Origin of the sequence: Prevotella sp. Rep29 (assembly GCF_019551475.1) — a bacterium.
Taxonomy (GTDB): Bacteria; Bacteroidota; Bacteroidia; order Bacteroidales; family Bacteroidaceae; genus Prevotella.
The window spans coordinates 173,015-634,387 of record NZ_CP047159.1 but is presented as its reverse complement, the minus strand read 5'-3'; the positions used below and the strand labels follow the sequence as shown (position 1 = coordinate 634,387).

Here is a 461,373-nt window from a genome sequence, read left to right as displayed (position 1 = left end):
CGTATGTTGACACCGACAAATCAAACGCTCGCGTTTCCATTCCCATAACTGCTTATCGTTCGCTGAAGTTTTCCCTTCGCCTTTATTGTTTATATTATTCGCGACAAAGGTATAAAAATATCATGAAAAACGAGACGTTATTCCGAATAAATTCGTATCTTTACAGCCGAAAGAATGACAAAAAGATGAGAAACGTGCAACGAATCTGAAAAAATAAGATTACATAAATGCTATCTGGCGACACCATTATAGATGTATGCACATCATTGGCTATACTTAATGAGAACATGAACAAATGAAAGAGGAACTGAAAAAACAATTTCTTGATACCCTCAAAGAATATTATTCACTGGGTATTGCAGACCAGATAGATTACGAGAAGTTCTATCTATATTCCATCATTACCCATTCAACAGCCATAGAAGGTTCTACCGTTACTGAGATAGAAAATCAATTACTCTTCGATGAGGGAATTACAGCCAAAGGGCGAAGCCTGCAGGAACAGATGATGAATCTCGACCTGAAAGCAGCATACGAACGCTCTATGCAATTGGCAAGTCAGCATACAGACTTCTCAATGGATATTCTCAAAGAAATGTCTGCCATTGTAATGAAGAATACCGGTGCATCATACAACACAGCACAAGGAACGTTCGACGCTTCAAAAGGTGAGCTACGGCTTGTAGGAGTAACCGCCGGCATTGGTGGACGCTCCTATATGAACTACCAGAAAGTTCCCACCAAACTTTCCGAACTATGCCAACAGCTAAACCAGCGGAGAAGCGAACTCAGAGCAAAGTCAGCTTCGACCAGGACAAGTGTCGGAGAACATCAAGCGAACGATAACAAATATCGGCAAACATCGTTCCAAGACACCGACATCATCGAGCAATACCTGTTGAGCTTTGATGCGCATTATCAGCTTGTAACCATCCATCCATGGGTTGATGGAAATGGTCGCATGGCTCGCCTTGTGATGAACCACTTGCAGTACGAATTCGGACTGGTGCCCGTAAAAATCATCAAGGAGGACAAGGCAGAATATATCCAGGCACTGATTGACGCCCGCGAACAGGAATCGCTTGAACCCTTTCGTGAATTCATGATGGAAGAACATATCCGAAACATCACCAAAGAAATAGAAACGTTTAAGAAATCCCTATCCAATGACCCGATAAATCTCACTCCTGACCCGATAAACACTTTTGATGACCCGATAAAACAACAACTATATCAGGCAGTCGTAGCCGACGGCACTCTCAACTATGCAGCCTATGCCGCCCAGTTAGGAGTATCAGAAGCGACTGTCAAACGCCGCCTTGGAGAGTTAAAGACTGATGGCATAATCATTCGAGTCGGTAGCAATAAGACCGGTCATTGGGAGGTCGCAAAACAAAAATAATCATTTTCGGAGTGTCCCCGTCCGTCTCGATTTGCAAATCCGACAGAACGGTATAAAAATATCATAAAAAACGGACAATATTCCGAATAAATTCGTATCTTTACAGCCGAAAACAAATTATTTATCACTAATCGACCGTCTGCCTATGTAACAAAACAAATAGAAGACACGAAGATAAAAGCGTTAGCTTTGTATTCTTGTATTTCGATAATTGGGGAATTTGAGAAATGCCACGAGAGTAACAAGCCAATGCTCACGCCGATGGCGTGGGCTTTTACTCGAATATGTGGCAATGGTTATCCCCAATACCTCGAAATACGTAGACGAAGTAATGAGTCCACGTTTTTTATTTGTCTCTACCGAAAGCCCTTTTGGACACCTTTAATAAAAAACAACCATCAATCAAACATTAAATCTATGAAAAAGAAATTCTACACCCTACTCTTTGCCCTGCTCGCCATCGTGATGCAGGTACAAGCGCAAGTGGTTCTCAACGCCGAGAACTTCCCCGATGCCAACTTCCGCGCAGCACTTGCCGGTATTCTCGGCATCAACGAAGGCGATGAGATTTCACAGGAAAAGATTAACGCTACCAAAAGCCTGGATGTGACAAACAAGTCCATCAGCGACCTAAAAGGCATTGAGAATTTCACTGCACTGACAAGCTTGTACTGCTTCATCAATCAATTAACTGCGCTTGACGTAAGCAAGAATACAGCACTGATAGAATTGCTCTGCAGCGACAACCAACTGACCACACTCGATGTTAGCAAGAATACGGCACTAACAAATTTGAGCTGCTATGGAAACAAGCTGACCACACTTGATGTGAGCAAGAACACAGCATTGACAGGCTTGTATTGCGGTTACAACCAACTGACCACACTTGATATAAGCAAGAATACAGCATTGACAATATTGAACTGCGATTACAACCAACTGACTACACTTGATGTAAGCAAGAATACAGCACTGACAACATTGTACTGCTACTATAACCAACTGACAGCACTTGACGTGAGCAAGAACACAGCACTGACAAGTTTGACTTGTTATAACAACCAAATAAAAGGCGCACAGATGGATGCATTGGTCAATAGTTTGCCCACTATCAGTAGTGGTGAGTTCTATGTTTTCAATTCAAGTGACAACTCTGAAGGAAACGTATGCACAAAAGCACAGGTAGCCATAGCAAAGAGCAAAGGCTGGAATGTATATCAGTTCAACGGAACGGCATGGCCGAAATACGAAGGTAGCGGTGAAGGGGTTCTCCTCAACGCCGAAAACTTCCCCGATGCCAACTTCCGTGCAGCACTTGCCGATATTCTCGGCATCAACGAAGGCGATGAGATTTCACAGGAAAAAATTAATGCCACGACATGGCTGGATGTCATAAGTAAAAACATCAGCGACCTTAAAGGCATTGAGCATTTCACGGCATTGGATTTTTTGTTCTGCTCCAACAACCAACTGACTGCACTCGATGTGAGCAAGAACACCGCACTGACACTATTGGACTGCTCCAACAACCAACTGACTACCCTCGACGTGAGCAAGAATACAGCACTGACATCACTGGAGTGCGGCTATAACCAACTGACCACACTCGACGTGAGCAAGAATACAGCACTGACAACATTGTACTGCTACTATAACCAACTGACAGCACTTGACGTGAGCAAGAACACAGCACTAACAATATTGAACTGCGATTACAACCAACTGACAGCACTCGACGTGAGCAAGAATACAGCATTGACAATATTGAACTGCGATTACAACCAACTGACAGCACTCGACGTAAGCAAGAATACAGCATTGACAACATTGTACTGCTACTATAACCAACTGACAGCACTCGACGTAAGCAAGAATACGGCACTGACAACATTGGACTGCTACTATAACCAACTGACAGCACTCGACGTAAGCAAGAATACGGCACTGACAACATTGGACTGCTACTATAACCAACTGACAGCACTCGACGTAAGCAAGAATACGGCACTGACAACATTGGACTGCTACTATAACCAACTGACAGCACTTGACGTGAGCAAGAACACAGCACTGACATATTTGAACTGCTATTACAACCAACTGACTGCACTTGACGTGAGCAAGAACACAGCACTGACATATTTGGACTGCTCCAACAACCAACTGACCACACTCGACGTAGGCAAGAACACAGCACTGACAACATTGTACTGCAATTATAACAAACTGACCACACTTGATGTGAGCAAGAACACAGCACTGACAACATTGTACTGCAGTTATAACCAACTGACAGCACTTGACGTGAGCAAGAACACAGCACTGACAACATTATCCTGCGCTGACAACCAACTGACCACACTCGACGTGAGCAAGAATACGGCACTGATAAAATTGTACTGCAGTCATAACCAACTGACTGCGCTCGACCTAAGCAAAAATACTGCACTGACAATGTTGTTCTGCAACAACAACCAAATCAAAGGCGAGGCGATGGATGCATTAATTGCCAGCCTTACTACTGCCAATAATGGATACTTCGTTGTTATCAACACCAAGGATACTAATGAAGGTAATGTTTGCACGAAAACACAGGTAGCCATCGCAAAGAGCAAAGGATGGAATGTGTACATTTATGATTTACGATATTTGATTGAATACGAAGGTAGCGACGAGTTGATATTGAATGAAGACAACTTCACGGACAGCAATTTCCGCGCAACGCTGTCGCAGATTCTCGGCATCAGCGAGGACGATGAGATTACACCCGAAATGATTGACGAAATCACGACACTCAACGTCAGCAACAAGACTATCAGTAACCTGAAAGGTATCGAGCACTTCAAGGAACTGATGGTGCTCTACTGCCAACTCAACCAAATCAAGGGTGCTGACATGGACAACCTTATTGCCAGTCTGCCCACAATCGACACGTCAAGCGCAACACCTGCACTAAACGCTCCGCGCAAAACGAGCGGAACATGGGGCTCGCTCTACGCCTATGACAACACGGCAGGCAACGAGGGTAACGTCATCACCACCGAGCAGGTGGCTGACGCCAACGCCAAAGGCTGGAAGGTATATCAGTTCAACGGCACGGCATGGGAGGAATATGCGGGCAGCACCACCGGCATCACGATTGTCGAAAACAACGACGACGCTATCGCCAACTGGTACACCCTCGACGGCAAACCTCTCAGCAGCAAGCCCGAAAAGGCGGGAATGTATATCGTGGAAATGAGCAACGGATTAAAGAAAAAAGTGATGGTGAAATAGAATTAGCAATCAGATGAAATAAAAAAGGGGTATGCTTTACATCAGCATACCCCTTTTTTATGATTAGGAATTCGCCTTGGCAAAGAGAATGTGTGATTATGGATACTCTGTCAGAATATAGCAGCACATGCTTTCTTGATATCGCCCAAACGGGATAACAGCGGCTTCTTCTGCATAGCAACCGACATGTTGTAACGCACCTGCATGTTAATAAGCAACTCCGGATTGACCCCCAAAGCTGCCTCCATCATCAAAGCAAAATCGGTTGTTACCGGACGCTTACCATTTAATATCTCATTTAACTGAGTGTATGGCAGATGCAACACCTCCGAAAATTTCTTTTGGGAGATGCCTCTTACCTCCAGTTCTTCTTTCAGGACAGAGCCTGGATGTGTTGTTATACGAGTCATCATATCTAAATATTATTGATAATGATTTTAAGTAACCCCCAAAAGTTTTTGTCTAACTTCTGGGGGTTACTATGTATAGACATCACAACAGAGATACTATCCGCAGTGGAAGTAGGTTTCTACTTGCTTCTGGATTTCTTTCGGTTTCTTTTCGATATCCTTGCGGAGTGTCTTGTCTTTGTATGCCTTGAGCTGGGCGATGATGCCGTCGATCATGGCTGGTGAGAACACGCCGTATTCCTCGAACACCTTGCGCTGCTTCTTCAGGCAGTCGGCAGATGCCTCGCAGCTGTCGGGCAGCTGTGCGAGCTGTGCGAGTTTCTTCGCGTTTGCCTTGTCGTGGATGTTGACGTTGACGTAGGTCTTCTCTGCCACCTTCAATGCGTCTTTCATCTCGAAGCCATGGCGGCAAGCCACGCACAGTCCGGCGAGCAACTGATAGAGGTCGGCTGAGCCGTCCGGCGAGCGCATCTCAACGGTCTGCTTGATGCTGGTGTCGTAGTCGGTCTTCGGTTCGTTGGGGTTGGCAGCCTTGCACATATCCACGTCGGCAGCCCATCCGAGCGGCACGCGTACGAGCACTGAGCGGTTGCGGTCGCCCCAGCATACGTTCGTGGGTGCTTCCTGATGGGGCACGAGGCGGAAGTATGACATCGGATTCTTGTTTCCGAATGCGGTGATTGACGGTGCGAGTTCCATCATTCCGGCAATCATCTTGCGTGCCTTCTCGCTCAGGACGCCCTTGCTGAGCATCTGGTTCTTACCGTCTTTCACGATACGCATGTGGATATGGAGTCCTGAACCTGCCTTACCGGTTGTGATTTTCGGTGCGAAGGTCACGTCGTAGCCGTATTCGTAAGCCAGATTGCGGATGACCCACTTAGCCACCATCAGCTGGTCGGCAGCGTCTTCCACGCGTACGGGGAGGAACTCGATTTCGTTCTGCTCGTACACCAGTCCGTCCTGCTTGAAGTTGCCCACTTCCGAGTGTCCGTATTTGATTTGTCCGCCAGTCTTTGCGATATACTTCATGCACATCTGGCGGAAGCTGTTGGTCTTAGCATAAGGTGCTGACTCGTGATATCCGCGCTGGTCGATAGCCGGGAACACTTCTTCGTCTTCAGAAATCACGTAGTATTCCAACTCACCCATTGCCTGGAACTCCATGCCCGTCACCTTCGTGAACGCCTCAGATGCCTTGCGCAGGGTGTGCTCGGGAGAGCTCTCCAGCGGATTGCCGTCCTTGTCGAAGTATGAGCAGAGGAGGCAGAGTGTAGGAATCTCTGCAAACGGATCTACGAAAGCCGTTGAGAAACGTGGCAGCACATAGAGGTCGCTGCTACCAGCCTGGATGAACGAGAAGAGGCTTGAGCCGTCCACACGCTCACCGCAAGTGAGGATGGTGTCGAGATAAGCGAGGTCGGTAATGACAAAGTTCAGGGTCTTGAGCTTGCCGTCACCGCCGGGATACATCAGATTGACCATCTCGATGTCGTTCTCACGGATGAAATACATGATGTCCGCCTTCGTAAATTCTTTCGGCGATTTCTGCAAAAATGCCACCACTTCGTTGGCATTCATAATCAATTGTTCGTTGTTCATAATGAAATTAAGGTTTGATAAATGTTTTTGATTTGCCGACAAAGTTACGATTAAGCGAGCGAAAAACCAAATATTATTTGAGTTTTTTCGAGCGTTAGAAGTTTCCTTGAGCTATGCGAAAAACTTATTCAAAGTTACGAAAAAGCATTACCGAAAGCCTCCATCAGCAAAGCCAAAGTTTGATCGTTGATTACCAAATTCAGTGAAATTGATCACCAAATTCAGTGAAATTGATCACCAAATTCAGTGAAATTGATCACCAAATTCAGTGAAATTGGTCACCAAATTCAGTGAAATTGGTGAACGAAACCTTTGAGACGGGAAGCAAGAAATGGGCGAAAGGCATGGAGGAAGTTCGCTTTTGTGCATGTCATTGTGTCTGCCAGACCTGCCATCTTGTCATAATAAACAACAAAGGCACAGACTTTGATGCGATAGGAGTAGAAACATCAACATCAGAATAAAAACAAGAAAGGAGACAAGAATATGAATTTAGAACAATTTACCATCAAGGCGCAGGAAACCATTCAAGAGGCGGTGAACATCGCTCAACAGCACGGTCAGCAGTCGATTGAGCCGATTCACCTGCTGAAAGGTGTACTGCAAAAGGGGAAGGATGTGACGAACTATCTTTTCCAGAAACTCGGTGCCAACCCCGCACAGATTGAAATGCTCGTCGAACAGGACATCACTCATCTGCCGCGCGTGCAGGGCGGTCAGCCGTATCTTTCGAACGATGCCAACCTCGTCATGCAGCAAGCCGTGGAACAGTCGAAGAAGATGGGCGATGAGTTCGTCAGCATCGAACCGATTCTGCTCGCCCTGCTTACGGTCAACAGCACTGCCAGCCGGATTCTGAAAGATGCCGGCATCACGGAGAAAGAGCTCCGGGCTGCCATCGCTGAGCTCAGGCAGGGACAACGCGTACAGTCGCAGTCGGCAGACGACAACTATCAGTCGCTCGCCAAATACGCGAAAAACCTCGTGGAGGAGGCGCGACAAGGGAAACTCGACCCTGTCATCGGGCGTGATGATGAAATCAGGCGCGTGCTTCAGATTCTGTCGCGACGCACGAAAAACAACCCAATTCTCATCGGTGAGCCGGGAACGGGTAAGACGGCTATCGTGGAAGGACTTGCCGCACGTATCGTCAGGGGCGACGTGCCGGAGAACCTGAAGGACAAGCAGGTCTATTCGCTCGACATGGGACAGCTCATTGCCGGCGCGAAATACAAAGGAGAGTTCGAGGAACGGCTGAAGAGCGTGGTGAACGAGGTGACCAAGAGCGACGGGCGCATCATCCTCTTCATCGACGAGATACACACGCTCGTCGGTGCGGGTGCCGGCGAAGGTGCAATGGATGCTGCCAACATCCTGAAGCCTGCCCTCTCCCGCGGCGAACTGCGTGCCATCGGTGCGACGACGCTGAACGAATACCAGAAGTATTTCGAGAAAGACAAGGCGCTGGAACGCCGCTTCCAGACGGTCATGGTCGATGAGCCAGACGAACTGTCTGCCATCTCTATCCTGCGAGGATTGAAGGAGCGCTATGAGAACCACCACCGCGTGCGGATTCAGGACGATGCCTGCATCGCTGCCGTGCAACTCTCCGAGCGGTATATATCGGACCGTTTCCTGCCCGACAAAGCCATCGACCTGATGGACGAAGCGGCAGCAAAACTGCGCATGGAACGCGACTCGGTGCCCGAAGAACTCGACGAAATCAGCCGGCGACTGAAACAACTGGAGATTGAACGCGAAGCCATCAAGCGCGAAGACGACCAGGTAAAGATTACGCAAATCGACAAGGATATTGCCGAACTGAAAGAGCAGGAAGCACAATTCCGTGCCAAATGGGAAGGCGAGAAAGAGCTCGTCAACCGCATCCAACAGGACAAGGAGCAGATGGAGAACCTGAAATATGAGGCTGAACGCGCCGAGCGGGAAGGCAACTACGAACGGGTGGCTGAAATCCGCTACGGCAAACTGAAAGCCCTCGCCGACGATATCGAGGCTATCCAGTCGCAACTGAAAAACGCGCAGGGGACCTCAGCGCTGGTGCGCGAGGAGGTGACTGCCGACGATATTGCCGAAGTGGTGAGCCGCTGGACGGGCATTCCCGTGACACGTATGCTGCAAAGCGAGCGCGAAAAGCTGTTGCACCTGGAGGAGGAACTCCACAAACGGGTGGTAGGACAGGATGAAGCCATCAGTGCCGTCAGCGATGCCGTGCGCCGAAGCCGTGCCGGGCTCCAAGACCCGAAACGCCCCATCGCCTCGTTTATCTTCCTCGGTTCGACGGGTGTCGGCAAGACGGAGCTGGCAAAGGCGCTGGCAGAATATCTCTTCAACGACGAGACGATGATGACGCGCATCGACATGAGCGAATATCAGGAGAAACATACCGTATCACGACTCATCGGTGCTCCTCCGGGATATATCGGCTACGAAGAGGGCGGACAGCTGACGGAAGCTGTGCGGAGAAAGCCTTACAGCGTGGTGCTGTTCGATGAAATAGAGAAAGCGCATCCCGATGTGTTCAACATCCTGCTGCAAGTGCTCGACGACGGACGCCTGACCGACAACAAGGGACGGACGGTGAACTTCAAGAACACCATCATCATCATGACGTCGAACCTCGGCAGCCACCTCATACGGGAGCAGATAGAACAAAACGGGGCATCGCTCAGCGAAGAGCAGACCGCCCGTCTGCGCACCGAACTGATGGGGATGCTGAAACAGACGATACGCCCGGAATTCCTCAACCGAATCGATGAGACTATCATGTTCACACCGCTGACGGAGAAGGAGATAGCCGAAGTGGTGCGCCTGCAACTGAACGGCGTAAAGAAGATGCTCGAACCGCAAGGATTCACGCTCGACGTGACGCCGCAGGCGATTGCTCACCTTGCAGAGGCTGGCTTCGACCCCGAGTTTGGTGCACGCCCCGTGAAGCGCGCCATACAGCATGAAGTGCTCAATACGCTGTCGAAGAAACTGCTTGCAGAGGAAGTGGACCGCGACAAACCTATCATCATCGACTCGTTCGGAGACGGACTGGTGTTTAGGAATTAAGCAGCGAACGGAAGACGTTCATACAGAAAAAGGGGGATAGCCGCTAATGGTTATCCCCCTTTTCTTTTTATATTTATCTATTCGTCGCGCAACTTTTTCATGTGGCACATGAGCAGGTTGCCGTCGCCGTCGCGCAGATGCATGCCGTTGCCACGGCAATAGCGGAACACCTTGCAGTCGGCGCATTCGCCCTTTCGTGCCCATTCCTTGTTGCGGAACACCTGGAAACGATTCTCCCACACCTCCATGAAATCGTCTTTGTAGATATTGCCCTGATGATAGTCGCTGCGGATGCTGGAACAAGCCGAGATGGAACCGTCGGAAAGGACGGAGCCCACGGTGACACCAGCCTTGCAGAAGAACGAATCGTCGCGCACATCGAACTCATAGTTTCCCAAAAAGCCTTCACAGCCGAAGTCGGCGCGAATCCGCCCCTCGCGCTTGGTCTGCCTGATAAAGTCCATCAATTCGCGGAAATGCCGGTTGGAGAGTTGCAATTCAGGGTCGTCTGCCGCCCGCCCCACCGGAAACACCGTAAGCAGTCGCCACCGCTTCACTCCCTTTCCGATAAGGAAATCGCGAATGGCTGGCAGCTCGTCGAAATTGTGTTCTGTCACACAAGTCACGACATCGAAGATGATGGATTGCTCGGCTGCCATCAGGTCGATGGCTTTGGAAACGGTTTCAAAGCTACGCTCGTCACCGCGCATCCAGTTATGGTTTTCTTGCAGTCCGTCGAGGCTGATGGCTACGGAATGGAGACCGGCAGCAAGCAGCGAGCGGAAACGCTCGGCAGTGAGTAAGCGTCCGTTGGTAACCAGTCCCCAGGGGAATCCTTTGTCGTAGATGGCTCTCCCCCACTTCTCAAGGTCACTCCGCATGAGCGGTTCGCCTCCTGTGATAATGACAAAGACTTCGTGTGGATTCTGTTTCGTCCGCACGCTGTCCAGCACTCGCAGGAAATCCTCGCCGGGCATGTCTTTCAAACGGGTATCGGTCTTGCAATCGCTGCCGCAGTGCCGACAATGAAGGTTGCAGCGCAGCGTGCATTCCCAGAACAATTGATAGAGAGGATGAGTCTCTATCAAATCGTTTTGGAACTTCCTTTGTATTTCCAGCCCAATGCGTTTTCGGAGCGATATGCCGGTAGAACTCATGGATATTGTCTCAGCTGTGGGTTGAGCGTTTATTCTTTCTTTTTAAGTTGCTTGTTGGCAACGAACTCATAGACGCCGTCGTACCAGTCGTTCATTCCTTCCTCGAGTTTGCGCCTCTCCATCTCGTCAAACATGACGGAGTCTTTTTCAAACTCGCCGTTGGCAGCTCCGTCAACATCTTCGAAGACGACGCGCATACTACTGGTTGGAAATCCTTCCGTGAAATCCTTCGACCCATATTTCCCTTCCGCATCTGTGTAGCGTGAGAAGGTTTCCGGTGTCACGTCTTCTCCATGCTCCTTGAGTGTCGCCTTGATGCCTTGAATGGGATTTCCATCCTCATCAACCACGGTTCCGAGGACACGGTAATTCATGGTCGGAGAGCCGTAGAGTTCGGGACCGTCGGTCTCGCACGCAGTAAGTCCGAGAAGCCCCATGGCTGCTGTGAGTATTTTCCCCATGCGAGAGAGATTCTTACCTTTCTTCATATCGTTCCAAATTATTTGTTTTGTGGGGTTTCTCCCTCTTTCGCCTCTTGTTCTGCCGATGATTCCGGCACAACGAGTTTCTCTACGTATTTCGTCGGCGGTCCGCCATAGAGCACGACGATTCTCCCGATTTCCTCCTGAGGAGTTACCTCCTTGACTTTGGGGTCGGGATTATCGACAGGTGCCTTTTTCGAGGCGCATGCTCCCAGTCCGAGCAGTGCAAGGATGCCTGAGAGGGCTTTCGTCAGCCACATTGATTTTTTCTTCATACCAGATATTATTTGATGATCTTCTTTGATTTCATCGAAGTCGTTCACGTTCAGCAAAGCTGAAAATAGCTTTTCGCTCTGCGCTCACTTAATCACTTTCTTTCCGTCAACAATATAGATGCCTTTCTTCAGCACGGAGAAGTCTGTGCCTACAAAGCGTCCGTCGATGGTATAGATGCGCCCGTTCGCAACTGTCGGGTTGACCGTCGGCAGTTCTTTGATGGCAGTTGCTGTCGGGTCGTCAGCCATCACTTCGTCGAGGAACAGGCGTTTCGCCGGCGTGAAGGTCACTTTCACGTTACCTGTACCGGTGAGCGTCGCCGTGAAATCTGTCCACTGGTTGTGCTTCATTGTGAAGGTTGTCGGCGAGATGGTCACGTCCGGATTGTTGGTTGAGAGTGTCAGCGTGGTGCCGTCGGTGCCGTCGGTGCCGAAAGGTGCAGCCCTGAAGGTGAACGTAGCTGTGCCACTGACGGTGAATTCGGGTGTCGTGGCTGTGCCTTTTACCGAGCCCGTACCGAACTTGGCGCACTGGTCTCCGCCATAATTCTTATTTTGGAGTGCTGTCCATCCCTCATTATCAGGTCTGAAATTAGTTTGGCTTGAGGCTACGTTTCCAGCCCAGGCATTATCGTTTCCGCCCGTTCCGTTACAATCGTCGAACGATTCATAGAAGAGGTGGTTGCTGGGCTGCGGAACAATCTTTCCGAAGTTGAACGACATGGTGCCGTCGCTGTTCTTTGTGATGTCCGTGATGCGGACGTTCATGAGCTTCTTGCCGTCCGTATTTTTGTTATACAGCGTTGCTGCCGGCTGCGACCTGTTTGTCAGGCTGTCGGTTCCTGCATAGGGATACAGGTCTCCCGCCTCATAACTGTCGTTATCGTCCGCATGGAATATCGTACATCTTTCATGGTCATTCTTATAATGGTCATAGTATTGGGCATATTCCGGATAAATGGTTGAATAATGAGTATTGTCACAATTGGAGTTCACGATATTGAAGAACCATGCCCATTCGTCGTAATCGACGTGTGTAATCATGAGTCCGCTGCCCGGGAGTGCTTCGTCGAATCCTGTTTTCTGTCTGTTTTCTATCAGGTAATACTCATCGGGATAAGCCTTATTATATATAATAAATGTCTCTCCTTGTTTGTTGACTGCCTCCATTGAGGTGATGACCGTGTCGTTGACGAGTTCTGTCGGGATGGTCCATCCTGCAATCATACGTTCGTATGCGGTGTATTCTGCGGGTTGGAAACTATCGCCGTTATAGCTTCCGCTACTCATAAGGTCGAAATGTCCCATCCCAAAATTTCCGCTATATTGAGTGTCGTACATATCTGGGAAGCCCAGGCAGTGTGAGAATTCGTGGCAGAACGTACCGATGCCGCCCAACCCCCCATCGCCACTGAGCTCCGAGCCACAGGCGTAAGTGTCAATCGTGATGCCGTTGTGCGTATATGCATCTCCATAGTCGTTGCCTGAGAGTGACCATTCGTGCGGCCAGATGGTATCGTCATCACCGCCATCAGCCTCTCCCTTTCCTGAATAAAGCACATAGACCTGCTCCACTTCGCCGTCGCCATCCCAGTCATAATCGGCGAAATTGACTTGATTTTTTACCGAGTCGAGTGCCTCCACGACCATTGCACCCGGGCGCAGGTCGTCGCCTCTGCTGTCGTTTTGTCCGTAATAGCTGTAGTTCTGGGACAGTTTGACTGGTCCGACAACATCGAAATCGAGGACAAACGTTCCGTTGCTCTGTGCCTTGAAGTAGTCTCTCACGCTGCCTTTATATCCGTTCTCCGAATAGTTTTCGGCATTGGCAACATTGTTGAAAAGGGCTTGATCGTGTCCTGCTTCAAAACTTTGATCGGCGTATTCCACGAGTATGATGAGACATTTCTGATTGCCCGTGAAAGTTCCTGCTTTTTTCGCACGGCTGCGCAGTTTGTTCTTTCTGGCTGTTGCCCGCTTGGCTCTTTTCATTTGCGCCTTTTTCTGCAGCTGCTCTTTGGCGGCTTCCTCATAGTAGTCCGTTTGAGCTACTTTCACATAGCACTTCCCGTCGGCTGCCTGCCACCAGTGTCCATGCTCATCGCCTTTGAACTCTGCTTTGATTTCCGTTCCGTTTGCCAGACGTATCGTTTTCCACTGCCCTGGTTTCACGGGTATTGCATGTAGCGCGACGGCTACAAAAAGACATAAGATGATTGTTGTAAACTTTTTCATTTGCTTGTTGTTTTTATTTTATGTTTTTCCTTATTGAGACGGCAAAGATAGTCATTTTTTTGATTCTACGCGTTATGATTCTTCTTTTTTTGTTTCGAGGATGTGCGTGGCGAGTGCGTCGGCTGCCTGTATGATGGCTGCGAGCGGACATCCGTCGTAGGCTACGGAGATGTTTTGCTTGTCTTCATAGCTTTGCATGGGCAGGTTCCACGCTCCCATGTGCCAGCGTATGGCGATGATTTCGTCGTTGGTCAGTTGCAGTCCCAGCCGCAGGAGCATGATGACCGACTTCTCGCCGTGCCCGACGGGGAAGCGGCTGTAGTCCGTGTCATAGGCATCGTATGACTCCCAACGGTTGTTCTCGTCCTTGCGCCACTTCTGCACCGTCTTGTAGATGTTGGCTTTGCAGACGTCGTGCAGGAGTGCTGCGATGGTGACGCTGTCTTCGGGCAGTTGTTTTTCGAGTTCGGGGCGCATGCCGATGGTCTGCATGCGCAACATCTGCGCCATTTTCCACACGTTGAGTGAGTGTTCCAGCAATCCGCCCTCGTGGCTCAGATGCCGGCTGACGGATGCCGGTGCGAGGAAGAATCCGGCTTGTTCGAGATAGCTCACGACGCTTTCAATCCCCGTTCGCTTGGTTGCTTGCAGCAGTTTGATGAATTGTTCTTTCATGATATTATTTGTCTTTTTGTTTTTCGTCAGTTGGCTTCGATGACTTTCCCTTCGCCCGAATAGAGTTTGATGGGTCCGTCCAGTTCGAGGGCGATGACCGTGATGTCCGGGTCGAGCACGCTGTCGGGCACGGTGATGTAGAAGTTGCCGGGAATGTTGCTCCACGACGGCTGGTTCCACATCTTATAGTCAAGCGCCGCCCCACTGCCTACGACGCGCGCCCGCTTCACCTTGCTCACGAGTCCCTTGATTTCCACCATCCCGTGCGGGCGGTATGGCAGGTAGAGATAGAGCACGTCGCCCCGTTGGTTGAGCGTCGTATATCCTTGGAAATAGTTGGTCGGGATGCCTGCCCGGGTGTCGTAGATGGCTTCGGCGTGCTTCTTCGTCCATCTGCTGAACGCTTTGAGTATGGCAATCTGTTCCTCGGGAATGGTGCCGTCCTCGCGCGGTCCGATGTCGAGCAGCAGGTTTCCGCCCATCGACAGGCAATCGACAAACAGGCGCAGCAGCTGGTAAGACGACTTGTAATTGGTGTCCGTCGGGTAATATCCCCACGAGTCGTTCATCGTCTGGCAGAGTTCCCAGTAGGGTATGTGCGGCCGCTCGGTGGGGATGCCCCGTTCTGGCGTCAGGTAGTCGCCATAGCCTTGAATGCGCGAGTTGACGATGCAGTTGGCGTTGTATTGACGCAACAGCGCAATAATCTCGGGTGCGTGCCACGCTTCTGCCGTCTGTTCCCAATCGCCGTCGAACCACCACAGGTCGGGGTTGAACTGGCGCGACAGCTCTGCCAACTGCGCGAAGTTGAAATTCACGAACTTTTCCCACCGCTTGGGCTGCTCGTCAATCTTATATCTGACAGTGTTTTTCGTCCAGTTGGGATAGTCCGCATGCGACCAGTCGAGCAGCGAGAAGTACAGTCCCAGCCGCAGTCCCTGTCTGCGCACCTCCTCCGCAAACGGCGTGAGCAGGTCGCGACGCGCAGGCGTATTCTTCCTGGTGCTCAGTTTTCCCGCCTTGGTGTCCCACAGCGCCACGCCGTCGTGGTGCTTGGACGTAATGACGGTGTATTGCGCACCGCTCTCCTTAATCAGGCGCACCCACTCCTGCGGGTCCCATTTCGATGCCGTGAACCCTTTCTGTTGTGCCATATACTCGTCGTATGGCAGCCGCTCGTTGTAGAACGACCAACTCTCCGAGACCCCTCTGACGGCATAGATTCCCCAATGGATGAAGATGCCGAGCTTGGCTTTCCCGAACCATTCCATCCGCTGCCGGTAGTTCACGCTGTCGCGCATGGCAATCTCCTGCGCATGCGTCGTTACAGAAAGGAGCAACAGTATAAAAAGAAGTGCTTTTCTCATGTCATTTCCTGATTTGATGTTTGCTTGCAAAGATACGACTTAGCGCGCAAAAAAACAAATTTTATTTGAGTTTTTACTGGGAGGGCTGGGAAAGCTGGGAAGACTGGGAGCCCTAAGAACTCTGGGAGGACTACGACTTCAAGCAAAATTCCCAAGCTTCCCAGCTCTCCCAGAATTCCCAGAACTCCCAGTCTTCCCAAAACTCCCAGCCACCAATTGTTAAAATGTAAAGATTTCACCCGAAAAATACTTACACGGGAGGCGGAAGTTTTTGCATAAACATACGGGAGTTTCCGAATAATTATGCAAAACATGCACGATTTCTCTCGAAAAAACACGAAAATTGCTCCGAAATGGGCAACTTTTGGAGTCCGAAAGGACAACTTTCAGCAGCCAAAAGTTCAACTTTCGGAAGGTGAAAGTTCAACTTTCGCAACGCCACGCCGCATACATTCCGCATAAAACCCAGATTTTCGCTTTCTAACTCGCTGATTTTCAGAAAACTTTTCGCAGGAGCGCGTAAAACGCCTCCACCCTTCTGACAGTCCACCGACAGAAATATACAGCCTTGTAGCGCGTTAATTTTTGTAAAGAAATCTAAAACACCACTCGAAAAATGTCAAGAAAAAGTCAAGACGGGAGCGATAGAAACCTGGCGGGGAGCCCTTAAAGGCTTTTAGGGAGCTTAGGGGCTTTAAAGACCTTAGAGACCTTAAAGACCTTAAGCTCCTTAGAGCCTAAAAAAGACCAGGATTCTTTTGGTTTTTCGCTCGCTTATTTGTAACTTTGCAACGATGAAAGTGTTCGGAGCTGCTCAAAACTGTTTGCTGCTGTTCCCCGAACCGCTGATTCACGGGTCCATGAGGGCTCGGAGGATGAGTAAGACAAAAGTCATCTGATAGGTATCACAAAAAGCTGATAGGTATCACAAAAACTATTGCAACGCTAATTTGGTAACATTTATATAAAAAGATATGTATTTACTCGGTTACGACATCGGAAGTTCTTCGATAAAATGCAGTCTGGTCGATGCACAGTCGGGATTGTGCGCGGCACAGGCATCCTATCCTGCCCACGAGGCACCCATCAGTGCACCGCAGCAGGGATGGGCTGAACAAGACCCTGAAAACTGGTGGCAATACGTGCGCATCGTCACGCAACAGGTGCTGCAAAAGACGAAAGCGACGGGAAGCGACATCGCCGCCATAGGTATCTCCTATCAGATGCACGGCTTGGTGTGTGTCGATGAGCAGCAGCGCGCCCTGCGACCTGCCATCATCTGGTGCGACTCGCGCGCTGTGACCTACGGCAACGAGGCTTTCCGGACGCTGGGTGAAGACTACTGCCTGAACCACCTGCTCAACTCTCCCGGCAACTTCACCGCTGCCAAACTGGCGTGGCTCAAAGACAACGAGCCCGACACCTTCAACCGCATCCATAAGGTGATGCTTCCCGGCGACTACATCGCCATGCGGCTGAGTGGCACCATCGCCACCACCGTCTCGGGCTTGTCGGAAGGCATCTTCTGGGACTTCCTCCGCAACGACGTGTCGCAGGAACTACTGGACCACTTCGGTTTCTCGCGCGAACTGCTCGCCGACGTGAAGCCCACCTTCGGCATCCAGGGCGAGGTGAGCGCGCAAGCCGCTGCCGAACTGGGACTGGCAGAGGGCACACCCATCACCTACAGGGCGGGCGACCAGCCCAACAATGCCCTGTCGCTGAACGTGCTGCAACCCGGCGAGATAGCCTCAACGGCAGGCACGTCGGGCGTCGTGTATGGCGTATTGGGAAAGGTGAACCACGACCCGCTGTCGCGCGTCAACCCCTTCGCCCACGTCAACCACACGCCGCAGGAGCCCCGCCTGGGAGTGCTGCTGTGCATCAACGGCACGGGCATCCTCAACTCGTGGATAAGGCGCAACGTGGCAGACCCGGGCATGACCTACTCAGAGATAAACGATTTGGCATCCCAGGCACCTGTGGGGTCCGGAAAACTGAGTATTATCCCCTTCGGCAACGGTGCCGAGCGCATATTGGAGAACCGCGAGACGGGCTGCAGCATCATGGGGCTGGACTTCAACCACCACGGCAAGGCACATCTGATGCGCGCCGCACAGGAAGGCATCGTCTTTTCCTTCAAATACGGCATGGAAATCATGGAACAGATGGGCATGCGCGTGAACCGCATCCGCGCCGGACACACCAACATGTTTCTCAGTCCGCTGTTCTGCACCACACTCGCAAGCATCGCCCAAGCACCCATCGACCTCTATGACACCGACGGCTCAATGGGGGCTGCGCGCGGAGCAGGCATCGGAGCAGGCATCTACCGCGATGCTTCCGAGGCATTTGCGTCGCTCAAGAAGATTGCCGAGACCGAGCCCGACGAGAAGCGCCTGCAGCAATACCAAGAGGCTTACCTGCTGTGGAAAGAGCGCCTGGAGACCATCCTTTCACATGAATAACAATTTAAACATCAACAAATATGGAAACAAAAAAAGAATTTTTCCCCGAGATTGGTAAAATCAAGTTTGAAGGCAAAAACAGCCGTAACCCCTTGGCATATCGCTACTACGACGCAGAGAAAGTGGTGATGGGCAAGAAGATGAAAGACTGGTTCAAGTTTGCCATGGCATGGTGGCACACACTCTGCGCACAAGGCACCGACCAGTTTGGCGGCGAAACCAAGCAATTCCCCTGGAACACCGCTACCGACCCCATGCAGGCAGCCCGCGACAAAGTGGATGCCGGCTTTGAGTTTATGACGAAGATGGGCATCGAATACTTCTGCTTCCACGACGTGGACCTGATAGCCGAAGCACCCACCGTGGAAGAGTATGAAGCCAACCTGAAGGCTATCGTCGCCTATATCAAGGAGAAACAAGCCGAGACAGGCATCAAGAACCTGTGGGGAACAGCCAACGTATTCGGACACAAGCGCTACATGAACGGTGCTGCCACCAACCCCGACTTCGACGTTGTGGCACGCGCCATCGTACAAATCAAGAACGCCATCGACGCCACCATCGAACTCGGCGGCACCAGCTACGTATTCTGGGGCGGACGCGAGGGCTACATGAGTCTGCTCAACACCGACCAGAAACGCGAGAAAGACCACTTGGCACAGATGCTCACGATGGCTCGCGACTATGCCCGTGCCCGCGGCTTCAAAGGCACTTTCCTCATCGAACCAAAACCGATGGAGCCCACCAAGCACCAGTATGACGTGGACACGGAGACGGTCATCGGATTCCTCAAGGCACACAACCTGGACAAAGACTTCAAAGTCAACATCGAAGTGAACCACGCCACGCTGGCAGGACACACCTTCGAGCACGAACTGGCTGTGGCTGTCGATAACGGGATGCTCGGTTCCATCGACGCCAACCGCGGCGACTATCAGAACGGTTGGGACACCGACCAGTTCCCCATCGACAACTTCGAACTGACCCAAGCCATGCTGCAAATCATCCGCAACGGCGGATTCACCGACGGCGGCACCAATTTCGATGCCAAGACCCGCCGCAACTCCACCGACCTGGAAGACATCTTCATCGCCCACATCGCTGCCATGGACGCCATGGCACGCGCACTGGAGAGCGCTGCCGCCATCATCGAGCAGTCGCCCTATTGCCAGATGTTCAAAGAGCGCTACGCTTCGTTCGACAGCGGCATGGGAAAAGAGTTCGAGCAGGGCAAGCTCTCGCTGGAACAGGTCTATGAATATGGCAAGACGGTTGGCGAACCTGAGCTGCGCAGCGGCAAGCAGGAACTGTATGAAGCCATCGTGAATATGTACTGCTAAGACGCTACACACATGACCGACACAACATCATCACAAGGCAGCAGACTCTATCTGTTCAGCATCGTGCTCGTAGCGGTGCTGGGCGGTTTGCTGTTCGGATATGACACGGCAGTGATTTCCGGTGCGGAGAAAGGACTCCAGGCGTTTTTCCTGGGTGCCAGCGACTACACGCACACTGATTTCCTGCATGGCATCACCTCGTCGAGCGCACTGATAGGCTGCATCATCGGCAGCGCGCTGTCGGGCATCTTTGCCTCATGGTTGGGACGTAAGCGTTCGCTCGTCATGGCAGGCGTATTCTTCTTCCTGTCGGCACTGGGCTCTTATGCACCCGAATTTCTCTTCTTCGAGCAAGGCAAGCCCTCCTTCGGGCTGTTCATCGCTTTCAACATGTACCGCATCCTGGGCGGCATCGGCGTGGGCTTGGCTTCCGCCATCTGCCCCATGTATATCGCCGAGGTGTCGCCCAGTCATCTGCGTGGCACGCTCGTGTCGTGGAACCAGTTTGCCATCATCTTCGGACAGCTGGTGGTATATTTCGTCAATTTCATGATTCTGGGCGAGCATACCAACCCCGTCATTGAGCGCATCGCCAGCGGGCTCTACAGCGTAGGAGCAGAGAGCGACCCGTGGACCATCGCCACCGGCTGGCGCTACATGTTTGTGAGCGAGGCTGTTCCGGCAGGACTCTTCACGATACTGGTGTGCTTCGTGCCCGAGACACCGCGCTACCTGGTGCTCACCGGCAACCACGACAAGGCACTGCACGTGCTCACACGAATCAACGGCACGGAAAAAGCCAAAGCCATCCTGAAGGAAATCAAGGAGACCGCCACCCAGAAGACCGAACGGCTGTTCACCTATGGCGTGCTGGTCATCTTCATCGGCATCATGCTGAGCGTGTTCCAGCAGATAGTCGGCATCAATGCCGTGCTCTATTTCGCTCCGCGCATCTTCGAGTCCATCGGCATGGGCGACCCCATGGCGCAGACGGTGCTCATGGGCGTGGTCAATATCCTGTTCACCCTGCTGGCGGTATTCACCGTAGAGCGTGTCGGTCGCAAGCCGCTGCTCATCATCGGTTCGCTGGGCATGGCGCTGGGAGCCTTCGGTGTGACATTCTTCAACATGATTGACGGGCTGCCGGCAGTGGTCGCAGTGGTGAGCATTATGATTTACAGCGCCTCGTTCATGTTCTCGTGGGGACCCATCTGCTGGGTACTGATATCCGAGATTTTCCCCAACACCATCCGCGGTGCAGCCGTTGCCATTGCCGTCGCGTTCCAGTGGATTTTCAACTTCATCGTCTCTTCCACCTTCCTGCCGATGTACAACATGAGCGTGGGTGACATGGGCGAGAAGTTCGGTCACATGTTCGCCTACGGACTATATGGCATCATGTGCATCATTGCCGCCATCTTTGTATGGCGCCTGGTGCCCGAGACCAAGGGCAAGACGCTGGAAGACATGAGCCGCCTGTGGCGCAAATAGCCTGACACTCAGCGAAAAAAGCATGGCGAAAACCTATCGCCATCGCTCAATAAAGAGAGTGTGGCAAAATGGAGGAAGTGCGCTTTGCGCAGAAATCTCACAAATCTATCCAAAATCTTTCATTCTGTGTATCAACACTTTGACTTGTTAGATTTGTACAGATTTGTTGGATTTGCCTTTCCCCATAGGCGGCGATTTGCAATTCTCATCCGTAGGATGACTGAATTTCTATTTTGACACACCCTCTTTTTTGCCCTATCCCCACTCCATTTTCATGCTCCCATTTTCACTTTGTGCGGACAGACACCTGAAAACTTTCCCACCTGCTTTTTTGTTTTTTGCAAATAAATTCGTATATTTGCGGACAGAACGGGAGAGTCATCCCGAATTATTTGATGCATTGGCTATTGTTTCGCACTTAACCGAAGAGACCTGAGAAATCATTTTGGAATAGTTCGATTTAATAGCGAGAGGAATGCCTGGAAAAGGATTCCTACCAACGCAATACAGTATGCTCACGATTGGCGTAGTGTATTCTTATTAAGTTGGTAGAGGTTCCATTTTCTCAGGTCCACCTCTCAGGTTAAGTGCATAAGAATGGCTGCGCCATTTTTTGTGTCCTTATCCGTTTGTGCATAATGGTGGAATCTAACTATTCTTTTTTATTAATTAAAAAAATATGTATCATGGAAAGAAAGGTAATTATTTGCTTGTGTGCTCCTGAAAGTAAAGGGAAAACGTCCTCTATCAGGAAAGTTTATGAACAGTTTCCCGAAAATAAGAAAATGCTCGGGGAAGAAGATGGTGACTTCTATGCAATAATTAAGCAAGAAGAGTGTACTATTGGCTTTTCAAGTTTGGGAGATCCTAAATCTAAACAGAAAGAATGGCTTGAAAAACTGTTGGAGCAAGAATGTGAAATCATCGTTACGGCATCTCGGATGGAACAGTTTGAAATAGTTGAAAGTTTATCAGAAAAATACGAATATACCATTAAGCGGATTTCTCCTGTGTATGATTATGAAAATAACGATAATCGATATTTAGAAATATTCCACCAAGGCAATGCTGACGTGATTAAAAGTTTGATTGATAAAATAAAGAAAGGAGAATTATAAAAAATGTTGCTAAAATAAATGTGTTACAATAATAAAAAACAAAAGTTATGATACCAAAACATCTTTCCCACAAGCCCATCGTAGGCGTTGATAATTATGAACGTATTGACGGGCACACTGCCAATAATACGGATGCCCGTGCACTTTCTGTCGGATTTGCTCAATATGATAACAAAGAAATATCTGCAAAGGTTTTTCGAAAAGCACCCACACAATGGAGTCCCCAAAGTGAGGAATTGCCATTGCACCGGTGTATTGATTTGTGTACTTTGATTGTAAAATCGCTTTTGCTTGTAGATCAAAAAGGAGTTTCAACTTCGGGTAATATAAATCCTATAGTCTATGACAAAGAGGGATTAAAGAAAATCAGTGAGTTCTACAAGTTACACAAGGATTCAGTTTTGATGCCGAAATTACGCGAATTACAAGATGCATTAAATACATTTATGCCTTAATTTTAATCTCTGTAAATATGAAAACAATTAGATTTAGTCCTACTCATATCTTGCGCGTTTTCCTTTTAGCTTTTGCATTGATGTGTGGTATGAGCGTTTCTGCCCAAACTTCGTTTACTATCGGTTCACTGAAATATACTACGACGAGTGACACGACGGTAAGCGTAGCTAAAAATGATCCCCCAACAGGAGATTTGGTTATTCCTGAAAGTGTGGAACATAACGGAACGCTATATTCCGTGACGAGCATTGGATACAGGGCGTTCGAAGCTTGCACAGGTCTGACCTCCGTCACCATCCCCAACTCCGTGACAAGCATTGGAAGTGAAGCGTTCAATAGTTGCAGCGGTCTGACCTCTGTCACCATCCCCAACTCCGTGACGAGCATTGGAAGGTCTGCGTTCTCTAGTTGCAGCGGTCTGACCTCTATTGATATTCCCAACTCCGTGACGGGCATTGGTCAATCAATGTTCGAAAACTGCAGCGGTCTGACCTCCATTGATATCCCCAACTCTGTGACGGTCATTGGATATTATGCGTTCTCTGGCTGTACAGGTTTGAATTTTATCACTATTCCAAACTCCGTGACATTCATTGGAGGGAGTGCATTTCGTGGCTGTACAAGTCTGATATCAATTGATATTCCCGACTCCGTGACGAGCATTGGAAGTCGAATGTTTCAAGGTTGCGAAAGCCTGACCTCCATCACCATCCCCAACTCCGTGACGAGCATTGGAGATTATGCGTTCGATGGTTGCAGCGGTCTGACCTCCGTGACCATCCCCAACTCCGTGACGAGCATTGGAAGTTATGCGTTCCAAAACTGCACAGGTCTGACCTCCGTCACCATCCCCAACTCCGTGACGAGCATTGGAAGGTCTGCGTTCTATGGTTGTAGCGGTCTGACCTCCATCACCATCCCCAACTCCGTGACGAGCATTGGAGAGGCTGCGTTCTATGGTTGTAGCGGTCTGACCTCCGTCACCATTCCCAACTCAGTCACGAGCATTGGATATGTAGCGTTCCATCTTTGCAGTGGTTTGACTTCCGTCACCATCCCCAACTCCGTGACAAGCATAGGAAGTGGTGCGTTCGGGGGTTGCAGCGGTCTGACTTCCATCACCATCCCCAACTCCGTGACGAGCATAGGAAGTGGTGCGTTCGCTTATTGCAGCGGTCTGACCTCCATCACCATCCCCAACTCCGTGACGAGCATTGGAGAGAGGGCGTTCTCTCGTTGCACTGGTCTGATCTCCGTCACCATCGGCAACTCCGTGACGAGCATTGGACAGTCTGCGTTCGAGGATTGCAGCGGTTTGACAAAAGTGATTGTCAATAATATTGCAGCATGGTGTAATATCTCATTTTATTATAATAGTAATCCTTTAGGCAATGCAGGGCATCTTTATAGTGACGAGAATACAGAAATTACGAATTTGGTAATACCTGACGAGGTAACGAGTATAAAACGCTATACGTTCTATGGTTGCAGCGGTCTGACCTCCGTCACCATCCCCAACTCAGTGACGAGCATTGGAGATTATGCGTTCAGGTATTGCAGTGGTCTGACCTCCGTCACCATCGGCAACTCCGTGACGAGCATTGGAGAGAGGGCGTTCTCGGATTGCACTGGTCTGACCTCCGTAACCATCCCCAACTCCGTGACGAGCATTGGAGATTATGCGTTCAGGTATTGCAGTGGTCTGACCTCCGTCACCATCGGCAACTCCGTGACGAGCATTGGATGGGGTGCGTTCTATGGTTGCAGCGGTCTGACCTCCGTCACCATTCCCAACTCCGTGACAAGCATTGGAAGCTGGGCGTTCCATCTTTGCAGTGGTTTGACTTCCGTCACCATCCCCAACTCCGTGACAAGCATAGGAAGCTGGGCGTTCTCGGATTGCAGTGGTCTGACTTCCATCGCTATCCCCAACTCCGTGACGAGCATTGGAAGCTGGGCGTTCCGAGAATGCAGAAGATTAACCTCCGTCACCATCCCCAACTCCGTGACGAGCATTGGAGAGAGTGCGTTCTATAATTGCTACGGTCTGACGGATATTTATTGCCATATAGAAGAACCATTGACGATAGCGTCTGATGTATTTAATAATGTCCATACAAACACCTGCACGCTTCATGTGCCTATCGGAAGCAAGGTGAAATACCAAGCAGCGGATGTTTGGAAGGAATTCCTGAATATCGTTGAAGACTTGCCGACGGGCATCGTTTCAATTGATAATTCACAATTGACAATAGAGAATGACGTTTGGTTTACGCTCAACGGCGTGCGGCTCAACGGCAAACCGACAATCCCGGGCATCTATATCGTTAACGGAAAACGAGTCGTGATTAAGTGATGATAAAATAATTTCTTCCGACTCATCACCCGTTTCCCCACGCATCGGTTTTTTACAAAAAGTCATCTGCATCATTCTGATTTCGGAACGGTGCAGATGCTTTTTTGCACTCCACTCCCATTGTCTTTTTAATCGTAAAAACATAAAAACTTCAACCAACGGACTCAAGTTTCGGATATTTTACCTAAATTTGCAAACATGATTATCATTCGGAACAGTCTGTTGCCGTTTGGCAAGTTCACGGCGATGAACATCTTCGGCATCATGCTGTGCCGCAAGAATGCGGTCATCACCCGGGAGACCATCAACCATGAGCGCATCCACACGGCGCAGCTCATCGAGACGGGCTTCATCGGGTTCTACGTCTGGTACGTCATCGAATGGCTCGTCAAACTGCCTTTCAGGGGTAACGCCTATCGGAAGATATCGTTTGAGCGTGAGGCATACGACCACATGGACGACCTGGACTACCTCAGCCACAGGAAACACTATGCGTGGTGTAAACTATTGAGAATCAAATCATAATTATCAAAAAACATAAAACTATGGAAGAGAATCTGAAAGAAATGGGGCAGTTGCCCGAAAACGCTTTTCGTGAGTTGAAAGAGGGCGAAGAATACCAGCCCGTGATGTCGCCCGAGCATTCCTATCCTGAAGTCAACGGATGGTCGGTGACGTGGGGTGTGCTCATGGCGGTGCTGTTTTCTGCCGCTGCCGCTTATTTGGGACTGAAAGTGGGTCAGGTGTTCGAGGCAGCCATCCCGATTGCCATCATCGCCGTGGGCGTATCGACAGCCACCAAGCGCCGCAACGCGCTGGGCGAGAACGTCATCATCCAGAGTATCGGAGCCTGCTCGGGTGCAGTGGTTGCCGGTGCGATATTCACGCTGCCTGCCATCTACATCCTGCAGAACAAGTATCCTGAGATGACGGCATCGTTCCTCAACGTGTTCCTGTCGTCGCTGCTGGGCGGTATCATCGGCATCCTGTTCCTGATACCTTTCCGCAAATATTTCGTGAAGGACATGCACGGCAAGTATCCCTTCCCCGAAGCCACGGCAACGACACAGGTGCTCATGAGCGGAGCAAAGGGCGGCAGCCAGGCTAAGCCGCTGCTGCTGGCAGGTCTTGTCGGCGGTCTGTACGACTTCATCGTCGCCACGTTCGGCTGGTGGAACGAACTGTTCACCTCGCGCGTTGTAGGCTTTGGCGAAACGCTCGCCGACAAGGCGAAGCTCGTCTTCAAGCTGAACACGGGTTCGGCAGTGCTGGGTCTCGGCTTCATCATCGGTCTGAAATACACCTTTATTATATGTCTCGGTTCGCTGTTCATCTGGTGGATTGTCGTTCCGGGCATGGCAGTGCTTTTCTCCGGACAAGTTCTTGACCAATGGGACCCGAGCATTGAGACAGCCGTCAATGAGATGTTGCCCGAACAAATCTTCACGGCTTACGGCAAGAGCATCGGCATCGGCGGTATTGCCATGGCTGGTATCATCGGCATCATCAAGTCGTGGGGCATCATCAAGGGTGCCGTTTCGCTTGCAGCGAAGGAGATGAAAGGCAAAGGTGCCGGCATGGAAGAGGTGAAACGCACGCAGCGCGACATCTCATTCAAGATTATCGCCATCGGCTCTATCGTCACGATACTCATTACCTTCCTGTTCTTCTGGCTGGGCGTGATGCAAGGCAACATTCTCTTTGCGGTTGTCGGCATCCTGCTCGTTGCGGTGATTGCCTTCCTGTTCACGACCGTTGCAGCAAACGCGATTGCCATTGTCGGCTCTAATCCTGTTTCGGGCATGACGCTCATGACGCTGATTCTGGCATCGGTGGTGATGGTGGCAGTAGGACTGAAAGGCACGGGCGGTATGGTGGCAGCGCTCATCATGGGCGGCGTGGTCTGCACGGCGCTGTCGATGGCAGGTGCATTCATCACCGACCTGAAAATCGGTTACTGGCTGGGAACGACCCCGAAGAAGCAAGAAGTGTGGAAATTCCTCGGAACGCTGGTTTCTGCAGCGACCGTCGGCGGTGTCATCATGCTGCTGAACAAGACCTACGGCTTTACGACCGGTCAGCTGGCTGCGCCACAGGCAAATGCGATGGCTGCGGTCATCGACCCGCTGATGAACGGTGTCGGTGCTCCGTGGTTGCTGTATGCCATCGGTGCGACGATTGCCATCGTGCTGACCCTCTGCAAAGTGCCAGCCCTTCCGTTCGCACTCGGTATGTTCATCCCCATTCAGCTCAACCTGCCACTTCTGGTCGGCGGACTGGTCAACTGGTTTGTTACCACACGCAGTAAAGACGAGAAGGTGAACAGCGAGCGTGGCGAGAAGGGAACGCTGATTGCCAGCGGATTCATTGCCGGAGGAGCGCTGATGGGTGTTGTCAGTGCGCTGCTACGCTTTGGCGGTGTGCATCTGACCAATGAGGAATGGCTCAACACAGCCATGTCTGAAGTATGCTCGCTCGGTGCTTATATCTGTCTGATTGTTTACTTCATCCTTGCAACCCGCGTAAAGAAAAACTAACAAATCAGCACCATAAGACCATATGCGATACACGCTCAAGGCTCCGGAACAGTTGAAGGCAGACATTGCGCTGCCTCCCTCAAAAAGCATCAGCAACCGGGCACTGATTATCAGTGCGCTCACAGAAAACGCGAAGGAGACAGAAAACCTTTCCGCCTGTGACGACACGCTGGTGATGGTGCGGGCATTGAGAGAAATGCCTCCTGTGATTGACGTGGAAGGTTCGGGAACTGCGATGCGTTTCCTCACCGCCTACCTGTCGATACAGGAGGGAACGCATGTGATTACCGGCTCGGAGCGCATGAAGCAACGCCCAATAAGGATACTCGTGGAGGCGCTCCGAAGGATGGGAGCCCAGATTGAATACTTAGAGGAAGAGGGGTTCCCGCCCCTGAGGATTATCGGTGGGAAGATAGACGGCGGCAAGACAGAGATGCAAGCGGATGTCAGTTCACAATACGTCTCTGCCCTGCTGCTGATTGGTCCCACGCTGCCGAAAGGACTGGAAATCAGACTGATTGGCAGTATCACATCACGCCCCTATATCGACCTGACGCTTTGTGTCATGCGCGATTTCGGGGCAAAAGCGGACTGGACGAGTGCTGACACCATCAAGGTGGAACCAGGTGGCTATCAGCCTGTCCGCTTCGCCATAGAGAGTGACTGGACTGCAGCCTCGTATTGGTATGAACTGGTTGCGCTGAGCCGACATAGCGACCCGCAGGTCTCCCTGCAAGGACTTATTGATGGTTCCAGACAAGGAGATGCCACGGTCCGCTACCTGTTCAGCATGATGGGCGTAAAGACCAAATTCGCCACGGAGGGACAGGGTATTCCCACCGAAGTGACCCTCAAGAAGCATGACCACCGACTGCCACACATGGATTATGATTTCATCAATCAACCCGACCTTGCACAGACACTCATCGTCAGTTGCTGCCTGAAGGAAATCCCTTTCCGTTTCAAGGGACTCAGCACGCTGCGCATCAAGGAGTCAGACCGCATAGAAGCGCTTCGAAACGAGTTGCGGAAGTTGGGGTACATTGTAGAAGTGGAGGGTGAGGACGAACTGGTCTGGGACGGGCAGCGGATGCAGGCTGAAGCACATCCCGTCATTGAGACGTATGACGACCACCGCATGGCACTTGCTTTTGCTCCCGCCTGTATGGTGTTTCCGTCCATTACAATCAACCACCCTGAAGTTGTTTACAAATCATATCCCGATTTCTGGAAACATCTGCGACAGGCAGGGATAGAAATCACTGAAGAACCTTAATCAAGATGATATGCTCTACCTTCTTCTCTCCCTCATCCTCATAGGACTTCTCACGGCAATCATGAGCAAGTTCTCACAGCATAAGAACGAGGAGGTTGTCATGCCTCAAAATGGTTCAGAATGTGCCACTTGCAGCGGTGAGAATGCGAAGTGCGCGCAAGACTGCATGATGGAGGCTGCCATAAGAGACATCGAGTATTATGATGATGAGGAGCTGGACCGTTTTTGCGGCAGAGCGTCCGATCAATATAACGATGAGGAGGTTGAGGAGTTTGCCGAAGTGCTTCACACGATGCGCCAAGAAGAGGTTGCCGGCTGGTGCCGAAGTCTGACGCTGCGCGGCATCCATCTCCCCGACCAGCTGAAAGATGAAACGGTGATGCTGATAGATGACATGAAAAGACAATAAAAACTGCTTTTTTAGAGTTTATAAAACGTGACACCACATCAATTACGACACTTACGATTCCTGTTGGTGATGATAGCGGCTATCATCATGACAGGTTGTTCTACGCAGAAGAATACTGCGGGGAGCCGGTGGTGGCACTCGTTCAATGCGAGGTATAACACGTATTATAATGGTGCAGTGGCGTATATCGACGGTTCGTTGGAAAAGGAGAACGGTAATCGTGACAATTTCACGGAGTTGCTTCCGCTCTATACTGTCGGCAACAAGGGCAGCAGGGAGATAGGAAAGGCTCATTTCGACCGTGCCATCGAGAAATCGAAGAAGGCAATCAAGCAACACAGCATAAAGAAGCGTCCGGAATGGTCGTCGAACAAGCGAAAGACTGCCAAGGACGTTGAGTGGCTCAATCGCCGTGAATACAATCCTTTTCTATGGAAAGCATGGATTCTCATGGGGCGGGCTCAATTCCACCAAGGAGCATTTGAGGATGCCGCTTCGACATTTGCCTATATGGCACGACTGTACCATACACAACCTGCGATTCTCGGTAAGGCGCGTGCGTGGCTTGCAAAGTGTTATATTGAAAACGGTTGGATGTATGATGCGGAGGACGTGATTCGGAACATGCAACGTGACTCTATGGACTGGCGTGCCGTGAAGGAGTGGGACTACACTTTTGCTGATTACTATATACACACGAAGGAATATGACAAGGCTATTCCTTATCTCAGGAAGGTAATCAAGCACGAGATGAGGCGTAAGCAGCGTGCACGGGAATGGTTTTTGATGGGGCAGTTGCAGAGGCTTGTCGGCAACAAGGAAGAGGCTTATAAGGCATACCAACGCGTGTTGCGACAGCATCCGCCTTATGAAATGGAGTTCAATGCCCGCATTGCAATGACGGAGGTGATGTCGGAAAAGAATGCGAAGCAAACCATCAACCGCCTCAAGCGAATGGCTGCTTCAGACAACAACAAGGACTATCTTGACCAGGTGTATTATGCCATAGGCAATATCTATCTGACACAAAGGGATACAGCCAATGCGATCGCTGCCTACGAGAAAGGCAACGAGAAAGGGACGAGAAACGGTATTGAAAAGGGTGTCCTGCTGCTCAAACTGGGTGATTTGTATTGGCTGCAGGAAAAATTCAGCGATGCCAAGCGCTGTTATGGAGCAGCAATCGGTATGTTGGACAAGGACCGTGCAGACTATGAGCAGCTGTCTGAACGGTCGGTGATGCTCGACGAACTGGTTCCTTACACGGAGGCTGTGCATCTGCAGGATTCTCTGCAACGACTTGCACAGATGTCGGAAAAGGACAGGAATGATGCCATTGACCGGGTTATTGAGGCCTTGAAAAAGAAGGAGAAGGAAGAGAGGCGCAATCAGGCAGAGGCAGAGGCTCAGCAGCGAAGGCAGCAAGGCGAATGGAACGAGGCAGACAGCCAATCTCCGCAGCCTACGACAACGCCAGGCAGATCGACGACCTGGTATTTCTATAACCCGCTTGCCATCAGTCAAGGAAAAACACAATTCCAACGGTTATGGGGAAAGCGCGAGAATGTTGACAACTGGCAGCGCAGCAACAAGACTGTGGTAGGCAGCTTCGATGATGTTGGCGAGATGACCGACGAACAGCGCGACTCTATCATGCGAGCCGAAGCAATAGAAGACTCGTTGAAGAATGTGAGCGACAGTGCACAAAACGACCCTCACAGACGGGAATATTATCTCGCACAGATTCCTTTTACGGAAGAACAGGTTCGTGAAAGTAACCTCATCATCATGGATGGTCTGCACCATGCAGGGGTAATATTCAAAGACAAGCTGAACAACCTGAATCTCAGCGAAAAGCATCTGCGTCGCGTGACCGACCAATATCCGGAGTACGAGCACATGGACGATGTATATTATCATCTGTTCTTGCTTTATTCACGATTGGGAGAACATCACACTGCCGAAAACTATATAGCAAGACTGAAAGCGCAATTTCCAGAGAGTCAATGGACGGCTTTACTGACCGACCCCTACTTCAAGGAAAACGCCGTATTTGGAACGCACATGGAAGACTCGCTGTATGCTGCTACATACGAAGCATTCAAAGCCAATCGTCTCAGCGAAGTGGCTGCCAACAGGCGGCTGTCGGACACCCGATTCCCGTTGGGAGCCAACCGTGACAAGTTTATTTTCATTGGAGGACTCAGCAAACTCAACGACGGAGATGCCAACGGATGTATCGAAGATATGAAGACGATTGTGAAGGACTTCCCCAACAGCCGTATCAGCGAGATGGCAGGAATGATTGTCAACGGCGTAAATGCCGGAAAACGACTGCGAGGCGGGAGGTTTGACCTGACGGATGTTTGGGACAGGCGCTCACTGGTTCTCAACGACATCAGTGATTCAACGGAAGCTAAGACTTTCGTTCCTGACAGGGACATCAATTTTGCTTTTTTACTGGTTTATCATCCTGACTCTGTCAATGAGAACCAAATGCTCTACGAACTGGCAAGATTCAACTTTACCAACTATCTTGTCAGAAACTTCGACATCGCCATTGAAGACATTGACGGTATCAGCAGGATGTCGGTAACAGGATTCCGCAGTTTCGACGAAGCACACCTATATGCCCAGCAACTGTATGCGAACCCGAATATCACGAGACTAACTGCCAAAACGCGCGGTGTGATTATCAGCGAGAAAAACCTTCCATTGCTGGGGACTAATTTCAGTTATAAAGAATACGAAGACTTCTACAACAAGAATTTTGCACCTCTCAAAGTCACCGAACTGTATCTGCTGACTGAGCCGTCGGATATTGGCACCGATTCTGATCCTGAACTGAACGACTTAAGAACGGAAGAGCCTGACGAGAAGAAGTTGCAGGGCAATGAAAATGAGAATATCAACAACGAGTTCATTATACCGGAAGAACCCGTGAAGACTGTTGAGCCTGAGAATAACGGTACGATTATAGTGCCGACAGAACCTGTGAAGACTGCGGAACCGGAGAATAACAGCACGATTATAGTGCCGACAGAACCTGTGAAGACTGCGGAACCGGAGAATAACAGCACGATTATAGTGCCGACAGAACCTGTGAAGACTGCGGAACCGGAGAATAACAGCACGATTATAGTGCCGACAGAACCTGTGAAGACTGCGGAACCGGAGAAACCCAAGTCAACTATTACGCCACCTACTGAAAAAAATAACATTATCGTCATACCTGAAGATGACCGCCAACCATTGAGCGATGACATCTTTATTATAGAAGAGCCAACGGGAGCGCAAAAGACGGGTACTCCGAAGAAGAACACCAATACACAGACACCACGTCAACAGCAGAACAACAATGAGCCCGAGATATTCTTCGAGGAAGACTTGCCACCCGTAAAACCAAGTGCCAAGACACAAAATAAGAAGGAAAAGGATAAAGAGAACAAAGATAAAGAGAACAAAGAAAAAGAGAAGCAAACGAAGAAGCCTGCCAACGAATTGGATAAAGAGAACAAAGAAAAAAAGAAGCAAACGAAGAAGCCTGCCAACGAATTGGAGGACGAATATTACGAATTAGAAGGATTTTGATTATGAGCAACGGATTATTACTTTGGGCTGACGACGAGATGGAACTTCTCAAAGCCCACATTCTTTTCTTACAGAAAAAAGGCTATGATGTTGTGACCGTCACCAACGGGACGGACGCCATTGAATTGTGCAAGCAAAAAAGTTTCGACCTCATACTCCTCGACGAGATGATGCCTGGACTCACGGGACTTGAAACATTGCAACAGATCAAGGAAATATCGCCGGCAACTCCTGTCGTCATGGTGACCAAAAGCGAAGAAGAGAACATCATGAACCAAGCTATCGGTGCCAAAATAGCAGACTATCTCATCAAACCCGTCAATCCCAATCAAATACTTCTTACACTCAAGAAGAACATCCATAGTAAGGAAATTGTCACAGAAACGACGCAGAGTAACTATCAACAGGAATTTCAGAACATTGCCATGCAGATTGCCGATTGCAAGAATCACCAAGACTGGATGGATGTGTACCGGAAACTGGTGCGTTGGGAACTGGAGCTGAGCAGTACCGACTCGTCGATGACTGAGATGCTTCAAATGCAGAAGGAAGAAGCCAATATCGGATTTGCGAAATATATAAAAAACAACTACATCCAGTGGATACAGGCGCGTACAGAGATGAAAGCACCTGCGGAAGGTGACGACCGTCCACTCATGAGTCCCGACGTTTTCAAGAACAAAATATTCCCGTTGCTCGATCAGGGAGAGAAAGTCTTTCTGATTGTGATAGACAATTTTCGATACGACCACTGGCGCGTACTCTCACAAGAGATTGGCGACATCTTCGATATCAATGAAGAACTCTACATGAGTATTCTTCCCACTGCCACACAATACGCAAGAAACGCCATATTCAGCGGACTTATGCCGACCCAAATCGCACAAATGTTTCCTGAACTATGGGTGGATGAAGACGATGAAGAGGGAAAGAATCTCAACGAGGAACCACTCATCCGCACACAGATAGAACGTTTTCGGAGACACGACACGTTCTCTTATCACAAGATTAACGACTCCGCCGGAGCCGAAGCGTTCATGCAACAATTTAAGAACCTTGAGCGAAATGACCTCAACGTCGTAGTGTTCAACTTCATCGACATGCTCTCACATGCCCGCACGGAGTCGAAGATGGTGCGCGAACTCGCCAATGACGAGAAAGCCTATCGTGCACTCACACTCAACTGGTTCCGCCATTCGGTGATGGCTGAACTCTTCAGAATGATTGCACAGGCAGGATACAAGACGGTCATCACTACCGACCACGGCAGCATACGGGCAAACAGACCCGTGAAAATCATCGGAGACAGAAACACCAATACCAATCTCAGGTATAAACTGGGGAAAAACCTCAGCTACAACCAGAAAGACCTGTTCACCATCAAGGACCCCAGGCAAGCACAACTGCCTGCCCCCAACATCAGTACGACATACGTATTTGCGACAGGCACAGACTTCTTTGCCTATCCGAACAACTACAACTACTATGTCTCCTACTACAAAAACACGTTCCAACATGGAGGAATATCCATGGAAGAGATGATTATCCCCATTGTCACACTCACTCCAAGGAGAAGATAACAAATGCGAAAAAACATGGAAATCCACATCAGCGACATCGGACAAATCCGCAATGCGGCACACCAATTTATTGAATATTTAGGCGACAAACGAATATTCGCATTCCACGGCGGCATGGGAGCCGGGAAAACCACTTTCATCAAAGCCGTCTGCGAAGAACTTGGCGTAGAAGACGTGATAACCTCCCCCACCTTCGCCATCGTCAACGAGTATGCCATCACCAACCCTCCTTCAACCTGCACACACATCCCTTCAACCATCTACCATTTCGACTTCTATCGCATCCACAAACTCGAAGAGGTCTATGATATGGGATTTGAGGACTACCTCAGCGGTGATGCATTCTGCTTCATTGAATGGCCCGAACTCGTTGAAGACATGCTGCCAACCGATGCTGTCAATATCAGTATTGATGAAAATGCAGACGGAAGCAGGACCATTATTATAGAATAGACAGACAGTTCCCTGAGCTTCTGACTCAAAAAAAGCAGCCCAAGCGGAATTTCCGTTTGGGCTGCTCCATTTGAATCTGCCTGCCACTCTTACAACAGGGCATTGAATTTCTCTTCGAGAGTTGCCTTGTTGGTAGCACCCACGAATTTGTCAACAAGCTGTCCGTTCTTAAAGAATAGAATGGTCGGGATGTTGCGCACGCCAAACTCCATAGCGATATCGTCATTCTCCTCTACATCGCACTTGCCGACGACGATGCGTCCTGCATATTGCTCAGCCAGTTCAGAGATGATGGGCGCCAGCATTCGGCACGGTCCGCACCATGTTGCCCACAAATCTACTACCAATGGCAATTCGCCAGTCTTGTAACTTTCAAAATTTTCACTTGTGATCTGTACTTCCATAGTTTTTCTTTTTTTATGTTTAACAATAAATACATTTTCAATTAATCTTATAATCCGCTCCTTCATTCTCAGCAATGAGTGAGAGGAGTTCATTGGACACGAGAATGTAGCTGTTCTGGCTACGCACCGTTATCTCCTGATTCTTCGCACGGTCGAACAGTCTGAGAAACACTTCTGTCTTCCCCGGATGTTCGGAAAAGTTCTTTGCCAACTCTTCCACCGTATCTTCGCCGACAGATGTGGCATCCATCGTAATGGTGATTTTCTGTATTTGTTTTTCTTTGACCGTCTGCAGGGAATTGATTGAAGTGACGACAATTCCATATTTCTTGCTGCCTTTGTAGCGCTCAAAACATGCTGCCTTCACAAATATATTGCTGTCGGGGATGATACTGCCGCGCCATTTCATCCAGTCATCTCCAAAGATTCCCAACTCACCGGATCCGTTAAAATCCTCAATCGTCACAATGCCATACGGGTCATTTTTCTTACTCATTCCTTCCCGGATTCCGGTAACTGTTCCCCCGAATCGGAGTTCAGGCATTTTGCTTATTTTCTCCCAATCCATCTCCCGTTTAAGTTCATCGCATCCCACGTTACACATCTTTTCCAGAATGAACCGATATTCATCCAACGGATGGGCTGAGAGATAAATTCCTACGAGCTCGCGTTCTTTATTCAGTCGGTCAATCGTGCTCCACTGCTCTACTTCCGGGATTTTCGGTCGTGCAATTTCCACCTCATCATCCCCGAAGAGTGAGTTCTTGGCTTGTCTTTGTTCCATCTGATAGCGCTGTCCGTAGCGCACAAGCAGGTCAAGGAACAGCTCTCCCTTCTGATTCAATCCGTAGAAGCTCTCACGACTGATGCCGAAGCTGTCGAAGGAGCCGCTCAATATCAGATTTTCCAGACATTTCCGATTCACGTTGCTCAAATTGATGCGCTGCACGAAATCATAGATATCCTTGAACGCGCCATTTTCTTCTCTCTCCGCAATGATGGATTGTGCCGCAGCCTCTCCCACTCCTTTGATAGCTGCAAGTCCGAAACGTATCTCTCCTTTTTTGTTGACACCGAACTGCATGTAACTTTCGTTCACATCAGGACCATACGTGTGTATATTCATCGCCTTGCACTCATCCATGAGCTTGGTCACTTCAGAGATGTCGTTCTTACGCCTACTCATGATTGCTGCCATGAATTCTGCAGGATAGTTCGCTTTCAGGTATGCCGTCTGGAATGCCACCCACGAATAACACGTCGCATGACTTTTATTGAAAGCATAGGAGGCAAATTTCTTCCAGTCTTCCCAAATCTTTTCCAGTTTCGCCTTGTCGTGTCCGTTTTTCTCTCCGCCCTCATAGAAGAGTTTTTCCAGTTTCTGCATCTCGTCAATCTTCTTCTTTCCCATCGCTTTGCGAAGGCTGTCGCTTTGACCGCGTGTGAAGTTTGCCAATTGACGTGAGAGCAGCATGACTTGCTCTTGATAGACCGTGATGCCGTAGGTCTCTTTCAGGTATTTCTCCATGCATGGGATGTCATAGGTCACGAGCGATGGATTGTTTTTTCTCTTGATGAAGTCCGGGATATAATCCATTGGTCCCGGTCGGTAGAGGGCATTCATCGCTATCAGGTCCTCGAAGACCGTCGGATGGAGCTCACGCAGATATTTCTGCATTCCGGCAGACTCAAACTGGAACGTGCCCACCGTGCGCCCTTCTTGATAGAGTTGATAAGTGGCGGGGTCATCAATCGGAATTTTCTCCAGATCGATGTCAATGCCTCGCGTGAGTTTGATGTTTTGGACAGCATCTTTCAACTCCGACAGCGTCTTCAGTCCCAAGAAGTCCATCTTGATGAGTCCGGTATTTTCTATCACATGCCCGTCATACTGCGTACAAAGCACTTTCTCGCCCTTATTGTCCGGATCTTCTGCCGTTGAGACCGGAACCCAGTCGCTGATGTCGTCACGACAGATAATCGTTCCGCAAGCATGAATGCCCGTACCACGCACCGTGCCTTCAAGCATCTTTGCATATTTGATGGTATTGCTCAACTTTGAATCTGTTGAGAGTTCGGCATCGCGAAACTCACGAATACACTTGATGACATTCGGCAGGTTGATTTTGAGTTCTTTCTTGGTTTCTGGGTCTTCGCCGAGACGTTTGGGAATCAACTTGCACAAGCGGTCCGACTCGCTCAAAGGCAGTTTTTCCACCCGTGCAACGTCCTTGATGGAGTTTTTGGTTGCCATGGTTGAGTAGGTGATGATGTGTGCCACTCTTTCGTGGCCATATTTCTCCTCCACCCATTTCAGCACCCTGCCGCGCCCGTCATCGTCGAAGTCGGTATCAATATCGGGCAGCGAAATGCGGTCGGGATTCAGGAAACGCTCAAACAGCAGGTCATATTTCAACGGGTCTATCTGAGTGATGCCCAGGCAGTAGGCTACCACCGAACCGGCTGCGGAGCCGCGACCGGGTCCTACCAACACGTCCAACTCATTGCGCGCCGTATTGATAAAGTCCTGAACGATGAGGAAGTAGCCTGGGAATCCCATGGTCTTCATCACGTGCAATTCAAAGTTGATGCGCTCTTTCACCTCGTCGCTCAACGGCTCTCCATAGAGCTTCTTGGCCCCGTCGTAAGCCAATTTCCCCAGATATTCCGCTTCGAACTTGATGCGGTAGATGCGGTCATAGCCTCCGAGGTGTGCGATACGTTTTTCACCCTCTTCCGGCGACAATTGATTCTTTCCGTTTTCGTCGCTTGTAAACTCATTATAGAGTTGTTTTTCGGTATATCGCCTGCGGACATCCTCTTCCGTTCCGAACTCCTCCGGTATCGGGAAGAAAGGCATGATGGGGTCATGGTTCAGGCTATAGACTTCCACCTTGTCAAGAATCTCCATCGTGTTTGCCAAAGCTTCCGGAATATCCGAGAAAATCTGACTCATTTCCTCCCGTGTCTTCAGCCACTCTTGCTTACTGTACAGCATTCGGGATGGGTCGTCCAAGTCTTTTGCCGTCGCCAAGCAGAGCAGATGGTCGTGGGCTTCGGCGTTTTCCCTGTCCACGAAATGGGCATCGTTCGTACAAATCAGTTTGATGCCATACTCTTTTGCCAATTCTATCAGCACTTTATTAGCCTTTTGCTGCAAGGGGAAGGTCTCCCGGTTGGCACGGATATTGGGATCGGTCACTTCATGCCGCTGGAGTTCCAGATAATAGTCTTCGCCAAAGACACGGCGATACCATTCGATGGCCTCACGAGCTCCCGCAATATCATCCTCCAGAATCTTATGGGGCACCTCGCCGGCAATACATGCCGAGCAGACAATCAGTCCTTCATGATAGCGCTCCAAGTCCTTCCGGTCGGTCCTGGGACGCATGTAGAAGCCATCCACCCATGCCCGGCTGACCAGCTTAACCAGATTTTTATATCCCGTCAAGTTCTTTGCCAAGACAATCAGGTGGTAACCGCCGATGTCGCTTTTCGTGTGTTTCTCTTCCTTATCGCCATTTCGCGCCACGTACATTTCACAGCCGATGATAGGCTTGAAGGGCTCCTTCCCTTCTTTTACCAACTTCTTATTGACCTTCTCACAATAGTCTGAAAAGTCTTTAATACCAAACATGTTGCCATGGTCAGTAATCGCCATTCCGCGCTGACCGTCGGCAATTGCTTTATCTACTAATTTTTCTATACTCGACATGCCGTCAAGTATAGAATAATATGTATGTACGTGAAGATGAATGAAATCCTGCATATATGACTTAATTTGGACTTCAAAGTTACGATTAAGCGAGCAAAAAACCAAATTTTATTTGAGTTTTTTCGAGCGTGAGTAACTTGGACGCAAGTCGAACCGTAAAGAACAAAGATAAAAATTTGCGGAATACGTAAAAAAAACGTACCTTTGCAAACGATTCGCAGAAGTGAAGTCATTATGGGAGAAAAGATAAAAAAGATAAAAAAAATCAGAATACACAGCGAAGGAACTGACACATTGCTTTACGGCTTGTTTATCCTCGTCGCTGTGGCTGTGATTCTTTGGCGGTCTTTCGACACCAAAATTCCTTTCTGGAGTTTTGTAGCTATCTTCGGAACTTTATATGCCATTGTCGCCAACTTCTTCCGTTGTCCGATACGACATTTCCCGGAAGAGAACACGGAGAAAATCGTAGTGGCACCAGCCGACGGAAAGGTGGTGGTGGTGGAAGAAGTGGAAGAGAACGAATACTTCCACGACCGGCGGTTGCTCATCAGCATCTTTATGAGCCTTTTCAACGTACATGCCAACTGGTTCCCGGTTGACGGACAAGTCAAAAGCGTGCGCCATCAAGACGGAAACTTCCACAAGGCATGGCTCCCGAAAGCCAGCGAGGAAAATGAACATGCCGACATCATGATTGAAACGCCGGAAGGTGTCAACATCCTCTGCCGACAAATCGCCGGCGCAGTGGCACGCCGCATCGTCACCTACGCCAAGGAAGGCGAGGAGTGTCTCATTGACGAGCACCTCGGATTTATCAAATTCGGTTCGCGAGTCGATGTGTATCTCCCTCTCGGAACAGAGGTTTGCGTAAAAATGGGGCAATCGACCACCGGCGACCAGACGATTATCGCGCGGCTCAAATAGACCGCAACACCTGAACGGAAGCGACGAAATGAGATGATTCCATTCAAAAAACATATCCCGAACACCATCACCTGCTGCAACCTGATTGCAGGCTGCATCGCCATCGTATATGCCTTTTACGGAAAGCAAGATACCGCCCTGCTCTTCATACTCATAGGAGCAGGATTCGACTTCTTCGACGGGATGGTTGCCAGATTGCTGCACGTATCCTCGCCCATCGGAAAAGAACTGGACTCACTTGCCGATGACATCACCTTCGGAGCAGCACCGGCAATGATGATTTTCACACTAATGAGCCAAATGGAATACCCCACGGCAATAGAACCGATTGCCAAATACCTGCCATTCACGGCATTCATCATCGCAGCCTTCTCGGCACTCAGACTGGCAAAGTTCAATCTCGACGAACGGCAGACGACCTCTTTCATCGGGTTGCCGACACCTGCCAACGCACTCTTCTGGGGCTCACTCATCGTCGGAGCGGGAGAACGGATTGCCACCATCCCGCACGCATACATTTTTATCCTCATCCTCATAGCCGTCACCTGCTGGCTGCTCGTTGCAGAAATCCCCATGTTTGCACTGAAATTCAAGCAATGGGGGTGGAAAGGAAACGAAGTGAGATACCTGTTCGTCCTCTCATGCATCCCGATACTCCTGATTTTCGGCATCTCCGGCTTCGCACTCATCATCGCATGGTACGTCATGCTCTCCGCATTCACCCAAAAGAGCTAACAAAGCCATGCTGAAACTCCTCTTCCTCTTCATCGTCACACTTTTCATCATGGGCGCAGTCTCGCTCCTCATGTTCATACGCTCATTCCTCAAAATAAAAAAGCAGTTCGACCACTTAGGCTCAAAAGACAAGCCCTACGAGGAGATACGCACCACCAACCGAACAAAAAACAAGCAAATCTTCGCCGACGACGAAGGGGAATACATCGACTTCGAAGAAGAGAAAGCTGAGTAAAAAAACACCACAGACTCACCCTGCATAAACATACAGAATAGGACGTATAAATATGCAGTTGAACTTTCGCTTTCCAAAAGTGGCACTTTTAGGCTCCAAAAGTTCCCCTTTCAGCGTCCAAAAGTTGCCCTTTTGCAAGCTAAAAGTACCACTTTTGGAAAGCCATTCCTAACGTTTTGATATTCAAGTGGTTACAAAACACACCCATAACCGTCTTCCTTTGCATAAATATACAATTTCGGGACCGCAGGAAAGAGATGGGAATCGGTATTTTGAAATCGCCAAAGCTTGCAATAACGGCACAAAAAAAACGGGCAGCTCTCCACACGAAGCGCTGCCCGTTTTCAATCTCTTATCCTTATCACCGTCTCACACGGCAAGATATTATCTGCCTTTATTGACAAACTGTTTCAGCTTAAACGAATTTTCAATGCTCTCTATCTCCGAGCGGAAAGCGGCATCTATCTTCATCCGCTCCTCCACTTGCGTACAGCTGTGGATGACGGTCGAGTGGTCACGGTCGCCGACCAGTTTTCCGATTCTTGAAGCCGGCATCTTCGTGTATTTCTGTGCCAGATACATAGACACCTGTCGCGGGATGACCAGATCGCGCTTCCGGCTCCTGCTGTTCACCGCCTCTGTCGTCACTTGATAGTGCACGCAAACCTTATCGAGGATATCGTCGATGGTCAGCGGGCGGTTATCTACTTTCACCGAACGGGATACGATCCGCTCTGCCAGCTTCAGATCGACCTTGCTGTCATACACCACGGAATATGCCAACAGCGAATTGATGACTCCCTGCAAATCCCGCACGCTGCCGTTCGCCGTCTGTGCTATATACTGAATCACCTCCTGAGGAATCGTCAGCCCGTCGCGACGAACCATGCTGTTCAGAATGTCCATGCACAACTGCACGTTCGGACGCTCCAACTCGGTAATCAGACCACAGCGGAAACGGGTAATCAGCCGTTCATCCATCCCCTTCAAATCGACTGGCGGGCGGTCGCTTGCCAAAATGATGCGCTTTCCGTTACGGAAGAGGTGGTTGAAGATATGGAAAAACGTGTTCTGCGTACCAGACTTTGTCACCCACTCCTGAATGTCATCAACAATCAGCAAATCGACCGTCTGATAGAATTTAATGAAATCATTGACCGTATTCTTCAGGCTTGCGTCCACGTATTGAACCTGGAACAGGCGCGCACTGACATACAGCACCCGCATCTTGGGATACAACTGCTTTGCACGGATTCCGATGGCGTTAATCAAATGCGTCTTTCCACAACCGGACGGACCAAAGACAAACAGCGGATTAAACTGGCTGGTGCTTGGATGTTCCGCGATGGACAAGCCGATAGAACGCGGCAGCTTGTTACTCGTGCCCTCAATGAAATTCTCAAATGTCTGCTTGGGATTCAACTGGGAATCAAACGGCAGGGAATCTTCCGTGCTGTCTGCAGAGCCTGAAAGCGTATTCTTATCGCTTCCTGACTGACCGACAACCGAATCATCCGGTGTAGCAACAACCCCAACATTGTTGGTCTTATCCACGACAATACCATAAGCCAGCCTTACACCCTCACCAAATACTCTCGTAAGCACCTTGCGCAGCAAGTCCACATACTTCTCCTCCAGGTACTCATACACAAACATGCTGGGTACCCGCACCGTAATCTTCCGGTCTTTCTCATCATAAGATTCCAGAACGATTGGCTTGAACCATGTGTTAAACTGCTGCTCGGAAACATTCTCCTTTATAAGCCGAAGACTCTGTTCCCAAAGAGCATTTGGGTTAGATTTCATGTGCTATATACATTAATATATTATAGGGTGTCAATAACAAACTTTGTTGACCATCCCGTTGCGTATGCAAATTTCGTAATTTTTCCACACATGAGCAAACGCCATTTTTCTATATTTCCCTATTCATCATCCCTAATTCACTATATTTAGGCACTTTATGAAATCGGATGCAATTCAGTTATCGCACAAGCATTTTGTGAAATTCAAGTCTCTGGCAACCAACGGTTTATATTTTTACACACACACATCTCATGTGCAATAAGATGATACAAAGACCCACGTAAAATCTCATCAATAAAGAAGTTCCGAAATAACGCCCCAATTTTGTGGTCTAAAAGTATTTATTTAGACGCAATTTAAATTGAAAGCTTTTCCAGCCTTTTTCCAACGCTTCCGAACGACTATCGGAATGTTGATTCGCTACTTGTCCTTTTTACCGAAAACCGAGAAGTGGACATAGCGTTTCGGATGCTCCCGAAGGTTGATGAGCAGCGAGTCCGCATGAGCTATGGTTGAATTGAGATTCTGGTAAAGTTTCTTGTCATTCAGCAGAAGTCCCAACGAACCATCGTTTGCATTCAGTTTATCTGTGAACCGGCGCAAGTTTTCAAGCGTTTCGCTGACTTTCGTCATGGTCTCCTCTACGTTGACCGCAGAGAGATTGGATGCTAACTGTCCCGACTGGTCGAGCACGTTATTTGCCCGTGTAATCATGCCTGGCACTTCTTTGTTAAGGGAAGCCATCAGGGTGTTCAACTGGGTTGTGGTCGTTGTCAGATCGTTTGTAATATGCTCCACGTTATGCAACGACTTGGCGATTGCAGGGTCGGCTGTCAACGTGTTCAGATTGGCAAGGATAGAATCAAGTTTAGGCAGTATTTTCTCTATCTGCGGAATCATCTCGGCAGCCTTTCCAAGTGCTCCTGCATAGATGCTGCCGGAAATTTTCCCTCCTACCGGAATCATTCCTGCGGACGGGTCGCCCAGCAACAGGTTCAGCTTCACGTTGCCCAGCAAATCGCTTTCAATTTCCGCCCGACTCCCGTTCGGGACCTGCAGTTTCTTATCCAGTCCGACTGTCGCGACAATCGCTCCCGGCTTTGAATAATCGTACTCAATCGACTTCACCGTCCCCACCTTGAAACCGTTGGCATAGATGGGACTTGAGGCAGCCAAGCCGCTAATATCCGAAAATGTGACATAGTACACATGGTCGTTAGAAAAGAGCTGAACTCCTTTCAGAAACTTCATCCCAAAGAAAAGTACCAAGATACCTACAATGGCAACGAGTGCTATTTTGATTTCTTTTGCCATACTGTTCATCATCTATTTATTTCCTATTCGTTTTGAATTCCCTGATAGCCTGATTGACATCCATTTTCCGTCCGTTTTTGAATGCGATGATAAATGCTTGCGGGAATTTCTCAAGCAATGATTTTCTGAGACGATATATCTCGTTGTAATCGTTTGAAGAGCCAATCGTATATTTCACCATTCCGTCTTCCACATACGAATCGACATCTTCCTCACCTTTCAGTTGCGGACTGTTTTTGGGCAAAGTCTTACTGCTGGCAACTATCTGAACTTTAAACACAGGTTCATTGCTTTTCTCCTTAGCCTTTACCGGTTCCTCATCCGCTTCCCGTTTTTTTGTCTTAAGAGTTTCTGCCGTTGTCTGCCTGCTCTCCACTGGCGCCACCTGCCTTTCCGTCTTCTGCGGCTGCGAAGGTGGTTCTGCGACTGCTACTGGTTCCTTCTTGGGTGCTTCCACTGTAAACAACTGCGTACTGCCCCCATAATACTTATTCTTATATTGCACGAAAGCATTGAACAAACCCTTCGCATATCGCTCCGTTGCCTCTTCGGAGTTCATAAAGCGCTCCTCGTCTGGCGTTGAGATAAATCCCAGTTCAACAAGGCAGCCCGGCATTGACGTAAGCCTCAGCACAGCCAGATTGTCCTGATGAGCTCCCATATCCTGTCGCCCTGTCGCTGCACAGACATTCCGCTGCATCATCTTCGCCAGATCGACACTGCGCTCCATGTTCTGGTCCTGCATAAACTCAAACATGATATTACTCTCTGCGGAATTGTCAAACCCCTGATAAGTCTGCTTATAGTCCTTCTCCAGCAGGATTACCGAATTTTCCCGCTTCGCCACGTCAAGGTTCTTGATAATTCCGACACCACTTCTCCCCTGCCCTAACGTATAGGTCTGGAATCCCCGTGCTATACGTCCTCCTGCAAGGGCATTGATATGGACAGAGATGAAAAGGTCAGCCTTGTTCTTATTCGCAATCTCCGCCCGCTGCCACAATTCAAGGAACCGGTCGGTTGTGCGTGTGTAGATGACTTTCACGTCGGGACAATGGCGTTCCACCATCTTTCCGAATGCCAGCGCAAAGCGCAGGGTGAGATTCTTCTCTTTAGAGATAGCGCCAGGAGCACCGTGATCGTGTCCTCCGTGCCCAGCATCGATTACAAGAACAAAATTCCTGTCCGCACTCAGACTAACTGTTGCGAACGCAAATACTGCTATCATAATAAATGCTATTCTCTTCATATCAATCATTTTGGTTGCAAAGGTAGCAATTTCATGTAAAGATAGAGTAAGCGGCTATCCGTTTTATTTTTTATTAATAATTTTCATTTCCACGCCAGCACCGTCACAGTCGGCACCCATCGGTGGATTCTTCTTGGTTATTTTCAATTCCACGGATTCTATCTCAGGATATGCCTCCGTCATTTTCTTGCATATTCTGTACGCGACATTCTCAAGCAGTTTTGACGGCACGGTGATTTCTTTTTTCACCATCTCATAGAGGGCTGCGTAGTTGAGTGTGTCCGACACATCATCGGAGCGCATGGCTTTTTCTATTGGGAAACCGACACGGAGGCTAACCAGAAAGTCGCCTCCCGTCTTACGCTCCTGTTCCAACACGCCGTGGTAGGCGTGGAACCGGACATTATCTAAATAAATATAGCTGGACTCTAATTTCATCTCACAAATATTTTATCCGCACCTTGAGGCGCCACAACTCTTACAAATGAGGCAACCTTCCTGATAGACCAGCGTCTCATGACCACAGGACGGGCACTTCTGTCCCTTTGCCTCCGTTCCGTCAACGATATATTTCTTCAATGCCCGCTCCACACCGTTTTTCCAGGTATTGATGCTTTCGCTCTTCAGTTGCAATGAACCGACGAGCTTTATCACGTGGTCTATCGGCATGCGGTAGCGCAACACGCCGGAAATCAGCTTGGCATAGTTCCAATATTCCGGATTGAATTTCTCACTCAGACCTTCTACCGTTGTCTTATAGCCACGCTTGTTTTCAAACTGGAAGTCATAACGGCTGCGACCTTCTTCGCTGGTGTTTTTAATAATCTTTCCCTTCACAACGGTCTTGGGGAGCACGATTCCTTCTTCATCATCCTGAAGACCGGTAAATATCTCATACGGGTAACCATTCAGAAGTCCCACGAATGCCACCCATTTCTCCTTGTTGTTCTGGAAACGGACAACGTCGCACTCCAACACTTGCGGGCGAACTTCCGTCACTTCCGGTGGCAGACATGGCTGCAGGTCGCCCGCTGCTTCTTTCTTCTTTTTCTTATCCATAGAAATCATCACGCCTGAACGACTTCCGTCACGATAGATGGTGCATCCCTTGCATCCCGTCTTCCATGCTTCTACGTACAGTCGGTTGACCAGTTCCTCATCCACGTCGTTTGGCAGGTTGACCGTCACGCTGATGCTGTGATCCACCCACTTCTGGACAGCGCCCTGCATACGCACCTTCATCAACCAGTCCACGTCATTTGCCGTCGCCTTGTTATAGGGTGATTTGGCTACGATTTCGTCTATCTCTTCTTGCGTATAGCGCTTTTCCGTATCCAGTCCGTTGACCTTCATCCACTCCAAGAACTTCGGGTGATACACGATATATTCCTCGAAAGAATCGCCCACTTCATCCACGAAGTCCACATGCACGTTGGTGTCGTTCGGATTCACTTTCCTTCTGCGCTTATACACGGGCAGGAATACCGGTTCGATGCCGCTCGTCGTCTGTGTCATGAGCGAAGTGGTTCCCGTCGGCGCGATTGTAAGACAGGCAATATTACGGCGACCATACTTCACCATATCATCGTACAACTGCGGGTCTTCCTTCTTCAGTCGCAGGATGAAAGGATTCTTCATCTCGCGCTTGGCATCGAATATTTCAAAAGCGCCGCGCTCTTTCGCCATCTGCACCGACGAGCCGTATGCCGCCAGCGCCAGCGTCTTATGCACGTTGACCGAGAAATCGGTTGCCTCCTGCGTACCATAGCAAAGTCCCATTGCGGCAATCATGTCGCCCTCTGCCGTGATGCCGACGCCCGTGCGGCGACCCTTTCCGCTCTTCGCATAGATTTTCTCCCAAAGATGATATTCCGCACCTTTCACCTCTTGACTTTGCGGATCAGCCTTTATCTTCTCCATAATCCGCTCTATTTTCTCCAACTCCAGGTCCACGATGTCGTCCATCAAGCGCTGTGCCAAAGCCACGTGCTTGCGGAATTTGTCGTAGTCGAAATAAGCATCTTTCGTAAACGGATTCACCACGTAAGAATAGAGATTGATGGAAAGCAAACGGCAAGAATCGTATGGACAAAGCGGGATTTCGCCGCAAGGATTCGTGGATATCGTGCGGAAGCCCAGGTCGGCATAACAGTCGGGAATGCTCTCACGGATAATCGTATCCCAGAACAGGACGCCCGGCTCGGCACTTTTCCATGCGTTATGCACAATCTTTTCCCATAATTCCTTGGCACGAATCGTTTTCTCAAAGGCAGGTTTCTTGCTGTCTATCGGGAATTGCTGCACATACTCCTTGTCGGCTATCGCACACTCCATGAACTCATCATCTATGCGGACCGACACATTCGCACCCGTCACCTTGCCTTCAGTCATTTTCGCATCGATAAAGGCCTCACTGTCAGGATGCTTGATGCTTACAGAGAGCATCAGGGCACCGCGACGACCATCCTGCGCCACCTCGCGGGTAGAATTGCTGAAACGCTCCATAAAAGGAACCAGACCCGTAGAGGTCAGCGCCGAATTGTTGACCGGAGAGCCCTTCGGACGGATATGAGAGAGGTCATGTCCCACTCCGCCGCGACGCTTCATCAGCTGCACCTGCTCTTCATCTATTCGCATGATGGCACCATACGAGTCGGCATCGCCGTCGAGACCTACCACGAAACAATTCGAGAGCGAAGCCACCTGAAACTCGTTGCCGATTCCCGTCATCGGACTTCCCGCAGGGACGATGTAACGGAAATGGTCCAGCAACTCAAAAACCTCTTGCGCCGAAACGGGGTTATTATATTTTTTCTCTATCCTGGCTATTTCGTTGGCTATACGCCGGTGCATATCTTCGGGAGATTTCTCATAGATATTCCCAAAACTGTCCTTCATGGCATATTTGTTCACCCACACGCGTGCCGCCAATTCGTCACCGCCGAAATAGTCCAAAGAAGCATTGAACGCTTCATCATAAGAGTATGTTACTTTTTTCATATCAATTAGTTATATTTTGTTTTCAGTCTCATTTAGGATATCGAACGTTTGCAAAGATACAATTTTTATGGCAGAATAAAAAACTTTTTGGAAAACTTTTCCGCCCTATTTTCAGAAAAAGTTTCCTTTTTTGGAAAACTCCCAACAATTTTCCGTTCCGAAAATCCTCAAAAAAAACAGATTCATATGAGTTCGGCGACATTTCTCATTCCGTCCGTTGAGCCGATTCCCGCTTTTGTATATTTATACAGATACAGAAGCTTTGTAACGTGTTTTATAAATTATTGATTTTCAAACTGTTAAGAAGTGCTTTCCAAAAGTTGAACTTTTGGCTTGTAAAAGTTGAAGTTTTAGGCGATGAAAGTTGAACTTTTAGCGTGCAAAAGTTGAACTTTTGGAAAGCGAAAGTTCAACTGCATATTTATACGTCCTTTTCGGTATGTTTATACAGGTGTGTCATGGCGGTTACTTTCGTCGGATTCACGTTCCAAGAAACACAGGCAAACCCCGCCTTCACATTGCCGTCATTAAGCACTTGCCAGCAGCATACAAACACATCAAGGCAAACCGTTCACCATCTTGGCTGCGAAACTACTCTGCAAATTGATATTTATGGAATATCCTCCCTGGCAGTTGTCTGCCATTTGCTTTTAATGATGTGGCAGCGCCGGCACAATGCCGACGACTGCCCATCGAAACGAGAGAGATTTATAGTCGGTTCATTTCTGCTTCCGAGGCTGCTTTGCCTTTATATTTGCTCTTTTGGGGCTGGAACTGATACTGAACACTTAGGGTTATTCCCCGTCTGTCATAGCTTTGGCATTTGTTCATCAGAATCCCGTATGTATTCATGCTCCAGTCGTTGTTGCGGGTATTGAATATATCGGTAGCCGTCAGTTTTACGGCAAGGGCTTTATCTAGGAAAGTCTTTCGTATGCTCATATCCATCACAAACCACGATGCAGCGAAGCGGTTGGTGTGCATATCACCGCAACTTTGTCCTCTCATGTTTGCCGAGAGATAAAAATCTTTGGGCAAGGAAATGGAGTTCTGGCAACTATATGAGAATATGGGTTTGTTATAACTTGTATCGTCAAGCTTCATCCAAGGCTTCGACAATCCGAGAGTAACTTCGGGCCTCCAATGCCGTATAGACCGCCCCCAGATAAGATATGTGCTTAATTCTGACACATTGACATTGACGGGGTGTAGTAACATTTGGAATGTTGAAGCAGGGTAAATCTGCTTTACGAAGGCATAGGTGTCCAGACTTCTGATATAGTCCACTTGCAACATAAAGTCATTCCATTGTCCGAAGAACTGGAGATTGTGCATCTTTTCGTCTCGCAGCATAGGGTTGCCTCCCTCTATTTCGTGCTCTCCTGCATAGGTCAGACCGCCTGTCAGATGCGAATACGGTGGTTTGATGGTAGCCATTCTATAGCTTAGGCTTACCATTGAGGTTTCGTTGAAATAGTAGCCCAGTGATATGTCCGGGGTCAGGAAATTGTCGATACGGCTTACATCAGTATCTTTCTTTCCATCTACGGTGAACAGATAATCATCATACTCGTATCTTACTCCGGCGGACAAACTAAACTTTCCAAACTGCCTTGTCCATGAGGCAAAAGCCGCTAAAGAAGTCTGCTTTGCATCTGTGAGTGAAGACGGGATATAAGTCTCTACTGCCTGATTAAGCATCCGATAATCCAGCGTTGTGTGGGTATAGGAAGCTTGTGTACCCACAGAGAACTCTCCTTTGGCAAGCGGAAAGTCAAGATATACTTTACCAGCCCAAAGGTTGCTGTTCTGATTCTGGGTAGAGTTTATGCCCTGCTGCTGGGCGTTATCATAAGTAGTGGCGTTGGCCTTGTCATTGTTGGCACCCTTATAGTTCCCGTCAAAATGAAGATGATACTTGTCGGCAAATGTATTGTCATAGTAGAGGGACACAAGATTGTTTCTCATATTGCCTTCACCTGAAATCCTGCGGGAAAGTGGAGTCTCTGACTCCATCCATTCAGTCCCCGTGTTTAATGGGTCAGTGTGAGAATGCGTAAAGCGGTAGTATGCACCGAGAGACTGATTGCCTTCCGCGAAATTGAATCCGATTTTCCCCATTGCGCTATTCTCTGGGTAAGAGCTGTGGAATGTCGTTCCCGTTTCAATCGGCTTACCTTCATAAACGAGACGATTGAGTGTCGAACCCTTTATCAGGCTGTTGTCATGGTCATAGTAACCAGTGCCGAACAGTTCCCATTTCTTGGAATGATAACTGAAATCGAGCATGTCGTTCACAGACCATTTGCGGCGTACACGCGTCTCGGCTTCATTACTGACGCTAAGACCTTGTACAAAATTCCTTCGGGTCGTGATTTTAAGAACGGCATTAGTGGTGCTCTCATATTGGGCGCCAGGAGCTAATACGAGTTCTATTCTCCGAATGTTGGCAGATTGTAACTGCCGCAATTCTGTATTGTCGCGCATAGGTCTACCGTCTATATAGATTGCAGGTGTACCCTTTCCTGTTACGGAGACCATGTTGTCCTCGACGGAAAGCATTGGTAGTTGCTGAAGCACGTCAAGGGCGTTTCCTGCATTTTGCAAGTTTGACCCTGCAATGGTTGAAACGAGGGTACTGCCTACCAGTTTCGTCGCAGGCTGTTTTGACTTGACTACGATTTCCTGTAATTCATAGACTAATGAATCCATCGGCACCGTCTCTTGTGCATGGAGAGGAGTGCATACCGACAGAATCAGAACGACAAGCGATAATGACTTAGATTTCATAATTGCTAATTTTCGTTTTACTTGTTTTGTTTTTAGAGGTTCCGTTATAGGCATACACCTGAAAACGGAAATCGTTCACGTTTTAACATTATTTGCGGCTGCAAAATTACAGCGATTTGACCGTAAACGACGAATTTTCTTCCTGACATTTGTCTGACATTTGTCTGACATTTGGTTTCCTGTCCTCCACTACAAACGATTCTTTTCATCATTACCAGCACCAGTTCCTTTGTACTTGCTTCGCGTGGCATTGAAATTATAAGAGAGCGACACCCCTATGTATTGGGTATAGACGTAGGCATCCTTCGACATGGTTGTCACGGGATAGTAACCCGTCCAGCGTTCACGGAGATTGCGGAAGATGTCGTTAGCAAAGAGGGCAGCGGTCAGGTTGCCGTCAAAGAATGTCTTCTGCACACGGGCATTGATGTTGAACTCATGGGCATAGTGATTGAAGCCGTAATCGTAGCTGGTGGAATAATGCAGATAGAGCATTGCCTTCGTGGTCTTATCGATAGTAAACCAGTTGCGGAAGTTTATCTGCCATTCGGGTTTATTGCGTTTTGTGGCGAGGCCGTATGACTGGGTATCGAAGTTTTGCTGCCAGTAACTGAGTGTCAGCGTGGGACTGTAGAAACCGAACTTGGGTGAAGCCGTCAACGAGGCGTTGTAGGACTCAAATTTGTCGAAGTTACGGTTGGTCCAGATGGTAATCTCCGTTCCCTCCTGATACAGGCTGCCGAAACTTAGCCTCATATCTTTGCTGTGACTATAGCCTGCTGTGAAGTTCAGCCACGAGTAGGTAACGTTGAGGTCGAGGTTCTGCTTGATGGTAGGGCGCAACAAAGGGTTTCCACCCTCGTACTCATAGCGGTTATCGTATTGCACATTAGAATTTAGCGATTTATAGTTTGGGCGGCTGATACGTTTGTCGTAACTCAGTTGGATGCCCCATTTGTTCTTTTGCCAACCAAGGGAAAGATTGGGAAAGAGGTCGCGGTATTTGCGGCTCGGCTCGGTCTGATATTCACCGAAGGAATAATAGTCGGAATTGACCGTCTCGTAGCGCAGCCCGCCGCCGATGCTCCACTCGCCCAATTTTAATTGATATTCGGCAAAAGCGGCAATATTGCTCTCGCGGATTTCGTCATCGGAGGGTGACACAACTCGCTCAACATTCTCATATATACCGTGGCTGTTGGAGCGGGTGGCCTCACAGCCGAAACTCAGTTCACCCTTCCATATCGGATAGGTCAGTACAAGTTTTCCTGCCAACATATTGTTGCGATTCTCGTTGTGAGTGGTCACAGTGCGGTCTACTAGTTGCAGGCTATGCTCTAATGAGGTCTGGTCGACCACGCTTTTCTTCCAAATCCACGAGCCGTTGAAGTCGATGCCGAGTTTTCCTGCCTTACCCACATAGTAGATGTTGGCCTCGTGCTGAGGACGGTCGCTTACATTAAATTCAATAAATTGGTCAACCATTCCTTCGAGGGCGTTGTTTCGCGTGATGGTTTGCTGTGACTGAACCGTTCCTCCTTCATAGAGCGACCCACTAAGGTTATAAGAGAAACCGACAGAATTATCCTCATTGAATTCGTAACTGGCTCCCAACTGCCCGCCCAGCATCGTGTACCAGAAATTATTGGGTGCATATTGACGGATGCTGACATGATTGCCGTTGGCATACGTGTCGGTTGTAACGGTATTGTCCTCGGAGTGGTTGCCGTTATTGACCATCATGCTACCGAATATCTCCAGTCCACCCGTGCGATATTTCACCGTTGCATCGTCGTAGGTTGTCCACTTCTCGTTATACTTCACTTGACTGTATGCCTCCACACTTACGCCCTCGCCCTGTGGACGGATGGTTTTGATGCGGATGACGGCACCGACCTCGGCATTGTACTTGGCACCGGGCGACGTGATGATGTCCACGCTCTTGATGTCGGTCGATTTCAGTTGCTTCAATTCCCGTGCGTTCTGCACCTTCTTATTGTTGATATAGATTTCGGGCGTTCCCTTGGCGAAAACGGTATAGTTGCCGTCCTCACCCTGAACGTTGGGAAGCATAGAGAGTAAATCATCTGCTGTTCCTACATCTTTGAGTATGGAGTTCTGTACTTCAACAGTTACGCCACCTGTAGTCATCTTGTATTGTGGAACATGTCCTTTCACTGTTACGCCTTTAAATGTGTAGTTGTCCACTTGCATCCGTATGACTCCCACTTCAGGCTGGCTGCAAATCTTATAGATGGTCTTGTAACCGACGTAGGAGATGCGGGCAAGGACTTTGTCTTGTTCGTATGGAATGGCGAAGTAACCGCTTTCATTACTAACACCGCCACTAAGCAGCGTGGAGTCGGCAGGATTGAGAATTGCAATGTTTGCATATGCCAACGGCTGACCCTGTTCGTCAACGATGGTGCCCGTCAGGTGGCGGTCGGTCTTGTGGATACACTCCACATAGATTTCTCGGTCGTCGGGCTTCACGGTCATGCGGACGGGATAGAAGCCTATCATCTGCTGGATGGCATCGGGCAGTTTCTTATTCTTGATGGTGGTAGTGATGCGGAAGTCCTCCAGTTCGTTGTAGAGGAAGTTGATGACGTATTCCTTCTGCTCGTTATTCAACTGGAGCAGGGCATCGCTGAGCGACACATTATTATATATATGGCTAATGCGCTGGGCATAGGTGCCAAGTGGCATGCAAAGGATGCAAGCCATTAAGGCTAAGGTATATAGTGTGCGTCTCATCTTACAACCAGTTTTTTGTCCTCCATGCCGATGTTCACGGCTTCGAAGGTGTTCAACTTCTCCACGACGCTGGCGAGGCTGTCTTCACGCTTCCAGACGAAATGGAAACGGAGCTGGCGTGCCGCATCATTCTCAAACTCCACGCCGACGCCGTGGGCAACGGCAATAGTCGTGAGGATGGAGTCGAGCGCCACATTGTTGAAGACGTAGGAAACCTCTCCCCCTGCCCCTCTCCCAGTGGAGAGGGGAGTAGTTACACTTTTTACAGTGTCTGAAACTTGAGTGTATTCACTCCCCTCGCCTTTTGGAGAGGGGCTGGGGGTGAGGCTCCAGATAGCGGCAAAGGCAATACCCGATACCAGGAGCACGCCGATGAAGGATGCCGCTATCTTGTGGGGTGCGAGGAAAGCAAGAAAACGGGACTTACGTTCTCCTCCGTCAAGGGCATCCAGTTTTTCCGCATGGGCAGCGGCAAACTGCTCCCATTCGCTATCCACGTCAGGGGTGTCGTTCTTCACATCCTGATGCTTGAAGGCACGCTTTGCAAAGCCAAGTTGCTGCACAAGCTGGCGCATCTCGTCGTCAGCGAGTATCTGCTGCAACTGTTCGTCGGTCAGTCGCTCGGGGTGTTGGCTTCGCCTTCTTCCTCCTCGCTCGGCAGAGTTGATGCAAGCATCACTCTGCTCTCGCTCGTTCGTCAGTTCCTGCAATTCCAGAAGCCACTCTATACGTTGTTCTTCGTTCATCATATCGCTTTTAAGTTTGAATTATAATACGCTTTGATTTTCTCCATAGTCTGCTTCAGGTGGGTGTGGACGGTCTGGCGGCTGACGTTCAGCGCCTCGCCCACTTCCTGGCAGGTCATCTCTTGCAGATAGTGCAGACGGAAAATCTCCACACTTAGTGGCGGCAGGTTGTCCTGCAAGTAGCGCACCAGTTCTTCCATCTCCATCTGCTCGTCCACTGTATCATTGCTGACGAGCGTGTTGTTGTCCACCGTGAGCAAGCGTGCGAATCGTTCTTGCACCTGCTTGTGCTGCAACACATTCAGGCAGCGGTGGCGCACACTCGCCAACAGGAATGCCCGTGCATCGTCTGTTCGCACGACGGTGCTGCCACTGAGCAGACGGGCGAACACCTCGCTCACCACATCTTTGCTCTCCGCTTCGTCGAAGAGCAACGTGAGTGCCAGATGATACATCTCGGTGTAGTGTGTCTTGAACAGACTTTCAACATCTTTTCGTGTCATACACTTATAATACAGTTCAGACGAAGAAAATGTAAAGCGGAAATGCGATTTTTTTCATTCAAACTCTGTTTTTTCCTGACTTCGTCAATGCGCCACCCAAATTAAGATTTGTTGCCAGATATGTCGAAAAGTGGTTTCACTGCGAGGTGCTTCTCCGTCAAGAAGAGTGTCTTAGTGAAGTAAGTCCCGTTTTTAGGCATCCTTACCCTGATTGTCGTGATAGTTTTGGCTGCCTCAAGCACCTTATCGACACTCATCCCAATCTTGTTAATGGCAATGAGTCGCTCCAGTTCCTTATATACCTTATAGGCGATGAAGCAAATGCAGACATGTGCCTCTATCCTACGTTCTGTAAAATGAAACATCGGACGCATTTCCAGAGTTCCTTTTGAAATACGGAATGCACGTTCCACCACCCAGAGTCCATGATACTCGGCAATGACACGCTCGGCGTCAAGGTCTGTATTGGTGATGTAGCCCTTGAGTCCGTCCCACTGGCAGTCCTCTGCAATCTTCTCTTCGCTGATGACGACTTCTATGTCCTTGCTGATTTCAAGAAACTTGTTGTAGCCACGCTTGTTCACCTGACTCTTCGTGATGCGTCCGGTCTTATAGGCTTTTCTCAATCGGACAATTCCGCGGTCACGGTTGTAGGCATCCTTCTTTGCACGCTTGTCGGAATAACTGACGATAAGTCTTTCCCCATTCTCACGTTTGTAGTCGTAACAGGCTTTATCAACCTTCTCTAAAGAGAGAATCCATTGCTTCACGCTTGCGCTCTCGCTCTTGATGCGGGCTCCAAGTATGTAGTTGTAGCCAGCCTCCTGCAGCAAAGTGACATTGTTCTTGTTCATCAAGCCTGAGTCTGCCACCACAACAAAATCTTTCCCCAGATTGAAACGCTGCTTGAAGTCATCTATCATTGGTATCATGGTGAAGCCCTCATACTGGCTGCCGTTGAACAGAGAGTATGAAAGCGGGTAGCCTCCTTCTGATACAAGCAGACCGAGTATAACCTGTGACTCTGCCGTCTTTCCATCCTTTGAAAACCCCGGTTCACGCAATACGTCCGTCTGTGCTGTCTCAAAGTAGAGCGTCGTCACGTCGTAGAACATCAATCCAATCTTGCCTCCGAACAGTTTCCGGGTGTGCTCTACGCTAATCTGCTGCGCAAGCTCCATCTGGGTATTGTAGAGCTTGTCCATGTAGCGATAGATGTGGTTGAGGTCAACATCTTCATCATAATATGACTTCAGGTAATCTACTGTGGCAAGTTTGCTTCTGGGCTGCGACACCCTTGCGATTACCAAATGACGCAGAATCTCATCGGGAATCCGGTTGAAGCCGATGCTGTCATAGACTTGATCAAGCAGAAGCCGAGTACCGTTTATCAACACGTTGTCAATATTGCTAAGGAAACGCTCTGTCTCCTCGACTTCCTTTCCCTTGCGGTCATCAAAGTCAAGTTCTTGCTGACCGCCAAATGAACGTATCCATGCAGCAGCCTTATCGCATAATGAATGTATTTCCTCTTCGGATGTAGAGGAGCCAAACGATTTTATTTCTTTATACTTTCCACTCGCTTTACTGACCACTACCACACTTGTAGAGCCGGAACGATTGTGTTTCTTGCGTACATACATGGTGCAAAGGTACACGTTTTTCGCTTGCGCCACCCAAACCACCCAATAATTTTACGTAACTCGCTGATTATCATTGTGCGCTATATGATGGCGCAAAAAAGTGATGAAGTCAGGATGCGATTTTTTTCATTCAAACTCTGTTTTTTATTTCATGGTAGTCCTCTCGGGAGCATCCTGCACAATCAAAATCGGGCGAGGATACGCCGTCATAAACAAAATGACCCGCCGATTTAAGCATTGCGAAGAGGCTTGGCGGGTTATTGTGGTACAAAAGTACTGTTTTTAATTTGGAACAGCCCATTTTTTTGAAGAAAAGGTATAAAAGCAGCCAAAGAAATGTCGTTTTCTTCTTAGAATGCCACTTTCGCTACTTTTTCAATCAACTCACACCATAGGTAACTTGTCGGACGACATCATTGATATGATTGAACGCCCAATTATTTATTTGCAAACTGTTTGAATTTGAATGTATAGAAAATGTCACCTGCCGTGACAGTCAATTGAAGCGGACGTTCTTCTTCTGTATCATTTTCCTTGAAAACGACCTTTAGTATGTTTCCGTTTATTTCTGCATTGAACCAATCTGTCGTTATCGTATGATAGTCATTCGCTTCGTAGGGAGGAAAATAACGTTCTCCATTCGACTCGGCAGATGCCAGCCACGGAGATAAATAGTTCTGGCAAGAAAAGATGAACTCGCTGCCAGTTTTAGAAACATTATAAACACCATCGGTCATCTGTACCGGCACTTCTGCTTTCCATATCATCGGGTCCCAATCTCCATCAGCATCGCTACAAGAGGCGAGGGAGAAAGCAGCAAGCATCACAAAGGCGATTGCATAAAATACAGTCGCATTCCATACCTTTAATTCTTTACCCATGGTCTTTCCGCCATTTGCAAACGAGTTTGCATGATTCTCGCTTAATTGCGATTTTCTTAGAATCTTCATTGTTTTCATTTTCGTTATAATTTTGATGTTAAAATTTCACTTAACCGAAAGTCAGGACTCACCCTCTTTAGCCCTCAACATGTATGTTAGGCTGATGTTATCATCTTCATTCTGCTTAATGACTGTTATTTGAGTGTTCTGTACTTTTATTTTACTATATTATTTGACGTGTCAGAAACTTTGCATACAAAGTTATATAATTTCCGCCAATTACGGACAACTTGCCATGTGAAATAAAGCAAAGAAGCCGTTTTTACCTCATTCCTGTTCCAAAGAACCTTTAATAACCTGACAACTTTCACTCATTATCGTCTGGATATTGTCCGCTCCCTTCCCGACGGGGTAGATGGGCTGATGGATGGTCAACCGCAACGGATGCCAATGAACGAACCGTCCGTCTCGCTGCCGCGGCAACACGTTGAAAGAACCGTTAATCGTCAGTGGCACAACGGGCAACTGCAACTCGTCGGCAAGCATGAAGGCACCACGCCGGAATGGTCCCATTTTTCCGGTATGCGTACGCGCTCCTTCGGGAAAGACCACGAGCGACATGCCGTCTTTCAGTTCTTCACGCGCCTTTTCATAGCTCTCTTTGATTTTGCTCGGACCGCTCTTATCGACGAAAATGTGGTGGGCTGCCTCACATGCTTTCCCCACCAATGGGATTTTCCGGAGGCTCTGCTTCATCATCCACTTGAAGTTGCGCCCAAGAAAACCGTAAATCAGGAATATATCAAATGCCCCTTGATGATTGGCAACAAAAACGTAAGACTGTCCTTTCTCCACGTATTTGCGTCCCTCTACCTTCACCGGAAGCAGCAGAATGCGGATAGTGAATTGCGACCATAGCTTACCGGGATAATAACCCCAGAAATGTCCGTCACCCAGCGTGCAGCCTATTGTGGTCACAAGCGCTGTGAGTATCGTGCTGCAGAGAAATAACGGCAGGACGACAACCAACTGATATAAATAATATAAGTATTTCATCTTTCCCCTTTTTATTGTTTATGTAAAGTGATTACTACTATCTCGCCCGGGCAGCCGAAACGGAACGGAATCAATCCGCCAAGTCCTTTCGACACATAGATGGAACGGGCATATCCCTCATCTTCATATTCGCCTTCAAACTCGCTGTACGCCAGACTTACGGGAGAGAATCCGAACAGGCTGACCTGTCCGCCATGCGTATGACCGCTGAGGGTTAATTGCGCCCTTGACTTAGGGAGAATCTTCCTTCGCCACTCCGCCGGGTCATGGGCAAGCATGACGACAAACGCGCTGTCATTCACACCCTTAAGCGTTTTCTCGAGACTGCTCCTTTTTCCGTCCAGGTTTCTGCCGTCGTTTTCAATGCCGGCAAAGACGATTGAATCGCCACCCCGATGCACCGCACAGTGCTCATTGAGCAACAGATTCCACCCAAATTGCCGCTGCAGTCTCATGGTTTCCTGCACATTTGCCACTTCTTCGGCTGGCTCCACCTTTATATAATCAGCATAATCGTGGTTGCCCATCACTGAGAACACCCCGTCTTTGGCACGCAGGGAACTGAGCAACTGCCGATGCTCATAAATCTCCTGAGGAGCAACATTCTGAAGGTCACCGGCAAAACATATCGCATCGGCATGCTGCGCGTTGATGCTGTCAATCGCTCGGGCGAGTATCTTCTGGTTGCCACCGTTGTAACTGCCAACATGCACGTCAGAGAACAAGACGATTCTGTAGCCGTCAAAACTGTCGGGAAGTTCTTCCGAATAGAAATCAACACGCTTCACTTCAAACTGCCGGAAACCGATTGTGGAACCATAAATCACCACATAAATCACGAAAAGAGCGAACAAGAAACCTATCAGGCTCCCCCAGTTGCGCCGCTTATGTCGCCATCGGCACCACAACAGTCCGATGCCCGAACAAAGGGTGAAGACTGCTTTTGAGACGACCAATACGCCAAACAGGAACAGAAACAGATAAAGAAAAGATGCGTCGGAGGGAGTGAAGTTCTTGTCGTCGTACAAACTGATGATATAGCCAAGGAAAAACAGGCAAGGAATCCACCACAGCACACGCTTCCACCATGCCACTTTCCGGCGTTTGAAATAGTGCCAGTAGATGTATAAATCCGGCAATACCACCAGCAATACGAACATCAAAATATTTCTTGCTATCATCTCGCTACGTCTTTTACATTCTGAACTTTACTGCTTCTCCCCTGCTCTTGTCATCAAATTGCCCGTTGTCGTACAGGTGGTTGCCATTGCAAAACGTGTGCACCACTTTCCAATGGTATTCGCGTCCTGTCATCGGACTCCAGCCACACTTGCTCTGAATACATTTTTCCGTGACGGTCCACGCCTCCGGACGCACCACCACGAGGTCTGCCTTATATCCTTTACGGATAAATCCCCGCTCACTGACATCGAACAGTCGCGCCGGCTGATGACACATCAGTTGCACGAGACGCTCCATCGTCAGCACGCCCTCATCGACCAACGACAGCATCGTGACCAACGAAAACTGTATCATCGGCATGCCCGATGCAGCGCGGGCACATCCCCCTTGTTTCTCACTCAGCAGGTGCGGAGCATGGTCTGTCCCCACCGTCGCGATACGCCCGTCGCAAAGGGCGGCACGCAAAGCCGTGCGGTCGCTCCTCGACTTAATGGCGGGGTTGCACTTGATAAGACTTCCCTTGTCCGCATAGTCTTCATCGCAAAAGCACAAATGGGCTATGACGGCTTCTGCCGTGATGTTCGGATGATGCCCGAACAGCGCCAGTTCCCTTTCGGTCGTCAGGTGTGCCACGTGCAACCGCGTCCCATAACGCTGCGCCAAGGCAACCGCCTTGCTGGTGGAGTCATAACAGGCATCTGCCGAACGAATATGCTCGTGCCAACGAATGTCCGGGTCTTCGCCATGTTGCTCCTTCGCCTGCGCCATATTCCGATTGATGATATCGGTGTCTTCACAATGCGCTACAAGGGGCAACGGGGCTGACTGGAAGATTTTCTCCAACTGCTCGCGACGGTCCACAAGCATATTTCCCGTGGATGAGCCCATAAACAGCTTGATGCCTGGCACACGATGCACGTCCAACTCCGCAAAGAGAGGTGCATTGTCATTGGTCGCTCCGAAGAAGAAGGAATAGTTCACATGACTGCTTCCGGCTGCCTTGTCGAACTTGTCATTCAGCGCTTCTATCGTCGTGGTCTGCGGAACCGTATTCGGCATATCGAAGAAAGTGGTCACACCGCCGTAGGCAGCGGCACGGCTCTCACTGGAGATGTCGGCTTTCGCCGTCAGTCCGGGTTCGCGAAAATGGACATGGGTGTCAATAATGCCTGGAAGAACGAAACAACCCGCAGCATCTACAATCTCATCGTAGTTGCCACGGGGCTCACTGTTTCCTTCATATATTTCAGCAATTCTGTCGTTTTCTACGGCGACTGCTCCCCTGAAGCGCCGGTCTTCGTTGATTATTGTTGCATCAGACAATAATATTCTCATGCGCAGTCTTTACAGATTTGGCTGTTACTGATTTTTTTGTTTCCCGGTCGGGTGTGCCAACTGGTTGGGTGTCGGAGGTGCCGGTGCATTGGTCATGTGCGTGCCCTGCGATGGAGGCAGTGTCTCCATGCCGTTTTGTATGTTCTGCACACGCTCCGCCGTCTCCATATACCACTTTACGTAAGAATCGTTCTTGAACGTCGGTGTCGCCTTGCTCATCACGTCGTCAATCCATGGCGAGAACATCGGATAGGGATAATTGTTGGTCACCATCATGAACACGCCCGGTCCGAGCACGTTGTCGAAGTTTTCCACGATGAACGAGGTAATCAATTTGTCGAGTTTTTCGTTTATCTGTATATACTCTTCGTTCAGTTGCCGGCTCACCTGCTCCATGTCGCTGCCATCCATGATGGCACGGTCATGCTTGTGAACCAGTTCCATCTGCTGGTTCTGCAACTGGTCATAGCTTCTGATGAAGGTAAACAGCTTGTCGTTCAACGGCGTACCGCTCACCACTTGCTGCGTCTGGGTAATCTGGATGGTAATATCCCCGTTTTCAAGCACCAAAGGCAGCACACTCTCATCGTTGATATAGATACTTGCCATTTTCACCGAATCGACGGTGCCTGTGAACGTGAACCGCCCGTGAATGATGTCACACGAGTCAACGTTCGACAAATCCTGATTCTGCAAGACCTTCAGATACAGCATCTGACCATCAAGGTTCGACACATTTGAAGTCCCCTGAATGTTGTAGGAACCGGCACAAGATGCCAGAACCGACAGAGTGAAAAATGCATATATAACTCTATTCATAATGATGATTAGCCTTTTCGCACCGACAAAAATAATATCATTTCTCGAAGTAAAAAAATATTTTTATGCTATTTAATGATATTCTACGAACTTTTAGCGTTTTTTGTCTTTATTAAAGTTCTCTTTACTCAGTTCGCTCGATATCCGGTGAACGGTATAGATTTCCAAGATAGCTGCGACGAGAAGGGCGATAATCCACTTATTATATATATATTGTATATAGGTCGTGAGGTCGGGGAACAGCGGACGGAGATAGCCATACTGCGTCTCGACCATCAGCAAGCCTGCCACGACAAAAAGCACGTCTGCCAGGAGCATCATCCGCCGCAGACGGCGAATCACGAAACTGTCGCCATCGTAGCGCTGCTGAATCTGCATCAATGCAAACAAAAGCGCGCCGCCAAGACAGACCCAGCACACCACCTTCATCTGAAACTGGAACACATAGCACCCCACGCCTGCCACCATCAGCAAGCCGCCTAAGAGAAAAAGAAAACTCTGAAATCGATTTAATGGGTTCATCAGTTGTCGTCGGTTGTCGGTTGTTCGTCAGTACTCAAGACGTAAATATCCTCATCATCGGCTTTCATGAAATAGCGCTCACGGGCAATCTTCGAGATAGCTTTCGGACTGCTCTGCAACTCTGCCACACGAAGAGAATCCCGCTTGTAGATTTCATCATACTTGCTGATTTCCGCCTTCAAGACCTTAATCTGATAATCATACTCTATCCGCTTCACAAAACTGTTCTCATCAATGAAACCCACCAGCGCAACGCCAAGCACAATCACGATGATGTACTTGAAGCGTCCGAGGAAGTTCCATACAGAATTGAAACGGTTCGTTTTCATTATTCGCAGATGTTTAGGTGTACTTATCAGAGCGCCCGCCGGCAGTTAACCGAAACTGACCGGAAACGCTTAGCCTTTGCAAAGATAATACTTTTTTCCATTTCCACACCACAAAATCTTTTTTATTTTTTCAGACTGCACCCCGAAAAGATTGAAAAAAGTGGATGAAAAGACCAATTTTATCGATGAAATCGGCATTTTTTGCACATCAGAGCCTCAACCATCACTTGCAAAAATCACCTATATCTCCACTCAAAGACACGACTTCCTTTCATCAAATCAAGTTGATTTACTTTGTGAAAGTTCGACTATGAAAAAACAAATTCAGTGAATTTACTCATCAAATTCAGTGAATTTGGTCACCAATTTCAGTGAATTTGCTTGAAAAGAGTTTCACTTTTAGAATCTGTTCCCTCATTTTCTGACACCCTCACAGGGCACTCACAGATTCCTCTGACACACATCCAGCATCCTTTTCACACACATCCAATGCCTTCTCTCCTGCCCTGCCCTGCTGCCACCGGCGTGTTTTTTACGAATAAATTACTCGTCGAAAAATTGGGAAAACAAATTCTTTTTTCGTATATTTGCAAGCAACAAGTTTATATAAAAATGATTTAACCCGTTAAAACATATCTGACGATGAAACAAAGACAAAGATTCGAACCGTGGCACCAACTCCTTTTCTCCGCCCTTCTGCTCCTTGCGATGAGCATGACGCTGACGGCGTGCAGCAATGATGAGGATGAACAAGAAGTTTCTTTCTGGGATGAAAGTTATCCTGAGCTGATTATAGAGGAGCTTGTGGATATACCTGCGTATGTAGATACGATAGAAACAAGAACAAATGGGGCATATACGAAAATTTTATTTAGTCGGTACCATCCTTACGATGCAGATTCTTTAGATGTTGCCATTAGTTCAAATTTTAATCCTTTTCTTACAAGAATAGTTTTAGTTGAAACAGCGAAATTGGAAAAGTATAACATTCCTTTACATAGCAAAGTTTATATCACGGCATCTGTCACAAATCGACACTGGAATATAGTTGATCCAGGATTTTCAATAGATCTCCCTTTTAAGGCATATCTACACAAGATTAGGATAAGAAAATGAAATGAAATTAAATTTTATTGTTATGAAAACATTTCGGGTATGAAGTCGGGGCTCTATATCGTCCGCGCCGTGAAGGACGGCAAGACGCGACAACGGAAACTGATCAAAAAATAAAAAAGCAGATACTTGGATTCGTATATAATTCAACTTTCGCAAGTGCTAAATATCTGAAAATGAGTATCACTTCGTGATAGAAATCTCACAAATCTTTTCAAATCTTTCAAAATAGATTTGTTTGATTTGTACAGATTTGAAAGATTTCTCGCCGTAGGCGACTGAAAAACATCTGAAAATGAGTATCACTTCGTGATAGAAATCTCACAAATCTTTTCAAATCTTTCAAAATAGATTTGTTTGATTTGTACAGATTTGAAAGATTTCTCGCCACAGGCGACTGAAAAACATCTGAAAATGAGTATCACTTCGTGATAGAAATCTCACAAATCTTTTCAAATCTTTCAAAATAGATTTGTTTGATTTGTACAGATTTGAAAGATTTCTCGCCACAGGCGACTGAAAAACATCTGAAAATGAGTGTCACTCCGTGACAGAAATCACACAAATCCTTTCAAATCTTTCAAAATAGATTTGTTTGATTTGTACAGATTTGAAAGATTTCTCGCCACAGGCGACTGAGTATTAGTTATTTCGGCACTTCCGAAACTTCAATATATAATACTTTTTTTGCACCTTTGCAGACGTAGTTGCATTTTGAAGTTGAATCTACGAAGAAGAATTTAGGACGAAATCGCACACGATTCTCAATTGTTTTTCGTAATTTTGCACAAACATTCAATCATTCAATACGCATGGAATATATCGTATCAGCACGCAAATATCGCCCCATGACGTTTGACAGCGTCGTGGGACAAGAGGCTCTGACAACAACGCTGAAGAATGCCGTGAAGAGCGGAAAGCTGGCGCACGCCTACCTTTTCTGCGGACCGCGCGGCGTGGGAAAGACCACCTGCGCGCGCATCTTCGCCAAAGCTATCAACTGCAGCAATCCCACTGCAGACGGAGAGGCATGCGGAGAGTGCGAGAGCTGTCAGGCATTCAACAACGGCCGCTCGTATAACATCTTCGAACTGGATGCCGCATCAAACAACGGTGTGGACCAAATGAAGACACTGATGGAACAGACGCGCATACCTCCGCAGATAGGAAAATACAAGGTATTTATCATCGACGAGGTGCACATGCTGTCGGCTGCCGCTTTCAACTCGTTTCTCAAAACGCTGGAAGAACCGCCGTCGTACGTCATCTTCATTCTTGCCACGACCGAAAAGCACAAGATTCTACCGACGATCATCTCACGATGCCAGATATTTGACTTCGACAGAATGACCGTTCCCAATATCATCGCCCACCTCAAACAAGTGGCGGAAAAAGAAGGAATCACTTACGAAGAAGAAGCACTGGGCATCATTGCCGAGAAAGCGGACGGCGGCATGCGCGACGCTCTCTCCATCTTCGACCAAGTCGCCTCCTACAGTCAAGGCAACATCACACTCGAAAAGGTCATCGAAGACCTCAACGTACTCGAATCGGACAACCATTTCCGAATCATCGACCTGGCGTTGGAAAACAAAGTGAGCGACATCATGCTCCTGCTGAACGACATTATCAACAAAGGATTTGACCCCGGACACCTCATCAACGGACTGGCTGCACACGTGAGAAACGTCATGATGGCTAAGGATGCCGCGACACTCCCACTGCTGGAAGTTAGTCAGCAGCAGAAAGAGAAGTTCCAGCAACAGGCACAGAAATGCCCGACCAAATTCCTTTACGCTGCACTGCGGCTGCTCAACAACTGCGAAATCAACTACCGGCAAAGTTCCTCAAAACGACTACTGACAGAACTTACGCTCATCGAGGTGGCACAACTCACGCAAGAGGATGAAGACGTTCCCGGCTCGGGGCGCCGCCCTGCGAGAAGATTAAAAACCCTGTTCAAAAAACTGGCAGCAGCCGTTTCGCCAAAATCAGTCTCACAGGTGACTGAGGCGAAAAAACCTGAAACAAACGACAAACAGGCAACAACCGGACAGCTGCCCCCACAGAATGTACCTACACCGAAAAAGAAAATCAATCTCAAAGAGTCGCTCATCTCCCTGAAAAACCTGAACAAGAAAGAGGAAACAAAGGAAGAAGAGAAACTACTCATCAATCAGGACGAACAGAACAAGTTCACACAAGATGACTTAGAAAAAGCATGGTACGCCATGTGTAGCCGCATGCCGAGACAAATGACTGCCACGGCAATGCGACTGAAAAACATCGTACCGAAAATTGCCGACTACCCCAACATCGAACTCGTCATCGACAACCAGCTGCTTATCGACGAAATCACACCCATCAAAGGACGAATACAGGCAACCATGGCAAAAGACCTGCACAATGGGAGCATCAATTTCACCCTACGACTGGCAGAAATCGGCGAAACAAAAATAGCACTCACGAAGAAAGAGCAACTCGAAGATATGAAAAAAAGCTATTCGCCCATCAAGAAACTCAGCGACGCCCTGCAACTTGAAATCATCTAAACGAACCCTAAAGTTCTGAACGTAAAAACATCTCACACAAAAAATTTGCCCAATTCGATAATTTTCCTTACTTTTGCAACCCGTAACGGTCCCGTAGCTTAGCTGAATAGAGCGTCAGATTCCGGTTCTGAAGGTCTTGGGTTTGAATCCCAACGGGATCACGAAAAATTAAAAGGAGTAATGGGAATGAAAGCTCGCTTTCAGATTCTCAGAACTCCTTTTAAGATTTTGTAGGATGGCTGGCGCCAGCCTACGGGGATATGCAATCCCAACGGGATCACGAAAGGAAATGAGTTTTAGAAGATGGAAAGTTCACTTTCAAATCTTTTAAGGCTCATTTGCTTTTGTAGGATGGCTGGCGCCAGCCTACAGGGATATATAATCCCAACAGAATTCAATAAAAAATAGAAGGAGAAACATCGCAGGATTCTCGTCACCCTTATATCGGACTCACGTTAATATGAGTTCAATGAATTGCTCAAAACATAAAAGAAGTAAGGAAAAAAACTTGTTTACAATTTTATTTTGTAACTTTGGAAGAAATCGCAAACCTTTTGTAAATAAAGGCAGTTCCGAGGATTGAGAAAAATCGGGGTTACGAACTGGCAACGGTTCTCATTTCCTCATTCTGCCGTGATTTGCTTGTCAATGAACTCCCGACGCAGAGTCACCAGCCTGTTTTAATGGCTCATTGTCGTAGACAAAGGTACACAAAATATCCGAATTGTGCAAATTTTAGAGTGTTTTTTGAGGAATTACATTAGTAATTGAGAAAAAAGAATTAATTTTGCAGCAAAAATAGAAATAAGCATGTCACAAAGATTAGAAATAACGAACTTTGGTCCTGTTAGAAGAGCTTCTATCGAAATTCGCCCTGCTCTTATACTAATAGGTCAGCAAGCAAGCGGCAAAAGTACGGTTGCTAAATTAATATACTTCTTTAAATCTTTATCTGCCGAATTCTTTTCTCGCTATTATCAGTCAAGCGGGGAAGGGGTTGAAATGGCGCAAGACTTGATTATTCCCATTCGTGAAAAATTCTATGATTTCTTTGGCTCCACATACCATTTGCCTGATTTTGAAATTGTATATCATTATGATGATAATCGTTATTTGACTTTGTCTCTTACTGCAAAGAAGAAAATAAATGCGCATTTTTCTGATACTTTTTTCACAAAGAAGGATTTTCAAGAGTTGCGAGGCTATAAAAAAATGCTACTTCAACTCAAGACTGATTTAGCGAATATGGATAATGTCGCTAAGAAAGTAGCTTTGGACGAGCGCCACTTAAATTACCTCCATCAATTAGCGGATAAGATAAATGCGCTTTTTTGCAATGAACATAATGATTCTTTGTTCATTCTTGCTGGTCGTAATGCAACCATAGGCTATAGCGAGACTTTTGAGAACATGCTCCAGCAAAGCATACAGAAGAGCATTGAGGAACAAGGGCATCGAGCCTTTGAGACAAAGGAACAGACTATTGACGAGACATTGATGCTTAGTTTTATGCAGCGCGTTGTAAAAATGCGTCAGGCTTTTATCAATCTTGGTAATTTTGAAGGAATGATAACCCATGCAAATGGACGATTGAAACCTCGATTGAAATTGGCATACAAACTTATCCGCGAGGTTCTCCGTGGCCAATATTCTAATTCTGAGTTTGGAGAACGTATCGTTCATCCCGGACAAGGCTACGTGTATTTGAAAAATGCATCATCAGGACAACAGGAATCGATACGTATTCTGCAAGACGCTTTCTTGTCAATTTACCAAGGAAACAAGTTACTTCGTATCGTTGAGGAGCCTGAAGCACACCTGTTCCCCGAAGCCCAGATGTCCACGATTCAGTTACTTGTACTAATGCTTAACTGTGCTCCTTCTGGTCATCTAATATTGACAACTCACAGTCCCTATACATTAACTATCGTAAATAATCTGATTTACGCAGCCAAAGTCGGTGCACAGCATCCCGAACAAGCCAGTTCAGTCATTCAAAAAGAACTATGGCTCCCATTGGAGAAAGTATCTGCATATATACTGCAAGACGGTGAAGCCTCTGACATTATAGATGCGGATTTGGGAGAAATCAAAGCGGAACTTATTGATAGCATTTCCAATGTGATAAATCAACAGTACGACCAACTTTTGCAACTTGACGACAGCGATGGCACAGAAGATTAAAGAACAGAAGGAATGGCCGTTCTTTCAGGCATACCATGATAACGGTTACATCCTACGTCAGGATTGTAGTAAGGAGGTTTCATTGCGTGAACCAGGCGAGAACCAAACATATAAACTGCACAACAAATCTGGGAAAGAGCTTGTCGTTTATAGAATAGATGGTGGTCTTATCAACGACGAAAATGTGTTGAAATGCGACAATGGCATTTACACTGAAAATGATTGGTTGTTCCTTATTGAACTAAAAGGCGCGGACTTGAATCATGCATTAGACCAAATCAATAGCACAATAGACATTCTCCTGAAGCGGCCGAACAAGAAGGTTAAGAAGTTGAATGCGCGTATCGTCTTATCAAAAGTCAGCATCCCAAGAATATCAGCATCAAAAGAAAACAAATTGAAGCAACTCCTCCATAAATCCTACGGCGGTGGAAATTACAAGAAGCAAAGCCGTTTGCTTGAGGATACAATTTAAGATACAATTTAACTATGTGGAGGCTGACGCTGGCTATTCAGCGTCAACCTCCGGAAGTTCAATTTGGACTGGTAGTTGGAATCGAACCGCCTCCCATACAACGAATAGGTATTCCTCAATTACCAGCACCGTTTTTTAGGAGTTCAATTTTTCGGATCTAATATAGAGGTCTTTCTATTTCCTCACTTTCTCCGATGCTCCCAACTGCTTAAATTCATATTTGAGTTCGTTGCTAAGCGATGGTTGCTACAAATAGTCGTGATAGGCAGACTATAGATTTACGCAACTTAAAACGAAGGATAGCGGAAGAATCATCTTCCTTAGATTGGAGCTATCCTTCTACATATAATCTAAGCACGACTCTTTGTTAGTGCACCAATTCAAATTCTAATTAATCTTGGCTCATTCTGTATAGGATTATCCGTTACGTCTCCCAAACATCCTAACTAAAGGCCCATTATTAACAAGCATTCTTATCATCCCATTCAAATCATCTGTCGACATTTGAGGATTCAGTTTGTCATTAAAAGCCAAGACCATTGTACGCGCAGCTATTTTGACTTTTTCGCTGTTATCGCCGAATTGATTTCGGATTTGGTCTAATAATGGAACTGCAGTTTCAAGGAAATCTTGCCCGTTTAGACGCTGTTTAACTAACATCACTGGAGTATAAGCCAGCTCAAATGCTGTTTCAATTTCTTTTTCGAAATCAGATTTAATCATAGAAAATCTCTTTTATAGTTATTAAATGGTAGAGGGATTGGGTTATTCTCTCTTAGGTGCTTCACCTCTTTCCCTTCAAATAATCTTAGTGTCATAAGCTCTGGGGCTCTGTCATCAATATGATAGTTAAAGGCCTTTGTACGCTCTAAGTTCGTAAAACGTAGAAACAAATCACTAATTGACAAATCTTTTTCAGGATCAAGTATATCATCTAAATCCCACTCAAACTCGAAAAACTTTTTATACCAATTGCTTTTGTTTATGTTTTGACAATAATCATCAAATAGCGTTAATGTTACTACACCTGTAAGATTGTCTTCATAGGTGAAATTCAATTTTTCAACAAGTAGGCAATACACGAAAATTGCTTCTTCCCACGTATAATTTCCAAATGCAACATCATCCTTACATTTTATATACTCATACATGAATTCCTCATATCTTTTAGGAATATCATAGTATATAAACGACGGGATGTCGACAAGTTTCTTTTCTTGGGCATAATAATCTTTACAAACACACAATTGCGTAATCTTGTTTAAATTAAAAAAGTCGCACTGCTTGTCAAATTCATATACGGGGAATAACGTCCCATATAAGGGAAGATGATACCCTGTTAAAAAAGAACACCCTCCACAATATACTTTCTCATACATCATAAAACCGGCAAGAAAACTATTCTTCAGTTCAGCCGACCTATTATTATTGATTGCATGCAAAAAACACTCAATGAATGTCGCTCTGTCAAAAGTATTGCTTAAATCTAGGGTTAAGTTCTCATCGTTCTTTATTGCACCAACTGGAGTGAATCGTCTATATACATCTTCTTTAGTCACGACCAGTGGTTTAAGTTTTACATTCTGGAAGAACAAATCAATAGCAACATCGTCAAGATATTCGTAAACTCTGTGTAATTGGTCTTTTGTGACTAATTCGGACTGGTTACGAATATAATGACAATCGTTGAGGGCTTCTACAAGACGATATATTGTCGATGTATTGCGGTACATTGTTTAATAGTTATCGTAAACTCTCTTTGCAAGTTTATACAAACCATCACCTATTAGATATTCTATCCCCCATTCATATTCTTTAATTATCGTTGCAACAGCAATTGATACACAATATAAATTCTCTGTGCTGGGATTAGCAGAAAACTTTCGATAGCCAAGATGAATAAGCATTCTAACCACATCCTCATTTTTTCGAGAATATTTAACATCCATCATTTGGTCTGTTGTCAGCAAGGGAATAATCTCTCTTTGGATACTACTTTTGTACGATATTGCTGTCTGCAACAGAGGGGAAACTGGAGTAATAGACCGACTTACAGTAGTAAATTCTTCTTTTGTAGGGAATGTCATATCATTAAAAAAGTGTCCCTCAATGCCATTGGACTTTTGGTTGTTATGAAGCGTGGCACTGATATACCACTTCTTAAATCGGAGGTCGTGAGAATTACCTTTGTCAGCAGAGGTTGTAACCAGTCCACGCTATATGCGCGAACCGCCACACTCTCTTGCTGACTTTGGAAGTTTCTCACATTTCCGATTACAAGAATAGCATAACGCTTCGTTGTTTCAATATGTCTTGTACTCCAAAGAATATGGTTGCAAAAATACAAATTTTCTGTGAAAATAAAGTCTGATTTACGAAAAAATGCATATAAGATACGACATTTTTGCAGTATTGAATAAAAAGGGATAGGCTTATCGCCTAATTCCCTTCTTCTGTGTTTCACTTTGTCCCAATCCGAACTGTTCCTTAAACCATAGGGCAACGGGGGTGTTGTTTATGTGCAGAAAGAGGAAACGTCTATCATCCCTTATCACTTGTGCCGTGACATTATCGGCAAGGACATTGCGCCTGTACTCATTTGAGTGAAGGCACCCGCTATAATTGATACGCTGTCCGTGCAGCAGTTTGTCGGTCTGTTCCATGTTGAAGCCATACTCCAGACATTCACGCTCCATATTGAGGAATCGTTTGAAACTTGGGAACCATCTATAAGTCTTGTCTAAGAGACGCTTCAAGTTGCTCATCGCTTGCTGGTGCTGTTCATTGGTACGGTTGAGTTCCCTTGCGTGGCTGTCCTTCATCTTTTGCATATCGGTGCGCAGTCTTTCAATCTGGCCATTCAAATCTTCAACTTCTTTATGCAGTTGGGGGTTCTCTTTCTCCAGTCTGCTCACCTTGTTGCTGCCAAGAAGAGAATTTACTCCGTTGAGTACACTGGTGGCCGTCTTCGTGGCGGAGATCTTCAGTTCTTCCGTCATAGCCTCTGTCTTGATTCGGGCAAACTGCGTTAATCATTCAAAAATGCTTTTCTATTTCAGCATTATTTCGTATATTTGCAAAAGAAAACAAAGCTATCAATAATATGGAACTTACTGAAAGATTTTTAAACTACACCAAGTTTGACACACAGTCGAGTGAAGACTCGCAGAGTGTGCCGAGTACATCCAAACAGCTTATCTTCGCCGAATATCTGAAGAAAGAATTGGAAAACGAAGGGCTTTCCGATGTGGAGATGGACGAGAAAGGTTATATCTATGCCACGCTGAAAGCCAACACGAAGAAAGAAATTCCGACCATCGGGTTCATTTCTCATTATGACACGAGCCCCGACTGCAGCGGTGCAAATATCAATGCGCGCATCGTGAAAGGCTATGACGGCGGAGATATTGAGCTGTCACCGGGCATCGTCTCTTCGCCGGAGAAGTTTCCCGAGTTGTTGCAGCACGTGGGCGAAGACCTGATTGTCACCGACGGTACGACGCTGTTGGGTGCCGACGACAAGGCGGGCATTGCCGAGATTATGCAGGCGATGTGCTGGCTACGCGACCACGACGAGATCAAACACGGCGACATCCGCATCGGCTTCAACCCCGACGAGGAAATCGGTATGGGTGCCCACCACTTCGATGTGGAGAAGTTCGGTTGCGAATGGGCTTACACTATCGACGGTGGTGACTTGGGAGAACTGGAATTTGAGAACTTCAATGCCGCCGGCGCAAAGGTTCACATCAAAGGTGTGAGCGTGCATCCGGGCTATGCCAAGGGAAAAATGGTGAATGCCGGACGGCTGGCAGCTGAGTTTATCGGTCTGCTTCCTGCCGACGAGACACCCGAGGCGACCGAAGGCTATCAGGGATTCTATCACCTGACGGGTATCAAGGCTGCGACCGAGAGTGCCACATTATCTTATATTATACGCGACCATGACCGCGAAAAGTTTGAAGATCGCAAGGCATTCATGAAGCAGTGTGTGGAGAAGATGAACGAGAAGTATGGGGAGGGAACATTCGCTGCCGACATCAACGACCAGTACTACAACATGAAGGAGAAGATCGACCCGAACATGCACGTTATCGACCTGGTGCTGAAAGCGATGCAGGAATGCGGTGTTCCACCGAAAGTCCGTCCTATCCGCGGCGGAACCGATGGGGCGCAGTTGTCGTTCAAGGGTCTTCCCTGTCCGAACATCTTTGCCGGTGGTGTGAACTTCCACGGACCGTACGAGTTTGTTTCGGTGCAAGTGATGGAGAAAGTGATGCAGGTGATTGTGAAAATCTGCGAACTGACAGCAGGCTATAACGACTAATCGATGTCAGAGATTCCCCCGTTGATTCTTGACCTTGCGCTCATCCTTGTCGTGGCAGGCATTGTCACGCTGGTGTTCAAGCGACTGAAACAGCCGTTGGTGCTGGGCTATATCGTGGCAGGATTTCTTGTCTCGCCACACATGCCTTACACCATGTCGGTGGTTGATCACTCGAGCATCCACACATGGGCGGAGATAGGAGTCATCTTTTTGCTCTTTTCATTGGGACTGGACTTTTCGTTCAAGAAGATTCTCAAGATGGGAGCATCGCCGATTATTGCCACCTGTACGATTATCTTCAGCATGATGATGCTGGGAATCATCGTGGGAAAGGCTTTCGGCTGGGGGAAGATGGACTGCATCTTCTTGGGCGGGATGCTCGCCATGTCTTCCACAACCATTATCTATAAGGCGTTCGACGACATGGGACTGCGCCAGCAACAGTTTGCGGGGCTGGTGATGAGTGTGCTCATTCTTGAAGATATTCTTGCCATTGTCATGATGGTGATGCTGGCTGCCATTGCCAGCGGAACGGGTGCTGATGGCGGTCAGATGCTCCAGAGCATTGTTAAGATAGGCTTTTTCCTCGTGCTATGGTTCGTCGTTGGAATCTTCGCCATTCCGTGGTTTCTCCGTTCGGTGCGCAAGCTGGTCAACAATGAAGTGTTGCTGGTCGTGTCGCTCGGACTTTGCTGTGCGATGGCGGTACTGTCCACACAAGTTGGCTTCAGCAGTGCCTTCGGTGCATTCATCATGGGGTCCATCCTTGCTGAAACCATTGAGGCTGAAAAGATTATCCGTCTGGTGGAGCCGGTGAAGAATCTTTTCGGCGCCATCTTCTTCGTTTCGGTAGGTATGCTGGTCGATCCGAACATCTTGGTTGAATACGCCCTCCCGATTATTGCTATCGTACTGACCATTCTTTTAGGACAAAGCATCTTCGGAACAATAGGCTTCATGCTCAGCGGTCAGACGCTCAAGTCTGCCATGCGCTGTGGATTCTCGATGGCACAGATTGGTGAGTTCTCATTCATCATCGCGTCGCTCGGTCTCTCGCTGGGTGTCATCAGCAAATTCCTCTATCCGGTGGTGGTTGCCGTTTCGGTCATCACGACCTTCCTCACCCCCTATATGATACGCCTGTCGAAACCTTGTTACACGACATTGGAACAACGGTTGCCTATCAACTGGATCAAACGTCTGAACCGCATTTCTGTCAATCAGTCAACGACAGCCACCGATCAGAACCTTTGGAAGCGACTACTGATGCAGATGCTGCGCAACACGATTATCTACAGCATCCTTTCCGCTGCCATCACAGCCATCATGCTCACATTCTTCGTTCCATTCATGGATAAGCTCCTGGGGAATCAGCTTCATTTCTGGACTGACATTATCTGTGGCTTGCTCACGATACTGCTCATTTCTCCTTTCCTGCGCGCCATTGTGATGAAGAAAAACCACAGTGAAGAGTTCAAGGCATTGTGGACAGACAATCGCCTGAACCGCCTGCCGCTTATCTTCACCATCCTCGTGCGACTTCTGATAGCATTGAGTTTCATCTTCTATATCTGCAACCGGCTGACGCAATTCTCCAACGCACTTATCATTTGTATCGGCATCGCACTGCTTGTGCTCATGATTTTGTCACGCTCGCTCAAACAGCGCAGCATCAGACTCGAAAGGATGTTCATTCAGAACTTGCGCTCACGGGATATCGAAGCACAAGTGCTCGGCAAGAAAAAGCCGCTTTATGAAGGACACCTGCTCGACCGCGACGTGCACATTGCGGAAATTGATGTGCCCGATGACTCCACATGGGTTGGGAAGACACTGGGCGAATTGCAGGTGGGACGACGTTTCGGCGTTCATGTGAGCAGCATCTTGCGTGGCAGAAGGCGCATCAATATTCCCGGCGGCGACACGGTACTCTTCCCCAACGACCGCATACAAGTCATCGGAAGCGATGATCAGCTGGCTAATTTCAACACCATCATCAACAAAGAACTGCACCAAGACGACCCGGATATCGAAAAGCGTGAAATGAAACTGCGCCAGATTATTGTCAACAGCAGTAGCCCTTTCATCGGAAAAACTTTGCAGGAGAGTGGCATCCGCGATATCTATAACTGCATGGTCGTGGGCTTAGAAGAGGGCGAGGAGAACCTGACGGCAATGAGCCCTGCACGCCGTTTCGAAAAAGGAGACATTATTTGGATTGTAGGTGAGGAAGACGACCTCAGACGGATTTCCGGATAACTTCACATCTCCATTCACCCCATATCGTTTTATTAGACTTTGTGTTCATCAATACCACTGCACGGCATTGGTAGCACCACTGCGCTTGTCATATTTCAGCGCATCGGTCAGCGTCGAAGCGTTGCAGCGGAACGTGAAGTTATAGCTCGTGTAAGGTGCAAGCACGACTGAGCATGACATATTGAAACAATGCAGGTCGCGTGAGAGCGATGCCGTTGTCATGGAGATTTTGTGGGTATCGAAGTCGTAGCCGCTGGCGAAACTGATGTTCCATCCGTCAGAAATGCGCACATTACCGCTCACGTTGAGCGTCTGAGTGAATTTATAGGGATAGCGCATCCGTTTGTAATTGAATTTGTTGATATCCATATTCTCGCGCATGGTGATACCATATCCGAAGGTGAGCGACCAAGGGATGTTGAAAATCATATATCCATCGTCGTCGGTCTCGGCTTTTCCGCCACTCTTTTTCTTAGCTCCATGCTTTCCGCGCTCCATATCCTCGTCGATATTCGATTCGATATCGGTATTAATTCCCTCGTCATTGTTTTCGTTTCTCCTATAGTCTTCCTCAGTGCTTTCTCCTCCTCCGAACCACTTGCGCAGTTTCTCCGGCGTCAATGTGAAGGAGATGTTTTGCGACATGCCTTGGAAACGTCCGAACCGTCCACGTCCCCATTCTGTGTGCGTGCCGATATAAGGTCTTCCGTTTTCATCCAAGTCGTAGGCATAGGTGGCGAAGACAGCGTTCATATTGAACGTATAGTTCTTCCACCACTTCAAGCGGAGATCCACGGAAAGGTTGCTCCACGGGCGCTCTTTGTCTGCCATGTTGTAGGACATGCGCAAGCCCAAGTTGTCGATGATGCTGATTTTCTTATATCCGGTGGAATCTTTGTCCGAGCGCACCTTCATCTCAATATTGTTTTCAAGCCCGAAAGAGATGTTTCCTGTCCTGCCGCGCCCCGGCACTCCATACAATGAACCCTCGAACGGCGAATATCTCACCAGATCGACGCTACCGTCTTCGTTCGTCCGCTGGTAGGTATCGTAATATCCGTAGCGGTCGGTACCGAAGTCGGGAGCGAAGCTGAACCCGATGGTGGGTGTAATCACGTGGCGCACTTTCTGGATTCTGTCACCGAAGATTTTGCGGCTCGGTGCATAGAAACCATACAGCTTGGTGGAAGCGGAGAAGTTGAGCGACCAGTTATACACGTTGTAGAAGCCATGGGTGGTGTCAGCTACTTCCGTCCGATTGGCATCGTCCCATGAGCGCATGACTTTGCTTGTGTACATGCGGTCGGTGAAGTCGAACGACGTATTGATGTTGATGAAGTTTGCCAGCGTGAAGTTCGCACTGATGGGAATATGGTGTCTGAAGCCGTTGCGCCAGTCTTTGATGAGATTGGCTTTCAGCAGTTTGTCTTCCTTCGTGGTGATGGAGTTGCTGAACTGTCCGTCGTAGCTGACGGCTATCCGCTCATACCACCGCTCTTTTCCCACCATCTTCTTCCGTTTGAAGGGATTGAACCGGCTGATGGAGATATTCAGGTCGGGCAGCGTCATTGATATCGTGGAGTCACGCATGTTCTGTGCAAGGTTGGCTGTGGCGCTGAGCGACAAGCCAATGCTCGAAAAGGTGGTGCTCCAACTGACGGACGATGTTCTCGTACTTTGCGTCATCGCCTGCGGATTGTACATGCTGTTCAGGTTGTTTCGCTCATAACTTGTCGTGGCGAAATTGACACTTGCCGACAGCGTGCTGAAAGGGTTAGCTTTCGGATCTTGCCTGTGACTCCACTGTATCTTGAAACTTTCCTGCCGCGCATAGTCGGGCATGCCCTTGTCTCCTGTCTTTGTGTCCTGATAGCTGGCAAAAATACTGCCGCTATATTTGTAGCGCTTGCGGTAGTTGCTGGCTACTGACACGCCCCAGGAACCCTTCGTATAGATTTCTCCAAGCAGTTTCAAGTCCCACTTGTCATTGATGGCAAAGTAGTATCCGCCGTCGCGGAGATAGAATCCCATATCACGCTCGTCGCCGTATGAGGGCATGATGAATCCGCTGCTGTACTTCTTCGAGAAGGGGAAGAAACCATAGGGAATGGCGAGTGGCAGCGGCACATCGGCTACAACCAGGTATGCCGGTCCGAAGACGACATCCTTGCCGGGACGCACCTTTGCCCGTGAGAGAGCAATATAGAAGTCGGGGTGCTCCTCGTCGCAGGTCGTATAGCGTCCGTGCTCAATGTAGAAATTGCCCTCAGCATCGCGTTTCGAGCGTTCGCTGAACAGGAATCCGTCTTCCTGCGCTGTATAGACGTTGTTGATAAAACCCTTTTTTGTCTTGAAGTTGAAGGCAATGGTGTCGCTTTCGTACTGATCCTGACCCATTTTGAAGTTCGGACGACCCTTTACTCCCTTGTCAGCCAGCGAGTCGGGCGTTCCGACAGCATGTACCAGATTGCTGTCCAGACGAATATAAATGCGGTCGGAATTGAGCGTCATATTCTCATAATCCACCTGCGATGAGCCGTACAGATAGGCTGTCCTACTCATTGCATCATACACTAGTGAATCGTTTGCTGTATATTGCACGGGCGCATCAATGCCACTCGACTTCGCACGGTTGAGCGAGTCGAGATGAATGGAGTCGTCCACAGCCTTGTTATGGCGATAGATTGCCAGTTCGAGCGAATCCATCTTCGTCGTATCCACCACATTCTTGTTCAGCGAATCGGTCTCGGGGATGGTGTCGCGCTGCGGCATACCCATCGCTGCAGCCATTCTGCGCGGGGGCGTAGCCGTGCCTGCCATCACGAAAATGATGGCTGCCAGCAGGAAGAATATGACGAGTTTCGTTCGCATATAGAGGTGCAAAGTTACGGAATAATCATCGAATAACGTTGTTATTATACTTATTTTAACATGTTATCCATCAATCTGACGTATCAATCTGACGCGGCTATGAAAACGGAAATCCCCCACGACACTCAAAAAGGGAGTGCGTGGGGGAAGCTCGAATGATATGTTTTATTTGGTCCTTTAGTCCTATGCCACGACGTGCAGAAAATGTTTTGATTGTTTGTTCACCACCCTACTGCCTGGATGCCAGTTCTTCAAGGATTTTCCAAACGTTGAGGAGACCGCGGGGAACATGGAAACAGCCTTTCCACTTGCCACCCTTCAGTGGGAGAAGCACTTCGCCTTGGCGATTGAGGTAACCATACCACTCGGGGTATTCGGAATCGCGGAAGTGAGACCATGTGTAGTCGTGAACACGCTGGAACCACTCAAGACAACGCTCGTCACCGGTCAGCTGATAGCCCTTGATGAGAGAGATGAGGGTTTCGAGATGCACCCACCAGAGTTTCTGATCCCATTCGAGCTCGTGACGAGGATAGCCGAGACGGTCCATAAAGTAGAATATACCACCATACTGCTTGTCCCATCCATACTCAACTTCTTGCAGACAGATGTCCACCGCCTTCCGGATGAGTTCGGGACGCTCCAGACGCTTACCGAGGTCCATGACAAACCACATGGCTTCGATGGCATGACCAGGATTAAGCTTCCGACCGTCGAAGCAGTCAACAAGATTGCCGTCATTGCCCAACGCTTCAACAATAAGACCGAGCTCAGGACGATAGAACACATCCATGACTTCGTGGAGGCAATCGCCGATGGCTTTCTGCAGGAAATCAGGTGCAATGAGCGATTCCACCTCGAGGGCGACATTGCAGAGAATCATGGGGAGGTCGAAAGTCTTGAGGGAGCGGGAACCTGCAACGGCTTTGTTCCATTGCCCCTTGGGATTGTCTATCTTGGAAAGGACGATGTCGAAAGTGCGGCGGGCGATAGCTGCGTAATCGGCTGAGAGCGCTGTCGTATCAACAGTTTCGCCATCAGCCGGACACTTGATGGCTGTCAGCCCATTTCCGGCAGCGGTGGCGAGAGCGATGGAAAGCTGACCGAAAGCGATGGTTGCAAAGGTGTAGGAGAATATGTTATAGGGCTCCACGAGGGGACGTCCTTCGCGGTCGAGGGCGAAGTACCAGTTGAACTTGCCGTCGTGTCCATGCTTTTTCAGAAACTCGGCACCCTGAATGGCTGCGTCGAGCCACTCTTGACGCTGCTCTACGACGTTGTAGAGTTTGGCGAACATCCACACCTCACGCCCTTGCAGCCAGATGAACTTGTCCGTGTCATAAACACTTCCGTCACGATTAAGACAGGTGAAGTAGCCGCCGAAATCATGGTCTTGGCTCTTGTCAAGCCAGAAAGGAACAACGCGGTCGAGAAGTTCTGTGCGGTATTGCTCCGCCAATTGTTTGAAATCAGTCATTTCTTTATTCATAATCTTCATTTTTTATTTAGTTCTATCTATTCAACGTCTTCCACGTCAGTCCCGACTGCTCTTTCTGCTGTGGCATGAAGATGCTGAGGAGAAGGGCGACAAGGACACTGACGAGTATAGAGACAAAGCCGAAAAGGAGGAAGTTTGCCTGGGTATAGAAGTTCATATAGAAGACGGTGGCGGTGCCGCAGAGAAAACCGATGAGGGCAGCGCGCGAGCCGATGCGAGGAAAGAAGATGCCCATCAGGAACAGACCGCCTATGCCGCCACTGAGGAGACCAAGAATCGTGTTGAAGTAGTCGAGAAGTGACTGTATGTCAACTGTTGCCATGAGACAGGCAATGCCCATGCCGAGAAGACCGGCACAGACACCTGCGATGCGGGCGGTGCGGACATCACTGGTTGAACCTTTTTTCCATTTCGACCAGAGGTCCACAGTGAAGGCGGTGGAAATAGAGTTGATATTGGAACCGATGGTTGACATCGTGGCAGCAAAAACGGCGGCAATCAGGAGTCCGGCAACCCCGGAAGGCAGCTGTGATATCATGAAAAAGGGGAAGATGGCATCGCTCTTGTCCATCGTGATATCCAACGCTGCGGGATGTGTCTTGAAGAAGGTGTAGAGCCCTGTTCCGATGGTGAAAAAGACAATGGTGACGATGACAGACATCAGTCCATTGGTCAGGATGCCGCGGGCTGCGCTCTTCTCGTTGGAGGTGGTGAGATAGCGCTGGATGACGGTCTGGTCACTGGTGTAGGAGATGAGGTTATTCGCCAAGCCTCCGAGAATGACCACCCACCATGTGGCATTGACGAAATCGAAAGGTTCCTCGGTGTTAAAGAGGAAGAGGCGGAACTTGTCATGGTCGGTAGCTATCTGCCAGAAGTCGCCGGCTCCGTTGTCACCTGTATTGACGATGAGATAGACGGCTGCGAGAACGGCTCCTCCCACAAGGATGATGCCCTGAATGACATCGCCCCAAATGACAGCCTCCACACCACCCATGCTGCAATAGAGAATGGTAATCAGTGCCATGAGCGCTATACACATATAGATATTGATGCCGGTGACGGCGGTCATTGCCAGTGACGGCAGGAAAAGGACGAGAGCCGTGCGGGCTATCATGAAAACAATGAAGAGGATGGATGCCATGACGCGCGTAGCACTATTGAAGCGGCGCTCCAAATATTCGTATGCTGTCGTGACGTTCAAGCGACGGAAGAAAGGGAGATAGTATCTGATGACGGGAAGTGAAACGAGCAGGATGCAAATCTGCATGGGATAGTAGGTCCAGTCGGTGGCGTAGGCTTTGGCGGGGATGCTCATATAGGTAATCGCAGACAGCATCGTGGCAAAGATGCTGATACCTGCAGCCCACCAAGGAATGCGACCGCCGCCTTTGAAAAAATCGTCACTGGAGTTGCTGGCGCGGCGCATAAAATAGAAGCCGAGATAGACCATGGCAAGGAGATAGAGGATGAGGACGGTCCAGTTGAGCCAGCCGAAATGGGCGTCGTAGCTGACATCGACACGGGTGACGTCTGAGGAACGGACACCCGGTTTTTCTTCGCCGCCGATAACGAGGGCGGAGAAGGAACCTGCCCGGGAACCGACAGGTATGACACCTGCGCCAGCACGGGCAAGAAGAGGACTGTCTGCAATCTCTGTCCAAGAGTCGGTAATGGTATGATAGACGAGTATGCTACGACGGAACTTGTACCATGCAGGGGATTGGGTCATGTAATTGTGTGCCTCTTCACGCAAATCTACGAGGCGCTCTGCCGTCTGACTGGCGGTATCAGCAAGGAGGGCATTGCGCTGGAGGGCACTTTCAAAAACGCCTTTGTCCACACCGCCGAAAAAGAGGATGTGGGCTGCACCTGACGGGACAGCGGCGGCACCCACCAAGGCTGATTTTTTCATAGGACTCGTGGCACACCAATTCTTTTTGCGTGCATCATAACAGATGCCACCGGTGGCGACCTTCTGAGTACGCGGATCATAGCCTCCAAATAGGTAAAAGTTGCTGCCGACGGCACCTTTCTGCACGGCAGCGGTGGGCTGCACGCGGGCAGGACCTGGCAGACGGGGCAATTCCTCCCACCCGGCACCTCTTTGTGAATCAAACCAGGAAGCGGGTAAGGGCCATTTCAAGCGGAAAGCCTTATGGTTGGGAACGCCATCGTGCTGACCTCCAGCCACATAGATGTAACCATCGCCAAAGGCGGCGGCGAAATTGTCGAGAGACACGGGAAGGGGCGGCAGGGAACGACTGATGAACTTGCTGTTCTTATCAAACGCCAAAAGGGCTGCAAAACGCTCACTATGACGACCGTCAGTCGTGCCTCCTAAGCAGACGATTCCTTCCGGTGTCGTGACGCTGGCACCATAGGCTAATGCAGCAGGCAGCGAGCCGATGTGCTTCCATGTCGGAGAGTTGCTTCCGGAGGTTGCCACTTCGGATGTAGCAGTGCCATGCGAAGAGACTTCATCGAGCGCAATAGCATAGATGTCTGCATAGAAAACCTTCTGTCCGCCTTCAGCAGCCGGAACGCCGGGGAAATTGCAACCGCCAGCCACCAATATGCTGTGCGAGGTGGTCGCAGCATTCTTGGGCACGGTTCCTACAAAAGCACCACTTACTCCCTGTCCGCCAAAAGCAGACAGCGGGCTCGCAGGAGTAAACGTGACGGTGTTGAAACGGCGGGAGGGAATATCGTCGCCGGCGAGCAGACACAAGGGAATCAGTGCTGCCAACAGGAAAAGGAGGAATCGTTTCTTCATCTACACCTTCCGCTACTTATTGCAATGGTTGAAGAAGTCGATAGCCTCGAGTTCCTTGCGGAGCTGAGCCTCTTCTTCAGGGGTGATATTCTGGAATGGGGTGCGATTGGGACCAAGGTCGAGTCCTATCAGCTTCATGATACGCTTGCCCCCCACGATGTTGCCTCGGAAGTGGCAGATGACGTCGATGACGTCCTGGGCGTAGTTCTGAAGGGCGCGGGCTTTCTCCAGGTTGCCCTCCTCCCATGCTTTGAGAATGCCGGTGAGGCAGCGTCCGTTGTAGTTCGTTGTGCCACCGATGCCGCCTTGTGCGCCGCCCATAGCCAGACAGGGCAGAATGGTTTCGTCCTGACCGTGGAGCATGTCGAACTTGCCGTCCTTATAGCGACGGCAACGATTGTACTCGTAGAGGCTCTCGAAGGTGTATTTGATACCTGCAAAATTGGGGATGCGACCATCTACCGCCTGAAGGAAGTCGTACATGGAAAGGAAAGCGCCGTTGAAGGCTGGGATGTGGTAGAAATAAAAAGGCAGGCTGGGAGCGCCACAGGCAATCTCCTCGCAGTATTTCACCAGTTCCTCGATGCGTCCCACCTTGGGGAAGGGAGGCGCCATCGCACCGATACCGAAGGCTCCTATCGCCTGAGCATGCTCAGCCAGTCGCCGGGAAGAACGGACACAGGTGCTGCCCACGTGGACGATGACCTTGAAGTCGGTGAAATCTTTAGTGGCATCCATCCATGCTTCGGCTATCTGTATACGCTCTTCCTCTGTAAGCATGTAGCCTTCGCCACTGGAGCCATTGATGAATACGCCTTTCAAACCATTGCGCTGCAACATGGCAGCATATTCGGGAATGACGGTAAGATTGATGCTGCCATCGGCAAGCATCGGGGTAAAGGGGGCGTCGATGAGACCTTTAATTTTCTCCATGTTTATCCTTTCTGTGAAATTTGTTTTACTTTTTACCTGTTCATGTATAGGTGCAAAGGTATGAATCTTTCTTGTATTTGCCAACAAATTTACGGATTTTATTTGCCCATTTCCGACGAGGCGAACAAGAAAGCGGTTTTGTATATTTATGCAGGGGATGCGGTTCGGATGGACGTTTTGCAAACACCTGTGTTTCAGTGCGTTAAATATGCGTTTCCAAAAGTTCAACTTTTAGCTTGCAAAAGTTGAACTTTTAGGCGGTGAAAGTTGAACTTTCAAGACGCAAAACTTCAACTTTTGGAAAGTGAAAGTTCAACTGCATATTTATACGCCCTTTTCTGTATGTTTATGCAAGCATAAAGGAGCCCCACCCTAACCCTCCCCGAAATGGGGAGGGAACGCCTGACGGTAAGCAAAACAAACGCTAATCACAATCATCCCACCACGAAAAGATGACGCTTTCGCCGATTCAATCGCTGAAGCTTACTTCACTATTTTCCGGCGAAATCAAGAAAAAACAAAACCTAAAAGCATCGCTTTTTTTACTTTCAAAAAGAAAATAATTATCTCTGCAACAGCAAATTACGTAATATAGGTTTTAACCTACTTATCATAAAAGGCGGTATAAACTTTATTAAGGACTGTGTGCTTATTTAATTATTTTAGTTAATAATAATTAAGGACTTCATAAATCTTAGTTATTATTCATATCTTTGTATATATGGACGTAAAAAAGATTATAAGGGAAAAGGGGTTTACTATTGCCCAAATAGCAAAAAAAATGGGGGTTACAGATATGAGCCTCTATCAGACATTGGACGGAACGCCAAATCCGACAGTTAAGACTTTGCAGCGTATAGCAGAAGTTATTGGTTGTAATGTAGGTGACTTCTTCTTAGATGAGTTAGAAAATAGTTCCTTTAAAAATGGGACTCTAACTATCAATGGAAAAGAATATGACGTACTTTTAAAAGAAAGGAAGTAAAATATGAAAAAAGATTTTTTTGAGAAAATAAATAAACCTACCCCAAATGGTGGTTTGTATGCTGTAGTGTTTTTTAAAGATAAGAATCATAACCCTTGCACTAAAGAAGAAGCTATTCATTATGAGATTATAGAATACAATGAATTTGATGTGCCAATTTTCAGAACTTATGCTTAATTTTTAATTAGTTTTCTAAGATAAGCATATCTATTAGGAAATACTTCTGACAAAAATTTTCTTTGAACACAAAATAATTTACAAGATTCTGCAAAATCTTCGGATTCGCTATTTAGTTTTAACCTACTTATCATAAAAGGCGGTATAAACAATATCGTAAAATAAAATAAGGAGTGCTTAACACTCCTTAGAAAGATGGGTAGGATTCGAACCTCCGATATACCGCTCTGTTTAAAGAGAAGCCCCGCTTCCAGTGCGACCATCATCTTTAACTACAAAGATATGAAAAATATTATATAAACATTAAAAAAAGGAGAAAAATTATGTATTACGTATCAAAAAGAATGGAAATTGCTGGGAGCCATAGTCTCTCCCTCTCCTACCCGAGTAAGTGTGAAAATTTGCACGGGCAGTTTTAACCTACTTGTCATAAAATGTTTAAACTCAAATTGAACAAATATACAGAAAAGAAGAACTCATAGAAGAAATAGTTAGAATTTTGAAGAATAAGAGAACAGGGGACTCTGTTTTAACCTATCATAAAGGTATTATAAACCAGAAAAAGGACGGCAAATCCCGTCCGTCTTGCGCCGGCGCAAGGTTATTCCCAACAATCGAGTTTATCTTCCAATTCAGGTATCTGACTGCGATGGAATACGGGCTCTTTGATGCCCTTCCGCTTCTGCTGGCGATAGTCTTCCAACAGACGATACACATATTTGCCTAAGAGGACGATGGCAAGGAGGTTGCATGCCGTCAGAAGTGCCAGAAAGAAATCGACAATGTTCCATGCCAAGTCAAAGCTGGCGAGGGCGCCGAACATCACCGTCACGCCACCGGAGAAAAGTCGGAAAAGTGTCATGACCTTAGGACTGGACGTAATGAAGCGGATATTTACCTCACCATAATAGTAGTTGCCGATGATGCTGGAATAAGCAAAGAAAAAGATGGCTATTGCCACAAAGAATGGTCCGAAGCTACCCACTTCAGCCTGAAGCGACGACTGCGTCAGCGCAATGCCGTTCAACTCGGTCGTCTGATAGATGCCGCTGATAAGGATAATGAACGCCGTGCATGAGCACACTAACAGCGTATCGGTAAAGACGCCGAGTGCCTGAATGAGTCCCTGTTTCACAGGATGGGTCGTCGTTGCCGTAGCCGCAACGTTAGGCACGCTGCCTTCTCCTGCCTCGTTGGAAAAGAGTCCGCGCCTTATGCCTATCATGATTACAGCCCCTATGCTGCCGCCCGCCACCTGTTCGAACCCGAAGGCATTCAAGACGATGAGTTTCAGCACATTCGGAACCTGGTCGATATTGATGATGATAATCACCAACGCAAGTAACACATAGCCGACTGCCATGATTGGCACTAAGATGGAGCTGACAAAGGCTATTCGCTGAATACCGCCAAAAATAATCAGCAGCGTCATAAGCGTCAAGGCTATTCCCACCCACAGAGGCGACCATCCAAATGCCTCTTCCATGGCGCCACAGATGGTGTTTGCCTGAATGGAAATACTGGCAAACCCAAATTGAATCGCAATGAGTACGGCAAACAATATTGCCATCCAACGCAGACGCAGCCCGCGCTGGATGTAATAGGCTGGTCCGCCGATGAACGAATCTTTGTGCTTCTGCTTAAAGAGCTGTGCCAGTGTTGATTCCACGAAGGCACTGGCTGCACCAATGAGTGCGATAACCCACATCCAAAATATCGCTCCAGGGCCTCCGACTGCGATGGCAGTAGCGACACCTGCGAGATTGCCTGTACCTACACGAGTTGCCACGCTGACGGCAAATGCCTGAAAGGAGGAAATGTGCTTCACTCCTTTTGTCGTGCTGACAACCGACTCGGTGAGCAGTCGGAACATCTCGCCCACCATACGGAATTGCACGAAGCGCGTGCGCCAGGTAAACCATAGTCCGCACCCGACAAGCGCCCATATCAGCGCATAGCTCCATATCACGTCATTTGCTGCTGTAATCCATTCGTTCATATTGCAAAAATAAGTTGTTTCTTGTAGTTAAGCAAAGAGTTGTTTCCAGTGGCGGAAGCGCCGGAGCCCTTCCTCTCCGAACTTGGCGAGGCTGCGCTCTGCCTGACCGATGGTCTTCTCCTGCTCGAGACGTGTCTTGGAGAAGAACTTGTCGGCATAGCAGATGAGTTGTTCTTCGAGGGTTTCGGGCAGATAGTCCTGTTGTGGCAATGGCAGGTTTTGCGAAACGATGTCCTGACGCGACAGTCCTGCTCCCGTGTGGCGCTCACAGACCCGTGCGTGGCGTTCCAGTCCCTCGCTGCGCAACATGGCTGCGCCAAGTATTCCGTGACGGATATAGGGCTCGGTGCCGAAACATTCGATTCCGGGCGCGTCGCAACGGATGATGCCGATATCATGGAGCATGGCTGCCTCCTCTACGAACTGACGGTCGAGCGCCATTTCTGGGTGGGCATCAACTATTCGGAGAGCCTTTTGTGCGACAGCGCGTGAATGAACAAGGAGGATGCGCTTGAGTGCGCTATCCTCCTTGCCGTAAAGTTTCTCAATTATATGAATATAATCTACGTTCATGCTTCTTCGTGCGGACGTTCGATGTAAGCAATTACTTCGCCTTTCTGAACGTGTGCGCCGCGCTTAGCCTTAATTTCCACGAGTTTGCCTCCGAGCGCTGCGGGAACGGGCATAATCTCGCTCCACGGTGTCTGGATATAGCAGAAAGGTTCGCCCTCCTTATATTCCTTACCGATGAACGGCTCTACGGTTGGCTCCTGTTCGCCGTCGCCATTGAATTCCCAGTAGATTTGTCCCTTGACGGGCGATACGATAGCGTCTGCCTTGGCGTGCTTGAATTCGGAGATTTGCTCCGGCGTCAGCGTGTTGCCCAGTTTTGCGTCCTTTGCTTTCTGCAGGTCTTCGAGGAAGTTTTTCTTCGCCTGTCCGCTCTTGTAGTTGCGATACTGCTCGGGGTGCATAGCGAGTTCGTAGAGTTCCTCGTCGTCCTTTCCGTAATCCCATCCGTTCTCGTCCATTTCCTTGCGGAAGTCGTCGAGTGCGTTCGGAATGAGTGTACGCGGGTCTGCATCGGTAAATTCGCGTCCCTGCTTAGCTGCAAGGTCTTTGAGTTCCTGGTCGATTTCGCCCGGTATGCGTCCGCTCTTGCCGAGAATCATTCCCCACATCGAGTCGTCCATCATGACGAAGCGTCCCTTGCCTTGTGCCATGGTGAGCAGGTTCATGAGGGCGATGTTCTTCACATACTGGCTGAACGGTGTCACGAGTGGTGGATAACCTACGCGCGGCCATACGTATTCAACCTCATTGAACAGCTTCACGAGCATGTCGTCGGTAGAGAGTTCGGGCTCGCCTTTTGCTTTCAGCGTATTGTTGATCACCTTGTGGATACCTGCAAGGTCTGCCATCATCGAGCCCATCATGCCGCCGGGAAGTCCCGAGCCGAGCAGGAGCGAGCTCATGTGCTTGTTGCCTGGGTTGATGAAGTAGCCGAGCCAGTCGTCGATGAACTCCTGGGTCAGTGAGCGCGCCTTCATGTAGGCGTTCATATTGATTTCCTTCACTTCGAAACCTTCGTTCTTCAACATGCTCTGCACGGAGATGATGTCTGGGTGAACTTTACCCCAAGACAGCGGTTCGATAGCGGTATCGATTACGTCGGCACCGTTGTTGCAGACTTCCAGGATGGATGCCATTGACAGACCGGGACCAGAGTGACCGTGATACTGGATGATGATATCGGGATGCTTGTCCTTGATGGCTTTGGTCAGTTTTCCGAGCAATGCGGGCTGTCCGATACCTGCCATGTCCTTCAGACAGATTTCCTCAGCACCTGCCTCGATGCACTGTTCAGCGATGTTGCTGTAATACTCTACCGTGTGAATTGGCGAAGTGGTGATACAGAGTGTTGCCTGCGGGGTCATGCCGGCAGCCTTTGCCCATTTCACGGAAGGAATGATATTGCGGACATCGTTCAAGCCGCAGAAGATACGAGGGATGTCCACGCCCTGTGCGTGCTTCACCTTGTACTGCAACTCACGCACATCGTCGGGAACGGGATACATACGCAATGCGTTCAAGCCGCGGTCAAGCATGTGGGTTTTGATGCCCACTTCGTTGAACGGCTTACAGAATGCGCGCACTGCGTCATTAGGGTTCTCACCGGCAAGAAGATTTACCTGCTCGAATGCACCACCGTTTGTCTCCACGCGGTCGAACACTCCCATATCAATGATTACCGGAGCGATACGCTCCAACTGGTCTTTCAGCGGCTGAAACTTGCCGGAAGACTGCCACATGTCTCGATAAACGAGACTGAACTGAATTTTCTTTTTCATTTATTTGTTTTTCTATAAGTTTATTTTTATGGTGCAAAAGTATAGAAAAAAAAACAATTATCACATCATTCTCCTGTTTTTTTTCACAAAAACATCAAAACTTCCTTTTTTTGGCGGATATTTGTAAGCTTATTTGCCGATTTTGCTTTCAGATATTGATTTGTTTGGGGAAAACGGATAAGGGAGTGTGGGATGGAATGGGATAAAAAATACTGCAACGAACAATTTTAGGAAATCGTTCGTTGCAGTATTGGAAATTGTTTTACCGGTTGCTTATTTGAAGACTACTTTTTTGCCGTTGACGATATAGATGCCTTTTTGTGGTGTCTGTACTCGCCGTCCCTGCAGGTCGTAGATGATATTGTCTTTTACGGCTGGTTTGACGGGAATGTCCCTGATGGCTGTTGTGGATTCTTTTTTCAGATAGAATGTCACGTAGTCTGCTCTGAATTGTATCTGCGCGCTTGTTGTTCCTTGCAGTGTGAACTGTGTTGTTGTGAGGTCCATGTATTCTGGTGTGGGGTAGGCTTCTTGCGGCCATGTCCAGCTGATGCCTCCATCGGCTACGAGTGTTGCCGATGCGTTGTGGCTGTATGGGTATGCCAAGCGTACGTACACGAGGCTGTATCCATCTTTGACGTTTACGGTAAAGGTACGGTTGTTGGCATAGAAATAGACGGCATTGCTTGCTGCCACGGCTGTGCCTGCTCCTCCGTTGAACCAGAAGTTGTAGCGGCTGGTTCCTGTGAGTGACACTACGCTATCGTTTGATATCCATGTTTTGAGGTATTTGGCGTATGTGCTGTCATCGTATGGATCGGAGAAGGTTCCGTCTGCGAGTGTGTAGGTGACGTAGGTATCGCCTCCGCCGGAACCACCTCCACTGCTTTCAGTCTCGTAGGTGACGGTCATATATCCGTCGTAGATCCAGACTGTTCCTGCAGTTCCGCTGACGGTAAAGGTGGTTGATGTGGCATTGACATTGTTGACGGTGAGTGTGGAGGCGTAGGCACCGCTGGGCACGGTTAGTGTGCTTCCGTCTTCTGCTGTAATAAGTCCTTCACCGTCGTATCCGTAGGGTTGGCTGATGGTGTAGCTTTTGATTTTTCCTTCTGCGGCAGTGATGGTGTAGGTTCCTTCTTCGAGAATGTACCATTTGTTGGTATTATCGTAGAAGCTAGTTCCAGATGTTCCGATAATGGTTATGTTGCCGTCACTGCTGGTCCATGTTTTGTAATAGACGGAGTTGTCGGGCATGGTGGTGGGGGTGGAGAAGGTGCCTCCTGTTGCAAAGTTGACTGTGGTTGTGGTGGTTTCTCCGCTGCCTCCTCCGCCTGTATTGTTTACGTCGACGGTTGTGACGAAATAGTCATAAGATACAGCCATATATGGGTCGTCGCCTGTTGCACTGATTCGGAATGTGGTTGTTGTGTTGTTGATTGTTTTTTCGATGTTGAAGCTTGACCATGTTCCTGTTGTGATTTGTGTGGCTGCATTGCTTGCATCGTAAAAAACAACTTCGGATGATGTGTCGCCGCTTTTCCCTCCCCGCGGGTTGTTGATGGCATAGGAAACGATGTTGTTTCCTTCGGTGACTGTCATGGTGTATGTGGCTTCATAGAGGCATACTCTGGATGTACCTATTGGATAGAATGAGTATTCGGAGCTGCCTTCGATTTTGAGGACGCCGTCGTTGCTGGTCCATGTTTTGTACCAACTGTCGGTTGGATTGCTGAATGTTCCGTCTGATGGGAACTTGTATCCCACTTGTGTTGCCATGGCGCTTTGTGTAAACAAGGCGACGAGCAGGGTTAATAGTACATAAAACTTTTTCATAAGTTGATTGTTTTTAATGGTTAGTATTAATGGTTAGTATAGTTTTTTAGTCGCGATGGGCTTTGTCGAAGGTTTTGAATTCTTCGACTGTAGGGATTCGTCCTTCGCCGATGAGCATCGTACGCAGATAGATGGCATAGCGCGATGGAGCATTGAATGTCACGTCGCCTTCTGTGTCGCGCATGATGGAATTGGATGTTGCCCGGTAGTATCCTGCGCGGTAGTAATGGGCTCCTTCGTAGAACCCGAGGTCTTCGGTGGCGTAATCGGGGTCATCGATGAATGCTTCCCATGGCAGGTCAGCATTTCGCGTAGCGTATCCTGCTATGTTGTAATACCAATATTTAGGCCAGTAGAAGCTGCTGACCAAACGGCGGTAGGAAGCAGACACTGATGCGTGTGCATCATCGTTATATGCATATTCGTCGGCTAGTTTGGCAAAGGCGTGTCCTACGGTTTCGTGCTGGATGACGTTTTTGAATTTCTGCCCGTCGATGCCGTCGGCATGGAGTGCTGTGTAGGCATAGGATATCAACTGATTGTAGTCGGAGGTTTCTCCTGCATGCCATGGGTAGTAGGTTACTCCCCCATATTCGTGTGAATTGATGACAATGCTTGCCAGGGTGTTCATTGGATCATAATCTGGCAGTTTCATGACATATTGTTTTGCCTTTTGTGTCATGATGGAGCCTGACGGTGTTCCGTTCACTCCGTTGTCATAGACCATGCATCCCATGGCACTTTGTCCGTCAAGTGCGGAGTTCATTGACACGGCTGTGATATAATACACATTGAAGTATTCTTGCAATGCTTTCATGGGCTGTGACAGGAACAGATAGCTGGCTGCTTTTCGCATAGCCTCATCATAGGAACCGTCAATTATGCTTTGTACGGTATATCCGTCGCCAAGCATTACGATGTTGATGCCTTCTCCCTTGGTGGCTTTTTGTATTTCGACTATCTTTCCGTCGTATTCTGCCCGGAGGTCAATGCCTTCAATAACTCCAGTATCCAAGCCGTCGTCTTTTTCGTTACAAGCGGCAACGACTATGAGTAACAACAGGAGTTTCCATATTTGTCTTAAAACATTATTTTTCATGATGTCTCTATAGTTTTGATTGTGATTCTTCAGTCATTTCGCTATGGTGTGACAGAGGGTTTTGAGATGTTGGTTCTCTCCCATTCTTGCTGTTCTTCTTCCGACAGTCCTTCGGGACGGAATTTCAAGTACATTGAGACGTAGGAGCCTTCTGTGCTCTCAGCTGTTGTCTGGAATGCGCCCAGTGTGATGAGAATACGATCGGTCGATGGATAGTAGCGTCCGTAGCCCCTGTAGGTTCCTGATCCGTTGAAGATATTCATCGAAGTAATGTTGATGGGATAGTCATCGCCCCATGGATTGAAAGAAAGATAACTGTCGTTTGTCATGTAGGTGAGATAGAGGAAATGTCCGTAATCGGCATAGTAGATGTATGGCTCGAAGCCATAGGCGGATACTGTCACATAGTTTTCGGAGTCAATGGATATTCGCAATCCCAGACCTGAGCGGCAGAAGTTCTGGATGACATAATTGCCTTGCTCCAGCTCGTACACGTCTTCTCCCCACCACCCGAGTTTGTTCGTGGTATAGCCGCTCACGTAAACCTGGGCTCTGCGCTGACGTGCAAAACTGATAAGTCCTTTGAAGTAGCTCGTTCCGTCTAAGTTTGCGTAAGGATCCACTTCGTCACCTTCCAAGCGTATTTCAAAATTGAAGCTGTCGCCCGTAGTTGCTGTGGATGGTACACCGATTTTCAATATGGCTTCTGTCTCCCCGTCGATAAAGCTGACACTTCCAGGAATCGTCAATCCTTCGCTGGCAGATATCACTTTCACGGGAACGGTTAATGCTCCGGTGGCAATTTCACGTTTCACGACAAGGTCGAGCCCGCCGCCTGAAGCGAGAGCTATTGACGGATTATTGCCGGCAAAATGCACTTGCTGGCATCCCTCCTTTACGGCTGGTCCCGGCTCCCATCCGTCATCTGACGATGATGAACAGGCTGTCATCACTAGGCATATGCCAATAACGGCACAAAAGCCTGACAGGTAAGATAAAATATTCTTATACATATTATTCATTTTTTCAGTGTTAACGGTTTTACTCATGATAGCCCGAAGGGTCGGGGTTGTTTACAATAGCGGTATTATATCGTTCTTCAGTCTGTGCAATGACCAGATTCATCCATGGAGCGACGTATCCTTCCTTGGAATGGAAACGATATGCCTCCGGATGGTTAGAGCCGATATAGTCGCGCTCAACCGATCGGCAAGTGCGCTTATAATCCCATATAACGACACCTTCGCCCCAGAATTCAATGCGTTTCTGGTCAAGTACCTCTGTAATAAAATCTTCTAACGTACTTGACGAACTTGTATAGGACCCATTTTTATAACGATATTGATTCAAGAAGTTGACTAATACCATTTTTCCGTTAGCAAGTCCTTTAGTCCGAGCAGTAGCTTCCGCATTGATGAGATACATCTCTTCAACACGCATCAGTGGGATATCTACAGCGCATCCGACTTTATAGTCATCACCATTGCCTGATCCCGGGCGAAACTTAAAACCTGTCAGTGCTTTGAAATTTACCCAGACATCACTGCTGTAAAGAGTCTTATACTTGCTATAGCCTGCTGTTGAACCAGCATCTTCTGTGGCAATCCATGTGTAATAGCGCCAGTCGTCTTGGGGAATTTTACTATAGATCTTAACATCAATCATCCTATTGGCAAAATAGTTGCTGTTAGCTACACCGAACATGGCTTCGGGAGCAAGGAATCCTGTATAGCTTTTCCAACTTTCGGTCACATCTTCAGTTCCATACTGCACTGCCCACATCCAGGCATCGTTTGCTTCGTTAAATCCCGTTTTGATGTCAAACCACTGGTTCTCGGTCAGTGGTGTATAAGCCAGCGCCATTGCCCATTCTGAATATTTGCGAGCCTGCTCATAACAATCCTGCACTGATTGCACATTCAGTTTATCGTATTTTTTCAAATCAGCATCATCTTCATGGGCAATCTGTTCGGTCAGGTCTTCAGGTTTCTGCTCAAAGCGTGAAGCGATTTCCAGCCACATACGGGCTTTCAAACCATAAACCACGCCAATACCGGCATCATTCTTACGCGAAGGCATGTAGCCCTGCAGATAGAACTCTGCCTTATTAAGGTCGGTCATAATAAACCTATACATTGTATAAAATGGCACGCGCGGATTGTTGCGAGCTTCGAGCTCAGTCGTATATTCATCAACGATAGGCACCGTAACATTAAAGACTGCCGCATCGTCAAGTTCAGGATAACCTGTCGCCTTGAACTCATAAAGACGTGTCATGTCCATATAAGCCAAAGCCCGGTAGCAAAGAGCATTGCCAATGCGGTGCAAATCATCTAACGACGACTCTGCCGAAGGATTGGCAACCGCCAGCGTGAGATTGGTTTTCTGAATAAGGTTGGCATAAAAGCGCCAAGGCTCAGAAGACACACCATACGACTTACCTAAATAGGTGCCTTGCGACCACCAGCTGAAATAGTCGTAACTTGTTGATTGTATAGGTATCTCAGCACACATGGCATCACTGACAATCATGAGACCAGGGTAGCCGCAATTATAATCCAGTCCGCTGGAATATCCATAGAACATGGCGCGCTTGACGGCAGCACTTAACAGGGCAAGTCTTGATTCTGACTCGTTGAGCTGTTCCTGCGTAAAACCTTGCGATGGATAAACCTGCTCAAGGCAGCTTGTAAGCAAGGGTGAAGACAGGCAAACTGCTAATGTGAGTTTTATTATCTTTTTCATATTCAAATGCTTTTGAGGTTAGAATTTGAGTGAGATACCACCTGAGATGGTACGCATAGGTGAATAGCTGCTTACACTTGGTGAGCCGCTGAGTGAACTGCGCGGGTCAAGTCCTTTTCGCTTTGACCAGTAGCCCACATTGTCGCAGCTCACATACACACGGACACTTGAGAGTTGTGCTGCCTTCAGCCATTTCGCAGGAAATGTGTATCCGACACTGATGTTTTTGAAAGTAAACACACTGCCATTAACCAAGAACCGGTCGCTTGTGGCTGAAACATCTTCATCACCGAACTGCCAACGGGGAACATCCGTATTTGGATTTTCCGCTGTCCAAGCCTTCAACAAGTCTTTGTGGAAAGAAAAGCCTGTCGCGCTGGTGTAAGGATTCATCATCAGATTCTGATAACCAGAGTCCAGCACCTTTCCACCAATCGAATAGAGGAAGTTTGCAGTAAGGTCAAAGCCATAGGCTGTTACTGTTGTTCCAAAACCGCCATAGAAATCAGGGTTAGGATCACCGCACAGCATCCATGTTGCCGAGTTGATGTCGTTAGTCCGTGTCTCTTCACCCGTTGACGAGTTCACACGGCGCCATGTTGATTCTCCTTTTTCATTCACACCTGTATATTGGGGCATATACCATGTGTTGATGGGTAAGCCCTCGCCATAGAAGCGATAACCACTCGTATAGCCCTGATGCCCGTCCAAGGTGGCATTTCGCTTTTCTTCAGGCAGGAAAGTAATCTCATTCTTATTGTGTGAGATATTAAAATTGACAGACCAATTAATGTTTCTTGCACGAATAATCTCCGCATTCAAATCGAGCTCAACTCCGCTATTTACCAAGTCACCGATATTATCGTAATAACCGGCATATCCTATTGACGGAGGAGCTGTAAAATAAAGCAACATATCGGTGGTCTTGCGCCTGTAATATTCTATGCTTCCCGAAAGACGCTTCTTGAACAGTTCAAACTCAAAACCTGTATTAAAGTTGGTGTTTGTCTCCCATGAAATCTTACGACTACCTTTCGACGAGAAAGTTGCTGCTCCTTCCCCATCCACGGTGTCAAACCGATAGTAGTTCGTATAATAATAATTGCTCGAGAGGTTGTCGTTACCTTGCTGACCGAAACTCGCCTTGAACTTGAGCATATCCACGAATGAACTCTTAAACCAGTTTTCTTTGGTCATAATCCATGCACCGCCGAACGACCAGAAATTTCCCCAGCGATGTGAGGGATGGAAACGTGATGTACCATCGCGACGGAATGAGAAGGAGCCAAAATATTTATTGTCATAATCATACAGACCACGCACGAAATAGCCCTCAACGTTATATACCGACTTATGACCCGTAATGCCGTCGTCCGTAATTGCACCATCAAGTTCAATATTCGTGTCGTATGCCAATATGTTTGTCCTGCTACCACTCAGCGTGGTCGAGTTATTGCGGGTGTACTCATGTCCCAACAACAGCGAAATAGTATGCTTGCCGTAACTGTGGGTCCAGTTCAACAACTGCTGCGTGTTGAGCGCATAAGTGCGATAGTGGCTCGTACTTACATAGCCTCCCATTGAAATATAATAGCCATAGTAAGGATTCACTGCCGACTGCGAACGATTCTCCGTGTTATAGATATTGATATTGAACGTCGCCTTGAAATCCTTCAAAAAAGTAATATCCGCATAACCGGAAATTCCGAAACCATTACTGCTGTTCACATTCTTATTAAGCACATCCGCCTGAAGGCTGTTACTGTTTTTCTGCGTGGGACGTACGATTCCATTGACAAAACCATTACCCCAGTCATACATTTTTCCATGCTCGTCCGTCATGATGTTTCCATTGCCGTCACGGATATAAAGGGGAAATATAGGAGCAATGCTATGCGCCGCCTCAAATGCCGACGACCCCGTATGACTTTCATGATGCGTATAAGTCACATTAGTTCCTACTTTCAACCAAGGTCTCGCTTGATAATCAGCTTTCATCCTACCCGTATAACGTGAATATTCCGAACCGTAAGTAAGACCCTCATTTGAAAGATAACCCATGCTTGCATAAAACTGGAATTGGTCAGTTCCGCCATTCAGGCTCGCCGTGTATTCCTGTCGGAAACCGTCACGGATACCCTCCTTCCTCCAGTCATCCGGATAGAGCATGAACTCTTGCCCCCGATAGCTATAGACATTGCCCAACGTGGCATTCGGATTCAGACGACCATTTTCGCCGATGAGCATCTGCCCTTCAGGAACCTTATATATAATATAGCCCAATCCACCGTACGTCTCATCTCTTGACAATGTCTGATTCGCATTGCGGAAAGCATCGCCACCAGACTGCCCCATCCTGTTGACAAAATAATTATAGAGAGCCATATACTGCATTTCATAATACTGACCGGGATTCGAAATGCGGTCATAGTCCACCCGCGCATCGTGGTTGACACCCCATCGGGCATCCATAGAGATAACTGCCTTTCCACGTTTAGCGCTCTTCGTCGTAATCAGAATAACACCGTTGGCACCACGAGCACCATACAACGAATTTGATGCCGCATCCTTCAAAACGCTCACACTCTCAACATCCGCAGGATTGATGTCGTTGTAATAACCATTGTAAGGTAAGCCATCCACAATAATAAGCGGTGACGAGCCTGCATTGATAGAACTGATACCGCGAATACGAATAGCGGGATCGCCACCGGGACTGTTGCTCTCCGCAATCTGAACACCCGCCACCTGACCATTTAGCGCATTCAGCACACCCGTCACCTGGCGCTCAGCTATCTTATCCGCTTTCAAAACACCCGCAGAACCTGTAAACGATTCGCGTTTCTGCTTTCCGAAGGCCACGACGATGACCTCTTCAAGTGAGTTAGCCGAAGGGTCAAGCACCACATCAACCACTGCTCGCAGAGCCACTTCCTGACTTCGTCAATGCGCCACCCAAATTAAGATTTGTTGCCAGATATGTCGAAAAGTGGTTTCACTGCGAGGTGCTTCTCCGTCAAGAAGAGTGTCTTAGTGAAGTAAGTCCCGTTTTTAGGCATCCTTACCCTGATTGTCGTGATAGTTTTGGCTGCCTCAAGCACCTTATCGACACTCATCCCAATCTTGTTAATGGCAATGAGTCGCTCCAGTTCCTTATATACCTTATAGGCGATGAAGCAAATGCAGACATGTGCCTCTATCCTACGTTCTGTAAAATGAAACATCGGACGCATTTCCAGAGTTCCTTTTGAAATACGGAATGCACGTTCCACCACCCAGAGTCCATGATACTCGGCAATGACACGCTCGGCGTCAAGGTCTGTATTGGTGATGTAGCCCTTGAGTCCGTCCCACTGGCAGTCCTCTGCAATCTTCTCTTCGCTGATGACGACTTCTATGTCCTTGCTGATTTCAAGAAACTTGTTGTAGCCACGCTTGTTCACCTGACTCTTCGTGATGCGTCCGGTCTTATAGGCTTTTCTCAATCGGACAATTCCGCGGTCACGGTTGTAGGCATCCTTCTTTGCACGCTTGTCGGAATAACTGACGATAAGTCTTTCCCCATTCTCACGTTTGTAGTCGTAACAGGCTTTATCAACCTTCTCTAAAGAGAGAATCCATTGCTTCACGCTTGCGCTCTCGCTCTTGATGCGGGCTCCAAGTATGTAGTTGTAGCCAGCCTCCTGCAGCAAAGTGACATTGTTCTTGTTCATCAAGCCTGAGTCTGCCACCACAACAAAATCTTTCCCCAGATTGAAACGCTGCTTGAAGTCATCTATCATTGGTATCATGGTGAAGCCCTCATACTGGCTGCCGTTGAACAGAGAGTATGAAAGCGGGTAGCCTCCTTCTGATACAAGCAGACCGAGTATAACCTGTGACTCTGCCGTCTTTCCATCCTTTGAAAACCCCGGTTCACGCAATACGTCCGTCTGTGCTGTCTCAAAGTAGAGCGTCGTCACGTCGTAGAACATCAATCCAATCTTGCCTCCGAACAGTTTCCGGGTGTGCTCTACGCTAATCTGCTGCGCAAGCTCCATCTGGGTATTGTAGAGCTTGTCCATGTAGCGATAGATGTGGTTGAGGTCAACATCTTCATCATAATATGACTTCAGGTAATCTACTGTGGCAAGTTTGCTTCTGGGCTGCGACACCCTTGCGATTACCAAATGACGCAGAATCTCATCGGGAATCCGGTTGAAGCCGATGCTGTCATAGACTTGATCAAGCAGAAGCCGAGTACCGTTTATCAACACGTTGTCAATATTGCTAAGGAAACGCTCTGTCTCCTCGACTTCCTTTCCCTTGCGGTCATCAAAGTCAAGTTCTTGCTGACCGCCAAATGAACGTATCCATGCAGCAGCCTTATCGCATAATGAATGTATTTCCTCTTCGGATGTAGAGGAGCCAAACGATTTTATTTCTTTATACTTTCCACTCGCTTTACTGACCACTACCACACTTGTAGAGCCGGAACGATTGTGTTTCTTGCGTACATACATGGTGCAAAGGTACACGTTTTTCGCTTGCGCCACCCAAACCACCCAATAATTTTACGTAACTCGCTGATTATCATTGTGCGCTATATGATGGCGCAAAAAAGTGATGAAGTCAGGGGTCAAGCACCACATCAACCACTGCTCGCAGAGCCACTTCTTTCGTTTGCATACCCACATACGAGACAACCAGCGTCTTATGGGTTCCCGTGATTCCGCTAATTTCAAACTTGCCGTCAATGTCAGTAACAGCAATCCAATCCGTTCCTTTTACCCTGACAGAGGCTCCGATGATAGGCAGCCCATCTTCAGAAGACGTAACAACACCCGTCACTCGCGATATATCCTGAGCTATAGCCATGCTATACGTCAATAGGAGAAAAGATATCCATAAGAATGTCTTTTTCTTCATAACTATGAAATAAAAAATTAATGGTTAATAAAGATATAAATGAAATATGCTAATAGAGACACATGGATAATATCCATTGACATCCTGCTAAAATCAGCAAACCGGAGGTCTGTCAATGTTCCCCTTGAATATCAAGAAAAGATGCTTTTCTAAAGTCCAAGTTAGTTTGTATCCCGAATTTAATATACCCATAATAAAAGATTCGTTTGCAAATATAATCATCTTTTTTCATATTTGCAAATTTTCTTTACTTATTTTTTTTAAAATTCAACAATTTTCGTTGAAAAACTGTTGAATATTTTCCACCAACCAACGTAGAAACAGCTCAGGACAACAGTTCCTTCCGACTTTGATATTGGTAGGATTAAACGTTTCTCTCTCAATATTTACGGAAACGTTCTTCGGCGAGTTGCTCGTATTTCGTGCCGGGCTTTCCGTAGTTTGCAAAGGGATGGATGCTGATGCCGCCGCGTGGAGTGAACAGCCCGATTACCTCAATATATTTCGGCTGCATGAGTTTGATGAGGTCTTTCATGATGGTATTCACGCAGTCCTCATGGAAATCGCCATGATTGCGGAAGCTGAACAGGTATAGCTTCAGGCTCTTGCTCTCCACCATCAGTTGGTCGGGCACATAGTTGATGCGTATTTCAGCGAAGTCGGGCTGACCGGTTATCGGACAGAGCGACGTGAACTCCGGACAGTTGAAACGCACCCAATAGTCGTTCTCGGTGTGGCGGTTTTGAAATGCTTCCAACAAACCGGGGTTATAGTTAAATACGTAGTTGGTCTCCTGTCCCAAGCTCTGCAATCCTTCGTCTTCTCTTTTCATGTTCCTATATTGTTTTTCTTAATATCTTTCTTGATTGTGACACACTATGAAATATGGAAAATCTTCCACACGGAATAGCTGATATTCTCATCATAGACATCAGTCTGCTCGTGTTTCTTCAGAAAATCGACCACACGGATGGTGATGGGCAGCACGATAATCTCGTAAGCTGTCTTCAAAACCACCTGCCAAAGCATCAGTGGGGGAAGTGCCTCAAATGGTATCACGCCTCCGAGCGCCAATGGAAAGAATATCAGCGAGTCGGCACTCTCTCCGATAACAGTGCTGGCAATGGCGCGAACAGAGAAGTGTTTTCCTTGCGAGTTGATTTTCATGCGGCTCATGACATAAGCATTGAGGAACGAACCGACAAGAAACGCACAGAACGAAGCGGCTGCTATGCGGGGTGCCAATCCGAAAACCCCATGAAAGCCTTCCGTGTTCTCATAATAAGGTGCTGCCGGTATGATGTCGCAAAGACCGCCCATCAGCACAAAGAAGAAATTCATAGCAAACCCCGTCCATATCAAGAGGCGCGCTTTCCGATAGCCCCACACTTCACACACACAGTCGTTGACGATGTATGACACAGGGAATATCAGCAAGCCACCGGTTACTGAAATCGGACCAAGGGCGATTTGCTTTGTAGCAAAGAGGTTTGCCGCTATCAGGCAAACGCAAAAGAGTATGCTCAAAAGCATAAACAGCACACTCACTGTTTGTCGTTTTTCTACCATTTTTCTTGTTTTTTAAGAGGTTACCAAGCACTCTGATTCTCTTTAAATCGGCTGCAAAAGTAATGAAAAAAAATGAAATAGAAAACGATTGGCAGGATAATTTTACTCTATACAAGAATTACACGAGACAAAACTGATGCAAGCGCTCGTTCGGACGGATTTGTAATCCGCTCGCATTGAAACATTTGCCATGCGCTCTATACATCGTAGGGGCGGATCGGTATATCCGCCCGACCATTGCCCCTCCTGCGGGTCGATACATCAATCGACACCTACTTGTTTGCCATTATCCCCACTTAATCTCTACTGAACCTTTATTTCTCTCCGATGAAAGTTCAACGCCTATTTTGCAATTTCACTGAAATTGGTCACCAAATTCACTGAAATTGGTCACCAAATTCACTGAAATTGGTGAGTAAATTCACTGAATTTGGTTTTTGAAAATATAACTTTTGAAATGGAGAGAGGTACTTTGGGAAAGTGAAAGTCCAACGGCATAGTCATATGCCCGCTTTTGCGTGTTTATGTAAGCGCGTTTTTGGGTCATTTCTTTATCGTAAACTCCAAACACAGACCTTTATCGTCGGCGTTATGATGTGCTGAAATGGTGCCGCCGTGAAACTGTACGGCATTCTTGACGATGCTGAGCCCCAGTCCTGTGCCTCCCATTTGTCGGCTGCGCCCTTTATCCACTCGGTAGAAACGCTCGAAGATTCGCTCAAAATGTTCTTCACTGATTCCCGTTCCGTTGTCTGAGAACGTGAAGTGCCACTTGTCGTTCCGCTCCGTTGCGCCCAGTCTTATGGTGGTATTTTCGCCTGCATATTTCATTGCATTGTCGAACAGGTTCCAGAAGATGCTTTCCAGCAGCTGCCTGTTGCCATTGATGACAATGCCTGCCGGAAGGTTGTTGATGAAAGTCATGTTTCGTGCGCTGAGTCCTTGCTCCATGTCTTGCGACAAGTCTGCGACAATCCGCGACACGTTGACATCCTCTATTTCGAACATCTCCGATGCGTCGGTCATGCGAGTGAGCATGGAAATGTCTTGCAGCAATGCTTTCAGTCGTTTTGCCTGACCGTATGAACGGACAATGAACTGGTGTTTCATTTCCTCCGTCACGTCAGGGTTCTCCAAGATGGTTTCCATGTATCCGAGTATTCCCGACACTGGTGTTTTGAGTTCGTGTGCGATGTTTTCCGTCATTCTTCTGCGCATCTGGCTCTGCATCTCGTTCTGTTCGTCTTTGATGCGGGCATCCATGCGCCGGGCATACCGATACAGCAATATCGCCAGCAAGAAGAGTATGAGCAGCGAGAAGAGCAACAGGTTCCAATCGACCTGTTCGTACATCGGTTCGATCTTGCGCCGGTCATAGTCGTCAAAAACGAGAAACGTGATGCTGTAAACGATGAAAATCGCCATCACGCTAAGAAACATTTTCTTTCCTTCACTGAGTTTTTTCATTTGTGCTCTCGTTTTTCTGACGGTTTCTCTTCGAAGTAATATCCAAATCCCTGCCTTGTTGCAATGTTCGCAGCATACCTTCCGACCTTCTTTCTCAGTCGTGTGATGTTGACATCAACCGTCCTGTCTGTTACGATTACGTCGTTTCGCCACACGCGTCGCAGCAATTCCTCTCGCGAAAACACCGTTCCCCGCTCCGTCAAAAACAGTGTGAGCAGTTGTAGTTCGGTCGGGGTGAGGAGAATGGTCTTCCCGTCTGTCGTCACGGCTTTTGTCTTTTCGTCCACGACCAATCCCTCGTATGAGAGATTCTTGTCCATTGTCGGTGTCGGCGGTGCCGCGCGGTTGAGCACAGCCTTCACTCGTGCTTTCACCTCTTTGAGCGAGAATGGTTTCGAGATGTAGTCGTCGGCACCCAGTTGGAACCCATGAAGCAAATCTCTTTCCGTGTCCTTGGCTGTAAGGAAGATAACGGGAATGGCGGCAGTCTGCGGATTTTTCTTCAGCCGTTCCGTCATCTCGAATCCCGACATGCCGTCCATCATGACATCCAGGAGTATCAGGTCAATGCCTGTCAGTTTGCCCATCGCCTCTTCGGCTGAGCCTGCCGTTTCTATCCGATAGCCGGAAGATGCAAGGTTGAAGCGCAGAATCTCGCGCAGGTCTTGTTCGTCATCGACCACTAATATTGTCTTCATTCCCATCTCGTTTTTTCGTTTCTTGGCAAATATAGATAAAATTCGGCAATTACAAACCGCTTGAGACAAAGAAATTTTATTTTTCCTTAAATACAGAAATTCACGCAGGGGTGATTGTCAGATATCCAAGAATCCCACGACAAAGGTCTTTCAAGACACTTCACCGCGGGATTCCATTCAGTTCAGATGATTAACCATCATTCGTCATTTTATCACAGTGCCGTCCGCCGTAATCTTCAGATAGATGTCATTCTTATTCTCACGGTCAAGTTCGAGCAGGTAATAGTTGATTTGCGGAGTCTCCACCCAATCAACGTCCTCGATGTAACGGTCTGAGTAATTAGTGGCAGCATAGTCTTTCACCACCTGAGGCAGGTCCATCGGGTTGAAATCCGTATGTGTCTTCGCCCATGTTCCGTTTTTCTCGAAATAGACATTAACTTCCTTACGGTCGCTGTTGTAGAACTCTGCCTTGTACAATCCGCGCTCAAGCTCCCACCTTGCCATTGCACCGGGATACATCGCCTCAAAGCTTTCCTTTACCACCTCAGGAACTTGACTGGGTACCAAATCCACGTCATCGTCACCACATGCAGACATGGTGAAGGTCAACACGCCGACGAATAATGCCCAAAATAACAGTATCTTTTTCATACATTTCAAAATTTTAGTTCATAATCAAGTTAATTCACACAAATATCTGATATCTGGCGCAAATATCTGCATGCAATCTGAAAACAATCTGAATAACCCAGAAAATGAACTGTCGTTTTACTTTTTTAACTTTTTCGGACTGCAAGGGTATCTCCTATTTCTCTTCTTTCCCCAGTCGCGCTTCCACCGTGTTGACCACGTAGTCGCCCAAACGTTCGCATTCATTGACCACGTCGCAGTAAACGCTTCCCACTGAATAGGTGTACCGATGGGCGTTGACATCTTCCACGTTTTGCTCTCGCAGGTGGTTGCGAAGGTCATTCAGCGATTTCTCAATCTCCATCGTACGACTGATGTCAAGTTCTTCTTTCCGCTCGTTGAGCACCCTTTCCAGCTGACAGAGGCTGTCATCTGCCAGTCCCATCATTGCTTTCAGGTTCTCCGTCTGCGCATCCGTGAAATGTTCTCCTGTCGAATGACGGCGATTCAGATGTCGCGCGATGTTGTAGCAAGCATCGCCGATACTCTCTATCTCGCTGACCTGACGCATCATCGACCTCACTTTCATCTTCGTCTCGTCGCTCAGATGCGCCTTGCCGACGCTCTCCAGATAGGAGGCAATCTCCAATTCCATCCTGTCGGAGATGTTCTCATACTTCTCTATACGCTCAAAGATGGTGTCGAACGACTTCTCGTCACGCTCTTCGAGCAACTGTCTGACCATTCCGAACATGCGATGGATGCGAAGCGCGAAATGTGCCGTCTCTTTCTGCGCTTGCAGAAGGGCTATTTCGGGCGTCTCGATAAGTCCGGCATGGATATATTTCAGGCGCACGACTTCTTCTTCCTGAGGTGCTTTCGACTTGATGACACGTTCACACAAGCGCACAATCTGCGGAATCAGTCCTATGAGAAGCAGCGTATTGGCAAGGTTAAAACATGTATGGAACATTGCCAGCACGACGGGGAGACGGCTCGAGTCGTTTGCTGTTTCTGCATCGTAACCGGTCATCCAGCACACCATATCGACAAAGGGGAAGAACACCAACAGCACCCACACAACGCCAAACACGTTGAACACCAGATGGGCAAAGGCAGCCCGCCGCGCCTGCGTGCTCGCTCCGAGTGCAGCAAGGTTGGCAGTCATCGTCGTTCCGATATTCTCTCCCATGACCAGTGCGATACCCAGGTGAATCGGGAGCACACCCGTGGAGCAGAGCAGAATCGTCAGAGCCATGACGGCTGCCGACGACTGGACAATGCCCGTAATTACTGTTCCGATGAGAAGGAAGGAGATTATCGTCAGATAACTGTCGGTCGGGAACGAGGAGAAGAATGCCACTACCGACTGATTGTGCTCCAAGTCCATTTCCTTTCCCGCACTGCTCAGCATCACGAGCGAGAGGAACATGAAGGCGATACCAAAAAGAAAGTCGCCTGCATAGCGATGCCGGCGACGATATATCAAGACCATGCCAAAGAAGAATGCAGGAAAGACCACACTCGTGAGATCCACCTGATAGCCCAGCGACATGATCCATGCCGTCAGCGTCGTTCCGATATTCGCACCCATAATCACGCTGACAGCCTGTGCGAGAGTCAGCAGTCCGGCATTGACAAACGACACGGTCATGACCGTCGTGGCTGACGATGACTGCACGGCACTGGTCACCAGCACACCCGTGAGCATACCTGTGAAGCGGTTGGTTGTCATCTTCCCGAGGATGTGGCGCAACTGTGAGCCTGCCATCTTCTGCAACGCCTCACTCATCACCTTCATTCCGTAAATCAAAAGTCCGAGAGCACCGAGTAATTTAATGGTAATAAATAGATAATCTGGATTAGTGTTCATATATCATATATCTTTTAGTGGCACAAAGTTACGCAAATACCTGCATTCCCGTCTTCTCTCTCCAGTTACGATTGTGTTACATTTCATTCCGAGCGCCGCACCTTCTCCCTTATATTATATATAATGTGTAACGCGCTTGGCGTGGAAAGAAAAACTTTTCTCTCACATTTTTCTTGTTTTTTATGGTGGTTTATAATAATCTTATTACCTTTGCACGCCGATTTCAAATAAATAATAAGAAATTTTAATCAAACAATAACAAATAATAAGATTCATCCATGAACAACAACATGAAATTCAAGCAGGAACTTGTGGCATACATCCTGCTGATTGTAGGTAGTATTCTCTTCGCCGTGGGCGACGTGATGTTTGTCAATCCCTACTTGATGGCTCCGGGTGGAACCTACGGTCTGAGTAACGTGTTCAACACGCTTTGGCCCTGGAAGATTTCGCTCTATGCCATCTGTATGGATATTCCGCTGCTCATCGTCGGCACGTGGATTCTCGGTCCGAAATTCGGTGTGAAGACGATTATCTCGACGATTCTCATCTTCGCTTTCACCTTCGTACTGGAGAGCTGGTGGGGCTACAACCCCGTCATTCACGACGGCGCGATTGCCACGACTGCCGGAGAAGGAACATCCATGGTGCAGATACCCCATGACGGCGGATGGTTCCAGCCCGACTACTTCTTGAATACCGTGCTCGCCGGACTCATCTACGGTCTTGCCATCGGACTCATCTTCCGTTCGGGTGCAACGAGCGGTGGTTCGGACATTATCTCGATGATTCTGCACAAGTACACGAAGATTTCGCTCGGCACGCTGGTCATGATTGTCGATGGTATCATCACCCTGAGCACGCTCGTGGCGTTCGGCGATATCCGCCTGCCTATCTACTCCGTCATCGTCATCTTCATCGAGGGTAAGGTCATCGACCTTGTGGTTGACGGCATGAAGAGCTACAAGACCATGTTCATCATCACCGACGACCCGGAGCCTATCCGCGACTATGTCATCAACGAGCTCAACCGTGGCGGTACATGCATCACCGGTAGCGGCCTCTATCAGGGCAACGAGCGCAAGATGCTCTACGTGACGCTCGACCGTACCGACATGATTAAACTCAAGTTGGCGCTCCACCGCATCGACCCGAAAGCGTTCGTCAACATCATGGAGAGCTCGGAAATCCTCGGAAAGGGATTCCGCACGCTGCCAAAAGAATAAGACACAAACGCTGCAGGCGGGCGGCAACAGCCCGCAGACAGCTGTCACGACAACGGGAGCCGATTCGCAGACGAATCAGCTCCCGTTTTTTGATTCCCTCAGAATGACGTGATGAATCATCAATTAAGAATTAAGAATTATGATTAGCGGTTGTTTGCCTGTCGATTGATTGGGCATTCGTAATCATATCTGTTTTGCCTTTTCCCTGTTTAACGCCCCACCCCTGCCCCTCCCCTGAGATGGGAGGGGAATGAAGTTAGTGGCATACTTCCGTCAGGCGCTCCCCTTCCATCCCAAGATGGAGAGAGAACGAAATTGTGACTTTATCCCTCCCTTCGGGAGGGGAAGGGGTGGGTATAAACATACAGAAAAGGACGTATAAATATGCAGTTGAACTTTCACTTTCCAAAAGTTGAACTTTTGCGTCCTAAAAGTTCAACTTTCACCGCCTAAAAGTTGAACTTTTGCAAGCTAAAAGTTGAACTTTTGGAAACGCATACTTAACACACTGAAACACAGGAGTTTACAAAACACCCATCCGAACCGCATCCCCTGCATAAATATACAAAACTGCTTTCTTGTCCGTTTCGCTGAAGATGGGCAAATAAAATTCGCAAATTTGTTGGTAAATACAAGAAAGATTCATATCTTTGCACCGACTTACAAAGCGTAAGTTAAGGGGTGCCCGCCGTGCTGCGGGCTGAGAACAGACCCTCCGACCTGATCCGGATAATACCGGCGTAGGGATAAAGGCGACACAAATCAAGTTTTTCGGACCACCTCACAGGTGTTGAAAATCTCCCCTTTTTTGTGTATTTAAAACCTAACAATTAATGAAAAAAACGTTTCTTTTCTTAGCTGCTCCCATCGTAGCCTCGATGGTGCATGCAGGAAATCTGCTGCCCGCAGCTGACGACAACGACTCACTCCGCCTGGAGCACCTGCAAGAGGTGGTGGTGAGGGGTGTGAACGCACAGAAAAACGCGCCGTTCGCCGTTGCCAACATCAAAAAGACAGAACTGCAGTCGTTTGCGAAGACGGGCAAGGAACTGCCGTTCCTCTTCTCACAGACACCCGGCATCCTGGCATGGAGCGAAAACGGCGTGGGCACAGGCACCACCTACATGCGCATCAGGGGAGCCGGTGGCTCGCGCATCAACGTGACGCTCGACGGAGTGCCCCTCAACTCGCCCGAAGACCAATGCGTGTTCTGGGCAAACATGAACAGCTACGCCTCGCTGCTGGGTAAGGTACAGATACAGCGCGGTGTGGGAACATCCACCAACGGCGACGGCGCATTCGGCGGAACCATCGCACTCTCATCGAAGACACCCGACAGCAAACCGTCGGCAGAAGTGTCGGCTTCCTACGGTTCTTACAACACATACCGCGTGGGCGGAGCATTCTCCACAGGACTGCTCTGGAACCACCTCATCCTCGACGGTGCCTATCACGAGACCAACACCGACGGCTATATACACGGCACACAGGGACGCTCGGGAAGCTACTACGGCGGACTGAGCTACGCGGGCGACAGGTTTGCCCTGCGCTACAAGCTCATCGGGAACTTCGAGCGCACCGGACAGGCTTGGAACGGTGTCACCGCAGGCAACGACGACCTGAGCCTCATGGACGGGACATACGGCGAAAAGACAGGCATCAAGACCTACAAAGACCTCTACAAAGCAGGACTGGGACGATACAACAGCCTGTATGAACACCTGATTTTCGACGACAACGGCTACCATACCGAGCGGCACAGAATGGCTGACGGGTCGCTGTGGAAAAAGACGACGGACAACTTCTGGCAGCACCACCACATCCTGTCGCTCGCCTGGGACATCAACGAGCGCTGGGCAACAACGGCATCGCTCCACTACACACACGGATATGGCTACTACGACGAGTTCAGATACAACAACAAACTGAGCAAATTCGGACTTGCCAACATCACCGACGCACAGGGAAACACCCTGAAACGCACCGACTTCGTGCGCAAGAAGGGACTGACGCAAGACACCTACGGCGCCATCTGGAACATCAGCTACAAAAACAAGCGGTGGGACATCATCGGCGGACTCTCCGTCCAGCAGTTCGACGGCAACCATTTCGGCTACATCACTTACGTGAAAGACGAGACCCTGCGCCGAAACATCCTCGGCAACGGCGACTATCAATACTATGACTCTGACGCGAAGAAGTTCGACGGAAACGCCTTCCTGAAAGCCCTCTACCACCTGACGGACGAGTGGGACCTCTTTGCCGACGCACAATACCGCCACGTCAGCTACAAGACGGACGGCGTCAACGACAAGTTCTACGACAACGGCGACGGCACATACGTCAACCAGCGGTTAGACATCAACGAGAAATACAACTTCTTCAACCCGAAAGCAGGTATCAGTTTCCACAAGAACGGGCACCAGGCATACGCCTCAGCCGCTATCAGCAACCGCGAACCCGAACGCAACAACTTCACCGATAACGGAGCCTATCCCGCCCCGAAGGCTGAACGCCTGTTCGACTACGAAGCCGGCTACAGCTACTCGAACCGCGAATGGCGCATTGGCGTGAACCTCTATTATATGGACTACAAAGACCAGTTCGTGCAGACCGGACAGCAAAGCGACATCGGCGAGAACCTGACGACCAACATCAAGCGGTCGTATCGCATGGGTATCGAGCTGTCGGCAGGCTGCAACGTCACCCCTTGGCTCTCGCTCGAAGGCAATGCCGCCCTCAGTCAGAACAAGGTCAAGGACTTCGACGAGTATGCAAGCGTGAACTGGGATGACGACTGGCGCGTTATCCATTACGACAATTCCACCCTCGCATTCTCGCCCAGCACCATCCTCAACGGCTTCGCCAACTTCCATTACCGTGGTTTCCAAGCCGTCTGGCACACCAACTTCGTCAGCCGCCAATACCTCGACAACACCGAGAACAAAGACCGCTCACTGCCCGGCTACTCGGTCACGAACCTCAGTTTCAGCTACACGGCTCAAGTGCGCAAGGCAATGGGCGTGAAGGGCGTGGTGCTCGGACTTGACTTCAACAACATCTTCGCGCGTCGCTATGCCACCAGCGGATGGGTCTATTCATCCATCGTAGAGGAATACGGGCACCCCAACGACAACCGCTACTACCAGATAGGCTTCATTCCTGCTGCAGGATTTACGGCAATGGGCAGCATCACACTGAAATTCTAACCCCATAAAAACCAACATGCCATGAACGAATTCCTCACTGCCCACTGGTTAGACATCGTCACAACCCTGTTAGGACTTGCCTACATCCTCTTGGAATACAAGGCAAGTGTCTGGCTGTGGGCAGTGGGATTCGCCATGCAGTCGCTCGGCATCGTGCTCTACTACCAGAAGGGGCTCTATGCCGACTGCGGCATGGAGTTCTACTACCTCGCCATGACCGTTTACGGATTCTTCCACTGGATAGGTGGAGGCAAAAGCGGAACGGCGAAGAAGACACCCATCACGCATTTCAAACGAAGCCTCGTCCTCCCATGGACAATAGCCACGCTCGCCATCTGGGGAGCCATCTACTGGCTGCTCGACACACAAACGAACTCGACCGTGCCGCTTGCCGACAGCTTCACGACCGCCCTCAGCATCGTGGGCATCTGGGCGCTCGCCCGCAAATACCTCGAACAGTGGCTCATCTGGATAGTCGTTGATGTGGTCACCTGCGGGCTCTATTTCTACAAAGACATCCCCTTCAAAGCCAGTCTCTATGGGCTCTACGTCATCATCGCTATTCTCGGCTACCGGAAATGGAAACAGATGATGCACAACGAACCCCATACATAGGAAAAAAGTTTTTCGAAAAAAAGAGCCAATCGTTTGCAAAATTCAAAACGTCTTTGTATTTTTGTAGCGTTATGACAGTAAACCTTACTGGGGAGTCACACCGTCCCGGCAGAATAGAAGTGGTGTGCGGCTCCATGTTTTCAGGAAAGACAGAAGAGCTGATACGACGCATGAAACGGGCAGAATTTGCACGTCAGAAAGTAGAGATATTCAAACCGGCAATCGACACGCGCTATTCGGAAGAAGATGTGGTCAGCCACGACCAGCATTCCATTCCCTCGACACCAATCGATTCCTCTTCGTCCATCCTGCTACTCTCGTCAGACATCGACGTGGTGGGTATCGACGAGGCGCAATTCCTCGACGACCGGCTGCCCGAAGTGTGTAACGAACTTGCCAACCGTGGCGTGCGCGTCATCGTGGCAGGACTCGACATGGACTTCAAGGGCGTGCCCTTCGGACCGATGCCTGCCCTCTGTGCCATCGCCGACGAAGTGACCAAGGTGCATGCCATCTGCGTGCGTTGCGGCAACCTGGCATACGTCAGCCATCGACTGGTGGATAACGACAAGCGCGTGCTGCTCGGCGAAACCAACGAGTACGAGCCGCTATGCCGCGAATGCTATCAGAAAGCCCTCAGCGAAGAACATCCAAAAACCTAACCAGAAACCGAAACAGCCATGTTAGAGCAGAAAATCACATTCGACAAATTCATCCGATGGACCATCACTGCGCTCCTCATTGGAGGCGTGATTTATTTCGTGGATTACCTCAGCAGCGTTCTGCTGCCATTCTTCGTGGCATGGCTGCTCGCCTATCTGCTCCACCCGATTGTTAATTTCGTGCAATACAAACTGCATGTTCCCACCCGGATACTCTCTATCATCGTCACCCTCATCTTCGTCATCGCCGTCGTGGGGGGAGTACTCTACTTGATTTTCCCGCCAATGATAGAACAGTTCGACAAGCTCGGGCAGGTCATCTTGCGCCATCTGAACGGGAGCTCGCAGTTCAAGAATTTCCCAGAACTCATACAAGAATGGATACACGACAACCAGCAAGCCATTGAAAACTTCTTCAAGAGCCCCGACTTCACCGAAGCGCTGAAGACGGCGATGCCCAAACTGTTCTCCTTCATCGGGCAGACAGCCAGCATCGTGATGAGCATCATCGCATCGGGAATCACATTATTATATATGTTCTTCATCCTGCTCGACTACGAATACCTCACCGAGAACTGGATCAAGATTTTCCCGAAGAAAAACCGCCCCTTCTGGAATGAACTCATGGGCGACGTGAAGCGCGAACTCAACAACTACATCCGCGGACAAGGACTCGTGGCACTCACCATGGGTATCCTCTTCTGCATCGGCTTTACCATCATCGGTTTCCCCATGGCTATCGGACTGGGAATCCTCATCGGCATCATGGACCTCGTGCCATACCTCCACACACTGGCACTCATCCCAACAGCCTTCCTCGCCATGCTGAAAGCCGCCGACACAGGACAGAACTTCTGGGCAGTGTTCGGCGCCGCCGTATTGGTGTTCTGCATCGTGCAAATCATCATCGACCTCATCGTCACACCCAAAATCATGGGAAAGGCAATGAGCCTGAATCCTGCTATCCTGCTCCTCTCCCTCTCTATCTGGGGCGCCCTGCTCGGATTCATCGGACTGATTATCGCCCTGCCGCTCACCACCATCATCATGGCATATTGGCAACGATACGTCACACGGGAACATGAGACAGATGTCGTTGAAGAGACCGAAGATTCGTCACAACCAGCGTGACACAAGCGCATTGCCTTTAAGAAACTTTCCCATTAAAAACACGGCAAAAGCGTGCAAATTATCCGTTATCAACAAAAAAACGGAACAATAAATTTGGCTGTTTCAAAAAAAGAACGTACCTTTGCACACGCTTTCCAAAAGAAAGCCGCAAAAAGGGAGACTCGTTAGCTCAGTTGGTAGAGCATCACACTTTTAATGTGGGGGTCTTGGGTTCGAGCCCCAAACGGGTCACAACACAATTAGAAAGAGAGCTTTTCAACGGCTCTCTTTTTTCGTTTATAAGAGGACTCCCCATCCAAGTTATAAACAAATCCACTCCGTTTATGTGCGAATTCAAGGATTATTTGTAACTTTGCCATTGAAAACAATACACTAAAAAAATGAAACTAAAGAAAAGAAAAATCAAGCATTCGGCAATATTCTTCCTCTGTTGGTTTGCTTTTTTAGTCTTTCTGGTTGATGGAGTCTTGGGATTTCAGACATTGGTTGACTATTTCGGGTCGTATGCATTGGTGGAGATAAGCTTATTGCTATTGGTCATTCTGCCGACATTGGCTGTTTACAAATTCACCAAAGAGCAATAAACAGATAAATCGGAATTTATGGAAATTATTAAGAAACACAATCTTTCTTTTGTAGAAACAATCTTAGGAAATGACGAAGGAGAATCTTTCTTAACTGCAAAAGATTTGGTAAACAACCTTTTCTTTGATATGGCTAAACTTTGTACAAAGTATAGTAATGAAAGATTTTGCGATTTGCCATATACCTACCGAGAACGCCAACTTGACAGTGTTCTATTACCAGCCCTGTCAAAACTCTGCAATTCAATGGTTTTTGCAGAGTTACCAGCAAAAAGAAAATGTAATAACAGACATTTTAATTTAGAAGAATCAAGTGGACGGCTTGATTATTGGTGTCTCTATAAGAACTATAGCTTTGTAATAGAGCTAAAACATAGTTACGATTGTTTTACCACACCGAACACAAGAGAAGGCGTTGTTACTGAGAGATGGCTTAAAATGAATGAACAATTGCATAGTTTGGATAAAGATATTAAGCATTATGAAGAAAATACAAAGGGTGTAATTAAAATTGGATTGCACATTGTAACTTCATATTCAGATAAGGCACCAGACAATCAACTCTTTTTGCAATTTCAGGATTCTATTCCCATGATTTTTGAACGTATGCAAAAAGATTTGTGTAAAAGAAAAACGTCCCTAAAGCCTAGTTTGATGATTTGCTGGAAAATTCCAAAGAGTATAGTTTTTAATTGTGAGCATACCTATCCTGGACTTTGGGCTTTTGCAAAAATCTATCCTGTCATTAAACATAAAGGGGCAATTGGATAAATTCCAATTTAGCGAACAATAAATACAAAATATGAAAAAGCAACTATTCTCATTTCTCTGCATCGGTCTCATGCTGACGGCATGCGGACAGCAGAACAAACAGGAAACGACTATGGACTTTGTAGACAACGTAAAGGTGGCACTTGCAGATAGCGGCCATATTGATTTCAACAGCCTTCAGTGGACGCGGGAGCCTGCGAAGTGTGAAATCAAGGATGATACCATCCGCATCACTACCGCTCCGAAGACCGACCTCTGGCAGCGCACGTACTATCACTTCCAGAACGACAATGCCCCCGTGCTGCAGATGAAGACGCGCGAGAAATTCTTCAGCTTCGTGGTGAAGACCGACTTTACCGAGAGTCATCATCGCTTTGACCAATGTGGCATCGTGATGTATCTCGATAGCGAGAACTGGCTGAAAGGCTCGGTGGAATACGAGAACGAGGAGTTCCAACACTTGGGTAGCGTAGCCACCAACAACGGCTACTCCGACTGGGCCACCACGGCCATTCCTGCCGATGTGAAGACTATGTGGTACCGTTTCTCGCGCCGCGAGGACGACTATTGCATCGAGTGCTCCACGGATGGCGAGAAGTTCAGCCAGATGCGCATCTGCCACATGTATGCCGGTGCCGATGAAATCAGTTTTGGCATCTATGCCTGTTCGCCCGAGGAGTCATCCTTCACGGCAGTCTTCTCGGACATGAAGATTACCGAGTGCGCATGGAAGGCTCACAACGGCCAGCAGCCAGACAAGAATTAGTACAAGATAAATCGGAATTTAGCGTTATGAAAAAGATCTTAATATGTATTCAATTTCTGTTATTAACGACTGTTGCTTATGCGACTGGTCTAGACAGTGATGTTATTTTTATTAATGGTACTCGTTGGGCGTTGTTGGACAAGCCTGTATGCAGAGATTCTTTGTTGTACCATCACTTGAAGGCTGTGCTACCTGCAGAACGCCAGATTTCTACAGCCAACTGGGATGGCTTCACCTCATATTGGAGCATTGAGGAGGACGTATTCTACCTCGACAGTATACGATGTGAACACTATGATACAAATAGTCGCAAAATTATAGGTGAGCGCATTCCAAACGACACATTGCTTCGTGTATTCAAGAATTTTGTCGAAGGAGAGCGTATTGTGGCCAGTTGGCTGACGGACGACATTCGTGTGGCTACGGGGAAAAAGATTTACTATCAGCACATGGGCTTTGAACGATACTATGAACATGAACAAATCTTTACAATCCGTGAGGGAAAGGTCATTGGAAAAAAAGATTATCACAACTATGTTGTTGACGGTTTCGCATTCGATAAAGTCAAGAGCAATACAGACATACGGAAGTTATTTCCTTTGAAAACAGAAAAGTATCCCGAACTCGCCAATGTCAAACGCATCATATTCTATATCCGACAAGCACGAGTTGATATGCACGGTAATCTTGTAGAATGTGAAGTTAAGGTCCTCAAGCCCGGCGACAATCAGCAACTTGCCGAAGAAATGACTCGGCTGTTGAAGGCTTACCATCCTTGGAAAGTATCTTTTATCAATGGTGAATTTCGCGCTTTTGGAATTGAACATTATTCTTTCCCCTATCCGCTTGACCAATAAATTCTAATTTAGCGAACAGAAACGAATATGGATTTCAAAGATAAAGTGGTCGTCGTAACAGGTGGCGCGCAAGGCATCGGAAGGTGTATCGCTGAAGAGTTCCAGAAGACGGGAGCTATGGTTTGCGTAATAGATAAGCAGCAGGGCGACCATTTCGTGGGTGATATTGCTGACAAGGGAATGCTGGAACGGTTTGCGAAAGAAGTGATAGAGAAACATGGTCATGTCGATTTCCTCATCAACAATGCTCTGCCGCTGATGAAGGGCATCGACGAATGCAGTTATGAGGAGTTCCAATATGCCCTGAGTGTAGGCGTGACGGCTCCGTTCTATCTCACAAAACTCTTCGCTCCGCACTTCGCCGAAGGTGCTGCCATCGTCAACATTTCGTCTTCACGCGACCGCATGAGCCAGCCACAGACAGAAAGCTATACGGCAGCAAAAGGTGGCATAGCTGCATTGACACATGCCCTTGCCGTCAGCCTTGCCGAAAAGGTACGTGTAAACAGTATCTCGCCTGGTTGGATTGATACTGCCGACACCATGTATGAAGGTTCCGATGCTGTTCAGCAGCCGGCTGGTCGTGTGGGCAATCCGATGGATATTGCCAATATGGTACTCTATCTCTGTTCCGACAAGGCTGGCTTCATCACAGGCGAGAACATCTGCATCGATGGCGGCATGACCCGCCAGATGATTTATCATGGCGATAATGGCTGGACGTTGGAAAAATAGCATCTTTTTTTTCATGGTTATCAGGCGTTTTTCAAAAAATAATGCCTATATTTGCAGGTAATTAGCTAACATAATTCAAAAACAATATGAAGAAAATACTTTTTATGCTTGCCCTTCTGGCAAGTGTCGTATGTCAGGCGTCTTCGTTAGAACGCCCGAAGTTGGTGGTGGGTGTCGTGGTTGACCAGATGCGATGGGACTATCTCTACCGCTATTACGACAAATTCCGCAACGACGGTCTGAAACGGCTCATCACTGAGGGTTATAACTGCGACAACACGCACTATAACTACGTACCGACAGTGACGGCTGCCGGACACTGTAGCGTCTATGCCGGTTCCTCTCCCGCTTTTACAGGCATTGCAGGCAACAACTTCTACATCGACGGCAGGAAGATTTACTGCTGTGAGGACAGCACCGTGCAGCCGGTGGGCACCACGAGCGATGCAGGAAAGATGTCGCCACGCAACTCGCTGGTCACCTCGATGTGCGACCAACTCCGACTGGCTACCGATTTCGAGTCGAAGACCATCGGAGTGGCGCTGAAAGACCGTGCAGCCATTCTGCCTGCCGGACATTCTGCCAACGGTGCCTATTGGTTCGACAAGAGCGTGGGAGGCTTCATCACCAGCACGTTCTACATGAATGAGCTCCCGAAATGGGTGCAGGACTTCAACAAGAAGAACAAAGTGGATCCCAAGACCGAAGTGTATTACGGTCCGAAGGGTGTCGTGCTCACGACCGACATGGCGATTGCCGCACTCGACGGCGAGAATCTGGGAAATGGCAAAGCCACCGACTTCCTTGCCATCAGTTATTCATCCACCGATTATGTAGGTCATAAATATGGCACGCGCGGAAAGGAGGTTGACGAAGTCTATCTCGCGCTCGACGAGGAGATTGCCAAACTGTTCAAGGCGCTCGACGCAAAAATCGGGAAAGGCAATTATCTGCTCTTCCTCACTGCCGACCATGCCGGAGCACACAACGCCAAATTCATGAACGACCACCGCATGCCGGGCGGACATTTCAGCGGCAGTGCCAAGCGCAAAGAACTGAATGCCTTCCTGAAGAACAAGTACGGACACGAGAAACTTGTGCTCGACGTCATCGAGAATCGCTTGTATCTCAATAAAAAACTCATTGAGAGTGCGAAGCTTGATGAGGAAGACATCATGGAAGATGTCTGCAGCGAACTGCTCAAGGACAAGCTCATCCTCTATGCCGTACCTTTCAAGGACGTGCCGTCTGCCAACATTCCGCCAGCCATCAAGGACCGTATCATCATGGGCTACAACCCGCAGCGCAGCGGCGATATCCAGATTATCGTGCGGTCGGGCTACCACGGTGGCGACTATCAACGGGGAACCACCCACGGAGCTTGGAACTCATACGACACACACGTGCCGTTTATCCTGACGGGATGGCACATCGAACCCGGACACACAAACAAGTACGTGACGATTTCCGACATCGCCCCAACCATTTGTGCCCTGCTAAAGATACAGATGCCGACGGGCTGCGTAGGACAGCCGGTACTATAAAGGCTTAATGTTTCAATACAACGAAGGCGTCTGGACTTGCCTATCTATCCAGACGCCTTCGTTGTTTTTATCCCTACTCTATCGTTTTTCCCGGAAGAAATCCTGCATGAGCGTACGGCATTCGTCTTCCAACACGCCACCGACGACTTCGGTCTTGGGATGGAGCACCTGCGGAGCATAACGGCTATAGCCCCGCTTCTCGTCGGCAGCGCCATAGACCACACGCCCTATCTGCGCCCAGCCTAAAGCACCGGCACACATCGGACAGGGCTCCACCGTGACATAGAGTGTGCACTCATTCAGATATTTTCCGCCCAAAGCGTTGGCGGCAGCCGTAATGGCTTGCATCTCGGCATGGGCAGTCACGTCACACAGGGTCTCGGTCAGGTTGTGGGTCTGGGCGAGAATCCTCCCCTTGCACACCACCACTGCCCCGATGGGTATCTCCTGCTCCGCTGCCGCCTGCTGAGCCTCGTCCAGCGCGCGCCGCATGTATCGCTCGTTCTTTTGTCTTTCTTCGTCAGTCATGCTGCAAAGTATATAAAATTAGAAATAACCCTCTACCTAATATAAATTACGCCGTCCTTCTTTCTCTTTTTGTTTTCTTCTATGTTCTGCTTATACTCTCGTTTAATATTGGAAAGAAACTTCTTCGACTTGGTCGTTATATATATTATTCCTCCAACACGAGGATAAAAACATTCCATGGCTTTTTTATCCTTAATGATTTTGATTTCTATAACATCATCTGGACTTATGCTGTCCAGACTTTGTACTTCAACTCCATCGACCAAGATTACTGGAATATTCAGAGTCTCCAGCGAATCTGTTTCTTGAGCATTGGCCGATAAACAGCAACAGATAACAAGAAATACTAATGCAATCTTTTTCATAAGTTTTTTGATAAAAAAATATTATATATGTTTGCAAAGATAGTTGATTTTTTCAATTAATGGCAATTAATATAGGATATTTTTCGTAACCTTGGCTTCGCCGAAGTTTTTCAATTAACCGTTCTTTTCGTACAAAAAAAATACTTTTTATTGGATGGGTGAAAGAAAATCCGTATTTTTGCAATAAAATAAGCGGATTACCATGGCAGCACACAACGAATTGGGCAAATGGGGCGAAGAGACAGCCGTGCGCTATCTGAAGCGCAAAGGACTTTACATCCGCCATCGTGACTGGCACTGCGGACATAAGGACATCGACATCGTGGCTACCGACGAATATGGCACGCAAGTGATTTTTGTGGAAGTGAAGACGCGCAGCAACACGCTTTTCACTGAACCGGAACTTGCCGTTGACCGCGAGAAGATAGCCAATCTGCGCAGTGCTGCCAATGCTTACGTGAAACAGTTCCGCATCAATGCCGACTTACGTTTCGATATTGTCACGGTCGTAGGCACTTCCGATGCGGACGTGGTCGTCAACCACATAGAAAATGCGTTCTGAGGACAAACATGGAATGGAACATCATACACCTTGAAGAGACCGATTCCACCAATCGCTACCTGCGAGAGTTGCCGGCTGACGATGATTTTATAGCTGTCACGGCTGACTATCAGACTGCCGGACGGGGACAAGGCTCCAACTCGTGGGAGAGCGAACGGGGGAAAAACCTGCTCTTCTCCCTGCGGATAAGACCAACGATGGTTGCGCCCGCCCAACAGTTCGTCCTGTCGATGGCTGGCGCGCTTGCCCTGAAAAGTGCGCTCGACAGCTACACGGACGGCATCACACTCAAATGGCCCAACGACGTTTATTGGAATGACCGCAAAATCAGCGGGACGCTCATTGAGACATCTGTTGCCGACAACATGTTGAAAACGTGCATCTTCGGCATCGGCATCAACATCAACCAGGAACAATTCCTCAGCGATGCGCCCAACCCTGTTTCACTCCGACAGATTCTCGGTCGGGAAATCCCTGTGGAAGAGGTCTTCAAAAAGGTGCTCGAGGGTTTCGAAAAGGAATATCTCTGCGTTGAGCGAGGCGAGTACGACGACATCTCCACACGCTACCATCAAGCGCTCTACCGACGGACGGGATTCCATCGCTACAGCGACAAGGACGGAGCATTCGATGCTGAAATCGTCTGTGTGAGACCTACCGGACACCTGCACTTGCGCGACCGCCACGGCGAGACACGCGAATATGCGTTCAAAGAAGTAACATACATTATATAACAAATAACAAACCAACAATTATGGCACGATTCAAAAGAATTCTCCTGAAGCTCAGCGGCGAGAGTCTGATGGGCAAACAGGGCTACGGCATCGACCCCGAACGGCTCGGAGCGTATGCAAGACAAATTAAGGAAATCCACCAGATGGGCGTGCAGATAGGCATCGTCATCGGCGGCGGCAACATCTTCCGCGGACTGAGCGGTGCCACGAAGGGCTTCGACCGTGTGAAGGGCGACCAGATGGGCATGTGCGCAACGGTCATCAATTCGCTCGCTCTCAGTTCTGCACTCGGTGCCGAAGGCGTGAAAAACAAGGTGCTCACCGCCATCCGCATGGAACCTATCGGCGAATTTTTCTCCAAATGGAAAGCCATCGAGGCAATGGAAGCCGGCTATGTCTGCATCTTCTCTGCCGGCACAGGCTCGCCCTATTTCACCACCGACACCGGTTCGTCGCTGCGCGGTATTGAAATCGAGGCGGACGTGATGCTCAAGGGAACACGCGTTGACGGCATCTATACTGCCGACCCGGAGAAAGACCCCACCGCGACAAAGTTCGACGACATCACTTACAACGAGATTCTCACACGCGGACTGAAGGTGATGGACCTCACGGCTGTCACCATGTGCAACGAGAACAACCTCCCCATCTACGTATTCAACATGGATGTGGAAGGCAACCTGAAGCGGGTCATCGAAGGAGAGAACATCGGAACTTACGTCCACAGCTGACGATTTTTAATTAAGAATTGTCGTTATGACGGAATGTCGGGATAACGAGTAAGTAAGCAAGTAAATGGCTGGGAACGAAGAACTGAGGCAGGCGTGGGACTTTGTGGAACACACCGGGAAGAGCATTTTCCTCACAGGAAAGGCTGGAACGGGGAAGACAACGTTCCTCCACCGCATCGTCAACGAAAGCACCAAGCGCACGGTGGTGGTCGCACCGACAGGAGTGGCTGCCATCAATGCCGGAGGAGTGACCATCCATTCCTTCTTCCAACTGCCGTTCTCACCGTTCATCCCAAACGCAAAAATCAAGAGCAAATTCGATTTCGGAAAGGAGAAACGCCGCATCATCCGCACACTCGACCTGCTGATTATCGACGAGATATCCATGGTGCGGAGTGATTTGCTCGATGCCATCGACTCCGTACTGCGTCGCTATCGCGAACCCGGCAGACCTTTCGGAGGCGTTCAGCTGGTGATGATTGGCGATTTGCAACAGCTCACCCCGGTGGTCACGGCTGAAGACGAATCCATCCTGCGCGGACACTACGACACGCCCTATTTCTTCGGAAGCCATGCCTTGCAGCAGATTGACTATGTGACCATCGAACTGAAAACCGTCTATCGGCAGCAGGACGAAGCGTTTATCCAGATTCTCAACAGTGTGCGCAGCGGCAGACCGCCACAAACGGTTATCGAACAGCTGAACAACCGCTACAGGAAAGACTTCCGACCCGACCCGAAAGAAGGTTACATCCGACTGACCACCCACAATCATCTGGCAGACAACTACAACGACAAGGAGCTGGAACAACTCGCGGGCAACCCACAAACCTTCACGGCTGAAATCTCAGGCACGTTCCCCGAATATGCCTATCCCACCGCCGTGACGCTCGAACTGAAAGTCGGCGCACAGGTGATGTTCGTGAAGAACGACACGGCTGCCGAACGACGCTACTACAACGGGCGCATCGGACACGTCACGCACATCGCCGACGACGAGGTGTTCGTCCGCTGCCCGGGCGACGACCGCGACATCTGCGTCACACCGCAGGAGTGGGAAAACGCCAAATACATCCTCAACAAGGAGACGCGCGAGATAGAAACCGACGTGCAGGGCATCTTCAGACAGCTGCCCCTCCGACTGGCATGGGCTATCACGATTCACAAGAGCCAGGGACTGACCTTCGAGCGCGCCATCATCGATGCTGCCCTGTCGTTTGCCTCGGGACAAGTCTATGTAGCGCTGAGCCGCTGCAAGACGCTCGAAGGACTGGTGCTCGCATCACCCGTATCGACCGCTGCCGTCATCAGCGACCAACGGGTGGAACAATACATCAGTTATCAAGAGCAAGAGGCGTTGCAGAGCATCGGCAGGTTGCACACGCTGAAAGAGGAATATCATCGCGAACTGCTCATCGAACTGTTCGACTTCCGGGAAATCAGCATGACGGAAGAACGGCTATCGCGACTGCTTATTGAGCATTTCACACGCAGCCATCCGGCGCTCACCAACAAGCATAAGGCGACCGTCCAATACCTCAAGGACGAGCTTTCCATCGTAGCACTGAAATGGACCATGCTCATTCAGAAAACCGAACAGGAGAAACTTCACGAACAGCCGTTCATGGAGCGCATCAAACGAAGTGCCGTCTATTTCAGCAACGAACTGGAGAAGGTTTTCAAAGGGCTCTTCACACTCACAAAACTCATCGAGACGAAGAATAAAGATGTCAGGGGCAGACTCGCCGACTGCCTCGCCGATGCCCAGCAGGCTGTAATGGCAAAGCGCCTGTTGCTCAACGACATCGCCGAACAGGGATTCTCCGTTCCCTTCTATCTGAAAGCCAAACAGCAAGCCATACTCGATGCCCTTGACGGCGGAACATCCAAGAAGAGACGCAACCGCGAGAACAAAGTGGAAAAACAAAAGTCCCAGAAAGAATCGACACAGGAAAAGACACTGCATATGTACCGCAAGGGAATGTCGCCCGCGCAAATCAGCAAAGAGCGCAAACTGACCCTGCAGACCGTCATCAACCACCTCGCTAAGTTCATCGGCGGCGACGAACTGTCGCTTGACGAGCTCGTAGAACCCAAGAAGCAGAAAATCATCCGCAGCATCGCGCAACGCATCGGACTGGAGAACGGCAAGAAAGCCATCAAGGAACTCTGCCCTGCCGACATCACCTACACCGACATCACGCTGACACTCGCCCGTAACGACGAATAAACCTACTGCATCATGAAAACACGAATCATTTTTCTTCTGACACTTATCTCATGCATCGTACATGCACAGGAAAACGGAGGATGGACAAAACCGCAAATCAACTATGACTCCCTCACAACGGCATTCAAGGAAAGATATAAGAAACCAGCCAAGTATTGCACCTCCTATTCCGCCTTCAAAAACAATCTGTGGATAGAGACAGAAGCAATCACCCTGCAGGACTTTGAGGGTGAAAAGAATATCATAGACCAATGTGACCAATTCCGCTTCAAGGCAGACTCCAAAGAACTTGAGAAGACAATGAAAAACAAAGCCCTCGTTGTGCTGTTCGGCGATTCCCTCTATTTCAACTGCAAGAGAGGAACCAACAATACGAGGTTAAGGTATCGGCAGGGATATGTCAGGGCATATCGATACAAACAATATGGGTTGTGCATCCCAAATACGATAGAGAAAATCCGATACAACCAAATGAACACAACATTATCTGCCTATGCATTAAATTTTGGACTCATCGGCGGACTACTTGCCGGTGCAATAATGGGAGCATTCTATGACCATGACTGCGTATTATACATGAATGAAGAAAATGAGCTGTTAAAGAAAATAGATGCTAAAATGCTGGAATCCCTATTGTCCGACAATCCCGAAGAGTTAGAAGAATACAAATCACTGAAAAGAAAACAAAAGAATTCGGCAATAGTCGTGATGTATTATCTCAGGAAGATGGATTTGATACGTCCCAATTAACGAATGAGAGAATGCAGTTTCGTCAGACCGGTGATGAGCGAGTGCCTCCTTTTTCGCACGCTTTGTGAAAACAAAAAAAGAACTATCTCCAACAAGTAGGGGCGGATTGGTGTATCAGCCCGAAAAGTCTCTCTAACCAAATTCAGTGAAATTGGTGACCAAATTCACTGAATTTGATGAGTAAATTCACTGAATTTGATTTCCGAGAACTAAACTTTTTGACTACCAAACGGTAGATTCTATTGACTCGAAAATGGCATTTGCGGCAGAAAAAAATCATGCCGTTGCTACAGGGAATTTCCCTTCCGATATGTCGAGAGTGTTTCCAACAACAGTTCCATCAGGCGCGGCTTGGCATAATCGTCGAATGCCGACTCGGGAATCCACACATACTCGTCGGGCAACGGCAGACGCTCCGGCAGTTCCAACAGGTAGAAATCGGCTATGAGAATGCGGTGGGTGAGCACGTGGTGCACGCCTTTTTTCAGTAAAATGGCGCATTCTGTGGGATAGATGCCCGACGATGTCAGCACGCTCCTCCCCTCTTCCACCACCGGCACTTCCCAAAGTCCCTGCCAGATATCGCCCGACGGGCGGCGACGGATGGCAATTTCGCCCTTACACATTATATATATATAAGACAGGTGGCGCGTTTTTATTTTCGTCTTGCGCAACTTCACGGGCAATTCCGCCACCCGCTTGCTGTGCAGTGCTTCGCAGGTTTCGACGAACGGGCACGACGCACACTGCGGCGACGAGGGGGTACACCACGTCGCTCCGAAGTCCATCATCGCCTGATTGAAATCGGCTGCCTGCCGTTCGGGCAAGAGTGATTGCGCCAGTTCAGCAAAGAGCCGCTTTCCATGCGTGGTGTTGATGGGGGTATCGATGCCGAAGTGGCGAGCGAGCACCCGATAGGCGTTGCCATCGACGGCAGCCACGGGCAGATTGAAAGCAAACGAGCCGATGGCTGCTGCCGTATAGTCGCCCACCCCTTTCAGGCTCCGCAGCCCTTCATAGGTCTGCGGGAATCCGCCTTCCGACACCACCTGACGCGCAGCCGCATGCAGGTTTCGCGCCCTGCTGTAATAGCCCAGCCCTTGCCACAGGCGCAACACATCGTCTTCCGTAGCCGCTGCCAACGCCTCCACCGAGGGAAAACGCTGCATGAACCGCTCCCAATAGGGCAGTCCCTGTTCGATGCGCGTCTGCTGCAAGATAATCTCGCTCAGCCAGATGGCATATGGATTGCTGTCCGCCCGCCACGGGAGGCTGCGACCATGCTGCTCATACCAGCGCAGAAGCGTTGCTGTGAAAGGAGGCATATTCATCATCTTCGATATCCCATTCGTTCATGCAAAGGTAATGAAAATTTCCCTTAACAAACGCATTTCCACGTTTGGAACGCCTGTTTTTTGTTTCAAAAATATTAAAATCCACCCATAGGCTGCTGCTGTCCAACCAATTTTATTATCTTTGCAGCGATGTTTCAAACCATTTAATTAAAAGAAATTATGGGTATTGTTGGTTCTATTATCATAGGAATCCTCGCCGGTTGGTTGGCAGGCAAACTGATGCGCGGCGGTGGCTACGGATGTGTCATCAACCTGCTGTTGGGTCTCGTCGGCGGTTTCGTCGGCGGACGGCTCTTTGGTCTGCTGGGTATTCAGGTTAATCCGTCGTGGATTGGCGAGCTGGGAACGGCGGTCGTTGGTGCCATTGTCCTGCTGGGAATCGCCTCCCTTTTCAACAAGAAGAAGTAAACTGTTGCACTGATTTTACGAAAAGTGAAGTGAGTGAGACCGGGCGTCAAGGCGTCAGGTCCCATTCGCGCAATAGTTCTTGTGCCTGTCTGTAGTGTTTGCGGTCGCGCCGCCAACGACGGTCGAGCAACCGTCCGAAATCGAATTCCAATCCCTTCATGATGGGTTGGTTTCTCATATTGTCATGCGCCCGCTGCATACTCTTTTTCAGGTCAGGATTGATGCCCATCACGACCACTTCGCCCAACTGGTAACGCCTTGCCAGCATATACATCGTATCAGTAAGTTCGACAAACGCCAGTCTTTCCTTCGAATAATTCATGTGGGTGAACGTGATGTAGCGGAATGACAAGGGAATCTCCACCTGCCCGACATAGTTCGTGCGGCGCACCAGAGCGCTGTCCACCCGCACCGTCACATCCTTAATCGGGAGATGCGTCTCGAGGTCGAGCACGGTTATCTTGCGCTGTCCGTATATCAGAACGCAAGCAAACAAAAACATTACTAATAAAAAATATCTCCGCATATATTAGTCTTTACGCACTGCAAAAGTAATGTTTTATTTCTAACTGGAAGAAAAAGGCAACCGCCATTAAACTGAATTAATAAAAAACAACGTTTATTTGGCGATTTCACCTTTTTACTTTTTTACTCCAGAGTTCCCAGCCCCCAAAAACACCCAGCCCTCCCAGCCATAACTCTTTTTGAAGTACTTTTGCTGCTGATTACAAAAAAATATGTACTTTTGCAGAAAAACAAGCGAATATGAGTAAAACACTAATCAAGAATATCGGGACACTGGCGGGAATACTGCCTGCCGGAAAGAAACGCCTGTGCGGAGAAGAGATGGCTCATCTGGAAACCATCTCCAACGCATGGCTCACCATCGAAGACGGACGCATCAAGGATTTCGGAGAAGCGACGAACGGCAAATGCGAAGCGGCAAATGGCGAATATGACACGACCATCGATGCACAAGGCGGCACGGTGCTGCCGTCGTTCTGCGACTCTCACACACACATCGTCTATGCCGGAAGCCGCGAGGGAGAGTTCGTTGACAAGATTCGGGGACTGTCCTACGAAGACATTGCCCGCCGAGGTGGAGGCATCCTCAACTCTGCCGACCGGCTGCACGAACTGAGTGAGGAGGAGTTGTACGGACAAGCCATGCGCCGCGTGAACGAAATCATTCATAAGGGAACGGGCTGCGTGGAAATCAAAAGCGGATACGGACTGACACTCGAAGACGAACTGAAGATGCTGCGCGTCATACGCCGCATCAAGGAGACGTCGCCCATCGAAGTGCGCGCCACCTTCCTCGGCGCACATGCCGTAGGACGGGCATACGCCGGCAGACAGGCTGAATACGTGGAGCATATCATCCGCGACATGCTGCCTGCCGTGGCTGCTGAAGGACTTGCCGATTTCATCGATGTATTTTGCGACCGTGGCTTCTTCACTCCCGAGGAGACATCACAACTGCTCGAAGCTGGTGCCAAATACGGTTTGCGGGCAAAGATCCACGGACAGGAACTCGCCGATTCGGGCGGCGTAGAGGTGGCAGTCAAACACGGTGCCCTCTCCGTCGATCACCTCGAAGCGATGACCGACCGCGACATCGAACTGTTCCGGCAGAGCAACACCATGCCGACGGCACTCCCCGGCACATCGTTCTTCCTCAACATGCCATTCGCACCGGCACGAAAGATGATTGATGCAGGACTCGCCGTGGCAACAGCCAGCGACTACAACCCTGGCTCCACCCCATCGGGCGACATGAAGTTCATCGTGTCACTGGCGTGCATCAAGATGCGCCTTATGCCTGCCGAAGCCATCAATGCTGCCACCATCAACACGGCAGCAGCAATGGACGTCAGCAACGACTTCGGAAGCATCACACGCGGCAAGGTCGCCAACCTCATCGTGACAGAGCCCATCCCGTCCATCGACTTCATCCCCTACGCTTACACGATGCCCATCATCCGGCGCGTCATCCTGAGAGGTAAGGAAATCAAAGAATAATCACAAAACTACAAAAACCAAATAAAACCATGAAGAAAATCAGAGCAGCCGTCGTGGGTTACGGCAACATCGGACGCTTCGCACTGCAAGCGCTGGAAGCAGCCGACGACTTTGAGGTGGCGGGCATCGTGCGCCGTCACGGAGCAGAAAACAAGCCACAGGAACTCGCCCGCTACGACGTGGTGAGCGATATCCGCGAACTGAAAGACGTGGACGTAGCAATATTGGCAACGCCGACACGCTCATGCGAGGAGTATGCACAGCAGATTCTGCCGCTCGGCATCAACACCGTGGACTCGTTCGACATACATACGGAAATCAGCGGCTACCGCCAACGAATGGACGAACTATGCAAAAAGACCGGCAGGGTGAGCGTCATCGCTGCCGGATGGGACCCGGGCAGCGACTCCGTGGTGCGCACACTCATTGAGAGCCTTGCGCCGAAAGGTCTGTCATACACCAATTTCGGACCGGGCATGTCGATGGGACACAGCGTCTGTGTCCGCTCGAAAGAAGGCGTAAGGGAAGCGCTCTCCGTGACGATTCCCCTCGGCGAAGGCATCCATCGCCGCATGGTGTATGTGGAACTGGAAGAAGGCGCACGGCTGGAAGATGTGGAGAAAGCCATCAAGGCAGACCCCTATTTCGCACACGACGAGACACATGTGTTCCAAGTGGAAGACGTAGATAGCCTGCAAGATATGGGACACGGGGTCAATCTCGTGCGCAAAGGCGTGTCGGGACAGACACAAAACCAGCGTTTCGAGTTCAACATGAGCATCAACAATCCCGCCCTCACCGGACAGGTGCTCGTCAACGTGGCACGCGCCTCCATGCGACAGCAGCCGGGATGCTACACGATGATTGAGATTCCGGTCGTAGATCTGCTGCCCGGCGAACGCGAACAGTGGGTGAAACGACTGGTATAGAACTACTATAAAGTAGGTATTTTGAGGAGAGAAACCGGAATTTCTTTTCGGTTTCTCAAAAAAATGCTTACCTTCGCACCGGATAACAAATAAACTACGAAGACCATGAAAAAAGGAATTATCAGAACTTTTTCCCTCGCACTGACGGCAGTATTCTGCATGAGTGCGATGCCTGGGGACAACGTCATCACCAAGGAGGGAAAGACGACCATCATCAATACCACCACCATCGGTAAGAACATCGAAGGATATAACGGAGCAACGCCGCTGAAAATCTATATTGAGAAAAACAAAATCGTAAAGATTGAGGCACTCGCCAACGACGAGACTCCCAAATATTTCCATCGCGTGAAGAAAACCCTGCTCGACAAATGGAACGGCATGACGGTGAAAAAAGCTGTGAAAGCCAATGTGGACGTGGTGACAGGTGCCACCTACTCATCAGACGCTGTCATCAAAAACGTGCAGAAAGGCTTGAAATATTATATGGAGAAGAAATAAGAAAATGAGTATCGCTCCTTACAAATAGAGAAGACTCCCTCCCCTACTTTCCTGTAAGGGAGGGAGTTTTTGCATGGATTCCTATAGTGACATCTTGCCGTCGCCGACTTCGGTTACTTCAGGATTCCCGTGTCCGTGTCCTGATGGTTCATCGTGCGCTGCACTTCCCGGTATTTCTTTCCCGACGACAGCGTCCATGAGAAGTTCAGCGTGAACATGTTTCCGAAATCAGCCTGACGCGTCCACACATCCTTTTTCACATATTGGCTGACCACCTCCGTCCTTGCTGAAAGTGGATGGGCACTGAAAAGATGTTGTGCGTAGAGAGAGACGGTGAGCCGCTTCATGCGATACGATGCCGTGAAATACCACGCCGGAGCCTGATGACCCCGATGTTCACCCTCCATGAAATTCCAACCGTTGTCGGCGTAAGCCCCGAGTGTCCACCTGCCGAGATAGGCGTTCATGCCGACACCGCCATTGAACGACGTGTAGGTGTGTCGGTATCCGTCCCCGTTGTTGAAGAAACGATAGATGCCTCCATAGATGTTTAAGGAAAGATGTTCGGGTATCAAGTCCAGGCGGTTATTGCTTTGTATAAAGAAGAAGTTACAGGAATTGTCTGCACTGCTCTGTGTCTTGAAGAAGTGCCCGTTCTCCCGGATATATTTTTCCATGTTGCAATGTGCATTCAAGCGGTAGTATCCCTGCAGCTGTGCGGTCAGCCGTGGAGCAGAATAGGTCAGCGAAAGGCTGTGTGTTGTCCTGCGAACGGGGCGGATGGAAGGATTTCCAACGAGCGTTTCATAGGCATTCTGCTTGATGCTGACATCGCTCACGAGCGCTATCTGGGAAACATGCTGAGAGATTTCGAAGTCATATTTCACTTTCAGACGCTCTGCCAGCGGATAGGCTATTGAGAATTTCGGACGGAAGAGCCAAAAATGATAGCGGACGGCTGCCTGATGATAGCGTAGTCTGCTGGCGCCCAAGCCCACGAGATAGGTCCACTTGCCAAGATTTCCCTTCAACTGTCCGAACAGATAGGCTGTGGATGAATGCATGTGATTGACGGCATTCGTCGCCCCTTCATACACATTGTTTACATATCGCAGGGCATATTGCAAGCCGGCAGAGAGCGTGAACGGCTTCAGACGATTCTCATAGATGGTCTCTCCCCACAGCGCCCATGTCCTTCCGCGTGTGGCATACTGATAGGCGCCACCCTCATTGTTCTCCTCCTGACTGTTGGTGTATATGTGTGTACCGACGATATTGGCGGTCAAGGAAGCATGCCGCTTGAAAGTGTGTTGATAATAAATATCAAGCGAGGGAGAGAACATCCGCGAGAAATCATGCTCGGAATAGATGTCCGCATCGGTCTGCCAGGTGATGTGGGTATGGCTGGGACGAAGCAGATGGCTGGCATTCAGTTTCGCCTGGAACACATCATTGGAGTCTGTGAGGCTGTAGGAGAGCTGTCCGTTGTGGGCGAGACGGCTCCTCGAACCATCCAGAATCCGGCGGTGTACACGCGAGATGCTGCCCGTCTCCATTTCGTAAGCCGCCTGTTCGTCTTGCTCCATCCCTGTGTAGCGATAGTAGTCGAGCGTATAGGAAGCCCCGAACTCACTTTTCCGGTGATTGAACTTGCCATAAAGCGTCTCATTTCCATTGACCGCAGTAAGGGTGTTGGTCAAATCCGCTCCGATGATATAGCCGCCGAGCGACTTCTTCACAATCAGGTTGACGACATAGGCGACATCCTCTCCGTAGCGCAGCCCTGGGTTGTCGATATATTCCACGCGCCGCACATCATTGACGGTAAGGGCGAGCAGGTCTTCGCGCGTAGCGACAATATCGTTGATGCGCACCTGCACGCTCCCCGTATTTGACAGAGCCGTGACGGTGTGCATGACCGGGTCGATGCGAATATGCGGCAGCGTGAGTTTCGACAAGAGTGAGTAGCCGTTTGTTGACGCAGCCAACTGCTGCTGCGTGGGATAGATGGTTTGCCCGTCTATGCGCTGTACGACGCGGGCTCCCTTGACGGTAACTTCACTCAGGGTCTCCCCTTCTTTCACTTCCTGTGCCACGGCTGAAATGCCAACCGAGAGCATCATGATAAACAAAAATCTCTTCATACTTGTCTTGCCTTTTTGGTGCAAAAGTATGAAGAGTGTTTCTGACGGTCGAAAAAAATGCCTGACAATTGTCTGACATCTTACTGACAACGAGCCATCTACTTGATTTTCAACTCGTAAGCACGTCCTCTGTCAACCTCTATTTTCAGGTCAGAATGCTGTTCAACGACCGATTTCAATCGTCGGATGAGTGTATAGAGTGTCTCGCTGGCATCTTCTTTTTTAGGCCAAAGTGCCTCACAAATCTCTGTTTTTGTCAGCCGGTGAGACGGTACACGGAAGAACATCTCCATCAACTGTTGCTGCATGGGGGTGAGATTCACACGATTGCCTTCCGCATCATAAAACCTGCCATCGGCTTCTGACAGCCCCAGTCCGCCATAGCAACAGACGGGTTGGAAAGCCGACGACACATCTTTCCGCCGCCTATAGAAGCAATAGAAGCCCCAGAGCATGGCTGCCGCCCACAAAATTGAGGCTGGACGCTGGTCGGAAAGTGAAAAAACGGTGCCTGCCGAGCACTTGGCATAGCAACGGAAGTCCTGCTGACGGGTATCGACCGCCAGTTCCGCTTTCCCTTTGAGCTGCTCCAGGAGCAGGTTGTTGTTGAACAACTGTATCGTGTCGGCACTGATGACGTTGCTCTGCTGCTCTTTCAACGTCAGCGCCAAGGCTCGCTCCATGTCACGGGTGACCAACGAGCGGGTTGACTGATAGCTCTGAAAACTGGTCGCGCCCGATGCCAATATGAGTAAGAACAGTACGATGACTGAGTATTTCTGCTTCATCATTTTCATATCAAGATGCCTTATAATTCCGTCACAAACAGCCTCTGCAGGTTGAAATTTACGAAAGCGGACGAGTATCAGCCCATCCGCTTTCGTGTGATATACCTATTTATTAATTGTCTTCTGAGAAGAGAGGATCGTCGTGTGTCAGCATGGTGGGTTTCTGCTGATACATCTTCATGATGTTCTCGGGAACGTACTTGTTGTCAACCACGAGGCGGAACATGTACTCGCGGAACCACTGTGCCGACATAATCATGCAGCCACCCTGTCCGGAGTTGGGTCCCCAAGAGTTCTCCACTTTCCATTTTTTCGGGTTGCCGTTGGCATCGAGGTCCACGGCGGTGAGCGTCATGGCGTGAGTAGAACCGCTGTCGAACGTAGCGATGCGCTGTGCCTTGTCCATCTTGAAAGTGGTGTTGAAGAGCGTTCCGTAGTCGTAGAGGTTCACGTCGCCGTAACCCTTCTGACGGTCTGACTGCTTACCCACGTCGTAAGAGCTGTAGAGCTTGGTGTTGTCCTTGATGGATGCGATGGCGAGCTTCTCGATTTCTTCCATCGGCAGGTTGAGATATTTCCAGTTGTGTCCGTCATATACGTGGCGGTCCAGATCCACCTCGTAGGTCTTGTAATACTCATGGCGCGGGTCGTTCATAACCATGATGAACGTGCCGTTGATTGGTCCGCCAACCACTTCTTTATAAAAGCTCTGCGGGGTGTAGGTCTTTGTTTCTGTGACGGTCTGTCCCTTCTTGTTCTTGAAAGCATATTTGAACTCCTTCACCGGCTCGCCGAGCGTCAGCGCAAGCATCTTATAGATTTCGCCGAGCATCTCGGTCTTACGCGTCTTGATGGCAGCCGCCTTCTTGCCGCCGTTCACCATGTCGCGCAGCTCAAGTCCGAACTCACGGAGTTTGGACGAGATGAGCGAACGCATTTTTGAAGTGTTTTCTGCAGAGAAAGTCTCTGGCTGTGCGCTCATCGGCACCAGACCATATTTGTCTGCCAAGTCTGCCACGCCACAGAATGTACCACCGTCTCCTATTGGATGGTGGAAGAAGAACTGCACGTCAGGATTGTCAAGCGGTTTCTTTGCCGTCTCAATAGCTCCCTGAAGCATCAGGTTCGATTTTTCGAGCTGGTCATAGAAGAACAAGTAGTCATGAGAAAACTCCACGTTGATGCTATCATTGTGTTTCTTCGCAAATTTTGAACGGAGCATGTTAAAGCCTGAGAACATCCAGCAACGTCCACTACTTTTCTGGTTATGGAAATTCTGCTTCGTTGTTTCATGGCTGAAATAAGTATCAAAACCTTGTGCATCAAAATTCTTGGCAAGGTTGTCGATAGAGTTGGATGCAAGGGCATTGAAAACAGCCTTATTGGCACTGCCGCCTCCTTGTTTCTGAATGTCACGGAGCATATCCTGCGAGATGCCACCGTCCTTCACTTGTGCTGTCATCGTAGCAGCAACTGCCACGAACAGGCTCAAAAAAAACGCTTTTCTTTTCATAAGTTTGTATTTAGTTAGATAATAAATGGTCATCGACAAAGAGCGCATTTCCGTTCCGTCCGGCATCAGGCTTGTCGCTGTCGGAACCCTATCAGCACGCGCTCCTGCTATTTTCTTTTTCAGAAGACAAAGTTATACATTTTTCCCGACTTTCCACAACATCTTAATGTTTTTTTTGTTTTGTCCTCTTTTTGCTCCCTCCGCCCCCCATTTGCCATCATGATGCCATTGCATATTTATGCACAAGCATCCGTTCCGAAGACCGAATCGTAAACAACTGTTTATCAATACCATAAGAAGTGCTTTCCAAAAGTTGAACTTTTGGAAAACGAAAGTTCAACCATATATTTATACGCTTCACCAAATGAAAAACAAGCAATAAAAAACGATAAACCGGATTAGAAAAATTAAGAATTAGAAACAATGGGAAAGACAGGAAAATCTGGAAATACAGAGAATCCCCAATCATAATCCTTAACTCTTAATGATACTAAAACGACGGCGGCAGAAGCAATGATTGCTCCTGCCGCCGTCGTTTTCTTGGGTCGGGTTATCGTTTATTTTTTCCCCTTCTTACCATAGTCACTGAAGTCTTCCCATACTTTGCGGACATTGTACGTAATCCCGAACGGATTCTCCACGTCGTATTCCCAACTGCCAAGGTCACTGTCGTCCTCCTCATAGCCGTTCTCCTTTCCGAGCATATTACCCGTTGCGGTTTTTCCGCTGAATTCCATCAAGTGATTTTCTGAAGCCAAAGGAACTGAGTCACACGTCGGCTTGATATATGCTTCGCGTTTCATCGTATTACCTCCTTTCTGCCTTTGTGAATGTAAACACCTTTCCAGCTTGGCTTGCCGCTGAGACGGCGACCGTCGAGCGAATACCACGCATCGTCGTCCGTGCTCACATTATTATTATTTACGTGGGTGATGCCCGTCGTCTCCGGATCGTTGAAGAAGAAGGTCGCACCCTTCGCACTGTTGCTGCCCCCAGCGTTTTTATAGGTCGTTTCCCTGATGAAGCAGCGGTGTGGGGCAGCTTTCGTTCCGGTGAAGGGCCAGAAGCCGATCACGCCGGTTCCTATCCCGCTTTCGAAGCCCAGGGAGAGTGCCCTGCGAGGACCGCCGAAATCGGTTTCTGTGCCTGCGCCTTCCAGCAGGTTGCCGCCTAATTCGGCAATTTTGTCACGTGTGGCTTGTAATTTATTCAGCTGCTCATCGGTATATACCTTTTCGTACATCACTGTATCCGCAGACCATCCTAAGAGTTTGTGTGTCCACACTTTCTGGAAGGCGTAGAGACCGGCTTGGCTGTCGGAGCGCACGAACATGGCGGTGCCGGCGGGAATGAGGGTGCCAGAGTCGCCGTCGCCGATTTGCTTCAGTTCCAACTGGTCATACGCATTGGCTGTTCCACCGCTGGTAATATCTGACTTGCTCCTGATGCCGGTGACTATCCATACCGTGGTGCCTGCAGGCACGACGGCGTCGTAGTCGAGCCAGAGCGTGCCGGAATAGTAGTTGATTTTATTCCCTTGCTTGGTGAGCGGATTGATGTACATGATGTACGGATAGGTCTTCACTTGCACCGTCATATACCGTAATGACTCGTTGGATGTACCTTCAAAATTCGGTCGGTGGTCATATTCATACGAAAAGGCACCATCCTTTTCGTAGAGGTCGAGGTCGGCTGTCGCGCCGTCTGCCACGCTTGCCACCTTGAAGTAGTTCTGCGTTCCGTCGTGCTGCAGCGCCTGGGTAGCTATCTCATTATTCAGCAGTTTCACGCTGTGTGGCTTGAGGCGGGTGCCATCGAACAGGGCATTCTGATCTACGGGCAAATTGAGGCGCACTTCGTCTCCGGAGCCGTTCTCCGCTGTGCCTTTCACCACCGTCAGGTCGGCTAAGGGCTTCTGCGGGCTGATTTCATAGTTTATGGTACCTGGAGGCGCTGTAACCGAATTAAGATCCAAAGACCAAAGCAGATTGTATGAGAGCAGTAAATTATCGAATTTAGTATGACTACCTGCATCTAAATGCTCCAGCAAATTATTCCTAAACTGAAAAGCTGACACATAGTCTGGGACACGACTCATATCAATCTTCCGAATCGTATTGGTTGGATTAAAAGTTCCGTCATCCACATTGGCACGGTCTTTACGAATGTATGACCCGCCATTGCAATATATACCTGCAGTTCTACTAGTAACAGTAGGTGCCTTAAAACGAGTGTAAAATTTCTCAAGACTGGTTATCTTATTCCGGTGGAGGTGCAATTGGTCAAACTTGATGTTGTCGCCCAGGATGATACTGTCTTCGGTCAAAAATGCAGATTGCACATTCAATTCGACAAACTTATCGGTAGGACTGGAGTCATATACCGTTAATTTTTTTATCTTTGTCCCCCATACGACAATCCTGATCAACTTATGATTCTTTTGCAATTCCAACTCTTCCAAATTTGCCAAAATGTTTAAGCCTTTAGCAATGCTATTATGGTTATAATAAAACTCTTTGTAGGTGTCGGATAGGTCTGCTGCAATGATAATTTTCTTTGCATTTCTCAAGGCAGTAACATCCTTGACGGTAAACCTGCCCGCACTCGCTCCTGACATTGTTGTTGTCAGATACGTCGAGGCGTTAGATGCTTTGATCGTTACCGTCTGCGCCTGCATGCACAGCGGCATGAGCGCCAACAACATAATTTGTAATAATTTTTCATCATTTTATTGTTTTTAGTTTGTTATTATTTACTTTTCGCTACATCTTGTCACATTTTATGACAAAATCTTCGCAAATGTAAAAAAATAATTTCGTCCGTGGGAATTTTTATTCAATTATCTTCTCTTTTTTGAATACTTTTTAACTATTGTGTTTATTTTATTAAATATAATTAACTATAACAATAAAAACAAACTCCCCTCTTTGCCCGTTCAGCACCCTGCCAAGGCTGTATATTTATGCGAGGGGTGAAGCGTTGGAAACCGATTTGTAAACGCCTGTGTTTCAGTGTATTAAGAATGCGTTTCCAAAAGTGCCACTTTCGCACTCCAAAAGGGGAACTTTTAGGAGCTGAAAGGGGAACTTTTGCAAGCTAAAAGTCCAACTTTTGGAAAACGAAAGTTCAACTGCATATTTTTGCGCTTCGCTAAATGACAAATGATAAATGAAAAATGATAAATCCGATTAAGGATTTTTAAGAATTTTGGAGGCTGGGAATTCTGGGATCACTAAAGTAATCATAATTCTTAATTTTTAATTCTTAATTCAAACATGGTACATTGTAGGGGCGGACCCGTTCGTCTGGATTTGCAATCCAGACGCATTTGCTATAAGGATTTATAATCCGATTAATACGCATTCCACCTCGGCGGAAATATTATTTGCTGTCGGATTGCAAATCCGACAAAACGGAAATAGTGCTGGATTGCAAATCCAGCACAACGAGAGCAATGGGAATCATGAAGAGGCTGGGGCTGGGAGCAATGGGAAGCCTGGGAGCACTAATCATAATTCTTAATTTTTAATTCTTAATTCTTAATTCAAACATGGCGCATCGTAGGGGCGGATCGATGTATCCGCCCGCATGTTTATTTCCTATTACAAGGGCAGTTCGGCAATCAGAACTTGTTCAGTCCCTTCGTGTTGATTTTCGATATGCCCGACGACGAAATCTCCGTTTTGTCTGCCGTACCACTGATAGTCATCACGAACTGACCGCTCGTTTTCGCGTTTATCTCCGTACAGTCACACTTCACATCAAGCGTGCCGACTCCGCTGTTTTTGAACGTAGCCGCACCGCCTTCCAATGCCAGATTGCCTTTGCACGAACCGCTATTCGACATATTAAACACGCTGGACACTACCGACAGCCTGATGACTGAAGCACCGCTGTTTTTCAGGTCGCAGTTTGCCGCCTTCACATCGCTTTTGAACGTGCCTTGCCCTGAGTTTTGCAATCTGTACGAAGTGCCTTTCACGACATTTCCCTCGAAATGGCAGGCACCGCTGTTTTTCATCGTCACATCGCCCGTCGAACTGACGTTGAAGTGCATCTTGGCACTTCCCGAATTGTTCGCGGCAAAGGAGGTGCAGCCGATTGTCGCTGCCTTGATGCTCATATATCCCGAATTGCTCAAGGTGAATGCTTCAGACGTAAGACCTTCCGTCGAAAAAACGAGCGAGCCGCTGTTTTTCAACGCATTAAGGCTGGGTGCCGTAATGACTATCTCGACCATGTCGTTCCACATGGGATTTTTCTTTTTAGAGCCCAACACAAGCGTTCCGTTTTCCACTTTCACGTCAAGCAGCTCCATCAGGGATTCCGCACCTGTGGCACGGATGCTGTAATCACGACCTTGCCTGAATTCAATCTTCACGCCGACGCTGTTCCTGATGCCTGTAAAATCACGCAAACCGTAGGTGCGGGAGATGCGCTTCGCCTCCTGTTTGTCTTTTTTGTCAAACCCCACTGCTATCGTACCAACACCATTCTCTACGGTATAGACATCGTCTTTGCCATTGGTGGCGCACGAACTCAGGTTAACCATGAAGATGGCTGCCATTGCCAGTTGAATAGTCTTTCTTTTCATACTCCTTATTTTTTAGTTATAGATTTGATGATAATTGTTACTTTTCCACCTATGTAAGCACGTGGATCGCTCCGACGCTGAAGCATATAAATGCGTCGGAAACCGTTCTTCTCACATGTGAGCACGACTGTGCTTTCTCCGTTTTTAATGCTGGTCTGCACATTAGCCGTTGATTTCTCCCGTTCAAAAGCCCTTACAAAGGGAGTTATCTGCTGGCTCTTCACTTCCAACACGTTGACAACCTTGACAACCTTTCGCGTCTGGGGGTCCCGCTCTACCGCAGAAGTAAATACGGAAGGACCGCTCGTAGAATATTCTTCCACCAGACGGTCAATGCTGTTCTGCGCTTGTGCAGGAAAGGCAAAAGCCATCCACATCAAAATTCCGATTAAATGTCCTTTTTTCATTGTTCGTTATCATTTATTCGTTTAATAATCTTTTCATTTCAGCCCGCTGAACGGGATCATCGAATGCGCCGAGCAAATCCCTTTCCGCCTCCTGTACAAACGTGCGTCCGCCAAATTGTTTCTCCAGACGGTCGGCAGAGGCGAGTACCTGCTCCAAATGTGTACGAATCTCTGTCAAATCGTCAATCCGTTTGCCGTCAACAATCATGTAGCTGCCACCGTATTGCGCCGCCAACGCATCACGCTCGCGCACATCTGCCATGTATTTCGTTCCAAACGTCAACGTCAAAACAACTGCTATCACCGCAGCAACCTTCCACCACCAGGGCTTTGAAGTCTTGTCCCCACTAACCTCCAAGGGCACTTCCGCAGCAACGCTTGCCGGCGTTCCTTCTTCTGACAGGCTTTCCGGTGTCTCCAATGCAGAGAAATCCAGAAATATCTCACGCATCGGTTCCAGTTCTTCATCCACATCTCCTGCACGGAAATAAGCATAGATAGCCTGCTCTTCACCGAGAGTCGTCTCGCCCTCGAAGAACCGCTCAATCAGGAGTTTCATCCTCTTTGTACTCATATTGGCATTCATCGCTTCCCTTTCATTAAATATTGGTTTCTCACTGCTTGCCGAGCGCGACTCAAAATCTTTCTTACGGCAATCTCACTGCTATTCGTCAGCTCTGCTATCTCTTGCATCTGCATCCCTTCCATGTGGCGAAGGCGAAGCAATAGGCGCTGCTTCTCGGGTAAGGCATCGATGATGTCCAACACACGCTCAACCCGTTCTTCACCCATATCAACCTCATCAGTATCCCGGACATCGGTATTTGCCAAAGGAGAGCATGGTTTCTGATGCCGGAGATAACTGACACAGAGGTTTCTGACAATGACTTTCGCCAACGGTTCGACAGGCATTCGCAAATCCTTGTGCATCCGCCAAAGGCGGAGCAACGCATCCTGGACAACATCCTCTGCCACAAATTCATCGGCAACATAATGAATTGCGGTTTTGATGAGCACAGGGCGCAGCAGCTGCATTTCCGTATTGAACCCGTCGGTTGTCATTCGCTTTTTTCCGTTCTTTTAATCAACTTCTTTAACTATAATACGCATAAGAACGAATTTTGTGACAGAAAAAACGCACTTTTTTATTTCCACCCGCTGCCACCTCATCACTTATGCCCAACAAAAAAGAGGAGTGAAACCCTGCGGCTTCACTCCTCTTGTCGGGATTACTGCCCTACTTCCATTGAAATCTATTTTATCGAATGAATATTCATTTCTTTTCATGTCGTTTTATATCAGTAAGTTACACCATTTTTAGCATTTCACTCAAAAGCAGAAAATCACGCCAATTTTTAATTATCACGCCAAAAATACGCCAAAAATTCCTTGGTGTAACCAAATAGATATTGTACCTTTGCACCAGAATTCAAAACTTAAGAATAATGGCACAGATAGAATTAAGGATATCAAGCAAGGTACAGAAAGAAACGGGAATGTGTGAAGTTCTTATTCGATTCTTTCAGGGCTCCAAGTTCAATCTTAGAGCAAAGAGTGGTGTTTTTGTTTCACCTGAATATTTCGAGTATTACATTGATAGACCAAAGACTGAAAGCCTTGGCGTTAAGGTCCCAGGTAATCTGCTTACTATCACGGAGGATAAGGCAAAAAAGAGCCATTATGCACTCCGGCAAAGTGGCATCATCGTTATCAAGCAACGTTTGGAGACACCTGAAGTAAAATACCATCGGGAACAATCTGACCGTCTTGATAATCTTAGGAAAACAATCATAGAGGCATATGATAACAATAAAGAAGCCAATCTTACAAGCGACTGGCTGCAATTGGTTATTGATCGTTTTATGCATCCTGACAAATATATTGTCAAAACAGAAAACAAGAAAACATTCTATGAATTGGCCGAAGAGTACATCGAGAAACGCCACTTGGCATACACCCACGCTAAGGTCTTTCGGGTATTGATGAGAGAGGTCGCAAGATACGAAGGCTTTATACGTGCTACAGACTATAATCGAAGCAATTTCACTTTCGATATTGATACCGTTACGAAAAGCGACATAGAAGATTTCATCGACTACCTCCGTCATGAATACACACTATCTACGGAACATAAAGATCTCTTCAAAAAACTGCTTTCAGAATATCCTGCAAGCGTGACGAAAGGCAACTGCAAACTGGAAGACAGGGGTGAGAACACTGTTATTAAAGGCGCTAAGCGACTGAAATCCCTATTCCATTGGTTCTACGAAGAGGAATATACGAAGAATCGTCCTTTCGACGGTATAAACCTTGGGACAGAAAAGGTTGGAACTCCTTATTATATTACCATAGAGGAAAGAAACAAGATAGCAGAGACTGACTTTGTCGCAGCCTACGAGAACATGTCAGAGGAAGAAAGAAAAGGTATTGACAAGACCAACCTTGCAGGCTATGGTATACAAAGAGACATTTTTATCTTCCAATGCTTTGTTGGTTGCCGTGTTGGAGATTTGCTTACGTTAGGGCCTGGTAACATAATAGATGGCATTCTTGTATATACCCCACATAAAACGAAAGACAATGGCGAACAAGCCATGCAAGCCAGAATTCCTTTGCATCCTAAAGCTATGGAACTGGTAAAGAAGTATGAAGGATGTAATAAGAATGGTTTACTCTTCCCATTCATCACAGCTCAGAAATATAACATTGCCATCAAAAAGATCTTCAAATTGGCTGGTATTACTCGCAATGTTATTATCCGTAACGCTAAGACTGGTGAAAACGAACTGGTTCCTATTGACACCGTTGCTTCAAGTCATTTGGCCCGTCGTACCTTTATCGGAAATGCTTATTTCAAAGTGAGCGATCCTAACCTGATTGGAAAAATGAGTGGTCATGTAGATGGTTCAAGAGCTTTCAAGCGTTATCGAAACATAGAAGATGAAACACTTAAGAGCGTCATTGACTTGATAGGATAACTTATACTAATGGTTAACTATATATAATAAGGTATATTAATTTGAAGATTTTATTGTAACTTTGCACACAAATGATGACAATTGAAGAAATAAGGACAGGGAAAGAAGGTCAGACGTTTGACCTGAAGAGCATACAGATCGACCCGAAAGCACTGGCAATCCCAATTGTGGCGATGGCCAATGCAGACGGTGGTATGCTGGCAATTGGTATTTCTGACAAAACAAGAAAGATAGAAGGTGTGAACCAACATACTGCTAAGTTGAATGAGCTGCTTCGTGTGCCGTTTGATTTCTGCAACCCGTCCATTCCAGTCAGTTGTCGATATATGGATTGCACTGACGACGAAGGCAATCCCAATCGTATTCTGCTGATGGATATTCCCGCCAGTCAGTTCCTGCACACAAATCAGGCTGACGAAGCCTATATCCGTGTGGGCGACAAGAGCCGCAAACTGACATTTGACGAACGGATGCAACTGATGTACGACAAAGGTGAACGCTCTTATGAAGATACAGCTGTGTATGGCGCAACTATTGATGACATCGATATGGATGCCGTTGCTGAATATGCCAAACTGGTAGGTTACGGGAAGTCACCGCTTGAATACCTGCGAGAGAATAACGGTTTTGTAACGACCAACAAGAAGGGTGAGGAAGATGTCAGCGTTGCCTGTATCCTGCTTTTCGGCAAGAATCCTCAGAAGTTCTTCCCTCGCAGTCGTACTCGTTTCATTCGTTATGAAGGTGTTGACGAGAAAGTTGGTGCTGAGATGAACGTCATCAAGGATGTCATCTTTGAGGGAACCATCTTGAATCAAGTCAGGAAAACTATTGAGTTCATTGAGACTCAGGTACGTGAGCACACCTTCTTGGGACAGCACGGACAATTTGTTACCCGTCGCGACTATCCTGAATTCGTCATCCAAGAGATGGTAGTCAATGCCTGTTGCCACAGAGCCCACAATATCAAAGGAACTGAGATACAGATCAAGATGTTCGATGACCGACTGGTATTTGAATCGCCAGGCAAGTTGCCAGGACAGGTAAAACCCAGCAACATCCGTAACACCCACTTCTCGCGTAATCCGAAGATTGCTGCATTCCTGAAAGCCTATCACTACGTGAAGGAATTTGGTGAGGGCATGGATCGTATCTGTCGGGAACAGGAAGCCAATGGTGCCCAAGCTCCGTCTTTCCGAACAGATGACTTCATCTTGAAGATTACTGTGCCCAAGGTTACAGAAACGTCACAGAAAACGAAAAGAGGCCAAGCTGTAGAGTTACCAGATAATTCTCATGGGTTAACAGAAAAGTTACCAGAAAATGAGAATAAGTTACCAGAAAAGTTACCAGATAGCCGTCCTGGGTTGATCGAAAAGTTAATTGAAAAGGCAAAACTGAATGGCGACAAGTTGACAGAAAACAGGATTACAATGTTGCGTTTGATGATTGAGAACCCCTATGTCTCTAAATCAGAAATCGCAACGGTGTTAGGGGTTAGTTATACTGCGGTCGGTAGCAATATTAATTATCTGCGTGGCAAATACCTTCGTCGTGTTGGCCCAGACAAAGGCGGTTTTTGGGAGATAATTGTATAGACATAAGACTATGAATAATAGAATCCAGGATACGGTTTCAGGATTACAAGTCATTAACGAACTATTAAAGAAATACGTTCGGGAAGGTGCTCTTTGCCTTGAAGAGAAAAAGACTATATGGGAAACCTATAAAAATATTAAGGATACGAATTCATTAATAGAGGATGCAGAACAAAAAGCTCATAATGATATTGATGGATTATATTCTGATGCATGCTTGTTATACACAGAATCAAAGGAATGTACTGAGATACTCAAATCCAATGCTGTTGTGTTTTCTTCTTTTGAGGGAGAGACGGTCTATAAATGGATTGTTGCCCCATATGAGAAATCATGGAGAACTGAAAGTGAAAAGGCAAATGAGCTATGGAGAAAATATTCAGGTCTCAGTAATCGTCTTGACAGCATGTTCTATGGTGGATGCTCAGAAGAAGAAATCAAGAAGGTTGAAGAAGAGTGCGACGCTACAAATGAGCAATACAAAGCCTTAAAGAAAAAGTATGAGCACCTTTACGATGAATATATTGAAGCGCGTAACAAATGGATTGGTCTTATTAGTTTTGACCTTATGCTATTGGATGTTCTTGCTAATAAATTAGCGGTAGTAAGCCAATGCATCATGAATGACATAACGATAATCAAGAAGGAGGGTGGCGTATGACAAGATTATTAAAGGAAACCACCAAAGAACTTGATTTAATCGATCCTGCTATTTGCACCTTCGTTTGGAGAGTTTGCAATAATATGCTTTTTGAGGAAATCAGATGTACTGACTTCATTTTGTTAATGAATCTCAGGGAACCAATACCACGAATAAGAAAAAGAAATCGTGAAGATGGCCGCATTTGTTATATGATATGTGAACTCTCAAAACATATCTATAGAAAGAATCTTACTGAGCATTGGATTAATACTATCCTTGAAAAATTCAACATTGCTCGTGATACTTACGACCACCATCATTATATCAATTCGAATTCAAGTAAAGCCAATATTGAGTTTGCTTCTGACATACAAACAGCCATTAAAAATGGCCTGAACCAAGGATAAACAGAATCAAATTCCCGATTGTTTCCAACGATTCCCGAATTTAAGGAAAATTAGCAATCTCAAATTCCGTATGCCGCTGTCTTTCAGTCGCATACGGAATCGTTTTATTTTCAAGGTTTCCAGCGATTCCCGAATACTACCAATCTAAAGGGCTACCTTTGCAGCCAGAATTTTTAATTCAATTAGATATGATTAAAGATAATATTTTTGCAAAGGATGCCAACCAGGTTGGCTACTTTGAACCAAGTGAAGAAAGTGAGTTGTTTGCAAAGCGACTCGTGTCTGCAATCTCTAAGGGCGGTGACCACATCTCCCTTACTCTTACAGGGAAAGGTGCCATTGCCTTTGCCCGTGAACTCTCTGAGCGACTTCTGGCTGAAAAATCTCAAAAAGCTGAGAGTAATGTTGACAACCAAGAAGAACTGATTCCAAAAAGCGAGGTCATGAAGATGCTGTCGGTTAGTTCTACGACTCTCTGGCTTTGGAACAACAACAAATACCTCCCGCAGATCAATATCGGCCGAAAGGTATTCTATCGCGCAGAGGATATTCAGAAGCTACGCAGAGGAAATACCAATGAAGATTCCGGTAGTAGTATATAAATGTATAGTATAAAATCATAATCTCATGAGTAAAATTATTCTTTTCTCGAATATCAAGGGCGGTGTGGGTAAGACCACGCTATGCGCCCACTTTGCGGAGTACCTTTCTATGAAGGGAGTCCCTGTTGTAGCCGTGGATGCCGATATTCAGGCATCTTTGTCCAGACATCGTGAGCGTGAGGTGGAAGCAGACCCGGGGCAGACTGTGCCCTGGGCCATCACCCGCCTCAATACACTTGATAGTAAGATAGTAAAAGCGGCTATGAATGAATATAAAGAACAAGACGGCATTGTATTGATTGACTGCCCTGGCAATCTCAACGACAATAACCTCTCCATCCTCTATTCGATAGCCGACCTTATTGTCATTCCCATGTCCTACGATGTAGATACCATTGATGCGACAGGCATCTTTGTTTCCGTCATCAGCCAGAAGTCATCTGCCAGCTTGGTTTTCCTGCCCAACCGCATCAACACCACAGAAGGCAAGGCACATGAGCGTGAAATGAGAGATGAAACCATCTCTGTTCTTGGCCGGCTTGGAACGGTCACGCCGAGAGTCAAGCAGAGCGTGGTCATCAAGCGATACTCCACACTCTACCCTCTTGACAAATACCAGTATGCTGCCGTTGAGCATGCTTTTGACAGAATCATTGAAATCATCAATCAACTATAAGACATGGAACAGAAAAAAGTTATAAACCCGCTGCTTTCAAAGAACGTCAACGGAATCTCTCTTGCGGAGAGTGTCACAAAGATAACAGGTGTAAACGCTGAATCCAATGGTAATGCTGCAGCCTTCCGTAAGGAAAAGTCCGACTGGCATGCCGTTGGTTGGAAGAAGTTCACCGAAGGACTGGAGGACTATACTGGTGTTAAGGGGCAGGGTGCTGCTGTATGGCTACCCACAGAGGTTAAGAAACAGATAGAGCAACTTCGTGCTAACTCGGAGCGAAACATCCCTATCCGTGCTCTGGCAGCGGCTATGATAGTAGCCTTTATGGAGGAACACAGGAAGGAACTCAGTAGCCTTTAATCCTTATACCATTATATAATATAAAGTAACGCTTATATAATACAAAAGTGATTTTCTATTATGATTGATAAGAAATACATTGACAAGGTTCTTGACGAGGTTGATCTGGCAGAAGTGGTGTCTGACTATGGTGTCAAGCTTCAGCTCAAAGGCCATACCGCAAAAGGATGCTGCCCTTTCCATCAGGAGGACACACCCTCGTTCCACATTGACACGGCCAAGAACCTATACCACTGTTTCGGATGTGGCAAGGGTGGCAACGTCATCAACTTTGTGATGGAACAGGACGGTCTCACTTTTCCCCTTGCTGTCAAGAAACTGCTGAAGGAGAAATTGCATATTGACTTGTCTGACTCAGATCTCCAGTCCACACCCGAAGAGGAAGAGCGATACAAGAAACTGGAGTCCATGCGCATTATCAATGAAAGGCTTTGCGCATTCTTCTGCCAGGAAATAGGGAAGGAAACACCAGATGCCAAGTCAGCAAATGCATATATGCTCAGCAGATGGAACGAAGAGTATTGCAAGGAGAAGCATATCGGCTATGCTCCTGACAATTGGACATCGGTTATCGACTATGCAAAGAAAGAAGGCCTTAGTTTGGAACTGATGCAGGAAATGGGTATTCTGAAACTGAGTGAGAAGACACACTCCGTCTACTGCGTCTATCGTAACCGCATCATGATTCCCATCCGTGACAGATATTCCCATATCGAGGGATTTACGGCAAGGGCGATAGACGACAAGTCGGATTGTAAGTATCTCAATTCTGCCGACAGCGATTTGTATTGCAAGTCCCGTTCTATCTTTGGAATCGACACTGCCATCAAGAAAGCACGGGGAGACAGAAAGCTGTACTTAGTAGAGGGGGCACCTGATGTGATGAAGCTACAGTCAGTTGGTATCTTCAATGCCATAGCCTCCCTTGGTGGCTCATGGACAGTCAATCAGTTCCAGAAACTGAAAGACTATCGCTTACAGGATTGCACGCTCTGTTTTATGCCAGACTCTGATATTCCCAAGGGCGGGGAAAAACTCGGTGCGGGTTTTTGTAACGTTATCCGTAACGGAGCCCTTGCTATGCAGCAGGGTTTTACCGTCAGCGTCAAGGAGATTCCCAATGACCTCAGCGTAGAAAAACCAAAGAAGATAGACCCTGATGAGTTCTTCACTGACAAAGCCGATCTTGCCAAGTTGGAGGAACGCGAGTTCCTATTATGGGCATTTGAGAAACGGTTCAACAAAAACGGTACGACGGAGGAGAAACAGAAAGCCATCGACGAGACTTGTGAACTGCTCCTCTGTATCAAGGACGAAGCCATTCGGGAGCGATACATCACTGCTCTTGCGAGGATTGACGGCAACAAGACCATCTGGCGTCAGGCTCTCAATACCGCCATGAAGAAACGACAGAAGCAACTCTCCGAGAAGAACAACGAGGGCGACATTGACATGCTCCGTTCTTTTGGCTTTACCGTCCAGCATGGCTGTTATTATGGCTATAACCAGAAGGGAGAGGAGAAGCAATGGTCTAACTTCACTCTGAAGCCCCTGTTCCATGTCAAGGATGATATTCATCCCATCCGCTTGTTCGAAATATGCAACTCCGACGGACAAAAAGAGATTATCGAGCTGAATATGGAGGAATTCACCTCTTCCAAGAAACTGCGTCAGAAACTTGTCGGTATCGGCAACTATACATGGCTGGCAGATGACTCTTCACAAATCCAAATGATGCGCTATCTGGCCAAGGTGTCTGAAACCGCCGTGGAAATCAAACAACTTGGTTGGCAACAGCAGGGCTTTTACTGTTTCTGCAATGGTGCCTTGGAAGATGGTGTCTGGCATCCTGTAGATGACAAGGGCATCGTCAGGCTGGAGAAACGCAACTATTATCTTCCCGCCATGTCGCAGATTTACAAGGACTCTACGGAACTGTATTCCAATGAACGCAAATTCCGCCACCAGACCTATTCCAATATCTCCTTACACGACTATTTCTCCAAGATAGTCGATGTGTTTGGCGATAATGCGGTTATCAGCCTCTGCTTCTATATGGCTACGCTCTTCAAGGATGTCTATAAGCAGAAGTCACCTTCTTTCCCTATCCTCAACATCTTCGGCCCGAAGGGTTCTGGTAAGACCGAACTGGCTGAGACGATGATGGCTTTCTTCGTCGTGGGTAACGAGCCTCAGAATATTGAGACGGCCACCATTCCCGCACTGGCTGATGCCGTAGCCAGCGTCAGCAATGCCCTTGTCCATATCGACGAATACAAGAACGGTATCGACACCAAGAAGATTGAATGGCTCAAAGACCTCTGGGCATGCATCGGGCGCAGTCGTATGAACATGGACAAGGATAAGAAACGCGAACAGGCTAGGGTGGACTCTGGCATCATCCTCACAGGTCAGGAGATGCCGACTGCCGACATTGCCCTGTTTACGCGACTCATCTTCCTGGCCTACGACCGCGACCACCACAACCAGCAGGAGCGTGAACGCTTTGCTGAGTTGATGCAGCTGCGAATGTATGGTGCTACGCACATCACCATCCAACTCGTGAGTCTGCGCGACAAGTTCACGGAGCGATTCGAACTCGCCTGGGAAAAGGCAAAGACTGATGTCACCTTACATCCCAAGTGGAATCCAGAACTGAAAGACCGTATTGAGAACAACTGGCTTGTTCCCCTATCGGCATACCTTGCCCTACAAGGAAGCATCGAATTCCCGTTCACCTATAACCATCTGCTCGACCTCTGTATGGACGGACTGATCCGGCAGAACAAGCTGTGCAACCGCTCTGACGAAGTCTCGAACTTCTGGAGCCTTATTAGCTGTGCGCAGCAGAAGGGCGAACTCATTAACGAGAAGGATTATCTCATTAAGTCAAAGAGCCGACTGAAGACCAACAAAATGAGGGACGGCTATGAGTTTGGTGAGCCTCGTCAGATTCTGATGCTCAGGAAGAATACGGCATTCAATGTCTATCAGAAGATAGGTCGTGAAATGAACATCAGTACCCTGTCCAATGAGTCCATTGAGTATTATCTCCAGATTTCTCCGGAGTATCTGGGCGTGGCAACCTCTGCTGAGCGGTTCAAACGCATCAACTCCAACGGTCAGCCTGTGCAGAACTATGTGTTGGAGGGTGGAAAGCCCAAGTGCAAGATCATCACCGAGCAGGACCGCCCTCTCTGCTTTTGCTATACCGATGTTTGCGAGCATTACGGCATCAACCTGAGTACATTCCTCAGTGACTCACTTGATGACGAACCCACCGAAACAAAACAAGAAGAACTGCCGTTTTAAGCAATCCTCATGTCGCACTTGTCGCAACTTGCGCACAACTGATTTACAGGCACTTAGCAACCGTACCGCTTGTAGCATCGCCCTCGCATGCTGTCGCACTATAAGCCCAGACATATCGTTCTGTAGCTCTATTGTAGCTGTAATTATGGGTAGATATGATTGATACAACATCTCTTGCTCCCTATTAATCACTGGTTCTGATGATGGCGACAGGTGCGACAACCTGCGACATGCATCCTATCCCCTTCATGTAACCACACCCGGCACTCATGTAAACCATTCTTCGCCATTGCCAAATTCTGCTTACTTTTGCCGTGCATTTCCGAAAAGGGGTGCAACTGTAAGATTGCAAACGGCAGAAGCTGAAAAGCCGTCGGATGAAGGACAATGACCTCACGCATACCATTATATTAAGACGCGTCGGTATGGCATTGTGGCTAGGACTCCTAAACCTTGAAACAGAGTAAGCATAACAATTTAAAAAAAACAAAAAAACTTTTATGGCAATAAGTAATGTTCCTGCAAATGTGGCAACCAGTGCCATGCAGGCAATTCCTTTCAGCAGTATGATTGGCGGCCCGCTGAAGGCGTGCATCGAGGCACAGGCTATGGCAGCCAAGACATCATGGGAGTTTATCAAGGAAGTGGGACTGAACACTGACGAGAAAGGACAGAAGAGTGCCGTCATGGTGGCTTTCTCCTTCAACAAGGGAGGCCGCATGACCCAACTCAATGTACCTCTGCTCACCATCGTACCTATCCCCTACATCGCAATCAACAGCGTTGACATCAACTTCAAGGCCAACATCAACGCCTCTTCGTCAAGTGTCAGCGAGAACTCCTCGCACACCGAGTATGGTGGCGAAGTGGATGCGAAGGCAAAACTCAATCTTGGTCTGTTCTCTCTGGAGGCAAATCTGAAGGCCAACTATTCTACGAAGAAGGACTCAAAGGCAACCGAAGAGTCGAAGTATTCCTTGTCTTCGTACACGAAATATTCCGTGCCTTCAGTATCTTTTCTAATGCCGAGTTTCACTTGATAATATGGATAACGCTGGCGCGTTGATTCTACTGCCTGACGCAATAAATCGCCGTCAACAGGATCCCTCATCTTCAGTGTCATTCTGACTGTCCAGGACATCTGCTCTCCAGCCCAAGTCAAGTAGAATCTTTCAGAAAGCAGCTTTTCCCCTTTGTTATAGTTCATTACTGTGACTTATTCTTCTATTAACTCAAAATGCTGGAAGTCCTTGCACGATGTCCAGTCGCCGCCCCATTCAAAGCCGGCCTCAGTAAATAGGCGGAAGCAGAGGTCGTCGTGGTCTATCTTGTAGGGGAAGTCCCACGTGCGGTCGCAGTATTTCTCAGCCGTGGCGGGCTGGATGAAGCGCGTGCCGTCGTTGCGATCCTTGTAATAGGGATTGTAGAGGGTGTTGATGTCGATGGCCAGCCCCCGGGCATGTTTCGACAGCTTGGTGCTGCCCGCGATGACACGGTAGCAGAAGCACGATGAGTTGTTGTCGCGCATTTGGGTCTCATCATCTGCATCATACACGTCGGGCAGCAACATCCGCTGGATGGGGTACTTGGCATCGAACAACTGGCGCAGGATGGTGGCTACGCGGTCAGCAATCTGCTTGTTCACTATCATCTCGCCGACGTGCATCTGGTTGTCGTAGTCCCAGTGCAGGGCGCGGATGTGACGCAGGTCGTCACGTCCGATGTAGGGATTCTCCTTGTACGTCTTGCCCTGCATACGCTGCCACACACCATCGGGGATAGGGTCGGCGGCGAAGCAATTGTCAATGCCGCCAAAGGCTTCGACGGCCTCCTGACTCACGGTTCGACCAGCCTGCCACTCGGTGAGGGGTTTTATGTCGACGGGAAAGGAAAAGTCGGTCTTCGTGACACCCTCGCCGTAGATGGTCTTGAAGTCATCGCGCATGGAGATGACATGATACCCGGCCTCGCGCCACTGCTGTCCCAGCGTGAGGGCCTTTTCGCGCGAGGCATGGTCACGCTGGTCGTCATCGGCAATGAGCATGAAGGCTGCCGACTTATACTTCGGGTTGCTGAGCGCATAGTTGTGCATGGCTGCGTCGCCGCCGCTGTTGCCGAAGGAGAGCACAGGCACCTTGCCAATCTCCTGGGCTATCTGTTTTACCTTGTTGGTCTTCAGGTTCTTGATGATGAGTTCGTCGGTGCGCAGGATGCTCTCCTCACGGCCCATCGTGTAGTTGACGCCCTCTGCCGTACCCTGGGCGGAGGACACGAGCCTGACGTCCATTCCGATGACGCGGTTGGAGGGGATGCCGATGGCCTCCGTTAGCGCGCGGCAGATGAAGCGGTCGCTGCCCGAGACCACGTAGCAGGTAAAGCCGTTGTTCTTCAGGTAGTCGAAGACTTCGAGCATCGGCTTGTAGAAACTCTCGCCGTAGGTCATGCCCGAAAAACCGTTGGCGGGCTGGGCAGCGTATGCCTTCACGTAGGCATCAAACTCGGCCAGTGTCATGCCGGCGTAGGCCTTGGCAGCGGCGTAGGCATGCTTCATGTCGAAGTGGTCGGGCAGCGGCTTGCCGTTGCGCACGAAGTCGCGTATCTCCTGTGCCGTCTCCATCACGTCCTTCGGAGCCTCGTAGTCGGGGTCGTCCAGCGCGCGGTACTCCAACAGATTATACTCAAAGTACGAGGGATAGAGTTCGCCCACAAACGTACCGTCCATGTCGAACGTGGCGATGCGGTCTTCCTCCTGGATATAATTGGGTGAGTTGACATCGGTCACGTCCTTCACGTAGTTCTGCAAGGCGGTCAGCGCCTCGCACTGATTCCACTGCGTGAAGTATTCCTTCGCCGCCGGAGTAACAATGGCGGCATCATCGTCGTTTCCGCACGAAGTAAACCCACTTGTGCCGCAAATGAGGATGGCGGCGAGCATCCATAGTTTCTTTAACTTCATTTGTTCAGTTGCTTAACTGGGAATGTGAAATAGGTGTCGGGGAAGGGCTCGTCCTTCAGCGTGAAGTGCCACCACTCCGTATCGAAAGGCTTGAAGCCATGGCGCAGCATCGCTTGACGCAGGATCATGCGGTTCTTGAACTGCTCGGGGGTGATGCTACGTTTCGGGTTAGCAGGACTTTTGCTGTTGTCTCCTGTGTATTCGCCCGTTTCAGGATTACCGCAGAAGTCGGGATGGCTCTCGGGACCGAACCAGTCGAAGGTGCCGCCCATGTCCACCTCTTTCTCCGTTGCCATATCGAAAAGTGTCAGGTCGAGAGTAGAGCCACGCGTATGACCGCTCTTCAGACAGATGTAGTCCTGTGGAAAGAGCACGCTCTTGTCAAGGTCGGGATAGAAGTAGGGCTTCATCAGTGTGTCGTTGATGTCCTCGGCCCAGCGCACGAAGTGGTCAACACCCTTCTGCGGACGGTAGGCATCGTAGATTTTCAGGCGATAGCCCTGCGCCTTGACGTCGTCGCTCACGGCTTTCAAACTGTCAGCAGCCTGCTTAGTCAAAAGTGCCGTCGGCTCATCATAGCCGTCGATGCGCGTTCCCACAAAGTTATACGTGCCGAAGTAACGGATCTCCAGAATCACATCGGGCACCACGTCTGTGATAGTTACAAACTGGCTGGCATCGTCAGTCGCGCTGACTGCCGCACTCTTCTTCGTGTCCGAGAAGCAGGACACCATCGTCATGCCGCAGATAGTCAGGATGGCGGCGAGCATCCATAATTTTACCTGTCTCATCTGTTATCTTCCTATTTGCTTTTTCAGTTTCAATACGCGGCGCACACTCTGGTCAATGCGCTGTTCGCTGAGCCTGCCGACCTCTACGGCCTTGACCACGGCATCGAAGGCTTCCACGAAGTTCTGCGGTCCCAGCACGATGTCGGCACCGGCCTGAAGCGTACCTACAGCGGCCTCGGCATTGGTGTACTGCTTGGTGATGGCTCCCATCTCCATCGCATCGGTGATGATGATATTCTGGTAACCGAGTTCGCCGCGCAGCTTGTCCTGCAGGATGACGGACGACATGGTGGCGGGGATGTCCGAACCAGTGACGTTGGGCGTAGCGATATGGGCTGTCATAATCAGCTGTGTACCCCACGCAATACCTGCCTTGAAGGTGATCATCTCGCAGTCCTTCATCTGCTCCCAAGTCTTCATGCTCTGCGCATAGCCGAAGTGCGTGTCGGCCTTGGTGTCGCCGTGTCCGGGGAAATGCTTGATGCAGCCCGTCACGCCGGCATCCTTCAGCCCCTGCAGATAGCTGACGACCATCGGCGCGGCCACCTCGGGATTGTCGCTGAAGGCACGGGCGCCGATGACGATGTTCTCAGGGTTGGTGTTCACGTCGGCCACGGGGGCGAAGTCGATGTCGAAGCCGTAGCGACGCAGATAGGTGCCGATGGTGTTGCCGCAGTGGTAGGCATTCTGCGCATCGCCCGTGGCACCGATGGCCGCCATCGACTCAAACTTCTCCACTGCGAAGTTCCCGTTGTTGGCGATGCGTGCCACGCGGCCTCCCTCCTCGTCGATGCAGAGCAGCGGCGAGCCGCCAAGGGCGCGTATCTGGGCGATGAAAGCCGTGAGTTGTGCCTCGTCCTCGATGTTGTGGGCATAGAGGATGACGCCTCCCACGGGGTATTTCTCGTTCACGCCGCGCATGGTCTCGTTGACGGCCTGCAACTTGATGGCCCTGATGTCGTCCGTACTGCCGTCGACGCTGCTGGGCTGGTTGAAGTGGATGGTGGTGTCGAGACACTCGGGGCGCACATAGAACAGTTGCCCCACCTTCTCGCGCAGCGTCATCTTCTGCAGTTGCGCCTCCACCTCGTCTGTCGGCGCGACAGGATTGTCGTCGTTGTCCGACGAACACGATGTGAATACACTTGTGCCGCAGATGAGGATGGCGGCGAGCATCCACAGTTTCCTTTGTTTCATATTTGATTATGTTATTTTGAATTTTTGTTTGTTCCTTTGTTATCTACACATTATTGATATATATCACCAGATCTGCACGCGCTTCTCTGGTGCGAGATAGAGTTTCCCGTCAGTCACGTTGAAGAGTCTGTACCAGTCGTCGAAGAGTGTCACGATGACATTGACGCGGTTTTGGGGGATTGAATGGACGTCAGTCAGGTACAACGACTTCTTTAGGTCAAGGGTAGGATAATCCAGCCACAGTTTTGCATAGTGCAGGAAGAACTCCTGGCAGGCATAGTCGAGGGCAGCCCCCTGCAGCCCCTCATCTATTTTCTTCTGCTTGAAGAGTGAGTAGGCCAGCGTCATGCCGCCGTAGTCGGCCATGTTCTCCCCCAGCGTCTTTTTGCCATCGGCCGGCTGTCCGGGGTAGGCCTCCATACGGTTGTAGAGCGCAATCATCTCCTGCTGCTTGGCTTCGAACTTCGCTTTGGATTCTGATGACCACCAGTCTGTCAGGTATCCCTGTTTGTCATACTTTGCCCCATTGTCATCGAAGCCGTGGGTCATCTCGTGGGCGAAGACTGTAGCGACAACGTACTGGGTGTATTCATCATCGGCAGGGAACATACCTTCACATAAGAATTGCGGCAAGATGATCAGACAGTTCATATCGGGAGCATAAAAGGCGTTCTGTGCGCTATAATCGGTTTCATAGTCGATGATGGCGCGGACATGCTGCTCAACTTTTCCGCACATGTTATGCTTGATGGCTTCATTCTGCGCCATGATGGACAGGGCGTCCTCGACCAGCGTGTTCCCCTCGTCGAGGGTGAACTCGCCTTCGCTAAGGTTGTCGGGCATGCCGACAAAGAACTGCATGGCCTCCAGTTTCTTCAGTGCCTCCTGGCGCGTGGCGTCGCTCAGCCAGTCGAGCGTTTCGATGCGCTGTCGGAACACGGTGCGCATTTTCTCCAGCATCGTCAGGCAGCGGTCTGCCCCGGCTTGCCCCATCTTCCGTAGTACGTCCGCACTCAACTTGTTCATCAGGAAGGGGCTTGTCCGTTTCAATTCCGCTACGATTTCACTCTTGACGGCTCCTTCGCTTTTACCGGCATAAGTAGCCTTCATGTAGCTGAATACGCTCATAACGGCATAGTATCTCAGGTAGTCGTAGCAGTTGTCCATCGTCTTCAGCACGGTCGTGATGCCGCCTTTCTGTTCCATGTATTTCTTGAAGGCGGGGGATTCGTCGAAGATTGCACCAGCCATCGGATGGAATGCTTCCCACAGCGTCTCCCGGGTGACTTCGTCTTCGACGCCGCCCCCGGCACGTGTGGCACGGCCCCGCGCGATGCTGCCGGCCTCGGTGTAGTCAGGTATGTCGCGCACGTTCCACAAGCTCTGACGGTCTGAGTCGGAGGTATCGCCGCCACCATGGGCTGTCGCATAAATCAATTGCTCCTCGGCGAGAATCGCGCTGACGCGCTCCTCGAGTTCCGTCTCATAGCCTGCCGCCTTCGTGCGCTCCGGGTCTGCCACGTTGTCGATGGTCGTCAGTATGCTCTTGATGTACGATGATTTCAGCAAGTCTGTCATTTTAGTTCCCAGCAAAGCTTCTACCAATTGTGTCTGGATGCCTCTGCTCACTATTTCCTGGCAGGAGTGGGATTGCATATGCAAATCCACTCTTTTCGAGAATATGGGATTCAGCCCCTTGTCCTGCAGTTTGCCGATTTCGGTCAGCAGCATGCCGATTCCCGTCGGCTTCTGGATGTCCAGATAGTCGAGTATGGCCTTCACGTCTTCATTCAATGATGGCGCAGGAGCCTCAATATTCCGCACGAGGTGCTGGGCCAGGGGGTTGTCGGAGGCAAACAGGCTCTTTTCAACCTCTTTGGTGTTTATTGCATTGTAAGACTTCATGTAACCCAGGTCGCCCTCTTTATGTGAATTGAACCAGGTGCCCAGGGCATACATGTAGAAGTCGTCGCCGGGCTTGACGGTCTTGTCCATCAATGCCTCGTTGATGAAGTGGTCTGGCACGGCGGGCACTCCAGGCTCTGGCACTACCGGGTTGTCTGTTGAATTGTCAACACACGATGTGAATACACTTGCGCCGCTGATGAGGATGGCGGCGAGTACCCATTGCATGATTTTTTTCATACTTCTTTTTTATTACATTGGTTAAAACTTCATTTGAAAATCTGCCCTCACGCCCCAGTTGAAGAAGCGCCCTTTCATGCGGTTTTTCTGCATGGCATACTCATCGCCCAGTTTGTTCAGGTTCTCATCCTGTAAGCCTGTGTTGAAGCGGAAGTTGTCGTAGTGGACTTTGACGACGAAACTGAAGCGGTCGATGCTCAGCGCCATGCCCGTCGTGGCAGTGTAGTTGAGTTCCGGATGTGACTTGCGTGTGCGGTGGTCGGTCTCATAGCCGAACCATTCCACGAGGTTTTTGTCGTAATAGATGGTGAGCGGATTGAACATGGTGACCATCGGCATGAAGGTGGCGTTGAAAGTGAGGTTGCGAAGACCGTGCAGGAGTGGACCGTTTTCGTCACGGTTCAGGAGTACGAGGTTGTAACTGTAGCCTCCGCCTACGGACAACTGTTGGGTGGTAAACCGTGTGATGCCGCCGACGTGGGTGAGGAAACTGGATTCCCTGGAGTCGAACTTCACCCGCCCATAGAGGTACTTCATTCCCAGCATCCACGAGCCGGCAGAACGTCGCTGCACGACACTGCCGCCATATACAGCGGTATAGGCGAAGCGGCGGCGGTTGAAGGCATAGTAGCCGTCGAATTGTATCTCGCGCATGTCGGCAGGATAGTCCGACTCCATGTAAGTGTCGCCCTCCATGGAGTCGTTTTCGTAGTTCTCACCATGATAGTCCACTGTGGAATGTACGTCAGATGACACCTTCTCCTTGATATTGTTATATTGGGCTGTAAGCCCGTAGTATGAGTTGATGCAGCCGAGGTACAAGGAGGTGCTCTTCTCGGCACTCTTGCGCCCTACGCTCATGCTCAGTCCGGCACGGATGCCTGAATAGGTGATATAGCCTCCTATCTTGTAATGGAGGCGCTCTTGCATACGCAAGTCGGTCTGTGTGCTGTTGGCAAGCCCCCAGTCGGTATCCAACTCCGAATAGTCGTTGATGCGCACACCGGTCTGCTGCACTCTGCCCCTCAGGGTGACAATGAACTTGGTCGGCGGCTTTCGCACATAGCGGTCGTCGAGGTAGCGTGGGGGGCGGTTAAGCCTGTCGAGCACCTGCTTGATGACCCCTGGCATCTTCCCGTCCGCTTCCACGCTGTCGGCGGTTTCCTGGGCAGTGGCCGCCGGCTGTATGCACAGCAGCATACATACCGCGAGCAAAGCCTTCCGGCGGGTTCTGTTCGAACCTTTCGGGATAGACAGGGAATGGTGTTTAGAATAGAATGTCATAACTGATACTGGACTTTGAAAGGTGAGACATGATTGTTAAGAACTGAAAATCTCCTCTGCATTGAACCAGACCACCGAGGCCATAGCAGCTATGATGATTAGCCCGAAACCGATAGCGGCACAGAAGAGAAGCCGCCAGATGGTGCCCCACCACCCGTAGCCGAAGAGTTGCCTGTAGGTCACGATGAAATAGATGGGTAACAGGACGCTGGCCCGTATGACCGTCAACTGGGCAACCGTGTCTATCAGCAGGTTGAGGCTGGCCATGAACACCTGAATGAAGAACCCTTCGGGCAGGTTGTGCCGGGGGTAGCGGGGGGCACGGCGGAAGAACATCCACGTGGGGAGGATAAATACTGCCATGTAGAGCAGCGTGCTCCAGGCCGTATTGTCCTTCGCCCAGGTCATAAACTGGTTCAGGAAGGCCAACTCCCCCTCAAAGGTCTGTGCCTCTGCTACGCTGCCATAGAGTTTCTCGTGCAGTCGGGTGGCCAGCGCGTTGGCGAGGGCTACGATGAACAGCATCTTCACGGGTGGGAACGCCACCTGCCGCTTGCCGCTGATATAGTCGTGTATCAGGTAGCCGGGCCGCAATGCCAGTTGAACCAGCGTGAAACTGAGCGAGCGGTTGTCCATGCCCCAGAGTATCATGATGCCCTGCCGCACCGTGTTCCACCCTATAGGCCCCACCCCGGCTTTCTGGCCGCAGCGGGAACAGAAGTTGTCACGGAACTCCGTACCGCAGTTGGCACATCTGGTGGTGTGCTCGCTGTGGTTCGCGTAGTCAAACGGGTGCTCCTGCCACGCTTTGAAACACCGATACCGCTCTCTCAGATTCATCCTCATATCACCAGTCCTCATCATCGTTGCCAACGATACCGTTCTTCAGGGCTTCCTCCACCTTGTCGATGATGGCGTTGGAGTAGGCGTGGGTCATCACGAGGGCGTTTGCGCTCATCAGGCCGCATGTCAGGATGGCGGCGAGCACCCACAGTTTCCTTTGATTCATATTTTTGAGAATTTAATACTTGTTCTTTATTCACTTGAGCGGACCACCGCCGTCGCTTGTGGGATTGCCCCAAAGCAGTTGCTGGTTGGTGCGCAGCCAGTTGCCCCATCCCGTCAGTTTGTGGAATGTGGTCTGCTCGTAGCCTTGGTCGTAATTGCACAGGGCATTAGGATAAAATCCGATGAAATTTGTCGTGTAGATATCGTTGTTGGTCAGGCAGACGCTCAGCGTGTAGTGGTCCAGATGCTGTTCGTTCGTGCTGACGTCGGCATAATGTACGAAGGCCTCGCTGAAGGCTTTGTCCAAATCACTGGAGATGGCAGCCATTTCTGCGTCGCCAGTCTCCTTTGTCAACAAATGGGCATAGTCAGCCAAATCGAAAAAGGGAGTCACGTAGGAGTTTCCGATACTCTCATCGGGGGACTGTTTATTATTAATCAAGGTGTTGAACCGATACACCTCCTTGGTGGCTCTGTCGATGGCCTCTTTCTGCGTGGGGTAGAGAGCGACGAGTCTGTCGGCGAGGCGCTTGGCGGCATCGATGATGGCATCGAGCTTGGCGGTGCGGATGAGTTTGTAGTCGCCATTTTTCCAGGACTCCACTATTTGCCCATTTTCCTGCTCTTCAGACTCATGATATGAATTTTCCCACACAGGGTTTACTCGCTCAAACATCTGTGCAACGGCATCCTCGGTATTCCCCTTCTCCAGCAGTCCGCGGACGTATTCCGTGAGCAGTTCGCCTCCACTTGAGAGTATGTGTGCCGACGCCACGATGTAGTCAGACAGGCCGCGCAGTTCGGTCAGCGTCTCCATGTTGCCCATCAGGCAGTTGTGGAAGAAAATCGTGTTCAGCCGGTTCAGGCCTGCGGAACGGATGGCGGCACTCAGCTCATACATATCAAGTTCCTCACTCTCATTCCACTCATCGGCAATGACCCCTCGGGTGGCAGATGCAGCGGCGGGGTCTTCGTATTTGCCAGGGACATCGTTCATTGGGGCCAGTCCGTTGCCATGCCCCCAGATGCTGAACACATACTGCTCGGCAGGACACACCAGACTGCTGATCTGGATGAACGCGCTGACGGTCTTGGGGTCGCACAGTTTCATGGCCTTGGCCTCCTTTTCATACCCATATGCCTGAAGTCCTCCGTTACGAATATTCTCCAGGTTGGTCGTGTCGTTCAGATCGAACCACACGATGTCGCCCGGGTCGGCATACTTACCTGGATAGGAATTTTTCTCATCAGTCGGTTTCTTGCCATATTTGTAGAAGCAGACCACGCGGACGTTGTTGTGGTCCTTGAGCAGCGGCTGTATCTTCTCCCAGAAGCCGTACTCAATAATTGCGTCCATGGTGCCTCCCGCATTGCCATAGACTAAGACGGTGTAGCGGGCGGGCTGCGGCACATTGACCAGGTTGTCCTTGCGGCTCCACGCATCAAAGTCCTTAGCCTTCGCGTCGTCCATCTTCTGCATGGCCAATTGGTGGTCACCCTCCATCATCGTCAGCTTGCCGTCACTCACGGTATATCTGGCAGTGGTCTTGGTGTTCCTCTCCGCGATGTCCATCGTCAGCACGCCGTCCGTGGCTGTATAGGTGAACGAATAGCGCTCACGGCCCACGGCGTCGTCGTTGTTAAGGTAATAGATGCTGGTGGTTCCTGTGCCGTCGTCCTTCAGTTCCGTCTGCTGCCAAGCCTTGCCGTATGTCCAGGCGGCATAAGTAGCCCCCGACACGTCGGAATACCATTGGCCAACAAGTTCGCTGTTCGCTCCTGATTCAGGAGAAGGGTTGTCGTCGTTGTCCGACGAACACGAGTTGAATACGCTTGTGCCGCAGATGAGGGTGGCGGCGAGCACCCATTGCATGATTCTTTTCATAATGCTTTATTTGATATAAATTCCTAAATGGTTCTACGTCACTTGCTGCTGACGTCATCGCAGCCGTTCATTAATATTCGTAATATTCGGTGTAACATTTTGTGTTGGGTTCCTGTCTATTCAGTTTCAGCCATCGGCTCCAGCCGGTGAGCCGGTCGAAGCGCAGCTGGCCGTAGGTGTCATCGAGGGTGGAGCCCCATGGCAGACCGTCGCTGGTCGGCTGACCGTCGGCAAACAGATAGACTAATCCGTCGGCATCATAACGGAAGTGCAGGCCATTCTCCACGGTGGTGAAGTGGCCCTGGCAGCCGAGCATCACGCTGAGCGAGACGGTGTGGCCGTTCTCTTCGAGCCACTTGCTCGACTGCTGGAGGGCAAAGTAGTGGTTGTAGGCCTGGTCTGCCAAACCCTCAATCAAAGGCCCAAAGTCGTCGGGCAGTGCGGCAGTGAGGCCGATGATGTAGTTCATGAGGTCGTAGGTGGGCTGCTCGTTGTCGACGCGATAGGCGTTGGCGGTGATCGAGTCGATGCGGGTCCGGGCGTAGTCGGTGCCGTTCTGATAGACGTCGACCAGACGGTCGACGAACTTCTTGAGTTCAGCGCCGAAGGCGTCGGCCTCGGCCGAGCGATAGACGCTCATGTCGTGATAGTGGGGCACGTCCTCGCCTTTGTCTTCCTTTTCGGCATCCTTGTCCCAGGCATCGACGCAGAATCGTGCGAAGCGCGTCAGGGCCTGCTCGGGATCGTCTGGGTTGTCCGAGAGGGCGTCGACCAGCTCAGTGTAGTTGCCGCCCGCGCTAGGCACGAGGAAGGTGGAGAGCACGAGGTAGTCGGTCACCGGGGCCAGTTCGAACTGATATTCTGCCGCGTTCATCAGGCAGGCGTCGCAATAGACGGCGCTGACGTGCACCGAGGCCTGCCGGATGGCCTCGGTGAGGCTCTTGGCGGTGAAGTGGGCCCGGTTGTGGCCGTCGTCCTTGATGACGCTGCGGGTCTGGCTGGGGGCGGCAGCAGCGACAGGGATTTCCTCGGTGGGCAGATAGCCATCGCCGTGGTCGGACAGTACGAGGATATACCTGCGGGCGGGGCGCACCCGCGCTGCCCAGTCGATGAAGCGGGTGAGCGAGTCGGTTCGCGAGATGTCGGCATTGTCGGGGCCAATGAAATGGGCGGTGATGGTGGCCATCATGTCGGTCTCGGCGACTGTGGGGTCGACGGTGAAGCGGCTGGTCTTCCCGCCATAGGGGTAGAAGTCTTTAATCCTTTCGACTAAGGCCACCTGGGCCGGGTCGTTGGGGTCGATTTCGGTTTTCAAGTCCCTGTAGCTGTTCTGCAAGTTCTCGAGGGTCGAGAACTTGTATTGTGCGCAGATGCTCACGTTGCGCCGGTGGTCGGCGTCGGATTTGAAGAACTGGGCGATGTTATCCATCAGGAAAGCGTCGAGGTTGCTGCCGCCGTGACCGTAGAAGATGATGGTGTAGTCGGCCAGTTGCTGCTGCGGCTCGTCGGGGTTAATTACTGGGTTGTCGTCGCTGTCCGACGAACACGATATGAATACACTTGCGCCGCAAACGAGGGTGGCGGCGAGCATCCATGTTAATTCATGTAACTTTCTCATCGTCGTTGTGTTTGATGAAACATTACTAATCTTAATTACCAGTCAGCACTTCTGTGATGCGCGGCACTATCTGCTTGCGTGAGAGTTTCTCGGATGTATAGCAGACACCCTCACGCAATGACGGACCGAAGACGCCCTCGGCCACCTGCTTGGCACCTTCACCATAATATATAAAATAGGTGCCATTCTCCACGTAAGGCCGTTCGGCACGGTCATCGCCCGTGTTCTCCACCATGTTGTCAATCTTGGCAACGAGCATCTGCCGCCCACGCTGCCCCATCACTTCGGGCATGACTGCCAGCATGCGGTCGATGAAGGCTTCCATCTGGCTCTGCTTGCAGACGAGGCTGCCGAAGCCAAGCAGATGGCCGCCAATCTCGTATTCCTTGTAGTCGGAGAGGAAAATCTCGGCATCGGTCATGCCGGTATAGTCGGTGGCTGCATCCTCCATGCCACGGTTCAGACGAGCCACGGAGTCGGGGCTGATGGCCAACTGTGCGGTCAGAGCTTGCAATGCCGTGGAGTCGATGGCCTGCGTGGTGGTTTTCGACAGGTTGCGCGTGTCGCTGATGATGCCTGCCAGCATGATGCGGGCGGTCTCGTCGTCGATGGTGATGCCCTGTTCCTTATACATCTCGTAGATGATGGTGTTGGTGGAGCCAACCATCTCGCGGCGCACAAAGGGGATGCCGCTGTCTGCAATGTCGCCCTCCACATGGTGGTCTATCTTCTGCAGGACAACGGCTTCGCGGGCACCCTCCACGCACTGGGCATAGTCGGTGTGGTCGGTCAGGATGAGCCGTGTCTGCGGCAACACGCTCGACTTCAGTTCGGGCAGCGCGAAGCCGAACACGTGGGCGATATAGGCTGTCTCGCGGTTCATCCCGCTCGACACCTTGGCCTTGCAGTTGTAGCCCATCAGCCGCATCAGCCTGGCATACGACAAGGCCGAGGTGACGGCATCCACATCGGGTGTCTTGTGACCATAGACGAGGCATGTGTCCGTGCCCCAGTCCAGTGTTTTCAGCAGTGCGCCGAACTCCGTTTCATGGCCGGGCTGCGGAATCACCGCATTGTCATCGTTCGAACAGGATGTCCATACAAAGAGGCTGCTTGTCAGGGTGGCAGCCACCATCCATTGCATGATTTTTCTCATCATCTTTCTTACTTTTAAATTATTTACTTCTTGAATAACTGCTCACTTGCTCCTTCTAAGGAGTATGTCTTTCTCTCTCCCTCGACATTGAATGTCAGGACAGACTTCTCGGGGCTGACCTCAAACACACAGGGAGCACCGACCATCATAGGAATGCAACTGTTGCCCCCCACGGGGAAGCCGCAGCATACGGGAATGTCACATTGCCGCGCCGCCATAGCAGATAGACTGCCGTCTCTAAGGCAAGCATCATTGTCAGGCCGTAGAGCAGCATGAAATTAGGGTCCAGAATACTATTGTTTCCGTACATCAGTCATTCTTCTCTGATTCTGTGATTTCCTGCTGTTCCTTCGGTTCTCCGCCCTGCGGCTGTACTGACTGGATGGCAGTTGCATCATCCTGTTTTAACTGCTGTGCCCTGTACTCAGCCGGGGGCATGCCGAAGCGTGCCTTGAAGTCATGGTAGAACGTAGTGGTGCGCTGATAGCCTGAAGCCTCGCCCACCTCGGTAAACGACAACTCAGGCTGTTCCACCATCAGGCGGCAGGCGTAGTCCAGACGGCAGTTGCGCACAAACTCGGGCAGGCCCATGCCGCCGCCCCGCATAAAGGCACCGCCGATGCGCGCAGCCGAGAGAGAGAACCGCTCCTTCACGGCTGCGCGGTTGAAATCGGGCCAGCGGAACAGTTCTTCGTCACGGATGACTCGACTGATATGTTCAAAAAGTTCCTTGTCGTCCATCTCCGACAAGTCCGCGTTGGCAGTCTTTTCTTCCTTGCTCACAGCTGTCAGCCCCTGGGCATCAGCGGCAGCACTACCACCGCCGGGAATGTTATTGATGGCATGGAAGGCGTCCATCTTCATTTCCATTTCCGTGAGGCGAAGCGTTAGCCGGTTCACCTCGTACTGCACGGCATCATTCTGCCGCCGTAGGGCCAGATAAGCGATGACAGCCGTCACTAAAACTGCCACGATAACGACGTTGATGATAATCATTTGCTCCATATCGCATGTATCTTTATAGGTGCAAAGTTACTGTAAATCCCCTGCGCACACAATAGCAGAAACGAATGAGCAAGTCCGTTGAAATAAATAAGCAAAAATAAAACTGGCTTTATCCCACCCCATAACAAATCAGCAATCGCATAAGCAAAACAAAAGACCCGCCGAAAGGCGGGGCAAGAGGAGGTATCAGGGCTATCAGAAATGAGGTTCTGCCGCCGTACGGAAAGTTATCTCCGGCGATACTCGGAAGGGGTAAGGTTGTAACGAGCCTTGAAGTCGTGGTTGAAAGTGGTGGCGCGGCTGAAACCGGAGGCACTGGCCGCGTCGGCCACCTTCATGTCTGTAGTTGTGAGAAGGTGACAGGCATACTCCAAGCGGCAGTCGCGCACGAAATCAGCTACAGAATCATAGTCGCTGCCCTGTGCAAAGGCATTGCCCACCTGTACGGCAGTAAGACCATAGCGGCTGCAGACCGCTTGCCGGTCGAACTTCGGGTCGAGGTAAAGCCGCTTCTCCCGGATGTCATCATAGAGGTACTGGAATAGAGCATCCGCAGAAAAGCTTTTCAAATCAACAGGATGCGGCACCGTCTCTCCTTCACTTTCCACGTGTGCCAGCATGGACTGGTGCATCTGCTCGTAGCGTTCCTTATATCTGATGGCTTCGTCAATCAATTTAACCAAGCCACGGTTCTTCATGTTGATAATCCTGTTCTTGGCGAATACATACGCGGCAAACAGCAATGCAAAGAGCAGTAAGCAGACAGCAGCAATGGCGACTATCGTCATCTGACGGCTGTGTGCCTCGGACTCTTGTCGTTTTAACTGCTGCTCAAGGGCATCGTAGCGGGCGCGGTGCTCGCGCGTCTCGGCATCGCGCACGATGTTCTCCAACCGCTCGAAAGTGACGTACATGTCGTCAGACTGTCCCAATGCGGCGTAGGCAGTAGCAATGAAGTTCTCGCCCTGTGAGCGGTAGAAACGGATATATTCCTCGCGCCTCGATGCTGGTGGTTCGCGGTAGGTGCCGTCATGGTACTTGTCGGGGTGATGCTCGTAATCGTTGAGCAAGTTGACGATGCGCCGGGCCAGTGGCAACACCTCTGCCGCCTGCCCCTTAGAAATCATTACCCCGGCTTTGCGCTTCAGGGCAATGACGAGGGCATCGAGTTCGTTGAACTTCAGCTCCCCATCGGAGAGTGCACCGATTGCCCTATCCATCATCGCCATGCCCTCGCTCTCCTGTCCCATATAGCACAGCGCGGCTCCAATCTCCGCTTCGCCTCGAAGGGCCTCGGTCTCGGCACCCTGCCTGCGGCATACTTCCACCAGCTGGCGTGAACGCCGAAGCCAGAGTGTAGTGTCCTTCTGACAACGCGCCACGTAAGCCAATATCTCCAGTACATCTTGCTGTCTTTCGAGACTATTCTTTATGGAGTCGTGCCTGATGAGCTGTTCGCCAATAATACGGGCGGTGTCGAACCGTGCATCGGGTGTCCAATGCATCAGAGAGTCGAGCCTTTCGCCCGCTCGTGTCAGGCTGTAGATACGCGCACGGTTCTTGTCGGCTTGCCAAGAGCTCATGTTTCCGACTATAACCGCCGAATCGACAATCTGTAATGCCCGCACGGGATCGTAGCCGTAAACCGCAATCGCTTTCTGCTCGGTATAGAGTGTATCATGAGGCAGCCGTGACTGTACCATGCCCTGTTTCCCATCTGTACATCCAGTTATGGATAGCACAATGGCCGCTACTATTATTATATATGTATAGAGTCTCTTTGCCATAATTCGTGTGCAAAGGTACTCAATTTCCACCGAAAAACCTAACACTTTGCGCTTTTTAACCCGATTGCAGCGTCATTTTGCCTCTTATACAGCGCCTCAGAACTCTTTCGACATCAGATTCACGATAGAGTATGTTACCTTTCATGCGGATATAGGGCAGGATTCCTTCGTTGCGATAATCACGTAAGGCTCTTGGGCTGACACGGAGAGCCGTTGCCAATTCACCATCAGTCATCAGCCGTTCGCCATGAAGGACTGGCTTATACGATTCCATCAAGGCATTCGCTTTTCTGTTGGCTTTTCGCAATGACTCCAATGTCTCTGCAATCACATTGTCATTAACGGTAAGTATTCTTTCTTCCATTCCGCTACACATTATTATATATGATGGTACTTGCCTGATTGCTTGACAACCAGTTCCACCTCTTCAGGCCGATAGTAGAACTTACGCCCCAACTGAGCATAACAGATTTTATGCTTGCTACGCATGGTCTGCAATGACCGCTGACTGATTTCCAGAATCTCACAGACATCCTCACCCGTGAGCCATTTCTGAAATCGTTTGTCCTGACACTTACAGGAAAGCATTTCCACCCGTTGAGTCAGTTGCCGGACTTCTGACAGCAACTGCTCAAATGCACTCTTTTCCAATACTACTATATCCATACTTTTCAATACTTTGATTCTAAACGGCTGCAAAGGTAGCCGGATTGCAGCAGAATCGCCATTTGCATCCATCAACTGGCACCGAAAGACACTTGAAATCGGCGTCTTTGGCACAAAATAAAAAAAAGTTATTGACAACTTGTTAACAACTTGCCAATCGAAGTTTTTCCATTGCCGTACTTTTGCACCCGAAATCAACAAAAAGTGAAATTGAAGATGGAAATAATCACCATTGAAAGCGGCATCTGGCAACAGTTGATAAGCCGCATCGGAAAAATAGAGAGGTTTGTTGTGGAAGCCACGCAGCCCTTCACCATCAAGGACGAAGACCTTTGGAAGTTGGGATTCTAACAGTACAAAAATCACTATTCCTAAAAATTGTGCTATCTGTTTTTTTAATCCACATAATCAACCCCTTGCTTTTGACTCTGCAGAAAAATGTCTGTATTCTCTTCTTAAGAAGGATGGAATTTTTACGACAGAAGTTCCTATGTCATTGTATTTGCCTGAAGTCGAAATGGTTAATTATTCAATTGGATCTGGTAATAAGCCAGGATGGATGGGAAATCATAAACTTGGGCTTTATGAAGTTACTTCATTAAATGGTGAAAAACAACTAAATGAGGTTAAAACAAATGGTAATTTCAAAGATAATATAGAGAATATAATCAATGCTCTAAACAATTATAACAAAGGGGATGAATACATCCTTGTTGTTGCATGTAGAAGTAATTGATCTGATTTAATAAATTAAATGAAATCATCTATGGATTTTGCTTCAATCCCTATGACTAACTAAAATAAAGTCGTCCGAGAGTCCTTCTAAAAAGACCCGCGGACGGCTTCTTCCTGTTCCACGATTTCCTTCATTCAAGCAGCCACTTTCAGGCAGGAATTACCTCAATTTGCTTACCGTTGTCTAACGTAACCGTACCCTCTTCGTCGTAAGTGACAATCACCACGCTCTCCAACGAAAGAAAAGCATCTAACTATTAATGCCTTCGTCTCACGTTCGAAAGTTTCTTGTATGCCCTCACCATAGATGGAATAAGAGGTTTGTAATCCATATGGATTATCTGAAAACTTGTCATCGGTTTTCTTGCGGGTATTAACCTAATCTAACTGAATGAAATCTCATTGAAATACAGATAAATAAAAGTTACGCATGGCTGGGAAATAGTACTATTTTTTCTTGGCAGTATGGATGATTTCCCCTACCTTTGCATTGTCTGAGGTGCCAAAACGTGACGTAAGTTAACAAGAGGTTTTTTCGTGATACGAAAAACTCTTGAACACTTGGCGACAAGTGTTGATGGCTGAGTACTCGCAGGCTCGCACCTCTTATGTTGAACATTAATCGTATTTAATTATGCAGGATAGCACCAGCGAAAAGAGAATTATGAGGCGCAGGGGAAGACCGCGCAAGTCAGAAATGGAGAATTCGACGGTTAGGAAACCGAGGGCTTTGAGACTATCGGACGAGGAAGAAAAGTATATAGCTGGTAATGCCAGGAAGTGCCGGATGAACTTCAGCGAGTATTGCAGACAGGTGTTGATGGACTATAAACCGAAGATGCCTGACTCATTGTTCCGGGACGAGTTGTTTGCTGCCCGTAAGGATATAGTGAACTTCATCAACAACATCAAGGGACTCAAAATGGGGAGTGAGGAACGGAAGGAGTTTCTCAGGTCGATGCCCGTGATTCAGCAGTGGTGGAAGAGACTGTTCCCGATGATTGAGTTTCTTGACAAAAGGATTGAAAGGGGTTAAGCGATGATAGCAAGAGCAAGAGCCGTGGCGCACGGCAGCGCCTATACGACGTATGCCACGCTGAAAAGGGATGCAGAGTTCGTCTGCTGTGAAAATATGGCGGGGGATATGACCGCTGCCGTGACGGATGATGACCTGGACAACATCTGGATGCAGTTCAAGTATGCCGGGGAGAACTATATTGCTAAAGGTAAGCCCGTGACCAGGAACTTGATAGCAATGGAGGTGTCGCCCGCCAAAGAAGAGTCTAAGGGTTGGTCGCAGGAGCAATGGAACTGGTTCGCCCATCGGTTTATTGAGGAAATGGATAGGATTGAGTTCAGAGATAAGGATGGAAAGGTGTCGTCGAAGCGGATGGACTTGGCCCATAGCAAGTGGTTGGCCATGCTGCACCATGATGCCAAGAGCGGAATTCCACATCTGCACTTCATGGTGTCGCGCTTTACTGTCGATGGCAGGATCAATGACACCAATCTTATAGGGCTGAAAGCAACGATGGCTGCAAACAGCATCAACCAGAGCATGGGCTGGAAGCAGTCGCGAGAAATCAGCGAGGAACATAAGGCTGAGATTAAGGAGGCCCTCTATGACATTCTGAGGAAGATGAACCGCTTCGACTGGGGTGTATTTCTCCAGAAGATAAAGGAACGTGGCTATTCTGCCGAACTCAAAAAGGACAGTAATGGCGAGGTCGTAGGCTATAGAATCAAGCGAGGCAACTCAAAGTATAACGCCTCAGAGATTGGACGGCAGCTGACGGCCAGTAGAATTGAGGCGACTTGGAGGCAGTTGCACAAGGATATGGATGCTGAGACGGCCAAGAGGAAAGCCAATGAGCAGAAGACCAGGGTCGAGTATGCAGAACGTCATCACTTTGTTTGTGAGCCTGTAAGTCCTGATACAAAGAAGGAACATTTTGAGTTTGACCGCAACATGGTGGATGGCAAGGAGGCTGAGCACTTCACCTTTGACGTTTCTGAGAATGTTGTGGATGCTATGAGTAGCACCTTCAAGGCTCTCGAAGATGAGTTTGACTTTGTGCTCGAAGAAGTGATTGAGACTTCGCTCTTCGTGTTCTTTGAGCTGATGAGCACCCCTGGTGGCTCTGGGTATTCGTCAGGCAGTTGCGGAGGAAGTAACAATGATCTGCCTCACAAGAAGAAGGACGACGACGATGAATTGCTGCGTGCCATGCGTATCGCCAAGGCCGTAGCCCGCAGTTGTCCGCGCAAGGTCATTCGTCATGGTTATGGAAGATAATAATATAATTATGTAAAAGTGCAAATATATAATGTAATGAAAAAATATAAAGATGCAGAAAGCCTGTTCGACAATGTGGAGGGGCGGGAAGAAAAGGAGAATATGACTGTAGCTGGTACATCTCAAAATGAGAACGTGCCAGCTCCTATCGGGGGAGAATCAACGTTTAGTGCTGACTATCTGGAGAAAATCCTACAGATACAACGGAATTTTGACAGACAGCAAGAGCAGAACGCTAAGATTTTAGAGACTATGGAAAGGCTTGTGAAACGTCTGGAAGGCTGCAAGGATATAAAAGTAAGTCTTTCTGAAGATGACAAGAATCTGTTGTCTGCCCTTCCTATAACAATCAACAAACATGTTGCCACGACAGTAGGAGAGGCAGGACAGAAAGTAAAAGAGGACATAGACAAGCAAACCGTATCTTCGATGAAATCACTCACTGGAACATGTGACAAGAAGACTGAGGAATTAAAGAAGGTGCTTAACAACAAGGGTATCTATCTTTCTTGGTGGAACTTCTGGGCAATGATTATAATGGCAATTATCAGTGTAGGCTATGCCATATATGCTGCATTCAACAGATGCCTATGGGATGTGTTATGGGAGAGACTGTGGTTTCCATTATTAGTGTTTTTGTTCTTTGTTTGTTCAATAGGCTTAATGGTCTGGCTCAATCTCAGAGAATATAGAATCCCCAAATACTAAAGCCTCTATCTGCAAACTCCGAGATTGCAAACTGCAAAATCAGGAGTCAAGGAACGCCAAAACAATAACTAGCACGCCAAAAGCACGCCAATTTAGAGCATAAAAGAAATCCAAACTACTGATAATCAGTGATTTGGATTTTCTTTCTGTCGGGATTACTGGACTCGAACCAGCGACCTCGCGCCCCCCAGACGTGTGCGCTACCAACTGCGCTAAATCCCGATACCTGCAACATCAGCTCCTGCGGCGGCATTCTCCACACACGGTTTTGTCAGTTGCGACTGCAAAGGTACGGAGTTCGGCGCATATCTCCAAATTTTCAAGAAACTTTTTTATCCAGCAAAACTTCCATCGCCATCCTTTGGTGATTCGGATTATCACATCACCTTATTTAATAAGAGAAGAAGCATCTCTGTATATTTAGAGTCCCTCGATAAGGGGCGGCTATCATGCGGGAATAAAACATTCTACGCTCGGGTTCAAAGCAATTTCTCATATCCGAAAAAGGAAAATATTTTCCCATTTTACTCATTTAATCGAAATTTTCATTATCTTTGCCCCGATTATGGGTATCTTGTATCTCATACCGACCCCTGTGGGCAACATGGAAGACATGACGCTCCGTGCGGTGCGCATCTTACGCGAAGCAGACCTTATCTTGGCGGAAGACACCCGCACGTCGGGAGTCCTGCTCAAGCACTTCGACATTCAGAACCGACTGATGTCACACCACAAGTTCAACGAGCATGGCACTGCAGCAGGAATCGTCGAGCGACTGAAAGGCGGTCAGACCGTCGCACTCATCAGTGACGCCGGCACGCCGGGCATCAGCGACCCTGGATTTTTCCTCGTACGCGAAGCCATCGCAGCAGGCATTGAGGTGCAGACGCTTCCCGGAGCCACGGCATTCGTTCCGGCGCTTGTCTCGTCAGGACTGCCTTGCGAACGTTTCTGTTTCGAAGGATTCCTGCCACAAAAGAAAGGGAGAGCAACAAGACTTGCCAGTTTAAAGGAAGAAACGAGGACCATGATTTTCTACGAATCGCCCCACCGCACGCTGAAGACACTGCAACAACTGGCAGAAATCTTCGGAGAAGAACGCCAGGCAAGTGTGGCTCGAGAGATTTCCAAAATACACGAGCAGCACGTCAGAGGGACACTCGCAGAACTGATTGGGCACTTCACACAGACCCCACCACGCGGCGAAATAGTCATCGTCGTTGGCGGTCTGCCTCAACAAAAGAAAGATAAAACTCAAAAATATAAAGAATTATGAAGAACTTGCTATTTATCATGGTTGGCATTCTAATGATTGCCGGTTGTAAAGAAGAGAAAAAGGCACAAGACCTCGCACAACAGTTACAGACAGACTCGTTGCAAAAGATTATTGCACAACGCGATAATGAAATCAACGACATGATGGCTACGCTGAACGACATCCAGGAAGGATTCCGCCAGATCAACGAAGCGGAAGACAGAGTGAGCCTCGCTAAAGACGGCGAAGGTGCAAACAAAGCGGTCCAGATAAAGGAAAACATCGCCTTTATCCAATCGCGCATGCAACAAAACCGCGAACTGATCAACAAGATGCGTCAACAACTGCGCGAAAGCAGTTTCAAGAGTGATGAACTGAAGCGCTCACTCGAAGGAATGGTGAAACAACTGGAGGAAAAAGACAAACAACTCCAGCAACTGCGGGCAGAACTCGACAAGAAAGATATACACATCTCCGAGCTTGACGAGACTATCAACAATCTGAACACCAACGTGGAGAACCTGAAAACAGAAAGCCACCAGAAGACGCAAACCATCAACACTCAGGATAAAGAACTCCACACGGCATGGTATGTGTTCGGAACGAAAAACGAGCTGAGAGAACAGAACATACTCGTCAAAGGCGACGTATTGAAAAGCAATTTCAACAAAAACTATTTCACGAAAATAGACATACGGGTGGACAAGGAAATCAAACTCTACTCGAAATCAGCCAAACTGCTGACCGCTCACCCCTCAGCAAGCTATTCGCTCACACAGGATGCCAGCGGACAATATATCCTGAGAATCAATAATCCACAACAATTCTGGAGCACAAGCAAATACCTTGTTGTTCTCGTAAAATAAAAAAACAACAAACAGTTCAGCCCATCCGAATACGACGGCTTTGTGCTGCATGCACAAAGCCGTCGTACTGTTTTAATCAACACCGTCGCACTCAGGAAACAATGCATATATGCTCCGAGCACAAAAACGCGACTTCCAAACTCATCAGGACACCTGCTGTTTCATCCTTCCAAAATGTCATTTTCACAGCAAACGGACTGCTTTCTTTCCAGTTTGAAACATTGTAAACAAGAAAAATAAAGGTAATTCATCATTTTTTTTCCAAAAAATTTGGCTATTAAAAGAAATATCTTTACATTTGCACAAATTCTTTTCTATCTTGCATAAGATGGGGGGAATTGAAGAATGAATTTTTTTATTTATTACTAGGATTTGTTTCGTGCTGTGAAGCATGGACATTTTCGTTTTTTCCACTTTTTTATTTGAGTATTTTTATTTTTTAGGACTCCCCTGTCGCGAGACAAGGGAGTTTTTGTGTGTACAGCTCCGATGAACTGTGCGCGAAGCTGAGAAGAACTGTCCGCAAAATGGAATGGCAAGAATTCACTCAGCACAGTCCACAACGAAAAAAGGGAAGCGGAGTTTTTGAGTCCGCTTCCCTTTCAATTCGTTTCTATGACGTTTCCCTCTTAGTGCTCCTGCAGGAATTTCACCGATACAGCGATGTGCGGGTACATGATTTGGTCGTCGTCGATGAACGGCACTACTTGTCGATAGTCGGCATGCAGCTTTTCGATGACGGGCGACGACTTCAGCGGCCGTCTGAACTCGAGTGCCTGTGCGGCGTTGAAGAGTTCGATAGCAAGGATGCGCTCGGTGTTGTCGATAACCTGCACGAGTTTTGTAGCAGCATTGGCTCCCATCGACACGTGGTCTTCCTGTCCCTGCGAGGTCGGAATGGTGTCAGCCGATGCCGGCATGCACAGTGTCTTGCTCTGGCTGGCGATGGCTGCTGCGGTATATTGCGGTATCATGAATCCGCTGTTCACGCCAGGCTTGGCTACGAGGAAGCTGGGCAGATCGCGGGTGCCCGATACGAGCTTGTATGTCCGGCGTTCGCTGATGCTTCCCAGTTCGTTCATTGCGATGCAGAGGAAGTCCATTGGCAGTGCGATGGGTTCGCCGTGGAAGTTGCCGGCTGAGATGATGAGGTCTTCATCGGGACACACGGTCGGATTGTCGGTTGCCGAATTGATTTCGGTATCAATCACCGACTTGACGTAGTCGTAGGTGTCTTTCACCGTTCCGTGCACTTGCGGGATGCAGCGGAATGAGTATGGGTCTTGCACGTTGACTTTGGGCTGCTTGATGAGTTGGCTTCCCTCGAGCAGTTCGCGCATGCGGTTGGCTGTGTCAATCTGTCCTTTGTGCGGACGAACGGTATGCACGGCGAGCGTGAACGGTTCGATGCGTCCGTCGTATGCTTCGAGCGACATGGCAGCGATGCTGTCTCCCCAGTCGATGAGGCGTTTTGCCTTGATGAGTGCCCAGACGGCGTGTGCGCTCATATTTTGCGTTCCGTTGAGCAGCGCCAGTCCTTCTTTCGAAGCGAGGCGAATGGGTTCCCACCCCATCATCTTCGTTACTTCAGCACCGCTCATGCACTTCCCTTGATACTCTACGTCGCCCAGTCCGCACAAGGGCAGACAGAGGTGTGCCAGCGGAACGAGGTCGCCGGATGCGCCTACGGAACCCTGACGATAGACGATGGGATAGATATCGTTGTTGAAGAAGTCGATGAGTCGCTCTACCGTGTCGAGTTTTGAACCGGAATAGCCGTAGCTGAGAGACTGGATTTTGAGCAATAGCATGATTTTGACAATCTCGTTGCTCACTCGCTCACCGATGCCGCAGGCGTGAGACATCATAAGGTTGATTTGCAGTTGCGACAATTGGTCTTCGCTGATAGAGATTTTGCAGAGCGAGCCGAAACCCGTCGTCACACCATAGATGGGCACTTCCGACTCGGCAATCTTGCGATCGAGATATTCACGGCAATGCGTGATGCGCTGGCGTGCGTCGCTGCCAAGCTCAAGTTTGTAGCCTTCGTTGATGATTTCTCCGATGCGTTCAATCGACAGATGTTCGGCACTGATTTGATGTGTTTTCATGTGATTTTTCCTTTTATTGTTTTTCTAATTTAGTTGCAAAGATAAGGCTTTCACTTGGATTCTCCAAACGAAAGCCTGACGTTTTTTCCCCCTATATATAATAATGTGTAGGGGAGCTATGCGCTGCGTTGAATACAGCGGAGCGCACCGATAAACGCAGCGCCCCGCTGCGGGTAACACAGCGGGGCGCAGAGGGCAACGTAGCGCATTGCCCGGAGTATTTCAGCGCGTGGCTATCAGAAGCGGATGCCGTCGATGATGGCGTCGTCAACCAGCTCGGGCAGCGTCGCCGTGAAGCCCGGCGTGCGCGCCATCTCGCGCTTGATGGCGTCAATGGAACCGCTGTTGCGTGCCCATGCGCGGCGCGTGATGCCGTTGTTCACGTCCCAGAAGAGCATCTCGCGGATGTGGCGCTCGCTGTCTTCCGAACCGTCGATGACCATTCCGAAGCCGCCGTTGATGACTTCGCCCCAGCCTACACCGCCGCCGTTGTGGATGCTCACCCACGTCGCGCCGCGGAAGGAGTCGCCGATGACGTTCTGCACAGCCATGTCGGCGCAGAACTGCGAGCCGTCGTAGATGTTCGACGTCTCACGGAAGGGCGAGTCAGTACCGCTCACGTCGTGGTGGTCGCGTCCCAGCACGACGGGTGCCTTCAGCTCGCCGCGCTTGATGGCATCGTTGAATGCAAGGGCAATCTTTGCACGCCCTTCGGCGTCGGCATACAGGATGCGTGCCTGAGAACCGACTACGAGCTTGTTCCGTCCAGCCTCCTTAATCCAGTGAATATTGTCGTCCATCTGCCCGCAGATGTCTGCCGGAGCATCTTTCCGGATTTCCTCGAGCACCTCGGCAGCCAGACGGTCGGTCGTTTCGAGGTCGGTCGGGTCGCACGACGTGCACACCCAGCGGAACGGTCCGAAGCCATAGTCGAAGAACATCGGACCCATAATATCTTGCACGTATGACGGATAGCGGAACTTGCCGTCCTTCATGATGTCGGCTCCGGCGCGGCTCGATTCGAGCAGGAACGCGTTTCCGTAGTCGAAGAAGTACATGCCGCGCGCCGTCAGCTTGTTGATGGCAGCCACCTGGCGGCGCAACGAAGCCTGCACAGCCTCCTTGAAGCGCTCGGGTTCTTCCGCCATCATGCGGTTGCTCTCTTCCAGCGTGTAGCCGACGGGATAATATCCGCCTGCCCACGGGTTGTGCAGTGACGTCTGGTCGCTGCCCAAATCGACGGTCATCTGCTCCTCGGCAAGCTTCTCCCAGAGGTCCACCACGTTGCCGACGTATGCCATCGACACCACGCGACGCTCATCAATCGCCTTGCGCACTGCGGGAATCAGCTCGTTCAGGTCGTAGTGCAGCTCGTCAACCCAGCCTTGCTCGTAGCGCTTCTCCGCCGCCTTCGGATTGATTTCAGCAGTGATGCTGACCACCTTGGCAATGTTTCCCGCCTTCGGCTGAGCACCGCTCATGCCGCCAAGACCTGCCGTCACAAAGAGTTTCATATTGTCGCCGCCCACCTTGCGCGCAGCGTTCAGCACCGTGATGGTCGTACCGTGAACGATACCCTGCGGACCGATATACATGTATGAACCTGCCGTCATCTGACCATACTGGCTCACGCCCAGTGCGTTCATGCGCTCCCAGTCGTCGGGCTTCGAATAGTTCGGTATCACCATGCCGTTCGTCACCACCACGCGCGGTGCATTCTTGTGCGAGGGGAACAGTCCGAACGGGTGACCGCTATACATCACCAGCGTCTGCTCGTCGGTCATTTCGCTGAGGTATTTCATCGCCAACCGATACTGCGCCCAGTTCTGGAACACCGCACCATTGCCTCCGTAGGTAATCAACTCGTGTGGATGTTGCGCCACGCGGGGGTCCAGATTGTTCTGAATCATCATCATGATGGCTGCCGCCTGACGACTCTTGTGCGGGTAATCCTCAATCGGACGCGCATACATCTCATAGCTCGGGCGATAGCGGTACATGTAGATTCTGCCGTAAGTCTTCAACTCCTCGGCAAACTCGGGCGCCAACTGCGCATGCAGATGCTTCGGGAAATAACGCAGTGCATTGCGCAGCGCCAGCCGCTTCTCGTCCTCGTTCAATATCTCTTTGCGCTTCGGCGCATGGTTGATGTTCGTATCGTATGCTTTCGGCTCGGGCAACTCTGCGGGTATTCCGAGCATAATCTCTCTCTTAAAATCCTCGTTTGTCATATACAATTCTTATTTTTATATTGTGAAATCGTCAATCGTGAATTGGTAAAATCGTCAAATCAACTTGCTTTCCACAATCGCAATGATTTCCTTCTCTGCCTCGTTAGCCTTAACTATCAGTTCGTTAGCCTCGCCAATCAGTTTGTCGGCGGTAGCCTTATCCTTGAGCGAACCGGCATTGATCTTCACGTTCAGACCAGCGCCCAGAACAGCCGCACGTGCTGCCAACGCACCTACTCCGGCATCACTCACGCTGTTCGGATTGCCCTCTTCAGCCATCGCGCGGCAGATGTCAAATGCCTTATACGATGCCTTCATCGTCTGCAGGGGCACTTCCGTGGCGTAGAGCGTAGCCTCCTGAATGGCTGCCGAGCGCGCCTCCTTCTCCTCATCGGTCTTCTTCGGCATTCCAAAGGCTGCCATGATGCGGTTGAAGGCCTCCGTGTCTTCATCTACGAGGTGCAGCAACTCCGTCATCAGCTCCTGACCTTTGTCTGCCCACTGGCTGAATTCGTTCCAACGAGCGTCCCATCCTGCCTTGTGGCTCGACAGGTTAGCGACCATCGTTCCCAGTGCAGCGCCCAGTGCACCCATGTAAGCGGAAATCGTGCCGCCACCGGGAGCAGGGCTCTCGCGCGACGTCTCTTCAGCAAATCCCTTCACGGTGAGGTCCACCAGTTTCGCTGTCTTGTTCTCATCTTCCAGCAAGAATTCGATTACTTTCTCGCGCGGATTGAACGGTTTCAGGTCGTCAAGCCCCATCGAGTGGATGGCGATGTTGATGATATCCTCTTCCGGAATACCCACCGAGCGATTCTGCTTCTCCAAGAAATATTTTCCGGCTTCGATGAGCGTGCGTTTCGGTATCAGACCGACGATTTCCGTTCCCGTCACGCGAATGCCACGATTCTGTGCACAGCGACATACCTCGTCGAACGCCACGTGGAGCGGCGTCACATTGATATTGGTAATGTTCATCGATACCTGGGCGATGCCATACTCGTCAATGAACCAACCAATCGCTTTCGTTGACTTCAGCGTTCCGGGAATCATGATGGTGTTGCCGTTCTCGTCTTTCATCGGCTTGCCAACGGGCGAACCGCCCTCACGTTGCGGACGACCTTTCTCGCGAACGTCGAAAGCAATCGCATTGGCACGACGTGTAGAAGTGGTGTTGAGATTGTAGTTGACAGCAATCAGGAAGTCGCGGGCGCCAACAGCCGTACAGCCTGTACGTGCCACACCTTCATCGAAAGCACGGGCACCGAAATCGGGCTCTTTACCTGGCGTTCCGAGTTTGTCGGCAAGCGCTTCATACTCTCCTTCGCGACAAACAGCCAGGTTCTGACGCTCTGGCTTCAACGCCGCAGCCTCGTAGCAATAGCACGGAATGTTCAACTCGTTGGCGATGCGTTCTGCCAACTTGCGTGCCAGTTCGGCACACTCTTCGAGCGTGATGCCTGCCACGGGGATGAGCGGACACACATCGGTGGCTCCCATACGGGGATGGGCACCGGTATGCTGACGCATATCTATCAACTGTCCAGCTTTACATACTGCACGGAAAGCCGCCTCCACCACATTCTCGGGCTCACCGACGAAAGTGACGACCGTGCGATTGGTAGCCTCTCCCGGGTCAACATCCAGAAGTTTGATACCTTTTACTTTCTCAATCTCGTCAGTAATCTGCTTGATTACCGCCATGTTGCGTCCCTCACTGAAATTAGGAACACATTCTACAATTTTCTTTAGATTTGCCATGATTTTATCTTTGTTTTTTAGTCTTTTCCTTTCAATCTGCAAAATTATCATTATTTCATCTAACAACCAAAAAAAACATCAACAATCTCATCTTTTTAACCCAAATCGGTCATTAGACTTTGTGTTCAGCGTGTTGTTTGCTTTGTGCAGATGGCTTCAACCTTTCTCGAAAGCGTAGCGGGCTACGGTGAGAGGAAGGCTGAAGGCAGATGCCGAAGCAAACAACGCTATGACACGAAGAGCAGAACATAACCGCAAAAATATCTGACTGCGTTCTAATGCCCGATTGGGGTTGAATGACTTTTTGCAAACCGCACAAAATCCGTATTTCTTGAGTGATTATTCTTTGTTTCTCATTCCTTTTTTGTAACTTTGTACTCGAAAACAAACAAAACATGAATAAATTATTTCGCCGACAGATAGGCATCGCCTCTGTTCTTTATATCGCCATACTGGCGCTCCTAAGCTTCTATTTCTTCTGGCAGCGCACGGGATGGAACATCCTTTTCGGCATCATCCTGCTCTTGCTGGCAGCCATCTCCATTGAACGTCTTCTGCATACGACGTACACACTCACGGAAGACGGAAAACTCGCTATCGACAGCGGACGGGGAAGCCGGAGAAAGACGATTGCCACTGAGAAAATCATACGCGTCACTCCCCACCGGGTACTCTTCGGATTCAGCAAATACCTGCTTGTGGAGTATGGCAACGGGAAGCTGCTACCCATACAGCCCGACAACGAAACCCTCTTTCTGGAAGAACTTAAAAAGCGACAGCATGAAACGACATAGCATCTTTTTCCTGTTACTCCTCTGCCTGTCGCTCACGCTCACCACATCGGCACAGGACGTTCGCGACAACGAACTGTCTGCACGACAAGACTCTGCCGTTGTTGACTCCATCGTGCCCGAATGGCCGCAAAACCTGCAGACGAAGCTCAACAAACTGCTCGAAGACAAACTGCTCGAGGTGTCGCTTGCCGGCATCATGGTCTATGACCTCACTGCCGACTCCATCATCTTCAGCCACAACGAGCGGCAACTCATGCGACCGGCATCGACCATGAAGATGATTACTGCCGTGGCGGCGCTCGACCGACTTGGAGGCTCACACCTCTTCAAAACGAAACTGGCATACACAGGCAAACTTGACAACAGGACACTCGACGGCAATCTCTATCTTATCGGAGGATTCGACCCGCAATTCAGCAATGAAGACCTCAGTGCATTCGTGCAACGGATAAAAGAGATGGGCATCGACACCATCACCGGAAAGCTCATCGCCGACAAGTCGATGAAAGATGACAAACCGATGGGCGAAGGCTGGTGTTGGGACGATGATGACAGCAACCCACTGATGTCGCCGCTGCAAATCAACAAGAAGGACGACGTCATCGGGCGATTCCGCCGCGAACTCATCCGCGAAGGTGTTCACATAGTGGGATTTACCGAGGAGGGGAGGGCACCCAGGAACGTGCAGGAAATCTGCGTTCGCAGCCACACGATGGACCAAATCCTGCTCCCGATGATGAAAAACAGTGACAACCTCTACGCCGAAGCCATGTTCTACCAGATGGGTGCCACCACTGGAGCCCATCCCGCCAATGCCAAGAGTGCTGCCGGGGTCGTGAAAAAACTCATCACTAAACTCGGGCTCAAGACCGACGACTACCGCATCGCCGACGGGAGCGGGCTGTCGCTCTACAACTACGTCACGCCCGAACTCGAAATGAAATTCCTCAAATACGCATACGAGAACCGCCACATCTACGACCACCTCTACCCCTCCATGCCGATTGCCAGCGAGGACGGGACGCTCAAGAAACGGATGCAGGGCACACCGGCAGCCGGCAATGTCCACGCAAAGACGGGAACGGTGACCGGTGTCAGCTGTCTCGCCGGCTATTGCACGGCAGCCAACGGCCATCTGCTCTGCTTCTCAATCATGAACAACGGACTCACTGCCGCCAGTAAGGGCAGGAATTTCCAAGACCGCGTGTGTGCCACCATGTGCGAACCTTAAACAAGTAACCAACCAACCAGCTATATGGAAAATATAAAAATCTTCGTTGAACAAATACTTGAACTGTCGGGACTTACGGGCAATGCCGTCCCCGTCGTGCGTCACATCCTGCTCGTCATCATCGCCGTCATCCTCGCATGGCTCGCAGCCCTTTTCTGCAGAAAACTGATTGTGCCGCTCATCCTCAAAATCACCAACAAGATAGAGGTGAAATGGGCACAGGTGCTCTTCAACAGAAAAGTGCTCATCTCCGCCTGCAACATCGTGCCCGCCATCGTCGTATGGCAGCTGTTGCCCATGGTGTTCTACCAGTATCCCGTCGTTCGCGAAGTGCTGGCACGACTGACCGCCATCTACATCACCATCATGACCGTGCGCACCATCGTCGTGTTCATCGATTCTTTCAAGAAACTGGAAGACGAGCGGCGCTCATCGATGCAGCAATACTTCCACTCGTTCTGCGGCGTACTGAAAATCATCCTGATGTTTCTGGCTACCATCGCCGTCGTTTCCATCATCATCAACAAGAGTCCGGCAACGCTCATCGCCGGTCTGGGAGCCACCTCAGCCATCCTCATGCTCGTGTTCAAAGACACCATTGAAGGACTTGTCGCAGGTATCCGCCTCACCAGCAACGAGATGCTGCACAAAGGCGACTGGATTACGGTGGAAAAAGCCGGAGCCGACGGCACCGTGGAGGAAATGACACTCACCACCGTCAAGATACGCAACTTCGACAATACCATCGTCACCGTCTCCCCAAAAACGCTCGTCGATGACTCCTTCCAAAACTGGATAGGCATGCAGGAGAGCGACGGAAGACGCGCGAAACGCAAGATATTCTTCGACTTCCGGAGCCTGTCGCCCATCACCGACGAACAGCGCCAGCAACTGATTGAAAAGAAATACTTCAAACCGGAAGAAATAAAGGAAGGGGACATCAACATGACGCTCTTCCGCCAATACATGGAAAAATACCTTGCCAGCCGCGAAGACGTGAACGCGGACATGACCCTGATGGTGCGACAGCTCGAGGCTACCAGCACGGGAATGCCCGTCGAGCTCTACTTCTTCATCCGCAACAAGGAATGGGTGGTCTTCGAGCATACGGTAGCTGAAATCATGGAATACACCTATGCCACAGCCAAAGATTTCAACCTGAAAATCTATCAGCAACTGCCCGACCGCTTATAAGTCTCCCCCAAATGGAAGAAGTCAGGATTTGCACAACCATCCAAAGTTGAACTTTCGGAAACCAAATTCACTGAATTTACTCATCAAATTCACTGAATTTGGTCACCAATTTCAGTGAATTTGCATTAAAAACAAAATATTTACTGGCTGATAACTTCCACGGAGCGTTACCCAAAGCGTGTCCCCATGGAAGTTTTCCAGCCAGTAACAATTACAAATATCGTCTTTGGATGCGGTTACTTTTGCTTTCTACGCCGTTCCATTTCTGCGGACAGCATATTCAGTTCACGTCCGGTCTGCCCTGCCACTGAGGTGTTTTCCTCTGCTCTTCGGATGAGGTAAGGAATGACGTCCTTCACCTTCGCGTAGGGAACGTATTTGGTGACGTTGTAACCTTGATTTGCGAGGTTGAACGAGATGTTGTCGCTCATTCCGAGCAGCTGTGCGAAGTAGATACGTGGATCGTTGTGCTCCAGTCCCTTCTCTTCTATGAGTTTTGCCAGCAGGTAGTTGCTCTCCTCGTTGTGTGTTCCCATGAACATTTCGAAGCGGTCTATATGGTCCATCACATACTTGACACCGGCATCATAGTTGGCATCGGTGGCAGCTTTGTCCTTGCAGATAGGATCGGGATATCCCAGTCGTGCTGCACGAGCTCTTTCCTCTTCCATGTATGCTCCTCTGACGAATTTGACACCCGCGATGTATCCTTTTTCCTGAGCGTCGGCATAGATTTTCTCCAGATATGGCATTCTGTCGTGGCGATACATCTGCAAGGTGGCGAAGATGATGGCGCGCTTCTTGTTGTAGAGTCTCATCATCTCATCGGTCTGTGCGTCGATAGCGTCCTGGAAGCAATAGTCTTCTGCATCGACAATCAGTCGCACGTCGTTGTCATAGGCTCTTTTGCACAGTGCTGCAAAACGCTCCCGATATTCGTCGAACAGTTTTTTCTCCTCCGGCGTGAGCTGCTCGGGATGTTCAGAGGCTTTGGCGAGAATCTCGTCGGTTGTGATGGTTGACGGCTTGAACACTGCGTATGCCAGATTGGGGTTTCCTTTGGCAAAATCAATGGATGCCAGTGTTTCTTCAAACGTAGCCTGAATTCCTTCGGGTGTCTGTTCGCCTTCCGCAGAGAAGTCGAGTGTAGCTTTGACATTATATTTCTTCAGGTGGTCGATGATTTTATTGCAGTCACTCAAGGTTTCTCCTCCTACGAACTGCTTGTACAAAGTCGGTTTGACAACCCACCCGATAGGCACCTTCAGTTTCAGTGCGATATTGGACGCCCATTTGAGGAATTTAACCATTTTGGGGCTCTTGATGGTTTTGAAAAGAAAGTAAGCATTGTGAAGTTCTTTCTTAGACTTTGAAGAAAAGGCAACTTCGAGATTGTTGAAATCTAACATATTGATTTAAATTTAATGATAATAATCAAAGATTAGTAATTGTTTTTGCAAATATAATTACTTTTTTGAACAATGCAAAAAAATAAACAACTTTTTTTATTCCCCGACCATTTTAAGCGTCGGCGGTGATGAACAAAAAATGGCATTGATACAATAACACGGCAGAAAAAGCGTTTACTTAATAATTAAATTATTAAACGCCGCCGAAGTGCGGATTCATTTTTACAGATATGATTGAATACATCAAAGGCGAACTGACCGACCTCACCCCGGCACTGGCTGTGGTGGAAGCGCACGGTGTGGGATATGCGCTGAACATCTCGCTCAACACATTCACTGCGATTCAGAACAAGAAAGACGTGAAACTGTTTGTGCACGAGGCACTCATCACCGGCGGACGCGACGACTCGTTCACACTCTACGGCTTTGCCGAGCAACGTGAACGCGAGCTCTATCGCTTGCTGATTACCGTTTCGGGAGTAGGTGCCAACACGGCACGAATGATACTTTCATCACTCACGCCGGAGGAACTCTGCAGCGCCATCTCAGGAGGCGACGAGCGGCTGCTCAAGGGCGTGAAGGGCATCGGACTGAAAACCGCGCAGCGCATCATCGTTGACCTGCGCGACAAGATTACCAGCCTGGGCATCGAGGCTGCACCGGCTGCGGAAAGAGATGCGGCAACCCTCTCGCAAGACCAGATGACCGTGAAGGACGAGGCAGTGGGAGCACTCTCCATGCTCGGATTCTCACCCGCACCATCGGCAAAGGTCGTCACGGAGATTCTCAAACAACATCCCGGAATACCTGTCGAACAGGTGGTCAAGATGGCATTGAAACAAATCAAGTAACACCTAAGAATGACCAAACGGCAGCTGACCATCGCAACCATCCTCATCGCCGGCACACTGAGCTTCGCAGCCATCTGCAGCCCGGTGCCGGCAGGAGCGCGTGCGTCGTTGCCGGAAAGGACGGGCGATAACCCGCTGCCGCCCGACACGGTGAAGAAGGATGTGAAAGCGCAACCCGAACTGGAAGACGACGATGTCATCCCCGACTCCCTGCTCCACCCGCGGTGGAAGATACAGCGCACCACGCCCATCACACAGGAAGACCTGAACCAGAACGCCACCGACCTGAGACGCCCCGACAACCTGAAGCAGGACGTGGTCTATAACGATACGCTCAACCGCTACATCATCGGCTCGAAAATTAGCGGGACCTACATCACAGCGCCACTGCTGATGACTCCCGAGGAGTATATGAAATGGAGCGAGCGGCAGTCGTTCAACCAGTTCTTCCGCTCAAAGAACAACGAGATTGTTGAGCGAAAAGGCAAGGAGAAGTTCGACTTCACCGACATGCACTTCGACCTCGGACCAGCAGAGAAGATTTTCGGTCCCGGCGGTGTGCGCATCAAGACGCAGGGAACGGCAGAACTCAAGTTCGGCGCCACGCTGAAAAACATCGACAACCCGTCGCTGCCCATCCGCAACAGGAAGACGACCACGATGAATTTCGACGAGAAGATCAACATCAACGTCAACGGAAAGGTGGGCGACAAGGTCAACATGAACCTCAACTACAACACCGATGCGACCTTCGACTTCGACACGCAGAACCTGAAACTGAAATACGAAGGAAAGGAAGACGAAATCATCAAGCTCGTGGAAGCCGGCAACATCTCCTTCCCCAGCAACTCATCGCTCATCAGAGGAGCCTCGTCGCTCTTCGGACTGCGCACCGACCTGCAATTCGGGAAACTCAAGCTGCAGACGGCATTCTCACAGAAAAAGTCTTCGTCGAAAAGCGTCTCGACCAAAGGAGGCGTACAGCTGACACCGTTTGAAATCAACGTGGCTGACTACGAGGAGAACCGCCACTTCTTCCTCTCCCACTATTTCCGCGACAAATACGACGAAGCGATGAAGACGTTGCCCAACATGACAACCGGCATCAACATCAACCGCGTGGAAATCTGGGTGACCAACAAGAGCGGAAATGCCACCAACACGCGAAATATCGTGGCACTGACCGACCTCGGAGAAAATAAAAAAATCTCCAACCCGATGTGGACACCTGCCGGAACGGACAACCCGTCGAACGCTTCGAACAGCGAATATGCAGCCATGACCACCTCGTATGCCGCCGCAAGAGACATCGACCAGACGGCAACCATCCTCGACGGCATCGGCATCGTGGGCGGAAGCGACTACGAGAAACTGGAAAGCGCGCGACTGCTCAACAGCTCCGAATACACCCTGAACAGCGCACTCGGATACGTCTCGCTGAGGACATCGCTCCAAACAGACCAGGTGCTCGCCGTCGCCTACGAATATACTTACGGCGGCGTGACCTATCAAGTGGGAGAATTTGCATCCGACCTGCCCGACATCACACAGGCTCTGTTCGTGAAATCCCTGAAGAACACCAGCAACACGCCTACACAAGGCAACTGGGACCTCATGATGAAGAACGTCTATTACCTCGCCTCGACGGTTGAGAAAGACAAGTTCCGACTCGACGTGAAATACCAGAGCGACACTGCCGGTGTCTATCTCACCTACATCCCCGAACAGCAAGTCAAGGAGACACCTATCATCCGACTATTAGGTGCCGACCGACTTGACAACAACATGAAGACCCATCCCAACGGATATTTCGACTACGTGGAAGGCTATACCGTCAGCAACGGACGCGTATTCTTCCCCGAAGCAGAGCCGTTCGGAGAATACATGCAAAAATATCTCACCTCGAAAGGTGTTGCCAGTGCCGCCAAATACGTCTTCCAAGAACTCTACGACAGTACGAAGACCGTCGCCAAACAGATTGCCGAGAAAAACAAGTACGTGCTGATGGGACAGTTCCGGGGCACCTCTGCCAACGTCATATCGCTCGGAGCCTACAACGTGCCACAAGGTTCGGTCGTCGTAACGGCAGGCGGTGTGACGCTTACCGAGGGCGTGGACTATAGCGTGGACTATTCCGCAGGAGAGGTGACCATTCTCAATCAAAGCATCATCGATGCCGGGACATCGGTCAACGTATCACTTGAGAGCAACACCGACTACGCACAACAGCGAAAGACCATGTTCGGTCTCAACTGGGAATACGACTTCTCAAGAGACTTCCAGATGAGCGGAACATTCCAACACCTCTCCGAACAACCGCTCACGACCAAAGTGTCGATGGGAGCCGAACCGCTCAACAACACCCTCTGGGGCGTCAACCTCAACTGGAAGAAGGAAAGTCAGTGGCTCACCAACATGCTCGACAAGATTCCGTTCCTCAACGTCACACAACCTTCGCACATCTCGCTGAACGCCGAGTTCGCACATCTCATCGCAGGAAAGAGCAGAGGTGTGCAGGACAATGCCTCATATATCGACGACTTCGAGAACACCACCAATGCCATCGACGTGTCGGCACCCACATCATGGATTATCTCCAGCGTACCGTCCATGTTCCCCGAACAAAAGGACAAGACGGGACTCACCAGCGGATTCAACCGGTCACTGCTCGCCTGGTACAACATCGACCCACTCTTCACACGACGCTCATCATCGCTCACACCCAGCCACATCAAGAGCGACCTCAATCAGTTGTCCAACCACTACGTCAGGGAAATCTACGCCAGTGACATCTATCCCAACCGCGGTCAGAGCAGCTACACCGGCGCTACCTCCACACTCCCCATACTCAACCTCGCCTACTATCCGAAGGAGAGAGGACCATACAACTTCAATCCCGACCTCAACGAGCAGGGACATCTCAAACAGCCGGCTAACACTTGGGGAGGAATGATGCGCAAGCTCGACACCAACGACTTCGAAGCTGCCAACATCGAGTACATCGAGTTCTGGATGCTCGACCCGTTCATCTATACCCGCGAACAAGGTATTGCCGACCAATACGGAGGCGACTTCTACATCAACCTCGGAGAAGTGAGCGAGGATATTCTGCGCGATGGCAAGAAGTTCTACGAGAGTGGTATGCCCGTCGACGGCTCGAACGCCTTCACCTACACACAGTGGGGTAAGATTCCCACGCAGTCGACCGTTACCTATGCCTTTGCCACGACAAGCGGCAGCCGCGCCCTGCAGGACGTGGGACTGAACGGACTGAACGACGAGGAGGAACGCTCGTTTGAACCCTATCAGGACTTCCTGCGCGAAATTCAGGGCAAGGTGTCGCCCGCCGTGTTCGACTCCATCATGAACGACCCTGCCAACGACAACTACCACTACTTCCGTGGCTCAGACTACGACCAGATACAGGCTTCCATCCTGCAACGATACAAACGCATCAACAACCCGCAAGGCAACTCGCCCGACACCGATGCGAGAACCGAAGGCTATGACACGTCGTACAAGACCACTCCCGACGTGGAAGACATCAACCAAGACTTCACGCTCAACGAGTACGAGAAATACTATCAGTACAAAGTGTCCATACGCCCCGAAGACTTCAAGGTGGGACACAACTTCATCGTTGACAGCCGCGAAACAGCAGGAAAACTCAGAAACGGGGAAAACTACAACGTCACATGGTACCAGTTCCGCATACCGCTCGACAGATATGACCAACGCATCGGTTCCATCAACGACTTCACGAGCATCCGGTTCATGCGTATGTTCCTCACAGGATTTGAAAACCCCATCGTGCTGCGATTCGCCACACTCGACCTCGTGCGCGGAGAATGGAGAATCTATGAGCAACAGCTCACCAATTCCGCCAACTCCGGATACATGTCGGTCAGCGCCGTCAACATTGAGGAGAACAACGACAAGCAGCCCGTCAACTATATCCTGCCGCCGGGAATCAGCCGAAATCCCGACCCCACACAGCCGCAACTCGTAGAAAGCAACGAACAGGCACTCGACATCATCGTCAACAACCTCAGCACGGGAGAGTCGAAGGCCGTCTATAAAAACACGATGCTCGACCTCCGCCAGTACAAGCGCATGCAAATGTTCGTACACGCCAACGCACTGATGGAGAACACCACCGACCTGACCGACAACCAACTGGCAGTGTTTGTGCGCGTGGGAAGCGACTACAAGAGCAACTACTACGAATACGAAATACCCCTCAAACTCACGCCGCCGGACCATTACGACAAATACTCAACCGCCGACAAGCGCATCGTGTGGCCGGAGGAGAACATGCTCGACATACCGCTCAGCATCTTCACCGCACTCAAGAAACAAAGGAATATGGCGAAGGCGACAGGGGCAGCGTCTTACAACACAGCATTCTCCATCTACGACGAGGACAAGCCGAACAACAAGGTCACCATCATGGGTAATCCCACACTCGGCGAGGTGAAGACCATCATCATCGGCGTGCGCAACCTCTCCGGAACCAACAAATCGGGAGAAGTCTGGGTCAACGAGCTCAGGCTCAAGGAATACAACAACAACGGAGGATGGGCTGCACAAGCCAACCTGAACATGCAGCTGTCTGACTTCGGAACGGTCAACGTCTCCGGAAAATACATGACCGAAGGATTCGGCGGTCTTGAAGAAGGCATCAGCCAACGCGCAAAGGAGGACTACAAAGCGTACAGCATCACCACCAGCTTCGAACTCGGAAAATTCTTCCCCGAAAAAGCAAAGGTTTCTGCACCTATTTATTATAGTCGCACACAAGAAGAGCACCGACCGAAATACAATCCGCTCGACACCGACATGCTGCTCGACGATGCCCTCGATGCCGTCAACGAACAACATCAGAAAGACTCCATCGAATCCATCGCCGTCACCAAAACACTCTCCACCAACTTCGCCATATCCAACCTGCGTGTCGGCATACAGACGAAGGGACACCCCATGCCCTACGACCCAGCCAACTTCTCGCTGTCATACAGCCACTCACACCGCCACACCAGCGGACAGACTACCGTCTATGAGAACGAAGACAACTGGAGAGGTGCACTCAACTACAACTGGTCGCCTGTTTACAAGACATGGGAACCATTCAAAGGCATCAAGAGCAAGTCGAAATGGCTCGACATCATTAAGAGGTTCGGACTCAACTGGCTGCCACAGAACGTTGCATTCAACACCGAAATCCTGCGCAACTACTACGAACTGCAAGAGCGCGACATGGAAGACCTCGCAGGAGCAACCCTCCCACTCACATTCAGCCAGCAATTCCTCTGGAACAGAGAATTCTCCATCAGATGGGACATCACCAAGAACCTGCACCTCAACTTCCAATCAGCCACACACGCCGAGGTGGAAGAACCATACACACCGGTCAACAAAGACCTCTACCCCGACCAGTATCAGGCATGGAAAGATTCCGTCAGGACATCGCTGCGACACCTCGGGACACCACTCGACTATAACCAGCATTTCAACGCGTCTTACCAGCTGCCGCTCAATCTCATACCCATCTTCTCATGGATCAATGCCGATGCCAACTACACCGCCAACTACAACTGGGTGCGCGGAACGTCGCTCGAAGATGGCACGTCACTCGGAAACAGCATATCCAACAACCGACAACTCAACATCAACACGACGTTCAACATGCAACGGCTATACGACCTCATACCGTTCCTGAAGAAGACCAACCAACGGTTCAGCAGGTCCAATGTATCCTACGGCGACGAAAATACGAGGAAGAAGAAAACGCAACAACGAACAACTGAGAAAGCACTGCCGCTCAACCAGCGCAGCTTCGAACGCGAAATCAACATCGCGTCTGACACTGCCATCATCATCAACCACAACAAGAAGACAAAACGGTTCACCCTTACGGCAAAGACACCCGAGGGAAAGACCATCAACCTGAAATACCGCAAGATAGACGACAACAACATCAAAATCTTCAACAAGACGGACTCCGCCATCAGGGTAAAACTCACCGTGACACCCAAACAACCTCTCGACGAAAATGGTTGGTACAAGACCGCACAATGCGTGGCGCGGGTTCTCATGATGGTGCGCAACATCAACGTGTCCTACCGACACCAGCAGGCAATGGCTCTTCCGGGATTCATGCCGATGATTGGCAACGCATTCGGGCAACACCGGGGCGAGCTCCTCGCACCGGGACTCGACTTCGCATTCGCAACGGCAGGGGAAAGCTACATCGAAAAAGCACGCAACAACAACTGGCTCCTCATTAACGAGAGCGTGCCCACACCTGCCGTCATCAGCAACAGCGAAGACATACAAATCAGAGTCACGCTCGAGCCTATCAAAGACCTCAAGATAGACCTCAACGCCACACGCCTGCAGAACAAGTCCAAGTCTATACAATATATGTACGCGGGAAATCCCACCACACAGACGGGCAACCTCACCATGACGACCATCGGACTGAAAGGCTTGTTCCAAAGCATCGGCGATGCGAAGAACTCATACCAGTCCAACACGTTCCTGCAATTCTGCAACCAAATCGACAGAATACAGCAACAAATCGAAAACCAATACGCCACCACCACCTATCCGCAAGGGACACCGCATGCCGGGAAACAGTTCGACCCGCAAAACGGAACCGTCAACAAATACAGTGCTGACGTGCTCATCCCTGCATTCATCAACACCTACACCTCCATGAGTGCCAAGGACAACCGCATCTTCCCGAAACTCATACAACTGCTGCCCAACTGGACACTCAGATACAGCGGACTGTCGCGCCTCGCACCATTCAGAGACCTCTTCAAGTCCGTCAACATCAACCACGCATACCGAAGCACATACGCCATCGGAAGCTACACCACGAACAGCAGCTGGATACAGGCAGAGGGAGAACTCGGATTTATCACAGACCCCACCACCAACAACATCATACCGTCATCCATGTACAACGTGCCCATCGTGACGCTCACCGAAGCATTCTCACCGCTCCTCGGAATCGACGTGACACTGCACAACAATCTCACGTGCAAGGCTGAATACAAGACCACACGCAACGTCAGCCTCAGCACAACGAGCATACAAATCAACGAAGCACACACCAGCGACTATGTGCTCGGACTGGCATACAAAATCAACGACTTCAAGTTTAAACGGACACCGAAAAAGGTAAAACGCAACACCAACGACAGTCAGCAGCAACAGCAGACAAGCAGCCAAAACACACAGAGGAAGCAATTCAACAATGACCTCAACCTCAGACTCGACATCGCATTCCGGAAACAAGCCAACATCACACGCGACATCGCATCGCTCCAATCCACGGCTTCGAGCGGCAACACCTCATTCCGCTTCTCATTCTTCGCAGACTATACCATCTCGAAACTGCTCACCATGAGCCTCTTCTACGACCGGCAGACGAACACGCCGCTGCTCGCCGCAAACGCCTACCCCACCACCACCCACGACTTCGGAGTTAGCCTCAAGTTCTCGCTGACGAGATAATTGACAATTGATAATTGACAATTGATAAATATGGTTAGAGTTAGTACTCCCAGTGCTCCCAGAGATCATAGTGTTCCCGTCACTCCCAGAGCTCCCCAAAATCCCCTCCACAGCACATTCCCGCTTTTGTATATTTATGCGAGAGTGGAGCGACGGAAGCACGTTTTGTAAACTTCTGGAATTCAACACATTAAGAGGTGCTTTCCAAAAGTTCAACTTTTAGCTTGCAAAAGTTGAACTTTTAGGAGGTGAAAGTTGAACTTTTAGAGTGCAAAAGTTCAACTTTTGGAAAGCGAAAGTTCAACCGTATATTTATACGCCCTTTTCCGTATGTTTATGCAGGTGTATTTTGCAGGTCATTCTCATGGAATTTTCATTGAATTTGCGTTCCCAAAGATATTTCTTCAGATTAAGAACGAAAAACATTTTTTTTTCGTAAATTTGCAGACGAAAGAGCAACTTAGCGAAAGATGAAATTCAGTGAAGTCATAGGACAACAGCAGGTCGCAGAAAGATTGCGGCAACTCGCTGACCAGCAGCGGGTGCCACATGCCATCATGATTTGCGGACCGCAAGGTGCGGGAAAAATGGCACTTGCCATCGCTTTCGCATCCTATCTGCTCGGAGAAAGAGAGGATGAGACGCAAATCGCTGACAAAGAGCGCAACAGCGTGGCAATGGTGCGAAAGCTCGAGCACCCCGACCTGCACTTCAGCTTCCCCGTCTTCAAGACGAAGAGCATGAGTGCTGACCACAAAGTCACCAGCGACGACTTCATGAAAGACTGGCTACAATTCATCAAACAAGGACCCTACTTCACACTCAACCAATGGACGGGAACAATCGGAGTAGAAAACCAGCAAACCAAGATATATGTAGGCGAGAGCGACTTGCTGACAAGAAAGCTTTCACTCACTGCCTCACAGGGAGGATATAAGGTTGCCATCATCTGGTTGCCCGAAAAGATGAATGCCGAGTGCGCAAACAAGATGCTCAAACTGCTTGAAGAGCCGACACCACGAACGGTGTTCATACTCGTGCCCGAGGAACCCGAGAAAATCATCGAGACCATCAGGAGCAGGACACAGCAGATATACATCAAAGCCATCCAACAGGAAGAAATAAAGAAGGCGCTCATAAAGCAACGGGGAATTGACGAGCAAAACGCAACAAGAATAGCACGGATGGCAAACGGGAATTGGCTCAAAGCGCTCGAAGAACTCGATTCAGAAAACGAAAAACGCCACTTCCTCGAACTGTTCATCTCACTCATGAGACTCACATACACCAAACAGCTCGGAGAACTTAAGACATGGTCTGAAAACGTTGCTTCGCTCGGAAGAGAAAAACAAAAACGAATGATGGAATATTTCCTGCACATGGTCAGGGAGAATTTCATGTATAATTTCAACCAGCCGCAACTGTCATACATGACACAGGATGAAGAAAACTTCGCCAGCAAATTCGCACCCTTCATCAACGAGGCTAACGTCATACAAATCACAGAACAAATGCAGCGAACCATACCGGAGATAACGCAAAACGCAAACCCAAAAATCTTATTCTACGATATGGCTCTGCAACTCATCATATTAATCAGAAAGAAATAAAAAACATCACATCTATGGACTACAAGAACATGAAATTCAAAATATGCAACGGATGCGCCAGAGGGCTCTCACACAAGGGGGTGGGAAGGCAGGACAAACAGCTCAACACCTACGACTGGCTCGCCGATGTGCCCGGAAACAACGAATCGACCGACCTCGTTGAGGTGCAATTCAAAAACACACGAAAGGGATATTACCACAACATCAACCAGCTCGACCTGAAGAAGGGAGACATTGTCGCCGTAGAGGCAAGTCCCGGACACGACATCGGAGTGGTCACACTCACGGGACAGCTCGTCAAGTTGCAGATAAAAAAAGCCAACCTCAAGTCTGAAGAAGAAATCAAGCGCATATACAGACATGCCAAGCAGTCGGACATGGACAAATACCACGAGGCAAAGAAGCGCGAACACGACACGATGATACAGAGCCGGCAAATAGCAAAAGACCTCGGACTGGACATGAAAATCGGAGACGTCGAATACCAAGGCGACGGCAATAAAGCCATCTTCTATTACATCGCCGACGAAAGAGTCGATTTCAGACAACTCATCAAAGTGCTCGCCGACACCTTCCACGTGCGCATCGAGATGAAACAAATCGGTGCCAGACAGGAGGCAGGACGCATCGGAGGAACAGGTCCGTGCGGAAGGGAGTTGTGCTGCGCCACATGGATGAAGAACTTCATCAGCGTCACAACAGGAGCAGCAAGATACCAAGACATCTCACTCAACCCGCAAAAACTCGCGGGAATGTGCGCAAAACTCAAATGCTGCCTCAACTACGAGGTGGACAACTACATGGAAGCCATCCGCAAATTCCCGGAAAGAGATGCCGTGCTGCAGACAGCCGACAACGACTACTATCTTTTCAAGAAAGATATTCTCGCAGGACTGGCAACCTACTCTACCGACAAAAAGATTGCTGCCAACCTCGAAACCATCACTGCTGAAAGAGCCAAAGAAATCGTCGAGATGAACAAAAACGGAGAGAAACCGCAGACACTCTCCGGAAAACAGGACCAAGGCGGAACGACAAAAAGCGTTGACCTGCTCGCCGGGGAGAGCATCACACGATTCGACAAGACCAAAAAGAAAAAGAAGAAAAACAAAAAAAGACCTCCGAGACAAGACCAAAAGCCGGAAAAAAAATAACCATCATGACAGAGCAAGCCCATCTGCCAAGACACGGTATGAAGCAAAAAACGGCATTCATAATGGTTGTCATTGCCACTATGGTCCTCTCTGTTGCGTGCCATAACACAACCATTTACAACGACTATCAGCACACGCATCTCAAGGGATGGAAGAAAAACAACCGGCTCAACTTCCACGTCCCACCCATGCAAGACGCGGCTACCTGCCAGCAATACATCGGAATAAGGCTCACCGACCTCTATCCCTTCCAGATGCTCAGCCTCATCATACAACAAACCATCTATCCGGAAAACAAGACGCTTTCCGACACGCTCAACCTTGAGGTAATTGACGAGCAAGGACAACTCAGGGGAAACGGGCTCAACATCTCACAGATGGAACTGCCATTCAGAAGCGTCACACTCAAAGAAGGGGACTCCATACACGTCACCATACAACACAACATGAGACGCGACATCCTGGAAGGAATATCCGACATCGGACTGAGAATCGAAACGAAAGAATGACTACCGCATCAGTCCTTCACAAGATTGCGCCCGGCGTCTATACGAAGGAATATAAATAGCAGTATCGTGAAGCCCCACAGTGACGAACCGCCATAACTGAAGAACGGTAACGGAATGCCTATCACGGGCGTCAGACCCAGCACCATGCCCACATTGATAAAGACATGGAACAGGAATATGCTCAACACGCAATAGCCATAAACGCGCCCGAAGCGGAACGGTTGCCGCTCAGCCAACTTAATCAGCCGTAAAATCAATGCAAGGAAAAGCAGCAACACGCCCGCAGCACCGAAGAAACCTTCTTCCTCGCCTACCGTGCAGAAAATGAAATCCGTATCCTGCTCCGGAACAAACTTCAACTTGGTCTGCGTCCCATTCAAGAAGCCTTTTCCCAACAGACCGCCGGAACCAATCGCTATCTCACTCTGATGCACGTTATAGCCTGCACCCGCCAAGTCTTCCTCCAAGCCTAAAAGCACATTGATGCGCACACGCTGATGCGGCTCCATCACCTCGTTCAGCACATAGCTCGCCGAATAGAAAAATGCTATCGAACCCATGGCAAACACTGCTATCAGATAATAATTCTTTATGCGAGTGCCTAAGCCCTGATACAATAAATATATAATGATGCAAAGGCTCACCGTCAGTTGTATCCAGACCACGTCGAAACGTATCACATACTCCGAAAACATCAGACTGAGCAATGCCGACCCAACGGCATACAAACCTATCATCTTTGCCTTCTTGCGGTCATCACAATAAAGATAGACAAGGACTGCCGTGAACAACTGTACGAGCAACAGCACCACAAACTTTCCCAGAGAGGTCGGAGTGTCCCACAACACCACATCCTCATAGCGAATGCCGACCACGAAATAGACCACCATCGCCACGCCCGTGAACAAGATGCTACCCGTCATCCCTTCCCGATAAAACATCAGGAAAAATGCCAAATAGACCAATGCCGACCCCGTCTCCTTCTGACCGATAATGAAAATCATCGGCAGCAACACAATCGCACATGCCACAGCAAAATCCTTCCACTGATGGATATTAAAGCCATACGTACTCATGAACTTACTGATAGCCAACGCCGTGGCAAATTTTGCGAACTCAGCGGGTTGCAGACGCACCGGACCGAGCACCAGCCACGAACGGGAACCTTTAATCTCGTGGGGGTTGAATATCGTTGCAAAAAGCAGCACCAGCATAAAGGCATACAGCACATAGGCGAAAGTATCGAAGAAACGGTCGTCGAGCATCAACAACACAAATCCCAGACAAATCGACGTTCCAATCCAGACAATCTGCATACCTGAACGCGAATCCAAACTGAAAATATCTGTATCGCCAAACGAATAACTGGCACCACAAACACTTACCCAACCGAAAATGAGGAGGGCAAGATAGATGGCTACCGTCCACCAGTCGAGCGAACGGATAACGCCTGGTTGCTTATCTGGTTGTCGTACCATACCCCAGATGTCTGCTTTGCATCGCTTTCGCACGGGCTTCCGAACCTGCCGACAGCTTGCCGTTAATATACTGTTCCATCATCAGCGAACCGATTGGTACGCCGAACGTTGCACCAAAACCGCCATTCTCCACATAGACTGCAACGGCAATCTTCGGATTGTTCATCGGTGCGAAGCCCATGAAAGCCGAGTGGTCGCGCCCACGGTTTTGTGCCGTTCCTGTCTTTCCGCACACCAGATAGTCGCCACGATTGGCACTGTGGCACGTTCCGCTGGTCACGGCTCGCCGCATACCTTCCACCACTTGCTCGTAGGCTGCACGATTGGCTTTCGTGTAGCGCTTGGTCGTATAGAGGGTATCCAATGGCTGCCCTTTGATACTTTTCACCACATGGGGAGTGATGAAATAACCGCGGTTGGCTATCGTTGCACCTAAATTTGCCATCTGCAGCGGTGTGAGTGTCACCTCGCCCTGTCCGATGGAGATGCTGATAATTCCCAGCGGGTTCCAGCTCTTTTTGAAAGCCTCGTCGTAATATTCCGCATTGGGAATCAGCCCGCGCTTCTCTCCCGGCAAATCCACTCCCAGCTGATAGCCGAAGCCCATGCTCACCATGTAGTCGCGCCACGTATTCATCGCCTCGTTCAGATTATGATATCTCTTTCGGTTGCTCAGCATGTGATACAGTCCCCAACAGAAAAAGGCGTTGCATGACGTACCGATTGCCGGCACCAGATTGAGTGGCGAGCCGTGCCCGTGACATCCCAAGTGAAGTCCTCTGAAGTTGAAGCCGCGATGACAGGAATACATGGTCGAAGGGGTGATGATGCCTTCGGTGAGAAAGGTCAGTGCCTGTGATGTCTTGAACGTGGAGCCCGGAGGATACAATCCCATAATCGAGCGGTTGAGCAACGGCTTCAACGGATTGGCTGCAAGGAGCAGATGGTTGCGTCCGCGCTGCCTGCCGACCATCACGTGCGGGTCATAAGTGGGCGAGGAAACCATACAGAGGATTTCGCCCGTCGATGGCTCGATAGCCACGATGCTCCCCACCTTTCCTTCCATCAGCCGCTCGCCGAGTGCCTGCAATTCAATATCGATGCTCAGCGTGAGGTCTTTCCCCGGAACGGGATGGGTATCGAACCGCCCGTTCTGATAACTGCCCTGAATGCGTCCGCGGGCATCGCGAAGCAGGATGTGCTCGCCTTTCACGCCCCGCAGTTCCTTTTCGTAATAACGCTCTATGCCGAGCTTGCCGATATAGTCGCCCGGCTGATAATAATCGTCTTTTTCAATATCCGACTGCGACACCTCCGCCACGTCGCCCAACACATGGGCGGCATAGGGATATTCGTACTGGCGGATGCTGCGCTTCTGGATATAGAAGCCTGGAAAGCGGAACATTTTCTCTTGAAACACACTGAACTCCGTGTCGGACAACTGGCTCATGAACAACTGCTGCGTATAGCGTGAGTAGCCTGGATTCTTCGAGCGGTCCTTGATATCCTCCATCCGTTTGTCAAAGTATTCTTTCGTGATATTCAGCGTCCGACAGAATTCTGCCGTATCGAGTCGTCCCTGCTCCTCGTTCATGATGACCATGATGTCATACGACGGCTGGTTGTACACCAGCAGTTTCCCGTTGCGGTCGGTAATTACGCCTCGCGAGGGAAACTCTATCTTTTTCTGAAAGGCATTTGAGTCGGCATTCTTCTTGTAGTCCTCACTCATAATCTGAAGGACAAACAGACGGATGATGTAGATGACAACAATCACGATTGCCACCCCTCCTATCACATAGCGCCGTTTCTCAAGTTCATAGTCTTTCATTCTGAATCCTTACGCACAACACTCTCTATTACAAATATCAATATCAACGTCAGAAGGGCGCTGCCTCCGATGTTCTTCAGCCACTGCAACCAGTTGAAGAAATGGAAGGCTTCCAAGGAGAAATAGACCACACAATAGATCAGCACCAATGCGGCAGCGTATGAGAAATAGGCGGTAAAGCCCATGGAACGCAGGTGGGGTTTCACTTCTTCCTGGTTATCGTGCTGTACGAATGCGCCGAAAAAGATGGGCTGCAACAGTCCGATAAGGGTCATTGAGGCGGCTGCCACGCCTGGCGTATTGGAAAAAACATCCATGACCAATCCCATCAGGAAACACCACACCAGCACCGCCCACCGCGGATAGTTGTATGGGAACAGCAGGGCGAAATATACATAGAGCAACGGCATAGCGCAGTTCAGCAGGTGGATGTGGTTCAACACAAGCACCTGCACCAGACAAATCATGATGAAAATCAATATGTCCTTGAAAAACTCTAATTTCATCGCTTAGCCATTTTTTTATTAGAAACTATTTTTTCTCTTGCGGGTTGGGCTTGATGGAATCTTGCGCTGCGCGGAGCAACTGCAGGCGTTCTACACTGGATGTGTCGTTGATGACAAACACATCGCGCAGCCGGGCAAAATCGGTCGAGAGCAACACTTCCACCCTATAAGAGAGACCGTCGGGCGAATTGTAGGTCCTGCCTACCTTTCCCACTAAGATGCCTGGCGGAAACACTGATGAATAGCCGCTGGTCACAATCTGGTCGCCGCGCTTGTACTTCGCATGTCGCGGGACATCATCCAGATAGGCGATGTCCGATGGCGGCGACGACCAGTGCAGGTAGCCGAAATAGCCTCTGCCTTTGATGGCACAGCTCACGTTGGATTGCGTATTGAGCAGTGGAATGACGACGGAATAGTGTGACGACGCCAGAAAGACGATGCCTACGACACCCGTTCCACACGCCACTCCCATATCCGTGCGCACGCCATCGGCAGTACCTTTGTCTATTGTGATGAGGTTGTTGGGACGGCTCACTGAATTATCGACGACCTTTGCCGGTATGAGTTGCAACTGACCTGCCAATGCCGCTTGCGAACCGGCTCCCCAGGTCGTGTCGCGAACGCCTTGTTTTTCCAACTGTTTCCGCAATATGCTGACTTCATGTTCTAACTCCAGATTCCTGCGAGAGAGCTGCTCGTTCATCGGTTCCAGATGGAAAAACGATTCTACTTTCGAGTCTATCTCGCGCACTTGCCCTGCCACATAGTTTGCCGACGAGAACCAGACGCTCTGTTGGTAGGTGTTGTAACGAAACAGCAGCACCGCACTGATTACTTCGAGCAAAACGAAGACGAACCAGTGGACGTTTTTCGTCAGAAATTCTATCAGGTTACGCATATCCTATCTCACAGAGCTACTAAAAGTTTTTCACTGCTGCCGTTTTCACCACGGCATATAAAAAGAGCAAGGCAGCAAGAAAAATCCCGCAATGCCTTCACTCCCTTTATCGTTTGTCACTACCCCGCTTATCGCATCAGGAACGAGAAGCGGTCAACATTGTTCAAAGCAATGCCGGCACCCTTCGCCACACAGTGCAACGGGTCTTCGGCGATATGGAACTCAATGTTGATCTTGTCGCTCAGACGACGTGCCAGTCCGCGGAGGAGTGCACCGCCACCTGTCAGATAGATGCCGTTGTGTACGATGTCTGCATAGAGCTCCGGCGGTGTGTTCTCCAACGCATTGAGCACTGCCGTCTCAATGCGGGCTATCGTGCGGTCAAGGCAATGGGCTATCTCCTGATAGCAAACGGGCACCATCATCGGCAGGGCAGTAATCTTGTTCGGTCCATGCACTACATAGTCTTCGGGGGCTTCCTCGCCCAAGTCGGTCAACGCCGAACCCACATTGATCTTGATGCGCTCTGCCATTCGCTCGCTCACCTTCACGTTGTGCTGACGGCTCATATAGTCTTGTATGTCGGCTGTCAGGTCATCGCCTGCCACCTTGATAGAGTTGTTGGACACGATGCCGCCCAGCGAAATCACGGCAATCTCGGTCGTACCGCCACCGATATCGACAATCATGTTGCCTTCGGGAGCCTCTACGTCGAGACCGATACCGATTGCTGCCGCCATCGGTTCAAAAATCAGATATACATCGCGACCGTCTGCGTGTTCTGCCGAGTCGCGAACGGCACGAAGCTCCACCTCCGTACTGCCCGACGGCACACCAATCACCATGCGGAGCGATGGTGTGAAGAAACGGCTGCCCGTATGAACCATCTTAATCAGACCACGCATCATCTGCTCGCAGGCGGTAAAGTCAGCTATCACACCGTCGCGCAACGGACGGATGGTGCGGATGCCCTGGTGCTCCTTCTCATACATCAGCTTCGCCTTCTCGCCCACGGCAATCATCTTGTCCGTGCGCCGGTCAAGTGCAACGACCGACGGCTCGTCCACCACAATCTTGTCATCGCTGATGATGATGGTGTTCGCCGTACCCAAGTCCATTGCAATCTCTTGGATAAATGAAAAAAATCCCATATCTCGTTACTTTTTAAAGTTTATATTTTTACTGACTATTTCTTTGAAAACCACTCGTGGATGGCGGTGTCATAATGACTGCTTACGCCAAAGGCGCGACAGGCAAACATCCGGCGCTGTTCGAGCGTCGTGCAAGCGCCCTGGCTGTTCAGGATATTGAGCAACAGTGGATATTCTGCCTTGCTCGGCACGATTACCACATCCTTGAAATTCTTTGCACCCGCGCGTATCAGCGAGATGCCGCCGATGTCTATCTTTTCGATGATGTCTTCTTCTGACGCTCCGTCTGCCACGGTCTGCTCAAACGGATAGAGGTCAACCACCACCAGGTCTATTTCAGGAATCTCATACTGCGCCATCTGCCCACGGTCGCCCTCGTTATCGCGACGCGCAAGAATGCCGCCAAACACCTTCGGGTGGAGCGTCTTCACGCGCCCGCCGAGGATAGAGGGATAGGAGGTCACGTCCTCCACCTTCTGGCAGTCGTAGCCCAACTGCTCTATAAACGCCTGTGTGCCACCCGTGGAAAGGAACGCCACACCTTCTGCCGACAACTTTGCCAGCAGCTCTTCAAGCCCGTCTTTATGATAGACCGACACCAATGCGGTCTTTATTTTTTTGCCTTCAGCCATTGTCATGTGAATTGAGATTCTATAGATACATATTTATATTTTGAGTGTGCAAAGTTACGAATAAGTGAGCACAATACAAAATAAAAATGTAGTTTTATTTTTATTGTCGAACGAAAGTAACTTATGAAAAGTTACGAATAAGTGAGGGAAGAACAAAATAAATTCATTTATTTCTTATTCCGAACGAAAGTAACTTATGAAAAGTTACGAATAAGTGAGCACACGAGTTGTTGAGCGACAGCGAAAAATACAAAATAAAAATGTAGTTTTATTTTTTCGCTTCGCTAAATGATAATTGATAAATGACAAATGATAGATATGGTTACCGCGAATATTCTCTAATTATATTTGTCATTTATTATTTGTCATATCATTTAGCGAAGCGCAAAATCACCTACATCTCCGCCCAAAAGCAGGACTTCTTTTCATCAAATCAACTTGATTTACTTTATGAAAGGTCAACTATAAAAAAACAAATTCACTGAATTTACTCACCAAATTCACTGAATTTGGTCACCAATTTCACTGAAATTGGTTTCACAGAGTTGAACTTTCGTGGTTCAATAGAAATTTAGTGGGGGAACAAACCACGTAGGGGTCGATCGATGTATCGACCCGCATGAATGAAATGGTTTGGCGAGGTCGGGGGGATACACCGATCCGCCCCTACGATGTATAGAGCGCATTGCAAATGCTTATATTGAATGCGTCCGGATAGCATATCCGAACGAACTGAGCTTCGCTAAATGATATGTTGCTTTCTCATGACTTTCGATAATATTGCATTCCGAAAACACCCTAAAAAGACGGAAAAGGCGAAAACTTTTATTTTCGGACACTTTCGGTGTTTTCGGAGGCTTTCGGGATAAAAATCAGGGCTATATAATGAGGTAATTCTCATGCGGCGGATATTTTCCTCCCCACCCCGCCTGTCGGCACCCCTCCCCTCCGCGAGGGGCGGGGAGCGGTACCCCATTAATCTGCGGTAAAGATTTCCCCTTCATCTGGAGATTTTTTTTCTCGCAGAAACCGCAGAAATACAGACGGACACTCATCATATTCAAATAACTATTTACCTCTATGAAATTTCGCTTGAGCCGGAATTCCAATTCAAAGGGCGGGCACAAAAAAAGACGGCAGCAAGATTGCCACCGTCTTTTTACGCTTCGTGTAGCGGGACCCAGGATTGAACTGGGGACCTCATGATTATGAATCATGCGCTCTAACCAGCTGAGCTATCCCGCCTCATCATTCGAATTGCGGGTGCAAAGGTAACATAAACTTTCGAATTACCAAAAAATATTCCTTCTTTTTTATGGTTTTCTCACAAGAAATGTTTATTTTTGTAGCGAAGAATTATGCAGAAACAACAAAAAACTTATGAAAAAGCAGAAAATCATCATAGAGAGAGAACTGAAGTCAAACTCCGAAAACATCATATGGGCGCTCATCAGTACGGAAGGCGGACTGGCTAAATGGGTTGCTGACGATGTGACGGAGACGGAGAAGCAGATTACGTTCAGATGGGGCGAGGAGTGGAGTCACCACGAGATTCATGTCGCCAACATCATCAAGAAAGTGAAAAACGACCACCTGCGCCTGCGCTGGGAAGACGAGACCGACGACGATGCCTACCTGGAGTTCAAGATGGAGAAGAACGACCTGACCAACGACTACATGCTCTACGTCACCGACTTTGCACTGCCCGAAGACCTGGACAGTCTGCGCGCCATGTGGGACCAGAACTTCGAACAGCTGCGACAGTCGAGCGGACTGTGATTCAGCGGCAGTCGGCAATCAATGACTGCCAACGTTTTCCTGACATTTTTTATCTTCATCCACATCTGCCATCACACGTTGTGGCAGAGATGTTTTTGCTCGTTTCGCTGGGTTAAAGAATGATGATTAACGTTCGTTTGCCGTAATCATATTTATCATTTGTCAATTATCAATTAGCGAAGCGCTCTCACCCTGCCGGGGCAACTCTTTCAGTTGTGTTCCATGTTCACATCGCGTATTTTCTGCAATACCTCAGCCGCCCACTCTGCCGTTCCCGGAAGCTGATAGCGACAGTTACCAAAGGCGGATGGTGTGAAGTGCGTGACGCACTCCGGCGTAAGCGTGACCGTGCCGCGCTCGGAGAGTCTGAACTGTTCGTCGCCCTCCACAGCCTGGATGACCGTCATCAGGTCCCACATCCGCTGTCCCGTGTTGCAGTCGCACGTCATATAGACCTGTTTGATGGGATGGTTATCCGTCCACGACACATCGCTGATGACTTGACTGGGCGTGTACTCCACGGCTTGTCCCACCTCCATCGGTGAGAACACGATATCCACATCCTTCGGCCACAGACGGAAAAACTCAAGTGCAAACGAAGGTCCTTGCGCGAGATTGAAGTCCGGCTCTTCGGCATCACCGAACACGCCACCCTGCAAATAGAGACATTTTACCTTGCGTCGCACCAACTCTACGCCGTTAAGTTCAGAGTATTCATCTGCCTCCGACTGCAAGAGTTGTGCAAGGCACGTCACGAAACCGGTAGAGCAAATCGACACCGAATGGTCGGGCTGCGCCGCAAGCAGACGGCGATACAACTGATAGCCGTCAGGCAGAGCAGCATAATCACTGACCGACCGACGAAACATCGGAGCACCATTGTCGAGCGTATAATAAGGCATCTGTTTGTAATCTATCCACACCACCGGGTTCTTGATGCCATTGCGCACAAGTGCCAACGGCGTGTTTCCGTCGCCGAAATAGGTGTTCAGCACATCAGCACAGGCAGCACAGTCCTCACCTTCGCGGTCAACCACCACGCCGAGCAACCGACAGTACCCCTCTTGCTCGTAGCGATGAAGCAGCTGCAGGGCAAAAAGGTCGTCGGTTGAAGAGCCCATATCGGTATCGAGAATCACCAGCGGAATGCCCTTGTATTCCCTTTCGTCACCACCGGCAGAGCCATCGTCGTCAGAACAGGCAGACAAAGCCAGCAGACAGCCGACAGACAGGATAATCACAAACAAATCAAATCGTTTTTTCATCTTCTTTTCCTTTATATCAATTTTTGCAAACATTCAGATACAACCGAATCTACTGGCACACCAAACCGCCATCAATAAGATAGTGACCGCCGGTGCAGAACGACGCCTTGTCGGAGATAAGAAAATACACCATCTCCGCCACTTCCTCCGGTCTGCCCGCCTCCTTGCGTGCAAAGAGCGCGTTCTCCTCCTCCCAATACTGCGCGATGGTCTTGTTGTCCTTCTCCGAGAAAGCATTGAACAGGTTGTCCACCAACGGCGTATGGATAGTGCCGGGACAGACCGCATTGACACGAATATTGTGAGCGCCCAAGTCTATCGCAAGGCTGCGCGCCATCTGACCGATGGCACCCTTGGTCATGCCATAGACAAAACTGTGCGCCTTGCCCACAAAAAACTGGTCAGAGGAATTGAGCACCACCGCCCCACCGCCTCGCCGGATGATATAAGGCAGTACCGCCTGAAGCGTATAGACGGTGCCGTAGATATTGGTTTGAATGACCAGGTCCAACTCTTCCTGAGTGACATCCAAAATGGTATTGCGACGATGAATGCCGGAATTGCAGAACACGGCATCTATCCCTCCGAACTCCTGCTCGGCAATTTGCGCCGCACGTTCCAGTTCTTCCTTCTTGGAGGAGTCCGCCTTGACGAAACGGGCATGCACATCAACATGAGGCGGTTCCTGTATGTCCGTCAGCAACACGTTCCAACCCTCGCTCAGAAACTTGGCAACGGTCGCCGCACCTATCCCACTCGCGCCACCGGTAATAAAAACAGTCTTATTCATCTCCTCGAGTTTTTGTCATACACCCTATTATTCTCCTTACGACACACGCATATTATCCATGCCCCCTTCTCCTACGAAAGAGCTGGCAAAGACAGAGCAAAGATACAAAAAAATATGAAAAATGGCGCTTTTCTGATATTTTTATTTTAATTTTGCACGTTGTAAACGGCAGCATAGACCGCTGCCAGCGAAAAGCATGAAGTTCGGCATCAGAAAACTGGACATATTTATTGTCAAGCAGTTCGGAGTTCTCTTTGTCGGAGCACTCTTTATTTGTCAGTTCATACTGATGATGCAATTCTTGTGGCAGCACGTCGATAAGCTGATAGGCAAAGGACTATCGCTGGACGTACTGGCACAATTCTTTTGGTATATGGGTATCTTCCTGGTGCCACAGGCGCTGCCACTCGCCATCCTGCTCTCGTCGCTCATCACCTTCGGAAACCTCGGCGAGAGTTCGGAGCTGACCGCCATCAAGGCTTCAGGCATATCGCTCATGCAGACGTTCCGACCGCTGATTGTCATCACCATAGCCATCGCACTGGGATCGTTCTATTTCCAGAACAGCATAGGACCGGAAGCCAACCGCAAACTGGGACAACTGCTCTTGTCGATGAAACAGAAAAGCCCGGAACTCGAAATACCGGAAGGTGTCTTTTACGACGGCATACCGAGCACCAACCTCTACGTACAGAAGAAAGACATGGAGACGGGAATGCTCTATGGCATCATGATCTACAAAATGACCAACAGCTTCGAGGACGCAGCCATCATACTCGCCGACTCGGGCATGCTGCAATCGACAGCCGAGAAGAAACACCTGCTGCTCACGCTCTACAACGGCGAATGGTTTGAGAACATGCGCTCGCAGGAACTGGCTGGCTCGGCGAACGTGCCCTATCGACGGGAGACGTTCTGGCACAAGAAAATCGTGCTCGACTTCGATGCCGACTTCAACCTTACCGATGCCGTCTCGCTCTCCAGCTTTGCAAGGGGAAAGAGCCTCAGCGAACTGCAGACCGGCATCGACTCGCTCAACCATGTGTATGACAGCATCGGACGCAACTTTTACAACGAAGCGAAGGTGTACTACTACCACAATCCCGCCTCACGGCAAGACAGCGTGAACGCCAGGAAAGTGGGAAGCAGCGCGGCATACAACATCGACAGCATCTACCAGAAGGCACCGATAGAGACACGGCAGAGAGCCGTGAACCTTGCACTGAACAAGGTGCAGCAGCAGATGAGCGACCTGGAATTCCGGAGCATCGTCACCTCCGACGGCGACAAAGTGCTCAGGCAGTTCAAGATTGAATCCATCAACAAGTTCACACTGGCGCTCTCGTGCATCATCTTCTTCTTCATCGGAGCACCGCTGGGGGCTATCATCAGAAAGGGCGGACTGGGTATTCCCATCATCGTCTCGGTGCTGGTGTTCATCATCTTCTATATACTCGACAACACTGGCTACAGAATGTCGCGCGGCGGCATGTGGACCATCTGGTTCGGAAAAGGACTGGCGACAGCCGTGCTCGCTCCCGTGGCTGCCTTCTTCACGTATAAAGCCAACAACGATTCAGCCGTGTTCAATCTGGATGCCTACCGAAACCTGATCATGCGACTGCTCGGTCTGCGCATCAAGCGACCTGCCTACGGCAAGGAAGTGATTATCAACGACCCCGACTATGCGAACGACCACGCCCAACTGCTCCGACTGACGGACGAGGTCAGCCAATACGCAAGGGAACACAACCTGAAGTCGCCACCGAATATCATCCGGACTTTCTTCAAATACAAGCCCGACCACGAGATTGAACGCATCAGCGAAGAACTTGAAAGTGTCATCAACGACCTGTCCAACTCGGAAGACAAACTCATCATTACCGAACTGAGCAAATACCCCATACTGGCGGTAAAGGCACACACACGCCCCTTCGAGCGCAAATGGATGAACATCGCCGCTTTCTTCCTCGTGCCCGTCGGCGCATTCCTGTATCTTAGGATGTGGCGATTCAGGTTGCGTCTGTCAAAAGACCTGCACAGGATACAGCAGACCAACGACAAGATTGTCAAGCGCATCGAAGAAAAAGGATGGGCAGAAAAACAAGAATAAACTTTTCACATTATTATATATATAAGTATGGAAAACTATCGACTCGATAGCATCGAAGATGCAGTAAAAGATTTCAAGGAAGGTAAATTTGTCATCGTTGTGGATGACGAAGACCGCGAGAATGAAGGCGACCTGATTATTGCCGCAGAAAAGATAACCCCCGAAAAGGTGAATTTCATGCTTAAACATGCACGCGGCGTATTGTGTGCACCCATCACCCTGAGCCGATGCAAGGAACTGGACCTGCCCCACCAGGTGCAGGACAACACCTCCGTGCTCGGCACTCCTTTCACCGTCACCATCGACAAACTGGAAGGATGCTCGACGGGAGTCTCCGCACATGACCGCGCAGCAACCATCAAGGCACTCGCCGACCCCACCTCCACTCCGCAGACATTCGGAAGACCGGGACACATCAACCCTCTCTACGCACAAGACCACGGCGTGCTGCGACGTTCGGGACACACCGAAGCAACCATCGACCTCTGCCGACTGGCAGGACTGTACCCCGCCGGCGCACTGATGGAAATCATGAACGACGACGGAACGATGGCGCGCATGCCGGAACTGATGGAGATGGCTAAACAATACGACCTGAAAATCATCACTATCAAAGACATGATAGCCTACCGGCTGAAGACGGAATCGCTCATCGAAGTGGGCACCGAAGTGGAACTCCCGACCGAATACGGCAATTTCCACCTCATACCCTTCCGTCAGAAGAGCACCGGAACGGAACACATGGCTCTCATCAAAGGAACGTGGGCGGAAGACGAACCGGTGCTGGTGCGCGTACACTCTTCATGCGCCACAGGCGACATCCTCGGCAGCAAACGGTGCGACTGCGGCGAACAGCTGCACCGCTCGATGCAGATGATTGAAAAAGAGGGGAAAGGCGTACTCATCTACATGCAGCAGGAAGGACGAGGTATCGGACTCATGAATAAGATTGAAGCCTACAAACTGCAGGAGGAAGGTTACGACACGGTCGATGCCAACACCCACCTCGGATTCAAACCCGACGAGCGCGACTACGGATGCGGCGCACAGATGCTCCGCCACCTCGGCATACACAAGATGCGACTCATGACTAACAACCCCGTCAAGCGCGTCGGTCTCGAAGGCTATGGACTGGAAATCGTCGAGAACGTACCCATCGAGGTGGCACCGAACGAATACAACCTGCGATACCTGCAAACGAAAAAAGAACGCATGGGACACAACCTGCACGTCTGAAACCATCAGGCGACACGCAGGACTGTAGCACCAGAATGGACAAAACATCTCAAAACAACAGAATAAAAGAAGCCGGAGGTTGACCCTATACAACCTCCGGCTTCTTTTATAATTGACAGCCCCGACTCCAAACAAAACGGCAAAACACAAATACCAAGGGCGTGTTCCATGAATTAGCTTTAGATGCTATTTGACAGAAACAAGCATACTGATTTACGGAACTCCCTAAGATAAAAAGTGAAAGAAAAAAGTCAAAAACAACGATTTTTGAAACAAAAATGCCAGAAAAAACGAAATAATGCCCATTTTTTTTCGTTTAAACAAATAAAAGTATTATTTTTGCAGGAACAAAATTTAAAAAGGAGCATCCCAAATCCCTTTATTCCGAGCGCTTCGGAAGAAACGAGAGATGGGTGCCGGCATGGATGAAAACACGCTGCAAGCGGCAACGAAAATGGGGCAAATTTGAAAAAATCATAGTTAAAATACCATAATTCTTGTGGCAGTTTGAACGAAATGCTTATCTTTGCGAAACTATTTCCTCCGAAAGAGGAGGGACAAGTCTAACAAACAAGAAATAAAGAAATCATATAATCAATTTATTAATAACCAAAATTTTAAAAATTAAAAGTAATTATTATGGCAACAAAAACAAACACTACAGCTCCGGTGAAGAAATCACAGGGCTTTCAGGGAGTAAAAGCAGCATTCTGGATTATCGTTGTTTGCTTCATTCTCGCAGTATTGTTCTTTAAGTTCTTCCTCGGAAGCAGTGCTCACATTGACCCGAACAACGGAGAAGTTATCGACGGAAACATCTGGGGTACAATCTACAAAGGTGGTATCGTCGTTCCTGTCATCTTGACACTTTTGTTCACTGTGATTGCTCTCTCTATCGAGCGCTGGCTCGCTCTTCGCACAGCATTTGGTAAAGGTAAGCTTCCTCAGTTCGTAGAAAACATCAAGGCTGCGTTGAAGGCTAACGACTTCGCAAAGGCTCAGGATCTCTGCGACAAGCAGCGTGGTACCGTTGCTAACGTTGTAGGAGCTTCTCTCCGTACATACAAAGAGATGGAAGGAACTGCAGGTATGAAGAAAGAGCAGAAGATTGCACGCATCCAGCAGGCTCACGAAGAGGCAACTCAGCTTGAAATGCCTACTCTTCAGATGAATATGCCGATCATCGCTACGATCACAACACTCGGTACGCTGACCGCTCTTTTCGGTACCGTTGTCGGTATGATCCGTTCATTCGCAGCGTTGGCAGCTGGTGGTGGTGCAGACTCTCAGGCACTTTCTCTCGGTATTTCTGAGGCCTTGGTTAACACCGCATCTGGTATTTTAACATCATGGGTAGCCGTTGTTGCTTACAACTTCTACACCAACAAGATTGATAAATTGACATACGCCCTCGACGAGGTAGGTTACACCATCGCTCAGACATACGAAGTTAACCACGCAGAAGAGGCTTAATTTTTGCTAACCCTTTAAAACATTTATCGCTATGGGTAAAGTAAAAATTAAGAAAGCGGACATCTGGATTGACATGACCCCAATGTCAGACGTGATGGTGCTTTTGCTGACCTTCTTCATGATGACGTCAACGTTCGTCAAGAATGAGGCAGTGAAAGTCAACACACCGCAGTCGGCATCAAAGGTCAAGGTCCCAGAGAACGATATTCTGAACATCACCATCAATCCTGAAGGAAAGGTGTTCATGAGTATGGATAATGTGAACTATTTGAAATCTACCCTGGACGGAATGACCAGCAAGTTCGGTGTCAACCTGACACCTGAGCAGAAGGCAGTCTTCTTGGAAGAGACACAGTTCGGTGTTCCAATGGACAGATTGGCACAGTTCCTCTCTCTCCCCCAGAACAAACGGAGCGAAGCCTTGATGCAGTTGGGTATCCCTACTGATAGCATCGAAGGCAGCGACGGAGAAAAAGGAAAGAGCGAGTTCCAGCTGTGGGTAGATGAAGCTATTGCTTCCGGTGATGAAATCAAGCTCTGCATCAAGGCAGACGCCAAGACACCCTACAAGGTCATCAAGCGCGTCATGTCAGAATTGCAGGACATGGATCAGAACCGTTACCAGTTAATTACATCGTTTAAAGAAGCGGAGGATTAAAGAATGGCTAAACAAAAAGAAAGTAGACAGAAAAAGCAGACCGTACGCGTGGACTTCACGCCTATGGTGGACATGATGATGCTTCTTATTACATTCTTCATGCTCTGTACCTCTCTCAGCAAGCCTCAGGCAATGCAACTCACAATGCCGAGCAATGATGAGAACATCCAGGACAAAGACCGTAACGCGACCAAAGAGTCACACACCATTACGATCTATCTGGCAGGAAACGACAAAATCTATTACATCAAGGGAATTCCTAAGTATGACGACCCCAGCTGTATGGTAGAAACCACTTGGGGAAAGGAGGGTATCCGCAAGGTACTCACCGAGCATCAGACCGAAGAAGGAATCATTCCGGTTGCACGCATCCGCAAAGCGAAACTGGATCTTGATGCGAAGAAAGATGAGACCAACATGGAAGACAGCGTCTATCAGAACGAACTGAAAAAGATTCGTGACGGTGAAATCAATGGTGAGAAGATTCCTACACTGACCATCATTATCAAACCGCTCGACACTGCCTCTTATGACAACATGGTCACAGCGCTCGACGAAATGCAGATTTGCAGTATCAGTAAGTACGTCCTTGACAAGATTTCCAGCGACGATGAGAGACTTCTCAAGTCAAAGAACATCCCCTTGCAATGACAATGTGTAACATTTAAAACAACTTGAAGCTATGTCAAAAATTGATTTGATAGACAATAACTGGGTTGACCTTGTCTTTGAAGGAAAAAACAAGGAATATGGTGCTTACGTACTGCGTAAAAACACAGGAAAGCGTAACGTATGGTCCGTCATCATTATGCTTGCCATCGCAGCTGCGTTAGGAGCCATCATCGGAGTCAACGCCATTATTGAAGCAAATAAGAAAGAAGAAATCTCCGCAGACGTGGAACTCATGAACATCACCAAGAAAGAGGTGAAGGTCGAGAAGAAAGCTCCTGTGAAGATTGAAGAAGCAAAACCAGTTGAAAAAGTAAAAAGTTCTGTGAAATTCGTCCCCCCCGTCATCAAGAAAGACTCGGAGGTGAAGCCTGAGGAAGAGTTGAAGTCACAAGACGACCTCAACAAGACCAAGACTGCCATCGGTTCCTTCAACGTTGAAGGTAATGACGACAAGGGAGGCGAAGTACTGAAAGCCAAGGAAGTCATCGCACAGCCGGAACCGCCGAAACAGGAAGAGACAAAAATCTTCGACGTGGTGGAACAACCGCCATCGTTCCCCGGAGGTCAGGCAGCATTACTGAACTGGCTCAGCTCACACGTGAAGTACCCGCCGATAGCTGAAGAGAACGGCATCCAAGGACGCGTCATCGTAGGATTCGTCGTTGAACGCGACGGTTCAGTCAGTCAGGTACAGGTAATCCGTGGCGTTGACCCGTCACTCGACAAAGAGGCAGCACGCGTGGTTGCATCCATGCCGAAGTGGACACCGGGAAGACAGAACGGTCAGAACGTACGTGTGAAATATAACGTACCGGTTAACTTTAAGCTACAGTAAACTGAATTTTGAAATGAACAAAAACGTATATTGCGTTTTAATTGGACTCTTCATAGCAACCTTTGCGCTTTCGTCTTGCGATGACAAGCGCAAAGGTTCCGGAAGAACAGACACACATTCATCAGGAGCGATATCATTCGCTTCTGATGAAAGTTTTTCTCCCATCATCGATGAAGAGGTAGAGATCTTCGAGCACAACACGCCGAAAGCAAAGCTCACACCAATTTACACAAACGAATCCGAAGCCGTAAAAATGCTTCTCGACGAGAAAATATTTCTCGCCATCACCTCGCGTGACCTAACCAAGAACGAACGGAACATCTTGAAGAACAAAGGCTACAAGAACATCCGCTCCTTCCCCATCGCCTATGACGGACTGGCACTCATCGTCCACAAGTCAAACACCGATACGTGCATCACCGTCAACGACATCGCACGCATCCTCAAAGGCGAAGTAAAGAAATGGGACGAAATCTACCCGCAATCCAAACGCGGCGATATCGAAGTCATATTCGACAATCCCAAATCAAGCACTGCGCGCTACGCAGCAGACTCAATCCTCGGAGGAACACCCATCAACAGCCCCAACATCCAGGCAGTTGACAAATCCGAGGAAGTCATCAACTACGTGGAAAAGACCCCCAATGCCATCGGCATCATCGGGTCGAACTGGCTCAACGACAAACGAGACACCACCAACGTCACCTTCAAGAAGAACATTCGAGTGATGTCTGTCAGCAGGATGCAGACAGCCACTTCATATAACAGCTGGAAACCATACCAGTATTACATCTACAACGACAGCTACCCGCTGATTCGCACCATCTACGGAATATTAACCGACCGCATCAGAGGGCTCCCATGGGGATTTGCAAACTTCCTCACAAGTCCAAAGGCGCAGCTTGTCATCTTCCAGTCATCACTCCTTCCTGCATACGGAGACTTGACGGTCAGAAAAGTAAATGTGACGAAAGATTAAACCCATAGAAAACAAAATCATCTTATCAGTAGAGATAATTAACATGTTTAATTAAAAAAAAGAAGAATTATGAAAACTATCAAATATTTATTCTTAGGTGCACTGCTCTTCGGTTACAGTGCAACCGCCATGGCACAGACAGACAACAAGTCAATCATCGATGCCATCTCTATCGTTATCAAGGAAAATCCTGCAAATGCCGAAGCGCAAGTGAAGGAAGTAGTGAAGAAAAACAAGAAAAACATCGAAGTCCTCTGCGGCATCGGTCGTGCTTATCTCGACATCGAAGACACACAAAAAGCAAGACAGTATGCCGACATGGCGATGAAGGTGAGAGGCGGAGCACAACACGCACTCCCGCACATCCTTCTCGGCGACATCTATGCCGTCACCGATGACGGCGGAAACGCATCGATGGAATACGAACAGGCAATCATCTTCGACAAGATGAACCCCGAGCCCTACCGCAAATATGCACAAATCAACAGCAAGGTGAGCCCGGAAGCATCAGCAGCCAAGCTCGAAGAACTGCGCAAGGTGCGTCCCGACTATCCCGTTGACGTCATCAACGCCACTATCTATATGCGCGCCAACAACCTCGCCAAAGCCGTGGAATACTACGACAAGGTGAACAAAGCCGACATGGAAAGCAGCGACCTGGTGAACTACTCACTCTGCGAGTTCCTCAGCAGCAACTTCGAGAAGAGCCGCGAGATAGCATCCTTCGGTGCAGAGAAATTCCCACGCCATCCGGCACTCAACCGCCTGGTATTCTTCAACAGTACCAACCTCAAGGACTTCGACACGGCACTCACCTATGCCGACCGACTGTTCAACCGCTCAGACAGTGCGAAAATCACTTCCACTGACTACCTCTACTACGGACACGCATACAACGGAAAGCAAGACTACGACAAAGCCATCGAAATGTTCCGCAAGAGCATCGAAATCAACCCCGATGCCAAGAGCGACGTGCTCGATGCCATGTCAAACATTGCCAACGCATATCGTGAGAAGGGCGACTACAACAACGCCATCACCGAACACCGCAACTATCTCGGCAAACTCGAGAAAGTGAAGAACACTGACTATGCAGCACTCGCACAAATCTACCTCGACTGGGGAGCAGGACTCACCGGCTCAGAGCAGACAGCAAAACTGGAGGATGCCAACAAGGTGTATGACGAAATGATTCAGAAGTTTGCCGACGACCCCAACACACTCGTCTTCGCATACAACAAAAAGACTCAGATCGACAACATGCTCGACCCCAACGTGGAGAAATTCCTCGCACTGCCCGACTATACAAAACTGATTGAAATCATCGAGGCAATGCCGGAAAAGAGCAACACCGACCGCAACCGTCTGGTTACTGCCTACCACTATCTCGCACACTACAACCTCGTCAACAAAAACGAGTCTGTAGCAAACGAATACTGGAACAAAATCCTCAGCATCGACCCCACATACGCTCCTGCACTGGACGCACTGGGAAGAAAATAAGACATACCCTGAACACAAAAAAGCATCCATGGCACCCGTCATGGATGCTTTTTTTATTGCCACACATTTTGAATTGAGAATTAAGAATTATGAATTAAGAATTATGATTAGAGATTATTTAGCCGTTACCGTATTTACCATTTAGCGAAAGGTTTTAACCGCAGATTGTCTCCTGACTTCGTCAATGCGCCACCCAAATTAAGATTTGTTGCCAGATATGTCGAAAAGTGGTTTCACTGCGAGGTGCTTCTCCGTCAAGAAGAGTGTCTTAGTGAAGTAAGTCCCGTTTTTAGGCATCCTTACCCTGATTGTCGTGATAGTTTTGGCTGCCTCAAGCACCTTATCGACACTCATCCCAATCTTGTTAATGGCAATGAGTCGCTCCAGTTCCTTATATACCTTATAGGCGATGAAGCAAATGCAGACATGTGCCTCTATCCTACGTTCTGTAAAATGAAACATCGGACGCATTTCCAGAGTTCCTTTTGAAATACGGAATGCACGTTCCACCACCCAGAGTCCATGATACTCGGCAATGACACGCTCGGCGTCAAGGTCTGTATTGGTGATGTAGCCCTTGAGTCCGTCCCACTGGCAGTCCTCTGCAATCTTCTCTTCGCTGATGACGACTTCTATGTCCTTGCTGATTTCAAGAAACTTGTTGTAGCCACGCTTGTTCACCTGACTCTTCGTGATGCGTCCGGTCTTATAGGCTTTTCTCAATCGGACAATTCCGCGGTCACGGTTGTAGGCATCCTTCTTTGCACGCTTGTCGGAATAACTGACGATAAGTCTTTCCCCATTCTCACGTTTGTAGTCGTAACAGGCTTTATCAACCTTCTCTAAAGAGAGAATCCATTGCTTCACGCTTGCGCTCTCGCTCTTGATGCGGGCTCCAAGTATGTAGTTGTAGCCAGCCTCCTGCAGCAAAGTGACATTGTTCTTGTTCATCAAGCCTGAGTCTGCCACCACAACAAAATCTTTCCCCAGATTGAAACGCTGCTTGAAGTCATCTATCATTGGTATCATGGTGAAGCCCTCATACTGGCTGCCGTTGAACAGAGAGTATGAAAGCGGGTAGCCTCCTTCTGATACAAGCAGACCGAGTATAACCTGTGACTCTGCCGTCTTTCCATCCTTTGAAAACCCCGGTTCACGCAATACGTCCGTCTGTGCTGTCTCAAAGTAGAGCGTCGTCACGTCGTAGAACATCAATCCAATCTTGCCTCCGAACAGTTTCCGGGTGTGCTCTACGCTAATCTGCTGCGCAAGCTCCATCTGGGTATTGTAGAGCTTGTCCATGTAGCGATAGATGTGGTTGAGGTCAACATCTTCATCATAATATGACTTCAGGTAATCTACTGTGGCAAGTTTGCTTCTGGGCTGCGACACCCTTGCGATTACCAAATGACGCAGAATCTCATCGGGAATCCGGTTGAAGCCGATGCTGTCATAGACTTGATCAAGCAGAAGCCGAGTACCGTTTATCAACACGTTGTCAATATTGCTAAGGAAACGCTCTGTCTCCTCGACTTCCTTTCCCTTGCGGTCATCAAAGTCAAGTTCTTGCTGACCGCCAAATGAACGTATCCATGCAGCAGCCTTATCGCATAATGAATGTATTTCCTCTTCGGATGTAGAGGAGCCAAACGATTTTATTTCTTTATACTTTCCACTCGCTTTACTGACCACTACCACACTTGTAGAGCCGGAACGATTGTGTTTCTTGCGTACATACATGGTGCAAAGGTACACGTTTTTCGCTTGCGCCACCCAAACCACCCAATAATTTTACGTAACTCGCTGATTATCATTGTGCGCTATATGATGGCGCAAAAAAGTGATGAAGTCAGGAAGAATTATGAATTAAGAATTATGATTAGAGATTATTTAGCCGTTACCGTATTTACCATTTAGCGAAAGGTTTTAACCGCAGATTGTCTCTACCTCCCCACCCCTTACCCCTCCCCTCAGCGATGGGAGGGGAGTGAAGTTAGTGGTTTTCTCCCGCCAGGCGCTCTCCCCCATTTGGGGGGGGAGTTGGAGGGGGCTCCCCCCCAAAAAAAAATAGGCAGCCCCTCAACAGGACTGCCTATATGCATGTAGTTTACATTTCCATTAAGGAAGGCTGATTGCCTCAGACGGACAAACGTCTGCGCAAGTACCGCATTCTGTGCATTCATCAGGATTGATAGAATACTTGTCGCCTTCAGAGATTGCTCCTACAGGACATTCATCGATACATGTACCGCATGCGATACAATCATCACCAATTACATAAGCCATAATTCAATTCTTTTTTTATGATTAATAATGTTATGTACCTATTTTTGTACGGTGCAAAGATACAACTTTATTTTGAAATACCTAATTTTAGGTATCTTTTTTTCAAAAAATATTATTCTTACGCCAGTTGAAAGACAATAACTACCAAGAATGGACGTTATATACAAAGAATGAGAAACAAATATCTCCATATCCTTCTACTGCTCTGTCTGTGCCTGACAGCCAATGCTCAGGAACGGAGAGTTGAGAACCGTCCGTACGTGGACCTGCGCCCCTTCCACTTCGGCGTGATGGTCGGCACACACCTGCAGGACATCGAATTTACGAATGTCGGTCCGCAACTGATTACCCTGGAAGACGGAACGACGACAGAAAAGCTCGTCATGTGCGACCAAGACCGTTGGGACGCCGGATTTACGGTGGGCGTGCTGGGAGAGTTCCGGCTTCATCAACATTTCCAACTCCGCGTGGCACCAGCCATGTATTTCGGTACACGCCACATCACCTTCCAGAACCTTACCGACCAACTGGCTGACGGGCAGCCCGTCGTACAGCATCAAGACATCAAGACGGCATACGTGTCAACCGCGCTCGACCTCATCTTCGCCGCTCCCCGTTTCAACAACCACCGCCCCTACCTCATGGTGGGCGTCAATCCGATGATTAACCTGTCGGGGAAGAGCGAAGACTATCTGCGGCTGAAACGCTATGATGTATTTCTTGAAGCAGGTATCGGCTGCGACTTCTACCTGCCCTTCTTCAAACTCCGCCCTGAACTCAAGTTCATGTACGGACTCACCAACAGCCTCGACACCAATCACGCCAACGAAATCAAGGACAAGAACATGCTGATGTACACCAATTCGGTCAGCAAATCACGCAGCAAGATAATTGCCCTCACCTTCTATTTTGAATAACAAAAAGCCACACACTTTTTGTTCTTTTCCAAATACCATTTTTCAATATTTTCAGAGCGCCTGTAACGCCATCTAAACGTATTGGCTGAACAAAAAAAATGCACAACACCTACCATACAAAATCCGAACGAAATAGGGCGTTCTAGCAAGTTTTAGCAAAAAAAATAACTTTTTATAAAGGTCTTTCAATTTTAATTCGTATCTTTGCATACGACTTAAACAAAAATACCATGAGATATCTACTGCTTTTATGCGCCTTCACATGTGCTTTCTATTTATCAGCACGTGACAAAACAAAGAAAACTTTAGGCGGGGGCAAAGTTTTATCTGCACTTAAAAAAGATTCTGTCGGTACAGACATTCAAAAGATCAAGAAGGATGCGACCATCAAACCTGGGCTTTTCACTGTTTATTTCAATGAAAAGACGGGTAAGTTACACTTTCAAATCCCCGACACTGCATTTTCAAAAACATACATGCTAACGAGTCGCATCTCTTCTACAAGCGATGGTCAAGACTTTGTTGCGGGGCAAATGAATGTCCAACCGATGCTTATCAGTTTTTCCACAGATGGGAGAAACGTGTATCTACACCAAATACAGAATCTGAAAGTTGTTTCCGAAGGCGACCCTATCCAGTCAGCTTTTCACAGAAACAATCTTAATCCTGTTTTGAAGGGATTTAAAATTGCAGCCAAGGATTCATCAAGCGTGTTTGTTGATGTAACAAATTTCTTTGGAACCAATGAAAAAAGCATCAGCCCCATTAAAGACTCCGACCCCGTTTCCAAACTTTTGGGTGGCGGTAACAATCTGAAAGGGACATTTGTTGCCGATGCTTCCGGCATTAGCGAAGTGAAATCCTTTGAGAAAAATATTGAAATAGAAACCCTTTTGTCCTATATGACGACAGGAGCTGTCGTGAAACCATATTCAGTTTATGTGCGCCGATCGTTGTTTGTGCTTCCCGACAGTCCGATGTCTATGCGCCTTCAAGACAATCGTGTTGGCTATTTCTATACAGACAAAGACATTTTCACGACTACGGAAGATAAAATTCAACAACAGTCATATATCAACCGTTGGCGTTTAGAGCCAAAAGAAGAAGATGTGGAACGCTATTTCCGTGGTGAATTAGTTGAACCGAAAAAGCCCATTATCTTCTATGTTGACACAGCATTTCCCGAGAAATGGCGCAAGACTATCAGGGAAGGCATTGAAATTTGGAATCGTGCATTTGAACAAGCAGGGTTTAAAAATGCCGTTCAGGCTTATGATTACCCAGAAGATGACCCACAATTTGACCCTGACGACATGCGCTATAATTGCTTTCGCTATGTGGTCACGGCAACGCAAAATGCAATGGGGCCCAGTTATACAGACCCACGTACAGGTGAAATCTTGGCTGCTGACGTCATCTGGTATCACAACATCGTTTCACTGCTCCACAACTGGCGTTTCATACAAACGGCAGCAGTGGATAAGCGAGTGCGGAAAAGCGTGTTTGATGATGATGTGATGTGTGAATCCATGAAATATGCTGCGTCACATGAAATAGGACATACACTGGGATTAATGCACAACATGGGTGCCAGTTATTCTTTTCCCGTAGATAGTTTACGTAATCCTGTATTCACGCAAAAATATGGAACAACTCCAAGCATTATGGATTATGCCCGCAACAACTATGTTGCACAACCCGGAGATTTAGAAAAAGGCGTCAAATTAACACCACCGGATTTGGGCATCTACGATGTTTACGCCATCAATTGGGGGTATCGTCTTATCCGCGGAGCGAAAACTCCAGAAGAAGAAAAACCGACTCTCAACCAATGGATAGCAGAAAAAGCAGGAGATCCAATGTATGAGTTTGGTGCACAACAAGTATTCAGTACGGTGGACCCTACAGATCAGACTGAAGACCTTGGCAATGATCACATAAAAGCCAGCAATTATGGTATCAACAATCTGAAGATCCTCGTCAAGAATTTCGACACATGGATGCAGGAAAAAGGAGAACGCTATGACAACATTGACAATCTGTATCGTGAGATCAACAAGCAATACGCCAGATATGTGAAGCACGTTGTCCCATATATTGGAGGCATCAGATATGAAGAAATACGGCAAGGCGATGGTAAAAAGACATCTAAACATTACATCAGTAAGCAGAAACAAAAAGAAGCCATGAAATGGTTATTGAACGAAGCACGCACTTGTGACACATGGCTCCTTCCCAAAGAATTTATTGGAAAAATAGATGTTGATTTATATACTAATCAGAAGTTGCGAAGCCAAATTGTTACAGCTTTCTTAAACGGAACTGCACTATATCGTATTAAAGAAGGGGGTATTGCCAATTCTACTCAAAACTATCAGCTTGATGAGTATTTGCATGACCTCACAGAAATATTGTTCCTTGCCCCAACCAATGGTAAATTGAGCGATGTGGAACAAGAAATAGAAAGCACTGCCATTACACAAATGCTCAACAGCAGCGGATTAGCAGAAAAAAGCAACAACAGTGCCTCTTCACAAAAATCGCATAACAGTTTTTGCGGTTTCGACACACAATTCGCACGGTTTAATTTAGGAGTCGCCACACTTACAAAACACCAAATGGGTGCTATCATGATGGGGCGCTTACAAAAAGTACTGCAAAAATATAAAGCCTACCGAAATGTTGCAAGAGGGAATACTCTCGACTTTTATAATTATCAGATATTATTAATTGAAAAAGCTTTATTGAATAAATAAATTTGTTTTTATGATGAAAAAAGGATTTCTTTACATGTTTTTTCTTTTGTGCTTACTGTTTTTGGGCAGCACAAATATCTATGCCCAATCCGATATTCTTAAAGGAACAGTAAAGGATACAGGCGGCGAGACGCTGATTGGAGCACAAATTCGATGGAAAGATTCAAAAACAATTTCCATTACCGATATTGATGGGAACTTCAGCATCCCCAGAATTAAAGGCAATAAGACGTTGATTATCTCATATATCGGCTATAAACAGCATGAAGTAAACATTGCAGATGGGCAGAAGAGTATAGAAATCATCATGGAGGATGATGCGCAGAGCCTTGACGAACTTGTTGTTGTCGGCTACGGTTTACAAAAAAAGTCATCGTTAACAGGATCTGTTGAGACAATTAAAGCAGACGACTTGCTTATGATGCCAACGATGAATCTTGACCAAGCTTTGACTGGACAAGTTGCAGGATTGCAAGTAATGCAGGCAACAGGCGACCCGAGTAGTGCCCGCGAAGCTGATTTGCATATTCGTGGTATTAATTCTGCCCCTTTACTTGTAATTGACGGAGTCCCACGTTTCGGCACTACAACTTCTGATGGAGAAATGCGCTTGTCCGATTTGAACCCTGACGACATTGAAAGTGTCACCGTCCTGAAAGATGCTGCTGCCGCAGCTGTTTATGGCGCGCGTGCAGCCAATGGTGTAATACTTGTACAGACTAAACGCTCGGAAGGAAACCAAAAAGTTCGCCTGAATTATCGCGGACAATTCAATCTGCAAGAAGCAACCCATTTTCCTGAATTCCTCAATGCATATGATTTCGCCATATTGAGAAACCGCGCTATAGAAAACTCAGGCTCAACGATTGTTCCGTACACAGATGAGCAGTTGGAACAAATTCGCACTCATAGCAATCCCAACGTCTATGGCGATGAGAATTTGTTAGATTATCTTAACAAAACAGGTTGGTCAACGACGCATAGCCTTTCCGCAAATGGCGGCAATAAATTTATAAAATATTATATGTCGTTTGGATATGCAGACACGAAAGGACTTTATAGCGGAGTTGGAAGAAACCGATTGAATTATATGGCAAAGTTAGATGCCACATTAACGGAAGGGCTTGTCCTTTCAGTAGATGTTAACGGTTCTCGAACCCGAGCAAAAAACAGCAGCTACACAACCGTTGATGCAGCATACAGCTTTTCTCCCGTTCAAGTTCTTCGCTATACAAACGGCTATCTTGCCAGTGTTGACGGAAGCAATCCGCTTATAAACATTAACGGATTAGGCGGATATCGCCAAGACAATTATAAGATGAACACCATTACAGCAACACTGAATTGGGAGCTTCCATGGATTAAGGGGTTAAACGCATATATTCGAGGAACTTTTGACGACAACAGCCAGGTTCGCAAAACATTCAGCAAGCCTGTTACACTCTATACATACGACGATGAAACCGACGCATATACACCTAACCCCAATACCGTTTATCCCACAGCAAAAGTATCATTATCGCAATATGACCAATTCTATGAAAGCCAACTTTATGAAATAGGTTTTAACTATAATCATACATTTGCAAACAAACACGATGTTGGGGCGACATTAGTTGCAAACTATCAACGTACACATTCTTTATATATGCAAGGAGTCAACCAAGATAAAGGTATTTACCCAGAAACGATGGGGACAGCTCTTTCAGACATGACTCTGACAGGAAATGAAAGCAAAAACCAACGCGCATCTTTGATTGGACGTGCTAATTACGGATATGCAAACAAATATTTCTTTGAGTTCAGCTTCCGCCTTGATGGATCCAATAATTTTGCTCCAGGCAATCGATGGGGATTTTTCCCATCATTCTCTGCGGCATGGGTAATCTCTAATGAGAAGTTCTTCCAAAACTGGAAGCAGGAAGTTATTTCCAATGTCAAGCTGCGTGCTTCAACCGGTTGGCTTGGAAATGACGGTGTTGTAGGACCTTTCTCTTATTTAAAAACCTATCTGGAAGCACCGGGTTCGGGATATCAAATCGGTACGTCATACCGTCCAGGACTTATTATGAATGGAAATCCTAACCCCGACCTTACTTGGGGAAAAACACACGACTACAACATTGCGACAGATTTAGGATTCTGGAAAGGTCGGATTGGTATCACATTTGAATATTTTGTCCGGTATGAAACAGATAAAATCACATCTGCCCCCGATTATCTTTACCCATATTCTACTGGCGTAAATGGTAATGTACCATCCTTGAATTTCTCAAAACTAAAAGCTTGGGGATGGGACTTGACGATCAATCACCGCAATACAATTGGTAAGTTTAAATATAACATAGGACTCTCTTTGTCAAAATCTGACGACAAATACTTAGATTTCGGAGACGAAAGTGCTCAAAATCCTAATCTCAGACGCAAAGGAAACAGTAGCATGGTATGGACCATGTATAAGGCTGCCGGACTTTTCCAGAGCTGGGAAGAAATTGCCGAATGGGCAGATCAGGACGGACAAGGAAACGCCTCGCTTGCTCCTGGCGACATCAAATATGTCGATATGGATGGCAATGGAAAGATTGATGTGAACGACATGGTGTATGTAAAAAATTCTTCCTATCCTGATATGGACATTGCACTTCGCATAGGAGCTTCTTATAAAGGATTTTTTATTAATGCTATGTTCCAAGGAGAAAAAGGATTCAAGAAGAACATCACGGAATATTATTCTTTGGATAACGGAACTTTACAGCGATTCCAAAAATATCACCTTACGGAAACTTGGACAGAAGACAATCCAAATGCAAAATATCCACGTATAAAATTTGTGACAAGTAGCGACAACAACCGCAGGGCATCTACATTCTGGGTTCAAGACTGTAATTTTATCCGCCTTAAGACCTTGAATATTGGTTATCAGTTCTCACAAGCTGCATTGAAGAAACTACATTTGTCCTCAGCAAGCATTGCATTGCAGGGAAGCAATCTCTTTACAATATCAGACTTGACTGACATGGATCCCGAACAAACCAGTCGTGGTTATCCTATTCAACGTAGCTATGGTATCACACTTAATCTCGGTTTCTAACAATAATAATTCAAAAAAATGAAAATATATAATTATATCATTGGCGGAATGTTAGCAGCGTCAACAATGTTGACAACCAGTTGTAACGACTTGTTCGACGATGCTCCAATCAATCAGATTTCAGATAAGGTTACATGGAACAACTCTATGTTGCTTGATGAATATGTCAACACTTGGTATCGCAACATGAATAACGGCTTTAATCACTTTGTCTTCACAATGTCTGGTTATGGGGCAATGTCAAGATATTTTCTTCCATGGTTCGGTGATCAGATTACCGTTGGAAGAAGTGATTGGCTAAACTCTGGTTATGGCGATATCCTAAAAGGAAATGAGACAACAATTACTGCATGGGCGCAAGGGCTGTGGAGTAACTATTACACACAAATTCAATACATCAATTCATTTTTCGAAAATAGCCACCGTATCACAGATGGTGATCAAAAGACACGGATGACAGGTGAAGCCTATTTCTTCCGCGCTTATTATTACTATCTGTTGTGGCAGCGTTTTGGTGGCTCATTACTTATTGACCATGTCATCGATCCACTGAAAAATCCCGAAAAAACACCCCGCGCTTCTTATCAAGAGATGGTGGACTTTATTGTAAAAGATGCAGAAGCTGCAGCAAATATCCTGCCTGTCGCTTATGATGCTGCTGATATCGGGCGAGTAACAAAAGGCGCAGCACTGATGTTGAAAGCAAAAGCTTATTTTTGGGCTTCCAGCGAGCAATTCCAAAATAAAGAGAAAAACTATTTGGGATTTACTGATAATCAGTCACAAGCAATGTTGGTAAAGGCAAAACAAGCATACGAAGAGCTTTTTGCCCTGAATGCTTATGAATTGATTCCGATTACTTCTACAACGCAAGATGGCATTAAGGATGAATATCGGAAGATTTTCTTAACCAAAAACAGCCAAGAATCTATCTTGGAAGTGCAACACTCTGACGATGGTGATTATTCCAATAAATTCGGACATCGCCTTGACCGCTTTGCTGCAGCTCCTTCTTTCACAGGAACCTATTGTGCCTACACGCCGACCCACAACCATACGATGGAATATGACATGCGCGACGGAGCCAACTATAATGCACAAGATCCATATACTAATCGCGACTATAGATTCTATGCAAACATTCTTTATGACGGAAGTATCTATCGCGGTCATCAAATGGACATTCATACGACAGATGGAGTCAAAGGTGAAGACCTTAAACCTTATGGAACTTCCACTTCTGCAGGATATACGATGACAGGGTATTATATGGCAAAATTCTTGGATGAAAGTCAGACAATTGACAATAATGACACTTACGCATCGAAACAAAATTATATTATTTGGCGTTTGGCAGAGGCAAAACTCGACTATGCTGAAGTTTGTTTCCGACTCGGAGATGCAGCGACGGCTTTGCAACAAATCAATGACATCCGTAGCAGAATCCACATGGATACCAAGGCGACTGTCGAACTTGATGACATTCTTAAAGAACGCCGGGTGGAGATGGCTTTCGAAGAAACAACTTATTGGGACTATTTCCGACTTGGTACTGCCATGGAAAAATTAAATGGTGGAACAAACCCATTGAAGAAGATTGATATCACAGTGAGAAACGGCAAGACAACTTATACCGTCAGCAACTTGGATAGAAGGGCCAAAAACAATTGGATATTTACCGAGAAGGAATATTATTTCCCCATACCATGGAGTGAGGTCAAGTATCAAGGAATTGAACAGAATCCTGGATGGAGTGAGGTATAATGCCTCATTCCATATATTGCATTATTCAGATTATTAACTTTTAAAAGTAACAAAGATGAGAAAAACAATTACACTATTGATGCTGTCATTACTTTTTGTTATGACGGCAAATGCCCAAGAGTACAATCTATTTCCCGCAGCAGATGTTGACGAGAATGGTTGGCTTTGGTTTGACACACAAGCAAAAATCGACAAATACGTCGGTCTCTGCAATGAGGATGACTACACGGTTGACCCCAATGGCAAAATTATTCAGATGGTATTTGCCAACATCACCCCCGACTATCCGGAAACGACGGCTGACCCTGATGCCTATGGTGTAGGTACAGATGCAGAATTTGGAAGCGATGGAGCGAAGAAAGGTGCAATTATTATTGCTCCTGCATCAGGACAAATGAGCACCAATGGAGGGTGTTTCATTCTCAACCTTCCTTCATGTTCTACAATCAGTTTGTATCTCTCATCAGAAGCTCGCATGTTGATGCAAACGCTGAAATTAGATCCGAATTATGCCATTGATGAGAATGGCTCTGACGGTACTGGAAATACAAAGGTGATTTATTCTAAAGCTTCTGTGTTTAGTGCGCTCCACAATGCAGGACACTATCAGTGGGAAGGTGTGGCAACAGCAAATAACGGAAATAATAGTGGTGTAAATTTTGTCTCAAATAACGAGGTTTATTTTGCTTTGCGCAATTGCCACAAATATCCAGTTTATGTTCATGGCATTAAAGTAACAACCCCAAAACAAGAGACTGCTTCTATTACTGAATTGACTGATACTGACGAAAATGTAGTAGAGCAATTGTACAGTATAGATGGAAAGCTGATGAACAACAAAAAAGCTGCGCAACAAAAAGGCATTTACCTTCTAAAGAAAGGACATCAAACAAAAAAGGTTATTATGAAATAAGTAATTATAAAGGAATAGACTATGAAAAAGAATTTACTTTTATTATTGGGACTCTTATTAGCGCTTACTGCAAAAGCTCAAGAGCCTGCAATCACCGCTACTGGTACAGTCGGTGAAGAACGTACAATCTCTGTTGGTCTGAATGCTGCAGGTACAGTGAAGTTGGATTGGGGAGACGGAACACTTGTTGAGAAAACAACCACTCAAGCATATGACGGTTGGGATGGTGCTGCAGAATTTACCGGAACACCTCAGGGAGACGGAGTCATTAAAATCTATGGTGACGGTATCATATATCTGGAAGCTAACGGAAGATTCAATTCAGACAAGACTGACATCCCCAATGCACTGACAGCAATTGACGTGACTAAAGCGACAGATCTTACGGAAATAGCAATCAACGCAAACAAGCTTACCACAATAGACCTGAGCAAAAACACAAAGCTTAGCAGCCTTAATATTGCGAACAATCAATTTGAAAGCATTAATCTTGAAGCCAATGCTGAATTGACAAAGTTAACTGCCAATGACAATTTGTTAACCGCTATTGATCTCAGTAATAACACAAAGTTGACGTCAGTGGTACTCAGTAACAACAAAATCACATCACTTGATTTCAGCAATAATAAGGTTATTAAGACATTTACTTGTCTGAATAATGAATTGACAAGCGTGACCATCGGTGCAAATACTGCTACGGGACACACGTTCCAGTTTGGCGGCAACAAGCTCACATCGTTCAGTCTCATGCAAGCAACAAACATTGCCACTTCATTCGTTTACTTGCGGGACAATGAAATCAACGACCTTCAGCTGCCGGCAAATGTAAGAAGAATCTGGGTGGACGGCAACGCATTCACACTCTCACAACTGTATGAGTTGAAGTCAAAAGCCACACAGACATTCACTTATGCTACGACTTACACTAAAGACTATGCACAGAAACCGTATCAGATTCCTGAGACGATTGACGTGAACGGCACCGTTGACCTCTCCTCTCAGGCAACACTCGGAGCGGTAGCGACGGTCTTTACATGGAAGAATGCAGAAGGTACTGAACTCGTTGAGGGGACAGACTACACCTTCAGCAGCGGAGTGTTCACTTTCCTTACCGAGCAGGAAGCAATACATTGTGAAATGACAAACACAGAACTGCCAAACTTCACAACAGCCAAACCATATATCACAACAACGATGAAAGTGAAAGATCCGAATGCTCCTATCATTACTGCTATTGGTATTGTCGGTGAAGAACGCACAATCTCTGTTGGTCTGAATGCAGTAGGTACAGTGAAGTTGGATTGGGGAGACGGGACACTTGTTGAGAAAACAACCACTCAAGCATACGACGGCTGGGATGGGGCTGCAGAATTTACCGGAACACCTCAGGGAGACGGAGTCATTAAAATCTATGGTGACGGTATCATATATCTGGAGGCTAACGGAAGATTCAATTCAGACAAGACTGACATACCGAATGCGCTGACTGCAATTGATGTAACTAAAGCGACAGATCTTACGGAAATAGCAATCAACGCAAACAAGCTTACCACAATAGACCTGAGCAAAAACACAAAGCTTAGCAGCCTTAATATTGCGAACAATCAATTTGAAAGCATTAATCTTGAAGCCAATGCTGAATTGACAAAGTTAACTGCCAATGACAATTTGTTAACCGCTATTGATCTCAGTAATAACACAAAGTTGACGTCAGTGGTACTCAGTAACAACAAAATCACATCACTTGATTTCAGCAATAATAAGGTTATTAAGACATTTACTTGTCTGAATAATGAATTGACAAGCGTGACCATCGGTGCAAATACTGCTACGGGACACACGTTCCAGTTTGGCGGCAACAAGCTCACATCGTTCAGTCTCATGCAAGCAACAAACATTGCCACTTCATTCGTTTACTTGCGGGACAATGAAATCAACGACCTTCAGCTGCCGGCAAATGTAAGAAGAATCTGGGTGGACGGCAACGCATTCACACTCTCACAACTGTATGAGTTGAAGTCAAAAGCCACACAGACATTCACTTATGCTACGACTTACACTAAAGACTATGCACAGAAACCGTATCAGATTCCTGAGACGATTGACGTGAACGGCACCGTTGACCTTTCCTCTCAGGCAACACTCGGAGCTGTAGCGACAGTCTTTATATGGAAGAATGCAGAAGGAACGGAGCTTGTTGAGGGGACAGACTACACTGTCAGTGGCGGAGTGTTTACCTTCCTTACCGAACAGGAAGCAATACATTGTGAAATGACGAACACGGAACTGCCAAACTTCACGACAGCCAAACCATATATCACAACAACGATGAAAGTCGGTGACACTACAGGCATCAACTCTATAATAAATGGAGAAGTGAAGGGAGAAGACGTATGGTATAATCTGAATGGTCAGCGCATTGCACAGCCAACAAAGAAAGGATTGTATATCCATAACGGAAAGAAAGTAATCTTCAAATAAATGCGTATTTAATCCCCTTCTCTCTTATTGGGGGAAGGGGATTTTGTTTTTATGAGAAAATGTATTATTAGCGTTTGGATTTTTGTCTGCCCTATATTAGCAGTTGTTGGACAGACAACTATCAAGGAGTCTGTTGAACCCTTGCTAAAAACAGCATGGGGACAAGATGCTCCTTATAATAATATGTGTCCGACAAAAACCAACGATAGCGGGGAACAGCAACACTGCCGAGTTGGATGTGTCGCCTGCGCAATGGGGCAAGTCATGAACTACTATCAATACCCCGAAGTTGGAATTGACTCGTGGACAAACATTTTCAACTCTTCTTTAACTGCCAATTTCGGTGAAACGCATTATAACTGGACAAATATGCGGAACAGTTATATCGGTTCATATACAGATGATGAGGCTGAAGCTGTTGCTACATTACTCTATCATTGCGGAGTGTCAGTAAATATGATTTATGGGCTACAGTCAAGTGCAACATTTACAGCTTTCGCTAATAATATGGTTTCAGCCCTAACCCGTTTTTTTGGCTACGAACAAGAAGGTCTCCGAAGTGTAAATCGCAGCCAATATACAAAAGAAGCGTGGCTGCAACTAATCTACGAGAACCTCTCTGCCGGATATCCTATTATTTATAGTGGAAATAGCGCAACCATGGGTGGGCATACATGGGTGATAGATGGATATAATAATGAAGGGAAAGTACATATTAATTGGGGATGGAATGGCATTTCAAATGGATATTATGATATTGATCTAACAGAACCAGGATTTGATTTTAACAAAAGTCAATCAATGGTTATCGGTATTAGACCTCCATCAACCGCAACTTCCATCAAGATACAGACGAATGATTTTTCCTATCCCGATGGTAAAAATATAGATATATACACTATTGACGGAAGGAAATGTTCAACAACAGATGTAAACGACTTGCCTAAAGGGATATATATTATCAATAGAAAAAAAATAATTATAAAATAAATACGTTATCTATGAAAAGATTTTGGATACTTGCCATCTTATTGTTATCACTGACAACAAGCCTTGTTGCAGGAAATCTAGTGAAGAGCAATTTGGTTTGTTTTGTCAGATTTGCAGATGAAACTGCTGAAAGTGTATTTGATAATTACAACTTTACACATTATCATACACTGTTTAATGGAACAGCAGTAAATGCAAATACGGTATATAACTACTTCAAACAAGCTTCTTATGGGAAATTGGATTGGACCAGTGTATTCTATCCAAATCCTGACGGAACTACAATTGTTTCCTATCAGACCCAACAAGAACGTGGCTACTATCAATATAAAAGTAGCATCAACCCAAATGGTTATGACAAGGATGATGCCGTGGCTATGGCTGCTCGTGAACGGGCATTGGTAAAAGATATTATAAACCATCTGAACAGCAATATCTCATCAGAGATGGTCATTGATGCAGACAACGATGGAATTGTAGATAATTTAACCATTATTCTGAGTGGATCATCAGACATCAGTGCAAGATATTTACTTTGGCCGAAGCGCGCTGATCTTGTCTCCGCGACAAATGAATTTATGATTAATGGAAAAAAGGTTGTGGGCTATATTCTCACTTTTGACAAATCTAATGGTTTTGACTTGATGAACAACATTCCCATCAACACAGGGGTGCTTTGCCACGAAATGTCGCACGCATTAGGGACATACGACCTCTATCACGCCAATGACAATTTGAATCCCGTAGGTGTATGGGACTTGATGTCCGACAATCAGGTCACTGCACAAAACATGACTGTCTATACAAAATGGCGTTATTGTAAATGGTTGGAAGAAGAATATGGAAGCGACGGAATTCCTGAAATTACTGAGCCAGGTGTATATACGTTGAATCCTGTGGGAAGTGCGACCCCTGAAAACATCGCCTATAAGATCAAGCCTATCGGCAGTAACGAATATTTTGTGTTAGAATACCGAAAAAAAGAGGGGTTCGACAGTAATCTTCCTGAGTCAGGACTAATCATTTATCGCATAAATCCTGCTTTTAGTGGAGGAAACTTAAACTACAACGGAACTACCCGCCTAGATGAACAATACATTTTCCGTCCGGGAGGAACAACAACAGCTGACGGAAACATCAGTCAGGCAGCATTCAGTGCAGACAACGGAAGGACTGCATTCGGAGGATTGGCAGAGCAGAAACCATTCTATAGCGATGGAACAATTGCTAATTTTGCAATTGCCAACATCTCCTCTGCAGGAGCAACTATTTCGTTCGAACTTCTGGCAGCAGAAAAACAACTGATTGTGTCAGACGAGGACGTGATCTTGAATGGTGCAGAAAACAGTTCAGCAAGTATTACTATATCGTGTGATGATGCATGGAATATCACAGGAATACCTGACTGGCTGACCGTCTCACCGACAAGCGGTACTGCCGGAACTGTGACAACTATCACTATTACTGCCACAAGTGATAACACGACAGGGGCTGAACGACAAGCAGTGCTGACAGTTAATGGCATTACCGATGCCACACTTACTAAAAATATAACTGTGAAACAAAGTCAGAAAGCTGGTGGTGTCCTTATCTTCGAGAACTTCGAAAACACAGGAAATCCTTTAGGATGGATTATTGAAAACAGCGGAGAAACAGGAAAAGGATGGCAATATACGGAAGGAACACCAACTGGAAAAAACAAACAAATGGTGCACAGCGGAACCCATGCCATGACAATGGCAGAGGCGTTTTGGGGAGGAGAACATCAGGTTGCAAAACTTACTTCACCCTCATTCTCCAATGGAAAGACGTTGACATTCTATTCTCACACCAATGGCGGTAATGCAACTCCAATTCTTAAACCCTATTATCGGGTTGAAGTGAGCAGTGATGGTGGCGAGAACTGGACATCTATCTTCGACGTGCTCAGCGACTATCCCCGTGACGAAAATGGTGAAACCGTTAAGCCAGCTGTCGGCTATGTCAAAATAACGCTCGACTTGTCTGCGTACCTATCCGATAACATGAAAATCCGTTTCCACTGCTATGATGCGGATAACGACGGACTGAGCTATTGGTGGCAGATTGATGATGTTGAGATATCAAGTAGTGAGACCTCTGGTATTTCAACCATTGAAACTGAAACACCTAATAAAGATAATGGAAATCATGCCATTTATACGATAGACGGAAAAAATGTAACAGGAAAAGATCTTCCTAAAGGTATTTACATTCAAAATGGAAAGAAAATAGTTATCAAATAGAACGTTTTTCAATAAACAATAATTCGAGCTAAGAATAGTTAAACACAAGAATGGAGAATGCACAAGCGTCCTCCATTTTTTCTATTTCTGAGATTTCATTGAAAAGCGCAGCCACTGTTAAAAACCAAAAAAAATCTATGAGAACTTTTTGTTTTCCAGAATTTTGTGTTAACTTTGCAACCGTTTTCGGCGTAACCGCTGGCAGTGGAAGTGTCATTAGCCATGTTGCGTTGGAGTTTCTATCAATTAAAAGAATCATTAAAGATGGACTTGATTAAAGTTGCCGAAGAGGCATTTGCAACTGGAAAGAACTTCCCTGAGTTTAAGTCGGGAGATACCATTACGGTTGCTTACAAAATTATTGAGGGCTCAAAGGAGCGTATTCAGTTGTACCGCGGTGTTGTTATCAAGATTTGCGGTCATGGCGAGAAGAGACGTTTCACCGTTCGCAAGATGTCTGGAACGGTTGGCGTTGAGCGTATTTTCCCGATTGAGTCTCCGAACATCGACAGCATTGAGGTGAACAAGCGTGGTAAGGTTCGCCGTGCGAAACTGTACTACCTGCGCAAGCTCACCGGTAAGAAGGCACGTATCGCTGAGAAGCGTACGCTGACTCGTACAGAGGAATAAAAACCGGACAGTTTCAATTGTTCCACAAAAAAGGGTTAATAAAAAATCTGCATCATGCGAGTGATGCAGATTTTTTTATTGTTTTTGGCGGAATAAGTCGGGGAAACGGCTATCTCCTTTGTTCCCGCCATCCGTAGATGCCCACGATGATGAAGCAGAGGAGCGGCAGGGCAAAGGATACATTGACGGCTGGCATTCCCATGATGCTTCCGTTGTCGATAATCATGCCCTGCAATGGAGGCATGAGTGCACCGCCCACGATAGCCATGACGAGGAATGCGGCTCCGAATGTCATATCTTCCGACTCTACGTTTTCCAAGGCAATGCCGTAGATGGTGGGGAACATGAGTGACATGAACAGGCTGATGCCGACGAGACAGTAGAGTCCTGCGTGGCCGATGATGAAGATGGTGCCCAGCGTACAGATAATGGCGCCGCACGCAAAGGTGACGAGCAGTTTGCGCCCGTTGATGTATTTCATGAGCATCGTGCTGATGAATCTGCCGAAAAGGAAGAAAATCATCGCAGCAATATTGAATTTCTGTGCCGTCGCCTTGTCGATGCCCAGTGCGTCTGCGTAGTGTATGATGAATGTCCACACCATGATTTGCGCTGCCACGTAGAACATCTGCGTGAACACTCCTTCACGGTATGAGCGGTTTTTCCAGAGCCGTGCCAGTGAGCCTCGGTGCGAACGGGTTCCTTCTTTCTCAGAGAGCGTCTGTGCGGAATTGTCGATTTTTGTGATGGCAATCAGGATGAATACGCAGACCACCACGAGTCCGATGATGACATACGGATTGCGGATGATTGCCAAGTCGTGCAGGCGGATATAGTCTTTCGTCGTTTCAGAAAGCGAAAAGAAAACCAGTTCTCCAGCCTCGTTGCGCTTGTCGGAGATGAGTTGTGGCAGTACGAACTGCGAAGCCACAGCCATTCCGCAGAGCGACCCGATGGGGTTGAATGCCTGTGCGAGGTTCAGTCGCCGCGTGGCTGTCTCCTTCGAGCCTAATGAAAGAATCAGCGGATTGGCCGTTGTTTCGAGGAAAGCCAGTCCGAAGGTGAGGATGTAGAGCGAGATGCAGAAGTATGAGAACTGCTGATATGCCGCTGCGGGGATGAAGAGAAATGCGCCGATGGCATAGAGTGCCAGTCCGAGCAGGATGGCTTTCTTGTAGCTGTACTTCCGAATGAAAAGTGCAGCAGGAATAGCCATCGTGGCATAGCCTCCGTAGAAGGCAAACTGAACGAGGGCAGCCTTGGCGGCAGAGATTTCCATCAGTGTCTGAAACGCTGCCACCAGCGGGTTGGTGATGTCGTTGGCAAATCCCCACAAGGCGAAAAGTGTGGTGATGAGAATAAACGGAATGAGATACTTTTTCTCAACCAGAGTTGTCTTTTGCATACGTTTGTTTTTTGTTTCCGTCTGCAAAAATACGAAAAGTTCTTTATTTTCTCTTCGTTTAATCGGAAATTTCAGTATCTTTGCAGCGCAATATGGAAGTGTTTTTTCATGGAAAAAAGCAAATTCAGGCTTTTAAGCCAAATTACATATCCTGAGGACCTCCGGAAGTTGGCTGTCAGTCAGCTGCCGGAAGTCTGCAAAGAGCTGCGTGAAGATATTGTGGACGAGCTCTCTGTCAATCCCGGACATCTTGCATCCAGTTTGGGTGCCGTGGAAATCACGGTGGCGCTGCACTATGTGTTCAACACACCCGACGACCGGATTGTCTGGGACGTTGGACACCAAGCTTATGGACATAAGATTCTCACAGGGCGTGGAGAGGCTTTTTGCACGAACAGGAAACTGAATGGTCTCCACCCATTCCCCACTCCTGCGGAAAGCGAATATGATGCCTTTATCTGCGGACATGCCTCCAACTCCATCTCGGCAGCGCTGGGAATGGCAGTGGCATCGAAGCTGAACGGAGAGAAAAAAGAAGGCGCAGAACGAAAAGTTGTTGCCGTGATAGGCGACGGCGCGATGAGTGGAGGACTGGCATTCGAAGGACTTAACAACGCTTCTTCCATACCAAACGACATGCTCATCATCCTGAACGACAACGACATGAGCATCGACCGCTCGGTAGGCGGCATGCGCCAATACCTGCTCAATCTCAACACCAACGAGACTTATAACAACCTTCGCGACAAGGCTTCGCGATGGCTGAAGCGCAGGGGTATGCTCAACGATGACCGCCGTCACGGACTGATTCGTCTGAACAACGCCCTCAAGTCTGCCATCAGTCAACAGCAGAACGTATTCGAAGGCATGAATATCAGATATTTCGGACCGTTTGACGGGCATAATGTCGAGGAAGTAGTCCGACTGTTGCGCCAACTCAAAGACATGAAAGGTCCGAAAATGCTTCATCTGCACACCACAAAGGGCAAAGGATATGCTCCCGCAGAGCAGTCGCAGACCATCTGGCACGCGCCGGGTAAGTTTGATGCGGCAACAGGCGAGCGTTCTGCCAGCAACACCGAGAACACGCCGCCGAAATTCCAGGACGTATTCGGAGAGACGCTTTTGGAGCTTGCCCGTGCGAACGAAAAGATTGTAGGAATCACACCTGCCATGCCGTCAGGGTGTTCGATGAACATCATGATGGAGGCGATGCCCGAACGCGCTTTCGACGTAGGAATTGCCGAGGGGCATGCCGTGACGTTCAGTGCCGGATTGGCGAAAGAAGGTTTGCAGCCGTTCTGCAACATCTATAGTGCGTTTGCACAACGGGCTTACGATAACATCATCCACGACGCTGCCATTCTGAACCTGCCAGTCGTAATCTGTCTTGACAGGGCAGGACTCGTAGGAGAGGACGGCGCAACGCATCATGGGGCATTCGATTTGGCTTATCTGCGACCGATTCCCAACCTGACGATAGCCGCTCCGCTGAACGAGCATGAGCTGCGGCGGTTGATGTACACCGCGCAGCTGCCGGGAAAAGGCGTCTTCGTGATACGCTATCCGCGAGGCTGTGGCTCGCTGGCAGACTGGCGCTGCCCGTTAGAGGAGGTCGAAGTGGGAACAGGTAGGAAATTGTGCGACGGGACAGATGTCGCCGTGCTGAGCATCGGTCCGGTAGGTAACGAAGTCACTAAGGCGATAGAGCGTTGCGAGCGTAGTGTTGCCCATTACGACATGCGTTTCCTTAAACCCCTCGATGAGGCTATCCTTCAGGAAGTGGGAAGCCGTTTCCAAAAGATTGTCACGATAGAGGACGGCGTCAGAAACGGAGGACTGGGCACTGCCGTGACGGAATGGATGAACGACCACGGGTATCATCCGCAGATTGTGCGCATGGGACTGCCCGATTCGTTTGTGGAACATGGAACAGTTAAAGAACTTCACCACATCGTCGGACTCGATGCGGAAGCCATCCTGAAAGAGTTGCTTTAAGGAAAAATGAAGTTTGAACGATAGGAATAAAGGATTAAAGGGATATGAAGATTATCATTTCAGGCGCATATGCCATCGGTACTCATTTGGCGAAACTACTTTCGCGCACCAACCAAGACGTGGTGCTCATCGATGATGACGATGAGCGTCTCGCTGCCATCAGCAGCGATTATGACTTGATGACACTCAACGCGTCGCCATCAAGTGTCAAGGCACTGAAAGATGCCGGTATCAGCCACGCAGACCTGTATATTGCGGTCACTCCAGACGAGAATCTGAACATGCACAGTTGTGTCGTGGCACATGCCTTGGGAGCGAAGAAGACGGTGGCGCGCATCGATAATCATGAATTCATCACGGAAGAAAACAGGGAATTTTTCAAGAAACTGGGCGTCGATTCGCTCATCTATCCGGAGATGTTTGCTGCCCGCGACATCATCAGCGGACTGAAGATGAGTTGGGTGCGTCAGCGCTGGGATGTGCACGACGGTGCCCTCGTAATGTTGGGTATCAAACTAAGGGAAAGCTGTGAGATACTGAACCAGCCGCTGAAAAACCTGTGCGGTCCCCAAGATCCCTATCACGTCGTAGCCATCAAGCGACATGGCGACACCATCATCCCGAGTGGTAACGACGAACTGAAACTGTATGACCTCGCCTATTTCATGACGACGAAGAACTATATTCCCTACATTCGTAAGATAGTGGGAAAGGAGCATTATGTGGATGTGAAGAACGTGATGGTCATGGGTGGCGGAAAGACAGCTGTCCGAGTGTTGAAGAGTCTGCCTGACTATATGGAGGCAAAAGTGATAGAGACCGACGAGAAACGTTGCGAATACCTTAACAATGTGCTCGATACCGACCGTATCATGGTCATCAATGGTGACGGACGGGACATTTCGTTGCTTATAGAAGAAAACATCAAGAGCACCCAAGCCTTTGTCGCACTGACAGGTAGTGCGGAAGCCAATATCCTTGCCTGTCTGACGTCGAAACGGCTGGGCGTTCGGAAAACAGCGGCAATGGTTGAGAATCTGGACTATGTGAACATGGCAGAAGGACTGGATATTGGTACGATTGTCAACAAGAAAGCACTGGCTGCCAGTCACATCTATCAGATGATGCTGGATGCTGACGTGCAGAACATGCGATTCTTGATGACTGCCAACGCCGACGTGATAGAGTTTACAGCGCAGCAGGGCTCGAAAGTTACGCGGAAAAAAGTGTTCGAACTCGGTCTGCCGAATGGAATGACAATCGGTGGACTGGTGCGTCATGGTGTCGGTCAGTTGGTTTCCGGAGGAACTCAGATAGAGACTGGCGATACCGTCGTCGTGTTCTGTCATGAAGTCAACATGAAGAAGGTTGAGTCGTTCTTTAAGTAGCAGGACCTCAGAATCGTTTTACATACACAGATAAGTGGCAAGATGATCAACTTAAAACTAACCTACAAGGTGCTCGGTTCTTTGCTTTTTCTCGAAGCAATGTTCATGCTGTGTTGCCTGATTATGGCGTTCTGTTATAAGGAGGACGACGTATTGGCATTTCTCGTGTCAATCGCAGTGACGCTGGGTGTTGCCATGTTGCTGAAACATCTGGGCAGAGACGCAGAAAACACGATGAGCCGGAAAGATGCCTACCTGATAGTAACCACATCATGGCTTTCTTTTACCATACTCGGTGCCCTGCCATATCTGATTGGCGGCTATCTGACCAATGTGACAGATGCCTTCTTCGAGTCCATGTCGGGATTTACGACAACGGGAGCAACCATACTGGACGATGTCGAGGTCTTGCCACACGGGATGATGTTTTGGCGCTCGCTGACGCAGTGGATAGGCGGTCTGGGTATCGTGTTCTTCACCATCGCCATCCTGCCGTCACTGGTCGGTGGTAATGTGCGGGTATTCTCAGCCGAAGCAACCGGACCGTTGCGGGCAAAATTACATCCGCGTCTCAGTACGACGGCAAAATGGATCTGGACGATATACTTCATGCTCACGATTACCTGTTGCGGGGCGTTCGTGCTGGGAGGAATGGACTGGTTCGACAGTGTGAACTACTCCATGACCACCACCGCAACCGGCGGTTTCTCAACACACAACGACAGCGTGGGCTATTTCCATTCTCCGACACTCGAATATCTGGGAGCACTCTTCCAATTCCTGAGCGGCATCAACTTTACGGTCCTCTATCTCGCATTGTTCAAATTCCAGTTCAAGTCGCTGTTCAAAAACTCCGAATTGCGGTTCTATATCCTTCTGGTTGCCATCTCAACCATTTGGATCATGGTGCTGCTCATCACTCGCAACGGATATGATTTGGAACACGCATTCCGAAGTTCACTGTTCCAGACGGTCTCGTTCATCACCACTACCGGACTGTTCAGCGACGATGCCGCACTTTGGCCGCATGTGACGTGGGGAATACTGGGAATACTGATGTTCTTCGGAGCATGTGCCGGCTCCACCAGCGGTGGTTTTAAAAGCATCCGGGCACTCATGGTCTTCAAGGTGATCCGAAACCAGTTCAAACAGATACTCCACCCAAAGGCTGTGTTGCCTGTAAAAATCAACGGACAGAGCATTATAGCATCCAGTATCAACACGCTCATGGCATTCTTTGCAATCTATGTGATAGCCTGCGTGTTCACCACCATCGTCATGGTATCCGTCGGCATTGACAACATCAATGCCATCACCATCTCGTTGAGCTGTATCAGCAATGTCGGACCCACGCTCGGAACGCAAATAGGACCGGAGATGTCGTGGAGCATCTTGCCCGACAGCATCAAGTGGCTGTGTTCCGGACTCATGCTCATGGGACGTCTGGAAATATTCAGTGTACTCGTGCTCTTTACTCGTGCATTTTGGAAAGACAATTAAAAAAACTACAGAAAAGATGGAACCAATCAAATTCAAGCCGTTATTGAAATCCACCCTTTGGGGAGGGGAGAAAATCATACCGTTCAAACATCTCAGCACCCAGCAGCAACAGGTGGGAGAAAGTTGGGAAATCAGTGGAGTGGAGAACAACGAGACAGTCGTTGCCGAAGGCATACATGCAGGGAAAAAACTGAATCAGGTTGTGCATGAGATGAAAGAGCAACTTGTCGGCAAAGAGAACTATCAGCGCTTTGGCGATGAATTTCCGCTACTCATCAAGTTTATCGACGCCCGCCAAGACCTCTCCATACAGGTGCACCCGGATGACGAGACAGCCCACAGGCAAGGAAAAGCGCGGGGAAAAACCGAGATGTGGTATCTCATGCAGAGCGACCCGCAAGCCAAATTGTACAGCGGACTGAAGAAAGAAATCACCCCCGAGGAGTACAAGGAAATGGTGGAGAACGACACTATTTGCGATGCGCTGGCGCAATATGAAGTCAAAGAAGGCGACACGTTCTTCCTTCCCGCAGGGAGAATCCACGCCATCGGAGACGGCTGTTTCCTTGCTGAGATACAGCAGACCAGCGACGTCACCTATCGCATCTATGACTTCAAGCGAAAAGACAAGGACGGCAACTATCGCGAACTGCACACTGAACAGGCGGCAGAAAGCATCAATTATGCCGTTCTGAACGATTATCGCACACACTATACTCCTGAGAAGAACAAAGGCATCACGCTTGTCAGCTGTCCGTATTTCACAACTGCCGTGTATGACCTTGATGAGGAAATGACAATCGACTATGCAGAGCTCGATTCGTTTGTCATTCTTATCGCGCTAAAGGGAGAGGCAACCATCACAGACAACGAGAACAACGTCACGACGCTCACCGAAGGAGAGACCATCCTTATTCCCGCGACGACCAAGGAATTGCAAATAAAAGGAACGGTGAAGTTCCTCGAAACCTACGTCTGACGTGAATTTGACGGAGAGATAACCACCCCAAATCACCATTGCATAAACATACGGAAAAGGACGTATAAATATACGGTTGAACTTTCGCTTTCCAAAAGTTGAACTTTTGCGCTCTAAAAGTTCAACTTTCACCGCCTAAAAGTTCAACTTTTGCAAGCTAAAAGTTGAACTTTTGAAAAGCACTTCTTAACGTATTGAAATACAGGAGTTTATAAAACGGATTCTAATCGCTCCACCCTTGCATAAATATACAAAAGCAGCCGATGGCTGACCGAGCGGAATGATGGAGCAAAATGGGAAGTGTCATCACCCTCGCATGATTCTTATATCCGCTCACGCTGTGTGTCAAGTTTGGCGGTGTCGCTTTGTCTGTCTTCTATTTTCAGAAACGCTTTGACGTCCTCCAGCAAGTGGAGAAACGGCGTTGACTCCACATAACCGGTGTTTCGCCTCAACATCATCGGGACTTCCGACACGCTGTGCCCGTAGCTTGACAGTTCGTTGCGTCGCTGGGTACCGTGAACGGCGTTGCGTGTGATTTCATTCTCGCGCTCCTGACGCAAATAATTGCAGACTTTTGTCAGCATCGGGACAGCCACTTTATTGAAGAGATGATGCCCCTGTATATATAAATAGGTGCTGTCGGGCGACACTCCCATGCTCTTCAACTCCGCCTTTAACGCCAGGTAACTCTCCTTCGCATCAGGATTCCTTCGCTCCAATTCTCCGACCATCCGCCCCGCTTTCCGGCGGACATTTGCAATGCAGGCATCGGGATTCTTCAGATTGAAATTGCCTGTCTCAATCACACGATTGAAGTCAGACATGGTAAACTCGCCGTATCGGTTCTGGCGATAGTACCAGATGTTCCATACAAAAAGTGGGAATATAGCCCGGGAGAAAGCAACAAGATAATCAGAAAAGTTGAAAATGGCGTGGTCGTTGAGCGTAACCATCACGCAGACATCATGCAGCGACGGAGCGTAGCACTGAAAATTCTCAATCGAATAGACATAAGTGTGGAAGACATAAGGGCTTTTCACGACACGCTCCGACATGCCCGTGGCGCCCTGCAGCAGCCAGTCATAGTCGGCATCCACACAGGCAATCATGTCTCTGCCCACGTGGGCGTACAGCAAGTTCATCAGCACAGGCTTCTTCCCGCGCGACAATCCTCCGCGCGAAGGCAGCATCACTTCGAAGTAGCGTGTTTCATCCTCAAACCGACTGAACACCGTGCGCCAGAAAAAAACATCATCGTAACTTTCCACATAAGCCACAATCCGGCGACGGGCACGCTTTGAAGTCATGCGGTTGGCAGCCTCAAAATAGCCCGATGAAAGGTTATCGCGTAGTCTTTTAGCCATTCTTACAGTGCTTTCTTGCCCGTTCCACGTCTTCTACAGATACTTTCATTGGTCAGTGATGTCGCTCACCTCCGTCACACAATCCATCCAACCATTCATAATCACGGCGGGAGAATGGGTCGTCAGAATCACCTGGACATTGGGATTCAGCTCCACAATCCGGTCAATCAAGACCTTCTGCCACTCGATGTGCAGACTCACTTCCGGCTCATCCATGAAAAACACATGCGGCAAATTGTCCTGAACGAGTACTGTCAGCAAGATTGCCAGAATCTGTTTCTCACCGCTTGACAGCTGGTAGGGATACAATGTCTCGCCAATCTGGGAAAACATGATTTCATTCTCCGTGCGCACAATCTTCTTGCCCGTGTCGGCAAACAAGTCGTCGAGCATGTCCTGGAACTTGCGCTTAGGCTCGCTCAGCTGCCCCGCACGTTCAGTAGCGTCAGGACCGCCAGCCTGCAACACCTCAATGATGCGGTTGCCGATGTTCACCTGATAGTCCAGATATTTGCGCTGCAACTGAAACAACTGCCAGTCCAGTTCAGTTGCCAAATTGATATCCAGCCGCTCAATGCGTTCGCGGTTCATCAGTGGACGGTCAAAAGAACGAATCACATCAAAGCGAATCCACTTGGCATCTTCGGGAAAGACTTTCAGGCGGACACCCTTCAGCATGTGACTCGGAAACTCACCGCCGGCATACAAGCCCTTGATGACCTTGTTCAGAATCGTACTCTTGCCCATGCCGTTCACACCGCTCAGGATGTTCACCTTGCGATCCAGATTCCATACCACATGTTTCTTTCCCGACCAGAGTGAGTCAATCTCAATCTGCTCGATATATTCCGCATATTTCACATGCGATGCTTTCTTCTCGTTCATACCTCAATCCATTTTAGAACTACTTGCAAAAATAAGAAAAAATCCCCATACAAGTAAATTTCCCGAGAGAAAAACTCCGAAATATAAGAAAAAATCATTAACTTTGTTTGCGCATAGATACGATGACTCATGGAATTATGTTATGCTAAACGTTCACAGTCGAAGGAGATTGCGCGGCTGATTATGTCAGCGATGAGTGAAGATTGCTGCCGGTGGTTTGCCGGTCCCGACCACACGCTGGCTGATTTCGAACGCATGATGACCACGCTCGTTGAGCGGGAAGATTCTCAATACAGTTACAAAAACACGCTGGTGGCGCTCACAGAAGACCAGGTTCTTGCAGGTATTCTCGTCTCTTATGACGGTGCCGACCTCCTGCCGCTGCGGAGAGCATTCATCGAAGAAGCAAAAACTTTCCTGCAAAGAGACTTCTCTGATATGGACGAAGAGACACAGGCGGGAGAACTCTATCTCGACAGTCTCGCCGTATTGCCCGCATATCGCGGGCAAGGCATCGCCACCCGACTGCTTAAAGAATCTGTCAAGAGGGCGCAGGCATGCGGCTTGCCCGCCGTGGGGCTGCTCGTAGATTGCGGAAATCCTAATGCTGAAAAACTCTATACCAATGTGGGCTTCCGCTTCGTCAACGATGCCATGTGGGGAGGACACCCCATGCGCCATCTCCAATATCCAGTAACTAACCATTAAAAAACAGACAATATGAAAACAAAAAACTTGATTCTCGCGCTTCTTGCTGTGCTCGCATCACTGACGATGACAGCAAAGAACACTTATGAACTGCAATCACCCGACGGAAAACTCCGCGTGACGATTCATGCAGACAACCAACTGAAGTGGAGCGTTAAGCATCAGCAGACCGTCGTCCTGCAACCTTCAGACATTGCCTTGCAGTACAGCGAAGGGAAAAACAGCAATACGCTTGGCAAAAACATCAAAGTGAAGCATGCAAAAAGCGAACAGCATCGAGGGACATTCCAGACTGCCGTTTATTACAGAAAACAGATACAGGACAACTACAACAGCCTCACGCTCCAAACCTCTCAGGGGTTTTACGTGGAGTTCCGGGCATACGACGACGGGGCGGCATATCGTTTCGTGCGCACGAAGAAAGGACAGGCAACCATCATGCGTGAGACGGCAACATTCCAGTTCGGAGGAGATTACCAGGCGTTCGCACCTTATTATAATAATACCATCAAAGGAACACGTTACCAAACTTCCTTCGAATCGCTCTATACCGAGTGCAAAATCTCTGAAATCAATCCCGACACGCTTGTCATGAATCCCGCAGCTATCTGTCTGCCCGACGGCAAAAAGGCGGTCATCATGGATGCTGCGGTGGAAGACTATCCCGGCATGTTTCTCGTTAAGGACGGGCAGAACACCCTTCGTGCCGACTTCGCTCCCTACCCGATGGAAGTCATTTACAGAGAGCGCAACGTCATTCCACAGCGGCGGGCTGACTATATCGCCCAAATCAGTGGAGCATGTGCCCTGCCGTGGAGGGTCGTCCTCGTGACCGAACACGACCGGCAACTGCTCGACTGCGACATGGCACAGCGACTGGCACCGCCTTGCCGGATAAAGGACACGTCGTGGATTAAGCCTGGAAAAGTGGCATGGGACTGGTGGAACAACTGGAACCTGACCGGCGTCGATTTCCCGGCAGGTATCAATACTGAGACTTACAAATATTATATCGACTTCGCAGCCAACAACCGACTAGAATACATCATCCTCGACGAAGGATGGAGCAGTCCGGAAACGCTCATGCAAATCGTGCCAGCCATCAACCTTGAAGAACTTGTGCGATACGGCAACGAACGAAATGTCGGCATCATACTCTGGGCAACATGGCGAAACACCATGAGAGACTTGGACAATATCTTCGCGCATTATTCCAAGATGGGCATCAAGGGATTCAAAGTCGATTTCTTCGACCGCGACGACCAAATCGTTGTTCGCGACGTGAAGGCTATCAGCGAATGTGCCGCAAAACACCACCTTTTGCTCGACCTGCACGGCATACGCGCCTTTGGAATGCAGCGCACCTATCCGAACGTCCTCAACATCGAGGGCGTGAGAGGGCTTGAACAGACGAAATGGGACGGAAAGAAAAATGGAAAAATCCAGACCGATTTCCCGAGATATGACGTCACATGCCCATATCTGCGAATGCTGTCCGGACCGATGGACTATACTCCGGGCGCCATGAAGAACGCAATACCAGCCACCTTCAACAGCGATTGGGGCAACCCGATGAGCCAAGGAACTAGAGCGCATCAGGTGGCGATGTACGTCATCTATGACGCACCGCTCCAAATGCTCGCCGATAGCCCGTCCAAATACATGAAAGAGCAGGAAACAACCGACTTTATCGCGCAGATGCCGACCACCTTCGACGAGACCATCGCGCTCGACGGAGCCATCGGGGAATATATCGTTATGGCAAAGCGGAAAGGCAATAAATGGTATGTCGGCGCACTGACCAACTGGACGGAACGGGATTTAAGCATCGACCTCACACCATTGAAACTGCAATCTTCGGAAGCTGTTGTCTTCGCCGACGGAATCAATGCCAAGCGGGATGCCACCGACTACAAATGCACGAAAGTGCGCCTGTCTTCCGCCGAACCGCTGAAACTGCACCTCGCACCGGGAGGCGGATGGGCAGCCATCATCGAGACGGCTCCATAAAGACTGGTGCAAGTGGCTCATGCAACGTCAAAATGTAAGTCGTTGAATCTTGTCAAAATTGACCTATATCAATAAAATGTCGCTTTTAGGAAAAATAATCACCAAAAAGTGCGCTGTGTGCGCAAACATTCTTATTTTTGCAACGTGAAAAGAGCATTTAGGTCATAGGAAATTATAGAAAAGATTAGCATATCATGAGCTCTTTTTAGTTAAAAAGGTTGTATTAGGATGACGTGACGGACAGTTTCTGAACAAAAGGAACTGTCCGTCACACTTTTTATACCACCGTTCATACGGAATGGCGGGCAAATACACATTATATATAAAGGGCGGCGGGCGAATCGGTGTATCCTCCCGAATTCAGTGAATCCGTTTTCTCGGTCTAATGACCATGGAATAGATTTATTTCGTCCTGTGCTCGCTTAATCGTAACTTTGAATAAGTTTTTCGCACAGCTCAACAACTCGTGTTCTCGCTTAATCGTAACTTTGAATAAGTTCCTCACGCTCGACAATAAAAATAAAACCAAACTTTTATTTTGTATTGTTCTCGCTTAATCGTAACTTTAAATAAGTTACTTCATCTCGGCATAAGAAATAAATAAATTTATTTCGTTCTGCTCTCGATTTTTCGTAACTTTGCAACTCCAAAATGGTTTTTTCAAAGACGAGAAGTGAAGCACTCCTCTCACAAATCCGCGGCGGACTGCCGATGAACAGAGGGGATAAGCTCAACTTGATATTCCAGTTGAGCCTACCTTCGATATTGGCACAGGTGACGAGTGTCATGATGTTCTTCATTGACCAGGCGATGGTGGGACGTATCGGTGTGGAGGCTGCCGCTGCTTGCGGACTGGTGGAGTCCAGCACATGGTTCTTTGGTAATCTCACTTCCGCTGCCTCAATGGGATTTAGCGTTCAGGTAGCCCATTTCATCGGTGCAAACGATTTCAAGAAAGCCCGTTCGGTGTTCCGACATGGGTTGATTTGCACGTTTGTTCTGAGCGTCATGTTGGCATTGGTGGGCATCGCCATCTCTTGGAAACTCCCCTTTTGGCTGGGTGGCGGTGCCGACATTGCCGGTGATGCGACGACATACTTCTTTGTGTTCATGTGCATCATGCCCTTCTTCCAGCTGTCAAGCATCTCCGGAGCGATGTTGAAATGCAGTGGAAACATGCGCATCCCGAGTATCATGAGCGTTCTGATGTGTCTGTTGGACGTGGTTTTCAACTATATCTTGATTTTTGTTTTCCACCTTGGGGTGCTCGGCGTGGCGCTCGGAACGGCGATGGCAATCGTCATTGGCGGTTCGGTGCAAGCCTATTTCGCCATATTCCGCAGTGATATTCTCACGTTGAAACAAGACCGTGAGCCGTTCACTTTCGTGTGGGAATACCTTCGGAACGCTTTGAAAATCAGCGCACCGATGGCTGCCCAGTCGTTTCTGATGAGCGGTGCGCAGATTATCAGTACGCGTATTGTCGCACCGTTAGGCAACGTAGCCATCGCTGCCAACACGTTTGCAATCACAGCAGAGAGTTTGTGCTACATGCCGGGCTACGGAATAGGCGAGGCGGCGACAACGTTGGTCGGTCAGAGCATGGGTGCCGGACGTCGCGACCTGTGTTATAGTTTTGCGCGGATGACCGTCTTTTCCGGAATGATTGTGATGGCTGTTATGGGTGTTGTGATGTTTGTGACCGCTCCGCAGCTCATGGCATTGATGACCCCGGTGCAGGCTATTTGTGACTTAGGAGCCGACTGTCTGCGCATCGAAGCTTTTGCCGAGCCGATGTTCGGAGCTTCGATTATTGCATATAGCGTTTGCGTGGGAGCTGGCGACACGTTGCGTCCTGCCGCCATCAATCTCTGTTCGATGTGGCTGGTACGTCTGACGCTTGCCGCTTTGCTTGCTAAGGATTATGGTTTGCGGGGCGTTTGGATAGCAATGGCTATCGAACTGGTATTTCGCGGTACGATATTTCTCATCCATCTGCTGCGTGGAAGATGGATGAAAGGATTGATAGAAAAGTCTGCAAACTAAAAATTTGCAGACTTTTCTTTTGCCGTGTGGAACTCATCTACAAGACGTTTCATCACTTCTGCAACGGGATGGACGGCTTTTATCGCAGAAGCAATCTGACCGATTTCCACCTCTCCGTTCTCAATGTCGTCTTCGAAAATGCCGCGTCGTGCAGAGCCTGGAGGAACCAGTTTCAGCAAATCTTCCTTCGAAGCGCCTTCTTTCTCTGCTTCATCAATGCGGCAATAGAGCGCATTTTTTACCAGTCGGGTGGGTGAAAGCAACTTCAGCGTGAGCATCGTGTCGCCTTCTTCCAACGTTGTGCAGCGCGTTTTGAACGCCTCCGAAGCACTACTCTCCTCCGTCAGGGCGAAGAGCGTGCCAATCTGTACACCTTCAGCACCCAGTGCCATGGCTGCAAATATCGCCTCGCCACTGGCAATGCCGCCCGCAGCAATCAGCGGAAGCGACGTAGCTTTCCGCACTTGGGGAATCAGCGTCATCGTCGTAGTCTCCTCCCTGCCGTTGTGACCACCAGCCTCGAAGCCTTCACAGACCACAGCGTCCACTCCAGCCTCCTCGCATTTTCCGGCAAATTTTGAACTTGAAACGACGTGGCACACCTTGATGCCGTGCTCGTGGAACAGGGCTGTATATTTCTTCGGGCTGCCTGCCGAAGTAAACACTACCGGAACTTTTTCGTCAATCACAATCTTTACAAATTCCTCAGTAGCCGGATTCATCAACGGCAGGTTGACACCCCACGGCTTGGTAGTCGCCGCTTTCATTTTCTGAATATGCTCACGCAGTAAATCAGGTGTCATGGAACCAGCCCCAAGCAGACCGAGCCCACCGGCATTGCTCACCGCTGCAGCCAAGCGCCATCCACTGATCCATACCATACCGCCTTGAATAATCGGCAATTCGATGCCGAACAATTCTGTTACTCTGTTACTCTTCATACTCTAAGGTCTATTTATTTTCAAATGCAAAGATAATCATTTTCTCCCCTAATCAGTCGGATTATGCGACTTTTTGTAAAGTTTGTCGCTGAAAATGTATGTTAGCCGTTCCGAATTACCCCCTTTTCTTAATTGTTAAAATGTCAAGATTTCACCCGAAAGATAGCCAGATGTACAAGAACAATTTAAAAAGCAGGAAACAGAAGAAAAATGGAGAACGCGCAAGTGTTCTCCTGACTTCGTCAATGCGCCACCCAAATTAAGATTTGTTGCCAGATATGTCGAAAAGTGGTTTCACTGCGAGGTGCTTCTCCGTCAAGAAGAGTGTCTTAGTGAAGTAAGTCCCGTTTTTAGGCATCCTTACCCTGATTGTCGTGATAGTTTTGGCTGCCTCAAGCACCTTATCGACACTCATCCCAATCTTGTTAATGGCAATGAGTCGCTCCAGTTCCTTATATACCTTATAGGCGATGAAGCAAATGCAGACATGTGCCTCTATCCTACGTTCTGTAAAATGAAACATCGGACGCATTTCCAGAGTTCCTTTTGAAATACGGAATGCACGTTCCACCACCCAGAGTCCATGATACTCGGCAATGACACGCTCGGCGTCAAGGTCTGTATTGGTGATGTAGCCCTTGAGTCCGTCCCACTGGCAGTCCTCTGCAATCTTCTCTTCGCTGATGACGACTTCTATGTCCTTGCTGATTTCAAGAAACTTGTTGTAGCCACGCTTGTTCACCTGACTCTTCGTGATGCGTCCGGTCTTATAGGCTTTTCTCAATCGGACAATTCCGCGGTCACGGTTGTAGGCATCCTTCTTTGCACGCTTGTCGGAATAACTGACGATAAGTCTTTCCCCATTCTCACGTTTGTAGTCGTAACAGGCTTTATCAACCTTCTCTAAAGAGAGAATCCATTGCTTCACGCTTGCGCTCTCGCTCTTGATGCGGGCTCCAAGTATGTAGTTGTAGCCAGCCTCCTGCAGCAAAGTGACATTGTTCTTGTTCATCAAGCCTGAGTCTGCCACCACAACAAAATCTTTCCCCAGATTGAAACGCTGCTTGAAGTCATCTATCATTGGTATCATGGTGAAGCCCTCATACTGGCTGCCGTTGAACAGAGAGTATGAAAGCGGGTAGCCTCCTTCTGATACAAGCAGACCGAGTATAACCTGTGACTCTGCCGTCTTTCCATCCTTTGAAAACCCCGGTTCACGCAATACGTCCGTCTGTGCTGTCTCAAAGTAGAGCGTCGTCACGTCGTAGAACATCAATCCAATCTTGCCTCCGAACAGTTTCCGGGTGTGCTCTACGCTAATCTGCTGCGCAAGCTCCATCTGGGTATTGTAGAGCTTGTCCATGTAGCGATAGATGTGGTTGAGGTCAACATCTTCATCATAATATGACTTCAGGTAATCTACTGTGGCAAGTTTGCTTCTGGGCTGCGACACCCTTGCGATTACCAAATGACGCAGAATCTCATCGGGAATCCGGTTGAAGCCGATGCTGTCATAGACTTGATCAAGCAGAAGCCGAGTACCGTTTATCAACACGTTGTCAATATTGCTAAGGAAACGCTCTGTCTCCTCGACTTCCTTTCCCTTGCGGTCATCAAAGTCAAGTTCTTGCTGACCGCCAAATGAACGTATCCATGCAGCAGCCTTATCGCATAATGAATGTATTTCCTCTTCGGATGTAGAGGAGCCAAACGATTTTATTTCTTTATACTTTCCACTCGCTTTACTGACCACTACCACACTTGTAGAGCCGGAACGATTGTGTTTCTTGCGTACATACATGGTGCAAAGGTACACGTTTTTCGCTTGCGCCACCCAAACCACCCAATAATTTTACGTAACTCGCTGATTATCATTGTGCGCTATATGATGGCGCAAAAAAGTGATGAAGTCAGGAAAAAGCAGGAAACAGAAGAAAAATGGAGAACGCGCAAGTGTTCTCCATTTTTTTATTTCTGAGATTTTATTGAAAAGCGCAGCCACTCCCGGCGCTCTTCCTCAGACATCTTTTCTATGGCGTAACGGAGGGCGGTGCGAGGCATCTCGTGAGCATGGCGACACAGGAAACCACGAAGTAAATCCATTGAGACACGCTTACCCATCTCACGCAACATCCAACCAACAGCCTTATGCATCAAGTCGTGCGAATGATGCAAGTGCATCTCAGCATAACGCAAGCACCACGAGGCATCGCCCTGCTGTGAGGTTGTCCACGTACAGACCATACTTATCCGCTGTCTCCATAGGCTCTGACTCCTCGCCAACCCATCAAGCACCTGTAACTTATGACTGTCTGTCCCGTCATCAAGTTGGGTCGGCAACAACAGCCACGCCCCCAAGATTTTCGGAGCCGAGAGATCCACTAAATCCCAGTTGCTGGCTCGGTCGGCATATTGCAGATACATGGTCAGAATTTCGTCGCGCTTTCTGATTGCCTCGCCATCATATTCCAGCCGTTTTTTCGAAAGTCGTTCAAACTGCGATACCATCAGCAGCAGACCACAAAGCCTCACCTCATGCCAACGAGACATCAACAACTCAGGTACTTCACTCAACGGACAGTCTTTGCATTGCTTGACAATCTCGCGCGTCTGAGGAACTTTCAATCCCAAGAACTCATCACCTTCGCCATACTCCCCTTTTCCTGTCTTGAAGAACCGCATCAACACCTGCCGCTGTTCCTCATTGTATAGCGACTCCATGTATTTGATAATCTCCGTTGCTTTCATCATCACTGCAAAGATAATGATTTCCTTACTTCACCTCCTCGAATGTAATCATATATGAGTATCAATTAGTTACATGTACTTGGTACAAATATGTTGTATAAATTCCATAGTTTAACCATCTTGAATGTTATCGCCAAATCCTCTCAAGACCTTTATTTATCGGCGTTTTGAACATCATTAGTCCTCTACGCTGTCAGAGATTGCATTATCATTTAGCGGTACTAATTCAAGCTCTAGGTCAGAAGGATTGATACCAACTTCTTTCATAATATAAAGCAGAACCGACCGTTTCGTTCTCGTATCATTAGATGACCACACATAACAATTATCAGCAACTTTCGTCGTGTAATTCTGTTCATGCGAATATAGGTTGTTGTTGCGAGTGGCCAAATAGAGCATTTCAGATGGCTTTTCGTTGAAGATGAGCTTGCACATTTCCATCAGCATCATTTTCCATGACAAAACTTCGTGTCGAGCTCCCTTATAGCGGAACCCCGAAATACTTCTGCCCTTCAGCTCTGTGTCATCGTCATCAATAGAAACAAGTTCCATTTCCCTTTCAAGTGGCTTATACTGCGATGTTATCATGGGCCATAGTTTAAGAAAATTCCTCATCAGAAGTTCGCCACGTTCCTTCAACTCAGCCTCTGTCCACAGAAGATGCGTCTTCATGTAGTTGCTGAGTTTGAAGGCAGAATCCTTGTATCCATACACGGTGAATTCATGTTCCTCTTTCGTCTCTTTATCCTTCTTTTTATAGGTATAACCATTCCACTTATCACTATAAGGACGGTTGCTGTAATCCAGGTTATACCCAGTAAGCGTAAGATTGGCAAATGTATGAAGATACTGTTCATGTATGCGTTCGGCTTCAGGGCCAAGGTCATTCTTCCATTGTGGTGAAAGATGCTGTGGCATGATATGTTCAATGGAAATCTTGCCATCATTCATTTTCTGTATGATATTCTCATCATATTCTTTGCTGTCAAGATTTTCCATGCGCTCGAAAAGGAATGCACGGTAAGAAGCAGGAATCTTGTATACCTGTCTCTGTGGAAAATAATATTCGATGTTTGCATCCGTCGGAAAAACACCCGTACCCTGTTTCTTTAGGATAAGAAACTTCATCACCTCCACATAAGGAACTTCTACCTCCAGTCCACGTTTTCTGTGCGTATCATAAATGCGCATGACGTCATTATGAAGTACAGCAAACGACTTTGCCATGTAGTTTGCTGGCCAGCCGCAGATAATACGGCGTGCCCAGTAGTTCTCTACTACGTCGAAAACTGCATATTGCTGCTCCTCGCTCATCTGCGTTTCGTTGGCGTAATTCAAGAAAAGCATATAGAACGGCATACACACGTTAGAACCGATGCTCGCCAATTGCCTTAGTTTCTTGTTAATTTTTGGGCTGTCCGTCTCACCTTTAAGCGCAATCTTATAGTATTTGGCAAACTTCCACATATCAGCCAACAACTCCTTGCGCGGGATGTTGCTCTTCTCGTCGTAAGCTTTGAAGTCAAAGTACAGCTCGTCGATGTTGCTTATCTCTTTGTTCTTGATGGTAAGGTAATCACGGATGAACATGGTTGGCTCACCGCCAGTTGCTTGCTCTATTTTACGCCAGTAGGTATAATAGTATTCCTCCTGTTCTTCCTTAGTTAAAGACATCAGGAGGTAGTTGCGAACTTTATCCGCTTCTTCCAAGTCCTTACCACAAGAGTTAAGACTTTCAAATATCAGCTGAGGGTTATCTTTGCTATCCAAGCAAATATCGATAATGATAAGCTTTTCTATAGACTCGATAAGGTCTTCAAAGACCAATTTGTGCCCCTGGCAAGTTATCAAGCTGTAGAAGAACTTATAGTTGCTTGTGATACCTGATTTTTCCGCTGGTATAAACTGTTCCTCATCGTTGCTGAAAAGCTTGTCGTATGCTTCCATATCATCATCGATGGGACGAAGCTTAATCTTTCGGTCTCCACGACGATACTTTGCGAGCAAGTATTTCTCCTTCGTATCTTTAAGAAATTCCTCGTTTTCGCAAATCATATCCCCATTCTGAACAGCATTGATTGCAGCCAGTATTAGAATGGAAATGGTAGTGATACGCTGCTGTCCGTCGATAATCAACAGGTCGTTTTCCGTTTCACTGGCCTTAACAGATACTATGCTACCAAAGAAATGGCTGAACAAGTTGAACTTGTGTATCTTCTGTAAATCAGAAAACAACCTCTGGCAGTGTTTCTTCTGCCAAGCATATTTACGTTGGTACAACGGAATCAGGAACAATGCTCTGTCATCGTTAAAATATATACGAAGTTTCGTTGCGTCTCTCATATTTGTTTAATATTCAATTGGAATAATATTTGTTATCAATGATATTCTCATCAATCTTGATGTAGAGGTCGCCGGACCTGTGCTTCAGCTTCTTGGCGAGTGTTTCTGTTGTGGTATTCCAGAACCAGGCAGGGAAGGTGTACTGTGCAAACTGAGCGGCCAGCTTATTAGGGAGCTTGTACTGGTTGGCAATGTTCCAACTTAGATTTGCCAAGTCATGCTGCGTGAGTTGCATCTTCTTGCCAGTTCTCTCAATCTTGATCGGAAGTGTGGGTACGACAACACCATGAACAACTAGCGAAACGATGCACTCGTTCACTTGGAACAGTTCTTCATCAGTGAAGTCGAAAGCCATCAGAGTTTGACGGACATACGCTTGAATCTTTGCCAACTTTTCTTCGTCGGCTTTCTCTTTTATGGCGATGAATTGTTCACGCTCCCTTTTACAAGTCTCCATGAATCTGCGCAGACGCTCCTCTTGATTAAGGACTTTGTTATGTTCTGCCATTTCTTCAATGGGAGATTGTTGAACAGGCTTTTCAACCGGATGCTCGGCGATGTATTTCTGTATCGCCTCCACCTCTATACGAGGACGGACATGCTTTTGGTATGCCTCAACATAGGAAAGAGCTATCTTTGCACCCGCCCAGAAGCACAATCGAAGGAATCCATAGAAGCAACCAAACAATAATATTGCTATGGCGGCACACGGGATATATCCCCAGTGATGCTTACCGCATATCAGAATGGAAAAACCGATCGCCAATAATGCAAGCAATACGGAAATCGTTATATGAAACCACTTTGGCATATTATTCTTTCTTGTTAATAATTACCCATTTGCCCTCCTTACGACCACCTTCACGAGCAAGGATGCCCTTCTTTTTAAGTTGTGCCAAGTCGTTTTCAATGGTCCTGTCTGAAACAGTAAACTTTTCCGAAGTCTTTTCCGAAATCTTTTCCGAAATCTTTTCCGAAATAGTCTTTGCGGATAAGAATGGGTCGGCAGAAATCATTTCAATAATAACTTTCTGACGTTCAGACAATTCTTTTGCGCCATCTTTTACGACAGCCTTGTTCAGGACGAACTGTTCTTTTATGAAATCCGGGTGGCACGGAATGTCAATCAGAAAGTAAGTACGTTCTTCATCCGTCTCAATGGTTGCCTGTGGAGATCCATTGTCTTTTAGTTCATCCTGAATAGTAGGAATGCCCGTAGCTCGGCCTTCTGTTAGATCTAATTCTTTCAGGAATTCTCCCAACCTGCGGTTTCGATAGCGACGTGAACGTAACGATATACCTTTTTGGACAGCCTCCATAGGAATGGTGTGGTTAGGGCCAGAGAAACTGAGAATCGAAATACGCTCCGGCTCAACGGTGATTTCAACAGGCTCCCGAATCGTCCAATCTCTATGATACAGGCTATTGACAACAGCTTCTTCCAGAGCCTGATAGGGGTAGTTGTAGAATGATATGGATTGCGCCCTGTCCTTGGGCTTTATAATCTGTTTCTTGATGATGTTGGTGTTCAGATAGCTTAACGTCTTCTCTATCATCTGCGGCACACTGCCCCTGATGGGTTCCACCTCTATCAGGTTATTGGGATTCTTTTCTCTACCTTCAGGGAAAAGAACTATTTCTATCTGCGCTTGACGGAAAAAGCGGTCTGGGCGTTCCGAGAACATCATCGCTGCTACATTCTTAATGCGCCATCCTTCCGGCACAGCCTCCAATAGATCCATCTGCTCCAGCACATCCTCCATGTGGTCGGTCAGTGAGATGTCAGCCAAAGTGCTCTTTACCTTAACAAGATAGTCATGTAGGAGTAATGGCGATATATCCGTCAGTTTGATGTCGTCGTTTCCACGGTCATCAAAGGGCATACGATTTGCAAGGCTTATCAATTCACGCTCGTATTCGTCTTTCGGAACGATACTGCTACTATTGTAGCGGATGTAGTAGTTGTATGTCTTCTGTTTCGCCGTTATTTGGTCAGGCACCTTGTATGGTCTGCGTTCACCAGGAGAAACCTTGATGACAAGAATCGTCTTTCCGTCTGCTTCCTCAATATACAATCTCGGCTGATAGTACGGGCGCATCAGGTTGTTATAACCCACCATATCTTTCTCGATTGGCTCGATTTGGTTAGGGTCAATTCCTATAACGGGCCGTAACGGTCGCCCGTTCTCCTCTTTGACCCCAATGACTATATAGCCACCACCAGTTTCGTCAAAGTCATTGGCAAATGCGCAGATGGTGCGGTATATAGCATCAGGGTTCCAGCCTGTCTTGTATTCTATACGGTCACCTTCTACTGCTCGTCCGCTCAGAAGCTCTTCTATGTTGATGGGTAGTCTCATATTTCCAGTTGTTTATTTATCGTTCTTTAGTTGACCAAAGCAAATCTTTCACATCCACATTGAGACTTCTGGCTATTTCCACCAGAGTCTCCAAACTGGGCTGTGATGCATTGGTGCACCACTTGCTCACCGATGCAGGGTCCTTTCCCAACTGTTCAGCCAGCCACTTATTCGTTCTCTTTTGTTCGGCTAAAACCACCTTCAGCCGATTGATGTCCTGTGCCATTTATTTCTTTCTATCGTTGTTTATGATGCAAAGGTACAGCTTTTCTCTGAAACAATCACATATTTTTATGGTTTTCTATTTCTTTATTTGCGTTTTAAGCAAATTTAAGAGCGTATTACTCATATTACTTGTATTGACGAGTAATATCACTCTACATTAAATTTCTGCCAATGTTGACACTTTTATAATCCATGCTTTTTTTCTATTGTTGACCGAGGTGAAAATGTTCAAAACGAGTTCTAACCATGTTTTAAGTTCGATTTTTGCTACCTTTTCGCAAAATTCGCACTTAAATCGATGTTTTTATGCTTTTTGTCTATTCCCGTTTTATTGATGTGCCCGAACTTTTACTGTTGTTTCCGACACCTTTTGGGTTATTTACCTTTTTAAGAACGTATTCCTCAGATTGATAAAATCTGAGTTGTAAATCTAAAAAAGTAGTGATGGATCCAAATAGTCCCTTATACATATTTATATATGTAGTATCAACTGCATGTCAATAAAGAACCATATATGATGATTGTTTTTGATAAAAACATCTATTTTTAGTCAATAAACACCAATTTTCTACAGGAGAACGAATAAATCTCGAAGAAAAAGCCTATCTTTGTGGCTGAAATCAATATCGACCAGATGGAGCGTAAACTTTTGAATCGAATAAGAGTAGTTCTTGCTGAGAAGGACATGAACAACAAGCAACTTGCCGAATTGCTTGGCAAGGATCCAGCTGTAGTATCTAAGTGGGTGACGAACACCAATCAACCAAATGTAGAAACCCTCATCCAGATTGCCAAAGTTTTAGAGGTGAGCGTTGATGAATTGTTGAGAACAGAATGATTCATGTCATCTCAGACAAAAAGAAAAGCGTAGATTATAATTTCCGATAATGTGTGTTATCAAGAACAAACATTAAACGTATGAAGCCAGAAGAAAAAGCAAGAGTCAAGATAGACCAGATGTTTGAAGATGCTGGTTGGAAAGTGGTAGATAGAGATTTCTATACTCCCACTCTTACAGCTGCTGCTATTCGGGAAGGTCTGCTTGAAGGAAACCGAGAAGCCGACTACTTCTTATTCATTAACGGCATGGCAGTTGGGGTACTTGAAGCGAAACGCAAGGAAGTGGATGTCACTTCTGATAAAGTTTGCGAACAAGCAGACCTCTACGCTCGTGGAGTACCCGAATGTTATAAAGCCTATTCTCGTCCATTGCCCATCATCTACCAGTCCAACGGAGAAGAGACCTTCTTCCGAGACTTTCGTGATGAAAATGGTGAACTCATTGAGTTGAACCGCATCCATACACCAAAGGAGATTGTAAAGATGCTGGGAATAGAGGATCCATACGCAGGTTTGCCAACGTTGAAAAAGAAAGGTTTGCGTGATTGCCAGTATGAAGCCATTACGGAGTTGGAGAACAGTTTCCGCACCGGACAGAAAAAAGCATTGATTATATTGGCAACAGGAGCAGGTAAGACCTACACGGCTTGTCTGGCAGCTTATCGCCTCTTGGCATTCACCCCCATGAAGCGCATCCTCTTCCTGGTTGACCGTAACAATCTTGGCAAACAGGCAGAAGGTGAGTTCGGAATGTTCCGCCTAACGGAAAATGGTGACCCGTTCAACACCATCTATACAGTTAACCGACTGAAATCAGCAAAAGTCCCCTCCGACAGCAATGTGGTTATCTCTACCATACAACGCCTGTTCTCTCTCCTTACTGGGCAGGAAATCGTGGATAACGACGACGATGATGAAGATACCGCCACGAGCGAGGTGCAGTTGACAGGTAATATGACGCTTCCGCCAGATTTCTTCGACCTGATTATCATTGACGAATGCCACCGTTCCATCTATGGCAATTGGAAGAAAGTCTTGGAATACTTCAATACCGCCAACCTCATAGGCTTAACGGCAACACCAGTACCCGAGACGAAAGCATTCTTCAATAACAATATCGTCGTTAATTATACACTTGAAAAGTCCATTCTGGATGGTGTGAATGTAGATGCGCGTATCTATCGCATCAAAACCGAAGCAACAGAAAACGGCGGTGCCATCCTCAAGGGTGACAAACTCAGACGCGAAACACGCTATACGGGCAAGGTTGAGACGGTACGCAATGAGGAAACCAAGAACTACACCAAGGAGGAACTGAACCGCAGCGTCATCAATCCGGCTCAAATCAAATTGGTGCTGGAGACATACCGCGATGCCGTTTATACGGAGATGTTCACCGACCCACAGCGTGAGCCCATCATGGACTATCTGCCTAAGACCCTTATCTTTGCCTTGAATGAGATTCATGCCAACAATATCGTGCGCATCGCCAAAGAGGTGTTTGGCAGGACAGATGATAAGTTCGTACAGAAAATAACCTATTCCGCAGGTGACAGCAACGAGCTGATTCGCCAGTTCCGCAACGACAAGGAGTTCCGTATTGCAGTCACTTGTACGCTGGTGGCTACGGGAACAGACGTAAAGCCGCTTGAAGTGCTGATATTCATGCGCGACGTGGCTTCCGAGCCTCTGTATATTCAGATGAAGGGTCGTGGTGTTCGCACCATCGGCGACGACCAGTTGCGCAACGTCACGCCTAATGCTTTTAGTAAGGATTGCTTCTTCCTTGTGGATGCTGTAGGAGTTACCGAAAGTCAGAAGATAACAACGAGTCCTGGCGATGGTGAACCTGTGCATACCATCACACTCAAACGATTGCTGGAACTGCTGACGCATGGCAACGTCAACGATGATTATCTGCGACTGATTGCAGCCAAACTCGCACGTATCTACAACAAGTGTACGGACAAGCAACGGGAAGAGTTCCAGAGACTGGCCTATAGTGGGATGCAGGAAATCTCTGCGGCCATCTTTGATGCTTTTGAGAAAAACTCCCTACCTCCATACGAAAGTATCGACGAACCGAATCTTGAACGCAAAGGGCTGGTGGCTCCGCTGACCCATCATCCCGAGGCACGCCAATATCTGCTTATCCTTGCAGCTGGCTTCATTGAAACATTGATGCCGGGAGAAGACCAACTCATCTCCAAGGGATTCTCTGAGGAAGAAGCCAAGGAAGTGACATCGGCTTTTGAGCAATACTGCGATGAGCATCAGGACGAGATTGAAGCGCTGCGAATGATTTACAACAACGACGGAGAGCCACTGACCTACGCAACGCTGAAGGATTTGGAGAACAAACTGAAACTGGCGAACAACAAGTTCCAGACTTCTCGTCTATGGAACTGCTACACGATTGTCAATCCGCAATCTGTTAAGAAGCATAGCACCAAGGAAGAGAAGGAAGCGCTGACGAATATCATTCAGTTGGTCCGTTTCGCCAACCATCAGATTGAGACACTGGAAAGCCTCTATCCCTCGGCACAGCAGCGTTTCAATCTTTGGTATGGACAGGTGCAGCGCACAGTGACGGAATCGCAAATCACCATTATCCGTCAGATTGTTGACTACATCGCTTCAAACGGTGCTTGCACCATTAAGGATATTATTGACGATGACAAGACACGGGCTGCACAACTCATCAAAGCCTTTGGCGGTAAGTCACAGGCTGATGAAGCGCTTGCCTCATTATCGAAATTCTTATTATATCGTAAAACAGCATAACATTTATGTCAGACATACATATCATAGATTCAATTAGGCTTAACCATAAAGGGTTATGTATCCTTGATGAAAACAGGAAATGGGTAAAATTGCACAAACAACAGGGAGACCTAGATGGTGCTTGCGCTATCTATTCTCTTGTAATGGCAATGTTATGTAAGGGGCTATTGACAGATGATGACACTAAAGTATACAATCGGCCTGATCGAAGAACAGACAAGGGAAAGTTCCTATACCAATTTTTTAATGAAAGAGGTATGATTAGAAACGGCTATTCTTATGTCACGTTAGCTAAAGAAATTAACGAGTCTCATTTCGGCATAAAAGCTATCAGAAAAGATCCTAGAACGAACGATGATAGAATAGGATTAATTTCTGATTATATCTATGACAATACACCCGTTATAATATCTGTAGTTTTCCTTGATGGAGACAAAAAAGAAGGTGCACATGCACTTCTTGCTATTGGCATAGAAGTTGACTCAGATGAAAATATTGCAAAAATACTATGTTTGGATCCAGGTAACCCATCACCAAAATATTCATCATGGAATTGTTTTATTGACGTATCCAAAGAAACAAAAACTGATTATCCATTCTACTGCGTAAGCGAATATTCACATTATAAAGTTCGTTTAGACGATATGCTGATAATAGATATAGAATAATTCAAGAAATAAATAATAACCATATAAATATGGCAACAAATAAAGAGACATCACTTACAAAGAAAGTGTGGACACTGGCCACAACCCTTTCAGGACAGGGCATCGGCTTTACTGATTACATCACCCAACTTACTTATCTCCTCTTCCTGAAGATGGACGATGAGAACGTAGAGACCTTTGGCGAAGACTCAGCTATCCCAGAAGGCTATCGGTGGAAAGACCTTATTGAACTGGATGGCCTTGACCTTATCAATCAGTATGAGGAAACACTAAAGAAACTGTCAGAAGAGGAAAACCTCATCGGCACCATCTTTGTGAAAGCCCAGAACAAGATTGACAAGCCAGTCTATCTTCGCAAGGTTATTACGCTGATTGATGAAGAGCAGTGGTTGGTAATGGATGGTGATGTCAAAGGTGCCATCTATGAAAGCATCCTTGAGAAGAACGGCCAGGACAAGAAGAGCGGAGCGGGACAGTACTTTACACCTCGTTCCCTGATTTCTGCAATGGTGGATGTCACCCGCCCTCAAATCGGCGAAACAGTTTGCGACCCCGCCTGTGGTACTGGTGGATTCCTTCTGGCCGCTTACGACTACATGAAGAACCAGTCGCAGGACAAAGCCAAACGTGACTTCCTCCGTGAGAAAGCACTTACGGGTTATGACAATACAGCTCTTGTGGTGACTTTGGCATCTATGAACCTCTACCTTCATGGCATTGGCACCGACCGTAGTCCTATTCTCTGTGAAGACTCCTTGGAGAAGCAGCCGCAGAAGCTCGTTGATGTCATCCTTGCCAATCCACCTTTCGGCACCCGTCCGGCAGGTAGTGTGGATATTGACCGCCCTGACTTCTATGTGGAAACAAAGAACAACCAGCTCAATTTCCTCCAACACATCATGGTCATGCTGAAGAACACCGGACGTGCCGCTGTTGTCCTTCCCGACAATGTGCTCTTCGAGGGCGGTGCCGGTGAGACCATCCGCAAGGAAATGTTGAAGAACTTCAATCTGCACACCATCCTTCGCCTCCCTACAGGTATATTCTATGCCCAAGGCGTGAAAGCCAATGTGCTCTTCTTCAAGAAGGGTGAACAGACAAGGGATGTCTGGTTCTACGACTACCGCACTGGTATCAAGCACACATTGGCAACCAAGCCGATGATGCGCCACCACCTTGACGACTTCGTGGCTTGCTATCATGCCGAGGACATCAGCCAGCGAAAGGAAACCTACTGTGAAGAGAACCCCAATGGCCGTTGGCGCAAGTACCCTGTCTCGGAACTTCTGAAGCGCGACAAGACCAGCCTTGATATTTCCTGGATCAAGCAGACCAATGGCGATGATGATATGACATTGGCAGAGCTGATGCAGACCATTCAGCAGAAAAGTGAAAATATCAGCAAGGCAGTGGCTCAATTACAGGAACTCTTAAAAGGCATCGAGGAATAATGGACACAAAGAAATTACGTCAAAAGATACTCGACCTTGCCATTCGTGGTAAGCTCGTGCCACAAGACCCGAATGATGAGCCTGCATCCGTATTGCTGGAGCGCATTCGTGCCGAGAAAGAACGCTTAATCAAGGAAGGTAAGATTAAGCGAAGCAAGAAGACTACTTCCGATACGCCCCATTATGAGAACCGACAGGTCGGCGAAGCCAATGAGGTACCGTTTGAGGTGCCAGAAAGTTGGGAGTGGACAACGATAGGAGAAATAGCTTCCTCTATATTATACGGAGTTAGCGAATCTGCAAAAGAGACTGGCCAATACAAGTTATTACGCATAACAGACATTCAGAATAATAAGGTCAACTGGGAAACTGTACCATTTACCGATTACGATAATAATAAGGCACAAGCGTATTTGTTGAACGATGGCGATATTTTGTTTGCTAGGACAGGTGCTACAGTTGGGAAGTCGTACTTGGTTGAGGGATTGAAGGATTCTGCTATTTATGCCTCATACCTTATTAGGGTTCAAACTTCAAGTGTAATTCTTCCAGCATACATTAAATTCTTCTTTGAGTCAGGCTTCTATTGGGAGCAAATTTCTCTCAATTCTGTAGGAATAGGCCAACCGAACGTGAATGGAACAACTTTAGCGGCATTGACTATTCCAATCCCACCATATCGTGAACAAATGCGTATAGTGGAAGAAGCCAAGAAATGGTTGTCGGTAATTGATGGACTCGATATTGAAATTGATGATTTACTAACTTTCATAACACAAGCCAAGTCCAAGATTCTTGATCTTGCTATTCATGGAAAGCTTGTTCCACAAGACCCGAATGACGAGCCAGCCATTGAGCTTTTAAAACGTATCAATCCCCAATTTACTCCTTGTGATAACGCGCATTATGAGAATGTACCCGATTCTTGGTGCATCGTTCCGCTTGGCAATATCTGCGGTTTGAATGAAGGTAAACCTATATCAGATAAGGAATATCCTTACATAGACGTCAAGGGTCTAAGGACTGGTAACTATGTTTCTAAACAGTCGGGAAAGTACGTACCAGCAGGTACTACATTAATCCTCGTAGATGGTGAAAACTCGGGAGAAGTTTTCCACACACCAGTGGAAGGCTATCAAGGGAGTACAATGAAAGTGCTTGACATTGATAACAATATGAATGTTCAGTATGTTCTCTTTTTTGTAAAGCTTTATCAAAAGGCATTAAGAGAAAATAAGGTTGGCTCTGCTATCCCACATTTGAACAAGAAAATGTTCCGTGAATTGGTTATTCCAGTTCCCCCAATAGAAGAACAAGAAAGAATTGTTGAAGCAATTGAGCAAAACTATCGTATATTGGATGACATCAGTGCCAATCTATAATTCGGCACTGATGTCATCAAGGATTTTGAAAAGTTCGTTTACCTTATTTATTATACGTTCTTGTTCTAGGCGAGGGGGTACGGGGAATGTCACATCCTCAATTATCTTCGTTGAAACACGTTGTTGTCCAACTACACCATTGAAAGTCCCAACACATTGAGATATGAAATAGTCTGATTTGAAAAAGAATAGCCCGTAGAGGGGATGGACATAATCAGAGCGAAAGACATTGAGTTCTGTTGTTCCTGCTCCAATTCCATTTGGTAGTCCAATCATGACGGCTGATTTCCGATTCTCAAGGCAAGGTGATATTTTGGCAACTACAATATCACCATTTTCAAAATGTGTGTATCCTTTCTTGATATTGCCCCAAGTTCTTGGCTCAAAACTAAATCTATTTTTGTATGAATCTTGAATATTCGACATTGGGACAAACCCTGCTTCCATGTCATCATCAGCCTTTGTTTTTGGGTTAATCATAAATGCGTCCTTAACCATACAAACGGCCCAATTGGAAGGCACATTCTCATAATGCGCGTTAAGTTGCTCTTATATTGTTACTGTTTCATTTCTTAAATAGAAATAATATGGTAACAAAATTTGAGAAGCATCTTAGCAAGTCAGACTTGGCTAAGAACACCGTCACTTCGTATGTTTGGACGGTGAAGTACTTCTATGCGAAGTACAAAGAGATTAACAGGAAGAACCTTTTGGCTTACAAAGGGTATCTGATGGAGAACTTCAAGCCGCAGACAGTCAATCTGCGGTTGCAGGGCATCAACAAGTATCTGGAGTTCATCAAGAAGGATAAACTGAAGATGAAGTTTGTCAAGGTGCAGCAGAAGAACTTTCTGGAGAATGTCATCAGCAACGAGGACTACAAGTTCCTGAAGAAACGCCTAAAGGCTGACGGCTACGACGAATGGTATTTCGTGGTGTGGTTTATGGCGGCCACGGGTGCCCGTGTGAGTGAGTTGCTGCAGATTAAGGCTGAACATGTGGCCGTAGGACACCTTGACATCTATAGCAAAGGAGGCAAACTTCGTCGGCTCTATATTCCCAAGAACCTTCAGAAGGAGGCAAAGCAATGGTTGGCAAACAAAGGCGTTTCGAGTGGTTACATCTTCCTCAATCGCTATGGGGAGCGTATCACCACACGAGGCATCGCTATTCAACTGAAGCATTTTGCAGACAAGTATGGGCTGAATCGCGAAGTGGTCTATCCACACTCTTTCCGTCATCGCTTTGCCAAGAATTTCCTCGATAAGTTCAATGACATAGCCTTGCTTGCTGACCTTATGGGGCATGAGAGCATCGAGACGACGCGAATCTATCTACGACGCACAGCCACCGAGCAACGGCAGATAGTTGATAAAGTGGTAACGTGGTAAAAGGGAAATCCATAGGGGTCACGCCTCTATGGATTTCTGTATTTCATCAAGAACGGCAAAAAGTTCTTGAATCTTAGCTACGATGCGTTTCTGCTCGTTGAGAGGAGGAAGAGGAAATATGTACTCTTCGATTTGGGCCTTTGTTATAGAAGGCGAATTGTCACCTTTCATAAAGTCATTTAGTCCATCTACAACATAATTTGAAAGCATTTGGTAATAACAGAATTTAGGCGATAGGCAACCTTTCCCCTGACAGACGAAGAATCCTGTTGAAGCTATACAATCATCCTCTGTGACCATGGCAATGTTGCGTAAATATGGACGAACCATTGAAAACAACACGCATCCCTTTTCTGTATATCTGCTTGCACGACTTGGTGCCTGCTTTGTATTGAGAACCTTTACTGATGTTACCACATTTCTTTTGTTGTCAATAGCATCTATATCAATGTACTTGAATGTGTCTCCTGAAGGAAATGTTGTTTTCATTGGCTTGAATATGTCCAATCCCTTAGCCCAAATCCAGTTGTTTGGTACATCAAACGGGTAATGCGCGTTATCACAAGGAGTAAACTTGGGATTGATGCGCTTCAGCAACTCAATAGCCGGCTCATCATTAGGATCCTGTGGAACGAGCTTGCCATGCATGGCAAGCTCAAGAATTTTTGTCTTTGTCTGTTGGATAGATGTTTCCAAATCATTTGCATCTTGTTCCAACTGGTCGATAAACGATAGCCACTGTTTTATTGCAACTACAATTCGCTTTTGTTCATCGTATGGAGGTATTGGCAATAGAATCTCGGCAAATTTTTCAAAATTGATGCTGTCAACGGTAGTACCATCTTTATGATATTCTTTTAAGATGTAGCGTTCTCTTGCCTTTATTGCATAATAAACATATTCGTGTGTCTCTTTAAAATGTAGCGAAATTGTCTTCAAATCCTGATTTACTGTAGCCTTTTCTTCTAAAATGGCGATAGGAAGTGAATGCCGTAAAATGCCACTTCTTGTTACCATCAAAAGAGTTCCAGGCTCATATTGTGTCATAATATCCAACGCGTCATTAGATATTTTCATCATTGAGTCAGTTATTCGCTCACATTTCATGTCTTTTGAGGTAATCCAAAGGTTAGTCCCATTTGACCAGTATTGTTTGTTGTCCATAGATGGCGTTTTCCCGCCACCATAGTTAGCTATTTCTGAAAGTCTGCACCACACCCAGCCCTCCGGTACCTCAAACGGCACGTTCTCATAATGGGGCGTATCGGAAACCATGATACTCAAGATGATACTCAAGGTGATACTCAAGGTGTTACTCAAGATGTTACTCAAGGTGTCCCTCAAGATGTCCCTCAAGATGTCCCTCAAGATAAGGAACTTGATGATTTGTTAAATGAACAAATCCTAAGCAATCCCCAAATATCAACAGGAGATATGGCAGAATTGAGTAATCGAAATTCAAAAAACATAAAATGCCAGCTTGCAAAATGCTACATGCTCGTTATGTCGGTAGTGATAAGAGGTCATTGGGAGGTACTTGGCAAAGAATAAAACCACCGTCGCGATTTGCGACAGTGGTTCCAACGGTTTGCGACAACCGAAAAGCACGTTTTGTAAATATGTGGGACATGTCTCACATATTTGTTTTTTCCTGTTTCAGACACACCCGCCTTGATGTTATATATAAACAAGGTATCATTCTACATGCCCCATCCGGTCTTCTTCTTGGTACCGTCCCAGTTGGTAAGCTCGCTGGTGGAACCGCCACCACCTGTACTGATACCGCCTCTGCCGCCAGCGGCGAGGGTTAGGGCTTCCAACATAGTTTGTGAGATGGGCATATCCTGACTGAACATCTCTGTCCAATGGCGAGTGAGGTCCTGCTTATAGCTGGAAGTCTCCGACCAATCCACTTCGTCCAACAAACTTTGTGTTGCTTGCAGTCGAGCTGCGTTATCAGTGACATCAAGGCCGCTCTTGAAAGCTTTGGCAACAATACCCATGAAAATGGCACTGCTCTGCTGCTCTGAGAAATGGACGTTCTTCTCATAGGCGGCGAAGTGGGCTATCGCTTTGAGTGCATCGTCAATCCACAGGTTGAGTTGACGGTTGAAGTTACACTTGTTTTGTTGAATGGTCTCCCAGATTTTCTTGATTTCCGGGATGCCCAGCATTTCTTTGATTTGACCTTCTGCCTTGCCTGCCCTTTGTCGTTCTCTTGAAACGACATTATCTGAACGGACAGCCTCGGACTCGGCTTTGCCAAGTCGCTCCTGTAATTCCTTGATTTCTGCATCCTTCTTGTCCCGAAGCCGGGTGATGGCATTCTCGTCCATCGAAGCAATCCGCTTCCTGAGGACATCGTTCTCTTCGGTCAATCGACCATTCTCCTTTTGCAGCTGCTTGTTCTGCTCTATGATGGCTCTCACATTTTGCATAGCTTTGTTATAGAGTGCCTTCCCCAGTTTCAGTATATCCTGCTTCTGGAGTTCCTTGGCTTGCATGAGTGCAGTCTGCATTTCTGTAAGGATAACCTTTATCGCTTTCCGCCGTTCCTCTCTCCATTCCTTCTGCCCGAAAGCAGGGATTGGCTTTTCAAGTTCGGTTTTTATGGCATCCCAAGCATCCTTTACAAGTGGGTCTGTCTTTAAGGTCGGCACAATCAGGTCTTCCTCCTTGATGTCCAATGCCGCAGCATAATCTTCCAGCTGAGAGATGTTGCCTTCCAATCTTTCCTTATGCTGCTCCTTGTCTTGTATCTCACCCTCTAACTTGTCATTCTGTTCTTCCAGGTGTTCCTTTTGCTTCTTCATATCCTGTACCTCACCCGCCATCTTCTCCTTCTGACCTTCCAGACGTTCATTCTCTATCAGGTTTCTGGCGATAGCATCCATGGCCTGACGTTCTGCCTCCAGTACGGCCTTGCTCTTGTGGACACGCTCACGTCGTTCCTCACCTGGCAGCATGGCGATATCGTCACCACGCTCCAGACCATATTTGTGTCCCACCTTGTTGTAGTAGTCGGTGTGCATCTGGTAGTAAGTTTTGCCTACGGCATATTTGTCCTCGCCCCAAACACGGGCATACGATACACATTCCTTTTCCCTACGTTCGTCTTCAGTTCTAATGAAGTTCGAGCGGATTTCTTCAGGCAGTTTCTTCCATTCCTTATGAGATAGCACCTTCGATTTGTCATCCTTATGAACATACTTGGCAGATGCACGTCCTCTGGCTTTTGTCTTGGCAACAGGGATGGTCTGAATCTGGATGTGTGGTGTGGTCTCGTCAAGATGTACGTCGAAGCCGATGATGTTCTCTGCTCCCCAACGGTCACATGCCCAACGGTAGGTGTCCATTGCCCAGTCTTTGATGCCTTGTTTCAGCACGACATGGGCGTTGCTCTTTTGAAGGGTGAAGTCCACATCTTGATCACCAAAGGCGAGACGGGTCAGCACATCATGGTCACCGCTGACAATGATGCCGACGGTGCAGTTCGGGCTGTTGTCGGAGATGCCCAGGGGATTGTTCTTGTCCATATAGGGTTTGAATTCAAGTTCATCTAAGCGTTTCTGCAAACGCTCATGAAGTGGCACGGGATTGGAACCAAGGGGAACGATTTCGCCTTTGCCGTTAATCTCAAAGTTAAGATGCTTGCGTGAGAAATCGTAATGGTTGTTTGTGTCCTGGTTCTTCAGACGATAGGTGTTCTCGTCCCATCCGCGACGCTCAGGCTCGTAGCCTTCCGCAGCTGAAAAGGATTTTGCCGGTGCGCCAACATGGATGGCAGCACGGGGAATGTTGTTTCTTGATTTACTCATTTTGTTCTATTGTTTTGAAGTTAATGTATAAATGTTATTCGGGTCTCGGGTGGAATCTGAGTGGAGGGTTGAGGGAGAGAGTCACTCCCTCATAGAGGCCCTTAGCTTCTGGCTTGTGCCATGTGCGGCAACACTGATGAATAGCGGCGGTCTAACCCTCGGAGAGCATAATGGGACTTTTTAAGGGAGTACACCTTGGGGTGGCGAATCTAAAAGTCCATATTATGTTATGGGATTATTCGGTAATCCCTCTCTGCGTAGCATTTACTCAGGAACAGGAGGAACCTCGGCTTCTATGCCGAAGTCACCTTTTCCGTGCTCGACATAACGATGAAGCTTGCCACAATAGGTGCCGTTGATACCCTCGTGAGAGAGAGAACAATTGTGGCATTCTGGGTTTCTGCCGTGCCAGCGTTGCTCCTGTGTCGAGCTTAAGTCCTCCGCACTCCTTTCCTCTGGCTGGCTTTTTGTCAGCCTGTTGAATTGTGGTTCCGATTCAACTTTTGTTGTTGTCTTATCATATGGAGATGAGTCCATCACTTCCAGGCCAAGTGCATCAATGAGTTTTTGAAGCGCAGGATTGCGTTCAATCATCCGCTGGAGAATCATCTGCTTAGTTTCCTGCATCAGGAGGAAGTCGGAAATGTCAAGTCCCGCTTCACGCTGTTCATCAGTCGCCATCTGTTCCAAGACAGTTGAAATGGTCACACTCTTGCAGATGGGGGTGAGGATGGAAGACTTCTTAGTCCATTTCTCCGTCGCCCCTAGATCTGGCATTAGGATCACATCCCTGCCATGGAGCACCTGCATAGTTTCCTCATTGAAACATCCATCTTTGCCACCTGTAGCGAGCCATAAGAAATCCGGCATGAAGTGGGATGCTATCAGACATGTTTTCTCACTTTCCACCAACATGACAGTGGAAGAAGATGTGGCAAGCAGATGTTCTCCGAATAGGCATTGCTTCAGATGGAAGTCTGACAGCTTCAATTCCGAGTGTACCCAGCAGACTCGTGGTATTGGTTCTTTGATACGGTGTCCGTCCAAAGGGTTATAGCCCATCAGCTTTCCTGCCCTGGCATTGCCATCCTTGTCTATCTGCCAAAAGACTGTAGCACCTCCCCATTTCTTGGAAGTTCCCACCTTGTAGAGTCCAAACTGTCTGTTGGCTGCATTCTTTCCAATAGTCTTGCATAGGAACTGGTATAAGGGATTGATGTCATAATGCGAGAGTGTCTTTCGCATCATGTCAGTTGACATGAAAGACGGGACCTCTGGTTCTGGCTTAACCATGACGGGCTTATTCGTCTTATCATATCTCCATGTATCATTCTCAAAGTCGTTAGGTTTCAAGTCTGGGTTGTCCCTGAAGAAGTCTTTGGGCGTATAATGGTAACCACACGAATCCTCATGGTCGCATCTTCCCACATAGTAGGGGAACTCAATCTTACCTTCTTCGTCAACATACCTGACAAAGCATTTCCTTCTGCCGCATTGGGGACACGTTTGTTTTGTGTTCCTTCCTGCCTTGTATTTCTGTAAATGGAATCTATACTCGTTCATTGTTTTGTTTCTTTAGGTTATTGAACAATGGTCCTTACACGATGGAACTTTACACTTTTACACTTTGGGAAAATGTAAAGTGTAAAATGTATCGAGTGTATCAGAGTAGTTTTTTGTAAACGCCATGTGCCGTTTTCTGAAGAATCTGTTCTTCGCACATCTTTGCAAGATCCTTTTTGACAGTACTCTCACAGATGCCTATTTCTGCTCCTGCTTTGATAGCATCAGCTGTCGTGAAATCTGGGTGTACTAAATCAAGAAAGGCTTTCTTCAAAGGAGGCATGGAATCGGTTTGGATGTGCGACTTGATGCTCTGATACGACAGTTCCAGATAATCATACATGCGGATGGCTGCCTGGACAGAGCGGACATCTATATGCTGCATATGGATTTCGTCGCAAGCCCAGCCCAAGAGCTGAAAGACAAGAGCAAGTCGGGCCACATTGGAATCGGCTTTCATCATACGACAGTCAATGAGTCTTTCATCCTCAACGCTGTTGGCTTTCTCAACAAGAGTGTTTTTCCATTTGGCAAAGCACCTGTAGGCATCCTCGTTCATGTCTAATATCTTAGGCATGATAACGCCTTTCTCATCGTGGTCGGGTTCCAATGCCAGCAGCTTATCAATAATCGCTTTCCACTTCCGATAGACACTCTCAGCCCTGTCGTTCCCTTGCATACCTGCATCAGGGTTCTCCTCCATCTTAGGAATGTCACGATTCTTGGGATGAAGGAACAGAATTCGGTCTATCAATCCACTTGATACATTCTCTTTCGTGAAGAGTTCACCAATGCGCTGCGTCTGGGTAGTACCGATAATGTTGATACAGGGATGCGGAATGATGATTGGAATAGGATTGTTGCAACGGGACACCTTCAAGGGCTTACCACTATAGGCTGTCAACAGCTGGGTTAGTAAGGGACTGTCATTGTATCGATAGATACTGTTGAAGAACCCCATGATTTCATCCACAAGAATTACGATACCACGCTGATTATCATTATGGATTCGCATCATGGCCTCCTGTGTGAGGTCGGAGAGGATGATCTGCACGAGAACTGGTTTGTCGGTATCAGTGGCATTGCCTTTGTTCCCGGCATTCAGCTCTGCATAGCGTTTGTTCTCTTCAATGAACTTGCTGACCTGAAGGAAGTCATGTTCTTGAAGTGGACGGAACGCGTAGTCAAGTGGTGGAGTCTTACCCTGCCCAGGTCTTCCTATCAGGATGACATACAGGGCTGGGCAACTCTTCCACGAACCACGGATGCGGATGTGACAACTGTTGCCGATGGCGGTAGCTGCAGCCGATAGCATACTCATGGTTAGATACTCCAAATCGAACTGCTCTATGCGGGCCACCTCAAAGATGATGTCCTGCAGCTTCTGCGGGAAGGCATCGAGGGGAAGGCCGATGCGTTTAACGTCTTCGGCTTCCATTCGCACTTTGTTAGTGAGTTCTAGTACATTCATACACACCTCGCTTTCCGTTTAGAATTGACAAACGCTTGTGCCTCCTTCTCCAAATCCCCCATAGACTTCCGCTTGCCATTGCGAAGCCATTCGTCTATTTCCGATTTGCGGAATACAATGCTTTTCCCTTTCTTATGATAAGGGATAAAGTGAGTGCTTGTCCAGCCATATACCGTTTGTTCGGCTGGATGATTGGGAAGATAATTACAAAGGTCTTTCAGATTCAGCCATGCGTCGGCATCCTCTCTCGGAACTGATTGCAGAGCATCAATCTTGCGTTCCATGACCTCCAATCTTTGGGCGATGTCTGCCAAAATCTTTGGCATAGCATCAAATGAATAAGTTATTTCAGCCATATCAATATGGTTTTTAAGATTGGCTGCCGTCAATATGAAAACAGCCACTTTCGAGTGAAAGCGACTGCAAAAGTATCGGTGCTCTGAATGGTGGATTTGTGGTGGAATGATTCACCATCCTATCACCACGAGAGTTCTGTCAAATTCATCCTAACAGACTGAAAATCAAACGTGTTAAATAACTTTAAAGGGATAATATTTTTGAATGGTGAAAGCATGGTGGGACGATGGTGGGGCATTTCCACCATCGTTTCACCATCAAAATAGGGTGTTGGACACAAAAAAGGGACAAGATTCTTGAGATGTCAAGAGTCTTGTCCCTAATATGAAGGAGGCAGATTTACCTCAATTATTGAAATCTACATTCAGTTTTATGGTGTCAGCGGCCTGTTCTTTCTTCTCGTCAACCACCTTTGCATAAACTTGTGTTGTGCGAACATTGGTATGACCTAACATTTTGCTGACGGTATAGAGGTCTGTGCCACTGGTCAACTGGAGCGTAGCGTATGTATGGCGGAAGCAGTGGAAGGTGATATGCTTCTTGATGCCAGCAGCTTTTATCCAACGTTCAACTGGTTTTGAAATCCATGAGGGCTGTGGAAGTCCACCGAAAACGAGTTCATCAGGATGCCCAGGCTCTCCACAAAGTTGATATGCCTGGTCGGATATTGGCATGTATTCCACACCTTTCGTCTTGCGTTGAGTGAAATTGATGCGATAGTGTTCACCTTCTTTAGTAATCTCTTGCCAGGTCATCTTCATGATGTCACTATGCCTAAGACCTGTAAGTGCAGAGAACAAGGCAGCTTTCTTGATAACTGGATTACTACATGGCGTTGCAGCCAGTTGGTTAAGTTCTTCCATTGTCAGATGCTCGCGTCTGCTTTCCCGTCCCTGAATGCCTTTGACCTTGGCAGCAATGTCAACCGTAAAGTAACCATCGATAAAAGCCTGCTTCAAGGCAGTCTTAAAGATGCCGAAATACGATGAAGCCGTGTTTTGGGAAATTGTTCCTTTCTTTCCTGCTCCCTTGGGAGCCACCAAAAGGAATTGCCTAACTTTCTCTATCATTTGGAGATTGATAGAGCCGAACAGTAACGGCTGGTTATCGGCAAATAGCTTCAATAATTCATATACACGGAACCAAGTATTATAAACACTATCTGCATTATTAGTATTACGGGTGTTCGCCAACTTTTTGAAGTAAGCGATGAAATCACATCTTGATTTCTCCACCTGTTCTGCCATTGCTGCATCGGCATCGGAATAGAGGTCTTTTGTATCGTATTCCTTTTGACGAATGGCTCTGATGCGGTCTGCATAGAGACAATTCTCCTGGTCTAGCTCTGACTTGCAGAGAATAATACCATTCAAATCACGCTTAGGCTTATAGGTTACTTTCCCATCTGAGCCAGTCCGAGCTGTTCGCGACTTGTCCCAGATAGGCGTTTTAATAGAACGGTTGATGTACTCTCTCACTCGCTGTGGCTTATCCTTTCCCTCCACTTGAACAGGATAAGCTTCCAGATAGAGGTACCATTCATCATAATAATCTGACTTACGCAACCTGACCGTTACACGGGTATTAGTAAATGATTTCTTCATGGCTTGCCTGATTTGTAAAGGTTATCAATATCTTCTTTTGGTGCATACACATAGTTCCCAATCTGACGGATTGGAATGGAGTACTTGCGAATATGAAGATAAACAGTACTGTCGTTCACATGGTATTTCTCTGAGATTTCACCAATAGTATAACAATTCTCTGGCTCCATGTTGTAAAGCTTTGGCAAGGGTTTGAAGGTGTTGTCAAGTACATACTCTCTACCGCCAAACATATTTTCCAAGTCAGACTTTTTTATCCGGATAAGGCGTTTCCCCAAATTCACACATGGAATTGTCCCTTTGCGGATGAGACGATAAATAGTGTCCTTGCTAACAGAAAACATGGCAACAGCTTCTTGGACGCTGATGTAATCTCTGGAATCTGGGATATTGGCAACCAGCTCTTCAAGTTTCGCCAACTTATCAATCTCCGCTTTTTTCTTCTTGCTTGCAATCTCACTACACTTCTTTGAGCAAAACCTTGACTCAACGGTTTTGGCATAAAACCATGCGCCACAGATTTCGCATTTTCTCTTGATTTCAAACTTTGCTCTTGCCATACTCAAAATTAGATTAAAACAAGCAAAATTTTGCTCGTAGATTTTACATGTATATTTTTGTTGTGTGTCATTGCAAAATAAGTTTTGGTACAAATCCGTTGCAAATTTACGCCAAAAAACGCTATAAAACAAGAGAAATATCAGAATTAACAAAAATTAAAAATCCGTGCAACTTATTGAGTTACACGGATTTCTTTGTGATTTATTTATGGATGTTTAACTTCCATCAATGGACCTCCTCGAAGTCGGCGTCCTGGATGTTTTCATCCTGTTTAGGCTGCTCCTGCTGAGTCTGCTGACCGGCGTTCATGTCGGGACCGGGCTGGGCACCGGCTTGCTGGTACATCTGCTGGCTGGCTGCCTGCATCACCTGGTTGAGGTTGTTGATGGCGTTGTCGATGGCTGCGATGTCGCCGCTCTTGTGGGCGTCTCTCAGGGCTTGGAGTGCGCTCTCGATGGCAGGTTTCTGGTCGGCAGGAATCTTGTCGCCGTTCTCGTTGAGGAAGTTCTCGGTGGTGAAGATCATCGAGTCTGCCTGATTGAGTTTGTCGATGCGCTCACGCTCTTTCTTGTCGTTCTCGGCGTTCTGTTCTGCCTCTGCCTTCATGCGGTTGATTTCTTCTTCGCTCAATCCGCTTGATGCCTCGATGCGGATGCTCTGCTCCTTGCCTGTTGCCTTGTCTTTGGCACTGACGTTGAGGATACCGTTGGCATCGATGTCGAAGGTCACTTCAATCTGCGGAACGCCACGACGTGCCGGTGCGATGCCTGTGAGGTTGAACTGTCCGATGGACTTGTTCTGTGCTGCCATCGGGCGCTCGCCTTGCAGCACGTGCACGGTCACTTCCGTCTGGTTGTCGGCTGCCGTAGAGAATGTTTCGCTCTTCTTGCACGGGATGGTCGTATTGGCGTCGATCAGTTTGGTCATCACGCCGCCGAGTGTCTCGATACCCAGTGTCAGCGGTGTCACGTCGAGCAGCACGATGTCGCCCACGCCGCCTTCCTTATTCAGGATAGCTCCCTGGATAGAAGCGCCTACGGCTACCACTTCGTCGGGGTTAACGCCCTTTGAAGGCTCTTTTCCGAAGTAGTTCTTCACGAGTGTCTGCACAGCGGGAATACGGCTTGAGCCTCCTACGAGGATGACTTCGTCGATATCGCTTGTGTTGAGTTTTGCGTCGCGGATAGCGTTCTGGCATGGCACAAGACAAGCCTGGATGAGGTCGTGTGCCAGTTGTTCAAACTGTGCACGTGTCAGTGTCTTCACCAAGTGTCTTGGCACGCCACCTTCTGCCGAGATATAGGGCAGGTTGATTTCCGTAGAGGTTGTTGACGACAGCTCGATTTTTGCTTTCTCTGCTGCCTCCTTGAGTCGCTGCATAGCCATCGGGTCTTTCGAGAGGTCGATGCCCTCGTCGCTCTTGAATCCACTCACGAGCCAGTCGATGATGACCTGGTCGAAGTCGTCGCCGCCGAGGTGTGTGTCGCCGTTGGTTGAAAGCACTTCGAACACACCGCCGCCGAACTCCAGGATAGAGATATCGAACGTACCGCCACCGAGGTCGAACACGGCTATCTTCATGTCTTTGTTGGCTTTGTCAACGCCGTATGCCAGCGCTGCGGCTGTCGGCTCGTTCACGATACGCTGCACGTTGAGACCGGCAATCTGTCCTGCCTCCTTGGTTGCCTGGCGCTGCGAGTCGCTGAAGTATGCCGGCACGGTGATGACAGCGTCGGTCACCTCTTGTCCGAGATAGTCCTCAGCCGTCTTTTTCATCTTCTGAAGCACCATGGCAGAGATTTCCTGCGGTGTATATTTCCGTCCGTCGATGTCAACGCGCGGATAGCCTCCCTCGTTCACCACCTTGAACGGCACGCGCTCTGCTTCTTTGCGCGCCTGCTCGTAGGTCTCTCCCATGAAGCGCTTGATTGAATAAACGGTGTTTGTCGGGTTGGTGATTGCCTGACGCTTTGCAGGGTCTCCCACCTTTCGCTCACCATCTTTCACGAATCCCACCACCGAAGGGGTGGTGCGTTTGCCTTCGCTGTTAGCGATTACTACCGGCTCGTTGCCCTCGAATACGGCAACGCAGCTGTTGGTTGTTCCTAAGTCGATTCCAATAATCTTTCCCATAATTCTATTATTTTTTTATGTTATTAAATTCGTTATTGAGTGACATCTCTGTCCGACAAGACTACAACAAACCACGTGCCAACGACAGAAATCAGCGACATCGGGCTGAAAAAACTGACAAGTTGTCACTTTTCCCGTCCAACGGTCTGCCGTTTTCGGCAATAATTCCACGAAAACGCTGCCGACAGCCACCTCCCGACTGAACGTTTTACAAGCGTTAAAAACATTAACATTCCGCCTTCTTTTTAACTTAAAAATTTTCGGTTTTAAGGCAGAAAGTTTTACAATCTGTGCGCAAAAATCACGGAACTGAAAAATCAAAGTTTTGCATATAGATGTCGGTTTTATGTAAATCCACCGCAAAACTTGCATAAATAGCCGCTTGATATTCCAAATGGCGTTTGAAAAGTTCCACTTTTGCATGCTAAAAGTTAAGGTTTTGCAGGGTGAAAGTTCAACTTTTGGAAGCTCAAAGTTCAACTTTCGCAAAGCATCGGAAAAGCCCCAAAATGTAAAAACCTGTGTTTCAGCGGGTTGGAAAATCGCGAAAATTTGCGCATTTTCGCCCGCCAGATGAGTTCTTCCCAAAAACACGGAAAAATAAGCGCTAAACTGCGAAAAACGGAAGGGCGAGATAGTGTCATATATGCAACTAACTTGAATTAAGAATTATGAATTAAAAATTAAGAATTATGATTAGGGATTGTTTAGCTTTTGAATTAAGAATTATGAATTAAAAATTAAGAATTATGATTAGGGATTATTTAGCTTTTGAATTAAGAATGATGACAGGAGGTTGTTTTGTCACCCCACCCCTGCCCCTCCCCTCGGCGATGGGAGGGGAGTGAAGTTAGTGGTTTTCTCCCGTCAGGCGCTCCCCTCCCTTCTCAGGGGAGGGGCTGGGGTGGGGTGCTCCTTTGAATTAAGAATTGAGAATTAAGAATTGAGAATTAAGAATTATGATTAGTGGTTTCTCCTCCCGTCAGGCGTTCCCTCCCCATTTGGGGGAGGGTTAGGGAGGGGCTCCCCTTCCGTTCGGGTGAATTTGAAATCCTGATAACAGATGGTTGTGGATTCTTGAGACCACTTCGTGGAACAAGCGAACAAGTCGAATTCAAATCCACAACAACAAAAAAAGCCTCCTCCGATTGGAGGAGACTTGGAAGAGGGTTTCATTCCCTCCCCATTATTCATCCTATCCCTTTATTCATCCCTCCCTTTGGTAGGGGAAGGGGCAGACTTAGGGGAAGGAGTGGGTTGGGTCAGGGAGTGCTGTTATTGCTGTTTATCAGAAATCACCTGCATGATTTTCTGTTCGATTTCTTCGCAAAGCTCGGGATTGTCGTGCAGGAGCGCTTTCGTGGCATCGCGTCCCTGAGCCAGTTTGCTTTCCCCGTAGGAGAACCAACTGCCCGACTTCTGGATGATGCCGTATTCCACACCGAGGTCCACCAGTTCGCCAACCTTCGAGATGCCTTCGCCGAACGTGATTTCGAACTCCGCTTTCCGGAACGGCGGTGCCACCTTGTTCTTCACCACCTTCACGCGCACCTGGTTGCCGATAATCTGATCGCCGTCTTTGATGCCAGTCACCTTGCGGATGTCGAGTCGGACGCTGGCATAGAACTTCAGCGCGTTGCCACCCGTCGTGGTCTCCGGATTTCCGAACATCACGCCGATTTTCTCACGCAACTGGTTGATGAAGATACATGTCGTATTGGTCTTGCTGATGGTGCTGGTCAGTTTTCTGAGTGCCTGGCTCATCAGTCGTGCTTGCAGACCGACATTGCTGTCGCCCATATCGCCTTCGATTTCCTTTTTCGGAGTGAGGGCTGCCACGGAGTCAACCACCAGGATATCGACTGCGCTTGAACGGATGAGCTGATCGGCTATCTCGAGCGCCTGCTCACCGTTGTCAGGCTGCGAAATCCACAGGTTGTCGATATCAACGCCCAACTTGGCTGCATAGAACCGGTCGAACGCATGCTCGGCATCGATGAAGGCAGCGATGCCTCCAGCCTTCTGTGCCTCGGCAATGGCATGAATGGCGAGCGTCGTCTTACCAGAACTTTCCGGTCCGTAAATCTCAATGATTCTTCCGCGCGGGTAGCCCCCCACGCCGAGTGCAGCATTCAGTCCGATACTGCCGGTAGGAATCACCTCTACGTTTTCTATCTGCTCGTCGCCCATGCGCATGATGGAGCCTTTACCGAAGTCTTTCTCTATCTTCGACATGGCAGCCTGCAAGGCTTTCAGTTTTCCCTCATTCACGGGATTGTTGTTGTCTTTTGTCATAAATATTTCTCTTTTTTTTAGTTTATCTTCTGCAAAGATACAATAAATATTGGTGGCAACAAAAGAAAACCATCCAAACATTTTTTCCATTTTAAAATTTATTCGTAGTTTTACGGAATAGAAACACATAAGGAACTGGGCGACGAGAGTCGCAGGAAGGCGAGACCCTCGACAAGGTAATCTATAAGTAGGCACCGCCTCTCTCTTTCTGAGAAAAATAAAAAGCAGCACAAGGAAAACCTTTGTGCTGCTTTTCTATGATGCGTATCTGACGACTACAACTCCAGGTCGCCATCGTGAATCTCGTGCCAAGGCAATCCCTGCTTGTTGAGCTGCTCCAGGAATGGATCGGGATCGAACTCCTCTACGTTGAACACGCCGGGCTTCTTCCACAGTCCTTTGCAGAACATCATGGCGCCAATCATCGCGGGAACGCCGGTGGTGTAAGAAACACCCTGCATGCCCGTCTCGTTGTATGCGTCCTGATGTTTGCAGTTATTATATATATAATAGGTGTGTTCTTTTCCGTCGTTACCGATACCGCGAATGCGGCAACCGATAGAGGTCTGCCCTTCGTAGTTTTCTCCGAGGTCCTGCGGATTGGGCAGCACAGCTTTGAGGAACTGCAACGGGACGATTTTCACCTTCACCGTCTTTCCCGAGCCGTCAGCCAGCGGAGCCTCATATTCTATCTCGTCGATGCGGCTCATGCCGATGTTCTGAATCACTTCGAGGTGTTTCAGGTACTGCTGACCGAATGTCATCCAGAAACGTGCGCGCTTGATGGTAGGATAATTGATGACCAGCGACTCTATCTCCTCGTGGTGCAGCAGATAACTGTCGCGCGGACCAATCTCCGGATAGGTCAGGTCCTTATGGATTTCGAGCGGCTCGGTCTCCACCCACTGTCCGTTCTCCCAGTAGAGTCCCTTCTGGGTAATCTCGCGGATGTTGATTTCCGGGTTGAAGTTGGTGGCGAACGCTTTGTGGTGGTCACCGGCGTTGCAATCAACGATATCCAGATACTGAATTTCCTTGAAGTGGTGCTTGGCTGCGTATGCCGTGAAGATGCTCGTCACGCCCGGGTCGAAGCCACAGCCGAGGATGGCGGTCAGCCCTGCCTTCTCGAAGCGCTCACGGTAAGCCCATTGCCAGCTGTACTCGAAATGCGCCTCGTCCTTCGGCTCATAGTTGGCTGTGTCAAGATAACTGCATCCGCATGCCAGACAAGCGTCCATGATAGTCAGGTCCTGATAGGGCAGCGCAAGATTGACGACCAGCTCCGGCTTGTAGTCGTTGAATAATGACTTCAACTGCTCCACATCGTCTGCATCAACCTGCGCCGTCTGTATATTCATTTTGTAACCCTTTGCATGGATAGCCTCCACAATCTGGTCGCATTTCTCTTTCCGCCGGCTGGCTATCATAAAGTCGGTGAACACATCCGCATTTTGCGCGATTTTGAAAGCTGCTACCGTGGCAACGCCTCCGGCACCAATCATCAGCACTTTGCTCATATCTTTTCTTTTATTTCGGTTAGTATTCTGTTGTTTTCCGCTATGTCATCCTATTTCCATGCGGGAACGGGCGTTCCCGGCTTGTAGATGGCTCGCAGGGTGATGTCGAACACGAGGGTCGAATAGGCGGGAATTGACGTGTTATTCTCGCCCCTATAGCCCAGTTCCTGTGGTATATACACCATCCATCGGTCGCCGACGTGCATTTTCTGCAGCGCCGTGGCGAATCCGTCCACCACAGCGTTGACGGCAAACTTAGCAGGCATATTGGTGATGAGGTCGTATTCGCCCGACCATGACTGGTCGAACACCTCGCCTTCAGTATTCGTCGCGGTGGGAATCAAGCGCCCCTGGTAATCCACGCGCACAGTGTCCGTAGTCAGCGGCACATTCGTTCCACTACCCTCTTCGATGACATGCACGACGATATAGTCGCTGGGAATTCCCTGTGAACTTTGGTCTTTTGCGTATGACTTGATGACCTTCCACTGCGTGTCGCCACTGCTAATACGCTGGCGAGCAGAAGAATACAGTTCGTTGAAATAGTTTGCATTGGTTTCCTTCCAGCTCGGGGTGTCTTCCTCGTCGTCGCTACATGCCTGAAGTGCAAGTGCGACGAGAAGAACCAGACAACATCTCCCTCCCCACCTGACCATTTCCTTAAAAGAAACAGCGCAAGCGGATTGAACGATGGCAGACAATTTGATTTCTTTCATGGTTTATCAAAGTTGTTTGAGTAGATTTGTAATACTTGTTTTCTCTTGTATAATCTCCTGCAGCTGAGCAATGGGCACACGTGTCTGTTCCATCGTGTCGCGATTGCGCAGCGTCACACTCTCGTCTTTGAGCGTGTCGTAATCGACCGTGATGCAGTAGGGCGTTCCGATGGCATCCTGACGGCGATAGCGCTTGCCTATCGTGTCTTTCTCATCATACTGGCAGTTGACTTGGAAGCGCAGCTGACTGATAATCTCCCGTGCCTTTTCCGGCAGCCCGTCTTTCTTGACAAGCGGCAGCACTGCCAGCTTGACGGGTGCGAGGGCTGGAGGCAACTGCAGCAGGACGCGGGTCTCGCCATTTTCCAACTGCTCCTCACGATAGGCATGGCAGATAATCGAGAGGAACATCCGGTCAACGCCGATTGATGTCTCAATGACGTAGGGAACATAGCTTTCGTTGGTCTGCGGGTCGAAATATTTAATAGACTTGCCCGAGAATTTCTCGTGTTGCGAGAGGTCGAAATTGGTCCGTGAATGGATTCCCTCCACCTCTTTAAAGCCAAACGGCATACGGAACTCTATGTCGGCTGCTGCGTTGGCATAATGCGCCAGTTTCTCGTGGTCGTGGAAACGGTAGTTTTCCGCTCCGAATCCGAGCGCTTGGTGCCACTTCATGCGCGTTTCCTTCCAATGGGCGAACCATTCCAATTCCGTTCCCGGCTGCACGAAAAACTGCATTTCCATCTGCTCAAACTCACGCATACGGAAGATAAACTGCCGCGCGACGATTTCGTTACGGAAGGCTTTTCCTATCTGGGCGATACCGAAAGGCAGTTTCATGCGCCCCGTCTTCTGCACATTCAGATAGTTGACGAATATGCCCTGAGCAGTCTCCGGGCGGAGATAAATCTTGCTTGCAGCCTCTGCCGCTGCCCCGATTTCCGTTGAGAACATCAGGTTGAACTGCCTCACGTCCGTCCAGTTCTTCGTACCGCTGATAGGATCCACGATACCCTCGTCGAGGATAATCTGCTTGAGTTCCTGCAAGTCCGGCTGCTGCATAGCCTGTGCAAAACGCTCATGCAGCGCATCTTGCTTCTGCTTATATTCCAACACGCGCGGATTCGTCTGACGGAACATCGCTTCGTCGAACTGGTCACCAAAACGCTTGCGAGCCTTGTCCACCTCTTTTTGCATCTTCTCGTCATACTTGGCGAGCTGCTCCTCGATGAGCACGTCGGCACGATAGCGCTTCTTTGAATCGCGGTTGTCAATCAGCGGATCGTTGAAGGCATCCACATGCCCGCTCGCCTTCCAAATGGTGGGGTGCATGAAGATGGCAGAATCGATGCCCACAATATTCTCATTGAGCAACACCATTGATTTCCACCAATATTCCTTGATATTATTTTTCAGTTCCACACCGTTCTGACCATAGTCATACACTGCTGCCAAACCATCATAAATATCGCTGCTCGGGAAGACAAATCCGTATTCCTTGCAGTGACTTACTATCTTCTTAAAATTGTCTTCTTGTGCCATAAGTAGTTCTATAAAAATCGAATTTGCGAGCAAAGATAATGAAAATTTCGATTAAATGAGTAAAAAGGAATATTTTTCCTTTTTCGAATGTGAGAAATTTCTTAAAAAACCGAGCGCAGAACAAAATAAATTCATTTATGCTGAGACAACTCTCATCCCGCTCTGACGACTGAACGCACCGCCACCCGCCCTCTCCCTGCACCTTCTTTGCCAACACTCAGGGAAATGGCAACGACGGAGCAATGCGCATTTCATGAGAATTCCAGTCCCGGAAGCGTCCATCCCGTCACTCGGAAGTGGCACGGAGGTAAGTGCGGCGCAGCCCCTTTGTTAATCGGGTGTTGAACTTTCATTGACCAAACTCGTACGAAGTTGTTGAGCAAACTCGTACGAGATTGGTATGGAACTTCGTACGAGATTGGTGACCAAAGTCGTACGAGATTGGTATAGAAACTCGTACGAGTTTGGTCAACGAAAGTTCAATAGTCGAAGAACGAAGAGGCAACAGTCGGGGAATGAAGGGGTAACGGTCGAGGAACGAGGGGGCTGCACGGGGAGAATGGAGGGGGCTCGCGGGAATGGGAAAGTCTTGATTTGAAAGAAAGGAAAAGTTTTGTTTGGGTGTTTCGTTTTTTTTTCGTAGTTTTGTACGACAGAAGATTTTCGGCGGCGGTTTTCGGATTTCAGTCGCCACCGATGGGAAGAAGAACTAACACATTATATATTATTATGAACCAAACTATTCGAAAATCATTGCTCGCATCGCTGCTCCTGCTGAGCGCGTGCAGCATCTTTGCCGACGACGTGACGGCATTCAAGAACCTTGTTGGGCGCATTCTGCCCGCATATTCAGCACAGATAGAAGGTAAAAAACTTGCCCCGCAGGGGAAGAACGGCGACTTCTTCACGCTCTCGACGGAAAACGGCAAGCTCATCGTCGGCGGCAATTCTGCCAACAGTATGGCTGTCGGTCTGAACTATTACTTGAAATACTATTGCAACACGACCGTCTCGTGGTATGTGGAAGACAAGTTCGAGATGCCTGCCACGCTGCCTGTCATCGACAAGCCGCTCACAATCCGTGCACGGGTGAAGGAGCGTTTCTTCCTGAACTACTGCACTTTCGGCTACACGATGCCGTGGTGGAACTGGAAGGAATGGGAACATTTCATCGACTGGATGGCGCTCAACGGCATCAACCTGCCGCTCGCCATCACGGGTCAGGAGAGCATTTGGTATAAGGTGTGGACACAGTTGGGACTGAGCGACGAGACGGTGCGCAACTATTTCACGGGTCCGGCACACCTGCCTTGGCACCGGATGATCAACATCGATTACTGGATGGGCAACCTGCCGATGTCGTGGCTGAACGACCAGGAGGCGCTGCAGAAGAAGATTGTGGCGCGCGAACGGGAACTGAACATGCGCCCCGTGCTGCCCGCTTTCTCGGGACACGTGCCCAAGGAAATCAAGACGGTCTATCCCGATGCGAAGATTACGCGCGTCGAACCGTGGGCAGGATTCAGCCCGGAATACTCACCCAGTTTCCTCGACCCGATGGACCCGCTCTTCAAGAAGGTGCAGAAGATGTTCATCGACATGCAGAAAAAGACCTACGGAACAGACCATATCTACGGCATCGACCTGTTCAACGAAATTGCTCCGCCGAGCTATGACCCGCCCTACCTGAAGCGTGTGGGCAGGCAGGTGTACGAAACACTGCGCGCTGCTGACAAAGACGCGGTGTGGCTGCAGATGACCTGGCTCTTCTGGAACGAACGGAAATACTGGACGAACGACCGCATCAAGGCATACATCACCTCCTACCCCGCCAAGCAACAGCTGCTGCTCGACTACTACTGCGAGCGGAAGGAAATCTGGCAACAGACCGACAGATACTACGGCGTGCCCTACATCTGGTGCTACCTCGGCAACTTCGGCGGCAACACGATGCTCGCCGGCAACATCGGAGAAATCAATAAACGCATCGAAAACACGTTCATCAACGGAGGAAAGAACTTCCGCGGTATCGGCTCCACACTCGAGGGATTCGACTGCAACCCGTTCATGTATGAGTTTGTCTTTGAAAAAGCATGGGACATCGCTACGCACAAAGACATCAACAAATGGGCGGAACACATCGCCGACGAGCACGTAGGCTTTGCCGACGAGAATGCACGGACGGCATGGAAAATGCTTTTCAACAAGATTTACATCGAACAAGACAAGCCGGGACAAAGCCCAGCCATCAACATACGGCCGGCACTCGGCAAGTTCCGCACCTACTACTCCAACTGGCGCATACCCTACAAAAACAGCGAACTGCTCGAAGCAACCGAACTGATGCTCAAAGTGAACAGCACCCGACAGGCATTCAGCTTCGACTGCGTCAACCTGACACGACAACTGCTCAGCAACTATTTCATGGACGTCTATAAAGAATGGCAGAAAGACGTGGAAGCAGCCGACTTCGCTGCCATGAAAGAGAGAGAGGAATTGCTCACCGGACTCATCAGCGACGTGGACCGCCTCATCAGTACGCAACGGGCATTCCTCTTGGGAAAATGGATTGCCGACGCACGGGAGAAAGGTGTTGGAGAACAAGAAAAACGCTATTTCGAACAAAACGCACGCAACATCCTCACCACATGGGGAGAGAAAGCCAAACTGCTGAACGACTACGCCAACCGCACATGGGGAGGACTGACACGCTCGTTCTACGCAGAACGCTGGCGCATGTTCTTCAACGCAGTCAACCGCGCCGTACTGGCTGGAGAGAAATTCGATGAAGACCATCAGAAAGCATACGAGAAAGACGTTACCGAATTTGAATACCGCTGGTGGAAAGACTGCATCGGCAAATTCGAGACCGAGCCTGTCGGCGACGGTATCGCCATCGCACGCGAACTGTTGGAGAGATACCGCAACCGAATCATTCAAATAAACAATTAAAGACATGAAGAAAACATATCTTATTTGTGCACTGCTGTCCGTACTGGTGTGGGGCAGCGCTTGCCGCTCGCCCTATCATCTGCAGCACATCGAACGGACGCGAATCTTGATAGACAAGACCTACGACGCACAGCCCGACATGGCAGCAAAGGCATGGATACACCCCTACCAAGCACAGGTGGACAGCATGATGAACCCCGTCGTGGGACGCGTAGGATGCTATCTGGAAGCCGACAGACCGGAAAGTCCGCTCTCGAACTTGCTCACCGACATCCTGATGTGGGCTGGAAAGGACTATCAAGAAAAGCCCGACTTCGCCGTGTATAACATCGGAGGTATGCGCGCAGCATTGGCAGAGGGAGATGTCACCATCGGCGACGTGCTGGAAGTGGCACCCTTCGACAACAAAATCTGTTTCGTCAATCTGACGGGAACGAAAGTGAAAGAACTATTCTCGCAAATCGCCATGCAGAGAGGAGAAGGCGTGAGCCACGGCGTGGAACTGGAAATCACGAAGGACGGACAACTGAAAAGCGCTCGACTGAATGGCAAGGAAATCGATGATGCCGCAACCTACCGCATCGCAACAATCGACTACGTGGCGCAAGGAAACGACAAGATGACTGCCTTCAAGAGCTCAACCGACATCAACCAACCAGAAGGAGAGGAAAACAACGTGCGGTTCGTCATCATGGACTATCTCAGGGAGATGGCAAAACAAGGCATCACGGTTACGGCAAAAAAAGAAGGACGCATCATCGTCAAAGAATAACAAAACCAATAGCAAGAAACCATGAGAAGATACATATTCAGCATCATCTGCCTGCTCGTGACAGCTGCAGCCACAGCACAGAACAAGCAACTGCTTATCCTGCACACCAACGACACACACAGCTGCATCAATCCACTCAACGAAAACCTGGCAGACAAGAAACTCGCAGGACGAGGAGGATTCCTCCGCCGCCTGGCAATGATTAAACAAGAACGTGAGAAGCAGCCCGACCTGCTCCTGTTCGACAGTGGAGACTTCTCGCAAGGCTCACCTTTCTACACGCTCTACAAAGGGGACGTGGAGATAGAACTCATGAACCGGATGGGCTACGACGCCTCGACCATCGGCAACCATGAGTTCGATTTCGGACTGGACAACATGGCACGCATCTTCCGAAAAGCCAAATTCCCGATTCTCTGCTCCAACTACGACTTCACGGGAACCGTCGTCGAAGGGACAGTCAAGCGACACACCATCATCAAACGCAACGGAATCAAAATCGGCGTGTTCGCACTCGACCCGGAAATGGACGGTCTCGTGGCAGGCGACAAATGTGCAGGAGTGAAATATCTTGACCTAGTAGAAGTAGCAAACGAGATGGCTACATTCCTGAAGAAAAAGAAGAAATGCGACCTCGTCATCTGCATCTCCCACCTCGGATGGGACAGCCCAGGCATGAACGACCAAATCATGATTGCCGGCTCACGCAACATCGACCTCGTGCTGGGCGGACACAGCCACACCTATATGGAAACACTCCGCTACGCCAAAGACCTCGACGGCAAAGACATTCCCGTTGACCAAAACGGTAAACACGGCATCTGGGTCGGTCGCATGGTACTCGATATGGCGAAGGGGAAATGAAAAGAATAGGTGTATAGTCTCTGATTATAGGCTATACACCTAAACATTTTTTGCGTATTCTGCAATAAAAAAATCTTTTATAGACAAAGCTAAAGAATGTGCCAATCGAGGAGGCACAGCATTTCCCACCATTTTGTATCCATCTCTGATATCGCTATATATGAAATAAAACCAATCAGGGAATGTCTGAATTCTTGCGCACTCACGAACACTCAGACGTCTATATTGGCTTTCATGACCAGCGACAAAACATCTTTTATTCTCTGTTATGTATTGCATCTTTGGTGCCTGCGGATGCAATGGTTCATTTTTTGCTTGCGCTTGTATCGTATACGAAACTTCATCCCAAGACCTCACACGATTTCTTGCCATGAATTTTTCATCAAATTCGCCCACATAGTAATCGTGATTTGAGATGATTTCCTCTTTTTGAACAACATTTTCCAAACAGTAAGGTCGAGGTGCTGATTGTAAATCCCCAATAGCCTGACGCAAAACTATTCGCTTATGTCGCCTGACTTTTGGGAAAAAGTATTCACGACTAATATCTTTGCGTATCCCTATGACAAATACCCTAAGACGATCTTGCGGTATGCGGAAGTCGGCAGCATTTAACAACTCATATTTTACCTTGTATCCTGCATCTCGGAATAACTGCAGGAAACTTTGAAAGGCATTAATATGTCTAGGTGAAATCATTCCTGCCACATTTTCCATAATGAAGAATTTTGGTCGTTTTGCTTTTACAATGCGAATATAATCATATACCAATTGTCCACGTTCATCATTTAGTCCGAGGCTTTTTCCGCCAAGACTCCATGACTGGCAAGGAGGTCCACCGATTATCCCGTCACAATCCGGAATACTATCTTCATGTAATATGCGGATATCAGATGTATTCAAAATTGTTTGCGGATGATTGCGACGATAGGTTTCATGAATCGTTTTATCATATTCATTTGCCCATATTACATTGAATCCTGCTCTTCTAAATCCGAGATCCAACCCACCGCACCCAGCAAACAAAGAGACTACTTCCATTTACAATCAATAGTTATTATCGTTGCAGGCATTCCTATGATTTGTATGTCAAATTTAAGGCTGTTTTCCACCTTTGTCGAAGCATTATGAATTCTGAAACTAAACTGCCATCCATTGTCTAAATACAATTCCAAAGTGTTATTACTATCTGGTTTGAAGTCAAAGTATACTATACGAGTTGGCAAAAGCGTCCTTTCTATCTTGATACTTGCTTTTACTTTCTTGGCATCACTATTTAGCGTTCCATGTAAGTTGAAAGCATTTATCTGAGTGACCTTTGCTCTGTCAATACTTATTATTTTGTAAAAGTCATACTCTCCCAATAAATACTCGACCATTTTCATGGGGATATCTCTATACTGCAGATATGACTCCTTGATTTCCATCATAAAGGCTTTCAATAACGGTATGTAGACATCGCCTGCCTTATCAGGCAATTCTGACCATTTTCTACCTAATTTTTTTTCTTGCTTTAAATAATCAAAGATTGGGGTGACTACACTCCAATAGTTTTGCGAACAAGGATATCCATACCATTTAGAGCCAAAATCAATGCTTGAAGATAATCGGCTGTGTTTTACAGCAAAATGATTATGCTTCATACTTAGCCCTATCTCCCATTGAATGCCACTTCTTATTATCAGTATATCTCTAACGTCGCCATTTTCACCTTCAACATCCTTTTGTATCAGTAAGCTAACTATGTCATTGTCATTTTCAAGTATTAGTGGCTCCAACTCGAAAATGGTAGGAACAAATGATTTTGCACTTGTCAGTAACAAGTTCTTCATAATGTCACTCATACCCTCCCATGAAGATTTTGCTGCTGCCAGACTACTATTTTCTACAATTTTGGCAGGACGTATAGAACTGATTTGTTCGAACAACTCTATCAGAGTTATATACTCATACGCTCTACCTTGATCATTGCTGCGATTACTCATGACTGCAAATATGATTTGATTTGTTTAGCTATTTCGTATGCCAGATTTACAGGAACTGCATTCCCAATCATCTTATAGGCATCGTTTGTATTATGATATATAAACTTAAAGTCGTCTGGGAAACCTTGTACCCTTGCTACTTCCCTTATCGTCATTCTACGATACAGTCTCTCTTTTCCTGCTACAAATCTGCAATCATTTTTGTCAATCTTTACCATCTTTGGTGCTTGCGGATGCAATTGACATTGACGACCTGATGCCTGAACAGTAAACGCCTGCTCATCCCATGATTTTACACGATTGCGACTCATAAAGATAGGAGAATATGCCCCTGTGAAATATTCGTTATTGTTAATGGCATCAGGATTGTGAGTATTCCTTTCACCTGCAGGTACTGCTGTAAACTGTAGGTCCCAAATAATATCACGTAAAGTTATTTTCTTATTATCATCCTTAGTGGAGCCTTCGGGAAATTTAAAGTTTACCTTTAAATCCTTTCTGAAACCTATATAAAAGACTCTTTTTCTTTCTTGAGCCACCCCATAGTCTTTTGCATTTACCAAGGTTAGCGTAACGTCATATCCACAATCATCAAACAAAGAAAGAATGTTTTTTACCGCCAAAGAGTGTCTATTCGCAAGCATTCCACTGACATTTTCCGCCAAGAAAAATTTGGGTTGTGTTTTTCTTAGAATTCTAATGTAATCATAGAACAACTGCCCTCGCTGGTCTTCTATACCACGAAGTGCACCTGCCTCACTCCAAGACTGACATGGTGGACCACCAATTATGCCATCAATACCTTGTGGGAAATTATCTTCTGAAATCTTACGAATATCACCTTCTATTAATTCTGTTTTGGGATGATTGATTCTAAATGTTTCATATATGGTAGGGTCATATTCATTAGCAACAAGAATATTGAATCCTGCTTTCTCAAAGCCAAGATCAAGACCTCCACAACCAGAAAAAAGACTTATTACCTTTATCATCTTATTCCTATCATTTAATATAAGATTCTTTACATTTAAAAACCATAAACATCACAAATCCAAGACAGATATAGATGCAAAGGTACAAAAAGTTTAAAAAAGGAGAAAAAGAACAGGAAATTTATTTCTATTTTCCGAGAATAAAAACAAAAATCCTGCAACCTTTTGGGCTGCAGGATTGTCTTTGTGGGCGCTGAGGGAGTCGAACCCCCGACCCTCTGCTTGTAAGGCAGATGCTCTAAACCAACTGAGCTAAGCGCCCTTCGTTCATTCACGAAAGCGGTTGCAAAGATATGACTTTATTCTGAAACCACCAAATTTTTTTGATGTTTTTTCTCTCTTTTCGCAAAAAAACAATCAAAACAGCAAATGAATTAGCTCAAAATAAGGCAAAATAAGAGCATGTTTCCTCGTTTATCAATTATTTTCATTACCTTTGCAGCACATAAATAAAATCACAGAAGATATGGAAAAAGTTGTTAGTGGCATTCGTCCGACCGGGAATCTGCATCTCGGGAACTATTTCGGGGCAGTAAAGAGTTTTGTCAAAATGCAAGAGGAATATGATTGCATGTTTTTCATCGCTGACTGGCACTCGCTGACAACCCGACCGAAGCCTGAAGACATACAGCAAAGTGCACGCATCATTCTTGCCGAATATCTTGCCTGCGGCATCGACCCGCAGAAAGCTCCGATATACGTACAAAGCGACGTGAAAGAAACACTCGAGCTGTATCTGTTCTTAAATATGAACACATATATCGGCGAACTGGGACGCGTGACGACCTTTAAGGAAAAGGCTCGCCAGCAACCGGACAATGTGAATGCCGGACTTTTTACCTACCCCACCCTGATGGCTGCCGACATTCTGCAGCACCGCGCCAAGAAAGTGCCTGTGGGAAAAGACCAAGAACAGAACATGGAAATGGCACGCAAGTGTGCACGGCGCTTCAACCACATCTACGGCGTGGAGTTCTTCCCCGAACCCCAGAACTTCTATTTCAGCGAGAAAGCGGTGAAAGTTCCCGGACTTGACGGCAGCGGAAAAATGGGTAAGAGCGAAGGCAACTGCATCTATCTGCATGACGATGATAAAACGATTTCGAAGAAAGTGATGCGGGCAGTCACTGACATGGGACCGCAAACGCCGAACAGTCCGCGCCCCGAAGTGATTGAAAACCTGTTCACGTTCCTGCGCATCTGCTCTACGGAAGAGACGTTCAAATTCTTCGACGAGAAATGGAACGACTGCACCTTGCGCTACGGAGACCTGAAAAAACAGATAGCTGAGGACATCTGCAAGACGGTGGCTCCCATCCGCGAACGAATCACGGAATACACTTCAAACACCGATCTGTTGGACCGCATAGCACGCGAGGGAGCAGAGCGGGCACGGGAAAGTGCACTGGCTACGCTGAGAGAAGTCAGAAAGATTATCGGTTTCAGAAGTTAGATTCCACAAACAACATCTCTAAAGAAAACGCCCAAGCGATGGAATAAAGATTCCGTCGCTTTTTTTACGCCTTCATTTCAGCACTACGAAAAACGGGAATTCAATAAAAATGACACAAAAAAACACCCTGCATAAACATACCGAAAAGGACGTATAAATATGCAGTTGAACTTTCACTTTCCAAAAGTTGAACTTTTGCACGCTAAAAGTTGAACTTTCATCGCCTAAAAGTGCCACTTTTGCAAGCCAAAAGTTCAACTTTTGGAAAGCAGTATTTAACACCCAGAAAATCAACAGTTTACAAAACGAACCCCAACCACATCGCCCTCGTATAAATATACAGAAGCAGCAAGCTGCTCAACGAGTGGAATGAGGGGAACGGCATGAGGGATGTCGTCGGATTCATGCGATGCTTATACCGGACTCATGTGATTATTATACCGGACTCACGCTTAAAAAGCGCCAACAAAAAAGCGCCTCCCGGAAGGGAAGCGCTTTTGATTGGTATGATAACAGGTATTATTCAACAACCTGAACCAAAACGCGACGGTCGTAAGAACGCTCGTAGTTCGGAGTGAGGAGGCTCACACCACCCTGAGGCTCTTCGATGATATTGTTGCGAGGAACACCCATCTTCACGAGTTCGTTAGCAACCTTCTCTGCACGGTGCTCACCCAGCCACTTGTTGCGCTCAGCAGAACCGGTAGCGCTGTCAGCATAACCGAATACGCGAACCTTGCGGTTGTGCTCAATAGCGTAGTCAGCAACAGTCTTCAAGTCAACGAGGTCTTTCGGCTGCAGATAATCTGTCTTATTCAGAACGAAGAATACAGAAATCGGAGTAGAAACGAACTCTTTCACAGTCTTAGCAGGCTCTGCAGCTGGCTTGTCAGCAAGCATCTTGCGCAGACGGTCGTTGTCTGCATTAGCATCGCGGAGCTGAGAGTTCAGAGCATCGAGACGGTTCTGCCAGTCAGCGTTGAGGGCGTCAACATTGGGCACTTTGTCCCATGTAGCCTTGTTGAGGTTGAAAGTCAAACCAAGTTCTGCATAAAGGTTGTTAGTGTGTGAATCCCATCCACGGTTTCCATAGTAGTCGTAACCACCATCGATGTCAGTCTCAAGACGGTTCCAACCCAACTCTGCATGAATTGCAAAGTGCTTCTTGATGCGGAACTGTGCCTGCAAACCAGCGCTCAGGTCCATTGCATAGAAGTTGTGAGTCATTGTACGTCCGAAACCACCACCGACGAACGGAATGAGGTTGAACACACGCTTCTCATTGTAGCCGAAGAAAATGTTGCTCAGGTTGAACATAGCATGTCCGTTAAGAATCCAATACTTGTTACCTTTTGCATAGTCCTCATAGGCGTTTACACCTTCTTCATAACCGGCACGAACGGTCTTACCCCAAATACCCTGGACCTTCAAACGGAGACCCATACCAGGAGTAAACCACTTACCAATAGAGAGTGCTGCACCCGGGTTAGAACGGAAACCCTTGAAAGGGCTTGCCGGAAGGTTAGAACCATGCTCAGCACCATTACCTGCATACCAAGCATTCCAGTTTGCGCCAACCTGAATGAACCAGTTGCTCCAGAATGAGTTGGTAGCTACGCTGTACTTTTCTGTAGGCACGTCCTGCGCCATAGAAGTTACAGATACACCGGCAAAAGCCAGTACGATTAATAATTTTCTCATAACTTTATAAATTAAATAATAATAAATCCAAAATATAATATGATATATCAAAATCGGGGACAAAGGTAACAATAAATTTTAATATTAACTATTTTTTTTATGAAAATTGTTCTATTTCCATCAAAAAAAATTCCTTTTATCCGTTATTTTCGGAATTATCCCAACATTTTTTCAATTTCTTCCTGTTTGAGAATCGTCATAATCACCTTCCCGTCGGGAGCGTAATTGACATTGGAACAGGCGAAGAGGCGATTCACCAATTGTTCCATTTCCTCATTTCCAAGAACCTGACCGTATGGGATGGCTGCATGATGGGCTAAATTAAGTGCGAGCATTTCCTGCAACTCTTCCCGTAGTCCAACTGGTTTTTCCTTTGCTGCCTCTATCATACTTTCAAGCAAACTGACATAGTTAAGTCCTTCAAGTCCTGCCGGAACTCCATTGACCGCATAGCTTCCACCGCCAAGCGGCGTCAGTTCGAAGCCCATGTCATTCAGATCAGGAAGAATCTTGCTCATTAAGACATCATCTGAAGGTGTCAATTCCAACATTTCAGGAAACAGCAGTTTTTGGATATTGTTTCCTTGTTCACCTGTACGGTGCAAATATTCTTCATACAACACACGCACATGTGCCCTATGCTGGTCGATAATCATCAAGCCCGACTTCACCGCCGTCATGATATAGCACCCTTTATATTGATAATGTATAGGCGATTTCTCTTCGATGACATCCTCTTCCATGCCTACAGGCTGTTGTCCGAAAAGCGACTGTTCCGTCTCATTTCCCACAAGCCCTTCGTAGAGTTGCTCCCATTGTTCGGGAGCTGCCTTCCGCGTTTTCCCTGATGCTGTATCAAAAGGATTGTACTTCGGATTATACTCCACTTTCGGCATGGGGTTCGGGGAAGCTTTTGAATCAAACACAGGAATATCCGGACGATCTTTGGTATCGAAATCTATAGCGGGTATCTCCACAAACCTTCCGATAGCATCTTTCACTGCTGCCGTCAGTATCTGCCATATCATCTGTTCGTTCTCAAACTTGATTTCCGTCTTCACGGGATGAATATTTACATCAATATCTTGAGGAGGCACTTTGAAATAGATGAAATACGGAACTTGCTCTCCCGTAGGCACCAACCGCTCATACACATTGATTACCGCTTTATGGAAATACGGATGTTTCATGTAGCGGTCATTCACGAAGAAATACTGATGTGCCCCGCGTTTGCGAGCTGATTCCGGTTTACCGACAAAGCCGCTCACCTGACAGACGGATGTATTGACATCCAAAGGCAACAACTCCTGACTGATCCGCTTGCCGAATACGTCCACGATGCGTTGGCGCAGTGCACAGGCACGCAGGTTGAAAACTTCCGCCCCGTTGCTGTGGAAAGTAAAGTGTATATTCGGATAGACCAGCACAATCCGTTCAAAAGCCGAAAGAATCTGATTGAGTTCGGTTGTGTTTGATTTCAGAAACTTTCTACGGGCAGGAACATTATAAAAAAGATTCTCCACCTTGAAGTTGCTTCCTTCGGGACACGACACCGTTTCTTGTCCCATGAATTTTGAGCCGGAAACGGACAAACGCACTCCGACTTCTGCCCCCCGAGGACGTGTTGTCAGTTCCACTTGAGCAACGGCAGCAATGGAAGCCAACGCCTCTCCCCGGAATCCCATCGTATGGAGATTGAACAAATCATCTGCCTGACGGATTTTCGAGGTTGCATGACGCTCAAAAGCCAGGCGGGCATCAGTTTCTGACATACCGATTCCATCGTCTATCACTTGTATGGATGTGCGTCCGGCATCAACCACCAAGACGTGGATTGTCTTCGCATCGGCATCAATGGCATTCTCGACCAACTCTTTTATGACAGAAGCCGGTCGCTGTATCACTTCTCCGGCAGCAATCTGATTGGCTACCGAATCGGGAAGAAGTTGTATAATATCGCTCATCTTTTCGTCAACATTCAATCATCACAACAAATACATCCATATCAATATCAACACAACAATGGCAATGACCTTTGCAGTAGTTCCTACCGCGAGCCATTTGCTGTCATTCTCCTTTTTACGGCGAAGGTGGCGAGTAGCCTGTACATACGTTCCACGCAAATTTTCAGGGCGGAACGCTTCCTCTGTGTCGGTCTCTCCCCGAATCTGCCTTTCCATTTCGGCTATACGCAGCTTCCGCTCTTCACCATAAATATAATCTTGACGGAACGGGCGCGGACGACGTTGTCGGAACAGACTCATGGCGTGCCACCTCCTTCAGTCTGGGATGCATCCACTTTTCCTGCAGACACCCCTATCTGCTGCAACGGTGCCACCCGCCGTTTCTGTGCCTTAATCTCTGTCCCCTTTTCCTTTCCACGCCAAATGAAAATATCATCTTTGTCAAGTGGACGGATATAATCGAACCATGTGAAGTTTGGCAGCCAATGCTTTTCTGGCGGTGCTTGCGTGAGTGGATAGGCAGTCGCCTTGGGTTTGCTCACCCATATCCTTTGCAGCCTCCGTGTTTCATCGAAGAACATCCGCATCGTGTCACCTTCCAAATAGTTCAGTACCACAATCGAACTGTCTTTCTCATCTATCGGATAATAAACGGTCTGCACATTACCTATCGCCTCACTCATCCGTATCTTCCCATCTGTGAAGTATGCTTTCATATCTTTCGAGGCGACTTGGTTGTAATGCTCGTTGTCCTCCATTTTCTCAATCGAAGAGGCTTGTCCGATGACATGTGCGAAACGGATGGTGGAATCTTGGGAATAAACCTTTATTACCTCACCGAGCAACTGCCGTTCGCCATACCATGCTATCGGGTCTCGATACATCGTCATGCAGGAGTCTTTCGAATTGATGACCAACGAATCGCATACTCCCTGCACATCCTTCCTATATGCCCGAACTTTATAGTAGCCATAGACTTCCCTGTATGCTGAATCTGTATCAATGTGGAATGTCTTCATGCGAATCGAATCGGCATGTACCCATAGCGTGTCGCCCTGTGAATAGTCTATGGCTACGGGGCGCCTTGCAGCAACTCCCGTCCCCTCTTTTTCGTTGTAATATCCATATCCGGCATGAAGTTCATTCTTGTTTTCCTTGTCGATATAAATCACATTCCCGAACCCTTCGCTGATGCCTGTCTTACTATTATTATATAATGTGTCGGCAGTGATGGACTTTTGTTTGTTTTCTATCGTTGAACGCCCGAAAAGCTCTGTCCGGTCTTGCTTCGTGTCATAAAAACCCTGTGAAGTATGAATGGTATTGCCATCGGAAAGAATGGTTGAAGGTCCCATGACGTGCGCCATGCTCTTGCGTGTATCATAGTGCAGTGTGTCGGTATTGATGGTGTACTTAGGACTTTTCAGCACCACATTATAATAAAATATCGCCTCACGTGTTTCCGTGTTATACTCTCCCCAGTCGCTGACGATATTGTTGTTGCCGTCAACAATCTTTCCTCCTTCGAAGAAATAGCCGAAGTTGTATGCCCGGTCATAGTCGAGGCTGTCGGTATAGAGCACGGATTTCCTGTGTCGGAGCACCACGTTGCGCCGTGCCCTCACCATCTCCTCGTTGCCGTCATAATAGGCATAGTTGCTCGTCAGCGACAGCGTGTCGCCTTGCAGGAGGCGAACATGCCCGAAAGCATCGAACGTATTACTCTCCTGCTGGAAGTAGGCACTGTCGCAAAACAGACGGGCGCCGTTGTGATGGAATTGCACCCTTCCTTTTGCGATTTGCACTCCCGGACGGGCAAACTCGTCATAATACAACTCATCGGCATGGTCGAGATATACGCGTTGCTCCTGTGCCTTTCCCTTACCGCGCCGTTGCGCCGATGCCGGTTGCGACAACAGGCAGAGCCCAAACAGGCATAAAACCGTCATCAAGAAAGTTTTATGCCCGTAAAAGGAACGTATTCTCTTCGTTTTTGTCATTTAACCCATCCCTCGTATTCAAAGTCGCAATCACGATAACGTTCGTTCATGCGAACATAGGTGTTCTTGATTTTGTTTACCACCCAATCGTGAATAACCTGATCACGACGTTTGTTCAGCACTATGCCTTTCAAAATCTGAAAATCTTCTGCGATGGTGGCGCGATGGCTCTCCGTTCTTGCTTTCAACTTGATAATCGCACAAACATTCTTTCCTTTATCGTTGACCATCTGGAACGGTGCAGAGATTTCACCGACCTGCAACTTTTCCACTTCCCGTGCTATTTCTGTCGGAAGATCCTGCATGCGGAATCGGGATGTGCGTTCTCCTGTTTCCCTGTTATAGAATGCCATCAATCCGCGATTCATACGCGTATCTTTATCGTCGGACACGTAGGTCGCATCGTCGAACGTAAACTTCTTATCACGGATATCTTGCGCCAGGGAATCGAGCCTCTCACTGGCTGCCTTGACGGCTTCGCTGGAGATGCGCGGTTTGAGCAGGATATGCCGCACATTGATGCGGTCACCGCTCTTGTCAACAAGCTGGATGATGTGATACCCAAACTCTGTTTCCACGATTTTCGATATTTTCTTAGGGTCGGTCAGTCCGAAAGCCACACTGGCAAAAGCAGGGTCAAGTGCCGCGCGCGGTGTGTATCCCAGTTCTCCTCCTGCGCGTGCAGAACCGTCTTCTGAATAGAGTCGTGCCAAAGTGGCGAATGTGGTCTCGCCATTATTCACACGCTCGGTATATTCGCGCAATTGGTTCTTGATGCGATTCACCTCCTCTTCCTCAACTCTTGGCTGGCGGGTGATAATCTGCAGTTCGACCGTTGTCGGGACAAACGGCAGACTGTCCTGCGGGAGATCTTGAAAATAGCGTCTCACATCTGCAGGGGTGACTGACACATCTTTCACCAACTCCTGTCGCATTCGTTGAACGAGAATCTGATTCCTGAGGTCGTCACGCATCTCCTGACGTATCTGCGTCAGAGACATGCCACGATATTCCTCCAGTTTCTCACGGCTTCCCGTCTGCTGAATCATCCAGTTGATACGGTCCTCCACCTCCTGTGTCACCTCCGACTCGGTCACTTCAATACTGTCCAGACCTGCTTGATGCAGGAACAATTTCTGAACGGCAATCTGCTCGGGTATGGCACAATCGGGATTTCCCTTCCATTTATACCCTTCAGCCTCACCTTGAATGCGCATCACTTCCACGTCCGATTTCAGAATCGGTTCGTCTCCAACGACCCATATCACCTCGTCGATGACATTCGGCGCACCTTCTTCCGATGTGATGATGGTGTCGGAAGATGCCACAAAAGAGTTGTTCTCTTTAAAAGAACTGACTGCCGGACTTGCGAATGATGCGAGCAGGACAACAGTTCCTATGATAGAAAAAAGTTTTCTCATAATACTTAATGCTTATTGACGGTCTTCAATACCTCTTCATATATCACGACGGGATATTTCCTGCGCAATTCTTCTACCCATTTTTTCTCCAGTTCCTCCTGATAGTCGGCTACCACCAGCCCGCGAACATCCTCGTAGGTTTCAGGGGCTTTGAGCTTCTTGCCGAACACGGCATCTATCGGATAACCTTCTACTGGCGTGACGGTAACGTCCTTCTTGAAGACTTCGCGGTCAACCAGTTTGCTGTCTCCTTCCTTGAAGATTCCTTTTTCCACACGGATGCGGATGACGGAGTCGTTGTTGAACGTTTCGCGAAGACGGTCTGCCCACTTATCGAACGGCTGATTCTTCACACAGTTTTTAACAGCCTTCACGTCTTTCGCGTCTTTCACATGGTAGGCTATACCTTTATAGCGCGGGCTTTCCCACTTATACTTCTTCTTGTTTTTCTGGAAATAGTTTGCCAATCCGCTCTGGTCTTTCGATGCCTTCTCCCATACGTGGCGGTTGGTAATCTCATAGCACAGCAGTCCGTCGTGGTATTCACGAATCAGGTATTTCAATTCCGGGTCTGTCTTTTCCATCTCCTGCACCTTCTCGTCGACAATAGTCTGCGGAGTGGCTCCATTCCCTTTGGCTGCCGCCATCATGTTCAGTTTGTCATTAATGATTTTTTCACGCAGATTTCGTGATTCGATGAAACTCAGGATGTCATGGCGCACAGAGTCGTAAGGGAAGAACATCTGTTTGCCAAGCATCTTGATAATGTGGTAGCCGAATGGCGACTGCACGGGCTGTGACAGCTCTCCCACCTTCAATGCGTATGCCGCCTCCTCAAACTCTTTCACCGTCACACCTCGCTGCAACCATCCGAGTGCTCCGCCCTTGGCGCCACTTCCCTTGTCGTCGGACAGTTTCTTTGCCAGTTCTGCGAAATCGGCACCTTTCTTCAAGGCGTTATAAACGGAGTCGGCACGCAATTTGGCGGCATCCATATCCTGCTGCGATGCCTTCTGATTCATTGCTATCAGGATGTGGGCGGCATTGATAAGTCCTCCACCCGCATCCACGCGCTGCTTGGCTTCTTCATAGATGGAGCGTGCTTCGCGCTCTACATCCTCTTCGGTAATCAGCGTCGGACGAACCTGTTGGTCGCGATAAGAGCGGAACTCATCACGGAAGGTGGTCATGGTGTCCAATCCGGCATCAAGTGCTGCTGCCACCTTCAATTTGTAATTGACAAACAAATCGACGTATTCGTTGACATTCTTCTTGTCGATTACTCCTTCTGAATTGTTTTTGTTATAAGAATACTCAAATTCCGAACGGCTCACGGGCTGCCCGTTGATGAGCATCACCGTCGGGTCGTCCTGCGCCTGTACTGCACCAGCCAAAGCCAGCAATACAATCAACAATTTCGTTTTCATATATTTTTTCATTCTTCTGATTTCTTCATTCTTATTCCGGGCGGCTGTAGTTGGGTGCCTCGCTCGTTATCTGAATATCGTGCGGATGGCTTTCCATCACGCCGGCATTGGTAATGCGCGTGAACTTGGCATCATGCAGACGTTCAATGCTGTTTGCTCCACAATAGCCCATTCCCGAGCGCAGACCGCCAGCCAGTTGATAGATGACCTCCTGAACCGTTCCCTTGTAGGGCACCCGACCGGCAATGCCTTCCGGCACCAGCTTTTTCACTTCGCTTGTGCCTGCCTGGAAATAGCGGTCTTTCGAACCGTTTTCCATCGCTTCCAACGAACCCATTCCGCGATAGCTCTTGAACTTGCGCCCATTGAAAATGATGGTGTCGCCGGGGCTCTCTTCCGTACCGGCAACGAGCGAACCAATCATCACGCAGGAACCACCGGCTGCAATGGCTTTCACGATATCGCCAGAATAGCGCAGACCACCGTCGGCAATCAATGGGACACCCGTGCCTTTCAGTGCCGTATAGACGTCATAGACGGCACTCAACTGGGGAACGCCGACACCTGCCACCACGCGTGTGGTGCAGATGCTGCCCGGTCCGATACCCACTTTCACGGCATCGGCACCATGTTCCACGAGTGTCTTTGCCGCTTCGCCCGTCGCTACGTTTCCCACCACGATATCCACCTGCGGGAAGGCTGCTTTTGCTTCTGACAGTTTTTCTATCACCGACCTGGAGTGTCCGTGTGCGGTATCAATAACGATGGCGTCTGCGCCTGCGGCAACAAGTGCCTGCATCCGGTCGAGCGTATCGTCTGTCACGCCCACGCCGGCAGCTACCCGCAGACGTCCTTTTTCGTCTTTGCATGCCATCGGTTTGTCTTTCGCTTTCGTGATATCTTTATAAGTGATAAGTCCGACCAGGCGATTCTCCTTGTCCACCACCGGCAGCTTCTCTATCTTGTTTTCCTTCAGTATCTGCGCAGCGGCAGCCAAATCGGTCTGCAGGTGTGTCGTCACGAGGTTTTCGCTGGTCATCACCTCATCGATTTTCCGGTCCAGACGATGTTCGAAACGAAGGTCACGGTTGGTAACGATGCCTACCAGGTGCCGCTCGTCATCGACCACAGGGATGCCACCGATGTGGTATTCCGCCATCATGTTGAGCGCTTCGCCCACCGTGCATCCCTGACGGATGGTCACGGGGTCGTATATCATTCCGTTTTCCGCACGTTTCACGATAGCCACCTGGCGCGCCTGTTCGTTGATTGACATATTCTTGTGTATCACACCGATTCCACCTTCACGCGCAATGGCAATCGCCATCGCCGATTCGGTCACGGTGTCCATTGCCGCCGTAACAAAGGGGATGTTCAACTCTATGTTTCGAGAGAAACGCGTTTTCAACTCTACCGTACGCGGGAGTACTTCCGAATAAGCCGGAATCAACAGGACATCGTCAAAGGTCAGACCGTCCATCACGATTTTATCTGCAACAAATGAAGACATAATTTTACGCTCGTTTTTTAATTTATTGCGTGCAAAGATAACAATAAAAATTAAGAATAAGCCTATTCATCGGGCATTTTATCCCTTTATTAATACGATTTAACGCTCGAAGCGGCGACAATGCAAACGACAATGCCATCGACCGGCAGGCACGGAAGCACTTCCTTATTTAGAAAACGTATAGGAGAAATTGCCATCGAAAAGTGAATGAATATGCAAAGTTTTGCATATAAATACAGGGGTAGAACTTTCGTTTTCCAAAAGTGGCACTTTTGCGTTCTAAAAGTGGCACTTTTAGCTCCTAAAAGTTCCCCTTTTGCAAGCTAAAAGGGGAACTTTTGGAAAGCATATTCCAAGCAACTGATTTTCAATTGATTACAAACCAATCAACAAAACCTCCTGTCATGAATAAATATACAGGACTATCAGTTTGCCATCTCCGAAATGAACTTGATGCGTACCAGCCGCACTTCGTCCTCGCTATATTCGTCTTCTCCCAGCTCTGCGAGGGCATCTTCGAGGTTGTCGCTCTCGCTGTTTGAGAAGTAGTCATAGATTTCATCGATGTGGTCGTCGTCCATCACCTCTTCCAGGAAGTAGTCGATGTTGAGTTTCGTGCCACTATACACGATGGCTTCTATCTCCGTCAGCAGGTCTTCGAACTCGATGCCTTGAGCGGTGGCTATGTCGTCCAAGGCTATCTGGCGGTCAATGCCCTTGATGATGTTCACCTTGATGATGGATTTCTTTGCCACGGTGCGCACACGCATCACTCCCTTGCGCTCGATTTCGTTTTCCTCACAATGTTTCTTAATCAGCTCGCAAAATTCTTTTCCATAGCGTTTTGCCTTTCCCTCGCTCACGCCCTGTATGGTCTGAAGTTCTTCCAGCGTGATGGGATAGATGGTTGCCATCTGTTCAAGCGATATGTCTTGGAATATCACGTAGGGAGGAATTTCCTTCTTCCGTGCAATTTCCTTGCGCAAGTCCCTTAGCATAGACAGCAGTGCGGGGTCGAGCACCGAGCCTCCGCCTTCCATTTCATCGTCATCATCATCGTCGGCATTGAATTCCGTATCTTTCACAATCATGAACGACTCTGGATTTTTCATGAACCGCTTGCCTGCTGCCGTCAGCTTCAGCAAGCCATAATTCTCCACGTCTTTTTTGATGTATCCGGTGATGAGTGCCTGTCGGATGACGGGGTTCCACAGACTTTCGTCCATGTCTTCTCCCGAGCCGAACTCATCAAGCTCATGGTGCTTGTGCGAAATGATATCCTCGTTATCTTCCCGCCCTGTCACAAAGTCAATGATATAGTCTGCGCGGAAGTTCTCCTTAACTGCCGCAATGACTTTCAGCACAATAAGCAGGGCGTCCTTTGCCTCGATTTTCTCTTTCGGATGCAGACAATTGTCGCAGTTGCCGCAGTTCTCCTGGTCGTAAGTTTCCCCGAAATAATGGAGCAGCATTTTTCTTCGGCAGACGGACGACTCGGCGTATGCTGCCGTCTCTTGCAGAAGCTGTCGCCCGATATCCTGCTCGGAGACGGGCTTCCCTTCCATGAACTTCTCAAGTTTCTGCAGGTCTTTATAGGTATAGAAGGTGATACACTTTCCCTCTCCCCCATCTCGTCCGGCACGTCCTGTCTCCTGGTAGTATCCTTCCAGACTCTTGGGAATATCGTAGTGAATGACGAAACGCACGTCGGGCTTGTCAATTCCCATACCGAAGGCGATGGTTGCCACGATGACATCTATCTCCTCCGTCAGGAAGTTGTCCTGTGTCTGCGAGCGCGTGGCGGAATCGAGTCCCGCATGATAGGGTGCCGCCTTGATTTCGTTGGCGCACAGCACTTCCGAGAGTTCCTCCACCTTTTTCCTCGACAGGCAATAGACGATGCCGCTCTTGCCTGCGTTCTGCTTGATGAAACGGATAATCTGCTTGTCTATCCCTTTTGTTTTCTGGCGGATTTCATAATACAGGTTCGGGCGGTTGAAAGAGCTCTTGAATTCCTTTGCATCCACGATGCCCAGGCTCTTCTTGATGTCTGTCCGCACCTTGTCGGTGGCAGTAGCTGTCAGCGCTATAATCGGTGCGGTGCCGATACGCTGGATAGTCGGTCGGATGTTCCGGTATTCCGGTCGGAAATCGTGTCCCCACTCCGATATGCAGTGCGCCTCGTCGATGGCGTAGAAAGAGATTTTCACCGATTTCAGGAATTCCACATTCTCATCCTTGTTCAGCGACTCTGGCGCCACGTACAGCAGCTTCGTCTTGTGTGCAAGAATGTCGGCTTTCACTTGGTCAATAGCCACTTTGCTCAGCGACGAATTGATATAATGAGCGACCCCCTCTTCCTCACTCATGCCGTTGATGACGTCCACCTGATTCTTCATCAGCGCAATCAGGGGTGATATGACAATTGCCGTCCCGTCCATCAGCAGCGACGGGAGTTGATAGCAGAGCGACTTGCCGCCGCCCGTAGGCATGAGCACAAAGGTGTCGTTGCCTGCTAACAGGTTACGGACGATTGCTTCCTGGTCGCCTTTGAACTTATCAAAGCCGAAATAGCGCTTCAGTTGTTGATTCAGGTTTTCTACTTTTGCCATAATTCAAGGGGTTATTTCGTCATGCTGTCTGTTCTTTCAACCGCGATTTGTCAAGCTGACTCTGCGCATAATCAAGTGTGACGGTGAAGGTCTTCACCCGTTTCGACGGGACGTCGAACATGGCATCCATCATGATGGTCTCCACGATTGAGCGCAGACCACGCGCACCGAGCTTATATTCCACCGCTTTGTCCACTATAAAGTCGAACACTTCTTCTTTGAACGAGAGCTTGATACCGTCCATCTCGAAGAGTTTCGTGTATTGTTTGATGATAGAGTTCTTCGGCTCTTCCAAGATACGCCTCAACGCCTTTCTGTCAAGCGGGTTCAGATAGGTCAGCACCGGCAAGCGTCCGATGATTTCCGGGATGAGCCCAAACGACTTGAGGTCTTGCGGGAGCACGTATTTCATCAAGTCTTCCTTGTCTATCTTACGCACGCTCTGCACGGAATTGAAGCCGACGACCTGTGTATTCAGACGCTGGGCTATCTTCCGCTCGATGCCGTCGAAGGCACCGCCGCAGATAAACAGAATATTCCGTGTATCCACATGGATATACTCCTGGTCGGGATGCTTGCGCCCACCTTGCGGCGGCACATTGACCATCGTACCCTCAAGCAACTTCAGAAGTCCTTGCTGAACGCCTTCTCCGCTCACGTCACGGGTGATGCTCGGATTGTCGCTCTTGCGCGCAATTTTGTCTATCTCGTCGATAAAGACGATGCCGCGTTCGGCTGCCGAAACGTTGAAATCAGCCACTTGAAGCAAACGGCTCAAGATGCTTTCCACATCTTCGCCCACATATCCTGCCTCAGTGAAGACCGTTGCATCAACAATCGTGAAGGGCACTTCGAGAAGTTTGGCGATGGTCCGCGCCAACAACGTCTTTCCCGTTCCGGTCGAACCGACCATGATAATGTTGCTCTTTTCGATTTCCACGCCGTCTTTATCGTCCTTTGGCTGCTGCAACCGCTTATAGTGATTGTAAACAGCCACCGAAAGGAAGCGTTTTGCCTCATCCTGACCTATGACATACTGGTCGAGATAATTCTTTATCTCATGCGGTTTGGGAACTTTCTTCGGCTTAAAACGCTCATCCTTCTGCGATTCTTCGCCGTCCAGGATGCCCGACGAGCGCACGATTTGATATGCCTGCTCGGCACATTCCTCACAGATAAATCCGTGAAGTCCCGTGATGAGCAGTTTCACTTCGGTCTCTTCCCTCCCACAAAAATTGCAAGATTTCTTAGCCATGGACTATTTCTTTCGGTTTAACACTGCGTCGATCATTCCATACTCCCGTGCCTCCTCAGCAGTCATCCAATAGTTACGGTCGCTGTCTTGCCACACTTTCTCGAAAGGCGTATGAGAATGTTCGGCTATGATGTTATAAAGTTCTTTCTTGTATTTCTGAATCTCTCTTGCCTCAATCTCTATATCTGATGCCTGTCCCTGCACGCCGCCGAGTGGCTGGTGTATCATCACACGGCTGTGGGGCAATGCCTGACGCTTCCCTTCCGTTCCAGCCACGAGCAACACGGCAGCCATCGATGCCGCCATACCGGTGCAGATAGTCGATACGTCGGAAGAAATGAACTGCATCGTATCGTAAATTCCCAGTCCTGCCGTCACGCTTCCACCCGGCGAATTGATATAGATATTGATATCTTTCCCTGAATCTACGGAATCCAGATAGAGCAACTGTGCCTGCAGGGTGTTTGCCGTATAGTCGTTGATTTCCGTCCCGAGGAATATCACACGGTCCATCATCAGACGGGAGAACACGTCGAGCTGCGTCACGTTCAGCTGGCGTTCCTCCAGAATATAGGGGTTCAGATAATTACTTTGTACTCTCATCACGTCATCCAGTACCATTCCGTTGATACCGAGATGTTTTGTTGCGTATTTCCTAAAATCGTTCATGTTACACATTATTATATTTATATTCAAGCTATAGCAAATAAAAAGGTTATCGACCCTTTTTCTCACTTTGTAGGACAAAGTTAATAAAAAAAGTCGATAACCTTCAAATTATCCTTATGTTTTTTTCTAAAATTTCTCGCTTTTATGCTTCAAAAAGTTTATTAAACTCTTCCAGCGTCACGTTTTTCTCCGTCAGTTTCACCACTTCTTTCATGGCTGCCATGAGTTTCTGTTCGATGGCGCGATCAACGATTCCCTGTACGCTTTCTTGCTTTTTGAGCATTTCGCCGGCATAGTTTTCAAGATATTCGTCAGGCACATTGCCCATGCCATACTGTGCAAATTGTGCGCGAGCCATCTCTTTTGCCGTCGTTTTCACGTCAGCGTCCTCAATCTTGACACCTGCCTGCTCAACGAGTTGCTCTTTGATGAGATGCCATTTCAGTTCGCGGATACTGCCTTCGAAGTTCTTGTCCACATAGTCTTCTGCCTTGTCCTGATTGTTGTTTTTCATCACGCGCTTGAGCAGTTCTTCCGGGAATTTCAGGTCGCCGACCTTCTTCTCCGCATACTGGCGAAGATCTACGAGGAAGCGATAGTCCTGCTCACCGGCAAACTGCGCCTTCAAACCTTCCGCAATCTTGTCGCGGAATTGCTTCTTGGTCTTCACGACGCCCTCACCAAACACCTGGTTGAACAGCTCTTTGTTCTCTTCAGCCTTCACGAAACGTGAGATTTCCTTGATGGTATAGTTGAAGTTCGACTTCAGGTCAGCCACTTCTTCCTTTTTCATTTTCAGCAGGGCAGCCACCTCAGCATCGTTCCCCGGATAAGCTTTCTTGGGATTGAACTTAATCGTATCGCCCAGTTTTGCACCGTCGAACAGTTTCTTCTGTGCAGCGACTTTGATATATTGGGGCATCAGGATTGCCTCTTCCACCTTGATTCCATCTTTCTTTTCCTTACCCTTGCTGTCGAGCTCCACGAGGTCACCCTTCAGCATATCGCGCTCTTCCGGGTCGAAGGTCTCCACCTTGTCATAGTGACCGGCGCGTGAAGCATAGGAATCCACCTGCTGCTCAATGAGTTTATCGTCAACCGTAATCTGGTAATAAGGAATCTTATCCTTGGCTGTCAGGTTGATTTTGAACTCGGGAGCCACGGCGATGTCGAACACAAATGTGTATGTGCTGCCCTGCTCCAAGTCCTGCGGTTCCTGTTTCTCTGAGGGGAGCGGCTCACCCAACATCTGTATTTTGTTCTCCCGGACATACTTATAGATTTCCTCACCGACCACGCGGTTGATTTCATCCACCTTCAGGGCTGTCCCATACTGCTTTTTAATCAGTCCCATCGGAACCATACCCGTTCTGAAACCAGGAAGCGTTGCCTTCTTGCGATAGTCTTTCAGTTTCTTCTCTACACTCTCTTTGTAATCTGCTTCTTCAACAGTCAGTGTCATCAGCCCGTTAATCTTATCCGGGCACTCAAATGTTACTTTCATCTGTGTCTATTATTTCTTTTTTTAATTTTGAACTGCAAAAGTACTCATTTTCTCCCGAACGACCTAACATCATTCGGATTTATTTGTTTTTTTAACATGCCTCTGGCTATTCTGCCGCCATTTCGGAACCTTCCGTTCCGCCCTCATTTATCTGAAAAGCCTGCTTGGGAAGTTCGAAATTGACGCCCAGATACCTTTTTCTGACGATTTCGTTCTCTGCCAGTTCCTTGGGTTTTCCTTGGAAAAGGATTTTCCCTTCGAACAGCAAATAGGCACGATCGACCAGTCCGAGCACCGCCTCCGCCTTATGGTCGGTCACGAGGATTCCGATGTTGCGGTATTTCAGTTGCCACACGATATACTGAATGTCTTCGACGGCGATGGGGTCCACAGCCGCGAAAGGCTCGTCGAGCATGATAAATTTCGGTTCGATGGCAAGACAGCGCGCGATTTCCGTCCGCCGCCGCTCACCTCCCGACAGGCGGTCACCCAAGTTCTTACGCACATGGCTCAGGCGGAACTCCGAGAGCAGGCTCTCCAGCTTCTGCTCCTGATATGCTTTGGGCTTTCCCGTCATTTCGAGTACAGCCATGATGTTATCCTCTACCGTCATCTTTCTGAAGACGGAGGCTTCCTGCGGCAGATACCCCACACCGGCACGGGCACGTTTATAGACCGGATAGCTCGTGATGTCCTCGTCGTCGAGATAGATATGCCCGGCATTGGGGACTATCAGACCCGTCGTCATATAGAACGATGTTGTCTTACCGGCACCGTTGGGTCCCAGCAGCCCGACGATTTCGCCCTGACGCACGTTGATGCTGACGTCATTGACCACCGTCCGGTTGCCATAGCGCTTGACAAGCCCTTCCGTCCGGAGCACCATGGAGCCCTCCGCACGCGACTGAATATTGATGTTCTCGCTCATTGATTCCTGATAATTTGCCACAAAATTACTAAAAAACTTAATAATAATGTTGTTTCCGTCAAAAACAATTCAATTATTTATCCTTTTTTAAACGGATTTTGTTACTTTTGCATTCATATTACCACATTATAATGAAAAAGAAACTTACACTCATCGCCCTGTTCATCTTGATATGGACGACAGGGCTACAGGCACAAAATGCATTACAAGATGCCGATGCCAAATATGCGACGGGACTACTGAAAAAGGGAACAAAAGCACCCGACTTCAAGTTGAAGACGCCCGACGGGAAGACAGTACAACTGAGTAAGGTTGCCAAGGGGAAATATACGGTATTGGACTTTTGGGCATCGTGGTGCCCAGACTGTCTGAAAGACATTCCCAACATGCAACGGATGTACAAGAAGTTCGCCCCAAAAGGTGTGGAGTTCGTAGGCATCTCTTTCGACACCAATGTCGATAGTTGGAAAAAAGCGCTCGACAAGTTCAACATCAGCTACACACAGGTCAGCGAACTGAAAAAATTCAAGGATACCGACATCTCCAAAACCTATGGTGTCAGTTGGATTCCCTCTGTCTATCTGATAGACCCTGATGGAAACATCGTTTTAGGAACCGTTATCTCCGACAAAATAGAAAAGACGCTCACGGAACTGTTTCCCGCCACAAACGTGGAAGGCACGAGTAAGGAAATGATGATAGACGGAGGAGATTATCAGCTCAGTGCCATCATCGAAAAGCCGTTGCTGAAAGCTGGTGAGCGCTGCCCGATGGTCATTCTCATGCACGGTTTCGGCAGCGAGAAGAACTCTTTCCTGATGAAAACGACTGCCAAGATGCTCCTGCAGAAAGGGATTGCCAGTCTGAGATTCGACTTTAGCGGACATGGAAGTAGCGAAGGGAAATTCGAGGAGATGACCGTTCCTGGACAAATCAAGGAAGCCAAAAAGGTGATTGACTATGTTCGACAGATGGAGGATGTAAGCAGTATCGGACTGACAGGCCACTCCCAAGGCGGCATTGTGGCAGCGATGGTGGCAGGTGAGTTTGCCAACGAACCGGTTATTCAAGGAATAGCCTTGCTGGCGCCAGCAGGCGTCATCCGCGAAGATGCCATCCGCGGATATTCTGGGGGATATACCTTCAACCCACTTGACCCGCCAGCGTATCTCGATTTGTGGGGCGGGTTGAAACTGGGACGCAACTACATCAAGACGGCACAACGGCTACCCATCTACGAGACGGCAGCACCCTACAAAGGCAACGCACTCATCATCCACGGCACGGCAGACCAAGTGGTGCCATGGTCGTATGGAGAGCGGTTCCATCACCAATGGCGCGACAGCCGTTTCTTGTTGCTCGACAGTTACGACCACGCTTTCTCACTCAACCCTTACCGAGTGCCCGAAGAAATTGCCGACTATTTCTCTGAAATATTGAAATAACCATACACACAGAAAAGTTTAGCACCCATGTTCATAAAAAAGCATCTTTTCACTTTCGGACGATACCTCCTGCTGATGGGACGCACGTTCTCCCGTCCGGAACGGATGCGCATGTTCATGAAGAAATATGTGCAGGAGATGTCGGCTTTAGGCGTTGACAGTATCGGTATCGTCTTGCTGATTTCGTTTTTCATCGGTGCGGTCATCTGCATTCAGATGAAACTGAATATCCAAAGTCCGTGGATGCCGCGATGGGTCAGCGGCTATACCACCCGCGAAATCATGCTCCTCGAGTTCTCATCATCCATCATGTGTCTCATTCTGGCAGGAAAGGTCGGGTCGAACATCGCATCGGAACTGGGAACGATGAGGGTCACTCAGCAGATTGACGCACTGGAAATCATGGGAGTCAATTCTGCCAACTATCTCATCCTCCCTAAGATTTTAGGGCTGATTACCATCATGCCGTTCCTCGTCATCTTTTCGTCTGCGACCGGCATAGTCGGTGCCTATGCCACTTCATACATCGGACACATCCTGCCCCCCGATGACCTGACGGCAGGATTGCAACACGACTTTGTGCCGTGGTTCCTGTGGATGAGCATCCTGAAGAGCCTCGTCTTTGCGTATATCATCGCCAGCGTGGCGTCATTCTTCGGCTACACGGTCGAGGGCGGTTCGGTTGAGGTGGGAAAAGCATCCACCAACGCCGTCGTATCCTCAAGCGTACTGATTCTTTTCTCCGATGTATTCCTCACGCAGCTGCTGAGCTGAACATGATTACTATAACACAAGAAACATGATCGAAGTCAAACAACTATACAAGTCTTTTGAAGACAAAGAAGTGCTGCACGACATCAACGCCACTTTCGAGAATGGGAAGACCAACCTGATTATCGGACAGTCGGGTAGCGGAAAGACGGTACTCATGAAGAACCTCGTCGGTCTGCTTGACCCCACCAGCGGCGAAGTGCTCTACGACGGGCGCAACTTCGTCACCATGTCCAAGCGCGAGAAGGTGAAAATGCGCCGCGAGATGGGCATGATTTTCCAGAGTGCGGCTCTCTTCGACTCGCTCTCCGTACTCGAAAACGTGATGTTTCCGCTCGACATGTTCTCGTCGATGACACTCCGAGAGCGCAAACGACGGGCTGAAGAGTGTCTTGACCGCGTGAATCTCGGCAACGCCGGCTCAAAATTTCCGGGCGAGCTTTCGGGCGGTATGCAGAAACGGGTAGCCATCGCGCGTGCCATCGTGCTCAACCCGCAATATCTGTTTTGCGATGAGCCCAACTCGGGACTCGACCCCAAAACGTCTCTGGTCATCGACGAACTGCTTTCGAGCATTACAAAAGAGTATAACACAACGACCATTATCAACACCCACGACATGAACTCGGTCATGGGCATCGGCGAAAACATTGTCTTCATCTGTGAGGGGCACAAGGAATGGCAAGGGACGAAAGACGAAATCATCAACGCACAGAACCAGCATCTCAACGACCTGGTCTTCGCTTCCGACTTATTCAAAAAGGTAAAGGAAGTGGAGATTGAGGAACACGGACATCTCAAGTCATAACGACAACCTGACGCTGCGCATCAGCGCATCCGCCACACACCGTCGTCTTCAACCATAGGAATGACGACTTCCTCGTTGGTGGAATCACCGAAGCAGAGCACGAGAAACACGTTTGCCAACCCATTCTCCTCATCAACGTCGGCACCCGTTGCCTGCACTTTCGAAATACCCCGGTGGGTGTTTTTTTGCTCTTCCACAAACATCTTGGCATTGGCTGTCAGTTGCCGCCGATACTGCTCAGGGATGTCGCGGTTCGCAACGCTGCCATTGACGAACTGCTCATACTCGCCCTTCAACAGATGCTCGTAGTACTGCTGGGCAGCCTTCATGATTTCCTCATGGTTCGGTGTTGCCTTGGAACAGGAGTACAGCGTTGCCGACAGCAGCAGTAAAAGACCAAGAATGTTGCGCATATCCTTCTATTTCTGGCGAATAAATATATTGACCGGACTGCCCGTCAGCGTCCAGTTCTCACGAATCTTGTTCTCAAGGAAGCGCTTGTACGGCTCCTTCACATACTGCGGCAGATTGGCGTAGAACACGAACGACGGTATTTGCGTGTCGGAAAGCTGCGCGCAATATTTTATCTTGATATACTTGCCTTTGACCGAAGGCGGCGGGAATGCCTCTATCAACGGGAGCATCACTTCGTTCAGCTTGGTCGTTCCGATGCGTTTCTTGCGGTTCACATACACTTCCTTTGCCGTTTCCAGCACCTTGAAGATGCGCTGTTTCGTGAGGGCGGAAGCGAAGATAATCGGGAAATCCTTGAACGGAGCCATGCGCTCACGAATGGCTGTCTCGAACGTCTTGATAGCAATGGGACTCTTGTCTTCCACCAAATCCCACTTATTGACCACCACCACGAGCGACTTATTGTTGCGCTGTATCAACTGGAAGATGTTCATGTCCTGCGCCTCAATGCCACGCGTGGCGTCAATCATGAGGATGCACACGTCCGAATTCTCGATGGCGCGGATGCTGCGCATCACACTGTAGAACTCCAAATCCTCCGTCACCTTATTCTTGCGACGGATGCCCGCCGTGTCAACCAGGTAGAAGTCGAAGCCGAACTTGTCGTAACGCGTATAGATACTGTCGCGCGTCGTACCGGCAATGTCGGTCACGATGTTGCGCTCCTCACCGATGAAAGCATTGATGAGGCTCGACTTGCCGGCATTCGGGCGGCCAACCACGGCAAAACGGGGAATGCCCTCCTCCAAATCGTCAGCCTTGTTCTCGGGCAAACGCTCAAGCACCAGGTCGAGCAAATCGCCGGTGCCGCTGCCCGTTGCCGAGCTGATGCACTGCGGTTCGCCGAGACCGAGCTTGTAGAACTCGTATGAATCGTATATCTGATTGTTGTTGTCTGCCTTGTTAGCCACGAGAATCACGGGAAGTTTCGTGCGCCGGAGTATCATCGCCACATCCTCATCAAGGTCGGTCAGCCCCGTCGTCACGTCAACCAGGAACAGAATCAGGTCGGCTTCTTCCGCAGCGATGAGCACCTGCTTGCGAATCTCCTCCTCAAACACGTCATCGGAATTGACAACCCATCCGCCTGTGTCAACGACGGAAAACTCGCGCCCGTTCCACTCACACTTGCCGTACTGGCGGTCGCGCGTTGTACCGGCATGCTCACTCACAATGGCTTTGCGCGACTTGGTCAGCCGGTTGAAAAGGGTCGATTTGCCCACATTCGGGCGACCAACAATAGCTACTAAACTTCCCATAACCTATCTCTACATTTGCGTTTGCGGCTGCAAAGATACAAAAAAGAACGGGAACAAAGAAATAATTGGCAAACTACATGGCCGTACCATGCTAAAAACAAAGAATGATAGCTATCAGACAATTGAAATTTAACTATTTGATATCAGGTCACCCCAAGCCTATGGTTGAGCAACTCACAAATCAATACGTACTTTCTAAACGAATGAAAAATCTTTATCTCTTCCATCAAGCAAATCCCAATTTATCTATTAGTGCAGAAGTACTCACTTTTATTTAAAACCAAAACATTTTGTTTATACCATCTTTTATGATAAGTAAGTTAAAACCAGAACACGGCTATCAGGAGGAAAAGAAGTCTTGTTTGTTTCATTTCCTTCTTTTATTTGAAAACGCTTTCAAGTTTCCTTGTCAGCGACTTCCCTCGTAAATCGGCTGCAATAATTTTACCCTGCGGGTCTATCAGGAGATTGGCGGGTATGGTACTGATTCCATATATGGCGCAAAGACGGGATTTTCGACCTTGCAGTTCGGAGAGCTGAATGAATGGAGTGCCGAAACTCTTAATACCTCGTTGCCAAGCATCTTTCTTGTCGTCGATAGAAATGGCTAAAACTTCCAATCCCTTGTCACGGAAACGTTCATAGTTCTGGATAACATTGGGCATTTCCATTCGACAGGGACGGCACCAACTGGCCCAGAAATCAATCAGCACGTATTGCCCCTGTCCGCACCATTCGCTAAGTCGGTGCTGCTTCCCATCAGGCGATAGCAGAACTATATCATTACAAAATGGTTTGCCTATCTGTCGGCTACGAAGCATCTGCAATCGGGCTTTGACTTCGGTCAGTAGGGGATGATTATAGTAGTAGGCTGTGCTGTCAAGGGCAGAGGCCAGTTCATCGTAGTCCATATAGCCATTGACGGCTTCCAGATAGTAGGCAGCTATCACATTGTCACGGTTTTCGTGGATAATGGTGCGTGCGAATTCACTGTTCGCTTCTTGGTTGGCTGCAATCTGTTGTTCCAGTTCTTTTTTCTTGGCTTCGTCTTTTGCTTGCCGGGAAGCTATGAAAAGGCGATAGAATTCATCCGTAAAACGAGTTTCTTCTTTGCTGTATCGGCGGAACCTTTCATTTAGCGGTGAGGCCGATAGGGAGTCGTTGACGAAATCCATCATCAGAGGGTCACCATCGTTGAAGAATTGAATGTTGTTGACACCTTTTGTCGTTCCTAAAGAAAGCAGGTCGTAGGCGGGCCGTGTGCCGCTCATTGTAAACCTGCCGTCTGTAACGGTTACACTGTCCAACATCTCACGTGAACTTAGTCTGTTATTCTTGTAGATATAAATCTTGTTGATGCCATCAGGTACGATACCACTTACCTTATAGTCTTTCGTGCCATTCTGTGCATTTGCGAATGTCGCTGCTGATAGCATGGCCAACAGGAGCAGGAATCGTCTGTAGTGTCTCTTCTTGTTCATATTCATTTTGTTTTTTATTTGCTGCAAAGTTACGGAAAAGGAATGAAAAAGCCCTCGGCAAAGGCGGAAAAGTGGGGGGCGAGGGTGAAAGTCTGAACAAATGTTCAGGGTTTGGGCGATTTTTGAATCATTCGACTTAATTTTAGTGAAGTTTATACCGCTTTTTATGATAAGTAGGTTAAAACCTGTATCACGTAATTTGCTGTTGCAAAGATAATTATTTCCTTTTTAATAACAAAAAAAGCGATGCTTTTTATCTGGAAGATGCTTTCAGGTTTTGTTTTTTCTTGATTTCGCCGGAAAATGGTGAAGTAAGCTTCAGCGATTGAATCGGCGAAAGCGTCATCTTTTCGTGAGGGGATAATTGTGATTAGAGCTTGTTTGCTTTCCGTCAGGCGTTGAGGGTGTGTCAAAATAGGAATTCAGTCGTCCTACGGACGAGAATTGCAAATCGCCGCCTATGGGGAAAGGCAAATCCAACAAATCTATACAAATCTAACAAATCAAAGTGCTGATACACAGAATGAAAGATTTTGGATGGATTTGTGAGATTTGCCTACGGCGATTTTCAATTCTGCGCGAAGCGCACTTCCTCCATTTTGACACACCCTCTTTGGGTGGGGCTCCTCTATGCTTGTATAAACATACGGAAAAGGGCGTATAAATATACGGTTGAACTTTCGCTTTCCAAAAGTTGCCCTTTTGCGTTCCGAAAGTGCCACTTTTAGCTCCTGAAAGTTCCCCTTTTGCAAGCTAAAAGTGGCACTTTTGGAAGACACGTCTTAACGTATTGAAATTCAAGAATTTACAAAACAACTTACCATACCTCCAAAGCTGCATAAATATACAAAAGCTGCAAGCCGCTAAACGCGTGGAATGACAGCAACAAAAAAAAGCAAGGGGCAGACGCTCCTTGCTTTTTTTGCTGTTATTTATCCGAAGGGTTTAGAGGTTCGGATTGATTTTATTCCATTCGCTGATTGGCGGCACGATGTTGAGCGTCACCAGTTCGTCGCGCATCTTGCAGAGGTGCTCGTAGCTCTGGTCGAGTTTGGCGTTCTCCTCAGGTGTTCCCTGCGGCACGGTGAAGTGTGCGCCGTCTTTGTCGAGCGTTGTTGCCATTGCCATCATGATGTGGTCATACTTGTCGGTCTTCACGTATGTGCCTACCGGGAAGCGGAATGCCTCGCCGCCCATCGCTGCGCGAATCATTTCCACTGAGAGGTATGCCGGGCTCTGGAACGAGCTGCGTCCGCGCAGTTTGATGATGGCTGCACCGCCCTGTGTCACGTCTTTCTTCATCTGCTCCCACTCTTCTGCGGGGAATTCGGGAGTGCCGATGATGTCGGTCAGCTTGCGGCCGTCAATCTTTACATGAGAACCGAACACTGCCATCTGCTCGCCGTGTCCGCCGTATGTTGCACAGCCTTCGATTTCGCTCTGCATCACGTTGAATTTCTTTGCCAGTGCGCTCTGCAGACGTGTGGTGTCAAGTCCTGCGAGTGTCGTCACCTGTCCGGGTTTCAGTCCACTATATAATAATGTAACGAGTCCTGTCAGGTCGGCAGGGTTAAAGATGATGACCACGTGCTTCACGTCGGGACAATACTGCTTGATGTTTTTTCCAAGTCCTTCGGCGATTTCGCAGTTTCCCTTGAGCAGGTCTTCGCGTGTCATGCCTTCCTTACGGGGAGCACCACCTGAAGAGATGATATACTTTGCATTGGTGAATGCCTCTTTGGCATCGGTCGTCGCGGTGATTTTCACGTCGCCGAAACCACTCTGTCTCATTTCCTCTGCCACGCCTTCGGGTGAGAACACGTCATAAAGACAAATGTCGTTTGTCAGACCCATCATCAGTGCGGTCTGTACCATGTTTGAACCAATCATTCCGGCTGCGCCGACGATGGTCAGCTTGTCATTTGTTAAGAATTCCATAGTAAGTTTTATTATAAAAATTTGAATACATATCTTTTTCGCCTGCAAATTTATATAAAAATACCGAATAAAGTGCGGGCAAGAGAAAAAAATATTCTTTTTTTAAAATACCTTTGGATTCGAAAAGCCCGACAAGTGATTCGGCTATTATATAATTATTGTTTAATTGTGGGGAATATCAGTTTTATTTCGTACTTTTGCGCCCGAAAAGAACTAAAATAGGAAAAACGATTATGAAGGAAATCAAAGACCAAAGTTTTGGAGGCGAACGCCCGTTGTTCGCCATACATGATATCCGCCTCGTGAACGTAACCATCACGGAAGGCGAGTCAGGCATCAAACATTGCTCGGACATCGAAGCCATCGGCTGCACGTTCATCGGCAAATATCCGTTCTGGCACGTTGACCGCTCACTCATCAAAGACTGTCTCTTCGAGCCGGGCTCACGTTCGGCGGTATGGTATTCGGACGACATGCGGGTGGAAAACACGATTATCAACGCTCCGAAACTGTTCCGCGAGCAGAAGAATCTGGAAATCGTGGACGTGCAAATCAACGATGCCGATGAGACGTTCTGGAAAATAAAGAACCTGAAGGTGAAAAACCTGAAACTCCACGACGGCACTTATCCGTTCATGTTCAGCGAAGATATTTATGTCGATGGGCTGGAAAGTGATTCGAAGTACGTTTTCCAATATGTGAAGAATGTGGAGATTCACAACGCAAAGATTACCACGAAGGATGCTTTCTGGGAAGTGGAGAACGTGACCATCTACGACTCTGAGCTCAATGGCGAGTATCTGGGGTGGCACTCAAAGAACCTGCGACTGGTGAACTGTCACATCACGGGCGAGCAACCGCTCTGCTACGCACACGACCTTGTGCTGGAAAACTGCACATTCGGCGAGGATTGCGACCGCGCTTTTGAGTATTCTACCTTGCAGGCTGACATCCGCGGAGGCATTACGAACATCAAGAATCCGACCAGCGGACGCATCGTTGCCGACAAAATCGGCTCGGTGACCATCGACGAGAACGTGCTCCAGCCGAACAACTGCGAAATCGTTGTCAGAAGTTAGAACTTACGAATAACAAAATGCAATACAATTTTGATGAACTCATCACGCGTCGCGGCACGGGCTGCGTGAAATGGGACGAACTGCCAGCCGACGACATCATCCCGATGTGGGTGGCTGACATGGACTTTCGCTGTGCCGAGCCTATTGTCAATGCACTCAGAAAGCGGGTGGAGCATGGCATCTTCGGCTACACACATGTGCCAGAGAAATATTACGAGGCGGTCATCTCGTGGTTCAAACGCCGCCACGACTGGCACATCGAATGCGAATGGATGATGTACACGACGGGCGTGGTGCCGGCATTGTCGGTCATCGTCAAAGCGATGACACAGCCGGGCGATAAAGTCGCCTTCCTCACTCCTGCCTACAACTGTTTCTTCTCGTCGGTGCGCAACAACGGATGCACGGTCGAAGAAGTGCCGCTCGTGTATGAAAACCACACCTATCACATTGATTTCGAGGCGGTAGAACGCAGCTGTGCTGACGAGAAGACGAAGCTCTTCATCTTCTGCAACCCTCACAATCCTGGCGGAAGGGTGTGGACGCGCGAAGAGATGGAGCGACTGAACGAGATTTGCATGCGACACCATGTCTTCGTCCTGGCAGACGAAATCCACAACGAACTGGTGATGCCCGGCTATGAATACATTCCCTTCGCATCGCTCTCAAAGGCATGTCTGGACAACAGCGTGAGCTGCAACGCACCCTCCAAGTCGTTCAACACGGCGGGTATGTATATCAGCAATATCGTTTGCAACAACCCATCGGTGCGCGAAAAGATTGACCGCGCCATCAATATCAACGAAGTTTGCGACGTCAACCTCTTTGGCGTAGAGGCTGTCATGGCAGCCTACAACGAGTCCGAAGACTGGATAGACCAGCTTTGTCCTTACATCTGGGACAACTATCAGGCGCTCGTCGCCTTCTTCAAGGAGCGTATGCCGCAGATTGGCATCACCAAGATGGAAGGAACTTATCTGGTGTGGGCAGACATCCGGGCACTGGGCGTTACATCAGACGCACTGACGGAACGGCTCATTAACGAAGGACGGGTGAAAGTGGCATCGGGAACGATGTACGGAGAACGCGACGGCGAAGGATTCATCCGCATCAACATCGCCTGTCCGCGCAGCCGGATGATGGAAGGACTGGAACGCATCGCACGGGTCATCAATCAAAAATAATCAGTAACAAAATAGACATCAACAAATCATGGCAATTATCAAATCAGTAAAAGGACTTACACCAAAATTCGGTCGCGACTGTTATTTCAGCGAGAATGCTGCCATCGTGGGCGAAGTGACGATGGGCGACGAGTGCTCGGTATGGTTCAACGCCGTTGTCCGGGGCGACGTAGCACCCGTTATCATGGGTAACCGCTGCAATGTGCAGGACGGGGCAGTCGTACATGTGACCAACAAAATCGGACCGACCATCATGGAAGATGACGTCACCATCGGTCACAACGCAACGGTTCATGCCTGCACGCTGCGCAAAGGCTGTCTCATCGGCATGGGCTCGACCGTTCTCGACAATGCCGTCGTCGGCGAAGGAGCTATCGTGGCTGCCGGTGCACTGGTGCTCGGTGGCACACAGATTGGCGACCATGAGATATGGGGTGGCGTGCCGGCAAAGTTCATGAAAAAGACCCAGCCCGACCAGGCAGAGTCGTATGCCGCCCACTACGTAGAATACTCGAAGTGGTATCTGGAAGAAGACCAAAAGAAATAGACATTTGGGGCTTCCCCGTTTAGCTCAAATCGGTCATTAGACTTTGTGTTCAGAGTGTTGTTTGCTTTGTGCAAATGTCTCCAACCTTCCTCGACGGCGTAGCGGGCTACGGCGAGAGAAAGGTTGGAGGCAGATGCCGAAGCAAACGATACTATGACACAAGGAGCAGAACATCAGTACAAAAATATCTGATGCATCCTAATGACCGATTTGGGTTTTAATCTGCTGACGGCTTAAGAGAGCAAAAAGATATAAAAACAAGTGTAAAAAGGGATACAATTATTTCTTTTTCAGCTCGATGCGGAACGTGGTGCCCTTACCGAGCTCTGAGGATTCGACAAGAATCTGTCCGTCATGGTACTCTTCCACAATGCGCTTTGCCAACGAAAGTCCCAGTCCCCAACCGCGTTTCTTCGTCGTGAAGCCGGGACGGAATACATTCGACAAGTCTTTCTTGCGAATGCCTTTCCCCGTGTCTGAAACCTTTATCACTGCCTTGTTGCCCACTTCTTCCAGACGGAGCGTAATCGTACCGGCACCCTCCATCGCATCAACGGCATTCTTACAAAGATTCTCTATCACCCATTCGAAAAGCGAGGCATTCAACGGCACCTGAACATCTGCATCAGGAAAGTCTTTCACCATCGTCACCTGCGAAGAGGTACGATGATTCATATAGTCCACCACATGGTCGAGCACCTCATTCAGACTGGTTGGGACGGGCTCTGGCAGCGACCCTATCTTCGAGAAACGGTCGGCTATCAGCTGAAGGCGCTTCACGTCCTTGTCCATCTCGGGAATCAACTCATCCTCAGGATAGTTCTCACGCAGGATTTCCGTCCATGCCATGAGACTCGAAATGGGTGTTCCCAACTGATGAGCGGTCTCTTTCGACAAACCCACCCAAACTTTATTCTGCTCGGCCCGTTTCGAGGTGAGCAACGCAAAGATGGCAATGACAACGAAAATCATGACAACCCCCAACTGTATATAGGGCCACGAAGAGAGACGTTTCAGCATCACCGAATCATCGTAACATATATATTGATACGCCTCCTGTGCAGTGTCGCCCACTTCAATCCGAACAAACTTTCCTGACGCTTTCAGATTTCTTCCAATAGCTGCCGCATGTCTTAGACTATCCTCATAAGTCTTACCCCGCACATCCATGTTCCGGAAAAACTGGGCATCACCAGCTTCATCCATCACCACCACGGGAATCGTCTGATTATCGTTAATAACCTTCAACACCAAAGAAATGTCCGTATTTTCATCGGCAGAGTTTAAAGAACGCATGGCTTCAGCCCACACCTCCATCTTCTTATGCTCCTCCATATAAAGGTCGCGCACCAGAAAATGGGATACGACTAAAGAGACAACCGCCACAATCACAGCAGCTGCCACTAAGAAAATCTTCACCTGTCTGATACGGTCAGTCCATTGCATACCTTATTATAACGAGAAATCCCCTAACTTATTATATAATCAATCCTCCCAGTCTTTCCGGAGTTCCCAGAGCTCCCAGAATTCCCAGTCCTCCCCCCAACAAAAAAGGCGGGTGCTCCAGTCAGGAACACCCGCCTCAAAAATAAATTCAAAAAAACGGCAGCCACCTACTCTCCCGCATTGCATTGCAGTACCATCGGCGCAAGCGGGCTTAACTGCTCTGTTCGGAATGGGAAGAGGTGGGACACCGCCGCAATAACCGCCATAAATCTCTCTGTCGCAAAATCAATCAAAACGATACGCGACATAAACGATTGACATCATGCACAGGCAAAACGACAAGCAGAAGGAACTGCCATAACAATACACACTGTATTCATACACCGGCATACTTGCCGGCACATCACGACAGACAGAAGAACATGCCACAACGGAAAAAAGCGTTCGGGCAATTAGTAAGGCTCGGCTTTGACGTCACCGTCTTTACACCTGCCTCCTATCAACGTCCTCGTCTCGGACGACCCTCAAAGGAGCCCTCATCTCGCGGATGGCTTCGCACTTAGATGCTTTCAGCGCTTATCCTTACCAGACGCGGATACCCGGCGGTGCACCTGGCGGCACAACCGGTAAACCGGAGGTCTGTCCAACACGGTCCTCTCGTACTAGTGCCAGACCCGCTCAAGACTCCAACGCCCGCGATAGATAGAGACCGAACTGTCTCACGACGTTCTGAACCCAGCTCGCGTGCCACTTTAATGGGCGAACAGCCCAACCCTTGGGACCTTCTCCAGCCCCAGGATGTGACGAGCCGACATCGAGGTGCCAAACCACCCCGTCGATATGAGCTCTTGGGGGGGATCAGCCTGTTATCCCCGGAGTACCTTTTATCCTTTGAGCGATGCAGTTTCCATACACTTGCACCGGATCACTATGCCCCAGTTTCCTGCCTGCTCGGCATGTCTGCCTCCCAGTCAAGCGCCCTTGTGCCATTACACTCCAACGGCCGGTTACCAAACGGCCAGAGGGCACCTTTGGAAGCCTCCGTTACGCTTTTGGAGGCGACCACCCCAGTCAAACTGCCCACCAAGCAGTGTCCGCATAAAAACACGCGTTAGGACTCAGGCGCAGGAAGGGCCGTATTTCAAGGATGACTCCATAAATACTGGCGTACCTACTTCAAAGTCTCCGGCCTATCCTACACATCCGGCGACCAAGTCCAGTGCTAAGCTGCAGTAAAGGTTCACGGGGTCTTTTCGTCCCATCGCGGGTAATCGGCATCTTCACCGATACTACAATTTCACTGGGCTCATGGTTGAGACAGCGTCCGGATCATTACACCATTCGTGCAGGTCGGAACTTACCCGACAAGGAATTTCGCTACCTTAGGACCGTTATAGTTACGGCCGCCGTTTACCGGGGCTTCAATTCAATGCTTCACCCAAAGGGCTGACATCTCCTCTTAACCTTCCGGCACCGGGCAGGTGTCAGGCTGTATACGTCATCTTTCGAGTTTGCACAGCCCTGTGTTTTTGATAAACAGTTGCCTGGACCTGGTCTCTGCGCCTCACAATAAAGTGAGGACCCCTTCTCCCGAAGTTACGGGGTCAGTTTGCCTAATTCCTTAACCATGAATCACCCAACGCCTCAGTATACTCTACACGACCACCTGTGTCGGTTTGCGGTACGGGTTCCCACACAATTAACGCTTAGCGGGTTTTCTCGGGAGTATGATTACCCACACTATCCACCGTCCCAAAAGGGACGACGGTACTCTCAGGGTCGGCTCTGCGTACGGATTTGCCTATACGCATCGGCGCCTACACCCTTCAACGCACTACTCCGGCAGTGCGCGGCGGTTCCACTGCTCCGTCACCACATCGCTCATGGGGGAAGTCACGGAATGTTGACCGTGAAGCCATCGGCCTCGCCACTCGGCTGAGCCTTAGGACCCGACTGACCCCGGGCTGATCAGCATCGCCCGGGAAACCTCGGTCTTGCGGCGGGGCGGATCACACGCCCCTAATCGTTACTTATACCTACATTTGCGTTTCCGTGCGCTCCAGGATAACTCACGTACACCATTCAACGCACACGGAATGCTCCCCTACCGATACTATAAATCAATATACTATCCCGCGCCTTCGGTGGCTGCCTTATACCCGATTATTATCCACGCCCGGACCCTCGACCAGTGAGCTGTTACGCACTCTTTGAATGAATGGCTGCTTCCAAGCCAACATCCTGGCTGTCACGGGGACCGGACTTCGTTAGACTAACTCAGGCAGCACTCGGGGACCTTAGACGGCGGTCCGGATTCTTCTCCTCTCGGGCACGGACCTTAGCACCCGCGCCCTTACTGCCGCGCTACTACGCGTGAGCATTCGGAGTTCGTCAGGACTTGATAGGCGGTGAAGCCCTCGCATCCTATCGGTCGCTCTACCTCTCACGCGAAACACGCGACGCGGCACCTAAATGCCTTTCGGGGAGTACGAGCTATCTCCGAGTTTGATTGGCCTTTCACTCCTACACACAACTCATCGGGAAGCTTTTCAACGCTTATCCGTTCGGGCCTCCATTCCGTGTTACCGGAACTTCACCCTGGCCATGTGTAGATCACTCGGTTTCGCGTCTGCCACCACCGACTAAACGCCCTGTTCAGGCTCGCTTTCACTGCGGATAACGCGTCTCGTGACGCTTAACCTCGCCGGCGACGGCAACTCGTAGGTTCATTATGCAAAAGGCACGCCGTCACATGCAAAAACATGCTCCGACCGCTTGTAGGCGCACGGGTTCAGGAACTATTTCACTCCCCTGCCAGGGGTGCTTTTCACCTTTCCCTCACGGTACTAGTACACTATCGGTCTCACGGGAGTATTTAGCCTTACCGGATGGTCCCGGCAGATTCACGCAGGATTACTCGTGTCCCGCGCTACTCAGGATACCGCTAGGCCATGCATTGCTACGAATACGGGGATATCACCCTCTCTGACGGAACTTTCCAGATCCTTCTTCTCGCAATACACATACCACAGCGCGGTCCTACAACCCCGGACATGCGCAAAGCACACGCCCGGTTTGGGCTCTTCCCCGGTCGCTCGCCACTACTGGGGGAATCATTCAGTTATTTTCTCTTCCTCGGGGTACTAAGATGTTTCAGTTCCCCCGGTTCGCCTCCTTACAAAATACGTAAGGATGACCGTCCTTCAGACGGCCGGGTTGTCCCATTCGGAAATCCGCGGATCAATGGTCATTTGCACCTACCCGCAGCTTATCGCAGCTTATCACGTCCTTCATCGCCTCCGTGAGCCAAGGCATCCACCGTGCGCCCTTGCTCGCTTTATCTCCGCACTGCACGATACTCTGAAAGACTAACCCGCAAAAGCAGGAAAGCCGACAAAGCACGGCAGGCATATACTTCTGGCTGTCAAAATTGTATTGTTGTTGATTCAATCTACTTACAGTCTTGCCTGTGTCAATATGTCAAAGAACGATTCCATAGGATATCCGGACAACACGAACCGCAGCGCAAACCGCGGAAACGCGAAAAAACCAAGATACCGACGGACAAGTGGAGAATAACGGATTCGAACCGTTGACCCCCTGCTTGCAAAGCAGGTGCTCTAGCCAGCTGAGCTAATCCCCCGTGACTGGAATAATTGATAATTGATAATTCATAATTGATAAATATGATTACTAGTGGTATGTCAAGTCAACATATCTGTCAATTGTCAACTCTCAATTCTCAATTAACACTCGCGTAGTCCCAGGCAGACTTGCTACCTAGTACACATTGGCTCTCGCCCATGTGTAGTCCCAGGCAGACTTGCTACCTGGTACACATTGGCTCTCGCCCATGTGTAGTCCCAGGCAGACTTGAACTGCCGACCTCCACATTATCAGTGTGGCGCTCTAACCAACTGAGCTATAGGACTCCGTGATGGTATCCGAGCGGGAACAGCGCCCAGCCTCGCCTCTCTCAATAATATCCGATAGACAGGAAAAGTAGCGGGATGGACAAAACCATACAATATATAAATATACATACCATAAAAAACAGGCATCCATCTCCAGAAAGGAGGTGTTCCAGCCGCACCTTCCGGTACGGCTACCTTGTTACGACTTAGCCCCAATCACCGGTTTCACCCTAGGCCGACCCTCGCGGTCACGGACTTCAGGCGCCCCCGGCTTTCATGGCTTGACGGGCGGTGTGTACAAGGCCCGGGAACGTATTCACCGCGCCATGGCTGATGCGCGATTACTAGCGAATCCAGCTTCACGGGGTCGGGTTGCAGACCCCGATCCGAACTGGGAACGGCTTTCAGGATTAGATGACTGTCACCAGACACCAACTCGCTGTACCGCCCATTGTAACACGTGTGTAGCCCCGGACGTAAGGGCCGTGCTGATTTGACGTCATCCCCACCCTCCTCCACCTTGCGGCGGCAGTATCCACAGAGTGCCCAGCATAACCTGATGGCAACTATGGAAAGGGGTTGCGCTCGTTATGGCACTTAAGCCGACACCTCACGGCACGAGCTGACGACAACCATGCAGCACCTCCACAGCAGTCCCGAAGGACCTCATCATCTCTGAATCGTTCTGCTGCAGTTCAAGCCCGGGTAAGGTTCCTCGCGTATCATCGAATTAAACCACATGTTCCTCCGCTTGTGCGGGCCCCCGTCAATTCCTTTGAGTTTCACCGTTGCCGGCGTACTCCCCAGGTGGGATGCTTAACGCTTTCGCTTGGCCGCTCACCAATAAATGGCAAACAGCGGGCATCCATCGTTTACCGCGCGGACTACCAGGGTATCTAATCCTGTTCGATACCCGCGCCTTCGAGCTTCAGCGTCAGTAAAGCAGCAGCAAGCTGCCTTCGCAATCGGAGTTCCTCGTGATATCTAAGCATTTCACCGCTACACCACGAATTCCGCCTGCCTCCTGCATACTCAAGAACACCAGTTCGCGACGCAGTGCCATGGTTGAGCCACGGCATTTCACGTCACGCTTAGCATCCAGCCTACGCTCCCTTTAAACCCAATAAATCCGGATAACGCCCGGACCTTCCGTATTACCGCGGCTGCTGGCACGGAATTAGCCGGTCCTTATTCATAGGGTACATGCAAAAAGGTATGCATACCTCACTTTATCCCCCTATAAAAGCAGTTTACAACCCATAGGGCCGTCATCCTGCACGCTACTTGGCTGGTTCAGGCTTACGCCCATTGACCAATATTCCTCACTGCTGCCTCCCGTAGGAGTCTGGTCCGTGTCTCAGTACCAGTGTGGGGGACCTTCCTCTCAGAACCCCTAAGGATCGACGGCTCGGTGGGCCGTTACCCCGCCGACTACCTAATCCTACGCATCCCCATCCCATGCCGATCAAATCTTTCGTGCAAATCTGATGCCATCTTCGCACAACATAGGGCATTAATCCGTCTTTCAACGGGCTGTTCCCTGGCAGGGGGAAGGTTGGATACGCGTTACGCACCCGTGCGCCGGTCGCCATCAACAAGAGCAAGCTCTCGTCATGCTGCCCCTCGACTTGCATGTGTTAAGCCTGTAGCTAGCGTTCATCCTGAGCCAGGATCAAACTCTACATTGTAAAAAAAATATCGACGATGACACGCCATATCCCCAAAAGACCGCAAGACCCACAAAAGGAAAAGCGGGAAGGGAAACAAGCGCGCACCGAATAATCTGTCTCAGAACGCCTGTCCGGTAGTATCGGACCGCCCCACAAAGGGGCGGATGAATTGACGGTTCGTCACAACGTCTCCAGTGCAAAAAAACAAAGGGACGTCCCGTACTACTTCCTCGTCTATGGAAAACTTTCAAAGAACTCTTTCCGTGCAACCGGGAAAACCGGAAGGCTGACGCCCCAAAATGGGCGAAAGCGAGTGCAAAGGTAACACTATTTTCCGAAACAGCAAACTTTTTGCAGACTTTTTTTCGGAAAAATAAAAAAAATAATGAAAGGAAGGAACAACGACAGGGAAAAAAGGAAATAAAACGAAAAAAACACATTATTATATATAACGCGCGCGAAAGAAGAAAAGGAGAAAGGGAGAAAGTGTGGGAAGGCTACCGCCTGATGGTCTGTTCACCTTGATAGGTATTGACCGTAAGTTCTATCTCGTCGTTCTCTCCGATGCCATCGAGCGGTACGCTTACATAGAGCCAGTTGGTGTAATATTCGGGAACGCCGTTCTGGTTGTGTAAGAGTCTGAGACGATGAGTCTTATTGCCGTCGCTACGGGTTATCACCTCGTCGCATACGATGCCGATTGTCTGCTTGAGGTTCTCGCTCGGGTCTTCCGTCGTTCCTGACTTTACGCCGATTCCGAGGTTGAGATATTTTCTGTTTTTACCTATCCATGCCGACCTAACAAACAACGGGTCTGTATGGATTTCGCTGACATCTGTCGCATTGCGCTGCCTCAGAACCGGCACGGGCGAGATGGTATAGACCTCGACCGCCTGTTCCCCTTCCGTCACGTTGTAGTACAAGAGAGCCCTGTACGTTGAGTCGGCTGTCTCCGCCCATGAACATGACTGGGGAGTTTTGAAGAGGATGTCCTTATCGTTGTCGTCTATTGCGTGTGTAAGCATGGACTGGCTATTGGAAAACACTTCCACGAAGTCGCTTGTGAGGAAAGAGAATTTTCCGTCACCTGTTTCATATCCGTCATTTGTACATGCGGTGAGAAATGCTGCAATAGTGAGGATGACCCATGCTATTCTTTTCATTCTTTTTCTGCCTTCAAGTGGTTCAACAATGGATTCGCATACATGGTCATCATGCGTTCGCGCAGGAAGTTTTCGTCTTTCTGCGGTATTTGTATCTGGTCGATGCGCGGATTGATGTAGCCATGCAGGAATGCTGCCCGTTCTTCCGGAGAATAGTGGGTGGCGAACCGTTGCTCTCCCAAGAGCAGGTCGGCTGCGATGAAGTTCGACCTGAACAACCGGTAGTTGCGGTGAATCTCCCTGTCGATGTGTCGCGCCACCGCTTCAAAAAGGTCATTTTTCGGCATATCAGCACTCAACGTGTCGAGCCAACCGTCGATACATGGTGCACAATGATAATGGATTTCCCCTTTGTAGCCCATGATTCCCGTGCGCATGCTGTCTATATCGTCCTGCGCCGTCTTTTTCCACGCAGGATTATCCCGCTTGCACTGGAACTCCTTCGCCTTGAGGATATCGCATGGGTCGTATTCGTAGCTGATGGCGAGCGGCACGATATGCAGTTGCCTCAGCCTTTCGAGCGGTGTTCCTTCGCCTCCCATCGCCATCATTTTGAGGATTGAGGGCTGCGTTCGGTCGTCGGAATCTTTTGCCCGTCCTTCCCGTTGCGCAATCCACACGTTATCATTTTTCTCACTGATGACGAAGTGCATATATTCGGCAAGCAGTCGGCTTGCGGCAAGCATCTCCTTGGGTGGCAGCGAGCGCTCGACGATGAACGACTTATTGACCCTCACAAGGTCTTTCACCCACGGCAGTGCGAGCAGGTTGTCGCCAATGGCTATTTCACATGTCGTCCCGAAACCTGCATCTATGAGCAGTTTGTCGAGCAAAGCCGAGTCAAGGACGATGTCGCGGTGATTGGACACGAAAGTATATCGCTTGTCCGTGTCGATGCTCGCTGTGTTTATCGTGCATCCTTTACTTGCTTCTGCAAGCAGTTTTTCGAGAAAGCCGTAACAGAAAACTTTTTGGAACTCAAGGTTTGTCCGACATCCCCTCATGCGCTCAGCAAACTGTTCGAACGTAAGTTCCGGCATGACGACGGCAACCACCTTCCTGAACTGCTGGTCGGCAAGCAGCCGCTCATACACCTGCGGCAGTTCCTCAGGAGTGAACGGGCGGATTGCGTCAAAGCGCTGCAACTTTTCTCGGAACGAATCTTTCTGCATCTGTCTATGGTCCACTTAGAACTGGTTTTCTACGATTTCGGTCAGCACGTCGGTAATATTCAAGCCCGCCGCTGCCACTTGCTGCGGGATGAAGCTCGTTGCCGTCATGCCCGGCGTTGTGTTCACTTCGAGCATATTGAGTTTATCGTGCCCGTCACTGCCGCGCGTAATGATATAATCGACACGGATAATTCCATTGCAGTGGAGGATATCGTAGATGGCTGACGTAAGGTCTTGGGCGCGTTTAGCCAACTCGTCGGGAATGCGTGCCGGCGTGATTTCATCCACCTGTCCGTTGTATTTGGCGTCATAATCGAAGAATTCGTTCTTGGTCACCACCTCGGTCACGGGGAACACGACGCTCTTTGCGCGTGTCTTATAGCATCCGACGGTGATTTCGGTTCCATCGAGGAATTGCTCTACCATGACCGTATCGCTCTCCATCATGGCATTTCTCAGTGCCGGTGCCAACTGGTCGATGTTCTTCACTTTCGACACGCCGAACGAGCTGCCGTTCGTGGCTGGCTTCACGAAGCAGGGCATCCCGATGCGCTCCATGACGTCGTTCTCCGAGATTTTGTCTTCCTGTCCCCGACGAATGAGCAGGCTCTCGGCAACTCTCACGCCGAATGAGCGCAGATAGTTGATGAGCACGAACTTGTCGAATGTCATTGCCTCGACGAGCACGCCGCTCGTGCTGTAAGGGATATTGAGCAGGTCGAAATATCCTTGCAAGATGCCGTTCTCTCCCGGCGTCCCGTGTATCGTGATGTAGGCATAGTCGAAGGTCTGCCGCTTGCCGTCTTCCTCGTAGGAGAAATCGTGGCGGTTGATGGGAGCAGTTGTCCCGTCCGGCAGGTTCACGTTCCAATCCGTCCCTTTGATATCGACGATGCGCACATGATAACGTTCTTTGTCGAAGAATGAATAAAGTCCTTGTGCTGAGCGGAGCGACACGTCATGCTCCGAAGAATCGCCTCCGCACACAATTGCTATAGTTCTTTTTATTGCTTTCATAATTATTTTTTTATTTCCTATTCTTGTTCTATTGTTGTCCGTCCACCACATCCACGTTGGTCAGTCCCTGAATATATCCGCGCCATTTGGCAATCAGCTGCAGCATGTCGTCGGGCATCGGGGCGGTGAAATCCATCTGCTTGCCCGTAGATGGGTGTGTGAATCCGAGTGTCTGTGCATGCAACGCCTGGCGGGGACAGATTTTAAAACAGTTCTGAATAAATGCTTTGTAGGTGGAACTGCGCTGTCCGCGCAATATTTCCATTCCTCCGTAGCGCTCGTCGCCGAACATCGGGTGCCCGATATGCCGCATGTGTGCACGAATCTGATGCGTGCGTCCCGTCTCAAGCACACACTCCACCAGCGTGGTATATCCGAAGCGCTCCAACACCCGGTAGTGTGTGACGGCAGGTTTACCGATTTCAGAGTCGGGCGGCAGCACCGTCATCCTGAGACGGTCTTTCGGGTCGCGGGCGATATTGCCTTCGATGCGCCCCTCGTCCTCGACGAAATTGCTCCACACAAGTGCCTGATAGGAGCGGCGGCTGGTTTTGTTGAAGAACTGTATGCCGAGGTTTGACTTCGCTTCGGGTGTCTTTGCCACGACAAGCAGTCCGCTGGTATCCTTGTCTATGCGGTGCACGAGCCCCACTTCCGGATTGTTCGGGTCGTAGGTCGGGCAGTTCCGCAGGTGCCATGCCACGGCGTGGACCAACGTTCCACTGAAATTCCCGCATCCCGGGTGCACCACCATTCCCGCAGGTTTGTTCACCACCATGAGGTCGTCGTCTTCATAAACGATGTCGAGCGGTATTTCCTCCGGCACAATCGTCGTATCGTGCTGCGGACGGTCGAGCATCAGCGTGATGACATCGCCTGCCCGCACCTTGTAATTGCTCTTCACCGGCTGTCCGTTGACGTGCACGAATCCTGCCTCGGCAGCCTTCTGAATACGGTTTCGGCTCGAGTGCGGCAGGTGTTCCTGCATATATCGGTCGATGCGCAGCGGCTCCTGTCCCTTATCCACGTCGAGCCGCACATGCTCATAGAGCTGCTGCTCGTCGTCTTCGCCTATCTCGGATAATATCAACTCGTCCTCACTCATTGCATCTGTCGGTTAGTTGGCGGGCGCAGGTTTGCCGGCGGGCGCTGATGACTTATTAGCCGACGGCGTCGCAGGCTTGTTTGCCGATGGCGCTGACGGCTTGTTAGCTGATGGAGTCGCAGGCTTAGTTGCCGATGCTGACGGTTTTTCCGTTGTCGTCGTCGCACCGCCCTCAGGCGTACTGGGAGCAGGTGTTTCCGACGTCACCTCCACGGGCTCCTCCTCTTCTTCCTCATCTTCGTAGTAGTATTCGAATTCGGGTTCGGTGTAGTTGATGGAGTCGTTCTCGTTGAGTCTTCCGTCACCGACCTGTATCGTCAGCACGTCTTCAATCGACACGCGCGCACCGGTGCTGAGCTGTTTCCCTTTGCAAATGATGCCGTACACCCAGTCTTTCTCGCCCGGAATGTATTGCGGCGACCCCAGTTTGAAGCCCATGGCGCGCAGCTTGACTGCCGCCTCGCGGTATGAACTGTTGTCTATCACGTCGGGCAGTGCTATCGTCGGCGTGCTTGTTGCGTTGATGGTCACGAAGATGATGCGTCCCGGCTTCACCTTTTCGCCGGCAACAATCGACTGTTCCAGCACACAGTTGGGCGGCAGCGACTTCACATAACCCGTATCATTCACTTCGATATTCAGGTCCAACCCGTCAAGAATATCTTCCGCCTCCTTGAAATCTTTATGCAGGACATTCGGCACCACGACCACCTCGCCGTGGTTCGTGTACCAGTCAATTCCGTATTTCACACCGAGGCACAACAGTATCACGAGCGCCAGCATCGCGAGAATATTGCCCCAGAAATGCCCACTTGTCATCTTTCTGAAAAACTCCTGTATGTTCATTGTCCTTTCATTTTTACCATCCTGCGCGGCAGCTTGCCGTTACCGAGCCTTGGGGGAGGGACGTTCGCCACCCTTCCGCACCCTTCCGCTGCAGAATATTTGCAAAGATACGGTTTTTTCTCATAAAACGTGCGCGAACATTAAATATTTTTTGATTAAACGGAAAACAATTCCTGCAAACGACAATTTCCACACGCTCCCACCACCCTGCATAAACATACAGAAATGGGCGTATAAATATACAGTTGGACTTTCCCTTTCCAAAAGTGCCACTTTCAGCTTGCAAAAGTTCCCCTTTCAGCTCCTAAAAGTTCCCCTTTTGGAGTGCAAAAGTGGCACTTTTGGAAGACACTCCGCAAACCACTGACAACCAATCAGTTAGCGAAGCAACACCTCTTCTTGCCCCACTGCATAAAAATACAAAACGCCTGGAGACTGAATACCGCGCAGACATGCACAAAAAAAGACAGAGAAGAGCCTCGCCCTTCTCTGTCTTTCATCGTCCCATCGTTGCGGCAGACGGCTTATTTGCCGTGGTGCTCGTCAGAAACAGTCAGCTTCTTGCGTCCCTTTGCGCGGCGTGAAGCCAACACACGGCGACCATTCTTCGTTGCCATACGCTCGCGGAAACCATGCTTGTTCACGCGACGACGATTGTGCGGTTGAAATGTTCTTTTCATCTTTTATCCTATTTTTTGTCGTTATATTATCTTTGTTAAAACACGAAATCGGGTTGCAAAAGTAGTCATTTCTTTTTAATTTACCAAAAAATAGTAGAAATTTAGGTACACTTTTTATGTTTTTTTCCATATTTTACGTACCTTTGCCCCGTAAAACGACCGATTAAGCACAGATTATTCATCAATTAAATAGATAAAACAAATGATTAAATCACAAGACATCAAGAAAGGTACCTGCATCCGCATGGATGGCAAACTGTACTTCTGCATCGACTTCCTGCACGTAAAACCGGGAAAAGGTAACACCATCATGCGCACCACCCTGAAAGACGTGGTCAGCGGACGCGTATTGGAAAAACGCTTCAACATCGGCGAATCGCTCGAGGACGTCCGCGTAGAGCGCCGCTCCTACCAGTATCTCTACCAGGAGGGTGAAGACTATATCTTCATGAACCAGGAGACTTTCGACCAGATTCCCATCGGGAAAGACCTCATCACGGGCGTTGACTACATGAAGGAGAGCGACATCGTCGAGGTGGTGAGCGATGCTGACACCAACACCATCCTCTACGCCGAAATGCCGGTGAAGACCGTCCTGCGCATCACCCACAGCGAGCCGGGCGTGAAAGGCGACACCGCCACCAACGCCACCAAGCCCGCAACACTCGAGACAGGCGTGGAAGTGCGCGTGCCGCTGTTCATCAACGAGGGCGACCTCATCCAGGTGGACACCCGCGACGGCAGCTACCTGCAGCGCATGAAGGAGTAATACTCATATACATTAGACAGCACATACAAGGACAGCTTCCCTGCATCGCTTTTCCATGCAGGGAAGCTGTCTTTTATATCCGCCCTTGTTTCTTTCCCAAAGAGATTGCGTGAAAACTCATTATTTTCTTTGTGCTTCCCTTATTTTTCACTATCTTTGCATATCAAACAAATGCTTTGCAAGCGATGAAATACTCACTCATCATACCCGTTTACAACCGTCCCGACGAGGTGGCGGAGTTGTTAGAGAGCCTCACCGTGCAGCGGATGAAAGATTTCGAGGTGATTATCGTAGAAGACGGTTCGCAAACGCCGTGCAAGGAGGTGTGCGACCGCTATGCCGACCGCCTCGACCTGCACTACCACGTGAAGGAAAACGGCGGTCCGGGACAGGCACGCAACTATGGTGCGGAGCGCGCCAAAGGCGAATACTTCATTGTGCTCGACAGCGACGTGGTGGTTCCTGAAGGCTACCTCGAGGCGGTAGATGCCGAGTTGCTGCGCGAGCCGTGCGACGCTTTCGGCGGACCCGATGCCGCCCACACGTCGTTCACCGACATACAGAAAGCCATCAGCTACTCAATGACCTCGTTTTTCACGACAGGCGGCATACGCGGCGGGAAGAAGAAACTGGACAAGTTCTATCCCCGCTCGTTCAACATGGGCATACGCGCCGACGTCTATCGGGAGCTGGGAGGCTTCTCGAAAATGCGCTTCGGCGAGGATATCGACTTCTCCATCCGCATCTCCAAGGGCGGGCATTCGTGCCGGCTGTTCCCCGAAGCATGGGTGTGGCACAAGCGGCGCACGGACTTCCGCAAGTTCTGGCGACAGGTGTTCAACAGCGGCATCGCACGCATCAACCTGTATAAGAAATATCCCGAATCGCTGAAGGTCGTTCACCTGCTACCCGCCGTGTTCACCATCGGCTGCATCCTGCTGGTTCTGGTTTCTGCCGCGGGCAGACTGTTGATGCACTTCGACGACCTGCACCGCTGGTACTGGCTCTGCGCAGCGCCATGGATACCCATCCTGCTGTTCTGCGCCATCATCTTCATCGACTCCTCCATCCGCAACAAATGTCTCCGGGTGGGCGTCCTCTCCATCCCGGCAGCCTTCATCCAACTGTTCGGCTACGGCTGCGGATTCCTCCAGGCATGGTGGCGACGCTGCGTGTTAGGGAAAGACGAATTTTCTGCCTATAACAACACATTCTACAAATGACGGACAAACTCAGCATCAACCAGTGGGCAGAAGAAGACCGCCCACGCGAAAAACTCATGAGACTGGGTGCTGAAGCGCTGAGCAACGCCGAACTGCTCGCCATCCTGATAGGCTCCGGCAGTCCGAAAGAGACGGCAGTGGAACTCATGAAGCGCGTACTCAACGGCTGCAACAACAAACTCAACACGCTGGGCAAGCGCACCATCCACGAGTTGTGTCAATACAACGGCATCGGCGAGGCAAAGGCTATCACCATCCTCGCCGCCTGCGAACTGGGCAAACGCCGGCAAGCGGAGAAAGCCGAGGAACGGAAAAGCCTGGGGTCAGCATCCGCCATTTATGAATACATGCATCCGAAAATGCAGGACCTCGACACGGAAGAAGCGTGGATTCTGCTGATGAACCAAAACTACAAACTCATCAAAGCCGAGCGCATCTCGCACGGAGGCATCACCGAGACTGCCGTCGATGTGCGCATCATCATCCGCGAGGCGCTGCTACACAATGCCACCGTCGTGGCTTTCTGCCACAACCACCCGTCAAACAACCTGCGCCCCAGTAATGACGACAACCGACTGACACAACGGATAAAAAGCGCCTGCGACACTATGCGCCTCTACTTTCTCGACCACCTTATCGTGACCGATGGCGCCTATTACTCTTACCGTGAGCAAGGAAAACTCTGAGAAACAAATCTTTCTTTACAAAAAATACCTGCAAACTTTAACTTTTTACCAGTTAAAGCATCCTATTATCGTATTCATTGTGGAAAATACCCGCACATTTTAATAAATGAAGATGAGCCAAGACGATAACATACTATTGGAGATGATCTCCGATTCCTCGCAGAAAGATGCAGGATTCCGACTGCTGACACAGCAATACGGAAAGGCATTGTACTGGCACATCCGACGAATAGTTGTGGGACATGACGATGCTGAAGACGTTTTGCAGAACACCTTCATCAAAATCTATAACCAACTGTCTCGCTTCAAGGGCGAAGGAAAACTTTCAACCTGGATGTACACGATAGCCACGAACGAAGCGCTGCAACATCTCAGAAAACAAAAAAGATTCCTGCAAAGCATTGATGCACTTGGAGATACGCTCTGTGCAAAACTCAAAGCAGAACAGCCCATTGACAGCGATTCGGCTGAGAACATCTTCCAACAAGCCATCCTCCAACTGCCTACCCAACAACGAATCGCATTCAACATGCGCTATTACGATGAGTTGAGTTATGAAGAAATTGCGGAAATCACAAAAAAGAACGTGGGAACACTCAAAGTGAATTATCATTTCGCTACGGAAAGAATTAAGCAATATATCAAAGAGCATACTTTATGAAGACATTTGAAGACATCGGAAAGAAGTTGCCATACACGGAAAGTGACGAATACTTGGACAATCTCGTTGACCAATGTACAGAAAACGCCATCCGTCAGAAGCAGACAAAACCAAAAGCCACATACAAACACTTGTATGTCATTGCCGCTGCTGCCCTTTTAGTCTTTCTGTTAAGCGTAACGATTACCCACTTCAAGAACAACGACCGCCAGTTACTTGCAGACCAACAGGTCACCAGTCCTATTGACCAATTCCTTGACGGGCTGAGCGATGACGAAGTACTTGCACTCAATCTCTATGATATGGAAGAAATACCTGAATATTAAACCTTTAAAATAAACAATTATGAAAAGAATGATGATGCTGGCAGTGCTTGTCGCAACCTTTATGACAGCTACTGCTCAAGAAAAGAAAGAAGACGTGAATGAACGCATGTTCAACGCCAAAGTACGCGAGTTGGTTTACCGACTTAACATTACCGATGAGCAGAAAACGAAGTTCGTACCTATCTACCGTCGCTACAATGACGAGATGAAAGCCGCATGGGGCAAGAAACAAAAGCCCGAACAGCCTAAGACCAGTGAAGAAGCTGCAACAATGGCAAAGCGTAAAATGGAACGCCAGCAGCGCGCACAGGCTATTCGCATCAAGTACATCGACGAATTAGCAAAAGTGCTTGACCCAAAACAAGTGAATCGCTTCTTCGATGTGGAAAGCCAGATACAACGTAAAACGATGATGCGTAAGCACAACGTGCAGAAAAAAGGTCCACAGAAAAACAAGCCTCAAGACAGAAAACAACTACAAAGCGCAGAATTATGAAACGCTCTCTCCTACTCGTTGCACTTTCAATTGTCACGCAAATGGCTTTCTGCCAGCCCGACAAAACGGCTTACTATAAGGCAGACAGTTATACCTACGAAGGCATAACCCTTCCCTTCCGGCAGTTGGACATGAATCAGGACAAAGATGGAAAATCCATCCTCGTCGTTCAACTGCACGGAGGAACGGCGCGAGGCACAAACAACACGTCGCAACTCAGTGCTTCTGCTGTCGACAGCGTTGAAATCTATCTGCGAGTGCATGGCACAAAAGCCATCTTTCTGCTTCCGCAGTGTGCTTCAGATCGGCAGTGGAATGAGAGCACCCGCAGCGTTACAACACCCATGACCGAAGTGCTTTCACATTGGTTACAAGACTTTATTGCATCCAACGATGTTGATTCCACACGTGTATATATAACAGGTTACTCTATGGGAGGAAGTGGCACATGGCGCATGCTCAATGACAACACCACGATGTTTGCAGCAGCCTGTATCGCAGCAGCCAACCCGCTCATGGTGGAAGCAGCGAAAGTGAAACTGACTCCTGTTTATGCTATAGCCGGCGAAAACGATAACATCATGGATGCTGAAAAGATTGAACAGTTTGCCACTTCCCTGCAGACGCTGGGCGGAGAGGCGCGTTACGATATGCTGACAGGGTGCGACCATTTCGCCACATGCGACGGAGCATTTACCCGTGAGCGGCTAGCATGGATGTTCTCACACAAGCGCAACACACCGACTGCCATCCATCTGAACGAAAACAACGTGAACACTGTTCCTGAACAGTTCTACACCATCAACGGAACGCCGACAAATGCGTCTGCAATGGGTATTCTCATTGTCAAACAGGCAAACGGAACCGTACACAAAATCATAAAAAGGTAGAATAACATTTCAAGGCTATTAAAGAGTCTTTAGCACAAAAAAGGTGTCATATGACGCCTTTTTGTATTTATAACCTTTAAAAAACGTGGAGCATACAGGACTCGAACCTGCCACCTTTTGACTGCCAGTCAAACGCTCTAGCCAGATGAGCTAATGCCCCCTGATTGGAAAATCTTCGGCAAAGATAAGCAGAAAATACCAATGCTGCAAATTTTCCTTGATGATTCTGCGCGACAAGAAAAAAAGAGACAAAAGGACAAGGGTGCCCACATTCGTGAGCACCCCGCCTGTTTATTCTTCATTTTCGAGCAATGCCTCGGGAATCTCTATCTCCTCCCCTTCCGGTTCCACATAGAGCACCGACTCATCGTTACGCGTCACCACGACGTTCAGGTTATCGGTTTTGCTGTCGTAATAGATGGTCGTATTGAATTCTGGCACCGCATTCGTCTTGCCGCCATTGAACTTATAAACGCCATCAACCACCTCAACGGGTGTCTGCACGTTGAAGTTTGCCACAATCTCGTCATACTCGTCGCCTGCCACTTCCCACAGGCGTGCCTTGAAAGCGTCATTGTCAAACAACCCAAGATCGCGCGGATACTGGTCTTCGGCATCGGTAAACAAGTCTGCCAGACTCACTTTCTCATACACATCCTCAGCACTTTCTTCCACTGCTTTCGTCTTGTTGCACGCCGTGAAGGCAAATGCAACCATAGCCAACATGGCTAATACAAATACTTTTCTCATATTCTTCGTCGATTAAATGATTGATATTTTGAGTTATCGCCCACAAAAATACGCTTTTTTCTTGATTTTACCATCTATTTTTACCGAAAAAACAATAAATCCACTATCTTTGCATGCAAATTTACTTTATCGTCAACTATAGCTAAGAAGCCGATGAACCAAGAAGAGAAAACAAAAATTGAAGAGCAAATAGTAGATGTTCTCAAAACCGTTTACGACCCCGAGATGCCTGTCGATGTGTGGAATCTCGGCATGATCTACAAGATTGACGTCAAGGACGACCATTCGGTGGATGTCGATATGACGCTTACTGCCCCCAATTGTCCGGCAGCCGACTACATCATGGAGGACGTAAGGACGAAGATTGAGAGCCTGGAAAGCATCGAGCACGCCAACATCAACCTCGTATTCGAACCCATCTGGGACTACAGCATGATGTCGGAAGAAGCACGGGTGGAACTGGGGTTTGACTAATTGATAATTGATAAATGACAATTGATAAATATGGTTACTCTTTCTGACTGACAGACAAGAATGCATATATAAAATGACTAATTCATTAATATAGTTGCCCTTTCTGACTGACAGTTGAAACCTGCAACGCTAATTATACTGCAATGATGCCACGAAACACAAATATAATCGCATTGAAATCAGACAGTTTCTCTGACAGAATTATTAAGATGTATCAGCATCTGACAAACTGCCGAAACGAGAACGTCCTCTCCAAACAAGTCCTTCGGAGCGGGACGAGCATTGGAGCCAACGTCACGGAGAGTTTCAACGCGCAGAGTGAACCTGACTTTATCAACAAACTGAATATTGCACTGAAAGAAGCAGACGAAACACACTATTGGCTCAAAAAACTGCATGCCGGGAATTACTTGACAGAAAAAGAATTTCAATCAATGGAACAAGACAACATAGAAATCATAAAACTTCTGACCAGTATCATTAAAACCAAGAAAAAGAATATGGGACTGCTATAGCACGCTCCTAAAAAAACTAATCATATTTATCCATTATCAACTATCAATTCTCAATTATAATGAAGAATACATATTTCCTTGCCGATGCCCACTTAGGGTCACTTGCCACCGAACATCCGCGGACACAGGAGCGGAGACTGGTGCGGTTCCTTGACAACATCAAGGAGAAAGCATCTGCCATCTATCTGCTGGGCGACATGTTCGACTTCTGGCACGAATACCGCAACGTTGTGCCGAAAGGCTTTACACGGTTTCTCGGGAAACTCTCCGAACTCACCGACATGGGAGTCGAAGTACACTATTTCATAGGCAACCACGACATCTGGGCTTACGACTATTTAGAGAAAGAGTGCGGCGTCATCATCCACCGCAAGCCACTCACAACCGAAATCAACGGCAAAGTGTTCTTCCTCGCCCACGGCGACGGACTCGGCGACCCCGATACGAAGTTCAAGATTCTCCGTCGCATCTTCCACAATCCCCTGTGCCAGTTCCTCTTCCGTACCATTCACCCCAGATGGGGCATGGCGTTCGGACTCAAATGGGCGAAGCACAGTCGCATGAAACGCCCCGACGGGAAAGAGCCCACCTATCTGGGCGAAGACAAGGAATGCCTCGTCAGGTTCAGCAAGTCATACATGCAAGAGCATGCCGATATTGATTATTTTATCTACGGACACCGCCACATCGAACTCGACCTGAGGCTCTCCAAAAAGACACGGATGCTTATCCTCGGCGACTGGATATGGCAGTTCACCTACGCCGTCTTCGATGGCGAGCACCTCTTCCTTGAAGAATACGTCGAGGGCGAAAGCAAACTCTGACAAACCGAGCCGTTCGTTGAAGAAAAATCGCTGTTGGCTGATTATTTTTGCGGCATCAGCAATGAATGTTTACCTTTGCAGCAAATCTCAACAGGTAATAAAATTCATTAAAATCAGGTTTGTAGAATCAAATTCGGAGGCGCATATCTCGTGAGAGATGTGTGCCTCTTTTTTTGTTTCACCATCTCAGCTTACCTCATTTTTTATCAATCCCGAACTTTTTATGTGCGACCTGTTCGCGCATTTTTAAGCAAGTTTTATCGAAGAATATACAAAAAATGTTTGGATATTCAATAAAAATGAGTATATTTGCATCGACACTCAGTTTAATTAGCCAATTAGAAAAACATGAGAATGACACGTACGCTACTTATTTCCATCCTTTGGTTAGCAGCGATATTCTATTGTTGTGCCCAATCCATTCAAGGTATTGTCATTGACGAAAAGACAAGCGAGCCCGTCGCGTTTGCGAATGTGGTGCTGCTCGACCTGCGCGATTCCGCTTTTGTTGCAGGATGTACGACGGACAGCATCGGGCGTTTCTCGCTTTCGCCGACAGATACAGAAGGATTGCTGAAAGTCAGTTGCATCGGTTATCAGACCCTCTTTGTCCGTCCTGCGGAAAACATGACCGTCCCACTGGCTGCTGACGATAAACTCCTGGACGAAGTGACGGTGAAAGGACATCGCCCAGTGTATAAGATGAGGGGTGCGACACTCATATCAAAAATAGAAGGGACGGTCTACAGCCAGTTGGGCGATGCCATTGACGTACTCAAGCAACTGCCGTTCATTCACGGGACGAACGAAAATATTCAAGTGCTGGGCAAGGGAGCTCCGTTGTTTTACATCAACGGGCGAAAGATGCGGAGCAAAGACGAGTTACAGGAAATCAAGAGCGATATGATAAAAGAAGTACGGGTAGAGATGAATCCCGGTGCAAAATATCCGTCAGGAACCCGTGCCGTCATTCATATTATGACCAACCGCCCGCCCAACGACGGGCTTGCGGGTTCCATAACGCTCAACGGCAGCCAGTCCGACTATTTCTCGCACTATGAGGCTACCAACCTGAACTATCGCCACGGAAAACTGGACGTATTCTTTTCCGGGCGTCATGATTTCTCGAAAACGAAAAACGAAAAGAGTGAGAACTATACGTTTCCCTACCAAGGACAGACCATCTATCAAGGATGGGATGGCAATGAGAAAGGACGGGACAAACGCGCCCGTTTTTCTGGAGGATTCAATTATACATTTTCGCCCGAACATTCTTTGGGGTTACAATATGTTTTCAACCGTAACATAAAGTCAGAAGCATGGCTCCCTCTTGATAATTTTGTCAGAAACGGAGTACAAGAAGAATTGTTCCATTCCGATTTCTATACAGGCGGGAATGGTCATTCCCATGGTTTGTACCTCTATTACGCTAATCAGTTCAGCAAACACTGGCACTTATCTGTAGATGCAACGTATAGAAAAAATCAGTCTAAGTCACATTCGTTGGAGACAGAAGATAGAGGGCTGACGGATAATATTGTAATGACAAATGCGGATGGAGAAGGAAAGGTTTATGCCGTTAAGGCAGCCATTATCAACGAACTCCCTTTTGGGACGATTACTTGGGGTACGGAAAACTCCTATACGGAGAGTAAAAACAAGTACTTGATACAAAACGACAGCCTTGCAGTTCTGATACCCAATAATGACAGCAAGGCGCGGCAGAAATATCTTAGCGCCTTTGTCAGTTATGAGGGAATGTTCGGTCCCATAGGCGTAGAAGCTGGGATAAGATATGAACGTACAATATATGATTATTTCCGTGATGGTATTAGGCAGACGGACGATTGCAAGAAATACAATAGCTTTCTGCCCAGCTTTTCTTTGTCATCGCAATTGGGCGAACTCGCCTTATCGCTGAATTATAACATTGACATCAGTCGTCCCAGTTACAGTATGTTGATAAATGGTATACAATATATCAACAGTTTCGTATATATGCAAGGGAATCCAACATTGAAAAACTCTTACGAACACGGAATATCACTCCTTGCAGCATACAAAGACTGGCAGTTTATGTTTACTTATTATTATTACTCTGACTATTTCCTGCGAACCACTTCCTTATTCGAAACCTTGCCTGTAATCGTTGACAAAACTCAAAACCATAACAAGGGACAAATCCTAGCATATCTGGTTTATTCTCCAACCATTTCGTTCTGGAAACCGACAGCAACTATTGGTATAGATGGACAGCATTTGAACTATAACGGGCGAGGATATGGTAACCGACCTGGATTTTTCCTGGAATGGAAAAACATGCTGACACTGCCTGCCAAGACATGGATAACCTGCAGTCTTTTGTGGTATTCGGTTGGAACACAAGACCTTTTCAGAGGGAAAAGCGGATGGTCACTGAACGCTTCTGTCATCAAAAACTGGAAGCAGTGGCGTTTTCAAGTTGGTGCCAACGACATTTTTGGAACAGACAAAACACCTGTGACCATTTACGATGGCGACATCATCAGAAGACACAATGCCAATTCCTATACTCAAAGCGTCTATCTCAATATCCGCTATAACATCAAGGCATATAAATCCCGATACAAAGGTAACACCGCCGGACAGAGCGAGATTGACCGATTGTAGATTATTTATTATACAGACATTTCACAACAACATGCATATAATCAAAATTAATTCTTATATAATGAAGTGCCGTAAAAACATTATGCTTATTGCCACATTAGTTTCTTTCTGCAGCCCAGTTTTTGGACAAACAGAGAAAGACTCCATTGCGCCGGTATCCGACACTATCACATGGAATAAAACGTTGGACGAAGTGACGGTCGTTGCCAAACATGTCCGCATGAAAAGGAATGGGGAAATAGAGGTCAACCTGTCTAACAATCCTATCGCGAAAACAAAGACGATGCTTGAGATGCTCAACTTTGTAAAAGGGGTGAAGGCTGATGATAGCGGTGTAAGTATATACGGACGCGAAGGAACTATCATCTATATAGAGAACCGCAGGGCGTCTGTAAAAGAACTACAGGCAATTCCCGCTTCAATGATTAAGAAAGTAATTGTTTCACCGCATGCAGCCACCCGACACGGCAGCCAAGCAAGCGGCGGCGTCATTCGTGTCATGCTGAAAGACTAGGTGGGGCTTCTCGGATCGGTGACGGAAAGGCTGCAGATGGACAAGAATGGCTTTGTTGACAACGGCTTGTCGCCGACGATATTCTTCAAGCAAGGACGCCATGCGCTCTTCAGCAGCTTGACGGCTGGCTATGGACGGTATCTGGTTGAACGTGAACAGAAAAGCGTTTCTTCTGATGACGTCTCCCTGACAAGCACACGCACGAAAAACAAGGATTTCCTTATAAAAGAGAATCTGAGCTATACCTACAATTTCTCGGAAAAGAACTTCCTGAACATTTTCACAGGGATAGACTTTAACCACTTCAGGTCGCGACTGAACAGTCATACGGAATCCTCTCTTCTTGACATCGCATCGAAGTCGAAACCCGTGGGATATAATGCAGGACTACAGTACAGGCAGTATCTTGGCAAGAAAACAGACAGCTATGTGAACATGAAATATACCTACTCGGGGAACAAGTCAAAAAACACAAAGAGCTATCTCTCGGACGACGAAAGGAGCGACCAGACGTCAGAGAAGCATTTCAACTACCACCAGCTGCATCCCATGGTAAGCCTGTCCTTCAAGCACAGCCAGGAATTAGAAGCTGGAGTGAGACTTAATTTCCTCAATGACAACAACGACAACCAAGGCGTTCGGATATTTTCCCTGGACCAACTTACCGACTTGAAATACAGATTGAAGGGCATCGACTTCAACCCATGGATTGAATACAGCAAAACTCTCGGCGAGAATCTGTATCTCCGCCTGGGACTTATCTATTACCGGGGCAGACTGAAGTATGAGGACAGGCTGAAAGGCAACGTCTACAGAACACGACAGAACGGACTGTTCCCTAACGTCCTGCTGCAATGGATGATAAACCAGCAGACCGGTCGCGGGCTGACGGTAGCCTATCGCCATGATTATTCCATGCCCAACTATGGATACTATAACCCCGAGCCAATCTATGTGTCCAAGAATTTCTACAGCATCGGAAACTTCTCACTGAAGAAAGCGACATTTGACACGGCTGAAATGAACTTTCACCTCAATTCCAACTGGACTTTCACCCTGCGGGCAGAGTGGTGGAGAAACATCATACGCATCATGACCCACCAAAGCGAGACAGACAAAAACGTATATTACACCATACCGGAGAATGTCGGAAAAAGGAAAAAGATTGCGGCTTCCGCACATTGGAACGAGAAAATAGGTATCTGGAATACAAATACAAGCCTGTCGCTCACAACCGAAGAAGAAAAGATGCCTGGACGAAAAGCATTGAACCGCTGTCACATCGTGTTTGACACCAGCAACCAATTCCAAATCAATAAACATATAGGGCTGACAGCATTTTTCTATGCAGAGACCAAGAAAAAACAGCTTGGCTTTACGAAACACGGGACATACTCCTTCGACCTGGGGGGATATTGCAACTTGATAAAAGGAAACCTAAACATCAACCTGCTGCTGCTCAACGTCTTGCACAAGGAAGAGAAGGTAACGATGGTGGGCAGCAACTATGATATTTTCAGAACCGACATGTCACCCAAGACTCGCGCGAAACTAACGGCTATCTGGCGGTTCAGAGCAGGAAAGAAAGTGAAAATGAAAAACATCAATGTAGGAGAGTCGCCGGAAAGAACAGCACCGGTCCTTTAATCATCTTATCAATTGGATTATGTAAAAATGTACACGCCGAACGAGTTTTTTCAAATATTTTGCTTATCTTTGCAGATAAGTATTCACATATTTAAATTCCGACAGCCATGAATTTCTTACGCAAATCCTATCAAGATTACAACATCTTTGTATTTCTGTTTTTCCTCTGGGCTTTGTTTTACAGCTTCAGTCATTTAATTGACAGTGCTTGGATATTGTTCCATCTGCCAGACACTAAATCTGCCGAATCAACAAGCAAGCTTTTCATGCATTTCCTCACGATTGGAGGAAGCATATTGATATTGAAAGAACGGGCTGAAGGGATTTTATTATGGGGGTTAACACCTTTCATCGCCTATGGAGCTGCCTTTCTCCTATTTGAATATAAAGAAGCTATCTCCGTGGAATTTCTCATAAAGAAGGCTTTATATCTGCTGATTCCCGCCTGTCTCCTATTCCTGAAACAAAACGGACAATCGGGATGGAAGGTTCTTTTTGGGAAACGGCAACAGGGCGAGAACGATTCCTTACAAGCAAAATAGTAATCTAAAAACCAAAGAATTATGAAAAAAGTTCTCTTATGTAGCCCCACACTACTTCTTGTAGGATACATCCTTTTAAGTGCGGGCAATCTCTTTTCATGGAAACCATTGATTTGGATTGGCATACCTATTCTCCTCATCGGGATAGTTGGCATGGCAAAAGACATCTGGACGGGTTGTCAACAGAAAACGTTGACCAGCTGGCGGCTTGGGCTGAAAATTTGTGGATTGGTTCTCGGCATCTTGCTCTTAATCGTCTCTGTGATGGTCGCATTCGGAGTGGGATGCATACACCTATCCACAGGGCATTGACACCGTCTTTCAGCGCGACAAATTCCTGACAGGACGGCGAACGGCAACAAAGAAAATTTCGATGAAATAGGCGATTTTTGCAGGGGAAATATTCAATGAAGACCAAATAATATATCTATGCAGTTAAACAAATCAGCATTAAAAAATTACCATGGAGGAGTTGTTTTTCTCCTAAATGTTTTTCTGATATACAACCTATACCACCTGCTGGTTTATGACATATCGCCGTGTTTCGCGGGCAAGGCAGCCGATGTCATGCCCGAGATATGCCGTCACATCTTGTTTGCGACCGCCTGTATCCTTGTTCTGAAGGCAAAAAAGGCTGGAATTTTTCTTTGGCTGGCTGCGATTTGTCTGCCTGAATGTATAGCACTATTCACGAACGACAACTACACGATAGGCTCATACTCTTTGATATTTTTAATCACGGATTACATCATCATACCGGGACTGTTCTTTTCTCTACTCAAAAAAAACGGAAAAGACGGATGGATGGTGCTTTTTGGAAAACGGCAACAGGACGAGAACGATTCCCGACAGAACGGCGAAAGACAATAAAGAAAATCCGATGAAATCGACGATTTTTGAAGATTTTAGTGATTATACGAATCAATCAGAAGAGGCTGTCTCCCGCATCGGGGTGACAGCCTCTTCCTTCGTTAGTATGTTATGAAAATTTGAGAGAGATGAAGCTTCACAGCTTCGTTGTTTTACTAAACAGATGTTTTTATTTTTAAGTTAAAGAAAAAAATCATTTTACGAGCACCGGGATGGGCTGCATGGCTTGCATGGAGTCTATCCTGATAGAGTCGCTCTTGGCGACTGACGGTCCGTCAACGGTCTTGTTGAGTTCTTCTGCCACGTTGACTGCCGGATCGTTGTCCTCCATATTGAATGCCACTTGGATGGCGTTGCCGAGTGTCAGTATGATTGCCACGACGGCGGCTGCCTTGAACAGCGGCATGAGTCGGCGCCGGAGGGTGAGTGGGCGTGCCTTGACGGGTGCCGTTTCGCTCACCTGTGCCAGTATGCGCTGGTCGAAATCGTCGCCCAACGGTTCTTCCTGCCGCTCTTCCTGCTCATAGACGAAGAGTGACTGGTAGGGCAACAATGCCGCCGGCACTTCCTTCTGACTGAAGAATGTGCGGAGGATGTGTTCCTCTTCGAGCGTCGTCTCGCACTGCCAATAGCGCTCCAACAGCTGTTCAATATACTTATAGTCCATATCCTTCCAGTTCTTGATATTTTGTTTTTATTGCCTGCCGTGCCCTGAAGATATTCACTTTCACCTGTTCTTCACTGATGTCGAGCACTTCGGCTATTTCCTTATAGGGCTTCCCTTCGAAGTCGCGCAGCTGCATGCAGCTTCGTTGTTTCTCGGGCAGCGTGTCGATGAGTTTCCTGACCTGTTCGATTCTGTCGCGCAGTTGCATCTTCTCGTAGGGGTCGGATGCGGTGTCCTGCTGTCCGGAGAGTTCCGTTTCGTCGAGCGTGGTGTTCGCCTGGTCTTTCCGTCTGATGCGGTCGAGTGCGAGATTTCGGCAGATAGTCAGACAGAACGCTTCCATCGACTCTATTTCCTGCCACCGCTCTCGCCGGTTCCAGACTTTTATCAGTGTGTCCTGCACGACGTCTTCCGCGTCCTCATGGTTGAGGGTGATGCGCAGGGCGAACCTGTATAGCACGTTTTTCAACGGCAGCACATCGTTTCGGAAACTGACAGTTTTCATCTTTTCTCTATTTATATGACGATTGGGCGGAATAAAAGTTACAGCATCGGTGTGTTTTTTTCATTTTTTCGACAAAAAAGTGATGGCTGCCCATAATTCCGTTACAAAATTACAAAAAAATCGGCAACAACTCACGCTTCCCCGATGTTTTTATTTCGCAAGCTGTCTTTTCATTCGCCCTTCGTTATCTTTTCCTGCGAGAAAGGGTGCTGTGAAAATTCCCGACAAGTTAGTGTCATATATGCAACTAAATTGTTGCAAATGTTAAAAGCATCTTTCGAAATACGGCGTTTTTTTGAAATGAAAAAATCTTTTCCATGAAAAGTGGCTGTATTTTGCATTTTCTTAATTCATTGAAATACAACTATTTAAGCTTTTCAGTATATTTGCCGGGTTCTGAAAGTGGAACTTTTGGAATGCGAAAGTACCAACTTTCAGGACACAAAAGTTGAACTTTCGGGATGCAAGAGGGGCACTTTGGGAAGGTAAAAATGCCACTTTTGCCTCCCTTCGGGGGCAAGAAGAGGTTGTTTTTGCATGTTTTCGGCAATGATATGCAAAACTTTCGTGCGCCGTTTTCCCAGAATTCAGATTTTGGTTGCCTTAATTTGACACCCCTGTTTTAACGCTTTCGTGTTAAAAACGTTAAAAAATCTTATCGCTGCATTTACCCGCAGCAACCCTTCTTCCCGGCGAAGCAGCATCAGAAGCTGCCGAGCCACGCCTTGAGCAGGAATATCATCTCGAGGTGATACTTGAATCCTATTTTGGCACCCCATCCGTGTCCGCCGTCAGGAAAGACGTGCAAGGACGCGGGCACGTCGTGCCGATAGAGTTCGGTATAGAAGTTCACGCCGTTGGAGGGCTGCACCACATGGTCGTCGTCGCACAGCATGATGAGTGCGCGCGGTGTCACCCGAGTGACGTGCATGTCGCTGCTATACTGCTGTTCCTTCTTTCTCTTGGCATTCGTGCCGAGCAGGTTGTCGTGCGAACCTTGGTGCGTAAATTCCTGCATCATGGTGATGACGGGATAGAAGAGTATCTGGAAGTCGGGCTTCGCTCCCTTTTCGCCGTGCACAGCCAGGACGGAGGCGAGGTGTCCCCCTGCCGAGAAGCCCATGATACCCACGTCTTTGGGGTTGATGCCCCAGGCGGCAGCATTGCGTCGCACGAGTTTCATCGCCTCTTCGGCATCGGCTATCGGCACTTCAGGTTTGCCGTGCGGCAGACGATATTTCAGCACGAAGGCAGCAATTCCCATGTTGTTGAGGAACTCAGCCCAGTCGGTTCCTTCCGACTGCATCGACAGTCCGGCATATCCTCCGCCCGGACAGATGACGACGGCGCGCCCCGTAGCCTTCTTTTTCTCGGGCAGGAACACCATCACCTTGGCGGTGTCGCTCTTGTCAACGCTCTTCTCGGATGCCTTTCCCGTCCACAGGTTCATCGTAAACGTCTGCTGTGCGAAGCCCATCGTCGGCAGAGTCGCCAGCAGACACATGGTCAGTAGTTTCCGTATCTTCATGATTTTCTCTCCTTTTTCGTTCTTTAAATGTGGGTTTCTCCCCATTTTCTCTTGATTTCGGTTGCAAAGATACAGAAAATTTCGTAATATTGCAGCGTTTTTATGAATATAACTTCATCGGTCAACGAAATAGGACTAACGCGAATTTCAGAATGAATACAAACCAGAAGAAGCATCCATTAGAGCCATTCAGATACTGTCCGCGATGCGGCAGCAGCCACTTCGTGGAGCACAGCGGGAAGAGCAAGCAGTGTGCTGCCTGCGGTTTTGAACTGTTCATGAACACGAGTGCCTCGACGGCGGCGTTCATCGTCAACGGCAAGGGCGAGCTGCTGGTGGTGCGGCGCAAGGCAGACCCAGCCCGCGGCACGCTCGATTTGCCCGGCGGTTTCATCGACATCGGCGAGTCGGCAGAAGCGGGTGTGGCACGCGAAGTGATGGAAGAAACGGGACTCCGCGTGACTGCCGTCCGGTTTCTCTTCAGCCTGCCCAACGTCTATCCGTACTCAGGACTTGACGTGCACACCACCGATTTGTTCTTCCGCTGCGAGGTAGAAGAGACGGAGCACAGCCTCCACTTCGCCGACGATGCCGAAGAGGGCTTCTGGATACCCGTTCAGGCGCTGGATGCCAGCCAGTTCGGTCTCCATTCCATTCGGCAGGCAATCACCCGTTTCCAACAAGAAAACGGCTCTGAAATCTTAAAAAAGTAAAAAAAACATATATATAATAATGTAAGTGTGAAAGTTTTGCTTACTTTTGCGTCCCAAAATCAAAGAGAAGAAAAACGCTATGCAAGAAAATTTAGTAATCGTCGAGAGCCCCGCAAAGGCAAAAACGATAGAGAAATTCTTAGGTAAAGACTATAAAGTCATGTCGAGCTATGGTCACGTACGCGACCTGAAGAAGAAGGAAATCAGCATCGACATGGACAATCTGGAACCCGACTATGAGATTCCTGCAGAGAAGAAGAAACTCGTCAGCGACCTGAAGACACAGGCATCGAAAGCCAAGAAGGTGTGGCTGGCTTCCGATGAAGACCGCGAGGGAGAAGCCATCTCCTGGCACCTGTGCGAGGTGCTCGGACTGGACGAGCAGAATACCAACCGCATCGTGTTCCACGAAATCACCAAAAGCGCCATTCTCGAAGCCATAGAGAACCCGCGCCACATCGACATGAACCTCGTCAACGCACAGCAGGCACGCCGCGTGCTCGACCGCATCGTGGGCTTCAAACTCTCGCCCGTGCTCTGGCGGAAAGTCAAGCCGTCGCTCTCAGCAGGACGCGTGCAGAGCGTTGCCGTCAGACTGATTGTTGAACGGGAGCGGGAAATCCAGGCATTCAAGAGCGAACCCCACTATAAAGTCAGTGCCGTGTTCAACCTGACCAACGGCAGCAACAGCCAGGCAAGCGTCAAGGCGGAACTGAACAAACGGTTCAACACACACGAGGAGGCGCTCGACTTCCTCAACAGCTGCAAGGATGCTACGTTCACCGTGGGCGAAGTCACCAAGAAACCGCTCAAACGGACACCCGCACCACCCTTCACCACCTCGACCCTGCAACAGGAAGCGGCACGCAAACTGGGATTCACCGTCAGCCAGACCATGATGATTGCACAGCGCCTGTACGAAAGCGGACGCATCACCTATATGCGAACCGACAGCGTCAATCTGTCCTCGCTCTGCCGTAACACCTGCAAAGAGGAAATCAACGCACTCTACGGCGAGAAATACAGCAAGCCACGCAACTACCGCACCAACTCAAAGGGTGCGCAAGAGGCACACGAAGCCATCCGACCCACTTTCATGAACATGCACGAAATTACGGGCAACGCACAGGAAAAACGCCTCTACGAACTGATATGGAAACGCACCATCGCCAGCCAAATGGCAGATGCCGAGATAGAAAAGACAACGGCAAACATCCACTCCAGCGGCAGCAACCACGAGTTTGTAGCCAACGGCGAGATGGTCAAGTTCGACGGATTCATCAAAGTCTATCGCGAATCCGTGGATGACGACCACGAAAACCATGACGATGCACAGCATACGCTACCCGCCATGAAACAGGGCGACACGCTGCTTTGCGACGAGATGACAGCCACTGAGCGCTACACACTGCCACCACTCCGCTACACGGAAGCCAGCCTGGTGCACAAGCTCGAGGAACTCGGCATCGGACGCCCCTCAACCTATGCACCCACCATCCAGACCATCCAACAGCGCGAATATGTGCAGAAGGGCGACCACAAGGGAGAGGAGCACAGCTATACCATCGACACGCTCAAGGGAGACAAGATAACGACAAAGACCAAGAAGGAAATGGTCGGCAACGAGAAAGGCAAACTGCTGCCGACGGATATCGGCACTGTGGTCAACGATTTCCTCCTGGAACATTTCAAGGACATCATGGACTATAACTTCACCGCGAAAGTGGAGCAACGCTTCGACAAGATTGCGGAAGGAAAAGAGAAGTGGACTGCCACCATCAAAGACTTCTACAAGGATTTCGAACCGGAGGTGGAAAAGACCATGAACGGACGCTCCGAACACAAAGCCGGCGAGCGACAGTTGGGCACCGACCCCAAGAGCGGACAGCCCGTGTTCGTGAAAATCGGACGCTTCGGACCTGTCGTGCAGATAGGTTCTGCCGGCAGCGACCACAAACCGCAGTTCTCACAGCTCCCCACAGGGAAAAGCATCGAGACCATCACGCTCGAAGAGGCACTCGAACTGTTCAAACTGCCACGCGACATCGGCACGTATGAAGGAAAGACCGTCACCATCGGAACAGGACGATTCGGTCCTTACATCCAGCACAACAAGAAGTATGTATCGCTGCCAAAGACTGAAGACCCCATGACGGTGACACTCGAAACCGCCATCCAACTCATCGACGAAAAACGAGTGCAGGAGGAACAGCGCCACATCAAGCAATTTGATGAAGACAAGAAAATGGAAATCATGAACGGACGGTTCGGACCCTACATCGTCTATGACGGAAAGAACTACCGCATGCCAAAGAACATGCATGCCAAAGCTGCAGAACTCACCTACCAGCAGTGTATGGACATCGTGCAGTCAACGGCTAACAAGAAGAAATAAAAGTCTGTAGCGACAACCCATGCAAGACCATCTGCCAGCAAACACCGACAGCCTACAGCCTACGAGAATCATTCTCGTGGGATACATGGGAGCAGGAAAGAGCACGCTCGGAAAGGCACTCTCGAAAGCAACGGGAATACCCCTGTACGACCTCGACACATACATCGAGAACCGGATGCGAAAGACCATCGGACAGATTTTCGAGGAAAAGGGCGAGGACTATTTCCGGAAGATAGAACGCAACATGCTGCATGAAGTGGCAGAATTTGAACATGTCATCATCAGCTGCGGAGGAGGCACACCCTGCTATTCCGACAACATGGACTATCTCAACCGACAAGGGGAGACCATCTACCTGAAGGCTGAGCCGGAAACCCTCTTCCGACACCTCCAGATGGCACGCATTCCCCGTCCCATGCTCAAAGGGATGACACCGGAAGAAGCACAGCAATTCATAGCCACACATCTCCGCGAACGGGAACACTACTACCTGCAAGCCAAGCATATACACAACGTAACGCTGCTCGACACATTCGAAAAAATAGCCGAAACAGTCAGCATCATCCGAGAGAAACTCAACATCTAACATCCTAAATAAACTATTTTCAGCATGAAAAAATGGACCATTGAAGATTCGAAAGAGCTTTACAACATCAACGGCTGGGGTGTCTCCTACTTCGGCGTCAACGAAAGCGGCAACCTCTGCGTAACGCCCTGCAAGGACCAAACGGAAATCGACCTCCGGGAAGTAATGGACGAACTGGCACTGCGCGATGTAACGCCCCCTGTACTGCTCCGTTTCCCCGACATTCTCGACAACCGTATCGAAAAGACCGCCAGCTGCTTCAAAAAGGCAGCCAAGGAATATGAATACAAAGGCGAGAACTTCATCATCTACCCCATCAAGGTCAACCAGATGCAACCCGTCGTTGAGGAAATCATCTCCCACGGACGGAAATTCAACCTCGGACTGGAAGCCGGCTCAAAACCAGAGCTGCACGCCGTCATCGCCGTGCAATGCCAGAGCGACTCGCTCATCATCTGCAACGGCTATAAAGACCAAAGCTACATCGAACTGGCGCTCTTGGCACAGAAAATGGGAAAACGAATCTTCATCGTGGTCGAGAAACTCAATGAACTGGAGACCATCGCCAAGGCTGCAAAGAAGCTGAACGTGCAGCCGAACCTCGGCATCCGCATCAAACTGGCATCCTCGGGAAGTGGCAAATGGGAAGAGAGCGGCGGCGATGCCTCGAAGTTCGGATTGACCTCCAGCGAACTGCTACAGGCACTCGACATCCTCGACAAAAAAGGGATGCACGACTGTCTGCGACTCATACACTTCCACATCGGCAGTCAGATTACCAAGATACGCCGTATCCAGACAGCCCTCCGCGAGGCGGCACAGTTCTACGTGCAACTCCACCAGATGGGCTACAACGTCGATTTCGTGGACTGCGGCGGCGGACTGGGCGTAGATTACGACGGCACACGCTCACCCAGCAGCGAGAGTTCGGTCAACTACAGCATTCAGGAATACGTCAACGACTGTATCTATACCTTCGTTGAGGCTTCCAACAACAATGGCATTGCACACCCGAACCTCATCACCGAGAGCGGACGGTCGCTCGCAGCACACCACAGTGTGCTCGTCATCGACGTACTCGAGACAGCCTCTCTTCCAGAGATGAAGGAAGAGTTCCAACCGGCAGAGGACGCCCACAAACTCGTCAAAGACCTGTACGACATCTGGGACAACCTCAACCAGCGGTCAATGCTCGAAGACTGGCACGACGCCGAACAGATACGCGACGAGGCGCTCGACCTCTTTTCACACGGTATCATCGACCTGCAGACACGCGCCGAAGTGGAAAGCATGTACTGGAGTGTGTGCCGGGAAGTCAATTCGCTGGCAAAACACCTCAAGCACACACCCGAAGAACTGAAAAGCCTCGACAAGATACTTGCCGACAAGTATTTCTGTAACTTCTCACTTTTCCAGTCACTGCCCGACTCATGGGCCATCGACCAGCTCTTCCCCATCGTTCCGATACAGCGGCTGGACGAGCGTCCCACACGCAGTGCCACACTGCAAGACATCACTTGCGACTCCGACGGAAAGGTGACCAACTTCGTCACCAACCGGAACATCTCGCATTTCCTGCCCGTCCACACGCTGCGGAAAAACGACCCCTACTATTTGGGCGTGTTCCTGGTGGGTGCTTATCAGGAGATTCTCGGCGACATGCACAACCTTTTCGGCGACACCAATGCCGTGCATATCTCCATCAAAGACGGGAAATACCACATCGACCAGATATTCGACGGCGAGACCGTAGAGGAAGTGCTGGCATACGTGCAATATAACCCAAAGAAACTGGTGCGTCAACTCGAAATCTGGGTAACGAAGAGTGTGAAGCAAGGCAAGATTTCGCTCGAAGAAGGAAAAGAATTCCTTTCCAACTATCGCAGCGGACTCTACGGATACACTTACCTGGAGTAAATCATTATCCGAGGAAAAGGCTGGCTATTACTCCCCGACAATGTCCGGGACACAATCCGAAATCACAATCGGCAACGTCTCCACGTGTGCGCTGCCGGCTGTGACGGACACCGTCACCATGCAAGCACGACTATTGACAGGTGCTTGCTGGTCGAAGATGAAATTGCCGATGCTGTAAAAGATGTATTTTCCTTTATATATTTCTATGCGCTGAAGCGTGTGCGAGTGATGGCAAACCAGGATGTCGGCACCGGCATCAATCAAGGCATGCGCCTCCACCACTTGGTCGATGACGGGCTCCAACTGATGCTCGCCGCCCCAATGCAGGCTCACCATGATGTAGGCATCGGGACACTCAGACCTCAAGGTGCGAATACGCTCCAGCATCGCTGCCCTACTCTCTTGACTGACACACGGCAAATCGGGCAGGTAAGCAAAATTTTCCAAAGGCAACCGCAGGGCGCCGAACAGATAGACCGGACGAGGGGACGTTCCCAGCAGCACAGGCTCTGAAGCCTCAGCCATGTTTCTGCCGGCACCGAAAGGCACCATCCCTGCACGAATCACCTGCTCGCGGGTGTCTAAAAGTCCCCGTCGCCCTTGATCAATGGAATGGTTGTTTGCCAAATTCAGATGTGTCACGCCATGTGCTTTCAATGCAGGCAACCACTCTGGTTCGCCCCGGAAGATATAAAGTTTCTGCACCGGCTCCTTGATTGTGGTCACCGGACACTCCAAATTCCCCACCACCACATCGGAAAGCGCAAAGACGGAGTCAACGCTCCGACTGAACAAAGCGTCAACCCCGTCTTTTTCTATCTTTATGCGCACACCGCGGTCAAGCAAGATGTCGCCCGTCAGCGTCACCCGCAAGGTGTCGGAAGCAATGGTCGGCAGCACGCCGACAGCCCATCCCCACAGCAGAAAGCAGAGCAATTTAGCAGCCCGTGCTGTAGAAAATCGTCTCATTTGCTTCAGGAGCTTTCTTCAGCGGAACAATAATTTCGCGCATCCACGCCGGAATACCTGTCGAAGGATATTCCTCCAACTTCTCCTGCCATTCCTCATCAGTCATCCGCTGCTCGTCAAGCGGACGCTTAAACTCTCGGTAAGAGAACACGGCACCACGCGTCAGATACAGGTAACCATCTATTTCCACCACGACGTAAATCTCATGAGCCGGTCCGACTGCCTCATAAAGGACTCCACCTGCTGGGTTATTGTCGGAATTTGCCGTATAGACATCCGCCACGAGGGCAACCTTCTTGTCAGTTCCCTGCACATCATACCAACGGGCAGCCATCCCCTCGTCAGTGGAGAGAATCTCAAGACTGATGTTCTCAAATGTTGCTCCGATATAGCCTATATGGTCATATTCCTCATCGGAGATGGGCGTGCCTTTCAACTCTTTTTCGCTGATTGCCAGCAAGAACTGCGCTTCTTCACGAAGACGGTTCGACAGTTGACGGGTCTTCTCCGTCTGCATGTCGTATTTCACCAACACTTCATCCGTCTTATCCAACAGTTCGATGGCTTTCTGCCAGAATCCGACGTTCGGCTCGACATATCCTTTGGTAATCGGTTCAGGCAGTCCGCCGCCACCACATTCCGCTCCCATCGGCTGTTTGGCGTAGAGAATGGCATCGTGTTTCAGTTCCGCCCACGAAGCAAGCATGGCATTCAGATTCTTTTTATCCCATTGTGACGACTGCATGAAATAAGGATAGCGCTCATCGCGACTGTTCATGCCAGCCAGTGCATCCATCCATGTCGTCGCCACACTTGCTTTCCAGTCAATTTCCTTCATGCGCTTTTTCATCCGCTCAAGCGTCGGACAGTATTCGCTCCATTGCTTGTCTTGCTTCAACTCATTGATGAGGATGCGCTCAGCGGCTGTGATTCCCATGGCTGCCATCACGTCAAGTCCCATCGGCTCTCCGCGATGCGTCGGGTCGTTGTCGTAGTCCACCATGCGTAACAGGACTTCGGCATCGGGCTGGTAACGCTGCGGCATGAAATTGATTTTATGACGGCTCGTTCGCTCAAAAGGCGGACGAATGCGTGTTTGCTCCTCACCCAGCTGTTCCACTTTCTGGCATAGCGTTTTCAATGCCGATGAACCTTTTTTGAGTTTCGCTGCCGTAACATTCTGCTCAGTCATTACGTCGTAGAGCTGTGTGATGGTGATATTGTCGGGCGTTCCCATCAGGAAAGTGATAGGCTCAAACACCTGGTCGTACGACGCTTTCACCTCGCGATTATTGTTCAGCGCTTCGGCGATGAGTGCAGCCCGTTGCATCTGATGTTCCTTGTCAGTTCCAAAAGGCACGGTCTGCAGCCACATCATGCCACGGAAATAGCGTTCCACCACTTGCGAACGGGTGTAATGACCGCGGGGACGGAACAAGGAATAAGCAAACGCAACATTCATATACTCAAGATATTCTGATTTTTCATTTTCCGCCCGATTCGCTTTCTCCACCTCACTGGCTGCATCTTTCTGATATTTCTCGGGAACAGCCATCAGCGGCTTACCGGTCAGCAGGGCGTGGGCAATGGCAAAATAAGCGACATTCCACTCTGCTGCATCCTTCATCTGCACGTTCTTCGCCTGCTGAGCCTGGAGACACATTTCGTCATACAGTTGCTTAGTTAGTGTCGCCATCGCTATCGAGAGCTTGGACTCTTCCACTTCACGCAGCAAGTTATCGAAATAGAGGTGATAGAGTTGCAAATAAAGATCGGTGGTCACAAAACTGGGAAACAGCGAATAATCGTTCTTCTCATACACTTCAAACAGTTGGTCGTGGTCGGTCTCCACAATGGCGAAGCCGTTCTTTCCGAGCGCACTCCACAGTGCTTCCGGGAACTCTTCCAACTGATATGGATTGATGAGATTATCCATATTTACCATCCCTCCATTATTCGATTTGAAATTCTCCGCTTGCAGTTGTTTCTCCCGCTCCTTCAGTTTTTCCATGAAAGCCTTTTCCGCAGCGGTATATGTGATAGGAGCCACATGCTTGTTTGCCTCTTCCTGCTCCACTCTTTTCCACGCAAGGTCTTCATACCACGATGTCGTGTTGAATATGCCGCGCAGGTCGGACGAGCTAAATAAGTAGCCTTTCCGAGCCGGGAAGGAATTGCGCAACACCCTTAACTCCAGGAGACTCAGATTGGATATATCCATCTTCATGTCAACTCCCTTCTTCAGCTTCTCCACATTGATTTTAGCCTTTCCGGGCAAAACCATTCCTTTACGGTGCCCGTCTCCGTACTGTCCAAAGACAACAACCGTTGTCACCAGACCGATTAGCATCATTGAAAATCTTTTCATAGGACTCTATTGATTAAATATTTCTTTTGCTTTTTCTTTCGTCTCTGCCTTTACTACATAATGTTCGAACTTCAGTCCGAAACTGCGCCACTGATATTCGGCAACGAAATAGCTGCCGTCGGGAGCGCGTTCAAAGCTCCTCACGCGGTTCCCGTTCAAACGGAAATCTATCAGTTCGCCACCCAACTTCGACCCGAGCCACATCGGACGGATATGCCCGCGGTGGTTTTTGAAGACGAAGATGCGCCGGGCGGACGACGGATAGAAACGCGTTGACTTCACCACTCCGACAAGTGCCTCGTCCGTCCCGTTGCCGTCAATATCGCCCGTGCAGAACCGATACACTTCGTAAGGCAGCTGCCAGCGGTCAACATGCTCCCCACTCTCCAATACGACAAACGACAACGAGTCATTTTCCTGAACCAGAGAGAAACGCTGTCCCATCAGCGACAATGCGCTGAACTGGAGACACATCAGCACGATACAGCGCAAATACACTTTCATTATCTCAACGCAAAAATAACAAAAAAGACGGAAAAAAGAAAGCTTTTTCCAAAAAAGTGAAAAGAACAAACAAAACTCACTTCGTTAATTAATTAAAAAAATATACGGAAATTAATTTTTTTCCAGACCTTTTAAGTAACTTTGCGAAAGTTATCAATTCACATTTTAACAACAAACCTAATTAATATGAAACTTAAAAGAATTTTCAATGCAGCCGCATTGCTGTTGATGGCAGTAATGACACAGGCTCAGACCATGCCGCCACTCCCAATGGACAAGGCTGTACGCATGGGAAAACTTGACAACGGGCTCACCTATTACGTACGTCAGAACGGGTGGCCGGAGAAGCGTGTTAACTTCTACATCGCACAGCGGGTAGGCTCTATCCAGGAGAATGACGACCAGCGCGGACTGGCTCACTTCCTCGAGCACATGGCATTCAACGGCTCGGAGAACTTCAAGGGCAACGAGGTGATTGAGTACACCCGTTCGCTCGGCGTGAACTTCGGTAGCGACCTGAACGCCTACACCAGCATCGACCGCACCGTTTACCGCATTTGCGACGTACCATCGACACGCATAGAAGCGCTCGACAGCTGTCTGCTCATCCTAAAAGACTGGTCGAACGGGCTCTTGCTCGAAGCCGACGAGATTGACAAGGAGCGTGGTGTGATTCACGAAGAGTGGCGTCTGCGCTCATCGGCATCACAGCGCATGTTCGAACGCAACCTGCCGACACTCTATCCGGGCAGCAAATATGGTCACCGCATGCCTATCGGACTGATGGAGATTATCGACAACTTCAAGCCCGAAGTGCTGCGCGCCTATTATCATAAGTGGTACCGCCCCGACAACCAAGCTATTATTGTTATCGGCGACATCGACGTTGACCGCACCGAAGCGAAAATCAAGGAACTCTTCGGAGGCATCAAACTCGAGGAAAACCGTGCGATGGTCGAAAGAGAACCCGTGCCCGACAATGCTGAACCCATTATCGTTGTTGACAAAGACAAGGAGCAACAGTTCAACATGGTGATGCTCATGTTCAAGCATGACGCTACTCCCAACGAGGAAAAAGGCAACATGATGTACCTGCTCGAAGGATACGTAAAAAGCATGAGCACATCCATGCTCAACCAGCGCCTCTCAGAAAAGGCTCAAGAGGCTGACTGCCCATATCTGCAGGCATCGGCAAGCGACGAGGAATACCTCTTCTCCAGCACAAAAGATGCGTTCACACTCACCGTCATCCCGAAAGAGGGAAAGACCATCGAGGCGTTGGCATCAGCACTTCGTGAGGCACAGCGTGCCGTACAGTTCGGCTTCAACGCTTCCGAGTATGTCCGCGTACGCTCTGAATACCTGAGCCAGTTGGACAAGATCTATACCAACCGCGAGAAACGCAACAATGCCATCTTCGGAGACGAATGCACCGAACACTTCCTCGACAACGAACCGATTCTTTCCATCGAAGACCAGAAGATGCTCATGGAACAGATTGCACCGAACATCCCGGTAGAGGCTATCAACCAAGTGTTGCCAGAGCTCATCAGCAAGAACGACTCCAACCTGGTCATCGTCAGCTTCAACACAGAGAAAGAGGGAACCGTATATCCCACAAAAGAAGAATTCCTCAGCGCCATCAATACCGTGAGAGGCGAACAACTGGAGGCTTATGTGGACAACGTAAAGAACGAACCGCTCATCGCTAAACTGCCGAAGAAAGGCAAAATCAAGAGCGAAAAGGAAAACGCGAAGTTCGGATACAAAGAACTGACTCTCTCAAACGGCGCACGCGTCATCTTGAAGAAGACCGACTACAAAGCCGACGAAATTCAGATGTTAGCTATTTCGAAAGGTGGTAACTCACTCCTCGGCGAAAACGATATCGTGAACTCCAAACTCTTCAGCGCTGTCACCGCAAGCAGCGGACTCGGCGAGTTCGACAATCAGGAACTCGAAAAGGCACTCGCTGGCATCCAGGCAAGCGCCAACCTTAGCATGTCTAACCTCCATGAAATGGTGAGCGGCAACTGCGTACCGAAAGACGTGGAAACCATGATGCAGCTGGTTTATCTCAACTTCACCAACATCAAGAAGGACGAGAAGGCATACAACTCAATGGTCAACATGATTGAGACGATGCTCAAAAACCGTTCGCTCACACCGGAGACAGCATTCGCCGACTCAGTAAGCGCAACCGTGTACATGCACAATCCGCGCTTCCTCAACATCGATGCCGAAGACCTGAAGAAACTCGACTACGACCGCTGTCTGCAAATCGCCAAGGAGCGTACTGCCAATGCGGCTGACTTCACGTTCTTCTTCGTAGGAAACTTCGACGAGGCAACACTCCGTCCGCTCATCGAACAGTACATCGCCTCACTGCCAGGCAACCCGAAGAAGAAGGAAAACTGGAAACCTGTTTCTACCTATGCGAAAGGAAACGTCATCAACAAGTTCACCCGCAAGATGGAGACACCGAAGGCTCAGGCACGCATGATGTGGTACAACCTCGAGCAACCGTACACCCTCGAGAATGCCATCCTTGCCGACGCTGCCGGTCAGGTGCTGGACATGATCTACCTGAAGAAGATTCGCGAGGAAGCCAGTGCAGCCTACTCTGCAGGAGCAGCAGGCTCAGCCACCCTCGGTGGCGACACGCCGTACACTGGACTCATCGGTGTTTGCCCGATGAAACCCGAGATGGCTGACGAGGTGCTCAAAATCATGCGCGAGGAAATTGAGAACATGACCAAGACCGTTGATGCTGACATGCTCAAGAAAATCAAGGAGGCACTGGTCAAGGACCATGAGACCAATGCTAAGAAAAACAGCTATTGGATGGATGTCATCTCCGACTTCGACGAGCTGGGCGTTGACAAGCACTCTGACTACCTCAGCATCGTGCAGTCACTCACACCGGAGAAGATTTCACGGTTCGTGAAAGACGTGATTCTCGCTGGCGGCAACCACGTGGAAGTAATCATGCTGCCCGAAGAGTAATAAGACAGGCATAAACTGATTTCAACGCAAGGGGCGGACGCACTTCAAAATGCCCGCCCCTTGTTTTTTATTTAGACTGTCAACAACGATGAAACACAACGACATCGACATCATCATTATAGGATATATCCTGCTGCGCGCAAGCAAGCATTTTTCATGGGAACCACTGACATGGATAGGCATTCCCGTATTCCTTGTCGGTTTAGTTTTCACGGTGAAAAACACCTGGACAGGTTGGAGAAGTAAAACATTGACGGGTCGGTGGTTTTGGCTGAGACTCTTCCTCCTGTTTGTCAGTATCCTGTATTTAATCATTGAGTTACAACAGCACTTGGTTTAGCTTAGGGAAGAGCGGTTGTTTGTATGTAAAAAAGCAAAAGGTGCGACGAACAAATAAAAGACAAATCGCCGATGAAATGGGCGATTTTTGAACCATTTGAGGAGAAAACGTATCGGGCAGATGTGAATCGGGCGGATATGCCGAGTCGCCTCTACGCGAGTTCGACAAACTTGAAAGGAAGTGACAGGCTATGATAATCGAACTCGCGTTGCAAGACAAAAGCGAAAACGGAATCTGTATATTTATACAGCCGCACAAGTTTGGTAACGCCACCCGTAAAGTTCTGTTTATCAGTGCGTTGCGAATGGGTTTCCAAAAGTTCAACTTTTAGCTTGCAAAAGTTGAACTTTTAGGAGGCGAAAGTTGAACTTTCAGAGCGCAAAAGTTCAACTTTTGGAAAGTGAAAGTTCAACTGCATGTTTATACATCCTTTTCTGTATGTTTATGCAGGCACAAAGGAGCCCCACTAACGCTGCGCAAAATGATAATGGAATCATGATAAATCTGAACTGAAAACAGTTTTTATCGAAACAGGTCTATCATTTCAAATATTTTATGTACTTTTGCAGGCATGAAAGAATTTCTGCAGGTTTTACGACGATTCGTGCCTCCGTACAAAAAGTACCTGGCGCTGTCGGTGGTGTTCAACATCCTCTCAGCCATATTGAACATCTTTTCGTTTGCCACGCTGATTCCAATGCTCAACATCCTGTTTAAGACGGGAGAGACCGAGCAAGCCACACAGTTGATGGCATGGGATTGGGGCAATGTGGACGGCGTGCTGATGAACAACATGAACTATCACGTCAACCAGCTCATCAACAACGTTGGCGCTACCACCACCCTGCTCATCATCGGCATCGTGCTCGCACTGCTGACATTCCTGAAGACCGGCGCATACTTCCTCTCCTCGGCTACAATCATCCCTATCCGCACCGGTGTGGTGCGCGACATCCGCAACCTGCTGTACCGGAAAATCACGTCGCTCTCCCTGGGATTCTTCTCCGAGGAGCGCAAGGGCGACATCATTGCGCGGATGAGCGGCGATGTGGGCGAGGTGGAGAACTCCATCATGTCGTCGCTGGACATGCTTTTCAAGAATCCCATACTGATTGTCGCCTATTTCGCCACCCTGCTGCTCATCTCCTGGCAGCTCACACTGTTCACGCTCGCCGTCGTGCCTGCGATGGGATGGTTCATGGGCTTCGTCGGGAGAAAACTCAAACAGCAGTCGCTGAAGGCACAAGCGCTGTGGAGCGACACGATGAGCACGGTGGAAGAGACGCTCGGCGGACTGCGCATCGTGAAGGCGTTCTGCGCCGAAGAGAAGATGAACCGCCGCTTCGACCAAGTCAATTCCGCTTACCGGAACGACGTGATGCGGGTGAACATCCGTCAGCAACTGGCACACCCCATGTCGGAATTCCTGGGTACGGTGCTGATTGTCATCGTCCTGTGGTTCGGCGGCGTGTTGGTGCTGAACTATCAGGCGCTGAGCGGTCCGACGTTCATCTACTATCTGGTCATCCTCTACTCCATCATCAACCCGCTGAAGGAGTTTTCCAAAGCCTCATACAACATCCCGAAAGGTCTGGCATCAATGGAACGCATCGACAAGATTCTGCTCGCCGAAGTGGAAATACAGGACCCCGAACAGCCGAAAACACTGGAGAACGGCTTCCAGCACGCCATCGAGTTCCGCGACGTGTCGTTCCGCTATGGCGAAAAGTGGGTGCTCCGGCATATCAACCTGAAGATAGAAAAAGGCAAGACGGTGGCGCTCGTAGGACAGAGCGGCGGCGGAAAATCCACACTCGTTGACCTGATACCGCGTTACTACGACGTGCAGGAGGGCGAGATTCTCATCGACGGCATCAACATCCGCGACCTGCGGGTGCACGACCTGCGCTCGCTCATCGGCAACGTGAACCAGGAAAGCATCCTCTTCAACGACACGTTCAAGGCCAACATCACGTTCGGAGTGGCTGATGCCACGCAGGAACAGATAGAAGAGGCGGCGCGCATTGCCAACGCACACGAGTTCATCACGGAGTCGGAGCAGGGCTATGACACCAACATCGGCGACCGCGGCGGACGCCTCTCGGGCGGACAGCGGCAACGGGTGAGCATCGCACGGGCAGTGCTGAAGAATCCTCCCATCCTCATTCTCGACGAGGCAACATCAGCCCTGGACACGGAGAGCGAAAGACTGGTGCAGGACGCGCTCGAACGACTGACCAAAACCCGCACGACCATCGCCATCGCCCACCGACTGTCAACCATCAAGAACGCCGATGAAATCTGCGTTTTACACGAAGGGGAGATTGTGGAACGCGGCACCCACGACGAACTCATGACGAAAAACGGCTACTATAAGAACCTGCACGACATGCAGATGATATAAACAGGCGTATGAAGAAAGTCTCTTTGCTCCACCACACCGGCTCGTCTGTAGTGGCACTGCTGCTCAACCTGCTCATAGCCTTTGCGGTATATTTCATCTGTCGCGTGGCCTATCTGCTGGAAAACTACAGTTACTTCTCCGAACATCTTTCTTTCAGCTACCTGCTCCGCATGTTTGGCGGCAGCCTGATGTTCGACCGCTCAGCCATTGCCTATACACACATTCCGTATATCGTGATGATGCTGGTGCCGCTCTATTGGAAAGAGACCTATATATATAATAAGGTGGCGAAGGGCTATTTTCTCGTCATCAACACCCTGACCATGGTCATGAACCTGTGCGACGCTGTCTATTTCCCTTATACGCTACGCCGCACGACGACCTCCGTTTTCCGCGAGTTCGGCAACGAGAACAACCTGGGCGGCGTGTTCCTGCACGAATTGATCAGCCACTGGTACCTCGTCGTACTCGCCATCGTCCTCGTCTGGGCCATGCACCGCCTCTATGTGAAGCCGAGAATGATGCGCAGCGAGATTGTGGAAAGAAATCTGAAACTGCGCTACACCATCGTCATGCTACTGTCACTCATAGCCGCCATCCCCATTTCGGTGGGTGCCATGCGCGGCGGTCTGGGTTCAGGCATCCGTCCGATTACCATCAACAACGCCAACCAATACGTTGAACGCCCCATCGATTGTGCGCTGGTACTGAACACGCCGTTCGCCATGCTGCGGACAATCGGCAAGAGCGTCTTCGCCGTGCCCGCCTATTTCGAATCGGAGACAGAAGCTGCCAAGGTGTTCACACCGATACACCAAGCCGGCGACAGCCTGCAGATGACGAAGAAAAACGTGGTCATCATCATCGTCGAGAGCTTCGGACGCGAATACATCGGCGCACTCAACAAAGAACTGGAAGGCGGGAAATACAAGGGATATACGCCCTGCGTGGACGAACTAATCGGGAAAAGCGTCACCTACAAACACTCTTTCTGCAACGGCAGGAAGAGCATCGACGGCATGCCGTCGGTGCTTTGTGGCATCCCGATGTTCGTCGAGCCGTTCGTCCTGACTCCCGCATCGATGAACACCTACACGGGGATTGCCGGCTTGCTCAGCCAGGAAGGCTACGAGACGGCATTCTTCCATGGCGCCAACCGCGGAAGCATGGGGTTCTTGGCGTTCGCCAACAAAACGGGATTTCAGCACTATTACGGCAGACAAGACTATGCTGCCGACAAACGCTTCGGCGGCGACAAGGACTTCGACGGCAACTGGGGCATCTGGGACGAACCGTTCATGCAATATTATTGCACGAAGATGAGCGAGATGCGCGAACCGTTCATGACGGCAGTCTTCACCGTATCGAGCCACCACCCGTTTGAAGTGCCCGACCAGTATAAGAACACCTTCAAAGACGAAGAACTGGAAATTCATAAGTGCATCCGCTACACCGACATGGCAATCGGCAAATTCTTCGAGACGGCTGCCCGACAATCGTGGTTCAACAACACCATTTTCGTGCTGACGAGCGACCACACCAACATGAGCAACCATGCGGAATACAGCACCGACCTCGGAAGATTCTGCTCGCCCATCGTCATCTACGACCCGAGCGGCTCGCTACAGCCGGGCATGCGTGATGCCATCGCCCAACAGACAGACATCGTTCCGACCGTGCTCGGAATGCTCAACTATCCCAAGCCGCATCTCAGTTTCGGCTGCGACCTGATGCAGACACCGCCAGAGGAAACATTCGCCGTGAACTATCTCAACGGCGTCTATCAATATGTGAAGTACGGGTATGTGCTGCAATTCGACGGCGAACGGACAAAAGCCGTCTATGCCCTGGACGACAGACTCATGAAAAACAACCTCGCAGGAAAAGTCAGCGTGCAGCAGAAAATGGAGACTGAGGTGAAAGCAATCATTTGGCAATACATGTTCCGAATGGTCAACGACCGCCTGATGCCATAACCACCACCATATTATAATTTCCAAAACCGATAGGGACAATCATTCCTTTTTCGAGAAAAAGCGTCCCAAACAACGCTTTTTCTGTTCTTTTTCTGTTCTTTTATTAAAAAAATCACTACATTTGCAACCTAATTACACGAATCAACTTGTCTGCGAAAAGTGAAGTTTTAACACAAAACGACACCTGCAGACATGCCAACAAGGCAAAATGTCAGAAAAATAAAAGGATTATGAAACAAACTATTTTGGCAATCATCTGCTTGTTTTTGCTTAACGCATCTGCAAATTCAGAACCAATAACGAAGCAACAAGCCCTCGCTCAAGCACAGACGTTCATGAAAAGTAAAGGACGCAGCCTGAGCAGCAACACAGACATTCGACGTGCACCGCGAAAAGGAGCACAAAACGATAATGCGTATTATTACGTATTCAACGCCGACAACAACCTTGGCTTCGTCATCGTATCGGGCGACGACCGCACAGAACCGATTCTCGGTTACTCCGACACGGGCTCGTTCGACCTCGACAACCTGCCGGAAAATGCACAGTCTTTCCTCGCGGAAATCACGGAACAGATGGAATACATGGAGGCTAAGGGACTCTCATCGCAACGCCGTGCCCCGGAATCAGCCAAGCGGGCGATTGCCCCATTGCTGACAACGACATGGGGACAGGGCAACCCTTACAACATCAACTGCCCCACGGACCCGAGAACCGGCACGGTTTCCTACGCAGGTTGCGTGGCTACAGCCATGGCACAGGTGCTCTATCACCACCGCGCAAAAGCCGTGACCAGCACACAGGCGCAAATCCCGTCCTATTCCTATTCGTTCAGTTATAACGGAACAACCTACTCCAAAACCGTTCCGGCGGTCGCCAGCGGCGCACCTATCGACTGGGCAAACATGGTTGATGCCTACAGCGGGACGACCACCACGACTGCGCAAAAGACTGCCGTGGCAAACCTGATGGCGTATTGCGGGAAGAGCGTGAGCATGAACTACAAATCGACCTCTTCAGGAGCCAACTCCTACAACGTGGCATACGCCCTGCGCACTTATTTCGGATTCGACGCCAACACGGTTTACAAGCGTCGCGGAGGATACAGCGCGGCTGAATGGGACAACATGCTCTATAATGAATTGAAAGCTGGACGTCCCATCTACTATTCCGGTTCATCACAAGGTGGCGGACACGCTTTCGTTGTCGATGGTGTGGACGATGAAGGACTCTATCACGTCAACTGGGGATGGAACGGCTCGTCGAACGGCTATTTCCTTATCTCCGTACTCAATCCGGGCGACAACACGGGCATCGGTGCCAGTTCGACGGACGACGGTTACATCATGAACGGCGCCGCCATCTTCGGCGCACAGCCAGCCGTCAACCCGGGAGAATACAGCATCTATCAGGAAATCCTTTCCTCACAATACATCAGCCGAAGCGGACTCACCATCGCCTATGCTTTCTACAACTACACAGGAAAGGCTGCAAAATTCGATTGCGGTATCGCCATTGAAGACGCTGACGGCAACCTCTACGTCATGGACTCTATCAGCTACACTTCCAATACCTCGCGCGGAGATTACAAAAAACCCGATTTAACAGCGACAATAAGCACATTCCAAGACAACAACCTGCCGACAGGAAAATATGTTGTCATCCCCGTCAGCAGACTGAGAGGCAACAGCACATGGTATCGTTGCGAGTTGTCCACGAGCAGTCTTGTGGAGCTCACATACAGCGGCACAACGCTTACTGCCACATTAAGAAGTGCCAATACGCTGAGCGTATCCGCATGGGCGTTCCCCGGCACCTTGACAGCCAACAGCGAACAGAAAGTGAAAGTCACCGTCAAAGGAAACAACAACGTCCCCTCGAGCGTTGACCTCTACCTTTTTGCCAAGAAAAGCACGGAATCGAACTATTCCGCCGTTTCACAAACGGTTGTCTTTGTCGATCAAAAGAAAACCGCAGACGTGGAGTTCACCTTTACCCCGACATCTGCCGGGACATGGAACCTGAAAGTGTCAGCATATTCCTCTCCGACCTCAAGCGGCATAGGAACGCGAAGCGTGACCATCGCAGAAGGCGGCGAAGCCTTCACCAGCAAATTGTCAGCCACTTATGACATCGACTATGCAAGTTCAGCCACTGCAACCGAAATCAATGTCTATCAGAACAGTGTCAAGGGAACCGTCACACTGAAGAACGATACCACCGTCGCTTACGTCGGACAGGTACTGTTATCTATTTGGAAAAACACTACAGGAACCTCTTACACATTAAGCACTAAGTCCGTAAGAGATGTTGTTGTCCCTGCTGGCGGAACAGCCACCCTTGACATCAAATATCCTAACCTTGACTATGGCGTGAAATATTGGGTAAGATGCCATTACGGATCATCCACCTCAAAAGCCGTGAAGGGCGAACGTGTTGCAACGATTAAACACGGCATCGACAAATACCAATTGGTGAACGGCGAAGTGGAACGCAGCGTGGAAATACCATCAACGAGCAACATCGTGACCGTGGATGCACAGACGCTCGCCCTCAACCTGACAGGTACGAACACGACACGCATCAACGGAACACCGGGACAGAACCTCCTGGTCTTCATCGGAGCCGACGATGCCGTCCCGACAAGCACCTCTGCGCTCAACATCGTGCAAGGCGGAACCATCAACCAGCTGAACCTCGTAGATGGTGCACCGTTCTATGCGCCGGAGGAATTCGAGGCAAACACCGTCACCTACACCCGCACACCAGCCATCGCGACCGACGGAACAGGCGGATGGGAGACACTCATCATCCCGTTTGCCGCCACCAAAGTCATGAACCTTACCGACAATCAGGAAATAGACTGGCACCGCAGCGCTTCCGACACGGGCAAGGACTTCTGGCTCAAACGATTCACTGAGATTGACGGCACCGACCTCACCTTCGAAAATGTGGACGAGATGCAACCCAACGAGCCATACATCATCGCCGTTTCCGACGGTTCAGTTGCCAGCAGTAAACAAAATAACGGCATGATGGGTCCGCGCAAGGCAAACAGCCTGCAGGGCAAGCAGATTCGGTTTATCGGCGAAAATGCGGTGATTCCGGAGAGCAAATACCTGAATACACGCACCAGCACATACAGCATATTCGGCACGTTCAACACCGTCACGCTTTCCGACATCCACACCATGAACGCCGCAGGAACAGCCTTCGAGAAACAGGCATCGGCAACCGTCGAACCGTTCCGCTGCTATTTCAAGGCGACAAACCCGTCGAGTGCAGCTGCCATCCTGCCGCTGGACGACGTGGTGGATGCCATCACACTGCCCGTCAGCAACATGACGGAAGGTCAGGCTGACATCTTCACCGTCAGCGGCATGAAAATCGGAACCGTAAAGGTGGTCAACGGACAAGCCGACCTCACACATCTGCCGAAAGGCATCTACATTATCAACGGCAAGAAAGTCGTAAGATAACCAACACAAAAAGCATCAACGGCGTGGAGACAACATGGGGTCTCCACGCTTTTTTTGTGTCTTCACGCGCCAATATCGGGAACTCCGAAAACATAAATCCGACGAAAAAAAACACCAAAACCGACCCGCATAAACATACAGAAAAGGGCGTATAAATATACGGTTGAACTTTCACTTTCCAAAAGTGCCACTTTTGCGTCCTGAAAGTGGCACTTTTGGCTCCTAAAAGTTCCCCTTTTGGAGTGCAAAAGTTGCCCTTTCGGAAAGCCCTTTCTAACGTCTTGAAATTCAAAAATTTACAAAACCGCTTCCCATCGTTCCACCCCTGCATAAATATACAAAAGCCGCAAACGGCTCTGTGAGTGAAATAAGAAACACAATGTTTGCCAGAATGAATAAAAACAATTAACTTTGCACCCGCAAATATCACATATTCTATTATTAAGAACAAAACTATGTCATACTTATTCTCATCAGAATCCGTTTCGGAAGGGCATCCCGACAAAGTTGCCGACCAGATAAGCGACGCACTGCTCGACCAGTTTCTTGCCTACGACGACCGTGCCCGCACGGCTATCGAGTCGTTCGTAACCACCGGACAGGTGGTCATCATGGGAGAGGTACGCTCCGAAGCCTATATCGACCTTCAGACCATCACGAGAAAAACCATCAATAAGATTGGCTACACAAAGTCGGAATACCAGTTCGACGGCAACAGCTGCGGCATCCTTACCGCCATCCACGAACAGAGCGGCGACATCAGCTGTGGCGTTGACCGCAGCAATGAGGAAGACCAAGGTGCCGGCGACCAGGGAATGATGTTCGGCTACGCCACCAACGAGACGGAAAACTACATGCCCGTCTCTCTGGACCTGGCGCACCTCATCATGCGCACGCTGTCCGAGATAAGGAAAGAGGGAAAGGTCATGACCTACCTGCGCCCCGACGCCAAGAGCCAGGTGACGGTCGAATATTCTGACGAGGGCATACCGCAGCGCATAGACACCATCGTCGTCTCCACGCAACACGACGATTTCGACAAGAACAAGAAAACGATGTTGAAAATCATCAAGGACGACGTCATCAACATCCTCATCCCTCGGGTGAAGAAACAAATACACAGCAAGAAAGTGCTTGCACTCTTCCATGACAAAATCAAATACCACGTCAACCCGACAGGCGTATTCGTCATCGGAGGACCACACGGAGACACCGGTCTGACTGGACGGAAAATCATCGTTGACACCTACGGCGGAAAAGGAGCACACGGCGGCGGTGCCTTCTCGGGGAAAGACTCTTCGAAGGTGGACCGCTCGGCGGCATACGCTGCCCGTCACATCGCCAAGAACATGGTGGCTGCCGGCGTGGCAGACGAAATGCTGGTGCAGGTAAGCTATGCCATCGGTGTGGCAAAACCCGTCAGCATCTACGTCAACACTTACGGGCGCTCGCATGTCAACATGACCGACGGCGAGATTGCCAAAGTCATCAGCAAACTGTTCGACCTGCGCCCAAAAGCCATTGAGCGCTCACTGAAACTTCGTCAGCCGATGTATCTCGAGACAGCTGCCTATGGACACATGGGACGCAAGAACGAAGTAGTCAAGAAAAAGTTTACCAGTTTCTATCACGAGACAAAGGTCATGACCGTAGAACTGTTCACTTGGGAGAAACTTGACTGCGTGGACCGCATCAAGAAAGAGTTTGGGCTTGACTAATCAGCAAATCAACTTATGACGAGCCACTTGCGGTCATTCCCACTCCCTCAGCAGCCCGACACCACGATTGTTGAGACGCAGCAACCGGCGGAAATCAGCATTCAGGAGCCGGAAGAACCGCAACCTGTCTCCAAACCGGCGACACCCAAACCTCATCGCGCCAAGACCGACACGACCGCGCTCCAGGACACCGTCAAGCAGCAGGCAGCCGTCGTGAGCAACAAACAAGAACAGCCCGACACGGCAAAGGCCATCGAAAAGGACTACGGACCATGGATTACCATCAGAGACTTCTCACACCAAGGCAAACCCTACCTGTTCAACGACTCTGTCATCGGTAAGCAACGGACCGAAAATGACGCATTCGGCGTGACGGCAAAGCCCGCTCCCTACACCATCAGCGGCGACAACATCATCACGGGATTGCTCATCATCAGCTTCATCCTGGCACTCATTTCCTTCGCCAATTCGCGACGGTTCATCGCACGCCAGGCAAAAAGCTTCTTCCGAACGCCCAACGAACGGACGACACCCATGACCGAGACGACCAACGAGGTGCGCTTCCAGATATTCCTCGTCGCACTGACCTGTCTGCTGGGTGCCATCATTTTCTTTTTCTACACGCAGGAATACGTCGCCCAAACCTTCATCCTCTCGTCCCAATACCAGCTGGTTGCCATCTATTTCGGCATCTTTGGCGCCTATTTCCTCCTGAAGTTCGGATTACACGCAGGCATCAACTGGATATTCTTCAACCACCGCCAGAATGAGCGATGGATGAAAGCGCTGCTCTTCATCAGCAGCATGGAAGGACTGCTGCTCTTCCCCGTCGCCCTGTTGCTTGTTTACTTCGACCTTTCCATGAAAACAACCGTCGTCTATACCCTTGGTGTGATAATTTTTATTAAAATCCTGTCCTTTTACAAGTGCTATGTTATCTTTTTTCGGAAAATCACCTCTTTTTTACAAATAATTTTGTACTTTTGTGCCCTCGAAATCATACCCATAGCCATACTGTATGGTTTTTTGGTATTGACAAACGATTTTTTGAGAATCAATTATTAGTATATCGATGATTAAGAAGATTTTAGTTTCACAGCCACAGCCAACAAGCGAAAAGTCGCCCTACTTCGACATCGCAAAGGATTTGGACGTAGAACTGGTTTTCCGTCCGTTCATCAAAGTTGAGGGTCTGACATCCAAGGAGTTCCGCCAGCAGCGAATCAACCTGCTGGACTACACAGCGGTAGTGTTCACCTCCCGTCATGCCATCGACAACTATTTCACGCTTGCAAAAGAGTTGCGCGTCACCATTCCCGAAGACATGAAATATTTCTGCGTGACGGAACAAATTGCACTCTACATTCAGAAATACATCCAATACAGAAAGCGCAAAGTATTCTTCGGAACAACAGGCAAAATTGCCGACCTGGTTCCGACGATGGTCAAACATAAGACAGAGAAATACCTCGTGCCACTGAGCGACGTGCACAACAACAGCGTGACAGAACTTCTCGACGCCAAAAAGTTGCAGCACAAGGAATGCATCATGTATCGCACGGTCAGCAACGACTTCACCCCGGAAGAGAAGAAAGCATTCGACTACGACATGATGATATTTTTCAGTCCCACGGGTATCAAAGCCCTGATGAAAAACTTCCCGAAATTCAAGCAGGGCGACATCAAGATTGCCGCATTCGGACCGTCAACGGCGAAAGAAGTGACCGACAACGGACTGCGGCTCGACCTTCAGGCACCCACTCCCGAACAACCGTCCATGACAGGTGCACTGAAAGCGTTTCTCGAAAAAAAGAAATAAGACATGTCTGCCAAAGCTCTTACACTGACAGCGGAAGAGCGCATTTCGAGCAGAATACTGATAGAAAAGCTCTTCGACGGCGGCAACAGTCGCTCAATGACAGCATACCCCGTCAGACTCGTCTATCTTCAGACAGACAGACAACCGGGAGACGTGGCAGCAAAAATCCTTGTCAGTGCCCCGAAACGGAACCTCAGGCATGCCGTTGACCGCAACCGCGTGAAAAGACAGATGCGGGAAGCCTATCGAAAGAACAAGCACCTCATCCTGGAAAAACTCGACGCGAACTCGGGAATGGCACTCGCCTTCATCTGGCTCGAGAAACAACCGTTCCGCAGTAGCGAGGTAGAACAACGAATCATCAACCTTCTGGAAAGAGTCAGCGAGAAACTATGAACATGTTGCGATACTTATGGAGACAACTGTCAAAAGCCTTGGGATGGATACTACTGCAGCCCATACGCTTTTACCAGAAGTGCATCAGCCCGTTCACACCACCCTCCTGCCGATTCACACCCACCTGCTCGGAATATGCACGGGAAGCCATCAAGAAACACGGACCCTTCAAGGGGATGTGGCTCGCCGTCAAGAGAATACTGAGATGCAACCCATGGGGTGGCAGCGGTTACGACCCGGTGCCGTAAGTTTCCTGAACGACTCAGGGCCCCGACAACCATATTAATAATATTAACACGATGATTATTCGATGAGAAAGAATTTTGTAGAAGAACTTCGCTGGCGCGGTATGCTGGCACAAATCATGCCTGGAACGGAAGAGTTTCTCCAGAAAGAGATGGTAACGGCTTACCTCGGAACAGACCCGACCGCCGACTCACTCCACATCGGACACCTCTGCGGCATCATGATGCTCCGACACCTGCAACGCTGCGGACACAAACCCATTATCCTGGTAGGCGGAGCAACGGGTATGATTGGCGACCCTTCGGGGAAAAGCCAGGAACGCAACCTGCTTGATGCCGACACCCTCTACCACAACCAGGAAGCCATCAAGAAACAAGTTGCCAAGTTCCTCGACTTCGAAAGCAAAGAGGAAAATGCTGCCGAGATGGTCAACAACTACGACTGGATGAAGGACTTCACCTTCCTGGATTTTGCACGTGAGGTCGGGAAGCACATCACCGTCAACTATATGATGGCGAAAGACAGTGTGCAGCAACGACTCAACGGAACGGCACACGACGGACTGTCGTTCACCGAGTTTACCTACCAGCTGCTGCAAGGCTACGACTTCCTCTATCTCTACCAGCATAAGGGCTGCCGCCTGCAACTCGGTGGCAACGACCAATGGGGCAACATGACCACCGGAACGGAGCTCATCCGCCGCACACTGGGCAGCGAGACAGAGGCATACGCCCTCACCTGTCCGCTCATCACCAAAGCCGACGGAAAGAAATTCGGAAAGACCGAGACCGGCAATATCTGGCTCGACCCGAAGCGCACGTCACCTTATAAGTTCTACCAGTTCTGGCTGAACGTAAGCGACGACGACGCTGAACGCTACATCAAGATATTCACCTCACTGGAAAAAGACGTCATCGACGCACTCGTAGAGGAACACAAGACCGACCCCGGACGCCGCATGCTGCAGAAACGGCTCGCAGAGGAAGTCACCACGATGGTTCACTCGAAGGAAGACCTCGACATGGCAATTGAAGCATCGAACATCCTGTTCGGGAAGTCCACCAAAGAAAGTCTCCAGAGACTTGACGAGCAGACGTTCCTCGACATCTTCGAAGGTGTGCCGCAGTTCCAGCTGCCAAAGAGCGAACTCGGACAGCCTGCCATCGAACTCTTCGCCCGCGACGACGTGAAAGTGTTTGCCAGCAAAGGCGAAATGAGAAAACTCGTGCAAGGTGGCGGCGTCAGCCTGAACAAAGAGAAGCTCGAAGCATTCGACCGCCCCGTCACCGCCGACGACCTCATCGACGGCAAATACCTGCTCGTGCAGAGGGGCAAGAAAAACTATTATCTGGTGACGGTGAAATAAAAATTCACTGCAAAAATTTGGTAGTGGCGTGGAAAACCACTACCTTTGCACCCACTTTACGACGGTATTGTCCAATGGTGTAATGGTAGCACAACAGGTTTTGGTTCTGTTTGTGGTGGTTCGAATCCGCCTTGGACAACAACGTATCAGAAAGGAGGCTGACAGAGACAGTCTCCTTTTCTGTTTCCCGTTTTCACGAAAAAAGGGAACTCGTGTGAGTTCCCTTCCATTTTTTCAGACAAAAGTGGCTTATTTAACAGCACCTGCCAAATCAGCACCAGCCTTGAACTTAACAACCTTCTTAGCAGGGATAGTAACCTTCTGCTTTGTCAGCGGGTTGATACCCTGACGCTTCGGGCGTTTTGTAACACTGAAAGTACCAAAGCCAACCAATGCCAGCTTGTCACCTTTCTTAAGAGTTTCTTTCACTGCCTTGAGCGTAGCGTCCAAAGCTTTCTTAGAATCAGCCTTTGTCAAACCTGAGTTAGCTGCAATCTTGTCGATTAATTGAGTCTTGTTCATAACTTTAATATTAATTTAAATGAAACAATAATTTTAAAAATCTTTCGCAAATATAGGAGTTTTCGCCGATAAAACAAACAAAATACCAAAAAATTTGATGTTTTTCATAAAAAAAAGTCCTATAAACCCTTATTTTATGCCAATTCACAAATATTTTTACTACTTTTGCATGGTAAAAATAAAGTTTTATTATGCGTAGCATTCCAACAATAACAAAGAACCTGCTCATCATCAACCTGCTGGCTTTTATAGCCTCTTTGGTGTTCAACGGCAGGGGTGTTGACCTGAACAACATCTTCGGACTGCATTTTTTCCTTGCGTCCGACTTTCACATTTATCAACTATTCACTTACATGTTTATGCATGCGAACTTCGAGCATATCTTCTTCAACATGTTCGCACTTTGGATGTTCGGCTGCGTAGTGGAAAGAGTATGGGGACCGAAACGGTTTCTTATATATTATATAATATGTGGTGTCGGAGCGGGACTCATGCAAGAAATCTCACAGTTTGCCCATCTTTATATGATGCAAACCAATGTCAGCTTCGCAGAACTCTTCTCGCTCAGCCCCGCAGATGCGCAGATGCTCAACGCCTGGACGACGGTCGGCGCATCGGGTGCCGTCTATGCCATCCTTCTGGCTTTCGGTATGTTGTTTCCCGAAGAACGCATCTTCATCTTCCCGCTGCCCATCCCCATCAAAGCCAAATGGTTTGTCATGTTCTATGTAGTAATCGAGCTGTTCTCCGCACTGGGCACCTCCAACAGCCAGGTGGCACATTTCGCTCACCTCGGTGGTATGCTTTTCGGCTTCCTGCTCATCAGATATTGGCGTAAACATCCTTATGCCAACGAAGATTTCGGCATAGGCAACGGGCAAGCCTTCTTCGACAAGATGCGAAAGAATTGGGAACAACGGAAGAGCAGACCCGTCGAGGAGCCTAAGCGCGAGGAACCCGTAAGAGACGAAACTCCACGGCAACAACCATACAACCAGAAGAAAAGGGAGCAGGACGAAATAGATATCATCCTCGACAAAATCAGAAAAAGTGGATATGACAGTCTAACTGACGAAGAGAAGAAGAAACTTTTCGATTGCAGCAAAAAAAACTAAGGTACTGAAAATTCATGATTGGAAAGCTGAAATCTTTTACCTTAAAAGTGATTGCCGGCATCAACATCGTTGCCGTCATCGTCATGATGATTTCCGGCTATTCCAGCCTTTTCCATCCGCAAGACTATCCCACCATTTCCATCCTCGGCTTGTTGTTTCCGTTCTTTGTCATTGTCAACTTGATTTTTTTGCTCTTTTGGGTCATCTTCAAGCTGAAAGGAATCCTGATTCCCGTGATTGGACTTCTGTTGTGTCTGCCGCCCATCCGCGACTATCTGCCCCTCAATTTCCAGCAAGTCCCTCCCGACGGAAGCCTCAAAGTCATCTCGTACAATGTATATCTGTTTGCTCCATGGGATGTCAAGAAAGATGAGCCCAACCCTATTCTCGAATACCTCCATAACAGCGATGCCGACATCATCTGCCTGCAAGAGGCAGAGACCAACGAGATGGGCAGCAACAAGCTGCGTCAGGCAATGAGCATATACCCTTATCGCGACTCTACGAAAATGGAAAATGCCTCTGAGGTCATGATGCTTTTCAGCAAACACCCCATCATTGCGAAGAAACGCATCAAATACACTTCCACCGGCAATATGAGCATGGCATATCTGCTCAATATCGACAGCGACACGGTCATTGTCATCAACAACCATCTGGAGACGAACAGCCTCTCAATGGAAGACCGGGAAGACTTCAATCAGATAACAAAAGGAAAGATGGACAACAAGAGCACTGTGGATAAAACAAAAATCTTGCTGAAGAAAATGGCAAAAGCAGCAAAGAAACGTGCCCCGCAGATAGAAGCCATCAGCCAATTCCTGGACGAGTATCGCGGGAAAAGCGCCATCGTCTGTGGCGATTTCAACGACACCCCCATTTCCTATACGCACCACACCATTTCCAAGCACCTTACCGACTGTTTCGTGGCAAGCGGCAATGGTCTGGGATTCACTTACATTCGGAACGGCATGCACGCCCGCATCGACTACATTTTCTGCAGTAAAGACTGGCAACCATACGGCTGCATGGTGGATAAGAGTGTGAGCATTTCCGACCACTATCCAGTGGTTTGTTGGCTGAAAAAGCGGGGAAAACCATAAAAAAATCAATAATAAAACGAAAGAAATTTCTCGAAATCTGAAAAAATCATTATCTTTGCACGCTATTAATGCAAATTGATATCAATTAAAATCATATAAACAAAATGCAAAACAAAGGAATTGTAATCATTACTGCCGTCTTACTGACGCTTGCAAGTATCTTCTACCTGTCGTTCTCAGTTGCCACAAGCTATTACGACAAACAGGCAGCCAAGATTAAAGACCCCATCGCACAGCAGGACTATAAGGACTCTGTGAAGTATCTGGGCATCTATTCTTACCAGAAATGTCTGGAGACACAGGTAGGTCTTGGACTCGACCTCAAAGGCGGTATGAACGTTATCCTCGAAGTGTCCGTACCCGACTTGGTGGACAACCTGTCCGGACACAAGAAAGACCCTGCCTTCCTGAAAGCCATGAAGGAAGCGCGTGCCGAAGAGGAACAGACACAGAGTGACTTCATCTCACTTTTCATCAAAGCTTATCAGCGAAATGCGCCAGGACACAAGCTGGCAGAGATTTTCGCCACACAGCAACTTTCCGAAGTGAAGACAACCAGCACTGACGCTGAAGTGGAGAAGATTCTCCGCGAGAAGGTCAGCGATGCTGTGAAAGACGCCAAGAACGTCATCACCAACCGTATCGACCAGTTCGGTGTCGTTCAGCCAAACATCCAGATGCTGGAAGGTCAGGAAGGACGCATCATGGTGGAAATGCCTGGTGTGAAAGACCCGGAGCGTATGCGCAAACTGTTGCAAGGTAGCGCCAATCTCGAATTCTGGGAGACGTTCAGTTCCAACGAGATTATTCCGTATCTCAGCCAGTTAGACCAGCGTCTGCTCGGAAACGAAGAACCTACCGAAGCGAAAGACACGACCAAGGCTGCTCAGGCAGACACCACACAGGTGAGCCTCGCGCTGAAAGACAAGAAGGCTACCGAAAAGGTGCAGCAAAGTTCTGAAGAGCAGATGGCTGAAGCCAAGAAGCGCAACCCATTGCTTGCCATGCTCCAGCCGATGGAGGGACAGCTCGCTATCGTGGGTCTGGCAAACATGCGTGACACGGCGGAAATCAATAAGATTCTGAATTCTGAACTGGCTAAGCAGATTCTGCCTACCGACTTGAAACTTTACTGGAGTGCCAAGCCGTCGGACCTCATTAAGAACAACAAACGCATCTTCGAACTCTATGCACTGAAAGTCACCACAGGCGACGGACGTGCACCGCTGGAAGGCGACGTAGTAGAATCAGCACGCGACGAGTTCAACCAGTTTACTGGCAAGCCGAGCGTGAACATGACAATGAACGACGACGGTGCACGCCGCTGGGCACAGCTCACCCGCGTGAATGTCGGCAAAGCCATCGCCATCGTACTTGACGGCGTAGTTTACAGTGCACCGCGCGTCAACGGAGAAATCAGTGGCGGTAGCTCTGAAATCAGCGGTAGCTTCACCATTGAAGACACGAAAGACTTGGCAAACACGCTGAAGTCCGGTCGTATGAAAGCTCCCGTACGCATCGTTCAGGAAGAGGTTGTCGGTCCGTCTCTCGGAGCACAGTCCATCCGTCAGGGTATCATGTCGTTCATCGTGGCATTTGTCCTGCTGATGATCTACATGATCATGATGTACGGATTCATCCCTGGCATGATAGCCAACAGCGCCCTGCTGATGAACCTGTTCTTCACGATGGGTATCATGGCATCGTTCCAGTCGGCACTCACCATGCCTGGTATCGCCGGTATTGTGCTCACACTGGGTATGGCAGTCGATGCGAACGTGCTTATCTATGAACGAACAAAAGAAGAGCTCAAGGCAGGAAAGAACGTCAAACAGGCACTGCAATCCGGCTATTCGAACGCATTCTCCGCTATCTTCGACTCCAACCTGACCTCTATCATTACAGGTATCATCTTGGCAGTCATCGGAACAGGTCCGGTACGCGGATTTGCCATCACGCTCATCATCGGTATCTGCTGCTCATTCTTCACCGCTGTGTTCCTCACACGTCTCGTTTATGAGAACCGCATGAAGAAAGACAAGTGGCTGAACCTCACATTCACCACACCTATCTCTCGCAACTTCCTGCAGAATATGCGAGTTGACTTCATGAGCAAATACCGCACCACCTTCACCATCTGGGCGATTGCAGCGATTGTATTCATTGGTTTCTTCGCTATTCGCGGACTCAGCAAGAGCATCGACTTCACCGGAGGTCGCAACTACGTGCTGAAGTTTGAAAAACCTGTACAGCCCGAGGATGTGAACAAGGCTCTGACAACTGAGTTCCAAGGCTACTCAGCCAATGCGCTGGCACTTGGAACCGACGGACATACCATCCGTGTTTCCACCAACTATAAGATTGAATCCAACAGCCTGACCGTTGACGACGAGGCAGAGCAGAAACTCTTCAACGCCCTCAGCAAGGCAGGACTGGTGACTCAGAAAGACTTGAAGACATTCAAGGATCCAGACGACCGCAAGGGTGGTTCTATCATCAGCAGCACGAAAGTCGGTCCGAGCATCGCACGCGACGTGACGAACAAAGCCATCATTTCGGTCATCGTGGCACTCATCGCCATCTTCCTCTACATCCTGTTGCGTTTCCGCAACGTGGCATTCTCCGTAGGTTCGCTGGTGGCACTGGCGCTCGATACGCTTATCGTAGTAGGCTTCTACTCGGCATTGTGGGGTGTCGTTCCCTTCTCGCTCGAGATAGACCAGACCTTCATCGGTGCCATCCTGACCGTAATCGGTTACTCGATTAACGACAAGGTGGTGGTATTCGACCGTATCCGCGAGAATCTCGGTCTCTTCAAGAAGCGTGACAAGCGCACACTGTTCAATGACTCGTTGAACCAGACGCTTGCACGTACAGTCAACACCTCACTCTCTACGTTGATTGTGTTGCTCTGTATCTTCTTCCTTGGCGGCGACAGCATCCGCAGCTTCTCGTTCGCCATGATTCTGGGCGTTGTCTTCGGTACGTTGTCATCCATCTTCATCGCTGCACCGGTGGCTTACCTGACACTGGGACGCAAAACCATCGAAGAAGATGAGAAGAAACTTGCCAAAGCATAATACACATTATTATATATAATATAGCAACCGACCGCATCATGAAATTCATGGTGCGGTCGGTTGTTTTTTTACCTTAAGTTTCACTTGGAATCTCATTGCCCCACCCGATTGGCTAAGGACAACGCGGTCAATCACCTGCCAATATTCTCCTCCACCTTTTCGTAGAACTCATGCAAGATGCTGAGCATCTCCTCCGGCAGATAAGTGTATGCCTGATTGATAATCTCTCCCGGAATCTCGTAGTAAGCCTCTGCCAATGCTCCGGTGATATCGGTCTTCGTGTCCGCATCGCCACCAGCCATCACCGACAAGCGGATAGCGTCTTCAAAATCCACCGACTCCACAAAACAGCGGATAGCCATGGGCACCGTTTCCTGACACAGGGCATCAAAATGACCGGTGGCACCGATGCGATAGACGTCGTTCAACGAGAGGATTTCGTAGTCGAAACGTTTCTCCACATGCCGAATCAGCGACTCCTTGGAGAGTTGGCAGGTGCGCAACCTGAAGATGGAAGCCGCCACACACTGTGCTCCCTTTATGCCCTCCGGATGGTTATGGGTCATCTCAGCACTTTTCTTTGCTTCCTCCAACACTTCCTCGAAATCGTCGAACAGCCATCCCACGCTACTCACGCGCATGGCAGAACCATTGCCACAACTGTTGTAAGGTACCGGATTGCTGCTTTGCAGCCAAGCCCAGAACCCTCCTCCATAGCCTACATCCGGATAGCGCCCACACCAGTCGCGCAGGCTCTCCTGATAGCCGCGCCCATGCAAGATGGCATCGGCAATGGCGATGGTACACACCGTGTCGTCCGTAAAGAAACATTCTGGCGTGAACAAATCGAATGCTCCCTGTGGCGGTCTGCTAAACTCAAACCGAGAACCGACAATATCTCCAATGATTGCTCCCAACATAACACTAAAATGAATGATAAAAAGAACTTACCCCCTACTATAATCAATGCGGTCTCACGGGGAATCGAACCCCGATCTAATCTTTAGGAGAGACTTGTTCTATCCATTGAACTATGAGACCTTGCGAAAAAGTCCACCGCCTTTCAGTGCGACAAAGTTACGAAAAATCGAGAGGAAAATGAAATAAATCCATTTATTTCTTTTCCCGAGACGCAGTAACTTCATGAATTCTTTTCATAAAGTTACGAAAAGTTTTTGAATTTGTATCATTTCAGACATGTTTTATATCATTTCAGATAGTACAAATGTCAATAATTTCTTGTATCTTTGTATCCAAATATTATTCTTAACAAAAACTGACAACTATGGAAATTAAAGCAGTAAAATTCAGACGCGACGGGTTCTACACCCAGCCTTTCGCCTTCGGTGGAGAGGAAGGCATTGACAAGTTTGACAAGAACATCCGCTATCGTGGCAGTCTCCAGAACTACCTGATTGACACCGGCAAGGAGGTTGTCCTGGTGGATACCGGTCTGCCTGCCGGATTCCCTGAAGAAGTAGTGGACGAACAGGCAGTCGCTTATATAGGAAAAAACATCTGCGACTATATGGATGCCCTCGCTGCACTGGGCTACAGACCCGAGCAGGTGACGAAGATTCTCCTCACCCACAAGCACAGCGACCACAGCGGCGAGCTCCGCTCCTTCCCCAATGCGGAGATTTACGTGAATGCCGATGAAATCGGCGTGGCAGAACTGAAGGACATTCCGAATCTTATTCCCGTACATTTCACCGACGGTCCTTATCACAACTTCCCTGAAAGTCAGAAGATTCTCGATGGCATATACTTTATCAAGGCAAAGGGACACACTAACGGCAACAGCCTCGTGATTGCAGAGAACGAGGGGCTGTTCTACATGTTCCAAGCCGACATCACCTACGTGGACGAAGCCCTGTATGAGAACAAACTCTCGGTGGTCTTCGACGACCTGGCGGCTGCCCGCGAGACAATGGACCGTGTGCGCGAGTTCGTCCGCAACCAGCCCACTGTCTATATGGGCACCCACACCCCACAGGGCTATGAGAATCTGGAAGCCAAGCGCGTGATCGACCTCGACAACCCTGTGCCGACAGTTCTCACCGAGGTCGATTTCTCCAAGCAGGAGGCCAGCGGCAAGTACGTCTGCTCCGTCTGTGGCTACGTTTATGACCCTGCCGAGCACGACGGTGTGGCTTTCGAAGACCTGCCCGACGACTGGCGCTGCCCTCGCTGCAAGCAGAGCAAAGAGAAATTCAACAAGGCGTAATGTGCCAGGAAAAGCCGCGGGGTGGACAATCCTAAAAATGTATAAACTTACAGAAAGATGCATAAAAAACGAGGATGAAAACAGCGTAGTGTATTCATTCCCGGCAACGACAAAAACCAACCTCTCCTTCTTCGGAAACCAATGAGGAGAGGCAAGAAAATCGCTTTTGTAAACTCTTGTAAATCAAGACGTTAAAAAGGTGTTTCCAAAAGTGCCACTTTTAGCTTGCAAAAGTGGCACTTTTAGGAGCTGAAAGGGGAACTTTTGGAGTGCAAAAGTGGCACTTTTGGAAAACGATAGTTTGCTAAAAAAATATAAGGTGTGAAATTTGTCAATTATTTATCGTATCTTTGCCAAAAATAAACTGCATTTTTCAATCATTCAAATGCGTTTGTTTGTATAAATATACACAACCACCACGGGATGGAACAACTGAGCGACATCAAACTGTTGGCATTCGATGCCGACGACACACTTTGGGATTGCCAATGCTTCTTTGACGAGGTGAGCGAGCGCTACTGCGACCTGCTGGCTCACTATGGCGAGCGTGGGGAGATTGGCGATGCACTCTTCAGCGTGGAGATGGGCAACATGGAGGAACTGGGCTATGGCTCGAAGGCATTCGTCATCTCACTCGTTGAAAACGCGCTGCGTGTCAGCAACTACCGCATCAGCGCCCGCGAGACGGAGGAAATCATCGCCTTGGGACGCTCGCTCCTGCGAATGACAGCCCAACCACTGCCGCATGTGGCTGAGACGCTGCGGGAGATAAGGGGAAAGGGACGCTACACGATGGTGGTCTTCACGAAGGGCGACCAATTGGAGCAAGAGCAGAAGTTCCTCCGCTCGGGACTTGCCGACATGTTCGACGACCTCATCATCGTGTCGGACAAGACACCGCAAGCCTACGGACGGCTTTGCAAACTGTTCGGTGCGAAGCCCGCAGAGACCGTCATGATAGGCAATTCTATCAAGAGCGACATCCGTCCGGCAATACAAGCAGGTTGCCACGCCATCCACATTCCCCATGCCATCACCTGGCAACACGAGCATGCCGAGCCCATCGAGCATGAGCGGCTCACTGCCATCAGTCGGTTCGACGAGCTCTGCCGGCTGCTGTGACGCGAGGAAAAGAGAACCGTAAAACGAAATAACATCACTCTACATTAAATAAAAAAAGATATGGCTAAACACAAAAAAGGAGGCAAACGCCCCAACAAACGACAACTGACCGACGCACTGGCAGGCTTCTTCCAGACGCAACCCAACGAGGTATTCTCTACGAAACAAATCTTCCGTGCCCTCAACATAGACACCCACCCGCAGCGCATGATGGCAATCAGCATCATGGACGACATGGCGTGGGACGACTTCCTCAGCAAAAAGGGCAACAGCGCCTACCGCCTGAACATGAAAGGACAGGTGCAGGAGGGCATCTTCCGCCGGAAGGCGAACGGCAAGAACTCGTTCATCCCCGACGGACAGGACAAGCCCATCTTCGTGTCCGAACGCAACTCGCAGTTCGCCTTCGACGGTGACCGTGTGCGCGTGGCACTCATGGCGCGCCGTCGCAACCACATCAAGGAGGCGATGGTGACCGACATTCTCGAGAGAGCGCGCGACCAGTTCGTAGGCACGCTGCAGGTGGAGCAGGACTTCGCCTTCCTCGTGACCGAGAGCAACGTGTTTACACACGACATTATGATTCCCAAGAAGAAACTCAAAGGCGGAAAAACCGGCGAGAAAGCCGTCGTACGCATCACGCAATGGCCCTCGAAAGAGTCGAAGAACATCGTCGGAGAGGTCGTTGACATACTCGGAAAGAGCGGTGAGAACAACACCGAGATGCACGCCATCCTCGCACAATACAACCTCCCCTACAAATATCCGAAAGAGGTGGAAGAGGCTGCCAACCACATCAAGGCAGACATCACCCCGCAGGATATCGCCGAGCGGGAGGACTTCCGCGATGTCACCACCTTCACCATCGACCCGAAGGATGCGAAAGACTTTGACGATGCGCTCTCGTTCCGCGCCATTCCCGACAGCAACCTCTATGAGGTGGGCGTCCACATAGCCGACGTTTCGCACTATGTCAAGGAGAACGACATCATCGACAAGGAGGCACAAAAGCGTGCTACAAGTGTTTATCTCGTCGATCGCACCATCCCCATGCTGCCCGAGCGGTTGTGCAACTTCATCTGTTCACTGCGCCCCGATGAAGAGAAACTCTGCTACAGCGTCATCTTCGAGATGGACGAGGAAGCCAACATCAAGAAATGGCACCTCGCACACACCATCATCAAGAGCAACCGACGATTCGCCTACGAAGAGGCACAGGCGATTCTCGAACAGAACGGCGTCATCGACGGCACGGGCGAACCCGCTCCCCTGCCCACGAAGAAGCACCCCTATACGGGCGAATTTGCCGAAGAACTCTGCATGCTCGACCGCCTGGCGAAGCAGCTCCGCAAACGCAGATTCGAGAACGGTGCCGTCAACTTCGACTCGGAAGAGCTCCATTTCGACGTGGATGAGAAGGGAAAACCCATCCGCTGCTACTTCAAGAAATCGAAAGATGCCAACAAACTCATCGAAGAGTTTATGCTCCTTGCCAACCGCACGGTAGCAGAGAGCATCGGAAAAGTGCGCAAGGGCGTCAAAGCAAAGACACTGCCCTACCGCATACACGACCAACCAGACCCGACGAAGCTCGAGAACCTGCGCGAATTTATCGCACCGTTCGGCTACCGACTCAAGACGGCAGGCACGCGCGGAGCCGTCTCCAGAAGCCTGAACGCACTGATGGACGCCTGCCAGGGACGCAACGAGCAGAAACTTATCGAGACCGTTGCCCTGCGCGCCATGATGAAAGCGAAATATTCCACTCACAACATCGGACACTACGGACTGGCATTCGACTACTACACACACTTCACATCGCCCATCCGTCGCTATCCCGACACCATGGTGCACCGGCTGCTCACCCACTACCAGAACGGCGGGAAGTCTGCCAATCAGAAGTATTACGAAGACCAGTGCATGCACTCCAGCGACATGGAACAACTGGCAGCCAACGCCGAGCGCGACTCCATCAAATACAAGATGGTGGAGTTCATGGGCGACAAGATTGGAGAAGAGTTCGACGCACACATCAGTGGCATACAGTCATACGGCATCTACTGCGAGATTGACGAGAACCACTGCGAAGGCATGGTAGCCATGCGCGAACTCGACGACGACTACTACGACTTCGACGAGAAGAACTATTGCCTCATCGGGCGGCGCCATCACCACAAGTATCAGCTGGGCGACCCCATCCGCATCCGTGTGGAACGTGCCAACTTAGAGAAGCGGCAACTCGACTTCTCCCTCGTGGAATAATACACAAAATCAAGTGCGCCGCAAGTCGAGAGTGACTTGCGGCGCACTTTGTTATTATTGTCTATTATCTACTTCCAATACGTTTACTGAAACTTACCCGACCAGTTCGACGAATTGTCCGCAAACGTCAAAGGCTTATAAGTGTTGCGCTCGAAGTTAAGACCGGAAGTGGTAGTAATTGTTTTCCTCGTCACCCAATACCAATAGTTAACTTCTCCTTCAACAAGTTCACTTGGTTTGACTGCTCTGAGAGTTTCCTCTGTCGTTTCAACAGTGCTTGAAGCCTTAAATTTGCGTGTACAAACCGTTCCGTCGGATGCTGTAAAATAAAGAATATGTCCACTCTTAAGTAACGGATAACCTTTACTTACATTAACAGTTATATCATCTAAAGGAGTAGGAGACTCGGACATTGTATAATTGATAATTCGGTCGTTTTCATCATAAGCTCTAAGAGGATTTGGTACAGCCGTTGAATAAAAAATAACACCATCCACTTGAGGATCTACCCAATTTCCTCCTCCTGTTTCTGGAAGTGTCGTTGACATTTCATAATTTGATATAAAACTTTTTACCACCATGTAATAGGTCGCACCAGGCTCAAAACCTTCCGGAGCTTCCAATGTCACCGATTTAGTATTCGCCCCAACGGGCTTCATATTTGCAACAAGAAGGAAATTTTTCATCTCTGCATTAGGTGCATTATAACCTGCAGGGGAGTATCCATATTCTGTTGGACAATAGGCAATTTCAAAACGACCTGTCAAATCGTTGACTTGCTCATCCAATTCTGTTTCGTTGCGACTCTCAAACTTCACTGACGTAATGGTCTTTCCCGTATTCGATGGCGCCGTGAATTTGATTAATGTGCAAGCATTCCTAAAATTCAAGTCAGTGCCAACTTCATTCATTACAGCGATAGAGATATACGCCTCCGGATCATAACTGCCTTTTACTGCTTTTTGGACAGTCGGAACGTTTGCCGTAAGAAGATACTTATAATTCTCATCATCTATACAATCAAAATACCCATCTTTCATTACGCATGGTACGTTAAACTTGTCCACCTTCTCCAGCGTAGCATCTGCCTGATAAGGATAGATGGCTGCAAGGCGGTTGTTCTCATATTGCGCCGGCACCTTTCCCTGCAAGGTGCATTTGGTTTGGTCGGACTTCACTTCTGTCACTTTGAACTTGTAGGGCTGAGGACCGGTTACCACACTCCCCGCATCATTGAGCACCCAAACACCGATGCTGTCGCCCACTTTCCAGAAGTTATCTCCGGAAGCAGCTATAAACGTACGGGTAGAACCTTCTGCGTCCACTCCCGCATTGATGGTGATTTCCACCATGCGGTCGAGGTCGTTCTGTTCTACGACTGTTACGTCATCGTCTGTGCATGCCCATAAGGCGGAAAGGCACAGAAGAAACATTCCAAATCTTTTCAACATATCTACTTTCGTTATGATTTATACTCACATCTTATTCCAATCCTCCCACTCATTTAATCGATTATCTAAATCGTCATCGTTCCAAACCGTTGACTTTGCAGGTTCTTCTTTACCACCGATGCCTCCACCTTCAGTGGGAGTCTCGGTTGAAGCACCTTGGTTTTTCGTGCCTGCAAGATATGACTCCGTCTGCATTGGCAGCACACTTGACTCTGGTTTCAAATACTTTACTTTCATTTCTATTCTATTTTAATTTAATGTGTGTTGTTTAAAAAATGCGGTGCAAAGGTATAACAAAAAAACAACCGAGCGATAAAAAATTCTTACTTTTACCCCCCCGTTTTAGTTTTTTAACATATTTGTTAAACAAACATTCTATTTTCTTATCACTATCTCAATAAAAGAGCGTTATCACGTAGCCGAGTCCGATGCTGACAATGGTGGTGATGAAGCCTGCAAGCTGGAACGAATGGTTGAGCACATATTTGCCGATGCGCGTCGTTCCCGTGCGGTCGAAATTGATGGCTGCCACCTCCGTGGGATAGTTGGGAATGAAGAAGTAGCCGTTGACTGCCGGGAACATGGCGATGAGTGCCAACGGACTGATGCCCAGTGCGATGCCCAGCGGATAGAGGGTGCGCACGGCTGCCGCCTGTGAGAAGAGCATGATGCTCATCAGGAACAAGGCAACGGAGAAGAGATAAGGATACTGCGTGACGATATGGGATATCTGCGTTCGGAAAAACTCCATATTGCCCGTAAAGAACGTGTCGCCCATCCACGCAATACCGAAAATGGCTACCACCGCCACCATACCTGCCTGGAAGATGTTGCCACTGACGGCTTTCCCCACATTGGCGCGAGAGACGAGCAGAATGAGCACCGCCACCGACATCATCACCATCTCTATCGTGTCCGTCATCGACAGACGCTCCGGTACGCCATTGACCTCGAACGACGGGCGCAACGACGGAACAGAACCGAACAGCACCACCAGCACCACGCCTGCCAGAAAGGCAAACACGGAATACTTCGCACGCTTGTCATAAGACGCTTTTTGAACAGACGCTCCTTCCTCTTCGGAAACAATCAGTCCTTCACGCACCCGGCGCTGATACTCAGGGTCGTCCTCCAGCTCCTTGCCCACGAAATTCTGCACGAACGCTGCCACGAGAATGGCGATGAACGAAGCAGGAATACAAATGAGCAGAATATCTTTCAGCTCGATTCCCTGAGCGCCCAGCAGGTCGTTGCTGATAAGCGCAGCCGTCGCGGCAGACATCGGACTGCCCGTAATACCCAGTGAGGCGGCAATCGTCGCAACGGTCATCGGGCGCTCGGGACGAATCTTGTTGTTCGTGGCTATCTCCGAGATAATCGGCAGCAACGAATAAGAGGTGTGTGCCGTGCCTGCCACCAGACAAAAGAGCCACGTCGTCAGCGGACCATAATAGGTGATATGCTCAGGATGCTTTCGGAGGAAACGCGCGGCAACCTGAACCAGATAGTCCAATCCGCCGGCAGCCTCCAACATCGCCGTCGCCGTAATCACAGAAACGATGATGAGCATCACATCGATAGGCACTTTGCCCGGCTGCAGACCGAAGACAAACACCAGGATAAAGACACCCAGCATGCCGTAGATGCCCAGTCCGATACCACCCGTCCGTGCCCCGATAAATATCAAGGCAAGCACAATCAACAACTGTATAACAATAACCAATGTCATCTGAAAACTATTTCATGGCTCGCGAAAGCACGACAAAGATAAAAAGAAATACAAACAATCCACCGCTTTTTCGCGAAAAAATGTCGGTTTCATCGGAATTTTGTTATATCTTTGCCCGCATGAAAAAGGTACAGAGCCGGAAAGAAGAGGTCTGGAATTCGCTCAGCCATGCAGGGGGCGTGGTGTTGGGCATCGTGTTCGGAACGATATTCCTGATTTGGTGTGCCCGTCAGGGCGACGGTTGGATGACCGCTGGAGTGATTCTCTATCTCTTCGGTATGCTCATGTCGTATCTTGCTTCAACCATCTATCATGCGGCAAATGCCCGGAGCGTGTGGAAAGATCGCCTACGCAAATGGGACCACGCCGCCATCTATTGGCACATCGCCGGTTCCTATTCGCCCATCACGCTGACGGCTTTGCGCGACCAAGGCTATTGGGGATGGGGACTGTTCGTGTTCGTGTGGCTCTGCGCCATTGTCGGAACGATTGTCAGCCTGACGAAACTCAAGGCACACAGCAATATGGAAACCACCTGTTTCGTTTTGATGGGACTGTCCGTACTCGTGGCATTCAAGCCGCTCATCGCATGTGTGGGCATGGTTTCCGTCTCCTGGATCATCGCCGAAGGCGTGTTTTACATCACCGGCGCATTCTTCTACAGCCTGCGCCGCATCAACCACAACCACACCATCTTCCACTTCTTCGTCCTTGCAGGCTCCGTCTGCCACATCATCGCCGTCTGGAAACTGCTCGTGCAATATCTGTAGAAGTCGCGGGCATCTACGTCAGACAAAATCTTATCAGAAATAGAATCATGTAAAAAGTTCGCCCGTAGCAACCGAAAGCGAAACTTTGCACCGATCACAAATCTCCACCAATGAAGCGCCACCGGAAGCAAGTCCATAGAAATGGTCCTCGCCGATGAGCACATACTCCCATTCACGGCTCATCCGTTCTTCTGGTTTCAACTCATTGATTTTCCGCACCCACTCTACTGCAGCAGTTTGCTTTTGCCGCACATTCTTATCGAACAGTTTGTCATTTCCTTTCGTTTCAATCAGATACACTTTCTCCTCAGTTGCGACAATAAAGTCGGGATGATAGGTCGCCATGAGTCCGTCACTACGCATGTAATAGATGACTGCAAACGGATGCATATTCTCACTGATTTTCAAGAAGCGTTCCACCTCCCCATCTTTGTCCAGAAATTCGATAAACGCCCTTTCCAATCCGCCGCCATGTGAGGGATAGCCCTGTCGTTCATAGATGGTTTTGTGCGTTTCCATCGAGAAAGATTCTCTCATTTTGACTTCCGGCACCGACGAGAAACGAGTATGAACAACCTGTGCATCTGTTGTCATGATATGATTTTGGAGATTGAAGACGGCATGTGCCATTTCTTCAATGATGTGTTTGGTAACGATGGCATCTTTCGAGAGCAGGATCTTCCAGTCGCTACCATTAAAGGGGTTGAACACCTGACCAAACAACCGGGTGCGGATATACTGATCCACGACAGCTATCGTCCTTGCTCCGTTAATCTGAAGGTTGGGCACTGGCATTTCGCGATGCGAACTGATGCGGTCGAATCTCAGCGTAATGGTGCGCAACAGTTTCTGCAGAAACTCATTATAACTTGTTGCCGTGAATAGATTGGCTGTTACCTTGTACCGTCCAAACTGCGTCTTTGAAATTGCTTCCTGAGAGATAAACACCTCGCCATCCTGCGCCAAGAACTGCCGAAGCCGTTCCAACGGGAACGCCGTGAAGGGTTGCAGCGCATTGATGTCTATCTCCACATCTTCCAACTCCTCTTCAGCTTCTCTCACGATGATGGGCCATTCGAAGTCGAACTGCCCAAAGTTCTCCCGCAATCCCACTTTGATGATGTCGCCCGTAGCACTTTCCGCACCAGTCTCACCCGTCTCTTCCACTGCCAGTCCTTGTGCGAACAGTTCTTCATAGAATTGGATGAATGCCGGATGCTCAATAATGCTCAACATATCAATATAGGTGTCTGGCTGACTATGGAGTTGCAACACGCGCTTGCGGTCATCCTCCTTGATGCTCTGATATTCCGGTTCTCGCCACATCAGGCGAAGACCACGCCCGATAATCTGCTCCAGCAGGATGGGAGCCTCCGAAGAACGCAACGGCACAATAACGCAGATATTGTTCACATCGAAGCCTTCTCGTAACATCAAGACAGAGACAATCACTTTGGGCTTTTGGTATTTGTCTATATCGAAGAGCTTTTTCTTGGTTTCTTTCCATTCCTCTTCCGTCACTTCTCCTTTAGCGTTACTGTCAATGGTTACGACCTCATCCTGCATCATGCCCTCGTCCAGCATCAGTTGGTTCACGTATGGTGCAACCGACGTGTCTTCACAGATGACGAGCATCTTCGGATTCTTCTTTTCATCGACAGCCGTAAACTCCGTTTCCAGTTTCTTCAACTTAGCGATTCCGGCACGAAGCATCAACCGCTGCCCGTCGCTCAGGTCGCAAACCTTGTTGCGCTCATCACGCACGGCCTTATAGTCCAAGTCTTTCAGTTCTGTCAGTTCCTGGCGGCGGTCGAGCAACAGCGTCTTTACCAATCCTTTGCGCATGGCTGTTGCCAAGTCAAAGTCAACGATGATATGCGGGAAGAAGCACTTCTGCACTTTCTTTCCCGCCCCTCGTTGGTCGTATGGCGTAGCTGAGAAGTCTATCTGGAAGAATCGTTCTCCTTTCTTCTCCGCAATGGCATTCAGGCCCTTCTGCCATTCCACCTCCTCAATTTCTCCATTGCGTTTCAACTCGTGGATATGATGAGCCTCGTCGTTGATTACCATGATGTCGTCCAACTCAGCCAGATATTCCAGTTCCGAGCCTCGCAGATAGCGGCGGTCCAACATACCTAAGTCATTTCCAGCAGCTTTGCCAGGCCGAATCGGTAGCAGTTCGTTAATCATAGCTGGAATATCCTTTAGCTGTGATTCATTCGGTTCATCCGCAATCTGGTTTTCAAACAAATGCCAGTTCGTCAAGGCAATCAGTCCGTCGCCTGTTGTCTTACGTCCGATTCCTTCTTCTTTCGTCACCACATTGTTCTGGATAAACGAAAACACCTCTTGCCGATAATGCACAGGAATGAATACTTCCTGATTCAGATAGAAGTCGTTCGTTTCGATATTACGCTCTTCCTTGTCACGCTCCATCCGTCCGCAGAAGGCATCCAGCAGACGGTCATATACAATGAGTCCAGGTGCTACAATCAAAAAGTTCTTCGTGAAACGGAATCGCATCTTCCCTCCTTCGGAGGTGGTGGGGGAGGCTTCTCTTCTTGCATTCAACATCTGCCACAGCAGCAGGGCATGCATCACCCACGTCTTGCCCGTTCCCGTTGCCATCTTCACGGCATATTTAGGCATCTGATATTTCTTCTGTCCCAAGGTGCCTAAATCGACTATCGGCATCAGGTCGGGCGTTACCTGCTCGTAATAGTCCAGCACATTCTTTACGTCCATCACCTCGTGCAGATACACGATGTTGAGGATAGCCTGTCGTTGTCCTGCATGGAAGTTCCGATTGCGTAGTGAGCAATATTCTTCCGAGAACCAAAACTTCAGCAGTTCCTGCGTAGTCGGAGTTACCTGCTCCATCAGTTCGCCACTCTCCCATGCTGCATTAACCGTCTCGCTGAGGCGCTTGGCTAATTCCAGCGAAACATTCATTCCGTTTGTTGCCATATCCTATAAATCTCTCCCGTTACATCCATTCCACATTTAACACCACCTGACTCTCAAAACCAAACACATCTACTGCCTTCACGCACAGTTGGCGACTGGTCTTGTGTGGCACTCTCAGCCTCGTCTTATAGACACAGTGCAACGGGTCGTTGTCGTTATCCACATTCTCCCGATAGTCCTGCCACGTTGAGCGGAAGGTCGCACCGTCATAATCGGGGTCAATGCTCCAGTATTCTATTAGCGAGAGCGGGTCGCGCTCCAACACCTGTTGCAATTTCGCCTTGTCCTTATCGTCCAACGGGATATTATCGGGCGACAGCAACACGTAGTTCTCCAGTTCCACATCAATCTCGTCATTCTCACCCGTCTGCTTTATCATCGTAGTCTTTGCAGTCAAATACTGTAATGACGAGAAGCGCACGCTTCGGTCGTCTATCAGTTTCTTGTAGCCTTTCTTGGCTAACTTGTCCAGCAGGTCGGGCGGAATCACCAGCACCTCCACATTCGAGTCCTGATACTTCTGAATGGCTGACGAGATATCGAAGGCGAAGTTCCAACCTAAAACGACTACCTTTTCCCAGTCGCCGCCCAACAGACTGGCCTTAGCCTCGACAGCACGACGAATCGTAGCGGCTGTTGTCAGTCGGTTGGGCGAATCGACCATCACCAGCGTTCGTGTACCTTTTATATATCCGAAGTTGCGGTCGTTGGTCTGCTCTGGCGTGAAGGGCAGCGCACCATACAGTCCTAACACCACTTGGCTCAAGTCGCCCACATGCTTATAGCGCTTGTTGTTGCGGAACGCCTCCTTCTGATAGTCGCCGATGCTCTGATAGAGGAAAGGCTTCACCTCTTGGTCAATAAACCTCTTGCGCATCACCAACGATGCAGGCTTGCCGATGTCGCAAGTTATCCATCGCCTGCCCAATCGCTCGGCTACGGCTGCCGTTGTACCGCTGCCGCCAAAGAAGTCGCAGACAAGGTCGCCTTCGTTGGACGAGGCTTTGATAATGCGTTCGAGGAGGGCTTCGGGCTTTTGAGTGGCATACCCAGTTCTTTGCGGATCCTTCTGTTGTATATGACTTATATCATACCAAACATCTGAAAGTAATACAGGTTCGTCATCATAGTATTTGTAAATTTTACCTGCTGATTTAATTGTACGATAGACTCTACCATCTGCATCAATTTCTTTTTTTAGATTATTCCACTTCTCAGTTTTGTTGCCACAAACTTGACAAATATTTCTTGGGAATGAAGCTCCATCAACATTGAATTTATGGATATTACCCTTCTTATATAAATAGATTGTATCATGCTTTCTTGCAAAACAGCTTTCTGGAATGCCTCCACTTTGATAATGCCAGATAATTTCATTTAACATATTGCTTTTGCCAAATATATCATCCAAAACGACTTTCATATATGCTCCAATATGCCAATCAATCTGTATGTATAATTGTCCTGTGTCAGAAAGTAATTCCTTCATCAATAATATCCGAGGATACAAATATTTAAGATAACTTATTGTACCCTCTTCCCATAAATCTACATAACCAAATTGTTCTAATACTGTTGGCTTTTGTTGAACAGTTCCATTAGGTAAAGTGATATTCGTTCGATAGTCTGCCTTTGAATCAAATGGCGGGTCAATATAAATCAAATCGACTTTTCCGCGAAGCGAGGGCAAGCCCGTTTGTGCATCGCCAGCAAGCAAAGCCTGCATCGCTAAGAGGTTATCGCCATAGATAAGGCGGTTCATCCAACCGTCACCATTGCCTCCCGCCATGTTGAAAGCATTGGGAATCTGCGGCGAACTGCCCTTGAACAGTCCGCTTACGTCCTTACTCGGCAGCACCAGTTCGTTGGTCTGCAGACCAATCTGCGTGCCACTACTCAGCCGCTCCAGTATCTGGGCAGCCTCTCGCCTACCCTCGCTCACAATGCGGGGCAGCTCTTCAATCAATGATTTAGCCATGTAGCATTATAGTTTTATAATGCGTCGCGCCACCAAACAAAAATGATTCCTGCAAGTACCTTTGGACACAAAACGTGGACGAATCCCCGTTTGATGTTCCAGGTACTTGCAGGAAACCTAAATCTCGAAAACAGGAAAACGCCCACTATATCAGTAGGCGTTACCATTATTTTAGAGATTTGTTCTTTCTACCTGCAAGTTTCGGAACATCTTGAATAATAGCCAACGCTAATGTTTAACCCACAATGTCTTGCGCTGCAAGCGCCATAGCGCGCAACGCTTAAATGCAAAGATACGGATTTTTTTTAATGCTACAAAAAGATGGAATGTTTTTTACGGCTCCCTGCCAAAAAAGACGCTGCGAGGACTTTGCCGATGCATCGCCTCAGGAAATCTCCCGATGAGAATTAAGAATTGTGGACAGCAAGCACGCTGCTTTTAATGCAAATTCAGTGAAATTGATGACCAAATTCAGTGAATTTGGTGAGTAAATTCAGTGAATTTGGTTTTCGGAAGTTAAACTTTGTTCGGGTGGATTGTAACTGTTGGTTCCTGGCAACTGCCGGTTGTGGGTTGCAATTCGCCAACAACAAAAGGGAGGAACGGAAAATCTGCATGACCTGCGAGAGAAAAAGCTGCGGGTGTGCAGGGATGAGGGCTATTTCACAACGTGCAGATAGTTTTCCAGCGGTATGCCACAGTTCTTGTCTTTCAGTCCCCGGCTGAGTTCTATGAGCTGATAGACGGCATCCATCGCCTTTTGGGTGCATTGCCGCAGCGGTTCCCGACGCAGCAGGTGAGCGATGAGAACGGCTGAGAAGATGTCGCCCGTGCCAGGCAGTTCGGTAGGTATTTCCGTATAGGGCAACAGGAAGAATTCATCGTTGTCGGCATTATAACCCGCCACGGCGCTCCCTGCATGTTGACCTGAATGCTCGTCCTTGATTTTCAGGGAGGTGATGATGACCGACCGTGCCCCCGTTTTCCGCAGCCCGTCGATAAGTTCATGGATTTCGCGTTCCGTGACACCGTCTTTTTTATAAGGTGTGTCGGTCAGATAGCACGCCTCGGTGTAATTGGGATAGATGAGGTCTGCCACGCTAATCATCTCCCGCATGGCGCGCACCGCCTCGTCGGTCACACCGTTATAGAGTTTTCCGCTGTCGCCCATGACGGGATCGACATAGATGGCTGTGCCCAGTGCTGCCTGCTCCTTGCAATAGTCTGCCACGATTCGTGCCTGTCTGACGCTGACCATATAGCCTGTGGCGATGGCATCGAAGTGGAATCCCAGTTCTTTCCACACGGGAAGCACCTGTTGGATATACTCCGTCGTGTCGAGCGAGCAGGATTTCGGATATCTGAAGGTATTGGAAATCAGCATGGTCGGCAGGTTGAACACCTGATACTCCATGTAGGAAAGGATGGGCAACATGGCTGCCGTTGCCACTTTCCCGTAGCCGGCGAGGTCGCTGATGAGCAGGATGGAAGAGGAGTCTCTCTCCGTTTCGCCTGCGATATGCGGAATGGTATTTGTCGGATTCATCGGTTTTACACATTGAGCGGCTCGCCCAGCAGGGTTGCCGAAGTTGAGTCTGTGATACGGACGGGCACCAGTTCGCCGATGTGGTGCGTGCCTTTTGCGAAGACCACCATCTTGTTTTGCGGCGTGCGTCCGCAGAGTTGTTCGCGCGAACGCTTGCTGTAGCCCTCAACCAGCACTTCGAACGTCTTCCCCTCATCTTTTTTGTTTTGCTCGGCAGAGATGCGTGTCTGCAGTTCTATGAGCTGACTGAGGCGTTGCAGCTTCACCTCTTCGGGGACGTCGTCGGGCAGATGTTTGGATGCGTATGTGCCGGGACGCTCGGAGTATTTGAACATAAAGGCAGAGTCGTACTGCACTTCTTCCATCAGTGAGAGCGACAACTGGTGGTCTTCTTCGGTCTCGCTGTGATAGCCGACGAAGATATCGGTCGTGATGGAGCAGTCGGGGATGATGGTCCGGATGGCATGGATGCGTTCCATGTACCAGGCGCGGTCATACTTACGGTTCATGAGCTTCAGGATGCGGTCGCTGCCGCTCTGCACGGGCAGATGGATATGCGGACACACGTTGGGCATGTCGGCAATGACATGCAGTGTCTTGTCGCTCATGTCTTTCGGATGTGAGGTGGTGAAACGCACGCGCATCGACGTGTGCTCAGCCACCTTCCGCAGCAACTGCGGGAAGGCGACGTCCGGCTGTCCTTCCGCCAGCGCCCTGTAGCTGTTCACGTTCTGTCCGAGCAGCGTCACTTCCTTAAATCCCCGTCCTTCGAGGTCGCGCACTTCGCGGAGGATGCTGTCCACGTCGCGTGAGCGTTCCCTGCCTCGGGTGTAGGGCACGATGCAATAATGACAGAAGTTGTTGCAGCCGCGCATGATGCTCACGAAGCCGCCCGTCTTCTGTCCGTGCAGACGTTGAGGCAGCACGTCGCGGTAGGTCTCCGTCGCCGACAGTTCTACGTCCATTGCCTTGAATCCCGCCTCTGCCTGTGCAATCAGGTCGGGCAATGACAGATAGGCATCGGGACCTGCCACAAGGTCGGCTTTATGTTCGTGGAGAAGTTGCTCTTTCACTCGCTCAGCCATGCAGCCCAAGACGCCGACAATTAGAGCCGGAGCCTGTCCTTTTTCCGCATGGGAAGCCTCTCTCCGCCTGCGCTCGGCATCCAACGCTTCCAAGCGGTGGTAAATCTTCTGCTCAGCATTGTCGCGCACCGAACAGGTATTGAGGAACACGGCGTCGGCATCTTCCAGACGGTCGGTCACCTCATAGCCAGCCATCTGCATGACTGAGGCGACCACCTCCGAGTCAGCCACGTTCATCTGGCACCCATACGTCTCTATATATAGTTTCTTCATTTCACACTACTACTTCGTCTTCTGACCATTTCCCTTTCCTAACACTCGCTTTTCTTGCCCACCATGATGTCGAGCACATAGCGGTCGGTCTCGTCCATTCCCCTGCTGCCGATGGCTGTCAGGTTGCGGATGCTCTGATCGACGTCGTCGTCGATGATGCCTTCCATCGAACTCACATGCTTGTGCTGGATAGCCATCATGGCACTCATGACTGCCGTGCTCACGCCTGTGGTCAGTTTCAGCGAACAACTCGGCTTGGCACCGTCGCAAATCATGCCCGTCAGATTGGCTATCATGTTTTTCACGGCATATGTAACCTGCTCATAGTTGCCACCCATCAGATAGGTGATGCCCACGCTGCTGCCGGTGCTTGCCACCACACAGCCGCACAGAGCCGACAGCGTACCGAGATTCTGCTTGATGTAGATGGCAGTCAGATTGCTCAATATCAATGCCCTGATGAGTTCTTCCTCTGTATTATGGTTCTCCTCGGCAAACACCACTACCGGCATGGTGGTGCAGATGCCTTGATTACCGCTGCCACTGTTGCTCATCACGGGAATCATTGCTCCAGCCATACGTGCGTCGCAGGCACAGCTGGTCTTGGAGAGAATCTTCGAGAAAATGCTGTCGCCCATAATGCCTTTACCGAGTGGCGAGCACATGGTCTTGCCCAGCTGGTGACCGAAATTCTCGCGCAGTCCGTCTGCTGCGGCAGCCTCATTGAGCCGTTTGGCTTCGAGAATGAAGCGGAGCTCTTCGATGTTGGTCTGCGTGGCAAAGTCATAGACCATCTTCAATGTCAGCCGAAGGTTGTCTTCCTCGCTCTCCTCCACCGTCGTCTCCTGTTTGTCTAACAGTATCTCACTGTCGCGACGGCAGCGCACGAAGTTGGTATGACTGTGCTTGATGATTGCCTCTGCCTCATGTCCTTCTGCACTGCAGCAAACGGCGATATACAGTTTGTCGGGGTCTTCTTTCTCGAGCGTGATGTGAATGCGGTCGCCCTCCATAAACGCCTTGGCTCGGCTCACGGCTTCGTCCGTGCAATCTTTCAACACTTCCAGACCATATTCTGACCGCCCTATCAGGGCACCCAGCGCAATGGCTATCGGAAGACCTATCATCTTCGTTCCGGGAATGCCTACTCCCATGGCGTTTTTCAGTATATTGCCACTCAGCCTGACGTCTATCCTGTCAGGAGTTCTTCCCAAAATCTCGCATGCTTTTGCCACGCAGAGCGCCACAGCCATCGGTTCGGTACAACCAATGGCGGGAACCACCTGACACTTTATCAGGCGTATAATCTCTTCTCTTTCTTTTAAGGGTAACATGTCTTTTTCTATGCTTTACCGGTTCACATTGTTTTTCAAGCTACAAAATTATGAATAATTTATAGAAAACAACATTTTTCTTCGTAAAAATTGCGTATTTCAAAAATTATGCCTACCTTTGCAAAGGGTTAAACAAATTGATATTACAAAAATGAAAAGGGTTCCGACTTCCAGCGAAGTCGGGATTCTTAGTTTTTGCGGTATAAAACAAAACGTTGAAAAAATAAAATTAGAAGACTATGGCTTATATGTCACAAGAAGGCTACGACAAACTGATAGCCGAACTACAACAACTCGAATCCGTTGAACGGAAGAAAATCTCAGCCGCCATCGCTGAAGCACGCGACAAGGGCGACCTGAGCGAAAACTCAGAGTATGAGGCTGCACGTGAGGCACAGGGACATCTGGAAGACAAAATCAACCGCCTGAAGCTCACCATCGCCGAAGCAAAAATCGTGGACACTTCTCGTCTCAGCAACGAGGTGGTACAGATTATGTCGAAAGTCGAGATGACCAACATGAAGACCAAGGCAAAAATGGCTTACACCATCGTCAGCGAGAACGAAGCCAACCTGCGCGAGGGGAAGATTTCCATCCAGACACCTATCGCACAAGGACTGCTCAACAAGAAGGTGGGCGACGAGGTTGTGGTGAAAATCCCTGCCGGAACGCTCCACTTGAGAATCGACAGTATCTCACTTTAAACTTAACATTCTAACACGATGACTATCTTTTCGAAAATCGCAGCAGGAGAGATTCCCAGCTATAAATGTGCCGAAAGCGACAAGTTCTATGCGTTTCTCGACATCAGCCCCGTAGCCAAAGGGCACACGCTGGTCATTCCACGCCATGAGGTGGATTACATCTTCGACATGGACGACGACGAACTGGCTGAGTTCCAACTCTTTGCAAAGAAAGTGGCAACGGCTTTGAAAAGCGCGTTCCCTTGCAGGAAAGTGGCACAAATCGTGCTCGGACTGGAAGTGCCGCACGCACACATCCACCTCATCCCCATGCAGACAGAGGGGGATGCTGACTTCCGCAAGGAAAAGCTCAAGCTCTCCGAAGAGGAGTTCAAGGATATTGCCGGGAAGATTTACGCAGAATTTCAGAAACTATAAATACATGATAGGGAAAAGAAAATGGCAGTTATGGTATCCATGACTGCCATTTTCTTTTTTATCCCAAATCGTTCATTAGACTTTGTGTTCAGAGTGTTGTTTGCTTTGTGCAGATGACGTCAACCTTTCTCGAAAGCGTAGCGGGCTACGGTGAGAACAAGGTTGGAGACAGATGCCGAAGCAAATGATACTATGACACGAAGAGCTGAACATCTGTACTAAAATATATAATAGCGGTCTAATGACCGATTTGGGTTTAATCTTCTATTTCTTCCTGATGAGCGTCAGTCCGTCGCGCAAGGGGAGAATCACTTTTTCCACCCTGCTGTCGGCTGCCACATGGTCGTTGAACGCCTCAATGCCTTGCGTCTGGCGGTCGTGGTCATACGCCTCGTCCACCACATGTCCGTCCCACAGCGTATTGTCGGCAAGGATAAAGCCGCCCGTGCGCACCACCGACAGCGCCATCTCGTAAGCCTCGACATAGGTTCGCTTGTCGCCGTCGATAAACACCATGTCGAACGTAATGCCCAGGCGAGGGGCTTCGACAATCGCATCGCCGATGCGGAAGTCAATCCGCTCGGCAACTGCCGAACCGGAAATCCACCGGCGTGCAAAATCCTCCATTTCATCGTTGATTTCGAACGTATAGACCTTGCCGTCTTCGGGCAGTCCTTCCGCCATGCAGATGGCAGAATAGCCACTGAAGGTGCCCACTTCCAGCACGTTCTGCGGACGAATCATGTGCACGAGCATTTTCAACAGCCGCCCCTGCAGATGACCGCTTGCCATGCGTCCGTGCAGCAGTTCCACATTCGTGGCACGCCAAAGCCGATGCAGATAGTCGCCCTCGGCATCAATATGCTCCAGCACATACTGCTCAAGAAGTCTGCCACCTGTCATCGCTTCATCCCTTTCAGCGCCTCGAGTGCCAGGCGATAGCTGTCCATTCCGAACCCGCAGACCACTCCGGCACACGCGGCTGAGATGAGCGACGTGTGGCGGAAGTCCTCGCGCGCGTATATATTAGATATGTGTACCTCCACCACAGGCACGTCGATGGCGCGGATGCAGTCGTGCAGTGCCACGCTGGTGTGTGTGTAGGCACCGGCGTTCAGGATGATTCCGTCGCAGGAGAATCCCACTTCCTGCAGCTTGTTCACCAGCTCTCCCTCCACATTGCTCTGATAATAAGCCATCTCCACGTCAGGGTATGCCGACTGCAACACCGCCAAATAGTCTTCGAACGATTCGCTGCCATAGACCGACGGCTCACGACGCCCGAGCAGGTTCAGGTTAGGTCCGTTGATAATCTGTATTCTCATCTCAGATTTTTTTTGTATATTTGCTGGCAAAAGTAAGCATTTTCATGGAAAGCAGCAAGAAAACGGGACGGAATATCATCAAGGCATACCAACAGTATCTGCGCCTGCAACGCGGCTATTCGGCACACACGCTGAATGCCTACATGCTCGATTTGGAGAAATTGCTGCACTATTTGGAGGGAGAACAGATTGATTTCCGACAGGTGACGCTCGACCACTTGCAGAACTTCGTCGCTTCCCTGCACGACATCGGCATCGGAGCACGCTCGCAATGCCGCATACTCAGCGGACTGCGCTCGTTCTACAACTTTCTCGTCATCGAGGGCGAGGTGACCGACGACCCTACCGAACTGCTGGAATCGCCCAAAATCGGCGAACACCTGCCCGAAGTGCTCTCCACCGAAGAAATCGACCTGCTCGAAAGTTCCATCGACCTTTCAAAATGGGAAGGACATCGCAACCGCGCCATTATCGAGACACTCTTCTCATGCGGGCTGCGCGTATCGGAGCTCACCAACCTGAAACTGTCCGACCTCTACCGCGAAGACAAGTTCCTGCGCATCGTGGGAAAGGGAAAGAAAGAGCGCCTCGTGCCCATCTCCGACCGTGCTTTGCACGAGCTGAGCCTGTGGTTCCAGGTGCGCAACGAGATGAGTATCAAGCCGGGAGAAGAAGACTACGTGTTTCTCAACCGGCGGGGTGCCCACCTCACACGCACCATGATTCTCATCATGATTAAGCGACAGGCTGCGGAAGCAGGCATCAAGAAAAACATCTCGCCCCACACCCTGCGCCACTCCTTCGCCACAGCACTGCTCGAGGGAGGTGCCGACCTGCGCGTCATACAGGCATTGCTCGGGCACGAGAGCATCGGAACCACCGAAATCTACACCCACATCGACACGTCCACCCTCCGACGCGAGATTCTCGAACACCATCCGAGGAATATCAAAAATGCTGAAACGGAAGCGTGAGTTTGATGAAAAAATATCTAATAGCGCTCCAATGACCGATTTGGGTTAAATCTTCCTAAGAATCAGCCAGCCGCCGAACACTTGCAGCAACAGTCCCGGGATGCCGAGACGAACGTCTTGCAGAGCCGCCGAAAGACTGCCCGTATATGCCCATTCGAAGAGCGAACCGGCGAGCTGGTAAGCCACCACAACCAGGATGAGCGTCAGGATGGTCGCCGTCTGCGTGCGCTTTGCCACCAGAGCGGCAGCCAATGCCAGCGCCACAGACTTCACGAGAATAATCGGGAGCACCGGCGACGGCGGCATGCCAAACAGCCACGAGTTGAGCAGCGGCGAGGCAACGGCAGTCAGCAGTCCCACCTGCCAACCATATTTATAGGCGCCGATGAGCGTGAAGAAATAGATGGGCAGCCATACCAGTCCGCCCTGTGGCACCAAGTGACATAACTGGGGAAGCAACATGTTTCCCAACACAAAAACTGCAGCAAAGAGATAGGTCCTTGACTCCCTGCAACTCAGCGTCTTAAATTTTACGGTCGTTTCCATATCTACGGTTTACTTTCTATAAATTCTTCTATCTTCTTTTTGATTTTCCGCGGGTTGAACTCGGTGAAAGCGAGCTTTTCCATCGGGCACCAGCCGTCGTTTGTGCGGTTCATCACGAAGGGAACCTCGAGCATAAAAGTGACGGGTATCATAAATTCTTCCAGATATTCACGCGCCGGTGTACTGATGACTTCGGCATAAACCTCGCCTACCAGTCCGAGAACGAGCAGGGCTGCGGCAGCCTTGCCCACTACCTTGTCGGCAACCAGCGCACCTCTGAGCACATGCGGTTCGTGGTTGAGCAGGTCGAGCAGGTCGGCAACGCCCGGTTTAGTGAACGTCATGACCTCTTTCCGTGACCTGACCACAAGGGAATAGTCGCCTTCGCGAAGCTGTTGGATGAGTGTTCGCATCTGAAGAAATGTTTAGAACGTGCCTTGCTTGAGTTTCTCCACGTACTCGTCTATCTTTCGCAGTTCGCGCGGTATGCGGATGTTTTGCGGACAATGCACCTCACACCTGCCGCAGCCGATGCAGTGGTTAGCCTGTCGCAGTTTGGGCACGGCGCGGTCGAGCCCTATCAGATAGTCGCGACGGAGTTTGTCGTACGTCTCGTCTTTCACCTGTCGGGGCAGCGTTCCCTCATTCTTACACTTATTATAATGCACGAAAATGCCGGGGATATCGACTCCGTAAGGACACGGCATGCAGTATTTGCAGTCGTTGCACGGAATGGTCTCCACGCCGACGAGCTCCTCAGCTATGTGGTAGAGGAACTTCTTCTCGTCTTCGGTGACGGGTTTCAGCGGACAATAAGACAGCAGGTTGTCTTTCAGATGCTCCATGTAGGTCATGCCGCTGAGCACGGTCAGCACACCTTCGGGCGAACCGGCATAGCGGAATGCCCACGACGCGATGCTGTGCTCCGGGTCGCGCTGCTTCATTTCCTTTGCCAGATACTGCGGCACGTTTGCCAGTCTGCCTCCGAGCAGCGGCTCCATGATGACCGACGGGATGCCCCGCTTCTGCAGTTCATTGTAGAGATAGACGGCATCGGTATTGCGGTCGTTGATTTCGTCAGCCCACTCCCAGTCGAGGTAGTTGAGCTCTATCTGCACAAAGTCCCACTGGCACTCGTCATGGCGGGAGAGGAGGTAGTCGAACACCTCGATATCGCCATGGTAGGAGAAGCCGAGATTCTTGATGCGTCCAGCCTTGCGTTCAGCCAGCACGAAGTCGAGCATGCCGTTGTCCAGATAGCGCGCAGAGAAACGCTCCATGCCTCCCTGCCCTACGGAATGGAGCAGGTAATAGTCGATGTAATCCACACGCAGTTCCTTGAACGAGTTGCGATACATCTTGATAGACTCCTCGCGGCTCCACGTCTCCTCACTGAAGTTCGACAACTTGGTGGCAACGAAATATTTGTTGCGCGGGTGGCGACTGAGGGCTATGCCCGTACTGTTTTCCGACATTCCCTTACAGTAGGCGGGCGACGTGTCGAAATAGTTGACGCCATGCTCGATGGCATAGTCCACAAGACGATTGACCATCTCTTGGTCGATGGGGTCGTCACTCTCGCGTCCGATGGCTTTGCCGCCGGTGTCGGGCAGTCGCATCATTCCAAACCCAAGGAGCGACACCTTATCACCCGTCTTGGGATTGGTGCGGAAAGTCATTTTGCCTTTCGGTGGTTCCACCTGCTTTTTATAATCATCGATAACGGATTCTTCCGACTTCTTGCATCCGGCAAGCGTGAGTCCTGTGGCTACTGTTCCGGCACCGAATATCTTCAAGAAGTTTCGGCGGGATATATTTTTATCTTCCTTTTTCATCGTCAATATATTATATAAATGTTACAGACAAAGATTATATGGTGCGGTGCTGTTCGTGTCCCTCTACGTAGATGGCTGAGAACGGACGCACGGGACAGAGATTCTCGCAGGCTCCGCAGCCGATGCAGCGTGCCTCGTTGACTGCCGGAATCATGGGTGACTCCTCGTCGTTCTCGTCCATCGGCACCATCTCAATAGCTCCGGTCGGACAGTGGCGGGCGCAGTTTCCACAGCTCACGCCATCGGTAACCGGCAGACAGTTTTTCTTAATCCACACGGCGTGTCCTATCTGTGTGGACGATTTTTCTTCTTTCGTGATAGGACGGATGGCTCCTGCGGGACACACTTCCGAACAGCGGACACACTCGGGGCGGCAATAACCGCGCTCGTAGCTCATCAGCGGCTGCATGAGCGTCAGCAGGTCGCTTGACGGACGCAACACGCCGTTCGGACAGTTCGACACGCAAAGCTGGCAGCCCGTGCAGTGGCGCACCATGTTTCGCGCACTGAGCGAGCCCGGCGGTGTGAGCGGTGTCTGGCGTTCGGGTGCCACTTTGTCTTCAATCTTGGCAAATTCGCCATCCACCTTCTTTTTCTCTTGCGCCAAGGCTGCCGTCGTAGCAAGGGCGGTGGTCAGCAGGAACGAACGGCGCGAGATGCCGTCCGAAGCCGCTTCTGAAAGCGAAGCTGCTGTGCTCTTTTTCTTCAAAGGTGTGTATGAGAGCGCTCCGAACTCGCAGACATCCACACAGTTGCCACACACCACGCAGCGGCTGTGGTCCACCTTGTGGTTCTTGAAGTCGATACACGATGCCTTGCAGTTTTTCGTGCACTTCGAACACTGGCGACACTTGCCTTCGTCGAAACGTATTTTGAACAGCGAGAAGCGGGAAAAGAAACTCAGCACCGTTCCCACCGGACAGATGGTGTTGCAATAGGTGCGTCCGTTGCGCCATGCCAGGATGAACAGCAGGATGAACAGACCGGCAGCAATGAGGAACACCGGCAGGCTCTTCACCCACACGTCAACATGATAGAATGCGTAGCTGTCTATGCGCTCGGCAATGGAAGCCAGCAGGTTGTTGCCCAACTGATAGACCGGCTGCAAGAGATTGTTGGCTATCACGCCGAAAGTGCCGTAAGGATCAAGCAGTGCCACCAGCGAACCGATGCCTAAGAAGATGGCGGCTATGAGTACGACAAGCATGGGATAGCGCAGCCATGCCACCTCTTTCGAATAGGAATAGCGGTTTTTCTTCGCCCGCTTGCCGAACCATGCGAAAAGGTCCTGCATCACTCCGAGCGGACAAATCACCGAGCAATAGATGCGCCCGAACAACAGTGTCAGCACGACTAATCCGATGATGACAGCCGCATTGAGCGCCAGCACTGCCGGAAGCAACTGCACTTTTGCCATCCAACCGAACCAGTGGTGCAGCACACCCGTCACGTCCAAGAACAGCAGTGTCATACATAAAAAGAACACCACTGCAAGAATTCTTCTGATTTTCTTTAGCTTCATGTTTTTGTATCTTAATGGTTTGTTTTTCTATTCTATTGGCGTGGCATGCCCTTTCCTCACAATCAGGATGCTCACTTCATAGAGCAACCATATCGGCAGTGCCACAATCAGCATCGTGAAGGCATCGGCTGTCGGCGTGATGATGGCTGAAACTGCCAATATCGCCACGACAGCATGCCGGCGGTATTGCCGCATCACCTTTCCGTCGAGGATTCCGAAGCGCGACAGCATCCAACTGACAACCGGCAGTTCGAACACGACACCCATCACCAGGCTCATTCCTATCAGCGTGTCCATGTACGATTGCAGCGTGAGCATGTTCGTCACGTCAGCCGATACCTGATAGGTGCCGAGAAACCGGACCGTCAACGGGAATATCAGGAAATAATTCACCAACGTCCCTAACAGAAACATCGTCACCGATGCGCCTACCACCTGCACCGTCCGCTTCCGCTCCACCCGATAGAGTGCCGGCGACACGAAGCGGAACAGCTCATAAATGATATAGGGCGAGGCGAAGAGAAGTCCTGCGTATGCCGCCACCTTCATGTGTATCATGAACTGCTCGGTCAGCCCGGTATTCATCAGCGAGACCGCAAACGGCTCCGTGCCTAACAGCCGGAAAGTGATGAAATCGCTGCTGCGCGGTGCCAGCACAACGGCAAACAGGGTCTCCTTGAAGCAAAACGCCACGACCGCCAACAATGCCACGACCGCCAACGAGCGGAGCAACACGCCGCGAAGCACGTCCAAATGCTCCCAGAAGGTGCCTGAAGCATCGTTCTCACTCATCCTTCTTAGGTTCCTGCTCGGTCATGACAGGCGTCTCCTTGGCAGATTCCTTCACGTCTTTCGCGGTGTCGTTCACCGCCTCGTCCACCTCGTTCACACCTTCCTTGAAACTTTTCACACCGCGTCCGAGTCCCTTCATCAGTTCGGGAATCTTCTTACCACCGAACAACAGCAACACAATCAGGGCGATGAGAAGTATCTCTTGTGCTCCAAGACCGAACAACAGCAACTGATTTGTAAACATATATTCTTAATGTTATAAATGACTGTTTCTGTTTTTTATCCCTGCAAACTTACGAAAAATATCCGGAAAAAGCAAAAAAATCAGTCCGTTAATGACAGAAAAGACACAATGTGCTTGTCACTAAAGGACTGATTTTTCAGTTTTCACTCCCTCATCGGGAGCACGGACGGCTCTTATTTGCCCGAATCGAGAAGCCACTTACCGTCCTTGGTCAGACGCGTTTTCATCTCCTCTTCCTTCGTGCTGTCGTCGCCATAGGTAATCTTCATCTTCACCACAGCCGTGGAATCTTTCACTTCTTCAGAGAGCACCTCATAGGACTTGATACCGTTCGTCTTGTTGAGCGTCTCTTCCATCTTGCCTTTCAGCATGCCCAGATACTGCTGTTTGGTCTTCTCAACTTCTTCCGGCTTGATTTTGTCGCTGAAATAGAGCATGTCAACATAGCCCTCCCAGTTTTTCTCTTGCAGGCATTTTACACCTTTCTTTGCTGCGTCCGACGGCGTCTTAAGCCCGTCACTGCAACCCATCAACACTGCTACTGCCGCTACGGCAAAAATTCCTAATAACTTTTTCATGGTCTTATCTGTTTTGGTTAAAAAATAGAAATGGTCTTCAAATATGGCGAATGATGGATGTCGGACGGCAACCAGCAAACCGTATGCACGCCCGGCAAGTCAAACTCATGGGTCGGCGGTCCCACCAAAGGCTGCCCCGCACCCTCGAATGCACGCACAATCAACTCCGTGCAATACACTTCTGTCGAGTCATTTGCATCATAATGATGGTCGAACAACGCCCGGCGCTCGTAGAACTTCATCGCCGCTGCAGCTGCGCGAGCAGCCACCTCCCTGTCAAGAGGGCGGCAGACCTCCCCCGTATTGGCGTTGATGGACGAGAAGAAACGCTCCGGCGTGTCCATCTTCACCCGATCGGGATCGCCGTCAAAATCGGGTTCACCCGGCACAGCATGCACAATCATCTTCTTTCCGGCGGAATCCACCACAATCCCCACATGGGAATAGGCACCGCCACGGTCAACATACGCCACGGCATGGCTCATCGCACCACCGCCCAGACGAAACACGACATCGCCGGTCTGCAGCACCACGTCCGGCGGAAGGATGGAGCGCTCCGCAGGCGCAGACTGCGAACAGCCGGCAAGCGCCACGCCACACAGCACCATCATCCAGACAAAAAACTGACATAAACCTATTTGCCGAATTTCTTTCATCCTCGCAAAGATAATAAAAAAATATATAATGTGAAACAAACAGCCACTTTTTTATTTATCACTACTCAAAAATGAATTGTTGTGATAAAAACTTTATCGAATCAAAAGCTGCACTTCCTGAAACCAAATCAAGTTGAATTGGTGACCAAATTCACTTGATTTGATGACCAAATTCAGTTGATTTGGTTAAAGAAAGTACCACCAAGAAGGTGCTATGGAAGAATATTAAAAAGCCTTTTTGCAAAAAAATAATCAAAAAAAATTTACACTCCCATTAAACGAAATTCTTTTTCTTCCGTCACAACATCAGAGTAAGGGAAAATCCCTTCACCATCACATTGAATCAGAAAGCCATGAAAAAAATCACATTATTACTGACGACAGCCATATTCAGCGCAACGCTGTGCATGGCACAACAGAAGCCGGAAAGGAAGCAAATGAGCATAGAACAGCGGACTGAAAAGATGATCAGCGCCCTGCAACTGGACGACAAACAGGCAAAAGAACTGAAGAAACTGAATGAAAAGTATGCCGACGTACTGCAGCGACCGGAACGCCCGCACGGAAAAGGTCACTTCGGTGGTCCACGCGGACAACGTCCTCCGCAGATGAAGCAGGACGGTGACGACAACATTCAGGAGCGTCCGCAAATGAAAGAGAGCCATCAGGGAATGCCCGACCGACCGCAGATGAGCGAGGAGGAAAGGGAAAAGATGAGGAAAAAGATGACTGAATACAGGAAACAAAGGGAGGAATATCAGAAAGAACTCCAAGACATACTTACTGAAACACAATATAAAAAGTATCAAAAGATGCAATCTCACCATGGTGGCGGAAAAGGACACCACAAAGGGATGCATCAGAAAAAGAACAATAATGAATAAGCTATAACGAGGTTAATATTTCTTTATTTTGACCTTCGGTGGATCGCGAGATTAGCCGAAGGTGTTTTTTTTGATATGAACCGGAGGGATATCCGCTCATTCATACAACCGGAACATCCGCTCCATCAGCTGCCACTTCTCCGCCGATGTAGCTTCTTTTCCACACTGCTGGAACTCCGCCATATACTCTTCCCACTCCTGCTGTCGGGGCAGTGTTGCCAAGCGAGCCATCGCCGTGTCCCAATCGAAGTCGGCAGGTGCATCCACAATCATCACCAGGCGTGTGCCCAATATGTAGATTTCCATTTCCAATATGCCCACTTCGCGGATTCCTGCGAGGATTTCTTTCCATACGGCACCTTCCGAATGGCGCTCTCGATAGGCGGCAATCAATGCGCTGTCGGGCTTCAGTTCCATCGTCTGCACATAGCGCTTAACGCGCATTCCATGTTCTTTCTGTTGATAACCTTCTGTTTTCATGATTCTTTCTGCTATAATATTCTTTATTCATCAAAACTCTGCAAGCCACTCAAACGTCATTCGCTCTCCGGTGACGGGATGGTCGAAAGCGATGTATTCCGCATGAAGGTAGAGGCGGTCAGCCTTGTGTCCGTAAAGGTCGTCGCCCAGAATCGGGCAACCCAGTCCGTCGCGATGCGCACAATGCACCCGAAGTTGGTGGGTTCGTCCCGTCCGGGGATAGAGCGCCAACCGTGTACGCCCGTTCTTTCTCAACAACACCTCATACTCGGTCAGTGCCGCCTTTCCGTTTTCGTAATCGACAATCTGACGCGGACGGTCGAGCACGTTCCGGCGGAGGGGCAATGATATCGTTCCTCGCTGCTGTGGCACGTCGCCCTCAACGATAGCCACATAGCGCTTTTCGACCGTTCGGTTTTCAAACTGCCGCTGCAATGCGATACAGGTTTGCCGCGTCTTTCCCAGAATGAGCAGTCCCGATGTCGCCATGTCGAGGCGGTGGACGGTGAGCGGTGTGTCCCAATAAGGATATCGCTCACGCATCAAGCTATATACCGAACGCTTCTTTGTGTCGCTCGGAGTTGTCAACAAACCATTTGGCTTACGCACGACGACGATATAGTCGTCCTCATACTGAAACATAATCGGAAACAGTTTGTGACGAAGCGACGGGAAGGGGAAAAGCAAGACGGTCTTCACGGCAGACAGGATTTTGGAACGCCACGTCAGTTTTCGCGTAATAAGCGTCTCCTCCACTGCGAAATTCTTGTCCAGCATATAGCTCAATATAGGCAAACATTTCCCCCGACAAGCCGGATAGAAATTGCCGTGATGGCGGATTTCTGCTTTTGGAGAAGCGCCATACCAAAATTCTGCCATACATATTGGCTGAAGATGATTCGAAAAAGCACACTGAAGCAACTTCGGAGCACAGCACTCTCCTGCACCGGAAGGTGGTATTTTCCCGTTGAAATCGGCAAAAATTGCAAGTAGGTCGCGTTTTTCTCCATACACATTCAGCATTTCGAAATGAGAAAACAGCCACTGTTGTAGCGCATCCGACTGCTCCCTTCGCATGGTCTTCAGACGGGAGATTTCTTCATCTGCCTTTGCCAATTCTTTTTCAAAAACACTGATTTCCTTTTGCAATCTCTTTTTGAGCCGCCGATATTCGGCTTTCTGATACTGGCTTTCCTGTATCAACTCGTCCGGATCAGCCGTATAGCGCCGCAAATCGCGCGCCACCTTCGCCTCCTTCATCGCTTTCTTGAACGCCTTCGCCTCTTCGTTGCCAGCCACCTTCATCTGCTCAATCTGCCTCATCAGTGCCAGCCGCTGTTCATCGTTTTCCAACTCGCAAATCCGGTCGTTGACAGACGATATCTCTCGCTCATGCGTCTTGAAATAGCCATCCTCCTGAAGATAGTCGAAGACTGCCGGAACAAACCAATCCCAGTCGCTCCGCCCGCCAATCTGCCCGCTATAAGCAGCCAAGAAGCCCGTCTCTCCTTTTTCGTTTTTCACCACCAACACGCCAAACATCTTCCCGTTCTCTATCTCCTCTTTCCACTGGGGAGAGGCGGAAAGATGCGCCATCACTTCCCGGGCAGCCTGTTCGCAGACAGGAGACGTCTCATACCCGAAGGGATTGTTCATCGTTTCGGGCAACGGAGCGCTTGGCACTATGGGGTGAAACATCGTCATCTCAATCAGCGTTTTTCAGCATTCTTATCTTGTCCAGCTGCTCTTCTGCCGCAGCCTTCCCGATAGCTATCATCTCCACAATCTCTTTTTCGTTGAAATCGAGCATATCATAGTCCAGTTCCGGATTGATATAAATCTCTGCATCGGCGCGGTTCTCATTATAGATTTTCCAGTCGGGACGGGAGATGAGCCAGTCCAAGATACCGCCGATGCCAAATTCTTCCTTCAGGGAGAAGTCGCGCGTCTCGTGTTTGTTCTGCTGCAAATCGACTGCAATGATGATGTCGGCACCCATTTGCCGCGCCACATCCACCGGCAGATTGTTGAGCAGCCCGCCATCCACCAGCGTCCTCCCCTCCCACTTCACTGCCTTGAACAGTCCGGGGATAGCCATCGATGCCCGCATGGCAAGCGAGAGCGACCCGCGGTCGATGACAAAGGTCTCCATCTCCTTCACATCGACCGTCACGCAACGGAACGGAATCGGCAGACTGTCGAACGACACCACGTCATCGACGGTCACCACGCTGTCTAACAACTGCTCGATGCTGCCACCTTTGAAAGTCTCGTCTGTAAAAAGTTCTATCCACGACTGGGAACAGAACAAGCGCTCAAGGTCGTCTGCCCGATAGCCTATCGAGTAAAGTCCGCCAAGGATTGAACCGATGCTCGTCCCGACGATATAGTCCACCGCGATGCCTTCCGCTTCGAGCACCTTCAGCACGCCAATCTCTGCCGCCCCTTTGGCACCGCCGCCGCCGAGCACCAATCCTATTTTCGGTCTTTGCGACGAGGACGGATTTTGCGACGACATGCTCATGGGGAAGGATATTAGTAAAAGAAATATGAGATGTCTGTACTTCACGTTCTCTTTATTATATAATAAGGTGTTCGTCTCTCCTAACAGTCATGCGCATGACAATGGCTCTCCCGGGTTTCAAACTCGAGCGTGGAATGCGCAATATGCTCTTCCTCCAACAGGTTTTTCAACCGCTCTTTCACCTCCTCCATACATCCGATATCGTCGATGACAATGTGTGCCGTCAGCGCATTTTCGGTCGTGCTGATAGCCCACACATGCACATGATGGACATCAGTCACGTGACTGTCCGATCGCAATTTTTCGCCGATTTCATCGAGATTTATGCCTTCCGGCAGTCCGTCAAGTGACAGGCGCAGACTGTCGGCAAGCAGGTTCCATGTAGAGAACAGGATGACGATGGCGATGATGATGCTGACGATAGGGTCGATGATATTCCAGCCTGTCACAGAAATGATGATTCCCGAAATGACCACGCCCACCGAAACGAGTGTGTCTGCAACCATGTGGAGGAATGCACCGCGCACGTTCAGGTCTGACTTCTGACTGCGCATGAGCAGCAGCGCCGTCAGCCCGTTGATGATGATTCCTGTGCCTGCCGTCCACGACACCGCCGCTCCATTCACTTCTGCCGGCTCCGCGAACTTGTGAATGCTCTCGATGATAATCGCTCCGACCGCTACCAACAGGATGATGGCATTCAGCAAGGAGATAAGCACCGTCGATTTCTTATAACCATAGGTGAAGTGGCGGTTGCTCTTCACCTTCGCCAACCGTATGGCTACCAGCACCAGCACGAGTGAAAACACGTCGCTCAGATTATGCCCCGCATCGGAAAGAAGACTCAGCGAATGTTGCCACAGTCCCACACCTGCCTCCACGCCCACAAACAGCAGGTTGAGCAGGATGCAGAACACGAACAACCGGGTGGTATGCTCTCCCACCTCAACATGGTGGTGATGGTGGTGATGATGATGTTCCATTGATTAACCTTATTTCAGTGCTTTCTTGTTCAAGAATATATACGTCGTATTGTCAGCGATATAGTCTTTCGACATATACCAGATGCCGTCATAGTCGCCGGTTCGTCCCCAAGAGTTCTTCACCATATAGTATTCACGTCCTGTCTGGTCTTTGGCAATGCCGAATATCAGCATCACGTGGTCGTAGGTCTGTCCCCAGTTGTCGAACCGCTCCTGCCTACGCTCCTGCGTGGCTTTCACTTCCGGTGCGTTCACACCCAGCAGCTTCAAGACACTCGTCTTTTCCGCTTTCGACAGCTTCAGCCATCGTGCCGCATCGCTGCCTTCCAAGTCCTGCATCTTCCCATCGTCAATCGACAGTGCCAGTCCCGTACGTGTGAAGCCGTCCTCGCTCACATCGCCACCCCATGCTACCGTGTAGCCCGACATCACGGCATGGTCGATAATTTCCATCATCTCGTTCATCGGCACATTGTAACTCAAGGCGTACCGCCACTTGTAGGGTGCCTCGATGTTAAACCACGTATAGAACGGATGATGGGTGTAGCTCGTGATGCTCGTATATTCGCTCCAATCCAACCCGAGCGAACGGGCAAACGACTGCGGCGTATAGCTGACGCCCTCATAGGTGAATGTTTTGGGACATTTACCCAAGTAGGCATCGACTGTGCTTTGGAAAGCCTGCCGCCACTGCGTCGATTTCCCCTTTGCCTTGTTTTTAGCCACCGCCTCCATGAAGGGCTCGAGTATGCTGAAAAACTCGTTGAAGTTGGCGAGCGAGTCACCCACCAATGCGCCACTTGCCGATGCCGGCATCACACTCTCCGGGCAGATGCCGTGCCGCTGTATCACCTCCAGCGCATCGAAGGTAGAACCGCCTTGCGAGAAACGGCTGTAGCTGTGCAGCCGCACATAGTTCTCAGCACAGTCCATGTAGTCTTTGTTTGCCACAAACATCTCGCTCAAGTCATACGTCTTGCCGCTTTTCCGCAGAATCTCACTCTCGAAAAACGCCAGCGAAGCATACGACCAGCACGTACCGCTACGATTCTGGTTCTTGATTGACGTAATGGGATTCTCCTTCACAATCGTGAAAACCGGCTGGTTCCCAGTTTTTATTTGTGCCCATCCGCTCCAGATGAATGCGGAGAACAAGATTAGAAATGCTTGTTTTTTCATTACTCCTTCTTCTTTTATATGTTTATGTGCATGCAAATTTATATAAAATTTTCGAGATAATGAAACTTGTTGGAACGAAATCTTCGGCACCGCCGCTTCTGTATATTTATGCATAAGCAGAGCCGTTAACGCGAAGTTTGCAACCTTCTGAATTTCAGTGTGTTAAGAAGAGGCTTCCAAAAGGGGAACTTTTGGCTTGCGAAAGTGGCACTTTTAGACGCTAAAAGTTCCCCTTTCGGAGTGCAAAAGGGGAACTTTTGGAAAGCGAAAGTTCAACTGCATATTTATACACCCTTTTCTGTATGTTTATACAGGCGTGTTTTGTAGTCTTTTTTCATCGAATTTGCGTGACGCATCAACGCTTCCGATAATTGTCAAGACCCGTTTGCAGAAACTTGATGTATTCCTGAATATCCTCATCATAGGAACGGCTGCCGGCAAGCGGTTTTCCGTCGTTGTCGAGCATCACGTAGAAGGGCTGCGTGTTGGCACCGAACTTCATTGCCTGCAGATAGCTCCACTTCTTGCCGATGGTACGCAAGGTCGCCGGCTGTCCGTTTTCAATCACCTCAATCGGTTCGGGCAACGGGGTTTTGTCATCCACATACAGAGAAATGAGGATGAAATCGTCGTTGAGCATCTTCGCTACCGTCGGGTCGGTCCACACTGCCCCTTCCATCTTCCGGCAGTTGACGCAACCGAAGCCCGTAAAGTCGATGATAACGGGTTTCCCTTGTCGCCGTGCCTCCGCCATACCGAGGTCGTAGTCGGTGAATTTCGCCTCGACGGCAGTCTCCTGCAAGTTGAAGTCCTGCGTATTCATCGGCGGTGCGAAAGCACTGATGCCTTTGAGTGGTGCGCCCCACAAGCCGGGTATCATATACACCGTGAACGCCAGGGACAGGAGCGCAAGGAAGAACTGTGGCACGTTCGTGCGATTCTCCGGTGCGTCGTGCGGGAATTTGAGCCATCCGAGCAGATAGATGCCGAGCAGTCCGAAGATAACAATCCAGAGTGCGAGGAACACCTCGCGGTCGAGAATGTGCCATCCGTAGGCAAGGTCGGCAACGGAAAGGAACTTCAATGCAAACGCCAACTCGATGAAGCCGAGCACCACCTTGACCGTATTCATCCAACTGCCCGACTTCGGTGCCGACTTCAACAGTGTGGGGAAAACGGCAAACAGGGTGAACGGGATGGCGAGCGCAATGGCGAATCCGAGCATTCCCACAAGCGGTCCGATGATATTTCCTTGCGTAGAAACCGCCACGAGCAGGAACCCGATGATGGGACCCGTGCAAGAGAACGACACCAATGCGAGCGTGAATGCCATCAGGAAGATGCTCAGCAGACCTGTCGTATTCTCCGATTTCTGGTCGATTTTGTTGCTCCAGGAGGCGGGCAACGTCAGCTCGAACGCTCCGAAGAAAGAGGCGGCAAAAACCACCAGCAACAGGCAGAAGAAGATATTGAAGACGGCATTGGTTGACATGGCGTTCAGCGCACTCGGTCCGAAGAGCAGCGTGACGATGATGCCGAGCAACACATAGATGACAATGATGGAAAGCCCATAGGTCACAGCCTCGCGTATGGCTTTCTTCCTGTTTTTGTTACGCTTGAGGAAGAAGCTGACCGTCATGGGAATGATGGGCCACACACAGGGCGTCAGCAGGGCGAGGAATCCGCCCAACAGTCCGGCAAGGAATATGTAGAGTAACGATGACGAACCGACCGGTTGCTGGTATTTGGACAATTCGCCCGTAACGGGTGTCCACCAACCCGCCTTGTCGGCATCGGTGAGTGCCATCAATGCGGCACTGTCAGTCGCCAGCGAGTCCTTTGCCTCTGCCGCCATATCAGCACCATCTTCTGCCGCCTCGTCTTCTGCGGCTTCATCTTTCGCTGCCTCGTCCTTCTTCTCAGGCTCCTTCACAACGGGCGACTTTCCCGATTTCTTCATGGCAACCTCCGAAGGCGGCAGACAAGTTTCGTCGTTACACGCCCCGTACTCCAAGAAACAATCTATGTTGTACTCAGGTTTGGTGAACTTGATTTTCTGCGCGAACGTCACTTGATTCTCAAAATAGCGCACGTTCATGCCGAACATCTGGTCGAACTTCGATTGCTCCTTGCCCCGCGCCTGCAGTTTTCCGACAGGCTCGGCACCATCCATCTTCACGCTGTTGAACGTGGCGGCAATCGGTCCGTCCTGCCCAAGATTGGTTGAATACACGTGCCATCCGGCATCAATCTTACCCGTGAAGACAATTTCCGCTTCCCCGTCCGACAGCATTTTCAGGTCGGAGGTGAAACGCACTGGTTGTGCGAACTGCGCCTGCACCGCAAGCACACAGAGTAACAGCAGGGGAGTCAGTAACTTTTTCATCTCAACATTTCTTGTTTAAACTTTTTACTTTTAACGTAAATCGCTGGCTGTATATTGTGTACAGTCAGCGATTTACATTTCTTTCACATTATTTTTTCAATCCCATCTCCCGGAGCAGGCGGTCAGCCTGTCCCCAACGGTCCATCATGAAGATGACGAAACGGATATCGACACCGATACAGCGCGCCAGGCGGCTGTCGAAGTTGATGTCGCTCGAGAGGCTGTCCCAGTTGCCGTCGAACGCCAGTCCGATAAGCCGTCCCTTACCGTCGAACATCGGTGAGCCGGAGTTTCCTCCCGTGATGTCGTTGTTGGTCAGGAAGCAAAGTTGCATCTTACCGCTGCGCGGGTCAGTGTATTGTCCAAAATCTTTCGCAGAAAGCAGTTCGTGCATGATGGGCTCTGCGAAATATTCCACGTTTTCATCGGCTTTTTTCATCTTTTCCACAATGCTTTCTGCCGTGGTGTAGAATCCTGACGGCTTGCCGCCGAGCTCGAAGCCGCCCACCTGTCCGTAAGAAAGACGCATGGTGAAGTTGGCATCGGAATAGTGAGGCAGGTCAGCCTCCATGCGCAACTTGGCAGCACAGAGCAGTTTTTCCTGCTTTTCAATGGCGTCGGCAGCATCCTTAATCTCCTCGCGCAATCCGAATACAGCCTCAATGAGTTGCATGCCGAACTGCACACCCGGGTCTTTCTTGAAAGACTTTTTGTTAGGATAGATTTTCTTTCCAGACTTCATGAGGAACGATTTCTTGTAGAGATAGTCCACGTATGCCGTGTAATTGTTGTTGAACTTGGTCTGAATCTCTTTGTAGAAATCGGGCAGATATTTGGTGTCCACCTGCTCCTTGTAATTCTTCAGCAGGGCGGCAAACACTTCCTTATCAAGCGCCTCGTCCCATTCCTCTGAATTGTCTTTGAACACGAAATACTGCTTTTTGGGATTATTTTCCGGTCCCTCGAGCGGCATTCCGTAGTTCACTCTGAATGCGCGGGTGCAGAATTCGTTGGTTCGTCCGAATGATTCCCAGAGATAGGTGAACGTCTGGCTGGGGATGAAGCTCTTTTCGTAGTCGCGTTTCATCTGGTCGAAGTCGAGTTGTCCTTTGAAGTGTCCGGTCTTGTCCATCCAAGCCTGTATTCTCCGCTCGTAGTCCTCTTTCTGCTGAATAATGCCGATGGAATCGATACATTTGTTCATTCCGAGTGCATTTTTCCAATAGTTGGAACTCTGTGCATATTTCGAGTCGTACTTGATGCGCACTGCCTCGTCGGCACGCATGTGGCGTATCATGATTTCCTGCTTGATGCCGCGCACCTGAGCCCTCGGAGCATTGTCCGCATCACGCATTTCGCGAATGCCATAGCTGGAGAGATAGCGATTGGTGCTGCCCGGATAGCCCAGTGTCATTGAGAAATCGCCCTCCTTGTAGCCCTCCATCGAGATGGGAGCCCAGTGCTTCGGACGGTAAGGCACGTTGTTCTCACTGTAGTCTGCCGGTCCGTTGGTCTTCGGGTCGGCATAGATGCGGAACACGGAGAAGTCGCATGTCTGGCGCGGCCACATCCAGTTGTCGGTCTCACCACCGAACTTACCCATCGACTTCGGAATGGTAAACACCAGTCGCAGGTCGTTGAATTTCTGATAAGTGGTAGCATAATAGCTGTTACCCTCGTAGAATGGGTCCACCTCCACGTGCAGCGTCTTGTCGATGCGCTTGATGGAGTCGTTCAGCACTTTTTGGATTGAATCAATCAAGATAGCCTGTTTTTCGAGCGACACTTCATCGATTCCGAGTTTTTTCATCCGTGCCGTGATGTCCTGCTGGTCAATCATAAACGACACGAACATGTTCTCATTGGGCAACTCCTCTTCATACGACTTCGCATAAAACCCGTTGAGCATGTAGTCGTGCTCCACGGTCGAGTGCGAGCGGATGGCTTCGAAACCGCAATGGTGGTTGGTAAACACCAGTCCGTTAGGCGACACCACCACGCCGGAGCAATAGCCAGAGAAGTTCACTACGGCATTCTTCACGGCATGGTCGCCATAATACAAATCGTTGTAAGTCAGGGAGAACCCCTCTGCCTTCATCTGCTCATAAACTGCCTGTGGCAGATTGTAGAGCGTCCACATACCTTCGTCAGCCTTTGTGCTGACCGTCGCCACCAAAAGGGCGAAAAGTGATAATAATGTTTTTTTCATAGCACTATTTTTAATTATTGTTTGTTTCTTTCTTCTCTTCTTATGCGTATTGGAATTATCATTTGGGTTGACCAGAAAAAGCCTACATCTGGACATTAAACCATTCCTGGCATTTTTTACAAAAGTTCCTTCCAATGATATCGGTTACAAAGGTAAGGATTTTTTCGATAAAGTGAATAAAAATCTTTTTTCGTTATGCAAAATTTTATCTATAGAGTCAAACTGCAAGCACAAATTGTTTGCTATAGTCGCCATGTTCGGGCGGAACCAAGGGTCGTTGGCGCATTGCAAATTCTTGTATCTAATGCGTCTGGATAGCATATCCAGACGAACGGAGAATACTTCCCACACGCTGCGCAATATAAAACTCTGCCAATCCAGGTTCCTTCGCATTGTGGCGGATGTAGTAGGTAAGTCCGTTTTTCAGCTTACCCATGCGATAGCTGTCGTCCTGACGGACGCTTTGTGCTCTCGACGAACCGATGGTCAGCAGCGTCAAGAGCAACAAGATAAGTGCCTTTTTCATGTTTTCTGTTCTATTGTTTATCATTGATAGTTGTTGTTAATACATAGTCACCTCCTCGTGATGTCTCATAATTAATTGAGGAAAATTTAGCGAATTATATTCAATCCTCAAAATCCCAGCGTCCAAATCTTTCGTCAGGTTGCCGTTTCCGTCGTATTCAATGAAATAGGATCAGTCCTTTATTCTCAAATTTCGACTGTTTGTACTCCCTTTTGAAGGGATAATTCACAAGTATTTAAAAGATTTCCATTAATATCTCCATAAAAATAATAATATATTAATTTCATTTTTTTCTTTTTAGATTGATTTACAAAACTCTCATCAATGTTAATCCTTAAATTATCATTAGGTAACACTTTTATAAAATTATATTTTTTGATTCCACTATGTATCACATCTTCCATATAATTATAATAATGTGAATAAAATATGATTTCATTCTTTTTGATAGAATGGTTTTTTTTAGAATAAAACATTATCGGATTCTCTAAAACCGTTGAAAAAATATACATTGGAATATTTGATGAGTTTTTTACAACAAAACAATAACTAGATGTATTATTAATACAAGATTTTTCGCTATAATAAGCTTGGATAAAAACTCCATTTTGTGTTTTTATTACATCTTTTTTTTCTATGATTGTATGAGAACAAGATACACAAATAAATAACAATAGCAACGATTTCTTCATAATTAATATTTTGGATGGTTTGCGTTATAAGGCTTAGGGGATATAGGAGATGGTATATAAGTTTTTTTATCACCACCGATCACCATTTTATGAATTTTTCCACCTTGATTTTCTACGTCCATTGCTTTTCCTTGATTTTTTGGACCACCTAATAAATGACCTATAGCATGCCAAAAATTTTCATATATTGTAAAAGTTCTTAAAGGTCCTTGACCATTATTTAATACAAGGTCATTAATATTTAAAGGTATTTGATTCCCCTCCTTTGTATAAGTTACATCAAGAACATGTGCCTCTGTCGTATTTGGGCTTAAACCAATAATACCCACACCATCAAAAGTTGCTGTTGGATATACTGCAGCATCTCCATGTGTTCCGCTATTACCCGTGTCTATTGTTAATCTTTTACCATCTTTAGTAATAATATCAAAACTATTTTCTACAATAAATTTATATTGTTTTTTTGAAATCATTAAAGATTTAAGAGAGTTATATGCGGCCTTTTCTTCTTTAGAAAAACTAGAAACATCTCCATTGAAAACAAGATTATTTAATTTAGTGTATGTAAATTGAGAAGCTTTATCTCCAAAAGATTTTTCCAAAATAGAATTTAAAATTCCTTGATATTTAATGTCAGAAGAAATACTATCCCCATTCACATCAATATATTTTATCGGATTTCCCGCACAATAACTATACGGAGATAATTCTGGATATTTCTCTGCAAATCTGTCCATCGTGCTGAATCGGATTCCATCATACCACCTCGCTCCGTAATCAAACCAATCCAACCCATGATGGCGGTCCAATTCCTTGCCGTTGTACTTATATGGCTGATGGTCGCTATTCGTACTTTCGCCCATTAGACCACCATAGGGATAGTAGTGGTTGATTTGTTCGATGGTTCCATCTTGGTTTGCAACTATCCGTATATTTCCCTGATGGTCGGTGATGTAAAAATGGTACTCAGGACATTCGATGCTGTCGTTGCGGAAGGTGACGTAACCGCCAGGGAACAGCATACGCTTGAGTTTACCATTTACATAAATAAAATCTCCGCAATAGTCAATCGTCGTCACCTCGCAGGGAACTTCGTCAATGACAGGTTCATCTCCATTCGGAACAACAGCTATAGGTTCATCCTCTCCGTTTTGCGGTATCAATGGTGGCAAGTAGTGGGGCAATGGCTCTTCTTCATGCTCTAACTCAGTCCATTCTTCCTCCTGCTCCTGCTCCTCCCATTCCTCTTCATTCCATTCCTGCTGCTCTTCCATCAAGACCTCTTCCTGCTCCGGCATTTCTTCCCCCATGTCCGGCACCTGCGGCTCTGTAACCACCATGATGGGCGTATGGTACTCTGCACGAAGCTTCCTGCCTGTCGCATCGTACGTATAAACATGCCTGCTGTAGTCGGAGAATTTGATCATTTGTGGCAAATTTAATGAATTATATTCAATCCTCAAAATTCCCGCGTCCAAATCTTTCACGAGATTGCCGTTTCCGTCATATTCACGCTCGATGTCAGCATCCACCCTGTCGCGGTAGTGCCACGCATCCTTGCGGTAGGGACCGTCCGTTACGCCATCCGTCACCTTGGTGATCCGGTTGCCCTCATACCCGAACGTCAGGTCATCGATGAGGCTGTATGCTCCGTCGTCGTGCAGACCGCTGCGCTGCAGCGCCGTGATGTTACCCATGAGGTCGTACGTATAGTGCGTGTCGTAGTGATTGCTCCGCTGGTTGTCCTCATGGTAGTCAGCCTGTGTGAGGCGTGAGAGCCCGTCATAGGCGAAGGTGTAGCCGCGCTGCCTGCCGTTTGCCGCGTTTGTTCCTTGCGTTTCCCCTGCCGCCTGCCAGTCCATCGCCGAGATGTTGCCGCCCCACTGCGGCGTGCTGCCGTTATGGCTCTCGTTGTAGTAGAGCTGCTGGGAGAAGAGCGGCGAACTGATGGCTGTCGTCCATGAGCGGACGTTGTAGGCATACTGCGTCAAGAGCTGCGGATTCCCCATGCGGCTCACGCCCTGCAGCCGTCCCAGCTCATCGTAGGTGTTTGCAGCTATCGTGACCGGTTCTGCACCGTTGAGCGACAGCTGTGTACCCGTCAGCCGCTCCGCATGGTCGTAGGTGTAAGTGTATTCGACCGTGAGGCTGTCGTCGGGTATGGCGTGCTCGTATCTGTGCCTGAGTGTCTTGCCAGTAAAACTGTACTGGTAGAAATGATGATCAAAATATCCCTCATGGCTTATCTCATGCTGTTGTACGATTCGTTTCTGCTCGTCATAATAAAAACTTCTCACAGTGCACCCGCCACCTTCCGTATCATATACCTTCTCTACCGTCAGCTTTCCTTTCCCTGACGGATTATTGCCGATGCAATACGCCTTGGCATAGCCGTCGACTGTTCCGCTTCTTTCATAGGAGAGCAGGGACGCGTATGACTCTGAAAGGTATGACAAGGCAGAATAATCATCATAGTAGCAGACTTTTTCTATATGTCGCTCGTCTGTCAGGCTTAGCGATGAGGAATAGCCCTCGAGCGGTCCGCCGTCATAGCGTGAGCTGATGCCGATGTTTTGCGCCTCAGGTGCCTGCAATGAGAAAAACGTGCCGGAGACGGTCGGCCGGTTCTTGTCATCATAGAGAAAGAAACGCCACCTGTTTTTACTGCGCAGGCTACCATCCTGTGAAAAGACAAGGTTGTTTCGCCGGTCATATATGTACAGGATCTTCTCGCAGCCCGGCAGTTTCTTTTCTACACACCGGTTACGCTGGTCGTAGCGATAGAAATAGGCATACTGCAGGAGCGACTCGTCAGAATCCATGTCCCACGTGTCTCCTGTTACCGACATCTGGCTGCTTGCCTCGGGAGGAAGGACAAACCGCAAGTTGTCATAGCCGTCGTAGATATAGTAGGTGTCATGATATATTCCGTCTGTCTCTCTGCGCTGCAGGAGCGTCTGACCGAGGAAGTTGCTGAATACATAGATGCAATGTCCGTCTTCGTCTATTGTTTTCTCGACAAAGAGTGTCCGTGCAGGGAAGAGTCCTTCGAGGATTACACTTCTTTCTTCTGAGAGTTCATACTTGCGGCATGCCAGGACCCCGCTCGTCTGATTAGTAAACCGTTCGATGACAATGGCTTTTTGTGCACCCTTCCAGGATTGTCCCGATCCGAAATGCCTGCTGGCACGTTCCAACGACGACGTTTCATAGATGGTTTCTGTGTAGGGAGCCGTATCGCCGCCGTAGATGACAGCCCCCGTTGCATACTGCCTGAAAAGATCGGGACTCACGAAGTTGCCGTTACCGGCGTGGGGTATGGGAAGCCATGTCCTATCCACACGGCTGAGTGTGCCGTATTCCTGCAACGTCACTAAATCGTTGCCTGATGGCGTTGCTCCTTGCTGTACGTTCTCGACAACACGTCCAAGACCATCACAGTAGCTGATACTGGTTTGACATGCCGAGCCGTCGGCTGACAGATATTTTCTCGTACGCACAAAGTTGTCCGAGGATGTCTGCGCACATGTTGGAAGGCAGGATATCCATAAAGTCAAGACAAGAAAGAATTGAAATAGATTTCGCATAGCTGTCTGCGTAAAATATTTATGGTATTCTATATTGGTAATCATAAGTAGAAGTTGTTTTAGGAGTAATCGCACCGCCCTGCAGGTAGGGTATTAATACTTCTGCCAGACGTCCGAAATCATCATAACGGTATTCGGTCGTAAGTCCTTCACTGTCGGTGATGGTTGTGACACCATTGATGCTGTCATAGGTAAAGGTGCGGACTTCTGCAAGGGGGAGGATTGAGCGAAGAAGCCCACCGGCCAGGATATCCGGGTCAGGAATCAAGGTCTCGGACAAGGCATGAATGTCTTTCCCAAAAACCGTTTCCACGGCATTGCACACATCATCAAAAGAAATGTCACCGATAATCTCCGCAACAGGATACCTGCCGCCATAGGACCAGAGGATAAACCTGTTTTCCGCACCATTCAGGCAGACATGCAGCGGATTGCCGAAGCGGTCGTATTGGAGAAAGCCCGTGTATTCCGATGCATTCCCGCGAATTGTCTTGGATGCGGATGGGAGAATCAATGTGTCAGTTCCGTTCAGAAACCATGCATAGTCCGTCTCACGGACAGTCGTCTTCCCTTTGTATTTATGCAGGTGACAGATAACGGGTGCAACTATATTGCGATTTTTCATAAGACGATAGATCTCATCAGAAAAATCGTGGCAATAGTGGAAAGAATCGACAGACACCTCACTGCTTCCAGATATGTACTTTATCAGTTTTGTTGGGTGTACATAATCTTTTTTGGAATAAGAATATTCGGAAACCGTGGTTATCGTATCATCCCCGAAGATGTCTTTCACAATCGTCCTTGAAGGAAGGACCTTGGAGGAAAATAGTCTATAAGTCACCATCATATAACGCCTGTCATACCCAAGTTCCATTCCTTTATCACTGACCATGTCTGTCAACCCTACAGCCAGATCTCCCATGCCATTGTTGAGCATCTCTTCAATATGGTATTTATAATGTTCTTTCTTTACTGGTTTGAAGACTCCTTGTTTGTGCTGATAGATTATCTTGGATGTTATCAGTCCTTCCATATGTTCATTCTGGGAATAAGGGAAAGGGGACTGATCCATTTCGTAATAGAAGTTGTTGGATCTTAAAGACGGATTCTGATAGACTCTTTTGTCATAAGTAAAGTCAGTCCGGAACCTTAATCCTCCCGACTTTCTTTCTTCTGTAATATATTGATATTGAACTATATTTCCAGGAACCCTCAGAAGGTTCTCCTCTTGAAGTTCGTAGATGCCGCAATAGAAGTTAATAAAATCTGTCGGTCTTCTCTCATAGTCAATCTCTTCTATATAATGCTTGGCAAAAAAGGGATTGGCACTTCCATATCCAGAAGATACACCGCTAGGTGTCAGATAGGAGTATTCTCTTTCTTCAATTATTTTATTGTCCGAATCATAGTTGGTTAATTTCTTGATTCTTATTCCTCCAACAGTTTCTTCGTGATATTCATTATTTGCTATGTTCGTATAATAGTCATATTCTATTTTTACAGAGGGACGAATATGCTGGGCTGCATGCGGCTCTATGATGGAATCTGATATGTTCCATTGATATAACCCAGGATTAATTTCCAGTGACGACTCATAGGAAAAGATAGGAAATCCTTCTGCGGAATATCCGACAAGCATTCCTCCCGTTGCAGAGGTCATCTCGTTTCCTTCTTTGTTTATAACCATGTTTCCAGTTCTCAAATCTTTCAAATACAGACGGATTTTATATGATTCCATAGGGTTGTATGAAAAACGAACTTTGTAGCTAAAGATTTCTTTCTTTGCGACATGTAATGTGTCACTTTGAATTCCCCCATAATCATTCAGGGAAAGGAGGTCAGATACGCGATTAATCGTATATGATGAAGCATTAGTATAGATATTGTTGTTTTCATATTCGAATGTTGTTTTTCCTCCTGTAGGATATACAATATGCTTCAAACTTCCTGCCTTTGCCTTTTCTGTCGGATAACGGTTAGCAAAATCTATTCCGTTGTGTATGAAATCAGGAATATATGGTATCATGTTCTTGTTATTATCCGCTCCATTATAATATCCCCAGAAATCCTGTCCTCGGGAATAGATGCTAGGTAATCCTTCATAATAAGCAAACTGCCGGAAAAACGCATTATGGTCTTCTGTCCCTCTTCGGTTGATAGCTGACAGATAACAGCGGTCTCCGCTGTATTCAAAATCGTATGATTGTTTGTTGTTGCCGTCGCATCCTTTGAAGGAAATACTCTCAATCAATCGGTTTGCGGCAAGTATATGACTTGTGCCTTGTATAAAACGGATAGTCCCCGTTGCTGGAATTTGTATTTCGTTAAGGTAACATCCCGTAAATCTTGTTTTTTTCTGCGTGGAGAAATAACCAATATGTCCTTGAAGATTACGTGGATTTCCATTATAGTAATAAAGACTATTGTCTTGATACTTACAAACGTTTCTCGTTATGACAGGTGAATCGAATTCTGAACGGATATATTTGAAACGGGCAAGGATATTTCCTTCAGGGGATTCCACTTTAAAAAGTTTCCATGCAGAGGCAACTATCCACAAATGTTGTTCAGAATATTCCGTTCCACCATATTCCGCTTCTGTACCGAAATAAAATTTGTTTCCATAATCATCTGTGACAATCCATATATCCGTCGCTTCTCTACTGTTCAATGGACATGCCGTAATTCTCAAATTGGAATATGGATTGGTATAAAATTTTCCGTCACTGCCCACAAAAAACTTATAAGACCTTCCTAAAAGGTTTAGGTGAAACATATCTGGTTCAGGGTCAATCTTGTTGCTCGTAATGGAATCAATCAATGATGTGTCATGTATATTTACCGTTTCTTGGAAACGATAACCAATATTCCGCTTTATGAAATTATAATAACCATTGTGGAACTCATCTTGCATACCCCTTACCTCTCGGCTAATACATCCGCCAGCATTCAATGCCCAGCCAAGTCCTACACTACTAGGGAGTTCCTCTACCTTGATGCCTGAGGTGTGATAGTCTATGCTGATAGGCAAAGTAAGCGTATTGCTTAGCTGGAATTGGAAAATAGGAACAGAGACATTGACCGTTCCTGTATGATAGCCGACAGGGTAATCTCCGAATTTCTCCAAGGCTGCCACGTCAGGAGTGCGAGGAAACGGATTTGCCCACATAGATGGATCAGGCTGGTTCTCCTGAGCCTGCATTACACATGTTGCCAGCAATAAAATGACAGATAGCAAAAAGCGTCGTAAGATACAGATAAACTTCATTTTTCCCATTTTTGTATAACTGTCATTCTTTTCATCTTTTATTTCTTTACTGTACGTTAAACTTTTCACCGTGGCGGACTCCGTCCGTACAGATATACAAGACATACTGACCGCGTCGAAGACCGTTGTAGCTGATTTCTGCAGTATATCCGCTGCCGGCATCATCGGTGCGGGACAGACGGCGATAGACAATGCCACGCGAATCCGACAGGATGAAGTCAACCTGCGCATGCTCCTGCAAGTCATACTCTATCGTCACACTGCGAGAGGCATGGTTCTGACGCAGGCGGTAGCTGATTTTATCCTCCCGCATATTGTTCGATGATGCTCCGTTCCCATCATGGGAGGTTTCACGCAAACGGCAGTTCGGCTCGTCCAAAGGCAGGGATTCCTGCTCTTCCGGCGGACAGAGATACAGGGAACAGTAGTATTTACCTTTTACCTCACCTGTCATCACTGATTCGAGTACGGGATAGCGGTAGCCGGGGACATACCAACGGAGCACCTCACGGATGACTTGTATGCTCCTACCCGTGCGTCTCACGCTGTCACCACGAAGGGAAACCATGTCTTTTCCGGAACAGTAAGTGCGGATGCGGAGAACGTTTTTCAGCGTGTCACCGTCGGGGAGGATCAGCGTTCCCGTGGCGTCGGCAACGCTCTTGTAGCGTCCGCGGACATGGAGCGCCTCACGGTCGCAGTAGGTGCCGAAGGCTTCATACCTGCCACCGATGCTGTCGCCATACTGGAACGGAAAACGAAGATAGGCGACAGGCAGGATATAAGACAGTCTGGTCTGATTGTTCTCAAACCCCAGCAGGAGCAGTGAATCGTCACGGCAGTCATAATAGTAGCGCGTGTCACCATCCACGCAGGAAAGGAGCGAAGTGTCGGGGACGGCAGCATAGCGATGGCGGTATTTTGCGTCTTGCACGCTTTTCCCCGACAAATCCCAGGTAATATCTTCTCCACGCTGGGAAAGGGCAGTATGCTGCAAGCGGAATCGCTTCAGTTCATCACCATCACGAAACATGTTCAAATCATAGGTCAAAACAGATTGACCGAAAAGAAATAGAGGAATTAACAAAAATAATAAAAATAAGAATCGTTGTTTGAGCATATTTTTTGAGTTAGTTTAGAATACTATTTTAAAACTATCATATTCTTGACATTGATATTATTTCACCTTTTCCTAAAATATTTTCCGACAACAGGGAGGCTGTTCAGTGGGAAGTCGCGTTTTATCAGTACGGCGACAAAGAGGAGGATGAGCAGGGTATTGACTGCCAAGGCTGCCCACTGCGAGAGGTGTTCGTTGACGAATGTTGCCCCAACGAAGAGCACCGCTGTCAGCACGACATAGAGGAGCATTTCGCGCAAGGGATAGTTGATGGGATTCTTGCGCTGTCCGACGATGTAAGAAAGGGTCATGGCGGTGCCGTAGCCTGCCACGCCGCCCCATGCACATGCCATGTAACCGTAGCGCGGAATAAAAAGGAGGTTCACGGCAAACAGCACGATGCAGCCTGCCAGCGAGAACCAAGCTCCGTAGATGGTCTTGTCGATGAGTTTATACCAAAACGACAGATTGAAATAGATACCCATCATGATTTCTGCCACCATGACGATGGGCACGACCCGCAACCCTTCCCGATAGTCGGCACCGATGATGTATTGGAGCACAGGCATCCAGCCGACGACACACAGGAAGGCGAGCAAGGTGAAGATGAGGAAATATTTCATCGCCTTGGCGTAATACTCATTCTTGTCGCTGTCCTTGCTCTTCGCGAAGACGATGGGCTCGTAAGCATAGCGGAACGCCTGGGTTATCATTGCCATAATCATCGCTATCTTCACACAACTGCCATAGATACCAAGCTGTACGTTGGCATCAGCCTCGTCGGGATAGACGAGGGGGAAGATGATTTTGTCTGCCACTTGATTCAAGATGCCCGCAATGCCGAGCACCAAGATGGGCCATGAATAACGGAACATGCGGCGCAGCAGGGAAACGTCGAAGCGCCACTCTATCTTGAACAGGTCGGGAATGAAGAGCAGGGTGATGAAGCCCGTGCAGAGCAGGTTGATGAAGAAGACGTAATAGACATCTGTCTTGCCTAAGAAAACGAAATAGACGACGTTCAGCCCGATACTCAAAATGATGAACAGCAGTTTCAGCGCGGCGAAGCGGATGGGACGCTTCTGATAGCGCAGGAAACTGAATGGTATCGCCTGCAGGGCATCGAGCGCCACGACGACACCCATCATGAGCAGGTATTCGTGGTGATTGGCATAGCCCAGATAGTTGCTGATGGGAGTGATGAAGCCGAACAGCAGCAGCAGGAAGACGGCTGACAGCATGGCGACGGTGGCAAAGGCGGTGGAGAAAACCGTGTCGGGCTTTTCACGCTCGTCGTTGGCGAAACGGAAAAGGGTCGTCTCCATACCGAACGTGAGAATCACCAGTATCAAGGCGGTGTAGGCATACACGTTGGTGCTCACGCCATAATCGCCCGAATCCTTCGGCATATAGTGCGTATAGAGCGGCACGAGCAGATAGTTCAGAAACCTGCCTGCGATGCTCGACAAGCCATATATCGCTGTGTCTTTGGCTAATGACTTCAATTCTGCCATACGCTACTCTCTTGACTTTATTTAGAAGAAGAAATAACAAATGAATATCGCTGCGATAATACCCGCTAAGTCTGCCAGCAGTCCGCATGTGACGGCATGACGTGTATAGCGTACGCCCACACTGCCGAAATAGACGGCAAGGATATAGAACGTCGTATCCGTAGAACCCTGGAAGATGCAACTCAGCCTGCCGACAAACGAGTCAGCACCGTAAGCCGACATGGCATCGACCATCATGCCACGCGAACCGCTGCCCGAGAGGGGTTTCATCAAGGCTGTGGGCAGTGCTTCCACGAAACTCGTATCGATGCCCGTCAACCCTATCACCCAGCGGATACCGTCCATGAGCACATCCATTGCTCCCGAGGCGCGGAAGACGCCGATGCCTACGAGTATTGCCACGAGGTAGGGAATAATGCGGACGGCTGTCGTAAAACCGTCTTTCGCGCCTTCGATGAAAGCCTCATAGACATTCACTTTCTTGCGCAGTCCGGCGAGAATAAAGGCAATGATGATGGTCATCAGCAGGATGTTTGCCACGTTCACACTGACGGTGTTCATGGCGCTGCTGTCCAACTGACTGAATCCCCAGATAATGGCTGCCACGGCGGCGCACATGCCGCCCAGTGTGAGGAGCAGCGTACGGTTCAGGAGGTTGATGCGCTGATAGAGCGAAGTGACAATGACGCCTGCCATTGTCGAGAAGAAAGTGGCAAGCAGGATGGGTATGAATACGTCGGTTGGCTGTGCTGCACCTTGCTGTGCCCGATAGACGAGGATGGAAATCGGAATCAGTGTCAGTCCGCTGGTATTGAGCACGAGGAACATAATCATCGAGTTCGACGCAGTATCTTTCTTCGGATTGAGCGACTGCAGGTGTTCCATTGCCTTCAAGCCCATAGGCGTAGCGGCGTTGTCCAGTCCCAGCATATTCGCCGAGATATTCATGAAGATGCTGCCTGTGGCGGGATGTCCCTTCGGAATGTCGGGAAAGAGTTTTGTGAACACAGGACTCAAGATGCGTGCAAACACGTTCACGACGCCACCTTGTTCCCCAATCTTCATGATGCCCAGCCAGAGAGCCAGCACACCCGTCAGTCCCAAAGAAATCTCAAACGCATCTTTCGACGACTTGAACGTGGAGTCCATCATCAGCTGAAACACTTCCGTATCGCCAAAAAACACCAGTTTCACCAATGCTACGATGAAAGCAATGACAAAAAATGCGATCCAAATATAATTCAACACCATAACGCCTGCAAAGTTACGATTTAGCGAGAACAATACAAAATAAAAGCCATTTTTATTTTTATTGTCGAGCGTGAGGAACTTATTCAAAGTTAGTGCAAGTTGAGTGAAATACAAAAAGAATCACATTCTTTTTTATTACCGAGACGCAGCCTAACTTATTCAAAGTTACGATTTAGCGAGAACACGAGTTGTTGAGCGACAGCGAAAAATACAAAATAAAACCTTTTTTATTTTTACTGGAACTTATCCTTTTGCCTGTAAAGAAAATCTGATGGAGAAAATTTGGACAAACAGATTTCTTTGCTTACTTTTGCACCGCTTTTTTCAAAAAGAGAATAAGCGCTCCCTTTGAAGGAGAGAATAAAAACAGCATGAGATACAACACACTGACATTACCCAACGGACTGAGGGTCATACACCAACCGGCAGAGTCGCCGATTCTGTATTGCGGATTCCAGATAGCTGCCGGGAGCAGGCACGAGGAGCCACAAGAGTACGGCATAGCACACCTTTGCGAACACATGGCATTCAAAGGTACCAAGCACCGCAAAGCTTGGCATCTGACCAATACGCTCGAAGCTTTGGGCGCAGAGCTCAACGCCTTTACCACCAAAGAACATACGGTATATTATGCCGCTCTGCTGAAACAATACACCGCCAAGGCGGTAGAGATTCTGGCAGACATTGTGTTTCATGCCAGTTATCCGGAGAGCGAGCTCTGCAAGGAAATCGACGTGGTAGGCGATGAGATAGAGACGTTCAACGACTCGCCGGCAGAACTTATCTACGACGAGTTCGAAAACATTCTCTTCAAGGGACATCCGCTCGGGCACAGCATTCTCGGGAAGACCCAACAGCTGAAGACTTACACGCCGCAGATGCTCAGCCGTTTCCGCGACAAACACTACAGGACGGACAACGCCGTGTTTTTCGCCTATGGCGACATTGATTTCAAGAAGCTTGTTGCCCTGCTGCAGAAATACACGCCTGAGCGGCCTGCCGACAACTTGCCGGCAGTAACAGTCCCTCACGCACAAATTACTGACACACATGCTGAAACCATCACGCTCAAACACCACACTCACCTTGCACACGTCATGGTGGGAAGCAGAAGCTACAGCCTGAACCACCCCAACAGGATTTCCCTCTATCTGCTGAACAACATTCTCGGAGGTCCTGCAAGCAACGCCCGGTTCAACAACATGCTGCGCGAGAAGAAAGCACTGGTATATAACGTGGAAAGCACCCACGCCTACTACCTCGACACGGGGGTGTGGAGCGTCTGCTTCGCCGCCGAAAAACAAAACGTGCAGAAGTGTCTCAGACTGATTCACAAAGAACTGCAGCACATGTGTGACACACAACTCACCGACACACAAATCAAAGCTGCCAAGAAACAAATCAAAGGACAGATAGCTCTGGGAGCGGAGTCGCACGAACAAATGGCGCTCGACTTCGGAAAAGCCATGCTCTTCAACGCTGCCGAACAAGATATGCAGACGCTCTGCCAGCGCATCGATGAGGTTACGGCACTGCAACTGCAGCAGGTGGCTTGCGAAATATTCCGGGAAGAAAGCCTCACCACGCTCATCATTGAATAAAAAAACCGGACGGACCCACCGACTCGCCCCTACGGATTGAATAAAAAAAACATACATAATTAAACCTCTCCCCACAAACTTTGTCTAAGCAACATGATGAAAAGGATTTTATTACTATTGGCAATATGCGCCGGCACGCTGACTGCAGCGGCACAAGGCAGCATTAAAGGTAAAGTATTGGACAAGGCGACTGACGAACCGATGCCGTTCGTCAACATCGTAGTGACTAAACGTAATGACACTAAAATGGTAAAAGGAGGGATCACCGATGAAAACGGTGCATTCAACCTCACTGGAATACCCGACGGTGAATATACGCTGAACATTTCGTACGTAGGCTATAAGGAGCTGAAGCGCAACCTCGCCATCACGCCGGAGAAGCGCGTCCACACGTATGCAGCACTCTACATCGCTGAAGATGCCAAACTGATTACCGAAGTGACTGTCACAGGACAGCGCTCGACGGTGAAACTGGAAGTGGACCGCAAATCGTTCGACGTGACACAGGACATTGCCAACGCCGGAGGCTCGGCATCGGAAGTGCTCGAAAACATCCCCTCGGTAGAGGTGGACAACGACGGAAACGTCTCTCTGCGCGGCAACTCCAGCGTGGAAGTATGGATCAACGGAAAAGCCAGCGGACTGACAGCCGACAACCGTGCACAGATTCTGCAGCAGCTGCCGGCTGAAAGTATCGAGCGCATTGAGGTCATCGACAACCCTTCTGCCAAATTCTCAGCAGAAGGAAGCGCCGGCATCATCAATATCATCCTGAAAAAAGAACGGAAAGCGGGATATTATGGTTCCTTACAGGCAGGAGCCAACACGCGGGGAGGTGCCAACCTGAGCGGGAATATCAACTACAACAGCTCGCTCTTCGACGCCTATCTGAACCTGGGATTCCGCCACCGAAACGGCAAAGGCGGCAGCATGAGCCGACAGGAATATCTCAAGACAGGCATCTACCAGAACTATGACGGCACGTCGAAGAACCAGGGAAACAACCTCTTCACACGCGCCGGCATCACATGGCACGCCACGAAGAAGGACGACTTCACGCTCAGCGGAATGATGATGCACGGAAAGTTCCACAATAATAATATTATGCCTTACCACTACGGCACGATCGGAGCACCAAACGACACGTACGTCATGTACCGACACAACAGCGGAGAAGGCGACATGCACATGTACTACGGGGAGTTCAACTACCGCCACAGCTTCACCGACCGCCACTACCTCGACTTTGTCGTCAACTTCAACCGATGGGTCAGCGACAATGAGAACTATTACCGCGACTCCACCTACTACTTCGACGACATCACACCCACAACCTACAGCTATCAGTACCGCCCCATGTTCATACGCAACCGGGCGTGGGAGATGAAACTCGACTATGAGAACCCTATCACCGACAAACTGAAGCTGCAGACGGGCTATCAAGGACGGTTCTCGCACGAGAACACGCCGCAGGAGTCATGGCTCGACCAAACATCGTGGGAGGGAAGGAACGCCGTGGAAGACCGCGCTTATTTCAACCGCTTCATCTACGACCTCGACGTGCACGCACTCTATCTGACACTGACCTACAACTTCGGTAAGTTCGGACTGATGGGCGGACTGCGCGGAGAATACTGGCGTGTGAACACCGAGAGCTATTCATGGGAACAGGAACACGACCCGAGCCTGCGCGAGCCGGCATTCAAGAAGGACTACTTCCAACTCTTCCCAAGCATATTCATGTCGTACCAACTCACGGAGACACAACAGCTGCAACTGAACTACACCCGACGACTGCGCAGACCGTGGGGAGGCGAACTCAACTCGTTCAAAAACACGCAGGACGCATCGATGGTACAGTTCGGAAACCCGGAGCTGACACCCGAATACTCCCACTCGTTCTCACTCAACTATCTGAAACAGTGGACGGCTCACTCCCTGTTGCTCAGCGCCTACTACCGACCGACGACCGACGTCATCCAGCGCATCCGCTGGCAAAGTTCCACGGACGGCGTGATGTACCAGACCAACCGAAACGTGGCAAAAAGCCAAAGCACAGGTCTGGAAATGGTGCTCAAGAACAAATTCTTCCGCATACTCGACCTCACGACCACTGCCAATGCCTACTACTACAAGCTGAACGGATTCAGTTATGACATCGACGGACAGACCGTGACGGGCGAAGGAAACGACAACTTCACATGGAACATCCGCTCAATGGCATCCATCATCCTGCCATACGACATGACATTCCAAGTGACAGGAAGCTACCGCGCAAAACAGGTCATCACACAAGGCTACAGAAAGCCTAACTGGGGAGTGGAAATCGGTGCACGCAAGAATTTCTTCAATAAAGCACTCACCATCGCCCTCAACTGTCGTGACGTGTTCAACACCCGGAAATGGGAAATCGTGACAGAAGGTGACGGATTCAAACGCCACCAGAAATTCTGGCGCAACGGACGCAACGTGAACCTCACAGTCACCTGGAACTTCGGTAACATGAAAGGCAAGAGACAACGCCAGGACAACAACATGCAAAACGATGATCCTGCCGCAGGAAGCGGATACGGAAGCGGCATAGAAGACTAAAAGACTATCCACATTATATAATATATATGTAATTCTCCTTCGTACGGGTCGATACACCAATCGACCCGTTTTTTTGTCAAAACCGTCTGCTCCGCGTCTCGCCCCGATTGTATATTCATGCAATTGCAGAACGACCGAGACACTATTTGCAAACCATTGATTTTCAACGTATTAAATAGTGCTTTCCAAAAGTTGAACTTTTGGAAAACGAAAGTTCTACTACATATTTATACGTCCTTTCCTGTATGTTTATACAAGCATCACCATACCTGACCGGAACGCCCGGAAAGTCCACTTTTTTCATTTCAGAAAAACTCCTCCACCCCACTCCCTGCCCCTACGAAAACCGACAGGATTCACACCGAAAATGTTAAAAATACATCCTGAAAGGAAGAAATTTACAAAATAATTTGGTTTATATTATAAACTTATTTATCTTTGCACCGTGTTCGAACACCACACCACAAAATGTAAAAAAGTAATGAACCTAAAAAAATGGCTTATGACAGCAATCATTCAACTGCCCATTATCGCCGTGGCGCTATCAACCATGTGCGTGGCAAAAGAGCCGTCTGGTGCGCATAGCACCTATCCCGACGGCAAAGAGAGAGTAATCACGGAATTTATCAACTTAAACGACTGAGGACATGGAAAACAATAACAAACTGACTGCCGAGCGCAGTCTGGAAATCATCGCGGAACAAATAGAACAGAGTCAGCGCATGATAAAGAAAAATTCGGCACTGCCGATGATTTGGTGGGGACTGCTTGTCACCATCTTTGCCTTGTTGATTGCCTACTTATGGAAACATCACGGCGGCCCCGTATGGAATGCCCTGTGGTTCCTGATGGCGATAATCGGACTGATTGGCAACCTTATTATCGAAAAGCGACAGGAGAATGCCCCTCCATCTTTTGTCGGCAAGACAATCGGGCATGTATGGGCTACGTTTGGCATCATCGCTTCGCTGATTGGCTGGACACTTTTCATGGCTGGGGTGGGCTGGATTCCTGCCGAATGGGTTGTTCCCGACAAGCAGGTCTATATCAACATCACGAGCGTCATTTGTTTGTGTTACGGCTTTGGCTCCACAATCACAGGCTTCGTGCTGAAAAGCCGTGTTTTCCTGATTTGCGGCATTATCGCAGGTGTTGGCGGCTACTTTTTGGCCATGCATTATCCTTGGGTCGAGCAGATGTATATAATGGCTGGCGTAGCTTTCATCGGACTTGTCATTCCTGGTCTTATCGTTCATTTTCAGAATCAAAAATAAGGAGGACGCAGCATGTTGTTCCCAGCATTAGACCCTCTACTCCACAGCGAGCTTCGACTGGCAGTCGTCTCTCTGCTCATCAATGTTGAGGAGGCAGACTTCGTCTATATCAAAGAACAGACAGGAGCAACCGCCGGCAACCTCAGCGTGCAGTTAGACAAGCTGTCGCAAGCAGGATATATTGAGGTAGAGAAATCGTTCAACGGCAAGAAACCGCGTACCACCTGCCGTCTCACACGACAGGGGCTGCGGGCTTTCGAAGCATACGTTGAAGCGCTGAAAAGCTACATCAAGCCTTAACGATCGGCAGCCATAAAAGAAAGCGGGGCAGATTTTCCAGGAAGTCTGCCCCGCTTTTTCATCATCCTCACCCCAACGAAGTAAAAAACAGTGACAAATAATTGGGAATTTCATTTTTTTGTGCTATCTTTGCCTTATCACATGAACCAACCGAGATGCCTATGAAAAGATTTGTTATATTCCTCATCATGACTGCCGCCTTCACGGTGATGCAGGCACAACAGCTGTATGTGGTCAGTGGCGTTGTGAAGGACCAGACGAACGGGAAAGCGCTGTCGCACGTCAGTGTGACCATCGGCGGTACAGGAACCGTGACCAACGAACAGGGACTGTTCACCATCAAACTGAACCGTCGCCCCGACCAACTCAAAGCATCCATGCTGGGATATAGGACCAGACGCATCGCGCTCAGCAACACCGAGCAGCAGCGGATAGAAATCAACCTGCAGCCGAACAGCATCCGCCTCAACGAAATCACAGTCACGCCGCTATCAGCGGAGGATATCGTAAGAAAGGCGCTCCAGAAAGTGCCTGGAAACTACAGCACAGTGCCCCTGCTCTACAAAGGTTTCTACCGCGAAACCGTGCAGAAACGGCGACAGTTCATCTCAATCAGCGAGGCAGTGGTTGATGTTTACAAGACGCCCTACACCATGCAAAACACCAATCAGGATGCCGTTGCCATCACGCGAGGCAGACGGCTGCTGAACATGAAGCCCGCCGACACGCTGGGCGTGAAACTGATGGGTGGTCCCACGATGCCCGTCATTGCCGACGTGCTGAAAAACAACGAGATGCTCTTCTATGAAGACGATATGCCCAACTATCATTTCGAATTGGACAACCCCGTCATGCTCGGCGACAGAATGCAATATGTCGTCAAGATGACACCACACATACAACGCATCTACGCCCTGTTTTTCGCAACGCTCTACATCGACCAGCAGACACTCGCCTTCACCCGTGTGGAGATGGAGTTGGACATGAGCCATCCCGGACGTGCCACCACCTCCATGCTTGTCCATAAACCCCTCTCACTCCGCTTCCGACCACGGGAACTCAGTTTCGTCATCGACTATCGCACCGAGCAAGACGAGACCCACCTGAGCTACATCCGCAACGTGATGCGATTCAACTGCGACTGGAAGCGGAAACTCTTCTCGTCGCCCTTCACCGTCATCAGCGAATTTGTCGTCACCGACCGGCAGGAGGAAGCCATACGACCCATTCGGGGACGCGACTCGTTCAGCCGGAGAGACAAACTCTACGACAAAGTGGAATACTTCAACGACCCCAACTTCTGGGGAGCAGACAACATCATCGAACCCACAGAATCGCTCGACAAAGCCATCGAACGACTCAAACTGCGAGTGAAAAGACAACGAAACTAACCCTAAGCAGCCTCAGACCGACTAGGGAATAATGTTTACGGAACGAAACAACAAAATAAAGGGGCACCTCCGAAAGTTGGAGGTGCCCCTTTTATATTGCAATAATAATGTCTATCCCACTTGCGAACCGGGTTTTACACCCTTCAGCAGAGTGGTAACGCTGAGACTTCCGTCGCAGTCTTCGGCAGAGAGAATCATGCCCTGGCTCTCAATGCCCATCAGCTGGCGGGGAGCAAGGTTGGCTATGAAAAGGATGTCTTTGCCTACCAACTCTTCCGGCTCGTAATATTTGGCTATGCCGCTGACGATGGTGCGGTCGGTGCCACTGCCGTCATCGAGTGTGAACCTCAACAGTTTGTTGGCTTTCTTGACCTTCTCGCATGCTTTGACGTGCCCGACACGGATATCCAGCTTCTCGAAGTCCTCGAATGCGATGGTTTCCTTGATGGGTGCCGCCTGATAGTTGGCTGCCCCATTGGCTTTGCGAATGTCGTCAAGGCGCTTGAGCTGCGCCTCAATGGTTTCATCTTCAATCTTCTCAAACAACAAAGCGGGCTCTGCCAGCTGGTGTCCGGCGGGGAGCAAATCAGTCTGTCCGAGCTGGCTCCAGTCAAAATCTGCCATATTGATCAGTTCGCGCAGCTTTTTCGAAGAGAACGGCAGGAACGGCTCGAAAGCGATAGCCAGATTGGCAACCAGCTGCAACGAGATGTAAAGAATCGTCTCGACACGCTTCGGGTCAGTCTTCCACACTTTCCACGGCTCACATTCCGTAATATAGCGATTACCAATACGCGCCAGGTTCATCGCCTCAAACTGTGCATCGCGGAACTTAAACGCATCAAGAAGGTTCTCCACCTTCGCCTTGACATCTTTAAACTCCTCTATCGCATGGCGGTCCACATCGGTCAGTTCGCCACATGCCGGCACCACGCCATCCCAATATTTCTTAGTGAGTTGCAGCGCACGGTTGACAAAGTTGCCATATACCGCCACTAGTTCGTTGTTGTTACGATCCTGAAAATCGCGCCACGTAAAATTATTGTCCTTCGTCTCCGGCGCATTCGCAGTGAGCACATAGCGCAACACATCCTGCTTTCCCGGGAAGTCGCGGAGATATTCGTGCAGCCAGATTGCCCAGTTGCGCGAGGTGGAAATCTTGTCGTTCTCCAGATTGAGGAACTCATTGGCAGGCACATTGTCGGGCATGATATAGCTACCATGCGCCTTCATCATCACGGGGAAGATAATGCAGTGGAACACGATATTGTCCTTACCGATGAAGTGAACGAGCCGCGTATCCTCATCCTGCCACCATTTCTGCCAATCGCCCCAACGCGCGGGATTGCTTTCACACAGTTCTTTCGTATTGGATACATAGCCGATAGGTGCGTCAAACCACACGTAGAGCACCTTTCCCTCAGCCCCTTCAACCGGCACGGGAATGCCCCAGTTCAAATCGCGGGTCATCGCCCGAGGCTGAAGATCCATATCAAGCCACGACTTACACTGCCCATAGACATTCGAACGCCACTCTTTATGCCCGTCGAGAATCCACCCCTTCAGCCACTCCTGATATTCATTGAGCGGCAGATACCAGTTCTTCGTCCCCTTCATGACAGGCACCGAACCGCTGATGGTCGATTTCGGATTAATCAGTTCCGTTGGCGAGAGGTCGCGACCACATTTCTCACACTGGTCGCCATAAGCCCCCGTGTTATGACAATGCGGACATTCACCCGTGATATAACGGTCAGCCAGAAACTGATGAGCCTCCTCGTCATAATACTGCTCCGTCGTTTCCTCCGTCAACTTCCCCTCGTCATAAAGCTTGCGAAAGAAAGCCGACGCCATCTCATGATGCGTCTTACTCGTCGTCCGACTATAAACATCAAACGAAATGCCAAATTCCTCAAACGAATCCTTAATAAGCTGATGATAGCGGTCAACGATATCCTGAGGCGTGACCCCTTCCTTTCGGGCACGGATGGTGATAGGCACACCATGTTCGTCAGAACCACCGACGAACATCACCTCCTCTTTTTTCAAACGCAGGTAACGCACATAAATATCTGCAGGCACATAAACACCCGCCAGATGTCCGATATGAATACCCCCATTGGCATAAGGCAATGCCGATGTGACTGTCGTCCGCTTATACTTTTTCTGCTCCATATTCTTCTGTCATTTATTTTCTGCCTGCAAAGTTAGTGCAAGTTGAGTGAAGAACAAAATAAATCATTTATTTTTTATTCCGAGACGCCGCCTAACTTGGACGACAGTCAAAGCGATTAAGTGAGGATAATACAAAATAAAACACACGTTTTTGTTTTTTATTATCGAACGTGAGTAAGTTATCCAAAGTTAGTGCAAGTTGAGTGAAGAACAAAATAAATCATTTATTTTTTACTCCGAAACGCCGCCTAACTTGGGCGTTTGTGATAAAAAAGTGTAAAAACACTGCAAAAAGTATCAGACTTTCTCTGAAGTCCGACGTATGCCGGTAACTATTATTTTAGGAGTTGGCGGTGATTCATCTAATCCAGAGCTACTATACATAATTCCCTTGAAGAAAATCGTTTCAATCATCTCTGGTGCTCAATCTATCGTCGATTATTTGTACCATTTGCCATCCTTTCATGTTTCCATGTTTTTGCAGCAAGAAGAAGAAAAAGCAAAAGAAAACCTATACATTCAACGAAAAACGAAAGCAATACCCTAACGCATATAAACCATGGTGTGACAAGGATGACGAACAACTCATCAGTTTATGTAACAAAAAGAAGGACATCAAAGCCTTGAAGGAATTGGATTTATCCATGAAACCGTCATTGGACTTCGCCCGTGATATGTTCATGTTCAGCTTCTACACCCGAGGAATGTCCTTTGTGGATATGGCATACCTCAGAAAGACAGACCTTCAGAATGGAATCCTGACCTATCACAGACGAAAGACAGGTCAGGAGCTGACCATCAAGTGGGAGAAGTGCATGGCTGAAATCATTGCTAAATACCCTGAAAATCAAACAGACTTTCTTCTCCCTATCATCAAAGAGCAAGGCAATGAGCGAAGGCAATATGACAATGCACTGCATCTTGTCAACTATCGCCTAAAGGAACTTTCCACAATGCTGAAACACCAAAGACCGCTCACCATGTATGTGGCTCGTCATTCATGGGCAAATGCAGCCAAAGCGAAGAATGTGCCTCTGTCAGTTATCAGCAAAGGAATGGGACATGACTCAGAGGCAACGACACAAATCTACCTCGCTTCACTGGAAACGTCGGTGGTTGATAAAGCAAACAAGATGATATTGGGATTATTGTAAACAAGAATTTGTTTAGCAAATTTCTCAATCTCTTTCCAAGAGACGTAGAGAAACAAAAAGTCCCCTTATATCACAGTTTCAGAAGTTATTTCTACCTGTTTTTGCTAAACAAAGTGAAAAAGTTGCATGTATAAAGTCGGTTTTCTTATTTAATAAGGTGGATTTTGCAAGAAAATAAGTACCTTTGTACCCAAATATCCGTCTCTTGGAAAGAGACGAATGGAGCATGCCTCCATTTTGTGCTTGAATTGGGTTGCGGATATTCTCGATAAAGACCACAAAATGCCATAAGGCAAAACAAAGAATAATAGAACTCCCTCGCTGTGTAAAAAGGGCTTGGTCGCCTATCGAGACACTACGACGGGAGTTATTTAGGTGATAATGGCAAATGCGATTACTCGCTTTCATGCAAAGTATTATGCAGCTCTCCTAAATGGACAGTCAGCAAATGGTGACATTGGCTCACTCTCACAATCGCTGCTGAGTAGCACTGTTGACATCAATCCCCACCAGATTGATGCCGCTTTATTTGCTTTTGCATCGCCATTTTCCAAGGGCGTGGTTCTTGCCGATGAGGTTGGTTTGGGAAAAACCATCGAAGCGGGTCTAGTCGTTTGTCAGTATTGGGCAACGGGTAGAAAAAAGATTCTCATAGTCTGTCCAGCCTCTCTGCGCAAACAATGGGAAGCAGAATTGCTCGATAAGTTCGGAATCCCCAGCGAGATTCTTGATACCAAGAACTTTAATGCTTATCGACGCGAAGGAAAGAATCCGCTTAGTCCCAAGCGTGCCATTATATGTAGCTATAACTTTGTGGCAAAACATAAGGAAGACATCCTACTTCACGGTTTTGACTTGGCGGTTATAGACGAAGCCCACAAGATGCGTAATGTCTATCGTTCTTCCGCCCGAACATCAGCTGAAGTACGTGATGCTTTGACAGGCGTAAAGAAACTATTGCTTACTGCCACACCCTTCCAGAATTCCTTGATGGAGCTATATGGTCTTACCAGTATCATTGACGACCGTCTGTTTGGTAGTGAAAAAAGTTTCCGAAGACAATATGGCAAAGGAGAAAACCTGAAAGAACTGCGTCAGCGTATCGAGAAGTTATATACTCGTACTTTGCGACGCGATGTGAAAGAGTATATCAATTATACTCATCGTCTTCCACTTACACAAAAGTTTAATGCTACTGATGAGGAGCAACAACTGTATCAGGCTGTAAGTGATTTCCTGCGTAGAAATGACATATACAGTGTTCCTGCTGCGCAGAAGAAGCTCACGACTATGATTGTGCGTAAGATTCTAGCTTCTTCTACCTACGCACTCATCTATACCCTTACTCATATCAAAGAACGTCTCCAACGGATGCTCGAAAACCAGAAGCAGGAGCGTCTTGACATAGAAGACCTTGTTGATGAAGACGAATGGGACTCTTACGAAGACGAGGCTGCTGATACTGAATATGAAGACGAGCTGTTTGATAGTGAAGAGATAGATGTTCCTCGTTTGAAAGAGGAAATCAAAACCATCGATGGCTTCATTGAAAAAGCGAAATCAATCAAATCAGAATCGAAATCGAAAGCATTGCTCGTTGCTCTGGAAGAATCGTTTACCAAACTTCAAGAACAAGGTGCAGAGAGGAAAGCACTTATCTTCACAGAATCTACAAAGACGCAGGCTTTTCTGCGCGAGTTTCTTGAAGCTAATGGCTATGCCAAACGTGTCGTGTTATTCAACGGCAAGGCAAGTGAACCACAGACCAACGAGATATATAAACGCTGGTGTCAGGATCATCCTGACAAGGTGAGCGGCATCAAGGCTGCCGACCGAAGGGCCGCTGCAGTGGATGAGTTCCAACACAAAGCAGACATCATGATTGCTACCGAAGCAGCTGCGGAAGGACTGAACCTGCAATTCTGCTCATTAGTCATCAACTACGACCTCCCGTGGAACCCGCAACGCATAGAGCAGCGTATTGGTCGCTGTCACCGATATGGACAGAAATATGATGTTGTAGTGGTCAATTTTCTTAACATGCGCAACTATGCTGATGTTCGTGTGTTCCAATTGCTCTCCACTAAGTTCAAACTCTTCGACGATGTGTTTGGAGCCAGTGATGAAGTATTAGGACAGGCTGACACCATCGATATAGAGTCTCACATCTGGGAGATATACCAGCAATGTCGTAGTGAAGAGGAAATCAACCAGGCTTTCGAGCAACTGCAAAACGAAATGCAGGAACAGATAGATGAGCGTATGACGGAAGTACGTTCACAGGTGTTGGAGAACTTCGACATCAATGTGCAGGAGCATCTTCGCATGACACGCGATAACACCACAGGATTCCTCAATCGTTATGAGCATATTTTCTGGGAACTGACCAAATACATTCTCAGCAAAGAGGCTGTTTTCAATGATAACAATCACAGCTTTGTCCTTCGTGTTCCTGTTGCAGGTCAGCGACCTGGTAAATATGCGATGCTTCAGCAGACGGATGATGCAACACCTTATCGATTGAGCCATCCGTTAGCGCAGCATGTCATCAATTCCGCATTGTCATTATCTCTTGAAGATGCCGAGGTGGAATTTGACCAAAAAGCACTTTCCATGAACGCCGACCTGCCCGATTACCTTCAAGGGCAGAGTGGTGTGCTCATTCTTTCTTCTTTGGCGGTATCTGCCTTGGCAGAAGAACAGTATATGCTCTTCAATGCCATTACTGATGATGGACGGATAGTTTCTCAGGAGGATTGTGAGAAACTTTTCCTCAACGGCGGAAAGGAACTTCCATGTGAACAAGTGGAAGAGCAGACACGTCTGCGATTACAGAAGGATGTGCTTCAGCACAGTGCGGCAAAACTGAAGGAACTGGATACCCGCAATCTTTCTTTTTTCAAGGTGGAGGAAAATCGTATTTATCAGTGGGAGCATGATGTGATTGATGGAATTGAGGCTGAACTATCTACCATCAAGAAGCAGATACTGCAAACGGAAAGAGACGCCCGTAATGCTGAATCGGTAGCAGAGAAGCTGGCTTTGGAAAAGAAAGTGGACGAGCTGAAACGTAAGAAACGCCGTCTGCGAAATGAACTTGACGACAGAGAGGAGGAAGTAAGCCAGCAACGCAAATCGATGATTACAGAATTGGAACAACGCATGGTGAAACAGACGGAACAGCAGAACCTGTTTGTTATTCGCTGGAAAGTAAAAGAGAATTAAAAGAATACATAGATATGGCACAGAATTATTACGAGAGTTTCAAGAAGAAACTGGAAGAAATATTCATGATGGATCATGCCGAACTGGACTTCGGTATCTACCGCATCATGAACCAGAAGCGTAACGACATACAACGTTTCCTTGACTTAGAGTTGCTCCCTCAGGTTAAGCAAGTGCTTGAAGGCAACAATGGAGGCGAAGCTGACAAGGCAAAGAAACGTATGGCGGAAATTGCTGCCTCAGTGGGTGGCAATGTCGAGGTATTGCCAAAAGGTACACCTATGCGCGATGAATACGACAAATTGGAAGCACAATTGGCACAGTCTGCCGATACAGAGTCCATGCAGGCAGAGGTGTTCAGCCATCTGGTTACATTCTTCTCACGCTATTATGATGGTGGCGATTTCCTGTCTAAGCGTCGCTACAAGGATAATACATACGCCATACCTTATAACGGAGAGGAAGTGAAACTGCATTGGGCTAACAGCGACCAGTACTATATCAAAACCTCAGAGTATTTCCGCGATTATACGTTTGTGCTACCTACATCACGCAAGAAAGTACACTTTGTGCTAAAAGATGCAAGCACAGAGCAAAACAACAATCGTGCTGCGAACAACATGGAGCGTCGCTTTGCCCTATGGCAACCCACGGTAGAGGACGAGCTAACCACTCCCCTCGCCATTCGGAGAGGGGTTGGGGGTGAGGCTGAGTTAGACATTTACTTCACCTACGAGTTGATGCCTAAGGCTACAAAGCAAAAGGATTTACTGGCAGCAGCCTTAGAGACTATCACCCCCCTTGTACCTACCGACTTCGAAGAAGTGCTTACCGCTAAAGCTCCTACAAAGGATAATCCCAACCGCACCTTGTTGGAGAAGCATCTGACAGACTACACAGCCAAGAACTCATTCGATTACTTTATTCATAAGGACCTTGGCGGCTTCCTTCGTCGTGAATTGGACTTCTATATCAAGAACGAGGTGCTGCATATCGATGACCTTGATGCCCAGTTCATCAACAGCCAGCTGACTATTGTTCGCGCTATTAAACAAGTAGGTGAGAAGATTATCCGAATGTTGGCTCAACTTGAAAACTTCCAACGTAAGCTATGGCTGAAAAAGAAGTTTGTGGTTCAAAGCGACTATTGCATCACGCTCGACCGTGTGCCAGAGAAACTCTACCCGGAGATTATTGCCAACGAAGCCCAGCGTAAGGAATGGGTGCGCCTGTTTGCTATTGACTATATTAAGGGCGACATGATGACAGAAGCATACAGCGAACCACTTACCGTTGAGTTCTTAAAGCAGAACCCTTTCCTTGTTCTTGACACCGCTTTCTTCGATGCCAAGTTTAAGCATCAATTGGTAAAGAGCATGGAGAATATTGATGAGCAGACCAATGGCTTGCTTGTAAAGTCTGATAATTATCATGCTTTAAATCTAATAAGTGAGAAATACATTAAGAGTGTGAATGCAATTTATATTGATCCACCATATAATACAGGTTCTGATGGTTTTGTATATAAAGACCAATATAAAGATTCTTCGTGGTTGACAATGATGGAAAACAGATTGTTAATAGCGAAAAAACTCATGACTCCTGACAGTAGTATCTCTATAAGTATTAATGAAAACGAACTATTCAATTCTAAATGTTTACTGGATAGTATGTTTTCGAAATATTTAACGACTTTCAGCGTTAAAGTTAGGCATGAAGATAGAATTCTAAAAGGGGATAAAGACTTTCATGAGGTTTATGAATCTCTTCTTCTCTATGCTTTAAGCGACTCATTTAAGCCATTAAAACGACAAAAAGATAACAGTTCTGATGCTGACTATCTATATACGATAGAAACAGAGGGAGGCCCTGATGAAGTTTTGTCGTTAGGCAATAAGGAAGTAGAAGTATATGCACCAGAACATTATAAAATAATAAAACATCAAGAATCGAGTTTTGATTATACAAAACCTATAAGTGTTAGAGGTTCTATACGAGAAGGAAACTCTAGTGGACGCTTTTATGTTGCCTATCTTGAAAATTTAGCAGCTTCACATCCAGGTCATATCTTCAAAGTCCCCAATATGGGTGATGACAAATTGGGCTTCAGATATTTTTGGACACCATCTGTTGAGAGTGGAAGAAAAAACGGAGATTATTATCAAGGTGCACCAATAAATAGAAAAGATACTATAGAAATCCCTTATCCAAACTATATTGATTTTGAGAAAGCATTTAATGATGCAACTGATGAAGGTGGTGTTTCTTTTAGAAACGGTAAAAAGCCTATATCGTTTATTCAACATATTCTCTCATTACAAAATATAGGCAAAGACAGAAATGCCTTGATTATTGATTTCTTCGCAGGTTCTGGTTCTACTGGTCATGCTGTAATTGAAATGAACAAAGACCAGGGTAATAGAAAATATCTTCTTTCTCAGGTAGGAGAAATTTTTGACAATGTAACCAAGCCTCGAATGGAAAGGACTGTTTATTCTGATAGTTGGAAAGACGAGAAACCAATATCCCGCAATGGTATCTCACAATGTTTCAAGTACATCCGTTTGGAGCAATACGAAGATACGCTGAACAACCTTGATATCAAGAAACAGCAGACGGATTGGCGCGATGATGAATTTCATGAGAGTTATATGCTCAGCTATATGCTCGACACCGAGACTCGCGACTCGCTGCTGAACCTGAAGATGTTCGTCAATCCGTTCAATATGTCACTGAAAACCACCAAAGACAATGAGTTGGTAGAGACGAAGGTGGATATGGTAGAGACCTTTAACTATCTGATAGGTTTGAACGTGGAAACGGAAGACTGGTTTGAGAATGACAACATCTGTGTTATTCAAGGAAAGACGCATCGTGGAGGACTGGAAACGCTCGTCATCTGGCGTAACTGCGAGAAGATCAACAACGAGGCTCTATGTGATTTCTTTAGACGCAGGAAATTCAATACACGAGATTCTGAATATAAAGTAATCTATGTAAACGGCGACAACACTTTGCCTAACCTGCGCAGAGACGAGGAAAACTGGAAAGTAGTGTTGACGGAAGAAGAGTTCGCAAAACGTATGTTTGAAAATGAATAAAGTTTTAGCATTATGAAAGAGTACATCACAATTAAAGAATTTGGTCCACTCAAGAATATTGAGAACCTCGAAATAAAACCTTTCACTGTGTTGATAGGTGAGTCTGCCAGTGGTAAGAGTACGTTGATGAAGGTTGTGGCTATGATGCGCTATATATATAAGATGGCCAATATCCGATCGTACCTGTACCATTCGAACATAACAAAATCTCCATTCAGACTCCGTCTTGATTCGATGCTCAAACGTCAGGGAATGACTAAGATGTTCACAAAGGATAGCTTGATTATTTATCGTGTGCAAATGGACGATGATATAAGCTATGAAGTGCGTATAGAAAACGGAAATCTGAAGAAAACGGAAGTTATAGAACAACAACACCTGATGTTATGCAAGAACTCGTATGTTTCGGAGAACCGCAATATCATTCCAACATGGGCACAGACATCATGGAAGAATAAAGGTGCAACGCTTGGCTTCTATTTTCATGAAACAAACGATGACTTCGGATGTGCATCTGAAGGCGAGAAGAAACTTGAAATGGACTTTGTGGGCATGAAGATGCTCATTACCCACCCCAAGGGAAAGCCTACGCGCTATCAGATAGTACCAACAGACGGTCATCATGCTCCTATAGAACTGACCGAGGCATCGTCAGGTATTCAAACGTCTGCTCCACTTGCTTTGATTGTAGATTACTTTGCCAAGGATTTTTCATTCAAAGATGCTTTTAAACGCTCGGTGATGAACTTTTTGTTTGAAGCTGAAAATCTGGATAAATTCAATGCTGTGATTGAACCTCAGACATTATTAAAGGTTGTGGATATACACATTGAGGAGCCAGAGTTGAGCCTCTTCCCAGATGCTCAGTGCAAGTTGGTAGAGAATATATATTATACGGCATTACATGCAGAAAATGACCGCACACTGAATATAATGCTGGCTACTCATAGCCCTTATATCTTGAACTATCTGAACATAGTGCTCAATCAGACTAAAGAAGGTAAGGCAAAGTTGACAAACGAGAATCTGGCTGTTTATGGCATACACGATGGGAAAACTATGAATCTCCTGATGAAGGATGACAAAGGTCGTGACATCGTGGATACGCTTGATTTGACAGAGATGATGAGTGCAATTTTCAACGAATATACAGAGTTGACAAATGATTGAAACACTATTGAAAGATGACCTGCCACATGCCTATGGCTTGACTCGTCCTAATGTTACTTTGAACTACAGTGATAAAAAAGGAACATTTGAACTTGGCGATCAAGTGGCTTGTCGTAATTGCAAACAAAATTTCCCAGAGAGGAACGGGTGTAATGAAAATACGATGAAGGTTGACGCTGCTGACAACACCATTACTATAGTTGAATATGAGGATTACATAAATCAGTTCAATGGAAAAAACTATGCGAATGGCGGCCGGTGTGATTTGCTGATGTTTGATGCAGATAATCATAAAGTCATTTTCTGCGATTTAGGCTGTTATTCTGAAAAGCATGTTGAGAAGAAACGAATAAAGTCACACCAGCAGGTATGTGATTCTATGGCAAGATTCTTACGGAAACCCTGTGGAAAGACTTTTATTGATCAGTTCAACGAGAAAGTCCTCATTTTCGGAAGGAGAGATCCTGCAGTCGATCCCAATGAAGTATATGCTCCTGAGCGAGGCAATGTCAAAGGAAATATGCAGGTATTCTTGAAAAATCCAATCAGCATGCCCAAATATGTCATTTCTTCAGAAGTTGTTGAAGGCGAAAATGTCAATTTCGTCATTGTAAACTATCCTGAAACATACGTTTGGTAATATTTGATTATGGCTAAGAAAAAAACAACACGGCCACCACGCCTGCAAGAGGCTTTAGTGCTGCATAAATACATTCTGCACCTGTTGGGGTGCAAGGACTTGGAGGCATTGAGCCAAGACTTGAAGGACCCTGCGCTGGAAGGTGTGGATGACGAAGGTACATCGCGCATTTTCTATGCGCTGAAGATGCACATGTATGACTATGAAATCAAGGAGGAAAAGCTCTATGAGTATGACCGCAACATAGTGAAACATACAAAGGAGATCAACGAACGGCGAGAAGAAAAGATAACGTGGAAGTATTACCAGTATTTGGCTCTGCTCTTCACTGAAATTTATCTCGACCGCTTTTTCTCAGACAAACAGCGTCTGCTCGATGACATCAATACGTTCCTGGTGCATGACTTCAACCAGCGAACGGAAACATGGCACGACATGCCAATGTTTACTGAAGATGACTTGAACAAAGTAGCGTTTTGGGCTGCAACGGGTTCGGGTAAAACGCTGATGATGCACGTCAACATCAAACAGTATTTGCATTATGCTGAGAAACATAATGCCAAGAAACTGAATCGCATCATGATTTTGACACCCAACGAGGGGCTTTCACGTCAGCATCTTGACGAACTGAAAGCGTCGAATTTTGATGCTCAGTTATTCTCCAAACAAAGTCGTGGTGGCTTCTTTGAAGGTCGGACTATTGATGTAATAGACATCAACAAACTGGCAGAGCAGGATGGTGACAAGACGGTAGCAGTGGACAGCTTCGAGGGCAATAACCTTGTACTTGTTGACGAAGGACATAAAGGTAGCGGCGGCGAAGTGTGGAAAGGCTATAGAAATAAACTGACTCAGGAGGGGTTCTCGTTTGAATACTCGGCAACCTTCGGACAGGCTATTGCCGCACAAACGGGAGCCAATCGCACGGCATTGTTGGAAGAATATGGTAAAGCCACACTCTTTGACTATAGTTACCGCTATTTCTACAATGATGGTTATGGTAAAGACTACCGTATCATGAATATGGCAACGGTGGAGAACGAGGAACTGCTGAATATGTACCTGACAGCCTATCTGCTTTGTCTCTATGAACAGACGCTGGCTTTCGATGGCGATACGAACATTAAAAACAAGTTCCTCATTGCTCGTCCGTTGGGCATCTTTGTGGGTAGCTCAGTGAATGCCGTGCGTACTGAAGGCGGGCGCAAGGTGAGTGATGTGGTAAAGATACTCCTTTTCCTACAAGACTTCATCAATAAACCTTCGGAGTTTAGCGGCTATATCAAGCGTCTGCTCAATCCTAATGATGGTATCAAGAATCCACGTGGCTATTCGTTGTTTGCCAATAATTTCTTATTGACAAAACAAGGACTGAAACTTGGTGAGGAAGATGCTTTCGCAGTCCAAACATATCAAAAGATAATAGAAAGGCTGTTCCATAGCAATGTGCCCAATGCTCATCTGCATATAGATAAGCAGAAAGGTGGTGACGGTGAAATAGGTTTGCGTGTAGGGAATGCTCCTTATTTCGGAGTTATCAATGTGGGTGACAGCGATACGCTTATCAAACTGTGTGAGTCGAACGATTTGGACTGTGAGACACGTGAGTTTGGCAATAATTCTTTGTTCTCTCACATTAATGATGAAGACTCTACCATCAACATCCTTATAGGTTCCAAGAAATTCAGTGAAGGATGGAGCAGCTGGCGTGTCAGCGCTATGGGACTGATGAACGTAGGACGAAGTGAGGGTTCGGAAATCATTCAGCTCTTTGGCCGTGGTGTGCGCTTGAAAGGCTATAAGTATTCCTTGAAACGAAGTACAGCACTCGACAGCAGCTATAATCCAGGCAATCTACCCAAAGGATTACGAGAGATAGAAACCCTGAATATCTTTGGTGTAAGGGCTGACTATATGGACACCTTCAGGAAATATCTGGAAGATGAAGGATTACCTAGCAATGAAGAATCCTATATGGAAGTGAAGATTCCAACCGTCAACTTGCTTGGTGAGACAAAACTGAAAGTGGTTCGCCTGAAAGAAGGTTACGACTTCAAGAAAACGATCGTGGTGCATCCTGAGGATTGCATGGATAAAGTGCGTGTCAAGGTGGACTGGTTACCAAAGGTCGATGCTTTGTGGAGTAAAAAGGCTGGTGTAGAGGAAGGTGCTGTAATGCCTAAAGGCAAGCTGCGCTCAAATCATCTTGCGCTGCTCAATTGGAATAAGATATTCTTTGCCATTGAGCAGATGAAAAATGAACGTAGCTGGTGGAACATGGAACTGAGCATGGAAACATTGCAACGCTTAATGCAGTCTTCAGACTGGTATGAACTGTTCATTCAAGAAGACGACCTCACGCCAAAAGACTTTGGAAGGGATGTGTCTCGATGGGAGGAGATTACCATTGCATTGCTACGAGCATATATTGACCGTGCATACAAAATGAGCAAAGGAAAATGGGAGTCAAAGTATATGGAGACGGTCTATTTGTCGCCCAACGATCCAAACTTCTTTGAAGAATATACCGTTGAAGTCCGCAATGACAAGCAAGAATGGATAGACAAACTGCACGAGCTTCGTGAACAGATATTATCAGGCAACTTGGAACGCGACTTCAGTATCTATGGAACTTGGATTACATCACTTCGTTTCGACCAACATCTTTTCTATCCGTTGCTTTGCCTGCAAGATAGAGATGCTAATGGTAAAAAGCTGCTGGTGGATAAAGATACCAACGAACCTTTGATAAAGATTTCTCCTGTGGCTCTTAACCCAGGAGAAAAGCGATTCGTGTCAGATGTAAGAAAATTCTTTGATGAAAACAGGAATGGGATGCTTGCGGGTAAGGACATATACCTTCTCAGGAACGAGAGCCGTAAAGGTATTGGCTTCTTTGAATCAAGCGGCTTCTATCCTGACTTCATCCTATGGGTGAACGATGGGGCGCATCAGCATGTCACATTCATCGATCCAAAAGGTATTCGTAACTTAAAAGGATTGCAAGACCCCAAAATTCAGCTTTACAAAACGTTGAAGGAAGAAGTAGAACCTACGCTTCATGATGCAGACATCACTCTCGATAGTTATATTCTCTCAAACACAGCATATCAAGACGTGAATTTCTGGGGAACACGCCCTGAATTTGCCGAAAACCACGTGCTGTTTGATGAGGACGACAAATATATCGAAACTCTTTTCAAGAGAATAGTGAATAGATGAATACAGTCCTTGGAATAAACCTTATATCCTCTGTGTTTCGCATACACAGGGGATGTTTATTTGCTATAATGCTCTTTTCGAGACCATCAGCGAGAACGGCCACATCTACGACGTTGCCAAGGACTACAAGTCATTATATGATATTGTAACGAAGTAATTTGCTTAACTTCGTACTGATAATTTCATTCCAAGAATTGAAGCTATAAACTTATGCAGATAAAGTTTTGCAGTCATTATATAGTTTTATCAAATGGAATATAGACATATCTATTAGTGGCTCATACATAAAACTATTGAGATGAATCAATTCTGGGGTCATCATATTAACTCGTTCTATGATAGTTCTATTTGCATCGTCTGGACAATTTGTTTTATATTTACCAGTCCAAGTTCCAGTTTGATTTCCTGTGACTAACAAATCTTCCTCCTTAACTCCTGAAGAAAGAAGTTTTTCTTTCAAATATTTTTCCGCCATTAAGCGTATAGCAATTGATAAAACTATCTTATTTTGCAATAGTACAAGATTGGGGTCTTGTTCGTTCGCTACAGATTCTGCCGTCTCCATTATTATATCATACATTTTCCTTCCAGAATCGGTGCGTTTCATACCTTTTCCTCTGGTAAAATCTTTCATAACATCTATTACTTGTGATTCTGTTATTGAGGTTGTGTCATTTTTCTGATGAAGGCAACTTGTCAATAAGAGATACTTTCTATCCTCTTCACCGTTAGAATATTCAATAAGGTTTCTAACATATGGAATCATACTTATGAATATTTTATCGTCCTGATCTCTACCAACAAAGGCATTTGCAAAAACATCGCCTCGATATTGTCCTTGTTCAACGGAAATTTGGCTATTCGACTTACGTTCAACCATCCATAATTCACTTATAGATTTACTTAGACGAGAAGCAATAGTACGATAGAAATCATAATTATGTGTCAAAATAAGCATAAAAAACTTATTACTATTTTCTTCTGCCAAATCCTTAATATACTCAACTATAGCATATTTGTTTTGATAATCAAAAGAATCTGCAATATCATCCATAACGACAAATGTATCGTTCTGTGACATTTTGCGAGATTCCATCTCAAATAAAAATTGTAAGATAACGAAAGCACGTCTTTCACCTCTACTGAGAATATTTTCAAGTTCTTTTTGGGAACTTAACACAGGTTCTTTTCCTTCTTCAACATATGAAAACTGTAATTTTGCGGCTTCTTGTTTCAGGATTATGTCTCGTTGATTAGATATGGATACTTGAAAAGGGATATGAAAGCGCGCATTATAGAGTTTAATGATACGTTCCCATTTCTCCTGCTGCCGGCCAGCTTGTGCTAAGACTGCAAGCAGTTCTTCCTTATTGTCATTATACACTTGAATGTAAGAATCAAATAAAGGCTTAATGTCATCCTTAGCTAAATAACCCAGCCAAACTTTTTTGCGAAACATATCATAATTGAGCATCTCGATAATCCAATCTGGATGAGACTCTATTACTTTTTTGAATTCACGAAGTTCTGAGTTTTTATCGATAGCTTTAGTTATCTTTTCGAAGGTTTTCTTTAACTTTTCATTGCTAAGAACCTTTTCTTGCTCTTCTGTCATTATCTGCTTTAGTTGCTCATGAGACGTAACCTCCATGCCATTTTGTAGCATCATTTTATGTTTGACGCCAAAAAAGTTCCCATCAGAAACATTTTGCAACAATTGAGAAGCTTGATAGGTTCCAAAAGAAAAACCATCTACAGAGCGATATAACGAGGATTCTGATAACAATCTCTCGTAATTATCTATGTAATCTTTTAGACTGTCTTTGTTTGCCTCAAGAAAACTTTTAACTGCTCCTTTTGTGTCGAATACATCATTATATTTAAATTCGAACAATGGTAGCCCTGTCTTTACACTTTCGCACAAATCATCTAAAATATTGAAGATTGTTACGTTATTATTTGACGAAAATGCCTCAATAATTTCTTTTTCGCAGTCCGTGCTATTAGATGCATTTTTCAATTTAGTCATCAGTGCATCCTTCTCTTTATTGAGCTTGTTATAAATGTTGTCATACTTTGATTTAAGCTCTGAACTCGCTAAAAAATTAACGAAAGAAGAGGCGCAGTCAATGTTCTCATCTCCGTTTACTACAAATACGGAGTCTTTAGAAATGGAATTATTATCAACCAATACGTCATATTTGCTTTCTTCGTCCTGATGAAGTTTGTCGCAAGGTTTTTCTTTGCTTTGTCCTGACAAAAACTTCATTGTCTTTGCAAAAGAAGTTTTCATTGTTCCATTCGGAGCATAAAGCAAATGGATAGGCTTGCCGGATGTAAACTTAAATTCGTGCTCTAATTGCTTTATTCCAAAACAATTTTTCCAATTTATCTTGATGCTTTTTATCATAATACAACAATTCAAATTGTAATCAGTTTTTTTAATCTTTCAATTAACCTTCCCAGTTCCGAGTAGGTATAATCTCTACCATCCTTCAACTTCTCATCCATTGAACGTTTAGCATTGATCACAGCCTTTTCAAGACTACCACCATTGCGCTCAAAGTAACCATGCAATCCTCTGGTTTTGATGAAAAACTCTATCGTCTTTCGATACTCGACACATTGGTTGAGGTCTTTGAGTAAAGGCTCTTGTGTTTCGTATGGACGTGAGGTGTAGCGGAAATAGTAAAGGAAGAATAGTTCGGTGCAGCGGTGAGTCTCGAAGAACTCCACCTCGCAATAGATGCCTTTCTTTGGCTTGTCGATAGGCTTGGCATACTTTGTCTTTAGTTTCTGATATTGTGAACGTTCAGGCTCCCTATCTTTCGTATCCATATCAATAATGCAGAAGATATGGCTGTAACCCATTGCCACCCCCTCCTCAATCTTGGCTTCCAGTTCCTTGATGTTGGTATGCTTCGGGTAGTCTGGCTTGATGGTCAGACGCTTGAACACGTCGCATAGGGACTTAAAGTAGAAGAACTTCGTTGGCCCTTCACCCAGGATGAGTGCTGTTTGTCGTAGTTTCCCCATATCAGTCCTCCAAGTTTATAAAGATACTACCCAGTTCTGGCTTGGCTCCCAATCGGCCAATACGATATGAATTGTATAGCGAGAGATTCTTGTGCAAGCCAAAGGAGTCACCACGGGCATATTCGGATGATGCAGTATCCTTGTTCTTTTCAACAAACCACACCACGCCTCTGTTATCGTTAATCATATCCTGCGAAAGGAGGGTGGTCTCCTGACTCGTGATAATCAGCTGCGACTTATCGGAATTGAAGATGAAGACATTGAGATAGTAGTACAACAGGTCATTATGTAAATCCTCTCCTAATTCATCAAGATAATATACATGAGGACTTGTTATCATATCATATAATGCATCCAGTATGCGTATGTATTTTATAGTACCTTTTGACTGCCATTTGAGAGGTATCTCAAAATTGCCTTCCGCAGAATGATTAATGAAGGCTATAGATTCTGTCGTAGGTTTAAGAAGGTCTTCTTTCACCTTTTCAGAAAAATCCTGCTTTATAATGCGCTCACGAAGTTCATCTGACAAGATACGGTCTTCTATGATTGGCCTAAACTCCATAATATTCAAATCGGCTTTTTGCAGCATAAGATTGAAGAACTTACGTTTTGATGAATCGCCATGCGCTTCCTTAAGAAATTCAACAATCCCTATCTCCTCGTCACCATCCACTTCATGATAATTCTTCATAATCCAATCGTAAAGATGAATGAATGTAGCAACATCCTCTTTCAGTGCAACTTTCCCGCAAACAGCCAAGACACTATGGTTGTTCCAAGTATTTTCTCGAATACTTTCAGCAGTCTTATCTTGCAGTTTAAGGCTCTGCCCAAACTTAATATTTGCCTGTACGTTTTCGCCAACGAATGAGCGTTCATAGAACAAAGACTTGGACTTGTTGGGATAATAGTACAAGACTTCATTCAAAATATATTTTTCGTTAAATGTCACGCCATAATCATACCTAATACCATCAGCATAGAACGACACATACATTTCTGTAGATTGATCTTTTGTGAGAGCAAATGGTATTCTATTGATTTTTGAGGTCACTTTTGATTTCGGATGAACCAATATACTAAATACGCTATTCAAAGCTATCAGCATATTCGACTTGCCCGAAGCATTTGAACCATATAGGATGCCTAACTTATATAAGAATACGCCATCAGCAACTTCGGTGACAAGTTCCGAAGATGGTCCTTTTGCCACAAAGTTTAATTCCTGCTTGTCGCGAATGGAAAGATAGTTCTTTACCCAAAAATCTCGTATCATACTGCAATATTTTATCCGTTATCGTAATTTTGCTACAAAATTACAAAAAAAAATTATTGCAAAAAGTAGAAAGTAGTGCAATATCTGTAGAAAAAAATACAATTTTATGTGTTTTTAACATTATTCTTGATGTTTGCATGGCTAATTGGCATTAAAAAGGCTTTATCTTGTCACTGAAACTCCATGACTATCCATGATGCAAAATAGCCGACTCAACTCGTTTGTTTACGCATTGTTTACGCAGACATGAAAAAAGCACTTGCGAGCTTCTCGCAAGTGCTTGATTTTCAGTGTGGACCAGCCAGGGCTTGAACCTGGGACCTCCAGATTATGAGTCTGTTAAAATAAAATTTTTTAGGGTTTCATAAAATTTTTCTTGGCTTTGTAAGTTGTTGTCTCACAATTATTTTGTAACTTTGCAGCGCAAAAGTGAAATTTTAATAAACCTCAATTAATGGGCGATTTTGTTCGCATTTTGTTCGCAAATTGTTCGCAAGATTCCCATGAACGAAGCAACAGACTATAGTTATGAAGGCTGAAAAGACATCTATCAAGTGCGGAAAAGTGGACAACTGTTCACTTACTTTAGTTCTAGACAAACGTACCAATAAGAGTACGGATGTATACCCTTTGGCCATCTGTTTTCAGATAGCAGCTAAACGGTATTACTACAAGCTAAAGGATATGGACTATCAAAACGAAAAGTACTTCAATGACGTATGTAGCGTGAAAGGAGCGAAAAGTTCGCTCATGCCTGTTCATGTCGAATGGCTAAAGATGCTAGAAAGCTACAGGGAAAAACTGGAGAAACTGAGCAAGAAGCAGACTTTAACACTCGACCTTATCCGTACTTATCTGACAGGTGCGGAAATCGAATATGATAAAGCTACATCTTTTGTAGGTGTTTGGGAGAGCATTATCGCAAGAATGAAAGCAGAAGACAGGGTTGGTACCGCAGAGAACTACCAGTGGGCACTCAACTCCTTCCTTAAATACGTTGGTAATGTGAAGGGCTTCATGGTCGGCAAAAACGTAATTGACAAGTGGAATGATGTAATGAAAAATGGTGTGGTCGAAAACGGCAAGGTTGTCGGAAAGATTGCCGATGCCACCCGTGGTATGTATCTTCGGACCTGCCGTGTTGTTTGGAATGAATGCATTCGCCAAGGTTTTTTGACCGAGGACAAATACCCCTTCTCCAACAAGGACAACACGCTCATCTCAATTCCACGAGGTAAACGTCGCCAGCAATCGTATCTTAGCGTTGATGAAATGACGGGACTATATAAAGTCTTCGTTGAGAAGCGCTATCCCGAAGGTTGGGATCCAGCTTATAAGAAACGTGCCCATGATTCTTTGGGCCTATTCCTGGCACAATATCTGTGCAATGGATTCAATCTTGCCGATGCAGGACGTTTGACCTACAACCGTACTTACTTTGCAGAAGGTGGTCGTGCTTTTGAGTTTATGCGAAAGAAAACATCGGCACGAAGCAACAGCATGTCGGTGGTTATCGTTCCTATCATAGAACCACTCAAAGTGATCCTTAATGAGATTGGAGCCAAGCCAGAGAAGGACGCATATGTTTTTCCTCAAATCTTCAATGGAGCCACAGATGAAACCTTGCGAAGGAAACTGACGGTACAGGAAAACTCCAACATCAAAGACCGCATGAACCGTATATGCAAAGAAGTACTTGGGTGGGACAAGGTGGTGTCTGGAACATGGGCGCGTCATTCTTTTGCTACAAATCTGAAGTTGGCGGGCGTAGAGGAACTATACATTTCTGAAAGTATGGGTCACTCGCAAGGTAACGATGTAACCAGCGGCTATCAGGACATGTATCCTCTTGAAATCCGATTCCGAAACAATAGTAAGCTGCTCAACCTTGAAAAGGAAGAAGAACCTATCGACATTGATAGTCTTACTCCTGAACAGATGAAGGAAATGCTAAAGAAGATGATGGGGCAACAATAAAAATCGCAATTTGTTGTGATTTTTACATATTATTATGGCAATTCATAGTAAATTATACCTAAAATCGCATTTTATTGAGAATTTGCGCCTTTGTTTGAAAAGAATTGCTTATCTTTGCACCGAAATCGCAATATATTGAGATTATGATACAACAGGAAATAGGGAATGCCATCAAGGAAAGAAGGAAAAAATTGGGTATCAACCAACAAACATTGGCTGACCTGGCAAGTGTAGCTGTTAATACCGTTGTAGCGATTGAACGAGGCGAGGGTAATCCTCAGCTCGCCACCTTGCTCACGATACTCGATACTTTGGGTTTGCAAATAGACATTAACATCAAGCAGCTTGATTATGAGACAGTGTAAAGTTTATGTTCACGATATGGAGGCAGGCATATTGCAAGAGACGGATGCCAGGGAATATGTGTTCACTTATGGTGAGGACTACCACGGTGAGCCACTTTGCTTGGCAATGCCCGTAAGAAAAGAGCCTTACCGTTCCAACCATCTCTTTCCTTATTTTTATAACATGTTGTCTGAAGGCTCCAATCGTCAGGTGCAATCCATGTTGCATCATATCGATGAAAACGATGATTTTGGTATCATGCTTGCAACAGCCGGGCACGATACCATCGGAGCCGTAACCATTAAACCGATGTGAATATGATAGAGGTCTATGTTTGCCCTTCCACCTTGCAGGAAGGCTTTATCACCTATTCCCCTGTAGCCCGAAAACTATTGTTTGACGGGAAGGAGGTTTTTCATGTGTTGGATTTTGACAGCCCCAACAATGACAGTGCCGACAATGACAGTGCCGACAATGAAGCCTATCTGAAGAATGTAGGACGAATCTCGCTTTCTGGCGTTCAGCCCAAGGCGAGTTTGGTGATGGATAGTGAGGGACATTTGGTAAAGCCAGCCGAAGGTGAACGTGGAACATACATCTTGAAACCGGCTCCTTCATCCTATGCTTTGCTTGACCGCAAATATTGTCCAGCCAATGAACATCTGACGATGCAGTTGGCTTCTCAAGTCTATCACATTGAGACTGCTGCTAATGGCATTTGTTTCTTCCAAGATGGTGAAGCAGCCTATCTTTGCCGACGTTTCGATGTCGGACCAGATGGACAGAAGTATAGTCAGGAAGATTTCGCCTCGCTGGCAGGACTTACCAATGCCAATGGTGGCAGCGATTACAAATATAGTAATTTGAGCTACGAGGAGTGTGCGGACATCATCCGCAAATACGTCAAGGCTGCTCCCGTTGAAATCCTAAAGTTCTTCCGCATCGTTGTCTTCAACTATCTTACCCTCAACGATGACGCGCATCTGAAAAATTTCTCACTAATCAACCGAGGTGACGGAGAATACCACCTCACCCCTGCCTACGACCTCATCAATACCAGTCTACATTTGAGCATGCCACGCATCTTCGCTCTTGATAAAGGATTGTTCAAAGAAGGCATGCAACTATCCGATACAAGAACTGTTGGCCGTAAGGACTTCGAGGAGTTTGGTCATCGCATTGGTATGACTGCAAAATTGGTGAAACGG

General features: G+C 48.4%; 357 protein-coding genes, 10 tRNA genes, 3 rRNA genes, 5 pseudogenes and 1 riboswitch (2 of these 376 only partly in view). Of the genes and pseudogenes, 178 read left to right on the top strand and 197 right to left on the bottom strand.

What is annotated here, in order from left to right:
• Nucleotides 1-46, bottom strand: partial view of a creatininase family protein gene (locus tag GRF55_RS02630; RefSeq protein WP_370626742.1) — the start only. It extends 734 nt beyond the left edge of the window; only the first 46 of its 780 coding nucleotides appear in the window; the start codon lies at nucleotides 44-46; its stop codon lies off the left edge, out of view.
• Nucleotides 47-295: 249 nt separating this feature from the next.
• Between GRF55_RS02630 and GRF55_RS02625 the strand changes: the two genes are divergently transcribed.
• On the top strand, nucleotides 296-1,402 hold the full coding sequence (locus GRF55_RS02625) for a Fic family protein (protein ID WP_220369007.1): 1,107 nt from the start codon (nucleotides 296-298) through the stop codon (nucleotides 1,400-1,402).
• Nucleotides 1,403-1,819: 417 nt separating this feature from the next.
• Complete coding sequence (locus tag GRF55_RS02620; RefSeq protein ID WP_255563821.1) at nucleotides 1,820-4,678, top strand: leucine-rich repeat domain-containing protein; 2,859 nt, start codon at nucleotides 1,820-1,822, stop codon at nucleotides 4,676-4,678.
• A gap of 110 nt (nucleotides 4,679-4,788) precedes the next feature.
• Here GRF55_RS02620 and GRF55_RS02615 read toward each other — a convergent pair whose 3' ends face one another.
• Complete coding sequence (locus GRF55_RS02615) at nucleotides 4,789-5,091, bottom strand: HigA family addiction module antitoxin (protein ID WP_220369006.1); 303 nt, start codon at nucleotides 5,089-5,091, stop codon at nucleotides 4,789-4,791.
• 93 nt (nucleotides 5,092-5,184) lie between these two features.
• Nucleotides 5,185-6,690, bottom strand: a complete 1,506-nt coding sequence (locus GRF55_RS02610) for a glutamine synthetase family protein (RefSeq protein WP_220369005.1) — start codon at nucleotides 6,688-6,690, stop codon at nucleotides 5,185-5,187.
• Nucleotides 6,691-7,176: 486 nt separating this feature from the next.
• Between GRF55_RS02610 and clpB the strand changes: the two genes are divergently transcribed.
• On the top strand, nucleotides 7,177-9,765 hold the full coding sequence (clpB, locus tag GRF55_RS02605; protein ID WP_220369004.1) for an ATP-dependent chaperone ClpB: 2,589 nt from the start codon (nucleotides 7,177-7,179) through the stop codon (nucleotides 9,763-9,765).
• Between the two features lie 77 nt (nucleotides 9,766-9,842).
• On the opposite strand, the gene GRF55_RS02600 is transcribed toward clpB, so the two are convergent.
• From GRF55_RS02600 to GRF55_RS02575, 6 genes are all read right to left on the bottom strand, one after another.
• Nucleotides 9,843-10,922, bottom strand: coding sequence for a TIGR04133 family radical SAM/SPASM protein (locus tag GRF55_RS02600; RefSeq protein WP_220369003.1), 1,080 nt, complete (start codon nucleotides 10,920-10,922; stop codon nucleotides 9,843-9,845).
• Between the two features lie 29 nt (nucleotides 10,923-10,951).
• Nucleotides 10,952-11,410 carry a radical SAM-associated putative lipoprotein gene (locus GRF55_RS02595; protein ID WP_220369002.1) on the bottom strand — a complete coding sequence of 153 codons (459 nt, stop codon included), beginning with the start codon at nucleotides 11,408-11,410 and terminating at the stop codon, nucleotides 10,952-10,954.
• A gap of 11 nt (nucleotides 11,411-11,421) precedes the next feature.
• Nucleotides 11,422-11,679: a hypothetical protein gene (locus GRF55_RS02590; protein WP_220369001.1), complete on the bottom strand. Its 258-nt coding sequence runs from the start codon at nucleotides 11,677-11,679 to the stop codon at nucleotides 11,422-11,424.
• 84 nt (nucleotides 11,680-11,763) lie between these two features.
• On the bottom strand, nucleotides 11,764-13,914 hold the full coding sequence (locus GRF55_RS02585; protein WP_220369000.1) for a M6 family metalloprotease domain-containing protein: 2,151 nt from the start codon (nucleotides 13,912-13,914) through the stop codon (nucleotides 11,764-11,766).
• A gap of 72 nt (nucleotides 13,915-13,986) precedes the next feature.
• Nucleotides 13,987-14,589 (bottom strand): HD domain-containing protein, encoded by a 603-nt coding sequence (locus GRF55_RS02580; RefSeq protein ID WP_220368999.1) that lies wholly within the window; start codon nucleotides 14,587-14,589, stop codon nucleotides 13,987-13,989.
• A 26-nt stretch (nucleotides 14,590-14,615) separates the two neighbouring features.
• Nucleotides 14,616-15,956, bottom strand: coding sequence for an alpha-L-fucosidase (locus GRF55_RS02575; RefSeq protein ID WP_220368998.1), 1,341 nt, complete (start codon nucleotides 15,954-15,956; stop codon nucleotides 14,616-14,618).
• Between the two features lie 974 nt (nucleotides 15,957-16,930).
• Between GRF55_RS02575 and GRF55_RS02570 the strand changes: the two genes are divergently transcribed.
• From GRF55_RS02570 to tsaE, 13 genes are all read left to right on the top strand, one after another.
• Nucleotides 16,931-18,424, top strand: coding sequence for a xylulokinase (locus GRF55_RS02570; RefSeq protein WP_220368997.1), 1,494 nt, complete (start codon nucleotides 16,931-16,933; stop codon nucleotides 18,422-18,424).
• 20 nt (nucleotides 18,425-18,444) lie between these two features.
• Nucleotides 18,445-19,764 carry a xylose isomerase gene (gene xylA / locus GRF55_RS02565; protein WP_220368996.1) on the top strand — a complete coding sequence of 440 codons (1,320 nt, stop codon included), beginning with the start codon at nucleotides 18,445-18,447 and terminating at the stop codon, nucleotides 19,762-19,764.
• Between the two features lie 12 nt (nucleotides 19,765-19,776).
• Nucleotides 19,777-21,255 carry a D-xylose transporter XylE gene (xylE, locus tag GRF55_RS02560; protein ID WP_220368995.1) on the top strand — a complete coding sequence of 493 codons (1,479 nt, stop codon included), beginning with the start codon at nucleotides 19,777-19,779 and terminating at the stop codon, nucleotides 21,253-21,255.
• Between the two features lie 686 nt (nucleotides 21,256-21,941).
• Nucleotides 21,942-22,373, top strand: coding sequence for a hypothetical protein (locus GRF55_RS02555; RefSeq protein WP_220368994.1), 432 nt, complete (start codon nucleotides 21,942-21,944; stop codon nucleotides 22,371-22,373).
• A gap of 47 nt (nucleotides 22,374-22,420) precedes the next feature.
• Nucleotides 22,421-22,828 (top strand): DUF6530 family protein, encoded by a 408-nt coding sequence (locus GRF55_RS02550; protein ID WP_220368993.1) that lies wholly within the window; start codon nucleotides 22,421-22,423, stop codon nucleotides 22,826-22,828.
• Nucleotides 22,829-22,845: 17 nt separating this feature from the next.
• The gene (locus GRF55_RS02545; protein ID WP_220368992.1) at nucleotides 22,846-25,185 is read left to right on the top strand and encodes a leucine-rich repeat domain-containing protein; all 2,340 of its coding nucleotides are present in this window, start codon (nucleotides 22,846-22,848) and stop codon (nucleotides 25,183-25,185) included.
• Nucleotides 25,186-25,383: 198 nt separating this feature from the next.
• On the top strand, nucleotides 25,384-25,710 hold the full coding sequence (locus GRF55_RS02540; protein WP_220368991.1) for a hypothetical protein: 327 nt from the start codon (nucleotides 25,384-25,386) through the stop codon (nucleotides 25,708-25,710).
• Nucleotides 25,711-25,730: 20 nt separating this feature from the next.
• Nucleotides 25,731-27,722 carry an OPT family oligopeptide transporter gene (locus GRF55_RS02535; RefSeq protein WP_220368990.1) on the top strand — a complete coding sequence of 664 codons (1,992 nt, stop codon included), beginning with the start codon at nucleotides 25,731-25,733 and terminating at the stop codon, nucleotides 27,720-27,722.
• 22 nt (nucleotides 27,723-27,744) lie between these two features.
• Entirely contained in the window at nucleotides 27,745-28,998 is a 1,254-nt protein-coding gene (gene aroA / locus GRF55_RS02530; RefSeq protein WP_220368989.1) for a 3-phosphoshikimate 1-carboxyvinyltransferase, read from the top strand.
• Nucleotides 28,999-29,008: 10 nt separating this feature from the next.
• Nucleotides 29,009-29,407, top strand: a complete 399-nt coding sequence (locus tag GRF55_RS02525; protein WP_220368988.1) for a hypothetical protein — start codon at nucleotides 29,009-29,011, stop codon at nucleotides 29,405-29,407.
• Between the two features lie 69 nt (nucleotides 29,408-29,476).
• A complete protein-coding gene (locus tag GRF55_RS02520) occupies nucleotides 29,477-32,998 on the top strand; it encodes a tetratricopeptide repeat protein (RefSeq protein ID WP_220369593.1) in 3,522 nt (1,173 codons plus the stop codon).
• A 2-nt stretch (nucleotides 32,999-33,000) separates the two neighbouring features.
• A complete protein-coding gene (locus GRF55_RS02515) occupies nucleotides 33,001-34,578 on the top strand; it encodes a bifunctional response regulator/alkaline phosphatase family protein (RefSeq protein WP_220368987.1) in 1,578 nt (525 codons plus the stop codon).
• Between the two features lie 15 nt (nucleotides 34,579-34,593).
• Entirely contained in the window at nucleotides 34,594-35,031 is a 438-nt protein-coding gene (gene tsaE / locus GRF55_RS02510; RefSeq protein WP_220368986.1) for a tRNA (adenosine(37)-N6)-threonylcarbamoyltransferase complex ATPase subunit type 1 TsaE, read from the top strand.
• An 89-nt stretch (nucleotides 35,032-35,120) separates the two neighbouring features.
• Here tsaE and trxA read toward each other — a convergent pair whose 3' ends face one another.
• A complete protein-coding gene (gene trxA / locus GRF55_RS02505) occupies nucleotides 35,121-35,435 on the bottom strand; it encodes a thioredoxin (protein ID WP_220368985.1) in 315 nt (104 codons plus the stop codon).
• 37 nt (nucleotides 35,436-35,472) lie between these two features.
• On the bottom strand, nucleotides 35,473-39,204 hold the full coding sequence (gene dnaE, locus GRF55_RS02500; protein WP_220368984.1) for a DNA polymerase III subunit alpha: 3,732 nt from the start codon (nucleotides 39,202-39,204) through the stop codon (nucleotides 35,473-35,475).
• 180 nt (nucleotides 39,205-39,384) lie between these two features.
• Here dnaE and GRF55_RS02495 point away from each other — a divergent pair, with 180 nt between their 5' ends.
• The 3 genes from GRF55_RS02495 to GRF55_RS02485 are packed head-to-tail and all read left to right on the top strand — an operon-like array spanning nucleotide 39,385 to nucleotide 41,047.
• Nucleotides 39,385-40,077 carry a phosphatidylserine decarboxylase family protein gene (locus tag GRF55_RS02495; RefSeq protein ID WP_220368983.1) on the top strand — a complete coding sequence of 231 codons (693 nt, stop codon included), beginning with the start codon at nucleotides 39,385-39,387 and terminating at the stop codon, nucleotides 40,075-40,077.
• Nucleotides 40,078-40,110: 33 nt separating this feature from the next.
• The gene (gene pssA, locus GRF55_RS02490; RefSeq protein ID WP_220368982.1) at nucleotides 40,111-40,812 is read left to right on the top strand and encodes a CDP-diacylglycerol--serine O-phosphatidyltransferase; all 702 of its coding nucleotides are present in this window, start codon (nucleotides 40,111-40,113) and stop codon (nucleotides 40,810-40,812) included.
• Nucleotides 40,813-40,819: 7 nt separating this feature from the next.
• Nucleotides 40,820-41,047, top strand: coding sequence for a DUF4834 family protein (locus GRF55_RS02485; protein ID WP_220368981.1), 228 nt, complete (start codon nucleotides 40,820-40,822; stop codon nucleotides 41,045-41,047).
• Nucleotides 41,048-41,431: 384 nt separating this feature from the next.
• Here the strand turns inward: GRF55_RS02485 and dnaA are convergent, their stop codons facing one another.
• The 17 genes from dnaA to GRF55_RS02400 all read right to left on the bottom strand — a co-directional run bounded on the left by dnaA (nucleotide 41,432) and on the right by GRF55_RS02400 (nucleotide 62,979).
• Nucleotides 41,432-42,853, bottom strand: coding sequence for a chromosomal replication initiator protein DnaA (dnaA, locus tag GRF55_RS02480; protein ID WP_220368980.1), 1,422 nt, complete (start codon nucleotides 42,851-42,853; stop codon nucleotides 41,432-41,434).
• A gap of 420 nt (nucleotides 42,854-43,273) precedes the next feature.
• Nucleotides 43,274-44,176 carry an MlaD family protein gene (locus GRF55_RS02475; protein ID WP_220369592.1) on the bottom strand — a complete coding sequence of 301 codons (903 nt, stop codon included), beginning with the start codon at nucleotides 44,174-44,176 and terminating at the stop codon, nucleotides 43,274-43,276.
• 7 nt (nucleotides 44,177-44,183) lie between these two features.
• Complete coding sequence (locus tag GRF55_RS02470; protein WP_220368979.1) at nucleotides 44,184-45,416, bottom strand: N-acetylmuramoyl-L-alanine amidase; 1,233 nt, start codon at nucleotides 45,414-45,416, stop codon at nucleotides 44,184-44,186.
• A 63-nt stretch (nucleotides 45,417-45,479) separates the two neighbouring features.
• Nucleotides 45,480-45,854: a dihydroneopterin aldolase gene (gene folB / locus GRF55_RS02465; protein WP_220368978.1), complete on the bottom strand. Its 375-nt coding sequence runs from the start codon at nucleotides 45,852-45,854 to the stop codon at nucleotides 45,480-45,482.
• Between the two features lie 12 nt (nucleotides 45,855-45,866).
• Entirely contained in the window at nucleotides 45,867-48,416 is a 2,550-nt protein-coding gene (locus GRF55_RS02460) for an adenosylcobalamin-dependent ribonucleoside-diphosphate reductase (protein ID WP_220368977.1), read from the bottom strand.
• Between the two features lie 708 nt (nucleotides 48,417-49,124).
• Entirely contained in the window at nucleotides 49,125-51,206 is a 2,082-nt protein-coding gene (locus GRF55_RS02455; protein WP_220368976.1) for a TonB-dependent receptor domain-containing protein, read from the bottom strand.
• A 189-nt stretch (nucleotides 51,207-51,395) separates the two neighbouring features.
• Nucleotides 51,396-53,963 (bottom strand): TonB-dependent receptor domain-containing protein, encoded by a 2,568-nt coding sequence (locus GRF55_RS02450; protein ID WP_255563820.1) that lies wholly within the window; start codon nucleotides 53,961-53,963, stop codon nucleotides 51,396-51,398.
• The gene (locus GRF55_RS02445; RefSeq protein ID WP_220368975.1) at nucleotides 53,960-54,712 is read right to left on the bottom strand and encodes a DUF4974 domain-containing protein; all 753 of its coding nucleotides are present in this window, start codon (nucleotides 54,710-54,712) and stop codon (nucleotides 53,960-53,962) included. The genes GRF55_RS02450 and GRF55_RS02445 overlap by 4 nt, the downstream gene beginning before the upstream one ends.
• The gene (locus GRF55_RS02440; protein WP_220368974.1) at nucleotides 54,709-55,212 is read right to left on the bottom strand and encodes a sigma-70 family RNA polymerase sigma factor; all 504 of its coding nucleotides are present in this window, start codon (nucleotides 55,210-55,212) and stop codon (nucleotides 54,709-54,711) included. The genes GRF55_RS02445 and GRF55_RS02440 overlap by 4 nt, the downstream gene beginning before the upstream one ends.
• 101 nt (nucleotides 55,213-55,313) lie before the next feature.
• A complete protein-coding gene (locus tag GRF55_RS02435) occupies nucleotides 55,314-56,855 on the bottom strand; it encodes an IS1634 family transposase (RefSeq protein ID WP_172774742.1) in 1,542 nt (513 codons plus the stop codon).
• A gap of 437 nt (nucleotides 56,856-57,292) precedes the next feature.
• Nucleotides 57,293-57,814 carry a hypothetical protein gene (locus tag GRF55_RS02430; RefSeq protein WP_220368973.1) on the bottom strand — a complete coding sequence of 174 codons (522 nt, stop codon included), beginning with the start codon at nucleotides 57,812-57,814 and terminating at the stop codon, nucleotides 57,293-57,295.
• 249 nt (nucleotides 57,815-58,063) lie between these two features.
• A complete protein-coding gene (locus tag GRF55_RS02425) occupies nucleotides 58,064-58,792 on the bottom strand; it encodes a 1-acyl-sn-glycerol-3-phosphate acyltransferase (protein WP_220368972.1) in 729 nt (242 codons plus the stop codon).
• An 11-nt stretch (nucleotides 58,793-58,803) separates the two neighbouring features.
• Entirely contained in the window at nucleotides 58,804-59,973 is a 1,170-nt protein-coding gene (locus GRF55_RS02420; RefSeq protein WP_220368971.1) for a metallophosphoesterase, read from the bottom strand.
• Between the two features lie 13 nt (nucleotides 59,974-59,986).
• Nucleotides 59,987-61,309, bottom strand: coding sequence for a dihydroorotase (locus tag GRF55_RS02415; RefSeq protein WP_220368970.1), 1,323 nt, complete (start codon nucleotides 61,307-61,309; stop codon nucleotides 59,987-59,989).
• Between the two features lie 24 nt (nucleotides 61,310-61,333).
• Nucleotides 61,334-62,128 carry a DUF4369 domain-containing protein gene (locus GRF55_RS02410; RefSeq protein ID WP_220368969.1) on the bottom strand — a complete coding sequence of 265 codons (795 nt, stop codon included), beginning with the start codon at nucleotides 62,126-62,128 and terminating at the stop codon, nucleotides 61,334-61,336.
• Nucleotides 62,129-62,221: 93 nt separating this feature from the next.
• Nucleotides 62,222-62,650, bottom strand: coding sequence for a hypothetical protein (locus GRF55_RS02405; RefSeq protein ID WP_220368968.1), 429 nt, complete (start codon nucleotides 62,648-62,650; stop codon nucleotides 62,222-62,224).
• The gene (locus GRF55_RS02400; protein ID WP_220368967.1) at nucleotides 62,650-62,979 is read right to left on the bottom strand and encodes a septum formation initiator family protein; all 330 of its coding nucleotides are present in this window, start codon (nucleotides 62,977-62,979) and stop codon (nucleotides 62,650-62,652) included. Before GRF55_RS02400 ends, GRF55_RS02405 begins: the two co-directional genes overlap by 1 nt.
• 642 nt (nucleotides 62,980-63,621) lie before the next feature.
• Between GRF55_RS02400 and GRF55_RS02395 the strand changes: the two genes are divergently transcribed.
• The 6 genes from GRF55_RS02395 (at nucleotide 63,622) to GRF55_RS02370 (ending at nucleotide 69,303) form a co-directional block, all read left to right on the top strand.
• A complete protein-coding gene (locus GRF55_RS02395) occupies nucleotides 63,622-64,095 on the top strand; it encodes a hypothetical protein (RefSeq protein WP_220368966.1) in 474 nt (157 codons plus the stop codon).
• Nucleotides 64,096-64,134: 39 nt separating this feature from the next.
• Nucleotides 64,135-64,209, top strand: a complete 75-nt coding sequence (locus GRF55_RS11805) for a hypothetical protein (RefSeq protein WP_220369590.1) — start codon at nucleotides 64,135-64,137, stop codon at nucleotides 64,207-64,209.
• Between the two features lie 695 nt (nucleotides 64,210-64,904).
• Nucleotides 64,905-66,644: a DNA polymerase III subunit gamma/tau gene (locus GRF55_RS02385; protein ID WP_220368965.1), complete on the top strand. Its 1,740-nt coding sequence runs from the start codon at nucleotides 64,905-64,907 to the stop codon at nucleotides 66,642-66,644.
• 87 nt (nucleotides 66,645-66,731) lie between these two features.
• A tRNA-Arg gene (locus GRF55_RS02380) sits at nucleotides 66,732-66,805 on the top strand.
• Between the two features lie 649 nt (nucleotides 66,806-67,454).
• Nucleotides 67,455-68,828, top strand: coding sequence for an AAA family ATPase (locus GRF55_RS02375; protein ID WP_220368964.1), 1,374 nt, complete (start codon nucleotides 67,455-67,457; stop codon nucleotides 68,826-68,828).
• Nucleotides 68,812-69,303: a hypothetical protein gene (locus tag GRF55_RS02370; protein ID WP_220368963.1), complete on the top strand. Its 492-nt coding sequence runs from the start codon at nucleotides 68,812-68,814 to the stop codon at nucleotides 69,301-69,303. Before GRF55_RS02375 ends, GRF55_RS02370 begins: the two co-directional genes overlap by 17 nt.
• Nucleotides 69,304-69,720: 417 nt before the next feature.
• Here GRF55_RS02370 and GRF55_RS02365 read toward each other — a convergent pair whose 3' ends face one another.
• The 4 genes from GRF55_RS02365 to GRF55_RS02350 form a co-directional block, all read right to left on the bottom strand.
• On the bottom strand, nucleotides 69,721-70,026 hold the full coding sequence (locus GRF55_RS02365; RefSeq protein ID WP_220368962.1) for a hypothetical protein: 306 nt from the start codon (nucleotides 70,024-70,026) through the stop codon (nucleotides 69,721-69,723).
• Nucleotides 70,023-71,036, bottom strand: a complete 1,014-nt coding sequence (locus GRF55_RS02360) for a hypothetical protein (protein WP_220368961.1) — start codon at nucleotides 71,034-71,036, stop codon at nucleotides 70,023-70,025. Before GRF55_RS02360 ends, GRF55_RS02365 begins: the two co-directional genes overlap by 4 nt.
• A 3-nt stretch (nucleotides 71,037-71,039) precedes the next feature.
• Complete coding sequence (locus tag GRF55_RS02355; RefSeq protein WP_220368960.1) at nucleotides 71,040-71,390, bottom strand: hypothetical protein; 351 nt, start codon at nucleotides 71,388-71,390, stop codon at nucleotides 71,040-71,042.
• Between the two features lie 345 nt (nucleotides 71,391-71,735).
• A complete protein-coding gene (locus tag GRF55_RS02350; RefSeq protein WP_220368959.1) occupies nucleotides 71,736-72,302 on the bottom strand; it encodes a hypothetical protein in 567 nt (188 codons plus the stop codon).
• Nucleotides 72,303-72,406: 104 nt separating this feature from the next.
• Here GRF55_RS02350 and pepT point away from each other — a divergent pair, with 104 nt between their 5' ends.
• Together pepT and GRF55_RS02340 are read left to right on the top strand one after the other, a co-directional pair.
• On the top strand, nucleotides 72,407-73,630 hold the full coding sequence (gene pepT, locus GRF55_RS02345; protein ID WP_220368958.1) for a peptidase T: 1,224 nt from the start codon (nucleotides 72,407-72,409) through the stop codon (nucleotides 73,628-73,630).
• 3 nt (nucleotides 73,631-73,633) lie between these two features.
• Nucleotides 73,634-75,889 carry a cation:proton antiporter gene (locus GRF55_RS02340; RefSeq protein WP_220368957.1) on the top strand — a complete coding sequence of 752 codons (2,256 nt, stop codon included), beginning with the start codon at nucleotides 73,634-73,636 and terminating at the stop codon, nucleotides 75,887-75,889.
• A gap of 48 nt (nucleotides 75,890-75,937) precedes the next feature.
• On the opposite strand, the gene GRF55_RS02335 is transcribed toward GRF55_RS02340, so the two are convergent.
• From GRF55_RS02335 to GRF55_RS02320, 4 genes are all read right to left on the bottom strand, one after another.
• The gene (locus GRF55_RS02335) at nucleotides 75,938-78,760 is read right to left on the bottom strand and encodes a putative LPS assembly protein LptD (protein ID WP_220368956.1); all 2,823 of its coding nucleotides are present in this window, start codon (nucleotides 78,758-78,760) and stop codon (nucleotides 75,938-75,940) included.
• Nucleotides 78,761-78,989: 229 nt separating this feature from the next.
• Complete coding sequence (locus GRF55_RS02330; protein WP_255563819.1) at nucleotides 78,990-80,249, bottom strand: AGE family epimerase/isomerase; 1,260 nt, start codon at nucleotides 80,247-80,249, stop codon at nucleotides 78,990-78,992.
• 22 nt (nucleotides 80,250-80,271) lie between these two features.
• Entirely contained in the window at nucleotides 80,272-83,034 is a 2,763-nt protein-coding gene (locus GRF55_RS02325) for a sodium/solute symporter (RefSeq protein WP_220368955.1), read from the bottom strand.
• Nucleotides 83,035-83,046: 12 nt separating this feature from the next.
• Nucleotides 83,047-83,967, bottom strand: a complete 921-nt coding sequence (locus tag GRF55_RS02320; protein WP_220368954.1) for a dihydrodipicolinate synthase family protein — start codon at nucleotides 83,965-83,967, stop codon at nucleotides 83,047-83,049.
• A gap of 721 nt (nucleotides 83,968-84,688) precedes the next feature.
• Here GRF55_RS02320 and GRF55_RS02315 point away from each other — a divergent pair.
• From GRF55_RS02315 to GRF55_RS02305, 3 genes and pseudogenes are all read left to right on the top strand, one after another.
• On the top strand, nucleotides 84,689-84,952 hold the full coding sequence (locus GRF55_RS02315) for a helix-turn-helix domain-containing protein (protein ID WP_220368953.1): 264 nt from the start codon (nucleotides 84,689-84,691) through the stop codon (nucleotides 84,950-84,952).
• A 3-nt stretch (nucleotides 84,953-84,955) separates the two neighbouring features.
• Complete coding sequence (locus GRF55_RS02310; protein WP_220368952.1) at nucleotides 84,956-85,129, top strand: hypothetical protein; 174 nt, start codon at nucleotides 84,956-84,958, stop codon at nucleotides 85,127-85,129.
• 323 nt (nucleotides 85,130-85,452) lie between these two features.
• Nucleotides 85,453-85,539 (top strand): annotated as a pseudogene (locus GRF55_RS02305) (6-carboxytetrahydropterin synthase QueD); the annotation flags it as partial.
• 191 nt (nucleotides 85,540-85,730) lie between these two features.
• Here the strand turns inward: GRF55_RS02305 and GRF55_RS02300 are convergent.
• The 16 genes from GRF55_RS02300 to GRF55_RS02225 all read right to left on the bottom strand — a co-directional run bounded on the left by GRF55_RS02300 (nucleotide 85,731) and on the right by GRF55_RS02225 (nucleotide 106,307).
• The gene (locus GRF55_RS02300) at nucleotides 85,731-87,128 is read right to left on the bottom strand and encodes a sodium:alanine symporter family protein (protein WP_220368951.1); all 1,398 of its coding nucleotides are present in this window, start codon (nucleotides 87,126-87,128) and stop codon (nucleotides 85,731-85,733) included.
• Between the two features lie 27 nt (nucleotides 87,129-87,155).
• Entirely contained in the window at nucleotides 87,156-87,701 is a 546-nt protein-coding gene (locus GRF55_RS02295) for an HD domain-containing protein (RefSeq protein ID WP_220368950.1), read from the bottom strand.
• Nucleotides 87,698-89,479 (bottom strand): oxaloacetate decarboxylase, encoded by a 1,782-nt coding sequence (locus GRF55_RS02290; protein ID WP_220368949.1) that lies wholly within the window; start codon nucleotides 89,477-89,479, stop codon nucleotides 87,698-87,700. Before GRF55_RS02290 ends, GRF55_RS02295 begins: the two co-directional genes overlap by 4 nt.
• Before the next feature lie 273 nt (nucleotides 89,480-89,752).
• Nucleotides 89,753-91,315 carry a hypothetical protein gene (locus GRF55_RS02285; RefSeq protein ID WP_220369719.1) on the bottom strand — a complete coding sequence of 521 codons (1,563 nt, stop codon included), beginning with the start codon at nucleotides 91,313-91,315 and terminating at the stop codon, nucleotides 89,753-89,755.
• Between the two features lie 46 nt (nucleotides 91,316-91,361).
• Nucleotides 91,362-92,414 (bottom strand): M64 family metallopeptidase, encoded by a 1,053-nt coding sequence (locus tag GRF55_RS02280; RefSeq protein WP_220368948.1) that lies wholly within the window; start codon nucleotides 92,412-92,414, stop codon nucleotides 91,362-91,364.
• A 41-nt stretch (nucleotides 92,415-92,455) separates the two neighbouring features.
• Nucleotides 92,456-93,427, bottom strand: coding sequence for a hypothetical protein (locus tag GRF55_RS02275; protein ID WP_220368947.1), 972 nt, complete (start codon nucleotides 93,425-93,427; stop codon nucleotides 92,456-92,458).
• A 28-nt stretch (nucleotides 93,428-93,455) separates the two neighbouring features.
• The gene (locus tag GRF55_RS02270; RefSeq protein ID WP_220368946.1) at nucleotides 93,456-95,159 is read right to left on the bottom strand and encodes a RagB/SusD family nutrient uptake outer membrane protein; all 1,704 of its coding nucleotides are present in this window, start codon (nucleotides 95,157-95,159) and stop codon (nucleotides 93,456-93,458) included.
• 18 nt (nucleotides 95,160-95,177) lie between these two features.
• Nucleotides 95,178-98,090, bottom strand: coding sequence for a SusC/RagA family TonB-linked outer membrane protein (locus GRF55_RS02265; protein ID WP_220368945.1), 2,913 nt, complete (start codon nucleotides 98,088-98,090; stop codon nucleotides 95,178-95,180).
• Between the two features lie 29 nt (nucleotides 98,091-98,119).
• A complete protein-coding gene (locus GRF55_RS02260; protein WP_172774742.1) occupies nucleotides 98,120-99,661 on the bottom strand; it encodes an IS1634 family transposase in 1,542 nt (513 codons plus the stop codon).
• 109 nt (nucleotides 99,662-99,770) lie between these two features.
• On the bottom strand, nucleotides 99,771-100,067 hold the full coding sequence (locus GRF55_RS02255; RefSeq protein WP_220368944.1) for a carboxypeptidase-like regulatory domain-containing protein: 297 nt from the start codon (nucleotides 100,065-100,067) through the stop codon (nucleotides 99,771-99,773).
• A 379-nt stretch (nucleotides 100,068-100,446) separates the two neighbouring features.
• Nucleotides 100,447-100,899, bottom strand: coding sequence for a preQ(1) synthase (gene queF, locus GRF55_RS02250; protein ID WP_220368943.1), 453 nt, complete (start codon nucleotides 100,897-100,899; stop codon nucleotides 100,447-100,449).
• Nucleotides 100,900-100,943: 44 nt separating this feature from the next.
• Nucleotides 100,944-101,636, bottom strand: coding sequence for a queuosine precursor transporter (locus tag GRF55_RS02245; RefSeq protein WP_220368942.1), 693 nt, complete (start codon nucleotides 101,634-101,636; stop codon nucleotides 100,944-100,946).
• A 543-nt stretch (nucleotides 101,637-102,179) separates the two neighbouring features.
• Nucleotides 102,180-103,103: a cell wall metabolism sensor histidine kinase WalK gene (locus GRF55_RS02240; RefSeq protein ID WP_220368941.1), complete on the bottom strand. Its 924-nt coding sequence runs from the start codon at nucleotides 103,101-103,103 to the stop codon at nucleotides 102,180-102,182.
• Complete coding sequence (locus GRF55_RS02235) at nucleotides 103,100-103,801, bottom strand: response regulator (protein WP_220368940.1); 702 nt, start codon at nucleotides 103,799-103,801, stop codon at nucleotides 103,100-103,102. Before GRF55_RS02235 ends, GRF55_RS02240 begins: the two co-directional genes overlap by 4 nt.
• Before the next feature lie 204 nt (nucleotides 103,802-104,005).
• On the bottom strand, nucleotides 104,006-104,455 hold the full coding sequence (locus GRF55_RS02230) for a PepSY-like domain-containing protein (protein WP_220368939.1): 450 nt from the start codon (nucleotides 104,453-104,455) through the stop codon (nucleotides 104,006-104,008).
• 154 nt (nucleotides 104,456-104,609) lie between these two features.
• Nucleotides 104,610-106,307, bottom strand: a complete 1,698-nt coding sequence (locus GRF55_RS02225) for a Na/Pi cotransporter family protein (RefSeq protein WP_220368938.1) — start codon at nucleotides 106,305-106,307, stop codon at nucleotides 104,610-104,612.
• Between the two features lie 290 nt (nucleotides 106,308-106,597).
• Here GRF55_RS02225 and GRF55_RS02220 point away from each other — a divergent pair, with 290 nt between their 5' ends.
• The 12 genes from GRF55_RS02220 to GRF55_RS02165 all read left to right on the top strand — a co-directional run bounded on the left by GRF55_RS02220 (nucleotide 106,598) and on the right by GRF55_RS02165 (nucleotide 118,407).
• The gene (locus tag GRF55_RS02220; RefSeq protein ID WP_255563818.1) at nucleotides 106,598-107,533 is read left to right on the top strand and encodes a YitT family protein; all 936 of its coding nucleotides are present in this window, start codon (nucleotides 106,598-106,600) and stop codon (nucleotides 107,531-107,533) included.
• Between the two features lie 667 nt (nucleotides 107,534-108,200).
• Nucleotides 108,201-108,297, top strand: a riboswitch (TPP riboswitch).
• A gap of 69 nt (nucleotides 108,298-108,366) precedes the next feature.
• On the top strand, nucleotides 108,367-110,742 hold the full coding sequence (locus GRF55_RS02215; RefSeq protein ID WP_220368936.1) for a TonB-dependent receptor: 2,376 nt from the start codon (nucleotides 108,367-108,369) through the stop codon (nucleotides 110,740-110,742).
• A gap of 21 nt (nucleotides 110,743-110,763) precedes the next feature.
• Nucleotides 110,764-111,357 carry a nicotinamide riboside transporter PnuC gene (gene pnuC, locus GRF55_RS02210; protein WP_220368935.1) on the top strand — a complete coding sequence of 198 codons (594 nt, stop codon included), beginning with the start codon at nucleotides 110,764-110,766 and terminating at the stop codon, nucleotides 111,355-111,357.
• Between the two features lie 71 nt (nucleotides 111,358-111,428).
• Nucleotides 111,429-112,019 (top strand): thymidine kinase, encoded by a 591-nt coding sequence (locus GRF55_RS02205; RefSeq protein WP_220368934.1) that lies wholly within the window; start codon nucleotides 111,429-111,431, stop codon nucleotides 112,017-112,019.
• 18 nt (nucleotides 112,020-112,037) lie between these two features.
• Nucleotides 112,038-113,150, top strand: a complete 1,113-nt coding sequence (locus GRF55_RS02200) for an AI-2E family transporter (RefSeq protein WP_220368933.1) — start codon at nucleotides 112,038-112,040, stop codon at nucleotides 113,148-113,150.
• 158 nt (nucleotides 113,151-113,308) lie between these two features.
• A tRNA-Lys gene (locus GRF55_RS02195) sits at nucleotides 113,309-113,381 on the top strand.
• 149 nt (nucleotides 113,382-113,530) lie between these two features.
• A complete protein-coding gene (locus GRF55_RS02190) occupies nucleotides 113,531-113,734 on the top strand; it encodes a hypothetical protein (RefSeq protein ID WP_220368932.1) in 204 nt (67 codons plus the stop codon).
• Nucleotides 113,735-113,752: 18 nt separating this feature from the next.
• Nucleotides 113,753-114,505 carry a hypothetical protein gene (locus GRF55_RS02185; RefSeq protein WP_220368931.1) on the top strand — a complete coding sequence of 251 codons (753 nt, stop codon included), beginning with the start codon at nucleotides 113,753-113,755 and terminating at the stop codon, nucleotides 114,503-114,505.
• Nucleotides 114,506-114,536: 31 nt separating this feature from the next.
• The gene (locus tag GRF55_RS02180; protein WP_255563817.1) at nucleotides 114,537-115,271 is read left to right on the top strand and encodes a DUF1349 domain-containing protein; all 735 of its coding nucleotides are present in this window, start codon (nucleotides 114,537-114,539) and stop codon (nucleotides 115,269-115,271) included.
• Nucleotides 115,272-115,297: 26 nt separating this feature from the next.
• Entirely contained in the window at nucleotides 115,298-116,128 is an 831-nt protein-coding gene (locus tag GRF55_RS02175; protein ID WP_220368930.1) for a hypothetical protein, read from the top strand.
• 27 nt (nucleotides 116,129-116,155) lie between these two features.
• The gene (locus GRF55_RS02170) at nucleotides 116,156-116,863 is read left to right on the top strand and encodes an SDR family oxidoreductase (protein WP_220368929.1); all 708 of its coding nucleotides are present in this window, start codon (nucleotides 116,156-116,158) and stop codon (nucleotides 116,861-116,863) included.
• 86 nt (nucleotides 116,864-116,949) lie between these two features.
• Nucleotides 116,950-118,407: an alkaline phosphatase family protein gene (locus GRF55_RS02165; protein WP_220368928.1), complete on the top strand. Its 1,458-nt coding sequence runs from the start codon at nucleotides 116,950-116,952 to the stop codon at nucleotides 118,405-118,407.
• Nucleotides 118,408-118,485: 78 nt separating this feature from the next.
• On the opposite strand, the gene GRF55_RS02160 is transcribed toward GRF55_RS02165, so the two are convergent.
• On the bottom strand, nucleotides 118,486-118,935 hold the full coding sequence (locus tag GRF55_RS02160) for a nucleoside deaminase (protein WP_220368927.1): 450 nt from the start codon (nucleotides 118,933-118,935) through the stop codon (nucleotides 118,486-118,488).
• A 32-nt stretch (nucleotides 118,936-118,967) separates the two neighbouring features.
• Nucleotides 118,968-119,300 (bottom strand): hypothetical protein, encoded by a 333-nt coding sequence (locus GRF55_RS02155; RefSeq protein WP_220368926.1) that lies wholly within the window; start codon nucleotides 119,298-119,300, stop codon nucleotides 118,968-118,970.
• 202 nt (nucleotides 119,301-119,502) lie between these two features.
• Between GRF55_RS02155 and GRF55_RS02150 the strand changes: the two genes are divergently transcribed.
• The 5 genes from GRF55_RS02150 (at nucleotide 119,503) to GRF55_RS02130 (ending at nucleotide 124,307) form a co-directional block, all read left to right on the top strand.
• Nucleotides 119,503-119,862: a YraN family protein gene (locus GRF55_RS02150; RefSeq protein WP_220368925.1), complete on the top strand. Its 360-nt coding sequence runs from the start codon at nucleotides 119,503-119,505 to the stop codon at nucleotides 119,860-119,862.
• An 8-nt stretch (nucleotides 119,863-119,870) separates the two neighbouring features.
• Nucleotides 119,871-120,596 carry a biotin--[acetyl-CoA-carboxylase] ligase gene (locus tag GRF55_RS02145; protein ID WP_220368924.1) on the top strand — a complete coding sequence of 242 codons (726 nt, stop codon included), beginning with the start codon at nucleotides 119,871-119,873 and terminating at the stop codon, nucleotides 120,594-120,596.
• 20 nt (nucleotides 120,597-120,616) lie between these two features.
• Nucleotides 120,617-121,327: a UMP kinase gene (gene pyrH, locus GRF55_RS02140; RefSeq protein WP_220368923.1), complete on the top strand. Its 711-nt coding sequence runs from the start codon at nucleotides 120,617-120,619 to the stop codon at nucleotides 121,325-121,327.
• Between the two features lie 64 nt (nucleotides 121,328-121,391).
• Complete coding sequence (locus GRF55_RS02135; protein ID WP_220368922.1) at nucleotides 121,392-123,557, top strand: helix-turn-helix domain-containing protein; 2,166 nt, start codon at nucleotides 121,392-121,394, stop codon at nucleotides 123,555-123,557.
• Nucleotides 123,558-123,569: 12 nt separating this feature from the next.
• Nucleotides 123,570-124,307 carry a DUF6563 family protein gene (locus GRF55_RS02130; protein ID WP_220368921.1) on the top strand — a complete coding sequence of 246 codons (738 nt, stop codon included), beginning with the start codon at nucleotides 123,570-123,572 and terminating at the stop codon, nucleotides 124,305-124,307.
• A gap of 287 nt (nucleotides 124,308-124,594) precedes the next feature.
• Here the strand turns inward: GRF55_RS02130 and mutY are convergent, their stop codons facing one another.
• The gene (gene mutY, locus GRF55_RS02125) at nucleotides 124,595-125,632 is read right to left on the bottom strand and encodes an A/G-specific adenine glycosylase (protein WP_370626753.1); all 1,038 of its coding nucleotides are present in this window, start codon (nucleotides 125,630-125,632) and stop codon (nucleotides 124,595-124,597) included.
• Between the two features lie 189 nt (nucleotides 125,633-125,821).
• On the opposite strand from mutY, the gene GRF55_RS02120 reads away from it, so the two are divergent.
• Entirely contained in the window at nucleotides 125,822-126,070 is a 249-nt protein-coding gene (locus GRF55_RS02120) for a GlsB/YeaQ/YmgE family stress response membrane protein (RefSeq protein ID WP_220368919.1), read from the top strand.
• A gap of 46 nt (nucleotides 126,071-126,116) precedes the next feature.
• Here GRF55_RS02120 and GRF55_RS02115 read toward each other — a convergent pair whose 3' ends face one another.
• Nucleotides 126,117-126,572 (bottom strand): hypothetical protein, encoded by a 456-nt coding sequence (locus GRF55_RS02115; protein ID WP_220368918.1) that lies wholly within the window; start codon nucleotides 126,570-126,572, stop codon nucleotides 126,117-126,119.
• 263 nt (nucleotides 126,573-126,835) lie between these two features.
• On the opposite strand from GRF55_RS02115, the gene hutI reads away from it, so the two are divergent.
• The 3 genes from hutI (at nucleotide 126,836) to GRF55_RS02100 (ending at nucleotide 129,522) form a co-directional block, all read left to right on the top strand.
• Nucleotides 126,836-128,092, top strand: coding sequence for an imidazolonepropionase (hutI, locus tag GRF55_RS02110; RefSeq protein ID WP_220368917.1), 1,257 nt, complete (start codon nucleotides 126,836-126,838; stop codon nucleotides 128,090-128,092).
• Nucleotides 128,093-128,121: 29 nt separating this feature from the next.
• Nucleotides 128,122-129,021 (top strand): diaminopimelate dehydrogenase, encoded by a 900-nt coding sequence (locus GRF55_RS02105; RefSeq protein WP_220368916.1) that lies wholly within the window; start codon nucleotides 128,122-128,124, stop codon nucleotides 129,019-129,021.
• 105 nt (nucleotides 129,022-129,126) lie between these two features.
• Entirely contained in the window at nucleotides 129,127-129,522 is a 396-nt protein-coding gene (locus tag GRF55_RS02100; protein WP_220368915.1) for an FMN-binding protein, read from the top strand.
• A gap of 113 nt (nucleotides 129,523-129,635) precedes the next feature.
• Here GRF55_RS02100 and GRF55_RS02095 read toward each other — a convergent pair whose 3' ends face one another.
• The 9 genes from GRF55_RS02095 to GRF55_RS02055 form a co-directional block, all read right to left on the bottom strand.
• On the bottom strand, nucleotides 129,636-131,666 hold the full coding sequence (locus GRF55_RS02095) for a TonB-dependent receptor (protein ID WP_220368914.1): 2,031 nt from the start codon (nucleotides 131,664-131,666) through the stop codon (nucleotides 129,636-129,638).
• 98 nt (nucleotides 131,667-131,764) lie between these two features.
• Nucleotides 131,765-132,463, bottom strand: coding sequence for a helix-turn-helix domain-containing protein (locus tag GRF55_RS02090; protein WP_220368913.1), 699 nt, complete (start codon nucleotides 132,461-132,463; stop codon nucleotides 131,765-131,767).
• Between the two features lie 103 nt (nucleotides 132,464-132,566).
• Entirely contained in the window at nucleotides 132,567-133,967 is a 1,401-nt protein-coding gene (locus GRF55_RS02085; protein ID WP_220368912.1) for an aminopeptidase C, read from the bottom strand.
• A 557-nt stretch (nucleotides 133,968-134,524) separates the two neighbouring features.
• A complete protein-coding gene (locus GRF55_RS02080) occupies nucleotides 134,525-134,770 on the bottom strand; it encodes a hypothetical protein (RefSeq protein ID WP_220368911.1) in 246 nt (81 codons plus the stop codon).
• Nucleotides 134,767-136,671 carry a hypothetical protein gene (locus GRF55_RS02075; protein WP_220368910.1) on the bottom strand — a complete coding sequence of 635 codons (1,905 nt, stop codon included), beginning with the start codon at nucleotides 136,669-136,671 and terminating at the stop codon, nucleotides 134,767-134,769. Before GRF55_RS02075 ends, GRF55_RS02080 begins: the two co-directional genes overlap by 4 nt.
• Nucleotides 136,672-137,589: 918 nt before the next feature.
• Nucleotides 137,590-138,561, bottom strand: coding sequence for a GIN domain-containing protein (locus tag GRF55_RS02070; RefSeq protein ID WP_220368909.1), 972 nt, complete (start codon nucleotides 138,559-138,561; stop codon nucleotides 137,590-137,592).
• A gap of 5 nt (nucleotides 138,562-138,566) precedes the next feature.
• Nucleotides 138,567-138,968, bottom strand: a complete 402-nt coding sequence (locus tag GRF55_RS02065; RefSeq protein WP_220368908.1) for a DUF5024 domain-containing protein — start codon at nucleotides 138,966-138,968, stop codon at nucleotides 138,567-138,569.
• A gap of 13 nt (nucleotides 138,969-138,981) precedes the next feature.
• Complete coding sequence (locus GRF55_RS02060) at nucleotides 138,982-139,542, bottom strand: hypothetical protein (RefSeq protein ID WP_220368907.1); 561 nt, start codon at nucleotides 139,540-139,542, stop codon at nucleotides 138,982-138,984.
• 8 nt (nucleotides 139,543-139,550) lie between these two features.
• Nucleotides 139,551-140,030 carry an RNA polymerase sigma factor gene (locus GRF55_RS02055; RefSeq protein ID WP_220368906.1) on the bottom strand — a complete coding sequence of 160 codons (480 nt, stop codon included), beginning with the start codon at nucleotides 140,028-140,030 and terminating at the stop codon, nucleotides 139,551-139,553.
• 383 nt (nucleotides 140,031-140,413) lie between these two features.
• On the opposite strand from GRF55_RS02055, the gene GRF55_RS02050 reads away from it, so the two are divergent.
• The 9 genes from GRF55_RS02050 to GRF55_RS02010 all read left to right on the top strand — a co-directional run bounded on the left by GRF55_RS02050 (nucleotide 140,414) and on the right by GRF55_RS02010 (nucleotide 150,584).
• Nucleotides 140,414-141,946, top strand: a complete 1,533-nt coding sequence (locus tag GRF55_RS02050; protein WP_220368905.1) for a site-specific integrase — start codon at nucleotides 140,414-140,416, stop codon at nucleotides 141,944-141,946.
• A 74-nt stretch (nucleotides 141,947-142,020) separates the two neighbouring features.
• Nucleotides 142,021-143,544 (top strand): ATP-binding protein, encoded by a 1,524-nt coding sequence (locus GRF55_RS02045; RefSeq protein ID WP_220369587.1) that lies wholly within the window; start codon nucleotides 142,021-142,023, stop codon nucleotides 143,542-143,544.
• Between the two features lie 10 nt (nucleotides 143,545-143,554).
• Nucleotides 143,555-144,205 (top strand): hypothetical protein, encoded by a 651-nt coding sequence (locus GRF55_RS02040; RefSeq protein WP_220368904.1) that lies wholly within the window; start codon nucleotides 143,555-143,557, stop codon nucleotides 144,203-144,205.
• The gene (locus GRF55_RS02035) at nucleotides 144,202-144,594 is read left to right on the top strand and encodes a hypothetical protein (RefSeq protein ID WP_220368903.1); all 393 of its coding nucleotides are present in this window, start codon (nucleotides 144,202-144,204) and stop codon (nucleotides 144,592-144,594) included. The genes GRF55_RS02040 and GRF55_RS02035 overlap by 4 nt, the downstream gene beginning before the upstream one ends.
• Before the next feature lie 188 nt (nucleotides 144,595-144,782).
• Nucleotides 144,783-145,196: an AlpA family transcriptional regulator gene (locus GRF55_RS02030; protein WP_220368902.1), complete on the top strand. Its 414-nt coding sequence runs from the start codon at nucleotides 144,783-144,785 to the stop codon at nucleotides 145,194-145,196.
• Nucleotides 145,197-145,221: 25 nt separating this feature from the next.
• Nucleotides 145,222-145,872 carry a ParA family protein gene (locus GRF55_RS02025; protein ID WP_220368901.1) on the top strand — a complete coding sequence of 217 codons (651 nt, stop codon included), beginning with the start codon at nucleotides 145,222-145,224 and terminating at the stop codon, nucleotides 145,870-145,872.
• 3 nt (nucleotides 145,873-145,875) lie between these two features.
• Complete coding sequence (locus GRF55_RS02020) at nucleotides 145,876-146,232, top strand: hypothetical protein (RefSeq protein WP_220368900.1); 357 nt, start codon at nucleotides 145,876-145,878, stop codon at nucleotides 146,230-146,232.
• A gap of 60 nt (nucleotides 146,233-146,292) precedes the next feature.
• Nucleotides 146,293-149,544, top strand: coding sequence for a DNA primase (dnaG, locus tag GRF55_RS02015; RefSeq protein ID WP_220368899.1), 3,252 nt, complete (start codon nucleotides 146,293-146,295; stop codon nucleotides 149,542-149,544).
• 500 nt (nucleotides 149,545-150,044) lie between these two features.
• Nucleotides 150,045-150,584 (top strand): DUF2589 domain-containing protein, encoded by a 540-nt coding sequence (locus GRF55_RS02010; RefSeq protein ID WP_220368898.1) that lies wholly within the window; start codon nucleotides 150,045-150,047, stop codon nucleotides 150,582-150,584.
• 176 nt (nucleotides 150,585-150,760) lie between these two features.
• On the opposite strand, the gene GRF55_RS02005 is transcribed toward GRF55_RS02010, so the two are convergent.
• The 14 genes from GRF55_RS02005 to GRF55_RS01940 all read right to left on the bottom strand — a co-directional run bounded on the left by GRF55_RS02005 (nucleotide 150,761) and on the right by GRF55_RS01940 (nucleotide 167,042).
• Nucleotides 150,761-152,500, bottom strand: coding sequence for a M15 family metallopeptidase (locus tag GRF55_RS02005; RefSeq protein ID WP_220368897.1), 1,740 nt, complete (start codon nucleotides 152,498-152,500; stop codon nucleotides 150,761-150,763).
• The gene (locus GRF55_RS02000) at nucleotides 152,497-153,291 is read right to left on the bottom strand and encodes a M15 family metallopeptidase (protein WP_220368896.1); all 795 of its coding nucleotides are present in this window, start codon (nucleotides 153,289-153,291) and stop codon (nucleotides 152,497-152,499) included. Before GRF55_RS02000 ends, GRF55_RS02005 begins: the two co-directional genes overlap by 4 nt.
• A gap of 3 nt (nucleotides 153,292-153,294) precedes the next feature.
• Nucleotides 153,295-154,488, bottom strand: a complete 1,194-nt coding sequence (locus GRF55_RS01995; protein ID WP_220368895.1) for a glycoside hydrolase family 3 protein — start codon at nucleotides 154,486-154,488, stop codon at nucleotides 153,295-153,297.
• 63 nt (nucleotides 154,489-154,551) lie between these two features.
• Complete coding sequence (locus GRF55_RS01990) at nucleotides 154,552-156,633, bottom strand: M13 family metallopeptidase (RefSeq protein WP_220368894.1); 2,082 nt, start codon at nucleotides 156,631-156,633, stop codon at nucleotides 154,552-154,554.
• A gap of 21 nt (nucleotides 156,634-156,654) precedes the next feature.
• Nucleotides 156,655-157,917: a DUF4421 family protein gene (locus GRF55_RS01985; RefSeq protein ID WP_220368893.1), complete on the bottom strand. Its 1,263-nt coding sequence runs from the start codon at nucleotides 157,915-157,917 to the stop codon at nucleotides 156,655-156,657.
• A 36-nt stretch (nucleotides 157,918-157,953) separates the two neighbouring features.
• Nucleotides 157,954-158,763 (bottom strand): DUF3667 domain-containing protein, encoded by an 810-nt coding sequence (locus GRF55_RS01980; protein ID WP_220368892.1) that lies wholly within the window; start codon nucleotides 158,761-158,763, stop codon nucleotides 157,954-157,956.
• A 1-nt stretch (nucleotide 158,764) separates the two neighbouring features.
• Nucleotides 158,765-158,926, bottom strand: a complete 162-nt coding sequence (locus GRF55_RS01975) for a hypothetical protein (RefSeq protein ID WP_220368891.1) — start codon at nucleotides 158,924-158,926, stop codon at nucleotides 158,765-158,767.
• Between the two features lie 30 nt (nucleotides 158,927-158,956).
• Nucleotides 158,957-160,810 (bottom strand): clostripain-related cysteine peptidase, encoded by a 1,854-nt coding sequence (locus GRF55_RS01970; RefSeq protein ID WP_220368890.1) that lies wholly within the window; start codon nucleotides 160,808-160,810, stop codon nucleotides 158,957-158,959.
• Between the two features lie 70 nt (nucleotides 160,811-160,880).
• Nucleotides 160,881-162,428 carry a clostripain-related cysteine peptidase gene (locus tag GRF55_RS01965; RefSeq protein ID WP_220368889.1) on the bottom strand — a complete coding sequence of 516 codons (1,548 nt, stop codon included), beginning with the start codon at nucleotides 162,426-162,428 and terminating at the stop codon, nucleotides 160,881-160,883.
• Between the two features lie 31 nt (nucleotides 162,429-162,459).
• Nucleotides 162,460-163,587 (bottom strand): DHH family phosphoesterase, encoded by a 1,128-nt coding sequence (locus GRF55_RS01960; protein WP_255563816.1) that lies wholly within the window; start codon nucleotides 163,585-163,587, stop codon nucleotides 162,460-162,462.
• Between the two features lie 306 nt (nucleotides 163,588-163,893).
• Nucleotides 163,894-164,589 (bottom strand): helix-turn-helix domain-containing protein, encoded by a 696-nt coding sequence (locus GRF55_RS01955; protein WP_220368888.1) that lies wholly within the window; start codon nucleotides 164,587-164,589, stop codon nucleotides 163,894-163,896.
• A gap of 227 nt (nucleotides 164,590-164,816) precedes the next feature.
• Entirely contained in the window at nucleotides 164,817-166,292 is a 1,476-nt protein-coding gene (locus GRF55_RS01950; RefSeq protein WP_220368887.1) for a helix-turn-helix domain-containing protein, read from the bottom strand.
• Nucleotides 166,293-166,431: 139 nt separating this feature from the next.
• A complete protein-coding gene (locus tag GRF55_RS01945) occupies nucleotides 166,432-166,740 on the bottom strand; it encodes a helix-turn-helix domain-containing protein (RefSeq protein WP_255563815.1) in 309 nt (102 codons plus the stop codon).
• A gap of 14 nt (nucleotides 166,741-166,754) precedes the next feature.
• Nucleotides 166,755-167,042, bottom strand: a complete 288-nt coding sequence (locus GRF55_RS01940) for a helix-turn-helix domain-containing protein (protein ID WP_220368885.1) — start codon at nucleotides 167,040-167,042, stop codon at nucleotides 166,755-166,757.
• A gap of 204 nt (nucleotides 167,043-167,246) precedes the next feature.
• On the opposite strand from GRF55_RS01940, the gene GRF55_RS01935 reads away from it, so the two are divergent.
• The 5 genes from GRF55_RS01935 (at nucleotide 167,247) to GRF55_RS01915 (ending at nucleotide 170,781) form a co-directional block, all read left to right on the top strand.
• Nucleotides 167,247-167,393: a hypothetical protein gene (locus GRF55_RS01935; RefSeq protein ID WP_370626738.1), complete on the top strand. Its 147-nt coding sequence runs from the start codon at nucleotides 167,247-167,249 to the stop codon at nucleotides 167,391-167,393.
• Nucleotides 167,329-167,778 (top strand): putative adhesin, encoded by a 450-nt coding sequence (locus tag GRF55_RS11800; protein WP_370626737.1) that lies wholly within the window; start codon nucleotides 167,329-167,331, stop codon nucleotides 167,776-167,778. The genes GRF55_RS01935 and GRF55_RS11800 overlap by 65 nt, the downstream gene beginning before the upstream one ends.
• Nucleotides 167,779-168,441: 663 nt before the next feature.
• The gene (locus GRF55_RS01925; RefSeq protein ID WP_220368882.1) at nucleotides 168,442-168,813 is read left to right on the top strand and encodes a hypothetical protein; all 372 of its coding nucleotides are present in this window, start codon (nucleotides 168,442-168,444) and stop codon (nucleotides 168,811-168,813) included.
• A gap of 3 nt (nucleotides 168,814-168,816) precedes the next feature.
• Nucleotides 168,817-170,073 carry a hypothetical protein gene (locus GRF55_RS01920; RefSeq protein ID WP_220368881.1) on the top strand — a complete coding sequence of 419 codons (1,257 nt, stop codon included), beginning with the start codon at nucleotides 168,817-168,819 and terminating at the stop codon, nucleotides 170,071-170,073.
• Nucleotides 170,074-170,109: 36 nt separating this feature from the next.
• Nucleotides 170,110-170,781: a hypothetical protein gene (locus tag GRF55_RS01915; protein ID WP_220368880.1), complete on the top strand. Its 672-nt coding sequence runs from the start codon at nucleotides 170,110-170,112 to the stop codon at nucleotides 170,779-170,781.
• Nucleotides 170,782-170,930: 149 nt separating this feature from the next.
• Here GRF55_RS01915 and GRF55_RS01910 read toward each other — a convergent pair.
• Nucleotides 170,931-171,003: transfer RNA gene (locus GRF55_RS01910), tRNA-Pro, on the bottom strand.
• A 343-nt stretch (nucleotides 171,004-171,346) separates the two neighbouring features.
• On the opposite strand from GRF55_RS01910, the gene rsmI reads away from it, so the two are divergent.
• A complete protein-coding gene (gene rsmI, locus GRF55_RS01905) occupies nucleotides 171,347-172,057 on the top strand; it encodes a 16S rRNA (cytidine(1402)-2'-O)-methyltransferase (RefSeq protein WP_220368879.1) in 711 nt (236 codons plus the stop codon).
• On the top strand, nucleotides 172,054-172,902 hold the full coding sequence (locus GRF55_RS01900) for a hypothetical protein (RefSeq protein ID WP_220368878.1): 849 nt from the start codon (nucleotides 172,054-172,056) through the stop codon (nucleotides 172,900-172,902). The genes rsmI and GRF55_RS01900 overlap by 4 nt, the downstream gene beginning before the upstream one ends.
• A 629-nt stretch (nucleotides 172,903-173,531) precedes the next feature.
• On the opposite strand, the gene hutH is transcribed toward GRF55_RS01900, so the two are convergent.
• The 3 genes from hutH to ftcD all read right to left on the bottom strand — a co-directional run bounded on the left by hutH (nucleotide 173,532) and on the right by ftcD (nucleotide 179,005).
• Nucleotides 173,532-175,013 carry a histidine ammonia-lyase gene (hutH, locus tag GRF55_RS01895; RefSeq protein ID WP_220368877.1) on the bottom strand — a complete coding sequence of 494 codons (1,482 nt, stop codon included), beginning with the start codon at nucleotides 175,011-175,013 and terminating at the stop codon, nucleotides 173,532-173,534.
• A 236-nt stretch (nucleotides 175,014-175,249) separates the two neighbouring features.
• Nucleotides 175,250-177,244, bottom strand: coding sequence for a urocanate hydratase (locus GRF55_RS01890; RefSeq protein ID WP_220368876.1), 1,995 nt, complete (start codon nucleotides 177,242-177,244; stop codon nucleotides 175,250-175,252).
• Between the two features lie 54 nt (nucleotides 177,245-177,298).
• On the bottom strand, nucleotides 177,299-179,005 hold the full coding sequence (gene ftcD, locus GRF55_RS01885; protein ID WP_220368875.1) for a glutamate formimidoyltransferase: 1,707 nt from the start codon (nucleotides 179,003-179,005) through the stop codon (nucleotides 177,299-177,301).
• Between the two features lie 395 nt (nucleotides 179,006-179,400).
• Here ftcD and GRF55_RS01880 point away from each other — a divergent pair, with 395 nt between their 5' ends.
• Genes GRF55_RS01880 through GRF55_RS01870 form a run of 3 tightly spaced genes read left to right on the top strand, consistent with a single transcriptional unit; the run spans nucleotide 179,401 to nucleotide 182,224 of the window.
• Nucleotides 179,401-179,799 (top strand): PH domain-containing protein, encoded by a 399-nt coding sequence (locus tag GRF55_RS01880; protein WP_220368874.1) that lies wholly within the window; start codon nucleotides 179,401-179,403, stop codon nucleotides 179,797-179,799.
• Nucleotides 179,786-181,030 carry a D-alanyl-D-alanine carboxypeptidase/D-alanyl-D-alanine-endopeptidase gene (gene dacB / locus GRF55_RS01875; protein WP_220368873.1) on the top strand — a complete coding sequence of 415 codons (1,245 nt, stop codon included), beginning with the start codon at nucleotides 179,786-179,788 and terminating at the stop codon, nucleotides 181,028-181,030. Before GRF55_RS01880 ends, dacB begins: the two co-directional genes overlap by 14 nt.
• Nucleotides 181,031-181,054: 24 nt before the next feature.
• Entirely contained in the window at nucleotides 181,055-182,224 is a 1,170-nt protein-coding gene (locus GRF55_RS01870) for a mechanosensitive ion channel family protein (RefSeq protein ID WP_220368872.1), read from the top strand.
• A 236-nt stretch (nucleotides 182,225-182,460) separates the two neighbouring features.
• Here GRF55_RS01870 and GRF55_RS01865 read toward each other — a convergent pair whose 3' ends face one another.
• The gene (locus GRF55_RS01865) at nucleotides 182,461-183,633 is read right to left on the bottom strand and encodes a proline dehydrogenase family protein (RefSeq protein ID WP_220368871.1); all 1,173 of its coding nucleotides are present in this window, start codon (nucleotides 183,631-183,633) and stop codon (nucleotides 182,461-182,463) included.
• Between the two features lie 230 nt (nucleotides 183,634-183,863).
• Between GRF55_RS01865 and ruvA the strand changes: the two genes are divergently transcribed.
• From ruvA to GRF55_RS01840, 5 genes and pseudogenes are all read left to right on the top strand, one after another.
• A complete protein-coding gene (gene ruvA, locus GRF55_RS01860; protein WP_220368870.1) occupies nucleotides 183,864-184,484 on the top strand; it encodes a Holliday junction branch migration protein RuvA in 621 nt (206 codons plus the stop codon).
• Nucleotides 184,485-184,493: 9 nt separating this feature from the next.
• Entirely contained in the window at nucleotides 184,494-192,008 is a 7,515-nt protein-coding gene (gene sprA, locus GRF55_RS01855; protein ID WP_220368869.1) for a cell surface protein SprA, read from the top strand.
• A gap of 470 nt (nucleotides 192,009-192,478) precedes the next feature.
• Complete coding sequence (locus GRF55_RS01850; protein ID WP_220368868.1) at nucleotides 192,479-193,618, top strand: DNA polymerase III subunit delta; 1,140 nt, start codon at nucleotides 192,479-192,481, stop codon at nucleotides 193,616-193,618.
• Between the two features lie 14 nt (nucleotides 193,619-193,632).
• Nucleotides 193,633-194,757: pseudogene (locus GRF55_RS01845) on the top strand (stage 0 sporulation family protein); the annotation flags it as partial.
• A gap of 20 nt (nucleotides 194,758-194,777) precedes the next feature.
• The gene (locus tag GRF55_RS01840) at nucleotides 194,778-195,281 is read left to right on the top strand and encodes a gliding motility lipoprotein GldH (RefSeq protein ID WP_220368866.1); all 504 of its coding nucleotides are present in this window, start codon (nucleotides 194,778-194,780) and stop codon (nucleotides 195,279-195,281) included.
• 8 nt (nucleotides 195,282-195,289) lie between these two features.
• Here the strand turns inward: GRF55_RS01840 and rodA are convergent, their stop codons facing one another.
• The 7 genes from rodA to GRF55_RS01805 all read right to left on the bottom strand — a co-directional run bounded on the left by rodA (nucleotide 195,290) and on the right by GRF55_RS01805 (nucleotide 203,025).
• Nucleotides 195,290-196,759: a rod shape-determining protein RodA gene (rodA, locus tag GRF55_RS01835; RefSeq protein WP_220368865.1), complete on the bottom strand. Its 1,470-nt coding sequence runs from the start codon at nucleotides 196,757-196,759 to the stop codon at nucleotides 195,290-195,292.
• Nucleotides 196,740-198,590, bottom strand: coding sequence for a penicillin-binding protein 2 (mrdA, locus tag GRF55_RS01830; RefSeq protein ID WP_220368864.1), 1,851 nt, complete (start codon nucleotides 198,588-198,590; stop codon nucleotides 196,740-196,742). The genes rodA and mrdA overlap by 20 nt, the downstream gene beginning before the upstream one ends.
• Nucleotides 198,587-199,096, bottom strand: a complete 510-nt coding sequence (gene mreD / locus GRF55_RS01825) for a rod shape-determining protein MreD (RefSeq protein ID WP_220368863.1) — start codon at nucleotides 199,094-199,096, stop codon at nucleotides 198,587-198,589. The genes mrdA and mreD overlap by 4 nt, the downstream gene beginning before the upstream one ends.
• A 25-nt stretch (nucleotides 199,097-199,121) precedes the next feature.
• Entirely contained in the window at nucleotides 199,122-199,997 is an 876-nt protein-coding gene (gene mreC, locus GRF55_RS01820) for a rod shape-determining protein MreC (RefSeq protein WP_220368862.1), read from the bottom strand.
• 128 nt (nucleotides 199,998-200,125) lie between these two features.
• Entirely contained in the window at nucleotides 200,126-201,148 is a 1,023-nt protein-coding gene (locus GRF55_RS01815; protein ID WP_220368861.1) for a rod shape-determining protein, read from the bottom strand.
• Between the two features lie 35 nt (nucleotides 201,149-201,183).
• Nucleotides 201,184-201,780 carry an IMP cyclohydrolase gene (locus GRF55_RS01810; RefSeq protein WP_220368860.1) on the bottom strand — a complete coding sequence of 199 codons (597 nt, stop codon included), beginning with the start codon at nucleotides 201,778-201,780 and terminating at the stop codon, nucleotides 201,184-201,186.
• A gap of 1,171 nt (nucleotides 201,781-202,951) precedes the next feature.
• Nucleotides 202,952-203,025 (bottom strand) — tRNA-Met (locus GRF55_RS01805).
• Nucleotides 203,026-203,160: 135 nt separating this feature from the next.
• Here GRF55_RS01805 and GRF55_RS01800 point away from each other — a divergent pair.
• On the top strand, nucleotides 203,161-203,559 hold the full coding sequence (locus GRF55_RS01800) for an START-like domain-containing protein (RefSeq protein ID WP_220368859.1): 399 nt from the start codon (nucleotides 203,161-203,163) through the stop codon (nucleotides 203,557-203,559).
• 209 nt (nucleotides 203,560-203,768) lie between these two features.
• Here the strand turns inward: GRF55_RS01800 and GRF55_RS01795 are convergent, their stop codons facing one another.
• Both GRF55_RS01795 and GRF55_RS01790 read right to left on the bottom strand, forming a co-directional pair.
• Complete coding sequence (locus tag GRF55_RS01795; protein ID WP_220368858.1) at nucleotides 203,769-204,824, bottom strand: nucleoside hydrolase; 1,056 nt, start codon at nucleotides 204,822-204,824, stop codon at nucleotides 203,769-203,771.
• Nucleotides 204,825-204,873: 49 nt separating this feature from the next.
• The gene (locus GRF55_RS01790; RefSeq protein WP_220368857.1) at nucleotides 204,874-205,614 is read right to left on the bottom strand and encodes an SDR family NAD(P)-dependent oxidoreductase; all 741 of its coding nucleotides are present in this window, start codon (nucleotides 205,612-205,614) and stop codon (nucleotides 204,874-204,876) included.
• 196 nt (nucleotides 205,615-205,810) lie between these two features.
• Between GRF55_RS01790 and GRF55_RS01785 the strand changes: the two genes are divergently transcribed.
• The 8 genes from GRF55_RS01785 to GRF55_RS01750 all read left to right on the top strand — a co-directional run bounded on the left by GRF55_RS01785 (nucleotide 205,811) and on the right by GRF55_RS01750 (nucleotide 215,083).
• The gene (locus GRF55_RS01785; protein WP_220368856.1) at nucleotides 205,811-207,727 is read left to right on the top strand and encodes an LptF/LptG family permease; all 1,917 of its coding nucleotides are present in this window, start codon (nucleotides 205,811-205,813) and stop codon (nucleotides 207,725-207,727) included.
• 27 nt (nucleotides 207,728-207,754) lie between these two features.
• The gene (locus GRF55_RS01780; RefSeq protein WP_220368855.1) at nucleotides 207,755-208,963 is read left to right on the top strand and encodes a bifunctional 3,4-dihydroxy-2-butanone-4-phosphate synthase/GTP cyclohydrolase II; all 1,209 of its coding nucleotides are present in this window, start codon (nucleotides 207,755-207,757) and stop codon (nucleotides 208,961-208,963) included.
• A gap of 639 nt (nucleotides 208,964-209,602) precedes the next feature.
• Entirely contained in the window at nucleotides 209,603-210,436 is an 834-nt protein-coding gene (locus GRF55_RS01775; protein ID WP_220368854.1) for a MotA/TolQ/ExbB proton channel family protein, read from the top strand.
• 31 nt (nucleotides 210,437-210,467) lie between these two features.
• Nucleotides 210,468-211,094 carry a biopolymer transporter ExbD gene (locus tag GRF55_RS01770; protein WP_220368853.1) on the top strand — a complete coding sequence of 209 codons (627 nt, stop codon included), beginning with the start codon at nucleotides 210,468-210,470 and terminating at the stop codon, nucleotides 211,092-211,094.
• Nucleotides 211,095-211,097: 3 nt separating this feature from the next.
• On the top strand, nucleotides 211,098-211,745 hold the full coding sequence (locus GRF55_RS01765) for a biopolymer transporter ExbD (protein WP_220368852.1): 648 nt from the start codon (nucleotides 211,098-211,100) through the stop codon (nucleotides 211,743-211,745).
• 31 nt (nucleotides 211,746-211,776) lie between these two features.
• A complete protein-coding gene (locus GRF55_RS01760; protein WP_220368851.1) occupies nucleotides 211,777-212,601 on the top strand; it encodes an energy transducer TonB in 825 nt (274 codons plus the stop codon).
• Between the two features lie 13 nt (nucleotides 212,602-212,614).
• Entirely contained in the window at nucleotides 212,615-213,580 is a 966-nt protein-coding gene (locus GRF55_RS01755; RefSeq protein WP_220368850.1) for a PstS family phosphate ABC transporter substrate-binding protein, read from the top strand.
• Between the two features lie 69 nt (nucleotides 213,581-213,649).
• Entirely contained in the window at nucleotides 213,650-215,083 is a 1,434-nt protein-coding gene (locus GRF55_RS01750; protein ID WP_220368849.1) for a tetratricopeptide repeat protein, read from the top strand.
• 198 nt (nucleotides 215,084-215,281) lie between these two features.
• Here the strand turns inward: GRF55_RS01750 and GRF55_RS01745 are convergent, their stop codons facing one another.
• A complete protein-coding gene (locus tag GRF55_RS01745) occupies nucleotides 215,282-216,823 on the bottom strand; it encodes an IS1634 family transposase (RefSeq protein ID WP_172774742.1) in 1,542 nt (513 codons plus the stop codon).
• 378 nt (nucleotides 216,824-217,201) lie between these two features.
• Nucleotides 217,202-217,369, bottom strand: a complete 168-nt coding sequence (locus tag GRF55_RS01740) for a DUF362 domain-containing protein (protein ID WP_220368848.1) — start codon at nucleotides 217,367-217,369, stop codon at nucleotides 217,202-217,204.
• 170 nt (nucleotides 217,370-217,539) lie between these two features.
• On the opposite strand from GRF55_RS01740, the gene GRF55_RS01735 reads away from it, so the two are divergent.
• From GRF55_RS01735 to rplS, 10 genes are all read left to right on the top strand, one after another.
• Nucleotides 217,540-218,286, top strand: a complete 747-nt coding sequence (locus GRF55_RS01735) for a porin family protein (protein WP_220368847.1) — start codon at nucleotides 217,540-217,542, stop codon at nucleotides 218,284-218,286.
• 230 nt (nucleotides 218,287-218,516) lie between these two features.
• The gene (locus GRF55_RS01730; protein WP_220368846.1) at nucleotides 218,517-221,042 is read left to right on the top strand and encodes a zinc-dependent metalloprotease; all 2,526 of its coding nucleotides are present in this window, start codon (nucleotides 218,517-218,519) and stop codon (nucleotides 221,040-221,042) included.
• Between the two features lie 10 nt (nucleotides 221,043-221,052).
• Complete coding sequence (locus GRF55_RS01725) at nucleotides 221,053-224,133, top strand: TonB-dependent receptor (RefSeq protein WP_220368845.1); 3,081 nt, start codon at nucleotides 221,053-221,055, stop codon at nucleotides 224,131-224,133.
• 18 nt (nucleotides 224,134-224,151) lie between these two features.
• On the top strand, nucleotides 224,152-225,897 hold the full coding sequence (locus GRF55_RS01720; protein ID WP_220368844.1) for a RagB/SusD family nutrient uptake outer membrane protein: 1,746 nt from the start codon (nucleotides 224,152-224,154) through the stop codon (nucleotides 225,895-225,897).
• Nucleotides 225,898-225,952: 55 nt separating this feature from the next.
• Entirely contained in the window at nucleotides 225,953-226,810 is an 858-nt protein-coding gene (locus GRF55_RS01715; RefSeq protein WP_220368843.1) for a T9SS C-terminal target domain-containing protein, read from the top strand.
• A 21-nt stretch (nucleotides 226,811-226,831) separates the two neighbouring features.
• Complete coding sequence (locus GRF55_RS01710) at nucleotides 226,832-229,291, top strand: hypothetical protein (RefSeq protein ID WP_220368842.1); 2,460 nt, start codon at nucleotides 226,832-226,834, stop codon at nucleotides 229,289-229,291.
• A gap of 51 nt (nucleotides 229,292-229,342) precedes the next feature.
• Complete coding sequence (locus tag GRF55_RS01705) at nucleotides 229,343-230,281, top strand: C10 family peptidase (RefSeq protein WP_220368841.1); 939 nt, start codon at nucleotides 229,343-229,345, stop codon at nucleotides 230,279-230,281.
• Nucleotides 230,282-230,292: 11 nt separating this feature from the next.
• Nucleotides 230,293-232,545: a M6 family metalloprotease domain-containing protein gene (locus GRF55_RS01700; protein WP_220368840.1), complete on the top strand. Its 2,253-nt coding sequence runs from the start codon at nucleotides 230,293-230,295 to the stop codon at nucleotides 232,543-232,545.
• Between the two features lie 50 nt (nucleotides 232,546-232,595).
• Nucleotides 232,596-232,823, top strand: a complete 228-nt coding sequence (locus tag GRF55_RS01695) for a hypothetical protein (RefSeq protein WP_220368839.1) — start codon at nucleotides 232,596-232,598, stop codon at nucleotides 232,821-232,823.
• A complete protein-coding gene (gene rplS, locus GRF55_RS01690) occupies nucleotides 232,810-233,175 on the top strand; it encodes a 50S ribosomal protein L19 (protein WP_220368838.1) in 366 nt (121 codons plus the stop codon). The genes GRF55_RS01695 and rplS overlap by 14 nt, the downstream gene beginning before the upstream one ends.
• Before the next feature lie 109 nt (nucleotides 233,176-233,284).
• Here the strand turns inward: rplS and fucP are convergent, their stop codons facing one another.
• Entirely contained in the window at nucleotides 233,285-234,580 is a 1,296-nt protein-coding gene (gene fucP, locus GRF55_RS01685; RefSeq protein WP_220368837.1) for an L-fucose:H+ symporter permease, read from the bottom strand.
• Between the two features lie 108 nt (nucleotides 234,581-234,688).
• Here fucP and dxs point away from each other — a divergent pair, with 108 nt between their 5' ends.
• The 4 genes from dxs to GRF55_RS01665 are packed head-to-tail and all read left to right on the top strand — an operon-like array spanning nucleotide 234,689 to nucleotide 240,445.
• On the top strand, nucleotides 234,689-236,578 hold the full coding sequence (dxs, locus tag GRF55_RS01680) for a 1-deoxy-D-xylulose-5-phosphate synthase (protein WP_220368836.1): 1,890 nt from the start codon (nucleotides 234,689-234,691) through the stop codon (nucleotides 236,576-236,578).
• Between the two features lie 44 nt (nucleotides 236,579-236,622).
• Nucleotides 236,623-237,966 (top strand): Trk system potassium transporter TrkA, encoded by a 1,344-nt coding sequence (trkA, locus tag GRF55_RS01675; RefSeq protein ID WP_220368835.1) that lies wholly within the window; start codon nucleotides 236,623-236,625, stop codon nucleotides 237,964-237,966.
• A gap of 42 nt (nucleotides 237,967-238,008) precedes the next feature.
• A complete protein-coding gene (locus GRF55_RS01670; RefSeq protein WP_220368834.1) occupies nucleotides 238,009-239,466 on the top strand; it encodes a TrkH family potassium uptake protein in 1,458 nt (485 codons plus the stop codon).
• 16 nt (nucleotides 239,467-239,482) lie between these two features.
• A complete protein-coding gene (locus tag GRF55_RS01665; protein ID WP_220368833.1) occupies nucleotides 239,483-240,445 on the top strand; it encodes a type I phosphomannose isomerase catalytic subunit in 963 nt (320 codons plus the stop codon).
• A gap of 323 nt (nucleotides 240,446-240,768) precedes the next feature.
• Here the strand turns inward: GRF55_RS01665 and GRF55_RS01660 are convergent, their stop codons facing one another.
• Both GRF55_RS01660 and GRF55_RS01655 read right to left on the bottom strand, forming a co-directional pair.
• Nucleotides 240,769-241,812 carry a DUF4435 domain-containing protein gene (locus GRF55_RS01660; protein WP_220368832.1) on the bottom strand — a complete coding sequence of 348 codons (1,044 nt, stop codon included), beginning with the start codon at nucleotides 241,810-241,812 and terminating at the stop codon, nucleotides 240,769-240,771.
• Nucleotides 241,813-241,857: 45 nt separating this feature from the next.
• Entirely contained in the window at nucleotides 241,858-242,697 is an 840-nt protein-coding gene (locus GRF55_RS01655; protein WP_220368831.1) for an AAA family ATPase, read from the bottom strand.
• A 129-nt stretch (nucleotides 242,698-242,826) separates the two neighbouring features.
• Between GRF55_RS01655 and GRF55_RS01650 the strand changes: the two genes are divergently transcribed.
• The 3 genes from GRF55_RS01650 (at nucleotide 242,827) to GRF55_RS01640 (ending at nucleotide 247,461) form a co-directional block, all read left to right on the top strand.
• Nucleotides 242,827-243,405 carry a GNAT family N-acetyltransferase gene (locus tag GRF55_RS01650; protein ID WP_220368830.1) on the top strand — a complete coding sequence of 193 codons (579 nt, stop codon included), beginning with the start codon at nucleotides 242,827-242,829 and terminating at the stop codon, nucleotides 243,403-243,405.
• Between the two features lie 12 nt (nucleotides 243,406-243,417).
• The gene (locus tag GRF55_RS01645; RefSeq protein ID WP_220368829.1) at nucleotides 243,418-245,415 is read left to right on the top strand and encodes a glycoside hydrolase family 97 protein; all 1,998 of its coding nucleotides are present in this window, start codon (nucleotides 243,418-243,420) and stop codon (nucleotides 245,413-245,415) included.
• A 651-nt stretch (nucleotides 245,416-246,066) separates the two neighbouring features.
• Nucleotides 246,067-247,461 carry an MATE family efflux transporter gene (locus GRF55_RS01640; RefSeq protein WP_220368828.1) on the top strand — a complete coding sequence of 465 codons (1,395 nt, stop codon included), beginning with the start codon at nucleotides 246,067-246,069 and terminating at the stop codon, nucleotides 247,459-247,461.
• On the opposite strand, the gene GRF55_RS01635 is transcribed toward GRF55_RS01640, so the two are convergent.
• From GRF55_RS01635 to GRF55_RS01605, 7 genes are all read right to left on the bottom strand, one after another.
• Nucleotides 247,458-248,402 (bottom strand): nitronate monooxygenase family protein, encoded by a 945-nt coding sequence (locus GRF55_RS01635; protein ID WP_220368827.1) that lies wholly within the window; start codon nucleotides 248,400-248,402, stop codon nucleotides 247,458-247,460. The genes GRF55_RS01640 and GRF55_RS01635 overlap by 4 nt on opposite strands.
• A 259-nt stretch (nucleotides 248,403-248,661) precedes the next feature.
• The gene (locus GRF55_RS01630) at nucleotides 248,662-250,203 is read right to left on the bottom strand and encodes an IS1634 family transposase (RefSeq protein ID WP_172774742.1); all 1,542 of its coding nucleotides are present in this window, start codon (nucleotides 250,201-250,203) and stop codon (nucleotides 248,662-248,664) included.
• Between the two features lie 167 nt (nucleotides 250,204-250,370).
• Nucleotides 250,371-251,153 (bottom strand): DNA alkylation repair protein, encoded by a 783-nt coding sequence (locus GRF55_RS01625; protein WP_255563814.1) that lies wholly within the window; start codon nucleotides 251,151-251,153, stop codon nucleotides 250,371-250,373.
• A gap of 174 nt (nucleotides 251,154-251,327) precedes the next feature.
• The gene (locus GRF55_RS01620) at nucleotides 251,328-253,493 is read right to left on the bottom strand and encodes a DUF262 domain-containing protein (protein ID WP_220368826.1); all 2,166 of its coding nucleotides are present in this window, start codon (nucleotides 253,491-253,493) and stop codon (nucleotides 251,328-251,330) included.
• Between the two features lie 13 nt (nucleotides 253,494-253,506).
• Nucleotides 253,507-254,304 (bottom strand): hypothetical protein, encoded by a 798-nt coding sequence (locus GRF55_RS01615; protein WP_220368825.1) that lies wholly within the window; start codon nucleotides 254,302-254,304, stop codon nucleotides 253,507-253,509.
• A 1-nt stretch (nucleotide 254,305) separates the two neighbouring features.
• Nucleotides 254,306-255,853, bottom strand: coding sequence for a helix-turn-helix domain-containing protein (locus GRF55_RS01610; RefSeq protein WP_220368824.1), 1,548 nt, complete (start codon nucleotides 255,851-255,853; stop codon nucleotides 254,306-254,308).
• 16 nt (nucleotides 255,854-255,869) lie between these two features.
• Nucleotides 255,870-256,079, bottom strand: coding sequence for a helix-turn-helix transcriptional regulator (locus tag GRF55_RS01605; RefSeq protein ID WP_091824851.1), 210 nt, complete (start codon nucleotides 256,077-256,079; stop codon nucleotides 255,870-255,872).
• A 633-nt stretch (nucleotides 256,080-256,712) separates the two neighbouring features.
• On the opposite strand from GRF55_RS01605, the gene GRF55_RS01600 reads away from it, so the two are divergent.
• From GRF55_RS01600 to GRF55_RS01580, 5 genes are all read left to right on the top strand, one after another.
• A complete protein-coding gene (locus tag GRF55_RS01600; protein WP_220369583.1) occupies nucleotides 256,713-256,916 on the top strand; it encodes a helix-turn-helix transcriptional regulator in 204 nt (67 codons plus the stop codon).
• Nucleotides 256,917-256,996: 80 nt separating this feature from the next.
• Entirely contained in the window at nucleotides 256,997-259,702 is a 2,706-nt protein-coding gene (locus GRF55_RS01595) for a DEAD/DEAH box helicase family protein (RefSeq protein WP_220368823.1), read from the top strand.
• Between the two features lie 5 nt (nucleotides 259,703-259,707).
• Nucleotides 259,708-260,370 (top strand): hypothetical protein, encoded by a 663-nt coding sequence (locus GRF55_RS01590; RefSeq protein ID WP_220368822.1) that lies wholly within the window; start codon nucleotides 259,708-259,710, stop codon nucleotides 260,368-260,370.
• A gap of 29 nt (nucleotides 260,371-260,399) precedes the next feature.
• A complete protein-coding gene (locus GRF55_RS01585) occupies nucleotides 260,400-261,821 on the top strand; it encodes a class I SAM-dependent DNA methyltransferase (RefSeq protein ID WP_220368821.1) in 1,422 nt (473 codons plus the stop codon).
• Nucleotides 261,821-263,203, top strand: a complete 1,383-nt coding sequence (locus GRF55_RS01580) for a restriction endonuclease subunit S (protein WP_220368820.1) — start codon at nucleotides 261,821-261,823, stop codon at nucleotides 263,201-263,203. The genes GRF55_RS01585 and GRF55_RS01580 overlap by 1 nt, the downstream gene beginning before the upstream one ends.
• Here the strand turns inward: GRF55_RS01580 and GRF55_RS01575 are convergent.
• Nucleotides 263,198-263,725: a restriction endonuclease subunit S gene (locus GRF55_RS01575; protein ID WP_255563813.1), complete on the bottom strand. Its 528-nt coding sequence runs from the start codon at nucleotides 263,723-263,725 to the stop codon at nucleotides 263,198-263,200. The two genes, GRF55_RS01580 and GRF55_RS01575, sit on opposite strands and share 6 nt — an antisense overlap.
• A gap of 65 nt (nucleotides 263,726-263,790) precedes the next feature.
• Between GRF55_RS01575 and GRF55_RS01570 the strand changes: the two genes are divergently transcribed.
• The gene (locus GRF55_RS01570; RefSeq protein ID WP_220368818.1) at nucleotides 263,791-264,594 is read left to right on the top strand and encodes a tyrosine-type recombinase/integrase; all 804 of its coding nucleotides are present in this window, start codon (nucleotides 263,791-263,793) and stop codon (nucleotides 264,592-264,594) included.
• Between the two features lie 18 nt (nucleotides 264,595-264,612).
• Here GRF55_RS01570 and GRF55_RS01565 read toward each other — a convergent pair whose 3' ends face one another.
• Nucleotides 264,613-265,869: a restriction endonuclease subunit S gene (locus tag GRF55_RS01565; protein WP_220368817.1), complete on the bottom strand. Its 1,257-nt coding sequence runs from the start codon at nucleotides 265,867-265,869 to the stop codon at nucleotides 264,613-264,615.
• Between GRF55_RS01565 and GRF55_RS01560 the strand changes: the two genes are divergently transcribed.
• A complete protein-coding gene (locus GRF55_RS01560; protein ID WP_220368816.1) occupies nucleotides 265,849-266,145 on the top strand; it encodes a hypothetical protein in 297 nt (98 codons plus the stop codon). The two genes, GRF55_RS01565 and GRF55_RS01560, sit on opposite strands and share 21 nt — an antisense overlap.
• 149 nt (nucleotides 266,146-266,294) lie before the next feature.
• Here the strand turns inward: GRF55_RS01560 and mobV are convergent, their stop codons facing one another.
• From mobV to GRF55_RS01505, 11 genes and pseudogenes are all read right to left on the bottom strand, one after another.
• A complete protein-coding gene (mobV, locus tag GRF55_RS01555; protein ID WP_220368815.1) occupies nucleotides 266,295-268,412 on the bottom strand; it encodes a MobV family relaxase in 2,118 nt (705 codons plus the stop codon).
• 531 nt (nucleotides 268,413-268,943) lie between these two features.
• Nucleotides 268,944-269,975, bottom strand: a pseudogene (locus GRF55_RS01550) (DUF6371 domain-containing protein); the annotation flags it as partial.
• Between the two features lie 100 nt (nucleotides 269,976-270,075).
• Nucleotides 270,076-271,446, bottom strand: a complete 1,371-nt coding sequence (locus GRF55_RS01545; RefSeq protein WP_220368813.1) for a DUF3987 domain-containing protein — start codon at nucleotides 271,444-271,446, stop codon at nucleotides 270,076-270,078.
• Nucleotides 271,443-271,802 carry a helix-turn-helix domain-containing protein gene (locus GRF55_RS01540; protein WP_091823871.1) on the bottom strand — a complete coding sequence of 120 codons (360 nt, stop codon included), beginning with the start codon at nucleotides 271,800-271,802 and terminating at the stop codon, nucleotides 271,443-271,445. The genes GRF55_RS01545 and GRF55_RS01540 overlap by 4 nt, the downstream gene beginning before the upstream one ends.
• Before the next feature lie 345 nt (nucleotides 271,803-272,147).
• The gene (locus GRF55_RS01535) at nucleotides 272,148-273,407 is read right to left on the bottom strand and encodes a site-specific integrase (protein ID WP_220368812.1); all 1,260 of its coding nucleotides are present in this window, start codon (nucleotides 273,405-273,407) and stop codon (nucleotides 272,148-272,150) included.
• Entirely contained in the window at nucleotides 273,404-273,967 is a 564-nt protein-coding gene (locus tag GRF55_RS01530) for a helix-turn-helix domain-containing protein (RefSeq protein WP_220368811.1), read from the bottom strand. The genes GRF55_RS01535 and GRF55_RS01530 overlap by 4 nt, the downstream gene beginning before the upstream one ends.
• Nucleotides 273,968-274,193: 226 nt before the next feature.
• Entirely contained in the window at nucleotides 274,194-276,101 is a 1,908-nt protein-coding gene (gene dnaK / locus GRF55_RS01525; RefSeq protein ID WP_220368810.1) for a molecular chaperone DnaK, read from the bottom strand.
• A 1,275-nt stretch (nucleotides 276,102-277,376) separates the two neighbouring features.
• Nucleotides 277,377-278,396, bottom strand: coding sequence for a recombinase RecA (recA, locus tag GRF55_RS01520; RefSeq protein ID WP_220368809.1), 1,020 nt, complete (start codon nucleotides 278,394-278,396; stop codon nucleotides 277,377-277,379).
• A gap of 275 nt (nucleotides 278,397-278,671) precedes the next feature.
• The gene (locus GRF55_RS01515; protein ID WP_220368808.1) at nucleotides 278,672-279,913 is read right to left on the bottom strand and encodes a saccharopine dehydrogenase family protein; all 1,242 of its coding nucleotides are present in this window, start codon (nucleotides 279,911-279,913) and stop codon (nucleotides 278,672-278,674) included.
• Nucleotides 279,914-279,963: 50 nt separating this feature from the next.
• Entirely contained in the window at nucleotides 279,964-280,629 is a 666-nt protein-coding gene (locus GRF55_RS01510; protein ID WP_255563812.1) for an FKBP-type peptidyl-prolyl cis-trans isomerase, read from the bottom strand.
• Nucleotides 280,630-280,635: 6 nt separating this feature from the next.
• Nucleotides 280,636-282,174: a glycine--tRNA ligase gene (locus GRF55_RS01505; protein WP_220368807.1), complete on the bottom strand. Its 1,539-nt coding sequence runs from the start codon at nucleotides 282,172-282,174 to the stop codon at nucleotides 280,636-280,638.
• A gap of 729 nt (nucleotides 282,175-282,903) precedes the next feature.
• Between GRF55_RS01505 and GRF55_RS01500 the strand changes: the two genes are divergently transcribed.
• From GRF55_RS01500 to GRF55_RS01490, 3 genes are read left to right on the top strand one after another with little or no spacing between them, the layout of a single operon-like run.
• Nucleotides 282,904-285,126 carry an alpha-N-acetylglucosaminidase gene (locus GRF55_RS01500; protein WP_220368806.1) on the top strand — a complete coding sequence of 741 codons (2,223 nt, stop codon included), beginning with the start codon at nucleotides 282,904-282,906 and terminating at the stop codon, nucleotides 285,124-285,126.
• Between the two features lie 4 nt (nucleotides 285,127-285,130).
• Nucleotides 285,131-285,898, top strand: a complete 768-nt coding sequence (locus tag GRF55_RS01495; RefSeq protein WP_220368805.1) for a 5'-nucleotidase C-terminal domain-containing protein — start codon at nucleotides 285,131-285,133, stop codon at nucleotides 285,896-285,898.
• A 21-nt stretch (nucleotides 285,899-285,919) separates the two neighbouring features.
• Nucleotides 285,920-286,762, top strand: a complete 843-nt coding sequence (locus GRF55_RS01490; protein WP_220368804.1) for a bifunctional UDP-sugar hydrolase/5'-nucleotidase — start codon at nucleotides 285,920-285,922, stop codon at nucleotides 286,760-286,762.
• Between the two features lie 39 nt (nucleotides 286,763-286,801).
• On the opposite strand, the gene GRF55_RS01485 is transcribed toward GRF55_RS01490, so the two are convergent.
• The 4 genes from GRF55_RS01485 to GRF55_RS01470 form a co-directional block, all read right to left on the bottom strand.
• Nucleotides 286,802-287,803: a DNA cytosine methyltransferase gene (locus GRF55_RS01485; RefSeq protein ID WP_220368803.1), complete on the bottom strand. Its 1,002-nt coding sequence runs from the start codon at nucleotides 287,801-287,803 to the stop codon at nucleotides 286,802-286,804.
• Nucleotides 287,794-288,747 (bottom strand): HaeIII family restriction endonuclease, encoded by a 954-nt coding sequence (locus GRF55_RS01480; RefSeq protein WP_220368802.1) that lies wholly within the window; start codon nucleotides 288,745-288,747, stop codon nucleotides 287,794-287,796. The genes GRF55_RS01485 and GRF55_RS01480 overlap by 10 nt, the downstream gene beginning before the upstream one ends.
• Nucleotides 288,744-289,736 (bottom strand): DNA cytosine methyltransferase, encoded by a 993-nt coding sequence (locus GRF55_RS01475; protein WP_220369581.1) that lies wholly within the window; start codon nucleotides 289,734-289,736, stop codon nucleotides 288,744-288,746. Before GRF55_RS01475 ends, GRF55_RS01480 begins: the two co-directional genes overlap by 4 nt.
• 190 nt (nucleotides 289,737-289,926) lie before the next feature.
• Nucleotides 289,927-290,001: transfer RNA gene (locus GRF55_RS01470), tRNA-Val, on the bottom strand.
• 204 nt (nucleotides 290,002-290,205) lie between these two features.
• On the opposite strand from GRF55_RS01470, the gene trpS reads away from it, so the two are divergent.
• The gene (trpS, locus tag GRF55_RS01465) at nucleotides 290,206-291,192 is read left to right on the top strand and encodes a tryptophan--tRNA ligase (RefSeq protein WP_220368801.1); all 987 of its coding nucleotides are present in this window, start codon (nucleotides 290,206-290,208) and stop codon (nucleotides 291,190-291,192) included.
• Nucleotides 291,193-291,711: 519 nt separating this feature from the next.
• On the opposite strand, the gene GRF55_RS01460 is transcribed toward trpS, so the two are convergent.
• The 12 genes from GRF55_RS01460 to lptB all read right to left on the bottom strand — a co-directional run bounded on the left by GRF55_RS01460 (nucleotide 291,712) and on the right by lptB (nucleotide 308,183).
• Nucleotides 291,712-292,893, bottom strand: coding sequence for an OmpA family protein (locus GRF55_RS01460; RefSeq protein WP_220368800.1), 1,182 nt, complete (start codon nucleotides 292,891-292,893; stop codon nucleotides 291,712-291,714).
• Nucleotides 292,894-293,048: 155 nt separating this feature from the next.
• Nucleotides 293,049-294,857, bottom strand: a complete 1,809-nt coding sequence (gene mutL, locus GRF55_RS01455) for a DNA mismatch repair endonuclease MutL (RefSeq protein ID WP_220368799.1) — start codon at nucleotides 294,855-294,857, stop codon at nucleotides 293,049-293,051.
• Between the two features lie 21 nt (nucleotides 294,858-294,878).
• Complete coding sequence (locus GRF55_RS01450) at nucleotides 294,879-295,157, bottom strand: hypothetical protein (RefSeq protein WP_220368798.1); 279 nt, start codon at nucleotides 295,155-295,157, stop codon at nucleotides 294,879-294,881.
• Nucleotides 295,154-296,806, bottom strand: coding sequence for an OstA-like protein (locus GRF55_RS01445; RefSeq protein WP_255563811.1), 1,653 nt, complete (start codon nucleotides 296,804-296,806; stop codon nucleotides 295,154-295,156). Before GRF55_RS01445 ends, GRF55_RS01450 begins: the two co-directional genes overlap by 4 nt.
• Before the next feature lie 47 nt (nucleotides 296,807-296,853).
• Nucleotides 296,854-298,278, bottom strand: a complete 1,425-nt coding sequence (locus GRF55_RS01440) for a peptidylprolyl isomerase (protein ID WP_220368796.1) — start codon at nucleotides 298,276-298,278, stop codon at nucleotides 296,854-296,856.
• Between the two features lie 5 nt (nucleotides 298,279-298,283).
• The gene (locus GRF55_RS01435) at nucleotides 298,284-299,705 is read right to left on the bottom strand and encodes a peptidylprolyl isomerase (RefSeq protein WP_220368795.1); all 1,422 of its coding nucleotides are present in this window, start codon (nucleotides 299,703-299,705) and stop codon (nucleotides 298,284-298,286) included.
• 31 nt (nucleotides 299,706-299,736) lie between these two features.
• Nucleotides 299,737-301,215: an IMP dehydrogenase gene (gene guaB, locus GRF55_RS01430; protein ID WP_220368794.1), complete on the bottom strand. Its 1,479-nt coding sequence runs from the start codon at nucleotides 301,213-301,215 to the stop codon at nucleotides 299,737-299,739.
• Between the two features lie 425 nt (nucleotides 301,216-301,640).
• Nucleotides 301,641-303,827, bottom strand: coding sequence for a DNA helicase RecQ (recQ, locus tag GRF55_RS01425; RefSeq protein ID WP_220368793.1), 2,187 nt, complete (start codon nucleotides 303,825-303,827; stop codon nucleotides 301,641-301,643).
• 19 nt (nucleotides 303,828-303,846) lie between these two features.
• Complete coding sequence (clpX, locus tag GRF55_RS01420; protein ID WP_220368792.1) at nucleotides 303,847-305,082, bottom strand: ATP-dependent Clp protease ATP-binding subunit ClpX; 1,236 nt, start codon at nucleotides 305,080-305,082, stop codon at nucleotides 303,847-303,849.
• A gap of 3 nt (nucleotides 305,083-305,085) precedes the next feature.
• Nucleotides 305,086-305,751, bottom strand: coding sequence for an ATP-dependent Clp endopeptidase proteolytic subunit ClpP (clpP, locus tag GRF55_RS01415; RefSeq protein WP_220368791.1), 666 nt, complete (start codon nucleotides 305,749-305,751; stop codon nucleotides 305,086-305,088).
• Nucleotides 305,752-305,893: 142 nt separating this feature from the next.
• Nucleotides 305,894-307,255, bottom strand: coding sequence for a trigger factor (gene tig / locus GRF55_RS01410; protein ID WP_220368790.1), 1,362 nt, complete (start codon nucleotides 307,253-307,255; stop codon nucleotides 305,894-305,896).
• Nucleotides 307,256-307,361: 106 nt separating this feature from the next.
• The gene (lptB, locus tag GRF55_RS01405) at nucleotides 307,362-308,183 is read right to left on the bottom strand and encodes an LPS export ABC transporter ATP-binding protein (RefSeq protein WP_220369580.1); all 822 of its coding nucleotides are present in this window, start codon (nucleotides 308,181-308,183) and stop codon (nucleotides 307,362-307,364) included.
• Nucleotides 308,184-308,314: 131 nt separating this feature from the next.
• On the opposite strand from lptB, the gene GRF55_RS11795 reads away from it, so the two are divergent.
• From GRF55_RS11795 to GRF55_RS01390, 3 genes are read left to right on the top strand one after another with little or no spacing between them, the layout of a single operon-like run.
• Nucleotides 308,315-309,628 carry an alpha/beta fold hydrolase gene (locus tag GRF55_RS11795; protein ID WP_220368789.1) on the top strand — a complete coding sequence of 438 codons (1,314 nt, stop codon included), beginning with the start codon at nucleotides 308,315-308,317 and terminating at the stop codon, nucleotides 309,626-309,628.
• Nucleotides 309,629-309,655: 27 nt separating this feature from the next.
• Nucleotides 309,656-310,402 carry an ABC transporter permease gene (locus GRF55_RS01395; protein WP_220368788.1) on the top strand — a complete coding sequence of 249 codons (747 nt, stop codon included), beginning with the start codon at nucleotides 309,656-309,658 and terminating at the stop codon, nucleotides 310,400-310,402.
• 25 nt (nucleotides 310,403-310,427) lie between these two features.
• The gene (locus tag GRF55_RS01390; RefSeq protein WP_220368787.1) at nucleotides 310,428-311,207 is read left to right on the top strand and encodes an ABC transporter ATP-binding protein; all 780 of its coding nucleotides are present in this window, start codon (nucleotides 310,428-310,430) and stop codon (nucleotides 311,205-311,207) included.
• 20 nt (nucleotides 311,208-311,227) lie between these two features.
• Here GRF55_RS01390 and GRF55_RS01385 read toward each other — a convergent pair whose 3' ends face one another.
• The 4 genes from GRF55_RS01385 to GRF55_RS01370 all read right to left on the bottom strand — a co-directional run bounded on the left by GRF55_RS01385 (nucleotide 311,228) and on the right by GRF55_RS01370 (nucleotide 316,359).
• Nucleotides 311,228-311,620, bottom strand: a complete 393-nt coding sequence (locus GRF55_RS01385) for a hypothetical protein (RefSeq protein ID WP_220368786.1) — start codon at nucleotides 311,618-311,620, stop codon at nucleotides 311,228-311,230.
• A 6-nt stretch (nucleotides 311,621-311,626) separates the two neighbouring features.
• Nucleotides 311,627-312,940 (bottom strand): ribosome biogenesis GTPase Der, encoded by a 1,314-nt coding sequence (gene der, locus GRF55_RS01380; RefSeq protein WP_220368785.1) that lies wholly within the window; start codon nucleotides 312,938-312,940, stop codon nucleotides 311,627-311,629.
• 380 nt (nucleotides 312,941-313,320) lie between these two features.
• Nucleotides 313,321-314,421, bottom strand: a complete 1,101-nt coding sequence (locus GRF55_RS01375; RefSeq protein WP_220368784.1) for a TlpA disulfide reductase family protein — start codon at nucleotides 314,419-314,421, stop codon at nucleotides 313,321-313,323.
• A 945-nt stretch (nucleotides 314,422-315,366) separates the two neighbouring features.
• Nucleotides 315,367-316,359, bottom strand: a complete 993-nt coding sequence (locus tag GRF55_RS01370; protein ID WP_220368783.1) for a malate dehydrogenase — start codon at nucleotides 316,357-316,359, stop codon at nucleotides 315,367-315,369.
• Between the two features lie 233 nt (nucleotides 316,360-316,592).
• Here GRF55_RS01370 and GRF55_RS01365 point away from each other — a divergent pair, with 233 nt between their 5' ends.
• The 3 genes from GRF55_RS01365 to GRF55_RS01355 are packed head-to-tail and all read left to right on the top strand — an operon-like array spanning nucleotide 316,593 to nucleotide 319,169.
• Nucleotides 316,593-317,438 carry a DUF3737 family protein gene (locus GRF55_RS01365; RefSeq protein WP_220368782.1) on the top strand — a complete coding sequence of 282 codons (846 nt, stop codon included), beginning with the start codon at nucleotides 316,593-316,595 and terminating at the stop codon, nucleotides 317,436-317,438.
• A 17-nt stretch (nucleotides 317,439-317,455) separates the two neighbouring features.
• Entirely contained in the window at nucleotides 317,456-318,622 is a 1,167-nt protein-coding gene (locus tag GRF55_RS01360) for a MalY/PatB family protein (protein ID WP_220368781.1), read from the top strand.
• 28 nt (nucleotides 318,623-318,650) lie between these two features.
• The gene (locus GRF55_RS01355; RefSeq protein WP_220368780.1) at nucleotides 318,651-319,169 is read left to right on the top strand and encodes a gamma carbonic anhydrase family protein; all 519 of its coding nucleotides are present in this window, start codon (nucleotides 318,651-318,653) and stop codon (nucleotides 319,167-319,169) included.
• Nucleotides 319,170-319,448: 279 nt separating this feature from the next.
• Here the strand turns inward: GRF55_RS01355 and GRF55_RS01350 are convergent, their stop codons facing one another.
• From GRF55_RS01350 to rpmH, 12 genes are all read right to left on the bottom strand, one after another.
• Nucleotides 319,449-320,615, bottom strand: coding sequence for a PAS domain-containing sensor histidine kinase (locus tag GRF55_RS01350; RefSeq protein ID WP_220368779.1), 1,167 nt, complete (start codon nucleotides 320,613-320,615; stop codon nucleotides 319,449-319,451).
• Nucleotides 320,616-320,769: 154 nt separating this feature from the next.
• Nucleotides 320,770-320,882: ribosomal RNA gene (gene rrf / locus GRF55_RS01345) — 5S ribosomal RNA — on the bottom strand.
• A gap of 165 nt (nucleotides 320,883-321,047) precedes the next feature.
• Nucleotides 321,048-323,957: ribosomal RNA gene (locus tag GRF55_RS01340) — 23S ribosomal RNA — on the bottom strand.
• Nucleotides 323,958-324,184: 227 nt separating this feature from the next.
• Nucleotides 324,185-324,258 (bottom strand) — tRNA-Ala (locus GRF55_RS01335).
• Nucleotides 324,259-324,473: 215 nt separating this feature from the next.
• Nucleotides 324,474-324,547 (bottom strand) — tRNA-Ile (locus tag GRF55_RS01330).
• A gap of 139 nt (nucleotides 324,548-324,686) precedes the next feature.
• Nucleotides 324,687-326,217, bottom strand: a 16S ribosomal RNA gene (locus GRF55_RS01325).
• Together the 16S, 23S and 5S rRNA genes with 2 tRNA genes alongside form the textbook arrangement of a ribosomal RNA operon.
• Before the next feature lie 479 nt (nucleotides 326,218-326,696).
• The gene (locus GRF55_RS01320; protein WP_220368778.1) at nucleotides 326,697-327,362 is read right to left on the bottom strand and encodes a NigD-like C-terminal domain-containing protein; all 666 of its coding nucleotides are present in this window, start codon (nucleotides 327,360-327,362) and stop codon (nucleotides 326,697-326,699) included.
• Nucleotides 327,359-328,534, bottom strand: coding sequence for a 1-acyl-sn-glycerol-3-phosphate acyltransferase (locus GRF55_RS01315; RefSeq protein ID WP_220368777.1), 1,176 nt, complete (start codon nucleotides 328,532-328,534; stop codon nucleotides 327,359-327,361). Before GRF55_RS01315 ends, GRF55_RS01320 begins: the two co-directional genes overlap by 4 nt.
• Nucleotides 328,535-328,549: 15 nt before the next feature.
• On the bottom strand, nucleotides 328,550-329,551 hold the full coding sequence (locus tag GRF55_RS01310) for a D-alanine--D-alanine ligase (RefSeq protein WP_220368776.1): 1,002 nt from the start codon (nucleotides 329,549-329,551) through the stop codon (nucleotides 328,550-328,552).
• A 28-nt stretch (nucleotides 329,552-329,579) separates the two neighbouring features.
• Entirely contained in the window at nucleotides 329,580-330,656 is a 1,077-nt protein-coding gene (locus GRF55_RS01305) for an RluA family pseudouridine synthase (RefSeq protein ID WP_220368775.1), read from the bottom strand.
• A gap of 12 nt (nucleotides 330,657-330,668) precedes the next feature.
• Entirely contained in the window at nucleotides 330,669-331,502 is an 834-nt protein-coding gene (locus GRF55_RS01300; protein WP_220368774.1) for a PASTA domain-containing protein, read from the bottom strand.
• A 524-nt stretch (nucleotides 331,503-332,026) separates the two neighbouring features.
• Nucleotides 332,027-332,182 carry a 50S ribosomal protein L34 gene (gene rpmH, locus GRF55_RS01295; RefSeq protein ID WP_004336902.1) on the bottom strand — a complete coding sequence of 52 codons (156 nt, stop codon included), beginning with the start codon at nucleotides 332,180-332,182 and terminating at the stop codon, nucleotides 332,027-332,029.
• A gap of 202 nt (nucleotides 332,183-332,384) precedes the next feature.
• On the opposite strand from rpmH, the gene efp reads away from it, so the two are divergent.
• From efp to GRF55_RS01260, 7 genes are all read left to right on the top strand, one after another.
• A complete protein-coding gene (gene efp, locus GRF55_RS01290; protein ID WP_220368773.1) occupies nucleotides 332,385-332,951 on the top strand; it encodes an elongation factor P in 567 nt (188 codons plus the stop codon).
• A gap of 185 nt (nucleotides 332,952-333,136) precedes the next feature.
• Nucleotides 333,137-334,174 (top strand): glycosyltransferase family 2 protein, encoded by a 1,038-nt coding sequence (locus GRF55_RS01285; protein WP_220368772.1) that lies wholly within the window; start codon nucleotides 333,137-333,139, stop codon nucleotides 334,172-334,174.
• Nucleotides 334,171-334,860 carry a DNA repair protein RadC gene (gene radC / locus GRF55_RS01280; protein ID WP_220368771.1) on the top strand — a complete coding sequence of 230 codons (690 nt, stop codon included), beginning with the start codon at nucleotides 334,171-334,173 and terminating at the stop codon, nucleotides 334,858-334,860. The genes GRF55_RS01285 and radC overlap by 4 nt, the downstream gene beginning before the upstream one ends.
• 112 nt (nucleotides 334,861-334,972) lie before the next feature.
• Nucleotides 334,973-335,521, top strand: a complete 549-nt coding sequence (locus GRF55_RS01275; RefSeq protein ID WP_255563810.1) for an RNA polymerase sigma factor — start codon at nucleotides 334,973-334,975, stop codon at nucleotides 335,519-335,521.
• Nucleotides 335,518-335,847: a hypothetical protein gene (locus GRF55_RS01270; protein WP_220368770.1), complete on the top strand. Its 330-nt coding sequence runs from the start codon at nucleotides 335,518-335,520 to the stop codon at nucleotides 335,845-335,847. Before GRF55_RS01275 ends, GRF55_RS01270 begins: the two co-directional genes overlap by 4 nt.
• Nucleotides 335,848-335,866: 19 nt before the next feature.
• Complete coding sequence (locus GRF55_RS01265; RefSeq protein ID WP_220368769.1) at nucleotides 335,867-336,343, top strand: Spy/CpxP family protein refolding chaperone; 477 nt, start codon at nucleotides 335,867-335,869, stop codon at nucleotides 336,341-336,343.
• The gene (locus GRF55_RS01260) at nucleotides 336,340-337,233 is read left to right on the top strand and encodes a dienelactone hydrolase family protein (protein ID WP_220368768.1); all 894 of its coding nucleotides are present in this window, start codon (nucleotides 336,340-336,342) and stop codon (nucleotides 337,231-337,233) included. Before GRF55_RS01265 ends, GRF55_RS01260 begins: the two co-directional genes overlap by 4 nt.
• Before the next feature lie 86 nt (nucleotides 337,234-337,319).
• On the opposite strand, the gene GRF55_RS01255 is transcribed toward GRF55_RS01260, so the two are convergent.
• Both GRF55_RS01255 and GRF55_RS01250 read right to left on the bottom strand, forming a co-directional pair.
• Nucleotides 337,320-337,393: transfer RNA gene (locus tag GRF55_RS01255), tRNA-Ala, on the bottom strand.
• 131 nt (nucleotides 337,394-337,524) lie between these two features.
• Nucleotides 337,525-337,983: a hypothetical protein gene (locus tag GRF55_RS01250; protein WP_220368767.1), complete on the bottom strand. Its 459-nt coding sequence runs from the start codon at nucleotides 337,981-337,983 to the stop codon at nucleotides 337,525-337,527.
• A gap of 153 nt (nucleotides 337,984-338,136) precedes the next feature.
• On the opposite strand from GRF55_RS01250, the gene GRF55_RS01245 reads away from it, so the two are divergent.
• The 8 genes from GRF55_RS01245 (at nucleotide 338,137) to GRF55_RS01210 (ending at nucleotide 346,018) form a co-directional block, all read left to right on the top strand.
• Nucleotides 338,137-338,457, top strand: a complete 321-nt coding sequence (locus GRF55_RS01245; RefSeq protein WP_220368766.1) for a metal-sulfur cluster assembly factor — start codon at nucleotides 338,137-338,139, stop codon at nucleotides 338,455-338,457.
• 143 nt (nucleotides 338,458-338,600) lie between these two features.
• A complete protein-coding gene (locus GRF55_RS01240; protein ID WP_220368765.1) occupies nucleotides 338,601-338,972 on the top strand; it encodes a four helix bundle protein in 372 nt (123 codons plus the stop codon).
• A gap of 59 nt (nucleotides 338,973-339,031) precedes the next feature.
• Entirely contained in the window at nucleotides 339,032-339,796 is a 765-nt protein-coding gene (locus GRF55_RS01235) for a UDP-2,3-diacylglucosamine diphosphatase (protein ID WP_220368764.1), read from the top strand.
• Between the two features lie 348 nt (nucleotides 339,797-340,144).
• The gene (locus GRF55_RS01230; RefSeq protein WP_220368763.1) at nucleotides 340,145-342,445 is read left to right on the top strand and encodes an outer membrane beta-barrel protein; all 2,301 of its coding nucleotides are present in this window, start codon (nucleotides 340,145-340,147) and stop codon (nucleotides 342,443-342,445) included.
• Between the two features lie 184 nt (nucleotides 342,446-342,629).
• On the top strand, nucleotides 342,630-342,959 hold the full coding sequence (locus tag GRF55_RS01225; protein ID WP_220368762.1) for a hypothetical protein: 330 nt from the start codon (nucleotides 342,630-342,632) through the stop codon (nucleotides 342,957-342,959).
• On the top strand, nucleotides 342,960-344,606 hold the full coding sequence (locus tag GRF55_RS01220) for an outer membrane beta-barrel protein (RefSeq protein WP_220368761.1): 1,647 nt from the start codon (nucleotides 342,960-342,962) through the stop codon (nucleotides 344,604-344,606). It abuts the gene before it with no gap.
• A gap of 107 nt (nucleotides 344,607-344,713) precedes the next feature.
• Complete coding sequence (locus GRF55_RS01215) at nucleotides 344,714-345,148, top strand: hypothetical protein (protein ID WP_220368760.1); 435 nt, start codon at nucleotides 344,714-344,716, stop codon at nucleotides 345,146-345,148.
• A 429-nt stretch (nucleotides 345,149-345,577) separates the two neighbouring features.
• Nucleotides 345,578-346,018, top strand: a complete 441-nt coding sequence (locus GRF55_RS01210; protein ID WP_220368759.1) for a hypothetical protein — start codon at nucleotides 345,578-345,580, stop codon at nucleotides 346,016-346,018.
• 193 nt (nucleotides 346,019-346,211) lie between these two features.
• Here GRF55_RS01210 and GRF55_RS01205 read toward each other — a convergent pair whose 3' ends face one another.
• The 3 genes from GRF55_RS01205 to GRF55_RS01195 all read right to left on the bottom strand — a co-directional run bounded on the left by GRF55_RS01205 (nucleotide 346,212) and on the right by GRF55_RS01195 (nucleotide 348,718).
• Nucleotides 346,212-346,685, bottom strand: coding sequence for a pyruvate ferredoxin oxidoreductase (locus GRF55_RS01205; RefSeq protein WP_220368758.1), 474 nt, complete (start codon nucleotides 346,683-346,685; stop codon nucleotides 346,212-346,214).
• Nucleotides 346,675-347,190, bottom strand: coding sequence for an RNA polymerase sigma factor (locus GRF55_RS01200; protein ID WP_220368757.1), 516 nt, complete (start codon nucleotides 347,188-347,190; stop codon nucleotides 346,675-346,677). The genes GRF55_RS01205 and GRF55_RS01200 overlap by 11 nt, the downstream gene beginning before the upstream one ends.
• A gap of 703 nt (nucleotides 347,191-347,893) precedes the next feature.
• Complete coding sequence (locus GRF55_RS01195; RefSeq protein ID WP_220368756.1) at nucleotides 347,894-348,718, bottom strand: alpha/beta hydrolase; 825 nt, start codon at nucleotides 348,716-348,718, stop codon at nucleotides 347,894-347,896.
• Between the two features lie 152 nt (nucleotides 348,719-348,870).
• On the opposite strand from GRF55_RS01195, the gene GRF55_RS01190 reads away from it, so the two are divergent.
• The 4 genes from GRF55_RS01190 to speA all read left to right on the top strand — a co-directional run bounded on the left by GRF55_RS01190 (nucleotide 348,871) and on the right by speA (nucleotide 354,329).
• On the top strand, nucleotides 348,871-349,431 hold the full coding sequence (locus GRF55_RS01190; RefSeq protein ID WP_220368755.1) for an NUDIX domain-containing protein: 561 nt from the start codon (nucleotides 348,871-348,873) through the stop codon (nucleotides 349,429-349,431).
• Between the two features lie 79 nt (nucleotides 349,432-349,510).
• A complete protein-coding gene (gene topA, locus GRF55_RS01185) occupies nucleotides 349,511-351,826 on the top strand; it encodes a type I DNA topoisomerase (RefSeq protein ID WP_220368754.1) in 2,316 nt (771 codons plus the stop codon).
• A 19-nt stretch (nucleotides 351,827-351,845) separates the two neighbouring features.
• Entirely contained in the window at nucleotides 351,846-352,412 is a 567-nt protein-coding gene (locus GRF55_RS01180; RefSeq protein WP_220368753.1) for a shikimate kinase, read from the top strand.
• A 24-nt stretch (nucleotides 352,413-352,436) separates the two neighbouring features.
• A complete protein-coding gene (gene speA, locus GRF55_RS01175) occupies nucleotides 352,437-354,329 on the top strand; it encodes a biosynthetic arginine decarboxylase (RefSeq protein ID WP_220368752.1) in 1,893 nt (630 codons plus the stop codon).
• Between the two features lie 27 nt (nucleotides 354,330-354,356).
• On the opposite strand, the gene GRF55_RS01170 is transcribed toward speA, so the two are convergent.
• From GRF55_RS01170 to GRF55_RS01160, 3 genes are read right to left on the bottom strand one after another with little or no spacing between them, the layout of a single operon-like run.
• A complete protein-coding gene (locus GRF55_RS01170) occupies nucleotides 354,357-355,298 on the bottom strand; it encodes a CapA family protein (RefSeq protein ID WP_220368751.1) in 942 nt (313 codons plus the stop codon).
• Nucleotides 355,267-357,666, bottom strand: a complete 2,400-nt coding sequence (locus tag GRF55_RS01165) for a DUF3160 domain-containing protein (protein ID WP_220368750.1) — start codon at nucleotides 357,664-357,666, stop codon at nucleotides 355,267-355,269. The genes GRF55_RS01170 and GRF55_RS01165 overlap by 32 nt, the downstream gene beginning before the upstream one ends.
• Nucleotides 357,667-357,672: 6 nt before the next feature.
• Complete coding sequence (locus GRF55_RS01160; protein ID WP_255563809.1) at nucleotides 357,673-358,170, bottom strand: hypothetical protein; 498 nt, start codon at nucleotides 358,168-358,170, stop codon at nucleotides 357,673-357,675.
• Between the two features lie 186 nt (nucleotides 358,171-358,356).
• Here GRF55_RS01160 and GRF55_RS01155 point away from each other — a divergent pair, with 186 nt between their 5' ends.
• The 12 genes from GRF55_RS01155 (at nucleotide 358,357) to GRF55_RS01100 (ending at nucleotide 375,059) form a co-directional block, all read left to right on the top strand.
• Nucleotides 358,357-361,176 (top strand): pitrilysin family protein, encoded by a 2,820-nt coding sequence (locus GRF55_RS01155; RefSeq protein WP_220368749.1) that lies wholly within the window; start codon nucleotides 358,357-358,359, stop codon nucleotides 361,174-361,176.
• Nucleotides 361,177-361,264: 88 nt separating this feature from the next.
• Entirely contained in the window at nucleotides 361,265-361,516 is a 252-nt protein-coding gene (locus GRF55_RS01150; protein WP_220368748.1) for a hypothetical protein, read from the top strand.
• A gap of 571 nt (nucleotides 361,517-362,087) precedes the next feature.
• Complete coding sequence (locus GRF55_RS01145) at nucleotides 362,088-363,920, top strand: ABC transporter ATP-binding protein (protein WP_220368747.1); 1,833 nt, start codon at nucleotides 362,088-362,090, stop codon at nucleotides 363,918-363,920.
• Between the two features lie 8 nt (nucleotides 363,921-363,928).
• Nucleotides 363,929-365,896 (top strand): LTA synthase family protein, encoded by a 1,968-nt coding sequence (locus GRF55_RS01140; RefSeq protein WP_220368746.1) that lies wholly within the window; start codon nucleotides 363,929-363,931, stop codon nucleotides 365,894-365,896.
• 230 nt (nucleotides 365,897-366,126) lie between these two features.
• The gene (locus GRF55_RS01135; protein WP_220368745.1) at nucleotides 366,127-369,375 is read left to right on the top strand and encodes a C10 family peptidase; all 3,249 of its coding nucleotides are present in this window, start codon (nucleotides 366,127-366,129) and stop codon (nucleotides 369,373-369,375) included.
• A 455-nt stretch (nucleotides 369,376-369,830) separates the two neighbouring features.
• Nucleotides 369,831-371,093 carry a methionine adenosyltransferase gene (gene metK / locus GRF55_RS01130; protein ID WP_220368744.1) on the top strand — a complete coding sequence of 421 codons (1,263 nt, stop codon included), beginning with the start codon at nucleotides 369,831-369,833 and terminating at the stop codon, nucleotides 371,091-371,093.
• A gap of 15 nt (nucleotides 371,094-371,108) precedes the next feature.
• Nucleotides 371,109-372,158 carry a DUF4271 domain-containing protein gene (locus GRF55_RS01125; protein ID WP_220368743.1) on the top strand — a complete coding sequence of 350 codons (1,050 nt, stop codon included), beginning with the start codon at nucleotides 371,109-371,111 and terminating at the stop codon, nucleotides 372,156-372,158.
• A 7-nt stretch (nucleotides 372,159-372,165) separates the two neighbouring features.
• Nucleotides 372,166-372,912: a uroporphyrinogen-III synthase gene (locus tag GRF55_RS01120; protein ID WP_220368742.1), complete on the top strand. Its 747-nt coding sequence runs from the start codon at nucleotides 372,166-372,168 to the stop codon at nucleotides 372,910-372,912.
• A gap of 3 nt (nucleotides 372,913-372,915) precedes the next feature.
• The gene (locus GRF55_RS01115; protein ID WP_220368741.1) at nucleotides 372,916-373,308 is read left to right on the top strand and encodes a ribonuclease P protein component; all 393 of its coding nucleotides are present in this window, start codon (nucleotides 372,916-372,918) and stop codon (nucleotides 373,306-373,308) included.
• Nucleotides 373,305-373,556, top strand: a complete 252-nt coding sequence (gene yidD / locus GRF55_RS01110) for a membrane protein insertion efficiency factor YidD (protein WP_220368740.1) — start codon at nucleotides 373,305-373,307, stop codon at nucleotides 373,554-373,556. The genes GRF55_RS01115 and yidD overlap by 4 nt, the downstream gene beginning before the upstream one ends.
• Nucleotides 373,557-373,618: 62 nt before the next feature.
• A complete protein-coding gene (gene tyrS / locus GRF55_RS01105; RefSeq protein WP_220368739.1) occupies nucleotides 373,619-374,920 on the top strand; it encodes a tyrosine--tRNA ligase in 1,302 nt (433 codons plus the stop codon).
• Nucleotides 374,921-374,988: 68 nt separating this feature from the next.
• A tRNA-Gln gene (locus GRF55_RS01100) sits at nucleotides 374,989-375,059 on the top strand.
• A gap of 110 nt (nucleotides 375,060-375,169) precedes the next feature.
• Here GRF55_RS01100 and GRF55_RS01095 read toward each other — a convergent pair.
• The gene (locus GRF55_RS01095; protein ID WP_220368738.1) at nucleotides 375,170-375,442 is read right to left on the bottom strand and encodes an HU family DNA-binding protein; all 273 of its coding nucleotides are present in this window, start codon (nucleotides 375,440-375,442) and stop codon (nucleotides 375,170-375,172) included.
• A 191-nt stretch (nucleotides 375,443-375,633) separates the two neighbouring features.
• Here GRF55_RS01095 and GRF55_RS01090 point away from each other — a divergent pair, with 191 nt between their 5' ends.
• The 3 genes from GRF55_RS01090 to secDF all read left to right on the top strand — a co-directional run bounded on the left by GRF55_RS01090 (nucleotide 375,634) and on the right by secDF (nucleotide 380,740).
• A complete protein-coding gene (locus GRF55_RS01090) occupies nucleotides 375,634-376,557 on the top strand; it encodes a rhomboid family intramembrane serine protease (RefSeq protein WP_220368737.1) in 924 nt (307 codons plus the stop codon).
• Nucleotides 376,558-376,571: 14 nt separating this feature from the next.
• Complete coding sequence (locus tag GRF55_RS01085) at nucleotides 376,572-377,660, top strand: endonuclease/exonuclease/phosphatase family protein (protein WP_220368736.1); 1,089 nt, start codon at nucleotides 376,572-376,574, stop codon at nucleotides 377,658-377,660.
• 104 nt (nucleotides 377,661-377,764) lie between these two features.
• On the top strand, nucleotides 377,765-380,740 hold the full coding sequence (gene secDF, locus GRF55_RS01080; protein WP_220368735.1) for a protein translocase subunit SecDF: 2,976 nt from the start codon (nucleotides 377,765-377,767) through the stop codon (nucleotides 380,738-380,740).
• A 131-nt stretch (nucleotides 380,741-380,871) separates the two neighbouring features.
• Here the strand turns inward: secDF and GRF55_RS01075 are convergent, their stop codons facing one another.
• A complete protein-coding gene (locus tag GRF55_RS01075; RefSeq protein ID WP_220368734.1) occupies nucleotides 380,872-381,660 on the bottom strand; it encodes an ADP-ribosylglycohydrolase family protein in 789 nt (262 codons plus the stop codon).
• Between the two features lie 49 nt (nucleotides 381,661-381,709).
• Nucleotides 381,710-381,781, bottom strand: a tRNA-Arg gene (locus GRF55_RS01070).
• 244 nt (nucleotides 381,782-382,025) lie between these two features.
• Between GRF55_RS01070 and GRF55_RS11790 the strand changes: the two genes are divergently transcribed.
• The 3 genes from GRF55_RS11790 (at nucleotide 382,026) to rnr (ending at nucleotide 386,351) form a co-directional block, all read left to right on the top strand.
• Nucleotides 382,026-382,967 carry an MBL fold metallo-hydrolase gene (locus tag GRF55_RS11790; protein WP_220368733.1) on the top strand — a complete coding sequence of 314 codons (942 nt, stop codon included), beginning with the start codon at nucleotides 382,026-382,028 and terminating at the stop codon, nucleotides 382,965-382,967.
• Nucleotides 382,968-383,390: 423 nt separating this feature from the next.
• Nucleotides 383,391-384,089 (top strand): HAD family hydrolase, encoded by a 699-nt coding sequence (locus GRF55_RS01060; RefSeq protein WP_220368732.1) that lies wholly within the window; start codon nucleotides 383,391-383,393, stop codon nucleotides 384,087-384,089.
• Between the two features lie 60 nt (nucleotides 384,090-384,149).
• Nucleotides 384,150-386,351: a ribonuclease R gene (rnr, locus tag GRF55_RS01055; protein WP_220368731.1), complete on the top strand. Its 2,202-nt coding sequence runs from the start codon at nucleotides 384,150-384,152 to the stop codon at nucleotides 386,349-386,351.
• An 83-nt stretch (nucleotides 386,352-386,434) separates the two neighbouring features.
• On the opposite strand, the gene GRF55_RS01050 is transcribed toward rnr, so the two are convergent.
• From GRF55_RS01050 to GRF55_RS01040, 3 genes are all read right to left on the bottom strand, one after another.
• Nucleotides 386,435-387,802, bottom strand: a complete 1,368-nt coding sequence (locus GRF55_RS01050) for a fimbrillin family protein (RefSeq protein WP_220368730.1) — start codon at nucleotides 387,800-387,802, stop codon at nucleotides 386,435-386,437.
• Nucleotides 387,803-387,826: 24 nt separating this feature from the next.
• On the bottom strand, nucleotides 387,827-388,039 hold the full coding sequence (locus GRF55_RS01045) for a hypothetical protein (protein ID WP_220368729.1): 213 nt from the start codon (nucleotides 388,037-388,039) through the stop codon (nucleotides 387,827-387,829).
• Between the two features lie 157 nt (nucleotides 388,040-388,196).
• Nucleotides 388,197-389,531, bottom strand: coding sequence for an anaerobic C4-dicarboxylate transporter family protein (locus GRF55_RS01040; protein ID WP_220368728.1), 1,335 nt, complete (start codon nucleotides 389,529-389,531; stop codon nucleotides 388,197-388,199).
• A 119-nt stretch (nucleotides 389,532-389,650) separates the two neighbouring features.
• On the opposite strand from GRF55_RS01040, the gene GRF55_RS01035 reads away from it, so the two are divergent.
• Nucleotides 389,651-390,301, top strand: a complete 651-nt coding sequence (locus GRF55_RS01035; protein ID WP_220368727.1) for a hemolysin III family protein — start codon at nucleotides 389,651-389,653, stop codon at nucleotides 390,299-390,301.
• 45 nt (nucleotides 390,302-390,346) lie between these two features.
• On the opposite strand, the gene GRF55_RS01030 is transcribed toward GRF55_RS01035, so the two are convergent.
• The 5 genes from GRF55_RS01030 to GRF55_RS01010 all read right to left on the bottom strand — a co-directional run bounded on the left by GRF55_RS01030 (nucleotide 390,347) and on the right by GRF55_RS01010 (nucleotide 399,484).
• Nucleotides 390,347-393,268 carry a DEAD/DEAH box helicase family protein gene (locus tag GRF55_RS01030; RefSeq protein ID WP_255563808.1) on the bottom strand — a complete coding sequence of 974 codons (2,922 nt, stop codon included), beginning with the start codon at nucleotides 393,266-393,268 and terminating at the stop codon, nucleotides 390,347-390,349.
• Nucleotides 393,269-393,287: 19 nt separating this feature from the next.
• Complete coding sequence (locus GRF55_RS01025) at nucleotides 393,288-395,246, bottom strand: site-specific DNA-methyltransferase (protein ID WP_220368726.1); 1,959 nt, start codon at nucleotides 395,244-395,246, stop codon at nucleotides 393,288-393,290.
• Between the two features lie 658 nt (nucleotides 395,247-395,904).
• The gene (locus GRF55_RS01020) at nucleotides 395,905-396,792 is read right to left on the bottom strand and encodes a pyridoxamine kinase (protein ID WP_220368725.1); all 888 of its coding nucleotides are present in this window, start codon (nucleotides 396,790-396,792) and stop codon (nucleotides 395,905-395,907) included.
• A gap of 5 nt (nucleotides 396,793-396,797) precedes the next feature.
• Nucleotides 396,798-398,150, bottom strand: coding sequence for a tRNA (N6-isopentenyl adenosine(37)-C2)-methylthiotransferase MiaB (miaB, locus tag GRF55_RS01015; RefSeq protein ID WP_220368724.1), 1,353 nt, complete (start codon nucleotides 398,148-398,150; stop codon nucleotides 396,798-396,800).
• Between the two features lie 38 nt (nucleotides 398,151-398,188).
• Nucleotides 398,189-399,484 (bottom strand): serine dehydratase subunit alpha family protein, encoded by a 1,296-nt coding sequence (locus tag GRF55_RS01010; RefSeq protein ID WP_220368723.1) that lies wholly within the window; start codon nucleotides 399,482-399,484, stop codon nucleotides 398,189-398,191.
• Between the two features lie 239 nt (nucleotides 399,485-399,723).
• Between GRF55_RS01010 and greA the strand changes: the two genes are divergently transcribed.
• A complete protein-coding gene (gene greA / locus GRF55_RS01005) occupies nucleotides 399,724-400,188 on the top strand; it encodes a transcription elongation factor GreA (protein WP_220368722.1) in 465 nt (154 codons plus the stop codon).
• A gap of 18 nt (nucleotides 400,189-400,206) precedes the next feature.
• The gene (locus GRF55_RS01000) at nucleotides 400,207-400,605 is read left to right on the top strand and encodes an HIT family protein (protein ID WP_220368721.1); all 399 of its coding nucleotides are present in this window, start codon (nucleotides 400,207-400,209) and stop codon (nucleotides 400,603-400,605) included.
• A 264-nt stretch (nucleotides 400,606-400,869) separates the two neighbouring features.
• On the opposite strand, the gene GRF55_RS00995 is transcribed toward GRF55_RS01000, so the two are convergent.
• Together GRF55_RS00995 and aroQ are read right to left on the bottom strand one after the other, a co-directional pair.
• Entirely contained in the window at nucleotides 400,870-401,508 is a 639-nt protein-coding gene (locus GRF55_RS00995; protein WP_220368720.1) for an O-methyltransferase, read from the bottom strand.
• On the bottom strand, nucleotides 401,505-401,930 hold the full coding sequence (gene aroQ, locus GRF55_RS00990) for a type II 3-dehydroquinate dehydratase (protein WP_220368719.1): 426 nt from the start codon (nucleotides 401,928-401,930) through the stop codon (nucleotides 401,505-401,507). The genes GRF55_RS00995 and aroQ overlap by 4 nt, the downstream gene beginning before the upstream one ends.
• A gap of 44 nt (nucleotides 401,931-401,974) precedes the next feature.
• Between aroQ and xerA the strand changes: the two genes are divergently transcribed.
• A complete protein-coding gene (gene xerA, locus GRF55_RS00985; RefSeq protein ID WP_220368718.1) occupies nucleotides 401,975-402,904 on the top strand; it encodes a site-specific tyrosine recombinase/integron integrase in 930 nt (309 codons plus the stop codon).
• Nucleotides 402,905-402,949: 45 nt separating this feature from the next.
• Here the strand turns inward: xerA and GRF55_RS00980 are convergent, their stop codons facing one another.
• From GRF55_RS00980 to GRF55_RS00945, 8 genes are all read right to left on the bottom strand, one after another.
• Nucleotides 402,950-403,450 carry an ECF transporter S component gene (locus GRF55_RS00980; RefSeq protein WP_220368717.1) on the bottom strand — a complete coding sequence of 167 codons (501 nt, stop codon included), beginning with the start codon at nucleotides 403,448-403,450 and terminating at the stop codon, nucleotides 402,950-402,952.
• 2 nt (nucleotides 403,451-403,452) lie between these two features.
• Nucleotides 403,453-403,863: a DUF1893 domain-containing protein gene (locus GRF55_RS00975; RefSeq protein WP_220368716.1), complete on the bottom strand. Its 411-nt coding sequence runs from the start codon at nucleotides 403,861-403,863 to the stop codon at nucleotides 403,453-403,455.
• A gap of 12 nt (nucleotides 403,864-403,875) precedes the next feature.
• On the bottom strand, nucleotides 403,876-405,285 hold the full coding sequence (locus GRF55_RS00970; RefSeq protein WP_220368715.1) for an aldo/keto reductase: 1,410 nt from the start codon (nucleotides 405,283-405,285) through the stop codon (nucleotides 403,876-403,878).
• A gap of 34 nt (nucleotides 405,286-405,319) precedes the next feature.
• On the bottom strand, nucleotides 405,320-406,807 hold the full coding sequence (locus GRF55_RS00965) for a 4Fe-4S binding protein (RefSeq protein WP_220368714.1): 1,488 nt from the start codon (nucleotides 406,805-406,807) through the stop codon (nucleotides 405,320-405,322).
• A gap of 27 nt (nucleotides 406,808-406,834) precedes the next feature.
• Entirely contained in the window at nucleotides 406,835-407,599 is a 765-nt protein-coding gene (gene tatC, locus GRF55_RS00960) for a twin-arginine translocase subunit TatC (RefSeq protein WP_220368713.1), read from the bottom strand.
• Nucleotides 407,592-407,843 carry a twin-arginine translocase TatA/TatE family subunit gene (locus tag GRF55_RS00955; RefSeq protein ID WP_220368712.1) on the bottom strand — a complete coding sequence of 84 codons (252 nt, stop codon included), beginning with the start codon at nucleotides 407,841-407,843 and terminating at the stop codon, nucleotides 407,592-407,594. The genes tatC and GRF55_RS00955 overlap by 8 nt, the downstream gene beginning before the upstream one ends.
• A gap of 173 nt (nucleotides 407,844-408,016) precedes the next feature.
• Entirely contained in the window at nucleotides 408,017-408,421 is a 405-nt protein-coding gene (locus GRF55_RS00950; RefSeq protein WP_220368711.1) for a DUF4878 domain-containing protein, read from the bottom strand.
• 17 nt (nucleotides 408,422-408,438) lie between these two features.
• On the bottom strand, nucleotides 408,439-408,765 hold the full coding sequence (locus GRF55_RS00945; RefSeq protein WP_370626734.1) for a hypothetical protein: 327 nt from the start codon (nucleotides 408,763-408,765) through the stop codon (nucleotides 408,439-408,441).
• A gap of 48 nt (nucleotides 408,766-408,813) precedes the next feature.
• Here GRF55_RS00945 and GRF55_RS11640 point away from each other — a divergent pair, with 48 nt between their 5' ends.
• Entirely contained in the window at nucleotides 408,814-409,053 is a 240-nt protein-coding gene (locus GRF55_RS11640; RefSeq protein WP_255563881.1) for a hypothetical protein, read from the top strand.
• A gap of 377 nt (nucleotides 409,054-409,430) precedes the next feature.
• Nucleotides 409,431-409,961, top strand: a complete 531-nt coding sequence (locus tag GRF55_RS00940; protein WP_220368709.1) for a DUF4890 domain-containing protein — start codon at nucleotides 409,431-409,433, stop codon at nucleotides 409,959-409,961.
• Between the two features lie 96 nt (nucleotides 409,962-410,057).
• Here GRF55_RS00940 and GRF55_RS00935 read toward each other — a convergent pair whose 3' ends face one another.
• The 14 genes and pseudogenes from GRF55_RS00935 to GRF55_RS00870 all read right to left on the bottom strand — a co-directional run bounded on the left by GRF55_RS00935 (nucleotide 410,058) and on the right by GRF55_RS00870 (nucleotide 431,683).
• The gene (locus GRF55_RS00935) at nucleotides 410,058-410,441 is read right to left on the bottom strand and encodes an L-rhamnose mutarotase (RefSeq protein WP_220368708.1); all 384 of its coding nucleotides are present in this window, start codon (nucleotides 410,439-410,441) and stop codon (nucleotides 410,058-410,060) included.
• A gap of 30 nt (nucleotides 410,442-410,471) precedes the next feature.
• Nucleotides 410,472-412,145, bottom strand: a complete 1,674-nt coding sequence (locus tag GRF55_RS00930) for an RluA family pseudouridine synthase (RefSeq protein ID WP_255563807.1) — start codon at nucleotides 412,143-412,145, stop codon at nucleotides 410,472-410,474.
• 1 nt (nucleotide 412,146) lies between these two features.
• Nucleotides 412,147-412,959, bottom strand: coding sequence for a patatin-like phospholipase family protein (locus GRF55_RS00925; protein WP_255563806.1), 813 nt, complete (start codon nucleotides 412,957-412,959; stop codon nucleotides 412,147-412,149).
• A gap of 86 nt (nucleotides 412,960-413,045) precedes the next feature.
• Nucleotides 413,046-413,948 carry a cation diffusion facilitator family transporter gene (locus GRF55_RS00920; RefSeq protein WP_220368707.1) on the bottom strand — a complete coding sequence of 301 codons (903 nt, stop codon included), beginning with the start codon at nucleotides 413,946-413,948 and terminating at the stop codon, nucleotides 413,046-413,048.
• Nucleotides 413,949-413,957: 9 nt separating this feature from the next.
• The gene (locus GRF55_RS00915) at nucleotides 413,958-415,127 is read right to left on the bottom strand and encodes a C1 family peptidase (protein ID WP_220368706.1); all 1,170 of its coding nucleotides are present in this window, start codon (nucleotides 415,125-415,127) and stop codon (nucleotides 413,958-413,960) included.
• Nucleotides 415,128-415,482: 355 nt separating this feature from the next.
• Nucleotides 415,483-417,513 carry a cytochrome c biogenesis protein CcdA gene (locus tag GRF55_RS00910; RefSeq protein WP_220368705.1) on the bottom strand — a complete coding sequence of 677 codons (2,031 nt, stop codon included), beginning with the start codon at nucleotides 417,511-417,513 and terminating at the stop codon, nucleotides 415,483-415,485.
• An 88-nt stretch (nucleotides 417,514-417,601) separates the two neighbouring features.
• Nucleotides 417,602-419,722: a S46 family peptidase gene (locus tag GRF55_RS00905; RefSeq protein WP_220368704.1), complete on the bottom strand. Its 2,121-nt coding sequence runs from the start codon at nucleotides 419,720-419,722 to the stop codon at nucleotides 417,602-417,604.
• Between the two features lie 334 nt (nucleotides 419,723-420,056).
• Nucleotides 420,057-420,248 (bottom strand): annotated as a pseudogene (locus GRF55_RS00900) (hypothetical protein); the annotation flags it as partial.
• Nucleotides 420,249-420,433: 185 nt separating this feature from the next.
• Nucleotides 420,434-420,940: a hypothetical protein gene (locus GRF55_RS00895; RefSeq protein WP_220368703.1), complete on the bottom strand. Its 507-nt coding sequence runs from the start codon at nucleotides 420,938-420,940 to the stop codon at nucleotides 420,434-420,436.
• A 2-nt stretch (nucleotides 420,941-420,942) separates the two neighbouring features.
• Complete coding sequence (locus GRF55_RS00890; protein ID WP_220368702.1) at nucleotides 420,943-424,440, bottom strand: DUF6443 domain-containing protein; 3,498 nt, start codon at nucleotides 424,438-424,440, stop codon at nucleotides 420,943-420,945.
• Nucleotides 424,441-424,546: 106 nt separating this feature from the next.
• Nucleotides 424,547-427,807: an RHS repeat domain-containing protein gene (locus tag GRF55_RS00885; RefSeq protein ID WP_220368701.1), complete on the bottom strand. Its 3,261-nt coding sequence runs from the start codon at nucleotides 427,805-427,807 to the stop codon at nucleotides 424,547-424,549.
• Between the two features lie 37 nt (nucleotides 427,808-427,844).
• On the bottom strand, nucleotides 427,845-428,837 hold the full coding sequence (locus GRF55_RS00880; RefSeq protein WP_220368700.1) for a hypothetical protein: 993 nt from the start codon (nucleotides 428,835-428,837) through the stop codon (nucleotides 427,845-427,847).
• A gap of 143 nt (nucleotides 428,838-428,980) precedes the next feature.
• Nucleotides 428,981-430,432, bottom strand: a complete 1,452-nt coding sequence (locus GRF55_RS00875) for an oligosaccharide flippase family protein (protein WP_220368699.1) — start codon at nucleotides 430,430-430,432, stop codon at nucleotides 428,981-428,983.
• Between the two features lie 21 nt (nucleotides 430,433-430,453).
• Nucleotides 430,454-431,683, bottom strand: a complete 1,230-nt coding sequence (locus GRF55_RS00870; protein ID WP_220368698.1) for a nucleoside recognition domain-containing protein — start codon at nucleotides 431,681-431,683, stop codon at nucleotides 430,454-430,456.
• A 371-nt stretch (nucleotides 431,684-432,054) separates the two neighbouring features.
• Between GRF55_RS00870 and GRF55_RS00865 the strand changes: the two genes are divergently transcribed.
• The 6 genes from GRF55_RS00865 to GRF55_RS00840 all read left to right on the top strand — a co-directional run bounded on the left by GRF55_RS00865 (nucleotide 432,055) and on the right by GRF55_RS00840 (nucleotide 438,841).
• The gene (locus GRF55_RS00865) at nucleotides 432,055-433,284 is read left to right on the top strand and encodes a pitrilysin family protein (RefSeq protein WP_220368697.1); all 1,230 of its coding nucleotides are present in this window, start codon (nucleotides 432,055-432,057) and stop codon (nucleotides 433,282-433,284) included.
• A 93-nt stretch (nucleotides 433,285-433,377) separates the two neighbouring features.
• The gene (locus GRF55_RS00860; RefSeq protein ID WP_370626732.1) at nucleotides 433,378-435,876 is read left to right on the top strand and encodes a TonB-dependent receptor domain-containing protein; all 2,499 of its coding nucleotides are present in this window, start codon (nucleotides 433,378-433,380) and stop codon (nucleotides 435,874-435,876) included.
• A 502-nt stretch (nucleotides 435,877-436,378) separates the two neighbouring features.
• Nucleotides 436,379-436,519 carry a hypothetical protein gene (locus GRF55_RS00855; RefSeq protein ID WP_220368696.1) on the top strand — a complete coding sequence of 47 codons (141 nt, stop codon included), beginning with the start codon at nucleotides 436,379-436,381 and terminating at the stop codon, nucleotides 436,517-436,519.
• Between the two features lie 4 nt (nucleotides 436,520-436,523).
• Nucleotides 436,524-437,150: a hypothetical protein gene (locus tag GRF55_RS00850; protein ID WP_220368695.1), complete on the top strand. Its 627-nt coding sequence runs from the start codon at nucleotides 436,524-436,526 to the stop codon at nucleotides 437,148-437,150.
• A 15-nt stretch (nucleotides 437,151-437,165) separates the two neighbouring features.
• Nucleotides 437,166-437,450 carry a transcriptional regulator gene (locus GRF55_RS00845; RefSeq protein WP_220369571.1) on the top strand — a complete coding sequence of 95 codons (285 nt, stop codon included), beginning with the start codon at nucleotides 437,166-437,168 and terminating at the stop codon, nucleotides 437,448-437,450.
• 161 nt (nucleotides 437,451-437,611) lie between these two features.
• A complete protein-coding gene (locus GRF55_RS00840; protein WP_220368694.1) occupies nucleotides 437,612-438,841 on the top strand; it encodes a carboxypeptidase-like regulatory domain-containing protein in 1,230 nt (409 codons plus the stop codon).
• 111 nt (nucleotides 438,842-438,952) lie between these two features.
• On the opposite strand, the gene metG is transcribed toward GRF55_RS00840, so the two are convergent.
• The gene (metG, locus tag GRF55_RS00835) at nucleotides 438,953-441,016 is read right to left on the bottom strand and encodes a methionine--tRNA ligase (RefSeq protein WP_220368693.1); all 2,064 of its coding nucleotides are present in this window, start codon (nucleotides 441,014-441,016) and stop codon (nucleotides 438,953-438,955) included.
• 322 nt (nucleotides 441,017-441,338) lie between these two features.
• On the opposite strand from metG, the gene GRF55_RS00830 reads away from it, so the two are divergent.
• The 7 genes and pseudogenes from GRF55_RS00830 (at nucleotide 441,339) to GRF55_RS00800 (ending at nucleotide 453,528) form a co-directional block, all read left to right on the top strand.
• Nucleotides 441,339-441,563: a hypothetical protein gene (locus GRF55_RS00830; RefSeq protein ID WP_220369718.1), complete on the top strand. Its 225-nt coding sequence runs from the start codon at nucleotides 441,339-441,341 to the stop codon at nucleotides 441,561-441,563.
• Between the two features lie 61 nt (nucleotides 441,564-441,624).
• Nucleotides 441,625-442,170: pseudogene (locus GRF55_RS00825) on the top strand (site-specific integrase); the annotation flags it as partial.
• A gap of 381 nt (nucleotides 442,171-442,551) precedes the next feature.
• A complete protein-coding gene (locus GRF55_RS00820) occupies nucleotides 442,552-445,395 on the top strand; it encodes an SNF2-related protein (protein WP_220368692.1) in 2,844 nt (947 codons plus the stop codon).
• Between the two features lie 14 nt (nucleotides 445,396-445,409).
• A complete protein-coding gene (locus GRF55_RS00815; protein WP_220368691.1) occupies nucleotides 445,410-448,496 on the top strand; it encodes a DNA methyltransferase in 3,087 nt (1,028 codons plus the stop codon).
• Between the two features lie 12 nt (nucleotides 448,497-448,508).
• Nucleotides 448,509-449,666: an AAA family ATPase gene (locus tag GRF55_RS00810; protein ID WP_220368690.1), complete on the top strand. Its 1,158-nt coding sequence runs from the start codon at nucleotides 448,509-448,511 to the stop codon at nucleotides 449,664-449,666.
• Nucleotides 449,659-450,306 carry a hypothetical protein gene (locus tag GRF55_RS00805; protein ID WP_220368689.1) on the top strand — a complete coding sequence of 216 codons (648 nt, stop codon included), beginning with the start codon at nucleotides 449,659-449,661 and terminating at the stop codon, nucleotides 450,304-450,306. Before GRF55_RS00810 ends, GRF55_RS00805 begins: the two co-directional genes overlap by 8 nt.
• 9 nt (nucleotides 450,307-450,315) lie before the next feature.
• A complete protein-coding gene (locus GRF55_RS00800; protein ID WP_220368688.1) occupies nucleotides 450,316-453,528 on the top strand; it encodes a DEAD/DEAH box helicase family protein in 3,213 nt (1,070 codons plus the stop codon).
• 208 nt (nucleotides 453,529-453,736) lie between these two features.
• Here the strand turns inward: GRF55_RS00800 and GRF55_RS00795 are convergent, their stop codons facing one another.
• From GRF55_RS00795 to GRF55_RS00785, 3 genes are read right to left on the bottom strand one after another with little or no spacing between them, the layout of a single operon-like run.
• Nucleotides 453,737-455,938, bottom strand: a complete 2,202-nt coding sequence (locus tag GRF55_RS00795; RefSeq protein WP_220368687.1) for an AAA family ATPase — start codon at nucleotides 455,936-455,938, stop codon at nucleotides 453,737-453,739.
• Nucleotides 455,939-455,949: 11 nt separating this feature from the next.
• Nucleotides 455,950-456,564 carry an RloB family protein gene (locus GRF55_RS00790; protein ID WP_220368686.1) on the bottom strand — a complete coding sequence of 205 codons (615 nt, stop codon included), beginning with the start codon at nucleotides 456,562-456,564 and terminating at the stop codon, nucleotides 455,950-455,952.
• A 1-nt stretch (nucleotide 456,565) separates the two neighbouring features.
• A complete protein-coding gene (locus GRF55_RS00785) occupies nucleotides 456,566-457,843 on the bottom strand; it encodes an ATP/GTP-binding protein (RefSeq protein WP_220368685.1) in 1,278 nt (425 codons plus the stop codon).
• 684 nt (nucleotides 457,844-458,527) lie between these two features.
• On the opposite strand from GRF55_RS00785, the gene GRF55_RS00780 reads away from it, so the two are divergent.
• From GRF55_RS00780 to GRF55_RS00765, 4 genes are all read left to right on the top strand, one after another.
• Nucleotides 458,528-459,820, top strand: coding sequence for a phage integrase SAM-like domain-containing protein (locus tag GRF55_RS00780; protein WP_220368684.1), 1,293 nt, complete (start codon nucleotides 458,528-458,530; stop codon nucleotides 459,818-459,820).
• Nucleotides 459,821-459,963: 143 nt separating this feature from the next.
• Nucleotides 459,964-460,185, top strand: coding sequence for a helix-turn-helix domain-containing protein (locus GRF55_RS00775; protein WP_091826728.1), 222 nt, complete (start codon nucleotides 459,964-459,966; stop codon nucleotides 460,183-460,185).
• Nucleotides 460,172-460,480 (top strand): HipA N-terminal domain-containing protein, encoded by a 309-nt coding sequence (locus tag GRF55_RS00770; RefSeq protein WP_220368683.1) that lies wholly within the window; start codon nucleotides 460,172-460,174, stop codon nucleotides 460,478-460,480. Before GRF55_RS00775 ends, GRF55_RS00770 begins: the two co-directional genes overlap by 14 nt.
• 2 nt (nucleotides 460,481-460,482) lie before the next feature.
• Nucleotides 460,483-461,373 carry the 5' portion of a type II toxin-antitoxin system HipA family toxin gene (locus GRF55_RS00765; RefSeq protein WP_220369570.1) on the top strand. 132 nt of this gene lie beyond the right edge of the window, so only the first 891 of its 1,023 coding nucleotides appear in the window; it begins with the start codon at nucleotides 460,483-460,485; its stop codon lies off the right edge, out of view.

What these genes read in the sequence shown, in the direction of transcription:
- GRF55_RS01945 (WP_255563815.1), bottom strand. Translation starts at nt 166,740, where the DNA reads ATGGAAGAAAGAATACTTACCGTTAATGACAATGTGATTGCAGAGACA.
- GRF55_RS02450 (WP_255563820.1), bottom strand. Translation starts at nt 53,963, where the DNA reads ATGAGACGCACACTATATACCTTAGCCTTAATGGCTTGCATCCTTTGC.
- GRF55_RS02295 (WP_220368950.1), bottom strand. Translation starts at nt 87,701, where the DNA reads ATGAACGTAGATTATATTCATATAATTGAGAAACTTTACGGCAAGGAG.
- queF (WP_220368943.1), bottom strand. Translation starts at nt 100,899, where the DNA reads ATGAAAAGAGAAGACGAAGGATTGCAGAGCTTGGGACAGGAGACCAAC.
- aroQ (WP_220368719.1), bottom strand. Translation starts at nt 401,930, where the DNA reads ATGAGAATACAGATTATCAACGGACCTAACCTGAACCTGCTCGGGCGT.
- clpX (WP_220368792.1), bottom strand. Translation starts at nt 305,082, where the DNA reads ATGGCTAAGAAATCTTGCAATTTTTGTGGGAGGGAAGAGACCGAAGTG.
- GRF55_RS01745 (WP_172774742.1), bottom strand. Translation starts at nt 216,823, where the DNA reads ATGTATGTACGCAAGAAACACAATCGTTCCGGCTCTACAAGTGTGGTA.
- GRF55_RS02475 (WP_220369592.1), bottom strand. Translation starts at nt 44,176, where the DNA reads ATGAACAGTATGGCAAAAGAAATCAAAATAGCACTCGTTGCCATTGTA.
- GRF55_RS02400 (WP_220368967.1), bottom strand. Translation starts at nt 62,979, where the DNA reads ATGAAAACGAACCGTTTCAATTCTGTATGGAACTTCCTCGGACGCTTC.
- GRF55_RS00905 (WP_220368704.1), bottom strand. Translation starts at nt 419,722, where the DNA reads ATGAAAAAAACATTATTATCACTTTTCGCCCTTTTGGTGGCGACGGTC.
- GRF55_RS02430 (WP_220368973.1), bottom strand. Translation starts at nt 57,814, where the DNA reads ATGAAAACAATGAAGATTCTAAGAAAATCGCAATTAAGCGAGAATCAT.
- GRF55_RS01765 (WP_220368852.1), top strand. Translation starts at nt 211,098, where the DNA reads ATGGCTAAACAAAAAGAAAGTAGACAGAAAAAGCAGACCGTACGCGTG.
- GRF55_RS02190 (WP_220368932.1), top strand. Translation starts at nt 113,531, where the DNA reads ATGAAACTAAAGAAAAGAAAAATCAAGCATTCGGCAATATTCTTCCTC.
- mreD (WP_220368863.1), bottom strand. Translation starts at nt 199,096, where the DNA reads ATGAAATTAGAGTTTTTCAAGGACATATTGATTTTCATCATGATTTGT.
- GRF55_RS00865 (WP_220368697.1), top strand. Translation starts at nt 432,055, where the DNA reads ATGAGATACAACACACTGACATTACCCAACGGACTGAGGGTCATACAC.
- GRF55_RS02410 (WP_220368969.1), bottom strand. Translation starts at nt 62,128, where the DNA reads ATGAATAGAGTTATATATGCATTTTTCACTCTGTCGGTTCTGGCATCT.
- GRF55_RS02270 (WP_220368946.1), bottom strand. Translation starts at nt 95,159, where the DNA reads ATGAAAAAGATAATAAAACTCACATTAGCAGTTTGCCTGTCTTCACCC.
- GRF55_RS01150 (WP_220368748.1), top strand. Translation starts at nt 361,265, where the DNA reads ATGAAACACAACGACATCGACATCATCATTATAGGATATATCCTGCTG.
- GRF55_RS00965 (WP_220368714.1), bottom strand. Translation starts at nt 406,807, where the DNA reads ATGAAGCTAAAGAAAATCAGAAGAATTCTTGCAGTGGTGTTCTTTTTA.
- GRF55_RS01640 (WP_220368828.1), top strand. Translation starts at nt 246,067, where the DNA reads ATGGTTTTTTCAAAGACGAGAAGTGAAGCACTCCTCTCACAAATCCGC.
- GRF55_RS01660 (WP_220368832.1), bottom strand. Translation starts at nt 241,812, where the DNA reads ATGGCTAAAAGACTACGCGATAACCTTTCATCGGGCTATTTTGAGGCT.
- GRF55_RS01050 (WP_220368730.1), bottom strand. Translation starts at nt 387,802, where the DNA reads ATGTTGAAAAGATTTGGAATGTTTCTTCTGTGCCTTTCCGCCTTATGG.
- GRF55_RS01155 (WP_220368749.1), top strand. Translation starts at nt 358,357, where the DNA reads ATGAAACTTAAAAGAATTTTCAATGCAGCCGCATTGCTGTTGATGGCA.
- GRF55_RS02425 (WP_220368972.1), bottom strand. Translation starts at nt 58,792, where the DNA reads ATGAAATACTTATATTATTTATATCAGTTGGTTGTCGTCCTGCCGTTA.
- GRF55_RS02255 (WP_220368944.1), bottom strand. Translation starts at nt 100,067, where the DNA reads ATGAAGAAAAAGACATTCTTATGGATATCTTTTCTCCTATTGACGTAT.
- GRF55_RS00940 (WP_220368709.1), top strand. Translation starts at nt 409,431, where the DNA reads ATGAAAAAAATCACATTATTACTGACGACAGCCATATTCAGCGCAACG.
- GRF55_RS02000 (WP_220368896.1), bottom strand. Translation starts at nt 153,291, where the DNA reads ATGAGACAGGTAAAATTATGGATGCTCGCCGCCATCCTGACTATCTGC.
- mutY (WP_370626753.1), bottom strand. Translation starts at nt 125,632, where the DNA reads ATGCCTCCTTTCACAGCAACGCTTCTGCGCTGGTATGAGCAGCATGGT.
- GRF55_RS01480 (WP_220368802.1), bottom strand. Translation starts at nt 288,747, where the DNA reads ATGAGTAATCGCAGCAATGATCAAGGTAGAGCGTATGAGTATATAACT.
- GRF55_RS01995 (WP_220368895.1), bottom strand. Translation starts at nt 154,488, where the DNA reads ATGAAACAAAGGAAACTGTGGATGCTCGCCGCCATCCTCATCTGCGGC.
- GRF55_RS01630 (WP_172774742.1), bottom strand. Translation starts at nt 250,203, where the DNA reads ATGTATGTACGCAAGAAACACAATCGTTCCGGCTCTACAAGTGTGGTA.
- GRF55_RS02100 (WP_220368915.1), top strand. Translation starts at nt 129,127, where the DNA reads ATGAAAAAAGGAATTATCAGAACTTTTTCCCTCGCACTGACGGCAGTA.
- GRF55_RS00830 (WP_220369718.1), top strand. Translation starts at nt 441,339, where the DNA reads ATGCCGGTAACTATTATTTTAGGAGTTGGCGGTGATTCATCTAATCCA.
- hutI (WP_220368917.1), top strand. Translation starts at nt 126,836, where the DNA reads ATGAGTAAAACACTAATCAAGAATATCGGGACACTGGCGGGAATACTG.
- GRF55_RS01535 (WP_220368812.1), bottom strand. Translation starts at nt 273,407, where the DNA reads ATGAAGAAATCATTTACTAATACCCGTGTAACGGTCAGGTTGCGTAAG.
- sprA (WP_220368869.1), top strand. Translation starts at nt 184,494, where the DNA reads ATGACCAAACGGCAGCTGACCATCGCAACCATCCTCATCGCCGGCACA.
- GRF55_RS00935 (WP_220368708.1), bottom strand. Translation starts at nt 410,441, where the DNA reads ATGAAAACAGAAGGTTATCAACAGAAAGAACATGGAATGCGCGTTAAG.
- GRF55_RS01165 (WP_220368750.1), bottom strand. Translation starts at nt 357,666, where the DNA reads ATGAAAAGATTTTCAATGATGCTAATCGGTCTGGTGACAACGGTTGTT.
- GRF55_RS02435 (WP_172774742.1), bottom strand. Translation starts at nt 56,855, where the DNA reads ATGTATGTACGCAAGAAACACAATCGTTCCGGCTCTACAAGTGTGGTA.
- GRF55_RS02470 (WP_220368979.1), bottom strand. Translation starts at nt 45,416, where the DNA reads ATGAAGAGAATAGCATTTATTATGATAGCAGTATTTGCGTTCGCAACA.
- GRF55_RS02010 (WP_220368898.1), top strand. Translation starts at nt 150,045, where the DNA reads ATGGCAATAAGTAATGTTCCTGCAAATGTGGCAACCAGTGCCATGCAG.
- xerA (WP_220368718.1), top strand. Translation starts at nt 401,975, where the DNA reads ATGGAAAGCAGCAAGAAAACGGGACGGAATATCATCAAGGCATACCAA.
- der (WP_220368785.1), bottom strand. Translation starts at nt 312,940, where the DNA reads ATGGGAAGTTTAGTAGCTATTGTTGGTCGCCCGAATGTGGGCAAATCG.
- GRF55_RS02060 (WP_220368907.1), bottom strand. Translation starts at nt 139,542, where the DNA reads ATGAGTACAAAGAGGATGAAACTCCTGATTGAGCGGTTCTTCGAGGGC.
- GRF55_RS02415 (WP_220368970.1), bottom strand. Translation starts at nt 61,309, where the DNA reads ATGAGAATATTATTGTCTGATGCAACAATAATCAACGAAGACCGGCGC.
- GRF55_RS01775 (WP_220368854.1), top strand. Translation starts at nt 209,603, where the DNA reads ATGGCAACAAAAACAAACACTACAGCTCCGGTGAAGAAATCACAGGGC.
- GRF55_RS00805 (WP_220368689.1), top strand. Translation starts at nt 449,659, where the DNA reads ATGATTGAAACACTATTGAAAGATGACCTGCCACATGCCTATGGCTTG.
- GRF55_RS02395 (WP_220368966.1), top strand. Translation starts at nt 63,622, where the DNA reads ATGAAACAAAGACAAAGATTCGAACCGTGGCACCAACTCCTTTTCTCC.
- GRF55_RS00770 (WP_220368683.1), top strand. Translation starts at nt 460,172, where the DNA reads ATGAGACAGTGTAAAGTTTATGTTCACGATATGGAGGCAGGCATATTG.
- GRF55_RS02075 (WP_220368910.1), bottom strand. Translation starts at nt 136,671, where the DNA reads ATGTTGTTGGCGCTCATGCCGCTGTGCATGCAGGCGCAGACGGTAACG.
- GRF55_RS01485 (WP_220368803.1), bottom strand. Translation starts at nt 287,803, where the DNA reads ATGGAAGTAGTCTCTTTGTTTGCTGGGTGCGGTGGGTTGGATCTCGGA.
- xylA (WP_220368996.1), top strand. Translation starts at nt 18,445, where the DNA reads ATGGAAACAAAAAAAGAATTTTTCCCCGAGATTGGTAAAATCAAGTTT.
- GRF55_RS01160 (WP_255563809.1), bottom strand. Translation starts at nt 358,170, where the DNA reads ATGAAAGTGTATTTGCGCTGTATCGTGCTGATGTGTCTCCAGTTCAGC.
- GRF55_RS01510 (WP_255563812.1), bottom strand. Translation starts at nt 280,629, where the DNA reads ATGAAAGAAATCAAATTGTCTGCCATCGTTCAATCCGCTTGCGCTGTT.
- GRF55_RS01715 (WP_220368843.1), top strand. Translation starts at nt 225,953, where the DNA reads ATGAGAAAAACAATTACACTATTGATGCTGTCATTACTTTTTGTTATG.
- GRF55_RS02485 (WP_220368981.1), top strand. Translation starts at nt 40,820, where the DNA reads ATGCTGAAACTCCTCTTCCTCTTCATCGTCACACTTTTCATCATGGGC.
- GRF55_RS01450 (WP_220368798.1), bottom strand. Translation starts at nt 295,157, where the DNA reads ATGAGTCTGTTCCGACAACGTCGTCCGCGCCCGTTCCGTCAAGATTAT.
- GRF55_RS01890 (WP_220368876.1), bottom strand. Translation starts at nt 177,244, where the DNA reads ATGACAAACGAGGATTTTAAGAGAGAGATTATGCTCGGAATACCCGCA.
- GRF55_RS01755 (WP_220368850.1), top strand. Translation starts at nt 212,615, where the DNA reads ATGAACAAAAACGTATATTGCGTTTTAATTGGACTCTTCATAGCAACC.
- GRF55_RS02200 (WP_220368933.1), top strand. Translation starts at nt 112,038, where the DNA reads ATGTTAGAGCAGAAAATCACATTCGACAAATTCATCCGATGGACCATC.
- clpP (WP_220368791.1), bottom strand. Translation starts at nt 305,751, where the DNA reads ATGAACGATTTTAGGAAATACGCAACAAAACATCTCGGTATCAACGGA.
- GRF55_RS02080 (WP_220368911.1), bottom strand. Translation starts at nt 134,770, where the DNA reads ATGAAACGCGAAGCATATATCAAGCCGACGTGTGACTCAGTTCCTTTG.
- GRF55_RS02460 (WP_220368977.1), bottom strand. Translation starts at nt 48,416, where the DNA reads ATGAAAAAAGTAACATACTCTTATGATGAAGCGTTCAATGCTTCTTTG.
- GRF55_RS01215 (WP_220368760.1), top strand. Translation starts at nt 344,714, where the DNA reads ATGAATTTCTTACGCAAATCCTATCAAGATTACAACATCTTTGTATTT.
- GRF55_RS01990 (WP_220368894.1), bottom strand. Translation starts at nt 156,633, where the DNA reads ATGAAAAAAATCATGCAATGGGTACTCGCCGCCATCCTCATCAGCGGC.
- GRF55_RS01590 (WP_220368822.1), top strand. Translation starts at nt 259,708, where the DNA reads ATGTCAGACATACATATCATAGATTCAATTAGGCTTAACCATAAAGGG.
- GRF55_RS01145 (WP_220368747.1), top strand. Translation starts at nt 362,088, where the DNA reads ATGAAAGAATTTCTGCAGGTTTTACGACGATTCGTGCCTCCGTACAAA.
- radC (WP_220368771.1), top strand. Translation starts at nt 334,171, where the DNA reads ATGACGGACAAACTCAGCATCAACCAGTGGGCAGAAGAAGACCGCCCA.
- GRF55_RS00815 (WP_220368691.1), top strand. Translation starts at nt 445,410, where the DNA reads ATGGCACAGAATTATTACGAGAGTTTCAAGAAGAAACTGGAAGAAATA.
- GRF55_RS01505 (WP_220368807.1), bottom strand. Translation starts at nt 282,174, where the DNA reads ATGGCACAAGAAGACAATTTTAAGAAGATAGTAAGTCACTGCAAGGAA.
- pssA (WP_220368982.1), top strand. Translation starts at nt 40,111, where the DNA reads ATGATTCCATTCAAAAAACATATCCCGAACACCATCACCTGCTGCAAC.
- GRF55_RS02030 (WP_220368902.1), top strand. Translation starts at nt 144,783, where the DNA reads ATGATTAAAGATAATATTTTTGCAAAGGATGCCAACCAGGTTGGCTAC.
- GRF55_RS01390 (WP_220368787.1), top strand. Translation starts at nt 310,428, where the DNA reads ATGATCGAAGTCAAACAACTATACAAGTCTTTTGAAGACAAAGAAGTG.
- GRF55_RS01000 (WP_220368721.1), top strand. Translation starts at nt 400,207, where the DNA reads ATGACTATCTTTTCGAAAATCGCAGCAGGAGAGATTCCCAGCTATAAA.
- miaB (WP_220368724.1), bottom strand. Translation starts at nt 398,150, where the DNA reads ATGAAGAAACTATATATAGAGACGTATGGGTGCCAGATGAACGTGGCT.
- speA (WP_220368752.1), top strand. Translation starts at nt 352,437, where the DNA reads ATGAAAAAATGGACCATTGAAGATTCGAAAGAGCTTTACAACATCAAC.
- GRF55_RS02145 (WP_220368924.1), top strand. Translation starts at nt 119,871, where the DNA reads ATGGAATGGAACATCATACACCTTGAAGAGACCGATTCCACCAATCGC.
- GRF55_RS00980 (WP_220368717.1), bottom strand. Translation starts at nt 403,450, where the DNA reads ATGGAAACGACCGTAAAATTTAAGACGCTGAGTTGCAGGGAGTCAAGG.
- GRF55_RS02440 (WP_220368974.1), bottom strand. Translation starts at nt 55,212, where the DNA reads ATGACACGAAAAGATGTTGAAAGTCTGTTCAAGACACACTACACCGAG.
- GRF55_RS00795 (WP_220368687.1), bottom strand. Translation starts at nt 455,938, where the DNA reads ATGATAAAAAGCATCAAGATAAATTGGAAAAATTGTTTTGGAATAAAG.
- GRF55_RS02625 (WP_220369007.1), top strand. Translation starts at nt 296, where the DNA reads ATGAAAGAGGAACTGAAAAAACAATTTCTTGATACCCTCAAAGAATAT.
- hutH (WP_220368877.1), bottom strand. Translation starts at nt 175,013, where the DNA reads ATGAAAACACATCAAATCAGTGCCGAACATCTGTCGATTGAACGCATC.
- GRF55_RS01955 (WP_220368888.1), bottom strand. Translation starts at nt 164,589, where the DNA reads ATGGAGCAAATGATTATCATCAACGTCGTTATCGTGGCAGTTTTAGTG.
- GRF55_RS01600 (WP_220369583.1), top strand. Translation starts at nt 256,713, where the DNA reads ATGGAGCGTAAACTTTTGAATCGAATAAGAGTAGTTCTTGCTGAGAAG.
- GRF55_RS02215 (WP_220368936.1), top strand. Translation starts at nt 108,367, where the DNA reads ATGAAAAAAACGTTTCTTTTCTTAGCTGCTCCCATCGTAGCCTCGATG.
- GRF55_RS01840 (WP_220368866.1), top strand. Translation starts at nt 194,778, where the DNA reads ATGACAGAGCAAGCCCATCTGCCAAGACACGGTATGAAGCAAAAAACG.
- GRF55_RS02045 (WP_220369587.1), top strand. Translation starts at nt 142,021, where the DNA reads ATGACAATTGAAGAAATAAGGACAGGGAAAGAAGGTCAGACGTTTGAC.
- GRF55_RS02175 (WP_220368930.1), top strand. Translation starts at nt 115,298, where the DNA reads ATGAAAAAGATCTTAATATGTATTCAATTTCTGTTATTAACGACTGTT.
- GRF55_RS02120 (WP_220368919.1), top strand. Translation starts at nt 125,822, where the DNA reads ATGGGTATTGTTGGTTCTATTATCATAGGAATCCTCGCCGGTTGGTTG.
- GRF55_RS02335 (WP_220368956.1), bottom strand. Translation starts at nt 78,760, where the DNA reads ATGCGAACGAAACTCGTCATATTCTTCCTGCTGGCAGCCATCATTTTC.
- GRF55_RS01035 (WP_220368727.1), top strand. Translation starts at nt 389,651, where the DNA reads ATGAAAAAGGTACAGAGCCGGAAAGAAGAGGTCTGGAATTCGCTCAGC.
- GRF55_RS01650 (WP_220368830.1), top strand. Translation starts at nt 242,827, where the DNA reads ATGGAATTATGTTATGCTAAACGTTCACAGTCGAAGGAGATTGCGCGG.
- GRF55_RS01815 (WP_220368861.1), bottom strand. Translation starts at nt 201,148, where the DNA reads ATGGGATTTTTTTCATTTATCCAAGAGATTGCAATGGACTTGGGTACG.
- GRF55_RS00945 (WP_370626734.1), bottom strand. Translation starts at nt 408,765, where the DNA reads ATGGACACGCCGGAGCGTTTCTTCTCGTCCATCAACGCCAATACGGGG.
- GRF55_RS00885 (WP_220368701.1), bottom strand. Translation starts at nt 427,807, where the DNA reads ATGGGAAAAATGAAGTTTATCTGTATCTTACGACGCTTTTTGCTATCT.
- GRF55_RS01240 (WP_220368765.1), top strand. Translation starts at nt 338,601, where the DNA reads ATGATGCCACGAAACACAAATATAATCGCATTGAAATCAGACAGTTTC.
- GRF55_RS02205 (WP_220368934.1), top strand. Translation starts at nt 111,429, where the DNA reads ATGACAGTAAACCTTACTGGGGAGTCACACCGTCCCGGCAGAATAGAA.
- GRF55_RS01310 (WP_220368776.1), bottom strand. Translation starts at nt 329,551, where the DNA reads ATGAAAGCAATAAAAAGAACTATAGCAATTGTGTGCGGAGGCGATTCT.
- GRF55_RS01610 (WP_220368824.1), bottom strand. Translation starts at nt 255,853, where the DNA reads ATGAGACTACCCATCAACATAGAAGAGCTTCTGAGCGGACGAGCAGTA.
- GRF55_RS00800 (WP_220368688.1), top strand. Translation starts at nt 450,316, where the DNA reads ATGGCTAAGAAAAAAACAACACGGCCACCACGCCTGCAAGAGGCTTTA.
- GRF55_RS02025 (WP_220368901.1), top strand. Translation starts at nt 145,222, where the DNA reads ATGAGTAAAATTATTCTTTTCTCGAATATCAAGGGCGGTGTGGGTAAG.
- GRF55_RS00970 (WP_220368715.1), bottom strand. Translation starts at nt 405,285, where the DNA reads ATGAAAAAGGAAGATAAAAATATATCCCGCCGAAACTTCTTGAAGATA.
- GRF55_RS00820 (WP_220368692.1), top strand. Translation starts at nt 442,552, where the DNA reads ATGGCAAATGCGATTACTCGCTTTCATGCAAAGTATTATGCAGCTCTC.
- GRF55_RS00780 (WP_220368684.1), top strand. Translation starts at nt 458,528, where the DNA reads ATGGACTATCAAAACGAAAAGTACTTCAATGACGTATGTAGCGTGAAA.
- GRF55_RS02260 (WP_172774742.1), bottom strand. Translation starts at nt 99,661, where the DNA reads ATGTATGTACGCAAGAAACACAATCGTTCCGGCTCTACAAGTGTGGTA.
- GRF55_RS01645 (WP_220368829.1), top strand. Translation starts at nt 243,418, where the DNA reads ATGAAAACAAAAAACTTGATTCTCGCGCTTCTTGCTGTGCTCGCATCA.
- recQ (WP_220368793.1), bottom strand. Translation starts at nt 303,827, where the DNA reads ATGGCAAAAGTAGAAAACCTGAATCAACAACTGAAGCGCTATTTCGGC.
- GRF55_RS02520 (WP_220369593.1), top strand. Translation starts at nt 29,477, where the DNA reads ATGATAGCGGCTATCATCATGACAGGTTGTTCTACGCAGAAGAATACT.
- yidD (WP_220368740.1), top strand. Translation starts at nt 373,305, where the DNA reads ATGAACATGTTGCGATACTTATGGAGACAACTGTCAAAAGCCTTGGGA.
- GRF55_RS02575 (WP_220368998.1), bottom strand. Translation starts at nt 15,956, where the DNA reads ATGAGAAAAGCACTTCTTTTTATACTGTTGCTCCTTTCTGTAACGACG.
- GRF55_RS00950 (WP_220368711.1), bottom strand. Translation starts at nt 408,421, where the DNA reads ATGAAAAAGTTATTAGGAATTTTTGCCGTAGCGGCAGTAGCAGTGTTG.
- guaB (WP_220368794.1), bottom strand. Translation starts at nt 301,215, where the DNA reads ATGTCTTCATTTGTTGCAGATAAAATCGTGATGGACGGTCTGACCTTT.
- GRF55_RS01915 (WP_220368880.1), top strand. Translation starts at nt 170,110, where the DNA reads ATGAAAAAATATAAAGATGCAGAAAGCCTGTTCGACAATGTGGAGGGG.
- GRF55_RS00920 (WP_220368707.1), bottom strand. Translation starts at nt 413,948, where the DNA reads ATGGAACATCATCATCACCACCATCACCACCATGTTGAGGTGGGAGAG.
- GRF55_RS01605 (WP_091824851.1), bottom strand. Translation starts at nt 256,079, where the DNA reads ATGGCACAGGACATCAATCGGCTGAAGGTGGTTTTAGCCGAACAAAAG.
- GRF55_RS01920 (WP_220368881.1), top strand. Translation starts at nt 168,817, where the DNA reads ATGATAGCAAGAGCAAGAGCCGTGGCGCACGGCAGCGCCTATACGACG.
- GRF55_RS01210 (WP_220368759.1), top strand. Translation starts at nt 345,578, where the DNA reads ATGCAGTTAAACAAATCAGCATTAAAAAATTACCATGGAGGAGTTGTT.
- GRF55_RS02055 (WP_220368906.1), bottom strand. Translation starts at nt 140,030, where the DNA reads ATGACAACCGACGGGTTCAATACGGAAATGCAGCTGCTGCGCCCTGTG.
- GRF55_RS01500 (WP_220368806.1), top strand. Translation starts at nt 282,904, where the DNA reads ATGAACCAAACTATTCGAAAATCATTGCTCGCATCGCTGCTCCTGCTG.
- GRF55_RS01985 (WP_220368893.1), bottom strand. Translation starts at nt 157,917, where the DNA reads ATGACATTCTATTCTAAACACCATTCCCTGTCTATCCCGAAAGGTTCG.
- GRF55_RS01115 (WP_220368741.1), top strand. Translation starts at nt 372,916, where the DNA reads ATGTCTGCCAAAGCTCTTACACTGACAGCGGAAGAGCGCATTTCGAGC.
- GRF55_RS01320 (WP_220368778.1), bottom strand. Translation starts at nt 327,362, where the DNA reads ATGAAAAGAATAGCATGGGTCATCCTCACTATTGCAGCATTTCTCACC.
- GRF55_RS02155 (WP_220368926.1), bottom strand. Translation starts at nt 119,300, where the DNA reads ATGAAAAAGATTGCATTAGTATTTCTTGTTATCTGTTGCTGTTTATCG.
- GRF55_RS11640 (WP_255563881.1), top strand. Translation starts at nt 408,814, where the DNA reads ATGCACAATCATCTTCTTTCCGGCGGAATCCACCACAATCCCCACATG.
- GRF55_RS01300 (WP_220368774.1), bottom strand. Translation starts at nt 331,502, where the DNA reads ATGAACATACAGGAGTTTTTCAGAAAGATGACAAGTGGGCATTTCTGG.
- GRF55_RS01740 (WP_220368848.1), bottom strand. Translation starts at nt 217,369, where the DNA reads ATGGCTTATGTAATTGGTGATGATTGTATCGCATGCGGTACATGTATC.
- GRF55_RS01560 (WP_220368816.1), top strand. Translation starts at nt 265,849, where the DNA reads ATGGGGCGTATCGGAAACCATGATACTCAAGATGATACTCAAGGTGAT.
- GRF55_RS02185 (WP_220368931.1), top strand. Translation starts at nt 113,753, where the DNA reads ATGGAAATTATTAAGAAACACAATCTTTCTTTTGTAGAAACAATCTTA.
- GRF55_RS02235 (WP_220368940.1), bottom strand. Translation starts at nt 103,801, where the DNA reads ATGAAGACAATATTAGTGGTCGATGACGAACAAGACCTGCGCGAGATT.
- GRF55_RS01375 (WP_220368784.1), bottom strand. Translation starts at nt 314,421, where the DNA reads ATGAACAAGAAGAGACACTACAGACGATTCCTGCTCCTGTTGGCCATG.
- GRF55_RS01205 (WP_220368758.1), bottom strand. Translation starts at nt 346,685, where the DNA reads ATGGACTATAAGTATATTGAACAGCTGTTGGAGCGCTATTGGCAGTGC.
- GRF55_RS01270 (WP_220368770.1), top strand. Translation starts at nt 335,518, where the DNA reads ATGAAGACATTTGAAGACATCGGAAAGAAGTTGCCATACACGGAAAGT.
- GRF55_RS02300 (WP_220368951.1), bottom strand. Translation starts at nt 87,128, where the DNA reads ATGAACGAATGGATTACAGCAGCAAATGACGTGATATGGAGCTATGCG.
- GRF55_RS01315 (WP_220368777.1), bottom strand. Translation starts at nt 328,534, where the DNA reads ATGCAGAAAGATTCGTTCCGAGAAAAGTTGCAGCGCTTTGACGCAATC.
- GRF55_RS01435 (WP_220368795.1), bottom strand. Translation starts at nt 299,705, where the DNA reads ATGAAAACGAAATTGTTGATTGTATTGCTGGCTTTGGCTGGTGCAGTA.
- dnaG (WP_220368899.1), top strand. Translation starts at nt 146,293, where the DNA reads ATGATTGATAAGAAATACATTGACAAGGTTCTTGACGAGGTTGATCTG.
- rpmH (WP_004336902.1), bottom strand. Translation starts at nt 332,182, where the DNA reads ATGAAAAGAACATTTCAACCGCACAATCGTCGTCGCGTGAACAAGCAT.
- GRF55_RS01235 (WP_220368764.1), top strand. Translation starts at nt 339,032, where the DNA reads ATGAAGAATACATATTTCCTTGCCGATGCCCACTTAGGGTCACTTGCC.
- GRF55_RS02320 (WP_220368954.1), bottom strand. Translation starts at nt 83,967, where the DNA reads ATGGAGAAAATTAAAGGTCTCATCGACGCCCCCTTTACCCCGATGCTT.
- GRF55_RS01565 (WP_220368817.1), bottom strand. Translation starts at nt 265,869, where the DNA reads ATGGTTTCCGATACGCCCCATTATGAGAACGTGCCGTTTGAGGTACCG.
- GRF55_RS02160 (WP_220368927.1), bottom strand. Translation starts at nt 118,935, where the DNA reads ATGACTGACGAAGAAAGACAAAAGAACGAGCGATACATGCGGCGCGCG.
- metK (WP_220368744.1), top strand. Translation starts at nt 369,831, where the DNA reads ATGTCATACTTATTCTCATCAGAATCCGTTTCGGAAGGGCATCCCGAC.
- GRF55_RS01620 (WP_220368826.1), bottom strand. Translation starts at nt 253,493, where the DNA reads ATGAGAGACGCAACGAAACTTCGTATATATTTTAACGATGACAGAGCA.
- tsaE (WP_220368986.1), top strand. Translation starts at nt 34,594, where the DNA reads ATGGAAATCCACATCAGCGACATCGGACAAATCCGCAATGCGGCACAC.
- GRF55_RS01265 (WP_220368769.1), top strand. Translation starts at nt 335,867, where the DNA reads ATGAAAAGAATGATGATGCTGGCAGTGCTTGTCGCAACCTTTATGACA.
- GRF55_RS01245 (WP_220368766.1), top strand. Translation starts at nt 338,137, where the DNA reads ATGAACCAAGAAGAGAAAACAAAAATTGAAGAGCAAATAGTAGATGTT.
- efp (WP_220368773.1), top strand. Translation starts at nt 332,385, where the DNA reads ATGATTAAATCACAAGACATCAAGAAAGGTACCTGCATCCGCATGGAT.
- GRF55_RS01960 (WP_255563816.1), bottom strand. Translation starts at nt 163,587, where the DNA reads ATGATGAGAAAAATCATGCAATGGATGGTGGCTGCCACCCTGACAAGC.
- GRF55_RS01365 (WP_220368782.1), top strand. Translation starts at nt 316,593, where the DNA reads ATGAAGGAAATCAAAGACCAAAGTTTTGGAGGCGAACGCCCGTTGTTC.
- GRF55_RS02405 (WP_220368968.1), bottom strand. Translation starts at nt 62,650, where the DNA reads ATGAACCCATTAAATCGATTTCAGAGTTTTCTTTTTCTCTTAGGCGGC.
- GRF55_RS00895 (WP_220368703.1), bottom strand. Translation starts at nt 420,940, where the DNA reads ATGAAGAAATCGTTGCTATTGTTATTTATTTGTGTATCTTGTTCTCAT.
- GRF55_RS02020 (WP_220368900.1), top strand. Translation starts at nt 145,876, where the DNA reads ATGGAACAGAAAAAAGTTATAAACCCGCTGCTTTCAAAGAACGTCAAC.
- GRF55_RS01010 (WP_220368723.1), bottom strand. Translation starts at nt 399,484, where the DNA reads ATGTTACCCTTAAAAGAAAGAGAAGAGATTATACGCCTGATAAAGTGT.
- GRF55_RS01530 (WP_220368811.1), bottom strand. Translation starts at nt 273,967, where the DNA reads ATGGCAAGAGCAAAGTTTGAAATCAAGAGAAAATGCGAAATCTGTGGC.
- GRF55_RS01710 (WP_220368842.1), top strand. Translation starts at nt 226,832, where the DNA reads ATGAAAAAGAATTTACTTTTATTATTGGGACTCTTATTAGCGCTTACT.
- pepT (WP_220368958.1), top strand. Translation starts at nt 72,407, where the DNA reads ATGGAACTTACTGAAAGATTTTTAAACTACACCAAGTTTGACACACAG.
- aroA (WP_220368989.1), top strand. Translation starts at nt 27,745, where the DNA reads ATGCGATACACGCTCAAGGCTCCGGAACAGTTGAAGGCAGACATTGCG.
- GRF55_RS01880 (WP_220368874.1), top strand. Translation starts at nt 179,401, where the DNA reads ATGAATAAATTATTTCGCCGACAGATAGGCATCGCCTCTGTTCTTTAT.
- GRF55_RS01075 (WP_220368734.1), bottom strand. Translation starts at nt 381,660, where the DNA reads ATGTTGGGAGCAATCATTGGAGATATTGTCGGTTCTCGGTTTGAGTTT.
- GRF55_RS01060 (WP_220368732.1), top strand. Translation starts at nt 383,391, where the DNA reads ATGGAACAACTGAGCGACATCAAACTGTTGGCATTCGATGCCGACGAC.
- GRF55_RS11790 (WP_220368733.1), top strand. Translation starts at nt 382,026, where the DNA reads ATGGAAATTAAAGCAGTAAAATTCAGACGCGACGGGTTCTACACCCAG.
- GRF55_RS00850 (WP_220368695.1), top strand. Translation starts at nt 436,524, where the DNA reads ATGGAAAACAATAACAAACTGACTGCCGAGCGCAGTCTGGAAATCATC.
- GRF55_RS02455 (WP_220368976.1), bottom strand. Translation starts at nt 51,206, where the DNA reads ATGAAATCTAAGTCATTATCGCTTGTCGTTCTGATTCTGTCGGTATGC.
- GRF55_RS02600 (WP_220369003.1), bottom strand. Translation starts at nt 10,922, where the DNA reads ATGAGTTCTACCGGCATATCGCTCCGAAAACGCATTGGGCTGGAAATA.
- GRF55_RS02595 (WP_220369002.1), bottom strand. Translation starts at nt 11,410, where the DNA reads ATGAAGAAAGGTAAGAATCTCTCTCGCATGGGGAAAATACTCACAGCA.
- GRF55_RS01385 (WP_220368786.1), bottom strand. Translation starts at nt 311,620, where the DNA reads ATGCGCAACATTCTTGGTCTTTTACTGCTGCTGTCGGCAACGCTGTAC.
- pyrH (WP_220368923.1), top strand. Translation starts at nt 120,617, where the DNA reads ATGGCACGATTCAAAAGAATTCTCCTGAAGCTCAGCGGCGAGAGTCTG.
- GRF55_RS02540 (WP_220368991.1), top strand. Translation starts at nt 25,384, where the DNA reads ATGATTATCATTCGGAACAGTCTGTTGCCGTTTGGCAAGTTCACGGCG.
- GRF55_RS02225 (WP_220368938.1), bottom strand. Translation starts at nt 106,307, where the DNA reads ATGAACACTAATCCAGATTATCTATTTATTACCATTAAATTACTCGGT.
- lptB (WP_220369580.1), bottom strand. Translation starts at nt 308,183, where the DNA reads ATGAGCGAGAACATCAATATTCAGTCGCGTGCGGAGGGCTCCATGGTG.
- GRF55_RS01370 (WP_220368783.1), bottom strand. Translation starts at nt 316,359, where the DNA reads ATGGAATTCTTAACAAATGACAAGCTGACCATCGTCGGCGCAGCCGGA.
- GRF55_RS01700 (WP_220368840.1), top strand. Translation starts at nt 230,293, where the DNA reads ATGAAAAGATTTTGGATACTTGCCATCTTATTGTTATCACTGACAACA.
- GRF55_RS01030 (WP_255563808.1), bottom strand. Translation starts at nt 393,268, where the DNA reads ATGGCAACAAACGGAATGAATGTTTCGCTGGAATTAGCCAAGCGCCTC.
- GRF55_RS01395 (WP_220368788.1), top strand. Translation starts at nt 309,656, where the DNA reads ATGTTCATAAAAAAGCATCTTTTCACTTTCGGACGATACCTCCTGCTG.
- GRF55_RS01750 (WP_220368849.1), top strand. Translation starts at nt 213,650, where the DNA reads ATGAAAACTATCAAATATTTATTCTTAGGTGCACTGCTCTTCGGTTAC.
- GRF55_RS01725 (WP_220368845.1), top strand. Translation starts at nt 221,053, where the DNA reads ATGATGAAAAAAGGATTTCTTTACATGTTTTTTCTTTTGTGCTTACTG.
- GRF55_RS01705 (WP_220368841.1), top strand. Translation starts at nt 229,343, where the DNA reads ATGAGAAAATGTATTATTAGCGTTTGGATTTTTGTCTGCCCTATATTA.
- GRF55_RS01190 (WP_220368755.1), top strand. Translation starts at nt 348,871, where the DNA reads ATGAATACAAACCAGAAGAAGCATCCATTAGAGCCATTCAGATACTGT.
- GRF55_RS01360 (WP_220368781.1), top strand. Translation starts at nt 317,456, where the DNA reads ATGCAATACAATTTTGATGAACTCATCACGCGTCGCGGCACGGGCTGC.
- GRF55_RS02375 (WP_220368964.1), top strand. Translation starts at nt 67,455, where the DNA reads ATGTCACAAAGATTAGAAATAACGAACTTTGGTCCTGTTAGAAGAGCT.
- GRF55_RS11795 (WP_220368789.1), top strand. Translation starts at nt 308,315, where the DNA reads ATGAAAAAGAAACTTACACTCATCGCCCTGTTCATCTTGATATGGACG.
- GRF55_RS00790 (WP_220368686.1), bottom strand. Translation starts at nt 456,564, where the DNA reads ATGGGGAAACTACGACAAACAGCACTCATCCTGGGTGAAGGGCCAACG.
- GRF55_RS01305 (WP_220368775.1), bottom strand. Translation starts at nt 330,656, where the DNA reads ATGAGTGAGGACGAGTTGATATTATCCGAGATAGGCGAAGACGACGAG.
- GRF55_RS01670 (WP_220368834.1), top strand. Translation starts at nt 238,009, where the DNA reads ATGATCAACTTAAAACTAACCTACAAGGTGCTCGGTTCTTTGCTTTTT.
- GRF55_RS02330 (WP_255563819.1), bottom strand. Translation starts at nt 80,249, where the DNA reads ATGAATAAAGAAATGACTGATTTCAAACAATTGGCGGAGCAATACCGC.
- GRF55_RS00910 (WP_220368705.1), bottom strand. Translation starts at nt 417,513, where the DNA reads ATGAAAAAGTTACTGACTCCCCTGCTGTTACTCTGTGTGCTTGCGGTG.
- GRF55_RS02340 (WP_220368957.1), top strand. Translation starts at nt 73,634, where the DNA reads ATGTCAGAGATTCCCCCGTTGATTCTTGACCTTGCGCTCATCCTTGTC.
- mutL (WP_220368799.1), bottom strand. Translation starts at nt 294,857, where the DNA reads ATGAGCGATATTATACAACTTCTTCCCGATTCGGTAGCCAATCAGATT.
- clpB (WP_220369004.1), top strand. Translation starts at nt 7,177, where the DNA reads ATGAATTTAGAACAATTTACCATCAAGGCGCAGGAAACCATTCAAGAG.
- GRF55_RS02570 (WP_220368997.1), top strand. Translation starts at nt 16,931, where the DNA reads ATGTATTTACTCGGTTACGACATCGGAAGTTCTTCGATAAAATGCAGT.
- GRF55_RS01355 (WP_220368780.1), top strand. Translation starts at nt 318,651, where the DNA reads ATGGCAATTATCAAATCAGTAAAAGGACTTACACCAAAATTCGGTCGC.
- GRF55_RS01760 (WP_220368851.1), top strand. Translation starts at nt 211,777, where the DNA reads ATGTCAAAAATTGATTTGATAGACAATAACTGGGTTGACCTTGTCTTT.
- GRF55_RS02585 (WP_220369000.1), bottom strand. Translation starts at nt 13,914, where the DNA reads ATGAAAAAGTTTACAACAATCATCTTATGTCTTTTTGTAGCCGTCGCG.
- GRF55_RS02130 (WP_220368921.1), top strand. Translation starts at nt 123,570, where the DNA reads ATGAAAACACGAATCATTTTTCTTCTGACACTTATCTCATGCATCGTA.
- GRF55_RS00915 (WP_220368706.1), bottom strand. Translation starts at nt 415,127, where the DNA reads ATGAAAAAACAAGCATTTCTAATCTTGTTCTCCGCATTCATCTGGAGC.
- GRF55_RS01615 (WP_220368825.1), bottom strand. Translation starts at nt 254,304, where the DNA reads ATGCCAAAGTGGTTTCATATAACGATTTCCGTATTGCTTGCATTATTG.
- GRF55_RS02615 (WP_220369006.1), bottom strand. Translation starts at nt 5,091, where the DNA reads ATGATGACTCGTATAACAACACATCCAGGCTCTGTCCTGAAAGAAGAA.
- GRF55_RS00975 (WP_220368716.1), bottom strand. Translation starts at nt 403,863, where the DNA reads ATGCGAACACTCATCCAACAGCTTCGCGAAGGCGACTATTCCCTTGTG.
- GRF55_RS02580 (WP_220368999.1), bottom strand. Translation starts at nt 14,589, where the DNA reads ATGAAAGAACAATTCATCAAACTGCTGCAAGCAACCAAGCGAACGGGG.
- GRF55_RS01785 (WP_220368856.1), top strand. Translation starts at nt 205,811, where the DNA reads ATGAAGTTCGGCATCAGAAAACTGGACATATTTATTGTCAAGCAGTTC.
- GRF55_RS00775 (WP_091826728.1), top strand. Translation starts at nt 459,964, where the DNA reads ATGATACAACAGGAAATAGGGAATGCCATCAAGGAAAGAAGGAAAAAA.
- GRF55_RS01695 (WP_220368839.1), top strand. Translation starts at nt 232,596, where the DNA reads ATGGAGAATGCACAAGCGTCCTCCATTTTTTCTATTTCTGAGATTTCA.
- GRF55_RS00810 (WP_220368690.1), top strand. Translation starts at nt 448,509, where the DNA reads ATGAAAGAGTACATCACAATTAAAGAATTTGGTCCACTCAAGAATATT.
- GRF55_RS01870 (WP_220368872.1), top strand. Translation starts at nt 181,055, where the DNA reads ATGGAAAATATAAAAATCTTCGTTGAACAAATACTTGAACTGTCGGGA.
- GRF55_RS02445 (WP_220368975.1), bottom strand. Translation starts at nt 54,712, where the DNA reads ATGATGAACGAAGAACAACGTATAGAGTGGCTTCTGGAATTGCAGGAA.
- GRF55_RS01800 (WP_220368859.1), top strand. Translation starts at nt 203,161, where the DNA reads ATGAAAAAGCAGAAAATCATCATAGAGAGAGAACTGAAGTCAAACTCC.
- GRF55_RS02610 (WP_220369005.1), bottom strand. Translation starts at nt 6,690, where the DNA reads ATGAACAACGAACAATTGATTATGAATGCCAACGAAGTGGTGGCATTT.
- mobV (WP_220368815.1), bottom strand. Translation starts at nt 268,412, where the DNA reads ATGAGTAAATCAAGAAACAACATTCCCCGTGCTGCCATCCATGTTGGC.
- GRF55_RS02525 (WP_220368988.1), top strand. Translation starts at nt 29,009, where the DNA reads ATGCTCTACCTTCTTCTCTCCCTCATCCTCATAGGACTTCTCACGGCA.
- GRF55_RS01635 (WP_220368827.1), bottom strand. Translation starts at nt 248,402, where the DNA reads ATGAAGAGTAACAGAGTAACAGAATTGTTCGGCATCGAATTGCCGATT.
- GRF55_RS02495 (WP_220368983.1), top strand. Translation starts at nt 39,385, where the DNA reads ATGGGAGAAAAGATAAAAAAGATAAAAAAAATCAGAATACACAGCGAA.
- folB (WP_220368978.1), bottom strand. Translation starts at nt 45,854, where the DNA reads ATGAAATTAGAGTCCAGCTATATTTATTTAGATAATGTCCGGTTCCAC.
- GRF55_RS00855 (WP_220368696.1), top strand. Translation starts at nt 436,379, where the DNA reads ATGACAGCAATCATTCAACTGCCCATTATCGCCGTGGCGCTATCAACC.
- GRF55_RS01980 (WP_220368892.1), bottom strand. Translation starts at nt 158,763, where the DNA reads ATGAGGATGAATCTGAGAGAGCGGTATCGGTGTTTCAAAGCGTGGCAG.
- GRF55_RS01460 (WP_220368800.1), bottom strand. Translation starts at nt 292,893, where the DNA reads ATGAGAAAATTATTAATCGTACTGGCTTTTGCCGGTGTATCTGTAACT.
- GRF55_RS02165 (WP_220368928.1), top strand. Translation starts at nt 116,950, where the DNA reads ATGAAGAAAATACTTTTTATGCTTGCCCTTCTGGCAAGTGTCGTATGT.
- GRF55_RS00860 (WP_370626732.1), top strand. Translation starts at nt 433,378, where the DNA reads ATGATGAAAAGGATTTTATTACTATTGGCAATATGCGCCGGCACGCTG.
- GRF55_RS02290 (WP_220368949.1), bottom strand. Translation starts at nt 89,479, where the DNA reads ATGAAAAAGAAAATTCAGTTCAGTCTCGTTTATCGAGACATGTGGCAG.
- GRF55_RS02515 (WP_220368987.1), top strand. Translation starts at nt 33,001, where the DNA reads ATGAGCAACGGATTATTACTTTGGGCTGACGACGAGATGGAACTTCTC.
- GRF55_RS01625 (WP_255563814.1), bottom strand. Translation starts at nt 251,153, where the DNA reads ATGATGAAAGCAACGGAGATTATCAAATACATGGAGTCGCTATACAAT.
- GRF55_RS02420 (WP_220368971.1), bottom strand. Translation starts at nt 59,973, where the DNA reads ATGATAGCAAGAAATATTTTGATGTTCGTATTGCTGGTGGTATTGCCG.
- GRF55_RS01285 (WP_220368772.1), top strand. Translation starts at nt 333,137, where the DNA reads ATGAAATACTCACTCATCATACCCGTTTACAACCGTCCCGACGAGGTG.
- GRF55_RS02240 (WP_220368941.1), bottom strand. Translation starts at nt 103,103, where the DNA reads ATGAAAAAACTCAGTGAAGGAAAGAAAATGTTTCTTAGCGTGATGGCG.
- GRF55_RS01515 (WP_220368808.1), bottom strand. Translation starts at nt 279,913, where the DNA reads ATGAGCAAAGTGCTGATGATTGGTGCCGGAGGCGTTGCCACGGTAGCA.
- GRF55_RS01540 (WP_091823871.1), bottom strand. Translation starts at nt 271,802, where the DNA reads ATGGCTGAAATAACTTATTCATTTGATGCTATGCCAAAGATTTTGGCA.
- GRF55_RS02040 (WP_220368904.1), top strand. Translation starts at nt 143,555, where the DNA reads ATGAATAATAGAATCCAGGATACGGTTTCAGGATTACAAGTCATTAAC.
- GRF55_RS00995 (WP_220368720.1), bottom strand. Translation starts at nt 401,508, where the DNA reads ATGACAGGTGGCAGACTTCTTGAGCAGTATGTGCTGGAGCATATTGAT.
- secDF (WP_220368735.1), top strand. Translation starts at nt 377,765, where the DNA reads ATGCAAAACAAAGGAATTGTAATCATTACTGCCGTCTTACTGACGCTT.
- GRF55_RS02070 (WP_220368909.1), bottom strand. Translation starts at nt 138,561, where the DNA reads ATGAAAAGAAAGACTATTCAACTGGCAATGGCAGCCATCTTCATGGTT.
- GRF55_RS01495 (WP_220368805.1), top strand. Translation starts at nt 285,131, where the DNA reads ATGAAGAAAACATATCTTATTTGTGCACTGCTGTCCGTACTGGTGTGG.
- GRF55_RS02050 (WP_220368905.1), top strand. Translation starts at nt 140,414, where the DNA reads ATGGCACAGATAGAATTAAGGATATCAAGCAAGGTACAGAAAGAAACG.
- GRF55_RS01970 (WP_220368890.1), bottom strand. Translation starts at nt 160,810, where the DNA reads ATGAAAAGAATCATGCAATGGGTGCTCGCCGCCACCCTCATCTGCGGC.
- GRF55_RS00870 (WP_220368698.1), bottom strand. Translation starts at nt 431,683, where the DNA reads ATGGTGTTGAATTATATTTGGATCGCATTTTTTGTCATTGCTTTCATC.
- GRF55_RS02555 (WP_220368994.1), top strand. Translation starts at nt 21,942, where the DNA reads ATGGAAAGAAAGGTAATTATTTGCTTGTGTGCTCCTGAAAGTAAAGGG.
- tig (WP_220368790.1), bottom strand. Translation starts at nt 307,255, where the DNA reads ATGAAAGTAACATTTGAGTGCCCGGATAAGATTAACGGGCTGATGACA.
- dnaA (WP_220368980.1), bottom strand. Translation starts at nt 42,853, where the DNA reads ATGAAATCTAACCCAAATGCTCTTTGGGAACAGAGTCTTCGGCTTATA.
- ruvA (WP_220368870.1), top strand. Translation starts at nt 183,864, where the DNA reads ATGATTGAATACATCAAAGGCGAACTGACCGACCTCACCCCGGCACTG.
- GRF55_RS01900 (WP_220368878.1), top strand. Translation starts at nt 172,054, where the DNA reads ATGAAGAACTTGCTATTTATCATGGTTGGCATTCTAATGATTGCCGGT.
- GRF55_RS01810 (WP_220368860.1), bottom strand. Translation starts at nt 201,780, where the DNA reads ATGGCTGAAGGCAAAAAAATAAAGACCGCATTGGTGTCGGTCTATCAT.
- GRF55_RS00785 (WP_220368685.1), bottom strand. Translation starts at nt 457,843, where the DNA reads ATGATACGAGATTTTTGGGTAAAGAACTATCTTTCCATTCGCGACAAG.
- GRF55_RS02360 (WP_220368961.1), bottom strand. Translation starts at nt 71,036, where the DNA reads ATGTACCGCAATACATCGACAATATATCGTCTTGTAGAAGCCCTCAAC.
- GRF55_RS01965 (WP_220368889.1), bottom strand. Translation starts at nt 162,428, where the DNA reads ATGAGAAAGTTACATGAATTAACATGGATGCTCGCCGCCACCCTCGTT.
- mrdA (WP_220368864.1), bottom strand. Translation starts at nt 198,590, where the DNA reads ATGAAAGACTATGAACTTGAGAAACGGCGCTATGTGATAGGAGGGGTG.
- rnr (WP_220368731.1), top strand. Translation starts at nt 384,150, where the DNA reads ATGGCTAAACACAAAAAAGGAGGCAAACGCCCCAACAAACGACAACTG.
- GRF55_RS02180 (WP_255563817.1), top strand. Translation starts at nt 114,537, where the DNA reads ATGAAAAAGCAACTATTCTCATTTCTCTGCATCGGTCTCATGCTGACG.
- GRF55_RS02245 (WP_220368942.1), bottom strand. Translation starts at nt 101,636, where the DNA reads ATGGTAGAAAAACGACAAACAGTGAGTGTGCTGTTTATGCTTTTGAGC.
- fucP (WP_220368837.1), bottom strand. Translation starts at nt 234,580, where the DNA reads ATGCAAAAGACAACTCTGGTTGAGAAAAAGTATCTCATTCCGTTTATT.
- GRF55_RS01595 (WP_220368823.1), top strand. Translation starts at nt 256,997, where the DNA reads ATGAAGCCAGAAGAAAAAGCAAGAGTCAAGATAGACCAGATGTTTGAA.
- GRF55_RS01795 (WP_220368858.1), bottom strand. Translation starts at nt 204,824, where the DNA reads ATGAAAAAACGATTTGATTTGTTTGTGATTATCCTGTCTGTCGGCTGT.
- GRF55_RS01580 (WP_220368820.1), top strand. Translation starts at nt 261,821, where the DNA reads ATGGACACAAAGAAATTACGTCAAAAGATACTCGACCTTGCCATTCGT.
- GRF55_RS01655 (WP_220368831.1), bottom strand. Translation starts at nt 242,697, where the DNA reads ATGAACGAGAAGAAAGCATCGCATGTGAAATATGCGGAATATATCGAG.
- GRF55_RS01730 (WP_220368846.1), top strand. Translation starts at nt 218,517, where the DNA reads ATGAGATATCTACTGCTTTTATGCGCCTTCACATGTGCTTTCTATTTA.
- pnuC (WP_220368935.1), top strand. Translation starts at nt 110,764, where the DNA reads ATGAACGAATTCCTCACTGCCCACTGGTTAGACATCGTCACAACCCTG.
- GRF55_RS02105 (WP_220368916.1), top strand. Translation starts at nt 128,122, where the DNA reads ATGAAGAAAATCAGAGCAGCCGTCGTGGGTTACGGCAACATCGGACGC.
- greA (WP_220368722.1), top strand. Translation starts at nt 399,724, where the DNA reads ATGGCTTATATGTCACAAGAAGGCTACGACAAACTGATAGCCGAACTA.
- GRF55_RS02275 (WP_220368947.1), bottom strand. Translation starts at nt 93,427, where the DNA reads ATGTATAAGAATATTTTATCTTACCTGTCAGGCTTTTGTGCCGTTATT.
- GRF55_RS02285 (WP_220369719.1), bottom strand. Translation starts at nt 91,315, where the DNA reads ATGAAAAAGTTTTATGTACTATTAACCCTGCTCGTCGCCTTGTTTACA.
- rplS (WP_220368838.1), top strand. Translation starts at nt 232,810, where the DNA reads ATGGACTTGATTAAAGTTGCCGAAGAGGCATTTGCAACTGGAAAGAAC.
- topA (WP_220368754.1), top strand. Translation starts at nt 349,511, where the DNA reads ATGCAAGAAAATTTAGTAATCGTCGAGAGCCCCGCAAAGGCAAAAACG.
- metG (WP_220368693.1), bottom strand. Translation starts at nt 441,016, where the DNA reads ATGGAGCAGAAAAAGTATAAGCGGACGACAGTCACATCGGCATTGCCT.
- GRF55_RS02620 (WP_255563821.1), top strand. Translation starts at nt 1,820, where the DNA reads ATGAAAAAGAAATTCTACACCCTACTCTTTGCCCTGCTCGCCATCGTG.
- tyrS (WP_220368739.1), top strand. Translation starts at nt 373,619, where the DNA reads ATGAGAAAGAATTTTGTAGAAGAACTTCGCTGGCGCGGTATGCTGGCA.
- GRF55_RS01665 (WP_220368833.1), top strand. Translation starts at nt 239,483, where the DNA reads ATGGAACCAATCAAATTCAAGCCGTTATTGAAATCCACCCTTTGGGGA.
- GRF55_RS01545 (WP_220368813.1), bottom strand. Translation starts at nt 271,446, where the DNA reads ATGAATGTACTAGAACTCACTAACAAAGTGCGAATGGAAGCCGAAGAC.
- GRF55_RS01170 (WP_220368751.1), bottom strand. Translation starts at nt 355,298, where the DNA reads ATGAGACGATTTTCTACAGCACGGGCTGCTAAATTGCTCTGCTTTCTG.
- dnaE (WP_220368984.1), bottom strand. Translation starts at nt 39,204, where the DNA reads ATGCAGGATTTCATTCATCTTCACGTACATACATATTATTCTATACTT.
- GRF55_RS01950 (WP_220368887.1), bottom strand. Translation starts at nt 166,292, where the DNA reads ATGGTACAGTCACGGCTGCCTCATGATACACTCTATACCGAGCAGAAA.
- GRF55_RS01350 (WP_220368779.1), bottom strand. Translation starts at nt 320,615, where the DNA reads ATGCAATGGACTGACCGTATCAGACAGGTGAAGATTTTCTTAGTGGCA.
- trxA (WP_220368985.1), bottom strand. Translation starts at nt 35,435, where the DNA reads ATGGAAGTACAGATCACAAGTGAAAATTTTGAAAGTTACAAGACTGGC.
- GRF55_RS01230 (WP_220368763.1), top strand. Translation starts at nt 340,145, where the DNA reads ATGAGAATGACACGTACGCTACTTATTTCCATCCTTTGGTTAGCAGCG.
- GRF55_RS02085 (WP_220368912.1), bottom strand. Translation starts at nt 133,967, where the DNA reads ATGAAAAGAAAAGCGTTTTTTTTGAGCCTGTTCGTGGCAGTTGCTGCT.
- GRF55_RS02065 (WP_220368908.1), bottom strand. Translation starts at nt 138,968, where the DNA reads ATGAAAAAAGGACATTTAATCGGAATTTTGATGTGGATGGCTTTTGCC.
- trpS (WP_220368801.1), top strand. Translation starts at nt 290,206, where the DNA reads ATGGAAAAAGTTGTTAGTGGCATTCGTCCGACCGGGAATCTGCATCTC.
- GRF55_RS01020 (WP_220368725.1), bottom strand. Translation starts at nt 396,792, where the DNA reads ATGAATCCGACAAATACCATTCCGCATATCGCAGGCGAAACGGAGAGA.
- GRF55_RS00925 (WP_255563806.1), bottom strand. Translation starts at nt 412,959, where the DNA reads ATGTCGTCGCAAAATCCGTCCTCGTCGCAAAGACCGAAAATAGGATTG.
- GRF55_RS02150 (WP_220368925.1), top strand. Translation starts at nt 119,503, where the DNA reads ATGGCAGCACACAACGAATTGGGCAAATGGGGCGAAGAGACAGCCGTG.
- GRF55_RS02095 (WP_220368914.1), bottom strand. Translation starts at nt 131,666, where the DNA reads ATGAAGAGATTTTTGTTTATCATGATGCTCTCGGTTGGCATTTCAGCC.
- GRF55_RS02385 (WP_220368965.1), top strand. Translation starts at nt 64,905, where the DNA reads ATGGAATATATCGTATCAGCACGCAAATATCGCCCCATGACGTTTGAC.
- GRF55_RS01570 (WP_220368818.1), top strand. Translation starts at nt 263,791, where the DNA reads ATGGTAACAAAATTTGAGAAGCATCTTAGCAAGTCAGACTTGGCTAAG.
- GRF55_RS02355 (WP_220368960.1), bottom strand. Translation starts at nt 71,390, where the DNA reads ATGACATTCCCTACAAAAGAAGAATTTACTACTGTAAGTCGGTCTATT.
- GRF55_RS01735 (WP_220368847.1), top strand. Translation starts at nt 217,540, where the DNA reads ATGAGAAACAAATATCTCCATATCCTTCTACTGCTCTGTCTGTGCCTG.
- GRF55_RS02135 (WP_220368922.1), top strand. Translation starts at nt 121,392, where the DNA reads ATGGCTGGGAACGAAGAACTGAGGCAGGCGTGGGACTTTGTGGAACAC.
- GRF55_RS01975 (WP_220368891.1), bottom strand. Translation starts at nt 158,926, where the DNA reads ATGAATCAAAGGAAACTGTGGGTGCTCGCCGCCATCCTGACATGCGGC.
- GRF55_RS01250 (WP_220368767.1), bottom strand. Translation starts at nt 337,983, where the DNA reads ATGAGAAAAGTATTTGTATTAGCCATGTTGGCTATGGTTGCATTTGCC.
- GRF55_RS01275 (WP_255563810.1), top strand. Translation starts at nt 334,973, where the DNA reads ATGAGCCAAGACGATAACATACTATTGGAGATGATCTCCGATTCCTCG.
- GRF55_RS00930 (WP_255563807.1), bottom strand. Translation starts at nt 412,145, where the DNA reads ATGACGATGTTTCACCCCATAGTGCCAAGCGCTCCGTTGCCCGAAACG.
- GRF55_RS02365 (WP_220368962.1), bottom strand. Translation starts at nt 70,026, where the DNA reads ATGATTAAATCTGATTTCGAAAAAGAAATTGAAACAGCATTTGAGCTG.
- GRF55_RS01195 (WP_220368756.1), bottom strand. Translation starts at nt 348,718, where the DNA reads ATGAAGATACGGAAACTACTGACCATGTGTCTGCTGGCGACTCTGCCG.
- trkA (WP_220368835.1), top strand. Translation starts at nt 236,623, where the DNA reads ATGAAGATTATCATTTCAGGCGCATATGCCATCGGTACTCATTTGGCG.
- GRF55_RS01770 (WP_220368853.1), top strand. Translation starts at nt 210,468, where the DNA reads ATGGGTAAAGTAAAAATTAAGAAAGCGGACATCTGGATTGACATGACC.
- GRF55_RS02220 (WP_255563818.1), top strand. Translation starts at nt 106,598, where the DNA reads ATGAAATTCAAGCAGGAACTTGTGGCATACATCCTGCTGATTGTAGGT.
- GRF55_RS02370 (WP_220368963.1), top strand. Translation starts at nt 68,812, where the DNA reads ATGGCACAGAAGATTAAAGAACAGAAGGAATGGCCGTTCTTTCAGGCA.
- GRF55_RS00875 (WP_220368699.1), bottom strand. Translation starts at nt 430,432, where the DNA reads ATGGCAGAATTGAAGTCATTAGCCAAAGACACAGCGATATATGGCTTG.
- GRF55_RS01585 (WP_220368821.1), top strand. Translation starts at nt 260,400, where the DNA reads ATGGCAACAAATAAAGAGACATCACTTACAAAGAAAGTGTGGACACTG.
- GRF55_RS01045 (WP_220368729.1), bottom strand. Translation starts at nt 388,039, where the DNA reads ATGAAAGTAAAGTATTTGAAACCAGAGTCAAGTGTGCTGCCAATGCAG.
- GRF55_RS01090 (WP_220368737.1), top strand. Translation starts at nt 375,634, where the DNA reads ATGCGTAGCATTCCAACAATAACAAAGAACCTGCTCATCATCAACCTG.
- GRF55_RS01180 (WP_220368753.1), top strand. Translation starts at nt 351,846, where the DNA reads ATGCAAGACCATCTGCCAGCAAACACCGACAGCCTACAGCCTACGAGA.
- GRF55_RS00840 (WP_220368694.1), top strand. Translation starts at nt 437,612, where the DNA reads ATGAAAAGATTTGTTATATTCCTCATCATGACTGCCGCCTTCACGGTG.
- GRF55_RS01135 (WP_220368745.1), top strand. Translation starts at nt 366,127, where the DNA reads ATGAAACAAACTATTTTGGCAATCATCTGCTTGTTTTTGCTTAACGCA.
- GRF55_RS01440 (WP_220368796.1), bottom strand. Translation starts at nt 298,278, where the DNA reads ATGAGAAAACTTTTTTCTATCATAGGAACTGTTGTCCTGCTCGCATCA.
- GRF55_RS02170 (WP_220368929.1), top strand. Translation starts at nt 116,156, where the DNA reads ATGGATTTCAAAGATAAAGTGGTCGTCGTAACAGGTGGCGCGCAAGGC.
- GRF55_RS02325 (WP_220368955.1), bottom strand. Translation starts at nt 83,034, where the DNA reads ATGAAGAAACGATTCCTCCTTTTCCTGTTGGCAGCACTGATTCCCTTG.
- GRF55_RS02590 (WP_220369001.1), bottom strand. Translation starts at nt 11,679, where the DNA reads ATGAAGAAAAAATCAATGTGGCTGACGAAAGCCCTCTCAGGCATCCTT.
- GRF55_RS01850 (WP_220368868.1), top strand. Translation starts at nt 192,479, where the DNA reads ATGAAATTCAGTGAAGTCATAGGACAACAGCAGGTCGCAGAAAGATTG.
- GRF55_RS01200 (WP_220368757.1), bottom strand. Translation starts at nt 347,190, where the DNA reads ATGAAAACTGTCAGTTTCCGAAACGATGTGCTGCCGTTGAAAAACGTG.
- tatC (WP_220368713.1), bottom strand. Translation starts at nt 407,599, where the DNA reads ATGAGTGAGAACGATGCTTCAGGCACCTTCTGGGAGCATTTGGACGTG.
- mreC (WP_220368862.1), bottom strand. Translation starts at nt 199,997, where the DNA reads ATGCGTAACCTGATAGAATTTCTGACGAAAAACGTCCACTGGTTCGTC.
- GRF55_RS02005 (WP_220368897.1), bottom strand. Translation starts at nt 152,500, where the DNA reads ATGAAGTTAAAGAAACTATGGATGCTCGCCGCCATCCTCATTTGCGGC.
- GRF55_RS01720 (WP_220368844.1), top strand. Translation starts at nt 224,152, where the DNA reads ATGAAAATATATAATTATATCATTGGCGGAATGTTAGCAGCGTCAACA.
- GRF55_RS01865 (WP_220368871.1), bottom strand. Translation starts at nt 183,633, where the DNA reads ATGTTAGATTTCAACAATCTCGAAGTTGCCTTTTCTTCAAAGTCTAAG.
- GRF55_RS02550 (WP_220368993.1), top strand. Translation starts at nt 22,421, where the DNA reads ATGATACCAAAACATCTTTCCCACAAGCCCATCGTAGGCGTTGATAAT.
- GRF55_RS01260 (WP_220368768.1), top strand. Translation starts at nt 336,340, where the DNA reads ATGAAACGCTCTCTCCTACTCGTTGCACTTTCAATTGTCACGCAAATG.
- recA (WP_220368809.1), bottom strand. Translation starts at nt 278,396, where the DNA reads ATGACAAAAGACAACAACAATCCCGTGAATGAGGGAAAACTGAAAGCC.
- dacB (WP_220368873.1), top strand. Translation starts at nt 179,786, where the DNA reads ATGAAACGACATAGCATCTTTTTCCTGTTACTCCTCTGCCTGTCGCTC.
- GRF55_RS01790 (WP_220368857.1), bottom strand. Translation starts at nt 205,614, where the DNA reads ATGAATAAGACTGTTTTTATTACCGGTGGCGCGAGTGGGATAGGTGCG.
- ftcD (WP_220368875.1), bottom strand. Translation starts at nt 179,005, where the DNA reads ATGGCAAATCTAAAGAAAATTGTAGAATGTGTTCCTAATTTCAGTGAG.
- GRF55_RS01125 (WP_220368743.1), top strand. Translation starts at nt 371,109, where the DNA reads ATGACGAGCCACTTGCGGTCATTCCCACTCCCTCAGCAGCCCGACACC.
- GRF55_RS02090 (WP_220368913.1), bottom strand. Translation starts at nt 132,463, where the DNA reads ATGAAAATGATGAAGCAGAAATACTCAGTCATCGTACTGTTCTTACTC.
- GRF55_RS01140 (WP_220368746.1), top strand. Translation starts at nt 363,929, where the DNA reads ATGAAGAAAGTCTCTTTGCTCCACCACACCGGCTCGTCTGTAGTGGCA.
- rodA (WP_220368865.1), bottom strand. Translation starts at nt 196,759, where the DNA reads ATGGTACGACAACCAGATAAGCAACCAGGCGTTATCCGTTCGCTCGAC.
- GRF55_RS02535 (WP_220368990.1), top strand. Translation starts at nt 25,731, where the DNA reads ATGGAAGAGAATCTGAAAGAAATGGGGCAGTTGCCCGAAAACGCTTTT.
- GRF55_RS01025 (WP_220368726.1), bottom strand. Translation starts at nt 395,246, where the DNA reads ATGGCTAAATCATTGATTGAAGAGCTGCCCCGCATTGTGAGCGAGGGT.
- GRF55_RS01040 (WP_220368728.1), bottom strand. Translation starts at nt 389,531, where the DNA reads ATGACATTGGTTATTGTTATACAGTTGTTGATTGTGCTTGCCTTGATA.
- GRF55_RS02350 (WP_220368959.1), bottom strand. Translation starts at nt 72,302, where the DNA reads ATGACGGAAGAACTGAAGATCTCCGCCACGAAGACGGCCACCAGTGTA.
- GRF55_RS02310 (WP_220368952.1), top strand. Translation starts at nt 84,956, where the DNA reads ATGAAAAAAGATTTTTTTGAGAAAATAAATAAACCTACCCCAAATGGT.
- GRF55_RS01120 (WP_220368742.1), top strand. Translation starts at nt 372,166, where the DNA reads ATGATTAAGAAGATTTTAGTTTCACAGCCACAGCCAACAAGCGAAAAG.
- GRF55_RS01085 (WP_220368736.1), top strand. Translation starts at nt 376,572, where the DNA reads ATGATTGGAAAGCTGAAATCTTTTACCTTAAAAGTGATTGCCGGCATC.
- GRF55_RS02115 (WP_220368918.1), bottom strand. Translation starts at nt 126,572, where the DNA reads ATGTTTTTGTTTGCTTGCGTTCTGATATACGGACAGCGCAAGATAACC.
- dnaK (WP_220368810.1), bottom strand. Translation starts at nt 276,101, where the DNA reads ATGGGAAAGATTATTGGAATCGACTTAGGAACAACCAACAGCTGCGTT.
- dxs (WP_220368836.1), top strand. Translation starts at nt 234,689, where the DNA reads ATGGAAAAAAGCAAATTCAGGCTTTTAAGCCAAATTACATATCCTGAG.
- GRF55_RS00955 (WP_220368712.1), bottom strand. Translation starts at nt 407,843, where the DNA reads ATGTTTACAAATCAGTTGCTGTTGTTCGGTCTTGGAGCACAAGAGATA.
- GRF55_RS01490 (WP_220368804.1), top strand. Translation starts at nt 285,920, where the DNA reads ATGAGAAGATACATATTCAGCATCATCTGCCTGCTCGTGACAGCTGCA.
- GRF55_RS02035 (WP_220368903.1), top strand. Translation starts at nt 144,202, where the DNA reads ATGACAAGATTATTAAAGGAAACCACCAAAGAACTTGATTTAATCGAT.
- GRF55_RS01445 (WP_255563811.1), bottom strand. Translation starts at nt 296,806, where the DNA reads ATGACGGTTTTATGCCTGTTTGGGCTCTGCCTGTTGTCGCAACCGGCA.
- GRF55_RS02315 (WP_220368953.1), top strand. Translation starts at nt 84,689, where the DNA reads ATGGACGTAAAAAAGATTATAAGGGAAAAGGGGTTTACTATTGCCCAA.
- GRF55_RS02545 (WP_220368992.1), top strand. Translation starts at nt 22,846, where the DNA reads ATGAAAACAATTAGATTTAGTCCTACTCATATCTTGCGCGTTTTCCTT.
- GRF55_RS02230 (WP_220368939.1), bottom strand. Translation starts at nt 104,455, where the DNA reads ATGAAAAAGATACTGTTATTTTGGGCATTATTCGTCGGCGTGTTGACC.
- GRF55_RS01925 (WP_220368882.1), top strand. Translation starts at nt 168,442, where the DNA reads ATGAGGCGCAGGGGAAGACCGCGCAAGTCAGAAATGGAGAATTCGACG.
- xylE (WP_220368995.1), top strand. Translation starts at nt 19,777, where the DNA reads ATGACCGACACAACATCATCACAAGGCAGCAGACTCTATCTGTTCAGC.
- GRF55_RS01095 (WP_220368738.1), bottom strand. Translation starts at nt 375,442, where the DNA reads ATGAACAAGACTCAATTAATCGACAAGATTGCAGCTAACTCAGGTTTG.
- rsmI (WP_220368879.1), top strand. Translation starts at nt 171,347, where the DNA reads ATGGGTATCTTGTATCTCATACCGACCCCTGTGGGCAACATGGAAGAC.
- GRF55_RS01940 (WP_220368885.1), bottom strand. Translation starts at nt 167,042, where the DNA reads ATGGATATAGTAGTATTGGAAAAGAGTGCATTTGAGCAGTTGCTGTCA.
- GRF55_RS02280 (WP_220368948.1), bottom strand. Translation starts at nt 92,414, where the DNA reads ATGAAAAATAATGTTTTAAGACAAATATGGAAACTCCTGTTGTTACTC.
- GRF55_RS01780 (WP_220368855.1), top strand. Translation starts at nt 207,755, where the DNA reads ATGGAAAACTATCGACTCGATAGCATCGAAGATGCAGTAAAAGATTTC.